Genomic DNA, 461373 nt, shown 5'->3' on the forward strand with positions numbered 1-461373 from the left:
TTGTTCTCGGCCTGGCGTGCGTGGGTTTTCTGCCGTTCAATTTCCCGCAGGCGCGGATCTTCATGGGTGATGTGGGCAGTGGCGCGCTGGGCTACGCCGTGGCCGTCGTGCTGGCGGTCGCCGCACTGCACACCGACATCAACTGGATCCTGCTGTTGCTGCCGTTGTCTGCATTTCTTGTGGACGCGGGCTTCACGCTGTTGGCGCGCATGCTTTCAGGCCAACGCTGGATGGAACCCCACACCCAGCATGTCTACCAGCGCGCGGTGCAGGCAGGAGCCAGCCATGCCCTGGTGACAGGGATGTACTTTGTTTTGGGCCTGTTCAGTATTACAGTGTTCAATATCTGCACCAATTTGCAGCCGAGGTGGGAGGCTGCCGTAGCGGTCGCGTGGTTTGCCGCGCTGACCCTGCTGTGGCTCCTCCTGCGCAATGGATTGCGCCACCGATAAGGAATTACTCGATCTATGTCTTCACCCTGGCGGGACAGAATCCTCGGCCTGATGCCGCGTACGGCCATCGTCTGCCACGACTTGTTCATGGTATGGGCCTGTTGGCAGCTGTTGCATGCAGGTCGTTACTCGATCCTCGCCGATGCTCCCGCATTGCCGTTGTGGAACGTGGATACGACGCTGGTACTGGCGCTGCAGGGACTGGTGTTCTGGCGTATCGGCCTCTATCGCGGCCTGTGGCGTTTTGCCAGCGTCAGCGACCTGCTGAACATCTTCAAGGCCAGCTTCATCGGCCTGATCGCCATTGTTCTGGTACTGGCCTGGAAGCGCTTCGACGGCGTGCCGATGTCGGTGCTGGTGATCTATCCGTTCGCGCTGTCGGCGCTGCTGGGCGCGCCACGCCTGCTGTACCGGGCGTGGAAGGACTATCAGTCGCTGCAGTCCGACTCCACCGCGCGCCGAGTGCTGATTCTCGGCGCCGGCCAGGCCGCCGAGACCCTGGTGCGCGACCTGCGCCGGTCCGGCAATTTCGAGCCGGTCGGCCTGCTCGATGATGCGCCGCACCTGCGTGGCGCCAAGCTGCAGAGCCTGCCGATCCTGGGGACCCTGGACGACGCACCGGCGGTGGCCCGCGAGACCGCAGCCAAGCTGCTGGTGATCGCCATGCCCTCACTGGATGCGGTGGGCATGCAGCGCGTGGTGGCCATCTGCGAGAGCACCGGCATTCCGTTCCGGACCGTGCCCAAGCTCAGCGACATCCTGCAGGGGCAGTCGCTGCCGGGCCAGTTGAAGGAAGTGGCGATCGAAGATCTGCTCGGCCGCAAGCCGATCATGCCGGACTGGAACCTCATCCGTGGCTGGTTGGGCGGGCGCACGGTGATGGTGACCGGTGCCGGTGGCTCGATCGGGTCCGAGCTGTGCCGCCAGTGTGCGCGCCATGGTGCCGGTCGTATCGTGCTGCTGGAGATCAGTGAGCTGCTGCTGTTGACCATCGAGGGCGAGCTGCGCCGCAGCTTCCCCGATGTCGAGATTGAAGCGGTGCTCGGTGACTGTGGCGATCCCGCGGTGATCCGCCACGCGCTGTCGCTGCACCCGGTCGACACCGCTTTCCATGCGGCTGCCTACAAGCACGTGCCGGTGCTGGAGCGTCAGCTGCGTGAAGCCGTGCGCAACAACATCCTGGCCACCGAGAACGTGGCCCGCGCCTGCCTGGAAGCCCACGTCGAGCACTTTGTGTTCATCTCGACCGACAAGGCGGTGGACCCGGTCAATGCGCTGGGCGCCAGCAAGCGCTATGCGGAGATGATCTGCCAGAGCCTGGACCAGAAGTCCACGCACACCCGTTTCGTGACCGTGCGTTTCGGCAACGTGCTGGCGTCGGCCGGCAGCGTGGTGCCGCTGTTCCGCGAGCAGATCCTCAAGGGCGGCCCGGTCACGGTGACAGACCCGGAGGTCAGCCGCTATTTCATGACCATTCCCGAGGCGTGCCAGCTGATCCTGCAGGCGGCCGCGTCGGCGTCCCACGGCGCGATCTACACCCTGGACATGGGCGAGCCTGTGCCGATCCGGGTGTTGGCCGAGCAGATGATCCGCCTGGCGGGCAAGCAGCCCTACAAGGAAATTCCGATCATCTATACCGGCCTGCGCCAGGGCGAGAAGCTGCACGAGACGCTGTTCTATTCCGACGAGGACTACCGGCCGACCGCGCACCCGAAGATCCTCGAGGCCGGCGTCCGTTCGTTCTCGCGGGACATCGTGCTGGGCAACGTGCCGAAGCTGCGCGAGGCCATTGCCCGGTACGACATCGATACGATCCAGGAAATCCTGTTTGCGACCATGCCGGAATTCTCGCCAATCGAACAGGATGCTTACATTTCATCCGCTAAGGTTGTGCCCTTTCCGGCACGTGAGGCCAACAGGCACCAATGAGCAAGCGCATTCGCAAGGCGGTATTCCCGGTAGCGGGTCTGGGCACGCGTTTTCTTCCGGCGACCAAGACGGTGCCGAAGGAGATGCTGCCGATCATCGATCGGCCGCTGATCCAGTACGCCGTGGATGAGGCGATCGAAGCAGGCTGTGACACCCTGGTGTTCATCACCAACCGTTACAAGCACGCCGTCGCCGACTATTTCGACAAGGCCTACGAGCTGGAGCAGAAGCTCGAGCGCGCGGGCAAGCACGAGCAGCTCGAATTGATCCGCCATGTGCTGCCGGAAGGCGTGCGCGCGATCTTCGTCACCCAGGCCGAGGCTCTGGGCCTGGGCCATGCGGTGCTGTGCGCCAAGGCGGTCATCGGTGACGAGCCGTTCGCCGTGCTGCTGCCCGACGATCTGATCTGGAACCGCGGCGCGGGTGCGCTGAAGCAGATGGCCGACCTCAACGAGGCCAGTGGTGCCAGCGTCATCGCCGTGGAGGACGTGCCCCACGACAAGACGGCCAGTTACGGCATCGTCGCCACCGAGGCGTTCGACGGCCGCAAGGGGCGTATCTCGCAGATCGTGGAGAAGCCCAAGCCGGAAGACGCACCGAGTGACCTGGCAGTGGTGGGGCGCTACGTGTTGAGCCCGAAGATTTTCGAGCTGCTCGAGCAGACCCGCACCGGTGCCGGTGGCGAGATCCAGCTGACCGATGCGATCGCCGAACTGCTGAAGACCGACGAGGTCGATGCCTATCGTTTCGAGGGCACCCGTTTCGACTGCGGCACCCACCTGGGGCTGGTCGAGGCGACGATCCGCTTCGCGCTGGACAACCCGAAGCTGGCCGGCCCGGCGCGCGAGAAGCTGGCGGCGATGCTGGCGGAGTAAGGGTTTTCAAGCGCTCCGGCAGCGCCTTCCTGCATAGCTGGGGGAGGCGCAGGCAGGCCGCTGCAGGACACGCCGTAAACCCATCCTTGGGGGCTCGATGGCGCCATCCATGGCGCCAACGGTCCTGCAGCGGCCTGCCCACGCCTCTCGACAGTTTCCTGCGGGCGCGGACGGGAAGGGCGGAATCAAGAGCAGGGCGGAAACGAAAAAGGCAGCCGATGGCTGCCTTTTTCGTTTCCGGAGCATCCACGCATGGCGTGGATCTACTGCTCTTGCCTCTTCTCATCCTTCCGCCGCGGGGAGGCTGGAAGGGCCGGGTTGGCAGGGCTGCCCGGGACCGTTGGCGCCATGGATGGCGCCATCGAGCCCCCATGGATGGGTTCACGGCGTGTCCCGGGCAGCCCTGCCAACCCGGCCCACGCCTTGAAGCCCAACGAGGCAACGCCTTGAACCTTACAGCGCCTCGAAAATGCCCGCCGCACCCATGCCGGTGCCGATGCACATCGTCACCATGCCGTACTTCTGCTGGCGACGGCGCAGGCCGTGCAGCAGGGTCGCGGTACGGATCGCGCCGGTCGCACCCAGCGGATGGCCCAGCGCAATCGCGCCGCCCAGCGGATTGACCTTGCTCGGGTCCAGGCCGCAATCGCGGATCACGGCCAGCGACTGCGCGGCGAAGGCTTCGTTGAGCTCGATCCAGTCCAGCTGGTCCTGGCTCAGGCCGGCCTGCTTCAGCGCCTTCGGAATCGCGGCGATCGGGCCGATGCCCATCACTTCCGGGCGCACGCCGGCCACCGAGAAGCTGACGAAGCGGGCCAGCGGGGTCAGGCCGTAATCCTTGATCGCCTGTTCCGACGCCAGCAGTACCGCGCCGGCGCCATCGCTCATCTGCGAGGAGTTGCCGGCAGTGACGGTGCCGCCGAACTGGCCGTTGCGGAACACCGGGCGCAGCTTGGCCAGGCCTTCAGCGGAGGAATCCGGACGCGGGCCTTCGTCGGTGTCGGCCACCTTGTTGCGGGTGATGATGCGCTTGCCGTCGGCCAGATCGGGCTGGTGCGAGACGATCTCGTACGGGCTGATCTCGTCCTTGAAGTCACCATTCTGAATGGCGGCCATGGCCTTCTGGTGCGAGGCCAGGGCGAACGCGTCCTGTTCTTCGCGCGAGACCTTCCACTCTTCAGCGACCTTCTCGGCGGTGATGCCCATGCCGTAGGCGATGGCGACATGGTCGTTGTCGAACACGCTCGGGGCCATCGCGATCTTGTTGCCCATCATCGGCACCATCGACATCGATTCGGTGCCGCCGGCCAGCATCAGGTCGGCGTTGCCAAGGCGGATCGCGTCGGCCGCCTGCGCCACGGCCTGCAGGCCGGAGGAGCAGAAGCGGTTCACAGTCTGCGCGGCAATGGTGTTCGGCAGGCCGGCCAGCAGCACGCCGATGCGGGCTACGTTCATGCCCTGCTCGGCTTCGGGCATCGCGCAGCCGATGATCGCGTCATCGATGCGGTTGACGTCCACGCCCGGCGCCTGCGCCACGACGCTGCGCAGCACGTGGGCGAGCATGTCGTCGGGGCGGGTGTTGCGGAACATGCCCTTGGGCGCCTTGCCAACCGGGGTGCGGGTGGCGGCGACGATGTAGGCGTCCTGGATTTGCTTGGTCATTGCAGTGATCTCTTGAATAGGGGTTGGAAGAGGTTGCCGGCCAGCGGCCGGCACTACCGATGTCTTCCGTCAGTTCCGCAGCGGCTTGCCGGTCTTGAGCATGTGCGCGATGCGGGCCTGGGTCTTTTCCTGCTGGGCCAGTTCGACGAAGTGCTTGCGCTCCAGGGTCAGCAGCCACTCTTCGTCGACCAGGGTGCCGCGGTCGACCTTGCCGCCGCACAGCACGGTGGCGATGCGCTCGGCGATCTCGTAGTCGTACGGGCTGATGAAGCGGCCTTCCAGCATGTTGACCAGCATCATCTTGAAGGTGGCGATGCCGACGTCGCCGGCCACCTGGATACGGCGTGCCGGCAGCGGCGGACGGTAGCCCGCTTCGGCCAGGGCGCGTGCTTCGGCCTTGGCGATGTACAGGGCCTCGTAGCTGTTGAACACCACCTTGTCGGTGCTGCGCAGCAGGCCCAGTTCCTGGGCGTTGACCGCCGAGTTGGACACCTTGGCCATCGCCACGGTCTCGAAGGTCTTCTTCAGTTCGGCGAACACGTCACCGCCCGGGCCAGCGGCCTGCGAGGCACGCACCGCCAGTTCCTTCAGGCCGCCACCGGCTGGCAGCAGGCCGACGCCGGCCTCGACCAGGCCGATGTAGCTTTCCAGGAAGGCCACGGTCTTGGCGCTGTGCATCTGGAACTCGCAGCCGCCACCCAGTGCCAGGCCGCGCACGGCAGCCACCACCGGCACCAGCGAGTACTTGATGCGCTGGCTGGTGCGCTGGAAGTTGTGCACCATCGCTTCGAACTGGTCGACCTTGCCGGCCTGCAGCAGGCCGAGGGCGCCAGCCAGGTCGGCACCGGCGGAGAAGGGCTCCTTCTGCTGCCAGATCACCAGGCCCTGGAAATCCTTCTCGGCGCGGGTGACGCATTCCTGCAGACCATCCAGCACGTGGTCGGACACGGTGTTCATCTTGGTCTTGAAGCTGACTACGGCGATGCCATCGCCGTCGTGCCACATGCGCAGGCCGTCGTTCTCGAACACAGTCTCGCCCGGCGCGAACTTCTCGCCCAGCAGCGGATCGGGGAAGCGCTGGCGCTGGTATACCGGCAGCGACGAACGCGGCAGCTTGGCGTTGCGCGACGGGCTGTAGCTGCCCTCGGCGGCATGAACGCCATCCCGGCCGTCAAATACCCAATCCGGCAGCGGCGCGTTGCTCATGCTCTTGCCGGCGACGATGTCATCGGCAATCCACTGCGCGACCTGCTTCCAGCCGGCAGCCTGCCAGGTTTCGAACGGGCCCAGCGACCAGCCGTAGCCCCAGCGGATGGCCAGATCGACGTCGCGCGCGGTCTCGGCGATGTCGGCCAGGTGGTAGGCGCTGTAGTGGAACAGGTCGCGGAAGGTCGCCCACAGGAACTGCGCCTGCGGGTGCTGGCTCTCGCGCAGCTTGGCGAACTTCTCGGCCGGGTTCTTGATCTTCAGGATCTCGACCACTTCCGGCGCAGCGGCGCGGTCAGCCGGACGGTAGTCCTGCTTTTCCAGGTCCAGCACCACGATGTCCTTGCCGACCTTGCGGAAGATGCCGGCGCCGGTCTTCTGGCCCAGTGCGCCCTTGGCAATCAGCGCATCCAGCCACTTCGGCGACTTGAAGAACTCATGCCACGGGTCGTTGGGCAGGGTATCGCCCATGGTCTTGATGACGTGGGCCATGGTGTCCAGGCCGACCACGTCGGAGGTGCGGTAGGTGGCCGACTTCGGGCGGCCGACCAGCGGGCCGGTCAGGCCGTCCACTTCGTCGAAGCCGAGGCCGAATTCCTGGGTGTGGTGGATGGTGGACAGGATCGAGAACACGCCGATGCGGTTGCCGATGAAGTTCGGGGTGTCCTTGGCGTACACCACGCCCTTGCCCAGGGTGGTGACCAGGAACGCTTCCAGGCCTTCCAGCACGCTGGCGTCGGTGGTGGTGGCCGGGATCAGCTCGGCCAGGTGCATGTAGCGCGGCGGGTTGAAGAAATGCACGCCGCAGAAGCGGTGGCGCAGCTGTTCGGGCAGCACGTCGGCCAGCTTGTTGATGCCCAGGCCCGAGGTGTTGGAGGCCAGCACGGCGTGGTCGGCCACGAACGGGGCGATCTTCTTGTACAGGTCCTGCTTCCAGTCCATGCGTTCGGCGATGGCCTCGATGATCAGGTCGCAGTCCTTCAGCTGTTCCAGGCCGGTCTCGTAGTTGGCCGGGGTGATGGCTTCGGCCAGCGACTTGCTGGCCAGCGGCGCCGGGCTCAGCTTGCCGAGGTTGGCGATCGACTTCAGCACGATGCCATCGGCCGGACCTTCCTTGGCAGGCAGGTCGAACAGCACGGTGTCGACGCCGGCATTGGTGAGGTGGGCGGCGATCTGGGCACCCATGACGCCGGCACCCAGCACGGCGGCGCGGCGGACTAGCAGGGAATTGGACATGGTGTAGGGCCTTTGTTGGTCAGCAGTTACTGGGTGGAATCAATGGAGGCGGGCAGGGCGCTGCCGCTGCGGGCGGCGGCACGGAATCCGGCCTCGGCGAAATGGATCAGTTCATGGGCGGCATGGGTACGATGCGCCGTTTCGGTGACACCGGCAGGTCGCTTGATCAGCCCGAAATCGGCCATGGCATAGGTCAGCGAGCCAGCGAGGAAATCCAGGCGCCAATAGAGCTCTTCCTTGCTCAGGCCGGGCACGCAGGTGGCGATCGCCTTGCCGAACTCACGCAGCACGTGGCCGTAGTGGTCGGACAGGAACTTGCGCAGGTTGTCGTTCTTTTCAGCGTAGGCACGGGCGATCACGCGGACGAAGGCACCGCCGTTCTGACGGTCCTGGGCCAGCGCCAGGGCCGGCTCGACGAAGGCGGCGAGCACCGGCCGCAGTTGGCCGGGGTGTTCGTTGCGGGCACGCTCGAGCTGGGCCAGGCGGGCGCCGGTCATCTCGTCCATGCGGCGGCGGAACACCTCGTTGACCAGGTTTTCCTTGGAGCCGAAGTGGTAGTTGACCGCAGCGATGTTGACGTCTGCCTGGCTGGTGACCTGGCGCAGCGAGGTGCCGGCAAAGCCGTGCTGGGCGAACAGCTCCTCGGCGGCGCCGAGGATCCGGTCCTTGGTCGAGAAGTGGGCGGGCTTGGCCATCGGGCGGGCGGACCTTAATCAAACGATTGTTTGATACTAGAACCAGACGGTACCGTATGGCATTTTGCAGTGCAGCAAAAATGTCCGGGCTGGTCAGAATCCGCTCAGGTGGGTGAATGGGGTGCTGGCTGGGGTCGGATCCCCCCCTGGGGCTCCGACCCCGGTGCTGGCCCCGTAATGGGGTCAGAGCCCCTGCGGGGATCCGACCCCTGCGCCCAATGCCGGCCAGCGTCGGCACTACCACCCTGCCGCTTTATCTTTTACAATCCGCGCACGTTTATCAGGCTAAGCCCGCGTTTCGACGCGGCTTTTTTTTTGTTACCCTTCGGGCCATCAGCGGCCCGATTCCATTGGAGACATCCCATGGCGCTGGAGCGCACCCTTTCGATCATCAAGCCGGACGCCGTTGCCAAGAACGTCATCGGCGAAATCTACGCCCGCTTCGAAAAGGCCGGCCTGAAGGTCGTGGCCGCCAAGTACAAGCAGCTGTCGCGTCGTGAAGCCGAAGGCTTCTACGCCGTGCACCGCGAGCGTCCGTTCTTCAACGCACTGGTGGAGTTCATGATCTCCGGCCCGGTGATGATCCAGGCCCTGGAAGGCGAGAACGCCGTCCTGGCCCACCGCGACCTGCTGGGCGCCACCAACCCGAAGGAAGCCGCTGCGGGCACCATCCGCGCCGACTTCGCCGAATCCATCGATGCCAATGCCGCCCACGGCTCGGACTCGGTCGAGAATGCCGCGATTGAAATCGCGTACTTCTTCGCCGCCACCGAAGTCGTCTCGCGCTGAGAGTAATGCCGTGAACGAGGTCGTACAGAAAATCGCCATCCAGCCGCTGCCGAAGTCGGCACCCACGGCTGGCAAGCAGAACCTGCTCGACCTCGATCGCGCGGGCCTGGAGAAGTTTTTCGTCGAGGTTCTCGGCGAGAAGAAGTTCCGCGCCCATCAGGTGATGAAGTGGATCCACCATCGCTACGTCACCGAGTTCGATGAGATGACCGACCTCGGCAAGGTTCTGCGCGCCAAGCTGCAGGAGCATGCCGAGGTCCTCGTCCCGAACATCATCTTCGACAAGCCCTCCGCCGACGGCACCCACAAGTGGCTGCTGGCGATGGGCGTGGATGGCAAGAATGCCATCGAGACCGTGTACATCCCCGACAAGACCCGCGGCACGCTGTGCGTGTCCTCGCAGGTCGGTTGTGGCCTGAACTGCACGTTCTGCTCCACCGCCACCCAGGGCTTCAACCGCAACCTGACCACCGCCGAGATCATCGGCCAGGTGTGGATCGCGGCGCGCCACCTGGGCAACGTGCCGCACCAGATGCGCCGCCTCACCAACGTGGTGATGATGGGCATGGGCGAGCCGTTGATGAATTTCGACAACGTCGTGCGTGCCATGAGCGTGATGCGCGACGATCTGGGCTACGGCCTGGCCAACAAGCGCGTGACCCTGTCGACCTCCGGCCTGGTGCCGCAGATCGACCGCCTGTCCACGGAAAGCGACGTGTCGCTGGCGGTGTCGCTGCATGCGCCGAACGACGAGCTGCGCGAGACCCTCGTGCCGCTCAACAAGAAGTACCCGATCGCCGAGCTGATGGCTTCGTGCGCACGCTACCTGCGCGCCAACAAGCGCCGCGAATCGGTCACCTTCGAATACACCCTGATGAAGGGCATCAACGACCAGCCCGAGCACGCCCGCCAGTTGGCGCGGCTGATGCACCAGTTCGACAACGCCGTGCAGGCCAGGGACTCGGGCAAGGTCAACCTGATCCCGTTCAACCCGTTCCCGGGTACCCGCTACGAGCGTTCCGAAGAAGCGCATATCCGCGCCTTCCAGAAGATCCTGCTCGACAGCAACGTGCTGACCATGGTGCGCCGCACCCGTGGCGACGATATCGACGCCGCCTGTGGCCAGCTCAAGGGCCAGGTGATGGATCGCACGCGCCGCCAGGCCGAGTTCAACAAGACGCTGCAGGCGGGGAAGGGGAGCGATGCCGCGGCCTGACCGCCTGCCGGTGGCCCTGTTCGCAGGCGCGCTGGCATTGGCAGCGGGCGGTTGCACGACCACCAGTGAGATTCCGATCGGCCCGGGCGGGGTCGCGCCGATCCACAGCGTCCGCGATGCGCCGGGCGTGCGCCAGAAGTTCCACTACGAGGACCTGCTGGCGCTGGCTGCCCGCGACATGCAGGTGGGCAACTTGGACGAGGCCGAGCGCAAGGTGCGCCGCGCGTTGAAGCTGCAGCCCAATGGTGTGGACGCGGTGATGTTGCTGGCCGGTGTGGAAGATCGCAGGGGGCGCGAGCAGCAGGCGGGGGATGGCTTCCGCCGCGCTGCAGAGCTGGCACCGCAACGCGGTGACGTTCTCAATAATTACGCGGCATGGTTGTGCCAGCACGGCCACTCGGCCGAATCGCTGGTCTGGTTCGATCGTGCCCTGACTGCCCCGGACTACGCCACGCCCGCCGCTGCCCTGGCCAATGCTGGTGGATGCGCGCTGGACGCTGGCCAGCTTGAACGTGCCGAACGCGACCTGCGCGCCTCCCTTTCCCACGTACCTGGCAACCCGGTCGCGCTGGAGGCGATGGCCCAGCTGAGCTTCCGTCGCGGCCAGTTCATGGAAGCCCGGGCCTTCGCCGAACGTAGGATTGCGGCTGCACCGGCCACGCGTTCCGTGTTACAACTTGCGTCTGAAATCGAGGCGCGACTGGGTGATCAGGCAGCATCTGATCGCTATCTTCAGCGGATTCGACAGGAATTTCCGCAGGACGCGGGCTCCTAACTCCAGGGTTGATGCATTGTGATTGATGACCAGACTGTGAGCGATCTCGAGACTGTGGCCGGCTGCGGCACCCGCCTGCGCCAGGCCCGCGAGGCCGCCGGACTGACCCTTGAAGACGTCGGCCAGCGCCTGCGCATGCCGGTTCAAGTGGTCAAGTCGCTCGAGCAGGAGCAGTGGCAGAAGCTCGGCGCGCCGGTGTTCGTGCGCGGCCAGCTGCGCAGCTATGCCCGCCTGCTCGGTGTCGACGTCAGCGAACTGCTGGAACAGGCCCAGGTCGGCCCGGTGGTTCCGCCCACCCTGGTCAGCCACACCCATACCCCGCGTGCGCGCCGGATCGCCGAGAATCTCGGCCGCCGTGCGCTGTATGTCGGTATTACCGCCGTGCTGGCGGTCCCGGTCTGGTTCGCCACCCGCGGTCACTTCGATGGCACCGCACCTTCGCCGAACACCGCCTCGCTGGATGTGATCCCGGCCGCCGTACCGGTTACCCCGGCCGGTCCCGGGTCCGCCGCCGCGGCGCCCGCCGAGGTGGCGGCCGCGCCTGTCACCAAGCCGACTGCTACCCCCTACGTTGCCTCGCTGGCCCCGGTGCCACGCGCTGCGCCGGCTGCTGCCGCCAACCTGGACATGCAGTTCAGTGGCGACAGCTGGGTCGATATCGCCGGTCCGGATGGCGGCAGCGTCGAGAAGGCGTTGATCAAGGCGGGCGAGACCCGCAGCTTCACCCCCGGCCAGGTGGCCCGGGTCACCTTGGGCAACGCCTCGGCGGTCCAGGTTCAGCAGAATGGCGCTATCGTCGATCTGACGCCCTATCAGCGAGCCAACGTGGCACGCTTTCAGGTATCCTCTGAAGGCTCCGTTGTCCCGGTTTCACACTGAGGCGCGGTTTCACCACCTTCGATAATCCCAATGGTCCCTCCCGATGGGCGGGGCGAGAGTACGCATGGCGATCGACGACCTGCTCGACGAGCACGAACAAAGTGAACGCGTCCGCAGCTGGCTGCGGAAGAATGGTGCCAGCATCCTCGGTGGCGTAGTCATCGCCATCGGTGCCATTGCCGGCTGGCAGTGGTACCAGAAGGATCAGGGCGGCAAGCTGGCCTCGGCCAATGTCGAGTACCAGAAGGCCTTGGTGGGCCTGCAGCAGAACAAGCTCGACGACGCTGCGAAGGCGGTCAAGGCGCTGGAGGCTGGCCCGTCCAGCATCTACGGCGACCTGGCTGCGCTGCAGCTGGCCAAGGCCCAGGTCGATGCCGGCAAGAATGAAGAGGCGCTGGCCACCCTGCGCGCGGTGAAGGTCGAAGGCGACCTGCAGCGCGTGGTCGACCAGCGCGTGGCACGCCTGCTGGTGGCTACCGGCAAGGGCGATGAAGCGATCAAGCTGCTGGGCAGCGCCACCGACAGCAGCAGCCTGGAAATCCATGGCGATGCGCTGATGGCGCAGGGCAAGCGTGACGCGGCCCGCGAACAGTATGAGAAGGCGCTGAAGACGCTGGACGTGGCAGCGCCGCAGCGGCGACTGCTGGAAACCAAGGTTATGGACGCCGGCGGCACCGTCGCCGCCCCTGCGGAGTCGGTTTGATGAGTCAGAAGGTCATGATCACGCGCGTCGCCACCGTACTCCTGCTTGGTATGGCGCTGTCCGGTTGCAGCACCATGAAGGGCTGGTTCGCCGGCAAGGACGCAGCAGCGAAGAAGGCACAGGAACCGGCGGAACTGGTGAAGTTCGAGCCGACCCTGAAGGTCAACAAGGCCTGGTCGGTCAACCTGGGCAAGGGCGAGCGCCGCATCGGCGTACGCCAGGGCCCGGCGGTGGCCAATGGCCACGTGTTCGCCGCGGCGATCACCGGTGGCGTGCACGCCATCGACCTGCAGACCGGCAAGAAGGTCTGGACCTGGGAGCCGAAGAAGGAAAAGAAGAAGGCCAAGCTGCGGCTGTCCGGTGGTCCGGGCGTCGGCGAGAACCTGGTGGTCATCGGTACCCTCGATGGCCAGGTGATCGCGCTGGACATCAACGATGGCAGCGAGAAGTGGCGCGCACGCGTGCCCAACGAAGTGATCGCCGCGCCGGCCATTGCCCAGGGCATGGTCTTCGTGCGCAGCAATGACGGTCGCGTCACCGCGTTCGATGCTGGCAACGGCACCCAGAAGTGGTTCAACCCCAGCGAGCTGCCGGCGCTGACCGTGCGTGGCAACGCGCCGGTGGTGGCCGGTCCGGGCGTGCTGTTCATCGGCAAGGACGAGGGCAGCGTGTCTGCGCTGGCCATGCAGGACGGCCGCACGCTGTGGGACCAGAACGTGGGTACCGGCGAAGGCCGTACCGAGCTGGACCGCATGGCCGACGTCGATGGCGCCCCGGTGCTCGACGGCAATACGCTGTTCGTGAGCAGCTTCAAGAACCAGACCATGGCCATCGAAGGCCCGACTGGTCGCCCGATGTGGGCGCGTGACCACGGCGGTGCCGGCGGTGTGGCGGTGTCTTCGGGCAATGTTTTCGTTACCGACAACAAGGGCGGCGTGTTCGGCCTGGACAAGGCCAGCGGCGCGGCGATGTGGTCGCAGACCGCACTGGCCCGGCGCTCGCTGACCGGTCCGGCGCTGCACGGCGACTACGTGGTGGTCGGTGACTACAAGGGATACCTGCATTGGCTGCAGGCCTCCGATGGCGCGATGGCGGCGCGGGCGAAAAGCGGCGGTGATGCGCTTCTGGCCCAGCCAATCGTCGTCGATGGAGTGCTGCTGGTGCAGAACGTTGATGGCAAGCTGACCGCATTCCGGTTGGCAAATTAATACGGAGTAATCGCGATGCTGCCTTTGGTCGCCCTGGTTGGACGGCCGAATGTCGGCAAGTCGACCATATTCAATGCACTGACCCGTACACGTGACGCCCTGGTCCATGACCAGCCCGGCGTCACCCGGGATCGCAACTATGGCGTCTGCCGGCTTGACGAGGACAACCATTTCCTCGTCGTCGATACCGGCGGCATCGCAGAGGAAGAAGAAGGCCTGGCTGGTGCTACCACGCGCCAGGCCCGCGCTGCCGCTGGCGAAGCTGACCTGATCCTGTTTGTCGTCGATGCCCGCGAGGGCACCTCGGCGATGGACGATGAGATCCTGGCCTGGCTGCGCAAGCTGTCGCGCCCGACGCTGCTGCTGATCAACAAGATCGACGGCACCGACGAGGACACCGTGCGTTCGGAGTTCGCCCGCTACGGCTTCAGCGAGATGCTGACCGTGTCGGCTGCCCACCGCCAGGGCCTGGACGACCTGCTTGACGAGGTCATCCAGCGCCTGCCGGAAGAGGGCAGCGGCGAAGAGCTGGACAACGATCCGAACCGCGTGCGCATCGCCTTCGTCGGCCGCCCCAACGTGGGCAAGTCGACCCTGGTCAACCGCATCCTCGGCGAAGAGCGCATGATCGCCTCGGACGTGCCGGGCACCACCCGCGATTCGATCTCGGTGGACCTGGAGCGCGACGGCCGCGAGTACCGCCTGATCGACACCGCCGGCCTGCGTCGCCGTTCGCGCGTGGACGAGGTCGTCGAGAAGTTCTCGGTGGTCAAGACCATGCAGTCGATCGAGCAGTGCCAGGTGGCCGTGTTGATGCTCGACGCCACCGAAGGCGTGACCGACCAGGACGCCACCGTGCTCGGCGCCGTGCTGGATGCCGGCCGCGCGCTGGTGATCGCGATCAACAAGTGGGATGGCCTCACCGACTACCAGCGTGAGCAGGCGGAAACGATGCTGTCGCTGCGCTTGGGCTTCGTGCCGTGGGCCGAATCGGTGCGCATCTCGGCCAAGCATGGCTCGGGCCTGCGTGAGCTGTTCCGTGCGGTGCACCGTGCGCACGAATCGGCGAACAAGACCTTCACCACCAGCGAAGTGAACAAGGCGCTGGAAGTGGCCTACGAGACCAACCCGCCGCCGACCATCCGCGGCCACGTCTCCAAGCTGCGTTACGTGCACCCGGCCGGCGCCAACCCGCCGACCTTCATCGTGCACGGCACCCGCCTCAAGGAACTGCAGGAGTCGTACAAGCGCTACCTGGAGAACTTCTTCCGCAAGCGCTTCAAGCTGATCGGTACGCCGGTGCAGTTCATCTTCCGCGAGGGTGCCAACCCGTACGAAGGCAAGAAGAACGTGCTGACCGAACGGCAGGTCAAGGCCAAGCGGCGCTTGATGAAGCACGTCAAGGGCAAGTGATCCACGAAAAGGCGGCCGCAGGGCCGCCTTTCTCGTTGTGGCGATCCTGTCGGTAGTGCCGGCCGCTGGCCGGCAACCTCAGCCAGGCAGCCCCGGCACCGGAATCCGATAGACCACCGACGCAAACTTCGCGCTCTGCTCGGTGCCGACCACCTGGCCGCCCAGTGCTTCGGCAATCCGCCGGCTGGCCACGTTGTCCACCGCCACCGGGTAGCGATAGGCGACCGCAGCGAGCCGTTCCGCGCACCAGTGGACGACGGCGCGCACTGCCTCGCGGCCGTAGCCCTGTCCGTGCTCGCGCTCGCTTATCCAGATGCCAAGCTCGGGTTCGCCCTCGGTAGCGCGGTGCACGGCGGCGATGCCCACAAAGCGTCCGTCCTGCAGATGCCGGATCACGAACGTGTATTCCGCGCCTTCCTCGATCAGGCGCAGCCATTCCTGGCCGATCTTTTCGAATGCCGCAAAAGAGTCCGGCGGATCGAATGCCATGAAGCGGGTCAGCGTTGGCGTGATGCCGGCGAAGACCTCGGGGCCGTCGGCGCATGAGAACGGCCGGAGCACCAGGTGCTCGGTCTGTACGGGATTGATCGATGGTTTCACCGGCCAGAGGGTCCTACGCGCCGTCGGCTCCGTCAACATGGGGCCCGGCTCTACAATGGACGCCATGAGCATTCCAGAGCTTTCCCCCGAGCGGGCGCGCGCGCGCGTGGCCCATGGTGCGGTGCTGATCGACGTGCGCGAGGCGCATGAGCGGGCCGGCGGCATGGCCGAGGGCGCGCGTGGCGTGGCCAAGGATGAACTGCTGGCCGACCCGGCCGCGCACCTGCCTCTGCCGGAACAGGAAATCCTGCTGATCTGCCAGAGCGGCAAGCGCTCGGCTGATGCAGCGCAGGCGCTGCTGGATGCGGGTTATGCCCACGTGGCCTCCGTTGCCGGCGGCACCGTGGCCTGGCGCGAGCAGGCGCTGCCGCTGGTGCAGCCACTGAGCAGCGCCGCCGACCGCGATTTCTACGACCGCTATTCGCGCCACCTGCTGCTGCCGCAGGTGGGCGAGGCTGGCCAGCGCCGCCTGCAGCAGGCGCGGGTGCTGGTGCTGGGCGCGGGCGGCCTGGGCGCGCCGGCCGGGTTCTACCTGGCGGCCGCCGGGGTAGGGCACCTGCGTTTTGCCGACCACGACCGTGTCGAGCGCAGCAACCTGCACCGGCAGATCGTGCATACCGAGGCCAGCGTCGGCCAGCTGAAGGTTGATTCGGCACGTGAGCGGCTGCTGGCGTTGAACCCGTCCATCGAGGTCGAGGCCGTGCCCGAGCGCGTCACCTCGGAGAACGTGGACCGCCTGTTGCGGGGCGTTGACGTGGTGCTGGATGGTTCGGACAACTTCCCGTTGCGCTACCTGCTCAACGACGCCTGCATCAAGCACGCCACGCCGATGGTCTACGCCGCCATCGAGCGCTTCGACGGCCAGGTGAGCGTGTTCGATGCCGGCCGCCAGCGCGGCGTGGCACCGTGCTACCGCTGCCTGTTCCCGGAGCCGCCGCCGCCGGAGTTCGCACCGAACTGTTCCGAGGCCGGCGTGCTGGGCGTGCTGCCCGGCCTGGCAGGTGTGCTGCAGGCCACCGAGGTGCTGAAGCTGCTGCTCGGCATCGGCGAACCGTTGGTGGGGCGCCTGCTGCGCTTTGACGCGCTGGGCATGCGCTTCCGCGAGACCCGCATCAGCCCCGACCCGCAGTGCGCGGTGTGCGCGCCGGGCGTGCCGTTCCCGGGGTACATCGATTACGCCGCGTTCTGTCGGGGCGGGTGAACCCGGTAGCGCCGGGCCATGCCCGGCGGATGTATCTGCGCGCGCCGCTGCGCTCGCCGGGCATGGCCCGGCGCTACCGTTTATGGTTTCGGGATGATGCCCAGGGCCACTCCCGCTATCGTTCCATCTCCAAGACAATAAAACGCAACACACGTGCTATTGCCGTCATCGGTGTTGCTCTATCGTTGAGGCCGATTTCGATTTCCGGGGAACCCACCGCATGGCGGTAGAAGCAGCGACCAGCGAGCTGGTCAAGGTCGTCGCCCTGTTGGGCGCAGCGGTGGTGATGGTGCCGCTGTTCCGTCGGCTCGGCCTGGGCTCGGTGCTGGGCTACTTCGCCGCAGGCCTGGCGATCGGCCCGTTCGGGCTGGGCTGGTTCTCCGACCCGCAGGCGATCCTGCATACCGCCGAACTCGGCGTGGTCATGTTCCTGTTCGTCATCGGCCTGGAAATGCGGCCCTCGCACCTGTGGAGCCTGCGCAAGGAAATCTTCGGGCTGGGCACGCTGCAGATCGTCACCTGCGCGCTGGTGCTGACCAGCATCGCCAAGCTGTTCGGGCTGCCGTGGCAGATCGCCTTCATCGGCGCCACCGGTTTCGTGCTCACCTCCACCGCAGTGGTGATGCAGCTGCTGGCCGAGCGCGGGGATATCGCGCTGCCGTCGGGGCAGAAGATCGTCTCGATCCTGTTGTTCGAGGACCTGCTGATCGTGCCGTTGCTGGCGCTGGTCGCGTGGATGGCGCCGGCTGCCGGCAGTGCCGATGGCGAGGGCTCGCGCTGGATGTCGGTGGCGATCGGCGTGGGCGCCATCGTCGGTCTGGTGCTGGTGGGCCGCTTCCTGCTCAATCCGCTGTTCCGCGTGCTGGCCGAATCGAAAGCGCGCGAAGTGATGACCGCTGCCGCGCTGCTGGTGGTGCTGGGCGCGGCGCTGCTGATGCAGCTGTCCGGGTTGTCGATGGCGATGGGCGCATTCCTGGCCGGCGTGCTGCTGAGCGAATCGACGTTCCGCCACCAGATCGAAGCAGACATCGAACCGTTCCGCGGCATCCTGCTGGGCCTGTTCTTCCTCAGCGTGGGCATGGCGCTGGACCTGGGTGTGGTGGCCGGCAACTGGCCGATGATCCTCGGCCTGGTGGTGGCGCTGATGGCGGCCAAGGCGTTGTGCATCTACGTGGTTGCGCGCCTGATGGGCAGTGACCACGCGCAGGCGCTGGACCGTGGCGTGCTGATGGCGCAGGGCGGCGAGTTCGCCTTCGTGCTGTTCTCGGCCGCAGCCAGTGCCGGGGTGATCAGCCTGGACATCAATGCCAACTTCACCGCCGTGGTGGTGCTGTCGATGGCGCTGACGCCGCTGGTGGTGCTGGTCTACAAGCGCGTGGCGCCGACGCCGACCGTCAGCCTGGAAGGCGTGGATACCGCCGATGGCCTGTCCGGCAGCGTGCTGCTGATCGGCTTCGGCCGCTTCGGCCAGGTGGCCAGCCAGTCGCTGCTGGCCCGCGACGTGGACGTGACCATCATCGACAACGATGTGGAGATGATCCACAACGCCGAGCGCTTCGGTTTCAAGATCTATTACGGCGACGGCACCCGGCTGGACGTGCTGCATGCCTCTGGCGCGGGCAGTGCGCGGGCGATCGCGGTGTGCGTGAACAATGCCGAGGATGCTGACCGCATCGTCGAACTGGTGGCCCATCAGTTCCCGCAGGCCAAGCTGCTGGTGCGCTCGTTCGACCGCGAACATTCGCTGCGGTTGATCCATGCTGGCGTGGACTTCCAGATCCGCGAAACCTTCGAGTCGGCACTGCTGTTCGGGCAGGCGGCACTGGTGGAACTGGGCGCGGACGAGGATGACGCTCGCGAGATTGCCGAGCAGATCCGCGAGCGCGATGCTGAGCGCTTCGAACTGGAAATGGCCGGTGGCAGCCTGAGGGCCGGCGCGCACATGGTGTTCGGCAGCGCGCTGCCGGGTGTGCCGACGCCGACGCCGTTCACCGCGCCCAAGCGCAAGGCACGCACGCTCAATGCAGATGAAGTGCCGGAAGAAGAGGAATGATCTGAAGCATGGTAGTGCCGGCCGCTGGCCGGCAGCTGCACGGTGCTTCCTGCGCTCATGAGGTTGCCGGCCAGCGGCCGGCACTACCGACGTGCGTGCTTGGTCGATGGGGTCAGAGCCCTTTGCCTTTGGCAAAGGGATCCGACCCCGTCCGTGCCGGTGGGCGAGGGGGCGTGAATCGGGGACAATAGCGTCCCCGCCGCCCCACGCCCGCACCCGATGACCGACTCCGCCCCCCAGCTTCCTGCCCGCATCCTCGATGGCCGCCGTATCGCCGAGGACCTGCTCGACAGCCTGAAGGTGCGGGTCGATGCCCGTGTCGCCGCCGGTGGCAGCCGCCCCGGCCTGGCCGTGGTGCTGGTGGGGGGCGACCCGGCCTCGACCGTGTACGTGCGCAACAAGCGCCGCGCGGCCGAGAAGGTCGGCATCGAAGCCTATGACTACGACCTGCCGGCCGGCACCACCGAGGCCGAGCTGCTCGACCTGATCGACCAGCTCAACGCCGACCCGAAGATCAACGGCATCCTGATCCAGCTGCCGCTGCCGGGCATCCCCGACGCGCGTCGGCTGATCCAGCGCATCGACCCGCGCAAGGACGTGGACGGCTTCCATCCGGAAAACGTCGGCCACCTGGCCCTGCGCGAGTTCGGCCTGCGCCCGTGCACCCCGCGTGGCATCACCACGTTGCTGGGCCACACAGACCAACCGGTGCGCGGCCGCAACGCCACCATCGTCGGCGTCAGCAACCACGTCGGCCGGCCGATGGGCCTGGAGCTGCTGATCGCCGGCTGTACCGTGACCAGCTGCCACAAGTTCACCCCCAAGGACGTGCTGGAACAGGCCGTACGCAACGCCGACATCCTGGTGGTGGCGGTGGGCCGGCCGGACATCGTGCCGGGCGAGTGGGTGAAGCCGGGCGCGGTGGTGATCGACGTGGGCATCAACCGCTTGGATGACGGCCGGTTGGTGGGCGATGTCGGGTTTGAAGCCGCAGCGCAGCGGGCGAGCTGGATCACCCCGGTACCGGGTGGCGTAGGCCCGATGACCGTGGCCACGCTGATGCAGAACACGTTGGAAGCGGCGGAAGCCGGGGTTTGACGGTAGTGCCGGCCGCTGGCCGGCAACCCGGTATGCCATCCAAAGGTTCATGAGGTTGCCGGCCAGCGGCCGGCACTACCCGCTTCGGTAGGTGCCCTGAACAGATCCCCGCCCGCGCGACACTGTGTCGCAGGATTACCTATTTCCGGTTACCAAAATTACTGTTCTTGGTCGCCAAAACAGGGTAAAATGTCGCGCTTCCCCACATCTCGGGTATGCCGATGCTGCGCATCCAGGCTGAAGCACTCACTTACGACGACGTCTCGCTCGTCCCCGCTCATTCGACCATCCTGCCCAAGGACGTCAACCTCGAAACGCGGTTGACGCGCGACCTGAAGCTCAAGCTTCCGATCCTGTCCGCCGCCATGGATACCGTCACCGAAGCACGCCTGGCCATCGCCATGGCACAGCTGGGTGGCATGGGCATCATCCACAAGAACCTGAGCGTGGAGCAGCAGGCCGCCGAAGTGGCCAAGGTCAAGAAGTTCGAGGCCGGCGTCATCCGCGACCCGATCACCGTCGGCCCGGAAACCACCATCCGCGACGTGCTGGCCCTGACCCAGGCGCACAACATCTCCGGCGTGCCGGTGGTGGGCAGCGACGGCCTGCTGGCCGGCATCGTGACCCATCGCGACATGCGCTTCGAGACCGAGCTGGACGATCCGGTCCGCCACATCATGACCAAGAAGGATCGCCTGATCACGGTCAAGGAAGGCGCCGCGTCGGATGAAGTGCTGCAGCTGCTGCACCGCAACCGCATCGAAAAGGTGCTGGTGGTCAACGATGATTTCGCCCTGCGTGGCCTGATCACCGTCAAGGACATCCAGAAGAACACCGACTTCCCGAACGCTGCCAAGGACATCGCCACCCGCCTGCTGGTCGGCGCGGCCGTTGGCGTGGGCGGTGATACCGACCGCCGCGTGGAAGCGCTGGTGGCTGCCGGCGTGGACGTGATCGTGGTCGATACCGCGCACGGCCATTCGCAGGGCGTGCTGGACCGCGTCAGCTGGGTCAAGAAGAACTTCCCGAACGTGCAGGTCATCGGTGGCAACATCTGCACCGGTGAAGCCGCGCTGGCGCTGCTGGACAGCGGCGCGGACGCAGTGAAGGTGGGCATCGGCCCGGGCTCGATCTGCACCACCCGCGTGGTGGCAGGCGTGGGCGTGCCGCAGATCACCGCGATCGACCTGGTGGCCGAAGCGCTGCAGGACCGCATCCCGCTGATCGCCGACGGTGGCATCCGCTACTCCGGCGACATCGGCAAGGCGCTGGCCGCCGGTGCCTCCACCATCATGATCGGTGGCCTGCTGGCCGGTACCGAGGAATCGCCGGGCGAAACCGAGCTGTTCCAGGGCCGTTCGTACAAGAGCTACCGCGGCATGGGCTCGCTGGCTGCGATGGAGAAGGGGTCCAAGGACCGCTACTTCCAGGACGCCGCCACCGCCGACAAGCTGGTGCCCGAAGGCATTGAAGGCCGCGTGCCTTACCGCGGCCCGGTGGGCGGCATCATCCACCAGCTGATGGGCGGCCTGCGCGCCACCATGGGCTACGTGGGTTGCGCCACCGTCGAGGACATGCGCAGCAAGCCCAAGTTCGTGAAGATCAGCGGCGCCGGCCAGCGTGAGAGCCACGTCCACGACGTGACGATCACCAAAGAGCCGCCGAACTACCGCTCCTGATGCGGGACGAGCAAAGAGGAACGAGGAAGCTGATTCCCGTTCCTCTTTCTCCATCTGCCGCTGAAGAATCTGACGTTTTCGTTTTCCCTACTGCATTGCCCGGGCGCCATGACCAACATCCATAACGACAAGATCCTCATCCTCGATTTCGGCGCGCAGTACACGCAGCTGATTGCCCGCCGCATCCGCGAGCTGGGCGTCTACTGCGAAATCTGGGCGTGGGACCACAACCCGGCCGAGATTGCCGGCTTTGGCGCCAAGGGCATCATCCTGTCCGGTGGCCCGGAATCGACCACGCTGCCGGGCGCGCCCGCCGCGCCGCAGGAAGTATTCGACAGCGGCCTGCCGATCTTCGGCATCTGCTACGGCATGCAGACCCTGGCCGCGCAGTTGGGTGGTGCCACTGAAGCGGCGGACCAGCGCGAATTCGGCCACGCCGAAGTGAACGTGATCAACCCGGATGCGCTTTTCAAGGGCCTGAGCGACCACGGCGGCGAGCCGAAGCTGAATGTCTGGATGAGCCACGGCGACCACGTCTCCGTAGCGCCGCCGGGCTTCACCATCACCGCCACCACCGACCGCATTCCGGTGGCCGCCATGGCCAACGAAGAAAAGCGCTGGTACGGCGTGCAGTTCCACCCGGAAGTGACCCACACCCTGCAGGGCCAGGCGCTGCTGCGCCGTTTCGTGGTGGATGTGTGCGGCTGCCAGACCCTGTGGACCGCCGCCAACATCATCGACGACCAGATCGCCCGCGTGCGCGAACAGGTGGGCGATGACGAAGTGATCCTGGGCCTGTCCGGTGGCGTCGATTCGTCCGTGGTGGCCGCGCTGCTGCACAAGGCCATCGGCGAGAAGCTGACCTGCGTGTTCGTGGATACCGGCCTGCTGCGCTGGCAGGAAGGCGACCAGGTGATGGCGATGTTCGCCGAGCACATGGGCGTAAAGGTGGTGCGCGTGAACGCCGCCGACCGCTACTTCAGCGCGCTGGAAGGCGTGAGCGACCCGGAAGCCAAGCGCAAGATCATCGGCAACCTGTTCGTTGAGATCTTCGACGAAGAGTCGAACAAGCTGAAGAACGCCAAGTGGCTGGCGCAGGGCACCATCTACCCGGACGTGATCGAGTCGGCCGGCAGCAAGACCGGCAAGGCGCACGTGATCAAGAGCCACCACAACGTGGGCGGCCTGCCGGAGCACATGAAGCTGGGCCTGGTGGAGCCGCTGCGCGAGCTGTTCAAGGACGAAGTGCGCCGCCTGGGCGTTGAGCTGGGCCTGCCGCGCACCATGGTCTACCGCCATCCGTTCCCGGGCCCGGGCCTGGGCGTGCGTATCCTGGGCGAAGTGAAGCGCGAATACGCCGAACTGCTGGCCAAGGCCGATGCCATCTTCATCGACGAACTGCGCAAGGCCGATCTGTACGACAAGACCAGCCAGGCGTTTGCCGTGTTCCTGCCGGTGAAGTCGGTGGGCGTGGTGGGCGACGCGCGGGCTTATGAGTGGGTAATTGCGCTGCGGGCCGTGGAGACGATCGACTTCATGACCGCGCATTGGGCGCATCTGCCGTATGAGTTCCTGGGTACGGTTAGCAACCGGATCATCAATGAGTTGCGGGGGGTGTCGCGGGTTGTCTATGACATCTCGGGGAAGCCGCCGGCGACCATTGAGTGGGAATGATCCTGCTGGTTGATAGAGCTGAATGAAAAGAGCGCTTCGGCGCTCTTTTCATTTCTGGCAGCACGCTTTGTCGTCTCGTCTTATCGAGTCGGCACAGGGATGCTGCCGTTCAAGGCTGGAATCCTTGAAAACACGTCAGCCATGAAATCCATGAACACGATAGCCCGCGTGGGAAGCAGCCTGTTGGCGACGTAGACCATCTGCACGGGGACAGGGGGAGCCGTATGGTTGCTGAGAATGAACTGCAATCTGCCGCTGTTCAGTCCGTCCTGAAAGAGCCACGCAGGTCCATGTGCCACACCCAGGCCCGCCGCAACCGCTGCACTCACGGCGTCGGGCGAGTTGACCCTGAGCCTGCCGCTGATCGGAATTTCCGCGTCCCGGAATCGCCAGGTCGCCCCGGACGACAGCAAGGTGTAGATGATGCAATCGTGGTCGCGCAGATCATCCGGGGTCTGCGGAACTCCACGTTTGGCCAAGTAGTCCTTGCTGGCGACGAACACCCGTTCATACCATCCAAGAGGCCGCGCGCGCAGGGCGCTGTCCTCCAGCTGTCCTATGCGGATCGCGAGTTCGGTGCCTTCATTGACCAGGTCTACGTATCGATCGTTGAGTTGGAGATCCAGGTTCAATTGAGGGTAGCGCTCCAGAAAGGCCGGCACATGCGGCAGCACAAACGCATGTGCGAGAGCTGTCGGACAGGCTACGCGCAAGAGCCCTGATGGGTCGACGTTGCTCCTGAAGGACGATTCGGATTCATCCACCGCATCCAGGATGCGCCGGATGTCCGCGTAGTAGCGTTCGCCCTCCGGCGTCAAGGACAACTTCCGCGTAGACCGGTGGAGCAAGCGCGTCTGCAGATGATCCTCCAGAGCTGCTACATAGCGGCTCACATTGGGTTGCCCCAACCCTAGATCTCGCCCTGCTGCCGAAAAGCTCCCGGTTTCCACAGCACGCGCAAAGCATGTCATCAAAAGAAATCGGTCCACGGCGCCGCCTCTATTCATGCCTTATCTGCATGAATTATATGCGAACAGACAGTCTTATCTGCTGTGAGGCATGAGCGCATATTTCTCCATGTCGACCACGGTGGTCGTCATTCACCGGAGAATTCAAATGGCGCGCTTGCAAGGTAAACGTACTCTCATCACTGGCGGCACCAGTGGCATCGGGCTGGAAACGGCAAAGCAGTTCCTGGCGGAGGGCGCTCGCGTGATCGTAACCGGCGTCAACCCCGATTCGATTGCAAGGGCCCAGGCCGAACTGGGCCCGGAAGTGCCGGTGCTGCGCGCCGACTCGGCCAGCGTTGCTGCACAAAAGGAGCTGGCACAAGCCATCAAGGAACACTACGGCCAACTCGACGTTGCCTTCCTCAATGCCGGCGTATCCATCTGGCGGCCCATTGAGGAATGGACGGAAGACATGTTCGACCGCATTTTCGACATCAACGTCAAAGGGCCGTACTTCCTGATGCAGGCGCTTTTGCCGGTCTTCGCAAATCCTGCTTCCGTCGTGTTGACCACTTCCGTCAGCGCGCATGCAGGCGCAGATCGCTCGTCGGTGTATGCCGCAACGAAGGCCGCATTGCTGAACATGTCGAAGACGCTCTCGACCGAACTGCTGGGCCGCGGCATCCGTGTCAACGCAGTGAGCCCTGGCCCCGTCGAGACTCCGCTTTACGACAAGGCCGGTATTCCGGAAGCTTATCGCGAGCAGGTTAACAAAGCGATCGCGGCAACCATTCCGCTTGGCCGCTTCGGTACCTCCGACGAGGTGGCCAAAGCAGTGCTGTATCTGGCATCGGACGAGTCGCGCTGGACGGTCGGCTCTGAAATCGTCCTGGACGGCGGCCGTCTGCTGAACGGCTAAGCGTGCGGGATCATGGGTTCAAGAGGGGAGGGCAGGCGATTTCGAAGGTCTCAGTGAAGTGAGGATAGGAGGAAGACCGCTGCGCTTGTCTGTGGTGTCCTAGAAGGTGATTGACGATGGTGTTGCCAGAGTCGTCGCCCTGCAAATCTCTCCATCTGCCACACCAGACGAAGCTCTTGTCGGATGACGGTACAAGCGACGGTAATGGCCCATGTCGATCATCGAAAATCCCTTTAACCACGCGGGCTTGCGAGACCTGTTGATGATGGAGTGGGAATGAGTTGAAAGAACGAGGGCGCCGAGAGGCGCCCTTGTTGTTTGTCGTGTCCGCTATCCATGAGGCAAACAGCTGGCGGTGGGGCAGCTGTTCTCCCAAAGCGAACATCTGAAATTCTATCCGAGCGAGCTTGCGTTGGTCACTGAGCCCTCCGCTGGGTCCGGTCATGCGCTGGCTTGTTAGCTGGACACAGCCGCCCTAAGATCGAGGTGCACCAAGGGAAAGCACACCATACGGTGCTTTGTGGTTAAGTCGTATAACCAGACCCACCGGACGCGCAGGTCCGGCGATTGGGTCGTTTGGCAGCCTATCAAGTGAACGACCTATTCGACCAGACAGAAGCTCTTCAGAACCTACTGATCTCCCAAGCTACGGGGGGCAACGCGGATGACGCAGAGTTCGTTCGCCTGCGCCAGATGCTGCTGACCAAGCCCGCACTGGATTCACTGGTTCCAGGATTCGTCAGGACGTGCAGAAGTCTCTCACAGTTCTGGCAGTTCATTAAATACAAGCATTCCACGTATGTCGAGAGGCGAGAGTTCATCTGGGCAGAGTTCCGGCCACTACTGGACCTGCTAGAGCGCGCCCCGCTATCGCTTGCAGATCAACTTGTCTCTGAAAGGCTGGAGAAATTTGACGCTTCGCATGTCCAAGCTGCTTGGTCAAAGGCTCTTGAGCGCCGTGCGGCAGATCCAGAAGGTGCGATCACTTCTGCTAGGACGCTCATCGAGTCAGTCTGCAAGCACATTCTCGATTCCGCGGATGTTACTTACGACGACGGAGTAGATCTTCCGAAGCTGTACAAGATGACCGCAGAAACCCTCAACCTAGCCCCATCACAGCATACCGAGGCTGTGTTCAAGCAGGTTCTTGGCGGTTGTACGGCTGTTGTCGAGGGGCTTGGATCGCTGCGTAATCGTCTCAGCGATGCACACGGCAAAGGAAAGGTCGGTTCAAAGCCGGCGCCACGGCATGCCGAGCTGGCCGTCAACCTGTCAGGGGCATTGGCCACCTATTTGTTGGCAACTTGGGATGCACGCAATGAAGCAGCTCCCTGACCTTTCCGTAAGGCAATTCTGCTACGCATGCGAAAATGAAGCCACAAGCGTCGAACACACGCCGCCAAAATGCATATTTCCCCAGCTGAAAGATTTCCCGCACAAGAACCTAAGAAGGAACCTCGTAACCGTCCCCTCATGCGATCACCACAATTCCGCAAAGAGCAAGGACGATGAGTTTCTAATGATCTCATTGGCGGGCATGCTCGGAAATAATTCAATTGGATACGCCCATTCGATCACCAAGGTTGATAGAGCACTTCGGCGGAGTTCATACAAGCTCATAGAGCGAATTTTCGTGTCAAACAGAAAATTCGTTCGTATAGATCTCGGAGGTAATAAATTCATTGATGCTATCGCGGGAACCCCAGATATAGATCGATTGAACATGTGCTTTAAGCACATCGCTCTAGGCATTTATCGGCACCACTTCAGCACGAATTTCAAGGGGGAAATTAAGGCCCTCGTGAGCTTTCTTATAATTGAACATCAAGGCAGATCCAAGCTCCAGGAGTTCTTGCTGGCCAGGGCGAGGAGAGATGCTCGAGATCTTCCAAGACATGGAGAGAATCCAGAAGTCTTCTTTTACCAAGTCGTAGATCCAGACGAGCATGGAATTTTTCTTATAAATCTCTGCTTTTTTGAGAACATTGAGATCTTCTGCGCACTTATCCCGCACGCCTCAAATATTCCAACCCACCTGGGATTTGAATTGATGAAAAATGGAATGCCTGTTACGTTCACACTGGACGGCGATGAGTATCCAGTTTACATCGAGTGAGTACCTGGAAATTCGCTCAAACCGACACCGCTTTGCGGCTTACTCAGTTTCGAACGTCCGTTACTAGCCGGAAGCAGTCATGCGAGCATGGCCCACTTCTGGCCCAGCCGACAAACCGATGCGTCGACCGGTGAGATCCAATGCCAGCTGTGGACATTCGGCCAGAGGACGAGTGTCCTTTCGCTTACGTTGGCCGGGGCTGGCATCGGTGGTGGACAGGCGTTCTTCGGCGGATTTCAAGTCGCCAGTGAATCATCTGGGGCGGTGCTAGACCGCTGCCGTTGGTTGGCTTCTCAGCCTCCGTCTTACCGGGCACGATAAAAGAGTTTGACCCGATACAGGCCGTCCGAGGGTTATCAGACCGGCCGGCTGGGTCCGTTTATACGTCGGCTTGTCAGGGGGACCCATGTTCCGTAATCTCCCACTAGAACAAGGATGCCGCACTCGAGGGAGTGTGGTGCCGGATGTATGGACCCACGAGTCCGCCTGTTAGGAGCCTGGGGGCCATATGCCGCAATTCGGCGATCCGGTAAATCTGAGTCCACGGCAATTCGAACTGGCCGTCAAAGGAATCGTCGACGCGGCAGCCGAAGGGCTTGTCGAGTACGATTCGAAGCACTTGGAGCGTCTAGCGGCATCAGACGGTGAGTACGAGATCGATGTCGCCGCTCGATTCAAGGCGCTCGGTGCCAACTTTCTTGTGCTGATTGAATGCAAACATCACAAGCGAAAGAAAGATAGAGCGGAAGGATGTCCAAGTCCTGCATTCGCGCCTTCAATCGTTGGGCGCGCAAAAGGGCATGATCTTCTCGACGGCCGGCTTTCAGACGGGTGCAATTCAATTTGCTGAACAGCACGGAATTGCCCTTTGCTACTTGGTAGAAGGAAAAAGCAATTGGTTTACAAAGAGCGACGGCGCACCGACGCCGCCGCCGCCCTGGGTGCACATTCCTGAGTACATCGCGTGGTGGTGCAACGGAAGCTCAATGTCGCTCATGTCGGATGACAGGGCCGACTACACAAGGGTCGCACTTGGATTGTCCCAGGATGAGGCCTAACAATTAGACCCAGCCGACGGATTCCTGTAGGAAAAGTCCGATTGACGCCCCTCGCGGAAGCGCCCAGAGTCCGCGCTACACCCCTCTTTGGGGTCTAATCGTCGTTAGACCTCAAGGAAAGACTACCGTGACCCCAGAAGAGCTCATTGCGCACCTTGAAAAGTACGAGAAGGACCTGTCGGGGATACTGGCGCGTTTCACGAAGACCACGGACCGCATCTACATCAGTCGCGATGACGATCCTTGGTACCGTCAGATGGTCCAAGAGCTAGAAGATCTTTTCGACGACGCCTTGGGCAAGAACGGCTATTCCCGCAACATTGCTGCTATTGCCAACGAAGGTGTTAGCAACTTCACACGCTCTCCGTCATTCAAAAGCGTCGAGGACATTATTTCGGTCCTGCGCTCCGCAGTGACCCGCATCAAGCGCAACCCGGACTTAATTGCACAGCAGCCCGCAAAGCCTGACAGCCAAATGGAGCACGTATGGTCGCTGCTCCACGCAAGCGTTGTCGCCCTGGCCAAACCCAGATTCGAGGCTGGACACTACGCAGATGCCGTAGAGGCCGTCCTTAAGGAGGTCAACTCAGTTGTAAAGATGCTACACAAAGCTGCGGCGAATGAAGAACTTGATGGCGCGCCTTTGATGCGGAAAGCATTCACACCCAACAAGCCCACGATTACGCTGGATGACCTAACCACAGAAACGGGTCGCAACATCCAGCAAGGGCACATGGATCTGTTTGCGGGCTCAATGATCGGCGTGCGCAACCCTAAGGCCCATGGAAACATCGTGATTACGCCGGAGAGGGCAATCCATCACTTCTTCCTTGCAAGTCTGCTATTTCACAAGCTGGATGAGCGGCTTTGAGGTCTAACAGTTCATTCAAGCCGAAGGCGCTTCGCGGCTCGGCTTAATTCAGGCGTTAGGCTTTGGGTTCAGAGTCGCCACAGCGTCATCGGGAGTGCCAATGGGAGCAATTGAGTTTGAATCTTGGGATGCGGTCATTGATGACATCAAAGCTCTAAACGCCGAGCCAGAAACACTTCGTGTTGGCCTAGTCTTTGAGGACTTCGGTGGCGGCGCTGTATTTGCGCAAGCAAACGGCAACGTGTCGACCTACTACGTGATCGTGCAGGAACTTCTGAAGCATCTTCTCTCAGGTGGCTTTATATGCAAAGTAACCTTGAGTACAAATGAGCGGAGAGAGCTTCAAGTAACAGAGCGCTACGTCATAGAGAACGGGAATGACATTACACAGATGCTCTCATAGATACAGGCTGCAAGTCTGGTGTCATACCATCCCAAAGCCTAACAATTCATTCAAGCCGAAGCCGCTTCGCGGCTCGGCTTAATTCAGGCGTCAGGCCTTTGTCCGCTTTTGGCCGGAAGCGGACGCTGACCAAAACGGTGTAGCGGAATGCCGCTCAATGGTTGTCCGGTCCTCGGTATCAGTCATCCTTTTGACTTGCGACGCTACGGGATGCTTGGCGGGACGTCAGCCCACAGCCTAGTTGGTGCTTCCAGCAATGACGGTGTCTCTCGGAACTCAGATCATTGGAAGCAGTGTCAAGCTGTTGCGTCTAGCAAGCGATCTTGTTGACTTCCATTCAAGCTGCTTTCAACATCGTCCGCCGCGCTTCGGATCGCGCGGGACAAACGAACGACTTGAAAGGAAGAAACATGGCAACAGGAATGCGTGCCGCACGCGAACTCACCGTCGAAGAACTACTGCTGGTTTCGGGTGGCAGTCAGACGGACTTCCAGGCAGCCTCCAGCGGTGTTTGGGAAGGGGAGAGCGATCAAGGAATGGTCGAACACTACTTTGACGAGACCCGCTGGGATGGTCTGGAAAACGTCCAGTTCGACATCAGCGCCGCGGGGATGTTCGCACTCGCTGCAAAAGGCAGCTTCACTTCCGGCGTAACAAGTGAGCTGGATGAAGTTCTTAGCAACATCCCCGATGTCCAGCAGTCACTCAAGAACTACTTGGACAGCGGACTGTCCATCCAGTTCCGCGAGATGGGCGCGGCCAACGGATATGTTGAGCTGGGCAGCATCTATTTGAATCCGAACATCAAGGGTGATGCCCTACAGATGGCGAGGACTATCGCCCATGAGTTGGCCCACGTCGAGAATCGGGTGACTTGGGACCACACGCCAACGAGAGAGGAGTACATCGCCACCTACCTCAAGGAAGAGGGGCGCGGAGTTCTCGCAGCGATGAAAGCCAACGACGTCCTAGCAGCAAAGTACCCGGAAGCGGCCACCTACACTTGGGACTCTCGATTCATTGAGATCAAGAACAAGATTGGATCCGAGTACACGGTCGACCAGGCAATCAAGGCCATGGGCGACATCTACGGCGGCATGAGGCATCCCACCGATCCAAATAAGACCCAAGCTGACTACTTGGCCGAACCGTGGGATGAAACATTCGGGGCAAAGGGTGGTTCAGGAGCCGGAGGTTGGGGGGGCACTGGCGGAACTGGGGGCGCTCCCTGGACAGGTGGCAGTTGGACCTGGGGTAGCGGGGGCTGGACAATTGGCATAGGGGGCAGCGGCGGCAGTAACGGTGGTCGCGAATCATGGGAAGAAGAGTGATCTCATCAACGCACTGACACACGAGACTGCCAAGCTTAGACGAGGCTGACGATAGGGTAGAGGAAACATCGCTCTCCCTCAAAGCCAGCCAGAAGGTCGGGGGGAGAACTCCGCCTGACCTTCTTATCGATTCTCGAGCCGAAGCGGATCAGGCTTTCTGACTTCCAATCTTCTACAGCGTCCAGACGGATCGCGTCCGCAGTGCCAATGCACTCAAGTGTGCGCTTAGAAGGTCATGCAGGAAGCTGATGATGTCTGACCAATCATCCGAGTTGGCCGCTCGACGCAGACAGATCTCCAAGCTCGAGCCGAGAGAGGCGCTAGCTTCATAGATTGGAAGATAGAAATCTTTGCCCTGCCAAAGCAGCGCGTTGAAAAGCACTCTAGCGGTTCGACCATTCCCATCCTGAAGTGGGTGGCAGTTAAGCAGGCCGACATAGAACCAAGTCGCGCGTACGAAGGGCGACCAGCCTCTGTCACGGTCACATGCAGCCAGCCAGTCAAGCCTCCTGGCAAGCAGTGGGTGTGGCATGTAGCCCCAGCGATTTCCCGCCTCATCGGCCGACGTGACGTTGGGGCCACAGCGCAGCTCGCCATCCACGCCAAGGCGGCCCGCGATGAGCTTGATAGCCGACTGCAGAGCAGCTGGCGCCGAAGTATCCAAAAGTGCCCTGCACTGATCAGCCACCTCGCAGAGCACTTCATGCTCGACACGCGAAGTGTGACAGCGTCTGAGACCTTCCCGGTGCGTCACATGTTCTGAGAGTGGATGGACGAGCTTAGATTGGTGTGCAGCCCAGAAGTGCAGGATCCCGTGGCATAGATCATCCGTGCTGACGACTGACCTCTGTTGCTGAAGTGCCGATCGCTTCGCCTCAATTGCGACAATCTCTCGAGCATGGCTAGCGACTCCCGCAACGAACGCGCTGTACGACACTGGCGAGACCAGATGGATCGCCATAGATTTCCTTGACTTTCATTCGGCACATGACGAACATTCCAGCCCGACCTTACAGGCCGGCTTAGTTCTAGATCAAGCGTAAGGAGATCGGATGTCGAATGGAATTCGCGTGCCCAGCTTCGGATGGGATACCTTTGCCGCCGCGTGCGCTCTCGCATGCTCGCTGGGCATCGTGCTGACTGCGCAGGCACATCAATCCGCCGAACTTGAGCCCTCTCCGTTGGCTGTCGAGGATCTGATTCAGTTCCAGCAACGACCTGATGACGCCAGCATCTTGCGCACGTTCGAGGTGACCGCGAACAGGATTGGCACCACCGGCAACGTGCGGTTCTCTGAACTTGAACCGAGGTCCGACTCCGCCATGGGTCCTGCTGTACTTATCCGCGATCGATTCTCGGGAAGCGTAAGACAGTTGACAGTGACGCAGAAAGCGACCATAGATGATGCGCACTGCTTGAAGCTGGCCGAGGTCAGTCATGCACTCGGTCTGTTTGTGCAACCGCCAGAACCGACTCCGGTATGGAAGACCGAAGGACAGCGGAAGCACGCTTTTCATGAGAATTCTCAAGTGAGCATCGATGCTATCGGCAGAGCTCCTGGAAGCGATTGCCTGGGAAGCGTTGTCTTCAAGTACAAGAACTAGCCGACAGCTGTTGAGGCGAGTCGAGGCGCACGCCCATCACCGCGCATGATGAATCCCTCTTGATGACTTCTAGTCATCGCACCTGACCAGGTGGACCTCTGTCAGAGAAGCCCGCTCTTGATCAGCGTGCGCATGGGAACGTGCAGGGCACGCGCCAAAGACCTGATCAGGCGTCAGTACGGAACCTCTACGTCTAGCAGTAAGGATCGCTTTCGCTCAGCGACCCGATAACAGGCGCGTGGCGATGAACTCCGCCGACGCACTTCGTATGGCGCGCCCAGAAGATGGAACGAGCAAGCAGCAATGTCACGGCAACACTTCCAGTATCAAAGTGAGCATTCCGAGTGTGGATTGGCCTGTGTGGCCACATGCGCCTCTCTGCTGGGAAGAGAGACAACTCTATCCTCTCTTCGAATTCGGCATCCTTCGTCCTCTCAAGGCACGAATGCGGCGGCGCTGATCTCAGCGTTCACCAGCCTCGGCATCCATGCTCGCGCGATCCGTTGCGAAGTGGAGGATCTCCAGCACATTTCGTTGCCCGCGGTACTGCATTGGAAGCTTTCACACTTCGTTGTGCTTAGTAAGTGCTCACGCGGGCGATTCCACATCTTTGATCCCGCGTCCGGCCACATGAGACTAAGTGGAACGCAGGTTTCGGAATCTTTTACCGGAGTTGCGCTCGAGCTGACTCGGCTTCCAGGCTTCGTCGCTAGCAGAAGTGATCGTCAGTTTAGCATTCGGCGGTTTGCAACAATCACGTCCGAAGTGAAGCAGTCGCTGGGGCTAGGGGCCGTCTACTCCGTGTTCCTTCAGCTCTTCCTGGTTAGCTCGCCGTTCTTCATCCAGATATCGGTAGACGAGGCAGCAACCCATACAGACACAGACCTTCTGGTTCTCCTAGGGCTTGGCTTTGCACTGCTTGCGATCTTCAACTTCATAGCTGAGGTACTTCGTTCACGAGCAATGTCGAGGGCTGCTAGCACTTTGTCGTGGAATGCATCGCGCCGACTGTTCCGGCATATGATCCTCCTTCCACTGTCGTGGTTCGAACGGAGACGCCTTGCCGACGTCTCGTCGCGATTCGACACCATGGATTCTCTCAAGCAGGCGTTAACAGGCGGCCTTGTGTCCGCTGTTATGGACGGGATTCTATCGCTTCTACTTGTGGCGACAATGTTCTTCGTCTCACCGGTGCTTGCGCTTGTTGGCAGTTCGGCCGCGGTACTCTACTTGGGCCTTTCTTGGGCTTCATCGCCGGTGCGAAACAAGCTGGGCGGGGAGGCCTTTCAGGCATCACTGCGTGAGAAGACTGCCAGGATTGAGACGATTCGTTCAATCGCATCCATCAAGTCCGCCGGCGCCGAGCTGAATCGCGAGGCGGAATGGTCGGCCCGACTTGCAGACGCAACCAACGCAGGAAATCGACTGAATTCATTGCTAGCATCCTTGTCTGCTAGCCGCACCTTGCTGGACAATCTCGCGACGGCCGGCGCTGTCTACCTAGGCGTTCATTTGCTGCTGGATCAAGCACTGACGGTTGGCGCCCTATTTGCCTTCTTTGCACTCAAGCGCCAACTGTCCGCAAGAATCCATACGTTCGTCCAGCAGATCACCGCCTTCCGCCAGACTGTCCTTCACTCAGACCGATTGGCCGATATCGTTCTAAGCGAGAGCGAGCTGATGGGTCCTGAGGCAATGGATCACCCTCCGCTTGAGGGGCGCATATACGCCCAGAATGTGTACTATCGCTACGGTCAATCGGACGAATTTTCGGTAAAAGCACTCAATATCGCCGTTCATGCAGGAGACTTCGTACTCCTCAATGGTCCGTCCGGTTGTGGCAAGAGCACCATCATGAAGCTGCTCGCTGGTTTGTATCCCCCGCAGCAAGGTGAGATCCGGTATGACGGCACGGCATTGTCTACGCCATTCTCGCGCTCCATAAGGTCGCAGATTGGCGTGGTAATGCAAGGGGACGAGCTGCTTGGAGGGAGCATCGGCGAGAACGTAGCGTTCTTCTCTGAGGATGCTGAGCCAGAGAGTATCTGGCGATGCCTGACACTGGCTGGGCTCGCGACAGAGGTCAAAGCTATGCCGCTTCAGTTGCAGACGCGCATTGGTGAGATTGGAAGCTCATTGTCTGCAGGCCAGCGTCAGCGGCTCCTGATTGCTCGTGCCCTGTACCGCCGCCCCCGCGTTCTTCTTCTTGATGAGGCGACAGCGAACGTTGATCTAGATAAAGAAAGGGAAATCTTCCTCTCGCTGCGATCGATCGGCATCACGATCATTGCCGTTACTCATCGACCACAGATCGCGAGCCTGGCGACGCTGCTTGCCACATGTGCTGGCGGCTCAATAACAAGCGTGAAGCGTGTGACGCCTGAGCAGATCATTCCAGGCCGGAAAGTGCCGTCCTTGCAGGATCAAATAGCATCTCGAGAAGTGTTCTCCGCTCCATCATAAGATCCACATCAAACTTCATTCCGTCTCCGAGCATGGATGGATCAATCGTTTGATTGCGGGACGTCTCGTGATTGGTGGACGACAGGGAGATGGTGATTGCATACATCGCCTCGGATGCATTCAGATCTCTGGGCAAGTCTGCAACGGGCGTGGGCGCCTTGGCGACTTCCCGTACTGTTCCCGAGATCGTGCCAAACTTGCGATACGGGAACGCCGAGACCTTCAAACGCGCTTCACCTCCAAGCTTCAGAAATCCGATGGCTGATGATTTCACCCATGCACGCCCAATCGCAGGCTCGTCCGTCGCAGCGATGATCATGAGTGATGCACCGGGTTGGACTGATTCGCCCAAAGATGCAATCCGACTTGATACGCGCCCATCCATTGGAGCCGTCAGTGTCTCCGCGCTACTGGCTCGCAATGAGATCTCCTTCTCATCGAACGCGGCCGTCTCAGCCGTAATCATCGACTCGGATGAAGAGACTTGGTGCTCCAACTGGCGCCTCGAGCTTTCCGACGTTCCTATCTTGGATAGCAGCTGGCCACGCTCTCGTTTGAGACCTACCAGTTGCTGCTGCTGATCCAGAAGCTCACCACGAGCGGCGCGGAACTGCAGTTCCGAGACGATCTTCTCCTTGGTGAGCTGCTCCATGGCCTCAACCGTCCGCTGCTTATCCGCGATCTGCATCTCTTTCAGAGCGACAAGCTCATTGAGGAATTCAACTTGCTCGCGGTTCTCTACCGACTCAAGCTCTACCTCAAGGATCTTCTGTCTGATGACTTCTGCCGTGTCTTCCAGTGAGTCCACGCGCGATAGCATCTGCCTACGAGCAGCTTCGAGGCTACGATTTCCAATACTTATGCCGTCAACTGTCCGGTCGTAGGAAAGGCTCAGCAGACTCTGCCCCTTCCGAACTGCCTCATTCGGCTTGACGTGTATAGCCGAAACCACGCCCTGTCGGGTCGCAGTTACGCGCTTTGTTCCCATCTCAGTAGATATCTCCCCTTGGGCGCGTTCTTTTCTTGGAAAGCGTGCTGTAGCTGCGACAGCTAGGACTGCCCCGGCCAGCAGGAGAAAGAACAAGGCGGTCGAGCGCCAGCCAAAGCCCAGGCGGTCGAGCGGAGCGTTCTGGCGGCGCTGATCATCCAGCCTGACCGCGTCGCGAAAGAGCGCGGAAGATTGCTTTGCGGGGCGGCCAACGTCCATGTGGGAATTTTCATTCGGAAGCAGAAAATTATGGCATCTGGCGGCGCCATCAGTCATCAGGCGTCTGCCCCGAACAGCCTCTGATGGCCTCGTGCGCACATCTGATCAACGTCGATGGAGAGACGATTGAACTACATTGCGAGCTGCATAGGTTCGGAAGGAGCCGCAACCTGTTCCATGTGTGCTGTTCCGATCCGGCAACGCGCCTGCTGCTCTTCACCCGGGAGCTCTCCTGCATCTCATTGGCAATACTCTGCAACTGCTTCAACGGGGCGGCCGAATCAGCTCCCGGACCACAGGAGGAATGACCATAGCTCCTGCCAAGGGTTCAGCTGTAGAGTCACCGGAAGAACTCCCAGAATGCTTGCACTACCAATGTCCGCTTCTGGCCGGAAGCCGCCGGGAAAGGCGTCCGCTTCCGGTCGCATCACGCCTTGCTTCTAGGCTGGGGCGAAGCCTGACCAACCCCTTCAACAGGAGTAGGTCATGGCAATTATTCACACACACCAGCCCCACGAGCCCTGGAACAAGGGAAAGCTGATCGGCCAGAAGGCGCCGCTCAAGCTGAAAGATATCTGGGCCATCCGGATCAGACTTCAGCTTGGCCACAAGGTTCGAGATCTAGCCCTATTCAATCTGGCAATTGACTCCAAGCTCCGCGCCTGCGACTTGGTGAAACTCCGAGTGTCCGATGTATCTCACGGCAGGCAGATGGCTTCGCGAGCTCTGGTGATGCAACAGAAGACCGGTCGCCCTGTCCAGTTCGAAATTACCCAATCAACTCGCGAGGCTGTACAGGCTTGGATCACTCATGCTGACCTGAAGGCCTCGGACTTCCTGTTCGCGAGCCGCGTGTCGGACTCGCCCCACCTTTCGACGAGGCATTACGCCAGGATTGTCCACCGCTGGGTGGAGGAAGCTGGTCTCGAGTCGGGTTCCTATGGCACGCACACGATGCGCAGGACAAAAGCTTCGTTGATCTACCGCAAGACGCGAAACCTCAGGGCTGTCCAGCTATTGCTTGGGCACACGAAGCTAGAGAGCACCGTGCGTTACCTAGGCATCGAGGTCGATGATGCCTTAGAGATTGCCGAGCAGACTGATGCCTGAGTCCATAAGGGTCGCTCCTCGCCCATCGAAGGTCGAGGAGCGGCCAAAAGCGGACGACCTCAACACACTCTGCCCGCATCCACTTGCCCCAACCCTGCACCCAGGTGCAGCAGTCGACGGGACATATGTCGGCTGCGCGACTAGCGAGAGGGTGCCCGCGGGAACAGCAACCTGGGGGTTGCGAACAGAAGCAGCCACGCACTCATGGCAGCCGCATACGCAAGTACACCACCCACCAGGAAGGTGCCGAGCAGGCTTCCGGTGAATAGTCGGTACAAGCCGCGGCCCCGGCCCGCAGCGTCTTCTCCCATGACGAGTACGATCACTGGGAGGATCATCATTCCGCTGCAGAGGATGAGCGAGAAGAGACCCAGCAGCCAGCGCCTTCCGGGTGGGTTCCAAGGCACTGGGTAGCCCGACAGAAGTCGTCGCATCCGGAGAAACAATGCTGGAATCAAGAACAAATACATCAGCGCCACATACAACCAGGTGCGGGTGTCGGCATGGACGGAGGCGAAGACCGCCTGGGGATAGGCGCTTGTTCGGTGGAGCACCTCCGCGCAAGCCGCCATGGCAGCACTCATGACCATTGCAGGCCAGAACAGCTTCGATACGTTGGACCACTGTGCATCACGCTGTTGCTGCTTTCCCTCTGTCGTTCTAGACATGAGATTCCTCCTGCTAATCTGCTCTAACGAAATCGAAACGGAGTTGGTCGGTAGAGGAATGCACGATCGCATCGATGCACGAGAAAGCCACAGAGGGCGTAACGCTGCAAGGCTGTCAGCCTCATCCGCGAGAACGCCCCCCGCCCCAGTCGTTCCCGGCACCCCAAGTCTAGCCCGTCGTGTAACAGCCGACAGGGTCCAATGGACTGCTTCTGGCCGGAAGCGGACGTTAGCCGATACTTCGCTCGATCAAACCTGCTGCTCGTTTGCTCGCGTGGACTCAATCACTCCGGCCTAACCTCCCGGCAAGCCCACTCAGCCAACCCCCGGCAAGCCAGAAACAACCCATCAACCACCCCCTCATCCAAATGCCGCTCCGGGTCCGCTGCAACCCGGCAGCGGTCTGCTGAATGCAGCACCTCCAGCACCGTCAGCAGCCCCACCAACGCGCGCTCGGTTCTTGCCAGGCTCACGCGGCGGCCGGGTGACACATCGTTCTCCGGCCAAGGCAGCCCATCAGCCCCCTCGCATCCGCGCATGCGCTTGAGAATGCCCAAGAAGGTGCTCAGGTCCGGCAGTGGCGTGTCGTCGTTGATGGGCTCAACTGCGGCGTACGAGGAGAAGGTGTCGGATTCGCTCATGGCGTCGGTTCCTTGGCTGTACTTAACAGCGCCACCGCGTAGGCGGGGTGGCGGACGGTGCGTGGCTGCAAACCGGGGATGATGTAGCGTCATAGGACCGGCGGACCCAAAGGCCCCCACGCACCGCCCGCCATAAAGGCCGACGGATTGCCCGCCGGCACCGGTTAAGGACGGTGCCGACGGGCAAGCGTAAACAACAGACGCATACATCGATTCGGGTTTGCAGACCCGGCCACCCGTTGTCGGTGGCGCGCCATGGTGTTTGCACCGTCGCTCCGAATGCCAATAGAAATTCGCGAAGAAATCGCGCGATTCGAGAGCGAAGACCTATTGTTGCACGCACCCTTCGTGCTGCACGCGACGCCACAAGACGCATTCGTGCAGATGCTCTGCTAATTACGAATCAAAGTGGCGCAATCGCCCATGCCGCAAGCGAATAGCGCGACGGCGTTCTTTGCAACAGTTCTTAGTCCGCATCCGGTGGCCACGCCGCCTGATCAGCCGCGTGGTCCGAAAATCGGTTCAAACCCGACACCGCAAGAAGGCATCGCATCCTTAGCCGACGCCGTCCTCAACCGCAGCCGCATTCCCCACCAACAGCTCAATCATCGCCCGCGCCGCCGCCGACTGCCGCCGGTGCGGCGCATAGATCACCGAGAACGGCCTTGACCGCCCCCGCAGCTGCGGCAGCACTTCCACCAGCTGCCCGCGCTGCAATCGATCACGCACGATGAACTCATAGCTCTGGCAGATACCGATGCCCTGTTCGGCCAGCGACACCACGCCCAGCACATCCTCGGAGGTCTCGATGGACGAACGCGGCAGCCAGTCCACGTCTCGCCCGTCGTCGCGGAAGATCCACGGCGCCAGCCGCCCTGTACGCGGCATCACGAAGGGCAGGCACAGGTGCTGCTGCAGATCCTCCAGCGTCTGCGGCGTGCCGCGACGCTGCAGGTAGTGCGGCGCGGCTACCAGCAGCAGTGGCGCGTCTTCCAGCTTTCGCGCCACCAGTCCGCTGTCCGGCAGCTGGCCCAGGCGGATGGCCAGGTCGAAGCCTTCGGCCACCAGGTCCACGTTGCGGTTGGTGATGTTCAGTTCCACCTGCACCTGCGGGTATTGCTGCGCAAAGCGCGCCAGCACGGGCGGCAGCCGGTAGTGGCCATAGGTGGTGGGCACGCTCAGGCGCACGCGGCCGGCCAGCGCACCGTCCTGGCCCTGTACGTCGCGCTCGGCGTCGTCCAGCAGGCCGAAGGCGGTGCGCACCTGTTCCAGATAGAGCCGCCCGGCGTCGGTCAGGCCCACGCGGCGGGTGGTCCGCTGCAGCAGCTGCCGGCCCAGCCGCGCTTCCAGGCGGGTGACCGCGCGGCTCAGCACCGAGGGCGTGGTGGACAGCGCCACCGCGCCAGCGGTGAACGAGCCGTGCTCGACCACCGCCAGGAACACCTCCACATCGCCCAGGTAGTCGAACTTGCGGCTCATTTGGCTCTCCGGGGAACAGATGTTTTGCGGCGGGGCTAATTTATCGCCGCTGGGGCGATGAATAAAGTGGCCGCCATTCCCCGATAGGAGCTCCCCATGAACCTGATGACCCGGCTGGCCGCAGCGCTGGCCCTGACCCTGGCCGCCAGCGGCGCGCATGCCGCCAACGTGCTGGTGGTGCTGTCCGACGAAAACCACCTGGACCTGAAGGACGGCAAGGTGCTGTCCACCGGCTTCTATCTCAACGAGTTGATGCAGCCGGTCAAGCTGCTGCTGGATGCGGGCCACGAGGTGACCTTCGCCACGCCGCAGGGGCGGGCGCCGACGGTGGATGCGTCCTCGGTGACGGCGGCGTACTTCGGCAACGACGCTGCGCAGCTGACGCTGCATAAGGACCTGCTGGAGAAACTGGCGCTGACCTCGCCGACCGCTTCGCCGGTAGTCAGCCTGGCGCGCGTCGAGCAGCAGGGCTACGGGCGTTTCGATGCGGTCTACATTCCCGGTGGCCACGCGCCGATGCAGGACCTGCTGAAGAGCCCGGCGCTTGGCCGGTTGCTGGCCGACTTCCACCAGCGCAACAAGACCACCGCGCTGGTCTGCCATGGGCCGATCGCGCTGCTGTCCACGCTGCCGGATGCTGGCGGTTTCGTGGCGAAGTTGGACGCAGGTGCGACGCCGGCTACGCCGAAGTGGATTTACAGCGGCTACCAGATGACAGTGATCAGCAACCAGGAAGAAGAGCAGGCCAAGCCGCTGCTGGGGGGCGGCGAGATGAAGTTCTACCCGCAGACGGCGTTGCAGCGGGCGGGTGCGAAATTCAGCAGCAATGCCACGCCGTGGACGGGGCACGTGGTGGTGGATCGTGAGCTGATTACCGGGCAGAACCCGGCTTCGGCGTTGGAGGTGGGGCAGCGGTTGGTGGAGCGGTTGAAGTAGATATCGACGGTCGAATCAGGTAGACGGGAATTGCCCATACTGCGCATGGCAGGCACCGCAGGGTCTCCTGCGGCAGGGGCGTCGCGGCGCTTTGGTGACGCAATTGGCTCGCTTGGCTGATGGGACGGTAGAGCAGTTGAGTGTAGGCATCTGGATGTTCTTGTTCCTAACCCATATTTTGAGGGTATTTCATCCTAGAGTCGGGAGGCATCGGGCGATTTGGCTCGTCAAGGTGACGATGATGGTCCGGGACGGCTGGCCGTACTTTACAGTGGCAGTATATAGGGGGGCTTTTGGCGCCGAGCATGTGGCGAAAACGCTGAATGCTTCGGTCGAAGAAATTCGCATCATTAATACGCCTGCTTCGGAGGAAGGCGGAGCGGCTTCGCCTTCACCCAGCGTAGTGGAGGACATCTCAACGCCGAGCAACTCTGGACTATTACCGCGTGCGGCATCTTTTGGCTCATTGGCTTGATAGTGATGCTGCCAACGCTTGTCCCTCATGCTGCTTAGCATTGTGGCCGGCTGACATCTGGAATCGGAATCCCCTGGCGCTTGACGTTCATGAATCACTCCGACGACTATCGGAGGTCAAGGATGTATTGGCTTTGCCGTCTCTACCGAGGGCTCCATCGTGATTGATGCTGACAGTTCAGGGGTTGGTTACCTAAAGTTGTATGGCGAGGCGGTACCCACAGGGGTAATTTCGGCCTCTGCTGCGGGAAATGTGCTGCTGGGTCTCGACGATTGCATTAAATATTTCTGCAGGAGGCAGGCTCCTGGCTTGGCCGCAGTTGACTACGAGATCCCCGTAAAGACTGCTGAAGGTTCCTGGATCGTCTGGATTCAAGAGCACGGGATGCTTGTGGCTTCCGGGGTAGTCACCATAGGTGCAGGGGCCTATGTAAAGAAGGCTGCTGAGAAGATGGCGGAAAAGGACTTCAAGGACATCGGTCTTTCAGATGTGGTGCGAAAGTCTCTAGATGCGTTCAAGAAGCTCATTGATGTGCTCAAGCACACCAAGGGAAATCGTGAGTGGGCAAGTGACCTTCACTGGCCCGGAGCGGGGGTTGTCGGAATTAAGAATGAATCCGGCGAGATCATCTATGTCCCGATTGAATACCTAAAGTGGTACATGGAAATACCATCGACGATGCTGAAGCGAATTTCATCAACGGTTCGGGAGGGGCGCTCCTTGGAAATTGGCGTTAGGAGTGGCGACGGCGGCAGTTTTGAAGCGACCACGATCACCGTTGCAGAGAAGTCATTCTTCGGCCACCAGCCGGCAGCCAATGACGATGGAGATTTGCTGTTTCCAGAGTTGGAACATGGCGATGAAGTGCGCCTGGAAGGGAGGCTTACGCGAGGCAATGAGAACGCAAACTCATTGGGGCTTGAGTATCACGGGCATGTGTTGAATTGTGTTCCGGGTGTTGGGAATATAAAGCAATACAAGCCCGCGCTCTTTCTTCATTGCGTTGTCGAGGGGACAGTGTCACGCCTCTACAAGCAATCTCACGTCGCAGAGCGACGGCCGACCATCATCGTCTCTGACATTACGCCGCTTGAGTCAGACGACCAACTTACTCTCCTGTAGTTCAGTAGAGAAGATGGAAGCCAATCTGGCACGTCTAGAACGTGTCCTGCGCACAAGCAGAGGGGATTTCAATGAGCAAACGCATTGATGACGCAGTTGACCTTTTGCACGCCATTCTTGTGGCTCACAAAGCAGCTCCATGCAATAGCTCTAGTGATGTTCGCCGGATTCGAATCCGAGCGGTTAAGGATGTTGCTGAGGCCCGCGGTGTCACTCATCAAGACATTGCGGACGTATACATCCGCAGGCTGACTCCTTACGTCAAGCAAACCAGGCACTTCGATGTGCTGGTCAGTCAATGGATAAAAGGAGACTCCATAGAGCTAAAGGCTGCGCTAGAGAAAAGCTGTTTGGATCGCGGTGACTCTAGACGAGTTGAAACATTTTTTGCAGTCAATCATCTGCCATTAGGAGATGAGGTATGACTGCGTTCTTGGCAATCTGGGGTGCATTGCTGTCCTCACTCATGGCCGGATTTGAAGTGTTCCGCTTCATCAATCGCGCCCGGCTCCGAGCAATGGTTCAAGATGGATTTCTGATTTTTACGCCAGGGCAACGAAATGATGGCGTATTGCATCTTAGTTTTACCGTCAAGAACATTGGTAGTCAGGCAACAACACTGGAGAGTGTTGGGGTATATGGCTTCACTCGGATGCCTTGGAAATGGCGAAGACCCTCTCGCAGGTTTGAACGGACCAAAGCTGCAGTCCTCACCGTTGAACCGATTCCATTTGTTCTACAGCCTGGACACAAGTGGAGTGCTCACCTGCCACAACAGCTAGTTCAAGAGGCATTTGCGGTATGTGACCGTGTGTCGTTCGTCATCAATCACAGCATGGCGAGAACAGAAATTCTTTTGCCGCATGTCTTTAAGCACAAGCAGGGCGATGATGACTAAAGCAGAACGCCCTGGCCATCTTGACGGATGACCGGGGTGAGCTACTTTGAAGGGAAGGTTCGTGGGTGAGCGAAACCCAAGGACGAGCTAAGGCAGGAATCAGCTACCGAGGCCAGGCGGTGGCCTCATGGTGGGGTTCACCTCCGTTTTCCCGGACATCTACAAGAAGGCCGAAAGAAGGCCGATTCAGGCCTTGAGGAGTATTCATGTCAGTACGTAGGAAGTTCAGTGCCATCAAGCGAGGCCACAATCCAAGGATGCGGCAATGGGTCGTCAGGCAGGATCAGAGGGTTGCCGCTCTTCTAGAACCGTCCGTGATACCGGGGTAGAGCCCAGTAAGCGCGTTCTGCATCGCATGCAGTGCCGTGGCACCATGACGCACTGGCTTCCTCCTTCTGGGCGAGGCCGGTTTCTGGGAAGCCATTCACTAAGACATGCGAACGTCCGTCCTCTTCATTCTCTCCGCGCTGTGCCTGACCCTGTTGTCTGGCTGCGCCAGTGGGCCGGAGTATCACCATTACAGTCGCGAGATCACCAGCGCGTTCGTGGCCGACGACGGCAAGCTGTATCTGCTGCCTGTCTATGACGAGCCAATGCGCTTCGATGCGGCGCCGTTCCGTGATTACCGCGCCTTGATGGACAGCCCGCTGCGCGAGGCCGTGGCGTGCGCGCAGATGTACATCCGTGAGGACTGGCGCGTTCCGGCCGACAGGACCAAGGTGCATGGCAGCTACGCGCTGCTGCTGCGACCAGAGCAGGTGACGCCGGAACAGGCGGCGCAGTTCAAGCTGGAGCGGTTGGAGATCAGCCCGCGGGTGGCGAAGGCCATCGACGAGTTGACACGCCGGCCGTACATCCTTGAAGCCCGGACCCGCTACGAGCTGGCGGCCGACCCGGACTGCAATCTTTCCAGGAAGGGCGGCAGCTATTACAGCGCGCTGTTCGAGGGTGATGGCGAGCGGGTGCAATTGCCGGACGCTGCTGCGCTGGCCGCGAAGGCGAAGTTGCCGCAGTCGATTACCGCGCGGGCTGAGCGGATCCAGCCGGAGGAGGCGGATAAGCCAGGGACGGGTACGGCGGCCGGTAAGGTGCTGGGCGCGGCGCTGATACCTGTGGCGGTTCCGGTGTTTGTGTTGAGCCTGCCGTTCCTGGGGCCGGATCATTGGAAGTGATGGGGCGTTGAGGGAGAGCCATCCACGCGTGGCGTGGATCTACTTGGGCATCGCCAATGCCTGAACGTTCATCCTGGAGATCTGTGTGCCAAGCACATTGGAAACTGTGTTGAAGACCGTAGGCTTGATTGTCCTTGCGGTGCTTCCGTTGTTGACCATCTGGTTCATCCAGCGGCGAAGGACCCAGAGAGCCCGTTCCGCGTTGGAATCTGGGCTGCGCTTGAACCCGGCTCGCCGGATTTCCGGTACGTCCATGACCTTGGTGATGGTTAATGGGAAAGAGGATCGAGAGCACTACTTCTTTGATACAGATACCTTCTATCTGCAGCGGGGCCCAGTGCCCACGGCGGTGCCGCTCTCGCAGATCACCTCCGTCACCCGAACCTCCGATGTCATCTACGAGCGTTATGTCTGGCAGGTGTGCTTCAGCAAAGCAGCGGGCAGAAGGTGCGTAACGTTCACCAACAACCTGACGCTGTTCAACCGCGACTTCCTGCTCTTCTTGGAGGCGGTGCGGAAAGCTAATCCGCTAGCGACGGTCGATCGAGCGGGCCTGCGCTTCTAATCGCGCGGCGACATCAGCGGCGCCGATTGGTAAACAGAGGGACTAGGTGGATGGTTGTCGTAGATGATTTCGCACGTGTCTCACCCACTCAGCCCATGCTGGCGGCGCGGATCTGGATATCCTGCTGCACGCGCTGATCTTCCAGCTGCTGCTCAAGTTGGTTGGCAATGGCGCGCTGCTGCGCCTCGCGGCTGACCGCGTCGAACTGCTGCATTGATTCTTCAACCGAGGTCTGTGCGGCCAGCTCGGTGGGCATTGCGGCGCGCTGGTGTGCGGGGTCGCTGGGCTCGCCCTGGACCACAAACAGGGTGTGACCGGTGGGCTTGTCGGCTGTGGCGTTGCTCAGCAGCACGTGGTCGACACGGTCCAGGTCGTTGTCTTTGGCCAGCACCAGCAGGCTGGCGGTCATGCGCTCGCTGGCTTCGTCGAAGGTGCGGCCGTGCTTGGCGTCCAACCTTGCCACGCCTTCTCGTACCTGTTGGTAGAGGGCGTGATCGGGATGCTCGGGCTGGGTCGGCAGCAGGGGAGCGGGCGGTGCTTCAGGCTGTTGAAAGGCCATTGCGCTGGACGGCGGGGTGGGCTGCACGTCCATTGGCAATGGCGTGTAAGGACGCTCGTGCTCCGAGACCTTGGGCGCGGCGTCTGTTGCCGGCGGGGGCGCAGCCGGCTCGACTGCGGCGCGGTTAGCTGGAATTTCTGACTCGGGCTGGATCGGCGCCGGCTTTGCGTCGTTTTCGTGGAGGCGAGCAGTCACTGGCGCGGCGTCGGCCACTTCGGTCTGGTTCGCTGGGGCCAGGGAGTGGGCGTGAGTCGCAACTGGATCCTGCGCGGGAGCGTGGCGCTCAACACCGGAAGCAGGCAGCGCCCTCGCCTCGGGCTGGGCGCGAGATTGCTCAGCCGCGGGAATGGAGGGTGATGGCGCGGGCGCAGACGGCGTCTGCTGCGCAGGAGAGTCTGCATCCGTGCGCACTTTCTGCTCGCTCGAATCTTCCTGCGTTGGGGGCGCTTTAGCTGCAGTTGGCTCGGGACGTGGCCCTTCCGGGCGCGCCGGTTCCTGTGCCGGCTCGGCACGAACCGACGGCGTCGGTGCTGCAGGCGCGGGAGTGCGGTGCTCCTGCACCAGGGGTGGTGCGCTGGGCGCCGGCGCAGCTCGCTCCTCGGCGTGCGCATCGACTACTGCCTGCGGCGTCAGGCGCTCATCGGCGTGTTCGCCGCGCACCTCGGCTACCGCTGCGGCGGCCAGTTGCTGCGCCTGGGGAGCCGCGACGCCCAGCCGGTTCGCTTCCTGCGTGGCCTGATCGTAGGCATCGCGCTCGTTTGCGGTCAGGGCTTCAATACGTCGCTCATGGGAGCCGGGTGTGGGAGCCTCCTGCTGCTGGATCGCCCGGATCTGCGGGTAGGTGCCATTCAACTCGTCGCGGATGTTGCCCTCGGCCAGCGAATCGTAGATCCAACCGTCATGCAGCCATTCGCCATCGTGCTGGCGCTGATAGGTGCGCCCATCGGATGCCAGAACGTGATCGGAATGGTTCCGGGCGAAGACCACATCCTCCGGAATCTCGCCGTACTGGGACCAGCCTTGCGTGGTGTATACCTGCTCGTACTGCTTGGCGAAGGCGGCTGAACTACGGGCGGCGTTGAAGGCCATGATGCCTTGAGCGGTCTCATCGAGATGGGCCGCCTTGGCGGCATCGGCCACTTCCACCGTCGTGTTCTTGATGCCGTGCTCAAGGACTTGATGGACGACCTCACGTCGCCATTCGCCGGTTTCCGGACTGCGCTCCCAGGAGCGCGGCAGTGCGCTGGGTGTGTCGGTGGCGTCGCCGGCAATGCTGAAAGGATTTATCGGTTGATCAGGCTCCCGCATCCGCAGGCCAACGGCCAAGCTTGAGGCTTGGTAGTTCAGTTGCTGGGTCAATTCGGCATCGGCCGTCAGCAGCGTAGCCGGGCCGTAGATCGGGCGATCGGCCAAGGTGCCGACGGTGCCTATGATTTCCCGCTCGCTGTGCGTCCATCCCTTCTCAGGATGCGCGGGATCAAACGTCCAGACTCTGCCGGAGCCGTCGCCCTGATTGTTGATCTTGTACTTCTCGACCCATTCGACAACTTCGCTGGCACCCCACGCACCCAGTCCGGCACCGATAATGCCGGTGACAATCGCGCCGGGGCCGGACTCGATGCCCAGCAGCGTGCCCGCCTTGGCGCCCAGCGCTGCCCCGGTCCAGCCGCCGACACTGCGCGCACCGAAGTCCAATATCGCAGCTTCCGCTCCTGTGCGGTTGTCGCGCGCGTACAGGTCGGCAATCTTTGTCCCTTCCGTGGCTGCTTCAACAACAGTTGCTGCGGCACCGCCGATGACGGCGCCCCGCACCATGTTTGGACGGACGCGGATGGTGTGGTCAATGGTTTGCGCTTGGCGGATGTTGGACGCATTGGCTTCAACAACCTTGAGTGCCGTGCGCTCATCGAAAACGGCTGCCGCTGTTGGCGGACTGACCTTGTCGTTGTGGGGCAGGGTGTTCGCAAGTTCGGCGTGCCAGCGCCCTTGTGCTCGCCAGCCATCGCGCAATGATTGGGTGATTCGAGGTTCTTTCAGTCGAGCTTCGCGTTCGGCTTCCAGTGCTGCGCCCGGTAGGCGGGTGTCGCTATGGCTGTCGTAGACCTGCGCGCCTTCGCGTCCGTAGAGCCGAATCTGGATGCCGGTCTCGGCCTGGACCTTGTCCAGATTGCCGGGCAAGGCTTCGTAGACGTGTTTGCGCACGTCTTCGGGGACGTAGCGGCCGAAGCCAGTGCGATCCATGGATTTGGTAAAGCGACCTTCGACGCCCAGCTCGCTTTCCAGTCGGTGTGCGACGACGCCTCGAATCTCAACATCGTAGCCCTTGGCCTGAAGGTCCTTTATCAGTTTGATTGCGCTATCACCGTTGCCCAGTGTGGTATCGAGGATGAGATTCCTACGACCCTCAACTGCCGCGGAGCGCAATTCTTTGGCCCATTGGCTGGCGTCCTCGTGGGTATGACCGGCCCAGGTGTATGGGTGCCGCTCATACAGTCGCTCTACGCCTGGATATGCATCGCGTAGTTCGTCGGGATCCACGACAACTACATTTCCGCCAAGTTCCGCTTTGCCGAAGTCCTTAAGTGTGCTTTTTCCTGAGCCAGGCTGTCCTGCGAGGAGGATGGCCCTCGGTGTTGTCTGTGAGGTGTGGTGACTCAAGCCACTCTCCGGAATGATCTTTTCCCGAAGAGCCGACTGGTGCACATCTGCTGGCAATTGACCATCCATGGAGGCCATCAGCGTTACCTCATACTGGCTTCAAAGTAGGCGCGCAGCTCACTGAGATTCGCTAGGCCAATGTTGCTGGACCTGGCAAATGACATCAGTCGTTCCTTTTCTTTGGCTCGTTCGATGGCTTGCGGATCGCCTGATGCCACAGCGGCATCAATTTCAGCGCGCGCTTCACTCTTGAATGCACTAAGACAGTCCTCCAACAGCCAGACTGCGGCCTCAAAGGGGGGGGCGTAACTCTGCCGCCCGTCGCTCACTGAAATGAGAGCCCTCTGCAGTTGTTCGATGTGATCCGGATAGTCCTTGAGCAACTCAAGGAGCTTTGCCGGTACCGGGGGAGGGGAATGAGGCATGGGTTTCACCTGGTCAGCGGTTTGGCACGTTTTCATGAGTATCTGCACTTGCAGGTATGAGTTCAACGCCACCCAGGTCCTGCTGGACATCAGAGGAGTGGTCAGATCTCTCCGGGGTTGACTTGAAAGTACTCGTAAAGCTCATGGAGGCCCTTCATTCCCCCGTTGCCGGAGCGCGCCCGGAACATCAGTTTGAACTTCTCATCTGCTTTCGCAATAGATCGAGCTTCGCACGATGCCTCAACGGCGGCCAGGTGAATGCGGGCTTCGCTGATAAAGCCATCAAGGCAGTCCTCCAATAGCCATACCGCTCTCTCAAAAGGCGGGTCGGACTTGATTCTTCTGTGCTCTACCGAGTTGAGAGCCTCCTGCAGCCGTTCGATATGCTCCGGATAGTCTTTAAGCATTTCCCGGAGTTTTGCTGGAACGGGAGGGGAAGAGGGAGTCACGACTGTCACCTTTTCTGCAGATCCATGCGGATTCGAGAGTATCCGCACATGACTCTCTGGGTCCAATGTCATTTGCGACAGCGGTTGGGCGGGTTGCCTGACGCCTTGATCGAGGAGCGTCTTCGTTGTGGAAGGAGGGGCAGAGCATCCACGCGTGGCGTGGATCTACGAAGGTAAACTGGCTGCCTATGCCCGAAGGAAGCTCGCCCATGTTCAATGGAAAGGTTGCGGTAGTTACCGGCTCCACCAGCGGTATCGGTCTTGGCATTGCCACTGCGCTGGCGCGACAAGGTGCCGACATCGTGTTGAATGGCTTTGGCGATGCGGGGGAAATCGAACGCATCCGTTCCAACCTGGAAACCGAGTTCGGTGTACGGGTGGCGCACGATGGCGCCGACCTGTCTCGCGGCGACGCCGTTCGGGACATGATCGACCACGCCGTGGCGACGATTGGGCGCATCGACATTCTGGTGAACAACGCGGGTATCCAGCACACCGCGTCGATCGAGGAATTTCCCGTCGAGAAGTGGAATGCGATCCTCGCGCTGAATCTGTCGGCGGTGTTCCACTCAACGGCGGCGGCGTTGCCCTACATGAAGCGGCAGGGGGGCGGTCGCATCATCAACATCGCATCGGTGCACGGGCTGGTCGGGTCGGTGAACAAGTCTGCCTATGTGGCGGCCAAGCATGGCGTGGTGGGATTCACCAAGGTGACCGCGCTGGAGAACGCCGGGACGGGCATCACCGCCAATGCCATCTGCCCGGGGTGGGTGCGAACTGCGCTGGTCGAGCAGCAGATCACGGCATTGGCTGAGCGGGAGAGAACGGATCAGGAGTCCGCCGCTCGCGCGCTGCTGGCCGAGAAACAGCCCTCGTTGCAGTTCGTGACGCCTGAGCAGCTGGGGGAAATGGTGGTGTTCCTGGCCTCGGATGCTGCGGCTCAGATTACGGGTACGGCGCTTCCGGTGGATGGCGGCTGGACGGCGCGCTAGCTGGCCGGCTGCCCGCCGGGCATGGCCCGGCGCTACCGGGAGATCGGTGAGGGGTCCAGTGCTACCGGGAGATCGGTGAGGGTCCGGTGTTGCCGGAAGGTCGGTGTGGGGTCCGGTGTTGCCGGAAGGTCGGTGTGGGGTCCGGTGTTATCGGGAGGTCGGTGCGGTGATTCGGCGTTATCGAAGCCGGCTGGGATCGATCAGGGGAATCTCGCCCAGCGCATCCAGCGTGACGCGATGACTGCAGAACCCGAACGGGCTATCCGCGGCGGGCCGCACGTTGTGGCGTGGCACGCTTTCGATGTCCCGTACTTCGTCGACGGCCAGGGCAACGATCTCCGCGCTGTTCTGTACCAGCAGCATGGCCGGGCAGCCATGGGCAAACCCGCTCAAGCCGCTGGCCTGGCGCAGGTCGACCACCGGCAGTGCGTGGCCGCGCACGGTGAGGTGCGGGCGCGCGCCACTGCCGGGGCGATCAAAGGTTTCCGGGCCACGGATTTCAATCGCGGCTTCGACATCGATGGCAAACAGGTGGGTACCGGCCCGCACAACAACAACTTCAATGAAGGCCGGCGACGACGGGGCCGGTTCACCGGCCGAAGGGGAAGAGGGCTGCAAGAGGAACCTGTGGAAGGGTATTGAAACTGCAGCGCAATGATGCCGTGTTGACGTGACGTAACGCGTACTTTGCGGATGAGCGGCCAGCACGCGTTGCATGCGTCGTTCAGCGGGATCAAGGCGCCTTCACGGGTTGGCTTGGGCCGTGGGCGGATTGCCAGCCATGGGCTGGCACTACTGTGGCTTGGCGAATACGTCCAGGCCTTTGCCGGTTTCCAGAAGCGATTTCAGGCTCGACAGCACGATCGGCCAGCCCTGGCGGATGCCGGTATCCATGCCGCTGCCCGGTTCCAGCTCGTCATGGGTCACCGTCAGCTTGACCATGTCCTCATACGGCACGATCTCGAACGTCACCCGGCTGTAGGCCTTCGGGTTGTCCGCCTGCGAGGCGGCGGCCCAGGTGATCACCAGCCGCGAGGGTGGGGTGTTTTCCACCACTTCGCCCACCAGTTCGACCTTGCGCTCGTCGTTGGCGCGCACGTGCTGCCAGCGCGAGCCGGGTTTCCAGTCCGATACGTTTTCATGGCCCCAATAGGTGCGGGCGATCTCCGGCCGGGTGATGGCCTCGAACACCTTCTGCGGCGTGGAGGCGATATAGATCACATGGATGAAACGGGTGGATTCAGCGCTCATCGTTATTGTCCTTCCAGTTCCTGTTTGAGGTCATGCAGCAGGCTCAGGCGCTGCTGCTCGAACTTGCTTACCCAGCGCGTATAGACTTCGTGCAGCGGCACCGGGTTGATGAAGTGCAGCTTCTCGCGGCCACGCCTGACGGTGCTGATCAGGTTGGCGTCTTCCAGCAGGCCCAGGTGCTGGGTGACCGATTGCCGGGCCATGTCTAAATGCTCGCAGAGCTGGCTGAGGGTCTGGCCGTTGTCTTTGCAGAGCAGGTCCAGCAGCGTGCGGCGCGTGGGGTCGGCCAGTGCCTTGAACACCTTGTCTGCATCCATGGGGTGCCTTCAATTCCAGTTGTCGATCTTGACGTCGTGCGGGCTGGGCTGACCGCGCCCGGTTTCCAGCAGGGATTTCAGGCTCATCAGGAAGATGGCCCACTTGGTGCTGCAGTGGTGCATGAACTCCACGCGCTCCTTCCAGCCTTCATGGCTGAACAGCACGATGCAGTAGTCGCCGTCCTGGTGCAGGGCGAAACGCGCGGTGGTGCCGATCCATTCCGGTGGGCCGTCGATGAATTCCCAGAGCACCCGCTCGCTTGGCTGCAGCTGCAGCAGCTTCATCTGCATGGCGCCGATTTCCTGGCCGTTGGCGGTGAAGCGGGCGGTGACGGTGCCGCCGGGGTGGCGGTCGCCGGTGGTGTCCTCGGCCCACCAGGCGGCGATGCCTTCGGGGGTGGCCAGGGCCTGGTAAACCTGGGCTGATGGGGCCTTGATGCCGACTCTGTGTGCGATATCCACCATGACTGCGGCTCCACGGTGGGCGGCGGGGTGCCGTCCGTGGGATCACAATAGGCAGGCAAATGCCTGCATGTCAACTGCGCGGACGTGGATTTTCAACCGGGGTAGTGCCGGCCGCTGGCCGGCAGCTTGGGGGAGTTGGGTGATGGCAGTTGCCGGCCAGCGGCCGGCACTACCGGTCGATGCAGCGGCGTGAATTGTCGGCCTGGGTGGTGCCGGCCGCTGGCCGGCAGCCTGGGCGGGGTTGGGTGATTGCAGTTGCCGGCCAGCGGCCGGCACTACCGGTCAATGTAGCGGCGTGGATTGTCGGTGGGGGTAGTGCCGGCCGCTGGCCGGCAGCCTGGGTGAGTTGGGTGATTGCAGCTGCCGGCCAGCGGCCGGCACTACCAGGTCGCGCGGGCGATTGGCGGCGTCTCAGTTCTCTGCGTCCTGTAGTGCTGCATGCAGTTTGTCGGTGATCTGCTGCAGCGCGGCCAGGTCATCGGCTGAGAGGTGGTCGAGGAAATTCCCGCGCACGCTGGCGACGTGTACCGGCCGTGCTGCGCTCAGCTGGGTGCGACCTTCTGCGGTCATGCGGATCACCACCACGTTGTCACTGTCGGTGTCACGCTCGATCAGGCCACGGCCGGCCATGCGGGTGAGCTGGTGCGAGAGCCGGGTTTTGTCCCATTCCAGGTAGTCCAGCAGTTCGCGCTGGCGGCGGCAGCGATCCTTGGCCTTGCTCAGTTCCATCAGCACGACAAAGTCGGCACTGGAAAGCCCGGTGCTGCGGGAGATGTCGTGGACGATGCGGCCGGAGGTGATCTCGGCCATGCGCCGGAAGCCGCGCCAAGCGGCCCACTCGTCAGGGGTGATGGTGGGTGGGGTCATGCGCTCACGTTGCCCGTGGTTGGTTGACGTGTCAACCCGGGCGTTCTACGGTTGATATATCAACCGACTAACAGGCCGCCTCATGCCGCACCCTCCGCGTATCGCCATCATCGGTGGAGGCCCCGCCGGCCTGACCGCGGCGCTCATCCTGCATCGCGGCGGCCATCGCGTGAGCGTGTACGAGGGCGAGTCGTCCGGGCAGCAGCGCACCCAGGGCGGCACGCTGGACCTGCACGAGGACTCCGGCCAGGTAGCGCTGCAGCGGGCTGGTCTGCTGGAGGCGTTCCGGGCGGTGGCGCGCCATGAAGGCCAGGAGGCGCGGGTGGGGGATCCGTGGTCCGGGGCGATTACCGCAGGTGGGTTCGGGCCGGAGGGAAGCATGGACAAGCCGGAGATCGACCGTGGCGACCTGCGCCAGCTGCTGCTGGATGCGTTGCCGGCCGACGCGGTGCAGTGGGGCCATTGCTTGAGCGAGATGGAACCTGCAGATGCCGGCCGCCACAGCCTGAGCTTCGCCAATGGCGTGCAGGCCGAGGCGGACATCGTGATTGGTGCCGATGGTGCGTGGTCGAAAGTCCGCGCTGCGTTGAGTGCGTGCCAGCCGCTGCCGACCGGCATTACGTTCTTTGAAGGATGGATCGCGCAGCCTGCGGCGGATATCGCGGGCATGGTGGGGCAGGGCAGCCTGTTCTGCTTTGGCGGCGAGGAAGGGCTGTTCGTTCAGCGCAACAGCGGCGATCGATTCTGCGTGTATGCGGCGCTGAAGCGGCCTTCTGATTGGCTTGATGCGCAGCTCGCGCAGCAAGGCATGCGCGCGCTGGTGACAGGCAGCTACACCGGCTGGGCACCGAACCTGCGGCGGCTGCTGGAGGCGTGCACCGACTTCGTGCGGCGGCCGATCTACAGCCTGCCGGCGGATTTCCGTTGGACACCGCGCAACGGCGTGACTCTGATCGGCGATGCTGCCCATCTGATGCCGCCGGTGGGCGTGGGCGTGAACCTCGCGATGCTGGACGCGTCGGATGTGGCGATGGCGTTGTGTGCGCAGGCGGATGCAGTGAGTGCCATTCGCCACGCCGAGTCCATTGTGTGTGAGCGCGCCAGCGCGCTGATGCCGGACGCCATCGACGGGTTCCAGCGCTGGTTCACTACCGAGGCGCCGGCTGACGGCGGTTGAGGCCGCTGAAAACGCGGGGACAGCAAGCACCTGCGTCACTGCGTCGCAGCCGTTCTGCAGGATGCGGTACATCGGTTCGGCGCTAGAGTGGGGGCTACCCCATCCAGGAAGGAGACGCGCATGTACTACAGCAGTGGCAACTACGAGGCCTTCGCGCGCCCGCGCAAGCCGGCGGGCGTGGACAACAAGACGGCCTGGTTCGTGGGTTCGGGCCTGGCCTCGCTGGCCGGTGCGGCGTTCCTGGTGCGCGATGGGCGCATGCCCGGCGAGCGCATCACCATCCTGGAACAGCAGCAGATTGCCGGTGGTGCGCTGGATGGCCTGAAGGTGCCGGAGAAGGGTTTCGTGATCCGCGGCGGCCGCGAGATGGAAGACCACTTCGAGTGCCTGTGGGATCTGTTCCGCTCGATTCCGTCGTTGGAAATCGACGATGCCAGTGTGCTGGACGAGTTCTACTGGTTGAACAAGGACGACCCGAACTATTCGCTGCAGCGTGCCACGATCAATCGCGGCGAAGATGCGCATACCGATGGCTTGTTCACCCTGAGCGAGCAGGCGCAGAAGGACGTGATCGCGCTGTTCCTGGCCACCCGGCAGGAGATGGAGAACAAGCGCATCAACGAAGTGCTTGGCCGTGATTTCCTCGACAGCAATTTCTGGCTGTACTGGCGCACGATGTTCGCGTTCGAGGAGTGGCATTCGGCGCTGGAGATGAAGCTGTACCTGCATCGTTTCATCCACCATATCGGCGGGCTGCCGGATTTCTCGGCGCTGAAGTTCACCAAGTACAACCAGTACGAATCGCTGGTGCTGCCGCTGGTGAAGTGGCTGCAGGAGCGCGGCGTGCGGTTCCAGTACGGCACTGAAGTGACCGATGTTGACTTCGACCTGCAGGAGGGCCGCAAGCAGGCCACGCGCATCCACTGGATGCAGGATGGACAGGCCGGTGGCGTGGACCTGGGCGTGGACGATCTGGTGTTCATGACGATCGGCTCGCTGACCGAGAATTCCGACAACGGCGATCACCACACCGCTGCGCGCTTGAATGAAGGCCCGGCACCGGCGTGGGACCTGTGGCGACGCATCGCGGCCAAGGATGCGGCGTTCGGGCGCCCGGATGTATTCGGCGCGCATATACCGGAAACCAAGTGGGAATCGGCGACGGTAACCACGTTGGACGCGCGCATTCCGGCGTACATCGAGAAGATTGCCAAGCGCGATCCGTTCAGCGGCAGGGTGGTGACCGGCGGCATCGTGAGCGTGCGCGACTCGCGCTGGCTGATGAGCTGGACGGTGAACCGCCAGCCGCACTTCAAGAACCAGCCGAAGGACCAGATCGTGGTGTGGGTGTATTCGCTGTTCGTGGATACGCCGGGCGATTACGTGAACAAGCCGATGCAGGACTGCACGGGCGAGGAGATCACCCGCGAGTGGCTGTACCACCTGGGTGTGCCGATGGAGGAGATCGACGAACTGGCGGCGACCGGGGCGAAGACGGTGCCGGTGATGATGCCGTACATCACCGCGTTCTTCATGCCGCGCCAGGCCGGTGACCGCCCGGACGTGGTGCCGGAGGGCGCGGTGAACTTCGCCTTCATCGGCCAGTTCGCCGAATCGAAGCAGCGCGACTGCATCTTCACCACCGAGTATTCGGTGCGCACGCCGATGGAAGCGGTGTACACGCTGCTGGGCATCGAGCGCGGCGTGCCGGAGGTGTTCAATTCGACCTACGACGTGCGCACGCTGCTGGCCGCGACCGGCCGCTTGCGCGATGGCAAGGAACTGGACATTCCGGGGCCGGCGTTCCTGCGCAACCTGCTGATGAACAAGCTGGACAAGACCCAGATTGGCGGGCTGCTGCGCGAGTTCGGGCTGGTGCAGGACGATTGAGCGAGCGGGGCGTAGGTAGCGCCGGGCCATGCCCGGCGTCTCGCGCTGCAGTGGCCGCTTCGCTCGCCGGGCATGGCCCGGCGCTACCGTCTGGAACTACAGCGCGTTGTCGGTGGAGCGGCTGAGGTTCTCCCAGGCATTGATGCGTTCTGTCATGGCGGCCAGCTTGCCGCGTACCAGGTGCAGGGCGTCGCTGCCCAACAGCAGATGCGTGGGTGGGTTGGGGGTGTCGATCACCTGCAGCATGGCCTGCGCGGCCTTGATCGGGTCGCCCAGCTGATGGCCGCTCTTTTCCTCGCGTGCGCTGCGGATCGGGTCGAACAGGGCGTCGTAGTCGCCGATGCTGCGCGAGGCCCGCACCATCGAACGGCCGGCCCAATCGGTGCGGAACGAGCCCGGTGCGATCGCGGTCACATGGATGCCGAACGGCGCCACTTCCTTGCCCAGCACCTCGCTGATGCCTTCCAGCGCAAACTTGCTGCCGCAGTACCAGGCGATGCCCGGCAAGGTGATGAAGCCGCCCATGGAGGTGATGTTGAGGATGTGGCCGCGGCGGCGCGCGCGCATGTGCGGCAGCACGGCTTTGATCAGCGCGGCGGGACCGAACACGTTCACTTCGAACTGATGGCGCAGTTCGTCCAGCGTGGATTCTTCGAGGATGCCTTCGTGGCCGTAGCCGGCGTTGTTGACCAGCACGTCGATGGCGCCGATGTCGGCTTCGACGGTGGCCACCAGTGCATCGATGGCCGCAGCGTCGGTGACGTCCAGCAGGCGGCCGAAGGCGCGGCCGGGGGCGAGTGCCTCGAATTGCTGGCGGGCCGATTCGCTGCGCACGGTGCCGACCACGCGATGGCCGGCCAGTAGCGCCTGCTGGGCCAGGGCGCGGCCGAAACCGCTGCTGACGCCGGTGATGAGGAGGAGGCGGGATACGGTCATGGGCGAGGGCTCGTGGCTGGGGTCTTGCACGTTAGTGGTTGAGTGCGGGGCAGCCCAGGCCTAAGATTCGGTCGTTCTTGCCTATTCCTATGAGGCGCCCGATGCAATTGACCGATGATCCGCTGCAACATCCCGCACAGGCGCGCATGGTCGGCCTGCTGCAGGCGCTGGCCGTGGACGAGGGCTACACGCTGACGGCGGTGCCTGGGGTGCGGCTGCTGCGCTCCAACCGTCCCTTGGCGCGCACGCCGGTGCTGTACGACCCCGGCATCGTGATCGTCTGCCAGGGCGTGAAGCGTGGCTATCTGGGCGGGCGGGTCTACCAGTACGACGCGCAGCACTACCTGGCGGTGTCGGTGCCGGTGCCCTTCACCATGGAAACCGAGGCCACGGCCGAGGCGCCGCTGCTGGCGATCTACCTGCATCTGGATCTGCAGCTGGCCGCAGATCTGCTGATGGAACTGGGCGAGCGCACTGCCAGCACCGAAGCGCCGGCAAGAAGCATGATGTCCAGCCCGATGCAGCCTGCGATGCAGGCCACGGTGCTGCGATTACTGGAAGCGCTGGCCGATCCATTGGAGGCCGACGTGCTGGGGCCCTCGCTCGTGCGCGAGCTGTATTTCCGGGTGCTGACCGGCGCACAGGGTGGGGCGCTGCGCGAGGCGCTGGCGATGCGCGGGCGCTTCGGCCGCATCGGCAGGGTGCTGCGGCATATCCACGCGGCCTATTCGACGGCGTTGGATGTGGATGCGCTGGCAGCGCAGGCGGAGATGAGCGTGGCCACGTTCCATGATCACTTCCGCAGCATTACCGGTACCTCGCCGATGCAGTACGTGAAGTCCACGCGGCTGCACCAGGCGCGGCTGCTGATGCTGCGGCAGGGCATGACGGCCGAGGCGGCGTCGTTGGCGGTGGGGTACGCCAGCCCGTCGCAGTTCAACCGAGAGTTCAAGCGCTTGTTCGGGTTGCCGCCGGCGGCCGAGGTGGCGCGCATGCGGCGAAGTTTTGCGCTGCCGCCGGCGCCGGCCGATGCGCTGTATGTGTCTTCGCACTGACCGCTGGGCTCGCCGGGCATGGCCAGGCGCTACCAGAGAAGCCCGTGTCAGGTAGCGCCGGGCCATGCCCGGCGGACGAGTCGGTTGACAGGGCGCCTACCTACTAGTAGGTTTGCACCCATGAAAGAGTCACTGTCCCCCAAGGCCCACGAGATCCTGGCCCACGCCCGTTCGCTGCTGGAAGCCGGAGGCTACAACGGTTTCAGCTATGCCGACGTGTCCGCGCGGGTGAACATCAGCAAGGCCAGCATCCACCACCATTTCCCCAGCAAGGCGGATCTGGTGCGGACGGTGGTGGAGCTGTACCGGGCGGAGGCACGGGAAGGCCTGGCGCTGCTGGACCGGCAGCTGGGCGATCCTTTGTTGGCGCTCAACGCCTACGTGGATTACTGGTCCAGCTGCATTGCCGGTGGCACCTCGTCGTTCTGCATCTGCGCGATGCTGGCGGCCGAAGCGCCGATCATCCCCGACGAGATTGCCGAGGAAGTGCGCGGGCATTTCGAGGATCTGAGCGGCTGGCTGACGATCACGCTGGAAAAGGGGGCGGCGCAGGGGCAGCTGAGGCTGCAGGGCACGCCTGCCGATGAGGCCAAGGCGTTCATGGCCTCGGTGCACGGCGCGATGCTGGCCGCGCGTGGGTTTGGTGATGCGGCGACGTTCGCGACGCTGGCACGGTTGTCGATTGCCCGGCTGGTGCCGGCGGTCTGAATGTTTCGACGAAGGCCTGCGTGGAGCGGGCCTTCTTTTTGTCCACTGAGCCTACCTACTAGTAGGTTAAAAACTCCAGCAGAGGTCGCCATGAGTCATCCGCTTTCTTCCTTGGGCATCGTGCACACCGCGATCAGCCTGGTTCCCATCGCCGCTGGCCTGTACGGTTTCATCCGGCATCGGGCCATTGATCCGGCTACGCGCGCAGGCAAGCTCTATCTACTGGGGTTGGTGCTGTCGGTGGTGACCTCGTTCACCGTCTCCAGCACCGGGGGCCTCAATCCTGGCCATGCGTTTGGTGTGGTGATTCTGCTGATTGCATTCGGCGGAGTGCTGGCGACGCGGCTGCGGTTCCTGGGGCGGTTGGCGCCCTATCTGTCGACATTCGCGCTGTCTTTCAGCTTCCTGTTGTCGTTGGTGCCGGGTGTGAATGAAACGCTGACACGGTTGCCGGTGGCCCACCCGATCGCGGCCGCGCCACTGGCGCCGGTGATCCTGCAGACGTTGCTGGGGTGCGCGGCGGTGTTTGCGATCGGATTCGTGGCGCAGTGCTGGCGGATTCGCGCGCGGACACGACTCTGATGCGGTCGAACAGACGCTGTGCCCATCGCGGCAACGCTCTACAATCCTGTCCAGGGAAGCTGCTTATCCACGGATCAGGTGATGAGAAAGAGCGAACGACTAAAGTTGGCCTTGGAATTGTTCGAAGGAATGCCGCCAGCGCAGGACGCAGCGGCTGCGATGAAGCAGCTTGGCGAAGCGCTTCGGAGTGTGGAGGTTGAGCACTCCGGGTTTGCTGACTATTCCATCCAGCGCGGGTATGCCAACGCGCAGCTCCATTTGTTTCCCTACTACGCGGAAAGTCCGTTCTGGCGGCATCACCCTGACGCGGAGCACACCCTGGTCTGCCAGTTGACGTCGCACTATGCGGTGTTCGGCAGCGAGGGCGGCGTCGCTATTTTCACGCGCGACAACTGCGTCGGGCGGGACTTGGTGTTCTGCAAGCCGAGGGGCATGCTCCCGGTCGGCACACGCGATGTACGTCTGTGGCCTGAATAACCGGGCGGCGCTCAGCAACCCACCAGCCGGTCGGCGCTGAGGCCACTGCGGTGCTGGTTGCGGTATTCGATGGGGCTGGCGTCGACCATGCCGCGGAAGTGCCGGCGGAACGATTCCTGCGATCCGAACCCGGCCTGTTCGGCCACCCATTGCAGCGGACGGTCGGTGGTTTCCAGCAGTTCGCGTGCGTAGGCCACGCGTTCGCGGATGAGCCAATCGATGGGCGACAGGCCGGTGGCTTCCAGGAACTGCCGCTGCAGGGTGCGCTGGCTGAGTGCGGCCTGTTCGGCCAGGCTGCCCAGCGAATGCGGCTCGCGCAGGTTGCGGCGCATCCATTCCATCAGTTTCGCCAGCCGCGTGGGCTCGCCCAGCGGGATTGCGCGGCTGACCCGCTGGCTGCGTTCGGCATCGCGCCAGGGTGCCAGCACCAGCCGTTCGGCCACCAGATTGGCCACGCGCGCACCGTAATCCTTGCGCACCATGTGCAGCATCATGTCCATGCCGGTGGCCGAGCCGGCCGAGGTGATGATGCTGCCGGCGTCCACGTACAGCACATCGTCGCGCACGTGGATGCGCGGGAACTCGCGCGCCAGCGCTTCGGTGAGGCGCCAGTGGGTGGTGGCTTGGCGACCATCGAGCAAACCGGCCCAGGCGAGCACGAATGCACCGGAGCAGATGGACGTGATGCGTGCGCCGCGCGCATGGGCGCGGGTGAGGGCATCAAGCAACGCCTGCGGTGGGCGCTCGCTGGGTTCGCGCCAACCGGGAATGACGATGATGTCGGCGTCGTCGACGGCGCTCAGATCGTAGGGCAGCTGCACCTGCGCACTGCCGAGCATGCGCAGTGCACCGGGCTCGCCAGCGCAGAGCTGGGTGCGGTACCAGGCCACGCCCAGTTCAGGGCGGATGGGTGCGAACAGGCCGACCGCGCAGCCGAATTCGAACAGGCCCTGGCCGTGGCAGGCCACGATGGCGACGGTGGGCGCGGTCGGATCGGCAGACAGGGTGGGCATGGCTTGATGCTACCGACGCAGGCACGTGCCGCTGAGTGGTGCGCGGGCATGAGGTGATGCCAGCAGGGTATATGGAGGCCGGGGTCAGATCCTTTCCGCAGGAAGGGCTCTGACCCTGCGGATTCGCGTGTATGGGGTCAGAGCCCTTTCCTTTGGAAAGGGATCCGACCCGGTGTGTGCAGGCTGCGTAAGGTCATTACCAGCGGTCATGTGGCTGGCGCGATGTGACGGTCACATGACGCGATATCCGCTGTTACGTGTTGGGCGTGGGCTCTTGAATGGAGGCGTGTCTCCGGCCCACCCCCACGAGCCCCCATGCCTGCTGCCCACATTCCTGCGCTGTCCACGCTCTCCCTGCTGATTTCCGCCACTCTTGCCGCTGCCCCGGCGTATGCGGCTGAGGCCGATGCACCGTCGGCGACTACTGCCACTTCTGCGAACCTTGCCGCGTCCACGCTGGATGCGGTGGTGGTGACCGGTTCACGCACCAGCACGCGCACGGTGAAGAACAGCTCGACACCGATCGACGTGATCTCCGCCGAGGACCTGGCCGCGACCGGCCAGGCCAACCTGCTGGAAGCGCTGCAGCGCAGCCTGCCATCGCTCAGCCAGATCGGCGGTTACCAGAGCGACCAGGAAAGCCTGATCCGCGGTTACCAGCTGCGCAACCTGTCGCCGGGTTACACGCTGGTGCTGGTGAACGGCAAGCGCCGCAACGCCAGCGCGTATGTCAGTGGCGCCAATGGTGGCGGCTACCCCGGCCATGCCTGGGCCGATCTGGCGCTGATTCCGGTGTCGGCCATCGACCATGTGGAGGTGCTGCGTGATGGTGCTTCGGCCATCTATGGTTCGGACGCGATCACCGGAGTGATCAACGTGATCCTGAAATCGCAGGCGCACGGTGGCGATGTGTCGGTGGAGAGCGGGCAGAGCACCGATGGCGATGGCAGCCGCACCAGCGTGCGCGCCAACATCGGCCTGCCGTGGGGCGAGGATGGCTTCATCAACCTGTCAGGCGAGAGCACGCGCCAGCACCATGCGATCCGCACGCGACGCTACATCGACGGCTACCTGAGTTATCCCGCCGTGGATGGCAACGGCAACCTGGTGGCGCTGCGTCCAAACAACCGCTTGCCGGCTGGAGCGACGCCGAACCCGGCCGAGGCCGGGCGCGATGCCGAGGCAAACATCATCCTCAGCTCGCCGTCGTATGCGCTGAAGGCCTTCGCGGTGAACGTGGGTCATGGGCTGGGCGAGAACGCCCAGTTCTACGCCAATGCGACCGCCAGCGACCGCACCGCGCAGGCGATCCAGAACTTCCGCCTGCCGGCAACGATCTTCACCACCTACAAGGCGCCGGGCGTGCTGAGCGTGTTTCCCGATGGCTTCCTGCCGGTGCTGGAAACCAAGGAGAAGCAGTACACCGGCACGGCTGGGGTGAAGGGCCAGGTTGCGGGGTGGGACTACGACTTCAGCCTGACCGGCAACCGCAACACGGTGCGCACCTACACCCGCAATTCGGTGAACTACTCGCTGCCGTACCCCGGCTCGCCGACCGACTTCTATGACGGCAAGCTGGATTACCAGCAGGGCATCGCCAACCTTGATCTGCGTCGCGGCTTCGAGGTGGCGGCCTTCGCATCGCCACTGGAAGTGAGTGCCGGTGCCGAGTACCAGCACGAACAATACGAACGCGGGGCAGGGCAGTGGGAGTCGTACACCGGTTTTGGTGCGGCTGCCTTCGTCGGCTATTCCACCGCCGATGCGGTGAAGGCCACCCGCAACAGCAAGGCGGTGTACGCCGGTGCAGCGACCAACATCACGTCGCGCTGGTACCTGGACGCCGCCGCGCGCTGGGAAGACCACTCGGACTTCGGCACGGTGTCGACCGGTCGGTTGACCACGCGCTTCGACTTCACCGATGCGCTGGGCGTACGTGCCACGGTCAGCAATGGCTTCCACGCGCCGAGCCTGGGCGCGCAGTTCTACCAAGCCACCGGCAGCTGCCCGTGCGGTACCACGCTGGTGGCGCAGGTCGCTTCGCCGGCAGCAGTGGCGCTGGGCGCTACGCCGCTGAAGCCGGAGAAGGCCACCAACTACAGCCTCGGCGTGACCTGGGACCCGAGCCCGGCATTCCACCTGGCGGTAGATGCGTACCAGATCGACATCCGTGGCCAGCTGGGCCAGTCCAGCCAGATCGGCTACAACGCGCAGGACCCGGCGCGGGTGACCGACAACAGTGGCACCGTGCTGACCGCCGCGCAGAAGAACACCATCGACGCGCTGCTGGGCACCGCCGGCATCAGCATCCTGCCCGGTGATGCGTTCTACGCCAGCTACTTCACCAACGTGGGCGACACCCGCACGCGCGGCGTGGAGCTGACCCTGGAAGCCAACCAGGAAACGCAGTGGGGCAAGCTGCGCTGGAGCTACGCGGCCAACGTGGGCCGCACCACCATCCAGAAAGTGAGTGCGATTCCGCAGGCGTTGCAGGGGCTGCCGAACATCAACCTGCTGACCAAGTCGAGCGAGTACGCGCTGCGCTTCCGTACGCCGTCGTACACGCAGGTGGCGGGGCTGGGTTGGCAGAACGGGCGCTGGCGTTCGAACGTGGACTTCACCTACTACGGCCCGATCAAGCGCCTGAACAACGGCGTGGAGTACAAGCAGCCGCCGGTGCTGGTGACCAACCTGTCCGGTGGCGTCGAGCTGGGTGCCGGTTGGAGCGCGGCGCTGGGCATCAACAACGTGTTCGACAAGCGCACCCGCAAGGTGCCTGCGTACGCACGCAGCGCCACCGATGTGGCCAGCATCGAGACCACCTGGGACAGCGGTGATGTGCTGAGCAACGTCGGGACGTTCTGGTACGGGCGCGTCAATTACCGGTTCTGAGGTTCATGTGAAACGTCGCCGGGCATGGCCCGGCGCTACCGAGGAGGGGTCATGTCTTCTGTATTGAAGGTGGTTGCATTGGTGGGGTCGCCGACCAGTTCGGCGACGTCGCGCACGTTGCTGCTGGTGCGGCATCTGCTGGAAGAACTGCGTGAGCGGATCAACATCAGCGTGGAGCTGGTCGAGCTGGCGCCGATAGCGCGCTCGCTGGGGCAGGCGCTGCAGCGCAGCGAAGTGGAGCCGCAGGTGGAGCGCGCGCTGGCTACGATTGAATCGGCGCAGCTGCTGGTGGCGGCCGCGCCGGTGTATCGCGGGTCCTATCCGGGCCTGTTCAAGCACCTGATCGACTTCATCGGGTTGGACGCGCTGGTGGATACGCCGGTGCTGCTGGCGGCTACCGGTGGCAGCGAGCGCCACGCGCTGGTGATCGACCATCAGCTGCGTCCACTCTTCAGCTTCCTGCAGGCGCATACGTTGCCGATCGGGGTGTATGCCACGCCGGCCGACTTCGACGGCGACCGGATCAACAGCGCTGCACTGCAGGCACGCATCCAACTGGCGGCCGAGCGCGCGGCCGGACACGTGGCGCCCTTGGCGGCGGCGCTGCCTGCGCCGCTGCGCAGGATCGCCTAGGACGTGGCGGTGCAGCTGCGGCACCTGGCGTTCCTCACGCCGGGAAGCTATCTGCCGGAACAACCACGCGCGGGCCTGGACGCGACGTTGGCGCTGATCGCGTTTGCCGAACAGCTGGGCTATGACGGCGCGTGGGTGCGCCATCGGCACCTGGAACCGGGCATCAGCTCGGCAGCGGTGTTCCTGGCGGCGGCCAGCCAGCACACAACGCGCATCGAACTGGGCAGTGCGGTCATCCAGCTGGGCTACGAAACACCGTTCCGCCTGGCCGAGGATCTGTCATTGCTGGATGCGCTGGCAGGTGGCCGGCTGCAGGTAGGCGTCAGTACTGGCGCGCCGCCGCACGGGGAGCTGGTAGGGCCTTTGCTGTACGACAGCGACCCTGCGCGCATCGACTTTTCCCATCGCCGGGTGGCGCGGTTGCTGGAAGCGCTGCGTGGTGAACCGTTGGGCGCCGCCGATGCCGAAGTCGGCAACGCCGCCACGCGCTATCGCCCGCGTCTGCAGCCACATGCGCCGGGGTTGGTGGACCGGGTCTGGTACGGTGCTGGCTCTCTGCAGTCGGCGCGTTCGGCGGGTGAGCAGGCGCTGCATCTGCTGCTGGGCAACGTCAACCGTGCCGAGCTGAGTGATGACTTCTTTGGCGCCCAGCTGCAGCACCTGCAGGCCTATCGTGCGGCATTGCCGGTGGGCAGTCTGCGCCGGGTGGCGGTGGGGCGGGTGCTGGTGCCCACCGAGGGTGTGGATGCGGCCACGCGGCAGCGGATCGAAGCCTTCAGTGCGCAGCGGCATGCGCGCACCCTGGCCCCGCAAGGGCCGCGACGCACGATGTTCGCACCCGACGTGGTCGGCAGCACGGCGCAGATCATCGCGCGGTTGCAGGCCGATCCGCTGCTGCAGCAGGTGGACGAGCTGCGGGTGGAGCTGCCCTATGAGCTGCCCGAGCAGGACTACCGGCGCATCCTCACCACGGTGATCGAGGACATCGCGCCGGCGCTGGGCTGGCGCGCACCTGCGCAAGCGGCGTGATGCCGCCCGTGCCCATAACGGCCGGCAGTCTGCTTATTGCCAACCTGCATCTGCATGGCCGGATCCGACCGTGGATTGTCGAGTTCCGGCGCTGGCATCGGGCCGTCCTTCTCTAGCATCGATATCGAAGCGGCAGTGTATTGCCGGCCCCTACGAGGACGATCCCGTGGCTGTAGACGCAACCCACAAACCCATCCTGTTCCTGCTGGACCGCGAGTTCGAGGACGGCCAGCTGCCCGGCCAACGCTTCTTCTGCCGGCACAGCCTGCTGCTGGAAGGTGCGCTGTCGAGCATCGAGGGCCTGGACGCACAGCTGGATGTGCGCCGCATCGGCTTCAGCCGGCCGCGCCGCGAGGTGATCGCCGAGATCGGTGAGCAGGACCAGTCGCTGCCGAAGCTGGTGCTGCCGCAGGGGGTGGTCAACGAGCACGCCAGTGGTGAGTACCAGCAGCGCCAGTACATCTCCGGTGCCGAGCCGATCCTGGCGGCACTGAATGGCCTGCTCGGCATTCCCGTGGCCCATCCCTGAGCGAGGACGTGACGATGAGCTACCTCACCAGCGTGTTGGACAAGAGCCCGGTGGCCGACGGCAGCACGCCCGAACAGGCGCTGCGCAACAGCCTGCAACTGGCGCAGCGCGCCGAGCAACTGGGTTACCACCGCTACTGGTTTGCCGAACACCATGCCGCGCCGACGCTGGCCAGCCCGGCACCGGAAGTACTGGCGGCGTGGGTGCTGGCGCAGACCCGGCGCATCCGCATCGGCAGTGGCGGGGTGATGCTGCGCCACTACGCCCCCTACAAGGTGGCCGAGAATTTCAATCTGCTGGCCGCCCTTGCGCCCGGGCGCGTGGATCTGGGCGTAGGCAAGGCGCCGGGTGGTCTGCCGGCATCGACTGCCGCACTGGCCGCGGGGCGCCCGCCGTTCGCCGATTTCGACCAGCAGCTGCGCGACCTGGAAGGCTATCTGTCCGATGCGCAGGCAGACGCACAGGCGCGGCCGATTCCGCAGACGCCACCGGAGCGCTTCCTGCTGGGCGCGAGTCCACAGAGTGCGCGGCAGGCCGCAGAGCTTGGCTGGCGCTTCGTCTACGCCGCGCACTTCGATGGCGACCCGAAGCACATCGAGGCCGCCTTCGAGGCCTATCGCGCGGTGTCCGCGCACGCCCCGTTGCTGGCAACGGTGGCCTTCGCCGCGCCCACCAGCGAGGCCGCCGCCCGCCACGTTGGCGCGTTGCGGGTCTACAAGCTGCACCTGGGCCCAGGGCAGACGGTGAACCTGCCCAGCCCCGAGGCCGCTGCCGAGTACGCACGGCAGGTAGGGGTTGCTGATTTCCGCATCGAAGAAACACGCCCCAGCGTGCTCTCTGGCGATGCACAGCATGTACGCAGCGAGCTGGATGCGCTGCACCGCCGCTTCGGCGTCGGTGAATTCATCCTCGACGCGCCGGTGGCCGACCTCGACGCACGCCTGACGTCCCTTGAACTGCTGTCGCCCGCGCCCCGCGCGGCGGTGGCCTGACTGCTGGAGCCACCCCATGAGCACGACCCCGCGTCCCATCCCCTTCGGCATCATGCTGCAGGGCCCCGGCAGCCACATGCATGCGTGGAAGCACCCGTCCAACGTGCCCGATGCCAGCGTCAACCTGGGCTACTACATCGACATCGCGCGTACCGCCGAGGACAACGGCATTGCCTTCGGCTTCGTTGCCGACGGGCTGTACATCAACGAGAAGTCGATCCCGCATTTCCTCAACCGCTTCGAGCCGATCTCGCTGCTGTCGGCGCTGGCGACGGCGACGAAGAAGATCGGCCTGGCCGGCACGCTCTCCACCTCGTACAGCGATCCGTTCACCGTGGCGCGCCAGTTCGCCTCGCTGGATCTGCTCAGCGGTGGCCGTGCAGGGTGGAACGTGGTGACCTCGCCGCTGGAAGGCTCGGGACGAAATTACGGGCGTCCGCATCCGGAACACGCGCTGCGCTACCAGATTGCTGATGAGTACCTGGAGGTGGTGCAGGGGCTGTGGGATTCGTGGGATGACGATGCGTTCGTGCGTGACCGCGACAGCGGCACGTTCTTCGCGCCGGAGAAGTTCCGCCGCCTCGACCACAAGGGCCGCTTCTTCCAGGTGGAAGGCCCGCTCAACATCCAGCGCTCGCCGCAGGGGCAGCCGGTGATCTTCCAGGCCGGATCGTCCGACGATGGCATTGCGCTGGCCGGCAAGTACGCCGATGCAGTATTCACCCACGCGCCGTCGCTGGAGGAGACCCGTACGTTCACCCAGAAGGTGAAGAACTCGGCGATCGCCCATGGCCGCAGCGCTGGTGACATCAAGATCTTCCCGGGCATCGGCCCGATCGTTGGCCGTACGGGGGAAGAAGCCGAGGCCAAGTACCAGGCGATTGCCGCGCTGGCCGGGCTGGACGATGCCCTGGCGTATCTCGGCCGTTTCTTCGACCACCATGATTTCAGCCAGTACGACCCGGATGCGCCGTTCCCGGAGCTGGGCGACATCGGCGCCAACTCCTTCCGCTCCACCACCGACCGCATCAAGCAGGATGCGCGCGAGCAGGGCCTGAGCCTGCGCCAGGTGGCACTGCAGGCGGTGAGCCCGCGGCCGAACTTCATCGGCACGCCGGAACATGTGGCCGACGAACTGATCCGCTGGTTCGACGCCGGCGCCAGCGATGGTTTCATTCTCGGCTTCGCCGCGCAGCGCGAAGGCCTGGATGATTTCGTAACGCTGGTGCTGCCCCTGCTGGAAGCACGCGGTTACCACCGCAGTGCGCTGGAAGGACAGACCCTACGCGACCACCTGGGCCTGCCACGCAAGGCAAGCCGTTACAGCACCGACGCCGAGCCGGCGCGGAAGGTGGGATAAGGCGATGAGCGGAGAAAACGCGGTAGCGCCGGGCCATGCCCGGCGGAGTTCCCCAACGACTGGCGTGCTGCCCGAAATCGCGGCACGTGCCGACCAGGCCATCGCGATCCGCCACGACCTGCACCAGCACCCGGAACTGGCCTTCGAAGAACACCGCACCAGCGCCCGCGTGGCCGAGCTGCTGCAGCAATGGGGCTATGCGGTCAGCAACGGCATCGGTGGCACCGGCGTGGTCGGTACGCTGCAGCGTGGGCAGGGCAGTCGCCGGTTGGGTCTGCGCGCCGACATCGATGCGCTGCCGATCCATGAAGAATCCGGGCTGGCCTATGCCAGCCAGCGCGAAGGCCTGATGCACGCCTGCGGCCACGATGGCCACACCGCCATCCTGCTCTCGGCTGCCCACTACCTTGCGCACCACGGGCATTTCGATGGCACCTTGCAGCTGGTGTTCCAGCCGGCCGAAGAAACCGGCTCGGGTGCTTCGAAGATGATCGCCGATGGCCTGTTCGAACGCTTCCCGGTCGATGCCATCTATGGCCTGCACAACTGGCCGGGCGTGCCGGTGGGGCACTTCGGCTTCGTCGACGGACCGGCGATGGCCTCGGTGGACTGGGCGCGTCTGCGGGTGATCGGCAAGGGCGGCCACGGCGCCGAGCCGCAGGGCAGCGTCGATCCGATCCTGGCTGCCGCGCACATCATTACCGCGCTGCAGAGCGTGGTGTCGCGCAATGTCGATCCGCGGCAGATGGGCGTGGTCACCGTCGGCTCGATCCACGGTGGGCAGGCCGCCAATGTCATCCCCGATGTGGTGGAGCTGAAGCTGACCGTGCGCGCCTACCTGCCGGAGGTGCGCGATACGCTGCGCCGGCGGGTCACCGACATTGCCGAGCAGACCGCCGCTGCCTTCGGTGCGCGTGCCGAGATCGAATTCCCGCGTGGCTTCCCCAGCGTGATCAACCACCCCGAGCAGACGGCCTACATCCGCGAGGTGGCGGTACAGGGGTTCGGTGCGCGGCAGGTGGTGGAGGCCTTCGCACCGCGTACCGCCAGCGAGGACTTCGCCTTCCTGCTGCAGGCACGGCCGGGCAGCTTCGTGTTCGTCGGCAACGGCGACAGCGCGCCGCTGCACAGCCCGCGCTATGTGTTCAACGACGCGGCCATCGCCCCGGCGGCCAGCCTGTGGGCGCGTCTGGCCGAGCACTATCTGGTGGAGGACGTGGCATGAGCGTGCGGTACGACAACGATCGGTTCCTGTACACCTCGGTGGACGACCCGCTGGCGCGTCCGTTGTTCGACGGCCTGGAGCAGGAGTACGACCACCGCTATGCGGACGTGCGCCGGCGTATCGGTGGCAGTGCGCGCGAGGAACTGCAGCGCTATCCGGCCGAAGCCTTCGCTGCCCCGGTCGGTGCGTTCGTGCTGCTGCTGCGCGACGGCGTGGCGATTTCCGGTGGCGCGTTCATGCCGCATCGCGATGCGGACACCGCTGAGTTCAAACGCATCTGGACGCTGCCTGGCCTGCGTCGGCAGGGCATCGCCCGGCGCGTGCTGCAGGAACTGGAAGACCAGGCTGCACGGCAGGGCTATCGGCGTGTGTTCCTGACCACCGGCTTCCGCCAGCCCGAGGCGGTCGGCCTGTACCTCAGCCACGGCTACACCGCGTTGTTCGATCTGGATGCGGACCCGGAAACCATCGCGCATCTGCCGTTCGAGAAACACCTGGTGCCACAGCCACAGGTGGGCGACGCAGCTACCCTCGCACTGCATGGAGCGGCGGCATGAGTACGCCTTCCGCTGCCATCGAGGGCATTGTCCGCCAGCCGGCCACGGCGCTGAAGATCGTGCCGGCGCGGCATCCGTTGCAGGTGATCGGCACGGTGTTGGCACTCGCGCTGATCCTGATCGGCCTGCAGTCGGTGCTGGGCAATCCGCGCTGGGGCTGGGGCACGTTCGCCGAGTGGTTCTTTGCCCGGCCGGTACTGGAAGGCTTGGGGCGAACGCTGCTGCTGACCGCACTCGGTACCGGCCTCGGCTTCGCGCTGGGCACCTTGCTGGCCTTGGCCCGCGTCTCCGGTTCACCGCTGTTGTCGGCGGTGTCGTGGGGGTACGTGTGGCTGTTCCGTTCGATTCCGCTGCTGGTGCTGTTGCTGCTGCTGAACAACCTGGGTTACCTGTACAGCACCATCGAACTGGGCGTTCCCTTCACCGGCATCAGCCTGTTCTCGTACCCGACCACGCAGCTGATCGGCGTGTTCACTGCCGCCGTGCTCGGCCTCACCTTGAACCAGGCGGCGTTCTCGGCCGAGGTGATCCGTGGTGGCATCCTGTCGGTCGACCACGGCCAGTACGAGGCGGCCGCAGCGTTGGGCCTGCCGCGTGGGCGCCAGGTGCGCCGCATCATCCTGCCGCAGGCGATGCGTTCGATCCTGCCCGCAGCGTTCAATGATGTGATCGGCCTGGCCAAGAGCACCTCGGTGGTCTACGTGCTGGCGTTGCCGGAGCTGTTCTACACCGTGCAGGTGATCTACCGGCGCAACCTGGAGGTGGTGCCGCTGCTGATGGTGGCCACGGTCTGGTACCTTGTGATCCTGACGGTGCTGTCGCTGCTGCAACGGCGGGTGGAGCAGCGCTTTGCCCGCGGCCAGCTGCAGCATGAGCGCAACGTGTCGCGGGTATCGTCTGCAGCGCCGCGGGCGGCGGCGACCGCTGCACGCGTGCCCAGCCGCGCGGCATTTGCCGTGCCGATCGAGGCCGGAACGGGCGCGGCTGTGTCCCTGCAGGGGGTGGGCAAGGCCTTCGGCGAGCAGACGGTGCTTGATGACGTGCATCTGGAACTGAGGGCCGGCAGCGTGACCGTGCTGATTGGTCCGTCCGGTGCGGGCAAGTCCACGCTGCTGCGGCTGATCAATCACCTGGAGCGTGCTGACAGCGGCTTCGTCACCGTGGGCGGTCAGCTGATCGGTTACCGCCGCGACGGCGACACCCTGTACGAGCTGCCGGAAGGCGAGATCCGCCGTCGCCGCGCGGAAGTCGGCATGGTGTTCCAGGGCTTCAACCTGTTCCCGCACATGACCGCACTGGAGAACATCATCGAAGCACCGATCGCGGTGCGCGGCATTTCGCGCGCCCAGGCCGAGCAGCAGGCACGCACCCTGCTGGAGCGGGTGGGGCTGGCCGACAAGGCCGATGCTTTCCCGCGCCAGCTGTCTGGAGGCCAGCAGCAGCGTGTGGCCATCGCCCGCGCGCTGGCCCTGCAGCCGAAGGTACTGCTGTTCGACGAGCCGACCTCCGCATTGGACCCGGAGCTGGTGTCGGAGGTGCTGAGCGTGATCGAGGAACTGGCCAGTTCCGGCACCACGCTGGTGATCGTCACCCACGAACTGGGCTTCGCCCGCCGCGTGGCCGACCACGTGGTGATGATGGACCAGGGCCGGGTGATCGAGCAGGGCACGCCGGACGCGCTGTTTGAACACCCGCGCCAGCAACGCACCGCCGATTTCCTGGCCAAGACCCTGTAACCCTTTTTCGAGAACCGCCATGAGCCCAGCATCGCAGCGACGTCCCGCCCGTAGCACCCTGTTGATCGTCGGTGTGCTGGTCATCGGCATTGCCGGCATCGTCTATTCGCGCGTGCGCCAGGGCCCCGACGGCGTGCCCGTTGCGGCGACCTCGCTGGCCGCCAGCAACGCGCAGATACTGAAGGGCACGCCCGATCCGAAGGCGCAGGCGCTGATTCCGGCCGGCTATCGCTTCGTCACCCCCGGCGCGTTCACCATCGCCACCCATCCCGGCCAGCTGCCGTTGGCCGACTACGGTGCCGACAGCAAGGAAGTGGTGGGCGTGGAGCCGGACATCGCACGGTTGATCGCCGATGGCCTGGGCCTGAAGCTGGTGGTGGTGCCGGTGGCCTGGGCCGACTGGCCACTGGGGCTGGAATCGGGCAAGTACGATGCGGTGCTGTCGAACGTGACGGTCACTGAAGAACGCAAGAAGAAGTTCGATTTCTCCAGCTATCGTTTCGACCTGCTGGGCATCTACACCCGCGCCGATGGCCCGATCCAGAAGATCGCCACACCGGCCGACATTGCGGGGCTGAAAGTGGTGGTGGGGGCCAGCACCAACCAGGACCAGATCCTGCGCCAATGGGACAAGCAGAACATCGCCGCAGGCCTGAAACCGGTGGAGTACCAGTACTTCGATGATGCGGTGATCGGGCGGTTGGCAGTGATCACCGGCCGCGCCGACGTGTCGTTCGAGCCGAATGCCACCGGCGCCTATTCGGCGCGCGATGGCAAGGTGCGCCGGGTCGGCCTGTTCCCGGGTGGCCGGCCGGACGCAGCGGCGATTTCGGTGACCACCCGCAAGGGCAGTGGCCTGGCCGATGCGGTGACCCAGGCATTGAACACCCAGATCAGCAGCGGTACCTACGCGAAGGTGCTGGCGCGCTGGAATGTGGCCGAAGAAGCGGTGCCGCAGTCGCAGACCAATCCGCCGGGGTTGCCAGGGTTCTAGCGATGCTGCTTGGTAGGCGTCGAGCTTGCTCGACGGAAGGCTTGCCGACCAAGGTCGGCATCTACCGGAGGGCGTGCCAACCAACGGTTGGCACCCACCGGAATGCGAGGCAGGGCTGCCGACCAAGGTCGGCCTCTACCGGGGTCAGGGCTGCCAATCGATGTGTTCCAGGCGGGCGCCTCCATTGCCGTGAAAGAAACTGATCGCGGCGAAGCACGCCTCGATGCCGATGCACCACGCCAGGGGATAGCCATCCACCTGGCCATTGTCGAGCCGGAAATAAGCGTTGCCGGCGCGGTGTTCGTTTCCGCAGGAGTGGAAGCCGCCGTCGCCGGGCTCGCGCAGGTACATCAGCCATGCATGCTCGGCATTGCGCAGCATGCACAGCGATGGACCGTCGGGCACCGATGCCCATAGTTCGAACTGGGGCATGGATGCGGCCAGCGCCAGTGCGCTGGCCAGCTGATCGTCGGTAGCGGCGGCGACAGGGCTGCCATCGAGTAGAAGTTCGATCACTTCGGTTCCTGCATCGGCATTACTGCCAACGTGCCTCCAGGATGCGGAACGGGCCATCGAGCAGCACGCCATCCTTGTCGAAGTTCCGTACCGATCGCCCATCCACGCGCACGTCCTTGGGCAGGGTACGGCTGGGCCACCATACGCGTACCGGCGTGCCCTTGCGCAGCCCCTTGCCGAGCGACACGGTCAGGTTGCCGTTGCGCTGCCGCGCCTGCATCTGCAGGGTGCCATAGGCAGTGGGCAAGCGTTCCACGGCCAGGCCCTCGCCAGCGACCCACGAAGGGGGCGTACCCGGCAGCAGCGACAACGCATCGTCATCCTCGCGCATCAGCATCCCGAACAAGGTGCGGCCGTATTCGGCGCCGATCCAGGTGTGCGGCATGTCGCCCAGATAGCGCGGGAAGCGCAACCGCGAGTGCACGACCTCGGCCAGCACCTGCCATTCCAGCGGCCTGCGATCGTGCAGCAGGCCCTGCAGCAGCTCGTCGGCCGCTTCGGGCTGCCCCAGGTGCACGTAGCTCAGCACGTTGCGGATTTCATACGGCGTGTAGGCATACAGCGCACCGGGCTGGTTGCGCTTGCGCACATCGTCCAGGTAGCGGGAGAAGGTGGTGCGCAGGGCCTCGGCCGGCAGCACGCTCTGCGCACCGGTGGGATCCAGCGCGATCGATACACCGGTCGGGTCGCCATCGCCGAGGTCGGCCGATGACGGAATGAAGTCGATGCCCTTCCACGCCATCGTCGCGCGGATCGAGGCGTGCAGTGCGTCATACAGCGCCTTGTACTGTTCGCGCGCCCACGTGGCGGTTTCGTGGTCGCCCAGCGATTCGGCCAACCACGCGCCGTCATGCCAGCCCTTCAGGCCCCAGTAGTCGTCCCAGTAGCTGTGGGTGGGTGAGGGATAGCCCTCGTGGCTGATCGACGGCGCAAGGATGCCGGCGAAGCGCTCCGGCGATGGCTGGTCGGCCATGTAGCCCGGCACCAGCGTGCGTTCGCGCAGTTCCTGCAGGAAGCGCAGCGCGGCCTTCACCTTGGGCAGGTAGGCACGCACGCTTTCCGGCCCGCCATCGAGCCGGGCGACGTCGGCAACGAGGGTGACGTACTGCCCCTGGCTGTCGTACTCGATGTCCGAGCCGAAGCCGGTATTGACGCTGCCATCGTCGTTGAGGATGGGCGACACCAGGCCATTGCCGTGCACGCCGTGTTCGCTGTACCAGGCCAGGTAGTCGCGTGCCACTTTCGCTTCGCCCATGCGCAGCAGCACGGCCGAGGTGGCCATGCCATCGCGGATGAAGGAGCGGTTGTAGTTGCGCGGACCGGGCTGCATGGCCGGGCCGGTCTGGTTGATCAGCATGTAGGCGGCCTGTGCGCGCAGCATGTCCACCAGCGAAGGGTCGGGCAGGCGCAGGCCGACCTGGCCCAGCCGCGCCTGCCAATCGGCGGAGGCGCGGCTGGCCAGCGTGTCGAACGCCTTGTCGCCGTCGCGCGGCAGCGAGGCGAGGTTGAGGGCCGGTGCTTCCGGCAGCACGCCATTGGCATCGGCGGTGGCGGTACCGAGCGGGAAGGCCACCACCACCGCGTCGCTGGCACCGGGGGCCAGGGTGACGCGGTAGCTCAACGCCGCCGCTGCCAGGCCTGCGGCATCGCTGGACTGCTGAGCGGCAGGCAGTTGTCCGCTGGCGATGGCCGTGGTGATCTCGGTGTCACCTTCGTTGCCGAAGGGGGCGGTGCCAGCGGCATCCACCGCGCTGAGTGACTGCAACAGCGTGCGGCCATTGACGCGCACGCTGTTGCCTTCGACGGCCACCTGGCGGATCGGCGACAGGCCGCCGTTCTGCCACGGCGGGTTCATCTGCATCGGTCGCACTGCGAGGGTCAGCGTGCCTTCGATGGCCGCGCTGCCGGTGTTGCGCAGGCGATGGCGCACGAAGGTGACCGGTTGCCCGTCGCGCTCGATGGCAAAGGCTTCGCTGCGCAGTTCCAGCCCGGGCTGCGGTGACCACGTGGCAGACGGCATCGGCTTCCAGCCATCGCGCAGTGCGTGCTGCACCGGTTGTTCGGCGGCACCGGTCGCGCGTCCATCGGCACTGCGCCAGATCGGCTGCACCAGCGGTGCGCCCTTGTAGGCTTCGATGTTGCCGTATTCGTCGAAGATCGATTTCTGCCGGCCCGCATGCACGCCGACCGCGGTCCAGTAGGTCTGCTGCATGTGCAGCGAGGCCGGGAACAACGCGCGCTGCGCGCCACTGGCGGCGATCTGGTAGCGCTTCATCGGCGTCATCACCGCCTTCGGGCCGAGCAGGCGGATGCGTTTGACCTGGGGGGCATCGCCTTCCACGGTCAGCCGCAGTGCCTTGATGTCCAGTGGCGCGTCGGCCGCCAGCCAGCTCTGCTGCCGGGTCGCCGCCTGCGCGTCGCGCGCCAGTTCGTGCCAGCGGCCCTGTGCGTCCTGCGCCTGCAGGCGTGCAGCGCCGTGTACGTTGGCCCAGTCCACCGCCAGCCCGGTGCTGGGCTGGGCGCGGGGCAGGGTGATGTCGAGCGTGTGGATGCCGCCTTTGCCTGCGGGGATGGCAACCGTGCCGCCGCCCTGCCACAGCGCAGCGGACTGGGGGGCGTCCAGCCCGGTCACCCGTGCGCTGAGTGCGGTGTCGAGCGGTTCCATTTCGAAGATGGATACGCCCCAGTCGGAGGTGCGCTGCGGGCTGGCCAGACGCAGGTAGCGGGCCTGTCGCGGCGCGAAGTACAGGGTCTCGATGCCACCCAGCGAATCGCCCATGACGTAGGCGCTCTGCCACTGCTTGCCGTCGAGCGAGGTCTGCAGCGAATAGCCTTCGGGGTTGGAGACATCCCAGGTGAGGCGTGCACCGGCCAGCATCGCAGGCTTGCCGAGATCGACCTGGAACCAGTGGCCGGGACTGAACGCGCCGCCGGTCACCGTCTTCGGATCGTTGTCGATCAGGTGGCTGATCGCCATCGCCGGAACCTGCTGCGACGACGCGCTGGCCTGCCATTGCGCGCGCGGTGGCAGGTTCTGTGCGGTGGCGGTGGCGGCCAGTGACAGGCCGAGCAGCAGGGCCGCGGCAAGGCGCCGGTTCGGCAGGCAGGGAGCGGTCCAGCGGTCAGCGCACAACGTCATTGCGAAGGCCTCACATCGGCAGGGCCCGGGAACGGGCGGGCCTACGCTAGCAAGGGATGTAACCGGTTACATGACGCGTCGCAATATTTCTCGGGCGGGTCCTGGCACGAGGTTTCATGAATGCGCACAGATACGCTCGCGCAGCCAGCGATGTGCCGGATCGCGATGCACGCGTTCGTGCCAGAGCATCACCATCTCGAACCCGGGCACATCAATGGGCGCGGCAACCGCCTTCAAGGCCGGGTCCTGCGCGACCAGGCGCGAGGGCATCATCGCCACCAGGTCCGTGCGCAGCAGCACGCTGCGCAGGAACAGGAAGTGCGGCACCGACAGCACCACGTTGCGACGCGCGCCTACATGCGCCAACGCGCTGTCGGTGCCGCCATGGAAACCGCCGCCATCCGGTGACACGATCACATGGTCCAGCGCGCAGAACTGCTTGAGCGTCGGCCGCCGCCTCAGTCGTGGATGGTCGCGACGCCCGGCCAGTACGTAACGTTCCTGGAACAGCGGACGATGGTGCAGGGAGGGAGGCGCGTCGGAGGTGATGTGGAGGGCGAGATCGATCTCGCCGCGTTCGCTCTGCGCCACCATCTGCGCCGGTGCCAGGCTGACCACGGCCAGGCGCGTGCCGGGTGCGCGCGCGCGCAGGTCGGCCAATGCCGGCAGGACGATCGTGGTTTCGCCGAAGTCCGACGCCATGATGCGCCAGGTCTGCGTGGCCTGGGCCGGATCGAACGCCTGCACCGGTGCGACCGCACGCTGCAGTGCAGCCAGTGCTTCGGCCAATGGTTCGCGCAGCGCATCGGCACGTGCGGTGGCACGCATGCCGCGTGGCCCCGGCAGCAGCAGCGGATCATCGAACAGGTGGCGCAGGCGCGCCAGCTGCACGCTGACCGTGGGCTGGGCCAGATGCAGGCGTTCGGCCGCGCGGGTGACGTTCTGCTCTTCCAGCAAGGCCTGCAGGGTTACCAGCAGGTTGAGGTCGATGCGACGTAGGGTATTGTCCATTGCAATGCCGGGGATTGCAGGAATTCATTTCAACTATAGCGTGGCGGCACCCAACATGGCCGGCATTCCCTCCTTGGTACCACCATGAACGTTCTGCTTGTCTACGCCCACCCCGAACCCACCTCGCTCAATGGCACCCTGAAGGCCTTCACCGTCGAGCACCTGCAACGCGCCGGCCACACCGTGCAGGTGTCCGACCTGCATGCCATGCAATGGAAGGCACAGATCGATGCCGACGATCATCCCGGGCGGGATCCTTCGGTGCCGTTCCACGCGTCACTGGATTCGCGCGACGCCTTCAGGACGGGCCGGCAGAGTGCCGACATCGCCGCCGAGCAGGAAAAACTGCGCTGGGCCGATGCGGTCATCCTGCAGTTCCCGCTGTGGTGGTTCTCGATGCCGGCCATCCTGAAGGGTTGGGTGGATCGCGTGTATGCCTATGGTTTTGCCTATGGCGTGGGCGAACATTCCGACCGGCATTGGGGCGACCGCTATGGCGAGGGCGCGATGTCCGGCAAGCGCGCGATGCTGGTGGTCACCACCGGTGGTTGGGAGTCGCATTACGGTCCGCGCGGCATCAATGGGCCGATCGACGATGTGCTGTTCCCGATCCAGCACGGCATCCTGTTCTATCCCGGCTTTGACGTGCTGCCCGCGCATGTGATCTACCGCAGCAGCCGTATCGATGAGGCGTCCTTGCCTGGCGTGCTGGAGGGGCTGGGCGCGCGGCTGGATGGGCTGGCGAGCGATCCGGTGATTGCCTACCGGCGGCAGAACGGTGGTGATTATCTGATCCCTGCACTGAGCCTGCGGCCTGAGTTGGCCGAGGGTGAGGCAGGGTTGGGAGTTCACCTCGAACTGTGAGTGGCGCATTCGTCTCTGGAAACGCGACGGAGATTCTGTAGGTTCGGCAGTCTGGCGGCGCTCGCGGTAGCCGCCCTTGCTGACTCAGGGAGACGCTGGTCCTTTGAAGACGGAATTCAACTTCACCCTGAGATACCGCCTGCCCGATACCTCGGGTGATCCTGGCGTCCTCGAACGGCACCTGCTCGATGCGGGATGTGGAGATGCACTGCTGGGCGTAGGGAGCCCGGCAAGGCTGGCGCTGGAATTCTGTCGTGAGGCGAGCAGTGCCGCTGAGGCGATGCGCTCCGCGCTGGGAGACGTCCAGCGTGCCGTACCCGGTGCCGAGCTGATCGAAGTCAGTCCCGACCTGGTTGGGCTGACGGATGTCGCTGATCTGCTGGGCATGTCACGGCAGAACATGCGCAAGTTGCTGCTCGCGCACCCGCAGACGTTTCCGGCACCGGTGCACGAAGGCAGCGCGTCGATCTGGCATCTGGCCGATATTCTTTCGTGGATGCAGGCGCGCGGCAGCCAGAAGGTCAGCAGCGAGCTGGCGGAGCTCGCTGCTGCGGCGCTGCAGATCAATGTGGCGAAGGAGCAGGAACGGCTGGTTCAGCATCCCGGCTGAGGGTCGCTGCGCGACAGGCTGTTACAGTTGCACACGCTCCCACCAGCGCGTACCAGCGGTCGGTGATTGCATGTCCAGTGCCTCGCCCATCATCGGCGTGGCCACCGGCACGTTCTTTGCGGCAGCCAATGCGCTGATGCGTTCGAATGGTTGCTGCCACTCGTGCAGGGCCAGGTCGAAGGTGCCGTTGTGGATCGGCAGCAACCACTTGCCACGCAGGTCCAGGTGCGCCTGCAGGGTCTGTTCGGGCTGCATGTGCACGAACGCCCAGCGTTGATCGTAGGCACCGGTTTCGATCATCGTCAGGTCGAACGGGCCGTACTTCTCGCCGATGGCCTTGAAGCCATCGAAGTAGCCGGTGTCGCCGCTGAAGAAGATGCGGAAGTCGCCGTCCTGGATCACCCACGACGCCCACAGGCTGCGATCGCTGTCACCCAGGCCGCGGCCGGAGAAATGCTGGCCGGGGGTTGCGGTCAGGCGCAGGCCAGCGGCTTCGGTGGACTGCCACCAGTCCAGTTGCTCGACCTTGGCTGCATCCACGCCCCAGGCAATCAGCTGGTCGCCCACACCCAGCGGTGCGATGAAGCGCGCGGTCTTGCCGGCCAGCTTCATTACCGCCGCGTGGTCGAGGTGGTCGTAGTGGTTGTGCGAGAGGATGACGCCGGCGATCGGCGGCAGTTCGTCGATGCTGATCGGCGGCGCATGGAAGCGCGCCGGGCCCATCCATTGCACCGGTGAGGCGCGTTCGGAGAACACCGGATCGGTCAGCCAGTACTGGCCGCGCAGCTTCAGCAGGATCGTCGAATGCCCCAGGCGGAACAGGCTGCGGTCGGGCGCCGCATCCAGGGTGGTGCGGTCCAGCGCCTGCACCGGGATGGGGTGGTCGGGCACGGTGCCCTTGGGCTTGTTGAACAGGAAGGTCCACCAGATCTCCAGGCCATCACGCAGGCCCATTGCCGGTTTCGGCAGGGCATTGCGGAACTTGCCTTCGCGGTACTGCGGCGAATCGGGGAAGTCGGGGAGGGACCAGGATTTGCAGAAGGTATAGGCGGTCACGGCGAGGATTCCGAGCAGGAGGACAAGGAGCAGGCGCTTCATGGGTGACGTCCGCAGGGTACACTGCACAGTGTAGTTTCCGGATTTCAGAAAGTACACTGCTGGGTGTAAAATGGTGGCATCCGTTCAGCTGTCTGGTTCCGCCATGCCCCGTACCCCGCAACGCCTTACCGACCGCAAGCGCGAGGCCATCGTCCGCGCGGCGGTGGAAGAGTTCCGTTCGGCCGGCTACGAGGCGACCAGCATGGACCGCATCGCGGCGGTGGCTGGCGTCTCCAAGCGCACCGTCTACAACCACTTCCCGAGCAAGGAAGAACTGTTCGCGCTGATCCTGGAAGAGCTGTGGCAGAGCAGCGTGGCCAGCGTCGAGCTGCCGTACCGCGCCGACCAGCCGCTGGATGTGCAGCTGCTGCAGCTGCTGCGGCAGAAGCTGGACCTGCTGGGTGATGCCAACTTCATCGATCTGGCGCGGGTGGCGATGGCCGAGATCATCCATTCACCCGAGCGCGCGCAGGCGATCGTCTGCCGCATGGGCGAGAAGGAGAGCGGCGTCAGCGCATGGATCCGTGCGGCGATTGCCGATGGGCGGCTGCGCCAGGTCGATCCGGAATTCGCCGGCCATCAGCTGCAGGGCCTGGTGAAGAGCTTCGCGTTCTGGCCGCAGGTGACGATGGGCCAGGCGCCGCTGGTGCAGGCCGAACGCACGCGCGTGGCCGAGTCGGCGGTGGCGATGTTCCTGGGCTTCTACGCGGTGTAAGCCGGCGGCTGCACGTCAGTGCGCGCCCAGCTGCCTGAGATAGGCGCAGAACATATCCGCGACCGCATCGGCATAGACGCGCATCTCGGCGGCAGTGCGCGGTTCACTGGAAAATTCGCGACCGGTGGCCCCCAGCGTGGTATCGATCAGATCCACCGCCAGCTGGCGCGTGCCCGCCGAGGCCTGCGGCAGCAGCTCGGCCATGAACACGAGCATCGCTTCGTCGGTCTCGCTGCGTGCTTCCTGCGCTTCCGGCGCATCGCGGTACAGCGGCGCGGCATCGTTCAACGCGCCACGGGTCTGCGCTTCTTCGCATTCCGACACGATGAAGGCATGCACCAACGTGCGCAGGCGCTGCAGGTGCGGTTGTCGTGTGTCCTGCAGGATGTCGCGCAGCATCGCGCCGGTCTGCTGCCACTCGTCGCGCTGCAGGCGGAACAGGATCGCCGCCTTGTTGGGAAAGTACTGGTACAGCGAACCGACGCTGACACCGGCGCGTTCGGCCACCCGCGCGGTGGTGAACCGGGGGGCGCCTTCGTGCTTCAGAACCTGAGCAGCGGCTTCGAGAATGGCCGCGACCAGGTCGTTCGATCGTGACTGGCGAGGCTGTTTTCTCGAGGAAATCTGCGGCGGACGACGTTCGGACATGGGGCTTTTCCAATGCGAATAGGCGGAGCCGGGGATCGTCCGTATTCTTGATTGCGACGAATCATTCGCATTCTAACCCCGTCATCGCAAGGAACACCCGCCCATGTCCACCCTGATCTCAACCCCGGTCGCGCCCCTGCTGGTACGCCTGTTCACCGAAGCCGACAGCGCGCTCAGCCCGGCCTTGACCTCCGTCTCCCCCGAAGAGCGGCAGCGCCTGCTGGGCAGCCGCACCGAATACCGGCGCCTGTATGGCGAGCTGCTGAAGGACCTGTGGCTGCCGGTGTCGCCGGAAACCGGCCGCCTGCTGTACCTGCTGGCGCGCAGCAGTGGCGCGCGCAGCATCGTTGAGTTCGGGACGTCGTTCGGCATCTCCAGCATCCATCTGGCTGCGGCGTTGCGTGACAACGGCGGCGGCCGCCTGATCACCACCGAGTTCGAACCGGAGAAGGCGCGCCGTGCCGCCGGCCACCTGCGTGAAGCGGGCCTGGACGATCTGGTCGAGATCCGCGTGGGCGACGCACTGGAGACCCTGGCGGTGGACCTGCCCGATACGATCGACCTGGTGCTGCTCGATGGTGCCAAGGTGCTGTACGACGATGTGCTGGAGCTGCTGCACGAGCGGCTGCGCCCGGGCGCAGTGGTGATCGCCGACAACGCCGACGACAGCCCGCGCTACCAGCAGCGCATGCGCTCGGGCAATGCAGGCTATCTGTCCGTGCCCTTCGCCGACGATGTGGAGCTGTCGATGCGGCTGGCCTGAAGGCCGCTCAGGCCAGCTGCCGGAACTGCTCCGGTGGCAGGGCCCGTGCATACAGATAACCCTGGCCCACATCCACCCCCAGCGCACGCAGCAGCTGCTCCTGCGCCGGGGTCTCGGTGCCTTCGGCAACGACGATGGCACCGCAGCGGTGGGCTACTTCCACGATGAAGCGGACGATGGACTGCGACTTGGCATCGGACAGCGTGGCGATCAATGCCCGCTCGATCTTGACCTCGGCCACCGACAGCTGCGACAGCAGGATCAGGGTCGAATAGCCGGCGCCGAAGTCGTCCAGTGACAGGCTCATGCCAGCGGCCAGCAGAACGACGACGTTGGCATCGACGACGTCGCGCTCGACGATTTCGGTCCATTCGACGATCTCCAGCCGCAGCATCGCGCCGGGTATGCGCTGCTGCTCCAGCAAGGTGCACAGGCGTGCGCCGAAACCGGGTTGGCGCAGCGATTCGGCGGACACGTTCACTGCGATCGTCAGCGTATGCCCGTCATCCCTGCAGTGGCCAAGGAAGGCGGTGGCCGCCTGCAGCGTGGCCCATTCCAGTTCGGCCAGGCGTCCGCGACGGCGCAGCAGCGAAACCACCCGCATCGGTGCAATCAGGTGGCCATCGCCATCGCGCATCCGCAGCAGCGCCTCGGCGCCGACCAGGTGGCGGTCCTGCAGGCGGAACTTGGGCTGGTAGTAAAGTGGTGCATCGGCGTGCTGCAGCCAGTGGTCCAGCGCGGTCTCGATCAGGGCATCCACTTCGCTGTCGCGCTGGATAGGATCATCGAAGAACACCACGCCGGACTCGATCGCGTTCAAGGCCAGGGTGACCGCGCGGAACGGGATGGAGTTGTCGTCCTGCGTGGGCGGCTGCAGCTCGACCACCGCGCAGCGGAACACCGGGCGGAAGCCCGGCCAGTCATCGCCGATCACCGTGGACAGGCGGTCGGCCAGCGCAGGCAGCCCGGTATCCGCGCGGAGATCGGCAAGGCTTGCGTCCGGCAGCAGGATCGCCAGCGCGCTGTCACCGAACTGATAGATCTCCATCGCATCGGTCGGTCGCGCATGCAGCAGGGTGCGGCGCACGGCCTCGGCGTTGTGCGGGTTCCACAGGCCACTGTCATTGAGCGGGCCATAGCGCAGCAGCAGGTCCTGCAGGTTGCCCATCTCGGTCACGATCAGGCACGCGTTGCCGCGGTCTTCGCTGCTGCGCCAATGACGCTGCAGACGCTCGTCGAGGGCGCGCAGGTTGGGCAGGCCGCTCACCGGGTCGATGCGCATCCACGCATGTTCGCGTTGGCGCTGGGCATCGATCTGCGCATCGTTGTAGACCAGCGCGAATACGGCCACCAGCACCAGCAGTGACACCGGCAGGGCCAGCACGCGCTGGGTGGCCAGTTCCAGCAGGGGCAGCTGCGCGCTGCCGATGATCGCCACGCCCAACACCAGCCCGATCAAGGTCACCGCGATGCGCACCGCCCAGGCCTGCAGGATCAACCGCAGCGAGAAGTGGGTGAGCATGCGCGGGTATATCCGCCCGCGCAGCCAGATGCCTGCCAGCACCTGCAGCGCCGCTTCCAGGCTGGCGGGCAGGAAATACTGCGTGCCGGAGAACTGGTAGCGCGCCAGCAGGCTGGCCAGCAGGCAGGTCACGCCGCCGCGCCAGCCGCCCAGCAGACCGCTGATCAGCAGGATGTCGATGCCGAGGTTGAGCTTGACCACGCCCTGCGCGTAGCCGGCCACGAACCATGAATTGAACAAGTAGATCAGGCCGAGGATCGCGCCGATGTAGACGCGGCGTCCTTCCATGGCATGGCCGCCGCGGCGGGTGGCGATCAGGAACACGCCGATCATGCCGATCACCGCAGTGGCCTGCAGCAAGTACAGCGGCAGGCTGGGCAGGGCGCTGTCCAGAACCCGGGTCGAGAGCCTCGATAGCGCATCGATAGCCATAGCCGGTCCTGTGTGCGGCCAACTGCCAGTAGACGCAGAGTAAACCACGGCCGCGTGTACGGCCAAACCGGGGCTGCCAGTGTGTGCTGAGCGCTGGTCTAGTAACGCGGATCGGCGATGGCGGGCAGCACCAGCTCGCGCACGAAGCTGGACGGTGACAGCTGCAGCAGGGCGCGCACCATCGACACCACGTCGTGCACCGGCACGTACTCGCCATTGCCGCGTGCGGCCGCCTGCTGCAGCGGCACCGACAGTGCATCTTCGGTATTGAGGTAGCCCAGCTGCAGCGTCGTCACGGCCAGCCGCTGCTGGCGGAAGCCTTCGCGCAGGGCATCGGCAATCCCGTTGAGCGCGAACTTGGACGCGCCGAAGGCCACCTCGGGGCGGCCACTGCGCGGCAGCGCCGAGGTCGAGCCGGTCAACACCAGTTGCGGGCGGCGCCCGCCGAGCACGCGCGGCAGCAGCTGCTTGAGCAGCAGCAGGGTGGCGGTGATGTTGACGTCCACCAGCTGCGCCAGCGCGCTGTCACTTTCGTTGAGGAAATCGTAGTCGTCACTGAATGCGGTCTCCTCCCAGATGCCAAGGTTATGGATGAGCACATCGAGATCCGGCGGCGCCTGCGCCGCGATGCTGGCGGCGGCCCGTGCTGGCTGGCTCAGGTCTGCTTCTATCCAGTGCAGGTCGACGCCCTCGCTGCAGTCCAGCTGCGTGGGGCGTGTGCGCGATACGCCGACGACGGTATCGCCGGGCCGGCAGAGGCCTTCCACGAAGGCGCGGCCAAGACCTTTGCTGGCGCCGATGACCATGAATTTCATGCGATGTCCTTTGCTGTGGGGTGTCCGATTCGGAGAGAATCCAGGCTGTGACCGGGGCCGGAGCGGTGGGGATGGAAGCAGGATCGAGCGATGGCGGTGTAATGCCCTTGCCGTCGCAGTGGCGCAGCGCGCTGCGCGATGCAGATATCGAGATGCAGGGCATCGGCGTGTCGCGCGCCGATGTGGCGCGGGTGCGACGTCAAGGGTTGCCGGATGCGTTCCTGAAATCGGAAGTGATCGATGCCTTCAGCGAACTGGAGGGCGAAATCCTGCGTCTGCGTTGGCTGCGGGCACAGGGACAGCCGGTGCCTACGGTGTTGGATACGGCGGAGGAGGGCGGTCGGCGTTGGCTGCTGATGAGCGCGTTGCCCGGCCATGACCTGGCATCGTCGCCGACGCTGGCGCCCGCCGAGGTCGTCGTGCTGCTGGCTGACGCGCTGCGCGCCCTGCATGCGCTGCCGGTTGCCGGTTGTCCGTTCGATCATCGCCTTGCATCGCGCTTGCCGGAGGTCGCTGCGCGCGTTGCCGCAGGGTTGATCGATGCGGATGATTTCGACGATGAGCGCCTGGGCCAGAGCGCCGAGCAGGTGCATGCCGAGCTGATCGCAACGTGTCCGGCGGATGAAGATCTGGTGGTAGCGCACGGCGATGCATGCCTGCCGAATCTGATGGCGGTCGACGGCCGCTTCAGCGGTTTCATCGATTGTGGCCGGCTGGGTGTGGCTGATCGCTGCCAGGACCTGGCGTTGGCCGCACGCAGCCTGGTCCACAACTATGACGACACCCGCTGGGTTGCACCCTTGCTGGCCCGCTATGGCATCGGTGCCGATGAACGCCGACTCGCGTTCTACCGCCTGCTGGACGAGTTCTTCTAGGTGCATGCAGGGTCCGCAGTTACAGCAGGGCGCGGCAGGATCGGTCCTCAACAGTGGTTGAGGTCAAGCGCGACGGCCTGAATGGTGACTGGCCGACGGCTTGGATTCGGCTTTCAAATGGACGAACGTTCGTTCATTGTTTGCCGCATGAACCGCACCGACCGCAATGAGCAACGCGCTTCGCAGATCCTGCAGGCGGCCCTGCAGTGCTTTCTGTCCAAGGGCTTCCACCAGACCAGCATGCGCGACATCGCGCAGGCGGCCGGGGTCAGCCTGGGCAATCTCTACAACCACTTTCCCGGCAAGGAGGCGCTGATCCTGGCGACGGCCGAGGCCGAACAGGACGAACTGCAGCCGTTGCTGCAGCGGTTGGCGGGATGCAATGGCGAACGTGCGCAGGTGCAGGGGTTCCTGCGGGACTTCCACATCCTGTGCCGGCAGCCGGAATGGGCGCTGTTGAGCGTGGAAGTGCTGGCCGAGAGCGCGCGTAATCCGGCGGTGGCCACGGCATTCGCTGGCAACCGCGCGCAGTTGCAGCGTGGTCTTGCCGAGGCTTTGCAGGAGGTCGCACGTCGTGAGCGCCGCCGGCCCGTGCTGGCGCCCGCGCTGCAGGCGCAGGTGCTGCTGGATGCGATCGAGAGCGCTGCGCTGCGACAGGGATTGGGTGAGGCGAGCGATGCCGATACCGACGTGCTTGATCCCGCTCTGCTGGCAGCTCTGCTTGGGGCGCGTGCGTGAGCACTGACGATCGGCGGCTGCATGGGCTAGACCTGGCGCGCTACCTCGCCCTGGCCGGCATGGTGCTGGTCAACTTCCGCCTGGCGATGGCCGCCGAGACCGACGGCGGCGGCTGGCTTGCTGGATTCTTCCACCTGCTGGAAGGCAAGGCTTCGGCGACCTTCGTGACGCTGGCCGGGGTGGGCCTGATGCTGGCCACACAGCGACTGGCGTGGTGGCAGGCAAGCGTGCAGACCTGGCGGCGGGCCGTGTTCCTGGCCGTGCTCGGCCTGCTCAACCTGACCGTGTTTCCTGCCGATATCCTGCATTACTACGCGGTGTACTTCGCGCTGGCGGTGCTGTGGCTGCGCGCGTCGCCCCGTGTTCTGCTGGGCAGCATGGTGGCTCTGGCGATGGTCGCGTTCTGGGCCCTGCTGCGCTGGGACTACAGCCAGGGCTGGAACTGGCAGACGCTGGCTTACGAGGGGCTGTGGCACTGGCCGGGTGCGATGCGCAACCTGCTGTTCAATGGCTTCCATCCGGTGTTGCCGTGGCTGTGCTTTTTCCTGCTGGGCATGCTGCTGGCGCGGCTGCCGCTGTCGCAACCCCGGGTGCAGCGTGCCTTGCTGCTGCTCGGCCTGCTGCTGATGGGGGCCGGCCAAGTGTTGCAGCAGTGGGGCCACGGCACGGTGTGGCAGGTGTGGCTGGCGACGCAGCCGATGCCGCCCGGTCCGGCCTATCTGCTGACCGGCGCAGGCGCGGCATGTGCACTGATCGCGGCATGCCTGTGGCTGGTGCGGCTGCATCCTGGCGATTGGCTGGAACCGTTCACCGCGGCCGGACGGATGACGCTGAGCCTGTACGTGGCGCACATCCTGATCGGCATGGGCGTGCTGGAATCGCTTGGACTGCTTGATGGCAGTGCCAGCCTGTCGTGGGTGCTGGTGGCCGCGTTGTTGTTCGTGATGCTGGCGACCGCGGCGGCCTGGTTGTGGTCGTGGCAGTTCGCGCGCGGTCCGTTGGAAGCGGTCATGCGACGCATCGCCGGCTAGTTCTTTTGTCGCAGGAGAGCGATGTTGTGACCAGTTTGCCTGTGCGGATGCAAGGCCATCTGCGATAGTAGGTGTCGTCACCAAAGCACGCCTGCATCCATGTCATTCGCTTCGGCGCAGCAGATCGTTGAAGTCCTGCAGCAGTCCTACGACATCAACGCGATCGCGGTGGTGCCGCGTCCGGTGGGCGCCGACGCCAATGCGTGCGTGTTCCGCATCGATGCCCGCCACGACCATTGGTGGTTGAAGTGCCGCAACTTCCAGGTGGCACCCGCGGTGTGGGACAGCCTGCATTGGCTGCGTGGCACCTTGGGCATCGAAGAGATTGTTGCGCCGTGGCCGGCATTGACCGGCGGCGCATCGGTGCAGCGCTGGGGCCTGCAGTTCACGCTGTTCCCCTACATCGAAGGGCAGTCGGGCTTCGAGGCGCCGCTGAGCCGTGCGCAATGGCGTCAGCTGGGCGAAGTGCTGCGTCGCCTGCATGAGGCCGAGATTCCGCCGGCGTTGCGCCAGGCACTGCCGACGTTGCGGCTTGAAACCGCAGCGGTCGACACGGTGGGGACATGGTTGCGCGATCCCTCGACGCTGGCGCAGGCGCAGGATCGGTCCGGCAGTGCGTTCCTGGCGCTGTGGCAGCAGCAGCGGCCGCGCATCGCCGAACTTCACCAGCGTGCCGAAGCGCTGCATCGCCAATTGCAGGGTGAGGCACCGGCGCTGCGCCTGTGCCACACCGACCTGCACGCGGGCAACCTGCTGATGGCGCAGGACGATGCACTGCACCTGATTGACTGGGATGGCCTGGCACTGGCGCCGCGCGAGCGCGACCTGATGTTTGTCGGCGCCGCGGTAGGTGGTCGCTGGGGGCGCGAGCATCCACTCGGCTTCGCCGAAGGCTATGGCAGCGACCTGGGCGATCCGCGCTGGATTGCGTGGTATCGGCACTGGCGCATCCTGCAGGATCTGATCGAATTCGAGCAGATGCTGCTGGGCCCCGGCGCGGCGCAGCGCTCGTTGCAGCAGCGCCGGCAAGCACTGCATTACCTGGGCGAGCAGTTCGCGCCGGGCAATGTGTTCGATGCGGCCGAGCGCGCGTACCAGGTGCTGTAGGGGGTCCGGCCGGGCTGCGCCCGGCACCCGCGGTAGTGCCGGCCGCTGGCCGGCAACCTCAACAGCAACTGCAACAGCCGAAGCAACAGCAACAGCCGGCTCTGCACTATCTGTGGGTTTGGCGGGGCGGTGTCGGATTGCGGGGACGCCGTAAACCCATCCATGGGGGCTTGGCCGCGGCATCCATGCCGCGGCCAAGCCTACAAGGACGTACTTGCGGCGTCCCCGCCATCCGACACCGCCCCGCCATCCCACGGAACGCCCGCTGTTGCTGTTGCTGTTGCTGTTGAGGTTGCCGGCCAGCGGCCGGCACTACCACGGGTGCCGGGCGCAGCCCGGCCGGACCTCTTACTCTGCCGGCTTGGCCGCTGCGCTCGCGGCGACGCTCGCTGCACGCCGTGACAGCACTGCTTCGCGATGGGCGATGTAGGCGTTGGCGGCGAGGATGATGCCCGCGCCGATGATGGTCCAGCGATCCACCGTCTCTGCGAACAACAGCCAGCCACACAAGGTCACCAGCGGCAGTTGCAGGAAGCTGATCGGGGTCAACGCGGAGACTTCGCCCAGGCGCAGTGCGCGTGTCCACAGCAACTGGCCGATGGTGCCCAGCACGCCAGTGGCCAGCAGCCAGAGCCAGGCGATGCCGGTGGGCCAGACCCACACGAACAAGGCCGGTATCAGCGACAGCGGTACCCAGAACACGTAGGTGTAAAGCACCACGGTGTCGGCGCTGTCGATCCGGGTGAGCTGCTTGATCTGGATCGCCACCAGCGAGCTGAGCACGGCGGCGGCCACCGCGATCAGGCTGCCGGACGTGAAGCCGGCCGTGCCCGGCCGCACGATCACCAGCACGCCGATGAAGCCGACCACCACCGCTGCCCAGCGCCGTACGCGTACCGTTTCGCCCAGCCACAGCACCGCCGCGATGGTGACGAACAACGGGGTGGAGTAGGACAGCGAAACGGCCTGTGCCAGGGGCAGGTGGCCCAACGCCCAGAACGCGCACAGCATCGAGCCCAGGCCGATCGCGCTGCGCAGGAAATAGCGCGGCAGCTGCTGGGTCTTCAACGGGGCATGGCCTGGGCGCAGCAGCATCGGCAGCAGGGCGAGCAGGCCGAAGGCATTGCGGAAGAACGCCACTTCCTGGGTCGGCACGTAGCGGGTGGCGTAGCGGATCGCCACCGCCATCAGTCCAAACGCCATGGTGCTGCCGAGCATCAGCAGCGCCGCCCGCAATGGGGTGGCGCTGGCGGGTAGGGCGGGTGTGCTCACCACTGTGCGCCGAGCAGGCGGGGCTCCGGTTCGATCGGCACGCCGAACTTCTCCAGTACCGAGGCGGAGATCCGCCGTGCCAGCGCCAGCAGTTCAGTGCCGGTGGCGTTGCCGTGGTTGACCAGCACCAGCGCGTGGCTGGGCGCAACGCCGGCATCACCTTCGCGGAAGCCCTTCCAGCCACAGGATTCGATCATCCAGGCCGCCGAGACCTTGCGGCGGTCGTCGCGGTCCGCCGGGAACACCGGCAGCTCGGGGAAGTGCTGCAGCAGCACCTCCACCTGTTCCAGCGGCAGCACCGGGTTCTTGAAGAAGCTGCCCGCGTTGCCCAGTACGTCGGGGTCGGGCAGCTTGCGGCGACGGATCGCGATCACCGCATTGGCCACGTCCACCGCGCTCGGCAGTTCCACGCCCTGCGCCTGCAGTTCTTCGCGGATGCCGGCGTAGCCCATGCGCAGGTCGTGCAGCAGCGGCAGTTTCAGTTCAATGGCGGTGATCAGGTAGCGGTCCGGCTGCTGCTTGAACACGCTGTTGCGGTAGGCGAAGCCACACTGTTCGTTGTCCAGCCGTACCCAGGTTTTTTCCTGGCAGTCCCAGGCCTCTACGGTCTGGATGAACTCGCCGACCTGCGCGCCATAGGCGCCGATGTTCTGGATCGGCGATGCGCCGGCGGTGCCGGGAATCAGCGCCAGGTTTTCCAAGCCGGACAGGCCTTCCTGCAGCGACCACATCACCAGCCCGTGCCAGGACACGCCGGCTCCAGCGCGGATCACGGCGTGGTCGGCACGGTGTTCGAGGAAACTGATTTCGCGGTTGCCGAACACCAGCACGGTGCCGGGCAGGTCTTCGGCGATCAGCACATTGCTGCCGCTGCCGAGCACCAGCAGCGGGCCATTGGCCACTTCCGGCAACGCCAGAACCTCCGGCAGCAGCGCGGCGTCGTGCAGTTCCAGCAACTGCGCTGCGCTGGCCTGCACGTGGAACGTGTTCAGGGCCTGCAGTGGCGCGTTGTGGGTGAGGGTCCAGCGCAGCGGTGCTGCAGCGTTGTTGGTGTCGTGCATGGGCGTGCTCACAGGGGTGCCACCGCGCCGCGGCTGGGCGCCTCGCGTCGGCGGCGGATCGCCTCCACGCAGTCGGCGACCAATGCCGGGCCCTTGAAGATCAGGCCGCTGTAGCACTGCACCAGCGCCGCACCGGCGGCCATCTTGGCCACGGCGTCGGCACCGGACAGGATGCCGCCGACACCGACCAGTGGCACTGATTCGGGCAGGCGTGCACGCAGGCGGCGCAGTACCAGGGTGGACTGTTCCAGCACCGGTGCGCCGGACAGCCCGCCGGCTTCATTGGCCAGCGGATCGCCGGCAACCCGACTGTGGTCGATGGTGGTGTTGGTGGCGATCACGCCGTCCACCTGCAGTTCGCCAAGTACGCGCGCAGCGGCATCGATGTCGCGCTCGCTGAGGTCCGGGGCCACCTTCACCAGCATCGGCACGCGCCGGCCATGCTGCGCGGCCAGTGCTTCCTGGCGCTCACGCAGCTGGCTGACCAGCTGCCGCAGCGCGGTCTCTTCCTGCAGCTCGCGCAGGCCGGCCGTATTGGGCGAGGAAATGTTGACGGTGATGTAGTCGGCCAGCGGGTACACCTTGTCCATGCAGGCGATGTAGTCATCGGCCGCCTGTTCGTTGGGGGTGTCCTTGTTCTTGCCGATGTTGATGCCGAGCAGGCCGCGCCGGTTGCGCGCGCGTTCGACGTTGCGCACCAGCGCATCCACCCCGGCGTTGTTGAAGCCCATGCGGTTGATGATCGCGTTGTGCGCCGGCAGCCGGAACAGGCGCGGCTTGGGGTTGCCGGCCTGCGGTCGCGGCGTGATCGTGCCGATCTCCACGAAGCCGAAGCCCAGCGCGAACAGTGCATCGATGTGCTCGCCATTCTTGTCCAGGCCGGCAGCAAGGCCGACCGGATTGGGGAACGTCAGCCCGAACACCGTGCTGGGCATCGGCGCGATGCGTGCGGCCACCAGCGGCGTGGTGCCGGTGCGATAGGCCAGGTCCAGAGCGGACAGGCCGAGACCGTGGGCGCGTTCGGCGTCGAGCGAGAACAGGAAGGGGCGGGCAAGCGAATACATGCGTTGGTTTCAGTCCAGCGTGCCGAGGAAGGCTCGGGTTCGATATTCAAAAGCGACCTGGCCGTCGACCGCGTGGGCGGCGAACAGGTCCTGCAGCGCAGCCAGCATCGGCGCGTGGCGCGGATGGCCGGGCTGCGGCGCGTAGGAAGAAGACAGCAGGCGCCCGCGCAGGGCGTCCAGGTCCAGGTGCTGCACGTTCGGCAGCTGCACCATGCCGCGCAGGCCGGAGCCGAACCAGGCCTGCATGGTGGCGTCGTCCTGGTAGCGTTCGGCCACGGCGGTGTAGTCGGTGCCGTAGTCCAGCAGCAGTTGTTCGTAGCCGACCAGGAACGGGCTGGCATCGAGCAGGCGCGAATTCCAGTAGATCAGCGCCAGCCCGCCCGGGCGCAGGATGCGCTGCCACTCGGCGCGCACGGCCACGGTGTCGAACCAGTGGAAGGCCTGCGCGGCGCCGACCAGATCAACGCTGGCATCGGCCAGCCCGGTGGCCTCGGCGCGGCCATCGACGGCGGAGAACTGCGGATACTGCGGCGCCAGCCAGTGTTCGGCGGCAGCGCGCATCGCCGCGTTGGGTTCGACGGCGACCAGTGGATGGCCGGCGGCCAGGAACTGCCGGCTGGAGATGCCGGTGCCTGCGCCGATGTCAGCAACCAGCGCGCTGGTTGCCACGGCCATGGGGCCATGCAGCCAGTCCATCAGGGCAGGCGGATAGTCCGGGCGGTAGCGGACATAGTCCGCGACGCGGCTGCTGAAGCGTTCAGTGCTGTCGGCGGAGGTCATCGTGCTTTCACCAGCGCAGTCCAGGTTTGGCGTCGGCGCCGGCGGCCACCATCGCGAAGATCAGGATGGCCGCCAGGCCCACCGCAGCGAGGATGTTGAGCCAACCCATGATCAACCCGGCCAGGGCCATGCCATCGCCGTCCTGTTCGCCGGCGCGGCGGCGGATCTCGGCGCGGGCCAGGTGCCCGGTGATGATGGCAACAAGGGCGGCGACACCCGGCAGCACGGTCCAGCTGCAGATGCCCGCGATCAGGCTGACCACGGCCAGGGCGTTGCTCTGTCGGGGTGGCACGCTCATCGAGTCCTCCGTGGCAGTGCCGACATGATAGTGCGTCTGCCCCGGCAATCCCATGGTCCGGCCAATGCAAGGCTGCCAGGCAAGGTTGGCAACCATCGGAGCCGAGCGCGGGGTGGCTTTGGCAGGCGCCGACCTTGGTCGACGAATGCGGTGCCAACCAAGGTTGGTAGCTACCGAGGGATCGGCGCTAGCCCATCAGCACCTGGCCGCCATCGACATTGAGCACGTGGCCGGTGATCCAGCGCGCAAGCGGCGAACACAGGAACAGCGCGGCATCGGCGATCTCGCGCGGCTGCCCGAAGCGGCCGAACGGAATCCTCGCCAGGGTGCCGTGGTACAGGGCGGGATCTTCGACACGACGTCGATCCCAGAGGCCATCGGCAAATTCGATCGAGCCCGGCGCGATGGCGTTGACCCGGATACGGTCCGGCGCCAGTGCCAGGGCCTGCGACGTCGTGTAGTGCGACAGCGCGGCCTTGGCCGCCGCATACGGTGCGCCGCCGGGACGCGGTTGCTGCGCGGCGATCGAGGACAGGTTGAGGATGCAGGCGTCGGACGAGGCGCGCAGCCACGGCAGCGCAAGGCGCGAGGCGCGGACCGCCGCCATCAAATCGATCTGCAGGCTGGCCGCCCAGCCGTCTTCGTCATCGGCCATGCCGTAGCCGGTGGCGTTGTTGACCAGCACATCGATGCCGCCGAGCGCGTCGGCAGCAGCCTGCAGCCAGGCGCCGATGCGGCCGAGGTCGCCCAGATCGGTGGCGAAGGTGTGCAGCTGCGTGCCCTGGGCCTGCGCATCGGCCTGCAGGGCGTCAAGTCCGGCCTGGCCGCGGGCGCAGGCCGAGACCTGCGCACCGGCGCGGGCGAAGGCCAGCGCCAGTTCGCGGCCGATGCCCTTGCTGCCACCGGCGATCAGCACCCGGCGGCCGGTGAAATCGAGGGTCGGAGCCCCTGTGGGGATCCGACCCTGAGTGGTCGGCACGGCATGGGTCGGATCCCCGGAGGGGCTCTGACCCATGTGCATGGCCGGACCGTTTGCCATCACAGGTCGAACTTGATGCCCTGGGCCAGCGGCAGCGAATCCGAATAGTTGATGGTGTTGGTCTGGCGGCGCATGTAGACCTTCCATGCATCCGAACCGGACTCGCGACCACCGCCGGTGTCCTTCTCGCCACCGAAGGCGCCACCGATTTCCGCGCCCGAGGTGCCGATGTTGACGTTGGCGATGCCGCAGTCCGAACCGGCAGCCGACAGGAAGCGCTCGGCAGTCTTCAGGTTGGTGGTGAAGATCGACGAGGACAGGCCCTGCGGCACGCCGTTCTGCATGTCGATGGCTTCGTCCAGCGTGCTGTACTTCATCACGTACAGGATCGGCGCGAAGGTCTCGTGCTGCACCACTTCATCGCTGTTCTTCAGGCCGGTGACGATGGCCGGCAGCACGAAGTTGCCTGCGCGGTCGATGCGCGTGCCGCCGGTTTCGATGGTGCCGCCGCTGGCCTTGGCCTTTTCGATGGACGCCAGGAACTGCTGCACGGCACCGTCGCTGTTGAGCGGGCCCATCAGGTTGGCCGGGTCGGTCGGATCGCCGATCTTGCCTTCCACCTGCTTGTACGCCTTGACCAGCGTGGCCAGCACGTCGTCATGGATGGATTCGTGCACGATCAGGCGGCGGGTGGTGGTGCAGCGCTGGCCGGCGGTGCCGACCGCACCGAACACGATGCCGGGAATGGCCAGCTTCAGGTCGGCGGTTTCGTCGAGGATGATCGCGTTGTTGCCGCCCAGTTCCAGCAGGCAGCGGCCAAGGCGGTGGGCGACCTTCTCGGCCACCGTGCGGCCGACCTGGGTCGAGCCGGTGAAGCTGATCAGCGGCACGCGCTTGTCGGCCACCATCTTTTCCGACAGCGCGGTGCCGGCGTCGTTGATCAGGAAGAACAGGTCCGGGAAACCGGCATCGCGCAGCGCTTCATTGCAGATGCGCATCGAGGCGATGGCGGTCAGCGGGGTCTTGTTGGACGGCTTCCACAGGCAGATGTCGCCGCAGATCGTGGCCAGGAACGAGTTCCATGCCCACACCGCCACCGGGAAGTTGAACGCGCTGATGATGCCGACCAAGCCGAGCGGCTGGTACTGCTCGTACATGCGGTGGCCGGGGCGCTCGGAATGCATGGTGTAGCCGTACAGCATGCGGCTCTGGCCCACGGCGAAGTCGGCGATGTCGATCATCTCCTGCACTTCACCGTCGCCTTCAGGCTTGCTCTTGCCCATTTCCAGCGCGACCAGCGAACCCAGCGCATCCTTGTGCTTGCGCAGCGCTTCGCCGCACAGGCGCACGGCTTCACCGCGACGCGGAGCCGGCGTGGTGCGCCAGACCTTGAAGGCTTCCTGGGCGCGCGCGATGACGGTTTCGTACTCGGCTTCGGTGGTGGCGCGGACCTGCGCGATCGGCTCGCCCGTGGTCGGATTGATCGGGGTGATCAGTTCACCGCCGGTAGCGCTCGACCACTCCCCGTTGCCCAGGTAGGTGCCAGCGTTGATCGCGTCCAGACCAAGGGACTTGAGCAGCTCGGAAGACATGCAGACTCCTGTGTTTCGTTACGTTGTGTTTGGTGCCGTCGCGGGCAGGTGGGGGCGCGACGAACTGAGCCGCCGATGGTAGCAGAGCGCCCGGACTGGCCATGGTGCGCCGCGCCAGTGGCAATGGTGTGGCAGATGAAAGCTTGGAGGGCAGGGCGGCTTGCCTGTAAACTTGGCGGCTGCATGGCCCCGTAGCTCAGCTGGATAGAGCGTCCCCCTCCTAAGGGGAAGGTCGCCCGTTCGAATCGGGCCGGGGTCACCATATTCAAGGACTTACCGCCACCGCGTCTTAGTCGGGCTGCCGCAAAACGCTCCATTTCAGACACGTTTTGGCACAGTTGGCACAGTCAGGGGGGGAGCATGGAGTCTGGCAAGTTATTCCACCAGCCACGGCAGAAGTTGAAGCGTGCGGAGGCACACATCCACGAAATCGAGCGCGTCATAAAGACGTACTTCGAGGGCGAATGGTGTTCTCGCGAACTCAGTAGGGATGCGGACGGCAAATACCATTTGTCGGTTGTCATGCGTGGAATGCCGGATTCCCTGAACGAGGCGTTGGGCGACGCGGTACACAACCTGCGTGCTTCACTTGATCTGCTCGCGGTGGAAGTCGTGCGACTCAACGGAGGGACTTCCAAGGGTGTCTATTTCCCGTTCGCCGACGCAGCCCATAACCTGGAAGAAGTGATAAGGAGCCGCAAATGGCACCTCGCGGATCCTGAGGACGTGGATATTGTCAGGGAGTTGCGTCCGTACAAAGGGGGCAATCAACTGCTGAGAGCACTCCATGATCTGGATATCCAAGATAAGCACCTTTCACTGATCGAAAATGATGCATCTCTTTCCTCGGGTGGGATAAGAGTAAAGGTGGATGAGAATGGAATGCCCATTGGATTCGATGATGGCGACCTGGAGTTTGAACTGGATCCAACAAGCAATCCCACTGCCTCCTTTGTATTCCAAAATGACAGCGCCTTCCCTGGTGAAGAGGTCACCGATGTTCTACGCCGGCTTGCCAGTCTGGTGTCTGATATTCTTGACAGGTTTGAAGCTCGTCACAAAATCCCGACCGCCTAGAACCTCAGCCTAGCGACCGCACCATCGTCCCCATCAGGCGCCAAATGGGCGTAGTACTTTTCTGTTGTAGCGTAGTCAGCATGTCCCGCAAGGATTTGTATTCGCCTAAGTGGAACGCCTCCCATAACCATATGTGCGCAAAAGGTGTGCCGAAGCCGGTGTAGGTGACCGCCAACGCCAGCGAGCTCTGAGTCCTTTTTGAACCAGTCCGACAAAGTATCTTTGTGTACGCTGACGATAGGGTCCGGCAGGTGACGTAATGCCCACCGGGCGTAGCGGTTGAGGGGAACCTCTCGCCATTTTCCTGACTTTGTCCTGCCTTCGCCGCTCTCGTCAGGGTCGCTCTCCACCAGCAGGCGACCGGCCACGGCGGAGCTTTTCTCTAGGCCGATGATCTCGCCTCGCCGTAGCCCAGTGTGGGCCATGAAGAGCCACAGGGGCGCCCGCTCAGGGTTTGCCCGATACAACCGGCGCATCGCCGCCCGGTCATAGAACTTGACGGCCACGCTCCGCACGCCGCGAGGCGCCTTTACGGAGGCCAGTGGGTTGACGTCCAACTCTTTCCATTCCACGCCGCGGTTGAACGCCGCTTTCAGTCGTCGAATCTCCTTACCCACAGTCTCCTTTGCCGCCCTGTCGTCCAGCAGCCTGACGCGCTTGTACTGCTCCACCTCGACCGCTCGGATGCTGTCGATCGGCCGTTGGCCGAAGCGCTCGATGAAGCGCTTCACCTCACTCCTGGCTTTCGAGATGGTGGTCGGGTGCTCGGCCTCGTACCAGTCCAGATACCACTCCAAGTAGTCGCGGACCTTGGGCAAGCGCGCCAAGATCCGCACCCCATGGGTCAGTTCTGCTTCTTTCGCGGCACGTATTCTCTCCGCCTCACGGGCGTCAGGTTGCCCAATGGACCTGCGAAAGCGCTCGCCACCTTCCGCCCAGTCGAGGTAGGCCTTGCTGCCGCGCCAGTAGAGTCGAACCTTTGCCATTCCTCTGCGCCTTCGATCGCGGCATAGAGCGCCGCCTTTTCGTACAACTGCTTTCCCATGAAGCGCCTGGGCGTCAGCCCGTAGCCCATGGCGTTCTTCCTGAACTGGCTGTTGGAGACGCCGCAGTAGTGGGCGGCTTCCTCGACCGTCAGCCAATCCTTCCCGGAGAGGTCCAGCCTTTCAGCGGCGCCCATGGGCGCCTCCCGCAACCTTCCTCCGAGCCGTCGGCTGTTCCGCGAGGCTGAGGTTGAACTGCACGACGTTGTCGACGACGGCAGGCAGGGCTGGAGCCCGCGCGCTGCGTGGTGGCCGGTTGAGCCGGCGCCACGCTTCGATAGCCTTGTCGGGATCGGCATGCTTGCTGGTCGACCTGCAGGCACACTCGACCAAGTGCCCGCCGCCGGCGCCGGGGCCGCGCAGGGCGTGGATGTGGCGCGCTCGGTGGCCTGCGGCGCCGTTGGGCAGGCCTTCGGTATGGCTGATCTGCTTCTGAGGCATGGCTTTTCGCACTCCGTAATGTGGGCTTCCAGCTCTTCCAGCAGGAAAGCGTCCTGTCTGGATCTGTGACGCCTGTCGTACTGGTTGAGTTGGGGCGGTACATCGCCGCGCGTCACTTGCAGGGTGTGGTCTGAAGAAATCTCAGGCAGCGCCGATAAACCATCGGGATCAGACGATGGAGCGATTCGATGGGTGACGAAACGGATGTCCGAGGAGCGGCGCCAAGCCTGTGCGCAGACTCGTTGATGCATGTGAGCAAGTGGAGCCTTCGCTCCAATTTTCTTTTGCTCACAGTCCTTTCCATTGTGTTCTGGGTGTGCGCGAAGCGACTGCACAATCCTGCTGCCTGGCAGAAGGTCATCAGCGGACTTTCATCTTTCGAACTGCTTCTGGGCGTCGGAATCGTCGATGTGCTGCTTCTTGGCGTGGCCCTCGTGTTCATTCCGTTTGCGGATGCGAGGTCGATCTACAGCAAGGCTTCAAAACCGATGGAACTGCTCGCCAACGCGGCGATCGCCTTCATCGCGCTCGCGCTTGTTTCCGGGGCATTTCAGTGTCGTGTCGACTGGTCGGTGGCTGCGTCCACGGTGCTTGCGCTGATCATTCTGCTGTTCAGTCTTGCCGGAGCGGGGCTGCTTCGGCAGGCAGCGAGTCTGCAATGGAACAGATCGGGCCCATGGATTCGGGACGTTATCGTTTACGGCGGAGTTACGCTTGCGGCGCTTGGATTCATTGTGTGGGCGTTCTCTTATCCTTGGCTTGTCGAGTCGTTGCCAGCACGGATTCAGGCACTCGCAAAGCTGCCATTCCTGCTGAATTTCAGTTGTCCTTGGAACTGAGACTGCAGAGGCTTTTCGGTTCGGCAGCGGCTGCACGGCCGTCTCGTTGAGGGCATCCATGCAGGATGCGCCCCTTTGCACATGGGTTGCACACGGTCTGCACGCTGCTGCGGCAACTGAATTGGCAGGCTGCGGTCATCCCCATTGCCCAGGAGCGCCCCCATGAATACCCCCGGCACCCCCAAGCCTTCCTGGCGCCAGCGCAACGTGCTGCTGACCGTCGCCGCCGTGCTGCTGGTGATCGTGCTGATCCTGCTCTTCGTCCCCTGGTAGAAGCCTGGCTGCCGCCAAGCGCGGCGCGATCCCCCTTCCACTTCAGCTCCCGCCGGTAGCCCATGGCCCGGCGGTTTTTCTGTGTGCGCCCCCCGCCGGACGCGTCGCTCCGGCTCCGAAAATGCGTGACGAATTGCCGGAAAGGGCGGTGCGGCTGCCGGATCCGTGCACGAGGCCCCGGGGGCCGGTTGCTACAACTGTGTTCGTGGGGCCGGCGCCAGATTTGGCAAAATTAAATGTGACCTTCATCACACAATTGTTTGTATTGTGTTATCTTCGTCACAGTTTTGCGAACCTGACCAACAGGGTCCAGGGACGGTTGTAGTCGCCACGGAACCGGCAGACACGCATTCGTACGCGTCTCCGGGTCCGGCAGAACCCTCCCCGGTACCCACTGAACAGCGGCTCCCCTGTGGGGCTGATGACGGGGAAAAACCAACATGTGGCAGTCGACGACGTCGCGCATCAGCGCGGGCGGTGGATCCGTTCATCCTGAAAAAAGTGCACATCCCGGCCGGACCGGGCGATGGCTGGCCGCCGGCCTGCTGTTGCTGCTGCTGTCGGTGGTGCTGCCATCGTCGGCCTGGGCTGCGGCCTACGCGACCGGCGGCACCAGCCCGTACCGCAACACGGTGCTGTGGCTGACCTGGGGAGGCGGCACGGACCTGGGCACTGCCGGGGTCACGCTCAACAATGGTGATACCTCGTCGATCTCGATGCCGGTGGCCGCGGGCATCAACCTCAGTGTCAGCTGCAGTCTGGCCAACATCAGTGGCGGCGGACTCCTGCAGAGCTATCGCCCGGGCAGCTTCAGCGGCGACAGCCTGGACGACCTGTACAACGTCGGTGGCACTGGCGGCGCGAATCAGCTGATCGCGGGCATCTCGCGCAGCACGGGTACATCCTCTTTCGAAATCAACTGCGTCTCGACCCTGGGCGGCGCGCCGTATCGCCTGCGCGGCGTGGTGATGGCCGACGCCGAGTCGATCAACAACAGTGGCGAGTTCGTCGAAGCCAGTGCACTGGGCACCTGGAACGTGGTGGAGATGCGCAAGAACCTCAGCGCAGGTGCCTACAACGTGACCAAGTCCAGCAGCGGCGGCAACAGCGTGATCCGCTTCGGGCCGGGCAACGACAACAACACCGCTGCGGTCACCTTCCTCAATTTCGACAACGCCGCGCATGCGCCGGGCAACCTCGCGGTGAACATGGGCTTCTCGATGCGCGGCGGCGGCACCACCGCCATCGCCATCGGCCTGCTGGTGCCGTATGCCGACTTCGGCGATGCGCCGCAGAGCTACGGCGACGCCATGCATGTGGTGGACGATCTGCAGTTCCGCCCGGATGGCCTGCCGGTCAACGCCACCCCCACCAACATCAACACCGCCGGCTATACGCCGGGTGGCCTGGCACCGCCGCTGACCGATTTCCTCGGCACGATGGGCCCGGATACCGAGCAGAAGAGCAGCTACAGCGCCGATGCGAAGGGTGACGACAATTTCCCCTCGGGCAATCCCAACGAAGAGAACGCCTGGCCGGCGAGCTATGTGCTGACGGTGATGCAGGCCGGTACCCAGATCAGCCAACCGGTGGCGTGCGTGGGCAGCGGCAGCGTGGCCGGCTGGATCGACTTCAATCGCAACGGCACATTCGACCCGGGCGAGCGCAGCAACATCGCTGCATGCAGTGGTGGCGGGGCCAACCTGAGCTGGACCGTGCCCGCGCAGGTAAGCGCAGGCAGCAGTTACGTGCGCCTGCGCTATGCGACCAACGCGGCGCAGATCCAGCAGCCGACCGGCGTGGCCGACGACGGCGAAGTGGAAGACCACCTGATCACCATCACCGCACCCGCGCTGAAGGTGGTGAAGAGCAACAATGCCACCGGCGGCATCTGGAACTACGGCCAGGCCGGCACCCAGTACACGCTGACGATCAGCAACACCACCAACGTGCCGACCGGCAATCCGCCGAACGTGCCGGCGGGTGTCATCACCGTGCGCGACCAGTTGCCGGCAGGGATCGTGCCGAACTGGACCGGAACCCTCAGCAGTGGCAGCTGGAGCTGTACGGCGAGCGGCCAGGCGGTGAGCTGCACCAGCAGCCAGGTGCTGTCGGCAGCCGGCACCGCCGGTGACAGCAGCAGCTTCACCCTGCCGGTGACCGTGTCTGCATCGGCAAGCGGCCTGTTGCGCAACCACGCCAGCGTCGGCGGTGGCTACGATCCGTTCAATGGTGGCAATCCGCCCGCACCGGGCGAGGCCTGTACCGATGCCAACCATTGCACCCGCAGCGATGTGACCGTTCCGGTTACACGGGTGAGCTACGCGAAACGCTCCAACACCGCCGGTCCGGTGGCGGTGGGGGCGACGGTGAGCTACACCGTGGATGTCACCATTGCCGACGGCAACAGCCGCGACGTGCTGACCCTGACCGATACCCTCGGCACCGGTCTGGATTTCGCCAGCGTGACCAACGCCGGCGCCTTTACCTGCAATGCCGCCAATCCGCTGGTGTGCACGCTGCCAGCGGGCACCGTACCGGGTACCTACAGCCTGACCTATGCGGCCACCGTCAACGCGCAGGCCAGCGGCCAGGTGGTCAACACGGTGGTGGGCACCGGCACCGACACTCCCACCTGCAGCAGCAACTGCACCACCACCACGCCGGTGGCGGCGCCGCGCATCTCGGTGTCCAAGGCAAGCACTACTGCCGGCCCGGTCGCAGTGGGCGACAGCGTTGCCTACACGGTGAGCGTGGTCGTGGCCGATGCGCGCACCACCGCTGCCGTCACATTGACCGATACCCTGGGCACTGGCCTGGACTTCGGCAGCATGACCAATGCCGGCGGCTTCATCTGCGTGCCCGGCAATCCGCTGGTGTGCACGCTGCCCGCCGGCACCGTGCCCGGCAGCTACGCGTTCTCCTATACCGGCATCGTCAACGCACAGGCGGTTGGCCAGGTGCGCAATGCCGTAGTGCCGAGCGGTCCGGACAATCCGTCGTGCGTCGGCAGCTGTGATACCACCACGCCACTGGCCAGCCCGCAGGTCAGCTACGCCAAGCTGGCCTCCACCGGTGGACCGGTACGGGTGGGCGACAGCATCGGCTACACGCTCAGCGTGACCGTTGCGCGTTCGCGCACCACCGATGTGGTCACCCTGACCGATACGCTGGGCAGCGGCCTGGACTTCAGCAGCGTGGCCAGCGCGGGCATCTTCACCTGCAATGCGGCCAACCCGCTGGTGTGCACGCTGCCTGCAGGGACGGTGCCGGGCACCTACAGCCTGAGCTATACCGCTACGGTCAATGCGCAGGCCAGTGGCACGGTACGCAATGCCGTGCTCGGCACCGGCACCGACACGCCCTCGTGCACGACCAACTGCGATACCACCACGCCGGTGGCGACGCCGGGCGTGAGCTATGCCAAGTCGGTGAACAGTGCCGGCCCCGTGTCGGTGGGTGACAGCCTGGCCTACACCTTGACCACGGTGGTGACCAACTCGCGCACCACCGACGTGGTGACGCTGACCGATACGCTGGGCAGCGGCCTGGATTTCGGCAGCGTGACCAGTGCCGGCGCCTACACCTGCAACGCGGCCAACCCGCTGGTGTGCACGTTGCCGGCCGGCACTGCGCCAGGCAGCTACAGCCTGTCGTACAGCGCATTGGTCAATGCCCAGGCCACCGGCCAGGTGACCAACGCGGTGCTCGGCAGCGGTGGCGACAACCCGAGCTGCACCGTCAACTGCGATACCACCACGCCGGTGGCTGGCAGCCAGATCGACTATCGCAAGACCTCGGCCGCGGCCGGTGCGGTCAAGGTGGGTGACAGCATCGCCTACACCCTGACCGCCGTGGTCAGCCGCTCGCGCACGACCGCTGTATTCACCCTGACCGACACCCTGGGGCAGGGCCTGGACTTCGGTTCAGTCACCGCCACCACCGGCTTCACCTGCAATGCCGGCAACCCGCTGGTGTGCACGTTGCCGGCCGCCACCGCACCTGGCACCTACACGGTGAACTACACCGCGACGGTGAACGCGCAGGCCAAGGGCAGCGTCAGCAATGCCGTGCTTGGCAGCGGCACCGGTACCAACACCTGTGCCACCGACTGCACCACCACCACCCCGGTGCTGGCGGCGACGGTCACCTACCGCAAGTCCTCCAGCACGGCATCGCCGGTCAACATCGGCGATGCGGTGGACTACAGCGTCGAGGTGGTGGTCGCCAACTCGCAGACCACCGATGTGTTCACCCTGACCGATACCCTGGGCGCAGGCCTGGACCTGCAGTCGGTGACCCAGCCAGGCGCCTTCACCTGCAATGCCAGCAATCCGCTGGTATGCACGCTGCCGGCAGGTACCGCACCCGGCACCTACACGCTGGGCTACCGCGCGCAGGTCAACGCGCAGGCCAGTGGCAGCGTCCGCAACGCGGTGCTGGGCAGTGGCGGCGATACCCCCACCTGCGCGGGAACCTGCAGCACCGAGCACGTGCTGGCCGAGCCGCGCGTGGTGCTGGAAAAACTGTCCGGCCCTGCAAGTGGCAGTGAAGTGCGTCCGGGTGACCGGTTGCGCTACACCCTGCGGGCCACCGTCGAGCGTGCTTCGCTGCGCCAGCCGTTGCAGCTGCTGGATACGCCCGATGCGGGCCTGAGCGTGGACACGCTACCGGCAGGCTGCGTGCAGCAGGGCACCGACATCTTCTGCACCCTGCCGACCGGTACTCCCGTTGGGCAACATGAATTCGTCTACCAGGCCATCGTCAACCAGGAAGCACGCACGGAAGTGCTCAACCGCCTGCGCGGCCAGTACCCGGATGGATCGCCACCGCCGGAGTGCACCACCTGCGAAACGCGGCACAAGGTGGTCTCGGACTTCGCGCTGCGCATCACCAAGACCGCCAACCCGCGGCTGGTGAAGGTGGGCGACCTGGTGCGCTACCAGCTGGTGGTCGAGAACGTCGGCAGCAGCCATTGGCGCGACGGCGTGGTGGTCGATACGCCGCCGCCGGGCTTCAGCTATGTCGACGGCTCGATGCGCGTGGCCGACGACGACGGCGCGTTCTCACTGGGCGGTAGCCAGACCCCGCTGCGCATCGGCGCGGTCGACATCGCCGTGGGCCGCAGTGCCACCATCACCTACCTGTTGCGGGTGGGCGCGGGCGTGCGTGCCGGCAACCATATCAACCAGGCCGTGGCTACTGCCGGCGACGGCACGCCGCTGTCGAACGTGGCGACCGCAGAGGTGCGCATGGATGCCGATCCGCTGTTGGAAGACAGCCTGGTGTTCGGCACCGTGTTCGATGACCGCGATGGCGACGGCTGGCAGGACAGTGCGGAACTGACCGGTGTTCGCGTGCAGGGCGGTTTCGCGCCTGCCGCGTACGTGCCGGGTTCGACAACGCTGGATCGTGGCGATGGACCGCAGCCGTTGGCCGATGCCAGCGCGCCCCTGCTGCATGGCGTGCAGGTGGGCGTGGTACACGGCCTGGCGTCTACGTCGGACACCGTCGAGAGCCATCAGGTGGTGATCCGCCAGCGCCTGCGCGAACTGTCCTTCACCGATGATTTCGTGCTGGAAAGCGCCCAGGGCCATCGCCTGCAGCTGGATGCGCAGGGTGTGACAACCGTGCAGCGCAGTGGCGAGGCGGCCAAGGGCCTGACCGCAGCCGAGCCGGCCGTGCATCGCGAGATCGCGCGGGTGGCCGAAGGCTATGAGGTGGCCTACGTGATCCGCAACAGTGGCATCCAGGAGCAGGGTATTCCCGGCGTGCGCCTGGCCACCGTGGAGGGCCTGCTGATCGAAACCGATCCGTTCGGTCGTTACCACCTGGCCGATGTGCACGGTGGCGATGCGCGGTTGGGCCGCAACTTCATCGTCAAGCTGGACCCGGCAACGGTACCGGCGGGTTCCGGACTGACCACCGAGAATCCGTTGCTGCGTCGGGTTACCCAGGGCGTGCCGACCCGCTTCAGCTTCGGCGTGCGCCTGCCGCCGTCGCCGCAGGCGGCCGCCGAGCGCGCCGAACTGGCGTTGGGCGAAGTGTTGTTCGCCCCGGGCAGCAGCGAGCTGCGTGCCAGCTATCGTCCGGTGCTGGCGAAGATGGCCGAGGTGGTCGATCGCTACCAGGGCGGTGACGTGGTGATTGCCGCCAACGGCGAAAGCCAGGCGTTGGCCTTCGCCCGTGCGGTGGCCGTGCGTGATGCGCTGCAGGCCGAAGTGGCTGAAGGTTCGCGCGCTGGCCTGACGGTGCAGCTGCGTGCCGACGTGCGTGATCCGCACTCGCTGGTCGCTGGCGTTGATGCCGGCGGCGCGCTGCTCGGCAACGTGCTGTTTGACACCGACAAGGCGGTGATCCGCGAGGAGTTCAAGCCGCTGCTGGCTGCCATCGCCGCGCGCCTGGAGCAGATGGGGGGCGGCCAGGTCAGCCTGGTCGGCCATACCGATGTGCGTGGCAGCCATGCCTACAACCAGGCGTTGGGCCTGCGCCGTGCCAATGCCGTGTTCGAAGCGCTGCGCGTGCAGCTCAGCCCTGCCGTGCAGCAACGCCTGCGCGTGCGCAACGAGGAGACCGCCGCCACCCGCGCGGCGGCCCACCAACAGGAGGCCCGCCGATGAGCGCCCATCACTCTGTCGTCCGGCGTCCCGCCCGCCTGCACCGCGCTGCGTTGTACCAGGCACTGCTGCTGGGTCTGGCAGCAACCGCACAGGCCGCGCCGCCGCCGGCCAACGACGCGTCCATCGATGGCGCGCCCATCCACTGCGAGGGCAACCAGTGCAGCGCCGCAGGCGACCTGCTGTTCACCCTGCGCTCGCGCAGCTTCGATGAGCCGGTGACCGAAGGCACGTCGACGCGCTCGTCATCGCAGGTACTGCAGCCGGACCGGCGCGTAAGCGTGGCGCTGGACGAGCCGGGCAAGGCGACCGTCCGCGGTGAATTCATGATCCGCCTGCCGGAAGGTGGCGCGATCTGGGCCACCGAAGACCCGGCCATGGGCCAGCCCGAGCTGTCGATCTCGGCGCCGGGCATGGTGGCGTTCGACCAGGGCCGCATCGTGCGTCCGGTCGAATTCTTCGTGCGTGGCAACTACACCGCGTTCATCAAACGTCTGGAGGTCAGCCTCTACCGCGGCAGCGACAGTGACCGGGTCGCGCCATTGGCGACCTTTGAACTGCCTGTGGCTGCGGTCGGGCAGGGCAGTTGGGACGGTACGCTGCCGGCGTCCACGCCGCTGCGTCGTGGCGACCGCCTGGTCTATGTGCTGCGCGCGTACGATGACGAGGGCAATGTCGATGAGACCTCGGCACAGTCCATGCAGCTGGTGACGCTGGCCGAAGTGGAGCGTGGCAACCAGCAGCTGCGCGACGCGCTGGAAGATCGGCGCGGCACGGCCGTCGATGCCAACCAGGCCGCTTCGTTGTCGCTGCTGGAGCAGGTGTTCGACAGCAACGGTCTTCGCCAGCAGAACATCCCGGTGTACGGCTCGCGCGTGCGCCTGCGGGGCCGTGACCTTCCGCTTGGCGCGGCACTGAAGATCAATGGCGAAAGCTATCCGCTGGACCAGGACCGCAAATTCGCCGCCGAGTACCTGATGCCGATCGGTCACCACGTGTTCGACGTGCGGGTGGAGCGGCCCGACGCGCCGGCGATCGCACGCACGCTGGAGGTGGATGTCAGCGGCAGCTATCTGTTCGGTGTGGGCCTGGCCGATGTCACGGTGTACCAGAACAAGGCCAGTGGTGCGGGCCGCGATGTCGCCCGTGGCGAGCGCGATGACGATGTGCTCAGTGACGGGCGCCTGGCGTTCTATTTGAAGGCCAAGACGCGTGGCCGCTATCTGTTGACGGCGCAGGCCGATACCCAAAACCGGCCGCTGGACGAACTGTTCACCGGTTTCACCACGGCCGATCCGCAGGACCTGTTCCGCAGCCTGGACCCGGACCTGTATTACCCCACCTATGGCGACGATTCGCTGACCCAGCGCGACGTCGACAGCATGGGCCGCTTCTACCTGCGCATGGACTGGGACAAGAACCAGGCGCTGTGGGGCAACTACAACACCGGGCTGAGCGGCACCGAGTACGCCCAGTACGTGCGTTCGCTGTACGGTGCGGCGCTGTCGTGGCGCTCACGCGGCGCCAATGCGTGGGGCGATGCGCAGACCGAACTGCGCCTGTTCGGATCGCAGGCCGAGACCGCGCCGGGCCACAGCGAGTTCATCGGCACCGGCGGCAGCCTGTATTACCTGCGCCACGCCAGCATCCTGCGCGGCTCGGACCAGGTGGTGCTGGAGATCCGTGACCGCACCACCGGCCGTGTCGAACAGCGGGTGTCGCTGGTGCGCGGTGCCGATTACGAGATCGACGCGTTGCAGGGGCGCATCCTGCTGACCCGACCGCTAGCCCAGGTCAGCCGCGAGAACCTGCGCCGGATCAGCCGCGACGTGCCGCTGGACGGCTACGAGCAGCGCCTGATCGTCGATTACGAATGGGTACCGACCGGCTTCGACAATGACGACATCACCGCTGGCGTGCGTGGCAAGCACTGGTTCGGTGATCACGTGGCGGTGGGCGCCACCTATGTGGACGAACAGCGCGCTGGGCAGGACTATTCGCTGCGCGGTGCGGACCTGACCCTGCAGGCCGGGCGTGGTACCTACCTGAAGGTCGAGCACAGCCGCAGCGAGGCGACCAGTGCGCCGGTGTTCTTCTCCGACAACGGTGGCCTGAGCTTCACCCGCCTCAACCCCGAGGGGCCGCGCGAAGGCGAGGCGACCGCGGTGGAGGCACGGGTGAACCTGCGCGAGCTGGGCTGGACCCAGCGCGACTGGAGTGCCGGCGCCTGGTGGCGGCAGGTCGAGGGAGGCTATTCGGTGGGCCGCTTCGACACCGGCCAGCGCGTGCGCGAACAGGGCGCCGAACTGCTGGGCTACGTGACCGACGATTTCAGCCTGTATGCGCGTTACAGCGAAGCACGGCGTGGCAATGAATCGTTGATCCAGGCCCAGGCCACCGCCGAATGGCGGATCGGTGACAACGACCGCGTGTCGGCCGAGCTGCGCCGGGTGCAGGAGGACCGCGGCATCGGCAGCAATGCCGGTGTGCTGGCGGCAGCGCGCTACACCCATCGCATCGGCACCGCGCTGGACATCTATGGCGGCGGTCAGCTGACCGTCGATGACGATCATGGCCGCTACGCGGACAATGATGCGGTGGTCGCCGGTGGTACCTACACCTTCGCCAACCTGTCCACGATCGGCGCGGAGGTGAGCGATGGTGATCGGGGCAGTGCCGCGCAGGTCAATGCCGAGTACAAGCTGACCCCGCAGCACAGCTTCTATGGTGCGTTCACCCAGTCCACCGACCGCAGTGAATACGACCCGCTGTTCAGCCCGAATGCGCAGGATGGCTGGACGCTGGGCCAGCGCTGGCGCCTGTCCGACCAGGTCAACGTGTTCAACGAGAGCCAGTTCCTCAAATCCGGCCAGGAATCCGGTCTGGCCAACACGTTCGGCATGGATTTCTATCCGGCGGTGGGCTGGAACGCGGGCTTCACCCTCAGCGACGGCAAGCTGGATGCGAGCAGTGGCCAGGTCGACCGCAAGGCCGTCAGCCTGTCCGGCGGCCGCACGTCGCCGGGTACCGACTGGCAGAGCAAGCTGGAGTGGCGTCGCGACACCGGTGCCGAGCGCCGCACGCAATGGGTCAGCACCAACCGCCTCAGCCACCGTCTCAATGACAGCTGGCGGATCGCTGCGAGGTTCAACTACGCCGACACCGACGATGCGATCAACCCGGTGGCCGGCGCCCGCTTCATCGAGGGCAATCTCGGCTTTGCCTACCGCCCGTGGGACAATGACCGCTGGGCGCTGTTCGGCCGCTACAGCTATCTGTACGACCTGTCGACGATGGGCCAGATCAACGGCGTGGACTACGACCAGCGTACCCAGGTGTTGTCGCTGGAAGGCGTGTACCGCATCGACCAGCGCTGGGAAGTGGCGGCCAAGCTGGCCCGCCGCGAAGGCGAGGTCCGCTATGGCCGGGGCACCGGTCCGTGGTTCGATTCAGCCACGAACTTCGGTGCAGCACAGCTGCGCTATGACCTGTACTACCAATGGCATGGCCTGCTGGAGTACCGCCTGCTGGACGTGCGGGACGGCGGTCGCCGGCAGGGTTGGCTGGCCGGCGTGGACCGCGACGTCGGCCGCAACTTCCGGGTTGGCGTGGGCTACAACTTCACCGACTTCAGTGACGATCTGACGAAGTTCGACTACACCCACCGCGGCTGGTACCTGAACCTGGTGGGTCGCTATTGAGGACTGGGCAACGCCAGGCCATGCCTGGCGGGGCCGCGGCGGTCGCCACCCAGCCATGCCTGGCGGGCCCGCAACGGCCGCTACCCAGTAGTGCCAGGCCACGCCTGGCAGGGCCGCGGCGGTCGCTACCCAGTAGTGCCAGGCCATGCCTGGCAGGGCGGCAACAGCTCACGCCTGCCTGAGCAGCTCCACCAGCTGCCGCAGCCGGTAAGGCTTGGGCAGGAATTCCACCTGCTCGGGCAGCGGCGGCAACTGCGAGCGTGCGTAGCCGGAGGAAAGGATCATCCGCGCCTGCGGCTGGTCGCGCGCAACATGCTCGCTCAGCTCGATGCCCGACATGCCGTTGGGCATGCTGATGTCACTGAACACCACGTCGAAACGCGTATCGCCCTGCAGCAGCGCGACCGCTTCCTGCGCATCGGCCGTGGTAGCCACGTCGATGCCGAAGTCGCGCAGGGCCAGGCCGATCATTTCGCGCAGATCGGTCTGGTCCTCCACCATCAGTACGCGGATCGGATCATCGGTCATGGGTTGGGTTCCTCTGTGGCGGGTAGCAGCAGGCTGACCGTGGTGCCAACACCGGGCGTGGTGGACACGTCTACGAAGCCGCCGCTCTGGGTGGTGAATCCGAACACCTGGCTCAGGCCCAGGCCGCTGCCCTTGCCGATGTCCTTGGTGGTGAAGAAAGGCTCGGTCGCGCGTTCGGCGATGTCCGGGGCCATGCCGTGGCCCTCATCGCAGACGCTCAACGTCACATAGGTCCGTTGCCGGGATGTGTCGGCGTCGGGGTCCATGCGGTGTTCCAGCGCGGTGGCGATCAATACCCGGCCGCCACCAACGGTGGCGTCCGCAGCGTTGCCGACCAGGTTGGCGAGCGCGGTCTGCAGCTGCACGGTATCACTGAGTATGGCAGGCAGGTCCGCAGCCAGCGCGGTTTCCAGAGTGACGCCGGCAGGGCAGGTGGCCTGCAGGGCGGGCAACCAGTCGCGGATCCGCGCATTGATGTCCAGCGTTTCGCGGATCAGGGTCTGCCCGGTGCTGAAGGCCAGCAGCTGGCGGGTCAGCAGTGCGCCACGATCACTGGCCGCCTGCGCGGTGGTGAGCAGGGCGTTGGCACGCTCGTCATCGCCCATGCGTGCGGACAGCAGGTCCAGCGCATTGACGATGGTGGTCAGCAGATTGTTGAATTCGTGGGCAAGGCCGCGGCTGAGCTGGCCGACCGTCTCGAACTGCTGGGTCTGGCGCAGCGCCCGCTGCGCGTCGCGCAGGAGCCGTTGCGCCTGCCACTGTTCAGTGATGTCGCGGGTGATCTTGACGAAGCCCACGAGCTCGCTGTTCTCGACCACCGACTCGATGACCACGCTGGCACGGAACGGAGACCCGTCACGGCGCACCCGCCAGCCTTCGGCGGCATGGTGTCCGCTTTCCGCCGCCAGTCGCAGCAGGTGCTGCGGCTCGCCGGCATCGCGATCGGCTGGCAGGTAGAAGCGTCCAAAGTGGGTGCCGATGACTTCTTCCGACCGGTAGCCCTTGATGCGTTCGGCGCCGGGATTCCAGCTGCAGACGATGCCATCGGGATCGAGCAGGTACAGCGCATGGTCGCGCACGCTGTCGATCAGCAACCGCAGCTGTCGGGAAGGGTCCGTCAGCACGGACGGCGTCGAAGCGGCAGCGACCACGATGAAATGCGTATTACCTCTGTCAGGCACGAGAACGTAGGCAGTGGAGTGTGAAGAGGGCGTGCATGCGACGCCTGTGCCATTGGTCGTATGCGGCTGAATGCGACAAGGAGTAACATCAGTCCCCTTTTCCAAACTGGAACCGACCTGCATGCGTCCTGGTGCGACTACGCGTGACCGCTGGATCTGGATGACGTCGGCGGTACTGGTGGCGGCTACGGCCGCGCTGGAACTGGTGGTACCCCTGGGCTATGCCGTGTGGCTGGCCTATTTCATGGCCATCGGCGTCACTGTGTTCCAGCGCAGCGCCCGGGTGCCGTTCGTGGTGGCTGTCAGCGCCTGCGTGCTGCTGGCGGTGGGCTACAACGTGGCGCCGGCCAGCAACAACTCATCCTTCTCGTTCGTCAACCGGTCGATCGGTGGCGCGGCTTTCCTGATGATCGCACTCATCGCCTCGCGCGCCATCCAGGCGCGACGCGAGGCGATGCGTGCGCTGTGGCTGCAGGAGGCAGAGAACGCGGTCGCGCTCAGCCTGCGCGGTGAGCTCGGGCCGGAACAGATCGCCGAAGCGGCGGTGTCGACGCTGGCGACCCAGCTGGGTGCCGATGTCGGTGCGCTCTACCGGCTGGAAGGCGGACGCCTGCAGCTGACCGGTGGGCTGGCGTTGCCGAACGGCATCCCGGCCACGTTGGGCCTGCAGGAAGGGGTGGCAGGGCAGGTGGCCCGCGACCAGCGGGCGCGGCATCTGCAGGGGGATGAAGCGGCGCCGCTGGAGCTGCAGACCAGCCTGGGGCGCGTGCCTGTGCGTGAACGGATCCTTGCCCCGGTCAGCAGCGACGGCGCGATCGTGGGCGTGCTCGAGCTGGGCCGGGCGGCGGTTGGCGAACAGCGGGCGCTGGATGACGAACTGCTGGAGCGCTGCGCCGAAACGATCGGCATGGCACTGCGTACCTCGATGCTGCGCGGGCAGCTGATGGTGCTGCTGGAGGAGTCGCAGCGCCAAGGCGAAGAACTGCAGGCACAGCAGGAAGAACTGCGCGTGGCCAACGAGGAACTGGAAGAGCAGAGCCGCAGCCTGATGCAGTCACAGACGCATCTGGAACAGCAGCAGGCCGAGCTGGAACAGAGCAATGTGCAGCTGGAAGAGCGCACCCACGAGCTGGAGGCGCAGAAGCAGGCGCTGCTGGTCGCGCAGGGGCAGCTGGTGCGCAACAGCAATGAACTGGCCGCCACCTCGCGCTACAAGTCCGAGTTCCTGGCCAACATGTCGCACGAGCTGCGCACCCCGCTGAACAGTTCGCTGATCCTGGCCAAGCTGCTGGCCGACAACAAGGACGGCTCGCTCAGCGACGAGCAGGTCAAGTACGCCCGCGCCATCCTGTCGTCGAACAACGACCTGCTGGCGCTGATCAACGACATCCTGGACCTGTCGCGCATCGAAGCAGGGCACGTCGAACTGGCCGACGAAGTGGTGGTGGTCGACAGTGTGCTGCAGCGACTGCGCGAAACCTTCGAGCCGATGGCGCGGCAGAAGGGCCTGACGCTGCAGATCGAGTCCGATGGCCTGGCCCCCAGCCAGCTGGTGGCCGACAACCAGCGCCTGCAGCAGATCCTGAAGAACCTGCTGGCCAATGCGGTCAAGTTCACCGAGCACGGCAAGGTGAGCCTGCACGTTCGCAGCGGCGGCAATGGCCGGATCCGATTCGAAGTGGCCGACAGCGGCATCGGCATTGCACGCGACCAGCTGCAGCTGATCTTCGAAGCGTTCCGCCAGGCCGATGGCAGCACCCGCCGCCGTTACGGCGGCACTGGCCTGGGCCTGTCGATCTCGCGTGATCTTGCGGTGCGCATGGGCGGTGACATCCAGGTGGACAGCGAGCCGGGCCGCGGCAGCTGCTTCATTCTCGAATTGCCGCTGCAGGGCGCGCCGGCAGCCGAGGCCGCCGCAGGCGGCGCAGCGCCGGTGCCGGTGCAGCCCGTACCCGCCACCCCCGTGGCACCAGCCCTCCTTGCCCAGCGGTCCAGTGCCGCGCCGGTGGCAGCGGTGGCCGATGACCGTGGCCGCCGCCGCCATGCGGGACGCTTGATCCTGGCCGTGGAGGACGATGCGGTCTTCGCCGAAGCCCTGGTGACGCTGGCGCACGAGCTTGATTTCGACTGCGTGGTGGCCACCACGGCCGAAGAGGCGCTGGCGCTGGCGGCGGACCTGCGTCCCAACGGCATCCTGCTGGACATCGGCCTGCCCGACGTTTCGGGCCTGACCGTGCTCGAACGGCTCAAGCGCAACCCCGACACCCGGCACATTCCGGTGCATGTGGTCTCGGGCATGGACCGCGGCCAAGTGGCACGCGAACTGGGCGCGATCGGCTTTGCGATCAAGCCGACCACGCGCGAGCGCCTGGTGGCTGCCATCGAACAGCTTGAACAGACCAGCCAGCGCGACGTGCGGCGCCTGCTGATCGTGGAGGACGACAACGATCTGCGCCGCAACCTGGAACTGCTGCTGGGCCGCGATCAGCTGCAGATCGCTGCTGTCGGTACGCTTGCCGCAGCGGTGGAGCAGCTGAGCACGGTCACCTTCGACTGCATGGTGATGGACCTGTCGCTGCCCGACGGCAGTGGCTACGACCTGCTCGAGCACATGGCAGGCAACGATGATGTCGGCTTCCCGCCGGTCATCGTCTATACCGGCCGTGCCCTCAGCCGCGAAGAAGAGCAGCGCCTGCGCCGCTACTCCAAGAGCATCATCATCAAGGGTGCACGCTCGCCCGAGCGCCTGCTCGACGAGGTGACGCTGTTCCTGCACAGCGTGGAGGCCAACCTGCCCAGCGACCAGCAGCGCCTGCTGCGCGAAGCGCGCCGCCGCGACACCGTGCTCGACGGACGCACCGTGCTGCTGGCCGAGGACGACGTGCGCAACATCTTCGCGCTGTCCAGCGTGCTGGAGCCGCTGGGGGTGACGCTGGAGATCGCCCGCAATGGCCAGGAGGCCGTCGACCGCCTGGCCCAGCGCGAGGTGGACCTGGTGCTGATGGACATCATGATGCCGGAGAAGGATGGCCTGCAGGCGATGCGCGAGATCCGCGCGCAGCGCCACCTGCAGGACCTGCCGATCATCGCGCTGACCGCCAAGGCCATGCCCGATGACCGTGAGCGCTGCCTGCAGGCCGGTGCCAACGACTACATCGCCAAGCCCATCGACGTGGACAAGCTGGTATCGCTGTGCCGGGTCTGGTGCTCGCGGCAATGAACGAGCAGGCGCTGTTCGACCTGGAGCTGAAGGTGCTGCTGGAGGCGCTGTACCAGCGCTACCACTACGACTTCCGCAGCTATGCGGTGTCCTCCCTGCGCCGTCGCGTCAGCCAGGCCATGCAGCGCTACGAGTGCGAGCGCCTGTCGGACCTGCAGCATCGGCTGCTGCACGAGCCGGAGCTGTTCGCCCAGGCGATGCAGTTCTTCACCGTGCAGGTCTCGGAGATGTTCCGTGACCCGGAGTATTTCCGGCAGATGCGCGAACAGGTGGTACCGGTGCTGCGCACCTACCCCTCGGTGAAGCTGTGGGTGGCCGGCTGCAGTACCGGCGAGGAAGTGTGGTCGCTGGCGATCCTGCTGCACGAGGAAGGCCTGCTTGAGCGCAGCATCGTCTACGCCACCGACATCAACCCCGCGGCACTGGCCACGGCCGAGGCCGGCGCCTACGGCATCGACCGCCTGGCCCAGTTCAGCCGGAACTACCTCGCCGCCGGCGGCACCGCTTCATTGTCGGACTATTACAGCACCGCTTACGACGGCGCGGTCTTCGACCGCCAGCTGCGCCGCAACGTGGTGTTTGCTGACCACAGCCTGTCCACCGACACGGTGTTTTCGGAAGTGCACCTGGTGTCTTGCCGCAACGTGCTGATCTATTTCAACCGCGACCTGCAGGATCGGGCGGTGGGACTGTTCCGCGAAGCCCTGGTGCATCGCGGCTTCCTCGGCCTGGGCAGCAAGGAGTCGCTGCAGTTCGGTCGCCATCACGATGCCTTCGAAGCCTGTTCGCGGGAGCACCGCCTGTACCGGAAGGTGGCCTGATGGCGGCGATGTTCCGCCCTGACGTGGTGGTGATCGGCGCATCGGCCGGTGGTGTGGCCGCCCTGCAGATCGTGCTGGGTGCGTTGCCGGCCACCCTGCCGGTGCCGGTGCTGGTGGTGCTGCACCTGCCGCGCGACCGTTCCAGCCGCATCGCCGAGGTGCTGGCGCCGTACTGCACGTTGGTCCTGCGCGAAGCGGAGGACAAGCAGCCCCTGCAGGCCGGAACGGTGACGTTCGCGCCGCCGGACTACCACCTGCTGGTGGAGGACACGCAGGCCATCGCATTGTCGATGGACGAACCGGTGCTGTTCTCGCGGCCGGCCATCGATCCGCTGTTCGAATCGGCCGCAGCCGCGTTCGGCACGGGTGTGCTGGCGATCCTGCTGACCGGTGCCAGCAGCGATGGCAGTGATGGCGTGGCCGCCGTGCGCGCCGCTGGCGGCCAGGCCTGGTTGCAATGTCCCGAGGAGGCCGAGGCATCGATGATGCCGGCCTCTGCCCTGCAGCATGCCGGCGCCGACGCCGTGCTGCCCCTTGAACTGATGTGCCGCCGCCTGAAGGAGTTGTTTGCATGAACCTGCTGCCGCCGGACCCTGCCCAGTCGCAGGCGCCGGTCAACCTGCTGATCGTCGACGACGTGCCGCAGAACCTGGTGGCCATGCAGGCGCTGCTGCGCCGCGAGGGCGTCAACCTGTTGCTGGCGGACTCTGGCGCGCAGGCGCTGGAGCTGCTGCTGGAGCATGAGGTAGCGCTGGCGCTGCTGGACGTGCACATGCCGGAGATCGACGGTTTCATGCTGGCCGAGCTGATGCGTGGCTCGCAGCGCAGCCGGGATGTGCCGATCATCTTCCTGACCGCCTCGCCGGATGATCCGCTGCGGGTGTTCAAGGGCTACGAGACCGGCGCGGTGGACTTCCTGCACAAGCCGGTGGCGCCGCAGGTGATCCTCAGCAAGGTCAATGTGTTCATCGAGCTCTACCAGCAGCGGCAGCTGCTGAAGGCGCGCAACGAAGCGCTGGAGCGCGCGTTGAAGCTCAACGAGACCATGGCGGCGGTGCTCACCCACGACCTGCGCACGCCGCTGTCGGCCATCCTGCTGTGTGCCGACAAGCTGTCGCTGGAACTGCCGGACGACAATGCCGGTGCGCAGCAGACACTGAGCTACCTGGAGGCCAGCACGCTGCGGATGGCACGCATGGTCGAGCAGTTGCTGGACTTCTCGCGGATCCGCAGCGGTGGCCTGCGCCTGCAGAGCAGCGTCTGTGACCTGGCCGAGGTGACGCGTGCGGTGCTGGTCGAGGCCGGTGCCGGCCATCGAAGCGATCGGATCGCGCTGGACGTCCGTGGCGATTCGACGCTGCAGGGCGACATGGATCGCCTTGGTCAGATCGTCGCCAACCTGGTCGGCAACGCACTCACCCATGGCGCCGACGCGACGGTGCAGGTGCAGGTCGATGGTGGCGATGCACGTGTGGTCGCGCTGCGCGTACGCAACACCGGCCATGTCGATGAGGCGTTGCTGCCGCGCCTGTTCGAACCCTTCAAGGCCAGCTTCCACCAGAGCAACGGGCTCGGGCTGGGGCTGTACATCGTTGACCAGTTCGTGCGTGCCCATGGTGGCAAGTTGAGCGCGCGCAATGAGGCAGGGCACGTGGTGTTCGAGGCGCTGCTGCCTCGTCGATCCGATTTGCGCAGTCCGGCGGTTTCCTGAATTCTTCAGCTGGCGCGTGAGCGAACTGAGACGGGCTCGTCCGCAACTGCTACCGTGGCACCACTCTTGCAAAGGAAGCTCCATGCCACTGCGTGCCATCGCCTATGTCAGCCAGGCCAAGCCGGATCTGTCTGCCGCACGTCTGCAGACGCTGGTCGAGGATGCCGCGCGCTTCAACAAGATGGCAGGGGTGACGGGTGTGCTGCTGCATGACGGCGAGCGTTTCCTGCAGTACATCGAAGGCCCGCCTGATGGCATCGATTCGGTCTATGAGCGCATCCTGCAGGCCGGCAGCCATGTCGACATCGTCGAGCTGGCGCGTGGCCGGCTGGGCCAGCGCCAGTTTCCGTACTGGGCAATGCGCGGGCTGCCGGTCGACGCCGCGATGCTGCGCCAGCTTTCCGCAGGCGACTGGTCGGGATTCGCCCGCTCGGTGAACGGTGACAGCGTCGTGCTTACGGCGGTGGATCTGTTGGCCGAGGTCGTGCGGCCGGTACTCAGCGCGGGCTGACCGCTAACGCTGCGGGACGCAGTACGCCGCGTGCAAGGCCTGCAGCACTCCCAGCGCCGGACCCTCCAGCAGCCGATAGTGCAGTGCCTGTGCCTGCCGCCGCGTTGCCACCACATCCAGATTGCGCAGCACGGCCAGATGCTGTGACAGCGCCGATGCGCTCAGGCCAGTCAGGGCCTGCAGTTCCGGCACCGGTGCTTCTCCTTCCACCAGGCGACACAACACGCGCAGTCGCGCCGGGTGTGCCAGCGATTTCAGCAGGGCAGCCGCTTGTGCGGCATGCGTAGCCATCGCGGCACTGTCGGTGGTGATGCTGGGCACGGCTTGACCCGGTAGTTCAGGAAAGTCTAATTTAGAGAAATCTAAATTGAAGGGCAAGCCGATGCGCGCGGTGCAGAGGGGCAGGGCATGACCCTGCCATGGGCGGCAATTGCAGGCGGCGGCCTGATCGGTGCGTCGGCGGTGCTGCTGCTGGCCACGCTCGGTCGGGTGGCGGGCATCAGCGGTATCGCTGCCGGCGCCGCTGCCGCGCCGCGCGGTGATCGTGGTTGGCGCTGGGCTTTCCTGCTCGGACTGATGTCGGCGGCGGCAGCGGTGTTGAGTTGGCAGGCGGGTGCAGGACAACCACCACGCGCCTTGCTGCGCGACGCGCTGCCGGCCTGGCAATTGATCGCTGCCGGTGTCCTGGTGGGCCTGGGTACGCGGCTGGGCAACGGCTGCACCAGCGGCCACGGTGTCTGTGGCCTCGCCCGTGGATCGCGGCGATCGCTGGTGGCGGTGCTGGTGTTCATGGCCTGCGCGATGCTCACCACGTTCCTGCTACGTCACGGCGGAGGCCTGGCATGAGCCGCAGGTTGTGGGCGGCAGGTGTGGCCGGCGGCCTGTTCGGTGCCGGCCTCGCGCTGGCCGGCATGACCGATCCGCGTCGCGTGCTGGGGTTCCTCGATGTGGCTGGCGACTTCGATGCCACGCTGGCCTGGGTGCTGGCGTCGGCGGTGCTGGTCAGCGCACTGGGTCAATTCTGGCTGCGGCGGCGGCAGCGGCCATGGTGCGCCGAACGTTTCGAGCTTCCGGCGGCGCAGGCTGTCGACACGCGGTTGCTGCTGGGTGCGGCGCTGTTCGGTATCGGCTGGGGCTGGGTCGGCTATTGCCCAGGGCCCGCGCTGGCCGCGTTGGCGGTGGGCGCGCGCGAAGCCCTGTGGTTCGTGCCAGCGATGGCTGCCGGTTTCTGGCTGCATGATCGCTGGCTGCGCTGAGGCTTCACGTTCATCTCACCGTTGCGGGGTTCAGATCACCTTTCCCGGGGAACGGAGGACGACATGGCACGGATGAAAAGGAAAGGCGGCGCGTTGCTGGCGGCGGCACTGGCGACGGCGGCAACGCCGGCGATGGCCTGCACGCGCGCGGTGTATCTGGGCGACAACGGCGATGTCATCACCGCCCGCTCGATGGACTGGAAAGTGGACGTGGCCACCAATCTCTACGTGTTGCCGCGTGGCATTGCGCGCACCGGAAAGGCGGGGCCGGGGTCGATCGCCTGGACTGCACGCTACGGCAGCGTGGTGGCCACCGGCTATGACATTTCCACCACCGATGGCATGAACGAGAAGGGCCTGGTCGCCAACCTGCTGTGGCTGGTCGAGTCGGAGTACCCGGCCCAGCGCGGCGGCAAGCCCGGCCTGTCCATCTCGTTGTGGGCGCAGTATGTGCTGGATAATTTCGCGACGGTGGAAGAGGCGGTGACCGCGCTGCAGCGCGAACCGTACTCGATCGTCACCGACAAGGTGCCGGGCGAGGACCGCCAGGCGACGCTGCATCTGTCGCTGTCCGACGCCACGGGTGACAGCGCGATCGTCGAATACATCGGCGGGCGCCAGGTGATCCACCATGATCGGCGCTACCAGGTGATGACCAATTCGCCGGTCTTCGACCAGCAGCTGGCATTGAACAGCTACTGGCAGCAGATCGGTGGCACGGTGATGCTGCCGGGCACCAACCGTTCGGCCGACCGCTTCGCGCGGGCCTCCTTCTACATCAACGCGATTCCGAAAGCGGAAGATCCGGTAGAGGCGCTGGCCAGTGTGTTCAGCGTGATCCGCAACGTGTCGGTACCGTTCGGCATCACCACGCCGGGCGAGCCCAACATCTCGTCCACCCGCTGGCGTACGGTCGCCGACCACAAGCGGCGCCTGTATTTCTTCGAGTCGGCACTGACGCCCAACACCTTCTGGGTCGACCTGACCAAGGTCGATTTCGGCGGAAAGGTGCTCAAGCTCGATCTCGGCCGTGACCAGCGCAATACCTTCGCCGGCGATGCACTGGGCCATTTCGTGCCCAGCGCACCGTTCACCTTCCTCGGCGTCGACGGCTAGTTCGACGCCTGGCTGGAGGCCGGGTAGACCGCCTGGATCGTGCAGGCGCCGCGGCGGGTGAAGCGGGGCAGCGGCGCCACCGCGTCGCTGCGCTCGTCGAAGCTGGCGAAATCGGCCGTAACCACGCGGTCGCCGGGGTTGCCGCAGATCAGGCCGTTCTGCATGCCGGATTGGAAGCTCAATTCCGGTGAGCGGTCGAGCTGGAGGCAGTGGCTGCCCAGTTCAACACGGTAAAAGCGATGGCCGCCGCTACGCAGCGGGTTGGTTTCCACCAGCATGCCCTGCGTGTCGGACGACCAGCCGCGCACATTGCGGGTGGCGAAGCAGTACGAGGCCGAGCCGCCGAAGCCGTGGCGGACGTCCTTGCGTTGGCGGATCGTCAGGGCGGGCAGGGTGGCCGTGCGCAGGCTGTCGCTGTCGCGGGCCACGCTGGCATAGTCGCGGGCCTGGACCGGGGTGACTGCACTGACGGCACAGCTGTGGCCATCGACCACAACGCGCTCGCTGGGACGACCGCAGGCCCAGCCGGCGGGTGCTTCCAGCTTCAACGTGGTGGCTGCGCGGACGCCGGGGCAATCCTCGGCGAAGTCGATGCGATAGGCTTGGCCGGAGGCGGCACGCAGCGCGATCGAGCGCGGTGATGCCTGCTCCACTTCCTGGACGCCGACAGCGTCCATGCAGTGCGGGGCCGGTGGCATGCGTTCCTGTGCCGAAGCCGTGGCGGTGAGCACCAGCGCGAGGCTGGCGGCCAGTACCATGGATGCGTGCCTGTAAGTCATGTCCTGCACTCCCTGCGTTGGATGACGGGCCGACTATAGCAGCGGTTTGCACGGCAAGTGTTACACGCGCAGACTGCTCGGATGGGCGCCATCTTCCATCTACGGCACTACGGTCAGGCCACCGGCCTGGATCGCCACGGCTATGCGCAGTGGGTGCTGCCGCTGCAGGGTGAGCTGCAGTTCGAGATGGAGGGCAGGGGCGGCCGTCTTGACCTGCTGCAGGGGGCATTCGTGGCGGCCGGCGAAGCGCACGACCAGATGGCCGAAGGTCCCAACGGTTTCGTGATTGTCGACTGCGGGCCGCGTGTGCTCGATGACGCGACCCAGGAGCACCTGTGCCGGCAGCGCTGGCTGCATCTCCCGCTGTCGCTGCGGCAGCGGCTTGCCCAGGTGCAGACGGGCCGGCCTGTGCCAGCGCTGCTGCCGGAACTGCTGCGGGTCTTCGCGCCTGCCGGTAGTGGTGCGCGCCTGCAGGGCCTGTGCGCTGCGGTCGAGGCGATACCGGGGCAGGCATGGTCGGTAGCGCGCATGGCTGCCTTTGTCGGCATCAGCGAAAGCCGCCTGCATGCGGTGTTCCGGCGTGAGTTCGGGCTCAGCCCGCAGGCGTGGCTCAGTGCCAGCCGCTTGCGCTGGGCCAAGCACCAGTTGCGGGTCAGCCCGGCATCGATCAGCGATATCGCACTGGCCGCAGGGTATTCCGAGCAGAGTGCACTGACCCGTGCGCTGCGCCGCGAATGCGGGCAGACGCCGGCGGCATGGCGGCGAGCCACACCCAACGCTGCGGAAGCGAACTGGCAGTAGCCTCGGTCAAGACCGGCCGGCAAGGGGCCGCTTACACTGCGCGGCCCGTTCTTGCTGTGATCCTGCAATGCGCAACAACCCGATTGCCCTGGGCATCGCCAATGGCATCGCCGCCGGTGCGCTGTGGGGCGTGGTCTTCCTCGCGCCCGCCGTGTTGAGCACGTTCAATGCCCTGCAGCTTTCCGCCGGCCGCTATCTGGTCTATGGCCTGATCGCCGTGGTCCTGCTGCTGCCGCGCTGGAAGCGGCTGGCGCCGAAGCTCGGTCGCGCTGAGTGGATCGGCCTGTTGTGGCTCAGCCTGGCCGGCAACCTGGTGTACTTCCTGCTGTTGGCCACGGCGGTGCAGTGGGCCGGTGGCGCCGCTGCTTCGTTGATTGTCGGCCTGATTCCGGTCGTGGTCACCCTGGTGGGCGTGCGCGAGCAGGGCGCGGTGCCGTTGAAGCAGCTGCTGCCGGCGCTGGCGCTGTGCGTGCTCGGCGTAGCGATGGTCGGCTGGGAGGCGCTGATGTCCGAGCATCTGGGCACGCCCTGGCGGCAACGCCTGATCGGCCTGCTGTGCGCGTTCGGTGCGTTGTTCTCGTGGGCGCTGTATTCCATCGGCAACAGCCGCTGGCTGTCGCGGCGGCCCGACCTTTCCAGCCACGACTGGTCACTGCTGACCGGCGTCACCACCGGCGGGTTGTCGCTGCTGCTGGTGCCGATGGCGTTCAGTGGACACAACCAGGCGCATACGGCTGCGCAATGGGGTGGGTTCTGGGCCATCAGCGCCGGCGTGGCGGTGGTCGCCTCGATCCTCGGCAATGCGTTCTGGAACCGGGCCAGTCGCCTGCTGCCGCTGACCCTGACCGGGCAGATGATCGTGTTCGAGACCCTGTTCGCGCTGCTGTACGCCTTCGCCTGGCAGCGGCGCTGGCCCAGCCTGCTGGAACTGCTGGCGATCGTGCTGCTGGTGGGCGGGGTGCTGTTGTGCGCGCATGCGCATCGCACGCCGCGCGCAATCACCGAACATGTCGGCTGAATCGACGCATTGAGGGCGACGATCACTTGTTGGTCTCAGTTGCAACCAAATGCCGGCACGTTGGCCGATGATCGCTGCATGGAAATATTGCGCCGCAACACTTGACAGCAACCATCGCGGCGGTGTTTTCTGTAGGCCATGGTCCTTGATGCCGCCAACGCCCGCCTGATCGCCCCCGCTACCGCGGGCCGTTCGACTGCGCCGGTCGCCATCACCACCACCATTACCACCACCACCGTCACCACTGCCCTGGTGCGGCCCGTCGTCTTCGTGTAACTCCCGAAAACAACGGCCCCGCACCATCCAGGTGACGGGGAAACTCGACCACCTGCATGCGACGGGGCCTCCAACCGAGGTCTGCATGTCTTCCATCGCCCCCGCCCATTCGCCTGCCGTGTCCGCACTGGCCGCGCCGTCCACTGTCGTGCACAAGTTCGGCGGCACCTCGGTGGCCGACGCCGAGCGCTATCGCCATGTCGCCGGCCTGCTGCTGGCCCGCCCCGAGTCGTTGCAGGTCAGCGTGGTCTCGGCCATGAAGGGGGTTACCGATGCGCTGATCGAACTGGCGCACCTGGCAGCCCAGGGCGATGCCGGCTGGCAGGAGGCGTGGCATGCGCTGCGCGCGCGGCATCGGGGTGCCGCGGTAGCGCTGCTGGGTGAGCAGGTGGGCGATACCGTGGACTGGATCGATGCACGCTTCGACCAGTTGGCCGAGGTGCTGGCCGCGCTGGCGGTGATCGGCGAACTGCCACGCGAGGTGCTCGACCGCGTGCAGGGCCTGGGCGAAGTGTTCTCCGCACAGTTGCTTGGTACCCACCTGCGCGCGCTGGGCGAGGACTGCGCGGTGCTGGATGCACGCGATGTGCTGGTGGTCGGCCACGGCGAACTGGGCGTGGATGTCGACTGGGATGCCAGTGCCGGCCGCCTTGCCGCGTGGCGGCTGCAGCACCCGCAGTCGCGCGTGGTCGCCACCGGTTTCGTCGCTCGCGACCGCCAGGACCGCGTCACCACGCTGGGCCGCAACGGCAGTGACTACTCCGGCGCGATCTTCGCCGCACTGTTCGCCGCCGATGAACTGCATATCTGGACCGACGTCGACGGCGTGCTGTCGGCCGACCCGCGGCTGGTGCCGGAGGCCGTGCAGCTGCACGCGCTGAGCTACGACGAGGCCTGCGAGCTGGCCTATTTCGGGGCGAAAGTGGTGCATCCGCAGACGATGTCACCGGCGATCCGGCTGGGCCTGCCGATCTTCATCCGCAATACCTTCCAGCCCAGCCATCCGGGTACGCGGATCAGCGCCGAGCGCTCGCCACGTGGCCCGGTGAAAGGGCTGACGCTGAGCACGGATCTGGCCCTGCTGAACCTGGAAGGCACCGGCCTGATCGGCGTGCCGGGTACCGCCGAACGGGTGTTCGCCGCGCTGCGCCAGGCACAGGTCTCGGTAGTGATGATTTCGCAGGGGTCTTCCGAACATTCCATCTGCTGCGTTGTCCGTGCGGGCGAAGCGGCGCGTGGTCGCGATGCCGTGGTGCAGGCGTTCTCGCACGAACTGGCTGCCGGCCAGGTGCAGCGGGTGCAGGTCAGCGAGGGCGTCAGCGTGCTGGCCGCCGTCGGCGACGGCATGGCAGGCCAGCCGGGTGTGGCTGCACGGCTGTTCGAATCGCTGGGCCGGGCGCAGGTGAACATCCTTGCGATCGCGCAGGGGTCCTCCGAACGCAACATCTCGGTGGCGGTGGCAAGCGCCGACGCGACCCGCGCGCTGCGTGCCGCGCATGCCGGGTTCTGGCTGTCGCCGCAGACGTTCGCGGTGGGGGTGATCGGTCCGGGCAATGTTGGCGCTGCGCTGCTGGACCAGCTGCTGGCGGCGCGCCCGCAGTTGCTGGCCAAGGCCAATGTCGATCTGCGCCTGCGCGCGCTTGCGTCACGCTCGCGCATGCGCCTGGAGGCCGATGGCCTGCATGAAGACTGGCGCCAGGCGCTGCAGGACGCCGGCCAGGCCAGCGATCTGGACCACTTCACCGAGCACCTGCTGGCCGCGCATCTGCCGCACGCGGTGGTGATCGACTGCAGTGGCAGTGCAGAGGTTGCCGAGCGCTATGAAGGCTGGCTGGCCGCCGGCATCCATGTGGTGACCCCGAACAAGCAGGCTGGCGCCGGTCCGCTGGCACGCTACCAGCGCATCCGCGCGGCGGCGGCGGCCAGTGGTGCGCGCTTCCGCTACGAGGCCACGGTGGGTGCCGGCCTGCCGGTGATCACCACGCTGCGTGACCTGGTGGATACCGGAGACGAAGTGCTGGCGATCGAAGGCATCTTCTCCGGCACGCTGGCCTGGCTGTTCAATCGTTTTGACGGCAGCCAGCCGTTCTCGGCACTGGTCGCGCAGGCGCGCTCGATGGGCTACACCGAGCCGGATCCGCGCGACGACCTGTCCGGTGTGGATGTTGCGCGCAAGCTGGTGATCCTGGCCCGCGAGGCCGGTCACGCGCTCAGCCTGGAGCAGGTGCAGGTGGAGAGCCTGGTGCCGGCGTTGCTGCGCGAAGGAAGCGTGGACGATTTCATGGCCCGCCTGGGTGCCTCCGATGAGGCGCTGCTGGCCCGGCTGCACGATGCCCGCCAGCGCGGTGCGGTGCTGCGCTATGTCGCGCGGCTGGGGCCGGATGGCGCGTCGGTCGGGCTGCAGGAGCTGCCGGCCGACCACGCGTTCGCCAACCTGCGGCTGACCGACAACGTGGTGCAGTTCCGTACCCGCCGCTACTGCGACAACCCGCTGGTGGTGCAGGGCCCGGGCGCGGGCCCGGAAGTCACCGCTGCCGGCGTGTTCGCTGATCTGCTGCGGGTGGCGGCCGGCGAAGGAGCGCGGCTGTGATCGCACGCGCTTTCGCACCCGCATCGGTGGCCAACGTGGCGGTCGGCTTCGACATCCTGGGCCACGCCATCGCCGGTATCGGCGATACGGTGAGCGTGCGCCGCATCGACGAACCGTTGGTGCGCATCGATGCGATCCGTGGCAGTGCGGTCGAACTGCCGCTGGATGCACCAGGCAATACCGCCGGCGCCGCGCTGATCGCACTGCGTGCAGCGCTGGGGCTGGGCTTCGGTTTCGCCATCGAGATCGACAAGGGCATTCCGTTCGGCTCCGGCATGGGCGGCTCGGCGGCCTCCTGCGTGGCCGCGCTGGTGGCAGCCAATGCAGTGCTGGACATGCCACTGCCGCGCGACGCGCTGTATCCGTTCGCACTGGATGGCGAAGCCGTGGCCAGCGGTGGCCGCCATGGTGACAACGTCGGCCCGCTGCTGCTGGGCGGTGTGGCGCTGTGCACGGCTGATCGCCTGGTGCCGATTCCGGTACCGGCCAGCTGGCACAGCCTGCTGGTGCATCCGCATGCGGTGCTGGAGACCCGGCGGGCACGACAGGCGCTGCAGGGCAGCTATGCGCTCGGCGAATTCGTCGCGCAGAGTGCCCACCTGGCGCTGGTGTTGAGCGGTTGCCATCGCAGCGATGCCTCGCTGGTGCGCGCCGGCCTGCGCGATGTGCTGGTGGAACCGCGGCGGGCGGGCCTGATCGTGGGCTTCGACGCGGCACGCGATGCTGCACTGGCCGCCGGCGCGATGGGCGCGGGCATTTCCGGCGCCGGGCCCAGCGTCTTTGCCTGGTTTGAAGATGCCGACCGGGCGCGCGCGGCAGCGCAGCCGGTGCGTGCGGCGTTTGCCGCTGCCGGCTTCGACAGTGATGCCTGGATCTCGCCGCTGGATGCACCCGGAGCCTGCTTGTGCTGAATTCTTCCCCCCTACCGGATATCGACCTCATGCAATTCGTTTCGACCCGTGGCCAGTCGCCGGCCGTTGGACTCAGTGCGGCCATCGCTGCCGGTCTCGCCCCCGATGGTGGCCTGTACGTACCGGAGGTGCTGCCGGCGCCGCGCGCGCTGCAGGCCGGTACGAGCCTGGCCGATACCGCCGCTGACCTGCTGGCGCCGTTCTTCGCGGGCGATGTGCTGGCCGAGGCCTTGCCATCGATCTGCCGTGAGGCCTTCGATTTCCCCGTGCCATTGCGCGCGCTGCGCAACAGCGGTGACCATGTGCTGGAGCTGTTCCACGGGCCGACGGCGGCGTTCAAGGATATCGGCGCGCGCTTCCTCGCCGGTGTGCTGTCGCGGCTGCAGACCGGCAAGGGCCGCGATCTGACCATCGTCGTGGCCACCTCCGGTGACACCGGTGCAGCCGTAGCGGCGGCCTTCCATCGGCAGCCCGGTGTACGCGTGGTGGTGCTGTATCCCGATGGGCGGGTGTCGCCGCGACAGGCGCACCAGCTCGGCTGCTTTGGCGACAACATCCAGGCGCTGCGGGTGGCCGGTTCGTTCGATGATTGCCAGGCGATGGTGAAGCAGGCGCTGGCCGACCGCGATCTGCAGGCACAGGTGCCGCTGAGCTCCGCCAACAGCATCAGCCTGGGCCGGCTGCTGCCGCAGATGAGCTATTACGCGCACGCAGCGCTGAGCCATCATGCGCAGCATCAGCGGCGCTTGAACCTGGTGGTGCCGACCGGCAACCTTGGCAACGCCATGGCGGGGGTGCTGGCGCGCGCGCTGGGCGTGCCGATCGGGCAGATCGTGCTGGCCACCAACGCCAACGCGGTGCTGCCGCGCTATTTCAGTGGCGATCCGTACCAGCCAGCGGCCAGCATTGCGACCGTGGCCAACGCCATGGATGTCGGCGCGCCCAGCAACTTCGAGCGGCTGCGCTGGCTGTACCAGGGCGACGATGCCGAGCTGCGGGCGGCGTTCCGCGCCTTCGCGGTGGATGACGTGACCATCCGCGCGACCATCGCCAGCGCCCATGCCAGCGACGGTGAACTGTTCTGCCCGCACACGGCCACGGCGGTGAAGGTGCTGCAGGATCTGCGCGCCGGTGGCGCCAAGGGTGACTGGGCGGTGGTTGCTACCGCGCACCCGGCCAAGTTCGAGGCGGTGGTGGAACCGTTGATCGGTGAAGCAGTGGCGGTGCCGCCGGCCTTGGACGCATTGCTGCAGCGTCCGGCACATGCCGAGCCATTGGCGGCGGACTACGCGGCATTGCGTGAGGTGTTGTTGCGTTGATGGAGGGTCTGCGTGGTTGCCGGCCAACGGCCGGCACTACCAGAAGCACGCATCACGGGTAGTGCCGGCCGCTGGCCGGCAAGCCGATACTGATCGGGCGCTCAGCCCTGCACGTCACCGGCCAGCGTGCGCAGGCCATCCTCGTCGAGGATCTCAACCACGTTCAGATGGGGCAGGGCGATCAACCCCTGCTGGCGCAGCTTGGTGAACGTGCGGCTGACCGTCTCCATCGTCAGGCCCAGATGATCGGCGATGTCGCCGCGGCCCATCGGCAGGGAGGCGCGCAGGCCATCTCCGCCCAGCTTGGCCTCGCGCGCGGCCAGGCGAAGCAGGAAATCAGCGAGTTTTTCCGCCGGTTGCAGGCGTGCCAGCGCCAGCGCGGCATCCTGTGCGGCGTCCAGCTCCTGGCAGGCGCGCTGCAGCAGCTTGCGCTCCAGGTGCGGATAGCGGGCGCGCAGGCCCTTCATCTGCGGCAGGGCAACGCGGCACACGCGGCTGTCGGCGATGGCCTCGATGTCGTAGCGATGGTGGTCGCTGCCGCTCAGGCCCAGGTAATCGCCAGGCAGCACGAAGCCATTGATCTGGCGACGGCCATCGGCAAGCGTGCGCACCAGCCGCAGCGCGCCACCGGTCAATGTATAGACATGCTGGCGCTCTTCGCCGCTGCGGGCGAGAGTGCTGCCCATCGCCAGCTGCTGCGACACGGTCACCTGTTCCAGCGCCTGCACCTCATCGGGCGACAGCGCAGAGCACACCGCCAGGTGGCGTACCGAGCAGTGCAGGCAGTCCAGCGTGGCGCAGGACGGCGCGGCGGGGTCGTTGGTGGCGGGCGGAGCGCCGGAAGGCCGGGACATGTTGCGTGGGCGTATCGCGGGCGGGGGAGGGCTTTATGATACTTCAAGCGGCCGTTGGACCCCTTATCTGCGGCTGAGCGATGCGGGGCGCTAGAATGTCGCCCCCTCCCACGTCCCCGATTCCGCAGGAGCTCCGCCCGTGATCAAGCCCCGTACCCCGCCCGGCACCCTTGAACTGCTGCCGCGCGAGCAGATTGCGTTCCAGCGCATGCTGGACGTCATCCGCCGCAACTACGAGCGCTTCGGGTTCCTGCCGGTGGAGACGCCGGTGTTCGAGCTGTCCGATGTGCTGCTGACCAAGTCCGGCGGCGAAACCGAGCGCCAGGTGTATTTCGTGCAGTCCACCGGCGCGCTGGCCAACGCTGCTGAATCCGGCGATCGTTCGCTGCCGGAGATGGCGCTGCGCTTCGACCTGACCGTGCCGCTGGCGCGTTACGTGGCCGAACACGAGCACGAGCTGACCTTCCCGTTCCGCCGTTACCAGATGCAGCGCGTGTACCGCGGCGAGCGCGCCCAGCGCGGCCGCTTCCGCGAGTTCTACCAGTGCGACATCGACGTGATCGGCAAGGACAGCCTGAGCGTGCGTTACGACGCCGAAGTGCTGGCGGTCATCCATGCGGTATTTGCCGAACTGCGCATCGGTGACTTCAGCATCCAGTTGAACAACCGCAAGCTGCTGCGCGGCTTCTTCGAAAGCCTGGGCGTGGCCGAGGGCGAACGACAGCTGGCAGTGCTGCGCGAAGTGGACAAGCTGGACAAGCGTGGCCCCGACTACGTGCGCGAGACGCTGGTGGGCGAGGGCTTCGGCATTCCGGCCGAACAGGTCGAGAAGATCCTGGCCTTCGTCGCCGTGCGTTCGCAGGGTCATGCCGATGCGCTGGCACAGCTGGCAGCGCTGGAAGACGGTGCGGGTTCCTCGGAGATCCTGCGTGCCGGCGTGGCCGAGCTGCGCGAAGTACTGCAGCTGGTGCAGGCACTGGGCGTGCCGGAAAGCGCGTACTGCCTGAACTTCTCCATTGCACGTGGCCTGGATTACTACACCGGCACGGTGTACGAGACCACGCTGACCGACCACCCGCAGATCGGGTCGATCTGTTCCGGTGGCCGTTATGAAGACCTGGCCAGCCACTACAGCAAGTCCAAGCTGCCGGGCGTGGGCATTTCCATCGGCCTGTCGCGCCTGTTCTGGCAGCTGCGCGAAGCTGGCCTGATCGAGGGCATCGAGGCCAGCAGCGTGCAGGCGCTGGTGGCGCTGATGGACGAGCAGGGCATGCCGCAGTCGCTGGACATCGCCCGCCGCCTGCGCGCCGGTGGCATCAACACCGAAGTGCAGATGGAGCCGAAGAAGATCGGCAAGCAGTTCCAGTACGCGGCCAAGGCCGGTATCCGTTTCGTGGTGCTGGCTGGCGAAGACGAGCTGGCGCGCGGCGTGGTGGCGGTGAAGGACCTGCTGCGCGAGCAGCAGTTCGAAGTCTCCCGTGATGAACTGGCCAGCACCCTGCAGGTGGAACTGGAGCAGTCGCGGGTCATGCCGTGACGCGTGCCGCTGCAGGAACACTGATGCTGTTCCTGCTGGCGGCATGCCAGAGCGATCCGGCGTTGCGCAGCACCCGGATCGGCCCTGCGTATTACCAGCTGGTGGCTGATCGCTGCCATGTGATGGATCGAGCGCAGCTTGAGCAGGATCTGCAGGCCCTTGCCGAGCGGGCGTGCCCGGGCCGGGCAGGAGCGCTGCAGAACCTGCAGCCTCGTCCCAGCCGGCAGGGCAGCCTGTTCGGTGAATGCCTGCGGCGCGGCGCGCTGCAGGCAGAGGTCCGCTGCCTGCCCTGATCGAAGCCCTGTCCATTGCCGCATCCGAACGCCCACCGCCCGGTGGGCGTTTTCGTTTCCGCTGCCTGAACGGGCCTGGCGGAACCTGGCCGGGCTTTGACGTGGCGTGCAAGAATGCGTTAATGTACTAACACGCTATTACATTGATGCAAGAGCCCCGCCCGTGAAAGCCCGCCCCGACATCGCCGCCAAAGACCCGCAAGCCGATCTGGACGCTCTGGCCCAGGCCTTTGCCGCGCTGCGCGAGCCGGAGCAGGTGGTCGCCTTCCTGCGTGACCTGTGCACGCCAGCCGAGCTGGAAGCCATGGCCGACCGCTGGAAGGTGGTGCCGCTGCTGCAGCAGGGCGTGCCCTACCGCGAGATCCACGAGCGCACCGGCGTCAGCGTGACCACCACCGGACGGGTGGCACGCACGCTCGAGCATGGCCATCGAGGCTATGCCGCCGCTGTCGACCGCCTTGCTTCGCGCTGATCCGCGCCCCGTTCCAGACTTCGAGACCTCCCCCATGAGTGCAACCCAGGCAGCGCCGGCGCGAGACCGGCTGCGTATCGCCATCCAGAAGAGTGGCCGGCTGGCCGAGCCCGCCCGCAACCTGCTCAGTGCCTGTGGCCTGAGCTGGCGCGAGAGCCGCGACAAGTTGTTCTGCTACGGCGAATCGCTGCCGGTGGACCTGCTGCTGGTGCGCGACGACGACATTCCCGGCCTGATCGCCGATGGCGTCTGCGACCTGGGCATCGTCGGCCGCAACGAATTGGACGAACAGGCGGCCGCGCGTCGCCAGATCGGCCTGGCCGATGCCTACCAGGCATTGCGGGGGCTGGGCTTTGGCCAGTGCCGCTTGATGCTGGCGGTGCCGGAAGACTGGCAATGGCAGGGGCCGGTACAACTGGCCGGTACCCGCATCGCCACCAGCTACCCGGCCATCCTCAAGCAGTGGCTGGCCGCGCAGGGCGTGGATGCACAGGTGGTGGAACTGTCCGGCTCGGTGGAGATCGCGCCGCGCCTGGGCACCGCCGACCTGATCTGCGACCTGGTCTCCAGCGGCGCCACGCTGCGTGCCAACCAGCTCACCCCGGTGCACAACCTGCTCGACAGCGAAGCCGTGCTGGCCGGTGCGGTACGCGTTCCCGATGATGCGCGCGGCGCGCTGCGTAGCATGCTGCTGCGCCGCCTGGACGGTGTGGTGCAGCGGCAGGACCGCAAGCTGCTGATGTTCCGCGCCAGCGAGGACCGCGTCGACGCGTTGTCGCAGCTGCTGGCCGATGCCGAACCGTTGGTGCGTTTGCCTGCCGATGGCGGTGCATTGCGCCTGCAGACCATGTGCCCCGGTCCATTGACCTGGCAGCGCATGGAAGAACTGGAGCGCGCCGGCGCCCAGGGCCTGATGGTACTGAGCGTGGAGCGGTCGCTGGCATGAATCGTCTGATCTGGTCGCAACTTGACGAGGCCGCACGCAGCGCGGCGCTGACCCGCCCGGTGCAGACCGTGGCGCAGCAGACCCGTGATGCGGTGGCCGCGCTGATCGCGCAGGTGCGCACGCAGGGCGACGCCGCGCTGCGCGCGATCACGGCGCGCTTCGATGGCGTGGATCTGCAGGATTTCGAAGTTTCCGCAGCCGAGTTCGCAGCTGCCGATGCCGTGGTGCCGGCCGAGCTGCGCCAGGCCATGGTGGAAGCGGCCGAACGCATCACCCGCTTCCACGCGGCCGGCATGGGCCAGGGCTATACGGTGGAAACCGCGCCGGGTGTGGTCTGCGAGCGCATGCTGCGGCCGATCGGCCGGGTTGGGCTGTACGTGCCGGCCGGTAGTGCGCCACTGCCGTCCACCGCGCTGATGCTGGGCGTGCCGGCGCAGTTGGCCGCTTGCCCACAGGTGGTGCTGTGCACCCCGCCGCGTGCCGACGGTACGGCCGATCCTGCGGTGCTGGTGGCCGCGCGCCTGACCGGTGTGCAACGCGTGTTCAAGCTGGGTGGTGCGCAGGCGATCGCGGCGATGGCCTATGGCACCGAAAGCATCCCGGCCAGCGACAAGCTGTTCGGGCCGGGAAACAGTTTCGTCACCGAAGCCAAGCAGCAGGTGGCACAGGACGGTGCCGCCGCCATCGACATGCCGGCCGGTCCCTCGGAAGTGCTGGTGATCGGCGATGCCGGTGCCAACCCTGCATTCGTTGCCGCCGACCTGCTGTCGCAGGCCGAGCACGGCCCGGATTCACAGGTGCTGCTGCTGACCGATGACGCGGCGATGCTGGCCGCCGTCGAGGCCGAAGTTGAACGCCAGGTGGCCCTGCTGCCGCGGCAGGACATCGCCCGCCAGGCCCTGTCGGCATCGCAGTTGATCCAGGTGGAGTCGCTGGCCGATGCGTTTGCGATCAGCAACCGCTACGCCCCCGAACACCTGATCCTGGCCCTGCGCGAACCGCGCGCGTGGCTGGACAAGGTGCAGGCGGCCGGTTCGGTGTTCCTCGGCGACTACACGCCGGAAGCACTGGGTGACTACTGCAGCGGCACCAACCACGTGCTGCCCACCGCCGGTGCCGCACGCGCCTACAGTGGCGTCAGCGTGGCCAGCTTCCAGAACCTGATCAGCGTACAGAGCGCGACCGCCGCTGGCCTGGCCGCGATCGGTGGCTGCGCGCGCATCATCGCCAGCGCCGAAGGACTGGATGCACACGAACGTGCGGTGGCACTGCGCATGGAGGTGGCCGCATGAGCGCGGACATCGACGGCGTGCTGGCGCTGGTACGGCCGGACCTGCAGGCCTTTGCCGGCTACAGTTCGGCGCGCAGCAGCGCTGTGCAGGGCGAGGTGTGGCTGAACGCGAACGAATCGGCGTGGGCCAACCCGGCCGACGCCACGGGGGGCTGCCGCCGCTACCCGGAACCGCAGCCGGCTGCGCTGCGTGATGCGTTGGCGTCGCTGTACGGCGTGCAGCCGCAACAGCTGCTGGTAGGCCGTGGCAGCGACGAGGCGATCGATCTGCTGGTGCGCGCCCTGTGCGTGCCCGGCCGCGATGGCGTGCTGGTGACGCCGCCTGTATTCGGCATGTACGCGGTCTGTGCGCGGTTGCAGGGTGCGCCGTTGATCGAGGTGCCGCTGATTGACGATGGTGAGGGCCTGCGCACGGACCTGGATGCGGTTATTGCCGCTGCGAAGGGGCAGGGCGCCAAGCTCGTTTTCCTGTGCGCGCCGTCCAATCCTGCCGGCAGCGATATCCCGCTGGCGGAGATCGAGCGCGTGGCCCTTGCCCTGCGCGGGCAGGCGCTGGTGGTGGTGGACGAGGCCTATGTCGAGTACGCGCAGCGCGCTTCGGCGACCACGCTGCTTGCCGCGCACGCCAACCTGGCGGTGCTGCGCACGTTGTCCAAGGCGCACGCACTGGCCGCCGCGCGTATCGGCACCTTGATCGCCGCGCCGGAACTGATTGCCGTGCTGCGCCGATGCCAGGCGCCGTACCCGGTGCCGACGCCGTGCGCCGAGCTGGCCGTGCAGGCGCTGCAGCCGGCCGCGCTTGCGCGCACCGCTGAGCGGGTAGCCACGGTCATCACCGAGCGCGAGCGCCTGCACCACCGCCTGCAGGGCCTGCCTGGCATCGGCCGGGTATACGCATCGGCCGGCAACTACCTGCTGGTCCGCTTTGCCGATGCGCAGGCGGCGTTCGACGCGCTGCTCGCTGCCGGCGTGGTGGTGCGCGACCAGCGCGCCGCACCGCAGCTGGGCGATGCACTGCGTATCAGCATCGGCAGCCCCGAAGAGAACGACCGCGTGCTTGCGGCCCTGTCGGCACGGAGGGCCGCGGCATGACGCCGATCCTGTTCATCGACCGCGACGGCACCCTCATCGAGGAGCCGGCGGATTTCCAGATCGACGCCTACGAGAAGCTGCGCTTCGTGCCGCAGGTGATCCCGGCGCTGCTGAAGCTGCGCGATGCCGGCTACCAGTTCGTGATCGTCACCAACCAGGATGGCCTCGGCAGCGAGAGCTACCCGCGCGCCAGCTTCGATGGCCCGAATGACCTGATGCTGCAGATCTTCGAAAGCCAGGGCATCGTTTTCCGTGACGTGCTGGTCGACTGCAGCTGGCCGCACGACAACGCGCCGACGCGCAAGCCGGGCATCGGCCTGATGACGGCCTACCTGCAGGACCGCAGCATCGACTGGGCGCGCTCGGGCATGGTGGGCGACCGCATCACCGACCTGCAGTTCGCCGACAACCTCAACATCCGTGGTTTCCAGCTGCGCACCGAACAGTTCGGCGGCGAGTGGGACTGGCCCGGCATCGCCCACGCACTGGCCGATGCACCACGCACGGCAGTGGTCCAGCGCAATACCAAGGAGACGAAGATCCGCGTCGAGCTGGATCTGGATCGTGCCGGCGATGCGCACATCCACACCGGCCTGCCGTTCTTCGACCACATGCTGGAGCAGATCGGCAAGCACGGCGGTTTCGCCCTGGACATCCGCGCCGAGGGCGATCTGCACATCGACGAACACCACACCATCGAAGACACCGGCCTTGCGCTGGGCCAGGCCCTGCGCGAGGCGCTGGGCGACAAGCGCGGCATCGGCCGTTACGGCTTCACCCTGCCGATGGATGAAACCCTGGCCAGCGCTGCGCTGGATTTCAGTGGCCGCCCGTATTTCGTGTTCGAAGGCGAGTTCAAGCGCGAGCGCGTGGGCGACATGCCGACCGAGCTGGTCCCGCACTTCTTCCGTTCGCTGTGCGATGCCAGCGGGCTGAACCTCAACCTGCAGGTGCGTGGCGACAACGACCACCACAAGGTTGAAGCCTGCTTCAAGGCCCTGGCACGTGCACTGCGGCCGGCACTGGCGCGGCAGGGCACCGCCTTGCCGACCACCAAGGGGGCGCTGTGAGCGAGGTCGTGCTGATCGATGCCGGCGGTGCCAACCTGGGTTCGGTGCGCTACGCATTGGAACGGCTTGGTGCGACGGTGAAGCTGGTCCGAGATGCTGAAGGCCTGGTAGGCGCGCAACGGGTGATCCTGCCCGGCGTCGGCGCGGCCGGCCCCGGCATGCAGCGCCTGCATGCGCAGGGCCTGGTCGAGCCGCTGCGCCAGCTGCAGGTGCCCTTGATGGGCATCTGCCTGGGCATGCAGCTGTTGTTTGACCGCTCCGAAGAGGCCGGCGTGGATACGCTGGGATTGATCCCCGGCGTGGTGCGCAAGCTGGTGCCGGCCTGTGGCATCCGCGTTCCGCACATGGGCTGGAACCGGCTGCTGCCGCTGCGCCCGTCGCTGCTGCTGCAGGGGGTGCCCGAGCGCGCCAGTGCGTACTTCGTGCACAGCTATGCCGCGCCGCTGAACAGCCATACCGTCGCCGCCTGTGATCACGGCGGGCTGTTCACTGCCGTGGTCGAGCAGGGCCGCTACTTCGGCGCCCAGTTCCATCCCGAGCGGTCCGGCGATACCGGTTCGCTGATGCTGCGCAATTTCCTCGAGGGCACCGCTGCATGAGTTTCATCGTCTACCCCGCACTGGATATCCGCGATGGCCGCGTCGTGCGGCTGCGCCAGGGCGACTACGCGCAGGAAACCCACTATGGCGACGACCCGCTGCCGCGTGCGCAGGCATTCGCCACGCAGGGCGCACAGTGGATGCACCTGGTCGATCTGGATGCCGCACGTGCCGGTGGCTACACGTTGGCGCCGCTGTTGGTCGCGATCCGTGCGCAGACCCCGCTGCAGGTGCAGACCGGTGGCGGCGTGCGTGGCCGTGACGACGTGGCACGCATCCTCGATGCCGGCGCCAGCCGCGTGGTGATCGGCTCACTGGCGGTGCGCGAGCCGGCGCAGGTGATCGGCTGGCTGGGCGAGTTCGGCCCGGAGCGGCTGACCATCGCCCTCGATGCACGGCAGGACGCGCAGGGGCAATGGCAGCTGCCGGTGCATGGCTGGACCGAGAACGCGGGGGTGACCCTGGATGCGCTGGCCGAACGCTATGCACAGGCCGGAATGCGTCACCTGTTGTGCACCGACATCGCCCGCGATGGCATGCTCGCCGGGCCCAACATCAGCCTGTACCAGCACCTCGCAGCGTTGCTGCCGGGCGTGGCGGTACAGGCGTCAGGCGGTATCCGTGATGTGGCCGACGTGGCTGCGGCACAGGCCGCCGGTTGTGGCGGCGCGATCCTCGGCAAGGCATTGCTGGAACAGCGCATGGACCTGGCGGAGGCGCTGGCATGCTGAGCCGCCGCATCATTCCGTGCCTGGACGTGCGCGATGGCCGCGTGGTCAAGGGCGTGCGTTTCCGCGATCACGTCGACATGGGGGACATCGCCGAACTGGCGCAGCGCTATCGCGACCAGGGCGCCGACGAGCTGGTGTTCTATGACATCGGCGCCAGCCCGGAGGCACGGTCGGTGGACGTGGCCTGGATCGAGCGCATCGCGCGCCTGATCGATATCCCGTTCTGCGTGGCCGGCGGCATCGACAGCGTAGAGACCGCGCGTCGCGTGCTGTTCGCCGGTGCGGACAAGATCTCGATCAACTCACCCGCGCTGGGCCGCCCGGAACTGATCACCGAACTGGCCGAAGAATTCGGCGTGCAGTGCGTGGTGGTCGGTGTCGACTCGGTACGCGAGGACGACGGCCAGTGGCGCGTGCGCCGTTTCAGCGGCGACCCGGACAAAACCCAGGCAGTACCGCTGCGCACGCTGGACTGGATCGTCGAGGCGCAGCGCCGGGGTGCCGGCGAGATCGTGCTGAACTGCATGGACAGCGATGGCGTACGCCGCGGCTATGACGTCGAGCAGCTGCGCCAGGCACGTGCGCTGTGCCAGGTGCCCCTCATCGCATCGGGCGGTGCGGGTACGATGGAGCACTTCGCCCAGGCCTTTGACCAGGCCGACGTTGACGGTGCGCTGGCGGCCAGCGTATTCCACAGTGGCGCCATCGCCATTGCCGACTTGAAGCGCTACCTGCGCGAGCAGCAGATCGAGGTGCGGGATGTCTATTGATGTGCGGCCGTCGCCGCAGGCGCTGGAAACGCTGGACTGGGACAAGGGCGATGGGCTGCTGCCGGCCGTTGTGCAGGACGCCGACACCCTGCAGGTGCTGATGCTGGGTTACGTCAGCGCCGAGTCGCTGGCAGCGACGCTGGCCATCGGCCACATGACCTTCTTCAGCCGCAGCAAGCAGCGTCTTTGGACCAAGGGCGAGCAGTCCGGCAATGTGCTGGCGGTGCAGTCGATCAGCGTCGATTGCGATGCCGATACGCTGCTGGTGCTGGCGCGCCCGGCAGGCCCGACCTGCCACACCGGTGCGGAAAGCTGCTTCGACGGCGCACCGAAGGACTTCCTCGGTGGCCTGGACCAGCTGGTCGCCGTGCGTGAGGCGCTGCGCCCCTCCGGCAGCTATACGACGTCCCTGTTCGAAGGCGGCATCCGCCGCATCGCGCAGAAGGTGGGCGAGGAAGGCGTGGAGACGGCGCTGGCCGCGGTGGCGCAGGACGATGAGGCCTTGCTGGGCGAGGCGTCGGACCTGCTGTACCACCTGCTGGTGCTGCTGCGCGCGCGCGGGCTGTCGCTGGAAGATGCCCGCGACGTGCTGGAAAAGCGCCATCGTTAGAGGTGCGGTAGCGCCGGCCGTTGGCCGGCAACCCGATGATCAAGGGACGCCTGGTGGAATGCCGGCCAGCGGCCGGCACGACAGGAAAAGCGGCAATCGCGTGCGCGATGTCATCGCCGGAATCTACAATAGGCGGTCTCTTTTTCCCGGACCGCCCCCATGAAACTGCCTGCCGCCTGGCTGTGCTGCCTGTTGCTGACCTCGCCGGCGTGGGCCGCCGATACCGTGGTCAGCGGCAAGGTCTATCTGGAGCGTGACGGCAAGCCGGGCCGCGGTGCGACCGATCCTGGCCTGGCCGGCGTGCAGGTGTCCAACGGCGAAACCATCGTCAAGACCGCCGCGGACGGCAGCTACAGCCTGCCGGTGCGTGACGGGCAGACGGTCTTCGTGATCAAGCCCGATGCGTATTCCTTCCCGAAGGCCGCCGACGGCCTGCCGTCGTTCTGGCGGCACTACCGGCCCAAGGGTTCGCCGGCGCTGAAGTACGGTGGCATCGCCGCGACCAGTGACGTTGCCCGCAACTGGGACTTCGCCCTGCAGAACGACCGGCATGACAGCCGCCGTGGTTTCCAGATGCTGGTGTTCACCGACTCGCAGACCGCCAGCCTGCAGGACATCGGCTACTACCGGCAGTCCATCGTGGCGCCGCTGGTGGGCCAGACCAAGGCCCGCCTGGGCACCACGCTGGGTGACATCGTCAACGACGACCTGACCCTGTACCCGGCGATCAACAAGGTCACCACCGAACTCGGCGTGCCGTGGTTCCACGTACCCGGCAACCACGACCTGGATGTCGACGCGGCCAATGATGCGCATTCGCTGGACAGCTGGCGCAACATCTACGGCCCCGATACCTATGCAGTGGAAGAGGGGGGCGCCAGTTTCGTGTTCCTCGACGACGTGGTGTACGACCCCAACGCCAAGCCCAGGTATGTGGGTGGCCTGCGCGAGGATCAGTTCGCTTTCCTCGCTGCCTACCTGAAGGGCCTGCACAAGGACCGTCTGCTGGTGCTGGGCATGCACATCCCGCTGTTCGATGCGGCACCGGGGCGCGAGACCTTCCGCCATGCCGACCGCCAGCGCCTGTTCGACCTGCTGAAGGACTTCCGCAACGTGCTGGTGCTCAGTGGCCACAGCCACACCCAGCAGCACGTCTATCACGGTAAAGCCGACGGCTGGCAGGGCGCCAGGCCGCTGCACGAGTACAACGTCGGTGCCAACTGCGGTGCGTTCTGGTCGGGCGTGAAGAATGCCGCCGGCGTACCGGACAGCACCATGAGCGACGGCACGCCGAAGGGCTATGCGTTGCTGGACGTGGCCGGCAACGGCAGCTATCGCCTGCAGTACCGGGTGGCCGGTGCGGCCGCCAGCGAGCAGATCGGCCTGCATGCACCGAAGGTGCTGCGCAAGGGCGCGTACCCGGCGTGGGGCATCTATGCCAACGTGTACATGGGCGAGGACGCCAGCGTGGTCGAGTACCGCGTCGATGGCGGCGCCTGGCAGCCGATGAAGCAGGTCAGCCAGCCTGATCCGCGCCTGCTGGTGGAGAACGTGGCCGACGACCTGGCTTCCACGCTGCGCGGCTACGACCGTTCGCCGGAAGCCACCGCCTCGCCGCACCTGTGGCGTGGCGCGTTGCCGACCGACCTGGCCGTGGGCAGCCACAAGGTCGAGGTGCGCTCCACCCAGCCCGATGGTGCGGTGTTCACCGCCAGCACCAGCTACAGCCTGCAGACCGCGCAGCCCTGAGCGCGGGCCGGGCTTCCATCACCAGCTTCCATCAAGAAAGGACGCAGCATGGATATCCGCTTCATGGCCGGCACCACGCCGGTCACCCTCAGCCGCCACTGGTTCACCGGCGCGATGATGCTGCAGAGCGCCAGCGAGAAGGTCTGGGTGCAGCATCCGCTGCATCCGGGCACGCACTTCTCGTTCTCGCTGGTACAGTCGTGGCAGCGCCATATCGCCGGCCATGAAGTGCTGGTGGAGCGGACCCGGCCGCTGCTGTTCGCCGGGTTCCGCCCGCAGCGCCTGCGGGTGCTGGTGGACGGTGTGCAGGTGGCCGAGCAGGAAGGCATGTGACCCCGGGCGGCGCTGTCGCCGCGCTAGGCAAAGGCCGTCCAATGCCTGAGAATCGGCACGATTCAATCGATCCAAGCAGGCCAGCGTGAACGTTGCAGCAGTGTCCCCGGCGCCATCCGAGTCCGCCCGCAGCGGCGTCCCCCGCAGCCTGGTCGTCGCCGATGTCGGCGGTACCTTCGCTCGTCTTGCGTTGGCTGAGACCCTGCCGGGGCAGGCGCCGCGGCTGGGCAGCTACCGCACCTACGCCTGCGCCGACCACCCCAGCCTGGCGGCGATCCTGGCCGATTTCACCGCCAGTCTCGGCCAGCCGATGGCCAGTGCGGTGGTCGCCATCGCCGGCCTGCTCGACGGCGATACCCTGATCAATGCCAATCTGCCGTGGACGGTGTCGCTGTCGGCGACGCGCCGCGAGTCTGGCCTGCCCGACCTGCAGCTGATCAATGATTTCGAAGCAGTGGCGCTGGCCATTCCCTACCTGCAGGCCGACACGCTGGTGCCGCTGAATGGCGATGCCGATCCGGCCAAGACCTTCCCGGCATTGGTGCTGGGGCCGGGCACCGGCCTGGGCGCCGCGTTGCGCTTCGCCGATGGCGAGCGCCCGGTGCTGGCCAGCGAGATCGGCCACGCTGCGTTGGGCGCCGGCAATGCGCTGGAACTGCATGTGCTGGGCCAGCTGCTGCAGCGCTGGCCGCATGTGGACAACGAACGCGTGCTGTCCGGCAGCGGCCTGATGAACTTGTATCCCTGCCTGTGCGAAATGCGCGGCGTGGCTCCGCAATGGACCAGCACCGAAGCGCTGATCGCGGCTGCGCGGCAAGGCGACGACGCGCTGGCAGTGGAAACCCTGCAGGTGTTCTGCGCCTGGCTGGGCAGCCTGGCCGGCGACGCGGCGATCGCCGTGGGCGCGCGCTCGGTGTACCTGGCCGGCGGCATTTCCACCCATGTGCAGGACTTCCTGGCCGACGGCCGTTTCCGTGAGCGCTTCCTCAACAAGGGGGTGCTGACCGACGTGCTGCGCCAGGTGCCGGTGTGGCGGGTCGAACATGGCCAGCTGGGTGTGCTCGGTGCCGCAGCCTGGCACGCAGCGCGGACCCCCGCGCACGATTGATCGGCGCTGCCGGCATCGGGCCGGCGGGCGCAGCATGCAGACGGAGGCGAAGATGGTGGATCGCAGGCAGTTTTTGCAGGCCGGTGCACTGGCCGCAGGCGTGGCAGCGTTGCCGGCGGTGAAGGCGCGTACGCACGGTGGCGCCAAGGTGGTCTCGACCTGGGACTTCGGCGTGCCGGCCAACCAGGCCGCGTGGAAGGTACTGGCGCAGGGCGGCAGTGCGCTGGATGCGGTGGAAGCCGGTGCACGCTGGGCCGAAAGCGAGCTGTGCAATCCCACCGTCGGCCATTGTGGCAACCCGGACCGCGACGGCGTGCTGAGCCTGGACGCCAGCATCATGGATGGTGACGGCCGCTGTGGCGCGGTTGCTGCGCTGGTCGACATCCTGCACCCGGTGTCGGTGGCCCGCAGGGTGATGGAGAACAGCCCGCATGTGCTGCTGGTGGGCGAGGGCGCCCAGCAGTTCGCCGTGCAGCAGGGCTTCCAGCGCCAGCACCTGCTGACGCCGAAGGCCGAAGCGGCCTGGCGTGAGTGGCTGAAGACCGAAAAGTACGCGCCGCAGATCAATGCCGAGCGCCGCGGTCTTCCCGGCAACAGCGACAACCACGACACCATCGGCATGCTGGCACTGGACGCCCAGGGCAACCTGGCCGGTGCCTGCACCACCAGCGGCATGGCCTGGAAACTGCACGGCCGGGTCGGCGACAGCCCGATCATCGGCGCCGGCCTTTACGTGGACAACGAAGTGGGCGCGGCCACCGCCTCGGGTGTGGGCGAAGAAATGATCCGCAACGCGGCCTCGTTCCTGGTGGTCGAGCTGATGCGCCAGGGCCGTTCGCCGGCACAGGCCTGCCGCGAAGCGATCGACCGGGTGGTGCGCAAGCGCCCCGAGGCCAGCCGCACACTGCAGGTCTGCTTCCTTGCCATGAACAAGCAGGGCGAGGTGGGTGCCTATGCGTTGCATCGCGGCTTCGTCTACGCGGTGTGCGATGCGCAGCGCCAGGACGACCTGCGCGACTCACCGTCGATCTATACGAGCACGCAGGCGTGAGCGCACGCCTGACGCTGGAGATCGCCAGCAATTCGGTGGCTTCGGCGTTGGCCGCGCAGGCCGGTGGCGCAGATCGCATCGAACTGTTCGACAACCTTGCCGAAGGCGGTACCACGCCGTCGTTTGCCAGCATCGCAATCGCCCGCGAGCGGCTGCAGATTCCGTTGTTCGTGCTGGTGCGGCCGCGTCCAGGTGATTTCCACTACGACCCGCTGGAAACCGAGCTGATGCTGCGCGACATCGCCCAGTGCCGCGCGCTGGGCTGCGATGGCGTGGTGATCGGTGCGCTGGATGCGCGGGGCGATATCGACCTGCCGCTGTGCCGCGAACTGCTGCACGCGGCCGGCCCGTTGCAGGTGACCTTCCACCGTGCCTTCGATGCCGCGCTCGATCTGCCGGCGGCGCTGGAGCAGGTGATCGGGCTGGGCTGCCAGCGGGTGCTGACGTCCGGCGGCCAGGCCAGCGCCGACGCCGGTGCCGATGTACTGGCCGCGCTGGTCGCGCAGGCGGCCGGCAGGATCAGCGTCATGGCCGGCGCAGGGCTGGGCCCGGGCAACATCGCCGCCGTCGCGCGGCAGACCGGCTGTCTCGAGCTGCATGCCTCGGCCAAGGGGCAACGACGTTCGGCCATGCAGTTCCAGAACCCGGCCCTGCGCGGGCTGGACCCGGACTGGAGCCAGACAGACACCGCCACGGTGAGTGCGCTGCGGAAGGCGCTCGACGGCTGACCGAATCCGCCGGGCATGGCCCGGCGCTACCGGGGCGGGTCCGCACCGCGATGGGTGCATCCGCGGTAGCGCCGGGCCATGCCCGGCGAACGCGCAACCCGATCACGGACAAAACCGTTCTGCGCGCGACTGTCGTGATCGTGTCATCGACATCTGTGCCGCTTCCATAAAGATGTCGTGCAACCCATTGATCCGCTTGGATGCCCTTCGGCGATAACCACGCGCGTCCGCTGGATGCTGCGCCGCCGCATGCTGGGCATGGTTCAGCTGTGCTTTAGTTTGGATCGATCCACAGGGGAGGGCGGTCGAATCGAGATGGATCGATTCAACGCCCGGGATCGCCATCCGACCGCGCGTCCACCATCCAAGAGCAACCACCCATGGCTCAGTCCGTCCGCAACCGCCGTCATCTGCTGTCCCACGCCCTCGCCCTGGCCCTGCTGCCGTTCGCCGCTGGCGCACAGGACGCGGCCCAGTCGCCCACCAAGGATCTTGATGCGGTCACCGTCACCGGTTCGCGCATCAAGCGTGCCAGCGTCGAGGGCCCGGCCCCGGTCAACGTGATCAGCGCCGCACAGATCCAGAAGGAAGGCTTCGTCACCGTCTACGACGCACTGAAGACCCTGACCGAGGCGACCGGCACGGTCGAGGCGGCATCGCAGTGGGGCTCGCACACCCCAAACGCGAGTGGCCTGAACCTGCGCGGCATGGGCCCCAACCGCAGCCTGCTGCTGGTCAATGGCCGCCGCGTGGCCGACTATCCGCTGCCCTATGGCGGCGAGACCAATTTCTCCAACTACAGCAACATTCCGGCGGCGGCGGTCGAACGCATCGAAGTGCTGACTGGCGGCGCTTCGGCGATCTACGGTTCAGACGCCATCGCCGGCGTGGTCAATGTCATCCTCAAGACCAACTACGACGGCGACGAAGTGCGCGTGCGCGGCGGTACCTCCACCGAAGGCGGGCGTGATACCTGGGATCTGTCCTGGGCGGGCGGCAAGACCGGCGACAACTGGAGCGTGACCTACGCCCTGCAGTACACCAAGCGCGATCCGTTGTTCGGCCGCGACCGGCCGCAGATGGACGACGCCGACGATGCGCTGTACCCGTCCTGGAACATGGAGCAGCGCAAGGTCGGTTTCCGTCCCACCGCTGGCCTGGCGTTGATCGACCCCAGCAACGGCCAGCGCCTGGCGCCGCCCGACGGCACCTGCGAGAAATTCGCTGGCGAGTACTACACCGCCGACCGCCTGGTCTACAACTACAACGCCAATACGGTGAGCAACACCGGCCGCCTCTGCGGCATGAGCGCCGACTACGCCAACTGGCTGTTGACCGGAGGCTCGGAGAACCTGTCGGGCAACCTGTATGCCACCTTCGATTTCGGCAACGATCTGCAGGCCTGGAGCAACCTGGCGGTATACCGTTCCGAAGCGATCTGGGGCACCAATCCGCCGAGCGTGTCGCTGATCGACGATGCCAACGGTTACTACTGGGATGCCAACCGCAATCGCCCGGTGCTCGGCGTGCGCCAGTTCACCCCGAACGAAGTCGGTGGCCTGGACACGCTGCGCAATACCAACCGCGAGTTGTCGTGGGATATCAGCGCAGGCCTGCGCGGGCGCCTGGCCGATCGCTTCGACTGGAGCGCCACGGTCGGCCGTTCCTACTACCGCGTCGAGGAGCGGCAGAACGTGGTCGACGAGCAGAAGTCGTACGACTTCTTCCTCGGCCCACGGCTGGGCACCACCGGCGATGGCGAGGCGATCTACGCCTTGAACGAGTCGCGCTGGTGGAACCCGATCACCCCGGACCAGTACTGGCAGATGGGCACGGTAGCGAAGAACCGGGCGTCGTCCTACGTCAACCAGGCCTCGGCCGACATCACCGGTGAACTGTTCCAGGGCTGGGCCGGGCCGATCTCGTTCGCCGCGGTAGCCGAAGTGGCCAAGCAGGGCTATCACCTCAGCCCGGACCCGCGCGCGGGCATCGATTTCGATCTGCAGAACGTCGATCGCGGCGGTGGCGAGCGCACGCGTTATTCGGCCGGTGTCGAATTCAAGATTCCGTTGGCCGACAGCCTGATCGCCACCGCGGCGGCACGCTACGACCGGTACGGCAGCTACAAGGCCGACGGCGGCGGCGAAGCGCTGGATATCGGCAGCCAGAAGGAAACCACCTGGAACGCCGGCCTGGAATGGCGGCCGTTCGAGTCGCTGCTGGTGCGCGGTTCCTACGCGACCAGCTTCCACGCGCCGGACATGCACTACCTGCTGGGCCAGGCCAGCAGTTCCGAAGTGCTGACCTACGACCGCCTGCGCTGCATCGAGAGCGGCGCTTATCTGGTCAACAACTGCGGCGTGGGCAATACCGATGTCTGGTACGCGTTCGACGTGAACCGCCGGGGTACGCCGCTGCTGCGCTCGGAAACCGGCGATTCGTGGACGGTCGGCTTCGTGTGGGACGTGCTGCCGAACCTGTCGATGAGCGCTGACTACTGGGCGATCAAGCTGGAAGACATGATCGTCGACGTCGGCGCGGACGAGGTGCTGGCCAGCGAGGCCGGCTGCTTGACCGGCAAGAACATGGACGGCACGCCGTGGGCGAACCCGGCAGGTGAGGCTTACTGTGCCGGCATCCTGGCCCGGGTGAACCGTGACAGCAGCGGCCGGCTGGTGTCGATCGAGCGCGGGCCGTTCAACCTGGCCAGCCGCGAAGTGCGCGGCATCGACCTGAGCGCGCGCTACCGGCTGGAGACCGCCGCATGGGGCAGCTTCCAGCTGGGGGTGAACTACACCAACCAGATTTCGACGAAAGAACAGCGTTACGCCAACGATCCGAACCCTGAGCGTCGCGACCGTGACCTGCGCAGCAAGCTGCGCGCCAGCCTGGCGTGGCAGGGTGGCAACTGGAATGCGAACGTGTATGCCGACCGCATCGGCTCGGTGCCGGGCGTGCGCTACCACTGGGGCACCGACCGCCTGGACAACCCCGGCGGCTGCCTGCCGTTCGCCGATGGCTACGTGCCCAGCGACAGCCCGTCGCTGAACTGCCTGGAACCCGCCACGCGCCCGGATGGATCGGCCAATCCGAACCCGAATGCGGGGCAGCAGACGGCGCGCTACTACGGGCGGGTGGGGCCATTCATTACCTGGAATTTCAACGTCGGCTACCAGGTGACCGAGTTCATGAAGGTCAATCTGTACGTGAACAACGCTTTCAATGCGACCAGCTGGAACCACAAGGACCCGTACAAGGTCGACTACGATTTCGCCCCGACCCGCCTGCTGGGTGCGGTGGGTCGCGAGTTCGCGCTGGAGTATGTGTTCACGTTCTGAGGGAAGGCGGCGCCGGGCATGGCCCGGCGCCAGCCACGCATGGCGTGGCTCTACTGTGGCTTTGATGGAACATTGGCGGGGTGGGGTGGATTTGACCTTCCCACGATGGCAAGGTCTAGGCTGGTCACCATCCTCCAGATGGAACCAGGGAAACCAGGCCATGAGCACCTCCAGCCCCACAGCCGTCCACGAGACGGCTTCCACCATCAGCCTGCCGATCGAAGGCATGACCTGCGCCAGCTGTGTTGGCCGCGTTGAAGCGGCCCTGGCCAAGGTCGAGGGGGTCGCCAGCGTGTCGGTCAACCTGGCCACCGAGCGCGCAGACATCCGTTCCTCTGGTCCGGTCGACCGCGATGCGCTGATCCAGGCATTAGAGAAGGTGGGCTACGAAGTACCCGCCGCGACCACCGAACTGGCCGTGGAAGGGATGACCTGCGCGTCCTGCGTCGGCCGCGTGGAGCGCGCGCTGCTGGCCGTACCGGGCGTCAGCCACGCCAGCGTCAACCTGGCCACCGAGCGTGCGACCGTGCGCGGCGTTGCCGGCATCGATGCACTGGTGGCGGCGATCGACAAGGTTGGATATGCGGCGCGCGCGATCGATGGCGGTACCCAGGTCGACGAGGAAGCGGCGGAAAAGAAGGATGCCGAGCGGGTGGCGCTGAAGCGCGACCTGATCCTGGCCAGCGTGCTGGCGGCCCCGGTGTTCGTGCTGGAAATGGGCTCGCACCTGATCCCCGGCATGCACCATTGGGTGATGTCCACGATCGGCATGCAGGCCAGCTGGTACCTGCAGTTCGTGCTGACCACGCTGGTCCTGGCCATTCCCGGCCGGCGTTTCTACCAGAAGGGCTTCCCGGCGCTGCTGCGCCTGGCGCCCGACATGAACTCGCTGGTGGCGGTGGGTACCGCGGCGGCGTTCGGTTATTCGGTGGTGGCCACCTTCATCCCGCGCCTGCTGCCGGCGGGCACCGTGAATGTCTACTACGAAGCGGCGGCGGTGATCGTCGCGCTGATCCTGCTCGGCCGGTTCCTGGAGGTGCGCGCGAAAGGCCGTACCTCGGAGGCGATCAAGCGCCTGGTCAACCTGCAGGCCAAGGTGGCGCACGTCAGCCGCGAAGGGCGCATCGTCGATATCCCGATCAACGAGGTGCTGCTGGGCGACCTGCTGGAAGTGCGTCCGGGTGAGCGCGTGCCGGTGGATGGTGAGGTGACCGACGGTCGCAGCTACGTCGACGAATCGATGATCACTGGCGAGCCGATCCCGGTGGAGAAGTCGGCCGGCAGCAGCGTGGTCGGCGGCACCGTCAACCAGAAGGGCGCGCTGACCCTGCGTGCGACCGCGGTGGGTGGGCAGACCATGCTGGCGCAGATCATCCGTCTGGTTGAACAGGCACAGGGTTCCAAGCTGCCCATCCAGGCCGTGGTCGACAAGGTGACGCTGTGGTTCGTGCCGGCGGTGATGCTGGCGGCGTTGGCCACCTTCCTGGTGTGGCTGATCTTCGGGCCGTCGCCGGCGCTGACCTTCGCGCTGGTCAACGCGGTGGCCGTGCTGATCATCGCCTGCCCATGCGCGATGGGGCTGGCCACGCCGACCTCGATCATGGTCGGCACCGGCCGTGGCGCCGAGATGGGCGTGCTGTTCCGCAAAGGCGAGGCGCTGCAGCTGTTGAAGGACGCCAAGGTGGTGGCGGTGGACAAGACCGGCACCTTGACCGAAGGTCGCCCGCTGCTGACCGATCTGGAAATCGCCGACGGCTTCGATCGTGCGCAGGTACTGGCGCGGGTGGCCGCGGTGGAGTCGCGCTCGGAGCATCCGATCGCCCGCGCCATTGTCGAGGCGGCGACGGAGGAGGGCATCGCGTTGCCGGCGATGATTGATTTCGAGTCGGTGACCGGCATGGGCGTGCGTGCCAGCGTCGACGGTGCGCGGGTGGAAGTGGGTGCTGATCGCTTCATGCGTTCGCTGGGCGTGGACATCGGCATGTTCGCTGCGCTGGCCGACCGCCTCGGCAACGAAGGAAAATCGCCGCTGTATGCCGCTATCGATGGCCGCCTGGCGGCGATCATCGCCGTCTCCGATCCGATCAAGCCGAGTACGCCGGCCGCCATTGCCGCCCTGCACCAGTTGGGCCTGAAGGTGGCCATGATTACCGGTGACAACGCCGCTACCGCGCAGGCCATCGCCCGCCAGCTCGGCATCGATGAAGTGGTGGCCGAGGTGTTGCCCGAAGGCAAGGTGGAGGCGGTGCGCCGGTTGAAGGCGGCCTACGGGCAGATTGCGTTCGTCGGTGATGGCATCAACGATGCGCCGGCGCTGGCCGAGGCCGATGTGGGCCTGGCGATCGGCACCGGCACCGATGTCGCGGTGGAGTCGGCCGACGTGGTGCTGATGTCCGGCAACCTGCAGGGCGTGCCCAATGCCATCGCGCTGTCGAAGGCGACCATCGGCAACATCCGCCAGAACCTGTTCTGGGCCTTCGCCTACAACACCGCGTTGATTCCGGTCGCGGCGGGTGCGCTGTACCCGGTATGGGGCGTGCTGCTGTCGCCGGTGTTCGCCGCCGGTGCCATGGCCCTGTCCAGCGTGTTCGTGCTCGGCAATGCGCTGCGCCTGCGGCGCTTCCAGGCGCCGATGGTCGAGGGTCCCATGCGGCCCGGTAAAGGAGTGATGGCATGAACATCGGTGAAGCATCGAAGGCATCCAGCGTGTCGGCCAAGATGATCCGCTACTACGAGCAGATCGGCCTGATTCCGCCAGCTGACCGTACCGGCGCGGGTTATCGCGCCTATTCGCAGGCCGACGTGCACCGGCTGCGTTTCATCCGTCGCGCGCGTGATCTCGGCTTTTCGGTGGCCGAGATCGCCGACCTGCTGGGCCTGTGGAACGACACCTCGCGGCACAGCGCCGACGTCAAGCGCCTGGCCGAGCAGCACATCGATGATCTGGAACAGCGCATCGAGAACATGCGGCAGATGGCCGATACGCTGAAATCACTGATCAGCTGCTGCGCCGGCGATGATCGTCCCGAGTGCCCGATCCTGCAGCGGCTGGGCGAAGGCGAGGAGGGCGCTGCGCCGGTTGCGGCGCCCACCGGGGCGGTACGCAGGCGCGCGCGCAGGACCTGAAGACGACATACGGAAAAGAAAATGCCCGCCCCGGCAGTTGCACGGGGCGGGCATCGTTCATGCAGTGGGTCAGGCGATCAGGCCGGGCGCGGCGGGAAACCCGCTTCGGTCAGCGCTGCAATGATCTGCACTTCGCTGGCCGAGGTCTGCACCTGCACGCGGCGGCTGGGCGGGTCGGCCGACACCGTCGCCGCCGGGTCGACCAGCTCGATCGCCTTGGTCACGCTGCGCGCGCAGCCGCCGCAGGTCATGCCTTCCACATGGAATTCCATCTGTAGCTCCTTCGATGCACTTGGGGGTGGAGGCAGTGTGCACCTTGCAACGATGGCAGGGTCAAGGGTTCCCGCGGCGCAGGGGCCACGAAAAACGGCAGCCACCTGTACCAGCGCGGCTGCCGTGGAGGATCGTCCCCGCCCGCAGGCGGGGGTAATGCCTTAGAACTTCCAGTTCACGCCGAAGTACAGCTGGCGCCCGGCATACAGGTTGGACAGCAGGCGGGCCTGGCTGTCATTGCCGATGTAGCTGCGCAGCTCAGACTTGGTGGCGTTCAGCACTGCTGCGGTCACGGTCCAGTCCGCAGTGATGTTGTAGGCCACGTTCAGATCCAGCTGGCTGTACGGCTTGGTGTAGGTGGTCAGGCCGTTGTTGAGGCCACCGACCACTTCACCACGACGGTTGTACGAGGCACGGGCCAGGAACTTCTCGTTCTCGTAGAACACGGTGACGTTGGCCTGGTTCTTGGCGCTGCCGACCAGCGGCGACGAACCGATCTCTTCGCCATCAAGCACGATCGAGGCCAGGTTGGTGTCGTTGTAGGTGTAGTTGGCCTGCACGCCCAGACCGAAGTCGAAGGTGTACTGGCCATACAGCTCCACGCCCTGCGAGACGCCGTCGCGGCCGTTGGCTTCGGTGCTGTACTTCTGCACCACCACCGTTTCACCACCGACGGTCATCTGCTGGTCGCGCACGACCGGCACGGTGAAGTTGTCCACGTTCTTGCGGAACAACGCCACGCCTGCAACCGAACCCGGCTTGAAGTACCACTCCAGGCCAAGGTCGAACTGCACCGCCTTGAACGGCTCCAGTGCCTTGTTGCTGCCCGAGCCGTACCAGCCGGGGGTGTCGGTGCCGCCAGCGACCCGACGATCATTGCTGTATTCCTGGCTGATGTACTGCAGGCCGCCCGGATAGGCGATGCTGGTGTAGCCCGGACGCGCGATTACCTTCGACGCGGCACCGCGCAGCACCAGGTTGTCGGTGATGTCCCAAGCGATGTTGAAGCTCGGCAGGAAGTCCGTATAGGTCTTTTCCAGCGAGCTGAGGGTATAGACCTTGTCGCGCACCTGGTTGTCCGGCAGACGCACGAAGCCGCCCTGGCAACGCAGGTTCGGATCGGCAGCCGGGTCATCGCAGCTCATCGGCGCACCAGCGGCGTTGTCCACGAAGTAGTCGTTGAAGCGCTCGACCGAATCGCTGGACTGGGCGAACTGCTTGGTGCGCACCACGCGCACGCCGACGTTGCCGCGCACGCGGTCGGTACGGAAGTTGGCCTGGAAGTAACCCGAGTAGATCTTCTCGTTGACGTCGTAGACGAAGTCTTCCTCGGTACGGTTGTGCGAGCCACCGTAGGTCTGGTTGAGGTAGTCGATGTAGGCCGGGTAGTTGATGCCGGGGAACACGTTGGCATTGAAGCCACCGGCGATGTTGCTGATCGGGTTGGACAGGAAGAAGCCCGGCTGCGCATTGCCTGCGGTCGGATCGCAACCGGCCTGGTAACGATTGTTGTCATAGTCGGCCGGGTCCAGGCCCTGGCAGACCCAGTAGGTGTTGCCGGTATTGCGGTGCACCTGGCCGTCGCGGTACTTGGCGCCGAACTGGATCGAGTCCAGCCAGCCGGCTTCGAACATCTTGGTGACGTCGGCCTGGAAGTAGTTCTGCTTGACCTCGGTCTGCATCCACGACGAATCGGTGGAGCCGGTATCGACCTCGGCGATGCCGGCCATCAGCTGCTGCTGGACGTCCGGCGAGACGGTCAGCGACGGCGTGCCGGTCAGGTCCCACGCGGTGTACTGGTTGCCCGCCTGCCACTGGTCACCCACCTTGCGGCGAGGCTTGGCCGACATGCGGAAATTCATCGACGGGCCACCCTTGGACCAGGTGCGGCCGCCGGTGAAGCTGGCCTTCCACAGCGGGCTGATGTCCCAGTCGACGGTCAGATCGGCCGTCTGCGAAAGCGCCTTTTCCTTGCTGTAGCCACCGGTCAGCTGCGGAGTGGGGATGGTGCAGTCATCCGGACCCCAGCCACCCGGGGGCAGGCCAGCTGCGGCGGCCTGGTCTTCGCTGCAGTAATAGGTCTTGCCGGCAAGCTTTTCGTACTGCGCGCCGGTGACGATGCTGCCACTGGGATCGAAGCTCAGCCCGTTGAGCAGGCGCCCACCGGCCCAGTTGCCATCGCCGTTGTAGCGGGCCAGGTTCCACTCCGGCACCTTCAGCATGTTCTGGGTGTAGTCACCCTGCAGTTCGAAGCGGAAGTAGTTTGCGGTCAGGGTCAGGTTGTCGATCGGCTTGAACTGGAAAGTCAGCTGGCCGCCCTTGCGCTCGCGCTTCTCTTCCTTCACCGCGAAGTTCACCGAGGTCGGCATGAAGAATTCGCTGTAGTTCGTGCCGGTCTGGTTGTTGAAACCGGATTGGCCCCACCAGTAGTGGATGCCATCCTGTTCCAGCAGGTTGCCGTTGGCATCGCGCGCGGTGGTGTTGTTGCCGTACCACTGGTAGTCCTCGGTGCTGGTCTCCATGGTGCGGCTGGTGCGCTTCTGCTGGGTCACGCCGACCAGCACGCCGAAGCGCTCGTCCTTGCTGTGCCAGGAGTACAGCGCCGACACCTGCGGATCGACGTCGTGGCTGGTATCGGACGAGGTGCCTTCCAGGTTGACGTAGCCGGAGTTGGCTTCCATCTCCAGCGGGCGGCGGGTATGCAGGATCACCGTACCGCCGATGCCGCCTTCGTCGATGCGCGCTTCCGGCGACTTGAACAGCTCGGCGCTGGACAGCATGTTCGACGGCAGCAGGGTGTAGTTGAACGAGCGGGTAGCTTCGTTGTTGGTTTCCGACGAGGCGACGTAGTTGCCGTTCAACTGGGTCAGGGTCAGGTCGGGCGCGAGGCCGCGCACGCTGACCGACTTGCCTTCGCCACCGCTGCGGGTGATGACCACGCCGGGCACGCGCTGCAGCGCGTCGGCCACGTTCTTGTCGGGGAACTTGCCAACGTCCTCGGCGGTGATCACTTCGACCACGGCGTTGGCGTCGCGCTTCTGCTGCAGGCTCTTTTCGATCGCGTAGCGATAGCCGGTGACCTGGACGCTGTCCAGGGTGGTGGCGTCCTGCGTGCCGGTCGTTGCTGACGCCTGCTGGGCGGAAGCGCCAAGCGGGGCGACGGCGGCGGCCAGGGCCAGCGCGATGGCCAGCGACAACGCGTCGTGGCCCTGCGTACGTGTTGAATGCTTCATTGCCATCTCTCCCTCTCTCCTGGATTGATCCGGTGACTGACTGACGCGGAAACTTGAATCGATCTAATTCGTGATGCCGATCTTGCCTTCGCCCTGCAGATGCAACGAGCGTCTGGCAGATGGCCTGACACGTCCTGTCCTGCTCCCCAACTCCCGGGCCATCGCGATGTCGTCTTGGATCGATCTAAGCGATGGGCGGGGCGATTTTTAGCACGGCCAACGCGCCGACGCATGTTGCTGCGCAATATGGCAGCGACGTGTCGTGCAAATGACCCTTCGCGGAAAAATGCTGTAAGCGTTTACATGCGCAGACGGGGTGGGCCGGCCGGGCTGCGCCCGGCACCCGCAGAGGCCTTCAGGCCAGGGCAACAGCAACAGCAACAGCAACGGCAACGGCAACAGCAACGGCTGGTTTCCTGCGGGATGGCGGGGTAGGTCCGGTTGCGGGGGACGCTGCAAGTACGTCCATGTAAGCTCGGTCGCGCCATCCATGGCGCTCACGCCCCCGCAACCGGACCCACCCCGCCTTCGACAGATTCCCGCTGCTGTTGGTAGGTGTCGACCTTGGTCGACACGTGGATCCATGCCATGCATGGATGAAATCCAATCGATGATTTCGAAATCGGTAGGAACATCCATCCACGCCTTGCGTGGATAAAATTCGTCGAAATCAATATTTCGGTAGTTCATCGAACAGCATCCACGCGTGGCGTGGATCTACGCGTCGACCAAGGTCGACACCCACCAGGGATTCCGACAGATCGCCGAAAACTGTCGAAGGCGGGGTGGGTCCGGTTGCGGGGGTGTCCGCGGCATGGATGCCGCGGCCAAGCCCAGGGACGGGTTTACGGCGTCCCCCGCAACCGGGCCCGCCCCGCCACACCCCACGGAATGCAGCTGTTGCCGTTGCTGTTGCCGTCGCCGTTGCCGTTGCTCCGGCCTCTGCGGGTGCCGGGCGCAGCCCGGCCGAAGCCCCCCGCTCATGCTGCGCCGCAGAATGCATTGGGCGAAATTCCCATGCTCTACTTGAATCGATCTAAATCCGCCGGGGTGCGGATTTGTACCGATGGAAACGAGGGCTCGGCCTGTGCGGCCGGTTCTTCGCTGCCGCCCTGCCGCCAAGGAGTCCTGCCCGTGACCAGGTTGTCCCGCCGTCGTCCCGCCCGCCGCCTGTCGGCATTGTCCCATCGGCCCCTGGCCCGCATCGCCTGCCTGCTGGCACTGGCGGTGACGCCCTGGCTGCAGGCCGCACCGGCCGCGCTGGAGCGCGAGGTCAATACCTTCATCGGCAGCAAGGATGACGGCAACACCTTCCCCGGTGCCTCGGCACCGTTCGGCCTGATCCAGGTCAGCCCGATCGGCAGCCACTATTCGGGCTGGCGCTACGACGACGACAAGATCCGCGGCTTCGGCCACTCCTTCCTGTCCGGTGCCGGTTGCTGGGAGCAGGGTGGGCAGGTCTCGGTGCTGCCGGTGACCGGTTCGATCGGCCCCGGCGGCGACTTCGATACCGCCGATGCGAAAGCCTTCAATCACAAGACCTATGCGTCGGCCTACAGCCACGACGGTGAGATCGGCCAGGCCGGCTACTACAAGGTGCGCCTGACCAGCTACGGCGGCATCGACGCCGAAGCCACCGCACGCACCCGCGCAGCTGCCGAGCGTTACACCTTCAGCCAGCGCCAGGGCGATGGCCACGTGCTGGTGAATGTCGGTCAGGCCAACGAGCGCCACTCGGTGATCGGCAGCGTGGTCGATGTGGTGGGTGACCGCGTGGTGGAAGGCAAGCTGGTCACCAAGAGTTTCTGCGGCGGGCACCAGTACACCACCTGGTTCCGCATCGAGTTCGACCGCCCGTTCAAGGCGCATGGCACCTGGGGCGAGGGCGGCGGCCTGCCGGGCGCGCGCCACAGCATGGAAGGCGAGCAGAAGCCGAATGGCGCGTGGCTCAGCTTCGACCTGGCCAAGGGCCAGTCGGTCACCGCCGTCAGCGCGATCTCGCATGTGGATGCCGAAGGTGCGCGCACCAACCTGCGCGCCGAGGGCATGCAGGGCGGGGCGCTGCTGGGCTTCGAGCGCATGCGCGCGCTGTCGCAGCAATCGTGGCGTGAGCAGCTGGCACGCGTGCGCGTGCAGGGCGGCAATGGCGATGACCGCACCGTGTTCTACAGCGCGCTGTACCACGCGCTGCTGCAGCCGCTCACCGGCAGCGATGCCGACGGCCGTTACCGCGGTTACGACGACGGCATCCATCGCGCCGATGGCTGGACCTACTACGAGTACTTCTCGCTGTGGGATACCTACCGTGCACAGAACCAGTGGCTGGCACTGACGCGCCCGGACGTGGCGCGCGACATCGGTCGCAGCCTGCTGGCGATCGATGAGCAGGGCGGCTGGCTGCCGCGCTGGGGCTATGCCAACTTCGAGACCAACATCATGACCGGCGACCCGGTCACCCCCTTCTTGGTCGACCTGTGGCGCTTCGGTGCGCTCAAGGGCCGCGAAGGGCAGGCATGGGATGCGCTGCGCCGCAATGCGTTCGGTACGCCGCCGCTGAACTCGCGTGCTGCCGGTCGCTCCGGCAACCCGACCTACCTGGACAAGGGCTACGTGGTCTATGACCGTGCGTTCCCGTCCAAGGGCATGGATGTCGATCCCCATCATGGTGGTTCGGCAACGCTGGAGTACGCACTGGCCGACTGCGCGCTTTCGCAGATGGCCGATGGGCTCGGCCATGCCCAGGATGCGGCGGTCCTGCGTGAGCGCGGCCGCAACTGGCGCAAGGTATGGGACCCGCAGGTGCGCGACGCCGAGACCGGCTTCACCGGCTTCCCGCGACCGCGTACCGAAGATGGCCAGTGGTACACACCGGCCGATGGCCATTACAGCCCACGCTCGCATCACGGTTTCCATGAAGGCACGGCGTGGCAGTACCAGTGGCTGGCGCAGCAGGACGTGCCGGGCCTGGTCGAAGCGATGGACGGCCGCGAACAGGCCGGCCGCCGCCTGGATGCTTTCTTCGCCATGGACGCTCTGCAGGCCGACCCCCTCAATGCCGCCCGCAAGGAGTGGGTGGTCGGGCCGTACAGCTATTACAACCAGTTCCGCTACAACCCCAACAACGAACCCGACCTGCATTCGCCGTGGCTGTACACGCTGATCGGCCAGCCGTGGAAGACCGCAGCGGTGGTGCGTGCAGCGCAGCAGCTGTTCACCAATGCACCCAACGGCGTGACCGGCAACGATGACCTCGGCACGATGTCGGCCTGGTACCTGTTCAGTGCGATCGGCGTGTACCCGGCGGTGCCGGGCAGCGGCGAGTTCCTGCTGCATACGCCGCGCTTTGCCAAGGTCGAGGTCGAGCTGGGCAATGGCCGCACCCTGCGCATCGAGGCACCTGGCGCCGATGGCCGCCGCCTGCAGTACGTGCAGGGCGTGCAGGTCGACGGCCAGGCACATGCCCCGGTATGGCTGGGCTGGAGCCAGCTGCAGCAGGGCCCGAAGCTGCGCTTCGCGCTGGACGGGCGGGCGCCGACCGAGGGCTGGGGCACTGCGGTCAAGGACCTGCCGGTGTCCTGGTGCGCGGCACCGGGCAGCCAGCTGCACTGAGCCGGGCTGTGCCGTTCGAGGCAACCCAGCGAACGGCACGGCACGACAGGGCCGCGATCCATTAGGCTTGAGCATCCATCGGAGTGCGGGAAGACGATGAACGACAACAGCGACAGTTCCAGCAAGCGTTCCGGCAAGGCGGTGACGGTGACCGACATCGCCCGTGCCATCGGCGTTTCGCGCGCGACCGTGTCGCTGGTGCTGCGCGGCAGCCCGCTGGTCAACGTCGATACCCGCGCCCGGGTCGAGGCTGAGCTGCGCCGCCAGCGTTACGTCTACAACCGCGCTGCAGCGAACCTGCGGCGGCGCACGTCTTCCAGCATCGCCCTGGTCATCAACGATCTGTCCAACCCGTTCTTCGCCGAATTCGCCTCCGGTGTGGACGAGGCACTGGGCGGACGCGGCTACGTGACCCTGCTCGGCAGTACCGGCGAGTCGCCCGAGCGGCAGCAGGCGGTGCTGTCCACGCTGATGGAACACACGCCTGCGGGCCTGATCCTGTCGCCGGCCGAAGGCAGCGATGCCACGCTGCTCCGGCAGGTACTGGGCGCCAACGCCAACGTACTGCTGTTCAACCGCGAACTGGAAGGCGCCGACTGGGACTTCCTGACCCTGGACAACCAGCATGGTGCCTACCTGGCCACCCGCCACCTGATCGAGCGCGGCCATCGCCAGATCGCATTCTTCGGTGGCCACGCGGCATCGAGTTCCTGCCACCAGCGTCGTGCCGGTTTCCAGCAGGCACTGGCCGAAGCCGGGCTGGCATTGCCGCCGGGCTGGATGATCGAATCTGCACCCAACCGCCTGGAAGCGGCCGCGCGCACCGATGAACTGTTCGTCGACGGCCATCGGCCGAGCGCAGCGGTCTGCTACAACGACACCGTCGCGCTGGGCCTGATGCTGGGCCTGAACTCGCGCGGCATCCGTCCCGGCGGTGACTTCGCGGTGACCGGCTTCGACGATATTTCCGAAGCGTCGGTTGCCGTGCCGCCGTTGACCACACTGACGGCCGACCCGCGCGAACGCGGGCGGCAGGCGGCATCTCTGCTGCTGCAGCGGCTGGAGGAACCGGATGCGCCACCACGGCGCACAGTCGCCCCGGTACAGTTGCGCATCCGCGAAAGCAGCGCCGCACGTCCGAATTGAATTGATGCTTCGCTCCTGAACTGATTGCACCCTTCCACGCACCAACGACCTTTCGCGCATCGAGGCGCGTACCGCATGCCGATCTCCGCAACGCCCCGCCCATCGGGTTCCCCGGGCAACCAGCCTGCCGTCACCAACGGCAAGGCGCTGGCCGTGGTCACCACCATCTTCTTCATGTGGGGCTTCCTGACTTGCCTCAACGACATCCTGATTCCGCATCTGAAGGCGGTGTTCGAGCTGAACTACGCCAAGGCAATGCTGGTGCAGTTCACTTTCTTCGGCACCTACTTCCTGATGTCGCTGCCGGCAGGGCGGCTGGTTGCAGCGCTGGGTTACAAGAAGGGCATCGTGGCCGGCCTGGTGATCGCCGGCATCGGTGCGCTGGGCTTCTGGCCGGCCGCTGAGCTGCGCGTCTATGGCGCCTTCCTCGGTGCATTGTTCGTGCTGGCCACCGGCATCACCGTGCTGCAGGTGGCGGCCAACCCGTATGTCGCGCTGCTTGGTCCGGAGCAGACCAGTTCCAGCCGCCTGACCCTGGCGCAGGCGCTGAACTCGCTGGGTACGGCCATCGCGCCGATCTTCGGCGGCATGCTGATCCTGTCCAACACGGCCATGAGCGGCGAGCAGATCGCCGCGCTGCCGGCCGCCGAGCAGCTCGCCTACCGTACCGCCGAGGCACACGCAGTGCAGGGCCCTTACGTCGGCCTGGCCGTGGCGCTGGTGCTGCTGGCCCTGTTCGTGTTCCTGTTCCGCCTGCCGGCGCTGAACGACACCACCGAGCAGGCTGACCAGGGGCATCAGCACAGCTATCTGGATGCGCTGCGCAAGCGCCACCTGCTGCTGGGCGTGCTCGGCATCTTCTTCTACGTTGGCGCCGAAGTGTCGATCGGCAGCTTCCTGGTCAACTACCTGTCGATGCCCACCATCGGCGGTTTCAGCGAGCAGGAAGCCACCCACTATGTGTCGGCCTACTGGACGATGGCGATGATCGGTCGCTTCGCCGGTTCGGCGCTGCTGGCGCGCTTCTCGCCGAGCCGCCTGCTGGCGATCTTCGCGCTGGTCAACGTGGGCCTGCTGACGCTGACCATGATGACCTCCGGCAATGTCGCGCTGTACTCGGTGGTGGCGATCGGCCTGTTCAATTCGATCATGTTCCCGACCATCTTCGCGCTCAGCATCGAGCGCCTGGGCCCGCTGACCAGCAAGGGTTCGAGCCTGCTGATCATGGCCATCGTCGGTGGCGCGGTGGTGCCTTACCTGCAGGGCGTCCTGGCTGACCACATCGGCGTGCAGGCCAGCTTCATCCTGCCGCTGCTGTGCTACGGCTACATCATTTTCTACGGACTGGTCGGCGCGCGCGCGCCGGCTGCCGGCACGCAGGGAGGCTGAGTCGAAAATGGGTTCCATCGTCTGCTTCGGCGAAATTTTGATCGATCTACTAGCGCAGCCGCCGGCCTCGGCCGATACCCCGCGCGCGTTCCTGCAGTACGCCGGAGGTGCACCGGCCAACGTCGCGGTGGCCGCCGCGCGGCTGGGCGCGAAGACCCAGTTCGTCGGCATGCTCGGCCGCGACATGTTCGGCGACTTCCTGGCGGAGAGCCTGAGCGAACACGGCGTCGGCACCGACTACATCGTGCGTACCGACGCGGCCAAAACCGCGCTGGCCTTCGTTGCACTGGACGCGGGCGGCGAACGCAGCTTCAGCTTCTACCGTCCGCCTGCCGCCGACCTGCTGTTCCGTGACAGCGATTTCCAGGCGGGCTGCTTCGATGGCGCGCAGTGTTTCCACGTCTGTTCCAACAGCCTGACCGAAGCGGACATCGCCGAAGCGACGTTCGCCGGCATGGACCGTGCGCGTGCGGCCGGCGCGGTGGTCAGCCTGGATCTCAACCTGCGTCCGGCGCTGTGGCCGACCGATGTCGACCCGACACCGCGCCTGTGGCAGGCGCTGGAGCGCGCCGACCTGGTCAAGCTGTCGCGCGAGGAACTGGACTACCTGGCCGCCCCGCTGGGCGATGACGGCGAGGCGCTGGTGCTGCGCCGCCTGCTGGCCGCGCAGGCACGCTGGGTGATCATCACCGACGGCGCCGCCACGCTGCATTGGTATACCCGTGAAACGCAGGGCAAGGTCAGCAGTTTCCGCGTCGCCACCGTGGACACCACCGCTGCCGGTGATGCCTTCGTCGGCGGCGTGCTGGTTGGCCTGCTGGAGCGGGGTGGGGCAGGTGCGGGCTTTGCCGCGTTCTGCCAGGACCCGCAGGCGATCGCCGCCACGCTGCGCTTCGGCGCCGCCGTTGGCGCACTGGCGGTGACCCGCAAGGGCGCGTTCGCTGCGATGCCCTCGTTCGATGAAGTGCAGCAGCTGCTGCAGCTACAGGATCTCCCCGCATGAGCACCTCGCCCGATTTCCGTTCCCCCACGTTCCTGCGCGCCCACATCGCCGACACGATGGCGTTCTACCATCCGCGCTGCATCGACCCGAAGGGCGGCTTCTTCCATTACTTCCGTGACGACGGCAGCATCTACGATGCCAGCCATCGTCATCTGGTGAGCAGCACCCGCTTCGTCTTCAACTACGCCATGGCCTACCGCGAATTCGGCAACGCCGAGTATCGCGACGCGGTCGAGCACGGGGTGCGCTACCTGCGCGAGGTTCATCGCAACCCGGCCACCGGTGGCTACGCCTGGACCCTGCGCGATGGTGTGGTAGAGGACGACATGAACCACTGCTACGGCGTGGCCTTCGTGCTGCTCGCCTACAGCTGTGCGTTGAAGGCAGGCATCGAAGAAGCCCGCACGTGGATGGACGAAACCTGGCAGCTGCTGCAGGCGCGCTTCTGGGAAGCCGAGCACGGCCTGTACAGGGACGAGGCCGACGGCCAGTGGAACTTCACCGGCTACCGCGGCCAGAACGCCAACATGCACATGTGCGAGGCGATGCTGGCCGCGTTCGAGGCCAGTGGCGAGCAGCGCTATGTCGAGCGCGCGCTGCAGCTGGCCGACAACATGACCCGCCGCCAGGCGGCAAAGGCCGGCGGTCTGGTCTGGGAACACTACGACGTCAACTGGAACATCGACTGGGACTACAACCTGGACGATCCCAAGCACCTGTTCCGGCCGTGGGGCTTCCAGCCGGGGCACCAGACCGAGTGGGCCAAGCTGCTGCTGATCCTGGACCGACACGTGCAGGCCGACTGGCTGGTGCCGACCGCGCAGCATCTGTTCGATGTGGCCGTAGAGCGCAGCTGGGACGAGGTGCGCGGCGGCCTGTACTACGGCTTCGCCCCGGAGTCGCGCCGGCAGCCGGGCATGGACGGCGCGCCGATCGGCGGTGATAGCTTCGTCTGTGACGACGACAAGTATTTCTGGGTGCAGGCCGAGACCCTGGCCACCGCCGCGCTGATGGCCGCGCGCACCGGCGGCGACCGCTATTGGCAGTGGTACGACCGTATCTGGGCGTACTCGTGGGAGCACTTCGTCGACCATCGATACGGCGCATGGTTCCGCATCCTCGACGCCGACAACCGCAAGTACAGCGATGAGAAGAGCCCGGCCGGCAAGGTGGATTACCACACCATGGGTGCGTGCTACGAAGTGCTGAACGTCGTGCGTTGAGGTCTGCCGCGCTGCGCGCTCGCCGGACGTGGTCCGGCGCTACCGTGGCGTGTGGCATTGGTAGCGCCGGGTCATGCCCGGCGGAAAAGCAGGAGTATCACGTGCATCGCATTTCCAACGCTGTCCGTCTGCTGCTGTTGTTGATCGCCCTTGGCGCCTTCCCGGCAGGCGCCGCACCGCTGCAGGCGCAATGGGAGTTCCGGCTGCTGCCCGGCGACGCGCAGGGCGCGGCCCATCCTGGCCTGCAGCAGTGGCGCGCGGCCACGGTGCCAGGCAGCGTGCACACCGATCTGCTGGCGCATGAGCTGATCCGCGATCCCTACGTCGGTGCGCCCGAAGCCGAGCTGCAGTGGATCGGTCTGGCCGACTGGGAGTACCGAGCCCGTTTCGATGTGGACGCTGCCAGCTTGGCAAAGGCCCATGCCGAGCTGCGCTTCGACGGCCTGGACACCTATGCCGAGGTGACGCTCAACGGCAAGCCGCTGCTGCGCGCCGACAATGCCCACCGCACCTGGCATGCCCGCGTCGAGGGTCGCCTGCGTGCGAAGGGCAATGAGCTGCAGATCGTGTTCCGTTCGCCGATCCGCACGCTGCTGCCCGGCGTGCAGGCCATGCCGCACAGGATTGCCGGCAACTATCCTTCGCCCTACGGTGATGAACCCAAGGACGCGATGGTTGGCAACTTCGCGCGCAAGCCGGCGTACCACTTCGGGTGGGACTGGGGCCCGCGCTACGTGACTGCCGGCGTCTGGCGGGGCGTTGACCTGCAGGCATGGGATGCGCATCGGTTGACCGACCTGGCCGTACGCACTGATGCGCTTGATGCAGAAAAGGCAAAGCTGGCGGTAGTGCTGCAGGTGGAGCAGGACGCGGTCGCCGCTCCGGTTTCGGTGGACGTTGAAGTGCGGGATCCCGACGGCCGCAGCGTCGCACGGGTGCAGCGCACGGTCGAACTGAAGCCCGGCCGGAACAGCGTGGAGGTGCCGGTTGAACTGGCCAAACCGCGGCGCTGGTGGCCGGTCGGCCATGGTGCGCAGGACCGCTACACCGTGCAGGCGCACCTGGACGGCAGTGCCGATCCGGTGCTGGCACGCGAACAGCGCATCGGCCTGCGCACCGTCGAACTGCGCCGCGAGCAGGACGACAAGGGAGGGCAGGGCTTCGCCTTCGTCATCAACGGGGTGCCGATCTTCGCCAAGGGCGCGAACGTGATCCCCTTCGACGCCTTCCCCGCGCGCGTTGATGCTGCGCGCCTGCGCCAGGTACTGGTCGCCGCGCGCGATGCCAACATGAACATGCTGCGCAACTGGGGTGGCGGCTACTACGAAGACGACGCGTTCTTCGACATCGCCGACGAACTGGGCCTGCTGGTCTGGCAGGACTTCATGTTCGGCGGTGGCATGCAACCGGGTTACGACCCGGCATTCCGCGCCAGCGTGGTGGCCGAGGCGCGCGACAACGTGCGCCGGTTGCGCCACCATCCCAGCATCGTGCTGTGGTGTGGCAACAACGAGGAAGAAACGGCGTGGAAGGACTGGGGCCACGGCCGCGACCTGAAGGCAGCTGATCCGGCGTTCGCAGCGAAGGTCTGGCAGGGCTACGTCGACCTGTTCGGCAACGACCTGCGCCAGGTGGTGAGCGAAGATGGGTTGGGCGTGCCGTACTGGTCCAGTTCGCCCAGCAACGACCTGGACGAGAAGGCCAACGACTCCACCCGTGGCGACAAGCATTACTGGCAGGTGTGGGGCAATCCGGCATTGCCGGTGCAGGCGTATCTGCGCGAGACCCCGCGCTTCATGTCCGAGTACGGCCTGCAGGCCTGGCCAGCGGTGGCGACGGTGGACCAGATCGCCACCCGTGCCGAACAGCGAATCGACAGCCCGGTGATCCGCGCGCACCAGAAGTTCATGGCCGGCGAGGGCAACACACGCTTGCTGCACTACATCGAACTGGGCTACGGCACGCCGAAGGACTTCGAGGACTTCGTCTACCTGAGCCAGGTGATGCAGGCCGATGGCATCGCCCTGGCGGCGCTGCACCATCGCGCTTCGCGGCCTTACACGATGGGCTCGCTGTACTGGCAGCTCAACGATGTCTGGCCGGGAGCATCGTGGTCGAGCGTGGACTACTTCGGTCGCTGGAAGGCGCTGCACTATGCCGCGCGGCGCTTCTTCGCGCCGGTTACGGTGGCCGCACTGCGCGATGAAGGCAGTACCCGCGTGCGCCTGATCAACGATGGTGCCGCGCTGGATGCACGTTGGCGCCTGCGGGTGATGGACGTGGAGGGCAAGGTGCTGCGCCGACGCGAGCAGGCGGTGACCCTGGCTGCCGCCGGGGTGACCGATATCGGCACCTACGCGGATGCCGAGCTGCTGGCCGGCGCTGATCCGGCGCGGACGGTGGCGGTGTTCGAACTGCTGCAGGATGGCAAGGTGACGGCGCGGCAGGTGGTCGGCTTCGTCGAAGCCAAGGACCAGGTGCTGCCACGCCAGCAGCTGACATCAACCCTGGCGATCGATGGTGACCACTATCGCCTGCGGCTGCACAGCGCTGCGCTGGTGCGCGCAGCCTGGATCGATTTCGGCGCGCTCGACGTGCAGGTGGAAGACAACCTGCTGGACCTGCTGCCGGGCGAAACCCGCGACATCGCCGTGCGTGGCCCGGTGGATCTGGCCGCGTTGCGCGAGGCGTTGAAGGTGAAGACCCTCAACGATCGATGAGCAGCGCCGTCTACCCGCCTTGGTAGGTGCCAACCTTGGTTGGCACATCAGAAGCTGATCTGCATTGGTAGGTGCCAACCTTGGTTGGCACATCAGAAGCATGCCAACCAAGGTTGGCATCCACCAAAGCGGATAGCCTTACAGCTGGATCTGCTGGAAGTTCTCGACGCGATCATGGCCGTTGGCGGCGTCGCCGATGCGCGGCATCGGGTAGTCGTCTAGGCGATCGATCAGGCGTGTCTGCAGGCCGGCTTCGCGGGCGGCGTCCAGTTCCTCGACCACGTCGGACAGGAACAGGATCTCGCCAGCGGGAACGCCGATGGCCTGCACGATGTGGCGGTAGCTGTCAGCCTCGCGCTTGCCACCGACTTCGGTATCGAACCAGCCCGACACCAGCGGACTCAGGTCACCGGCGTCGCTGAAGCCGAAGAACAGCTTCTGCGCCGACACCGAGCCGGAGGAGTACACATACAGCGGCAGGCCCGAGGCGTGCCAACCCTTCAACACCGGCGCTACCTCCGGGTAGAAGTGCGCGGTGTAGTCACCACGACGGTAGCCCGCGTCCCAGATCAGCCCCTGCAGGGCCTTCAGTGCGGTGTGCTTGCGGTCCTGGTCGATCCAGCCCTGCAGCGTCTCGGCCACCAGGCTGTCCTGGCAGGCGCCGCCGATCTCGGTGGCGACTGCATCCAGCCAGCGACGCACCTCCGGTTGCTGGCCATGGTCGGCGACGAAGCCGGGCAGCGCCTGGCGTGCGTACGGGAACAGCACGTTCTTGACGAACGAGATGCTGCTGGTGGTGCCTTCGATGTCGGTCAGGATGACGCGGGGCTGCATTGATCAGGACGCCTGGGTCGGAATGTAACGGGGGAATTTCTGCGCGATGTCGGTGCCGGTGAAGTGACCGACCCAGCCATCCGGTTCGGTGAAGAAGCGGATCGCCACGAAGCTCGGCTCATCACCCATGTCGAACCAGTGGGTGGTGCCGTCGGGCACGGCGATCAGGTCATCCTTCACGCACTCGATCTCATAGACCTTGTCGCCCACGTGCAGGGTGAACAGGCCCGAGCCGGCGACGAAGAAGCGTACTTCGTCTTCCTTGTGGAAGTGTTCGTCGAGGAATTTCTTCCTCAGCTCGGCGCGGTTCGGGTTGTCCGGGGCGATCGAGGCCACGTCCACGCTCTTGAAGCCGCGTTCGGCAACCAGGCGGTCGATGTCGGCGCGGTAGGCGGCGAACACTTCGTCCTGGCTTGCGCCCGGGGCGACCGGCGCGGTGGCCTGCCAGCGCTCAAAGGTGACGCCGATCTTCTGCAGTTCGGCAGCGATGATCGCGCCGTCCTGGGTGTCCAGCAGCGGCGATTCGGGATGGGTATCGTCGTAGATGCGCAGTCGGCTCATGGCGGCAGCTTGAACGTCTCGGGGAAGGACAGGGTAGCAGGGTGGCATTGATGGCCTGATTCCAGAACGGCATCTGGCCGTGCCGGAAACTTCAGCGGCGCAGCTTGCGCAGCTCCAGCTCGCAGTGCAGCAGGAATTCGAACGCTTCCATGTGCCGCCGTGCTTCGGCCATGTCGCGGCCCCAGGCATACAGGCCGTGGCCGTCGATCAGGTAGCCCCAGAGGGTCTGCGTGTCGAGCAGGGCGTCGACCTGGGCCGACAGCACGTCCATGTCCTGGGTGTTGGCAAACACCGGGATGTCGATGGCCATCTCGTGGGTGCTGTTGCCCGCGAAGGCCTTCAGCAGTTCGTAGCCTTCCAGCCGGATATGGCCCTGCGGTGCATAAAGGCGCGAGGCGATGGTCTGCACCGGCGAATGCGTATGCAGCACGCAGCCGATCTCCGGGAAGCGGCGATACAGCTGGGTATGCAGCAGGGTTTCGGCGGACGGGCGCAGCGGGCGGCCGACGGCCTTGCCATCGAAATCCACGACCATGATGTCGTCTTCGATCAGGCGGCCCTTGTCCTTGCCGGAGACGGTGATCGCGGCGTGGCGGTCGTCCAGGCGGTGGGAAAAGTTGCTGCTGGTGGCCGGGGTCCAGCCGGCCTGGGCCAGTTCGCGGACGTTGTCGATCAGCAGCTGGGCCAGTTCGCTCAGGCGCGCGGTGTCGTAGGGGAAGGTGGGGGTGTTCATGGGGGCGATTTTACTGGATTCGGCCAACGGCTGAGCCCCTCGTGGCTGGTCGCGTAGAGCGGTTCATGGGGTGGGCGGGTCGGGTGGGCCGTGCAGGGGACGCCGCAAGTACGTCCCTGTAAGCTCGATGGCGCCATCCATGGCGCCAACGCCCCTGCACGGCCCACCCGACCCGCCCCTGACAGGTTCCTGCGGGCGGCCAGCCACGGAGTGGAGAAGGAAAAGCGAAAGCGGGTCGCTTCGCTGCGCGTGCTCGGAGCGGAGCATGGCTCCGCTCTACAGTAGATTCGTCCCCGAACATTCATTTCCCGGAACGCTTCATCCACGCATGGCGTGGATCTACCGGACGGGGCAGGAGACTGTCGGAGGTGGGGCGGGTTGGGTTCGCGGGGGTGTCCGCGGCATGGATGCCGCGGCCAAGCCCCCAGGGACGGATTCACGGCGTCCCCCGCGAATCCAACCCGCCCCGCCAAACCCTCAGCCCAGCTGTTGCCGTTGCTTCGGCTTCAACGGCGGGTGCAGGGCCGCAGGCCCTGCAATGCAGAAAACCTTACTTCCCGCGCAGGCGGCTGTGCCTGAAGCCGTAGAAGAAGTAGATCACGAAGCCGACGAAGGTCCACACGCCCATCAGCATCCAGTTGTGCAACGTCATCGCCGACAGCAGCGCCAGGCAGCTGATCACGCCCAGGCTGCAGACCAGCCATGCACCCGGAATGCGGAACGGGCGCGGCAGGTCGGGCTGCGTGCGGCGCAGGATCAGTACGCCGGCGCAGACCGCCGCGAAGGCGATCAGCGTGCCCATCGAGGTCAGCTCGCCGAGGATGTCCAGCGGGAACAGCGCCGCCAGCAGGGCGATGCCGATGCCGGTGATGACGGTGTTGATATGCGGCGTGCGGTACTTCGGGTGGATCTTGGTGAACACCGGCGGCAACAGGCCGTCGCGGCCCATGATCATGAAGATGCGCGGCTGGCCGATGATCATCACCAGCACCACCGACGACAGGCCGATCAACGCACCGATTTCCACCACCACGCGCAACCAGCCCAGCTGCGGATGCGCGGCCACGGCAGTCACCACCGGCTCATCGGTGCCCAGCAGCTGGTAGGGCACCAGGCCGGTCATGACCGCGGCCATCGCGATGTACAGCACCGTGCAGATCACCAGCGACAGCATCATGCCGATCGGCATGTCGCGCTGCGGTTTGTGTGATTCCTGCGCGGCCACCGAAACCGCTTCGAAGCCGATGTAGGCGAAGAACACCATCGCCGCGCCACGCAGCACGCCTTCCATGCCGTACTTGCCGGGGCCTTCGTTGGCCGGGATGAACGGGGTCCAGTTGCTGGTGTCCACGTACTTCCAGCCGACCACGATCACCAGCACGATCAGCCCGGTCTTGAGGATGACCATGGCCATGTTCATCGCCGAGGATTTGCTGATGCCGACGTAGCACAGCCAGGTCAACAGCAGCACCAGGATCGCGGCGGGAATGTTGGCGATGGCGCCGGTGGGCCGCAGCTGCGCATCCAAGGGGGCGCTGACCAGCGCCGCCGGTAGATGGATGTCGAAATGGCTGAGCAGGCTGAGGAAATACCCGGTCCAGCTGACCGCCACGGCCGAGGCGGAGACGCCGTACTCGAGCACCAGCATCCAGCCGATGAACCAGGCCGAGAGCTCGCCGAAGGTGGCGTAGGTATAGGTGTAGGCGCTGCCGGATACCGGCACCATCGCCGCGAACTCGGCATAGGCCAGGGCGCAGAAGGCGCAGCAGATCGCGGCCAGCACGAACGAGAGCATGATGGCCGGGCCGGCGTGGTTGGCGGCGGCCTGGCCGGTGATGACGAAAATGCCGCCGCCGATCACGGCGCCGATGCCGAGTGCGGTCAGGCCCCAGGGGCCGAGGTGGCGACGCAGGCTCAGGCCGTTGGCGTCTTCATGGGCGGCATGCGGATGCTTGGTGGCCCACAGTTGCTTGAACATGTGTGGTGGTCTTGTGCGATGCGCCCGGTGACCGGGCGCGGGCGGAAATGCTTGCGGATATCGACGGGCCGGCGCAGGGGCCGGCCCGTCGGGAGGATCAGGGCGACTTGGCCAGCTTGCTGTGGCGCATGCCGTAGCCGAAGTAGATCAGCAGGCCCAGCACGGTCCAGCCTACGAACAGGTGCCAATGCACCACGAACGCCTGCCAGAACAGGAACAGGCACGACAGCGCGCCCAGCGGGCAGATCACCCACACCAGCGGCACGCGGAACGGACGGTGCAGCTCCGGGCGGGTGTAGCGCAGGATCAGCACGCCGATGCAGACCGTGGCGAAGGCCAGCAGGGTGCCCATGGAAACCAGTTCGCCCAGCACGTTCAGCGGCACCAGGCCGGCCAGCGACGCGGCGATGACGCCGACCACGATCGTGGCCCAGTACGGCGTGCGGAAGCGCTTGTGGACCTTGCCGAACACTTTCGGCAGCAGGCCATCGCGCGAGATGGTGTAGGCGATGCGGGTCTGGCCCATCATCATCACCAGCACCACCGAGGACAGGCCGGCGATCGCGCCGATTTCCACTGCGGTCTTCAGCCAGGACAGGCTCGGGTAGGCTTCCAGCGCGGTGGCCACCGGCTTGTCGGTGCCCAGCAGGTGGTAGGGCAGCATGCCGGTCAGCACCGCGCAGACGATGATGTAGACGATGGTGCACACCGCCAGCGAGCCGAGCAGGCCGATCGGCATGTTGCGCTGCGGGTCCTTGGTTTCACCGGCGGCGGTGGAGACCGCATCGAAGCCGATGTAGGCGAAGAACACGATGGTGGCCGCGCGGAACACGCCGCTCCAGCCGAACTCGCCGGACACGCCGGTGTTTTCCGGGATGAACGGGTGCCAGTTGGCCGGGTCCACGTGGGCCGCGCCGATGCCCACGAACAGGCAGATCACGAAAACCTTGATGGCCACGATGATCGCGTTGACGAACGCGGACTGGGTCACGCCCACGTACAGCAGGCCGGTCACCGCCGCCACGATCAGCACCGCCGGCAGGTTGAACAGCTTGCCGGAGGCGGCGAACTCGTGCCCGTTCCAGGCGATCGGCGCCGCGCTCAGCGCGTCCGGGAACGGCATGTGCAGGGTAGTGGTGATGAAGCTGATCAGGTACGCCGACCAGCCCACCGCGACCGAGGCCGAGGCGAACAGGTACTCCAGCACCAGGCACCAGCCGATGAACCAGGCCATGCCCTCGCCGAGCGTGGCGTAGGAGTAGGAATAGGCGCTGCCGGAGACCGGCATCATCGCTGCGAACTCGGCGTAGCACAGGCCGGCCAGCGCGCAGGCGATGCCGGCGAACACGAACGACAGCATGACCGCCGGGCCGGCGTGGTTGGCCGCGGCCTGGCCGGTAAGCACGAAAATGCCTGCGCCGATCACCGCACCAATGCCAAGCATGATGAGGTGTTTCGCCGTGAGGGTCCGTTTCAACGTGGCTTCGCCATCCAGGCTGCCTTCGATGGGTTCGCCGGCATCGACGTGCCCGGCCGGTTCGACCGGCTTGACCCTCAACAGAGCTTTCAGCATGCAGTACTTCCTGATGATCGGATTGGGAGGGCCGCCAGTACATTGCCGGCGGCCTGGAATCGTGAAAGCCGTGCGAACGGCCCGCTGTACCTTAGCCAATGCTGAAGGCACCGCACAAGCGCAAACGCAACAATGAACGGCGATAATTGCAGGTATTTTTCCAGGCACCCCGCATTCATGAGCGAAACCACCGAATCCCTTGCCGCACTTGACGATCGCTTGCGCGGCCTGCTGCATGACTATGCGCGCAATGAACCCGCCCACGACGCCCTTGCTGCCGAATTCGGCACATTGATCGACGATGCGGAAGATGCTTTCCGCCGCGAACGCCTGGCCGGCCACTTCACCGCCAGCTGCTGGCTGGTCAGCGCCGATGGCCAGCGGCTGCTGCTGACCCACCATCGCAAGCTGCAGCGCTGGCTGCAGCTGGGTGGCCACGCCGACGGCGACCGCGATCTGGCCCGGGTAGCGTTGAAGGAAGCCGAGGAGGAATCGGGCCTGAGCGGCCTGGTGCTGGATGATCCGGCCATCTTCGATATCGACAAGCACTGGATTCCCGAGCGCAAGGATGTGCCGGGGCACTGGCACTACGACGTGCGTTTCGTGATCCGTGCGCTGGGCGGAGAGAATTTCGTGCTCAGCGAGGAGTCGCTGGAGCTGGCCTGGCGACCGGTGGCCGAGGTCGCCAGCGATCCCCAGTCGGACGAATCGATGCAGCGCATGGCGCGCCGTTGGCTGGCGCGCTGAAAGACGCATCCACGCCACGCGTGGATGACGCAATGCCGGACGCATTCCGCCGGGCCACGCCCGGCGACGTACATCTCAATACAGGATGCGGGTGCGCAAGGTGCCCGGAATCGCCGCCAGCTCGTCACGCACCGCGCTGGCCTGCTCCTCGCTGGCGGTGATGTCGATCACCACGTAACCCACCTTCGGGTCGGTGCGCAGGAACTGGCCGTCGATGTTGACGTTGTGCCGCGAGAAGATCTCGTTGACCTTGGACAACACGCCCGGCACGTTCTGGTGGATGTGCAGCAGGCGCAGGCTGTCGGCGTGCTCGGGCAGGGTCACTTCCGGGAAGTTGACCGCCGACAGGGTGCTGCCGTTGTCGCTGTAGCGCACCAGCTTGGCCGCCACTTCGATGCCGATGTTGTCCTGCGCTTCCAGCGTGCTGCCGCCGACGTGCGGGGTCAGGATCACGTTGTCGTGGCGGGTCAGCGGCGATTCGAAGATATCGCCGTTGCCCTTCGGCTCGACCGGGAACACATCCAGTGCAGCGCCACCGATGTGACCGCTGGCCAGTGCTGCATCCAGCGCATCGATGTCGACCACGGTGCCGCGCGCGGCGTTGATCAGGTGCGCGCCGCGGCGCATCTTCGCCAGCTCGGTGCTGCCGATCATCCACTGCGTGGACGGCGTCTCCGGCACGTGCAGGGTCACGATGTCAGCACGCGCCAGCAGGTCGTCCAGGCTGGCCGCCGCACGGGTATTGCCCAGCGACAGCTTGGTTTCCACATCGTGGAAGATCACCTGCATGCCCAGCGATTCGGCCAGTACGCCGACCTGGGTGCCGATGTGCCCGTAGCCGATGATGCCCAGGACCTTGCCGCGCACCTCATGGCTGCCGCTGGCCGATTTCGACCAGCCGCCGCGATGGCATTCGGCGTTCTTCTGCGGGATGCCGCGGGTCAGCATGATCGCTTCGGCGATCACCAGTTCGGCCACGCTGCGGGTATTGGAGTAGGGCGCGTTGAATACCGGAATGCCGGCCAGCTCGGCCGCATCCAGGTCGACCTGGTTGGTGCCGATGCAGAAACAGCCGACCGCGATCAGGCGCTTGGCCTCGGCCAGCACCTCGGCACTGAGCTGGGTGCGCGAGCGGATGCCGACGATGTGGGCTTCGGCGATGCGCGCCTTCAGTTCGTCCTCGGGAAGCGCCTTGGTGTGCGCCTCGATCTGGCTGTAGCCGGCGGCGCTGAACACCTCCACGGCGGTCTGGCTGACCCCCTCCAGCAACAGCACGCGGATATCCTGCTTCGGGAACGAGGTCTTCTTCGGCGACATGGGGCGGCACGGCCAGTGGGACAGGGGCTGACCACTATGCCAGATCGCAACGCCCATGGTGCAGTGCGCAATTGGTTGCAACTGCAGCTATTGAAGGCCCTGCAGGGCTGGACGCTGGGCCCGGCCACTGGCACGCTTGCCCGTTCTTCACGCCCCGCGCTGGACCGTCATGACCGATTCCCGCATCGCCTCGTTGCAGCAGGCCTGTCCCGGCCTGAAGCTGAAGACCGACCCTGCCGACCTGGAGCATTACGGCCGCGACTGGACCCGGCGCTGGACACCGGCGCCGCTGGCGATCGCGTTGCCGGCCACGGTTGAAGAAGTGCAGGCGGTGATGCGCTGGACCGCGGCCGAGGGCGTGGCGGTGGTTCCCTCCGGCGGTCGCACCGGCCTTTCCGGCGGTGCGGTAGCGGCCAATGGCGAGCTGGTGCTGAGCCTGGAGCGGATGAACAAGGCGCTGGACTACGATGCGGTCGACCGCACCCTGGTGGTGCAGGCCGGCATGCCGCTGGAGGCGCTGCACAACGCGGCCCTTGAACATGGCCTCATCTATCCGGTGGACTTCGCGGCGCGCGGGTCGTGCTCGATCGGCGGCAACATCGCCACCAATGCCGGTGGCATCCGGGTGATCCGCTACGGCAATACCCGTGAATGGATCGCCGGACTGAAAGTGGTTACCGCCACGGGCGAACTGCTCGAACTCAACAAGGGCCTGATCAAGAACTCCAGCGGCTACGATTTCCGCCAGCTGCTGATCGGATCGGAGGGCACGCTGGGCGTGATCGTCGAGGCCACGGTGAAGCTCACCGACCCGCCGCCGGCCAGCAACGTGATGCTGCTGGCGCTGCCCAGCTTCGACGTGCTGATGCAGGTGTTCGCCGCCTTCCGTGCGCGGCTGCAGCTGCAGGCCTTTGAATTCTTCACCGACCGGGCGCTGGAACATGTTCTGGCCCATGGTGCGCAGGCACCGTTCGATGAGGTGCATCCCTATTACGTGGTGACCGAGTTTGCTGCCGGTGACGAGGCGCAGGAAGCGGCGGCGATGGCGGCCTTCGAGGACTGCATGGGCAACGGCTGGGTCAGCGACGGCGTGATCAGTCCCAGCGATGCCCAGGCGGCGCAGCTGTGGCGCCTGCGCGAGGGCATCACCGAGGCGCTGGCACGTTACAAGCCCTACAAGAACGATGTCTCGGTGCGGATCTCGTCGATGCCGGCGTTCCTGGCCGAGACCCAGGCGCTGATCGGCGAGGCCTACCCGCACTTCGACGTGGTCTGGTTCGGCCACATCGGCGACGGCAACCTGCACATCAACGTGCTCAAGCCGGACGGCACCAGCGATGCGGACTTCGTAAGCCAGTGCGAGCATGTCACCAAGCTGCTGGCGCAGGTGCTGGCGCGCTTCAATGGCAGCATTTCGGCCGAGCACGGCATCGGCCTGGTCAAGAAGGGCTACCTGGACAGCACCCGTGGACCGGCCGAGATCGCGCTGATGAAGGCGGTCAAGCGCGCATTCGATCCCGAAGGGCGGCTGAATCCCGGCAAATTGTTCGACCTTTGACACAGGCAAAGTCTTCACCCAGCCGTTACGCTCCACCCACCCAATCGATGAACTCCCCGACCATGATCCGTCCGTTCCTGCTGCTTGCCCTGTTGTCCCTGCCGCTGGCCGGCGTCGCTTCGAGTTTTGCCGGCACCTCGGCCGGTTCGGCGACGGGCGCCTCTTCGGGTTCCTCGGGCAGCAGTTCGGGCGATGACAAGGTGGTGCTGGCTGCCCGCGATGATGCGGCTGCGTTTGTCGCCAGCGATGGCCAGATCCGTGGCGCGCGCCTGCAGGCGGCACTGGTGCACCTGCGTGAGCAGGATGCAGCTGCGCAGCAGCAGAGCGACCTGCAGCTGGCACGCGCCCTGCTGGCGCGTTGATTCAGCGCCCGGGTAGTGCCGGCCGCTGGCCGGCAACCTCATGACACCTGCGTGGAACGCTGCCGGGCATGGCCCAACGCGACGGAAGCGGATGGGCTGGCTCGCTGCGTTGGCGTGGCTGGTCATTCCAACAGCCCATGCCGCCTACCGCCTGCAGCTGGACCCGGCCGGGCTGAGCCCGGCGCAGCAGCAGGTCGCAATGCAGACACTGGCTGATGTGCAGTCGTTGCTGCCCGACGGCCTGCTGCGTGCCTTGCCCACGCAGGTGCAGGTCGGCTGGCGTGTCGACCTGCCCGCCAACGTGCATGGCCGTGCCTTCGCCGGGGGCATCGCGCTGCGCCGCGATCTGCTGGACGACGATGTAGCCGGTGCCCGACGCGCACGGCGCAGTGCGCTGGTGCACGAGCTGACCCATGTTGCCGACCGCACGGGGGCGCACTGGTCACGCAGCGCCCGTTGGCGTGACCTTGCAGGTTGGCAGCGCAAGCCCTGGCATCTGGGTCGCGGTGACAACGCCTTCCGCGACCGCAGTCCCGATGCCTACGAACTGACCGACCCGGCCGAGTACCTGGCGGTGAACGCCGAACACTTCGTGCTCGATGCAGAGTTCGCCTGCCGCCGTCCGGCCTTGGCGCAGTGGTACCAGGCGCATTTCGGTACGCCGCCCTCGCTGCCCGCGCCGCACTGTGCGGGCACCGTTCCGCTGCTGCAGGCCGATGCGGAAGAGGGCGCTGCATCGCTGCTCGCACTGGACCCGGCGCGGGTGTATGCCGTGGACTACCTGTTCGCCGAAGGCAGTGCGCAGCCGATGAGCCGCTGGGGCCACAGCATGCTGCGGCTGGTGATCTGCCGTCCCGGCCGCGCGCCGGGGCCGGACTGCAGGCTGGACCTGGAGCATCATCGGGTGCTGTCCTTCCGCGCCTTCGTCGGCGATGTGCAGATCTCCAGCTGGCGCGGCCTGACCGGAGGCTATCCTTCGCGCCTGTTCGTGCTGCCGCTGCAGCAGGTGGTGGACGAATACACCAAGGTCGAACTGCGCGGACTGGCCTCGCTGCCGCTGCAGCTGGACCGCAGCGAGATTGCCAGCCTGCTCGAGCGCACCGCTCAGGTGCACTGGAGCTATGACGGTCGCTATTACTTCGTCAGCAACAACTGCGCGGTGGAGACGGCGAAGCTGCTGCAGGCCGGTGTCCCGCGCCTGGGCGAAGCCGGGCTGGCACAGCTGAGCCCGCGCGGGCTGCGCCGCCGCCTGGCGCGGCTGCACGCACTGGACGAGCAGGTGCTGGCCGATCCCGTGCAGGCCCAGGCGCAGGGCTATTACTTTGCTTCTGCGCGCGACCACTACCAGCAGCTGTTCGCGGTTGCCGCCGCGCAGATGGCGTTGCCGGCGCGCGATGTGCGCGCATGGCTGGCGCTGCCGGCGCAACAGCGCGCACCGTGGTTGCTGCGTGGTGATGTACGTGCCAGTGCCGGCCTGTTGCTGCTGGAACAGGCGGCGCAGCGGCGCGCGGAGCTGCGTGCGCGCGATGCACTGAAGCGACGGTTGCTGGCCAACCCGGACAGCAGCGCTACCCGCTCGCTGCGCGCGTTGCTGGAACAGAGCGGGCAGTGGTTGCGGCCGGGCCAGTTGCTGGCCGACGCTGGCTACGGCCTGCCGCAGGCGGACGAACAGGCGGAGGTGGCACGGGCAGCGGCCGCTGCCAGCGTACAGGCGGTACCCGCTTGGCAGGCGCTGCGCGTGCAGCTGCGCGCGCAGTTGCCGTCATCACAGCAGCGCGAGCTGGATGACATCGACCGCAATCTCGCTGTGTTGGGTGCGCACGTGCGTGAGCAGGCGGCCGCAGTGCCGCCTACTGGCGCGGCAGCTCGATGATGAAACGACTGCCGCCGCTGGTGCCCGGGGTGCAGTAGACCTGGCCGCCGTGCGCATCGGCGATGGCCTTGACCACCGCCAGGCCGAGGCCACTGCCACCGCCCAGGCGCGATCGTGAGCCGTCGCCGCGCATGAATGGATTGAAGATGTCCGCGTGCAGGGCCGGGTCGATGCCCGGGCCTTCGTCTTCGATCGCCACCTGTACGTGGGCCACGGTGTCATGCACGGCGATGTGTACCTTGCCCGGGTTGGCATAGCGGCGCGCGTTTTCCAGCAATGCCAGCAGCGCTTGCCGCAACCGCGTCGGGTCGCAATGGGCGGGGTGCTCCTCGCGGCTGGTTTCCAGCTCCAGCACGAAGCCGGCGCTGCGGAACGCGGGATCCACCAGGGTCATCACCGAATGCACCTCGGCCACCACATCGGTACGGGCGCGGCGCACGTCGAGGCGCGCGTTGTCGGCCAGGCTCAACACCCGCAGGTCCTCGATCAGCCGTGACAGGCCCTCGACCTGCGCGAGCAGGCTGCGGAACTGCGACTCATCGGGCTGGAACACGCCTTCGGCCAGGCCCTGCAGGCGGCCGCGCAGGATCGTCACCGGCGTGCGCAGTTCGTGGGCGATGGCCGCGTGCCACATCACCCGTTCGCTTTCCATATGCTGCAGACGGCGTGCCATTGCGTTGAAATCGTCCACCAGCGCTGCGACCTCGCCGGGCGAGTTGGCCTCGGCCGTGGCGCGCGCGCCGAGATCGCCGCCAGCCAGCGCACGCACGCTGTCCACCAGTGAATTGAGCGGCGACAGGATGCGGTGGGCCAGTCGGAACGAGGCAGCGATCGCCAGCGCCAGACCGGTCAGGATCACCCCGACCATCCAGGCCAGCTCCGGTCCGCTTGGCAGCCAACCTTCCGGCTCTTCGGCGCTGGCCGGGAAGAACTCGATCAGTACGGCGTACAGCAGCCACGAAGAGAGGATCACCATCACGATGACGCCAACGACCATCAGCGACATCGATACGATGATGTGCCGGCTGAGCCCGGAGCGGCGCATCAGCGGTCGGCCATCAGGCGGTAGCCGACACCGCGCACGCTGGCCGGAATCTGGGTGAGACCCACTTCGTCCAGCTTGCGCCGCAGCTTGCTGACATGGCTGTCCACGGTGCGCTCCAGCGCTTCGCTCTCCGGCAGGCATTCGTGCATCAGCTCGCTGCGGCTGAAGATCCGTGACGGGGCCAATGCCATGCAATGCAGCAGCTTGAACTCGGTGAGGGTCAGCAACAGCTCGTGGCTGTAGCCGTCGCCTTCCACATGCACGGCGTGGGTGGCGGTGTCGATCAGTAGCGGGCCCACGCGAAGGGCGCTGGGGGCATCCGCCCGCGGGCTGCGCAGCGTACGCCGCAGTACTGCACGCACGCGCGCCGCCACTTCTGCCGGGTTGAACGGCTTGACCACATAGTCATCGGCACCCATCCGCAATGCGGTCAGCTTGTCCAGATCCTGGTCCAGCGCGGTCAACATGATCACCGGCGTTTCACCGCGCTGGCGCAGCTGGGTCAGCACGCTCCAGCCATCCAGTCGCGGCAGCTGCACGTCCAGCAGCACAAGGTCCGGGCGCATGCTGCGATGCATGTCCAGGGCGATCTGGCCATCGGCCGCACGCAAGGTGCGCAGGCCCTCGCGTTCAAGGTAGGCGGCAAGGATGTCGGCGATCTCGGCTTCGTCCTCGACGATCAGGACCAGCGCCGCGAGGGCAGGGGAGGCATGCATGGCAAGGCGAGGCCGGAAGGTGCTTGTCCTCCATCGTATCTCCACAGTTCCTCCATCGAAACCCCATCATCGCCACGCACACTGCGCGCTTCATGATTCCTCAGCCGCGTCTGCGGCACTGTGCACAGCAATGAGAACCTTCAGGACTCCGGTCGCGCTGGTCGCGGCCTTCGCCTTGGCCATGACGGCCTGCTCCCGCCCCGAACCCACCGTCGAAGCCGTGCCGCGTGTCAGCGTGGTCACCGTTGGCCCGCAGGTGGTGCAGCGCGATGATGAACTACCCGGTCGGGTGGCGGCGGTGCGCACCGCGCAGATCCGTGCGCAGGTCGGCGGCATCGTGCAGCGCCGGATGTTCGAGCAGGGCGCGGAGGTGCATGCCGGAGAGCCTCTGTTCCAGATCGACCCGGCGGCGTTCCGCGCCGACGTCGATTCGGCGCTGGCTGCCCTGCAGCGCAGCGAGGCGGCACTGGGTCGCAGCCGGGTGCAGTCACAGCGGCTGCAGGCATTGGCGGCCGCACAGGCGGTCAGCCAGCAGCACCGCGACGATGCCAGTGCCGAGCATGAGCAGGCCCGGGCGGCGGTCAACGAGGCGCGCGCGATCCTTGCGCGACGCCAGCTCGACCTGCGCTACGCCACGGTCAGCGCACCGATCGATGGCCGCATCGATCAGGCGCTGGTGACCGAAGGCGCGCTGGTCGGCGTCGCCGATGCCGAGCCGATGGCGGTGGTGCAGCAGATCGACCAGGTCTACGTGGACGTGCGCCAGCCTGCTTCGCAGCTGCAGTCCCTGCAGCGCAGCGCGGTGGACGGCGAGTTGCCGGTGACGATCATCGGCGCGGCGGGTACGCCGCTGCCCGAGCGCGGCCGGCTGCTGTTCTCCGGTGTCAATGTCGATGCTCGCACCGGCGATGTGATCCTGCGCATCCTGGTCGACAACCCGGAGCGGCAGTTGTTGCCGGGCATGTACGTGCGTGCGCGGGTGCCGCGTGGTGCGCCGGCCAGCGCGTTGCTGCTGCCGCAGCAGGCAGTGCTGCGCAGCGCCGGTGGCCAGGCCTATGCCTGGGTCATCGCCGCCGATGGCAAGGCGGTGATCCGCACGCTGGAGGTGGACGGCAGCGTCAACCGGCAATGGCTTGTGCGGCACGGCCTGAAGGCCGGCGAGAAGGTGGTGGTGGAAGGCCAGGAGCGCCTGCAGGAAGGCGTGCTGGTCGATCCGCGCGACTGGCAGGTGCCGGTCGCCAGTGCCAGCGCACCGCCGACATCCGAACGCCAGGGCTGAGCCCTTCCAGGAACCCACGACATGGCCCGTTTCTTCATCGATCGCCCGGTATTTGCCTGGGTGCTGGCGATCTTCGTCATCCTGGCCGGCGTGCTGGCCATTCCGCGGCTGGCGGTCGAGCGCTACCCGGCGGTCGCACCGCCCAGCGTCAGCATCTATGCCAGCTATCCCGGCGCCAGCCCGCAGACATTGAATGATGCGGTGGTCGGCCTGATCGAGCGCGAGCTGTCCAGCGTCAAACACCTGCTGTACTTCGAATCGTCGGTGGACACCTCCGGTGAAGCGTCGATCACCGCCACCTTCAAGCCCGGCACCGATCCTGAGCTGGCGCAGGTGGACGTGCAGAACCGGATCAAGGCGATCGAGCCGCGCCTGCCGCGCAGCGTGCGCCAGAACGGCCTGTTCGTGGAGGCGGCTGACTCCGGGTTCCTGATGCTGGTGGGCCTGCGCTCACCCGATGGCAGTGTCAGCGAAGCGGCGCTGGGCGATTTCATGGCGCGCAACATCATCGAGGAGCTGCGGCGCATCGACGGCGTCGGCCGCGTGCAGCTGTTCGGTGCCGAACAGGCGATGCGGATCTGGCTGGACCCGACCCGCCTGACCGGCTATGGCTTGACCATGGGCGATGTCGCCAGCGCGATCGAGCAGCAGAACCTTGAAATCTCGCCGGGCCGCATCGGCGATTCGCCCGGCGTTCCCGGCCAGCGCATCACCGTGCCCTTGAGTGCCGAGGGCCAGCTGTCCACGCCCGAACAGTTCGCGGCGATCGTGCTGCGCGCCGGTGCCGATGGTTCGCGCGTGCTGCTTGGCGACGTTGCCCGGGTCGAACTGGGCGCGCAGAGCTATGCCTGGGGCACGCGCGAAGATGGCTATCCGGCGACGGCCGCCGGCGTGCAGCTGCGCCCCGGTGCGAATGCGGTGCGTACTGCCACGGCGGTGCGCGAACGCATGGCCGACCTGCAGCCGCTGCTGCCGCAGGGTGTCGAATCCAGCATTCCGTTCGATACCGCGCCCTTCGTGAAAGTATCGATCCAGAAGGTGCTGCAGACCCTGATCGAGGCGATGCTGCTGGTGTTTGCAGTGATGTACCTGTTCCTGCAGAACTGGCGCTATACGCTGATCCCCGCCCTGGTCGCGCCGATCGCGCTGCTGGGCACCTTCGCGGTGATGCTGGCGCTGGGGTTCTCGATCAACGTATTGACCATGTTCGGCATGGTGCTGGCGATCGGCATCATTGTTGACGACGCGATCGTGGTGGTCGAGGGCGTGGAGCGGATCATGGCCGAAGAGGGGCTGCCGCCGCGCGAGGCCACGATCAAGGCGATGCGTGAGCTGACCGGTGCGGTGATCGGCATCACCCTGGTGCTGACGGCGGTGTTCATCCCGATGGCGCTGGCCAGTGGTTCGGTTGGTGCGATCTACCGCCAGTTCAGCGTGGCGATGTCGGTGTCCATCCTGTTTTCGGCCCTGCTGGCGCTGAGCCTGACCCCGGCGCTCTGCGCGACGCTGCTGCGGCAGGGTACACGTGGCCACCATGGCCGCGGCGGCGTGTTCGGTGCGTTCAACCGCGGCTTCGAGCGGATGACCGGGCGTTACCAGCAGGGCGTGGCGGCCGTACTGCGGCGCAGTGGCCGGGTGATGGGCCTGTTCGCTGCCTTGCTGGTGGCATTGCTGATCGGCCTGCATTGGTTGCCGGGTGCGTTCCTGCCGGAAGAGGACCAGGGCTATTTCATGACCTCCATCCAGCTGCCGGCCGAAGCAACCGCCGAGCGTACGCTGGCGGTGGTCGAAGCCTACGAACAGCATGTCGCCTCGCGGCCGGCGATCGCGTCCAACCAGGCCATCCTCGGCTACAGCTTTTCCGGTTCCGGCCCAAGTGCGGCGCTGACCTACACCATGTTGAAGGACTGGGGTGAACGCGGCGGCAGCACCGCATCGGACGAGGTGAAGGCGGCGCAGCAGGCCATGGCAACGGTCCCGGAAGGCGAGGTGATGAGCGTGATGCCGCCGGCCATCGACAGCCTTGGCCGTTCCTCCGGCTTCTCGCTGGCGCTGCAGGCGCGTACCGGACAGGGCCAGGCGGAGCTGCGCGCTGCCCTGCAGCAGCTGTTGAAGCTGGCAGAGGCAAGTCCGTTGCTGGCCGAAGTGAATGCCGATGGCCTGCCGGCGGGCAGCAATGTCCGGCTGGACATCGATCGCGCCAAGGCCGAAGCGATGGGCGTTGCGTTCACCGATATCAGTGCCACGTTGTCGGCGGCAATGGGCTCGCAGTACGTCAACGATTTTCCCAATCGCGGGCGCATGCAGCAGGTGATCATGCAGGCCGATGCGCCGTACCGGATGGAGCTGGAGGACGTGCTGAAGCTGTATGTCCGCAACAGCGAAGGCGGCATGGTGGCGCTGTCCGAACTGGTCACCCCACACTGGACCGAGGCGCCGCTGCAGCTGCAACGTTACCTGGGGTTCCCGGCATTGAATCTGTCCGGTGCACCTGCCGGCGGGGTGTCCACCGGCCAGGCGATGGTCGAGATGGAGCGCCTTGCCCAGCGCCTGCCAGCGGGTTTCGCCCTGCAGTGGACCAGCCAGTCGCTGCAGGAACGCGAGTCGGGTGCCCAGGCGCCGTGGTTGCTGCTGCTGTCGATGCTGGTGGTGTTCCTGGTGCTGGCGGCACTGTACGAGAGCTGGTCGATCCCGCTGGCGGTGATGCTGGTGGTGCCGTTGGGCCTGCTCGGCGCTGTTGCTGCGGTGTTGCTGCGCGGGATGCCCAATGACGTGTTCTTCAAGGTCGGCATGATCACGGTGATCGGACTTTCGGCGAAGAACGCGATCCTGATCGTCGAGTTCGCCCGCCAACTGCAACAGCAGGGACGCGGTCTGGTCGAGGCGACCATCGAAGCAGCACGCCTGCGATTGCGACCGATCGTGATGACCTCGCTGGCGTTCGCGCTGGGCGTGGTGCCGCTGATGCTGGCGCAGGGGGCTTCAAAGGAAACGCAACAGGCCATCGGTACCGGTGTGTTCGGCGGCATGGTCAGTGCGACCGTGTTGGCCGTGTTCTTCGTGCCGGTGTTCTATGTGGTGGTGCAGGGGGCGCAGCAGTGGCTTGCGCAGCGCCTGCGCCGACGCCGGCCGACGCCGGGAGGGAGCGTGAATGGAAAGCAGGTGGATGGAAAGCAGGAGCCCTGAGGGCCTGTACGAGGCGCAGCTGCGCGTGTTGGAGCAGCAGCTGCGGGATGCGCTGCTGGACGGCGACCATGGCGCAGCCACTGCGCTGCTGTCACCGGTGTTGTTCATGATGGACGGGCAGGGCGGCCGGATGCTCGACCTGCCCTGGCTGAGGGACTGGCAGCAAGGGCGCCTGCAGATTCTTGCGCTGCAGGTGCATGCAGTTGAAACGCTGCTGTGTGGACGCCTGGCGTTGTTGTCCGGCGATGTTCAGCTGCATGTGCATTGGCGGGGACGCGAACACGTGCAGCGCTTGCGCTTGTTGCGCGTGTGGACAAGCGCTTCCAGTGCCATCGGCGCGCAGCTGCTGTCGATGGCGGTGCTGGCAGGCTGAACAGGGTCATGCAGCTTTCAGGCCCCGTTTGCGTGCAGATGGTAGGGTCCAGGGTCTCTGTAGTTTCGACAAGGAGTCGAGCCATGCGTGTAATTCCCAGTCTGTTGGCTGCCTCCCTCGGCCTCGCGCTGAGCGCCTGCCAGCCGGCCCAGACGCCGGCCGCCAGTAATGCAGGCGATGCGGCCGCAACGCCGGCACCGGCACCGGTGGCCGCCGACGCTGACGGCGGCGTCAATGGTGCCGGCAACGAAACCCTCTATCGCTGCGGCGACCTTGATGTGCGCGCGACCTTCAACGGAGAGGACGCAGCGACGGTTGTGATTGGCGGGCGCAGTTTCGCGATGTCCTCCGAACGTGCGGCCTCCGGTGCGAAGTATGGCGACGGCAAGGGCAACAGCTTCTGGACCCGCGGCAGTGATGAAGCGCTGCTCAGCCTGAAGGGCGAGGCGGACCGTGAATGCAGCGCGGTGGAAGCGACCGAGGGCGATGGCAGTGCCGGCAACGCGGCGTTCCGTGCCACCGGGAACGAGCCGGGCTGGCTTGCCGTCGTCGACGGCGATACGCCGGGCCTGCAGGTGGACGTGGATTACGGCGAGCGCCGTTTCACCGTCGCCAAACCGACCGAGGGTGCGGATGGCTGGGTGGGCAAGGCGGCGGATGGCACCGACATCAAGCTGAGCTTCCAGCGCACCACCTGCCAGGACGGCATGAGTGGCGAGACATTCGAAGCCAAGGCGATGCTGGCCGTGGGCACGCGCCAGTACCACGGTTGTGGCAACTTCGGCGGCAAATAAGAAAAAGGGGCGGAGGGGATGACGTTGTTTGTGCCATGAACGACGTCATCCCCTCCGTCCCCTTTTCTGCGTCAGCCCTCGCAGGGCTTCAGATCCAGAGCGGGGGACAGGTCGTAGCGCAGGTTCACGCCGATCAACGCCTGCCGGATCGCGCAGTCATCGCGATGGCGGGCCACCAGGTCGGCAAAGATCTTCTCTCGATCGTCGCAGAACCTGGCGATGGCGGCCTCCAGCTCGCGACGACGGGCGTCGTCGTAGGGTTCTTCGCCGGCAAAATGCTGGCAGCTGTTCTCCCGTTCGATGAAGGCCTGCACATCGGCCGGCATGCCGCAGTAGATGCGGATGTCCTGCACGAAAGCGACGTCGTCGGGGACGCTGCAACCGGCGGCAGCCCGCGCCTGTTGCTCCTCGTCGGGGGTGTCCGCCAGCGTCGCCACAGCATCTGCTTCATCTGCGGCCGGTGTAACCGCAGCGGCAGCGGTGTCCGCTGCGGGGGACTGCGTCACCGCGTCCGCGGCGACGTCACCGGTGCTGTCCGCTGCCCGCGGCGAGCACGCCACGAGCAGGGACAGGCAGGCGATCAGCGCAGCGCGGTTAATCGGCACGGCCGGCAAATTCGCCGGTGGCGGTGTTCACCAGCACACGCTCGCCGTTGACGATGTACTCCGGCACCATGATCTCGATGCCGGTGTTGAGCTTGGCCGGCTTCGGGCGCTTGGTGGCGGTGCCGCCCTTCAGTTCCGGCGGCGTCTCGATCACTTCCAGCACCACCGAGGCCGGCAGCTGGATGGCCACCGGCTGCTCGTCGATCACCTGCACGTAGATGCCGGTCAGGCCGTCGGTGATGTAGCCGGCGTCATCGCCGATCACGTCCGCGTCCAGGGTGTAGGGGGTGTAGTCCTCGTCGTCCAGGAACACGAACGCATCGCCGTCCTTGTACGAGTAGGTGGACTGGCGGCGCAGCAGTTCGACTTCGACCAGGTTGTCGTCGGCATCGAAGCTGGCGTCGAGCTTGTTGCCGCCCGGCACGCTGTACATGATGAAGCGGAAGCGGACGTTGCCGCCGCGACCCTGCGGCGAGCTGCGCTCGATGTCGCGGATCTGGTAGACGCCGTTGTTGAACTCGACGACGTTGCCCTTCTTGATGTCGTTGGCTTTCATGATGATGTTGGTCGTTGGGGGAGGGCGCCGTCCCGGCGCCCGGGGGGAATCACTTCGGAGCGAGCCGGGTGGCGCCGTCCAGGCGGATGGTCTCGCCGTTGATGTAGGTGTTGCCGAGGATGTGGCCGACCAGGCTGGCGAAGTCTTCCGGCTTGCCCAGGCGCGACGGGAACGGGATCGAGGCGGCCAGCGATTCCTGCACGGCTTCGGGCATGCCATCGACCATCGGTGTCCAGAACACGCCCGGCGCGATGGTGTTGACGCGGATGCCGAAGCGCGACAGCTCGCGGGCCATCGGCAGGGTCATCGCCACCACGCCGCCCTTGGAGGCGGAGTAGGCGGCCTGGCCGATCTGGCCTTCGTAGGCGGCAACGCTGGCGGTGTTGATGATGACGCCGCGCTCGCCGTCCACGCCGGCCTCGTTGTGCTGCATGCGGTTGGCTGCGGCCTTGGCGACATTGAAGCTGCCGACCAGGTTGACCATCACCGTTCCCTGGAACCCGGCCAGCGGCATCGGGCCTTCCTTGCCCAGCACGCGGCCAGCGCCGAGGATGCCGGCGCAGTTCATGGCGACATTCAGGCCGCCGAGGAAATCGCAGGCCTGGTCGATGGCCGCCGACACGGACGCTTCATCACTGACGTTGACGTTGAAATAGCGGGCGTTGTCCTGCCCCAGCTCGGCAACAGCGGCCGCGCCCTTGGCGTCGTTGAGGTCGAACAGGGCGACCTTGCCGCCCTCGGCAACCAGGTGCTGGGCCACGGCCAGGCCGAGGCCGGAGACGCCGCCAGTGATCACGGCACGTACGGAAGACAGCTGCATTGCACGGTCCTGCAGGTTCAAGAACCGCCGATTCTAACGGAAGCGACGGCAGCCGCCGTTGTGCACTGCGCCGCCGGCCTCAGCCCAGTTCGCGGGCGCGGCGCAGGCGACGCTCGAAGTCGGCGGCGGGCAGGCCATGGGCGAACAGGAAACCCTGGCCGACGGTCACCCCCAGGTCGAGCAGGCACTGCCGTTGTGGCTCGGTCTCCACGCCTTCGGCGACCACGCCCAGCCCCAGGCTGCGCGCGATCGCGCAGACCGCCTCGCACACCGCCACATCCGAACGGTTGCGGGGAATGCCTTCGACAAACAGCTGGCTCAGCTTCAGCCCATGGATGGGCAGGCGCCGCAGGTAGTTCAGGGCGCTGTAGCCTTCGCCGAAGTCGTCGATGGTCAGCATCACCCCCATTTCGCGCAGGCGGGCGAAGGTGCGCAGGGTGTCCGGCGCATCCTCGATCAGCACCCGCTCGGTGAACTCCAGTTCCAGCACGCTGCCGGGCAGGCCGAATTCGTCCAGCACCTGCCGCACCCAGCGGGCGAGATCCTCACCGACGAACTGGCGCCAGGACACGTTGACGGCCACCCGCACCAGGCCGAGCCCGTCGTCCTGCCATTGCCGTACCTGTCGGCAGGCTTCGCGCAGCGCCCATTGGCCGATGCGCACGATGTCGCCGGTGTGCTCGGCGTGGCGGATGAACAGGTCCGGGCGCATCTGCCCCAGCTGGGTGTTGTGCCAGCGCATCAACGCCTCGCAGGCGATGGTGGCGCCGCTGCGCAGGTTGACCTGTGGCTGGTACACCAGGTGGAACTCTTCCCCATCAAGGGCCTTGTGCAGCCGGCTCTCGATCTGCAGGCGGTCATGCTGGCGCTGTGCCAGTTCCGGGGAGAACACCTGCCAACCGTTGCGGGTGCGGCGCTTGCACTCGTACATCGCCGTGTCGGCGTTCTGGATCAGCTGCTGCGGCCGGTTGCCATCGCGCGGTGCGCGGGCGATGCCGATGCTGGCGGTCACCGGGAACTCGTCGCTGCCCAGCTGGAACGGTGCCGAGAACGCCGCAGTGATGCGCTCGGCCAGCTGTTCGGCCTGGTCCGGCTGGTCGCGCAGGTCGCAGATCACCAGGAACTCGTCGCCGCCAAAGCGTGCAAGCAGGCCTTCGGTGCCGATCGCAGTGGCGATGCGCCGGGTCGCTTCGATCAACAGTTCATCACCGGCGTTGTGGCCAAGCAGGTCGTTGACCACCTTGAAACGGTCCAGATCGATGTACAGCACCGCCACGCGGTCGTGGCTGGGGCTGTCCATGCGCACGCCGAGGTCGCTCAGCACCGCATCGCGGTTCATGATTCCGGTCAGTGGGTCGGTGCGGGCCTGCACGCGCAGGGTTTCCTCGGCCTGCTTGCGCTCGGTGATGTCCTGCACGGTGCCGGTGATGCGGGCGGCATCGACATCGCCGGCCGAGACCTCGCCGATCATCCGGATCCAGAACGAGTGGCCATCGCGGCGCTGGCCCTGCAGCTCCAGGCCGAAGCTGCTGCGGTGTTCGATGGTGTCGGCCAGCGCCTGCTGCAGGGCGGCGCGGTCGTCGCTGCGCAGGCAGTCCAGCAGGTCGGGCATGTCCTCCAGGTCGGCCGGCTGGCCGACGATGCGCCGCGCTTCATCGGTGAGGTACAGGCGCTGCAGGCCGCGATCCCACTCCCAACCGCCGATATGGGCCAGTGACTGCGCGCGCGCGAACAGGGTGTTGTTGCGCTTCAGCTCGGTGATGTCACTGAACATCGCATAGACATGGTCGGCCTGGTCGCAGCCGTTGCCGAACACCGGCACGTTGGTGGTGGACAACCACAGCATGCGTCCGCGCGGGCGGTGGTACAGGCCGATGATGGTGCTGCGGATCACCCGCCCGGCCTGGAAACAGCGGCTGGTCGGCCACTGTGACTGGGTCAACGGGTGGCCATGCTCGTCGACGATGATCCACGCTTCGGGATCGAGCATCGCGTTCAAGCCCACGCCGCCACCGGTGAGGCCGAGGATGCGATGTGCGGCCGGGTTGGCCGACAGCACGCGCAGGTCGCGGTCGAACAGGATCACGCCCTTGTCGATCGATTCCATCAACAGGCGATAGCGTGACTCGGCGCGCCAGCGCCCGCTCAGGTCGCGGGCGACGGCGACGATGCAGGGTTGGCCGCGGTCCTGGAAGCCGGCCGAGTGCACCTCCACCGGAAAGCGGCTGCCATCACCGCGCATGTTGGTCACTTCGATGACGTAGGTGTCGCCGCGGTTCAGCGCTTCCCACACCGGTTGCAGATGGTCGCTGGGCAGGTCGGGATTGAGCAGTTCGATCGGCTGGCCGACGATGTCCTCGCGCGGGCGGTCGTAGGCGACGATGCCTGCGCGGTTGACGTCCAGCACCACGCCCTCGGCGCTGAGGATGCTGACCGGGTCGGGCACGGCGTCGAACAACGCGGCATAGCGTGCCTGGGTATCCAGTTCGCGCTGCTGCGCATCGGCCAGCGCCTGCCGTGCCTGGCGCAGCAGCCTGGCCTGGGCCGGCGGCGGCGAAGCAGCCAGCGCCGCGTCCAGAGCGGCCAGCGCGACGTCGGTTGCGGCGGGTGTATCGCCGATGGCCGGACGGTCGCGCGGGCCGCTGTCGTTCATGTCGCTGCCAGCGCCTGCCCGACGCGGCTGGCGGTCGCGCGGCCGAGCAGTCCGGCCAGCCAGCGGCCGGTCTCGGCCAGCGACGGCAGGTCGACCCCGCACTCCAGGCCCAGGCCCTGCAGCAGGTACACCACGTCCTCGCTGGCCACGTTGCCGCTGGCGCCCTTCGCGTACGGGCAGCCGCCGGCACCGGACACCGCGCTGTCGACCACGCGCACGCCTTCTTCCAGGCAGGTGGCGATGTTGGCGATGGCCTGGCCGTAGGTATCGTGGAAGTGCACCGCCAGTGCGCTCATCGGGATCTCGGCAGCCACCGCCTGCAGCATCGCGCGGGCCTTGCGTGGCGTGCCAACGCCGATGGTGTCACCCAGCGAGATCTCATAGCACCCCATATGGTGCAGTGCGCGGGCCACGCGCACCACATCGGCCAGAGGTACTTCGCCCTGGTAGGGGCAGCCGAGCACGGTGGAGACGTAGCCACGCACGCGCACGCCGTCGGCGGCCGCACGGCGCAGGATCGGCTCGAAGCGGGCCAGCGATTCATCGATGCCGGCGTTGGTGTTGGTGCGGTTGAAGGCTTCCGATGCAGCGGTGAACACCGCGATTTCCTGCACGCCGACGGCGCGCGCACGGTCGTAGCCCTGTTCGTTCGGCACCAGCACCGGATAGGCGATGCCCGGGCGGCGCTGGATGCCGGCATAGACCTCGGCAGCATCGGCCAACTGCGGGACCCAGCGCGGGCTGACGAAGCTGGTTGCCTCGATCGTACGCAGGCCGGTGGACGACAGGCGATCGATCAGGGCGATCTTGTCGGTGGTCGCCACGGCCTGCTTTTCGTTCTGCAGCCCGTCGCGCGGGCCGACCTCGACGATGCGGACGAAATCGCTCATCGCGGCACCCCCATGAAAAGCGGCGCGGGGCGGGCAGGGCGGATGGGATCGGCTGGGGTCACGACGGTTCCTGGGAAACGGGGGCGGCCCGGTCTTCGCCAGGCTGCCAGATGAGATACGCAGGCGGGTCGCACAAGCGGCCACGCCTGCGCCTGGTGGCGACGCAGGGATCTACCCGGGCAGGTGGCAGACCGCCTCGATGTTGTTGCCGTCGGGGTCGATCACGAAGGCGGCGTAATAGTCCGGGTGGTACCAGGGACGCAGGCCGGGCGCACCATTGTCGCGCCCCCCTGCGGCCAGCGCGGCGGCGTGGAAGGCATCAACCTGGGCGCGTTCGGCGCAGACGAAGGCCACGTGCACGCCCTGGCTGAGCGGCGCCGCATTGCCCAGCCAGAAGAACGGCTTGCCGTGGTTGCCGAAACCCACGTGGTCGTGGGCACCGGTCTGTTCGGCGCTGACCTCCATCACCACGCCGATCTGCAGCGGTGCCAGCGCCTGCAGGAAGAAGGCCCTGCTGCGCGGCAGGTCGCCGCTGTTCAAGCCGATATGGTCCAGCATGTCAGGCCTCCGTGACCCAGTGCGGCGCGCGTTTGTCGAGGAAGGCACCCAGGCCCTCCTGGCCTTCGGCCGATACCCGCAGGCGAGCGATCAGGGCGGCATTGTCACGGTCCAGGCTGTCGCGATCATGGGCGTCGCGAACCTGCCGGACCAGCAGCTTGGCCGAAGCCGAGGCGATCGGCCCGGCCTTGTCGAGCAGGGCAAGCTGTCGCTGCACGGCCTCGTCCAGGCGTTCGGGCTCCACCAGCTGGTGGATCAGGCCGATACGCAGGGCCGTGTCGGCGTCGAAGTGCTCGCCGGTGGCGAACCAGCGGCGGGACTGGCGGCTGCCGATGGCCTCGATCACATAGGGCGAGATCACTGCCGGCAGCAGGCCCAGCCGGCTTTCGGTCAGGCCGAAACGGGCGGCGGTGGTGGCGATGGCGATATCGCAGCAGGCCACCAGGCCGACGCCACCACCAAAGGCCGCGCCGTGGACGCGGGCGAGGGTGGGCTTGGGCAGCTCGTCCAGGGTGCGCATCAGCCGGGCCAGGGCCAGGGCGTCGTCACGGTTGTCGGCCTCGCTGGCGGAGGCCATGCCGCGCATCCACTGCATGTCGGCACCGGCGGAGAAGGAGGCACCGTGGCCGGCCACCACCACCGTGCGCACCGTGTCATCGCGGCCGGCCGCTTCCAGGGCTGCGGTCAGCCGGGCGATCAGGCCGGCGTCAAAGGCGTTGTGCAGCTCCGGCCGGTTCAGCCAGAGGGTCAGGACAGCGCCGTTGCGCTCGATCTGCAAAGCATCGTTCATGGGATTCCGGGGGTTGCTCCATACCTGTATGGATCATAGCGGGCCATTGGTCATGGGCCATGACGCGACGCGGGAATGTTAGAATCGAGAACCATTTACATCCAGCAGAGAACACGCTAGATGACGCTGTCCGAACTGCCCCTGCACGCCTCGGCCGTGGTCGATTCCGTGCAGGACCTGCATGCCAACGATGCCATCGCCCGGCGCCTGCGCGAGCTGGGCTTCGTCAAGGGCGAGGAAGTGCGCCTGGTGGCGCGAGGCCCGGTTGGTGGCGAGCCGCTGCTGGTGCAGGTCGGGTTCACCCGTTTCGCGCTGCGTATCAGTGAGGCCCGGCGCGTGGTCATCGACCCGGCCAGCCAGGAGGGACGTGCATGAGCGCCACCGCAACCGCCGCCCCGCTGCGCATCGCGCTGGTCGGCAACCCCAACAGCGGCAAGACGGCGCTGTTCAACCAGCTGACCGGCAGCCGGCAGAAGGTCGCCAATTACACCGGCGTCACCGTAGAGCGCAAGGAAGGCCGCCTGCGTGCGCCGTCCGGCCGCGAGTTCGCCGTGCTCGACCTGCCGGGCGCCTACAGCCTGCAGCCGGCCAGCCTGGACGAGGCGATCACCCGCGACCTGTGCCGGGGGTTCTACCCGGGCGAGGCCGCGCCGGACGTCCTTCTGTGCGTGATCGACGCCACCAACCTGCGCCTGCACCTGCGCTTCGCCCTGGAACTGCGCGAGCTGGGCAAGCCGATGATCATCGCCCTGAACATGGTCGACGCCGCGCAGCGCCGCGGCATCCAGATCGATGTGGCCGCGCTGGAGCGCGAGATCGGTGTGCCGGTGGTGGAAACCGTGGCGGTACGCAAGCAGGGCGCGCGTGCACTGGTGGAACGCCTGGATACGATGGTGCCGCACCTGGATGCGCCGCTGGCCGGCGTTGAGAGTGGCGTGGACTACCACGCGCAGGTGCGCGCGATCCTGGCCGCAGCCGTGCGGATGCCGGCACGGACGGCGAAGATCGACGACACGCTGGACCGCTGGCTGCTGCATCCGGTGTTCGGCCTGATCACGCTGGTGGTGGTGATGTTCCTGATCTTCCAGGCGGTGTTCGCCTGGGCCACGCCGTTGATGGATGGCATCGAGGCCGGCTTTGCCTGGCTGGGTGAGCTGGCCGCCAGCGTGCTGCCGGCAGGTCCGCTGACCAGCCTGCTGACCGACGGCATCATCGCCGGCCTGGGCGGCGTGGTGGTGTTCCTGCCGCAGATCCTGATCCTGTTCGCCTTCATCCTGGCGCTGGAAGAGTCCGGCTACTTGCCACGCGCCGCGTTCCTGCTGGACCGCATGATGGCGGCGGCCGGCCTGTCGGGGCGGTCGTTCATCCCGCTGCTGTCCAGCTTTGCCTGCGCGGTGCCGGGTATCATGGCCACCCGCAGCATCCAGGACCCGCGTGACCGCCTGGCCACGATCCTGGTGGCGCCGCTGATGACCTGCTCGGCAAGGCTGCCGGTGTATGCGCTGCTGATCGGTGCGTTCATACCGGCCGGCAGGATCGGCATCTTCAACCAGCAGGGCCTGGTGCTGTTCGGCCTGTACGTGGCGGGCATCCTCAGCGCGCTGGTGATGTCGTGGGTGATGAAGAAGTGGCGCCGCGACAAGAGCGAGCACCCGCTGATGCTGGAGCTGCCTTCGTACCGCATTCCGCATCCGCGCGACCTCGCCGTCGGCCTGTACGAGCGCGGCATGATCTTCCTCAAGCGCGTCGGCGGCATCATCCTGGCGCTGACCATCCTGCTGTGGTTCCTGCTGTCGTTCCCGGGCGCGCCCGCCGACGCGACGATGCCGGCCATCGACTACAGCTACGCCGGCCAGATCGGTCATGCGATGACCGCGATCTTCGCGCCGCTGGGCTTCAACTGGCAGATCTGCATCGCGCTGATCCCGGGCCTCGCTGCGCGCGAAGTAGCGGTGTCCTCGCTGGCGACGGTGTATGCGCTGTCGGCCGCCGATGATGATGCGGCGATCTCCGCACTGTCGCCGGTGGTGGCCGACGGCTGGTCGCTGGCTACCGGCCTGGCCCTGCTGGTGTGGTTCATCTACGCGCCGATGTGCATTTCGACGCTGGCCACCATCAAGCGCGAGACCAACTCGTGGAAGACGATGGGCTTCTCGGCGTTCTACCTGTTTGCTGCGGCCTATGTCGCGGCGCTGATCACCTACCAGGTGACCGTGGCGCTGGGAGGCGGCTGATGGACGCCGGCCTGCTGGTCCAGTACCTGATCATCGCGGTGGCCGTGCTGGTAAGTGCGTGGGTGGTGTTGAAGAAGCAGGCGCCCGGCACCGTGCGCAAGCTGCGCGGCGCGCTGGCACTGGCGCTGCTGAAGCCGGGCCGTGCGGCCTGGCTGCAGGCGCTGGGCCGGAAGATCGCGCCGCCGGCCACTGGCGGTGGCGGGGCTTGCGGTGGCTGCGACAGCTGCGGACCGACACCGCCGAAGCAGCACTAGAGAGGCGTCTGGGCGCTGCCCTGGTGAGTGCGGACCTTCCCTGGTGGGTGCGGACCTTGGTCCGCACTGCCGATTGATCATCCACGCATGGCGTGGATCTACCCATCCCCAGCGCTGCCCTCCAGCGGTGTCGGAATTGATCATCCACGCAGGACTTGGATCTACGTTGCAGGCAGGGTGAGGCGACCGGTTCGCGGCGATGCGTCAACCTGCCCGCGTGCCAAGGTCCGCTGCCAGTGCCAACCAGCGTTCGCGCTGTTGCGGCGTGCTGCTGCGCACCGGGCCCAGCCGGCTGACCCGCACCGGGCGGATGCCGCAGAACTCAAGGATGGTGGCGCGGATCTGGGTGATGCCCGGATCGCGGTAGATCCAGCGGTAGTACCAGGGCGGCGTATCCAGCGTGGTGATGACCCGCGCGCTGCGCCCCGCCAGCAGCCGGTCCCACCACACCGAATCGCGACGGTAGCGGAAGGCGAAGCCCGGCAGCAGCACGCGATCGAAGAAGCCCTTCAGCAGTGCCGGCATCGCGCCCCACCACGTCGGGTAGACCAGCACCAGGTGGTCGCAGGCCTGGATCGCGTCTGCTGCATCCTGCAGGTCGGTTTCCAGTGGCTGGATCTGGCGATAACCGTGGCGCAGCACCGGGTCGAACTGAAGGTCGCCCAAGGCGATCATGCGCACGTGGTGGCCGGCGTTGCGGGCGGCGGTCGCGTAGCGCTGGGCGAGGGCGCCGCACAGGCTGTCGCGGTCGGGATGGCCAAGCAGGATCAGGATGGAGCGGGGCACGGCAGTCTCGGGGGCTGGAAAGCATCCGACGTTGCGCTATGCCCCAAGGGCAGAGTCAAACCCCGCCAGGGCAGCCAGCGGGAGCCAGCACGCAGGGACCATCGCCCTGCTGCAGCCATTGCCGCAGCTCGTCAGCCACCTGCTGCAGTTCGACCTCGACGCGGGCAAGCCGCTCGCGCTCGGCGGCAATCGCAGTGCGCTGGCGTTCCAGCAGGGCGAGCACGGCTGGCCAGTCCAGCTGGCCGTCGCCACGCTGCAGGCGGGTGATGGTGGCCAATCCGATGCCCAGCCCCAGTGCCTGCCGGATCAGCTGCACCCAGGCCACGTCCTGCTCGCTGTAGTCGCGATAGCGGTTCAGGCGCGGCACTGGCGGCAGCAGGCCGCGTGCCTCGTACAGGCGGATGGCCTTGGCGCTGGCGCCGGTACGGCGGGCTACTTCGGAAATGCGCACCGTTTCAGCCCTGCATCCGCGCAGGCGGCATGATGGCGTCAGCGCTTGGCGCGGGCGGTTTGCAAAGGTGCATGAGGTGCGGGCCAGCGCTTGAAGGGGCACGCAGCGTAGCAGCGACAGTGCTTGCCGGACCATGCGTGCTGCCGCTAGCCTGCGTGCATGAACCAGACTCCCCTGCGATTGCTTATTCACGGCGCCTCCGGGCGCATGGGCCAGGCCCTGTTGCGGCTGGCCGCCGAACATCCTGATTCCCTGCAGATCGTCGCTGCGGTGACCGGCCGCGCGCCGGCGCAGCGGGTGATCGACGGCGTGCCGTTCTTCGCGGCCAGCGAGTTGCCGGGGGCGCCGGTGTTCGATGTGGCGATCGATTTCAGCCTGCCCGAGGGCTTCGATGCGCTGCTGGCACTGTGCGTGGAGCGCGGTGCGGGACTGGTATCGGGCACCACCGGTATTTCCAGTGTGCAGCGCCAGGCACTGGAAGCAGCGGCGGCGAAGATCCCGCTGGTGTGGGCGTCGAACTTCAGCCTGGGCGTGGCGGTGCTCGATGAGCTGGTGGAACGTGCAGCGCAGGCGCTGGCCGGCTGGAACTGCGACATCGTCGAATCGCACCATACGCAGAAGAAGGACGCTCCCTCGGGCACGGCGTTGACCCTGGGGGCCGCGGCGCAGCGGGGCGGGGCCGAGCCGCAGTACGCCAGCCTGCGCGCCGGAGACATCGTCGGCGAGCATCTGGTGCAGTTCACCGGCCTGGGCGAGCGCATCGAGCTGGTGCACCGGGCCACCAACCGCGACATCTTTGCCCGCGGGGCGCTGTTTGCCGCTCGCCAGCTGCAGGGCCGGGCGGCTGGCAGCTACCGGGTAAGGGACCTGCTGGACGGCCCCCTGTAAACGGTAGCGCCGGGCCATGCCCGGCGTCGGTGGCAGATCCGCCGGGCATGGCCCGGCGCTACCCTTGGGTGCCTGCATACGGCCCCGGATTGAAATGAATGCGCAATCGCCTGTTCATGAATGGCGATAACCGCTGGCGCGAGCGCCCCGGCACCGCTACAATTCGCACTCGCCGAATCACGAAAGCCGGACCGGTCCCAGACCGTACGTCCGCGCTTTTTTGCAACCGGATTTCCGTGAAGCGCAGGCGTGACTTCGGCACCCCCTCGGTAGCCAAAGTGAGAATTCCGTGACCCAAGCCGCAATCCTCGTCCTCGAAGACGGCACCGTATTCGAGGGCGAATCCGTAGGCGCGCCCGGCCTGTCCGTCGGTGAAGTGGTGTTCAACACCGCCATGACCGGCTACCAGGAAGTGTTGACCGACCCGTCCTACGCCCGGCAGATGGTCACGCTGACCTATCCGCACATTGGCAACACCGGCATGACCGACCAGGACGATGAAGCGTCCAAGGTGTGGTCGGCCGGCCTGATCGTGCGCGACGTACCGCGCCGCCCGAGCAGCTGGCGCAGCCAGGTGTCGCTGCAGGACTGGCTGATCCAGCGTGGCGTGGTCGCCATCGCTGGCATCGACACCCGCAAGCTGACCCGCATCCTGCGCGAGAAGGGCGCCCAGAACGGCGCGCTGATGGCCGGCGACGGCATCGATGTGGAAAAGGCACTGGAAGCGGCCCGCAAGTTCCCGGGCCTGAAGGGCATGGATCTGGCCAAGGTCGTGACTACCGACAAGACCTACGTCTGGACCGAGGGCCAGCTGGACCTGGATGCCAACGCCTTCGTCAGCGTGCCGGCCCAGTACAAGGTCGTGGCGTACGACTTCGGCGTGAAGACCAACATCCTGCGCATGCTGGCCGAGCGCGGCTGCGAGGTCACCGTGGTGCCGGCGCAGACCCCGGCCGCTGAAGTGCTGGCGCTGAAGCCGGACGGCGTGTTCCTGTCCAACGGCCCGGGTGACCCGGAACCGTGCGACTACGCGATCGCCGCGATCAAGACCTTCATCGACGTGAAGATCCCGACCTTCGGCATCTGCCTGGGCCATCAGCTGCTGGGCCTGGCCTCGGGCGCGAAGACGATCAAGATGGGCCATGGCCACCACGGCGCGAACCATCCGGTGCAGGACCTGGACAGCGGCCGGGTGATGATCACCTCGCAGAACCACGGCTTCGCGGTCGATGAAGCCAGTCTGCCGGCCACGCTGCGGGTGACCCACCGTTCGCTGTTCGACGGCACCAACCAGGGCATCGCCCGCACCGATGTGCCGGCGTTCTCGTTCCAGGGCCACCCGGAAGCCTCGCCGGGCCCGCATGACGTCGGTCCGCTGTTCGATCGTTTCGTGACCCTGATGGCCGAGGCGAAGGCTTGATGCGCAGCGCCGCTCTGCTGCTGTCGCTGTGCTGCGCCGCGGGTGCGGCACAGGCTGCGCCGGCGTCCGCTGCGGACATGGACGCGCTGCTGCACACGTTGAAGAAGGACTCGGTCGGTGCGTCGTCGGCGGCGATGATGGTCGAGGAGGTGCCAACGCTCAAAGCGCTGGCCGAAAGCGATCGCCAATGCGCCCGCACCTCCATCCAGTCGTTCTTCTACGTTCATGCGCGCCAGTCGTTGATCAATAGCCTTGGCGAGGACGGTGACGTGATCGTCGCGGACTGGTCGCGCTTCCTGGCCACACCGTCCGGAAAGGGTTACCTGATCCTCACCCGCGCGCTCCCGGAGTCGGCAGCGGACGCGTCGGTCAACGTCAACGACGAGGCGTACGCCGCCGGATTCGACGCCTTTCTCGGCAGTACGTCCTTCAAGCGCCTGGATGCTGGTTTCGATGCAATGAGCGTCCCTGACGAATTTGCGGTGAAACTGAGCCAGGGATTGCAGGACCAGTGCGGGATTGCGCTGAAACCCGAAGAGATTTCCTGATCGACAGCGTGCGATCACTCCCCCTTGTCACGCTGTACTGACTTAGAGAAGAAAATGCCCAAGCGCACTGACCTCAAGACCATCCTCATCATCGGTGCCGGCCCGATCGTCATCGGCCAGGCCTGTGAGTTCGATTACTCCGGCGCCCAGGCCTGCAAGGCCCTGCGAGATGAGGGCTACCGCGTGGTGCTGGTCAACAGCAATCCGGCCACGATCATGACCGACCCGGAGATGGCCGACGCCGTCTACATCGAGCCGATCAACTGGCAGACCGTCGAGAAGATCATCGCCAAGGAAAAGCCCGACGCGCTGCTGCCGACGATGGGTGGCCAGACCGCGCTGAACTGCGCGCTGGACCTGGCCGACAACGGTGTGCTTGAGAAGTACAACGTCGAGCTGATCGGCGCCAAGCGCGAAGCGATCATGATGGCCGAAGACCGCGAGCTGTTCCGCGTGGCGATGAGCGAGATCGGCCTGGAGTGCCCGACCGCTGCCGTTGCCCATACCCTGGACGAAGCGCTGGAGATCCAGACCCGCGTCGGCTATCCGACCATCATCCGCCCCAGCTTCACTCTGGGCGGCAGTGGCGGCGGCATTGCCTACAACCGCGAAGAGCTGATCGAGATCGTCAACCGCGGCCTGGAACTGTCGCCGACCACCGAAGTGCTGGTCGAAGAGTCGGTGCTGGGCTGGAAGGAATTCGAGATGGAAGTGGTCCGCGATACCGCGGACAACTGCATCATCGTCTGCTCGATCGAAAACCTGGACCCGATGGGCGTGCACACCGGTGACTCGATCACCGTGGCCCCGGCGCAGACCCTGACCGACAAGGAATACCAGCGCCTGCGTGATGCCTCCATCGCCGTGCTGCGCAAGATCGGCGTGGACACCGGTGGTTCGAACGTGCAGTTCGGCATCAACCCGGACACCGGCCGCGTGGTGGTGATCGAGATGAACCCGCGCGTGTCGCGTTCCTCGGCGCTGGCGTCCAAGGCCACCGGCTTCCCGATCGCCAAGGTCGCCGCCAAGCTGGCCGTGGGCTACACCCTGGACGAACTGAAGAACGAGATCACCGGCGGCCTGACCCCGGCCTCGTTCGAGCCGTCCATCGACTACGTCGTCACCAAGATTCCGCGCTTCGCTTTCGAGAAGTTCCCGGCTGCCGATGCACGCCTGACCACCCAGATGAAGTCGGTGGGCGAGGTGATGGCGATGGGCCGCACCTTCCAGGAATCGATGCAGAAGGCCCTGCGTGGCCTGGAAACCGGCAAGGTCGGCTTCGACCCGACCGGCCTGGACCTGACCAGTGAAGACGATCTGCAGACCCTGCGCCGCGAGCTGAAGGCGCCGGGTCCGGAGCGCCTGTTCTTCGTCGCCGACGCGTTCCGCGCCGGGATGAGCGTGGAGGACATCTTCAAGCTGTCCTACATCGATCCGTGGTTCCTGGACCAGATCGAAGAAATCATCGCCGCCGAGACCCAGGTCGCGGCCGATGGGATCGATGCACTGGATGCGGCGCGCCTGCGCAAGCTCAAGCGTGCCGGCTTCTCCGACGCCCGCCTGGCCCAGCTGACCGGCACCAACGAAGCCGCGGTGCGTGCGCTGCGTCGCGCGCACAAGGTGCGCCCGGTGTACAAGCGCGTGGACTCCTGTGCCGCCGAGTTCTCCACCGGCACCGCCTACCTGTACTCGACCTATGAGGACGAGTGTGAAGCCGCGCCGAGCAACCGCGACAAGATCATGATCCTCGGCGGTGGCCCGAACCGCATCGGCCAGGGCATCGAGTTCGACTACTGCTGCGTGCACGCGGCACTGGCGCTGCGCGAGGACGGCTATGAAACCATCATGGTCAACTGCAACCCGGAAACCGTGTCGACCGACTACGACACCTCCGACCGCCTGTACTTCGAACCGCTGACCCTGGAAGACGTGCTGGAAATCGTCGAGCTGGAGCAGCCGAAGGGCGTGATCGTGCAGTACGGCGGCCAGACCCCGCTGAAGCTGGCACGCGCGCTGGAAGCCAACGGCGTGCCGGTGATCGGCACCAGCCCGGACTCGATCGACCTGGCCGAAGACCGCGAGCGCTTCCAGCAGCTGGTGGACAACCTGGGCCTGAAGCAGCCGCCGAACCGCATTGCCCGCAACGACCAGGAAGCCCTGCTGCTGGCGCGCGAGATCGGTTACCCGCTGGTGGTGCGCCCGAGCTACGTGCTGGGTGGCCGCGCGATGGAAATCGTCTACGGCGAATCCGATCTGGCCCGCTACGTGCGTGACGCGGTGAAGGTGTCCAACGATTCGCCGGTGCTGCTGGATCGCTTCCTCGACAACGCCGTCGAGTGCGACGTGGACATCATCGCCGACGCCCAGGGCAACGTCCTGATCGGTGGCGTGATGGAGCACATCGAAGAGGCTGGCGTGCACTCGGGCGATTCCTCCTGCTCGCTGCCGCCTTACTCGCTGTCGGCTGAAACCCAGGCCGAGCTGCGTCGCCAGGTGGTCGAGCTGGCCAAGGCCCTGAACGTGGTGGGCCTGATGAACACCCAGTTCGCGATCCAGACCGATGAGGAAGGCAACGACACCATCTTCCTGCTGGAAGTGAATCCGCGTGCCTCGCGCACCGTGCCCTTCGTGTCCAAGGCCACCGGCATGCCGCTGGCCAAGATCGCGGCCCGCTGCATGGCGGGCAAGACCCTGGAAGAGCAGGGCGCCACCAAGGAAATCGTGCCGGACTACTACTCGGTGAAGGAAGCGATCTTCCCGTTCGCCAAGTTCCAGGGCGTCGACCCGATCCTCGGGCCGGAGATGCGCTCCACCGGTGAGGTGATGGGCGTGGGCCGCAGCTTCAACGCCGCCTTCGCGCGCGCGCAGGAAGCCGGTGGCATCAAGGCGCCGCCGGTGGGCAAGGCGTTCGTGTCGGTGCGCGACCCGGACAAGAAGCGCGTGCTGCCGGTGGCCAAGGCCCTGCTGGCGCGTGGCTACAGCCTGGTTGCCACCCGTGGCACCGCAGCGTGGCTGCAGCAGCACGGCATGGACTGCGAGATCATCAACAAGGTGGTCGAGGGTCGCCCGCACATCGTCGATTCGATCAAGAACGGCGAGATCGTCTATATCGTCAACACGACCGAAGGCCGTGCCGCGATCAACGACTCGTTCTCGATCCGTCGCGAGGCACTGCAGCACCGTGTCACCTATTCGACCACCATTGCCGGTGCCAAGGCGCTGGTGGATTCACTGGAATTCCGCGGTACCGGCCCGGTCTGGTCGCTGCAGGAACTGCACAAGGAGTTGAACGCATGAGAGCACCCATCACGATGAAGGGCGCGCAGCGTCTGCGCGACGAACTGGATCACCTGAAGTCGGTCAAGCGTCCGAAGGTGATTGCCGCGATCGCCGAAGCGCGCGAGCACGGCGACCTGAAGGAGAACGCCGAGTACCACGCCGCGCGCGAGGAACAGGGCTTCATCGAAGGCCGCATCAAGCAGCTGGAAGGCGAGCTGTCGCACGCCGAGATCATCGACGTGAGCAAGCTCAATGCAGGCTCCAAGGTGGTGTTCGGGGCCAGCGTGATCCTGGCCGACGTGGAATCGGACGAAGAGAAGAAGTACCAGATCGTTGGTGATCTGGAAGCGGACATCAAACTCGGCCTGATCGCGATTTCCTCGCCGGTCGCCCGCGCGATGATCGGCAAGCTGGAAGGTGACTCTATCGTGATCGATGCGCCGGCCGGCCAGCGCGAGTACGAGATCGTCAGCGTCAGCTACCAGGACTGATCCGTGGCGACGGCAACCCTGCTGTTGCCGGCGCGCAGCCGCTTTGCGGTGGCTGCATTGCCGGATGACGTGGCGCGCGCCCTGGGCCGCGCCACCACTTCGCAGGGCGATGCCGGTGAACGCGCGCAGCTGCTGCGCCACTTCACGGTGGCCGCGCCGCACTGGCCGGTGGCCGCATTGACCCGCCAGCGTGACGTCGGTGATGCCGCCGGCGCCTGCTGGCTGCGTGCCGATCCGGCCTGCATGGTGCCGGACATGCATGGCGCGCGGATGATGGGCCACGGCGAAACGCTGCGGCCCAGCCTGGCCGATACGCTGGCGTTGCTGCCCGTGCTGCAGCCGCTGTTTGCGGATGCAGGCTTCGTGCTGGATGCACCCGATCCGTCACGCTGGTACCTGCGCCTGCCCATCGGTACTGAACTGCCGGAGTTCGACAGCCCCGACGAGGTGCTGGGTGATGACCTGTTCTCGCACCTGCCGCCGGGCGAGGCGGGCCGTCGCTGGCGCGCACTGATGACCGAAGCGCAGGTGCTGCTGCACACCCACTCGTGGAACCAGCAGCGCGCCGCGCAGGGCCAGCAGCCGATCAATTCGCTGTGGTTCTGGGGTGGTGGCGTGATGCCGGTATCGGTGGCCACGCCGCACGCGCAGGTGCGCAGCCGCGATGCGCTGCTGCAGGGCCTGGCCCAGGCCGCAGGTGTCGCGGTGGATGGCGAGCAGTCGGTCGATGCACTGGTCGACCTGCGCCAGCTGCGCTCGCTGCAGCAGCTGGGCAACGATGCAATCCGGCCGCTGCTGGCCGCGCTCAAGCGTGGCGAGCTGCAACGGCTGGTGCTGGATTTCGAGGACGGCCTGCAGTTCCAGCTGGATCGCGGCCAGCGCTGGCAGTTCTGGAAGAAGCCACGGCAGCTTCACGACGCCTGACGTGGTGGTAGCGCCGGGCCATGCCCGGCGGATGCCCTAGCGCAATTCCGTAACGTAGGTCGGCAGTTGCCAGTGGCGCTGACCGACGCCCAGGCAGTGCCGGCCGACGAAGGTTGCCGCCAGCACCAGGCGGGCTCCATCCCAGGCCCAATGCCGGTCTATCCCGCAGCGGTCCGTAGCGCTTGCAACGCCTTCTTCAAGGAACACGGCGTGCGGGTAGAGCGGGAACAGCGTGGATGCGGTGATCGGCACGGGCGCAAAGGGCGTTCGGTCGCGGATCACCCAGCTGCCGGCTGGCCGGATGTAGCGGCCGGTCGTGCAGTTCAACATCGCCAGCACATGCGTTGCATCGATCCGCTCGATGCGCAGGTGGCGGGAAGAGGCTGCAGCGCAACCCGCGCCGGCCTCGGCGCGCGGTAGCAGCGCTTGCAGTAGATCGGCACGTTCGGCCAGCGCGGCATCCTCGTCGTGGGCTTCAACCAGCAGCGGTGGCGGCACCAGGCGAGGTGCCACCCGTGCGGCCGGCACCTGCGATTCCGGCCGCAAACCCTTGCCCACCAACGCCCCTGGGGTGTGCAAGCGGCCCTGTGCCTCGTCCATCTTCAGCAGCAGTGCGGCATTACCGCTCTCTGCCAATGGCCATGCCTGGCCCGCCGTGTCGGTCATCCTGACCGGCCGCCCGCGCACCAGTGCATCCAGCAGCGCCTGCGCATGTGGTGGTGCCAGAGCCAGGCCGGCCTCAAGCGCATCCACCGGGCCGATATCACCCAGGTCCGCGCCATCCACATGCAGCCGCAGCCGGCCCTCTGGATGCACCCGCGGGCTGCGGGGCGCGCCGTCACTGCCATCAGCCAGCGACAATCGCGCCGTCACGGGGGTGTCTGGTCCAGCGGCACGCTCGATGAGCACGCCCAGCATCAACGCGGCCGGTGGGCCGAACGCCACCATCCGGCAGGTGCCTGTGTTATCGCATGCCAGGTGTCCGTTCTGTTCAAGGAACGTGAACTGCGCGGGCGTGCCGGCGAAGCTGACAGGTGCCAGCGTCAGTGACGCCAGCGCCAGTAGAGGAAATCGAAGCGTAGTCATGTTCCAGGTTTCCGGGTCAGCGGACCGTGCTGACAAGCGTCGGCAGCGTCCAGTGCCCGCCCGCCACGCCACGACACAGACCGGTACTGAACGCACTGCTTGGCTGGAATCTGCGGCCATCCCAGGCCCAGTCCCAGCCGGAAACGCAGTCGCCGATGCCGCGGCCCTTGTAGCGCGCGTACAACGTGCGATCGGAGTGCGAGAAGCCTTCTGCATCCAGCGTGACCGTCTCAGGTGCGAACGGCGGCTGATCGCGCGCGATCCAGAAGCCATTGCTGTAGTTGTACGCGCCCATCTGGCACAACGCCTGCACCAGCACGTGGTGGTCGTCCAACCGCTCGATCACCATTTCCGGTGTTCCCTTGTACTCGATCAGGCGCGGACAGTCGTCGTTGTCGCCGAGCGTGGCAATCAGCGCGTCGCGCAGCGCTTCACTGCTGCCCAGCCCGCTATCGCCGGGGCGGCCGGCCGCCAGCACACCGCGCACGATCACCGGCTTGGCCACTGCGGCGGGCACGCTCGCTTCGGCACGCGTGCCGCGGCGTACCAGCGCACCGGGCGTGCCCACGCGCCCTTGGACCTCGTCCATTTTCAGCAGCACCGCGGCGGCACCACGATCGGAAATCGGCCAGCGCGTGCCCCTGCTGTCGATCACCTCGATACGGGCCTGGCCGGGCAGGGCGGCCAGCAGGCCTTCTACCTGCGCCGGCCGCAGCATTATTGCCTCGTCGGCCCCGGTGTCCTGCACTGGGCCCAGATCACGGCCGTTCACGTGCAGGCGCATTGAACCTTCAGGCACTGCACTTTCGCCATCCTCACCGACCCGCAGCCGCGCCTTCACTGCCGTGCCGGGGCCGCCGGCGCGCTCCAGCATCAGGCCCAGCAGGCTGTCCGCCTTTTCAGGGCTGTAGCCGGCTGCACGGCAGGTGCCGGTGTTGTCGCAGGCCAGGAACCAGTCGTGGTGTACGAACTCGATACCGGGGGTTGGCGGCGTGTTTGCGGCCTGGGAAGCAAGTGGCAGCAGGAGGCTGGCAAGCAGTACGGACAGCAGGCGGTACATGGCGAATTCCGTTTCAGAAGCGAACAAGCATGGGCGATCGCCACGCCTGCGCCAAGCCCGGAAGAGCCTGGCGAGCCGAGCGGGGTATCATGCGCGGGTCTTCCGCAACCCGGCGATGCCGATGTCCCTTGCCGCCGATGCTGCGCTGCCGTCTTCCGATACGCCGATGATCCGCCGTCGCGATGCGGTCGTGCCCGGTAGCTGGCCGGAGGGCACGCTGCCGCTGCTGGCCCGCCTGTATGCCGCACGTGGTGCGCACACGCCCGAGCTGGCCCTGCCCAAGCTCGGCAACCTGCATGCGCCGGAACTGCTGACCGGCGTCGACGCGGCAGTGGACCTGCTGGTGCAAGCCATCGCCGCCGACAAGCGCATCCTGGTAGTCGGTGATTTCGACTGCGACGGCGCAACCGCCTGCGCGGTCGGTGTGCGCGGTCTGCGCATGCTCGGCGCGCAGCACGTCTTCCACGCAGTGCCCAACCGCATGGTGCACGGCTATGGTCTGTCGCCGTCACTGGTGGACGAGCTGGCTGCGCTGCAGCCGGATCTGCTGGTCACCGTCGACCACGGCATTGCCTGCCATGCCGGCGTGACCGCGGCCAAGGCGCGTGGCTGGCAGGTGCTGGTGACCGATCACCATCTGCCCGGTCCACTGCTGCCACCGGCCGATGTCATCGTCGACCCCAACCTCGACGGCGACGCCTTCCCCAGCAAGGCGCTGGCCGGTGTCGGCGTGATCTTCTACGTACTGATGGCGCTGCGCCGGCAGATGCGCGAAGCGGGGGTATTTGCCGATGGCAAAGGGCCGGACCTGACCACGCTGCTGGACCTGGTGGCGGTGGGCACAGTGGCCGACCTGGTGGTGCTCGATGCCAACAATCGCGCCCTGGTCAGCGCAGGATTGCGCAGGCTGCGCAATGGCCAGGGCTGCGTCGGCCTGAAGGCATTGATCGAGGCCAGCGGCCGCGATGCCGCACGCCTGACCGCCACCGACATCGGCTTCGGGCTCGGCCCGCGCTTGAACGCGGCCGGTCGGTTGGAAGACATGGCATTGGGTATCGCCCTGCTGCTCACCGAAGATCCGCGGCAAGCCCGCGACATCGCGCAGACGCTGGAACAGATCAACGCCGAGCGGCGTGCGGTCCAGCAGTCGATGACCGATGACGCCGAACACGCGCTGTCGCAGGTGGTGCTCGATACCGCAGGGCAGCGCCCGGTGGCGGCCTGCCTGTTCGATGCTGATTGGCACCCCGGCGTGGTTGGCCTGGTTGCTTCAAAGATGAAGGATCGCCTGCATCGGCCGGTGATCGCGTTCGCGCCGGCCGAGCCGGGCGCCGACACCCTGCGCGGCTCGGCGCGTTCGATCGCCGGCCTGCATATCCGTGATGCGCTGGCGCTGGTCGATGCGCGCCATCCCGGCTTGATCGAGCGCTTCGGCGGTCACGCGATGGCCGCCGGGTTGAGCATGCGCCTGGATCATCTGGCTGCCTTCGAAGCCGCGTTCGTCGCCACCGTGCTGGAAATGCTCGACCCGGCTGCACTGCAGCAGCAGGTGCTCAGCGACGGCGAACTGGCCGCGGACGAACTCGATCATCGCCATGCCGATGCGCTGCGTTTGGCGGGGCCATGGGGGCAGGGCTTTCCCGAGCCGCTGTTCGATGGCCACTTCGAAGTGGCCAACTGGCGCGTGCTGAAGGAACGGCATCTGAAGCTGGAACTGCGCCTGCCCGGCGTACCCGGCACGATCAACGCGATCCATTTCGGCGGCTGGCACGGCAATGCGCCCGGTCGCCACGTGCATCTCGCCTACCGGCTCGCCTGCGATGACTATCGTGGCGGCGCCGCCATCCAGCTGATCGTCGAGCACTGCCTGCCGGCGTAGTCCATGCCGGGCATGGCCCGGCGCTACCGCTTCGGAAGGGTCAGCGTACGTCGGTCACCTGCGTCGGCAGTTCCCAGGTACCCCCGGGAACGCCGCGGCACAGGCCGCCACTGATCGCCGAGGTCGCGACGAAGCGGGTGCCATCCCACGTCCACGTTTCATCCGACACGCAGTCGGCCAGACCGCGGCCCTTGTGCGAGGCGACGATCTGTCCGTCGCCGTAGTCGATCGCGTCGCTGGTCACCCATTGCGGCTGGTAGGGCGCTTTCTCACCGATGACCCAGTAGCCATCACCGCTGTTGTAGGCCGCGCGCCAGCAGGGGACGTTGACCAGCAGATGCTTGGTGTCCAGGCGCTGGATCTGCAGTGGTGAATTGCTGATCGGAAGATCCGGGTCGGTGTCGAGCAGGCCTTCGCAGCTGGGTTCTTCCAGAGTGGCGCGCAGCGCCGCACGCAGCGCCGGCGAGGCGGCCAGCTTGGAAAACGCCGGGTCGTCCGGTGGCGTCGACAGCGTCGGTGCCTTGCGCACCACGGGTTTGGCAACGGCGGCAGGCACGCTGCTTTCGGCAGCGGCCCCCTTGCGCATCACCGCGCCCGGCGTGCCCACGCGGCCCTGGAACTCGTCGGTCTTCAACAGCACAGCCGCTGCGCCCTTGTCCGACAGCGGCCACGTGTGGCCGGCGGCATCGACAAGCGCGATGCCACCATCGCGCACCAGCGCGGACAGCACTGCGCTGGTCTGTGCCGCGCTGAGCACATGGACACCCGGCTCCGTGGCCGGCGCCAGCACACCGAGGTCACGCTGCTGGATGCGCAGGTGCAGCGCGCCCTTGGGCTGCGGCTGGTCATCGATCGGCTGCAACGACATCCGACCGCTGATGGCCTGATTGGGGCCGCCCGCCCGGGTCAGCAGCACGCTCAGGGTGCTGTCATCGCCACTGGCGTAGCCGGCCGCGCGGCACGTGCGCGTGTTGTCGCAGGCCACGACCCAGTCGTGATGCTGGAAATAGAGGCCTGCAGGCGCATCGACGGCGCCGGCGGCCAACGGCCAGCACAGGGCCAGCAGGGTGGGAAGCAGGGGAGAACGCATGGGCATCCTTGCACGGGATCGGGAAGTCGCACATGGTGCGCCCAGGGGCAGCGAAGAACCAGCATCGAATCACGTTAACCCCGTCCTCCCGGTTGGTGCGTTCAAGCAGTCACGATCCCACTGGAGTCCTGTCATGGTCTTCGCCCGTTGCTGCACCGTACTGCTGTTGGCCCTGGCAAGCTGGCCGGCACTGCCCCAGGCGTCGCGGCGTCCGGCACCGCCGATGACGTCCACACCGCTGCTGATCGCGCCCGCCGCCGAACAGCCCGTGCAGCTGCGACATGCCCGCATCGAAGGCGAGGTCCAGGCCGGTATCGCCCAGACCCGTATCACCCTGGAGTTCCATAACCCCAACCAGCGCGTGCTGGAAGGTGAGCTGCAGTTCCCGCTGGCCGAGGGCCAGCAGATCACCGGGTTCGCCCTGGACATCAACGGCGAGTTGCGCGAGGCAGTACCGGTGCCCAAGGACCGCGGTCGTCAGGTGTTCGAGGAGATCGCCCGTCGTGGCGTCGACCCGGGCCTGCTGGAGCAGACCGCCGGCAACCAGTTCCGGCTGCGCGTGTATCCGCTGCCGGCCGGCGGTAGCCGCCGCGTGCAGTTGGTCGTACGCGAGCCGCTGGCATATGCCGGGCAGGGCTGGCGTTGGACACTGCCGCTGCAGTTCGTCGCCGGCGCCGCAGCCGTCGAACTTGACGTGCGGGCACCGAAGGGGGCTGAGGCAGGAAGCGCGCCGTTCCGCATCGCCGATGGCCGCCTGCACTGGCAAGGACGTGGCGCGCAGTTGCCGGCCCAGCTGCAATGGACGCTGCCGGCCGAGCGCAAGGCACAGGTGCAGGTTGCGCGCTGGCAGGACGGTCACTACCTGTTGGCGCAGCTGCCGGTGCCGACGTCGACCGCGCCGCGCCGTGTGCCGTCGGAAGTGGGGCTGCTGTGGGACGGTTCGGGTTCCGCAGGCCAGCGCGACCGCACCCGCGAGTTCGCGCTGCTGGATCGCTACTTTGCTGCGATGGGCGAGGGCAACGTCGCGCTGACCGTGCTGCGTGATCGCGCCGAGCCCGTGCGTCATTTCCGTATACGCAGCGGTGACTGGAGTGAACTGCGGCGCGCGTTGATGGCGGTGCAGCCGGATGGCGCCAGCGCGCTGGCGCAATGGCAGCCGCAGCCCTCGGTGAAGGAGTACCTGATGGTCAGCGACGGCCTGCTGACCTATGGGCCGGAAGCACTGCCGGCGTTGGCCGCCGATCAGCGCCTGTTTGCGGTCAGCAGTGCCGGCGCACGCACCGATGCCACCCGCCTGCGCGGTTGGAGCGAGGCGCATGCTGGCAGTTTCGTGGCGCTCGGCAGCGATATCGATGCCGCTGTACGGGAGCTGCTGTCGATGCCGCTGGATGTCCAGATCGATGCCGGCCGTGGCGTGCAGGACGTGGTGGTCGACCGCCGCAGCCAGGCCCAGGGCTGGCTGTGGTTGCATGCGCGGTTGGCGGCCGAAGGTGTGCCGATGCGGGTGCGCATTGCCGGTGGGCAATGGCAGGCACTGCCGGAGAGCTCCACCAGCGCCGATGGCGATCTGCTGGCCGGCCTGTGGGCACAGGCACGCCTGCAGCAGTTGTCGACCGATCGGCGCGGCAATCGCGAGGCGATGCAGCGCCTGTCGCAGCAGTTCGGCCTGGTGGGCCCGGACACTTCACTGATCGTGCTGGAAACGCTGGACGACTACCTGCGCTACGCGATCCGCCCTGCAGGTGCCTTGCGCGCCCAGTACGACCAGCGCTTCGCACGCCAGGTTGCAGATCGCGATGCCGCCGACCGTCAGCGCCTGGACAAGGTGGTGACGCAGTGGCAGCAGCGCCAGCAATGGTGGAGCCGCCGTTGGCCGAAGGGCATGCGCGTGCAGGCGAAGGCGCTGGAAGTGGTCGGTCAGGACGCGTACGCGGCTGCCCCGGTGGCGATGCTCGCCGCGCCTCCTCCCGCGCCAGCGCCGATGGCCGTTGCCGCCGAGCAGCGGGCGGAGTCCAGCAGCGCGCGCGCCCGTCGATCGCCGCCGCGGCAGGCACCTGCGGGCCTGGAGGCCGCGATGGATGCCGTTGCCATCGAACCCACGGCGTCCAATGCACCGGCCGCCGCCAATGACGGTCAGCTGGGAATCCGGTTGGCCGCCTGGCAGTCGGATTCGCCGGTTGCCCGCCGCCTGCGCCAGGGGCCGTCGTCGCAGCTGTACGACCGCTATCTGGCCGAGCGCGCTGCGAACGCCAACAGCAGCGCGTTCTTCCTCGACGTGGCCGACCTGTTGATCGAACAGGGGCAGCGCGATCTTGCCCTGCGCGTGCTGTCCAACCTGGCCGAGATGGAGCTGGACAACCGCCATCTGCTGCGCGTTCTCGGCTATCGCCTGCTGCAGGCCGATGCACCCGCACTGGCGGTGCCGGTGTTCGAGCAGGTGCTGGCGATGGGCCAGGAGGAACCGCAGAGCTTCCGTGATCTGGGCCTGGCGCTGGCCGCAGCGGGCAAGCCGCAGCAGGCGCTGGCGCCGCTGTACCAGGTGGTCGTGCGGCCGTGGGATGGTCGTTTCGACGGCATCGCGCTGATCGCCCTGGATGAACTGACCAACCTGGTGGCCGGCAGCAAGCCGCGCCTGGATACCACCGGCATCGACCCGCGCCTGCTGCAGGCGATGCCGCTGGACCTGCGCGTGGTGCTGGCCTGGGATGCCGACAACAGCGACATGGATCTGTGGGTCACCGACCCGAACGGCGAGCGTGCGTACTACGGCAACCGCCTGACCTACCAGGGTGGGCAGATGTCGCAGGACTTCACCGGTGGCTATGGTCCGGAACAGTTCTCGCTGCGCAACGCCAAGCCGGGCAAGTACAAGGTGGAGGCGAACTACTTCGGCAGCCGCCAGCAGCTGGTAACCGGTGCGACGACGCTGATGCTGCGCCTGACTACCCATTGGGGCACGCCGAAGCAGAAGGACCAGATGGTCACGATGCGGCTGAAGGATCGTGCCGAGACGGTGCTGGTTGGCGAGTTCGAGGTGCGGTAGCGCCGGGCCATGCCCGGCGGCCGGCGCTGTGGTCCTGCGTGATGCTCACTGCGCCGTTGCGATCGGCACGCAACCCGAACAGCGGCCGCAGCAAGCGCACACGGCGTACCAGCAGTTCATGGATCAGCAGGCAGCCGGCGACGGTGCCTACAATCACCAGCGCCGGCTCCAGCCATGCGCCCAGCTGCAGGGGACGCAACCAGTACAACAGCATGATCAGCACGGTCTGGTGCAGGATGTACCAGCTGAACACCGCCTCGCGGCAGTAGCCCAGGCCACGCCATGGCCGCGCCAGCAGGACCTGCGCCCATCCGAAGAGGGCCAGCAGGGAACACCAGGTGTACAGCGCTCGGCCAACGCGCTCGGTCTGCGCCCACGGCAGCGCCAGCACCCACTGCGGCAGATCGCCGAGGTCGGGCATCCGCCCCAACGCGCGGATGCCCAGTTCGACAGTCAGCCCGACAACGGCCAGCGCCAGGGTCAACCGCCGGCCGCGCACCAGCAGATCCCAGCCGCGCTGCCAGCGCGCGGCGAGGAAGCCGCCGAGGAACAGGGGCAGCGATTCGGCGTGGACGTACAGGTCATCGACCAGCGCATGGCTTGGCGGGTGGGCGGGCAGGATCACCAGCAGCGCCCACGCCAGCCACAGCACCGGCAGCAGCAGGCCCAGCGTGGCCACCCAGCGGTCGCCAGCAGGCAGGCCCGGCAGGCGGTGGCGCAGCGGCCGCACTACGCTGGCCAACACGATCGCCAGCAGCGTGTAAGGGATCAGATAGGCCAGGTACCACAGGTGGTTCCAGGTGAAGCCATAGGCGGCACCGGTGAAGCTGGCTCCCGGCCACGGCCGGAATTGCCAGTAGCGCCACAGGAATGCGCCGAGCCCTGGCGTGACGTCGCCCTTGTCCACCGCTTCACAGTAGGCCTGCAGCGAAACGACCGCGACGATGCCGAACAACAGCGGCAACAACAGCCGCCCGCCGCGCCGCAGCGCGAACCGCCAACGGCCCTGCGCGGGCAGGCACAGGCCCAGTGCAATGCCGGAGATGGCAAACAGCAGCGGCATGCGCCAACGATTCAGCGCGATCATCGGCCATTGCAGCCACTCCGCGGTGTGGACGCTCTTGAGGTGGAAGTCCCATCCGGCCACGTAGGCCATGGCCACGTGGTAGAGGATCAACAGCCCGAAGGCACCGATACGCAGGGTGTCGAGGTCGTGGCGGCGGGTCATGGCGGTATCCGTATTGGCGTCCTCGCAGAGTGGAAGTCCTCGTGGGCTGTCGCCAGCAGCAAGGGGCGGTTGGATGCCCGGCAGGGCCCAATGGCGGGGCGGGGGGACGAATGGCGTACGTCAGCGGGGCTGTGGTTGGCGATAATCCAGTGATGGATGAGTACAACCAGCAGGACCCGGACGTGCGTGGCGAATCGATGGGCAACGGCAGGCAAGGGCGGCAGGCAGCCGTGTTCTGGGTCGTACTGTTCCTGGGGACGGCGGCGGCCAATGTGCTGGCCAAGGCCATGATGGCGGCGCGCGATGGGCTGCCCTCCCAATGGATGGCGGCCACGATTGACGAGTTCAGCAGTGCGCTGGTGTCGCTGCTGCTGCTGGCGGTGCTGATCCGCGCCGCTTCGCGCTGGCCGCTGCACACCGATACCTGGCGACAGCGCTTGGTGCCGTATCTGCTGGGCGCGGTTGCGTGGTGGCTGCTGCATGTGAGTGCGATGGTCCTGCTGCGCAAGGCCGCCCACGCCGTGCTTGGCAGCCACTACACCTTTGGGGACTGGCCGGCGCAATGGTTCTACGAGTTCTTCAAGGACATCCAGACCTATGCGCTGCTGGTCTCGGCAGTCCATGCCCTGGCCTGGTTCGGCCGCCGCCGCCAGGGTGAAGCGACCCTGCTGGCCGCCCCCGATGAGGGCCCGCCGGTCGAACCGGTCGATCGCCCCGACCATTTCCTTGTGCGCAAGCTGGGCAAGGAGTTCCTGGTGGCCACGACCGACGTCGAGTACGCCCAGGCCGCCGGCAACTATGTGAACCTGCGGGTGCGCGGGCATGACTACCCGCTGCGGATCACCATGGCAGTGCTTGAGGCGCGGCTGGACCCGGTCCTGTTCCTGCGCAGCCACCGCAGCTGGCTGGTCAACCGTGACCAGCTGCGCTCGATCGAGCCGCTGGATGGGGGCGAGGCCTTGCTGCACATGGCCGATGGGGCCAAGGTACCCTGCAGCCGGCGCCAGCTGCCGTTGCTGCGCCAGGCCTTGGGCGGGTAGGGGCGTGGCAGGGCGGGACCGGCTTCTGCGCCGGTTCACCCCGGCCTGCGGTATCATTTGCAGTCATCTTTTGAATGCATAACCGCCGACATGATCGAACTGAATCCTGTCCGCCAGCGCATCGCCGATCTGACCGATCGCGTGTTGTCGCTCCGGGGGTATCTTTGACTACGACGCCAAGAAAGAGCGTCTTGAGGAAGTAACGCGGGAGCTGGAAAGCCCCGACGTCTGGAACAACGCCGAGTACGCCCAGAACCTGGGGCGCGAGCGCTCGACCCTGGAAAAGACCGTGGGCGGCATCGCCGCGGTGCTGGAAGGCCTGAGCGACGCCACCGAACTGCTGGAGCTGGCCGAGTCCGAGCAGGACGAGGACACCGCGCTGGCCGTCGTGGCCGACCTGGACAAGCACCAGGCGCACGTGGAGAAGCTGGAGTTCCAGCGCATGTTCTCCGGGCAGATGGATACCGCCCCGGCGTTCGTCGACATCCAGGCCGGTGCCGGTGGTACCGAAGCCCAGGACTGGGCCGAGATCCTGCTGCGCATGTACCTGCGCTGGTGTGAATCGCGTGGCTGGAAGACCGAGCTGATGGAAGTGTCCGGTGGCGACGTCGCGGGCATCAAGTCGGCCACGCTCCGCGTGGAAGGCGACTACGCCTACGGCTGGCTGAAGACCGAGACCGGCGTGCACCGCCTGGTGCGCAAGTCGCCGTTCGACTCGGACAACCGCCGCCATACCAGCTTCACCTCGGTGTTCGTGTCGCCGGAAGTGGACAACAACATCGAAATCGACATCAACCCGGCCGATCTGCGTACCGACGTGTACCGCTCGTCCGGTGCCGGTGGTCAGCACGTCAACAAGACCGAGTCGGCGGTGCGTATCACCCACATCCCGACCAACACGGTCGTGGCCTGCCAGACCGGCCGCAGCCAGCACCAGAACCGCGACAACGCGATGAAGATGCTGGCCGCCAAGCTGTACGAGCTGGAGATCCAGAAGCGCAACGCCGAGCGTGATGCGGTGGAAGCCACCAAGTCCGATATCGGCTGGGGCAGCCAGATCCGCAACTACGTGCTCGACCAGAGCCGTATCAAGGACTTGCGCACCGGCATCGAGCGTTCGGATACGCAGAAGGTGCTCGACGGTGACCTGGACGAGTTCGTCGAGGCCAGCCTGAAGGCCGGCCTGGCGGTCGGCTCCAAGCGCATCGATGCCTGATGCGTGCCCGGCGACAGCGGTACCGTCCGCTGCCCGGGCCCTGCGTTGCGGGACGTCTTCGGCGTCCCGCAACGCCGTTGAAACCTGCAGGGCAGGGCGATGATGCGCAGTGAAGCCGAACGCAAGGAACTGGGAGGCTTTCTCAAGGCCTGCCGTGCGCGGGTCGACCCAGCAACGCTGGGGCTGCCAGCCGGCCGCCGACGCACGCCGGGCCTGAAGCGCGAGGAAGTCGCGCTGGCGATCGGGGTCAGTGTCAGCTGGTACACCTGGATCGAGCAGGGCCGCGAAGTGCGCGCCTCGCCCGAGGTGCTGGAGCGCCTGGCGCAGGTACTGCGATTGAGCGACGACGAGCGCGCCTACGCGTTCGCGCTGTCCGGCTATGGCGTGCCGCTGGAATCGCCCGACGAGACGGTGACCGACGGCCTGCGCCAGCTGGTGGAGGCGATGCAGCCGATCCCGGCCTACGTGCGCAATACCCGATTCGACATCCTGGCCTGGAACCCGGCCATCGCCGATCTGTTTGTTGATTACGGTCAGCTGGCGCCGCACGAACGCAACACGCTGCGGCTGATGTTCCTGTATCCGCCGTACCGCACGCTGATCCTCAACTGGGAAGAAATGACCCGCGGGCTGCTGGCTAGCTTCCGCGCGGCGATGGCGCAGGCGCCGGACAAGGCGCCGTTCCTGGCACTGGCCGAGGACATCGGTGCGCACAGCGAGCAGTTCCGCCAGTGGTGGCCCGAGCACGATGTGCGTCGTTTCGACGAAGGTGCGAAGAAGCTGAACCATCCCACGCGCGGGCTGCTGGACCTGCAGTACGTGGCGCTGGTGCCGGAGAGCCGGCATGACCTGTCACTGGTGACCTACCTGCCGCGAAGGTAGGTTGGTCGGCAGGGCTTGCAGCCCTGCACCTGCTGTAGTGCCGGCCGCTGGCCGGCAACCTCAACCTCAACAGCAACAGCAACAGCAACAGCAACAGCGGGCTTTCCGTGAGTTGGTGGGGCGGTGTCGGAGTGCGGGGACGCCGTGAACCCATCCATGGGGGCTTGGCCGCGGCATCCATGCCGCGGACACCCCGCACTCCGACACCGCCCCGCCTCTGACAGATTCCGATGGCTGTTGGTAGGTGTCGACCTTGGTCGACACGTTGATCCACGCGATGCGTGGATGAAATCTGTCAGATATCGAAATACATCTGGGGTCAGATCCGTTTCCTTCGGAAAGCGGATCTGACCCCAAGAGCCGTTCCAACAGACCGCAGGAATCTGTCGAAGGCGGGGTGGGTCCGGTTGCGGGGGCGTGAGCCGCATGGATGCGGCGACCGAGCTTACATGGACGTACTTGCAGCGTCCCCCGCCACCGGACCCACCCCGCCATCTCACGGAATGCCGCTGTTGCTGTTGCTTCTGCCGTTGCTGTTGCCTCTGCGGGTGCAGGGCGCAGCCCTGCCGGGAAACCACCCCATTCAGGCAGGTAAGTGCAGGTCACAGGATACGCAGACGCCTTGTTGCTGCCATCGATCGGGTCCACATTCGTTGTCAGGAAACGGGCAGCCGCCCGTTGTCGAGACAACAGGAGACCTGCATGTCCGCTTCCCCCGCAGCCCCCGCTGCCATTTCCCGCGATCCGGCCACCGGCCAGCAGATTGCCAGCCACCCCTTCGCCACCGACGTTGAGCTGGAAGCCATCCTTGACCGCGGCCAGGCCGGTTTTGCAGCCTGGAGCGCGCAGTCACTGGAACAACGCGCAAGCGTGCTGCGTGCGATGGCTGCCGTGCTGCGCCGCGACCGTGAACCGCTGGCCGCGATGGCCACTGCCGAAATGGGCAAGGTCCACGCCGAGTCGCTGGCCGAGATCGAGAAGTGCGCGGTGCTGTGTGACTGGTACGCCGACCACGGTGCGGCGTTCCTGCGCGACGAGCCGACCGCGGTGGCCGACAACAAGGCCTATGTCTCCTACCTGCCGCTGGGCGTTGTGCTGGGCATCATGCCGTGGAATTTCCCGTACTGGCAGGTGATGCGCGCGGCCGTGCCGATCCTCATGGGCGGCAACGGCTTCCTGCTGAAACCGGCCGAAAACATCGTCGGCACCGCCGGGCTGCTCGCCGCTGCGTGGCGCGATGCGGACCTGCCGGACGGCACCTTCATCGCCGCCAACATCAGCCGCGAGGGAACCAGTGCCGCCATCGCCGATGACCGCATCGCTGCCGTGACCCTGACCGGCAGCGTCGCCGCGGGGCGCAGCATCGCCGCGCAGGCCGGGCAGGCGCTGAAGAAGGTGGTGCTGGAGCTGGGTGGCTCGGATCCATTCATCGTGCTGGCCGACGCCGACCTGGAGGCAGCGGTCGATGCCGCGGTGGCCTCGCGCTTCCAGAACACCGGGCAGGTGTGCATTGCCGGCAAGCGCATCATCGTCGAAGACGCCGTGTATGAGCGTTTCGTGTCGTTGTTCTGCGAGCGCGTGCAGGCGCTGACCGTGGGCGATGGCCGCGAGGCCGGCAACCGGATCGGACCGATGGCCCGGCAGGACCTGCTTGAACAGCTTGATGCACAGGTGCGTGCGTCGGTCGAGGCCGGTGCGCAGTTGCTCGTGGGCGGCAAGCAGCTCGATCGCCCCGGCAGTTTCTATGCACCCACCGTGCTGGCGGGCGTCGAGCCGGGCATGCAGGCCTTCGACACCGAGACCTTCGGGCCGGTGGCGTCGATCAGCCGCGCGCGCGACGCCGACCATGCGGTGGAACTGGCCAACCAGAGCGAGTTCGGCCTGAGCGGCAATCTGTGGACCGGCGACCACGCCCGCGCGATGCAGCTGGCGCGCCGGCTGCAGACCGGTGGCGTGTTCGTCAACGGTTTCTCTGCCTCCGATCCACGCGTGCCGATCGGCGGAGTGAAGAAGAGCGGCTTCGGCCGCGAGCTGTCGCACTTCGGCATCCGCGAGTTCGTCAACGCGCAGACGGTGTGGTTCGACCGCCGTTGACGCGGGCCATCCACCGTTCCTGTCAGCATCCCTGCAACGTTCCATCATCACGCACTGCGAGAAGGACGTCATTCCATGTCCAAGGGTTCCGATCTGCTCGTCGCCGCACTCGAAAACGAGGGCGTCGAGCGCATTTTTGGCATTCCCGGTGAAGAGAACCTCGATGTCGTCGAGTCGCTTCGCCACTCCAGCATCGAGCTGGTCATCACCCGCCACGAACAGGCTGCCGTGTTCATGGCCGCCACCTACGGCCGCCTGACCGGCAAGCCCGGCGTATGCCTGGCCACGCTCGGCCCGGGTGCACTGAACTTCACCACCGGTGCCGCCTACGCACTGCTCGGCGCGTGGCCGGTGATCATGATCACCGGGCAGAAGGGCATCGTGGCCAGCAAGCAGGCGCGCTTCCAGATCGTGGATATCGTCAGCACGATGAAGCCGCTGACCAAGTCGGCGCGGCAGATCGTTTCGGCGCGCACCATCCCCACCATCGTCCGCGAGGCCTTCCGCACGGCGTTGGAGGAGCGCCCCGGGCCGGTGCTGCTGGAACTGCCCGAGGACATCGCGGCGATGGAGGTCGAGGACGTTGCACTGATCCCGCCACACCCGGTGGATCGGCCGATCGCCAGTCCCGAGGCGCTGGACCGTGCGGCGCAGATCATCCGCGAGGCCAAGCGTCCGCTGCTGGTGATCGCGTCGGCGGCGTCGCGACCGCAGTCCAGCGAAGCGCTGTCGGCCTTCGTACTGCGGGCCGGCATCCCGTTCGTCACCACGCAGATGGGCAAGGGCGCGGTGGCCGGTGGCTCGGGCCTGTACATGGGCACGGCGGCACTGAGCGAGCGCGACTACGTGCACATGGCCATCGATCAGGCCGACGTGATCGTGACCATTGGCCACGAGGTGACGGAGAAGCCGCCCTTCGTGATGCGCCCGGGTGGCCGCACGGTCATCCACATCGGCTACTCGCAGGCCGCGGTGGAGCAGGTGTACTTCCCGCAGGTGGAGGTGATCGGCGATATCGGCCGCTCGCTGACCCTGCTGGCCGACCGTATCGAGGGCAGGGTGGACAACGCCGCTGCACTGCTGCCGCTGCGCGCGACGATCCTGGAGCACATCGCCGACCGCGCCGAAGAGGCCGGTTTCACGCCGCAGCGGCTGGTGCATGACGTGCGCCAGGTGATGCCGCCGGACGGCATCGTGGCGCTGGACAATGGCATGTACAAGATCTGGTTCGCGCGCAACTACCGTACCCAGGTGGCCAATACACTGCTGCTGGACAACGCATTGGCAACGATGGGCGCAGGGCTGCCGTCGGCGATCATGGCCTCGATCCTGTACCCGCAGCGCCGCGTGCTGGCGGTGTGTGGCGATGGCGGTTTCATGATGAACAGCCAGGAGCTGGAGACCGCGCGGCGGCTGGGCCTGAACCTGGTAGTGCTGATCCTCAACGACGGCGCCTACGGAATGATCCGCTGGAAGCAGGCGGTGGATGGTTTCGCCGACTACGGCATGACCTTCGGCAATCCGGATTTCGTCAAATACGCCGAGGCCTATGGCTGCCACGGGCACGAGGTGACGGCGATCGAGCAGTTCATTCCGACCCTGGAAGCAGCGTTCACCGCGGGCGGCGTGCATCTGGTGTCGGTGCCGGTGGACTATTCGGAGAACCAGCGGGTGCTGGTGGATGAGCTGCGGCAGGCATTCCCGGGAAACGGGTAGGTGTCGCCCCCCGGAGCCCCGTAGGCGTCGCCCCCCGAGCCCGGTAGGTGTCGACCTTGGTCGACACAGTAGATCCAGACCATGCGTGGATGCCTCCCCATGCCCGGCGCGGTAGAGCGCCAACCAAGGTTGGCGGCTACCAGGGCGTGGATCGAGGTTGATCGACTGCGGCAGGCGTTCCTGGGAGCCCGGTAGGTGTCGACCTTGGTCGACACGGTGAGCGCCAACCAAGGTTGGCGGCTACCGGAGCAGGGGCGGCCCGAGGCCGGGCCTGGGCGCGTCCGGAGGCCGGGGCAGGGCGCTTTTGGTATGCTGGGCAGCCGGCTGCGCCGGGCGCAACACTCCCCCTCACTACACGATTCCCGCAGATCCATGAGCGAAGCTACCGATACCCCCCCCGTCGACGAAAACAAGTTGATCGCCGAGCGCCGTGAGAAACTCAAAGCGCTGCGCGGGCAGGGGATCGCGTATCCGAACGACTTCCGTCGCGAGGACTTCGCCGGCAGCCTGCAGGAAGAATTCGCCGATGCGGAGCAGTGGACCGCCGAAACCCTGGAAGGCAACGGCCGCCAGGTGAAGATGGCCGGTCGCCTGATGGCCAAGCGGGTCATGGGCAAGGCCAGCTTCGCCCAGATCCAGGACGAATCGGGCCGCATCCAGCTGTTCCTGCAGGGCAGCGTGCTGGGCGATGCCTACACCGCCTTCAAGGGCTGGGACGTGGGCGACATCATCGCTGTCGAAGGTGGCCTGACCCGCACCAAGACCGGCGAGCTGTCGGTCAAGGCCGAATCGATCCGTCTGCTGACCAAGTCGCTGCGCCCGCTGCCGGACAAGTGGCATGGCCTGGCCGACGTCGAACAGCGCTACCGCCAGCGTTACGTCGACCTGATCGTGACGCCGGAGTCGCGCGCGGTCTTCATCAAGCGCTCGAAGATCATCCGTGCGATGCGTGCATGGCTGGACAACCGCGACTTCCTCGAAGTCGAAACGCCGATGATGCATTACATCCCCGGCGGCGCGGCGGCCAAGCCGTTCACCACCCACCACAACGCGCTGGACCTTGACCTGTACCTGCGCGTTGCGCCGGAGCTGTACCTCAAGCGCCTGACCGTCGGTGGCCTGGAACGCGTCTACGAAATCAACCGCAACTTCCGCAACGAAGGCGTCAGCACCCGCCACAACCCGGAATTCACCATGATGGAACTGTACGAGGCCTATGCCACGTACAACGAGATCATGGACCTGACCGAAGGCGTGATCCGTGACGTGGCACAGTCGGTGAACGGCACCACCGTGGTTGAGTGGGACGGCGCCAACATCGACCTGGGCCCGGCGTTCCGCCGCTGGCGCATGGACGAGGCGGTGTGCCATCACAACCCGGAAATCTCCGCGGCCGACTGCACCGACCGTGACGCGCTGCTGCGCCATTGCGAGCGCCTGAAGATCCGCGTCAAGCCGTCCTACGGCTGGGGCAAGCTGCTGCTGGAGATCTTCGAAGCCACCGTCGAGCACACCCTGATCCAGCCGACCTTCATCACCGATCACCCGGTGGAGGTCTCGCCGCTGGCCCGCGCCAACGACAACGATCCCGGCTATACCGACCGCTTCGAACTGTTCGTCAACGGCAAGGAGCTGGCCAACGGCTTCTCCGAGCTGAACGACCCGGAAGACCAGGCCCAGCGCTTCCAGGCGCAGGTGGCGGCGAAGGAAGGCGGCGACGACGAGGCCATGCACTACGACGCCGACTACATCCGTGCGCTGGAGTACGGAATGGCGCCGACCGGCGGCCTTGGCATCGGCGTCGATCGCCTGGTGATGCTGCTGACCGGCAGCAGCTCGATCCGCGACGTGCTGCTGTTCCCGTACATGCGTCCGGAGCAGTAACCGGCGTTTTCGGCGTCCGTTTGTGCGCGTCGTCTCGGTTTGAGACGGCGCCATTGACGCATCCCGCACTCGGCGTATCGTTATTGCACAACCTTGACACCGGCTATGGCTTCATGAGGTCAGGGGAGGCCGCGATGTGGAGAATCCGCTTCACATTGTGACGACGATCATGAATCGGGGAGCTTGTGACGGGAGTCGAGCCGATGCAGGGTGCCAGCGTGCACAGCGGCGGGGTATCCTCGCCCGCTGACCTTTCAGCATGGTCGAGAAAGCAGGCAGAGAACGCCTTGAACATCGTCATCGTCGATGACCAGACTTCCGCACGGACGATGCTCCGTCACGTCATCGAGGACATCGCGCCGGAACTGAGCGTGCATGACTTCGGCGATCCGTTGACGGCGTTGGCATGGTGCGAATCGTACCCGGTCGACCTGCTGCTTCTCGATTACCGCATGCCGGAGATGGACGGGCTTGAATTCGCCCGCCGCTTCCGCCGGCTGCCCAAACATCGCGATATTCCGGTGATCCTGATCACCGTGGTGGGTGATGAGCCGATCCGCCAGGCAGCACTGGAAGCCGGCGTGATTGATTTCCTGGTCAAGCCGATCCGCCCGCGCGAACTGCGCGCACGCTGCTACAACCTGTTGCAGCTGCGCCAGCAGACCGAGAACGTGAAGCAGCGTGCGCTGTCGCTGGAGCAGCGGCTGCTGGCCAGCATGCACGAGGTGGAGGAGCGCGAGCGCGAGACGCTTTCGCGGCTGGCGCGTGCGATCGAGTTCCGTGATGCCGGCACCAGTGCCTACCTTGAGCGCATGGCGCGTGTGGCTGGCCTGATCGCCGAGCAGCTGGGCCTGCCGGAAGACGACGTCAAGCTGATCGAGATGGCCGCGCCGCTGCACGACATGGGCAAGATCGCCATTCCCGATGCGGTGCTGCTCAAGCAGGGCAAGCTCAATGATGAGGAGCTGGCGATCATGCGCCGGCATCCACGCATTGGCCATGAACTGCTCAGTGGCAGCCAGAACCGCTTCATCCAGGTCGGTGCATTGATCGCGCTGCGTCACCATGAGCGCTACGACGGCAGTGGTTATCCCGATGGCCTGGTCGGCGATGCGATTCCGCTGGAGGCACGCATCGTCGCTGTGGCCGACGTGTTCGATGCGCTGATCTCGCCGCGCCCCTACAAGGAAGCGTGGACGATGGAAGCCACCATGGCCTACCTGTATGCCCAGCGCGGGCGCCTGTTCGATCCGCGTTGCGTGGACGCGTTGCTGCGCGGTCGTGAGCAGCTGGAACAGATCTGCGCCGAGCACTCCACCGCCTCTGCACGGCCGGGACTGGGCGCGTGAAACGCCTGCTGTCGCGATTGCGGTTGCGCCTGTCCCAGCGGCAGGACAGCGAGCACGGGCAGCAGATCGTCCGCATCGTCCTGATCAGCCTGATCCTGGCTTACGTGCTGCTGCCTTCGGCGCGACACGATCTGCCGCACACCCAGTATGTCGGTGTACTGGCGATCGTGTTGACGGGGCTGAGTCTGTCGCTGCTGTTGTTCGGCTGGCTGCTGTGGCGGCCGCAGCGTTCCGATCCGCGCCGCGTACTGGGCATGCTGGCCGACTACGGCCTGATCGCCGCCGGCATGATCCAGATGGGCGAGCCGCTGTCGTGGGTCTACATCGTGGTGATGTGGGTGACGGTGGGCAACGGCATGCGCTTCGGCAACCACTACCTGTATGTGGCCGTGGCGATGGCGATGGTCAGCTTCGGCAGTACCGCGCTGTCGACCCCCTATTGGCAACAGAACGCACGCCTGGCCATCGGCCTGTGGCTTGGCCTGGCGGCGGTTCCCCTGTATTTTTCCACGCTGCTGCGGCAGTTGACCGAAGCGATGGCCGAGGCGCGGCGCGCCAGCGAAGCCAAGAGTCGATTCCTGGCCAACATGAGCCACGAGTTTCGTACCCCACTCAATGGATTGAATGGCATGACAGAAGTGTTGGCGACCACGCGCCTGGATGACGAGCAGCGTGAGTGCGTGAGTACCATCCAGGCGTCATCGCGCAGCCTGCTGGCGCTGGTCGAGGAAGTGCTGGACATCTCGGCGATCGAGGCCGGCAAGCTCCGAGTGGTCGCCGAGGATTTCGTTCTTTCCGAAGTGATGCAGGCGATCGGCCTGATCCTGTTGCCGCAGGCCAAGGCCAAGCGCCTGGACTACCGGGTGAAGGTGGCCGAGACCGTGCCGCCGACCCTGCGCGGCGACGTCGGGCATCTGCGGCAGATCCTGCTCAACCTGGCCGGCAACGCGGTCAAGTTCACCGATCACGGCCGGGTCGAGATCCGCGTCAGCGTTGTCCACGCCGACACCCAGGGTGGGGTGCGGCTGCGCTTTGACATTCTCGACACCGGCATCGGCGTTGCACCGGCGATGCGTCCGCGTCTGTTCGAGGCCTTCGAGCAGGCCGACGTCAGCATGGCCCGCCGCCATGAGGGTACCGGCCTGGGCACGACCATCGCCAAGGGGCTGGTCGAAGCGATGGACGGCGAGATCGGTTACCTGGACAACCCACCGCAGGGCAGCCACTTCTGGGTGGAGCTGCCGTTCGCGCCGCCGCAGCCGGTGGTCCCGGGTGCGGTACCGACCCTTGCCGCTGGCGACGAAACCGGTGCCGGCGGCAACGTCATCGCCTTCGCTGATCCGTTCCTGCGCCATCGCGCGCGCGTGCGCAGCATGCAGATCCTGGTCGCCGACGACCACGAGGCCAACCGCATGGTGCTGCAGCGGCTGCTGCAGAAGGCCGGGCACAAGGTGCTGTGCGTCGATGGTGGCGAGGCGGTGCTCGACGCACTGGCTGAAAGCGAGTTCGATGCGGCCATCGTCGACCTGCACATGCCGGGCATGAGTGGCCTGGACATGCTGAAGGAGCTGCGGGTGATGCAGGCCGGCGGCGGCCCGCGCACGCCGGTGCTGGTGCTCAGCGCCGACGTCACTCCCGAAGCCATCCAGCGCTGTACCCAGGCCGGTGCACATGCGTTCCTGGCCAAGCCCGTGGTGGCCGTGCGACTGCTGGACACCTTGGCCGAGATTGCCAACAACGCTCAGCTCAAGGCCAGTGCGCCGCCGATCGTGCGCACCGTCACCAACCTCGATGGCGTGCTCGATACCGGCGTGCTTGATGAGCTGGCGTCGCTGGGAATGGGCGAGGGTTTCGAGCGCGAGTTCATCCGCCAGTGCCTGGACGATGCCGAGTCGTGCCTGCGCAAGGCCGAAGGTGATGGTGAAGCGGCACGCTGGGGTGCTTTCCGCGAGCAGTCGCATGCGATCAAGGGCGTGGCCAGCAATCTGGGCCTGGTGCGCGCGTCCAACCGCGCCGGTGAGTTGATGCGGATGGCCGACTGGCAGCTCAAGGCCGAATGGCGGCAGCGTCTTGCGGTGCTGCAGGGGGCCATCAAGGAAGGCCGGCAGGCGCTGGATGCGCGCGCCGAACGCAAGGCACGCGGCGTGGCCGACGACGGCGAGCGGTAGAGCCAGGCCTGCCGGGCCTGCGCGGCGGGTTGTCGATGACTGCGCGCCGCATAAAAAAAGCCCGGTGGCCAGCCGGGCTTGAACCCTGCGGGGGAGGGGAACGTATCAGGCCACATCCAGATTGGCGCGTCGGGTCTGCGCTTTGATCAAACGGTCCATGGTGCGCAGCGAACGATCGCCCAGGGCCAGTGCCGAATCGACCCAGACCTTGGTGATTTCCAGCAGTTCGTCATAGCTGACCGCCTGTGCCAGGTTGCGCGCGGCGTTCATTGCCAGGTACGACTGCGGCAGGCGCTGCTGCTGGCGGATCATCTCTTCGACCGCGCCGCGGCCTTCACCTTTCCTGACCAGCACGTCGACCACGCCCATCGCGTGCATCTCCTCGGCGCTGTAGATACGGCCATCGAGGATGATCTTCTCGGCCAGCTGCGGCGCCACCCGGCGGCACAGGAACGAGTAGGCGCCCATGCCCGGGAACAGGCCGAACAGCACTTCGGGCAGGCCCATGCCGCAACCTTCCTCGGCCACGATGGTGTGGCAGGCCAGGGCCATTTCCAGGCCACCGCCCAGCGCATCGCCCTGGATCAGGGCGATCGAGCGGACGTCGCCGCCGAAGCCGGTGTGCAGGTGGTGAACGCCCTCCACGCAGCGTTGGGCGTAGGTCAGCAGCAGGTCGCGGTTGCCTTCGCGGATCAGGCGGGTGAACAGGTCCAGGTCGCCGCCCAGGTTGTAGGCGGCGGCGTCGGAGGCCAGCACGAAATGGCGCAGCTGGCCGCTGTGGCGCTGCGCCGGCCCGCGGGTGATGGCGCTCATGTAGCTCCACATCTCGTCCAGCATGTCCTTGCGGCAGCAGGGACGCACGCCGGTGGAGGCATCGGCGTGCATGAACAGCCAGTGTGCGGCGCCGTCGGCGCTGTCCTGGGTGCGGATGGTGGCATAGGGCGAGCCGCTGCTGGGCAGCTTTTCGATGGTACTCATGGAAGGGTCCTCGGCGGTGCGGCCCGCAGATCAAGGTGGTGGCCGGCGGGCCGAACGGTCCACTCACGCGGCGATGCTACACCGGCCCCGGGCCCGCGCATGCGAAAAGGCCCGGGTCGTTGCCGACCCGGGCCTGAGCGCGTTCAACTTTCCCGAAACCCTTACGGGGCGGGCGTATCGCGGAGTTCGCGACGCAGGATCTTGCCGACGTTGGTCTTCGGCAGCTCTTTTCGGAATTCAACGATTCTGGGGTGCTTGTAGCCGGTCAGGTTGGCCCGGGCGTGCTCCTTGACCATCTCGGCGGTCAGGTGCGGGTCCTTCTTGACGATGACCACCTTGACCACCTCGCCGGACTTCTCGTCCGGTACGCCGACCGCGGCCACTTCCAGCACGCCCGGCATCATCGCGATCACGTCCTCGACTTCATTGGGGTACACGTTGAAGCCGGACACCAGGATCATGTCCTTCTTGCGGTCGACGATGTAGAAGAAGCCGTGCTCGTCCATCTTCGCCATGTCGCCGGTGTGCAGCCAGTCGTCGGCGTCGATGGCCTTGGCGGTTTCCTCCGGGCGCTGCCAGTAGCCCTTCATCACCTGCGGGCCGCGGATGCACAGTTCGCCCACTTCGCCCAGCGCCAGGATGTTGCCGTTGTCGTCCTTGATGCAGGCATCGGTGGACGGAATCGGCAGGCCGATCGAGCCGTTGTACTCGGCCAGGGTAAGCGGGTTGATGCAGGCCGCCGGCGAGGTCTCGGTCAGGCCGTAGGCCTCGACCAGGGTGACGCCGGTGGTCTTCTTCCAGCGCTCGGCGACCGCACGCTGCACGGCCATGCCGCCGCCCAGGGTCACCTTCAGCGAGGAGAAATCGACGGTGTCGAAGCCGGGGGTGTTGAGCAGGCCGTTGAACAGCGTGTTGACGCCGGTGATCGCGGTGAAGCGCACCGACTTGAGCTCCTTGACGAAGCCCTTCATGTCACGCGGGTTGGTGATCAGGTGGTTGCAGCCACCGAACTTCATGAAGACCAGACCGTTCGCCGTCAACGCGAAGATGTGGTACAGCGGCAGGGCGGTGATGATCCATTCCTTGCCCATCTCGATGCCCGACGCGCTGATCCAGGCCGAGGCCTGCTGCATGTTGGCGATCAGGTTGCGGTTGGTCAGCATCGCGCCCTTGGCGACACCGGTGGTGCCGCCGGTGTACTGCAGGAACGCCACGTCGTCATGGTCGATCTCGACCTTCGGCAGGGTGTGGCGGCTGCCCAGCTTGAGCGCCTGCTTGAAGCGGATCGCGCCCTTCAGATGGTAGTTGGGCACCATCTTCTTGACGTACTTGAGCACGAAGTTGACGATCGTGCCCTTGGCGCCAAGCAGGTCGCCCAGGCCGGTGGTGATGACCTGCTTGACCTGGGTATCGGCGATGACCTGTTCGACGGTGTCGCCGAAGTTGTCCACCACCACCAGCGCGGTCACGCCGGCATCGACCAGCTGATGCTTCAGCTCGCGCGCGGTGTACAGCGGGTTGACGTTGACCACGGTCAGGCCGGCACGCAGCACGCCGAAGGTGGCGATCGGGTATTGCAGGCAGTTGGGCATCATCAGGGCGACGCGGTCGCCCTTCTTGAGCTTCAGCTCGCCCAGCAGGTAAGCGGCGAACTGTTCGACCAGGGCGTCGGTCTCACCGTAGGTGAGGGTCTTGCCGAAACTGGAGTAGGCCGGTCGGTCGCGGTACTTCGCGACGGAGGCGTCGAAGACCGAAACTACCGAATGGAACTCGTTGACGTCGATTTCGGCGGGAACGCCTTTCGGATAGCTCTGCAGCCAGGGACGATCCAGACTCATATTCCCCCTCCAGGAATCGTAATGATGGGTGCGGCGCGGACAGTATCCGCCAGAACCGCTCTCCGCAGCATACCGTCCCGTAGGGAAAACGCGAAGAGGGTGGACACTGCGCGGCCGTATGCGCCAAAAGCCGCCGGGCATGGCCCGGCGCTACCGAAGGCAAAGCTCGCCTCGTAGTGCCGGGCCATGTCCGGCGACCGAAGGCAAAGCTCGCCTCGTAGTGCCGGGTCATGCCCGGCGACCGAAGGCAAAGCTCGCCTGGTAGTGCCGGGCCATGCCCGTCGACCGAAGGCAAAGCCCGCCTGGTAGTTCCGGGCCATGCCCGTCGACCGAAGGCAAAGCCCGCCTGGTAGTGCCGGGCCATGCCCGGCGGATGATTCCGATGGCCGGAGACTCAGCTCTTGTTGCGCACCGGCGCGCCGTTGGCCTTGTAGTACGCAGCCGTGCTGCGCGGCAGCGGCGCGCGGCCACGGATCACATCGGCCAGCTTCTCGGCGATCATGATGGTCGGTGCGTTGAGGTTGCCGGTGACCACCTGCGGCATGATCGAGGCATCGACGATGCGCAGGGCTTCCAGGCCGTGCACGCGGCCCTGGCCGTCGACCACCGCCATCGGATCATCGGCGTGGCCCATCTTGTTCGAGCACGACGGGTGGTAGGCGGTCTCCGCATGCTCGCGCACGAACGCATCGATCTGCGCGTCGGTCTGCAGCGCGCTGCCCGGCGAGATCTCGCGGCCGCTGTACGGTGCCAGCGCCGGCTGCGCGAAGATCTCGCGGGTGATCCGGATTGCCGAGCGGAACTCGCGCCAGTCCTGGTCGTGCGACATGTAGTTGAACAGGATGCTGGGATCTTCGCGCGGATCCTTCGAGCGCACGTGGATGCGGCCACGGCTGGGCGAGCGCATCGAACCGACATGCATCTGGAAGCTGTGCGCTTTGATCGGGTTGGAGCCGTTGTAGTTGATCGCCACCGGCAGGAAGTGATACTGCAGGTTGGGCCAGTCGAATTCGGCATCGCTGCGGATGAAGCCGCCAGCTTCGAACTGGTTGCTGGCGCCGATGCCCGTGCCCAGGAACAGCCATTCGGCGCCGATTGCCGGCTGGTTGTACAGCTTCAGTGCCGGCGCCAGCGAGACCGGCTTCTTGCACTCGTACTGCAGGTACATCTCAAGATGGTCCTGCAGGTTGGCGCCGACGCCGGGCAGGTGGTGCACCAGGTCGATGTCCAGGCTGCGCAGCAGGTCGGCCGGGCCGACGCCAGAGCGCTGCAGGATCTGCGGCGAGGCGATGGCACCGCCGCAGAGCAGCACTTCGCGGCGTGCGGTGGCGCGCTGCGGCTGGTCGTTGTGCAGCCACTGCACGCCCACTGCGCGCTTGCCCGAGAACAGGATGCGGTCGGTCAGCGCGTGGGTGACGATGGTCAGGTTCGGGCGCGGCTTGGCCAGATCCAGGTAGCCACGCGCGGTGCTGGAGCGGCGTCCCTTCGGCGTGACGGTGCGGTCCATCGGGCCGAAGCCTTCCTGCTGGTAGCCGTTGAGGTCGTCGGTGCGCGGGTAACCGGCCTGCACGCCGGCCTCGACCATCGCCGCGAACAGTTCGTTGTTGCCGGCCTTGGGCGTGGTGACGCGCAGCGGGCCGTCGCCGCCGTGGTAGTCGTTCGGGCCGATGTCACGGGTTTCGGCCTTGCGGAAGTACGGCAGGCAATCCAGGTAAGTCCAGTCTTCCAGGCCCGGCATGCCGGCCCAGTTGTCGTAGTCCATCGCGTTGCCGCGGATGTAGCACATGCCGTTGATCAGCGACGAACCGCCCAGGCCCTTGCCACGACCGCAATCCATCCGGCGGTTGTTCATGAAGGGCTCGGGATCGGTCTTGTACGCCCAGTTGTAGCGCTTGCCCTGCAGCGGGAAGGCCAGTGCGGCGGGCATCTGGGTGCGGAAATCGAGCCGGTAGTCCGGGCCACCGGCTTCCAGCAGAAGCACGCTGACATCGGCATCTTCGGTGAGGCGGGTGGCCAGCACGTTGCCGGCCGAACCGGCGCCGATGATGATGTAGTCGTACTCGTTATGGGTGCTCATGGTTGCTCTCCTGCAGGCCGGGCGCGCTGCATGCAGGCGTCCCGGCGGAATGTCGGATCGGCGCGGTGGCCGGACGATGGGCGGTGCTCAGGGCGCGCCGGTCAGAACACGCTGGCGTAGTCGCCCAGCTCGACCTGCACCGACTTGATGCGGGTGTAGTGGCCGAGGGTGGAGATACCGTTCTCGCGGCCAACGCCGGACTGCTTGTAGCCACCGACCGGCATTTCCGCCGGCGACTCGCCCCAGGTGTTGATCCAGCAGATGCCGGCTTCCAGGCGATGGATGATGCGATGTGCGCGGCTGATGTCCTTGCTGACCACACCTGCGGCCAGGCCGAAGGTGGTGTCGTTGGCGCGACGCACCACTTCGTCCTCATCGTCGTAGGCGAGGATGCTCATCACCGGCCCGAAGATCTCTTCGCGGACAATCGTCATGTCGTCGCGGCAGTCGGAGAACACGGTCGGCAGCACATAGGCGCCCTCGGCCAGGGCACCGTCTGTGGCACGACCGCCGCCGGTCAGCAGGCGCGCGCCTTCGCTCTTGCCGCTTTCGATGAAGCGCAACACGTTTTCCATGTGCGGGAAGCTGGTCAGCGGGCCGAAGTTGGTCTCGGCGGCCATCGGGTCGCCGATGCGGATGCGCTTGACGCGCTCCACCACGGCAGCTTCGAACGCGGCCAGCATGCTGCGCGGCACGAACACGCGGGTACCGTTGGTGCAGACCTGGCCGGAGCTGAAGAAGTTGGCCATCACCGCGATGTCGGCGGCACGGTCCAGATCGGCGTCGTCACAGATCACCAGCGGCGACTTGCCGCCCAGTTCCATCGTCACTTCCTTCAGCGACGACGACGCGGCGCTGGCCATGACCTTCTTGCCGGTGGCCACGCCGCCGGTGAAGGAGATCTTCTCGATCACCGGGTGCTCGGTCAGCCAGTTGCCGATCTCGCGGCCCGGGCCCTGCACGACGTTGAACACGCCGTCCGGCACGCCGGCTTCGGTGTAGATCTCGGCCAGCTTGATCGCGGTCAGCGGGGTCACTTCGGACGGCTTGAACACCATTGCATTGCCGGCGGCCAGGGCCGGGGCCGACTTCCACATGGCGATCTGGATCGGGTAGTTCCAGGCGCCGATGCCGGCGACCACGCCCAGCGGCTCGCGGCGGGTATAGAAGAAGCTCGATTCGCGCAGCGGCAGCTGGATGCCTTCGATGGCGGTGGCCAGGCCAGCGTAGTACTCCAGCACGTCGGCACCGGTGACGATGTCCACCGTGGTGGTTTCGGCCAGCGCCTTGCCGGTATCCAGGGTTTCCAGGTGGGCCAGCTCGTCGTTGCGCTCGCGCAGGATCTCGACGGCACGGCGCAGGATGCGCGAGCGCTCCATGGCGGTCATCGCTGCCCACACCTTCTGGCCTTCGCTGGCGCTTTCAACGGCGCGTTCGACATCGGCCTGGCTGGCGATCTGTACGTCGGCCAGCACCTGGCCATTGGCAGGGTTGACGGTCTGGAAGGTCTTGCCGCTGGTGGCGTCGACGCGGCGGCCGTGGATGTACAGCTGTTGCACGGGCAGGGTGGTCATCGGCTTGCTCCTGGAAGGGATGGGGCGGGGTCGTGGCGCGCTCAGGGCGCGTTGGCCTGCAATTGGAAATCGATGTAGCCGTAGGCGATGCGGCGCGCCTTGTCGGCGTTGAAGTCACCACCGACCAGGCTGCCGCGCAGCCACAGGCCGTCGATCATCGCGGCCAGCCCGCGTGCGGACAGGCGTGCCTGTGCATGCGGCAACTGGCGGTTGAACTGATGGCAGAGGTTGGAGAACAGTCGCTGGTCGTTGGCGCGCTGCAGCCGCGCAAGTTCCGGCTGATGCATGCTGGCGGCCCAGAAGGTCAGCCATACGCGCATGGCGGTTCCGTTGGTCTGGCTGTCGTCGAAGTTGCCATCGACGATGGCGCGAAGCTGTGAACGTGCGTCGCCGGCGGCGGCGTCGCGATAGCGGGCAACGGCTGCCTTCAGTTCGCGCAGGATCTGCCGCATCGCCGCATTGAGCAGGCCGTCCTTGTCGCCGAAGTAATGGGCGACGATGCCGCTGGACAGGCCGGCCTTTTTTGCGATGGTAGCGACGGTGGCATCGGCCATGCCGATCTCGTCGATGGTCTGGAAAGTGGCCCGGATCAGCTGCTCGCGGCGGACCGGTTCCACGCCTTTCTTCGGCATTGTCTCTCCACGGATTGCGACCCGGAATGCCGGGCTGGTGAAGATCATACTTTTTATTGATTGAACGTTCAATCAATAAACCCTACGATGCCGGTCGCGCCCCCACGCCATGGGCCCGGTTTCCGGTCCGGCCCCGCCCATGTGCCCCCCTGGACTGATGAGACGACCCCATGTCTTCCCTGGCTCATCCCAAGCGCTCGCCCCTGCGCTTGAACCGTTTCGTGTTCTTCAGTTCGTCGGTCTCCATCGGCATCCTCGGTGCGTTGACCGTGTTCTTCCCGGAGGCCAGCGAGCATTGGCTGCAATGGGCACAGGCCGAGGTCTCGGCGGCGTTCGGCTGGTGGTACATGCTGCTGATCGTGGCCTGCCTGGGCTTCGTGCTGTGGCTGGCGTTCTCGCCGTATGGGCGCATCCGCCTGGGCCATAACGAGGAATCGCCGGCGTTCGGCTACGTGGCCTGGGTGTCGATGCTGTTCTCGGCCGGCATCGGCATCGCGCTGCTGTACTACGGCGCCTACGAGCCGCTCGATCATTTCCTCACCCCCCCGGGCAGCCCGGCGGCACCGTCGCCGCGGGCCGCGAAGCGATGGTGCTGACCTTCCTGCACTGGGGCCTGCATGGCTGGGCGCTGTACGCGCTGGTCGGCGTGGCGCTGGGCTACTTCGCCTACCGCCGCAACCTGCCGCTGGCCCTGCGTTCGGCGCTGTACCCGATCTTCGGCGAGCGAATCCATGGCCGCATCGGCGACATGGTCGATGGCTTCGGCATCCTCGCGACGCTGATCTCGATGGTCACCAACCTCGGCATCGGTGCGCTGGTGGTGCAGTCCGGCCTGGTCTACCTGTTCCACATCCCGGATACGCCGCAGGTGCTGGTGGCGATCGTGCTGGTGATGATGGTCGTGGCCACCATCGGCGTGGTTGCCGGCGTGGAGAAGGGCATCGCCTGGCTGTCCAACCTCAACGTGCGCCTGCTGTGCCTGCTGCTGCTGTTCGTGCTGGTGACCGGGCCAACCCTGCACCTGTTCGATGGCCTGGTTCAGAACACCGGCGACTACCTGGGCGCGTTCGTGCGCAAGAGCTTCGACATGTACCTCAACGACCCGAAGGGGCGTGAGTGGATGGGCTCGTGGACGTTGTTCTACTGGGCGTGGTGGATTGCCTGGGCGCCGTTCGTGGGCCTGTTCGTGGCGCGCATCTCGCGCGGCCGCACCATCCGCGAAGTGATCATGGGCGTGCTGCTGATCCCGTTGGGTTTCACGCTGGCCTGGCTGTCGATCTTCGGCAACACCGCCATCGACCTGGTGCTGAACCACGGCCAGGCGGTGCTGGGCCAAGTGGCTCAGCACGATGCGGCGATGACCCTGTTCAAGCTGCTGGAATACTTGCCCGCAGCGCCGTACATCGCTGGTGCGGCGGTGGTGATTGGTTTCGTGTTGTTCCTGACCCCGGTCGATTCGGGCACGCTGATGATCGCCAACCTGTGTACCCGGCGTGTCGATGATGGCGTGGAGGATGGGCATGACGCGCCGATCTGGCTGCGCGTGTTCTGGGCGGCGGGCATCACCGTGGCCAGTGTCGGCCTGTTGCTGGCCGGCAACTTCAGCGCGATGCAGACGGCGGTGGTGCTGTGCGGCCTGCCGTTCTCATTCATCCTGGCGTTCTACATGTGGGGCCTGCTGAAGGCGCTGCGTACCGACCCGGACGCGCCGCGGCGGTAGGTGGCGCCGGGCCGCCACGCCCGGCGAGCACCAAAGAAAAGGGCCGGATCTGTGAGGATCCGGCCCTTTTGTCTTGTCGCAGCCAGGCATGGCCTGGCTCTACCTACGCAGTACGTTCGATCAACGTGCAGCCAGCTGGCGCAGCACGTATTGCAGCAGGCCACCGTGGCGGAAGTACTCCACTTCCTTCGGGGTCAGCAGCATCACCGAGACTTCGAAGGTCTTCTTCGTGCCATCGGCCTTGGTCGCGGTGACCGTGGCGCGCTTGCTGGCGCCATCCTGCAGGCCGGTGACATCGATCACTTCCGAGCCATCCAGGCCCAGCGACTGTGCGTTTTCGCCGTTGCGGAACTGCAGCGGCAGCACGCCCATGCCGACCAGGTTGGAGCGGTGGATGCGTTCGAAGCTTTCGGCGATGACCGCCTTCACCCCCAGCAGCAGGGTGCCCTTGGCGGCCCAGTCACGCGACGAGCCGGTGCCGTATTCCTTGCCGGCCAGCACCACCAGCGGCACCTTGTCGGCCTTGTACTTCATCGCCGCATCGTAGATCGCCAGCTTTTCCGGCTGGCCGCCGTTGCCCGGGTAGTACAGGGTGTTGCCGCCTTCTTCGCCACCGAACATCAGGTTCTTGATGCGGATGTTGGCGAAGGTGCCGCGGACCATCACGTCATCGTTGCCACGGCGGCTGCCGTAACTGTTGAAGTCGGCCGGCTGCACGCCGCGCTCCTGCAGGAAGCGACCTGCCGGCGAATCCTTCTTGATGTTGCCGGCCGGGGAGATGTGGTCGGTGGTGATCGAATCGCCGAACAGGCCCATCACCCGCGCGCCGTGCACATCATCGATGCTGCCGACCTGCATGGTCATGCCATCGAAGTAGGGCGGGTTCTTGATGTAGGTGGACGCATCGCTCCATTCGTACAGGTCACCGTCCGGCGAGGCGATGGTGTTCCAGCGGGTATCGCCCTTGAACACGTCGGCGTAGTTCTGCTTGAACATCTCCGGGCCGACGGTGGCGGCGATGACGTCGCCGATCTCCTTGTTGCTCGGCCAGATGTCGCGCAGGTACACCGGCTGACCATCGCTGCCGGTGCCCAGCGGCTCGGTGGTCAGGTCGATGTCGGTGGTGCCGGCGATGGCGTAGGCCACCACCAGCGGCGGGCTGGCCAGGTAGTTCATCTTCACTTCGGGGTGCACGCGGCCCTCGAAGTTGCGGTTGCCCGACAGCACCGAGGTCACCACCAGGTCGCCACTGGCGATGCCGGCACTGACTTCGGTCGGCAGCGGGCCGGAGTTGCCGATGCAGGTGGTGCAGCCATAGCCCACCACGTAGAAGCCGATCTTCTCCAGCTCGGTGAGAACGCCGGCCTTTTCAAGATAGTCGGTGACCACACGCGAGCCTGGGCCGAGCGAGGTCTTGACCCACGGCTTGCGGTCCAGCCCCTTGGCGGCCGCGTTGCGGGCCAGCAGGCCGGCGCCGATCATCACCGCCGGGTTGGAGGTGTTGGTGCACGAGGTGATGGCGGCGATGACCACCGCACCATCCTTCAGCCGCACCTTCCTGCCGTCCATCTCGATGTCGGCGTAGCCCTTGGCCAGCTGCTCGTTGCCCACTGCGGCGCCGCCGCCTTCATTGACGAAGGTGGAGACATCCTCGCTGCGCTTGTCGCGGTTGGCGGTCATGCCGACCAGCGCGTCGCGGTAGTTCTTCTGCACGTCTTCCAGCAGCACGCGGTCCTGCGGGCGCTTGGGGCCGGCCAGCGAGGGCTTCACCGTGCCCATGTCCAGTTCCAGCGTGGTGCTGTACTGCGCATGCGGGCTGTTGGCGTCGTGCCACAGGCCCTGCGCCTTGGCGTAGGCTTCGACCAGGGCGATCTGCTCTTCGCTGCGGCCGGACAGGCGCAGGTAGGTCAGCGATTCGTTGTCGATCGGGAAGATGCCGCAGGTGGCGCCGTATTCGGGGGCCATGTTGCCGATGGTCGCGCGGTCGGCCAGTGGCAGATGCTGCAGGCCATCACCGTAAAACTCGACGAACTTGCCGACCACGCCGAGCTTGCGCAGCATCTGGGTGACGGTCAGCACCAGGTCGGTGGCGGTGGCGCCTTCGGGCAGCTTGCCGGTCAGCTTGAAGCCGACCACCTGCGGAATCAGCATCGACGAAGGCTGGCCGAGCATGGCGGCCTCGGCTTCGATGCCGCCCACGCCCCAGCCGAGCACGCCGATGCCGTTGATCATCGTGGTGTGGCTGTCGGTACCGAACACGGTATCCGGATACGCAACGGCCTTGCCGTCCTTGTCCGCGGTCATCACCACGCGGGCCAGGTTTTCCAGGTTCACCTGGTGGACGATGCCGGTGTTGGGCGGCACCACCTTGAAGTTGTCGAAGGCCTTCTGGCCCCAGCGCAGGAAGCCGTAGCGTTCCTGGTTGCGCTGGAATTCAATCTTGCCGTTGAGGTCCAGTGCGTCGGGCTTGCCGAACACATCCACCTGCACCGAGTGGTCGATGACCAGTTCGGAGGGAATCAGCGGATTGATCTGTTCGGGGCGGCCGCCGAGCTTGACCACCGCATCGCGCATCGCGGCCAGGTCGACCACGCAGGGCACGCCGGTGAAGTCCTGCAGGACCACGCGAGCGGGCATGAAGGCGATTTCGGTATCCGGTTCGGCGCTGGGCTGCCAGCGGGCGACGGCCTCGATGTGATCCTTGCCGACGGTGACGCCGCCATCCTCGTGCCGGAGCAGGTTCTCCAGCAGGATCTTCATCGAGTAGGGCAGGTGGGAGATGTCGAAGCGCTGGCCCAGCTTGGGCAGGCTGAAGTAGTCGTAGGTCTTGCCGCCGACGTCCAGCTGGCTGCGGGTGGAGAACGAATCGCTCATGCGGGATGACTCCTCTTGCGGATGGCTTGCAGTGGCCCGCATGGGCGGGCCTGCTTGCGTTTGCCGGTGGCACTCCGGCCCCGGATCCTGCCCAGTATCGGCGATCCAGTGCCCGGCAATGACCCGGCAGGCTTGGAACGCAAGGTTACAGCGGTGTGTGTAGCCTTCGTGTCAGCGTGTGCATCGTTTTTGCGCCGGCCCGCACGCAGACGGGGCGCTCATGGGCGCCCCGTCCAGGAATGCATCGGCTGCAGGACTTACTTGCCGTTGGCGGCATCGATCAGCGGATTGCCGGTCTTGCCGACAGCGTTGCTCTTGGACTTGGCCGTCAGCACGCCCTGCTTGTTGAACTCCAGTACGGTCGCTTCCTGGATGTTCTTGCCGAAGCTCTTGATCTTCACGAAGTCGTAGTACCAGACCTGGGTGTCGCCCAGCTGTTCGCGGCGGCCGGGGGCGCCGAATTTCTCACGGATGTTGTCCTGGGTGGTCTTGCCCACTTCCAGGGTGTCCATCTGCTGCTGGGTGATCTCGATGCCGGTGGTGTAGGCGCCGAACGGGTTGGCATGGGCGGAGGTCGTCGAAACGGCCAGCGGGGCTGCGAGGACCAGGGCAAGGGCGAGCGCGCGCATGAAACTTCCTTATTTATGGAGCGGATAGGTGCGGTTGGAACGCCGGGGCGTCCAGCCGGGGCGCAGCAGGGCTGCTGGGCGAGTCTAACCCCCGGCTGCGACTGACGCGGGATCAGGGTCACATATCGGGAGGTTTGTTCCGGATGCGACGGGTATGTATAATTCATGCATACTTTTTGAGGCGTACCCCATGGAAGCCACCGTTGCTGAACGCGGACAGATCACCCTGCCCAAGGCAGTGCGCGATGCGCTGGGCCTGACCAAGGGCACCTTGCTGAAGGTGGAGCTGGAAGGCAGCCGGATCATCCTGCGCAAGAGCGTGGACGATGCGATCTCCCGCGCCCGCGGAAAGTTCTCGCTGGACGGCTTCGAATCGGCCGACGCGGCCGTGCGCGACCTGCGCGACGAGGAGTAAGCGGTGATGATCGCCGTCGATTCACCGGTACTGGTCGAACTGCTCAGCAACGGCCCGCAGGCCGATGCGGTGGAAGCCTGCCTGCGGCAGAGCCTGGTCGGTGGCCGCGTGGTGGTCTGCGGCGCGACCCTGGCCGAGATCTGCGCCGCCCTGCGCGGCGGTGCCGAGGTGCTGGAAGCGCTGGAAGAAATGGGCGTGCACTTCAACGCGCTGGAAGCCAAATCGGCACTGCGCGCGGGTGAGATGCATCGCCGCCATCGCCAGCGCGGCGGCAGCCAGCGCCGTGGCCTGGACGAATTCATGATCGGCGCGCACGCCCTGCTGCAGTGCGATGGCCTGATTACCTGGAACGACACGTTTTATCGCGACTACTTCAAGGGCCTGAAGCTGATCGTGCCGCAAGCCTGAGCCCACTTTTTATTCACCTCACGCATTACCCGGGAGTTGTCATGTTGGAAGCCTACCGCCACCACGTCGCCGAGCGCGCTGCGCTTGGCATCCCGCCCCTGCCGCTGACCGCGCAGCAGACGGCCGATGTCATCGAACTGCTGAAGAACCCGCCGCAGGGCGAGGCCGAGTTCCTGCTCGACCTGCTGACCCACCGCGTGCCGGCCGGCGTCGATGACGCTGCCAAGGTCAAGGCCTCGTACCTGGCCGCGATCGCACTGGGCAGCGAGCAGAACCCGCTGATCAGCCGCGAGCGCGCCACCGAACTGCTGGGCACCATGCTGGGCGGTTACAACGTCGCGCCGCTGGTGCAGCTGCTGGACGATGCCAGCGTTGGCGCCATCGCTGCCGACGCGCTGAAGAAGACCCTGCTGGTGTTCGATGCCTTCCACGACGTGCAGGAAAAGGCCAAGGCGGGCAACGCCAACGCCCAGGCCGTGATGCAGAGCTGGGCCGATGCCGAGTGGTTCACCAGCAACCCGGAAGTGCCGCAGAGCCTGACCGTCACCGTATTCAAGGTGCCGGGCGAAACCAACACCGACGACCTGTCGCCGGCACCGGACGCGACCACCCGCCCGGACATTCCGATGCACGCCCTGGCGATGCTGAAGAACAAGCGTGACGACGCCGCGTTCACTCCGGAAGAAGACGGCAAGCGCGGCCCGATCCAGCAGATCCTGTCGCTGAAGGACAAGGGCCATCTGGTCGCCTATGTCGGCGACGTGGTCGGCACCGGTTCCTCGCGCAAGTCGGCCACCAACAGCGTGCTGTGGTGGACCGGCGATGACATTCCGTACATCCCGAACAAGCGCGCCGGTGGCGTCTGCCTGGGTTCGAAGATCGCCCCGATCTTCTACAACACCATGGAAGATGCCGGCGCGCTGCCGATCGAGCTGGACGTGTCGAAGATGGAGCACGGCGATGTGGTCGAGCTGCGCCCGTACGATGGCAAGGCGCTGAAGAACGGCGAAGTGATCGCCGAGTTCCAGGTCAAGTCCGAAGTGCTGTTCGACGAAGTGCGCGCCGGTGGCCGCATTCCGCTGATCATCGGCCGTGGCCTGACCGGCAAGGCGCGTGAAGCGCTGGGCCTGGCCCCGACCGACCTGTTCCGCCTGCCGGTGCAGCCGGCCGACACCGGCAAGGGCTTCTCGCTGGCACAGAAGATGGTCGGCCGCGCCTGTGGCCTGCCGGAAGGCCAGGGCATGCGCCCGGGCACCTACTGCGAACCGAAGATGACCTCGGTGGGCTCGCAGGACACCACCGGCCCGATGACCCGCGACGAGCTGAAGGACCTGGCCTGCCTGGGCTTCTCGGCCGACCTGGTGATGCAGTCGTTCTGCCACACCGCGGCTTACCCGAAGCCGGTGGACGTCAAGACCCACCACACCCTGCCGGAATTCATCTCCACCCGCGGCGGCGTCTCGCTGCGTCCGGGCGATGGCGTGATCCACAGCTGGCTCAACCGCATGCTGCTGCCGGACACCGTCGGCACCGGTGGCGACTCGCACACCCGTTTCCCGGTGGGCATTTCGTTCCCGGCCGGTTCGGGCCTGGTCGCCTTTGCCGCTGCCACCGGCGTGATGCCGCTGGACATGCCGGAGTCGGTGCTGGTGCGCTTCAAAGGCAAGATGCAGCCGGGCGTGACCCTGCGTGACCTGGTCAACGCGATCCCGCTGTACGCGATCAAGTCGGGCCTGCTGACCGTGGCCAAGGCTGGCAAGAAGAACATCTTCTCCGGCCGCATCCTGGAAATCGAAGGCCTGCCGGAACTGAAGGTCGAACAGGCCTTCGAACTGTCCGATGCCTCGGCCGAGCGTTCGGCGGCCGGCTGCTCGGTGCGCCTGAACAAGGAGCCGATCATCGAGTACCTCACCAGCAACATCACGCTGCTGAAGTGGATGATTGCCGAGGGTTACCAGGATCCGCGCTCGCTGCAGCGCCGTATCGAGAAGATGGAAGCGTGGCTGGCCAACCCGGAGCTGCTGGAGCCGGATGCCGACGCCGAGTACGCTGCCGTCATCGAGATCGACCTGGCCGACATCCACGAGCCGATCGTGGCCTGCCCGAACGACCCGGACGACGTGAAGACCCTGTCCGAAGTCGCTGGCGCCAAGATCGACGAAGTGTTCATCGGTTCGTGCATGACCAACATCGGTCACTTCCGTGCGGCTGCGAAGCTGCTGGAAGGCAAGCGTGACCTGCCGACCCGCCTGTGGGTGGCCCCGCCGACCAAGATGGATGCGTCCGAGCTGACCAAGGAAGGCGTGTACGGCACCTTCGGCGCGACCGGCGCACGCATGGAAATGCCGGGCTGCTCGCTGTGCATGGGCAACCAGGCGCAGATCCGCGAAGGCTCCACCGCGATGTCGACCTCGACCCGCAACTTCCCGAACCGCCTGGGTCGCAACACCAACGTGTACCTGGGTTCGGCGGAACTGGCGGCAATCTGCTCGCGCCTGGGCCGCATCCCGACCAAGGAAGAGTACATGGCCGATATCGGTGTGATTGCCGCCAGCGGCAGCGAGATCTACCGTTACATGAACTTCGACCAGATCGAGGAATACCAGGACGTGGCCAACACGGTCGCTGCCTGAGGGTAGTGCCGGCCGCTGGCCGGCAGCCCGTTGAAACGAAGAACCCCCGGTGAGAGCCGGGGGTTTTTTGTGGTGCCGATGATGCCTGGTAGTGCCGGCCGCTGGCCGGCAGCCGTGCGAGGTCAAGAGCGCTGCCGGCCAGCGGCCGGCACTAGTCGCGATTCAGGTCCGTCCGGGGTCAGGCCTGGGCGGCGGCGGCCGCTTCCTCGGTCACCGCTGGCGTGTCCATCGGCAGCTCCGGTTCCGCGGCCGTTTCCGGCAACGCACCGTGGTCGGGGAACAGGCGCGGCAGCTCGGCGACGAAGCGGACGATGCAGGCTTCGGCGAACTCACGCGATGCAGCTTTCGCCTTGGCGTAGTCGTCAGCCTGCCATTCCTGAAGCGGAGCAACCCGCGCTTCGTCCTGGCAGTGCACGCCCTGGCCGCCACTGGCGCTGCGGAACAGCTTGCGCACCAGCGGGAAGCCGATGGTTACATCGTGGCGCAGCTCATACGGGGTCTCTGCGTCGCTGAGCTTCTGGTACACCAGGGACCACTGGCCGGCGCTGGCTTCCACGGTGCGCTCGTCACTGGGAATGGCGCCGGGATGGGCCGTGAAATAGAGCGCCAGCTGCTCGCGGATCATGCCGGGCAACGCGCCGAAGGCCGGGCTGGGAACGGACTGGATGTCCTCGCCGCGCACGTTGTTCTTGCTGAAGCTGTTGCTGGTGCCGATATCACCGACGCCGGTGACGAACGCCAAGGCAGACAGACCGACCTTGGCTGCGGTGACCGCGGCGGTGTCACCGCGCATCACCAGGCGCAGCACATGGTCGCCCACGCGATTGCCGTTGGGCCCGACGCCCAGGCCGGAAGTGACCTTTACCCGTTGCAGGCTGCTGAGATCCAGTGCGGGTGCCACAGCCACTGTGACGTCCCCGACGGCTGGTCCGGCGACGGCCGCAGCTGCCGGTGCGGCCTCGGCTATATCGGTTACGGGCGTGGCGTCCGTTGCCGGATCGGGTGATGCCCCGGACGTGACCGCAGAGGCGGCGACAGGCGTGGGTGCTTCGTCGACGGCGTAGGCCGACGGAGCCAGCAGCAGGCTGGCCGCGATCGCGGCGGTGAGGCAGGCTGGGCGTAATGCCACGGTGGTACTCCTTGGGGAAACGTGATGGGTGCGCGCGCTGCAACTCACTGCGCCGCGAATTCCTTGATCGGGAACGCCTTGCAGCGGGTGACCGCGGCGGCGATGTCGACCGGAGCATCGGCGGCGGCATTGCGGCGCTGGTTCACCGTGGACGTCTCCTCCCACAGACTGGGCAACACCTGCGGCGCATCCAGCACGCGTTCGCGCACGGCATCGTGCAGGACGCTGCTGTAATCCGCGGCCGGTACCACCACGCACAGGCGCGTGCCGGGCTTGCTACTGGCCTGCTGCAGCATCTGCTGCAGTGCCTCGCTGCTGCCCGTATCGTCACTCAGCTGCTTCGGCGCGCTGCTCTGGTTGGCATCCTGGATCTGCAGCTCGCCGGGGCTGAACAGCAGCACCTGCATGTCCTGGCGTGGCTCGATGCGGACCGGCGCGCGGGTGCCCTCACAGATCGTGGGGGTGGCCCGTGACTGCTGCGGTGTCATGCTGCCGTCGGCATGCACTTGGCGGATATGCAGCCGACAGATCTTGTCGGCCACTTCAAATTCCACTTCGTAATCCTGGCCGGGCCCGGCCACGAACTGGCCCGACAGCTTGCCGTCGCAGTACACGCGACTGCTTGCGTCGAAACGTGCCTCGAAGATCAGCGGCTTGCCACCGGGTACTTCGTATTCCTGGTAGCTGAGCGTGGAAAACCGCTCGTTCTCTTTGCTGCGCAGGGTTTCCGTGACGGGGATGCCGAGCACGCCTTTGTCGCCGGCGTTGTTGTACTTGACGTCGATCCTGTCGCGGTAATCCTCGCGGCAGGCGGCATCGGTGTACAGGGTGGTGGTGCGCCCCAAGGCTGCGTAGACGCGCACCCGTGCCGGGGGAGCGGCGCCGTCAGCGTAGGCGCTGACATCTTCAGCGGCCAACGGGCGCGGATACATCGCGGGGATCCTCTTGACCAGCTTCTCGATGCATTTCATCGTGATCATCTGCGCGGCCCCCTTGAGCCGCGCGTAATCATCGGCCTGCCACGCGCCCAGGGTCGCCCGGTCATCACTGTCGTTGCAGCTGATGATCTCGGCCAGGCTGCCATCGGCGCGGCGCTGCTGGATGGTGCTGGAGTGGTTGAGGCGGTAGAGGGGATCCTTGCGCGTGTTGCCCTGGTGCACCAGTGCCCACGTGTCTGCACTGAAGCGCAGGGTACTGGTCTGCGCGGGCAGCGCGTCGGGTGCATAGCGGAAGTAGCCGCCCACCAGCGCCTTGGCCACGTTTGGCATCAGCGTGATGGCGGGACTGGCTTGTCCTTCGATGATGCTGCCGGGCAGGTTGTTACGCTGGAAGTAGTCCGGCTCGTTGCCGCTGAAGAGAAGCGCGAGCCCCTTAGGCGTGAGCGCCTCGCTGTCATCGGGAGTGACGATGCGCAGCGCCACGTCGGGTGCGTGCATACGCTTCAGCGCGCCGGCCGGACCGCTCTGGATCTGTACGCGATCAGTCCAGGGGGCAGGGTGGTCGGTGGTGGTAGCGGTGGCGGTGGCAGCGACGGGTGTTGTGTGCGGCGGTGCTGATTGTGCGGCAGACGTGGCCGCCAGCGGGGCCAGTAGCGCGGCAGTCAGCAGCGAGGTTCGGGTGGGGAAGCGGCGCTGGGCCATGGTGAAGCTCCTTGAAGAACGAAACAGCTGGCCCCTCCGGGGCCGGCGTTTGAAAGACGGGATGAAGCGCTGCGGCGCTGTGGTCGATCAGCCGCGCGCCAGCGCCAGCAACCGTTCGGCAATGCGCTCCAGCGGCACCTGTTCCTCGGCCGCGCCGAGCTTGAAGGCTGCACCGGGCATGCCCCAGACCACGCTGGTCGCCTCGTCCTGCACCAGTGTGGGCGCGCCGGCCTGGCGCATTTCCAGCAGGCCGCGTGCGCCGTCGTCGCCCATGCCGGTGAGGATCGCGCCGATGGCGTTGCCGCCCGCGCTCTGTGCCACCGAGCGGAACAGCACGTCCACCGCCGGCTTGTGCCGGTTCACCGCAGGACCATCGTCGACACGGCAGCGCCAGCGCGCACCGTCGCGGATGATCCGCAGGTGCTTGCCGCCCGGAGGCAGGTAGGCGTGGCCGGGCAGCACCGCTTCACCGTCGCTGGCTTCGCGCACGGCCATTGCCGAGTGACGGTCCAGTCGTTCGGCGAAGGCGGTGCTGAAGCTGGCGGGCAGGTGCTGGGTCATCACCACGGCCGGACCGTCGGCGGGCATGCCTTCCAGCACCACGCGCAATGCTTCGGTACCGCCAGCCGACGAGCCGATGGCGATCAGGCGATCGGTGGTGCGGAACTGCGTTGCTGCCGGGCGCGCGGCAGGTGCTGCGTCCAGAGTGAGTTTCGGCGTGGCCACGCGTACCAGCGGGCGCACCCGCGAGCGCGCCGCCATCTTCACTTTGGCGATGATTTCATCGGCATAGCCCTGCAGGCCGCGGGCCACGTCGAGCTTGGGCTTGGATACGAAGTCCACCGCGCCCAGGCCCAGTGCCTGCAGGGTGGTATCGGCGCCGCGTTCGGTCAGGGAAGAGATCATCACCACCGGCAGCGGGTGCAGGCGCATCAGGTTTTCCAGGAACGCCAGGCCATCCATGCGTGGCATTTCCACGTCCAGGGTGATCACGTCCGGGGCCAGGCGCTTGATCTTCTCGCGGGCCAGCAGCGGGTCGGCGGCGGTGCCGACCACGTCGATGGCCGGATCGCTGGACAGGATCTCGGTAAGCATCTGCCGGACGACGGCGGAGTCGTCGACGATCAGGACCCGGCAGGGGGCGTTGCCGGTCAGGGTCATTCGAACAGCTCCACGCCACCGGTGACCGGGGCCTTGGACAGGCGTGCGCGCACGGCCGATTCGGTCGCGGCGACTTCGGCTTCGTGGGCGTGTGGCAGGCGCTGCACCACCACGCGGCCGGTATCGGCGAAGAACCAGATCTTGCGCGGATGGATGCCGCACAGGTCCTCGGCGAGGATCGGGATATGTTCGGCCTGCAGGTACTGGCGCACGAATTCGGCGTTGCGGGTGCCTACCGGATTGCTGGTGAAGCCCTTCAGCACGTTGGCGCCGCCGAACACCTTCGCCTCGATGCGCTTGCGGTGGGCGCCGCGCTTGAGCATGTCGTTGATCAGCAGTTCCATCGCATAGCTGCCATAACGTGCGGGCGCGCCGTCGCCGGCGTTGCCTTCGGGCAGCAGGAAGTGGTTCATGCCGCCGATCTTCAGTACCGGGTCGCGCAGGCAAGCGGCCACGCAGGAGCCGAGTGTAGTGGTCAGCGCGGTGGTGTCATCCACCACCAGGTACTGGGTTGGCAGCAGCTTGGCGGCGATGGTCTTGAAGCGTGCGTCCTGGTAGCGCATCACATCGTCGGTACGCAGTGATGCGTTCATGCGCCGGCCTTTGCCGCACGACGGTACAGGGTACGGCCGCAGGGCTGGATCAGATCGGCCGCGTGCAGATAGTTCTCCGAATGGCCGGTATAGAGCAGGCCGTCGTCGGCCAGGTGGTTGACCAGGCGGCCAAGAATCGCGCGCTGGGTCGGCTTGTCGAAGTAGATCATCACGTTGCGGCAGAACAGCGCATCGAACGGGCCGCCGACGTCGTAACGCGGTGCCAGCAGGTTCAACGGGCGGAATTCGATCAGTTCGCGCAGCGCCGGCAGCACGCGGCACTGGCCTTCGTTGGGACCACTGCCACGCTGGAAATAGCGGCGACGCAGGTCCGGATCGAGGCCGGCGACACGGTCGATGTTGTAGACGCCGCGCCCGGCGGTGGCCAGCACCTGGGTGTCGACGTCGGTGGCGACGATGCGTACCGGCGGCTTCAGGGTGCCGAACGCTTCGCAGGCGGTGATCGCCATCGAGTAGGGCTCTTCGCCGGTGGAGGCGGCGCACGACCACAACAGCAGCGGACCGCGCCCGTTGCGCTGCTGCAGCTCTTCGCGCAGCTTGTCGAAATGGTGCGGCTCGCGGAAGAACGCAGTGAGGTTGGTGGTCAGCGCATTGGTGAATGCCTGCCACTCGTCACCATCACCCTGTTCCAGGTGGTCCAGGTACTGCTGGAAGCTGCGCATGCCCAGCGTGCGCAGCCGGCGCGACAGGCGTCCGTACACCATGTCGCGCTTGGCCGGGGCGAGGGCGATGCCCACGCGCTGGTAGATCAGGTCGCAGACGCGGCGGAAATCACGGTCGGCGAATTCGAATTCGCGCGTACCGCTGACGATGGGGGTAGGGCTCTGCACGGGTGACGTGTCCATCGGCGGGGCGGCGGCCGGAGCCGCCGCGAGGATCAGAATTCCTGCCAGTCGCCGTCGTTGGAGACGACGGTGCTGGAGTGGGTACGGCGGATCGGTGCGGGCGTCGACAACGGTCGCGAAGGCGCAGGGCTGGCAGCCTTCGGCGCGACCTTGGCGGTCACCGCCTTCACTGCGACAGCGACCTGGTTGTCGAGGCGGAAGATCGCCACGGCGTCGGCCAGCTGTGCGGCCTGGTCTTCCATCGCCCGCGCGGCGGCGGTGGCTTCTTCCACCAGCGCGGCGTTCTGCTGGGTGGTTTCGTCCATCTGCACCACGGTCTGGTTGACCTGCTCGATGCCGGCGGACTGCTCCTGCGAGGCGGCGGAGATCTCGGCCATGATGTCGGTCACGCGCTGCACCGACGCGACGATCTCGCCCATGGTGCTGCCGGCCTGGTGGACCAGGCTGGAACCCTCGGCGACCTTGCCGACCGAGTCGTCGATCAGCCCCTTGATCTCCTTGGCGGCGGCGGCCGAGCGCTGGGCGAGGGTACGCACTTCGCTGGCGACCACGGCAAAGCCACGGCCCTGTTCGCCGGCACGGGCCGCTTCGACCGCGGCGTTCAGCGCCAGGATGTTGGTCTGGAAGGCGATGCCATCGATGACCGAGATGATCTCGGCGATCTTCTTCGAGGATGCTTCGATGGCCGACATGGTGGTGACCACCTGGCCGACCACGCTGCCACCCTGCGAGGCCACGCCGTGCGCGCCGATGGCGAGCTGGTTGGCCTGGCGCGCGTGTTCGGCGTTCTGGCGCACGGTGGAGGTCAGTTCCTCCATCGAGGCGGCGGTTTCTTCCAGGTTGGCCGCCTGCTGCTCGGTACGGCGCGACAGGTCGCTGTTGCCCGACGCGATTTCGCCGGCCGACAGGGTGATGCTGGAGGCACTGGCCTGGATCTGGCCGACGATCTGGGTCAGCTGGCTGACCGTGGCGTTTGCATCGTCGCGCATGCGGGCGAACACGCCCTGGTAGTCACCGTGCATGCGTGCCGTCAGGTCGCCGTCGGCAATGGACGACAGCAGCTGCGAGAGCTTGCCGAGGTTGTCATCGCTGACTGCCATCATGGCATTGAGGTTTTCCAGCATGGTGCGGAAATCGTGATCGAAGCGCTGTGCATCGCCGCGCTGGCTGAAGTCGCCAGCGGCGGCGGCACTGGCCAGTTGCTTGATCTCGGCGTTGATGCGGCCGAGGTTGGCCTTGACCGTGTCGACGGTGGTGGTCATCGCCGCCTTTTCGCCCGGATAGCGCGCGATGTCGCTGCTGAGGTCGCCCACGGCGTACTGCTGCACGACGTTCAGTACATCGTGCAGGGTCTGCACGTGGCTGCCGACCAGGACGTTGGTTTCCTGCACCATCAGTCCGTATTCGCCGGGGAAGCTGCTGGCGTCGATGCGGTAGCTGAGTTCACCGCCATCGTGGCGGCGCGCCATCTCGCGCTGGCCGCTGATGACCGCGTGCAGCTGCTGCTGCATGCGCGACATGGCTTCGAGCAGGCGGCCGGTTTCGTCATGCGGCTGCGGGCCGATGTGGCTGTCCAGCTTGCCGCCGGCAATGCCTTCGGCCACGGCGGTGGCCTGCTTCAGCGGGCGTGCGATGCGGTTGCCGATGACCCAGCTCAATGCCAGCACGATCAGCACCAGTACGCCGCCGGACAGGGTCATGATGGCGGTGAAGACCAGTGCCTGCTGCTGCACGTCATCCATGTATACGCCGCTGCTGACCACCCAGTTCCAGGGCTTGAACAGGCCGGCGTAGGACGCCTTGTCGTACAGGCCTTCGCTGTTGGCCTTGGCCCACTTGTAGGAGACCACCCCGCCGCCCTTGCGAGCCACTTCCACCAGGTCGTGGAACAGCTGCACGCCGTCCTCGGAGCGGAAGTCCTTCATGTCCTTGCCGATCAGGTCCTTGCGGAACGGATGCATCAGCACGCGGTAGTTCGTGTCGTAGACGCTGTAGTAATACGTATCGCTGTCGGCGCGCATGCGCGCCAGCGCATCGAGCGCGGCCTGGCGGGCGGCGGGCTCGGTGAGTTCGCCGCTGGCGGCCAGCCCGTGGTAGTGGTCGAGGATGCCGTAGGTCAGTTCAACCTGGGTCTTCAACGACGACTTGCGGGTTTCATTGAGGTCCAGGTACTGCATGCGGGCAGCGATCACCGAGAGCGCGATCACGCCGAGTGCGATCAGCAGCGTGAGCAGATTGAGCTTGCGTCGGACGGAGAGATTGCTGAAGTAGTGTTGCCAGCGATGCAGGAGATTCATCGAGCAGTACCCGGGTGGTGGTGGGTGGAGGCGCCGGTGCTGATCGGGAGCAGCGGTGACATGACCGTTATCGGCCGCGGGGGCGGGGGATTGAGGTGGGCTGTTCGAACGTATTCAGGTTCGTTTGCAGCGGCGGCTGCGGCGCTGCCGGCGGCAGGCTTTTGGAGCGACAGCAACAGCAACAGCAACAGCGGATGGTCGGCCCTGCAATGTTGAGGGGGAGCCGTGCGGTGATGGGCTGGCGGGACACGCCGTAAACCCGTCCATGGGGGCTCGATGGCGCCATCCATGGCGCCAACGGTCCCGCCAGCCCATCCCCGCACGACTCATCTAGCATCCCGGTGTCGGACGGCAAGTGCGTTGAGTTTCCAATTGGAAAGAGGGGTCAGATCCGTTTTCCTGCGGAAAACGGATCTGACCCCGGAAGCACTGCGCCGTTGGCTGGACAACACCTGGCGAGGCCGCAAAAAAAACGCCCCAGCGCAGGGCCGGGGCGTTTTCGTGCCTCAGGTCAGGCGGGAATCAGAATTCCTGCCAGTCTCCATCAGCCAGTTCGGTGGCCATGGATCGGCCGCCGGTGCTGCGGCGGGCCGGCGGTGCCGCCGCTGCCGGAGCCGGGGCTGCCGGTGCCGACGCGCGCGGTGCCGGTGCGCGCGTGGCGACCACGGCTTCGGCTTCGTCGACCACGAAGATCGAGACCGCCTCGCTGAGGTGGCCCGCCTGTTCTTCCATCGCACGTGCGGCGGCGGTGGCTTCTTCCACCAGCGCGGCGTTCTGCTGGGTGGTTTCGTCCATCTGCACCACGGTCTGGTTGACCTGTTCGATGCCGGCGCTCTGCTCCTGCGAGGCAGCAGAGATCTCGGACATGATGTCAGTGACGCGCTGCACCGAGGCAACAATTTCGCCCATGGTGGCGCCGGCCTTGTGCACCAGTGCCGAGCCGTCGTTGACCTTGCCGACCGAGTCGTCGATCAGGCCCTTGATTTCCTTGGCGGCGGCGGCCGAGCGCTGGGCGAGGGTACGGACTTCGCTGGCGACCACGGCGAAACCACGGCCCTGTTCGCCGGCACGGGCCGCTTCCACTGCGGCGTTCAGCGCCAGGATGTTGGTCTGGAAGGCAATGCCGTCGATGACCGAGATGATTTCCGCGATCTTCTTCGACGAGGCCTGGATGGCCGACATGGTGGTGACCACCTGGCCGACCACTTCGCCGCCCTGCGATGCCACGCCGTGCGCGCCGATGGCGAGCTGGTTGGCCTGGCGGGCGTGCTCGGCGTTCTGGCGCACGGTGGAGGTCAGTTCTTCCATCGAGGCGGCGGTTTCTTCCAGGTTCGCGGCCTGCTGTTCGGTGCGGCGCGACAGGTCGCTGTTGCCGGAGGCGATTTCACCTGCGGCCGAGCTGATCGCACGGCTGGACTGCTTGATGCGGGTGACGATCTCGCTCAGCTGCGCGGCGGTGGCATTGGCATCGTCGCGCATGCGGGCGAACACGCCCTGGTAGTCGCCATGCATGCGCACGGTCAGGTCGCCCTGCGACAGTGCGGCGAGCAGGCCGGAGATCTGTTCGATGCTGCCCGAGTTGGCGTCCAGCAGACCGTTGATCTGCTGGGCCAGCTGCAGGAAGAAGCCTTCCTTGTCGTTGGCATCGATGCGGCCGGACAGGTCGCCGGCAGCGGCCTGGGCGATCACCCGTGCCACTTCCGCCTCGACCTGCGCTTCCTGGGTGCGGTCGCGCCATTCCACTACGTAGCCGACGGTGTCGCCGTCTTCGTTGCGGATGGTCGACACGACCTGGGCGAACTGGGCATCGCCGTACTGCATCGGGCGGCGGGCAACGCCATGCTGCTTGAGGTTGGCCAGCAGGGTGTTGTCCATCTCGCCGCGGTGTTCAAGCACGGTGACCGGCTTGCCGACCAGCGAGGCGTGGACGTCGAAGTCGGGCAGGTCGCGGCGCAGCTCGTCCTGGTACTGGGCCAGGGTCTGCTGCAGGGCGCGGTTGCTGTAGACGATGGTGTTGTTGGGGTCGGTCAGGTAGACGCCGGTCGAGCTGTAATCCAGCGCGGTGCGGATGCGCAGGTTCTCGCGGGCGATGGCCTGGTCGGTTTCGGTGCGCTCGCGCAGGTCGCGCTGCATGCGCTGCATGGCCTGCATCAGTTCGCCCACTTCGTCCTGGCGGCTGACATCGATGTGACCATCGAGCTTGCCACCGGCGACGTCGTTGGCCACCGAGACGGCGCCACGCACGCTGCCGACCAGGGCACGGGCGAACAGCCACACCAGCACCAGGCCGAGCGCGGCGCCGCCGAGCAGGGCGATGACGGTCAGCACGGCCGAGGCGGAGTAGGTGGAGGCGGCTTCGTCGCGCGAGGCGCGGGCGAGGCGGTTGTCTTCGGCGATCAGCGCTTCAAGCGCGGCGCCGGCCTTGCGGTGTTTGGTGCGGGTCTCGCCGACGAAGGTGTCGATCGCATCGTCGGGCAGGTCCAGCTCCAGCATTTCGGTGACGCTGTCATAGGAGGCCAGCGCGTCCTTCCAGTCCTTGGCGAAGGTGTCGAACAGCTTCTTCTGCTGTGCGTTGTCGACCAGCTTCGGATAGTCCTTGATCGACTTGTCCATGCTGGTGCGCAGTTCGACGGCCTGCTTGCGGGCGTCGGCCTTGACGTCGTCGCTGGCGCGGATCAGCTGCTGGTAGGCGCTGTTGCGGTACTCGCCGAGCATGCCGCGCATCTCGCCGGCCATGCGGATGCTCTCCATGCGTGAACCAGCCAGCTCGGTGGTCACGTTGTTCAGCGAATGCAGGCCACGGTAGGCGACGATGCCCTGCAGCAGCATCACCAGCAAGAGGACACCGAAGGTCAGCATGAGCTTCGGCATCAGTTTCAGGTTGTTGATCCACGGCATGGGCGTTGCGATCTCCTAAGGCAGACGCGGCCGGGCGCGGGGCCCGGTTGCAACAGCCACGCCGGCACGCTGGCCGGCGCGGTCTGACGGACAGCGGATTACTTGATGTTGGCCAGCTTCAGGCTGGACGGCGAGCTGACTTCGATTTCCGCGCGCGAGGCGTCGCGCTGGATTTTGCCGATCACGCACACGGTCTTGCCTTCCAGGGTTTCCAGCGGGAAGGAGAACTTGCCGCGGTTCTCGCCGGCGATGCGTGCCGAGAAGGTGTGGCGCGGGAAGGCGCCGCCCATGTACAGGAAGGTCGGCTGGCCTTCGGAACCTTCTGCGAAGCGGGCCTTTTCGACCTTGCCGCAGACCATGCCGTCCTTGCCGACGGCGCGCGGTGCCATCTCCGGCGGAATCATCTCGGCCGACTGCGCGAAGGCGGAGGAAGCGGTGGTGGCCAGGACGGCAGCCGAAACGAACGCAAGCAGGGACTTCATCGGGGTGATTCTCCGGGGATGGTGATGGTGGATCCGGCCTTGGCGCGTTCCTGCGCGACCGGCTTCTGTCCCCCTATCGGCGTGGATGAGGGGAACTGAAGGGCTGCGTAACAGAAACGTGAAAAAGGTCCGTTTGCTCAGGCGGCAGCGTCTTCGACGACGTTGGTCTGGCCCATGTCGGCGCTGTCCAGCAGCGTTTCGATATCCAGCAGGATCAGCATGCGGTCGTCGTGGGTGCCGATGCCGGAGATGAAGCGGGTGTCGACGGCCGCGCCGAATTCCGGGGTCGGGCGGATCTGCTCGGCCGACAGCGGGATCACGTCGGAGACGCTGTCGACCACGATGCCGACCACGCGGTCTTCCACGTTGAGCACGATCATCACGGTGAAGGCGTCGTAGCGGGCATCTTCCAGGCGCAGCTTCAGGCGCAGGTCGATCACCGGCACGATGGTGCCGCGCAGGTTGATCACGCCCTTGATGTAGTCCGGGGCATCGGGGACGCGGGTGACGGCGTCGTAGCCGCGGATTTCCTGCACCTTGAGGATGTCCACGCCGTAGTGCTCGGCACCGAGGGTGAAGCTGAGGAATTCGCCATCGGCGCCGGCGGCGGAGCTGTTCTTGTCGTTCATCGAGGGGTCCTGGTTCTGCCGGAAGTGCCGGTGTCAGGCTCGATATCGGCCCCTGGGTGGGGGACTTTAGGCATCTGGTAGTGCCGGCCGCTGGCCGGCAGTTCCTGCATCCACGCATGGCGTGGATCTACTGGTTCCTGCATCCACGCATGGCGTGGATCTACTGGCACCGGTATCCACGCGGTTTCGAGGTTGCCGGCCAGCGGCCGGCACCACCCGCCGTGGGGGTGTCAGAGCTCGCCGTTGCGGCGTGCCTTGCGCTGGCGGTCGATGCGGAAGATGTAGCGCTGGATGGCGCTGTCGCCACCGCGCGGCAGGTCGTCAAAGCGCATGCCGACGCGCTTGACCTCGGTGCCGTTGGGCAGGCGTTGCGGCAGCAGGTTGCAGACCACCAGTTCGATCTGCAGGTCAGGGCCATCGGGCATCGACAGCTGCGCCCGGTAGCGCTGCTGCAGGCTGAAGATGGCGCAGTCGGTGGGCACGGTTACCGCCAGGCCGCCGCCACTGATGTCCACCACGCGCATCGACAAGGCTTCGGCGCGGGCCTCGCCCGGTGGCAGCAGCAATTGCGGTGAGTCGGTGATGGGGGTCTCCAGCCGGTACAGTTCGCGCCGCTGCAGGTGCACCAGTTCATCGGGCAGCGGTGCACGGAACGCCACATGGCCCTCGTTGTCCACGCGCTGCAGGTCATGCAGGCGGAAACGCACCAGTACCCGTTCCAGCTGGGCGAAGCAGAGCAGGTGGTCGGACTGTTCGGCGGCGCGGTTGGAAGCCTCCTGCGGGCTGCCATCGAGCAGCAGGAAATCCTCGTCGTCGTCCAGTTCAAGCAGGGCGGTGGGGAAGGATCGATCGCGGCCGTCGATATGGGCGTTGATCAGTGATCGCTGGTCGATCAGTGAACGCAGCAGCTGCCGCACCTGGCGGGGGTTGCGGACCAGAAAGCGATCATCCGCGGCGTCGGCCGCATGGACTTCGGGCAGTGCAGTGTCGTGGCCGTCGGACATGGAATCTGTGGTCAGGGGCGGGCGCCGACGCGTGTGGGCGCGTGGCTCGAAAGAGGTATCGGCTGCGTTGCGGATTTATGTAGCACCGAACGCACTCGTTTGCTCCGTTGTGCCATGCCCGCGGCGGTCGGGCAAGCGTGGTGCCCGGGCCGGGCATGGCCCGGCGCTGCCTTTCCGCTGACGGGGTGGCGCGCGGCCACCCCGATGCTGCGATCAGAACTCCTGCCAGTCGCCGTCACCGGCGAGGGCCGGCTGCGCAACGGGCTTGCGCACGCGCGCCGGTGCGGCGATGGATGCGGGCGCCGCCTTGCGCGGAGCACTGCTGGCCACGGCCATGGCTGCGCGCGGTATCGCATTGCCCGCGCTCGGTGCGGCCAGGCGGAAGCGTGCGACGGCCTCGCCCAGCTGTGCGGCCTGGTCTTCCATCGCCCGTGCTGCAGCGGTGGCTTCTTCCACCAGCGCGGCGTTCTGCTGGGTGGTTTCGTCCATCTGCACCACGGTCTGGTTGACCTGCTCGATGCCGGCCGACTGTTCCTGCGAGGCGGCGGAGATCTCGGCCATGATGTCGGTCACGCGCTGCACCGAGGCGACGATCTCGCCCATGGTGCTGCCGGCCTGGTGGACCAGGCTGGAACCCTCGGCGACCTTGCCGACCGATTCGTCGATCAGCCCCTTGATCTCCTTGGCGGCGGCAGCCGAGCGCTGGGCGAGGGTACGCACTTCGCTGGCGACCACGGCGAAGCCACGGCCCTGTTCGCCGGCACGGGCCGCTTCCACTGCGGCATTGAGCGCCAGGATGTTGGTCTGGAAGGCAATGCCATCGATGACCGAGATGATCTCGGCGATCTTCTTCGATGAGGCTTCGATGGCCGACATGGTGGTGACCACCTGGCCGACCACTTCACCGCCCTGCGAGGCCACGCCGTGCGCACCGATGGCGAGCTGGTTGGCCTGGCGCGCATGTTCGGCGTTCTGGCGCACGGTGGAGGTCAGTTCCTCCATCGAGGCGGCGGTTTCTTCCAGATTGGCGGCCTGCTGTTCGGTACGGCGCGACAGGTCACTATTGCCGGAGGCGATTTCGCCCGAGGCCAGGGTGATGCTCGAGGTGCTGGCCTGGATCTGGCTGACGATCTGGGTCAACTGGGCGACGGTGGTGTTGGCATCGTCACGCATGCGGGCGAACACGCCGTGGAACTGGCCGTCCATGCGTGCGGTCAGGTCGCCCGCGGCGATGGACTGCAGCAGCTGCGACAGCTGGCCAAGATTGCCGTCGGCGACCTCCATCATGCTGTTGAGCTGCTCGATCATCACGCGGAAATCGTGATCGAAGCGCTGCGCATCGCCGCGCTGGCTGAAGTCGCCGGCGGCGGCGGCCGATGCCAGCTGCTGGATCTGCGTGTTGATGGCCAGCAGGCTGGCCTTGGCCGCATCCATCGATTCGTGCAGGATCGCGCGGCTGCCCGGCAACCGGCGCGCATCGGGGGCGAGGTTGCCGGTGGCGTACTGGTTGAGCACATCGATGGCATCACGGATCGCATCCAGGTGTTCGAAGATGACCGTGTTGATGCCGCCGGCGAGCTGGCCATAGACGCCCGGGAAGTCTTCCGGAATGCGGTGGCTGATATCGGGGCCGGCATGCATCTGTGCCATCAGCTGGGTCTGCTCGGAGAAGCGACGCAGCATCGCGGTCATCTCCGCGGTGGCCGCCAACATGCGACCCGCCTCATCCTTGCCGGTGGCCTGGGTAGTGACGCTGAGATCGCCGCGGGCGACGGCCTGGATGGCATGCACTGCCTTGCCCAGTGGGCCGACCACGGCGCGCGAGATGATCACCGCCAGGGTGGCGGCGACCACGACCAGCAGCACGATGGCGGCGATGATGGCCAGCATGCTGTTGCGGTGGGTCGCGTTGGCGTCGTCGATCTTGCCCTGCATCTGGGTTCCCAGCAGCGCACCCAGCGCCTTCAGGTCTTCGAAGGCTTTGCGGCGCAGGGGGCGCGACTGCTCATCGGAAATCTGCCGGGCCGCTTCGCCATCACCGGCGGTGGCCGCTTCGCGCAGCTTGGTATTGGCGGCGAAGTAGCCATCGACGTCGGCCTGCACGGCCTGGTACAGCGTGCGCTCCTTGTCGCCGGACGGCAGCTTGGCATAGGCCGCCAGCTGCTCGCGCACCACTGCAGCGGTGTCGTTCATGCGCTTGTTGTAGTCGGCCACTTTCTCCGGCTGGTCCAGCATGCTGATCTGGGCCAGTTCATAGGTGCGGAACTCACCCAGCTGCGAGCGCACTTCACCGAGGTACTGCACCGATGGAATGTCGTTGGTCGCCATCGAGGTCAGCTTGGCGTTGGCTTCTGACAGGCGGACCAGGGCGAACGCACCCAGCACGACGGTCATCAGGGTGGTCAGGGTGAATCCCACAGCCAGCTTGCGGGCGATGGGCAGATCGTGGAACCACTTCATGCAGGGTGCTCCAAGGTGGGCAGAATACCGGCGGCGGCGCCGCGGGCAAAAGGTCGTTGCAGGAGGGAACGGTGGGGCCGGGTGAAGGATCGGTGACTGCCGTCAACCCGAGATAGCGGCGCAGCTGCGCCGTACTTTATGGACCGATGTCACATTCGCTGGCGTAGGGGAAACCAACGGAAAGCGAGCAGTGGCGGGGCTTTCGCCGTGGCGGCGTGGTTTCAGGCGAAACCATGCGCCCGATCAGGTTCACGACGCAGGACGACGGAGTTCACAGTTGCGGGCGCCGCCGCGTTGCGCGTGGGTACGATTGCTGCCTGCGCCCGCGCGCAAACGAAAACCGCCGCCCCGGAGGGCGGCGGTCAGGTACAACGTGTAGCACAGCTCAGGCGGCCTGCGGCACCCGCAGCGAACGCACCAGGCCGCCGATGTCGACGATCAGGGCGACGCGGCCATCGCCGAGGATGGTCGCACCGGAGACCCCGCCGATGCGGCGGTAGTTGTTCTCGATGTTCTTCACCACGACCTGCTGCTGGCCGACCAGTTCGTCCACTTCCAGCGCGATCTTCTGGCCATCGCCTTCAACCACCACCACCAGCGATTCACTGCCGGGTGCACGCTGGCCATAGCCGTAGTACTCGCTCAGCGACAGGATCGGCAGGTATTCGCCACGCACGCGCAGCACGCGGCCTTCGCCGGCCATGCTGCGGATGTCGTCAGGCTGCGGCTGCAGTGCTTCAAGCACGTAGGCCAGCGGCAGGATCAGGGTTTCGCCGGCCACCGCCACGGTCATGCCGTCGAGGATGGCCAAGGTCAACGGCAGCCGGATCAGCGTACGGGTGCCGGTGCCGAGGCCGCTTTCAATCTGCACCTCACCACCGAGCGCCTGGATGTTGCGGCGGACCACGTCCATGCCCACGCCACGACCGGACAGGTCGGTGACGGCATCGGCGGTGGAGAAGCCGGGCTGGAAGATCAGGTCCCAGACCTGCGAGTCGGTGGGGTTGTCCGGTACGGCCAGACCGCGTTCCTGCGCCTTGGCCAGGATCTTCTCGCGGTTCAGGCCGCGGCCGTCGTCGCTGACTTCGATGACGATGTGGCCGCCCTGGTGCGATGCCGCCAGGGTGATCGTGCCGGTCTCGTCCTTGCCGGCATCGCGACGCACGTCCGGCATTTCCAGGCCGTGGTCGATGGAATTGCGGACCAGATGCACCAACGGATCGGCGATCTTCTCGATCAGGCCCTTGTCCAGCTCGGTGCCTTCGCCGATGGTGCGCAGGCGCACGTGCTTGCCCAGGCGGCCGGACAGGTCGCGGACCAGGCGCGGGAAGCGGCGGAACACTGCGTCGACCGGCAGCATGCGCACGCCGATCACAGCCTCCTGCAGGTCACGGGTATTGCGTTCAAGCAGGTCCAAGCCGGCGAACAGGCTCTCGGCATGCACCGGGTCCAGCGCGTGCGAGACCTGCTTGAGCATGGCCTGGGTGATGACCAGTTCGCCGACCAGGTTGATCAGTGCATCGACCTTGTCGACGCTGACGCGGATGGAGGTTTCCGCTTCCTGGTTGCCGCCGGCATTTGCAGCCGGTGCGGCAGCGGCGGGCGCAGGAGCAGCGACCGGCGCGGCGGCCGGTGCCTGGGTGGCCAGGCTTGGCGGTGCGGCCGGACGGATGTCCAGTTCGCAGTCGTCCAGTACCCAGGCGAAGGTGTCTTCGATCTTGCTGCGCGGCACCTTGCCGACCAGGCCCAGGTCCCACGCAAGGTGGGCTTCGAGCGGGTCGAGCTGGGCGAAGCCAGGCAAGCGATCCATGCGCGCGGCCACCTGCAGCGAACCCAGGTGTTCCAGTTCGCGGATGATGCGCAACGGGTCGTTGCCACTCATGAACAGTGACGGCGCCGGGGTGAAGCCGATCTGCCAGGCTTCCGGCGTGTCGTCCATCTTGCTGGCGGCAGCGGGTGCAGCGGCGGCGGGCGCCTGGCCGGACAGCACCGCTTCCAGGCGTGCCTTCACCGCAGCGACCGCTGCAGGATCGGCGGGCTGGCCGTGCTCGGCCTCGCGCAACAGGGCGCGCAGTACGTCTACCGACGACAGCATCGCATCGACGGCGTTGCCTTCCAGTGCGCGCTTGCCGGCCCGCAGCTCATCGAGCAGCGTTTCCAGCACATGGGTCAGCCCGGCGATGGCATCGAAACCGAACGTGCCTGCGCCACCCTTGATGGAGTGGGCGGCACGGAACACCGAGTTGATGATCTCCGGGTCCTGTTGTCCCGATTCCAGGGCCAGCAGGCCAGCCTCCATGGCGTCGAGGCCTTCGCGGCTCTCCTCGAAGAAGGTGGCGTGGAAGCGTTGCAGGTCCATGCTCATGGCAGTGGCGATCCGGAAGCGAAGAGGGGGAGCAGTGCGGGGCGATCAGCCCAGCACTTTCTGCACGGTGGCGACCAGCTGTTCGGGATTGAACGGCTTGACCAGCCAGCCGGTGGCACCGGCGGCCTTGCCTTCGGACTTCTTGTCCGCTGCCGACTCGGTGGTCAGCATCAGCATCGGCGTGAACTTGTAGTCCGGCAGCTGGCGCAGTTCGCGGATCAGCGCGATGCCGTCCATGTTCGGCATGTTGACGTCGGTGACCACCGCATTGAAGCGCTGGCCCTTGGCACGTCCGAGCGCGACCGCGCCGTCTTCAGCTTCTTCGACGGCAAAACCGGCCGAGGTGAGGGCGAAGGAAACCATCTGGCGCATCGACGCCGAATCGTCCACCACCAAGATACGTGCGCTCATGCAGCGTTCTCCACAGATTTCAGGTTGTCATGGGGTACGTCCAGGCCCAGGGCCTGGGTGACGCCCAAAAGGCGTGCAGCGTCACGGAAGGTTGCAGTGCAACCGTGGAAGCCGGTGCCCAGGCCTGCCTCGCGGCGGGCCTGCACGAAGGCGCACAGCACCTGCATGCTGGCGGTGTGGATGCGGCCGACCTGGCTTGCATCCAGGGTCAGCTCGCCTGCTTCCGCCACCAAGGGCGAAAGGCGGTTCTTGAGCTCGGTGCTGCTCTCGATGCCGAGATCCTCACCCAGTTCGACAGTGCTCATCGTTGCTCCGGACAAACGGTTCCAGCATTCATAACGGCACCGTGGGGCGGTTCTTTAGGGGTATCGGCGCTGCGCGCCGATTCAGAGCACGGATTCACCCCAGCAGCTGCGTGGCGTCGAGCAGGATCATCGGCCGCTGGCTGATGCGGGCCACGCCACGGAACAGTTCATTGGAGATCTGGCAGATGCGGGCGGTATCGGGTGGCTCGATCTGCGAGTCGGTCAGGTTGGCGACGTCCTCCACGGCCGACACACGCAGGCCCAGGGTCTCGCCGTTCTCCTCAAGCACGACGATGCGGGTCTGCGCGTCATCCTCGGCGGAGGCCGCACCCAGGTGCAGGCCGAGATCCATCACCGGCACCACCTGGCCACGCAGGTTCATGATGCCGAGCATTTCCGGGGCAGTGCCGCGCAGTGGCAGCAACGGCACCGGCAGCACCACTTCCTGCACCTTCAGCAGTTCCAGCGCGTAGGCCTGGGTGCCACAGCGCAGGCGCAGCCAACGTGATGTGCGTTCGCCGGCGCGGCGGTTCTGCGGATGCGGGCTGCTGGCGGGCTGATGCGCCTGGGCCTGCAGCTCCTGCCAGGAACCGGGGCGGTTGCTGGAGGGTGTGTCCACCGCGAGACGTGGCGGCGGTGCGACGGCGGCGCGGGTCATCGATGGCATCGGTGCTGGTGCGGGGCGCGCGGCGGCCTTGGCAACGGCCGGCGCAGCGATGGCAGCAACCACCTCGCCGTCGGCGGCGGCTTCGAAGGCGGCCTGCAATCCGGGGCTGTCGGTGTGCGCCAAGCTGTCGGCGGCGTCGGTTTCGTAGATCACTTCGTCCGGCAGGTCATCCCAGGTGGGTTCCGGCGCGGGCGGTGCGACAGCGGCAGTGGCCACGGGCGCGGTTTCATGGACGACCTCGGCCGGCAGGTCGTCCCAGGTGGGCTCGCGGTCAGCGTCGGCGGCAGGTGCGGCAGCAGCGTCGAAGGCGGCTTCCAGCGCCGCATCATCGTTGGCCGGAGCGGTTGCGACGGCGTCGGTTTCGTAGATCACTTCCGCCGGCAGATCCTCCCAGGTCGGCTCGCGCCCGGTATCGGCCGCAGGCGTGGCAACGGCGTCGAAGGCGGCTTCCAGCGCCGCATCATCATTGGCCGGAGCGGTTGCGACGGTGTCGGTTTCGTAGATCACTTCGGCCGGCAGATCGTCCCAGGTCGGCTCGCGCCCGGTGTCGGCCGCAGGCGTGGCAGCCGCGTCGAATGCGGCTTCGAGCGAAGCATCGTCGTTGGCCGGGGCCACTGCGACGGCGTCGGTTTCGTAGATCACTTCGGCCGGCAGATCATCCCAGGTCGGCTCGCGCTCGCCGTCGGCTGCTGCGCTCGTCGGGCGTGGCGCGGCATCAGCGGCGAGCGGTGCGACGGCAATGTCGCCGAGCAGCTCGTCCAGATAGTCGTCCAGCATGCCGGTGGTGTTCATGCCGCCTGCTCCAGGGCACGTGCGTCCTCACCGAGGATCCAGTTCAACGCACGCCGATAGGCCGCCAGGCCGCGTCCCGGGTAGTCCTCGCCGATGCTCGGCAGGGTCAGGCCGGCCGCGTTGCTGATGCGGGTGTCGATCGGAATCGCGTCTTCCCAGACGCGGCTTGCGTGGCGGTCCTGCATGGCGCGCAGCGATTCATTGCCGGTGCGGGTGCGGCGGTCGAACAGCGTCGGCAGGATCGAGATCGGCAGCGGCCGGCGGCGCGAACGCTCGACCATCTCGCCGGTGCGGACCATGCCATCCAGGCCGTGCAGGGCCAACGGCTCGGCCTGGGTGGGAATGATCAGGCGATCGGCCGCGGCCAGCGCATTGATCATCAGCAGGCCCAGGGTCGGTGCGCAGTCCAGCAGGATGTAGTCGTGCTGGCCCTGGTGACGGGCAAGCGCGTTCTGCAGGGCCAGGCCGAGGCCAGGCTGGTTGGCGCTGCGTCGTTCCAGCGTAGCCAGCGAAGCCTGCGCGCACACGTAATCGAGTCCGCCGATGTTGCTGGCATGGCTGAGCGTGGACAGGTCGGCCGGCGGTGCGCCGAACAGCTCCAGCACGCCGGCCGGTGCCGGCTCGATCGGCACGCCGAAGGCGCGGGTCAGCGAGGCATGCGGATCGAGATCGATCAGCAGCACGCGGTGGCCGAGCGCGGCCAGGCCGCGACCGAGGGCGAGGGTGGTGGTGGTCTTGCCGACTCCGCCCTTCTGGTTGGCGACTGCCCAGATGCGCATCGGATTACTCCTTCATTGCCGGGGGAACGGCGGCGCCGACACGGCTGCCAGCCGGCACCGGTGGCAACTGCACCGGTGCGATGGGGGAAGTGGGGGTGGTGGCCGGTGCGGTGGCGGCCTGTTCGCTGGCGCTGCGGGCAGCGCCGGTGGCGGCATTCAGGCGTTCGCCGAGCGGGTCCACCGAATGACTGGTGTCGGCCAGGATGATGACCATCACCCGCCGGTTGCGATTGCGGCCCTGTGCGCTGTCGTTGTCTTCGCGGGGGCGGAACTGGCCGTAGCCGACCATCGCCAGCCGCGATGGCTGCAGCCCCTGGTCGGCAAACAGATGCACCACGCTGGCCGCGCGCCCGGCCGACAGCTCCCAGTTGGACGGGAAGGTGGCGGTGGCGATCGGCACGTTGTCGGTGTGTCCTTCCACGCGAACGCTGTTGGGCACGTCGCGCAGCACGCCGGCCAGGCTGGCCAGGGTGTCGCGCGCATGCACGTCCAGCGCCGCCGAGCCGGTCGGGAACAGGATGTCGCTGTTGATCTCCACTTCGATCCACAGTTCGGTACGGCGCACGCTGATCATGCCGCGGTCGATCAGTGGCGCCAGCGCCGCGGTCAGGCGGTCGGCGATGCTGTTGAGCTGGCGCTCGGCACGCGCGATCTGTTCCTGGTTGTGCACCGACACCGGCATGCGCATCTGCGAGGCCATCGCCGGCAGCAGGGTGGGGTCATGCGAGGGCGCGGGAGCGGACGGCCCGATCTTGGTGCCGGACTTGATCACCGACGGGCTGTCCCAGCCGCCGCCCTGCACCTGCTTGTTGCCCACCTGCACCGGATTGATGGTGCGCGGCGCGCCACCGAAGGCATCGGTGAGGGCGTCGGCCATGATCCGGTACTTGCCCTCGTTGACCGAGGAGATCGCGTACATGACCACGAAGAAGGCGAGCAGCAGCGTCATCAGGTCGGCATAGGGGATGGCCCATGCCTCGTGATTGGCGTGCTCTTCGTGGTGCTTGCGGCGGGCCATGTCAGTGCAGGAAGCCGGAGAGGTTGGTTTCGATGTTGCGCGGGTTCTCGCCCTGGGCAATCGAGATCAGGCCTTCGATGACCATTTCGCGGTCGCGGCTGGAATGGGCGATCACGCCCTTCAGCTTGGCGGCGATGGGCAGGAACAGCAGGTTGGCCGAGGCGATGCCGTAGATGGTGGCAGTGAACGCGGCGGCGATGCCGTGGCCGAGCTTGCTCGGGTCGGCGAGGTTCTTCATCACCGCGATCAGGCCGAGCACGGCGCCGATGATGCCCAGCGTGGGCGCATAGATGCCCATGCTTTCAAACACCTTGGCAGCGGCCTGGTCCTGGTGCTCCTGGCTGCCCAGTTCGATCTCCAGCATGTGCCGGATCGATTCGGGTTCAACGCCGTCCACCAGCAGCTGCAGGCCCTTGCGCAGGAACGGGTCCTGCTGCGCTTCCACCTGCGATTCCAGGCCGAGCAGGCCCTGGCGGCGGGCGATGTTGCTCCATTCCACGATCTGCTGGATCAGTTCACGACGGTCGCTGTGCGGCGGCCGCACGACCCAGCGCACGATCTTGAAGGCGTGCTTGAACACCGCTGGCGAGGTGTGCAGCAGGATTGCGGCGATGGTGCCGACGATGACGATCACGAACGCCGCAGGCGACCACAACGACGCCAGGCCGGCGCCCTTGAGGATGCTGCCACCGACCAGCGAGGCCAGGGCGAGGAAAAGTCCAATGAGGCTGAGTCTATCCATGGGTCCGGTATCGGCTTGTATGAATGGGACTTGAGACACCGGTAGGTCGTGTACAGACGGTAGTCACAGTTTTCGGGTCGCCGGGCATGGCCCGGCGCTACCCTGCGGGCCGTTTCCGGTAGCGCCGGGCCATGCCCGGCGGGCTTCAGCGCAGCCCGTCCACGTCCAGGATCAGCGCCATGCGACCATCGCCGATCAGGGTTGCACCGGCATAACCACGCAGGCCGCGCAGGGCCTTGGGCAGTGGCTTGATGACCACTTCCTCACGCCCGCGCACCTGGTCCACCACCAGCCCGAAGCGTGCTTCACCGGCCTGCAGCACGACGATGGTCAGCAGGGGCGAGGTGGCCGGCGTCACATCCAGCCATTGCCGCAGGTCGACCAGCGCCAGCGTGTGCGAGCGGCGGTCGAGCACGGCGCGGCCGTCGAACCAGCCCAACGAGGTGCGCGGCGCATGCAGCACTTCCATCACACGGGCCAGCGGCAGTGCGTAGACGTCTTCGCCGGCCTGCACCAGCAGGGTCGGCAGGATCGCCAGGGTCAGCGGTACGCGGATCATGAAACGGCTGCCGCGGCCCAGTTCCGACTGGATCTGGATCTGCCCGCTCAGCTCACGGATGCGCGACTGCACCACGTCCATGCCGACGCCGCGGCCGGAAATGTCGGTGACCTGCTGCTTGGTCGAGAACCCTGGCAGGAACACCAGGTGCAGGCATTCCTCGCTGCTCAGGCGGGCGGCGGCTTCCGGATCGATCAGGCCCTTCTCACGCGCCTTGGCGCGCAGTTTTTCCGGATCGATGCCGGCGCCATCGTCCTGCACTTCGATGCTGACGTAGTCGCCTTCCTGCTGTGCCGACAGGCGCACGTGACCCATCCGCGGTTTGCCCTGCGCTTCGCGCAGGTCAGGCATTTCCACGCCATGGTCGATGGCGTTGCGGACCAGGTGCACCAGCGGGTCGGCCAGCGCTTCGACCAGGTTGCGGTCGAGCTCGGTTTCGGCGCCGATCAGTTCCAGGTCCACTTCCTTCTTCAGCGAACGCGCAACGTCGCGCGCCACCTTCGGGAAGCGCGAGAACACCTTGCCGACCGGCTGCATGCGGGTGCGCATCACCGCCGACTGCAGGCGCGCGGTGGCGATATCCAGCGTGGACACGGCGCGGTCCAGCTCTTCATCGCGCAGGCGCGCGCGCAGCGTCTTCAACCGGTTTCGTGACAGCACCAGTTCGCCGATCAGGTTGACGATGGCATCCAGGCGCTTGGTATCCACGCGCACGGTGTGTTCGGCTTCGGCGACAGGCTTGTTGGGTGCGGGCTTGGCAGCGGGCGGGGCCGGCGAGGGCGCCGATCGCGGTGCCGGTACCGCAACAGCCGCTGCGGCGGTGTTGCTGCCCGGGGCGGCGCCGCCATGCAGCTGGTCGAGCAATGCTTCGAACTCGTCCTCGCTGATCATGTCGTCGGCCTTCTTCGCCGCCGCCACGGTTGTCGGGGCCTTGCCGCCATGCAGCTGGTCGAGCAGGGCCTCGAATTCGTCGTCGGTGATCAGGTCGCCGCCGCCCGCACCCGGCGTCGCGGCCGCAGGCGCGGCAGCGCCGCCGCCATGCACGTCGAACTGGGCGACCAGTTCGGGCGGGGCAAAGCCCGGCTCGGTGCCCGAAGACACCGCGTCAAGCATCGATTGCAGGTAGTCCAGTGACTGCTGGGCGGCATCGAAGTGATGCGCCTGCAGGACGGCCTGGCCGGCGCGTGCGGCGCCCAGTGCTTCCTCGGCGGCGTGGCACAGCTCGACCATTGCGGTGATGCCGAGGAAACCTGCGCCGCCCTTCAGCGTGTGGTAGCCGCGGAACACCGCGTTGAGCTGTTCATTGTCCTGCGGTGCCTGTTCCAGCGACACCAGCTGTTCGCCGAGGCGATCCAGGATCTCCTGGGCCTCGATGATGAAATCGGCAGTGATGTCGTCGGCTACTGCGCCCATGGTTACAGCCCCAGATCCGACAACAGGTCGTCGGCGTCGTTCTGCGAGACCGCATGGCGGTCCAGTCCCTTCAGTGCCGGCCCAGCCAGTTCCGGATCGGTGCGATGCTGTTCCGGCGGCAGGCCGAGCGCGCCGAAGCCTTCGTGCACGCGGCGGACGATGCCCACCACGCGACGGATGATCTGCCCGGTCAGGTCCTGGTAGCTCTGGGTCAGGGCGATCTCGGTGAGGTTGTGGCGGATGCGGTCGAGCTGCACGTCCTGGCCCGGCTGCAGGCCGTCGGCGCGCAGCTGTTCGGTCAGGCTGCGGCACTCTTCGGCCAGGTCCAGGGTGCGGTGGGTGGCCTGTTCGGTCATCGCCACCACGTGGTCCAGGCGCGCGCAGGCATCGTCCAGCTCGCCGGCTTCATCGGGCACGGTCGGCAGTTCGCCCAGCGCCTGGCCCAGCTCGCGGGCCAGCCGCGAAAGGCCGCTCATCATCGGCTGGGTGCGCAGCGCGACCAGGCCGTCGATGCGCTGGCGCCATGCGGCCTCGTCGCCGGATTCCAGTGCATCCAGGGCTTCCTGCAGGCGCAGGGCGAGGGCGCTCTTGTCGACCGTGGTATCCATCAAGCGCTGGCCGCCAGGCGTTCGAAGATCTTGCCGAGCTTCTCTTCCAGCGTCTGTGCGGTGAACGGCTTGATGATGTAACCGTTCACGCCGTTCTGCGCCGCTTCGATGATCTGCTCGCGCTTGGCTTCGGCAGTCACCATCAGCACCGGCAGGGTCTTCAGCTTGGCATCGGCACGGATGGCCTTGAGCAGTTCGATGCCGGTCATCACCGGCATGTTCCAGTCGGTGACCACGAAGTCGAACGGCTGGCTCTGCAGCAGCGACAGCGCGGCATGCCCGTCCTCGGCTTCGGCGGTATTGGTGAAGCCCAGATCGCCCAGCAGGTTCTTGACGATACGACGCATGGTCGAGAAATCGTCGACGATCAGGATGCGCATGTTCTTGTTCAAAGCAGAGTTCCTTTGTTGATCAGCTCTCGAGGCCGGCGTCGGCCGCCTCGAAAATCTTCAGTCGGCCACGCAGGCGCAGGACCGCCTGGCCGTGGATCTGGCAGACCCGCGACTCGCTCACGCCGAGCACTGCGCCGATCTCTTTCAGGTTCAGTTCCTGCTCGTAGTAGAGCGACAGCACCAGCTGTTCGCGCTCGGGCAGGTGGCCGATGGCATTGCCCAGCTCGCGGCCGAACTCGCCACGTTCCAGTACCTGCTGCGGGGTCGGGCCGCCCTGGGCGACGGTGTCCAGCTCGCCCTGGTCTTCAATGCGCGACTCCAGGCTCAGTACCTGGCCGCGCGAGGCGTCCTCCATCAGGCGCAGGTATTCGGGCAGCGGCATCTCCATCGCGGCGGCCACTTCGGTGGCGCTGGCGGCGCGGCCGGTGCTCTGCTCCAGGCGGCGGATGGTGGCTGCAGCGTCACGTGCACGGCGGTGCACCGAACGCGGTACCCAGTCGCCACGACGGATCTCATCGATCATCGAACCGCGGATGCGGATCGAGGCGTAGGTCTCGAACGAGGCACCCTGGTCGGCGTCGTAGCTGCGCGAGGCTTCGATCAGGCCCATCATGCCGGCCTGGATCAGGTCGTCCACCTCAACGCTGGCCGGCAGGCGTGCGGCCAGATGGTGGGCGATGCGGCGCACCAGGTCCGAGTGCTGGGCGATGACCTCGTTGGCCGCCGTGCGCTGGACCTCTCTGTACTGGGCGGCGCCTTTCATGCTGCCACCCCGCGCTGCTTGATGATGCGTTCGAGGAAGAACTCGACGCCACCGCGCGGCTCGGTCGGTGCCTGCCAGCGGGCGGTGCGGCGGGCGATCTCGGTGATCGCCAGTGCCGACGGGCTGGACGGATAGGCCTTCACCACCGGCTGCTGGCGCTGCACCGACAGGCGCAGCCAGTCGTCCTGCGGCACGCAGCCGAGGTAGTTCAGCGAGACATCGGCGAGGAATTTCTCGCAGACGCGGGTCAGCTTCTCGTACAGCACGCGGCCTTCGTTGGGGTCGCGCACCATGTTGGCCACCACCTGGATGCGGTCCACGCCACGTTCGCGCGACAGCACCTTGATCAGCGCATAGGCGTCGGTGATCGAGGCCGGTTCATCACAGACCACCACCACGGTGTCCTGCGCGGCCTGGCAGAAGGTCAGCACGCCATCGGTGATACCGGCGGCGGTGTCCACCACCATGATGTCCAGCTCGCGCTCCAGTTCGGAGAACACGTTGACCAGGCCGACATGCTCGGCCGGGGCCAGCTCGGCCATGTGCCGGCGGCCGGACGCAGCCGGTACCACCAGCACGCCGTTCGGGCCTTCGATGATCACGTCATCCAGGCTGCAGCGGCCAGCGACCAGGTCGGCCAGGGTGTTGGTGGGGCTCAGGCCCAGGATCACGTCGATGTTGGCCAGGCCCAGGTCGGCGTCCAGCAACAGGGTGCGTTTGCCCATTCCCGCAAGCGCCACGGCCAGGTTGGCCGATACGTTGGTCTTGCCGACGCCGCCCTTGCCGCCGGTCACGGCAATCGTGCGCACAGGGCCGAGCGGCTCGCTGCGGGTCGCCGTCAGCGGGAAGGTGGTGGTCAGCTTGGCGTACTCACGCGACGGCATGGTTCAACTCCGGGTTGCAGGGCATATCGGCCGCGCGGCGCAAATCTTCAAGGCGAAGTACAAGATTGGCTGCACTGGCCCGGTGCAGGTCGTCCGGGACGTCCTGGCCATCGGTCACCCAGGTGATCGGCAGCTTGTGGTCCACCGCCACCGACAGGGCGTTGCCGAAGCGGCCGGTCTCGTCCAGCTTGCTCAGCACCAGGCCCTGCAGGTTGGCCGCGCCGAAGCGGCGGACCACCTCGTCCATGTCGCCGAAGCTGGTGTTGGCCGGCAGTACCAGCAGGGTGCGGACCTGGCGGGCGGCGCGCAGCCACTGCAGCTGGGCGGCCAGCGCACGGTCGCGCGGGCCCAGGCCGGCGGTGTCGATCAGCACCAGCTTGTAGTCCTTCAGGCGTTCCAGCAGCTGGTCCAGGTCGGTGCCGCTGTTGGCCTCGTGCACGGCGATGCCGAGCTGGCGGCCGTAGCCGTACAGCTGTTCGCGGGCGCCGATGCGCATCGTATCGGTGGTGACCAGGGCGACGTCGCGGGCGGCATGGGCTTCGGCGAAGCGCGAGGCCAGCTTGGCGATGGTGGTGGTCTTGCCGGCGCCGGTCGGACCGACCAGGGCGATCACGCCGCCTTCCTCCATCGGATCGACCGGGGCGATCGGCAGCTTGCGCGAGATCAGCCCCAGCATCAGGCCGCGGCCGCGATGCGCTTCGGTTTCCAGCGGGATCTGCATGGCCACGTCGCGGGCGATGCCGGCATCGAAGCCGTACTCGTCCATCAGGTCCAGCGCGGTGGCACGCACCGGGCTGCCGCGCAGGCGCTCGTCGGTGAAGCGGTTCATCTCGCGCTCGATCACCTGGCGCATGCCGGCCACTTCCTGGCGCAGGTGGCGGATCTCGGCGTCATCGGCGACCAGGGTCAGCGCGGGTGCTGGCGCCAGCGCCGGCATCGGTGCCGGTGCAGCCTCGGTCGGCTGCACGACATCCTGCGCGTGTGAGGCTTGGTCTTCGGGTGCCGTGGTGGCCTGGAGGGCAACCGGCAACGGCGGCGGCGTCACTGCCGGCAGCTGCGCGCTGTCTTCCAGCGGCGGGTCGATCTGGAAGCGGGCGCGGTTCACCGGCGCGGCTGCCGCAGGCGAGGGCGAGGGCGCCACGATGGCGTCGGCAAACGGGGCGAAGATCTGTTCCGGCAGCGTCGATTCATTGACGGCGGCGCGCGCCAGGGTGGCGGCAAAGCCGGTGCTGCCACGCGTCGGCACGATCTCGTCGGCGCTGTCCAGGGTGCGGCCGGTAGCGCCGACGGCGGCGCGGGCGAGGGCGGCGACGGCCGAGGTGGTGGCGGCCACCGGCTCCGGTGCCGGGGTGCCGCTGCGACGGCGGGTGACCGCGGCGATCACTGCGTCGGCGGCGCTGCGCGGCTTCGGCGCGGGCGGCGGTGCCACGTCGCGGCGCGACGCTTCCAGGGCGCGCTGCACGGCGCTCTCATCGTAGTTGGCGGCGGCCACGATCTCGATGCCTTCCTCGATCCGGCGGTTGGACAGGATCACGGCATCAGGACCATGTTCCTTGCGCACCAGGTTCATGGCCGAGCGCATGTCGGCGGCGACGAATCGTTTGATTTTCATGCTGTGGTCACGGGACGAAGTCGGCGGAGTGGCGGTCGGAGAACGCGGATGGTCGGTGGTCTGCACGGTTCGGGTTCCCCTTGGAATCTGTCTGTTGCGGGTGTTTGAAAGTGGTGTCTGTTTTCTGGCGCGTTGCAGGGCGGCGTCAGCTGATCGTTCCGACCAGCTTCAGGCGCTTGTCCTCCGGCACCTCGCTGTAGGCCAGGACCGACAGCGACGGAACGCTGTGGCGGACCAGGCGGGCCAGCGCGGCACGCACCGGGCCTGGTACCAGCACCACCGCGGGCTCGTTGCGGGCTTCCTGCTTGCTGACACATTCGGCCAGGCTCTGGTGCAGTCGCTCAGCGAGTCCGGGTTCCAGCGCGGCGCCGTTGCCCTGCGTGGACTCCTGCAAGACACGTTCCAATTGCGGGTTGAGGGTAAACACCGGCAGCTCCGCCGACATTCCGGCGATCTCCTGCACGATGAAGCGGCCCAGTGCGGTGCGCACGGCGGCGGTCAGCGTGGCCGGGTCCTGGCTGTGCGGGGCGTGTTCAACCAGTGCTTCGGCGATCTTGCGCAGCTGGCGGATCGGAATGCGCTCGACCAGCAGGTTCTGCAGCACGCGCACCACCGCCGACAGCGGCAGCGCCTTCGGCGTCAGATCTTCGACGAGCTTGGGCGCGCTCTTGGCCAGGTTGGCCAGCAGGTGCTGCACTTCCTCGTGGCCGAGCAGTTCCGGTGCGTGCTCGCGGATCAGGTGCGAAAGGTGGGTGGCCACCACCGTGGCCGGGTCGACCACGGTATAGCCCAGGGTTTCGGCCTGGGCCCGCTGGTGTGGCTGGATCCAGGTCGCGTCCAGTCCGAAGGCCGGGTCCTTGCCGGCGATGCCTTCCAGCGGACCGAGGGCACTGCCCGGGTCCAGCGCCAGTTCGCGGTCGGGATGGATCTCGGCAGTGGCCACCGGCACGCCATGCACCAGTACCCGGTAGCCGTTGGCCGGCAGTTCCAGGTTGTCGCGGATGTGGACCGAGGGAATCAGGAAGCCGACGTCCTGGGTCAGCTTGCGGCGCACGCCCTTGATGCGCGGCATCAGCTCGCCGCCCTGGTTGCTGTCCACCAGCGAAATCAATCGATAGCCCACTTCCAGGCCCAGCGGATCGACCGGGCGCAGCTCGTCCCAGCTCAGTTCCGCGGTGGGTGCGGGGGCAGCGGGGCGGCCCAGCGCGTTCAGTGCGTTGGCGTCGCCTGCAGCGGTGTCGGCCTGCGCCGGCACCAGGCCCTTGCGGTACACCTTCCAGGCGATGAAGCCGAGGATGGCCGCCAGCGTCAGGAAAGCGACGTTGGGCATGCCCGGCACCAGGCCGACCACGCCGAGGATGCCGGCGGTGATGGCCAGCGCACGGTACTGGCCAAACACCTGGCCGGTCATCGCCTGCGCCATGTCCTGCGAGCGCGAGGCACGGGTAACCAGCATCGCCACCGCGCTGGAGACCAGCAGTGCCGGCAGCTGCGCCACCAGGCCGTCACCGATCGACAGCAGGGTGTAGGTGGCGGCGGCATCGCCGAACGGCATGCCATGCTGCAGCACGCCCACGGCCAGGCCGCCCAGCATGTTGATGAACAGGATCAGGATGCCGGCGATCGCATCGCCGCGGATGAACTTGCTGGCACCGTCCATCGCACCGTAGAAGTCGGCTTCCTCGCGTACTTCCTCGCGGCGCAGCTTGGCTTCCTCGCGCGTCAGCAAACCGGCGTTGAGGTCGGCGTCGATCGCCATCTGCTTGCCGGGCATGGCGTCGAGGATGAAGCGCGCGGTCACTTCCGAGACGCGGCCGGCGCCCTTGGTGATGACCACGAAATTGATGATGGTCAGGATCGCGAACACCACGATGCCGACGGCGTAGTTGCCGCCGATCACGAACTCACCGAATGCGGCGATCACCTTGCCGGCCGCTTCGTGGCCGTTCTGGCCGTTGAGCAGGATCACGCGGGTGGAGGCCACGTTCAGCGCCAGCCGCAGCATGGTGGTGATCAGCAGCACGATCGGGAAGATGGTGAAGTCCAGCGGGCGCTTCACGTAGACCACCGCCAGCAGCACCATCAGCGAGATGGCGATGTTGAAGGTGAACAATGCGTCGAGCACCGGCGCGGCCAGCGGCACCACGACCATGGCCAGCAGGGCCAGCACGATCAGCGGCGCGCCAAGGCCCTGGCGGATCATTTCAAGCGCGCGGCGGGTATTGAAGCTGGATGCCTGGGCGCTCATGGACGGCCCCCGTTGCCGAACTCATCAACCTGGATGTGTGGCGTGGACGGCATCGGGCCGGTCCGCCAGCTGCGCAGCTGGTAGACGTAAGAGAGGACCTGGGCGACGGCTGAATACAGTCTCACGGGGATTTCCTTGCCGAGTTGGCCTTCCCGATACAAGGCGCGTGCCAAAGGCGGGGCAGAGACGATGGCGACCTTGTTGCCGTCGGCCACTTCACGGATGCGCAGGGCGGTTTCATCCACGCCCAGGGCGACCACGGTGGGGGCATTCATGGCCCCGCCTTCGTACTTCAGGGCCACCGCGTAGTGGGTGGGGTTGACCACCACCACGTCGGCAGTGGGGACCGCCTCCATCATCCTGCGGTTGGCCATCTGCTGCTGCAGCTGGCGGATGCGGCCCTTCACTTCCGGGCTGCCTTCGCTTTCCTTCATCTCCCGGCGCAGCTCCTCGCGGGTCATCTTCAGCTTGCGCATCCAGTTCCAGCGCTGGTACGGCGCGTCGATGGCGGCCAGCACCAGCATCGCCCCGGCGGTGGCCAGCAGCAACCGCAGGGTGAAGCCCAGGCCGTCACCGATGGCCGTTTCCAGCGGCTGGTGGATCAGCCCGCGCAGGGTGTTGAAGCTGGTCCACACGACCATGCCGGCGGCGATGCCGACGAAGGCCACCCGCAGCAGCGACTTGATGAACTCGGCGATGGCTTCGGGGCCGTACAGGCGCTTGAGCCCGCTCATCGGGTTCATGCGGTTGATGTCGGGCATCATCGCCTTGGCCGACCAGCGCAGGCCGCCCATCACCACCGGCGCCAGGAAACTGGCCAGCAGGCAGACCAGCACCAGCGGGGCGATCACCCACATCAGCTGCAGCAGCAGGTCGCCGAAGTGGCCGAACAGCGCCTTCGGGTGCTGGCGCAGGCTCTGTTCGGGGCTGAGCGCATGGCGCATCCAGGCGCTGGCGCCGCTGGCCATCGAGCCGCTCATGGCCATCACCGCGATCACCCCGGCGCCGAACACGGCGGCCGTGCCCAGTTCACGCGAGCGCGGCAGGTTGCCCTGTTCGCGGGCGTCGCGCAGGCGTTTTTCTGTCGGTTGTTCGGTTTTTTCGCCGGCGGATTCGTTCTCGGACATCACAGGCACTGCAGCAGGGGATGCCGGAGTGCGTGCAAGATTCGTTCCGTTACGGGTGCATGTGCCAACCGCAGTTGGCGCCCGCCGGAGCAGGTACCGGTAGCGCCGGGCCATGCCCGGCGAGCGGGCAGCCTGGATCAATGCATCCGCCGGGCATGGCCCGGCGCTACCCCGGGGGCCGGTCCTGCGGGCTCTGCGCCAGTTCCACCCGTGGCCGCGGCAGGTCGTGCAGCTGCATGAAGCGGGCCGCGTCCACTGGCCGGCCCAGCAGGAAGCCCTGCAGGTAGTCGCAGCCCAGCCGCTCCAGGTAGGCGCGCTGCGCGGCGGTCTCCACGCCCTCGGCCACGATGTCCATGTCCAGCGCATGGCCCAGCGCAACGATGGCCGACACGATCACCACGTCTTCGGCGCTGTGTTCCAGGTCGCGCACGAATGCGTGGTCGATCTTGATTTCGGTGGCCGGCAGGCGCTTGAGGTACAGCAGGCTGGAGTAGCCGGTGCCGAAATCATCGATCGAGATGCCCACGCCCAGGGCGGAGAAACTCTGCAGCAGGCGCAGGCTGGTATCGGTATCGCGCATCACCGTGCTTTCGGTGATCTCCAGCACCAGGTTGCGCGGGGCGATCGCGTAGCGCTCGATCACCTCGCGCACGTCCTGCAGCAGGTGCGGCGAACTGAACTGCACCGGTGACAGGTTCACCGACATCGACCAGCCTTCGTGGCCGGCATCGTGCCAGTGGCGCAGCTGCTGGCAGGCCTGGTCCAGCGCCCAGCGGCCGATCTCGTTGATCGCGCCACTGCGCTCGGCCAGGCGGATGAAGCGGTCCGGCGGAATCAAGCCCTGTTCCGGATGACGCCAGCGGATGAGCGCTTCGGCACCAGCCACCTTCTGCGTAGCCACGCGGATCTTCGGCTGGTAATGCAGGAACAGCTGCTCGCTGCCGATCGCGCGGCGCAGGTCGGCCAGCAGGCGGAACTGCTGCTCGGCGCTGTCGTTCATCCAGTCGGCGAACAGCACGAACGCATTGCGGCCCGACTCCTTGGCCTGGTACATCGCGGCATCGGCGAAGGCCATCAGCTGGCGTTCGCTGGCGGCATGGTCGGGGCAGATCGCGATGCCGATGCTGGCGCTCACCTGCAGCTCGTGGTCCGGCAGCAGCGGGCCGCTGCCCACCGCCTGCAGGATGCGCCGGGCCAGGGTCGGCAGGTCCTCGTCCTGTTCGATGCGCACCACCAGCACGAATTCGTCGCCGCCCAGCCGTGCCAGCATGTCGTGCGGCCGCAGCAGCTGGCGGGTGCGTTCTGCCACGGCCACCAGCAGCGCATCGCCGGCCTGGTGGCCATAGGCATCGTTGACCTGCTTGAAGCCATCCAGATCCATGAACATCACCGCGAAGCGGCTGCCGCCCTGTTCGGCCTCGGCCAGGGCCTGCAGGATGCGTCGCTGCAGCAGCAGGCGGTTCGGCAGGCGGGTGAGCGGGTCGTGCAGCGCGGCCTGGGTCAGTTCCTGCTGGGCGTCGGTCAAGGAGGTGCTGAGCAGCGAATTGCGCAGGCGCAACAGTTGCGCCTCCACCCGCTGGTCCAGCCAGGACACCACCAGCACCACCGCCAGGATCGCCACGGTCAGCACCACCACCAGCATCGCCAGCCAGTTGTTCTGCAGGCCATCGCCCACCGCTGCGCCGCAGACGCTGCCTTCCGGGAAGCGGGCGGCGGCCATGCCGGTGTAGTGCATGCCGACGATGGCCAGGCCGAGCAGGCCGGCGGCGGCCAGGCGGTCGCCGATGCGGGTGTGCTGTGCGCGCAGGCGGAAGGCCACGTACAAGGCAGTCCACGACGCGGCCACCGCGACCAGCAGCGACAGCAGCAGCCACACCGGCTGGTAGTCGATGCCCGGTTGCATGCGCATCGCGGCCATGCCCACGTAGTGCATGCTGGCGATGCCGCTGCCCATCAGCAGCGCACCGCCGGCCAGGCGGGGATGGGGCAGGGTGCGCAGCGATACCAGCCAGAGCGCGAACACCGACGAGCCGATTGCCAGTGCCAGCGACAGCAGGGTGATGGGCAGGTCGTAGCCCAAGGGAATGGGCAGGTCGAAGGCGAGCATGCCGATGAAGTGCATCGACCAGATGCCCAGCCCCATCGCAAAACCGCCGCCCAGGCGCCACCACCAGGTCGCGCCCTTGCCGGGCGCGGTGACGGTGCGCCCGGCCATCGCCAGTGCGGTGTAGGACGCCATCACTGCAACCAGCAGTGAGGTCGCCACCAGCCATGGGTTGTACGTGCCTACCAGCATTCGTCAGTCTCCCGGACCTGCCTGTCAACGGAAAAACTACGGTGGGGCATGCGCAAGGCGGGCGACCAGAGCCGCCGGTTGCAGCGTCCCCCCGGTCGCTGCGCATTCACTCTAACGCGGGCACCGGGGGGGACGGCAAGCAGCAGAACGTGACGACCGCGTCAGCGGGTCACTGCATCGGCAGCCTGGAAGGCAGCATCGAACAGGCGCTGCACCGGCGGCCCCATTTCGCCGACCAGCAGGGTCAGCAGGAACAGGCCCAGCAGCAGCGAGACCGGCAGGCCCAGCTGGATCGGATTCAGCGCCGGCGCGGCGCGGGCCAGCACGCCGAAGGCCAGGTTGACCGCCAGCATCGCTACGGTCAGCGGGATGGCCAGGGTCAGCGCGCCACGCAGCACGGTCAGCAGGAAGGTCGGGGCGATGCTGAAGAACGCGTGCGGGTCGGGCAGGGGCGCGCCGATGGGCAGGGCGCGGTAGCTGTCCACCACCAGCGAGATCAGCGCCAGGTGGCCGTTGGCGGTGAAGAACAGCAGGCCGAACAGCAGATAGAACCACTGGCCGATGACACCGGAGGTGCCGCCGCGCAGCGGGTCGCTCATCTGCGCAAACGCCAGGCCGGTGCCCTGGGCGACCAGTTCGCCTGCCATGGCACCAGCCTCGAACACCAGCCGCAGCATGAAACCGATGGCCACGCCGATCGCCAGCTCGCGGGCGATGGTCAGCACGGTAGCGGCGTCGAAGCCGGTCCAGTCCGGTACCGGCGGCAGCAGCGGCGCCAACGCGATGGCCAGGGTACCGGCCAGCATCACCCGCACCCGGCCGGGCACCGCGCGGGTACCGATCATCGGCATCGCCATGGCCACTGCGCCGATGCGCAGCATGGTCCACAGCACGGTGCCGATCATGCCGAAGGCGTTCAGGCCATCGGCAGCCATCTGGGTGGCGGCGTCCATCTGCGTGCGCGTCCGTCTAGCCGATCAGGTGCGGGATGCGCTGGAACAGCAGCGTGGTGAATTCGACCAGATGGCCGATCAGCAGGCTGCCCAGTGCGAACAGCACGGCGGTGAGGGCCGCGGCCTTGGCAACGAAGGCGATGGTCGGCTCGTTGAGCTGGGTCGCCGCCTGCACCACGCCCACCACCACGCCGACCACCAGTACGGTCAGCAGCAGCGGGCCGGCCACCCAGAGCACGGTAATCAGGCCGCCACGCAGTTCGGTCAAGGCAAGTTCGGGGGACATCATGGTTCCATCGGTAGCGCCGGGCCATGCCCGGCGGTGGTCAATGCGGCGGCCGGCACTGCCCGGCGTCGCCTCTGTAGAGCCGAGCCATGCTCGGCTGACCTTCGGATCAGGCCGGATTGAAGCTTGCCGCCAGCGTGCCGACGGTCAGCACCCAACCATCGACCAGCACGAACAGCAGGATCTTGAACGGCGCAGAGACCAGCATCGGCGACAGCATCATCATGCCCATCGACATCAGCACGCTGGCCACGACCAGATCGATGATCACGAACGGGATGAAGATCAGGAAGCCGATCTCGAAGGCGGTCTTCAGTTCGCTGGTGACGAACGACGCAACCAGCACCGGGAACGGAATCGCATCAGGGCTGGCGTAGGTGCCGTGACCGGCGATGCCGGCGAAGGTCATCAGGTCGGTCTCGCGGATCTGCGCCAGCATGAAGGCGCGCAGCGGCGTGGTGGTCAGCGTCCAGGCAGTCTGGAAGTCGATCTCGCCATTGAGGTACGGCGCCATGCCGGTGCTCCAGGCCTTGTCCCAGGTCGGCAGCATGATCATCGCGGTGAGGAACAGGGCCAGGCCCAGCAGGACCTGGTTGGACGGCGTCTGGCCGGTGCCCAGCGCCTGCCGCAGCAGGCCCAGCACGATGATGATGCGGGTGAAGGAGGTCAGCACCAGCAGCATCGACGGGATCAGGGTGATCGCCGTCATCAACAGCAGTGTCTGCAACGGCAGGCTGACCGGCGCACCGCCGATCTTGCCGACGTTGATGTCCGGCAGCGGCGTGGTCGGCGCGCCCGGGGCGGCGAACGCCAACGCAGGCAGCAGGCACAGGGCGATCAGGCTCAGCCACGGCAGCAGGGTGGCAAGACGGGAACGGGTCACACGCATGTCAGGGGTCCTTGCGCAGCCGCTGTTGCAGCAGCTGGGCGAAATTCGGCAGGTTCTTCAGGTCGGGTACGCGTACCGGCGCAGGCGGTGGCAGCGGTTCGGGCAGGGTGTGCAGGGCGTTGATGCCGCCGGCGGTGACGCCCAACAGCAGTTGCTGACCATTGACCTCGACCACCACCACGCGTTCCTTGGCGCCGACATTCAGGCTCGCCACCAGCTTCATGCCCTCGGCCGGGCGGAAGCCGCTGCCGGGCAGGCGCTTGAGCAGCCAGCCCAGGCCGATGACCAGGGCCAGCACTGCCAGCAGGGCCAGCACCGCACCGAACAGGCTCGGTGCGGCCGGCGCATGCTGGCCGATCTGCGGGGCCGTCTTGGCGACGGCCAGAGTGGTGGCGAGCAGGCTCAACGCAGTCTCCGGATCCGCTCGCTGGGGCTGACCACATCGGTCAGGCGCACGCCGAAGCGGTCGTTGATCACGACCACTTCGCCATGGGCGATCAGCGTGCCGTTGACGAACACGTCCAGCGATTCGCCGGCACCCCGTTCCAGCTCAACCACCGAACCCTGGTTGAGCTGCAGCAGGTTGCGGATCGGCAGGCGGGCGCGGCCGACTTCCAGCGACAGCGTCACCGGCACATCGAGGATCACGTCCAGGTTCAAATCCGGGCCGGTCGCTTCATCGGCCTGCAGGTTGCTGAACTGGGCCGGGGTCGGTTCGAGGGCGTCGATATCGTTCATTGCGGGTCTTCCTGGATGACGGGTACGCGCGGACGGGTGCCCGGCGGATGGGTAGCGGTGATCTTTACGGCGTTCATGCCGTTGGCGACGCCGAACTCACCGGTGAACACCGGGATGTTCTCCACGCACAGCGGCACCTGCGGGCTCAGGTCGATCGGCAGGATGTCGCCGACCTTCAGCCGGGTCAGGTCGCGCAGGGTCATGCGCTTGCTGGCCAGTACGCTGGACAGGGTGACTTCGGCCACGTTGAGCTGCTCGCGCAGGGTGCGGCCCCAGCTCTCGTCGCGGTCGTTGCGGTCGCTCTGGATGCCGGCGTCGAGCAGTTCGCGGATCGGCTCCAGCATCGAGTAGGGCAGGGTCACGTGGATGTCACCGCCACCGCCGTCGAGTTCGACATGCAGGCGGCACACCACCACGTATTCGCGCGGCGTCACGATGTTGGCGAAGTGCGGGTTGATCTCCGAGTTGATGTACTCGAATTCCACGTCCATCACCGGTGCCCACGCTTCACGCAGGTCGGCGAAGGTCTGCTTCAGCAGCAGGTGGATCACCCGCATTTCGGTGGCGGTGAACTCGCGGCCTTCGATGCGCGTCGGGTAGCGCCCGTCGCCGCCGAAGAAGTTGTCGACGATGGCGAACACCAGGGTCGGTTCGAACACGATCAGGCCGGTACCGCGCAGTGGCTTGAAGCGGATCAGGTTCAGGTTGGTCGGCACATACAGCGAGTGCATGTAGTCGTTGAACTTGATCAGCTCGATGCCGCGCACGGACAGTTCGGCCGAACGCCGGATCAGGTTGAACAGGCCGATCCGCCACAGGCGCGCAAAGCGCTCGTGGACCATTTCCAGGGTCGGCATGCGACCGCGGATGATGCGGTCCTGGCTGGCGAAATCGTAGGAGCGTGCTTCGCCACTGGGGGCGTCCGGCTCGGTTTCGACCGCGCCACTGTCCACGCCATGCAACAGGGCATCGATCTCATCCTGGGACAGCAGGTCATTCATCGGGGAGCCCTTACTGGGTCACGAAGCTGGTGAACAGCAGGTCGTCGGCACCGTTGCTGCCGGTCTCGGCCTTCAGCACCTTCTGCACTTCGGCCAGCGAATCGGCCTGCAGCTTCTGCTTGCCGGCGATGTCGGCGATCTGCTGCGGGCTGACCTGCGAGAACAGCATCAGCAGGCGCGCGCGGATGGCCGGGGCATGGGTCTTGATCGCTTCCAGCGCGGCCGGATCGCGGGTCATCAGCTGCACTTCCACCTGCAGGTAGCGCGGGCCGTCGATCGAGCCGTTGAGGTTGACCACGAATGCCGGTTCCAGCGCGAAGTACTGGGCCGGGGCCGGGGTGGTGGTCTTCTTCGGCGCCTGCGCGGCCTTGTCTTCGTGCTTGGACTGGGTGAAGAACCAGACGCCGCCACCGGCGGCACCGGCGGCCAGTATGGCGACCAGGGCGGTGATCAGGATCGGACTGCGCGGCTTGGCGGTCTTGTCCTTGTCGGCGGTCTTCTTGGTTTTGTCAGCGGCTGCGGCCACGGGGTGAAGCTCCTGAGGGTTGCTTCACCGGGATATGCAAGGGGTGTGCCGGAGCGGTCGGGGAGGGTGGTGACGGAATTCCGTCGGGTGTTCATATCGGCAGCGCCGGGCCATGCCCGGCGGAATGTCGGGAATCCGCCGGGCATGGCCCGCGCTACCCGTGTACTGCCATGTGCCGACCTTGGTCGGCACGCACGGTCAGGCGTACGCGTCCAACAACCCGCGCTGGCGGATCAGCTGCGACGCCGACACCGTGGTGTCGCCCAGTGACGGTTCTCCGTCACCACCACGACCGCCGCCGCCCGCCGGGCTGCCCGGAGTGCCGTCGCCACTGTGCTGCTGGCCGACATCGGCATGGGCCAGCTGGAAGCCCTGCTCGCCGAGCAGTTCACGCAGGCGCGGCAGGCTGCTTTCCAGCGCCTGGCGTACATCCACATGCGGGCTGCTGAAGCTGGCATGGACCTTGTCACCGTTCATCTGCAGGCGCACGTCCACCGGCCCCAGGTCTTCCGGATTGAGGCGGATGTGGGCATGGCCGATCTTCTGGTCGGCCAGCCAGCCGATGCGCGCGCCGATGGCCTGGTCGAAACCATCATCGCCCAGCACCGGCTTCGGAGTCGGTTCGCCATTGAAGACGGCATTGCTGGCCAGTGCGGCCTTCAGGTCCTGCAGGGCGGCGGGCAGGGGGGGCTGCAGCGGCGCCGGAGGTGCGCGGTCGCCGATCTGCAGGCTGTCACCGTCGTCAGCACGATCCAATGCCTTGCCACTCATCACCAGCTCCGGCAGCGGCAGGCCACTGGCCTCATCATCGCCGGCAGCGGATGCCGGAGCGCTGGCGGTCGGCGCTGCCGCGCCCTGGCTCGCGTTGGTCGCCACTGCGGCGGCCGCGGGTGCCAGTGCAGCGGAGGGCAGCGCGCCGCCTTCGGCATCGCTGGCCGCTGGCGGCGGCAGCACAGGCGCCGGATCGACGCCGGCGGGCACGGCCAGCATCAGGCCGGCCAATCCGAGTGGCGGCCAGGGCGCGTCGTCCGCGTTGGCCGGGGTGTCCTTGTCGTCGCTGGCAGCCGACGTTGCCGGTACAGCAGGTGTCGATGTGCTGGCGTCCGTGGCGGCTGCTTCGCCGTCGGTCGGCCGCGGCGTCGCCTTGCCCGGGTTGCCGTCGGGTGGTGTTGCAGCGTTGGCCGGTGTTGCCGGATTGCTGGCGTTTGTGGCGGTACCGGGCGTGCCGGTCGAGGCGCTGCCGCCCTGCAGCATCTGGCCGAAATCCTTGCCGGAATCGCTGCGCGAGGCACGTGCGCTGCCGGCATTGCCACTGCCGCCGGGCGTCGGTGCGCTGGCGTTGCTGCTCAACGGGGAGGGCATCACGACCGGCCTCCCTGCTCGCCATCGTCCTGGTCTTCGGTCTGTGCCAGGCGCGCGCGGCGTGCGCCGATGTCATCCATCTCGCGCTGGTCGCGGCGGTCGGTCACCACTTTTTCCTGCGCGCGGTAGCTGGCGGCCAGCTGCTCCAGCACGGCCTTGTCACGGCTGGCCAGGATCAGGCGCGCGCGTTCGGCCTCCACTTTTTCGAGGTTGCCGTTGACGGTCTGCTGCTGCTGTTCCACCGCGCTGTCCAGCCGGTCCAGGAATGCGCGCCGGTTCAACAGCTGCGCCGGGCTGGTCGCGGCCATCTGCGCGTTGGCGTACTCCTCGGCGTAGCGCCGCAGTTCGTCCAGGCGCGACAGATGGGTGTCGAGCACGTTCTGGCGTTCGGCCAGGTCGCGGGCGACCGCGTCCTCGTGTTCCTGGGCCCGCTTCAGCAGGGGGTCGATGCGCTTGGACTGGATCATGTCAGCCTCTCGTTCTCTTGTTCCACCAGGCGCTGCAACGCCGCCTGGCTGTGCGGTAGATCTGCGGCCTTGGCCACATCCTGGCCGAGGAATTCCATGATTTCCGGCCAGCGCTCAAGGGCTTCATCGGTCGCCGCGTCGTTGCCGCGCTGATAGGCGCCGATGGCGATCAGGTCGCGGTTGGCCGAGTAGGCCGAGACCAGCCGTTTCAACTTGCGGATACGCAGGCGCCACGCTTCGTCGGCGATTTCCGTGACCACGCGGCTGACCGACGATTCCACGTCGATGGCCGGGTACAGGCCGCTGTCGGCCACCCGGCGCGAGAGCAGGATGTGGCCGTCAAGAATCGCGCGCGCTGCATCGGCGATCGGATCCTGCGGATCGTCGCCTTCGGTCAGCACGGTGTAGAAGGCGGTGATCGAACCGCGCCCCTTGGCGCCGTTGCCTGCACGTTCCACCAGTGCCGGCAGCTTGGCGAACACCGATGGCGGATAGCCGCGCGTGGTGGGCGGCTCGCCCACCGACAGGCCGATCTCGCGCTGCGCCTGCGCGAAGCGGGTCAGCGAATCCATCAGCAGCAGGACGTTCAGGCCCTGGTCGCGGAACCACTCGGCGATGGCCGTGGCACGGTAGGCGCCATGCAGGCGGGCCAGCGGCGGCCGGTCGGCCGGGCTGGCCACTACCACCGCGCGGCGCAGGCCTTCCTCGCCCAGCGTGCTTTCAACGAAATCGCGCACTTCGCGGCCACGCTCACCGATCAGGCCAACCACGATCACGTCGGCGGCGGTGTAGCGGGTCATCATGCCCAGCAGCGTCGACTTGCCGACGCCGGAGCCGGCGAACAGGCCCACACGCTGGCCGCGGCCGATCGGCAGCAGCGCATTGATCGCGCGCACGCCTACGTCCAGTGGCTGGGTGATGGGTTCGCGCGCCAGCGGATTGATCGACACGCCGGCCATGCCGACGTGGCCTTCAGCGCGGATCGGGCCCTTGCCATCCAGCGGTACGCCATCGCTGTCGATGACACGGCCGAGCAGGCCTTCGCCCACTTCCACGCCGCCACGACGTGCCGAGGGCACCACCCGCGCATTCGGTAGCAGCCCGTGCAGTTCGGCACTGGGCATCAGGTAGGTGCGTTCGCCGGCGAAGCCGACCACTTCGGCATCGACCCAGCCGCCGTCAACCACTTCCACCTTGCAGCTGGCGCCGAGCGGCGCTTCGCAGCCGACCGCTTCCAGGGTCAGGCCGACCGCCCGCCGCAGCACGCCTTCGCGGATCAGCCCGCGACCGTGCGCGGTGTCGACCTTCAGGCCGTCGAGTCGGTTGGCCAGGCGCAGGTTGCGGGCCACGGCCCAGTCGGCCGGCGGCGACGGCTGCGAAGCGGTATTGGTGTTCATGCGATGGCTCCGGTCTGGCGGATCACGGCGTCCAGTGCGCCGCGCAGGCGGGCTTCCAGGGTGCCGTCGATGCGTACCGCTTCGGCATGCACGCGCAGGTCGCCACGGCTCAGGCTGGTGTCAGGTACCAGGCGCTGCTGCGGCGACAGGGTCAGCAACGGGGCGAGGGCGGTGATGTCATCGGGGTGCAGGCGCACTTCCACCTCGCGGTTGCTGCCGCCGACGGCGTCAATCGCCTCGCCGACCAGTTGTCCCAACAGCGCCGGATCGGCCTCGTAGGCACGGCCTACCAGCGCACCGGCGATGCGTACCGCCAGTTCGCCGAGGGCGCCGACCACTTCATTTTCCAGGCGTGCCAGCGGCCGGCCGAAGTTGTCGAGGATGCCCTCGATCTGCGCGACCAAGCGGCGCACTTCGGCCTGGCCCTGGCTGAAGCCATCGGCATGGCCCTGGTCGAAACCTTCCTTCTCGGCGCTGTCCTGGATCGCCTGGATTTCCTCCAGGGTCGGCAGCTGCAACGGCGGCTCCGGCTCATGCTCCGGGTCCGGCTCGGTGAGTTCGAAGGCCTCGTCGTGGTCCAGCACCGGTTCGGGCTGGGCCAGCAGGTCCGGGGCAAGCCAGCGCACGACGTTGCTCACAGCATCGCCTCCGCGCTGCCGCCGATGGTGACAGTGCCCTCATCGGCCATGCGCTTGACGATGGCCAGGATCTCGCGCTGCGCCACTTCCACGTCGGACAGGCGGACCGGGCCGCGCGCTTCCATGTCTTCCAGCAGGATCTCGGCTGCACGCTGGGACATGTTGCGGGTGATCTTGTCGCGCACCTTGATGTCGGCGCCGCGCAGGGCCAGACCCAGTCGCTCACCGCTCACTTCGCGCAGCACCAACTGCATCTCGCGGTCGTCCAGGTCCACCAGGTCGTCGAACACGAACATCAGGTCCTGGATGCGACCACTCAGCGGTGCGTCGATGCGCGCGATCTCGCCCAGGATCGCCTGGTCCTGGCCGCTGTCCATGAAGTTGAGGATGTTGGCCGCGCACTGCACGCCGCCGATGTTGGACGACTTCAGGTTCTGGTTGCCGGCGAACTGGCGTTCCATGATCTCGTTGAGTTCGTTCAGCGCATTGGGCGGAATGCCGTCGAGGGTGGCGATGCGCAGCAGCACGTCCACGCGGGTGCGCTCGGGCAGCAGCTTCAGCGCGTCGGCAGCCTGGTCGGTTTCCAGGTGCGCCATCACGATGGCGATGATCTGCGGATGCTCGTTGCGCACCAGGTCGGCCACCGCACGCGGGTCCATCCACTTCAGTGCGTCCAGGCCGGTGGTGTTGCGGCCCAGCAGGATGCGGTCGATCAGGTTGCCGGCCTTCTCGCTGCCCAGCGCCTGCACCAGCATGTTGCGGATGTAGTCGTCCGAGCCCACGCCCAGCGAGGTCTTCGAGCCCAGTTCCTGGCTGAACTGGTCCATCACCCGTTCCACCTGTTCGCGGGTGATGTCGGACATGGTGGCCATGGCGATGCCGATCTTCTGCACCTCCTTCGGCTCCATGTGGCGCAGCACTTCGGCCGCGTCCAGTTCACCCAGCGACAGCAACAGGACGGCGGCGCGCTGCACGCCGGTCAGGGGCGCGACCTCAGTCATTGGCCACCCAGCCCTTGACCACCTGGGCCACGCGCTTGGAGTCGGTCTTCACGGCTTCACGGGCCATCCGCAATCGTTCCTCATAAGAATCCACCGGCAGGGCCAGCGCTTCCGGCCCGCCCAGGCTGACCCGGTCGGCGCCCAGCGCCGGCAGCGGGGTGCCATCGTCATCGACCAGCTGCACGTCCGCGGTGTGCGGTTCCAGCGCCAGTTCTTCGTTCTTGCGGTTCTGCCCGGTGATGCCGCGCAGTGCCGGGCGCAGCACGCCGAACAGCAACGCCATCACCACCAGCGCACCCAGCAGCATGCGGCCGGCATCGTGCACCCACGGCAGTTCCCACCAGGCCGGGCCTTCCACCGGCGTGGTGTCACGCACGAACGGGGCATTCATCACCGACACGGTGTCGCCACGCTCGGCACTGAAACCGACGGCCTGCTTGACCAGTGCCTCGACCCGGGTCAGTTCGGCCGCCGACAGCGGCTGCGGTGCAACCTTGCCGTTGGCGCCGGCGCGCGGCACGTTGTCCACCAGCACCGCCACCGACACGCGCTTGATGCGGCCGGCCGGCTGGCGGGTGTGCTGCAGGGTACGGTCCAGCTCGTAGTTGCGGGTCGCGTTCTTGCTGCTTTCGGTCGGTGCCTGCGCGGTGGCCGGTGCGGCGGCCTGGCCTGGCGGGCTGTTGCTGGTGGCACCCGGTACGCCCTGCGGGCCCGGCGTGCTGCTGGTGTTCTCGCTCATCTGCTCGCTGCGCAGCTTCTGCGGCTCGCCGTTGTACAGCTCGCGCGCTTCCTCGGTCACCGAGAAATCCATGTCGACACTGACTTCGGGGTTGACCCGGCCGGGGCCGGTCATCGGTTCCAGCAGCTCGCGGATACGCTGGTTGAACGAGGTTTCCTGGCGGCGCACCTGTTCGAACTGGGCGGCGTTGACGGCCGCTTCGCTGTTGGGGTCGCTGACGCTGAGCATGCGACCGCTCTGGTCGACCACGGTGACGCGTTCCGGCGCCAGATCGGGAATGGCTGCAGCAACCATGTGCACGATCGCATCAACCTGGCTGCGTTCCAGCTGCTGGCCGCCACGCAGTTCAAGGGTGACCGAGGCACTGGCCACATCACGCTGGCGGGTGAACGCACTGGGCTTGGGAATGGCCAGGTGCACGCGCGAATCGCGCACCGGGCGCAGCGTGTTGATGGTGCGCGACAGCTCGGTTTCCAGCGCGTGCTGGTAGCGCGCACTTTCCACGAACTGGCTGACACCAAAACCGGGGTCGCGCTCCATCAGCTCAAAGCCGAGCTTGCCGCTGTCGGTCAAGCCCGAGCCCGCCAGTTTCAGGCGGGCATCATGCAGGTTCTTCTCCGGCACGGTGATGCCGCCGGTGGCCGGGTCCAGCTGGAACGGAATCTGTGCGGCACGCAGCAGATCGGTCGCTTCAGCGGTGGCCTTCTGGTCCAGGCCGGTGTACAGCGGCACCATGCCCGGCTTCTGCGACCAGAAGAACACGAACAGCCCGGCCGCGACGGCCACGGCGATCATCGCCATCAGTCCGAGCCGACGGGTGATCTGCAGGCTTTGCAGCCGATCGAACCACTGGCCCGCCTTTTCGGCGTTCAGGGATTCCTTGGAGAGCGACAGGGCCATGCGGTTCTATCCTTACAGCGGCATGTTCATCACGTCCTGGTAGGCCTGGACGAGACGGTTGCGGACTTCCACGGTGGCGCGGAAGGCGATCTGGGACTGCTGCGAGGCGACCATCACCTTGGCCAGGTCGGCACCGGGTTCACCCAGTTCGAAGGCCTTGGCCAGCGCGCCGGATTTCTGTTGCGCATCGTTGACGCCGGCGATGGCGCCGCGCAGGGTTTCAGTGAAGCTGGCAGGCTGGACCTGCGGCGCATCCAGCACCGTGCCCGGCAGGGCATTGCTACGCGGCGCTTCGGCCAGCGGGTTGAGCGCGGGCTGTCCCACCTGGGTCTGGTAGGAGCGGATCTGGGAAAGGATCGAAGTGACGGAGTGGGACATCTGCAACGGTTCCAGAAACAGGGATGGGGGTGTCTGCTGGAGCTAGTGCAAGTGCCGTGCCGAAATGGCTGATCGGTTCAGTGAAGTGAGGGGGGTATTGCTTTGCGGGGTTGCACCCCGCGCCCCGCGGTAGTGCCGGCCGCTGGCCGGCAACCTCAACAGCGACAGCCAAAGCGGGTTTCCTGTGGGATGGCGGGGTGGGTCCGGTTGCGGGGGACGCCGTAAACCCGTCCATGGGGGCTTGGCCGCGGCATCCATGCCGCGGACACCCCCGCAACCGGACCCACCCCGCCTTCGACAGGTTCCCGCTGCTGTTGGTGGGTGCTGACCGTTGGTCGGCACGCTGCTCTTGGTAGGTGTCGACCTTGGTCGACACGCTTGATCCACGCCATGCATGAATGCTGCTCTCGAGGCGTGTGACGCGTCATTTCACCGGCGTCGGTTTTTTGGCCTATGGCTGCAGGGTCCAGCGGCCGGAATTCTGGCGCTGGCGTGGGGCGATGGGGCCGTCGTGCTGGGTGTAGATGAAGCGGCCCTGGTGGTCGGTCAGGCAGGTCAGCAGCAGGGTGTAGCGGGCGGGGCCGGCGGGGTGGGCTTCTGTCATCTGGATTTCCGCAATGTGCGGAGCCAGTTGCTGGTAACGGTAGCTGCCGCCGATGCGGAGGTCGGTGCCGAGGATGTGCAGCACGTACTGATTGCTGCCGAAGCTGACCTGCACCATGCGTCCGGCATTCGGATTATCTGGCTGGTACAGCGGATCGCTGAGGTTGGTGAACTGGCGCTGGTCGAGTGTGGTGGGCAGCGTGCAGTTGGATGCTGCGGCCAAGGCCGGGCAGAGCAGGGCGGCAAGCAGAGTCAGACGATGCATGGCGGAACCTCGTTGGGATGTCCTTGCCATGCTCCGCGGTGCGGTTGCGTTGTCTGTAGGAAAACGTGCAAATGCAGCGAAATATTCTCGGTACCGTCGCCCGTCATCCACGCATGGCGTGGATCTACTGAGCAATCCGGCCGCTGCCATGGAACCGTCGGACCCGCCCGCGCATCAGGCGGACCCCCACAAACACCAACGCCCGGGCAAGCCCAGGCGTTCGTGCCCCCTTCATGCTGGTGACGCGTGTCAGCTGGCCAGTTCGGCCGCTTCGCGTTCGATGCCGTACTTGCGCAGCTTTTCCACCAGGGTGGTGCGGCGCAGGCCGAGCAGCTGGGCGGCGTGGGCAACCACGCCCTGGGTGCGTTCCAGTGCTTCGTTGATCAGGCCCAGTTCGATGTTGGCCATGTGGTTGCGCAGGTCCAGGCCGTCGTCCGGCAACGCGGCCGGCGCTGCGGCGCGGTTGACGGCGATGCCATGCTCGAGTAACGGCTGGTTGCCGCTGCCCGGGGTGTGGAACGAGAAGCTGCGCAGGTCCAGGCGTTCTTCGCTGGCGACCACCGGAGCGGCCGCGACCACAGCAGGCACGGCCAGCGCGGCGTCGCCGCGGTAGCGTGCCGGCAGGTCCTGCACGCGCACCGAGCCACCCGGGTGCAGCACGGCCAGGCGCTCGACCAGGTTGGTCAGTTCGCGCACGTTGCCCGGCCATTCGTAGCCGGCCAGCGCCTGCAGCGCTTCCGGGGTGAAGCGCACTTCGCCGCGGCCGGTGCGCGCCAGCTGGGTGGCGATGGTTTCCACCAGCGCCGGCAGGTCTTCGCGACGTTCGCGCAGGGCCGGCACATCGATCGGGAACACGTTGAGGCGATAGAACAGGTCCTCGCGGAACTTGCCATCGGCAATGCGGCTTTCCAGGTCGCGATGGGTTGCGGCGATCACCCGCACGTTGCAGCGGATGGTCTGGTTGCCGCCGACGCGCTCGAAGCTGCGCTCCTGCAGCACGCGCAGCAGCTTGACCTGCATCGGCAGGCTCATGTCGCCGATCTCATCGAGCAGCAGGGTGCCGCCCTCGGCCATTTCGAAACGGCCCTTGCGTGCGGTCAGCGCGCCGGTGAAGGCGCCCTTTTCGTGGCCGAACAGCTCGCTTTCCAGCAGTTCGGCCGGAATCGCGCCGCAGTTGATCGCCACGAACGGGCCATCGCGGCGCGGCGAGCGCTGGTGGATGCTGCGCGAGACCACTTCCTTGCCGGTGCCCGATTCGCCCAGCACCAGCACGGTGGTGTCGAACGCGGCGACCTGCTCGATCATCGTGCGCAGTGCGCTGACCGCCGGACCGTTGCCGGTCGGTCCCTGGTCCTGCACGGCACCGGCCTGGTGTTCGGCATCCAGGCGCTTGAGGCTGGCGCGGCGCAGCAGGGCTTCCATCTGTGCGTGACGCAGCGGTGCTTCCAGCGGCCAGATGTTGGCTTCGTGCAGGCCATGCCGCTGCGCGAACGCAGTCGCGTCACCGTCGGCCAGCAGCACCGGCGGCGGCAGGCTGCTGCCCCCCAGCCAGGCGTACAGGGCGGTGCTGGCGGCACTGTCGTCCAGGCTGCCGACGATCACCGCCATCCAGTCGTTCTGGCGCTGGCGCGTCAGGTCGAAATCGGCCGCGTCGGAAACCCAGCGCGGGTTGAAGTCCATGAATTCCAGCAGGGCCACGGTGCGCTCGGCACGCACCGCGTCGTTGTCCAGTACCAGGATGCGCGATTCGCTCACGACCGTTCCTCCCTGAGGCCTTCCAGGATCGGCATGACTTCCTGGATGTAGGACAGCTTGCTGACGAAGTTGTCGGCGCCGGCGCGCAGTGCGTGCTCGCGATGCTCGACGTCATCGAAGTGGCTGGCGATCACGATGTACGGGGCATCATCCTGCGACTTGATCAGGCGGGTGGCCTGCAGGCCGCCCATTTCCGGCATCGCCAGGTCCATCAGCACCACCTGCGGGCGCAGGCTTTCCGAGCGTTCGATCGCTTCCAGGCCGTTGCCGGCGCTGCCGACGATCTGCAGCCAGTCGATCTTGCGGAAGTGGCGCATGGCCGCGTTGATGAAGCCCTCGTGGTCATCGACCAGCAGAACTGTGAGCTTGTTCATGTCCAACATCCTTTTCAGCCCACCCGGGCCAGCTGCGGTTGCCTGGCGTTGACCCGGCGCCGTTCGCGGGCCGGGGCGATATCCAGTTGTTCGCGGTATTTTGCGACGGTTCGACGGGCAATGTTCACCCCTTGGCGGGACAGCAGGCCAGCGATGGCCTCGTCCGCCAGCGGGCGTCCGGCCGGTTCGGCGTCGATCAGGCGGCGGACCATGGCCTTGACCGCTTGGCCGGACACGCTGGCCCCTTCCAGGCGCACGGCAAAGAAGTGCTTGAGTTCGAAGGTGCCGCGCGGGGTCTGCAGGTACTTGCCGGTGGTGATGCGCGAAACGGTGGATTCGTGCATGCCGATTTCTTCGGCCACTTCCTTCAGGGTCAGCGGTGCCATGGCTTCCTCGCCACGCACCAGGAAGGCTGCCTGGCGCTCGACGATCACCCGCGCGGTGCGCAGCAGGGTGTCGTAACGCATCGACAGGCCGCGGCTGAACCAGCGTGCCTCCTGCAGCATCTCGCGCAGGGCCGGCGCAGCCTCACCGCTGTCAGCCAGAGCCTGTTCGTACTGGCTGTTGATCGACACCCTGCGGCTGGTGGCCGGGTTCAGCGCCACCTTCCATTGTTCGTCGGCGTGCCAGGCGACCACGTCCGGCACCACCACTGCATTGCGCTCGGGCAGCAGGCTGTCGCCCGGGCGCGGCTGCAGCGACAGGATCAGGCGGACGGCTTCGCGCACGTCCTCGATCTCGGCATCGTGCTGACGGGCGAGGGCGGGGTAGTCGTGCGCGGCCAACGCGTCGAGCGCGCCCTGCAGAATGCGCGCGGCCAGATGCCGGGCCGGCACCACGCCGTGCAGGCTGCACAGCTGGGCCAGCAGCGATTCGCGCAGATCCTGCGCCGCCATGCCGGCCGGCTCGCCCTGCAGCAGGTGCTGGCGGACGGCTTCAACGCCGTCGGCATCGATGTCGAACTGCGCGCTGGCCAGCAGCTGCAGCTGCGCCAGCGGTGCCTGCAGGTAGCCGGCATCGTCGCAGTGTTCCAGCCAGAAGGCGGCCACGGCCAGTTCGTGCTCGTCCAGGTCCAGCGCCAGGCGCTGCAGCACGCGCAGCTGCGGGTCGCTCGACTCGCCAGCGGCGATGCGCGCCATGCGGTCGTCGTCGCCGTCCTGCCAGTTGGCGCCGGACACCTCCCACATCGAGGATTCGGGCAGTTCGTCGAACGCGGCCGTATCCAGCGTGGTGGTGGCCGGATCGGTAGCTTCGGCGGCGGGCGCTTCGGCGTCTTCGATTTCCAGCAGCGGATTGGAGTCCAGCAGGCGCTGGATTTCCTGTTCCAGGTGCAGGCCGTCGAGCTGCAGCAGCCGGATCGACTGCAGCAACTGCGGGGTGAGGTGAAGTTGTTGGCCCAGCTGGGTCGAGAGTGAAGCCTTCATCGTGGTTCCCCGGCGCCGCTCCCCGACGCCTTGTGGAACACATCTTGCTTTTGATCCGGCAAGGGCGGAATCGGGGGGTTCCTGAGGGTGCTGGTGGTGTTCCCGACACCGTGTAGGGAAAATCCCTACATAAGCGCGGGATTTTGACGATTACGCGCACCAAGTCATTGATTCGTGGTCAGCGGCCACGGCGGCAGGTCGTGCGTGCTGTACGGAATCCCGTCGGGATGCGCGTGGGTGACGGTATTTCGGCGCCAGCCCTGCCAGTGGCGCTGCGGCGTTACCGCCGACGCGGGGACGTCATTCCAGTTCGTGCTGGTGGCGCGCGGCCAGCAGCAGCAGATCATTGGCGCGACGGCAACCCAGCGATTCCATCATGCGTGCGCGATGGGTCTCCACCGTCTTGACGCTGATACCAAGATCGGCGGCGATTTCCTTGTTGCTCTCGCCCTTGCCGATGCGGCGAAGGATCTCGCGCTGGCGCGGCGACAGTGCGGCAATGCCGGTCGGTTTTTCGCGACCGAGCATCGGCGCCAGCATCTTGGCCGAGATCTGCGGGCTCAGGAATACCTGGCCGGCATGCGCGGCACGCAGCGCCAGTTCCAGCTCCTGCGGTGCGGCATCCTTGACCACGAAACCGACGGCACCCCGATCCAGGGCATCACGCACGTGGGCGGCGTCGTCGTGCATGGTCATCATCACGATGCGCGTGCCGGGTGCGCGCAGGCGGATGTCGCTCAGCGCTTCCAGGCCGGTACGGCCGGGCAGCGACAGGTCCATCAACACCACGTCCGGTGCGTGCTGCAGGGCCATCTGCAGTGCCTGTTCGGCATTGCTGGCCTCGGCGACGAGCTGCACGTCGGCAAACCCCTGCAGCAGCCGCGCCAGGCCGGCGCGAACCAGGGTGTGATCGTCGACGATGAGAACTCGCACAGGCACGCTGGAGGTTGGGGAGGGGTATCCACCTTAACTTAGCTGAACGGGCACGCCAAGGGCTGTCCGTCCGCCTGCATGGTGGCAGATTTCAGCGTGCGCGGCGGGCCTCGGCCACCTGCCGGCGGTGCAGCCGGAACAGATGCCGCTCCATCGCCATTTCCAGGCCATCGCCGAGGCGATGGAAGCGCAGCCACAGATAGTGACCACCACCGCCATCGGCCGCTTCGGCGATGACTTCCACCGGCAGGTCGATATGGTCGGGCAGCCAGTCGCTGGGTTGCAGGCGGACAACGCCGGCCTGGCCGGGCGTGCTGCCGCTGCGTGGGCCCAGCTGCAGGCGGATGCCTCGGCGCGACCAGCGCACCGGGCGCAGCGTGGGTTCCTGGCCCTGCTGGCGGATCAGGCGCCCGAGCAGGACCATGGTCAGGTCCACCTTGGCTTCCAGGCGCTGCAGCTGCAGGCTGGCTTCGCTGCGTTCCTCGTGTTCGTCGATGCGGCTGTCTTCGACCAGTGCCAGGCTGCGCAGCAGGCCTTCGGCACTGCTGGTCCGGCCCACTGCACTGCCGGCCTGGAACTCGGCGGGCAGGGCCAGTTCACAGCTGAGCGTTTCGTCGAACAGCTCGCTTTCAGCCGGGTGGTGCAGGGACGTGGTCGGCAGCACGGTCATGCCAGCGATTCTGCCTGCAGGTAGGCATGCGCGGCGCGAAGGGAGCGGCGGCCGTCCTGCATCTGCACGGAGACTGCGTCGCGACGCTGGCGCAGCAGGCCGAGCAGGCTCTGCTGGCGTTCCAGCAGGGCCGACAGTGGCGCGTGGTCGGCGCTGCCCAGCGGCTGGCTCAGCAGTGCGTGCAGGGTGCTGTCATGGCCATCGAGCAGGCTGTCGGCCTGTTCGAAGGCCTCTTCGTCGAGGGCCTTCTCGAAGGCATCCAGCTGCGCGTTGAGTTCAAGCAGGCTCATGGCGCCACCGCCGCGGGACGGCGCTGTTCGTGCGGAATGGCATTCCAGGCACCGTCGATCTCGCCCAGCAGCTGCAGCGATTCGTCCAGCGCGGCGCGGTCGTTGTGCAGGTTGGCTTCGGTCAGGCGCTGCAGCAGGTAGTCGTACAGCGCCGACAGGTTGCCGGCGATTTCGCCGCCGGCTTCATGGTCCAGCGAGCCGTTGAGGTGGGCGACGATCGCACATGCTTCGCCGATCGCCTTGCCCTTGCCGGCCTGGTCGCCCTGGTCGAGGGTGGCCTGTGCACGGCGCACGCGCTCCAGCGCGCCAGACAGCAGCAGCGCCACCAGTTTGTGCGGATCGGCATCGGCGACCGCACTGGTCACACCCACCTGGCGGTATTGCTCGGCGTACTGACGGCTGGAACCGTACATTCGTGATTCTCCCTTGCGCGGGGTGCCGGGGTGCGGTCGAAGGGACCGTTGACGCCGGCACTGCGATGATTGCTGTTGCGTCCGTTATCGGTGCGTACGGCGCCAAACTTGAGCGCCGTGCGTGTTTCCTCAGCGGTTCAACTGGGCCAGCTGCTGCTGCAGGGCGGTGTTGCTCTGCTGCAGCTTGCCCATCAGGCTGTCCAATGCCACGAACTGTTTCTTGTAACGGGCTTCGACACCGACCATGCGTGCGTCCAGGTCCTTGCGGCGCTTGTCGATGTTGTCCAGCGTGGTGTTCAGCCCCTTGGTGCGGGCGACGAAGGCGCCTTCCTTGCCAACCGTGGTGCTGACGTAGCCGTCCACCAGTGAATACAGCCGGCCGGCACCACCGGTATCGCCGGTGACCGCCTGGCGGATCTTCTCCGGCTGCGCGGCGAGGGCTGCGGCGAACTTGGTGCTGTCCAGCACCAGGGTGCCATCGGCGTTGGGATAGCCGCGGGTCTGCAGGCCCAGTGCCTTGGCATCCAGCTGGTCGCCTGCCAGGTCCTTGAGCACACCGGACATCGTCGAGCGCAGCTGCGCGATCGCACCCCGCATCTGCGCATCGCCGGTCAGTGCGGCGGCTTCCTTGGTCTTCGCGTCGTACTTGGTTTCGGTGTTGATCGCCGCGATGGCCGCGTTGTAGGCGGTGACGAACTCCTGCATCACCTTGGTTGCGGCAGTAGTGTCGGTACTGATGGTGACGGTGCTCAGGCCCGGCACCTTCAGGTTCAGGGTCAGGCCTGGCACCGCGTCGGTCACGGTGTTGCTGGCACTCACCACTTCCACGCCGTCAATGGTCAGCACTGCATCCTTGGCGGGGCTGTTTTCCTTCAGGCTGCCCACCAGTGCGCCCAGCTTCGGATCGCTGCCGGCGTATTCCAGCTTGATCGCGCTGGCCGCGCCGGTCTTTTCCTGGGCGATGGACAGGTACTGGTTGTCGCCGGAGCTGATCAGCGTGGCCTGCACGCCTTCCTTGCGGCCGGCGGCGTCGATCTTGTTGCGGACGGTGGTAAGCGTGTCGCCTTCCTCCACCTGCACGTTCATCGTCTTGGCCTTGTCGCCCACGCCGACGGTCAGCGTCAAGGTTCCGGCACCGAATGTATCGGTCTTGGGCACCGACGTGTCGGCGATCAGCTTGTGCGCCGACGCCAGGTTCTTCACCTCGACCTTGTGGGTGCCGTTGGCTGCGGCCGCCTTGCTGGTGCCGAGGTCATACAACGCCACCGATGCGGTCAACACATCGTCGGCGTTGTTGGGGCCGGCCTTGCCGGTTGCGCTGACGGTACGGGTGTCGAAGGCGGTGGTGGCCTTCAACGCGGTCAGGGCGGTCTTCAGCTTGTCGAAGGCCGAGGTGACCGTGCCGAGCGACGACAGCTGCATCTTGGTCTTGGACTGCTGCAGGTTCAGCGCATTGTCAGCCGGCTTGCGGTCCGCTGCGACCAGCTGGTTGACGATGCTGGAGATGTCCAGCCCTGAGCCAATGCCACCGTATCCAAAGTCTGCCACGTCGTTTCTCCTGGTATACGGGCCTGGCCGTCGTACGGCGGCCCGTCGTCAACGAAAATAGCGGCCTGCGCCGCTGGGTCTTGAGGACTTCGTTGATGCATGCGCCGTGCCACTGGCCGGTGGGGCGGTTCTGGCACGCCGGTTGCAGGAGGCCTGGGGCAGGGCGCGGGTGGGTTCACCGCGGGCTGCCGGGGGTCTGTAAAAAACCCTCCCCCAATGCAGGGGAGGGATCAGGCTACTGACAATCGGGGGGAGACGAAGCCGCCCGGTACGTACAGTCAACATGCACAACGCTGAAAGAGAGGTCCGCAGGGGCGGGCGATGCCAAGCCGGTTCGGGAAGCTTCCCGGGCCGGGCATGGCCGGCACCTGAGTACGCCGTGGCTGTCGGGTTGCCGCTACCGTCGGTTCAACCCGACGGTAGCGGCGCCTTCTTGCCGTGGATCAGCGCAGCAGGCTGAGCACGCCCTGCGGCACCTGGTTGGCCTGGGCCAGCATGGCCGTACCGGCCTGCTGCAGGATCTGGGTGCGGGTCAGCTCAGCGGTTTCCTTGGCGAAGTCGGTGTCCTTGATGCGGCTGCGCGACGCCGACAGGTTCTCCGAGGAGGTCTGCAGGTTGGCAACGACCGAGGTGAAGCGGTTCTGGATCGCACCGAGGTCGGCGCGGGTGCTGTTGATCGCACCCAGGGCCTTGTCGACCACTTCCATCGCCTGCTGCGCACCCTTCACGGTGGACACGTCGATCTTGTCCGCAAAGCTCTTGGCACCTGCGGTGGTGCTGGCGGCGATGTCGGCCGGGCCAGCGGCAACGCCGGTCCAGGTGCCGGTTTCCACGGCGATGCCGAGGAAGGCGCCGTTCTTGTCGACGCTGTCCTTGACCGAGCTCAGGTTGATCTTGCCGCCGCCGGCGGTGTCGATCTCGGCCAGCACGCCGGTCTCACCGATCTTGGCATTGATCGCAGCAACCATCGCCTTGGTGGCGGCGTCCTGGGTCTTGGTGCCGTCTGCACCGCCCTGTGCGGCGATGTCGATGCCATCGATGGCCACCGCTGCGCCCGAGGCGTTGGTGATGGTCATGCCGGCGACCTTCAGGCCCGTCGTGCCGTCAGCCGGCGCGCCTACGGTGAAGGTCACGGCGTCGAACTGCGCACCGCCCAAGGCGTTGGCCTTGGCATCGATAGTCTTGTCGATGGCGATGGCCTGGCCGGCGTTGGCGCCGACCTGGAACAGCTGGCTGGAGAACGAACCGTCCAGCAGCTTGGTGCCGTTGAAGTCCGACTGCTTGGCGACGCGGTCGATTTCCGAAACCAGCTGGGTCACTTCGGCCTGCAGTGCCTTGCGGTCGCTGGCCGAGTTGGTGGCGTTGGAGGCCTGCACCGACAGCTCGCGGACGCGCTGCAGGTTGTTGCCGATTTCGGTCAGCGAACCTTCGGCGACCTGGGCCAGCGAAATGCCGTCGTTGGCATTGCGGATGGCCACGTCGGTGCCGCGGATCTGGGTGCCGAAGCGCTCGGAGATCGCCAGGCCGGCCGCATCGTCCTTGGCGCTGTTGATGCGCGAACCGGAGGACAGGCGCTGGATGGTGGTAGCGAGCGAGCTGCCGCTGGTGCTCAGGTTGCGCTGAGCATTCAGGGACATGGTGTTGGTGTTGATGACTTGTGCCATGGTGCTTTTCCTTTGGCGAAGGTGGAACGTATTTCAGGAACCGGGCAGCAGCTCAGCCGCCGCCCGGTGGTCGATCAAGGTGCGGATCAGCGCAGCAGGCTGAGCACGCCCTGCGGCACCTGGTTGGCCTGGGCCAGCATGGCCGTACCGGCCTGCTGCAGGATCTGGGTGCGGGTCAGCTCAGCGGTTTCCTTGGCGAAGTCGGTGTCCTTGATGCGGCTGCGCGACGCCGACAGGTTCTCCGAGGAGGTCTGCAGGTTGGCAACGACCGAGGTGAAGCGGTTCTGCACGGCACCGAGGTCGGCGCGGGTGCTGTTGATCGCGCCCAGTGCCTTGTCGACCACTTCCATCGCCTGCTGTGCACCCTTCACGGTGGACACATCGATCTTGTCGGCGTACTGCTTGGCCGGCACGGTCGTATTGCCGGCAACGGTCACGCCACCGGTGGAAGCCAGCTGTACCAGAGTGCCGTCTGCCTTGACGCTGTCCTTGACCGAGGTCAGGGTCAGTGCGCCGGTAGCATCGGCCTCGGCCAGGATGCCGGTTTCGCCGATCTTGGCGTTGATGTGGGTCGCCAGCGCCTTGCCTGCACCAGCGGCATCGGTGTTCTCGACCTTCAGTGCATCGAAGGTGACCGTGCCCTGAGCGCTGGTCAGGGTAAAGGTTGCGATGTCAGCGGTGGTGGCCGGGGTACCGGACAGGGTCGGAGCAGCAATGGTACCGGTGACGAACTGTGCGCCACCCAGGGCATTGGCCTTGGCATCGATGGTCTTGTCGATGGCAATCGCCTGACCGGCGTTGGCGCCGACCTGGAACAGCTGGCTAGAGAACGAGCCGTCCAGCAGCTTGGTGCCGTTGAAGTCCGACTGCTTGGCGACGCGGTCGATTTCCGAAACCAGCTGGGTCACTTCGGCCTGCAGCGCCTTGCGGTCGCTGGCCGAGTTGGTGGCGTTGGAGGCCTGCACCGACAGCTCGCGGACGCGCTGCAGGTTGTTGCCGATTTCGGTCAGCGAACCTTCGGCGACCTGTGCCAGCGAGATGCCGTCGTTGGCATTGCGGATGGCCACGTCGGTGCCGCGGATCTGGGTGCCGAAGCGCTCGGAGATCGCCAGACCGGCCGCATCGTCCTTGGCACTGTTGATGCGCGAACCGGAGGACAGGCGCTGGATGGTGGTGGCCAGCGAGCTGCCGCTGGTGCTCAGGTTACGCTGAGCATTCAACGACATCGTGTTGGTGTTGATTACTTGTGCCATGAGGAGAGGTCCTTGAGCGGTTGCACGTGAGTTGGGTTAGACGCCCCCGACGTGCCCCGGGGGCGGCTCATGTCAGCGCTGCAACAGGCTGAGCACGTTCTGCGGTACCTGGTTGGCCTGGGCCAGCATGGCCGTACCGGCCTGCTGCAGGATCTGGGTGCGGGTCAGCTCGGCGGTTTCCTTGGCGAAGTCGGTATCGCGGATGCGGCTGCGCGATGCGGACAGGTTCTCCGAGGAGGTCTGCAGGTTGGCGACCACCGAGGTGAAGCGGTTCTGGATCGCGCCGAGGTCGGCGCGCACGCTGTTGACCGATTCGAGGGCCTTGTCGACGATGGACATCGCCTTCTGTGCGCCTTCGGCCGTGGTGACGTTCAGGTCCTTGACGAAGCTGGCCGTTGCACCGGTCAGCGTGCCGCCGTTGGTGCTGGTCTCGGTCAGGCCCAGGCCGGCGATGGTGGCGGCGGTGGCGCCGGCCGGCGGGGTCGCCGCGCTGACACCCAGAGCGAAGGTCTGGCCGTCCTTGACCGAGGCCAGGCTGACCACGCCGGCGTTGACGGAGGCGACCACGCCGGTTTCGCCCAGCTTGTTGTTGATCGCGGCCGCGGTGGCCGAGGTGATCGATTCGCCTGCCTTCACGGTGAAGTCGCTGACGGTGACCGTGGTGGCGGCGCCGCCCGGCGGGGTCACCGAGATCTGCAGGCCGGAGTAGGTGGTATCGGCGGTGGCCTTGTCGGCTGCAGCCAGGCTGGTGCCGGTGTAGACGTTGGCGAAGCTGGCCGCGCCCAGCGAATCGGCCTTGGCGTTGACCACGCTGTTGATGGCGATGGCCTGGCCGGCGTTGGCGCCCACCTGGAACAGCTGGCTGGTGAACGAACCGTCCAGCAGCTTGGTGCCGTTGAAGTCGGCCTGCTTGGCGACGCGGTCGATTTCGCTGACCAGCTGGGTCACTTCAGCCTGCAGCGCCTTGCGGTCGCTGGCCGAGTTGGTGGCGTTGGAGGCCTGCACGCCCAGTTCGCGGATGCGCTGCAGGTTGTTGCCCACTTCGTTCAGCGAGCCCTCGGCCACCTGGGCCAGCGAGATGCCGTCGTTGGCGTTGCGGATGGCCACGTCCAGACCACGGATCTGGGTGGTGAAGCGCTCGCTGATGGCCAGGCCGGCGGCGTCGTCCTTCGCGCTGTTGATGCGCAGGCCGGACGAGAGGCGCTGGATGGTGGTGGCGAGCGAGCTGCCGCTGGTGCTCAGGTTGCGCTGAGCGTTGAGCGACATCGTATTGGTGTTGATTACCTGTGCCATGGGGTCGTCTCCTCTTATGTGGAACCCGTTGGTGAATGAAACGAAGCGCCGCCTGATTTTTTTGTTTGGCTGTGTGCTTCGCCGTTGCCAAATGAATAACGGCGCTTTGTCAACAACCTTTAGCCGGGAATTTCGTTGCAACCGAATTTCGTCGCTGAAAGCTGTTTTTCCGGGGATTTCCGCCCTGGAAAAGCGTCAAGGCCACCCCTGGTAGGGGCGGTCGGGCATGCCCAACCCACGCTGATGAAGGTATCGGCGGGGGCCGGCTGGGCTTGATGGGCGATCTCGGAACATCCGCCGGGCATGGCCCGGCGCTACCAGGGCCAACCCTTCGGAACATCTGCCGGGCATGGCCAACCTTTCGGTAGCGCCGGGCCATGCCCGGCGAGCGCAGCGGTACATGACCGCCGAAACGAAAAAGGCCGCGATGCAGGGCATCGCGGCCTTGGGCTCCAGCGCTGGCGCGTGGAATCAGCGGATCTTGTTGAACAGCGACATCGACTGCATCTGCGAGAACAGCGTCTGTGCCGCCTGCAGCGCGGTGCTTTCCAGCTGGTACTGGCTCAACGCATCGGCGTAGTCCAGGTCGCGCATCTCCGACAGCGTGGTCTTCAGCGTCACGCCGTTGGCCTCACGCATCTCCGCCGCGTTGTCCAGCGCCTTCAGCTGCGCGCCACCGGCAGCGCGCGAATCGATCATCCGTTCCGCCGCGCGGCCGACATCACGCAATGCGCTCTGCAGCTCGTTCTGCTGCGCGGCCATCTTCGCTGGGGTACCGGTATCGGCATCCAGTGCGGCAATCAGCTTGTCCATGGTGCCGAAGATGTCGCGGCTGCTGGCGGCCTGCACGTTGAAGCTGTCACCTGTTGCTGGCGCGCCAGCGATCTGCAGGCGAACGCCATTGATCTCCAGTTCGCTGCCGGCCTTGTAAGTGCCGGTGCCGGTTACGTTGCCGGCGCCGTCCAGCACTTCGTACTGATCGGCTGCGGTGAAGCGCACGCTGAACGATTGCCCGTTCCAGCTGTCGCTGCCATCACGGGTGATATTGGTCAGCACGCCGTTGCCGGCGTTGCCTGCCGCTGCGCTGCCATCGACGAAGCCATCGCCGGTGGGGATGCGCAGGAAGATCTCGCTGCCGGGGAGGGCGTCGCGCACGTAGGTATCCGGGCCGACTTCCACCTGGCGCTGGGTCTGGTCGCCGCGATAGACAACCTTGCCGTCAATCTTGGCGAACGGCGGATCGCTGTCGTTGGTGCCGCCGAACACGTAGCGGCCGGTGCCGTCGCTGCTGTTGGCCAGCGACAGCAGGCCCTCGCGGATCTGGTTCAACTCGGTGATCAGGGTCTTCTTGTCGGGCGCACTCAAGGCGGGATTGCTGGCCTGGATGGTCAGATCGTTGACGCGCGCCATCAGGTCGTTGACCTGGGCCAGGGTGTTTTCCTGCACGCCCAGGCGGTTCTGCACGTTGTTGCCATTGAGCTTCATGCGTTCCAGTGCGGCCAGGCTGCGGTCCAGGCCCACCGCAGCGCCTGCGGCGACCGGATCGTCCTTGGCGCTGACGATCTTGCTGCCGGTGGCGATCTGCTGTTCCAGATGGCTGAGTTTGGCCTGCTTGGCCATCATCAGCGCTACCGACTGGCTGTACATCATTCCGGTGGAGATGCGGTTGCTCATCGGCGCACGGCTCCCAGGATGGTCTGGAACATGGAATCGGCGGTGGAGATCAGCTGCGAGGCGGCCTGGTAGGCCTGTTGCAGGCGCAGCATGTCGGCCGCTTCCTCATCGAGGTTGACGCCGGACACTTCGTCACGCGCTGCCTGTGCCTGGTCGGCGATCACCTGCTGCGCGCCCAGCGAATACTCCGCCGAACGCGCTGCTGCACCGACCTGGGTGGTCAGCCCGCCCAATGCGCCGCCCAGGGTCACCGTGCCGGCGTTGAACGCCTTGGCCGATTCCACCTTGGACAGCTTGGTGGCATTGCTGTTGTCCGACGAGCCGGCCGGAGTCGGGGTGATGTTGAAGGTGTCGCCATTCTTCGGCACGCCATCGAGCACGAAGCTCCAGCCGTTGGCGCTGATGGTCTGCCCGGGCGTATAGGTCTGCGGCGGGCCGCCATCGATGGTGTAGGTGGTGGCCGAGGTGAACACGATCGCAGCAGGATTGCGCAGGTTGGCGTTGGCCGCATCGGTCACGGTCACGCCGCTCAGCTTGCCGGTGCCGGTGTTGGCCAGTGCGGCAGCGCCCTTGATGGCGGCGGCCGCGGCAATGCGCGACGGATCGGTGATCGCCATCTCCAGGCTGCCAGCCACGCCAGCTGTCGGCTGCAGCAGGAAGCGGTCGTTGGCCGCCGGGGTGCCGCCCACCACCAGCTTCACGCCGTTGATGATCAACGGGTCGGCAGCGGTACCGGTGCCGGTCAGCGGCACGCTGGCGCCGGTGTCGGCGCGGCTGGCGGCCCAGTTGCTGCCATCGAACTTGAGCACGATGTTCTGTGCTTCCAGCTTGCCGAGGTCGCCATAACTGGCGGTGATCGCGCCGGTGCCGGTGTTGCCGGCATTGCCGGTGACACGCGGCGTGCCGATGTTGAAGAAGTCGCCGCCCATCTGTCCGTACAGATCCACGCCCTGGCGATGGGTGCTGTTGAACGTCTCGGCCAGGCCCACAGCCAGCTTGCCCAGTTCGGCCTGGGCCGGGGTCAGCACGGTGTCGCGGAACTCGAGCAGGCCGCCGATCTGGCCGCCCACGGCCTTCGGGTCCAGGGTGATGGTGCCGCCCTGGGTCTGCAGCGCAAGCTGCAGGCGCTCGGGCTGGTACGGGTCGGCCACCGTGGTGACCTTCGATGCGGTGGTACCCACCACCAGCGCCTGGCCGCCGGCGGTGTAGACGTTCATGATGCCGCCGTCCTGGATCACCGCGGTGCCGCCGGTGTAGCCCACCAGCTGCGAGATCAGCTGGTCGCGGCGGTCCAGCAGGTCGGGCGCGGCGTTGGCGATGTTGGTGCCGATGGCACCGTTGATCTGCGCGATCTCCGACGCCAGCCGGTTGACTTCGGTGGCACCGGCCATCAATCCATTGTTGACCTCGCCATTGAGGTTGTTCAGGTGGGTGTTGAGCTGGCTGAAGCGGTTGGCCAGGGCCTTGGCGCCATCGAGCATGTTCTGCCGGTCGGCAGTACCCGCTGCGTTGGAGGACAGGCCGCTGACGGTATCGAAGAAGTTCGACCAGACCCCGGCCACGTTGGTGGCCGCGTCGGAGAACAGGGCATTGACCCGGTCGGCCATGCCCGAGAGCTGCTTCAGGCGTGCCAGTTCGCCGCCGCTGTCGAGCAGGCGCGAGATCGCCAGCTGGTCGGCGGCGCGGCGGATGTCGACGATGCGGGTGCCGTTGCCAACGTCACCATAGCCGTAGTTCTGCGGGGTGGCGGTGGCGAAGTCGACCTTCTGCCGGCTGTAGCCGGGAGTGTTGAGGTTGGCCACGTTGTGGCTGGTGGTGGCCAACGCACGCTGGAAGGCGAGCAGGGCACTGGTACCGGTGGAAAGTACGCTGGACATGGGGTTCCTCAACGACGGGTGATACCCAGCGCCGCGGTTGCGGTGCTGGCGAAGGTCTGGCCGATGCGTGAGCCGGCGTCGGCCACGGCGGCCACGGCGCGCTCGATGGTCGGGCCGCCGGCGATCGCGGCGATCTTGGCCGCGTAGCGCGGGTCGGTGGCGTAGCCGGCGCGTTGCAGCCCGCGCGCGAAGCCCTGCACATCGGTGCCGGCCTGCAGCGCCTGCTGGTAGCGCGGGCTGGTCTTCAGCAGGCGCACGTAGTCGGCAAAGCTCTCTGCGGGCGAGGTGTAGGCGCGGAAGCTGGCGGTCTCGTTGCGGCGTACGCCATCGACGTACTCATGGGTGCCGGCGGTAGCGCTCTGGCCCTTCCAGCCGGTGGCCTTGATGCCGAACAGGTTGTGCGAGGTGCTGCCATCGGCATGCTTGATCTGGCGCTTGCCCCAGCCGGTTTCCAGCGCTGCCTGGGCAACCAGGGCGCGCGCGTCCACGCCCAGTTCCTTGGCCGCGCTCTGTGCGTGCTGCCAGATGCTGGCGACGAAGCCTTCCGGGGTGTGCGCGCCCAACTGGGCGACGGCGGTGCGCGTGGCCAGTGCATCGGCCGGGGTGCCGCTGCTGCCGCGGTTGCTGGCGGTCGGCGCCCACTGGTCGCTGGCAGCGGCCCAATCGGCGCCACCGATGGCACCGGCATAGGGATCGTCGGTACCCAGCGAACGGTGCATGCCGCTGCTTTCCCGGCCCGCAATCAGGTCCAGCGCCTGCTCCATCGGGGCGACGGAGGACTGCGCGCCATCCTGCACACCGGCCGCCATCTGCTGCAGCATGCGCACGGCCTGGCCGGCGTCCTGCAGCGGCAGCGACGGCGCCGCGGGCGCATTGAGCTGGTAGGCGCGGCTGGCCTTGGCCGGGTCCACCCGGGTATCCAGCGCCGGGCCATCGGCCTGCGCGCCGGACAACTGGCGGGTGATCATGCTCGACAGGCCCAGGCCCTTGCCGCGGGTCATCGCCTCGGCGATCTTCTGGTCGTACATCTCCCGGAACATCTTGTTTTCACCCGGGAACAGCGAATCGCCGAAGCTGGCGTCACGCATGCTCTTGACCAGCATCTGCGCGAACTGGCCTTCAAGCTGGCGCGCGACCTTGTCGATCTTGGCCGGGTCGTTCTGCTGGGCCGGGCTGAGTTCGAATGCGGGAGTGATGCGCATGTCAGATCACCTCGAGCTCGGCGCTCAGGGCGCCGGCCTGCTTCAGTGCTTCCAGGATCGCGATCAGGTCACCCGGTGCCGCGCCAACGGCGTTCACCGCATGCACGATCTCGTCCAGGGTGGTGCCGCCGTTGAACTTGAACATCCGGCTGCCATCGTTGGTAGCGGTGATGGTCGACTGCGGCGTGGCCACGGTCTGGCCACCGGCAAAGGCGTTGGGCTGGCTGACGTTGGTATTTTCCTGGATGGTCACCGTCAACGAGCCATGCGAGATCGCGGCCGGGCCGACACGCACCTGCTGGCCGATGACCACGGTGCCGGTACGCGAGTTGACCACTACCTTGGCCGGTGCGGCGCCCGGGGTCAGTTCCAGGTTTTCGATACGGGCCAGCAGGCCGATGCGCGCACCGGCGTCGGTGGGCGCACGCACGGCAACCGTGCCGCCGTCCACGGCACGCGCCGAACCCTCGCCGAAGGCATTGTTGAGCGCACCGACCATCCGCGAGATGGTGGTGAAGTCGCTGTTGTGCAGGTTCAGGGTGATCTCGCCGCTGGCGCCGAACACATCGGGCAGGGCGCGCTCAACGGTCGCACCGTTGGGGATGCGGCCGACGCTGGGCACGTTCACCGAGACGCGCGAACCGTCCTTGCCCTGTGCACCGAAGCCGCCCACGATCAGGTTGCCCTGGGCAATCGCGTAGACCTGGCCGTCGGCACCGCGCAACGGCGCCATCAGCAGCGAGCCACCGCGCAGCGACACGGCGTTGCCGATCGAGGACACGGTGATGTCGATCGGCTGGCCGGGCTTGGCGAACGGCGGCAGTTTGGCGTGGATTGCCACCGCCGCCACGTTCTTCAGCTGCGGGTTGACGTTGGCCGGTACGTTGACGCCCAGCTCGCCCAGCAGGTTCTTCAGGCTCTGCACGGTGAAGGGCGCCTGGCTGGTGCGGTCGCCGCTGCCATCCAGGCCGACCACCAGGCCGTAACCCACCAGTGCATTGCCGCGCACGCCACCCACCTGGGCCAGGTCCTTGATGCGCTCGGCGCTGGCGGGAGCGGCCACCGCAAAGACCATGAACACGGCACAGTAGAGCGACGCTGCGCGTCGCTGCCAGGAAGAAGAGAAGGAGAGTTTCATGGCCATACTCAGAACGGCGTCAGGCCGGAGTTGAAGAAGCGGCTCAGCCAACCCATCGCGTTGGACTGCGCGACAGGGCCGCGGCCGCCATAGACGATGCGCGCTTCGGCCACGCGGCTGGAAGGCACGGTGTTGTCCGCGCTGATGTCGCCGGGGCGCACGATGCCCTGTACCTGCACCAGCTCATCACCCTGGTTCAGGCGCAGGTTCTTCTGCCCCTGCACCACCAGGTTGCCGTTGGGCAGGCGCTGCACCACCGTCACGGTCACGTTGCCCTGCAGGCGGTTGCTCTGCGCGCTGTTGCCCTTGCCGGTGAAATCGCGTGCGCCCTTGGCCGTTGCACTCAGGATGTCCTTGCCGCCCAGGGTGACCGGTGCGCCGAGAATCGACGGCGTGCCGAGGCTCAGGTTCGATTCCTTGTTGGTGGCGGTGTTGGCGCTGGTCTGCGCGGTGGTGTTTTCCAGCAGGGTGATGGTCAGCAGGTCGCCGACATCGCGCGCACGGCGGTCCGAATACAGCTGCAGGGTCGGGCCGGCGGCGTAGATCGCGCCGGCGGTCGGTTCGGCCTGCGGCGGCATGATCGGCTGCAACGGCGCCATCGTCGGATAGGGGCGCACGTCGCCAGCGATCACGCAGCCGCCGAGCAGGGCAGCCACGGCGCAGGCGAGGGCAGTACGGGCGAAGGAAGAAAGGGGCGACATGGCAGTTTCCCGGTGAGGGCGGTCAGAGCTTGTTGCTGAGGTAGCCGAGCATCGAGTCGGTGGTCGAGATCGCCTTGGCGTTCATTTCGTAAGCGCGCTGGGTTTCGATCATCGACACCAGCTCTTCCACCACGTTGACGTTGCTGCCTTCCAGCGCACCCTGCACCACGGTGCCCAGGCCGTTCAGGCCGGGATTGCCGTTCTGCGCCGGGCCGGAGGCGGTGGTTTCCAGGAACAGGTTTTCACCACGTGCCTGCAGGCCCGCCGGATTGACGAAGTCGGTAAGGGTCAATGCACCGACTTCCACCGATGCCGCGCCGTCGGCCATCTTCACGCTGATGGTGCCGTCGGTACCGATGGTCACCGACTGCGCGCCTTCGGGAATCTGGATGCCCGGCTGCACCGGGTAGCCGCTGTTGGTGACCAGCTCGCTGTCCTGGTTGATCTTGAACGAGCCGTCGCGGGTGTAGGCCGAGCTGCCGTCGGGCATCTGCACTTCGAAGAAGCCGCGGCCGTTGACCATCACGTCAAGCGCGCGGCCGGTCTGCTGCTGGCTGCCCTGTTCGAAGTTCTTGGCGGTGGCCACCACGCGCACGCCGGTGCCGATCTGCAGGCCGGTGGGCAGCTGGGTCTGTGCCGAAGAGGAACCGCCGGGCTGGCGCACCTGCTGGTACAACAGGTCCTCGAAGCTGGCGCGGTCCTGCTTGAAGCCGGTGGTGTTGGTATTGGCGAGGTTGTTGGAAACCACCGACATGCGCATCTGCTGCGCATCCAGTCCGGTTTTCGCGATCCACAATGCCTGGTTCATCTTCGGAGTCCTGTCTGGGTGAAGCCGGCCGCGCGGTGCGGCCCATGGGGTAGGGAGTGCAAGCGGCGTGCCAGCACCGGCGCGGGCCGGTGCCGGAATTCCGTCAGCTGCCCAGGCGCAACAGGCTGTTGGCGCTGCGCGCGTTGTCATCGCCGTGCTTGATCACCTGCACCTGCATTTCGTACTGGCGCTGCAGCTGGATCATCTGCACCAGCGCGCCGGCGGCATCGACGTTGCTGCCTTCCAGCTGGCCACTGTGCACCGCCGTGCCCTGCGCCTGGGCGAACGGCTGCAGCGGATCGGTATTGCGGAACAGGCCATCCAGGCCGCGTTCGAGGCGATCATCCGGCGCCTGCACCACCTTGATCCGGCCGATCATCGCCATCGTCTGCGGGCCTTCGCCCTGCGGGATGATCGAGATCGTGCCGTCGTTGCCGATCTCCATCGCCTGGTAGGGCGGAATCGCGATCGGGTTGTTGTTGTCGTCCAGCACCGGACGGCCGCTGGAGGTCACCAGCTGGCCGTTCGGGGTCACCGATAGTGCGGCGCCACGGGTGTAGGCCTCGCTGCCATCGGTGGACTGCACGGCAAGCCAGGTGCCGGTCTGCAACGACAGGTCCAGCGGCTTGCCGGTGATGTGCTGCGCGCCGGCCGTGCGGTTGAAGCCCGCATCGACATGCAGTGCATCCACCCGCGAGGCAAAGCCCGGGCCACGGATCGGGAAGGCTTCGGTGTTGGCCAGCGCTTCCTTGAAGCCGGGGGTGTCCGAGTTGGCGAGGTTGTGGCTGAGCGTTCCCTGCGCCTGCAGGGAGGCGCGGGCACCGGTCATCGCCACGTAAAGGGCTTTATCCATGCGGGGAGTTCCGTGACAGGGTCAGCAGGTCATCAACGGATGTTGATGACGGTCTGGGTGATCTGGTCCTGGGTCGTGATCATCTGCGCGTTGGCCTGGAAGTTGCGCTGCGCGGTGATCATGTTGACCAGCTGTTCGGTCAGGTCGACGGTGGAGGATTCCAGCGAACCGGCCTGGATCTTGCCGAGGTTGGAGGTGTCGGCGGCGCCGGTGCGCGGCGTGCCCGAATCGAAGGTCTCCACCCACAGGTTGTTGCCCTTCTGTTCCAGGCCCTGCGGATTGTTGAAGCTGGTCAGTGCAACCTGGCCCAGCGGCTTGTCGTCGCCGTTGGAATAGCGGGCGAACACCACGCCGGTTTCCGAAACGGTGATCTCGTTGAGCTTGCCGGCCGCGTAGCCATCCTGCTGGGTGTTGCGCAGGGCGAACTTCTCGCCGTACTGGGTCGAGCCGCTCACATCCAGCGTCATGTTCAGCACGCCGGCGCCGGTGGTCGGGGTGAAGGTGCCCAGGCTGATCTTGCCGTTGGCCGGTGCGGTCAGCTTGCCGGCGTTGTCGAAGGTCAGCGGGGTGGGCGTACCGGCCGGCTGGCCATCGACGTAGTTGTGCACCGTCCAGGCGTTGGTGGCCGCTTCCTTGACGAAGTAGGACACCTGGGTGTGGCTGACGCCCAGCGAGTCATACACGGTGATGCCGCCGCTGGAATGGCTGTAGCTGTTGGAATTGGTGGGGTCGAAGGTGGTCACCGTCGGCTGCTTGGCATTGCCCGGCAGGGTGAAGCCGACCTTGACCTCGCTGGTCTGCTTGGGCGGGCTGTCGGTGGTCAGCAGCTGCAGATCGACCAGGCGGCCGGCGTCGAAGTTGGTGCCGTCGGCGTTCGGAGCGAACACCTGCAGGCGTGCGCCCTGCGGGTTGACCACGTAGCCGGCGGCGTCGGTCTGGAAGTTGCCGGCGCGCGAGTACACGCGTGCACCGTTCATGTTCATGGTGAAGAAGCCCTCACCGGAAATGGCCATGTCCAGGCTGCGGCCGGTCTGCTCGTTGTTGCCCTGGATGAACTGCTGGGCCACGTTGGAGACGCGCACGCCCGAACCGATCGCGTTCTTGGACAGGCCGTAGCTGGTGGCGGCAAACAGGTCGGCGAATTCCGCACGCGACTGCTTGAAGCCGGTGGTGTTGACGTTGGCCACGTTGTTGGCGGTGACGCTCAGGTCCGAGTTGGCAGCGTTGATGCCGGACAGGGAAATGTTGAAGCCCATGGGATGCTCCTGTTGGATGCGGTAGGTGCGGCTCAGCTGACGCGGAGCACGTAGTCGAGAGGGGCCGTGCCCAGGCCCTTGAGGTTCAGGTAGAGGCCGTCGGAACCGACGGTCACGCTTTCCACCGGTGCCTGCACGAAGGTGGACAGCTTGGTGCTCTTGCCGGTGGTGTCGACGTGGTTGGCGACGATGTTGTACTTGCCCGGCTCCATGCGCTTGCCGTTGGCATCCTTGCCATCCCAGGTGAACGCGGTCTCGCCGGCGGCCTTGGCTTCAACGCTGATCGAGGTGACCTTGGCGCCGTTGGCGTCGGTGACGTCCACGGTGACGATGCCGGCGGCCGGCGCGGCAACCGTGCCCTCCACCGAACCTTCCTTCTCCAGCACCAGCTTTTCCGACGGCACCAGCACCTGGTGGCCGACCAGGGCAGCGCCACGCAGCACCTGGTCGCTGGCCATCGACTCCTGGAAGCCCTTCACCGACTTGTTCAGATCGGTGATGCCCTGCACGGTCGACATCTGCGCCATCTGCGAGACCATCTGCGTGTTGTCCATCGGCTTCAGCGGATCCTGGTGCTGCAGCTGCTCGGTCATCAGGCGCAGGAAATCGGCCTGGTCCAGCGTGTTCTTCTTCTTGGTGGCGTTGCTGTTGGGGGCGTTCAGGCCGAGTGCGGCGTAGACGTCCTGGTTGCTCTGGTTGTTGACGGCAGTGGTCATGGCGGTGTCCGGTGCAGCGGGCCTCAGCGGCCCATGGTCAGGGTGGCCAGGGCCAGTTCCTTGGCGGTGGTCAACATCTCCACGCCGGCCTGGTAATTGCGCGAGGTCGAGATCAGGTTGACCATCTGCGCCACCGGATCGACGTCGGGCTGGTAGATGTAGCCATCGCCGTCGGCCAGCGGATGGCCCGGCTCGTAGCGCTTGATCGGCGCCGCGTTGCTCTGGGTGATCTCCTTGACCTGCACCGAGGTGATGTTCGGATCGGTCTTGCTGGTGACCGCCTGGAAGATCGGTTCCAGCGGCTTGTACACCGCGTCGGCCGAGCCGGCGATGCTGTCAGCGTTGGACAGGTTGGAGGCGATGGTGCTCATGCGCACCGACTGCGCCTGCAGCGCGGAGCCGGCGATATCGAAGATCGGCAGGTTGCTCATGGCTTATTGCCCCGTGATCGCGGTGAGCATGGAACGCACCTTGCTTTCGACGAAGCTCAGCGAAGCGCGGTATTCCAGTGCAGCGCGGCCATAGGCGGCGCGTTCGGCATCGGGGTCGACGGTGTTGCCGTCGATGCTGGGCTGTACGCCCTCGCGGGCCACCTGGAACGGGTTGAGGCCACTACCGATTTCGTAGTGCTGCTCGTTGGTGGTGGTCATCAGGCCGTTGGCATCCAGCCCCTGCGCATGGCGAAGGGCCGAATCGAAGTCCAGGTCCTGGGCCTTGTAGCCGGGGGTGTCGGCATTGCCGAGGTTGCTGGCGATCAGCTTCATGCGCTGTTCGCGCAACGGCATTGCCTGGGCATGGACGCCCAGGTAGTCGGTAATCAGGTTGCGCACGGTGCACTCCCACGGGAACGTTGCCCGGGAAGCTGCAAGCGGTGTGCCAGAACCGTGGTGCGCAACATCGCGCTCGCCGGGCATGGCCCGGCGCTACCGTGGGTCGGAGCAGGTGTCTGGTGGCGCCGGGCCATGCCCGGCGCAGACGCGTGCGGCGGCCTTACGCCGCCATCGCCACCTTGCGCAGGCGGTCCAGCACGAAGTCGGCCAGCTCGTGCGGCGAATACTTGGCGACGAAGGCGTTGGCACCCACGCGCTCGACCATCGCATTGTTGAATACGCCCGACAGCGAGGTATGCAGCAGCACGTACAGCCCGGACAGGCCGGCATGGCGCCGGATTTCCGTCGTCAGCGTGTAGCCGTCCATGGCCGGCATCTCGATGTCCGAGATCACCATGGCGTAGCGTTCGGCCGGGTTTTCACCCGAGGCATGGATCTGCAGCAGGTGGTCCAGCGCCTGTTTGCCGTCCGAGAGCAGGGTCGCGCCCACCCCCAGCTGGTCCAGCACGCTGCGGATCTGCTGGCGCGCCACCCGCGAATCATCCACCACCAGCACCTGCAGCTGCGGGGCGTCGGCGGGCATCGCCATGGCCGGGTCGAGCACGGCCTCACCGCGCACCTGGGCGATGTCGGCCAGCACGCTTTCCACGTCGATCACCTGGATCAGCTCGCCCTGGAAGCGGGTCACCGCGGTCAGGTAGCTCGATTCAGCGCCCAGTTCCGGCGGCGGGTGGATGTCTTCCACCGCGATGTTGACGATGCGCTCCACGCCGCTGACCAGGAAGCCCTGGATCGAGCGGTTGAACTCGGTCACCACCAGGTAACCGGGTGCGGTGTCCGCATCGGGCTCGCGTTCGGGGTGGCCGATGGCCAGGCCCAGGTCCAGCACCGGCACCGAACGGCCGCGCACGTCGGCCACGCCGGCGAACTGGCCGGGCAGGCCGGGCACCTGGAACAGTTCCGGGCGGCGCAGCACTTCCTGCACCTTGAAGACATTGACGCCAAAAAGCTGACGTCCGCCGAGGCGGAACAGCAGCAGCGCCAGGCGATTGTGGCCGGCCAGTCGGGTTCGCTGGTCGATCCGGTTGAGCAGGTCATGGGACATGGCTGCTGTATCGGCGCGGGCAGGGGGGAACTTGAGGGCGAGTGCAGCGCCGCGGCCGGGAAGCTGTCCGCCCTGTGCCTGTGGCACGCAGCTTGCACGCGTCTGGGCCAGGTCTTACCGACAGGAGGCGCCATGCGCCGCATTGCTTCTTTCCTTGCCATTGCAATGGCCGTGGCCGCGCCGTGGGCAACCGCAGCCGACTGGCAGCCGGTGGCCAGCATCCGTGCTGCCGCGTTGTCGACCCTGGCCGCCGGCACTGAAGGTGAGGCCGTGGTTGCCGATGCGCTGCGTCTTCCAAAATGCGGCGGCGCGTTGCAGGTGCAGCCCACGGCAAACACCACCGTGGAAGTGAGTTGCCCCGACGCCGGTGGCTGGCGCCTGTTCGTGCCGGTGAAGGTGCGCCGCAACCAGACCGTGCTGGTGCTGACCCGAGGCATCGGCACTGGAGAATCCATCGCCGCTGCCGATATCAGTACTGCCCAGCGTGACGCGGCACGGATTGCCGGCGCAGTGCTGGCCGATCCTGCCGCAGCGATCGGCCGCATCGCCCGTCGGCCGTTGCCGGCAGGAACACTGTTGTCGAGCAACGATCTGGTTGCACAGCGTCTCATCAAGCGAGGAGACAGTGTGGCACTGGTATCGCGGCGTGGTTCGGTCGAGGTCCGCATCGCCGGCCGCGCACTGGGCGATGCCGGGCAGAACGAGCGCGTCTCGGTGGAAAACCTGTCCTCGCGCCGTATCGTGCAGGGCACGGTGGACGCGACCGGTGACGTAATCGTGGCGCGTTGAAATAATGCAGAATTCCCCTAAAGATCACGGCCCTGCGGCCGTTATCCCTTGTGTACGGCAACTCCAGGACACCCCATGAGCCAGAAAATCGACGGCAACCTGCAGGTCCCCCAGGCACTGCGCAGCGTGACCACCCCGGCCGCCAAGCCCGGCGTCAGCACCGATTCGGCGGCACGTCCAGTCGAGGCGGCCGACAGCCTGCGCCTGACCGGCGAAGCCACCAACCTGCAGGCCATCGAGCGTGAGCTGAGCACCGCCCCGGCGATCGACGCCCAGCGTGTTGCAGCGGTGCGCGAATCGCTGCAGAACGGCACCTACAAGATCAATCCGGACGCGATCGCTTCGCGCATGCTTGAACTGGACCAGCAGCTGCAAGGATGACCGCGGCGATGAGCGAGCCGCTGCAGCGCCTTGCCCAGGCCCTGGACGTTGAACGCCAGGCCCTGGTCGAGCACGACGTGCACGCCCTGATCCGTGCCACCGGCGCGAAGCTGGAAGCGCTGCGTGCGCTGGAAGGCGCGCCACCGGTGGGCGAGGGCGAGCAGCTGCAGGAACTGGCCGAGCGCAACCGCGCCAACGGGGTGCTGCTGTCGCGGCGCCGGCGCGAGGTCAACTGGGCACTGCGCCAGATGGGCCGCACCGAAGAGTCCTCGGCATACGATGCCAAGGGCCAGTCGCATACCGTCACCGCGCGGCGGCCACTCGCCGTCGCCTGACAGGACCGGCGGTCGGCTGACCGCCCGATGGCGGCTGTAGGCCGCCGCGTGAACGCGTATATTGGGCGCCTGTTTGATCGCCCCGAGCCGCCGTGTCTGCCGCCAACGTTCTGGTTACCGCCCCCCTTCCGCCGCAACCGGTGCTGCAGGCCCTGCTTGAGCGCCTGCGCGAAGGCCTGCTGCTGTTCACCGAAGATGGGCAGGTCGCCCTGGCCAACCCGGCCGCGCAGAGCCTGCTGGGCAGCGATGAAGGCACCTTGCCGCCGCCACAGCGCCTGCGCCAGCTGCTGCCGCCGGATGCGCTGGAACATGCGCGCCAGCACGGTCACTGGAACGGCAGCCTGCCGCTGGGCGAGGGCGTGGTCATCGCCCATCTGTACTTCCATGGCGAACCCGGTTCGGGGCACTACCTGGCCTTGTTCCGCCATATCGAAGGCCAGGAAGACTACGAACGCGAACTGCAGCAGCGCCATGCCGAACTGCGCCAGGCCTACCTGCGCTTGAACGGCACCCAGGAAAAGCTGCTGCAGTCGGAGAAGATGGCGTCCATCGGCCAGCTTGCCGCCGGCGTGGCGCACGAGATCAACAACCCGATCGGCTACGTGCATTCCAACCTGGGCAGCCTGCAGGAATACCTGCGCAGCCTGTTCACGGTGATCGAAGCCTACGAACGCGCCCTGCGTGCGCCCGACCCGAAGGCGCTGATTCCGGAAATCGACGATATCCGTGACCGCCTGGACATCGATTTCATCAGCCGCGACCTGCCGCAGCTGATGGCCGAGTCACGCGAAGGCATCGAGCGTGTCACCCGCATCGTGCGCGACCTGAAGGACTTCTCCTATTCCGGCCGCGACGAATCGTGGAAGCTGGTCGACCTGCATTCCGGCCTTGAATCGACCATCAACATCATCTGGAACGAGCTCAAGTACAAGGTGCACCTGGTGCGCGAGTTCGGCCAGCTGCCGCTGGTGGAATGCCTGCCCTCGGAGTTGAACCAGGTCTACATGAACCTGCTGCTCAACGCCGGCCACGCCATCGCCGAGCGCGGCACGATCACCGTGCGTACCGGCGTGGACGGCGACACGGTGTGGGTCGAGTTCGAAGACACCGGCGGTGGTATTTCGCCGGAACTGCGCCAGCGCATCTTCGATCCGTTCTTCACCACCAAACCGGTGGGCAGCGGTACCGGCCTGGGCCTGTCGATCTCCTACAGCATCATCAACAAGCACCACGGCCGCATCGATCTGGACAGCACCCCAGGCGTCGGCTCGCGCTTCCGCCTGGTGCTGCCGATCAAGCAGCCGCGCTGAAGCAGCACGGTAGTGCCGGCCGCTGGCCGGCAACCCGATGAACCTGGAAACCCCGCATCTGCCGGCCAGCGGCCGGCACTACCCGTGTGCGGGGTTCAGCGCAGCGGCGAACGATCCTCACCGCCGTCGGCCGGCTCGACAGCCGCCAGGCCACCGTTGCTGCGCCGCTGTTCCTCGTAGGTGCGGAAGGCCTGGTGGATGTGCTTGCGCAGCTCGTCGTCGTTCCACGGCTTGGTCAGGAACCGGTAGATCGCACCGCGGTTGATCGCATCGGTCACCGTGTTGAGGTCGGTGTAGCCGGACAGCACCAGCCGGATCGTGTCCGGGTACAGCATCTTCACCCGGCCCAGGAACTCGGTGCCGCTCATGTCGCTCATGCGCTGGTCGGACAGGATCACCTGCACATCGTTGATGGCCAGCAGATCGAACGCATCGCGCACGTTGCCTGCCGCCAGGATGCGGTACCCGTCGCGGCGGAAGAGGCGCACCAGCGAGCGCAGCACGTTCTCCTCGTCATCCAGCAGCAGCAGGGTGCGGTCCGGCCGGGTTTCGGCGAACGCTTCGGGGCGCAGGTAGCGGCGGCGCAGGGTCATGCCGGCGGCATCGGCGGACATCGGTTCGCCGAACAGGTAGCCCTGGAACACGTCGCAGTCGTTGCGGCGCAGGAAGCCCAGCTGTGCCTGCGATTCCACGCCGTTGGCGATCACCGTCATGCCCAGCTGGTGGCCCATCGCAATGATCGCGCGAGCGATCGCCGCTTCACGGTTGCCGGCCGGGGCGCTCTTGATGAAGCTGCGGTCGATCTTCAGCTTGTCCACCGGGTAGCGCACCAGCGCGCTCAGGCTTGAATCGCCGGTGCCGAAATTGTCCAGGCTCAGGCTGATGCCTTCGTTGCGCAGGTTGGCCAGGGTTTCGTGCACGAAGTTGACGTTGTTGGTCAGCGCGCTTTCGTTGATTTCCAGCGTCAGCATCTGCGCCGGCACGCCGGACGCCTGGATCACGCCCATCACTTCGGCAAAGAAATTCGGGCGCAGCAGCTGCAGGGTGGACACATTCACCGCGATGGTGAAGTCATCAAAGCCCTGGTCGCGCCACAGCCGGGCCTGCTTCAATGCACCCTCCAGCACCCACGTGCCAATCTGCACGATGATGCCCAGGCGCTCGGCGGTGCGCATGAAACGCTCCGGCACCAGCATGCCCAGGGTCGGCGACTGCCAGCGCAGCAGCGCCTCCATGCCCACCACATGGCCATCGCGGGCACTGACCAGCGGCTGGTAACGCAGCTTCAGTTCGCCGTTGGGAATGGCATCGACGATCTGCCGCGCGATGATGCTCTCGCTGTGCGCGCTCGGCGGCGTGTCCACCGCATGGATGCGCACCGCATTGCCGCCTTCGCGGGCGGCCTGGTACAGCGCATCCTCGGCATGGTCGAGCAGGCGCGAGGCATTGCTGGCGTGCTCCGGGCACAGGCTCACCCCCAGCTTGCCGGTCATGAACAGCGTATAGGGCAGTACCGACAGCGGCAGTTCCATCTGCTGGCGGATCTCTTCGGCGAAATCCTCGGCCAGGGGCAGATCGGCGGTGCGCGGCACGGCAATCAGGAACTCATCGCTGCCATGCCGCCACAGCATGCCGCGTCCGCGCAGGTAGGACTGCAGGCGCTGGGCCACCAGCACCAGGGCCTGGTCACCAACCTCCGCGCTCATGTTCTCGTTGACCGAGGCGAAGTGGTCGATGTCCACATGCATCAGCATCAGCGGGGTACCACCGGAGGCGGCTTCGGCGACCATCGCCTGCAGCTCGGGGTTGCCGGCGCCGAGGCGATCAGGTGCATCATCGATGCTGACCGGGGGCAGGTTGGGGTTCCACATGGGCTCAGTATTCCGCTGACTCGACGGCCGCCGTAACAGCGGCCTGGTAAGGAAGGTGGACATCGACGAGGGTACCGGCGCCATGCGCCGACTCGATCCGCACGTGGCCGCCCACGCTCTGCGCGCGCTCGCGCATCACGATCAGGCCCAGGCCGCGCGGGCCATCGGGGTCGAACCCTTCGCCATCGTCACGGATCATCAGGTGCAGCCCGCGCTGGTCGACGTCGCGCAGCTGCAGCACCACCTGGCTGGCGCGCGCGTGGCGCAGTGCATTGGTCAGGCTTTCCTGGGCGATGCGGAAGCAGGCCTGCTCGATGCTGTTGTCCGGGCGCGTGGGCAGCGATTCGATCTCGGCCTGCAGCTCGACGGTGGACGAGCGGAACAGCACGCGTGCCTGCCAGCTCAATGCCGCCTCCAGGCCCAGCGCATCCAGCTGCGGCGGCCGCAGCAGGGTGGAGATGTCGCGCAGCTTGGCAACGGTGGTATCAGCCAGGCTGACGATCTGCGCCAGGTCCTCGCCGCGCCGCTGCGCATCGTCCTCGTCCTGCGCCGCATAGGCCGACAGCTTGATCGCGGTGATCGCCTGGCCGATGTCATCGTGCAGGTCGCGCGAGATTGCCCGGCGCTCGTCCTCCTGCAGCGAGAACAGGCGGCCGGCCATCGCCTGCAGCTCGCGGTTGCTGGTCTCCAGCGCGCTTCGGGTCTGTTCGGATTCACTCAGGTCGCGCACGATCAGCAGCTTGCAGTCGCGGCCGCCGTAGCGCACGTCGCCCACCGCAATGCCAGCCTGGAAGCTGCGGCCATCGGCGCGCTGCATGGCCACCACGCTGCTGTGGCCCGGGCTGTGCTGCGGCTGCCCAGCGCGCATCTGCGCGCGCATCCGGGCCAGGTCGCCGCCTGCCACCAGGGCCGACAGCGGCTCGCCCAGCAGCGTGTGGCTGCCGTAGCCGAACAGGCCGGCCGCCCACGCATTGGCATACAGCACATGTTCGTCGGACAGGATCACCACGCCATCGGGCAGCACCCGCACCAGCTCGCGGAACTGCTCTTCGCGTTCGCGCAACAGGCGCCGCGACTGCTCACGCTCGGTCACGTCCTGCAACGTGCCCAGTATCCGGTCACGTCCGGCTTCATCCACGCCGCTGGCGGCACGCAGGTGTACCATCAGCGCACGGCCATCCATTGCCAGTACCGGCAGCAGCACGTCCACCTGCACCTGCTCACCCGAGCACAGCTCGGCCAGCACCTGGTCGGTCTGTGCGGCCGTGGCCGGGTCGGCTGCCACCAGCAGCTCGTCGAAACGGTGCCAGCGTCGCGCCTCGGGCGGGCGACGGCCCAGCAGGCGATAGACCTGGTTGGAGTAACGGCCCTGGCCGGTGGACGGGTCCAGCTCCCACGCGCCGATCCGGGCCAGCTCGTGGGCTTCTTCCACGCGGGCCAATGCCTGGTCGCGCCGCAGTTGGGCCAGGTCTTCGGCCGTGCGGTCGATGGCGATCAGCAGGCGCGCAGTGTGGCCGTCGTAGTCGATCGCGTTCGAACGCAGTTCCATCTGCCGCAGGCTGCCATCACGCAGCTGCAACTGCGCGCGCAGGATGCACAGCTGGTCGGGCGCGCCGCGGATCTCCTCCAGCTTGGTCTGCAACGCCTGGTCCTGGCCGGGTGGCCAGAGCACGTCGATGGTCTGCGCCAGAAGCGCGTCGCGGTCCCAGCCGAAGGTGGTGCAGGCCGCCGGATTGGCATCGAGGATGGCCAGGCTGTCCAGGTCATACACCAGGATCGGGCCCGGGTTGCCCTCGAACATCTGCCGCAGGCGGAGTTCGGAGGCCTGCAGGCGGGCATGGGTGTGCAGCACGTGCTCGGCCAGCGGCCGCAGCAGCAGGTACAGCAGGCCGGCGCTGGCCAAAGCAAAGAACGCGCCCTTCATGCTCTGCCAGAGCGCCGCCTGCTGCGGGTCGGGCACCAGCGCGGTCACCGCGCCGTCGGTGGCGATCATCCAGGCCAGCGCCATCGCCAGGTAGCTCAGCACGATGCGCCGACGGTCGCGCCCCAGCGCCTGCGCCATCCGCGGGTCGGGAACAGGGGCGGTGCCGGTCGGTTCTACGGGCATGGACAGGGCAGGGAGGCGGGCAGGGAGAAGGGGTGCGGGCCATCTTACCGCGCAGCTGTGCCCTGGCCACTCAATTATCCGCCGCAGGCGCCGTTAACCACTGCGTGCCCCGCTGTCGGGCGTTTCATCCGGAGCAAGATCGCGTGGACCAAGGGATCATCGCCAGCCTGCTGCAGCATCCGCTCGCCTCGGCGCTGGTCATCGTCGACCGCAGCGGGCGCCCGCTCGCGGCCAATCCGGCTGCGCGCGAGCATGGCCTGCCGGCCACGGTGGCCGCCTACGCGCCGATGCTGGAAGACCTGCGCCTGCTGGCCGCCGACGGTGGCATCGTCGCCTGCACGCTGCCGGGCGGCCCGCGCGGCCACTACGATGGCCACCTGCGCGCCGTGCATGACGGCAGCGGCAACCTGCTCGCCTTCACCCTCAGCGTGCCCGAGCCGGTGCCGGTTGATGGTGGTGGTCGCTGGGAACTTGCACTGGACAGCGCCGGCCACAGCCTGTGGGACTGGGACATCCCCAGCGACCGCGTGGCGCGCACGCCCGCACTGGGTGAGGAAACGGCCACGCAGATACTGGCGCGCGTGCACGCCGACGACATCACCCAGGTGCGCGCCGCGCTGGATGAACACCTGCACGGTGACAGTGAGCAGTACAGCGCCCAGTTCCGCTTCCGCCAGGCCGATGGCCAGTGGCGATGGGTGCTGGACCGCGGCCGGGTGGTGGCCCGTACCGCCGACGGCCAGCCGCTGCGCATGGTCGGCACCCATACCGACATCGAGCAGCAGAAGCAGCTGGAAGCCCTGCTGCAGGAGCAACAGCTGCATCTGCGCGAAGCCCAGCGCATCGCCAGCATGGGCAGCTGGTCGTTCGATCCGCACAGCCGGCAATTCTGGTGGTCGCCGGAACTGCGCTCGCTGCTGGCGCTGCGGCAGGACAGCATCCCGGGGCAGCGACGCTGGCTCAAGCAGCTGCACCCGCGCTCACGTGGTGCACTGCGTGCGGCCTGGCGCCGCCTGTGGCGCGATGGCCGGGCCGCCAACCTCGAACTGGAACTGACCCGCGGCAACGAACCCTCGCAGCATCTGCGGTTGTGGATGCAACCGTTGCTGGACATGGACGGGCAGCCCAAGCGCCTGCTGGGGCAGGTGCAGAACATCACCGAACAGCATCAGACCGATGCCCTCATCCGCTGGCGTACCGAGCTGCTCAACCGCGTGTCCGCGCTGGGTCGCATCGGTGGTTGCGAGATCGAAGTGGCGACGCGCAACATGCAATGGACCGAGGAGTGCTATCGCATCCACGGCCTGCGCAAGGAACCGATCACCCTCGACCAGGCGCTCGCGTTGTATGCCGAGGATTCGCGTGCGGCGTTTGAAGCCGCGCTGGGGCGCATTGCCGGTGGCGGCCTGCCGGAGCAGCTGGATCTGTGCTTCTACCGCCAGTCCGGGTTGCGCGTATGGGTGCAGGTGCTGATCGAACTGGACCGTCGTGATGGCCTGCCGCCGCGCTTTGTGGTCCTGTTCCGTGACATCACCCGCGAGCGCGAAGCAAACGAGCGGATTGAACTGCTTGCCCATTACGATCTGCTGACCGGACTGCCCAACCGGGTGCTGCTGGGCGAGCAGACCTCCGAAGCCATCGAGGAAGCGCGCGATCGCGGCACCTCGCTGGCGATGCTGTTCATCGACCTGGACGGCTTCAAGAACATCAATGACAGCTTCGGCCACGCCACTGGCGATGCGCTGCTGAAGGCCGCCGCGACCCGGCTGCACCAGAACCTGCGCAACAACGACCTGTTCGGCCGCTTCAGCGGCGACGAGTTCATCGTGGTGCTGCGCGACCTGGCCGAACCGGAGGATGCCGGACACGTGGCGCGCAAGCTGATCAATTCGCTGGCCGAGCCGCTGCGCCGTGGCGACACCACCTTGAAAGTGGGCGCCAGCGTGGGCATCGCCATGCTCGGCGAGAGCCAGACCGACTTCGATTCGCTGCTGCGCGCTGCCGACGCGGCGATGTACGCGGCCAAGGAAGCTGGTCGCAATACCTATCAGTATTACAGTCAGGACGCGCTGGCGCGGATCCAGCGCCGGCTGGAGATCGAGCACGGCCTGCACGGCGCCATCGAGCGCGACGAGTTCAGCCTGGCCTACCAGCCACTGCTGCACGCCCATCACGGCGAGCCCCCGGCAATCGAGGCGTTGCTGCGCTGGCATCGTCCGGGCATTGGTTACTGCAGCCCGGCAGAATTCATTCCGATCGCCGAAAAGTGCGGCGAAATCGTCCGCATCGGCGACTGGGTATTGTCCGAAGCCTGTCGCCAGGCAGCCGCGTGGGATCGTGCCGGCCTGCATTTCGAGCGCATCGCCGTAAACGTGTCGGCAGTGCAGCTGCGTGATCGTGGCTTTGCCGAGCGCGTGATCGAGATCTGCCACGCGCACGGCTGGCCGCCGCAGCGGCTGGAGCTGGAGCTGACCGAATCGGCGTTGATCCGTGACACCGACATCCTGCGCCACTGCTTCGATGTGCTGGAACGGCACGGCGTGCCGCTGGCAGTGGACGACTTCGGTACCGGCTTCTCCAACCTCAACTACCTCAACCGTTTCCCGGTCGGCCGCCTGAAGATCGACCGCAGCTTCGTGCAGGGCATGCTGCACGACTCGGGCACCGCCGAGGTGACCCAGGCCATCGTCCATCTTGGCCACGCACTGGGCATGAAGGTGGTGGCCGAGGGCGTGGAAACGCACCAGGAAGAGGACATGCTGCGCCGCCAGGGCTGCGACGAGATCCAGGGCTACCTGTACTCGCGCCCGCTCACACCGCGCGACCTGGCGCAGTGGCTGCGCCAGCAGCACCTCGCCCCAGGCCGCACCGATGCCGCCAGCGAAGTGATGCTGGCGCGCTGAGGCGCCGCGACCCTGCTCTGGTGGGTGCCGACCGTTGGGCAAGCTTTGGTGGGTGCCGACCGTTGGTCGGCACGGATGCCTGAGATCGCGATCAGCTATGCACAGCGCGGATTTACCTGTATTCAGCATCGGGCCGGAAGGACCGCCTCGCTGCTGCCTGCTCGGCAAGTGATTTCAGTTCAGCAAGACGATCCCGCTTGACCAGGTGCGCTGCCTCCCAGCCGCCTTCGACAACCGCGGGCGAGAAACTGTAAATCTCGTTCGGAGCCAGAGGCCCCAGGGAATCGAGTGCATGTGCATGCAAGGGCCGCTCCTCTTCGTCGGTGACGTCAAGATAAGGCCCATCCAAGACGTCCAGCAGGAACGCCAGTTTCCAGTAGCGTTCCGCCGCATCGGCGGGGCCCGGTACATCCGAGTCCGCCGAAACCTGTGCGCCGTGCGGGTCGATGCTGATCTGCACGGCGGTATTCTCCCCACACAACAGAATCTGGCCGAAAGCAGTCACTGCGTAGGCGTGAAATGTATCGGCGTGCTGCAGCGGATTGCCCTGCAGGTAAGTTTCGACAACCCCCGCATACAGGTGGGGATCGACCATGACGAGCCTGTCGTCGCGATAGCGTGCGAACCCGTCGCGTCGCCACAGCGCCAGCAGCAGGTCAGGCAAGACGCCTTCCCATGCCGCAAGTGTTGCCTCGGGAACCTCCTCGCCTTTGGAGCTCACAGTGAAGCTCTGCATGAACGCGTCGGATTCAATGCCCGCTGGTTGCGCTCCCATGCCTGGGGCGGCCAGCGCATTTCCGTCGAAGCCGATTGACAGATAGCCCAGGAACGTCAGCATCGCCTCGGCGTGTGCAAGCTGCGGGGTCGATCCGTGGGATGGAATGGCGGTTGCTTTGCTTCCTGAGACAAGCAACAAGGCGCCCGCTGGAAGGCCGTGCCACGACTCCTCCAGCACCAGATGGCGCTGCAGTGCCTCATCGGCATCATCGTCAAGGATGATGACTGGCGGACCGTCGTGCAGGCACCCCGCGGCCACCTCGACCGCTGCGTCGATCACGCCTGCGTCAGGATCGTACGGATCGATCGGAGCGGAGTAGGGCTGTTGGAACTCTCCAAATGTCTGCAGGGCCTGCTGAAGCGCCTCGAGTGAATCGGGATCCATGGTCAATGGGTGAGGGGGTGCCGGAAGCTGCAAGGCAACTGAAAGGCAGAGGGCTGTGCTGGACATCGGGCGGCAGTCTGATCAGAGCCGGAATCGGCCTGTCACGATGAACGGCGGATTGGCCGAGGTCCATGCAAACAATCCGAAACTGTATGGCTCTGGTGGATCCATCCACGCATGGCGTGGATCTACTGCGGCGCGGCAACCAAGCGCTTCGGAAATTCGGAGCGAAGTCGTGCGCGTACCGCTTCGACCACCTCTACATAGCGTCGGCGCTGGATCAAATAGCCTATGTAGAACAGCACCAGGGCCACCAGCATCGGCCACGCAGCGGGTCGGACGAGGATGACCGGCATCAGCATCAGTGTCAGGCCCAGCGCGAACCAGCTGCACAGCCCGATCACCCGCACCTCCCTGCGCCGTGCATCGATCATCACCCGCCCGCGCATCAGCGGAAAGTAGCGACGGCCAACGCTCGGCACGAAGCTCTCGCGAAAGGCGATACTGCCGTCCGGCAGCGCGCGGAACACCAGGCAAAGCCAGGTATCGGGCGGCAGGTCATGCTCCAGGCCGGCCAGTGAAAGCTGCGCCAGCTCTGCCGGCGTAGCGGCGATGCGCTGGTTGAACAGCGCGATGCCGGTGCGGAAGAAGAACGGCGCCCAGAGGGCCAGCAGCAGGAGTTCGATCAGCAGCAATGCGATCAGGGCGATGGCCATCGGTCTTCCATGAACGGGACCGGGGCATCATGCCACGTGGGCAGTTGCATCCACGCATGGCGTGGATCTACTTCAAGGCACTGCCATCCAACCCCAGGTCCCACGCCAGGCCCAGCACGTCATCGCCGGCTGCCGGCGGGGCAGGGCGCGCGTTGGCCAGTTTCTGCAGCTCCTGGATTTCTTCGCGGGCCACCTCTTCCAGCTGGCGCAGCTGCTCGCGTACACCCGCATTGCGCGGGCGCTCGTTCTCGTTGATCGGGGGCAGGGCGCGGATCAGGGTCATGGTGCGCTTGCAGGATGCATCCAAAGGCGGGTCACACGCAAAGGCCCCGGCAGAACCGGGGCCTCGCACGCTGCCGGACGGGGCAGCGGACATCAGGATCAGAACAGCTCGACCGTACCGGCGCCCATGCTCTGCTGGGCAACCGGCTTGTGCGGCGGGCGCTCCCATTCGCTGCGCAGTTCGCGCAGGCGGTTGCCGGTGCGCTGCAGGGCAGAGGCGATTTCTTCGTCGAACACGCCGCCATTGCGATGCAGCAGTTCCTGCAGGGCCACCGCTTCGCGATTGATCGCGGTCAGGCGGTCCAGGTGGGTATGCACGCCGCCCAGGGCCTGGGTGGCGATGTCCTCGAACTGCAGGGCGCGCACGGCTTCGGCCACGCTGCCATCGATCGAGCGCGCGCAGTCGGACACTTCGCGCATGCCGTCACCCAGCGAAGCGTTGATCTGCGCCACATTGTCCAGCATCGCCGCCGCTTCCTGGCGCGCTTCACGGGAGCGGTCCATATCGCGCGAGGCCATGTGCGAAACCGTCTCGCGGACCTTGGCGATGGCATCCTTGGAGCTGTGCGCCAGCTTGCGGATCTGCTCGTTGAAGGTGGTCGAACGCTCGGACAGGTTGCGGACCTCGTCGGCAACCACGGCGAAACCGCGACCGGCTTCACCGGCACGCGCAGCTTCGATGGCAGCGTTCAGGGCCAGCAGGTTGGTCTGGTCGGCAATCGACTTGACGTCTTCCAGCAGCGCGAAGATGCCGTCCAGGTGCTGCGCCATCTGGTCGATGTGCTGCACGGTGGTGCTGCTCTGACCGCTGACCTGCTCCAGCGCTTCCACCAGCTGTTCCATGCGGTGGCTGGCGTGCTGGGCGAAACGGGCAACGTCGAGGCCGGCGCCGCCTTCGTCACCGGCGCGGTCGACGATGCGTGACAGGGCCTGGCTCTGCTGGCGCGACTTGCGGTTCATGGCATCGAAGCTGCCGCCGAGGCTGGAGACGGCCTGGCGGATCAGGTCGCGGGCGCGTTCCACTTCACCACGCGAACCGTCGATCTCGTTGCCGACGAAGTTGCGCAGTTCGGTCAGCAGCTGGTCCTGCTCACGCAGGACACGGGCATGTTCCGGGGAACGGTGCGCCTGGGCGCGGGCGGTCCACCACGCAAAGCCGAGCCAGCTCAGCGTCATCGTGGTCAGGATCGCCCAACGCAGGGCGACCGGCCATTCGAAACCGATGGCGAAGGGGAGCAGCAGGGTCAGAGCCAGGGGGGCGGCCAGACGGATGAAAATGCGTGAGTACATGGACGTTCTCGGGAGGTGCACGGAGGATGTATCGGCCGTACCCCCTTTCTCTTTAACGTCGATGTGCTCACTGAATGCGCCGGATTTCCGGCGCCGTCCGCCGGGCATGGCCCGGCGCTACCCTCGTGGCGCTCGGACGCCAGCGCCGGGCCATGCCCGGCGGGCTCCCCGCCCTCAGGCCAGCTGCCGGTCCACGGCCTCGACCATCGCCTTGCGGCTGAGCAGGAAGTCCCAGTAGCTGCCACCCAGCTGCCGCCACAGTACGGCGGCGCGCACGGCGGCCAGCAGCAGCGCGCGGATCTCGGCCACCACGCCGGCCTGGCCCAGGTAATGCGGGTTGCCCTGCACCATGACCCGCGGCTTGAGGTGGCTGATGGTGTCTGCATACAGGCCGCCCAGCGCGGCCAGAACATCCGGGTGGCCGCTGTCACCCAGCGCGGTGGCCTGGCGCTGGGCGCGCTCGATACCCGAGGCGACCTTGTTCACGGTGGCGCCGTCCTGCACGAACCGGCGCTCCAGCTGCAGTACCGACAGGGCCAGTTTGGGCAGGATCGGGTCCTGGCCCTGGCTGCGGAAATAATTGTGCAGCAGGCGCAGGCCGGATTTCAGGGCGTGCCGATCGCCAAAAACCGCCTGCGGCGAGGACGCATCGATGCGGAACACGCTGTCCACGGCAGTGCGCACGGCAGCGGCGTCGGAGTGGCCGGTATCGGCGATACGGCGTACCTGCTGCAGGGCCTGGGCAATGCCGGCCAAAGCCAGAACGCGGTCGTCGACAGTGAAACTCATGCAGCGATTACCTCAAAAGGAGAAGGGGTGGTGCGCAGGCGCTGTTCCAGCGGCGCGTCGGTGGCGGCGATCACCGCGCCACCCAGGCAGACCTCACCGTCATACAGCACCAGGGATTGCCCGGGGGTGACTGCACGCTGCGGCCGGGCGAAGGTGACCTGCACGCTGCCGTCGTCCAGCACGTCCACGGTGCACGGCTCATCGGGCTGGCGGTAGCGGGTCTGCGCGGTGCATTCAAAACGCCGTGCCGGTGGTGCGCCGGCAATCCAGTGCGCGGTCTCCGAGCGCAGCCGGTTGGACAGCATCCACGGGCTGTCACGGTCCTGGTCCACGTACAGCACGTTGCTGGCCACGTCCTTGCCGACCACATACCAGGGCGCGGCAGGGCGGCCGCGCACGCCGCCGATGTTCAGGCCTTCGCGCTGGCCCAGGGTGAAATAGAAGACGCCAGGATGTTCGGCGATCACGCTGCCATCGCTGGGATCGAGGATCTGCCCGGCCTTGGCCGGCAGGTAGCGTCCAAGGAACTCACGGAAATCGCGCTCGCCGATGAAGCAGATGCCGGTGGAGTCCTTCTTGGCATGGGTCGGCAGGCTGACGTCGCGGGCGATCCGGCGCAGGTCGCTCTTTTCCAGGTCACCAATCGGGAACAGGGTAGCCGCCAGCTGCTCCTGCCCAAGCTGGTGCAGGAAGTAGCTCTGGTCCTTGGAACGGTCGGCGCCACGCAGCAGCAGCCACTGATGGCCGCGCTGGGCAATGCGTGCGTAATGGCCGGTGGCGATCCGCTCGGCACCCAGTTCGCGGGCCGCATCAAGGAAGTGCTTGAACTTCACTTCGCGGTTGCACAGCACGTCCGGGTTGGGCGTGCGGCCGGCGGCGTATTCGGCCAGGAAGTGCTCGAACACGCCCTGCCAGTATTCGTTGGAGAAATCGCGGAAATGGAACGGAATGCCCAGCAGTCCGCAGACCGCTACCGCGTCGCGGCGGTCGTCCTCGGCGCGGCAGTCACCGCTGCCGTCGTCGGCCCAGTTCTGCATGAACAGACCGGCCACGGCCTCGCCCTGCTGCACCAGGCGCCAGGCAGCCACGGAAGAATCCACGCCGCCAGACACGCCAACCATCACCCGAGGGCTGCTCATGCGACCTCCCGGACCAGTGCAAGCGGATAGCGCTGGCCGGCCAGGTAGTCGGCCAGCACCTGCCAGACCAGCGGGCTGCGCTGGCGTCCGGCGGCGGCCTGCAGTTCGGCCGGGGTCATCCACAGCGCCCGATCGATGCCGGCATCCAGCGGCCGCGCCGGGTCGTGCGAGACCGGGCGCGCGGCATAACAGAAGCGCAGGAACGGGGTGCCGTCACCGGCGGTCCACTGGTAGCAGCCGATGAAGGCGGTCAGTTCCACCGTCCAGCCGGTTTCCTCGACGGTCTCGCGCAGGGCGGCCTCGGCCAGGCTTTCACCCGGCTCCAGATGCCCGGCCGGCTGGTTCAGCACCTGCCGGCCCTCGATGGTTTCTTCCACCAGCAGCACCCTGCCGCCGTCGACCACCACGGTGGCGACGGTTGCATGCGGTGCCCAGCGCGGGTCCGGCGAGGTGTTCAACTCAGAGATCGTCCTTCTTGGTCAGCTCCAGCTCCATCGCATCGGCGGTGCGGATGGCCGCATCGATGGCGTCGCTGAGCTGGTCGGAGGTGGCGTCGGCATCGATCTTCACCACGAACATCGCAGTCGATTCCTGCTTCACCCAGCCGCCCATCTTGGCGTCCTGCGAATCTTCCAGCAGGCGGTTGGCCACGGCCACCGGGAACTGCTTGGTCTGCGAGGTGTAGCCCGGCGACCAGATCTCGCGGATGTTGTGGGTACCGAAGTCTTCCACCGACGAGCGCACATAGACGATCTGGGTGCGATCGCCTTCGACATCGAACACCATCTGGTAATCGCCGTCTTCATCGACCTCGTAGGTGTAACCCAGCTTTTCCAAGTGACGGGCAACGGCCTTGTCGGCCTTCGTGCTGTCAGTGGTGGTCGCAGCGCCAGCGGTGCCCGCGGCAGCCAGGGCGATCAGCAGGGCGGAGAGAAGGGTCCTTTTCATGAAGATCCTGTGAAACCAAGTGTGTGGGAAGGTGCAATTGTGACGGCGGGCGCCCGTGCCGTCCATTCCACGCGGGGCCTACGCAAGGCCGTCGCACCCCTTATAATCGGCAGATGCCTCGCGAGTCCGCCCCCGATTCCCACCACGAGCACGGCGTTGCCGTGGAGCCCGCGCGCCCGGAAGTGGCGCCGCCGCCCTTCTATCAGGTCATGCTGCTCAACGACGACTACTCCCCGATGGATTTCGTCGTGGACGTCCTGCAGCAGTTCTTCAACATGGACCTGGACAAGGCCACCCAGGTGATGCTGCACGTCCACACCCGTGGCCGTGGCGTCTGCGGTGTGTTCACCCGCGAAGTGGCCGAAACCAAGGTGGCCCAGGTCAACGAGTACGCGCGGATGAACCAGCACCCGCTGCTGTGCACGATGGAGAAGGCCTGACCCTGGCGCGGCGTGCCCACCAAGGTGGGCACCTGCCAGGTTCGAGTCACGCCTCCGCCAGCGCCTGCACGGCCATCTCGGCCACCGCCTCATCGATGTCGGCCGGGTTGCCATCATCCCTGAACCACACCGCTGACAGGCCGGCACTGGCCGCGATCCAGCGCAGCAGCCGCGTGCGCTCGAGATCGGCCAGCCGGCAGACCTGTTCCACCCGGGCATGGAAGCGCTCGGGCCGTGTTGCCACATGGATGCCCGGCCCGCACAGGTCCGGGTTGCTGAACATCGTGGTGTAGTCGAACGCGCGGTCGCCCAGCAACCGCTTCGGGTCGATCGCCAGCCAGCCCCGCGCGCCGAAATCCAGCACGTTGTCGTGGTGCAGGTCGCCATGCAGGGGCCGGATCTCCTGCTCGTCCTCCAGCAGTGCCATCGCCAGCGATCTGCACTGTTCCAGCAATGGCGGCAGCGGTGCCCTTGGTTGCAGCAGATCGGCGAACCATCTACGCAGGCAGACCAGATCTTCTGGTGGCGCGCTCCGTGGCCGGTGCAGCTGCTGCAGGACCTGGCACAGGATCATGGTGCAGGCGTCGTCCTCGCCCTTGATCGAGCGTTGCCGCAGCGAATCGCCGTGCGCCCGTTCGATCAGGATCGCCGGCCCCTCGTGGGCCAGCAGGCGTGCGGCACCGTCGCCGTTCCACCAGCGCAGCAGGCGATGGCCGTTCTGTTCCTCTGTCTCCGTGCTCACCTTCAACATGGCCGCCTCGCCAGAGGCGGTCAGCACCGGCCAGAGCCGGGCATGGGGGGTACGGATCGAAGGACCATCACGTCGCAATCGCCAGCGGCTCAGGTAGGGTTCGCTCATGTGGGTGGGCTGTCCTGGAGTGAACGATGATCAAGCGTTTGGTAGTGCTAACGCCATCTGAACGTCGCAATCCGCTAGGGTGATGGAAATCGTGTAGTCAGGCCGCATATTGTCTCCAACTGCCGCCGGAGTAATCCATGTTCAGCAAAGACCTCGAACACACCATCGGCCAGTGCTACAAGCGCGCCCGTGAGGCCCGACATGAGTTCATGACGGTCGAACACCTGCTGTTGGCACTGCTCGACAACCCGTCCGCCCAGGCCGTATTGAAGGCTTGTGGTGCCGACGCCGACCGCCTGCGCCAGGAGCTGGAGCAGGCCATCGAGGCCTCCGTGTCCCGCCTGGCCGAAGATGACGGCCGCGATACCCAGCCCACGCTGGGCTTCCAGCGCGTGCTGCAGCGGGCCGTGTACCACGTGCAGTCCTCCGGCAAGAAGGAGGTCACCGGCGCCAACGTGCTGGTTGCCATCTTCGGCGAGAAGGACTCCCACGCGGTCTATTACCTCAACCAGCAGGATGTCACCCGGCTGGATGTGGTCAATTACCTGTCCCACGGCATCGCCAAGCTGGGCGAGGAAGGCGAGCAGCCGTCCTCCTCCGAGGGTGAGGGCCGCATGGAAGGGGGCGAAGGCGAGCCCAAGGGCGATGCCCTGACCGAGTTCGCCAGCAACCTCAACGAGCAGGCCCGTGCCGGTCGCATCGACCCGCTGGTCGGCCGTGCCGACGAGATCGAGCGCACCATCCAGGTCCTGTGCCGCCGCCGCAAGAACAACCCGCTGTACGTGGGCGAGGCCGGCGTCGGCAAGACCGCGATTGCCGAGGGCCTGGCCCGACGCATCGTTGAGGGTTCGGTGCCGGACGTGCTGGCCGATGCGGTCATCTATTCGCTCGACCTCGGCGCGCTGGTGGCCGGTACCAAATACCGTGGCGACTTCGAAAAGCGCCTGAAGGGCGTGCTGACCGCGTTGAAGAAGGTGCCCAATGCGGTGCTGTTCATCGACGAGATCCATACCATCATCGGCGCCGGTTCGGCGTCGGGCGGCACCATGGACGCCTCCAACCTGATCAAGCCGGCACTGGCGTCGGGCGAGCTGCGCTGCATCGGCTCGACCACCTTCCAGGAATACCGCGGCATCTTCGAGAAGGACCGGGCGCTGGCCCGTCGCTTCCAGAAGATCGACATCGTCGAGCCGACCGTGGGCGAAACCTACGAGATCCTGCAGGGCCTGAAGTCCAAGTACGAAGCCCACCACGGCGTCACCTACGCCGATGAAGCGCTGCAGGCCGCCGTCGACCTGTCGGTCAAGCACATCGCCGATCGCCTGCTGCCGGACAAGGCCATCGACGTGATCGATGAGGCCGGTGCCCGCCAGCGCCTGATGCCGGAAGGCCAGCGCAAGGAGCTGATCGACGTCGAGGAAGTCGAGGCCATCGTCGCCAAGATGGCGCGCATCCCGGCCAAGCAGGTCAGCGCCACCGACAAGGATGTGCTGCAGCACCTGGAGCGCAACCTGAAGATGGTGATCTTCGGCCAGGATCCTGCCATCGGCACCCTGGCGTCGGCCATCAAGCTGGCACGCTCGGGCCTGGGCAATCCGGAAAAGCCGATCGGCAACTTCCTGTTCGCCGGCCCCACCGGTGTCGGCAAGACCGAGGTGACCAAGCAGCTGGCGCTGCAGCTGGGCATCGAACTGGTCCGTTTCGACATGTCCGAATACATGGAGCCGCATTCGATCAGCCGCCTGATCGGTGCGCCCCCGGGCTACGTCGGCTTCGACCAGGGTGGCCTGCTGACCGAGAAGATCGTCAAGACGCCGCACTGCGTGCTGCTGCTGGATGAAATCGAGAAGGCGCACCCGGACATCTTCAACATCCTGTTGCAGGTAATGGACCGCGGCGTGCTGACCGACACCAACGGCCGCGAAGCCAACTTCAAGAACGTGGTGCTGGTGATGACGACCAACGCCGGCGCGGCGCAGGCCTCGCGGCGCTCGATCGGTTTCACCAAGCAGGACCACGCCACCGATGCGATGGAGACCATCCGTCGTGCGTTCACCCCGGAATTCCGCAACCGCCTCGATGCGGTGGTGCAGTTCCAGCCGCTGGGCTTCGAACACATCCTGCGCGTGGTGGACAAGTTCCTGATCGAACTGGAGATGCTGCTGCAGGAGAAGCACGTCAGCCTGTCGGCCACGCCGACTGCGCGCGACTGGCTGGCCCACCACGGTTTCGACCCGCTGATGGGTGCCCGCCCGATGGCGCGGGTGCTGCAGGACAAGGTGAAGCGCCCGCTGGCCGACGAACTGCTGTTCGGCAAGCTGGTCAACGGTGGCAAGGTCAGCATCGATGTGCGCAACGACGAGCTGGTGGTCGAGGCGCAGGCCGAGCCGGAACGGCTGCTGCCGGCCACGGTGGAGTAAGGATGTGCCGGGCAGCGCCCGGCAACGGAAGCAACGACAGGGCGGCGCAGGCTGCCCTTGTCGTGTCAGCTCCTCAGCGGCTGCGCTGGCGGGCCATGCGCTTGAAGGTGGCAGCTTCGAGGGGTTCGATCCGCTCGACCGTGCAGCTGGCGCGGTCGGTCTTCAGTACGCTGCGTGAGCCGGCGCACAGCTGGTTGCTTTCGCCCTGGGTTTCAAAGGCCAGCCGCCGCGAGGTCACGGCGCCGTTGCAGGAGGCTTTGAACACCACGCGGTAGTGCTGGTCACCATTGCGCAGCAGCACATCGCGATCAGCGCCGGCGCGGACGATCTGTTGGTCTTCGCTCAAGGCAATGCAGCTGTCACCGGCGCTTGCCGACGGCGTGTCGGCGGCCTGGGCGGCGGGTGCGATCAGGGCGGCAGTGCTGAGTACCAGGGCGGCGAAGCCAGCGGGCAGGGAGGTCACGTTCATGGCAGGGGCAGGGGATGGCGATCCGGACTGGATCGGATGCCACGATGACGCCGCCGCTGCGAATGCGAATCTGCCGCAAGCATGGCTGACCGATGTCACGGTGCATTCGGTCAGGGTGCCGTCCGGCAGGGCCGGATTGCAGGCATGACAAAAGGCCAGCGTCCAGGGCTGGCCTTGTCGAGGTGGCGCAACGCGCCAGCCGCTTACTTCATTCGGTAGGTGATACGACCCTTGGTCAGGTCGTACGGGGTCATTTCAACCTTGACCCGGTCACCGGTGAGGATGCGGATGTAGTTCTTGCGCATGCGGCCGGAGATGTGGGCGATGATTTCGTGCCCATTTTCCAGACGAACGCGGAAAGTGGTGTTCGGCAGCGTCTCGCTGACGGTGCCCTCGAACTCGATGGAATCGTCTTTCGACATGTAGTCCTGTGCGGTTCAGAAAACGGCCACGCTGGGCCTAAGGCGCAGCATTTTACGCGTCAAACGCCCAGCTTGCAAAGATTGTGTTATTCCCCGGCAAAATCGGCTGCCTGCACGCGCCCGACGAGCCGGGTCCAGGCGCCTTCCCGGCCCGGCGCCTGTACCGCGCTGCGGACCTGCTGCAGAAACGGCGCGCGCGGCAGATGCTCGGCGCCCATGCGCAGCAGATGCGGATTTTCCACCTGCGCATCGATCAGTGGCCAACCCCAGCCGTGAAGCGTGCGTGCCAGTGCGGCCAGCGCCACCTTGGAGCCGCCACTTTCGCCACTGAACATGCTTTCACCGAAGAACATCGCGCCGATGGCCACGCCATAGATGCCGCCGACCAGCGTCTGCCGATCCCACACCTCGAAGGAATGTGCGAAACCCAGGTCGTGCAGCTGGCTGTAGGCATCCACCATCGCCGGGCTGATCCAGGTGCCGTCCTGGCCGGGGCGGGGCGCGCTGGCGCAGGCACGCATCACCTGGCTGAAGGCGGTATCGGCGGTCACTTCCCAGCGGTTGCCGCGCAGCTGCCGGCGGAACCTGCTGCTCAGGTGCACGCCGTCGGTACGGAACACCATGCGCGGGTCCGGCGACCACCACAGGATCGGCTCGCCTTCACTGAACCACGGAAAGATGCCGCCGGCATAGGCATTGAGCAGGCGCAGCGGGTGCAGGTCGCCGCCCACCGCAAGCAGGCCATCGGGTTGGCGCAGCGCTGTCTCGGCCGGCGGGAAGGGGGCATCCGGCGCATCGGCCAGGCGCCAGGGCAACTGACGGGTCATGCCGGCATTGTATTCGTCGTATTCGTCGTGGCGATGCGCGATGTCTGGCACCATCACGCACTACCGGCAAGGAGCCCCGCATGAGCGATCCGATCACCGCCATCCTCGATGCGCACGATGCGCCGCGCACACGCAATGACAGCCTGGCCATGCTGTTGACCCTGGCCAGCGAAGACCGTCCCCAGCTTGGCGCGCTGCTGCTGCGGGCGCTGGACCGCCCCTCGCCCGGCTCCACCTTCCTCGACACCGCCCTGGATTTGCTGCCGGACGAGGCTGTCGCTCCGGTCTGTATTGACGCCTGGCGGCGCTATCGTGACGGCGAGCGCGGCGAGCTGCTGACCAGCGTGCTGGAGTTTGCCAGCTACCAGGCGCCGCACACGCTGCAGGACGATTGGGAGGCGCTGCTGGAGGTCGCCATCGAGGATGACATCCAGCTGGCCTCGCAGGTCTGGCAGGCATTGCCGCCGTCGGTTGCGACTGACTGGGCGCATCGGTTGACCGAGGCAGACGACGATCGCGAACTGGAGCGGGCCAAGGCAGTGCTGCTGGCCACCCAGCCGGAGACCTATGCCGCCGCCCGTGGCTACCTGGCCGACTGGAGCGACCTGGATGCCGAGGTCTGGGCGCACTGGGCGGGCTTGGCCGATGGCCCGCGTCTGCGCCATCTGCATGGCCGGCAACCGCTGCACCTGCGCTTCGGGCGCGAACAGCATCGTGCACAGGTGGCCGAAGAGCCTGCCTGGCGCAAGCGGATCTGGCGGCTGCATCCCACCTGGAATGGCGGGCAGGTGCGTCACGCCGGGCGCATGGGCGGGCTGCTCGATGCCTTGTGCGGCAGCTGTCATGCGCCGCTGCAGCGTCTGCTGCAGACCGATGCTGCGGCGCTGCAGCCGGACGCGGAGGGTGAGGTCACGCTAGGGCTGTGCCTGGACTGCTGTGGCTGGGAAGACCCGCCCGTGCGTTTCTATCGGCACGATGCACAAGGCATGCCGCGCTGCCACCCCAGCCAGCACTGCCAGGTGCCGATCAATCCCACCGACAGCGGCGACCTGCTGCAGGCCGAAGTGGGTCTTGCCGCGATGGACAGCCATCGCTGGCAGCAGCAGGACTGGGGTCAGTCCAATCACCGGCAGAACCTGTCGCGGGTGGGTGGCGCACCGAGCTGGGTGCAGAGCGCGCACTACCCGGCGTGCATCGATTGCGGCGAGCAGATGCCTTTTGTGATGCAGCTGGACTCAACGTTGCCGACTAACAATGAAGGCATGTTGCTGTGGGGTAGTGGCGGCATGCTCTACAGCTTCTGGTGCGCGAAGTGCCGGGTGAGCGGGCACTTCTGGCAGTGCACCTGAGCGCCGCATCCCCGCCATTGCCGTGGTAGATGCCAACCTTGGTTGGCGCGCTTCTCCGACGCTACGGTTCCGCGCGGAACGGGCCATGCCCCTGCAGCTCCTGCTGATAGCGCCGCACATCCCGCCGCTCCTGCCGGCACCAGTCGCGCAGTGCCTCGGCAAACTCCGCATCGGCCACCCAGTGCCGGCTGCGCACGATGGTGGGCAGGAAGCCGCGTGCCAGCTTGTGCTCGCCCTGCGCACCCGGCTCGAAGCGGGCCACGCCCTCGCGCAGGCAGTACTCGATGCCCTGGTAGTAGCAGGCCTCGAAGTGCAGGCCGGGCAGGGTGGCACCGCCCCAGTAGCGGCCGTACAGCGTGTCGCCACCGCGCAGGCACAACGCGCCGGCAATCGGTTCGCCGTCCTGTTCGGCCAGGAACAGCACCAGCCCGCGCCCCAGTGAAACCGCCAGATGGCGCAGGAACGCTTCGGTCAGCGCTGGCGCGTTGCCGTATTCCAGGAACGTCTGGAGGTAGAAGCGGTACATCGCCTGCAGATCGGCGCGGGTGGCCTCATCGCCATGCACCACCCGGAAGCTGATGCCCTGGCGGCCGACCTTGGCGCGCTCCTGGCGGATGTTCTTGCGGTGCTTGTGGTCCATCGCGCCCAGGAACTCTTCGAACGTCACCCAGTCACCCGGGTTCTGCCACTGGAACTGGATGTCCTCGCGCAGCAGCCAGTCGTCATCGAAGATTGTTTCGTCAGCCGCTGTGTGGAAGTTGATGTGTGCTGATGACACATCCAGCACAGGCAACTGTTCGCGCAGTGCCGTCAGCAGGGCGGTGCGCTGCGCATCGTCACGGGCCAGCAGGCGCGGGCCGGTCACCGGCGAGTACGGCACCGCGCCGAGCCACTTCGGGTAGTAGTCGCGTCCGTGCCGCGCATAGGCATTGGCCCAGGCGTGGTCGAACACGAACTCACCGTGGGAATTGGTCTTCAGGTAGCCGGGAACGGCGCCGACCAGGGCATCACCGTCCCAGAGGGTGAAGTGCCGCGGCTGCCAGCCCCAGTCCTCGCGCAGGCAGCCGTAGGTTTCCAGGCCGGACAGGAAGGCGTGGCTGACGAATGGATTGCGGCCATCGTGCAGGGTATCCCAGGCGGTGGCGGGAACGGTCTGCAGGGAGTCGAGGAAGCGGGCGGTGGGCATGGTTGGCAAGGATAGGCCAGGTGGATCACGAACGGTGTTGGCGGGGCTGGGTTGGTTTGTTCTGGTTGGGGATGAGGGAAGTTTGAAATGTCCATCGGTGTGCGCCTGATGCGGAATCGCTGGCGCACGGCTGGGCAGGGTGGCGGGGCGCTGCATGAGCGGCGTGTATCCCACCACATGGAGAAATCAATAATGAAGGGATTGAAGCTTGGGTCTACTGTGGTCGCGTGTAGCTTGTTCTTCGCGTCACCTGTGTTCGCTTCTGAAACTCAGTCAACGAAAGTGGTTGAGGATCCGGGTGTGTACGCGGAGGTGATCGCGCTGCTGGAACGTGAAGCCGCGAGCCAGCTGACGCGTCATCTGCAGGAGCGGGGTGAGCTGCGACAAGTCAGCGTGAGCATCCGACTTGATATGAAGACAAGATCAATGAAGATCAGCTTCGGTCCTGGATACCTTCCCGGGCCCGAAGGTAGTTATGACGAGCTCTTCCTGATTCCGATGGCGTCCACATTGAGGTTCTACGCTGAAAAGTCGGGGCTGGATGTGAACGACATTGATTTCCTCTTTGATGGGAAAGCCCTTGAGGAGTATTACCCCGAAGATCTGGCCGTTCCGCCACAGGTACGGGCGAAGTCCACGCACACCTCAGCTCTGATCTCGGCAAGTCATGGCTACATCAGCCTCCATCCAAGCAGAGAGTGGAAATTCCAGCGACCGGCGCCTCTCGGCGTCCAGGAGGACACGCTGAGTCCAGCATATGGCGACGAACTGCAAGGGTTGATCGAACAGCGTAGCGGTTTGACGGTACACCGGGCACGGAGTCGCTCGACGGAACTCCATCCGGAATCCGGAAAGCCATGGGAGCACATGTCATCCCGCTACCATCTAAAGGCGCTTTTTCCCGAGCGCACCGACATGTGGAATGAATATCCGAACAGCCCAGAGTCTGCTCGCGAAAAGGACGAGGACATAAGGGCTCGCCCCAACTACGCCAATCATCTGGGGGTGGACGTGATGCTGAGCCTGCACACCAATGGCAGCGATTCAGCCAGTGTGCGTGGTGCCGAGGTCTACTATCACCGGGAAAAACCGCAGGATAAGCCCTTGGCGGACAGCATCCTGTGCGGCATGAGAGAGGTGATCCATGCGCAGCCCGGGTACGAGAGTTTTCCAGTTCGAGCCGAATCAGTTGCTGAAGGCCACGGTGAGAACCGCATTGGCACGATGCCGTCGGTGATCGTCGAGACGGCCTATCACTCCAATCCGGAGGATGTTGCGGCACTGCAGGATCCCGTCTTCCGGTCTGCTGCCATGAAGGGTGTTGAGAAGGGGTATCGGTTGTGGGCGACCGGAAAGTCCTGCGAGCCACTGACGTTGGCGCCCATCGCAGATGTTGAGATTCCCACACAGTCAGCCAGGGAGATCGAGCTTGGCTATCAGGGCAACCCTCAGTATCCGGTCACCATCGAGTTCACCTCCGCATCATGTTCCAAACCCGGCGCGTGCACGCCAACCAGAACGCTGTTCGAAGATCCCACCAAGCCGATCAGGGCAGAACTGACGTGCAAAGGATCCAACCCAGGGGTCGCCCGCTGGAGCGTTGTGCTCCGGGATGCGGATGGTGTCGCAACACCGCCTGTCGTATTCCAGCACTCGTGTGTGCAGGTCTGAGCGTCGGTTTGGTGTTCTCTACAGAGGCGGGTAAATAGCCCCCAAAAAAACGGGCGCTTTCGCGCCCGTCCCGAGTCGAGCCCAGCTCGACTCCCCAGTGCCGGGCCAGCCTCAGCTGGCCTTGCCCTGTGCATCCAGGTAACGCTCTGCGTCCAGTGCGGCCATGCAACCGAAGCCGGCCGAGGTGATCGCCTGGCGATAGTGCTGGTCGGCCACGTCGCCGGCGGCGAACACGCCTTCCACCGAGGTCTGGGTGGCGTTACCGCCCAGGCCCGAACGGATTTCCAGGTAGCCGTTGTTCATGGTCAGCTGGCCGTCGAACAGCTGGGTATTCGGGTGGTGGCCGATGGCCACGAAGAAGCCGTGGGCATCGATGTCGCGGGTGCTGCCGTCCAGGGTCGACTTCACGCGCACGCCGGTCACGCCGGCCTCGTTGCCCAGCACTTCCTCCACCTGGTGGTGCCAGACGGTTTCGATCTTGCCGGCTTCAACCTTGGCGAACAGCTTGTCCTGCATGATCTTTTCCGCCTTCAGGGTGTCGCGGCGGTGGACCAGGTAGACCTTGCGGGCGATGTTGGACAGGTACAGCGCTTCTTCCACGGCGGTGTTGCCGCCGCCGACCACGACCACGTCCTGGTCACGGTAGAAGAAGCCGTCGCAGGTGGCGCAGGCGGAGACGCCGCGGCCCTTGAACTCGTCTTCGGTCGGGATGCCCAGGTACTTGGCGGTCGCGCCGGTGGAGATGATCAGGGCGTCGCAGGTGTACTCGTGGCTGTCGCCGATCAGCTTGAACGGGCGCTGCGACAGGTCCGCGGTATGGATGTGGTCGAAGATGACCTCGGTCTCGAAGCGCTCTGCGTGCGCCTGCATGCGCGCCATCAGGTCCGGGCCCATCAGGCCATGGGCGTCACCCGGCCAGTTGTCCACTTCGGTGGTGGTCATCAGCTGGCCACCCTGCTGCAGGCCGGTGATGACGACCGGCTTCAGGTTGGCGCGGGCAGCGTAGACGGCAGCGGTCCAACCGGCCGGGCCGGAACCGAGGATGACAAGACGCTGGTGGCGGGAGGGCAGGCTGGTGCTCATGTAGACTCGCGAAAAGGTAGATGGGACAAGGCGCGGCGATGTTTGCACAGCATCCTTGGCTGGTCATAGAGTGGCGGCTGGGGCAGGGCGATTCAAGCCGATGAACAGAACAGCGCCATCCACGGGCGGTTTCAGGCCCTGTCCTCGCTTGCGCGGCAACGGATAACTGAAAACTGACGCCGTCTCGTTTATTATCAAACACTAACAGCGCATTCCAAAGGTATGGTCTAAGGTGGCGAAGCAGGTCCCCGAACGCTCCAAGTCCGACGACAAAAAGGCATCGCGTCGCTCGGCGGCAGCGGCCACGACCGACAACCCACGCCGTCAGCGCCTGTGGCGCGACCTGGGTCTGATCGCCATCGCGCCGGCGCTGCTGTATCTGGCTGCCAGCCTTTTCACCTATTCAGCGACGGACCCGGGCTGGTCACACACCGGCAGCGTGGTTGCGCCGGTACACAACATGGGCGGCCGCGCGGGCGCGTGGATCGCCGACGTGCTGCTGCAGCTGTTCGGCTACATCGCCTTCCTGCTGCCGGTGGTGCTGGGCGCGCTGGCCTGGATCGCAATGTTCGGCCTCAAGCGTGAGAGCAAGGGCGAGAACGATCTGGACCCCGCGTTGCGGCTGGTTGGCCTGGTCGGCTTCCTGATCGCCGGCACCGGTTTCCTGCACGTGCGCTTGTTCAGTGGCGACGTCTCCCATGCAGGCGGCATTCTCGGCAAGCTGGTCGGCAATTCGCTCAGCGTGGGCTTTGGCGCGCTGGGCGCGAACCTGTTCGTGCTGGTGTTGCTGCTGGCCTCGATCACCCTAGCCACGGGCCTGTCGTGGTTCGTGGTGATGGAGAAGATCGGCCGCGGCGTGATGTCGCTGGCACCGTTGCTGGAGCGCAAGAAGGAGCAGGCCACCGAATGGCAGCAGACCCGCGTCCTGCGCGAGGAACGCCAGGAAGTGCGCAAGGCCGATGCCGAAGTGCGCGCCAAGCGCGAGCCGGTGAAGATCGAGCCGCGCCCGGAGCCGGTGATCGAAAAGAGCGACCGGGCCAAGCGCGACAACCAGATCCCGATGTTCCGTGGCGTCAATGGCGACGGCTCGGACCTGCCGCCGCTGGCCCTGCTGGATGATCCCAAGCCGCAGCCCGTGGGCTATGACAAGGACACCCTGGACGCGCTGTCGCGGCAGATCGAGTTCAAGCTCAAGGACTTCCGCATCGATGCACAGGTGGTCGGCGCCAACCCCGGCCCGGTCATCACCCGCTTCGAGATCGAGCCGGCGCCGGGCATCAAGGTCAGCCAGATCAGTTCGCTGGACAAGGACATCGCCCGCGGCCTGTCGGTCAAGTCGGTACGTGTGGTCGATGTGATTCCGGGCAAATCGGTGATCGGCCTGGAAATCCCCAACGTCACCCGCGAGATGATCTACCTGTCCGAGCTGCTGCGCTCGAAGGAGTACGACAAGTCGGCCAGTTCGCTGACCCTCGCGCTGGGCAAGGACATCGCCGGTCGCTCGACCGTGGCCGACCTGGCGCGCATGCCGCACCTGCTGGTGGCCGGTACCACCGGTTCGGGCAAGTCGGTGGCGGTCAACGCGATGGTGTTGAGCCTGCTGTTCAAGGCGTCGCCGAAAGACCTGCGGATGCTGATGATCGACCCGAAGATGCTCGAACTGAGCGTCTACCAGGGCATTCCGCATCTGCTGGCGCCGGTGGTCACCGACATGAAGGAGGCCGCCAACGGCCTGCGCTGGTGCGTGGCCGAGATGGAGCGCCGCTACAAGCTGATGAGCGCGGTGGGCGTGCGCAACCTGGCCGGCTTCAACAAGAAGGTGAAGGACGCCCAGGACGCCGGCCAGCCGATGATGGACCCGCTGTTCAAGCCGAACCCGGAGCTGGGCGAGGCGCCGCGCCCGCTGGAGACGCTGCCGTTCATCGTCATCTTCATCGACGAATTCGCCGACATGATGATGATCGTCGGCAAGAAGGTCGAAGAGCTGATCGCGCGACTGGCGCAGAAGGCACGTGCGGCCGGCATCCACCTGATCCTGGCCACCCAGCGCCCGTCGGTTGACGTCATCACCGGCCTGATCAAGGCCAACATTCCCACCCGCATCGCCTTCCAGGTCAGCTCGAAGATCGATTCGCGCACCATCCTCGACCAGTCCGGCGCCGAGACGCTGCTCGGTCACGGCGACATGCTGTACCTGCCGCCGGGCACGGCGATGCCCGAGCGTGTGCACGGCGCCTTCGTGTCCGATGAGGAAGTGCATCGCGTGGTCGAGCACCTCAAGGCAATGGGGCCGGCGGACTATGTCGACGGCGTGCTGGACGAAGTACAGACGATGGGCGATGGCGTGGTGGTCGGTGCGACCGGCCTGCCGGAGACCAGTTCCGGCGGCGGCGATGAGTCCGACCCGTTGTACGACGAAGCGCTGCGCGTGGTCACCGAGACCCGCCGCGCGTCGATTTCCGGTGTGCAGCGTCGCCTGAAGATTGGCTACAACCGCGCGGCACGACTGATCGAGGCCATGGAAGCGGCCGGTGTGGTCAGTCCGCCCGAGCACAACGGCGACCGCACGGTGCTGGCACCGCCGCCGCCGAAGTAAGCCAAGCCCTGCCGCATTCCCGACGTCCAAGGAACCGACGCATGCTTCAACCCGTTTCCTGCGCGCTGGCGCTGGCCTGCCTGCTGGCAGCCGGCCCGGTGCTGGCCGACGCCGACGCGACGGCTGTACCCGCAGTCGCGCCGCCGTCCACCGGCAGCGATGCCGAGGCCAGCAACAACTTCAGCTTTGTACGTTATCGCGCCGACTACCAGGTGCGCGCCGATGCCGGCAACGTGCAGACTGAAACCTACGAAATCCTGCTCAAGACCAAGGCAGCGGTGGAGCAGTTCAGCCAGGTGCGGTTGAGCTACAGCGAGAAGATGGAAACGCTGGATGTGGTCAACGCTTATACGCTGACCGCCGACGGCCAGCGCCGCGAAGTGCCGGCCGACCGCATCTACACCCAGGAAAGCTATTCCAGTGCCTCGGCGGCGATGTATGCCGACCGCAAGGTGCGGGTGATCGTGTTCCCGAACCTGGCGCCGGGCACGCGGCTGTTCTACCAGGTGCGCCGGACCCAGTTGACGCCGTATTTCCCGGGCTACTTCGGCCTGTGGGAAACCTTCAATGTTTTCACCCAGTACGACGATGCCGAAGTGACCCTCAGCGCGCCGGCCAATCTGCCCATGTTCGTGGACAGCCGTGGCGTGCAGGGCAGTGACCGGCCGGTGGTGAAGAACGGCCAGGCGCAATGGCGCTGGCGCTACCAGCGCCGCGAGCCGATGCAGGCGCAGAACTGGTCGGCGGCGGTGTGGGAGTTCGGGCCGAACATCATGGCCAGCACCTATCGCGACTGGGCGCAGATGGGCCGCGCCTACCAATTGAAAGCAGGGCCGGCCGCACAGGTCACCCCGGAGATCCAGGCGCTGGCCGATGAAGTCACCGCCGGCATCAGCGACCGTCGCGCGCAGGCCGATGCGCTGTACCGCTGGGTGGCGCAGAACATCCGCTACGTGGCGGTGTACCTGGGCAATGGCGGCCTGGAACCGAACAGTGCGCAGAGCATCCTCGACAACCACTATGGCGACTGCAAGGACCACGTAACGATCCTCGAGGCGCTGCTGGCGGCCAAGGGCATCACCAGTTCGCCGGTGCTGATCGGTGCCGGTGGCGGCCCGACGCTGCCGAAGATTCCGCTGCTGGGCCGCTTCAACCACGCCATCACCTACGTGCCCGAGTTCGACCTGTACCTGGATTCGACCAGTGCCTGGGCGCGCTTCGGCCAGCTGCCCGATGGCGACCTCGGTGCGCCGGTGCTGCACACCCGCGATGCCACCCTGGCACGCACGCCGGCCAATGATCCGCAGCGCAACGCCACGGTGATGGAGGTGCGTTTCACCTTCGACGCGCAGGGCAACCTGCGTGGCGAGACGGTGCCGCAGCTGAGCGACAACGCCGAGATCGGCATGCGCGCGCAGTTCGCCCAGCTCAATGCACAGAACCGGGCGCGCGCTGAAGAATCGATCATGGCCGCGTCCGGTTTCGATGGCCGCGGCCAGCTGCAGCTGCAGGGTGTGCCGGTCGACCTGACCCGGCCGTTTGGCTATCGCATGGCCTTCCAGGCCGAGGACTACGTGGACTTCGATGTGGCCGGCGGCATGGCCGTGCCCGATCCGCCCGGTGGTGAATCGGTACGCGGGCTGTATGCCAGCGCCTCGGCGCCGGACAACGAGGCGCCGTTCTACTGCAATGCCAGCCTGCGCGAGGAAACCTATCGCCTGCAGTTCCCGGCCAATGCCCCGATCATCGCGATTCCGCGCAGCCAGCGGTTTGCCAATGCGGCCGGCGAGTACCGGGTCGACTGGAGCCGGCAGGGCCAGGAAGTGACCGTGCATCACCGCCTGCAGCAGAACGCGGTGCGCGGCGCCGAGGCGCTGTGCCAGCCGCAGGACTATGCCGCGTTCCGCGCGCTGTTCCGCGAGGTACGCCGCGGCTTCCGTGGCCAGGTGCTGTACGGCAAGCTGCCAGCCGCTGGCGGCTGAATCGCCGATCAGCGATCAGGGCGTCATAATGGCGTCCTGATCGCCCATTCATCTTTCGCCGGGCACACTGGCACCCAACTTTCCTGGCCGCGCGCCCACAGGATCCCTGCATGAACCTTCGCCTCCGCCGTTTCCTTGCCACCACCACCCTGGCCGTGGCCTGCGCCGCTACCGGCAGCGCCTGGGCCGGCGCCCGTGATGACCTGAAAACCTTCACCACCGGCCTGAAGGGCCTGGATGGGCAGTTCAGCCAGCAGGTGTTCGACAGCCGTGGCAAGGTCAAGGAATCCACCAGTGGTCGCGTCGCTTTGTCGGCACCGCGCCTGTTCCGTTGGGAATACGTGCGCCCGCACGAGCAGCTGATCGTGGCTGACGGCAAGAAGGTGTGGATGTTCGAGCCGGACCTGGAGCAGGCGACTGTGCGCGAGCAGGGCAAGGAAGAGCAGAACAGCCCGCTGACCGCGCTGATCAACCCGGCACTGCTGGAGCAGCAGTACGACGTGAGCGAAGAGGCCGCTACCCGCGATGGCCTGCAGTGGCTGTCGCTGTCGCCGAAGCGCGAGACCGAAGCCAGCTTCCAGTACGCCGCGCTGGGCTTCAACGCGCAGGGCCTGGCGAAGATGGAGATCACCGATGCCGTGGGCCAGCGCACCGTGATCAGCTTCAGCGGCTGGAAGCGCAACCCCAGCTTCGCCGCCAACACGTTCCGCTTCACCCCGCCGGCCGGTACCGACGTCATCGGCAACTGATCGCAGTCGCCGGGCATGGCCCGGCGCTACCTGCGCTGGTGGGTGTCAACCGGCACCGCCTTGGTAGGTGTCAACCTTGGTTGACATGCTTTTGATCTGCCGGCCAGCGGCCGGCACCACCGATTGCCGCAGATTTCCCGTCCGCCGGCATGGCCCGGCGCTACCGCCCTTGGCAGGTGTCAACCGGCACCGCTTTGGTGGGTGTCAACCTTGGTTGACACGCTTTTGATCTGCCGGCCAGCGGCCGCCACTACCGATCGCCGCAGCTTTCCGGTCCGCCGGGCATGGTCCGGCGCTACCGCCCTTGGTAGGCGTCAACCTTGGTTGGCATGCTCTCGCGGTACAATGACCGCGTGCCAAGACATCGCTCCACTTCATTCCCCGGCCCCGATCTGCTGAGTGTCGATCGGGAACACATGCGCCCGCTGGCCGAGCGCATGCGCCCCCGCACCCTGGATGAGATGGTCGGGCAGAAGCGTCTGCTCGCGCCAGAGAGCGCGTTGCGCCGCGCCGTCGAATCCGGACGCGTGCATTCGATGATCCTGTGGGGACCGCCCGGTTGCGGCAAGACCACGCTGGCGCTGTTGCTGGCTGAATACTCCGACGCCGAATTCCGTGCCATTTCCGCCGTGCTGTCCGGCCTGCCGGAGGTGCGCCAGGTGCTGGCAGAGGCCGCGCAGCGCTTCGCCGAAGGTCGTCGCACGGTGCTGTTCGTCGATGAAGTGCACCGCTTCAACAAAGCGCAGCAGGATGCGTTCCTGCCGCACATCGAGCGCGGCACCATCCTGTTTGTTGGTGCAACCACCGAGAACCCGTCGTTCGAGTTGAACTCGGCGCTGCTGTCGCGTTGCCGCGTGCACGTGCTGGAAGGTGTTTCGCCAACCGACATCGTCGAAGCCCTGGAACGTGCGCTCGGTGATCGCGAGCGCGGGCTGGGCGAAGAACGCATCGAAGTCGCGCCCGAGCTGCTGCTGGAAATCGCCACCGCCGCTGATGGCGACGTCCGCCGTGCGCTGACCCTGCTGGAAATCGCCGCCGAGCTGGCGGGCGGGGAGGGTGGTCGCATCACCCCGCAGACGCTGACCCAGGTGCTGGCCGACCGCACCCGCCGCTTCGACAAGGGCGGCGAGCAGTTCTACGACCAGATCTCGGCGCTGCACAAGTCCGTGCGCAGCTCCAATCCCGATGCCGCCTTGTACTGGCTCACGCGCATGCTCGACGGCGGCTGTGATCCCTCGTATCTGGCGCGCCGGCTGACCCGCATGGCCATCGAGGACATCGGCCTGGCCGATCCTCGCGCGCAGAGCATGGCGCTGGAAGCGTGGGACATCTACGAGCGGCTCGGCAGCCCGGAAGGCGAGCTCGCCTTCGCGCAGCTGGTGCTGTACCTGGCCAGCACCGCCAAGTCGAATGCCGGCTATGCCGCCTTCAACCAGGCCAAGGCCGATGTGCGCGACAGTGGTACCGAAGAAGTGCCGCTGCACCTGCGCAATGCACCGACCAAGCTGATGAAGGAGCTGGGCTACGGTGCCGAGTACCAGTACGACCACGATGCCGAGGGCGGCATCGCGCTGGACCAGACCGGTTTCCCCGATGCGATGGGCGAGCGGGTGTATTACAACCCGGTGCCGCGCGGGCTGGAGATCAAGTTGAAGGAAAAGCTCGACCGGCTGCGTGCCGAGCGTGAGGCGGCGAGGGCGGCCAAGGGCGCGTAGTCGTCTGCGTGTGGCAAGGCGGCGCATTGCTCCGCTCGCATGCATTTGGCAGACTGCGCGGCTTATTTTTCAAGGAACGATGCCGTGCAGGAAATGATTCTGCCGTTGAAGCGCTACGCCCAGTTCGAAGGCCGCGCCAACCGCCGCGAGTACTGGATGTTCCAGCTGTTCCTGCTGCTTGCGGGAGCCGCGGTATGCGTGATTGCGCTGACAGTGGCGCTGGTTGCCGGCCTCGTGCTGGAAGCCGATTCCAGCTGGATGGCCGGGATCACGATCGGCGCGGTGGCACTGGTGGGTGCGCTCTGGCTGGCCACGATCGTGCCGCTGATCGCGGTGACCGTGCGCCGCCTGCATGACTGCAACCAGTCAGGGTGGCTGTACCTGCTGGCGCTGGTGCCGGGCGGTGGCGTGGTGATCCTGATCTTTGCGCTGCTGCCGGGTACGCCGCAGGACAACCCGTACGGTCCGGTGCCCGCCGGCCCCTGAGTCAACGGGTTTCGGCCCGATGCAACGAAGCCGGCCCAAGGCCGGCTTCGTTGTTTCTGCGCTGCTGTCGGCGGTGCCGAACCGATTACTGCAGAACGCAGTCGCCCAGCGCCAGGTAATCCGATCCCGAACTGAACTGCAGTGTGCAGCTGGCGGTGAAGGTGACGCCTTCCTCCATCGCTGCAAGCTTGGCGTTCTGCTCGTCGTCGGAGGCGGTGAGGCGGGCCAGCACCTGGCCATCTTCGTCGCCAGCCTCAAGGACCGGCTCGCCCTGCAGGTTGCTTGAGGCGCCCAGGCTCACTGCCGTGAACTGAACGGTCTGGTTGAGCTGTTCCAGCCCGAGGGAGGAATAGCCGGCCTCTTCATAGGCCGAATACAGCCCGGCCAGGCTCGGCGCGGCATGGCCGGCCAGCGGGGCGAGAAGGCCGGCGACGAGTGCGATCAGTACTTTGTGCTTCAAGGGGTTCTCACAATCATGGGATCCGATCCCATGGCGGTTGTGGAGCTTATGGGCAGGGGCCAGGCAGGCACCCGCAAGGGCGGGGCGATTCCTGCGCCCCGATGGCAGGCAAAGTAGATGAACCCAGACTTCCGGTGCAAGCGCTGGCGTACGCACTGTCGCGCGCGTGATACATAGCGTGACGTTTGATCGATGTGATAATCATTCGCGTTTAAGGTAGACTGCGGTCCCTTGTGAACCGGTGGCCGTGTGCCGCTTTCGCCGTCACTGATGAAGTCTTCCGTCCTGCCTCCGCGCCGCGGCCCGCTGCTGTCCGGCCTGGCCGCCTTGATGATGGGCCTGCTCCTGGCTACCCCGTACGCATACGCGCAGCAACGCAATCCGCTGCAGAAGATGGGCCAGACGGTGCTCGATGCACCGGCGGCCAGCTATCGCTTCGAGCGTTTCGTGATCGACAGCCCCGACCAGCAGCGTCGTTGGCGGGTGAATGTGGCGATTCCGGCCAAGGCCTCCAAGGCGCCATCGCCGGTGCTGTACGCACTGGACGGCAACGCCGTGGCGATGGTGCTGGATCAGCCGCTGCTGGCCGAGCTGGCCGCACGCAAGGCGCCGCCGGTGCTGGTGCTGATCGGCTACGACAACGACCTGCGCATCGATTCGACGTCGCGCACCCGCGACTACACCGCATGGATCGATCGCGCCGATGACGAAAGTGGCAGGACGCAAGCTGTCGGCGGCGGCGCAGCGGCCTTCCTGGACATGATCGAGCGCCGCATAAAGCCCGAAGTGGAACGCCGCGCCAACATCGATCGCCAGCAGCAGGCCCTGTGGGGCCATTCGCTGGGCGGCCTGTTCGTGCTCAGCAGCCTGTACACCCGTCCGGCCGCCTTCCAGTACTACCTCAGTGCCAGTCCGTCATTGTGGTGGAGCCAGGGTGCGCCGCTGGGTGACATCGAGCAGCAGTTCGTGCAGAACGTGCACGGCCAGCCAGCAAAGGTGTGGCTGATGCTGGGCGGTGCCGAGCGCGTCGGCGACCGTGGCAAGCGCGACATGAGCAATCCGCGCGTGGTCGCGCATCTGCGCCGCATTGGTGGCGCCACCCCGGATGCGGCGATGCAGCTGTCCGAGCGCCTGGGCAAGGTGCCGGGGCTGAGCGTGCAGTACCGCGAGTTCCCGGGCCTGGGCCATGGCCCGATGCTGCCGGCGTCCTTCCACGCGGCGCTGCACGAGCTGTATGGCGTGAGCGACCGCAGCGCCGCCGACGGCCAGCCGGCCGGTGGAGACAACGCCGCCGAATGACCCCCTCGCACGGCAGTGCCGTGCGACCCCACTACCCAGGCGGACTGTCGATGTGCAGCGGCCAAGGCAACCGATGAATCCCGCGCCACCAGGCGCGGCCTACGTGTGCAAGGAGCCTTCCATGTCATTCCGTCCGTCTTTCCGCCTCACTTCCCTGGCCGCCGGCCTGCTGCTGGCAGTGACCGCCAGCGCACAGCCGGTGTTCGACCAGCCGGCCAGCGCTACCTTCAAGGGCCAGGTTGTCTCACGCGGTGAGAACGTGGTTCCCGGCAGCACCGCCGATGTCACCGGCCGCGGCTTCGTGCCGGGCCAGCAGGTCAGCCTGCTGCGTGGCGATACCGTGCTCAACAGCCAGCCGGTGGTGGTCGATGCCGATGGCAACTTCAAGACCCAGCTGGCCATTCCGGCCGACGCCGTGCCGGGTACCCATCCGGTGGTGGTGCGCGCCAGCCAGCCGGCCGCCGCAGCCGTGCTGAAGCTGCGTGTGTCGCCGCAGCTGCCGCTGTCGGGCCAGGCGAAGTTCGCCACCCAGTCCAACAAGCTGGTGCCGGGCCTGTACCAGTCGGCCTACAGTGCTGCCAGCAATGCCGTGTTCGTGACCTCGGCCGTCGGCCGCCCGCCGGTCACCCAGTCGCAGCTGCTGAAACTGGACCCGAATTCGCTGAAGGTGACCAAGGCCATCACCCCGGCGCAGGTGCCGGGCAGCACCAACGGTGCGGTGTTCGCGGTGTATGGCGTGGGCGTCGATGATGCCAATGGCAATGTCTGGGTCAGCAACACCCGCCAGGACACCGTGGCTGTCTATCGCCAGGCGGATCTGTCGCTGGTCCATCAGTTCCCGGTCGGCGCCGTGCCGCACGCCCGCGACGTGGTGGTCGACAGCACGCACGGCAAGGTGTTCGCCTCGGCCGCCGGTGAGGACCATTTGTCGGTGTTCGATGCGAAGACGCTGAAGGCACTGGAGCCGATCACCCTGGCCTCCGGCGTGGATGACGAGAAGTTCGTGCCGATGAGCCTGGTGCTGGATGAGCCCAGCGGCAAACTGTTCACGGTCAGCATCGGTACGCCGGAAGCGGCGGTGATCGATGTGGCCAGCGGCAAGGTCGACAAGGTCATCGATCTGGGCAATTCGATCAGCGCTTCGGGCGTTGCCTTCGATGCCGAGCGCAACCGCCTCTACGTGGCCTCGCAGGGCACCGACAACCTGCTGATCGTCGACGTGGCCAGCGGCAAGGTCGTGCACGACGTGCCGGTCGGCGCCGGTGCACTGAACGTGGCCTTCGATGCGAAGAGTGGCCTGGCCTATGTCACCAATCGCGGTGCCGGCACCGTCACTGCCGTCGACCGTGATGGCAAGGTGGTCGGCAACCTCGATGGCGGCACCTTCCCAAATCACGTCCGCGCCGATGGCAAGGGCAATGTCTTCGCCGTGAACAAGTCGCGTGGCGCTGAAGATCTGAAGGGTGACCGCATCACCCGCATCAGCCTGCGTCAGCTGTAAGCCACAGGGCAGGGCGGCACCCCGCCGCCCTGCCAGCAAGGAGAATCTGCATGAACATCGCTTCCCGCCTGCGCCAGTGCGCGCTCCCGATTGCCGTTTCATTGGTGCTGGCCGCCTGTGGCGACAAAGTGCCGCCGCCTGCCGGCAGCCCAGACGCAGCAGCACCGGCGGCCGCCACCGCCAAGGCGGGAGCACTTCCCGCAGGTTGGCAGCGGGTGGCAGGTAACGATGTGCCGACACTGCCGGGGCAGCAGGCGGTGCTGCCGAGCAAGGTGCACTCCGACGATGGCGCCGATGTGGAGGTGGATGACAGCAGCCGGATCATTGCCGGCGGTGACGACATCATCGCGGTGATCGAGGCGCTGGGCCTGGGCAAGCAGGTGTTCGCCGCGCCGACCAACACCACCACCGAGGCAGGCCTGGCCGCACCGCACCAGTTCCTGTTCAACCGCACGACCGGCGTGGAGGGGGTTCTCAGCCTGCAGGGGTCGCTGTTCATCGGCAACAGCCTGCGTCGCCACACCGAACTGGCAAAGAAGCTGCGCGAAGTGGGCGAGCCTGCAGTGGTGATCGATGACCTGCAGCCGGCGCCGGACAAGGTGCGCAAGATCGCCGCCGTGCTCGGTGTGGCCGACGCAGGGCAGACCCTGGCCACGCAGGTGCAGCGCCAGCTGGATGAGGCCGCCGCGATCGGCAAGGGCCTGGCGCATGCGCCGCGGGTGATCCATGTGTCGGCGACGGGAGCGGGCGGTTCGCCCACCGTGGCCGGTGCCGACAGCGCATCGGCCAAGCTGATCGCCCTGGCCGGCGGCCTGAACATCGGCACCGAGGCCGGCGTGGCCAACTATTCGCAGCTGAGCAACGAAGGTGTGGTTGCGGCGGCACCGGACGTGATCCTGGTGACCGAGCACGACCTGCAGCTGTTCGGTGGTGCCGAAGGCCTGTGGAAGGCCTACCCGACGCTGAAGCAGACCCCGGCCGGACAGGCCAACCGGGTCTGGGTGATGCCGGATGCGCAGTTGAAGTACGCCAGCATCGGTTCCGGTGCGGGGGCATTGGCCCTGGCGCAGGCGCTGGCGGCGCTGCCGAAGGCATGAGCCCTGCGGATCGACGCCGCCGTCGCGGGCGGACGATGTTGTTGATTGCGCTGCTCGCGCTGCTGGGCGCGGTGCTGGCGTCGTTCGCCGTGGGGCCGCTGCGCTTGCCACCGCTGGAAGTGATGCAGGCGCTGGCGGTGAAGCTGGGCCTGCTGGATCCGCAATCGGTCAGCAGCCGTGACCTGGCCGTGGTCTGGCAGCTGCGCATTCCGCGTGCGTTGCTGGGGGCGATGGTCGGCGCGGCGCTGGCGATGGCCGGTGCCAGCCTGCAGGGACTGTTCGGCAATCCGCTGGCCGATCCGGGCATCGTCGGTGTCAGCCAGGGCGCCGCGCTGGGTGCCGTGGCGGCGATCGTGCTGGGCGCTGCGGGTGCAGCCGGCTGGCTGGTGCCGGTGGCGGCCTTCGGCGGCGGTGCCGCCGCGATCGGGCTGACCTACGCGTTGGCGCGGCCGGGCAAGGGCAGTGGCAATGCCACGCTGTTGCTGGTGGGCATTGCGATGGCCGCGTTCTGTTCGGCACTGATCGGCTTCCTGACCTACATCGCCAACGAAAGCGAGCTGCAATCGCTGGTGTTCTGGCAGATGGGCTCGCTGGCGCGCGCGAACTGGGCCGACGTGGTGGCGGTGCTGCCGCTGTTCGCCATCGGCGCGTTCGCACTGCATCGCTTGGCCACGCCGCTGGACATGCTGGCGCTCGGCGAGCGCCAGGCACAGCATCTGGGGCTGGACGTGGCGCGTACACGGCGCCTGCTGGTGGCCTTCAGTGCGCTGCTGGTCGGCGCGGCGGTAGCGTTCGCCGGCTCGATCAGTTTCGTCGGCCTGGTGGTGCCGCACGTGGCGCGCCTGCTGGTTGGCCCTGGCCACCGCTGGCTGCTGCCGTTGTCGGGTCTACTGGGTGCACTGCTGATCGTGGTGGCCGACACTGCGGCGCGCACCCTGGACCCGCCTGCCGAGATTCCGCTGGGCCTGTTCTCCGCCGCGCTGGGCGCGCCGTTCTTCCTCTGGCTGGTGCTGCAGCAGCGCCGCAAGGCGGCGGCATGAGCGCCTTCCTGCAACTGCGCGACGTGGTGGTGCGTCGCCAGCAGCGCGAGATCCTGCATGGCATCACCCTCGCATTCGAGCCGGGCACGGTGACGGCGCTGGTGGGGCCCAACGGTGCCGGCAAGTCGACCCTGCTGGGCGTGGCGGCTGGAGATCTGCGTGCCGACGGTGGCGATGTGCAGCTGCATGGACGTCCGCTGCGCGACTACAGGGCTGGGCCGCTTGCACGCGAACGTGCGGTGATGCCGCAGGAGCACGGCGTGCGCTTCGCCTTCAGCGTGGAGGAAGTGGTGGCGATGGGGCGCCTGCCGCACCCGCCGGATCCGCAGGTGGATGAGGCTCAGGTGGAGCGGGCGATCGATGCTGCCGAACTGCAGGCGCTGCGCCTGCGCGAAGTGCAGCAGTTGTCCGGCGGCGAATCGGCGCGCACCACGTTCGCGCGCGTGCTGGCACAGGACACGCCGTTGCTGCTGCTGGATGAGCCTACGGCTGCCTTGGATCTGCGCCACCAGGAGCGCACCCTGCGCAGCGTACGTGCCTGCGCCGAAGCCGGTGCGTGCGTGATCGTGGTACTGCATGACCTCAACCTGGCGGCCGGGTACTCCGATCGCATCGTATTGCTGGAGCAGGGCAGGGTGGCCGCTGACGGCACGCCTTCGCACGTGCTGACCGAGGGCAACCTGCAGCGTGTCTACCAGCAGGACGTGGTGGTGCTGCAGCATCCGCGACGTGGTGTGCCGTTGGTTGTGGTGACCTGATGCAGTAAAGCTTCCTTGCGCAGCGCGACGTATCATTGTCGGTTCGTTTTTCTCAACGGAATGACCCCCATGAACTACATCCTCCCGCGCGCGACACTGCTGGCTTCGATCATTGCTGCATCGTGCACGGCGCACGCCGCTCCCGTCCGCACGGTTGTGCTGGACAAGGTCGCTGATCAGGCGACCTCGATCGAAATCCGCCATGCGAAGGGTGCCGGCGCCGCCTCCGATCTTTTCACCACGCACTACTACACCGGTGGCGCGATGCTGATGACCTGGGGCAATCAGAGCGTGCTGCTGCTCTGCAAGAAGTCGGCGTATCTGAAGCTGCCGGGCATGAAGCCTGCGGCCAGCGAACTGCCGCTGGAGAAGCGGCAGATGATCGGCTACGAAGCGATGATGGCCGGCTACGGCAGCCTCGCTTCGATCAGTGGACTGGTGGATGGCAAGATCGAGGTGGCTGATGACGGCAGTGAAGTGCGTCGCCAGGCCGAGCGGTCGTGGGCCTACGGCGTTGAGCGTTACGACGTGATCAGCCAGCGCATGCCCAATGGTGCGCTGCGCGTGCGCGCACTGAAGACCGCCACGGTGAACAACGCAAAGCCGTCCAAGCCGGGCGACACCTTCAGCACCGATGACGACCAGGCTGCCCGCCTGAGCGAGCTGGGTGCGGTGGGCGCCTGGACTGAAGTGACCATCCACGACACGCCCCGTCGAGGCGAGATCAATGCCGCCTTCCCGCTGAAGGACTGGGTGTCGGTGACGGGGGATCACGCCGCGACGGTGGGTGAGGCGCGGCGGATCAATGGGTGCGAATGATCGTTCCTGGGTGATTGCTGCCCCGTTGCGCCTCATCGTTCCATCCATGCGCGCAATATTCACTTGCGCGCCAGATTGACAGGTCTAGAATGCGCCGCATGAACCGGATGCCGCTCCTGAAGTTTTTCACCCTGACCCGCGCAAGCGCGGAACGGGCGTGTCTGCCTGGAGCCCTACGAGGCCGCTGATCGCGGCCTTCGCTGGACCATCCACAGAGCGCCCTCCGGGGCGCTCTTTTCGTTTCCACCCCCCCATCCCTCAACCCGCTCCACCGCAAGGAGAACGTGCCATGCACCAGATCGCCGAGACCGAACGCTAGCCGCACACGCCGTTGCCAACCGGCGTGTGCGGCCCCCGAAGTTGGCCCAGCAGGAACCTTTCTCATGAACACCAACACCCAGACGCTGTCGCGTCTTCGCAACCTCGGCATCATTGCCCACATCGACGCTGGCAAAACCACCCTTACCGAACGCCTTCTGTGGAAGACCGGCGAGATCCACCGCGTCGGCGAAGTGCATGACGGGAACGCGACCACAGACTTCTCGGCGATCGAGCGCGAACGTGGCATCACCATCGGTGCGGCCGCCGTGCACGCACAGTGGGCGCCGCGCGATCTGCCGCTGCACCAGCTGACCCTGATCGACACGCCCGGCCACATCGACTTCGCCATCGAGGTCGAGCGCTCGCTGCGCGTGCTCGACGGTGCCGTGGCCGTGTTCTCGGCCGTGGACGGCGTGCAGCCGCAATCGGAAACCGTGTGGCGCCAGGCGCGCCGGCATGGCGTGCCGTTGATTGCGTTCGTCAACAAGATGGATCGCATCGGTGCCTCGTTCGAGCGGGTGCTGGAGCAGCTGCAGGACAAGCTGCGGGCGCGACCGTGGGCGCTGGGCGTGCCGCTGGGCAGTGAGGGCGACTTCCACGGCTGGGTCGACCTGGTCGATGGCCGCGTGCTGCAGTGGCAGGACGCAGGCGCGGCGACAGTGACGGCATGGAGCGAAGCCGAGCGCGCGCAGTGGCAACCGCAGCGCAATGCGCTGGTCGAAGCCGTGGCCGACCATGATGATGTGCTGGCAACGGCATGGCTGGAAGGTCGTGACATCGACGCGGCGACGCTGCGCGCAGCGATCCGTCGCGCGACGCTGGCGGGCGCCGGCGTACCGGTGCTGGCGGGTGCTGCCTTCAAGGACAAGGGCATCGAAACGCTGCTGGATGCGGTGGTCGATTACCTGCCGTCGCCGCTGGATCGTCCTGCGGTCACTGCCGAAGGCGAGGGCGGCGACGTCCTGCTGCCGCCGGATCCGGACGGTCCGCTGGCTGGCCTGCTGTTCAAGATCACCCACCAGCAGCACGGTGCGTTGAGCTTCGTGCGGCTGTACTCGGGCACCTTGAAGGTTGGCGACAACGTGGCCAGCTCGCAGCACCCGCAAGGGCGTCGCATCAGCCGGCTGGTGCGCGTGCAGGCCGACCAGACCCAGGACATCGGGCAGGCCGTGGCCGGCGACATCGTGGCGGTGCTGGGCTGGAAGGATGCGGTCAGCGGTGAAACGCTGAGCGGGCGAGGGCAGCCGCTGCGCCTGGAGAGCATCCAGGCACAGGCCCCGGTACTGGCCTGGCGGTTGGAGCCGGCACGTGCGGCCGACCTGATCCGGCTGGCGCAGGGCCTGGCAAGCCTTGCCCAGGAAGATCCCTCGTTCCGGGTGGAAACCGATCGCGAGACCGGTGAAACCCTGGCTTGGGGCATGGGCGAGCTGCACCTGGAGGTGATGGTCGAGCGGCTGCGCAGCGAATGGAAGCTGGACATCGGCATTGGCGCGCCGCGCGTGGCTTACCAGGAAACGCCGCAGCGTGCCGTGGAAGGCGTCGTGGGCCGCCTGGTCAAGCAGACCGGTGGCCAGGGCCAGTTCGCGCACGTGGTGCTGGATGTGGTGCCGCGCGACGACGGCGAGGTCGTGTTCAATGACCGCATCGTCGGTGGCGTGGTGCCGCGCAACTTCATCGCTGCGGTGGAGAAGGGCGTTCGTGCCGCGCTGTCGGAAGGCCCGCAGGGCCATCCGGTGGTCGGCATCGAAGTCAGCCTGGTGGATGGCCAGACCCACGCGAAGGATTCGTCGGAGATGGCGTTCCATCGGGCCGGCAGCGAGGGTATCAAGGCTGCGTTGGCGGCCAGCGGTACGCAGCTGCTGGAGCCGGTGATGGCGGTGACGGTGCATTCGCCTTCGGCCTCGGTGGGGGACGTGGTGGGTGATCTGAATCGCCGCCATGGACGCGTTGCCCGCATCGACGACCAGGACGGTCGCGCCGAAGTCAGCGGATTCGCGCCGCTGGCGCAGCTGGTCGGGTATACGACCTCGCTGCGTTCGCTGAGCCAGGGACGGGCCAGCAGCGAATCGCACCTGCATGGCTACGAGCCGGTGCGTGCAGCGTAAGGTGGATGCAGGGAGCCCGTTCGCGGGCTCCCTTTTTTGTGTTGGCGGGGGTCATCCACGCGTGACGTGGATCTGCCGATCTTTGCATTGGCGGGGGTCTATCCACGCATGGCGTGGATCTACTTCCCACGCCATGCGTGGATGGGTGCCATCCGTGCGCCACGCAGTTGCATTGCATTGCAACAAAACTGCAGAAAAAGCTGGATTAAAGTGATGCCTCACGATAAATTGCGCACCCCCCGTTGCTTGCCGCCGCCCGCACCCTGCCCATGCGTGATGACAATGATCCCGGAACCCTGGAGCTGACCCTGCCGCGCAAACGCGGTCGGCCGCCCAAGTTCGGGTACGCAATGAGCGATGCACAGCGGGCTGCACGCTATCGGGCACGGCGCGCTGGCCAGGCCAACCACGCCGATGTGCGGCATTGCAGCGACATGGTCCTGCTGGACAAGATCCGCGCAGCGGTCAGTGCGCGCGACACCGAACTGGCCGGCTTCCTGGTCCACGTACTGTGGCAGCGCTACCCGTTGCAGTTGAAATAAGTCGGCCGCGGGGTGGCCGTTGTCACCTGCCTTGTTGATAATGCGGGATTCAGGTTGTTCCCGCTGGCGCGCCCGGGATGGCAGGCGCGCATGATCGACATGGTTTCCACGATGACCACCACCAGCGACACCACCACCGAAGCTGCGCCGAGCAGCGCGCCCCTGTTCTACACCCGCCCGGTGCCGCTGCAGGCAGACTTGCACGCCGATCTGCGCATCCTGCCGGGCAAGCTCGAGTTCGCTGCCAGCAGCAACTCCATCCCGCTGGTGCTGGGCGAATTCTCGCTGGCGCTGCACCACTTCCCGATCCTGTTCGCAGGCCCGAGCGCGGTGCCGATGGCCGCGGTGGGTGTGACCACCGACAACCTGTTCATCACCGATGGCCTGTGGGACGACGAGACCTACATCCCGGCCTACCTGCGCCGCCATCCCTTCATCTTCATCGACACCGGCGCGGACAATGACTTCCTGCTCGGCATCGACGAAGACAGCCCGCGCATCGTCCGTGGCGGCGAAGAAGGCCAGCCGCTGTTCGTCGATGGCAAGGCCACCGAGATGGTGCAGCAGGCGCTTGAGTTCTGCGGCCAGTTCACCCGCGAGCACGAGCAGACCCAGGCCTTCTCCAAGGCACTGGTCGACAACGGCCTGCTGGTCGAGCGCAATGCAACCGTGCGCCTGCCCGATGGTCGCGAGTTCAACCTCAACGGCTTTTTCGTGGTCGACGTCGAGAAGTTCATTGCGCTGCCGGATGCGACCGTCATCGAATGGCACCGCAACGGCTGGTTGGCGCTGATCCACCAGCACCTGATGTCGCTGGGTCGCTTCAACGACCTGACCCGCCGCCAGGCAGGCCGCAACGCCGCCTGATTCAGGGCGACGGCGCGGTTCCCGCACCCCGGGAGCCGCGCCACGACTGCAGCTCGGCCAGCAGCTGGCGCGCATCGTCCCAGCCGGGCGGCACGCGATCGCCCAGCTCCCATAGCTCGCCGGCGCGTGCATCCATGCCGCCCGCGCTGAGCATCTGCAGCACGCCCTGCAGGCGATGCGCATGATGGCGCAGCTGCGCGGCATCGCAACGAGCGATCGCTTCGTGCAGGCATTGCAGCTCGCGATCGATATCTTCTTCGTAGGCGGCCACCAGTTCGCGGGCCGTGCTTTCGAAGGCACGGCCGGGCACAGGCTGGTCCAGCGCCTGCAGCAGCGCATCGGCCTGCAACGGCTTGAGCAATACCGCGTCGATGCCGACAACCTGGCAGCGCAGCGTGTGATCGTCGCCAGTGAAGGCGGAAAGCGCGATCAGCCGGGCGCGCGGCGCGCCCTCTGCCTCATGCAGCCGCAATTGCCGGGCCAGCGCGTAGCCATCCATTCCCGGCAGACCGATGTCCAGCATCAGCAGCGGGCAGGGCGCCTGCATCTGGGCCGCCAAGGCATCTTCGGCATTGGCAGCCTCCTGCACCGTCGCGCCCCAGCGCCGCAGCTGGGCGGCAATGACCTGCCGGGTCAGCGCGTGATCCTCCACCAGCAGGATGCGCGTGCCGGCCAGCCGGGGCGGGGCGGACGCAGCGGCAGTGGCCGGTGCATCTTCCTGCACCTGCTGCACGGGCAGGCGAAGAATGAAGCGGCTGCCACGGCCATGCACGCTATGGACATCCAAGGTGCCGCCCATGGCCTCGGCCAACGTGCGACAGATGGAAAGACCCAGGCCGCTGCCACCGCGCTGCCTGCCTGCATCGGCCTGCCGGAAGGGCTCGAACAGGGCGCTCATCTGCGCTGGCGCGATGCCGATGCCACTGTCGATGACCTCTATCAACAGTGATGCGTTTTTCGTGGGCGCATCCAGCTGCAGGCGCAGTTCAACGCCGCCTACGTCGGTGAACTTGACGGCATTGCCGAGCAGGTTATCGAGCAGCTGGCGCAGGCAGTCCGGGTCCGTTGCCAGCATCGGGAACGGCGCCTGCGGTGCGCAGAGCTGCAGGCTGAGCGCCTTCTTCTGCGCGAGGGGCGTAATGGCCTGTAGCGCCTGCGTGCAGATCGCAGGGACGTTGCAGGGCACCTGCTTTGGCCGGAACGTGCCGCTGGCCAGGCGGGAGAAGTCCAGCGTGCGGTTGAGCAATCCGCGCAATGTCTGGCTGGCGGTGGCCGCAGCGGCTACCAGTTCGCGTTGCCCGGCTGGCAGTGGCGCCTGGCCCAGCAGGTCGATCGACGCCATGACGGCCTGGGCGGAATTACGCACCTCATGGCTGATCATGCCCGTCATCTGCGCCTGCTTCTGATCAAGACCCTGCTGCTGGCGCAGCCTGCGTGCAGCCAGCAACGGGAATGCCAGCAGCAGGGCTGCGGCTGGCAACAGCCAGAGCACGGTGCCATCGAGGCCTTCGCGCACCTTCTGGCCGAGCGCGGCCGGCAGCGTCTGCCGCGCCCAGCGCTGCAGCAGCTGGGCATGCTCTTCGATGGTGATGTCATCCAGTGCCGCCTCGATACGATCAAGCAGCGCCTGATCTTCGCGCCGGGCAAGCAGATGCAGCTGGGTCGAAAGATCGGCATCCACTGTCTGCAACCGCAGGCTGTGGGAGAAGTGACGTCGTGCTATCGCACCTGCAGTGGATTCCAGGCCGATCGCAACGTCGGCAATGCCGGCATCCACGGCAGCCAATGCCGCCCGCATGCTGGGGTGCGGCAGCACAGGCACTGCAGGGTGATGTTGTGCCAGCCACACAGGGTAGGGGCCTCCTTCAACCGCAGCGATGCGCAGCGTGCCGAGATCGGCAACCCGCCGCGGCAAGCGCTCGCCAATGCGGCCGGCAAGCACGCTGGCACCGCCAGGAAAACTGCGCGAGGGCGCCAGGCTGGGGCAGGGCAGGCGTGCCCCATCGTCAGCACCCATCGCCAGCACAAGATCGGCCCGCCCCTCACAGACGGCGGTCATGGCGGCGAGGGTGCTGGAAAAAGGGACTTCGACGAAGGTCAGGCCGGAATGGCGGGCCACGAGCGCGGCATAGCCATGCGCCAGCGTCTGCAGCACCTCGGGGTCGGCAGCATCTTCGGGCGCAGGGTGCAGCGTGGGGGCCGCGGCCACCCGGACCACGCGCCCCGCCGTCCATTTTCCGTGCTGAATGTCGCCTGCGGACGTACAGGGAAGCAGGGTAAACAGCGCCAGCAGCATGAGCCTGTGGCCACGCTTGGACAGCGCGGTCACAGCGCCTCCAACTGCTGCCGTATCGCGAAGATCTCCGCGTCATTACGCAACCCCAGCTTGCGCAGCGCGGCAATCTTCTGCGTGCTGACGGTCTTGATGCTGCGGTGCCGATGCAGGGCAATCTCCGAGACGGTCAGCCCATCCAGGACCAGCCGGATGACCTCGCGCTCGTTGCGGCTAAGTGCATCGCAGGGCGTCAGCAGCTTGCACGACGGCGGAATGCGGCAGAGCCCTTGGGACACGCGTACGACCGCGTCGGATAGTTCAATCAACGGCTCGGATTTGCCGACAAAACCGCTGATTCCGGCATTCAGCAGGTGGTTGATGATCGCCACCGAGGTCTGTCCGGCAAAACCCAGCAGCGTTACCCGCGGCAATGCCTGCCGCAGGTGCTCGACGAGCTCGGTGCCGCTGATATCGCCGGGCGCCAGAGTGATGTCGATGATGGCCACATCGGCATGACGTTGCTGCAGCGCCTGCACGAACGCCTGGCTGTCACTGTGGCTGGCGACGATCTCGAAGCGGCTGTCGTTGCCCAGGTGGAAGGCCGTGCCGCGGCGGACGACGTCATGGTCATCAAGCAGGGCCAGGCGAAGCCGGCGCGGTGCAGGGAATCCGTTCATGCGCAGGAGGGTTGTCAGCGCCCAGTGGCGTGGCGCTCATTCTGGCGCCGCTGTCGCGTCGAGCATCGAAAACGTTCGATTTTTGAGACTTTTCCTAGAGTGGAAGTAGGAAAAGTTGGAGGTTCGTGTCGGGATCTGCACAGCGTGGGTGCAGCGAAGTAGCCTGTTGCGTCTGATGATTTTTGAATCGCGTCTGCAATGAGCGCGCGGACTGCGTGCGCTGCGCAAGTCGAGTGCGCGCTCCGCTGGCGAAATGCCAGCGTCCATGCTCTGGTCAAGGACAGTTCCAATCACGAGACGTTCCAGGGCGGCGCAATTGACGGGTTGGCGGGCGCAATTAACGTGACGCGTCACGGTGGTCGCGGGTTTGTCGGCGTTGAATTCTGCAGGGCTCAGGGCTTGGGTTTCCCTCAGAATTGAACGTTGGTCCTGCGAGGTACGCCTGACTGGTGGAGACTGGAGCGTGCGACTGCTTGTGTGGGCGTGTGCTGCCAGGACATGCCGGGTTGTCCCTGGGGCGCCGGCGACCAGGGGTGCAGAGGCGCTATGGCTGGGGTTGGGGCCCGGGTGATGTTCGGGGTGCCATTGGTCGGGCTCGGTAGCGGAGTCGATGCCCGGTCTGCTTTGAACATAATATACATTATGCGAAATGACGTATCCGCCGGATCTGGGCCTTACCGCCTCGAAAGGCTTCTGCCACAACGAAATCCAGCGTCATCTACCTTGCCGAAGCCCTCAGAATTCGCCGTGAACGGCGGTTGGGCGTGGGTGTATCCGGTCCCGACGCCGAACCGTCCAATTTGGTCTACATGAGCCGCGGGCCGAAACCGCGGCAGCGCGTGTGAGGCGCTACCGTAGCGGCGCCGCCCCCACCCCGGCATGATCATTTGCACGCTTCATAGACCATATCGTCCATGCGACGACTAAGCATGAAAGTACGATGCAATCCGACTTCGCGGTAGATGCGGTCTCGCTCGGCCTTGGCGTTTTCGCAACGTTGACCGTCGCGGTACTACGAAATGTGATGCAGCCGTCCGCCGCCGTTGCTGCGTCGGTAGGCCTGTTTGGGTGCCCGGGGCTGGATCGCAGCTGCATTTTGCTGTCTCACGGCGCTCATTGGCAGCGACCGCATCTGACCTAGGCACTACCTCAACATTCCAGGTCTTGGTCGGAGCGCCATCGGCACATGGCATGGACTGTACTCAGTTCGGGGCTTGGTGACGCATTCGCAGATTTGCTGCTGGGCACCAACTGACCCCGCAGCCACACATAGCAGCAAACCTGCCGCAATCCTTGTGAGCATGTCTCCCCCTGAGACTGATCCTGCGCCCTGGCTTTAACCTTGGCTACGTAAATGCGGGCGTTCTCCGGGGAGAACTCAATCCCTGGCGGACTTCCTCGAAGCTGTCGCCATCACGAAGCGCGACCTTAGCAAGCGCTGCGCGCAGATCGATAGAGGCGGAGAACCAGTCAACGCCGAACCGCAAGTGCTGGCAGGGGCTCCGTCATGTCAGAATCCCCCTGTTTAAAGACGAACCACAGGGGGTTTCATGGAAACCAGAGAAAAGCGTAAGTTCGGGATGCTCACCGTTCTGTCGCTGGTAATTGCGGCTGCCGCGATAGGCGCAGCAATCAGTTGGTGGGCATTCGGCGCACCACGCGGAGTAGACCTCGCTGCCGACAGCGGTAGTACTGCCGACTGGATTGCGGCAATCGGCACAGCGGTGGTTGGTCTCGGTGCAATGTGGTTTGCCTACGAGTCCCACGGGCTTCGACTTAGGGAGGTCACTAAGGAGGAAGAAAGAGATCTGAACCTTGAGGCCGGCCGACTGCTTGCCACGTGCTACCGCTTGGAAATTGCCCGCCACCCCGGCAAGGTCTTTGAGGAGATGAGCGTCTCGAATGGGCGCGTCGATTGCAGGTTCGTCCAGGCGAGCCTGACTACAAGCCTCAACACGTTGAACGGGCTGGGGTGGAAGGAAGACGAAATCGCCGCGCTTCCGCCCGAATGCATCCCGACGATGGTTGCCTTGCAGATATCGATCAAGGCGTATTTGGATTTCGGACCCAGACTGCTGCAGAAATGCCAATCGAATGTGACACTGGCAGTAAGCACGCCTGAGTACGAGGCTGTGGCTAATGCCTCCGCCCAACTCAGAATTGAGAGTAGCGAAGTCATCGACGCACTTTTGGCGCGAATTGATGGAATAAGAGATCTGCTGCTTGAGCTGCAAGCTGCCCACTGATTCAGAAGAATTCCCGGAGGGCGGGAGAATTCTCCGAGAGCGCCCTGCCCCTAGACCTCGCTGAGATCATTGCTACACAAGGAGCGGAAAACACATTGGGCACAGTGAACATGGGAGCAAGCCGTCTAATCGCTGCAGTCTGCTGCACCGTTGCAATCGCGGCTTGCGACAGCGCCCCGAAGAACGAAGGGCGACTGACGGCGAACGATCCGACGCCTGTGAGATATGTCATTTGCTCAAGCGATGAAGCCTACTGTTTCGTGTCTGCCCGATTCAAAACCATGGACGGATGCCAGAGCCACGACAAATGGGCAAGCATGCTCTGCGACTCGAAGAGTTCGCCAGGACGTATGACATGCGAAGAAGAACCGACGAATCAGCATTCCTCGCCCTCCTATTGCTTGCCGTAACGTGGGCGAAGCTCACTTGGCGCTGCATCGATTCTGGACCGACTCAGGATGCGCCAGGCAGGCTCACATGCATCGGAAAGACGAGGTCCGAGGGGAGAGGGCACGAAGTGCGAGGGGGCAAAGGCCTGCCTCACACTTGCGGACACCTCGGATGCAATTAGAGAAACTGTGGCGCGTGGACGGGGCTACGTTGCGGGCTACAAGGGTAACGTGAATCGAAAAATTGACGAAATCGACGTGAACACTACAAGGACTATCTTGGAGTTTGCGGGAAAAGCCCGCGAAAACTGCACCAACTTTAAGGAGCTCGTCATGGCCACGAGAAGATCTCTGTGAAAGTGCGTCCACGTGCCCTGCCTCCTACCCAAGTCCCTACTCCGAGGGAGTCCGTCAGCGGCCTTGGGGTGTCGATGACGGGTGTCCCGTGTAAGCGGGACGACGAGTAACTTGATTGCGGGAGCAGCACAGATCTATCCGGCGCTTTGGGCCGGGTTCGAATCCTAGGAGCGAAATTCAGCGTCATCTACTTTGCGAAACCTTCAGAAGAAGCTCTATGAAGTCGCAGTAGGAGGCAGCTGAGCGCGGGCGGTCGTCGTCAAATACCCAGCGCTCGCTTGTGCGCCAGCGCCGCTCTCGCGCGCCACCCCATCACCGCACCACCCGCCGCAAAGCCGATCGCATAGTACACGCCGACATTGGGTTGGGTGCCGATCAGTGCGATCACGCCACTGACCATCCCGAGCACGGGGTAGACAGCCCCCAGAAGCAGCACTCGAAGTGAGCGAGACCGTTCGATACCGGCCATGCCGGCCTTGTGCCAGCGCACGAACCCGTCGTGGAGCAACGCATGGGTGAGCGCAGCAATCCCTCCTAGCAGGAGACCTGCAAGAACGTGATACAGCTCGTTGGACACCCGGGCATGCAGAGCTGACATGACCGGAAACAGCGCAATGAAGAGCACTAGCACGGTCATGTCTGCTGCGTGCGCACGTCGGGAAACGGCGGATGTCATCGGTGATTCTCCTTCTGTTGTGCGGTGATTGGGGCGATGGCTTCGGGTTTGTTCCACAGTGGGCGTACGCGATCAAGGTATCGCATAGCTCAACGGATTCGGTAGGCCAGCCGCCGCCTTTGAGGCATGGGTTGAGCTGGATACTGCTAAGCGAGAGTGTGTGTTCGTTGCAGTCATTTTCAGCGTGCCATTGCAGAGTTTTTAGCTTTTGAGGCAGACAATTTCAGTGCAAGACGAACCGTTGCAGACACTTTTGGTTGCTGGTTGCCGCAAGGTAGAGAGTATTGAAGCCCGCCCGACCCGTGCATTGGCGCCTGATTTGGGCCGGAAACTCGCGTAAACTTCTTCCTGCTTGCTAGACTCACATCCTGTGTAGTCTCTACAGTTCGAGGCGGCTGAATGCACTTCGGCATCTTTACGCCCGCTCAACGGATCTTCCGCGATGCGGCTACCGCGCGACAAGCACTTGCTTCGCAATGGATGAGTGCCGCGCAGGTCAGTCAGGGGCTTGGCTCTCATGCGCCCCACTGTAGCCACTTGGTCAGCCAGTTGCGCCGCGCTGGCAAGCTCTTGGGGGTCTACGTCACGCACCCGTCGCCCAGCTACCGGTATCCGGCTTGGCAGTTCCTCCCGAGCGGCCAGCCTGTGGGCCACCTGGCCGAGGTTTTGACTTTGTTGCGGGAGTTCGGTCCTTTTGAGCGCGAGTTAGGCGGACTGCGGCGAAGCACTTATTGGGGAGAGGTCGAGTGGTTCCTGTCGCCCCACGCGATGCTCGATGGCGCGACTCCATCCCAGATTTTGGCCACGGATCCCTGCCGCGTTCTGCGGGCCGCGTATGTGGAGTTTCAGGGCGAGGCCTGACGGCGCAGCCAATGCGCTGGAAAGCGTTTAGCGTTCTGGCTCCTTTGCAGGCACCTGGCAGCTATGTTTTCACTGTTTCGAGCGTTTCCGTTTGGGCCGAACATCAGCACTGATGCGAATTTCTTCGGATCGCTTGAGTGCTGCCTCTAGCTGCGTTGGGAGATCTCGGAGGCTCGAAAGTTGCCCCTCTAGAGCGTCACATCTGCCGCGTAGGATATCCGCCGACTGACTTGCTGCTGCGGCCGCCGATTGGGCGGCCTGGAGATTCTGGCGCAGTTGGTTCTCAAGGGTCCTGTGGTGTTCGGATGTCTCGCTTAGCTGCGCTTGGAGCTCCTTCACGTCCTGGCGTGCTCGATCCACATCGCCCAGCGCCCGATTCTCGACAGATCTGGCGTACTCGGTCCAATCCTCTCGCTCAGATTTCGCCGTTTCCAGCGCTTCGTGAAGCCGGGCATCAATATGCTGTGTTGCTGCCTCAGCTCGATCGGCTCTCCGAAGCCCGAGATCCCGCTGCTCCGTGAGCTCTGAGATCTGCAGGCGTAGCTGATCGACCAGCCGCTCCAGTTCTGCAGCTCGGGTACTAGCTACGCGTTCGCCGGCGATAGCAGCGGCGCGCTCCGAGCTCATTTGACTCAGTTCGTCAGCCACGACCCGTGACCTAGCATCCAGCGCTTCACGTTGGGTAGCCAGTGACTTCTCAGTCTCTGCGAACTCTCGAAGGGCTGCCTCCCTGGCGTGCTTCAGCGCCAGCTCCCACCATTGCCCGGCCAGTTCCGCCAACACCGCCGGGGCGTCTTCAAAGTCCGGACGTCGTGGCTGCAGGCGTGTGCCGAGTCGATTCCACCAAGTCTCTAGCCAGCGAGTGACTGTGTTCGGGGAGCCGGTCCCCAAGTGAGCCCGGATTCGCTCAACGGTGGGGCGCTCGCCCTTGGCCACCAGTTCGTCGGCGGCGGCGTGGACGTCAGATTCGGTGATACCGCGGGCCATGCGAAGTCTCCTGTACTGGCGCCCTGCTCTGCTGGTAACGTACTCGCGATAAGTGATGATTATCGTGGGTATAAACTCTAATTCGTAGTATACATTACATAGTATGAAAGATAATTCTATGATTCCCGTACTCGCCGCGACGGCCGCCAGCCTGGTGCTGCCAGAACAGCTGGCCCAGCAGGCCGCCGACGCGGTCCGCGAGCTGCTGGCCGAAGCCGCCGCCGAGAACACCACTCGTAGCTACACCAGCGCCCTACGCTACTGGGTCGGCTGGCATTCGGCGCGCTACGGCATCGAGCTGGCTTTGCCTGTACCCGAAGCCACCGTCCTGCAGTTCGTGGTCGACCATGTCCAGCGCCGCTCGACCGAGGGCGAATTGGCATGGGAACTGCCGCCCACCGTCGACCAGGCCTTGGTGGCCGCTGGCCTCAAGGCCAAGCTCGGCCCGTGGACGTTGGCCACCGTGCGGCATCGGGTCGCCGTCCTGTCCACGGCGCACCGGCTCAAGCAAGCACCCAACCCCTGCGAGCAGCCGGCGATCCGCACCGTGCTCAGTCGCGCCGCGCGGGCGGCAGTCAAGCGCGGCGAGCGGCCGCGCAAGAAGACTGCAATCACCCTGCCCGAGCTGGAAGCGCTGCTGGCCACCTGCGATGACAGCCTGGAAGGGATTCGCGACCGTGCCCTGCTCTGCTTCGGGTTCGCCAGTGGCGGGCGCCGACGCAGCGAGATCGCCGCCGCCGACTTGCGCGACCTGCGCCGCGTCGGCGAGGCGGGCTATATCTATCGGCTGGAGCACAGCAAGACCCAGCAGGCCGGCGTCACCGCGACCTCGACGCCAGACAAGCCGGTGCTGGATCGGGCGGCCCTCGCCCTGCAGGATTGGCTGGAGGCGTCCGGGATCACCGATGGGGCGATTTTCCGGCGGCTCTGGAAGAATCGGGTCGGACCTGCCCTCTCCCCGGCCGCGGTGGGCGAGATCGTGCAGCGGCGGGCGCGGCTGGCCGGGCTGGAGGGGGATTTTGGCGGGCACAGCCTGCGGTCGGGGTTCGTGACTGAAGCCAGTCGCCAAGGCGTGGCGCTGCCGGCAATCATGCAGCTGACCGAGCACCGGTCAGTGTCGAGTGTCCTGGGGTATTTCCAATCGGGTGGTGCCGCGATGAATCCCGCCGCTCGACTACTGGAAGACTAACCCGCTCTTACCTCTCAGCTCTTAGCATCGGTGCGAGTTGGCCAGAAGTGCTTTTCTAGACCAGATTGGGCGTTACCCTTGAATCAGCGGAACTCGTAGAAGCCGGCAGGCGTCTCCTGAACCTGAGCGCTCATCGGACCGTGGTCAGTACTGCGGAGTATTTCCAAAAAGCCGTGCGGCTAGCGACTCAGCAAGACATTTGTCCAAAGTTTATTTTCCGGCCTGTCATCTCTTTCGTTGCATTATCGCCATGTGGTGAATTGAAGGCCGCTCCATTGCCCTGTTTCAGCGTGTACTACTGGTCGGTGGGCCCGGAGTGCCTGTCGTCGAGGACAAGGAAGTATGTGGCCTGGTGCTGGATACTTGTTCGTGAAAATGCATCCGACACGGTCAATCAACCGCTCTGCTCTACGATCGTCTCAAATTCATAGCTCCCCGGAACGCCAAGCTTAACGAGTTGTCCGACAATGCCGTCGAGACGATTGCGCATCGGATGTGCGTGCGCGAGTAGAGACGAATCTTCCTTCGCGGCTGTGTTCAACCATTTCACTATTTGCCAACCGATTCCTAGCTCCACCCACATCCCGATATCGGTGGGCAGCCGTTCGAGCCATTCTTCCGCAGCATCCAACAGGAAATCGAGATGCCGCACCCGTGGCGACACGAGGAGCATGTTCATTGTGCACAATGCGACGAAGGGAGTGGGTCCGCCCCGTACGAACGGGCGCAGCACCTCCAGAATAGGATCGATGCGATCAAATACCGCAGGTACGAGGTAGCTGTTGGTGCCGCCGATAAGGTTATGCGTGTTCAACAGTATCCTGGCGACCACACCGGCAGTGTCGCGATCAACCGACAGACTGCCCGGCCGTGGATCGCGGTTCCAGTATCGCAACTTCGTAGCCCGGGCCACCAGCCTACGGCGAAGCTCAACTGCTCGCTCGGGCAAGCACGATACGTCGTTGAAATAGCGGACATCGGCGGCGTGAAGCACGATCTCCGAAACGTCTCCGAACGAGCGGTCCGGAAGTCCTTCGATCTGTGCCAGCAGTTCATCGAACCGATCGTCGCCGGCGTCCATCAACTCGTTTGCGACGAGGACGTAGAAAACGTTGTTCCATTCCATAGGCTCCCGGTCCACCTCGACGTCAGGCGGGTGACCGAATCCGTTTTTCCTCGCGGACCAGATGGCGTAGGCCCCGACGATCTCCGAATGCCATTCCCGTGGCACACATTTGCCCGCCAGAAGATTCAGCCACAGCGCGACAACCTGAGTATCAACGTAAACGCTCGCTTCTGGAATCGGTCTTGGGCTTGCTGCATTTTCAGGACTAGCAGCGCTCACCGAGCGCGAGCTTCGCACACGTGTGTGTTGCCTGAGAATTGGCTCTTCCTCCGGAAAGGCCGGCCAGGCAGGTTCGGCACTTCCGTCCAGCCAAACAGTCTCGGCTTCGACTGCCAGGCGATCAACGCTCTCCTTCTCGCGTCCATATCTCGCCGCCTCCGCCTTGTCCTCATTCCAGGGGCTGTGCCTCCAACGACTGGTCGCGAAGGCGGCGCGCGCAGCGGACTTGAGCAAACGCGGATTGGTTCCGGCGATGACTTCCAGCGCTGCCGAGAAGGCTGGCACCGCACAGCAGTCTCGCCGCGTTGCAGCGCGAAGCAATGCATCGCGATCGGACTTTCGGCCGCACCGGTGCCAAAGATGGATCAACGCCAGTACCGAGAGGGCTTGCGGATTGTAGGCGAGTGATGAGCTTGAGGTACGGAAGCTGTCTCCCTCTTGGGACAAGGTGAGCCTGACAACCTCGCGCACCCAGCCTTCGTGTTCATCCAGCAGCGCTCTGTCGCCGTCGCGTGCCGCGAGCATCGCAGTCGCCGATAGGCGGGCCGACCTCGACCGAAGCACATCGGAGTCGGTGTCGTCCGGCAGATCGCCGTTCGCGAACTCTACCGATTCACGTGCGACGGCCGCATTAGAATGTGCAAGGTCGCCTATCGCGAGCTGAATCTTAGATTCAATTTCGACGGAACGACGGCGATTGTTGTAATAATCGTCCAGGCGAGCCAGATGCTCTGCCTCCGCCGGTGGTGATCGATACTCGCGCAGGTCTCCAACGGCGACCCAGTTGCGTTCATCAAGCACGTTCAGCGCATAGGCAGCCATGAACGCTGGATCGCCGAAGTCCGCATGCAAAGAATACGGTCCAGTCCTAACCACGGCTTCTTGGAGCAGTGTCCTCACCCGCCGAGACGCTTCGTCGTCCCGAAGATAGCCCGGCAAGACCCTCTCGAGCGCAACACCTCGTGAGCGTTTCGCTTGGAGGTCAGCGAGAAGTATTCTTCCGCGTGGTTCTTGGGCAACGCTCAAGCCCAATGTCGTCAGGGGATCATGCGCGGCCCGTCCTCGATCCGCCGCCAACAATTCCGGGGAAGCGATGAAGGGAACCAACAACTCCCGGCTTGCCGGCCAGTGGGACAACATAAGATCGATCGCCACAAGCAGGTAAGCCGCACAACTGCCGTCGGCGCCGAGAATGTCGGCTACTATGGCGTCCAACTGCTCTCCGGCCGCTACACGGCCGTGCCCCCAGGCTTCCAGCGCCATTAGCGCAGACGCCACTGAATACTCGCGAGCCTGGTCGCGCGACCAGAGATACGTTTGGGCCCATGGGAAAAAACGCGAGTCATCGTCGAGCGCGATCAAGAATCCGGTTGCCTCCGGGACGCCGTAACCAATTCGGAAGGCCACAGCTTCATCGACGAGCTTGCGCACTAAGTCGAGGCCCACGGTGGGCGCCGCCTCAAGTAGGTCTAAAAATGGCGTTTGCGCCGGCGATGGCGGCAGGTAGTCGCCGTCGTTGAAACTGAACGCTTGATCTAGACGCTGCCGAGCCTGTTTTCGACGATCTTCAGGTTCGATCAGGCTTGCCGCAACGAGGTCGGCGAGTTCCTGCGGCGCTACGCGTGCGATGGTCGCGCTGAATGGACGGATCTCCCTAAACTTGAACCCGTCGTTGTCCGCGGCGACTGCACGCAGATAGGCCTTCGTCTGTTCCGGTGCGTAGGCGCATAGTAGCAAGGATACCGCCCTGAGCTCCGAGATCATGGACCTGCGGTCGATCGGCAATGGCGTGGTCCCCGCAGGAATCAGGACATAGGCATCAGGTTCGTCGAGTTGGCGCAGCCAGCCGAAGAGCATTCCAGCGATGGATGCGGCCAATCTCGGCGCGGCGGTGACCATTAGGTAAAGGGCCTGCACAAGCTTGACGACAGGCGCAAGCGCCTGAAGCGGAATCTCCGCTGAGTGACGCAAGCACCAGTTCATCAGCCTCGACGCGGACGCTGTCGTCGGTACGCGGATGGCCTTCGGGAGCGAGGATGCCCAAGTAGCCGATTCGCCGGTCAGGTCTAGCGCCCTGTCAGCAGGCGAAATCGTTTCCACTGTTGTCACGGCAACGGAAAGTTCTGCGAGCAGCGCGCCGTCTCGCGCTAGAAGCGCCGCGCTACAGCGCTCAAGCAAGATTACTGAAAGCTCTGAACGAACGATTGCCAATAGCACCTGACGCCGCCAGGAGCTGTGAGACCCGTCAGCCGACAATCTTTCGAGGAGCGCAAGCCACTCCGAGCCATCGGCAGTCTCCAGCGCAAAGCGCCCGGCAAACTCCACGCCGCGCGCGACCTTTGCGGAAGCCGGAACTCTGAGGTCTAGCGCGTTGAAGCCATCGGGATACTCGTGCAGGCGTGCGCCCACAGCCCAGTCCCGAAGCACGTCGTGATAGAACCGCAGATGGTCTCGCCTGGCCTCTGTCAGAGTCTGGGATCGCAGGAGATGGTTGCGCGCGGGCGAATCGTCCCGGACCTCAATCTCGTTGCCACCTGCGAGCGCGGCGTCCGCGAGATCGGCCATTAGCCGCTGGGCCGCTCGCCGGTCGGAGCGTTCCGCGGAGTCCGCGGTTTGCCACCAGTGGTTTGCAAGCGCCACCTCCGACCGGATCGTGGTGGTCGATGGCACTTTGAGCAGTCTTGAGAGCCTGTATAGGTTTCGGACGATGGCGGCAGCGGCGTGTCCCGGCGCCAGGAGCTCCCGAAGCTCCGGGGCATGCTGACGCAAGGTCTCAACTTCATCGTCGTCAAGCTCGCCGACGACGACCGCATGAAACGGTCCAAGCAGCGATACGAGCTCCGGTGCAAGCCAATCATCTCCGTCAAGTCCGTACTCCGGCCGCGAGGTGGCGACGATCAACAAGCCTTCGATTGCGGCTACCTCCCGCAGCAGATCATTGACCGTCCGGCGTCGCCCAGGAGACGTGAACATATCGAGGCTGTCGATGAAAATCACTGCCCCACCGCTCGTCGCCAGATCCCCCAAGAACTCTTGGGCCGTTGCTTGAAGATCCAACGTCTGCGCCAAGGCCGCCCAACCGCCCTCCGGCGTGCTCACTGGATCAAGGACGAGAACGTTGGCTTGGGAAGCGATGCGCTCGGCGGCATGCTTGAGCACCGCCGACTTGCCGACGCCAGGACCGCCGCTAATCTCGACGAAGCGATGGTGATCGAGGGCGAGGTCGAGCGCCTCGATCGCTTTGAGTCGAGGAAGTTGGACGCCGGCGACGCTGTTGCCGATCTCCGCCAAGGCTTGTCGTGATCTCTCTGCCAGTTTCAGCCTTGCGCCGGAGAAGTTCCGGTCGCCTAGGAGGCGGAAGCCGCGGCCGGAAAGCAGGCCGCGCAGTTCGGCGCGGTCGACAAAGCCGCCCGCCTTTGCCCTCTCGATTGAAATTTCGATGAGGTTGCTCCATAGCGCTTCTGCTCGCGGAGTATCCTCTGGGGCAAGGATCTGCCTGGCAACGAACAGCCCGTGGATTCTTGCCAGCGGGGCACTCGACTCGAAGTCAAACTCTAGGATCAGGAAGCGCCTGACGAAACGCCAGATCGCATCGTCATCGTCCGCAACGCCTGCCGCCACAAGGTTCGTACGGAAAGTTCCGGAGAATTTCCGCATGTCGAGTCCGGATACGCCTTTAGTCGCCACTCGCCTGAAGAACTCGGCTCCGGTTGCAGCCTTGCGGGCCCATTCCAACACGTCTTGGTATGGGCCTGAGATTGCCCTGCTCGTTCGTTGCGTAGCAACCGCAAGCCGATGCCTATCCTCAGGAATATTATGCGCGGTATTCCTGGCTACTTGCCTGCAGACCTCCTCGAATACCGCGTCCTTCGGGGCGAATGAGATCGTTCGCTTCGACTGAATCTCCAGCAGCATCTCACCAGCATGAGATGTTCCGTGAATCACCAGGTCGTCGAGCGAGAAGCCCTGGTCCACGCCTTGATAACGAACGCGCTGGATGCGCGCTCCCGGCAAACCGCGCGGCTCGGATTCGGCGAGGAGCGCCAGCAGATAGAACGCACCAAGCTCGCCCTCGATGTAGGAGCCGACGCCGCCGCGTCCAGCGGGACTCGATTCATGACTGACGGAGGTGGGATTGTCACGATGCATTGCCATATTCTGCCCTGAATCGCGTCGGGTTTCATGCTCCCTTATGAGGCTGCGGAGCTCGTCTGGGGGCCTCACCTACCCTCGATAAATCTTCGTAATCTAGGCGCAGCCAAACGCCTCCACGCAATTTTTGAACTAGTCGCACCCCGCAGCGGTCTCCCCCGGAGGCCTGGCTCGGATCCTGTGTTTAATGCCAGGCAATAGCGTCCGGTAGGCGCTCATAGCTAGAATGATTACGGGCACGGCTAGGGGCCAGCCCCACTCTGGGCAACGGCCGAGGGGCATGCCCTCCGGATACCCCGGGACAAAAGAGATGGTCACGAGTGAGCACCTCGTTGAGAATGCCCGTAGCGGGCTCGTTGGGGCGTCCGCGTACGATCAACTTCCTACCAGGGCCTGTCGAACCCGTCATGAGCACCGAGATCATCGAAATCCTAGATCGCCTTCACGCCTGCGAGGCGGGACTAGAGGTGCATCGGGGCTACCTCAAGGCGATGGAATACGCCCTACGGGTTTCAATTCTGACCCATCAGGATCCAGACGCCCTGCTCGACACGTGGACGAGGCTGCTCCCGTCGATTGCACGTACTCATGCTGATGACGATGGCCCCCTGTTTGTGGCGGCGTTCCAGCAATCACTTGCGGTCCTAACCGAGCAGATTGAGCGTGATAGAAATGAAACTTAGGCCGGCAGTCTGTCAGGCTTGTGGCATCCGCTAGCTGAAGGTGAACAGCCTGTCTGCTGTCCTGCGCTATTGGCACCACGTCTTCACAATCTCAAGGAAGAAGAATGTCCATCCATCAAGTGAACATCTGAGGTTATGTGCAGATGCTTCGTGCTCTCAGAGGGGCCAGTTGAAAGACCGACGCCAATGCATGCCGGTGGGCTGCGACGTGCGCAACCTGCTCTTGGCTCGACTGGCTTCGGACATGCACCCGCTGGCCACGCAGATTCAGTTCGTCTGCACGAAGCACGCAAGGTAGTCTGCTGTCTAGTGGACAGCCTTCGCCATCTCCGGCGGCGCCCGGCGATATGGGCCAAGCCCGCGCACTGATTGACCAGACGTTGGGCTACCTGGTCTCCCCCGACGTGGCGGCTATCGAGAGTGGTGCCACGTGAGACGTTGCGATCGAACTGGGAGATGGACTCGCCTTCGATATAAAGGGGAGTGACTATGCCACGAACTAGGCAGCATCTCGGTTCAGTTCTATTCGCACCTGATCACCGCATATAAAATCCTACGTGACTATGGGATATCGCTCGGAAAGGCGGACTACGTGACCAACTTGTTTGTGTGAGTGCGCCAAGCGCAGTAGCCAAATCCAGCCCGTCAGCAAATCGCGACCTGTTTCTGCACTGCGTCCATCAACAAGTCCATTCCGGAAGGGCCCTGCTCCGCTGTGCGCTCTCCTTCAGCGAAGTCGGTCCAGTCTGCTTCCGCTATCCGACCAAGTTCGTGGAGCTCGGCTGGCAGCCACCGCATTGGCCAAAACGGCAGCCGGCGATGGCCCACCCTTCCTCGGTGCAGTTCGACCAGGCCCGTATGGCTGCTCGCCCCGATGACCCTTGAATAGGCCACCGACAGCCCGTCTTCGGGCCCTTCAAGATATTGGAGAAAGTGCTCTCCATCGAAAAGCAGTACCCCGGTCACGCCAGCGTTCCGATTGAAACGGGCGGCATCGTCAACAATGGCACACAGCTTCCCTTCCGTTTGGCCCAGTCCGTCTGCAGCGATTTCGCGGATCGCCTCGCTTGCATAAGCCACGGCCCTGATAGGCATCGGCATCTCCTTGCAGGTGGCCCTACAGAATAGCCATCGCCCTCTCTCGAATACAGTGATGTGTACGTAGGAAACAAAACAATTCAGGGAAATGTGAAGATGAACTGGCGGGCTCGTCACACTCTCTCGCGTGAATGAGTCTGCAAACTCTGTCCATCCGTTCGGGGATACACGCCCATGCCTGATACCGGCCATTTCTATGTGCTTGCGCTGGACTATACCGCCGACGAACAGGGGCGAATCAAGAACGTCAATACGATCACAGTCCGTTGCAACCATTGCCGCCATGTTTCCCGCGCCGAAGCGGGGCTGGAACCTATTTCGGGCGGCACATTATTGACGTGCGGCAAGTGTGGGGCTCGCCAGGCAGTAAGCAACGCCCGATTGGTGGAGTGCGACCATATCCTCGGCCGAGGCGGGGACGCGCCGAGCGCCATCGAGCGCTGACGCTTCCCGGAAACGCCATGGTTCTGTTCAAATTCAAGCCACTGTCCCAACTGGCCCATCTGCTCGATATCATCGTCAACGAGCGCCTCTACTGCCATCATTATGAGGAGCTCAACGATCCCTTCGAGGGTCAGTTCGAGCGCATGGTCGGGCGCGGTGCTGTACGTCGTGATTTCGGTACCGCCGGTGAGCTGGATCGGGAGGTGCCCACGCGCATCTGCAGCTTGAGCCGCTGCTGCGACGACGTTCGCATGTGGTCGTTGTACGCGGGGAACTTTGCCGGTGTCGCCGTGCAACTCGAACTGGACCCGGCCCATCTCCCCCTGTATCCGGTGCGCTACGCAAAACGCCTGCCCGCCATCGATGTCGCCTGCCGGCCCGACGCCGCCCTGCGGGCGTTGACCACCAAGACATCGCACTGGCGCTATGAAAAGGAATGGCGGTTGCTCAGTCCGGAATCCAGGATCGAGGTGCCCGGCGCGGTGCGTCGCGTCATCCTCGGCATGCGCATGCCATCCGAGGTGATCGACATCATCAGCCAAGTGGCGCACCCCCACACCGATGTCCGCATGGCCGAGCTCGACCCGGCGGGCACGTGCATTGTCATGGGCGGCCGCCCGACCCGTCCACAGCCCTCGCTGCAGACGGCATGAGGCGCGCCTGCAGCGGCATGGGTCAGCCCTGCAGCAGGCCCGACAATGACCGGTGCGACGCCACCCCCGCCAAGGCGCCCTCGCCCACCGCCAGAGAAATGTTGCCCGCCATGCGCGCGCAGTCTCCGCAAGCAAATACGCCTGGAATGGTGGTCTGCTTGCTTGAGTCAGTGGTGATGCACCCTTCTCTCTGCAGGTCACAGCCAAGCTGCGCAGCGAGGGGGGTAGACAGTTGCGTCTGCGTGACGATGAACAGCGCCGCCAGGCTGACTGTGCGGCCACCTGCCAGTTCCACGTCCGCCTCACCTGTAATGCGCTCGATCAGGTCGTCTACTACTCGAATCCCTCTGCCGTGCAGCCTGGCATCCGGCGCTGGCGGCAATGTCCCGTTGCGGAACAGTACCACCGAGCCCCAATCGCAGAGCAGCAAGGCTTCGGCCTGCGCTTCCGCCTCAGCATTGTGCTGCGCCAGCACGCCCAGTGGTCTGTCCGGCAACTCGTAGCCATGGCAGTAGGGGCAATGCAGTACGGTCTTCCCCCAGCGCTCGGCAAGCCCGCTCACGGCGGGCAGGCGATCAACCACTCCATGGGCCAGCACAAGCCGACGGGCGCGCACGCTGGTGCCACCGTCGAGCAACACGCTGAAGTCATCGATACGACCCCACGCACGGCGCGCGGTACCGTTGAACCAATGCAGCCCGGGATAGCGCAGCAACTGCTGCCGGGACGTCTGCAGCAGTGCAGGGGTTGCCGAACCGTCCTGGCCGAGGAATCCGTGCGAGACGGCAGCGGGGTTGTTGCGTGGATGGCCGGCATCGATGACCAGCACGCAGCGACGCGCTCTCGCCAACTGCAGCGCCGCCGACATTCCTGCGAAGCTGCCGCCAATGACGACCGCGTCATAGAACGGGAGGGGCGGTTCGTTGCAGGATGGAAGAGAAGCCAATGGCGTTCCAGGGCAGATGGCGGCGGATGACCAAGACCCTCCCACTTCGCCCCTCAAGGCAGTGAGAAACCGCAGTGAAGCCCACGCAACGCACACATGCGCGTGGCTGTTAGGCAACCGTGAGCGCCGCGCTGTGCTGCCGCACCCGCCCACGACCTCGGCATCGCGCCGATGTGATCCGGGCCGGTGCAAGCTGAATATCCCCGACGAGAGGAGGTGGCCAATGAAGTCCCGCTATGCGATTTCCCTCTGTATTGCCGCTTTTGCGCTCTCTCCCGCATCAGCCGTTGCCGGCCCGGAGGCGGCGGGGGGCGCCGCGCCGCCTGGCCGGGAAGCCGCGGTGGGACGTGGCCAGGAGGCAGCCCTTGGCACGCTCTCAACCATCAACGCTGGCGAAATCGATGCCGGTCGCCTTGCTCTGATGCGCGCCCTCGATACGCGGGTACGGGACTATGCGCAACGGATGATCGATGAGCACACCAGCAACAACCGTCAGTTGGCCACGTGGAAGAACGACGGGGCCGCACTGCAGGCGCAGGCAGAACGGGCGGAGGGGAAAAAAACACTGGCGATGCTGCAGCAAGCGCAGGGCCCGGCATTCGACGGCGCCTATCTGCAGGCCATGGTACGGGACCATCAGCGGGCGCTGCAGACGCTGGATTCCAGCCTGATTCCGGCCGCACACGACCCCGACGTCGCCGGCTTCCTGCGGGTCTCGCGCTTGCATGTTGCCGATCACCTGAAGCAGGCACAGGAACTGCTATCCCAGTTGGGCGTAAAGAACCCGGAGACGGCACGATGACAAGGTTGTTGGAACGCCTGCACACCGATCCGGTCACGATCACGCGATTGAAGGAACTGTAGCGCGAGCCGAATGGCGAAAACGGTCGCGGAACTGCATCTGCACGACGGGCGCGTGCTTCAAGGGTGCTGCCCGAGTGGCCGGCTATCATGCAGTTCGTCGACTACAGCGGACAGGAGGGCACCAACGTCCTGTTGCGGCTAAATCCGGGTAATGGTGGTGTACATTTGCGGCTGGATGAGGCGACGCATGTTGTGCGGTTGGGCTAGGCATGAGCCAGCAGCCAAGACCACAGCCGGCAGTGCGCCAAAGGGCCCTGAGCGCATCACTATCAACGGAGAGTGACAGCTATGCCTCCGGGTGTGGGAGTTGGGCCTGAGGACGAAATCAAGCCTGCGGTCGAAGAGGTTGGCACGCTTAACACAGAGCTCAGGCGTTATCGCCGCCGCATTGAAGAACTGGCCGCTGCGGGTTGTGCCTGTCGACTCAGTGCACTGCCGGTAGCGACAGCGGGTGCATGGAATCTCAGCGGCGGCCGAGAGGTGCCCTTCGCTGCGGGAGCATTCTTGGCGCCTAGGTGTGTTCGCTGGCGGCGGCCACCCTTTCCACAACCCGGGGGGCCACGGCCATGCCGGATTTGCGTATGCCTGACAGATGCAACCAGCTGCCATTGACGTCCACGGTTGCCCCGGCCAGCGCGGAGTCCCGCGACAACGCCTCTGTGAAGGCGTGTACCCATGCCTCGCACGGGATCCCATCCAGTTGTACGGCACAGGCGTCGTCACCAACACGAAGGTTGGCCAGCTCGAGCCGGATGATGCGCGGATTGGCGGTGCGGAACTGGGAAGCGCTGCTCATGGGATGGGATCCTTCGGTTTTGGGCCCCCCTACAGTCACGCGCTGCTGTCGTACGGGGTGTGGCAAGAATGTCAACCCGGAATGACGCTTGTGCCGCCTGCTCGTCACGGCGCGCACACAACGTTTCCGACGCTGCTCAGCCATGGGTTTTCCGGGCGCCGCATCGCGGTGGTCGGCACGCCCATCGCACAGGTTGACACGCCCGGTGACCGCAGCGAGCATGACCCGTCTTCCCCACCCCGAGGCAACTAGAATGCCCGCAGAAGCAAGGTTCCAGATCGTGGGCATCGGCGCATCCGCAGGCGGAGTCGAAGCATTGGAAGGGTTTTTCCGCGGCCTTCCTACAGACATCGATATGGCGTTCGTGGTGGTCACCCACCTGAATCCTTCACGCAAAACGCTTCTGCCTGAGATCCTTGCCAGGTTCACGTCGCTTCCGGTGGTGGAGGCTGCTGATGGAATGCCTATCGAACGCAGGAGTGTGTATGTCATGCCCGAGAACGCCGTGCTGGGCGTCGACCAAGGGCATTTCATTCTGCACGACCTGGGCGGTCGGCGTGAACCCAAGCCCGTGGATATTTTTCTCTGCGAACTCGCTGAGAGTTTCGAGTCATTGGCGGTGGGTGTGATCCTGTCAGGTGGAGACGCGGATGGCACCCTGGGCCTGAAGGCCATCCAGGAAAAGGGCGGAATGACGTTCGCCCAAGTCGCTGATGGGTTCGGTCCGCAATTTCCCGATATGCCGAATTCTGCCATCGAGCTCGGCTTCGCCGATTTCGCACTTCCGGCCGAGGCGATGGGGCCGAAGATCGCCGAGCTTGCGGGCAACATCGGCATGTTCGATGAAGCGGTGCAAAGCGCGCAACTCCAGCATTCATCGGCGCAGGTCGCCGAACAGGTCGCCGAGATCTACCGGTTGCTGCGTACCCACGTGGGCCATGACTTCAGTGGTTACAAGCCGCGCACCTTCCTTCGACGTGTCCATCGACGCATGCAGGTGCTGGGACTGCGGAATCTTGACGCCTACGTGGGGGTTCTCAGCCAAGAGCCTCAGGAGGCGGGGTTGCTGTTCCGTGACCTGCTGATCAATGTCACGAACTTCTTCCGTGACAAGGACGCGTTCAAGAGCCTTGGGGAGCAAGTCATCCCGCAATTGCTGGCGCGCGGGCGGCCGGACGACACCATCCGCATATGGGTTCCTGGTTGTGCCACGGGTGAGGAGGTCTACTCTCTTGCCATGTTGATGCTGGAGCATATGGCCGAGGTTGAATCTGCGCCGCGTGTACAGATCTTCGCTACCGATATCGATGATCGGGCGTTGGCCGTAGCCCGTGCCGCTCGGTATCCCAAGCCATTGCTGAGCGCGGTAAGCGAAGAACGCCGACGGCGCTTCTTCCTGGAAGACGGCGAGAACATGGTTGTTTCAAAGCAGGTGCGTGAGCTGTGCATCTTCTCGCCGCACAGTGTCATCCGTGACCCTCCTTTCTCCCGGATCGACATGGTCTCCTGCCGCAATTTGCTGATCTATTTCGGCCCGGACGTGCAGGCTCAGGTGATCCCGACCTTCCACTATGCGCTGCGGCCTGATGGGTTCCTTTTCCTGGGTACAGCCGAAAATCTGAGCCAGTTCGATGAGCTGTTTGTTGCAGTGGACAAGCGCCATCGCATCTTCCGGCGGCGGAAAGGCTCGACACCCACGGTTCGGCTGCCAATGTCACTGGTGCTGCCCCGCCAGCAGACGATAGCTGAAGGAAGTGGGCGCCGGATACCGGTCGCAGGCTCTCTTCGCCACAGCGCCGAAACACAGGTCCTGGACCGACATGCACCTGCGCACGTGGTGGTCAGCAGCGACGGCGATATCGTGTATTTCTCGGGTCGCACCGGAAAATACCTGGAGGTCCCCGCGGGTGCCCCCACGCGCCAGCTGTTGACGCTGGCGCGGCGCGAGCTGCGGCTCGATCTGCGGACGATTTTCCGCGACGCGGTCGAGAACGTGCGAAGTGCACACCGGGGCGGCTTGGCAATCGAGGTCGATGATGGGCGTATGCAGCTGGTCGAGCTCGTCATCGAGCCGCTCAGCGAGCGCATGGGTAGCGAGGCCTTGTTCCTGGTGCTGTTCGTCGACCAGGGGCCGATACTCTCCAAGGACGAGGCATCCAACAGTGTCGGGCAGGCCAATCTTCGCGCCGACCATCTTTCGCTTACCGAGCGCGAGTTGCATGAAACCCGTGACCGCCTCCAATCGCTGATCGAAGAGTATGAGACCGCACTGGAGGATCTCAAGTCTTCCAATGAGGAGTTGGTCTCGGTCAATGAGGAAATGCAGTCCACCAACGAAGAACTCGAGGCATCGAAAGAAGAGCTGCAGTCGGTCAATGAGGAGCTACACACCGTCAATGCCGAGCTGCACGGCAAGTTGGAAGCCCTGGATCGCGCCAACAGCGATCTGGTGAATCTATTCCAAGCCACCGAAGTGGCAACGGTGTTCCTTGACGCGCAACTGGCGATCAGATCGTTCACGCCTGCCACGGAATCGATCTTCAGCATCCGCAGCAATGATATTGGTCGACCGATAACTGATCTGTCCGTCCGTATCGAACTTCCGCACTTCAACGAAGATCTTCAGCGGGCACTGCATGAGCGGGTGACCATCGAGCGACGTGCTTCATGCCGCGAACGTGGCTGCAACTACCTGGTCCGCGTGGGCCCCTACGTAGACCTGTCCGGTCGCGTCAATGGCGTAGTGGTTACGTTCGTGGACGTGACCAGTCTGATACGATCCGAAGAGCGTCAGCAGGTGCTCATCGCGGAACTGCAGCATCGCACGCGTAATCTGCTGGGTATCGTGCAGGCCATCGCACTGCGCACGCTCGGCAACGGGGAAAATGTCGCCGATTTTGCAATGCGGCTGGCAGCACTTGGTCGGGCCCAGAGCCTTCTAGGCGGTACCCTGGCAGACGAAGTGGACTTGGCCGAGATGGTGCGTATGGAGCTTTCGTCATTGGGCGTCCCCATGGAGCGTGTGAGCATGTCAGGCCACAGCGTCGCGCTCAGTTTTGACATGGCACAGACCTTCAGCCTAGCCCTGCATGAGCTCGCCACCAATGCGACCAAGTACGGCGCATTCAAGGTCGACGGCGGGCAACTGCGGGTCCACTGGGAAGTGCTGGGAACGGATGGAGGTCGCAGACTTGCGCTTCGCTGGCGGGAAACCGGCGTGCCTATTCAGCATGAGCCCCAGCGAAGCGGCTTTGGAACCCAACTGATCGTTCACGCCATGTCGCACACACTCAACGCCGAGACGCGCCTGGAATACACCAATGACGGGGTCTTCTGCAGCATTGAAGTACCCTACCAACACGCCCCATGATGTCCATCCACGGATTGATGGCGAGCATGCGGCTGGGAGGTTTCATGAACACCGGCAAGCTGGCTGGCTGCAGAGTTTACGTTGTTGAAGACAACTATCTTCTCGCATTGACCGTTGTCGAGTTTCTCGAATGTGCCGGTGCAGAGGTACTCGGCACCACCGGTAAGCTCGGTGATGCGCAACGCTTCGTTGCTGAGAACCAACGCAGCATCGATGCCGTCATTCTGGACGTCAACCTGCGCAGTGAGACCTCGTATCCACTGGCAGAGCAACTGGTTGCGTCGGCCATCCCTTTTGTGTTTACCACGGGCTATGACGCAACATCGATTGACGCGCGCTTCCGGGATCATCCTGTGTGCTGCAAACCCTTTGTGCCCTCTTCCTTGTGGGAGATGGTGGACGCGGTTCGGGTACGCCATTGATCGGATTGACTGTTGACACGGCGTTCGCAAGGGATTGATGGGGCCGCTCACGGTGAGGAGCTTACTCTTGCGTACCCGTTCCATAGCGCGGGTGACCGACGAGGAGACCGACATGCAGCGTGACCAGAAAGACCTGCCGCACCCGGATGCCAATGACGCGACTGCTCCAGCGCGCTCGGGAAGCAGCGACCAGGCCAAGGCCCACAACAATGCCAATCATGACGAGGCGCTGGCGGAGACTTTTCCAGCAAGTGATCCGATATCACCATTCGTCGCCGCGTCCGCACCCGATGAGCCTGCGCAGCGGGGGCGCAAGCAGCCGGCATCCGATGCGGCAAAGAAGAACGGGGGCGCCAAGGGAGGTGAGCAGTGATCCGACGTGCGTTCGCCCGCGCGGCATCTGCCACCGCACGCCTGTCAGGCAGCTTGGGCGCATTCGTGGCGGCGCTGGGCGTCATTACCGCGTGGGCCGTGAGCGGCCCGGCCTTCCACTTCAATGACACCTGGCAGCTGGTGATCAACACCGGCACCACGATCGTGACATTCCTTATGGTATTCCTGATCCAGCACACCCAGAACGCCGACACTGCGGCATTGCACATCAAGCTGGACGAGTTGATCCGGGTCAGCAGGGATGCCAACCAGGAGCTTCTCAATCTGGAGGCGATGGAGCCAACCCACCTCGAGGATATCCGGCAGCGGTATGAGGCCTTGGCTCGCACGGCTGCCGATATCAAGACCAAGAAGGAACGCTGCATGCCACGCGCCGCCCCCGGGCACGTGGTCGAGAACTGACGCGCGACCCGGAGCCATCCATGCAGCAGCCGACCGCCCTGCTCATCATCGACCTTTTCAGCCTTTTCGATTTTCCGCAGGGGCGTCAGCTGGCTCCACTCGCCGAGCAGGCAGCGCTTCAAGCCGCCAATCTACGCGCGGCGTTCGACGCGCGAGGGCTGCCGGTAATCTACGCCAATGATAATTTCGGTAACTGGAAGCAGGACTTCCCGCAGCTGGTCGAGGCGTGCCGGCAGAAGGGTGGCGAGCCAGCCAGGATCGCCGCCCAGTTGGCTCCACGGCCGGGGCACTACTTCATCCTGAAGCCCAAGCACTCCGCATTCCTGGCCACGCCCCTGCCGGTGCTGCTGGCCAAGCTTGGCGTCAGCCGCCTGATACTGGCCGGCATGACCCTGGATTCATGCGTTCTGGCCACCGCCGTGGATGCGAACTCACGCGAGTACCGCACCGTGGTCGCGTGGGAGGCGACGGCGGCGCTCCCGGACCGGCGGCAGCCGGCGTTGCAGACGCTGCAGCGTTCCGGTGTGGCTGAGGTGCTCAGCAATCGCCAGGTGTTGGCACTGCTGCCATCGACCACCACGAACGGTTAGCGCATCTGCGCGACGACGAACGGACGCGGCAATCGTCGCGGGGTGATCCATTGCGCGTCAGCGCGCCGTCTTCGCAACACAGCGTCGCTGTGGATGTGTACTGGATGGCTGTGTCATGGAACCAGCAGTAACGAAGCAGGCACGCGCTGACGTCGAAGCCACATGATGATGAATCCGCCGCGCAATGACAGCACCTTGGCGAACGCACTACCGGCTTCTACACGCAGATGTGGAAGATGGACGTGCCGCCACTGGGGCGGCGTCAACTACGGAGATTTTTCCATGGCCAACCAGAACCAGAATCAGAACCAGGGCAGCAACCGCGGTTTCGCCTCGATGGACGAAGACAAGCAGCGCGAGATCGCCGCCAAGGGCGGGCGTGCGGCGCATGAGTCCGGCAATGCTCATGAGTTCAGTTCCGAAGAAGCACGCGAAGCCGGCCGCAAGGGCGGCGAAGCAGTCAGCCAGGATCGCCAGCACATGGCCGACATCGGCCGCGAGGGCGGCCAGTCGCGTGGTGGCAACCAGGGTCAGCAGGAGCAGCAGCAGCGCGGTGGTGGCAACCGCGGCGGCCAGCAGCGCTGAGCGGCGCATTGGGTAACGGCAGCGGCGGGCGGACTTCGGTCCGCCCGCTTTGTTTGCGGTATCACGATGCTGGCCCGCGCACGAGTGTTGCCGTATGTGATTTCGACCATCAAGGCGCCAGCGGCGACAGACCTTCGCTGGCAGGCCCTTCCAGCAACTGTCCGGTGGCACTGAACCGGCTTCCGTGGCAGGGGCAATCCCAGGTGCGCTCATGCCCGTTCCACTGCACAAGACACTTGAGATGCGGGCACAACGGGGAGAGCTCATGCAGATCGCCTGCATCATCCCGGTAGGCCGCAGTCCGCTTTCCGCCGATGTCCAGCAGAGCGCCCTCGCCTGCCGGCAACGACTCGGCCGCTCCCTCGCTGGACCGCGGGAGACGATCGCCGATAAAATGCTTCATCACGGTCGCGTTTGTCCGCAGCCATCCGCCGGCCGATCGAAGCGGGGTGAACCGCATTGGGCTCAGCTGCCGCGCGGCCTCTTGGTGGACACCTTGAATGCCCTGCTCGATGACACTGGCGGCCACACCCGCCCAACCCAGCCCATCAGGACCGAAACCGGTGGCAACCCATACGTTGTCGTGTGCGCTGTTGCCTATGTATGGAAGCCGGTCGGCTGCACGGAACTGCTGTGCAGACCAGATGATGGGCTCACCCTGCAGCTGGAAATGCCGTCGCGCGTCCTCGACCAGACGCAACCCGGGGTCTGCGACCGGGGTCTCTCCAGCCCGATGCGTTTCCCCGACCAGTACCAGCCAACTGCGGCCGTCTGCGCCAGTGCCACCGCGCAGCGAACGATGCCGGTCGGCGATCCAGTGGATGCCTGGCGCTGGGGCCACGGCAACCGGTGCAGCCATCGCGTATTCCCGGTGGACCTCCATCTCGGCTTGCACCAGGTTGAATCCTGATGGGGAATGCGTGGCAAGCACGAAGTGCGCGGCACGGATGGTATCGCCGGTCCCGGTTCGCGCGACGCCGGCGCCGGCGTCAATGGTCGCCACCCTGGTGCCGGCGTGGATGCGGACACGTCCCGCAAGTCGCGATGCCAGGCCCTGGCAGAACGCCAGCGGATCCAGCTGCGCTTGATCGGGGACAGTGAACGAATGCCCCAGCGCGAAGGGAAGGCCGAAGGGATGGTGGGCGCAGCGCAGGCCGGCGCGCTGGTAGGCCTGCAGTTCCCGGTCAAACCTGAGCGTGGCCTCCGCATCCCGCTGCTGGATGCCGTATTGCATCGGCACCCTGCTGAAGCCGCATTCCAGATCATAACGGTGCACCAGCGCTTCGATGGAGCGCAGCGCCTGTCCGCGCCACTGCACCACCCTGCTCGCCACTCCACTGCCCCAACGGCTCACCAGATCGGCCATCCGCGATACCGGTGCGTAGAGGTTGCCGGTGGATTGTGCGGTATTGCGGCCGCCAACCGGGCCGGCATCGACGAGCAGAACATCCAAGCCTGCGTCGGCCAACCGGGCGGCGGTGAGCAGGCCAGTGATGCCTGCACCAACAATGAGCACATCAGCGCGTGCCGGCCCCGCCAGAGGCGGGAACGGTCGTGTCTGACCGTAGTGCCGCCAGAGGCTGCCGCGAAGGGAAGGTTGGCTCATGAACATCGACTCCATGCAGGTTCTGCAGATCAGTCCGCCTATGCCCCGCCCCTGCCCCGGTCATCGGGCCATGTCTTGGCGGTGCGGTGGACGTCAGGGTTCGCGCGGCGGCAGATCGAGCGCCCCGGAGCCGGGGCCTGCGCCCAGCTCTGCGCCGGTCATCGGACGCAGAGCTGGGTCGGACAACGTCCGCAGTGTCATTGCGTCTTCAGCTGCCTGCTCGCGCGGCGTCAGCCCGACCCCGTAGTCTCCGTCACCTCCGTCCAGCGCTGCCTGGGCTTCACGGTCGGTGACGCGTTCCCACAGTTCGCCGCTGTTCCAGCTTCCCTGCAGATCCTGCCCGCCCTGCGACATGTCCATATACAGATCGGTATAGGCCGGATCCCCCGGCAGCTTTCCAGGCGGGAAGTTCGGCTGCATGCTGTGCAGTGCCTTCTCGAACGACTTCATATGCGCGATCTCACGCGTCATCAGGAAGCGCAGCGCGTCCTTGATGCCCGGGTCACCGGTGATATTGATCAAACGCTCGTACACCAGCTTCGCACGCGCCTCGGCGGCGATGTTCGAGCGCAGGTCTGCACTGGGGTCGCCGATGCTGTCGACGTACGCCGCCGTCCACGGCACCCCACTGGAGTTGACCAGAGCCGGCCCTCCGCCATACAGGATCTGCTCGGTATGGCTGGTGCTGTTTTGTCCCAGCTGCCGCATATCCTCGGCTTCCAGCATGGCCTCGGACTGCACCGCCTTAGGACCACGGTTGAGCATTGCGATGATGGTGCCGATGATCTCCAGGTGGCTGATCTCCTCGGTAGCGATATCCATCAACATATCCTTGCGGCCCGCGTCGCACTCGCCAAGCCCCTGGGTGAAATAGCGCATGGCGGCAGCCAGTTCGCCCTGCGGACCGCCGAACTGCTCGAGCATCAGCGTGGCGAGCTGCGGATCGGATTGACGAACGCGGACGGTGTACATCAGCTTTTTGTGATGAAAGAACATGGTCAGTCTCCTGTGCGTGCAATAACGGACATCACGATCAGCGCTTGGCCTCGGCGCCGGGGGTCTCGTCGCGATCAAGGAACGCACCTACGAGGACGTCCTGGTGATCCTCCAGCCAACGCGCCATGGCGATCTCTTCCTGCAGGATCTGTCCGCAGACAGCTGCGATGTCGGTTGCACCCGCACGTTCGGCGGCGACTACCAAAGCCCGGTAAGTGGCAATCTCGGTATTCTCGAAGCCAAAGGAGAGACCGATACCTTTGACGATCTCATCCTCCATCATGCTGTTGCCGGCCGCGTGCATCGCAGCGGTGAGGCTGGCAAACAGCCCTTTGGCGGTAGGTACGCTGCCGCCAAGGGATTGGATGCATTGCCGCAGCGACTCGGACTGCTGGCGGGTTTCCTGTACATGCTGACCGATCCGGGCGGCCAGTACCGGATAGTTCTCGATGCGCGAGGCCATGGCCTTCATCATGGTCTCTGCCTCCTGTTCCATGGCATACGCATCCTGCAGCCACTTCAACAAACGTTCTCTGCGCTTGCCACTGCGTGGGTCGGACATCTGCGTTCTCCGCTTCGGGGCGATATGCCTCCACCCTCATCGTGGCGAACACGCGATCATCGTCATGTCGTCCGGTGTGAAAGCGCTTGCCGCGCGGCCGCACACGCTGCTGATGTGGGCATAACACTTGTTGTGGCACCGGCAGCAGTGCCGGTCAACCATTTCGCGCATGCCGCTGCGGATTGCTCACTTCATTGCGTTGGAAACAGCCACGCCGGTGCCGAACTCCAGCGGCTGCGACTCTCTACTGGCGGTTCCCTGGCTTCAGGCTACCTGTGCGTGGGGTTCGACCAACGCCACCAGGATATCCATCGCAGTGGCATTCAGCGCTCCGCTGTCGCCTCGCTGCTTGAATCCCGTCCAATCGCTCCCCGCAAGCCGCGACAGCACCTGCGGTTCCACCGGAAGCCATCGCATCGGCCAGAAAGGCACACGGCGCTGACCAACGCGACCCCGCTGCAGCTCGATGAGTTCACCATGACTGCTGGCGCCGATCACGCGCGAGTACGCCACCCGGAGTCCGTCCGCCGGGCCTTCCATGTACTGCAGGAATCGGCAGCCATCGAACAACAGGACGCCACTGACTCCGGCGTCGCGGTTGAACCGGGCGGCGTCATCGACAACGCGATCGAGCAGTTCTGTGCCCTTCCCTGGGTCGCAGCCGGAGATCGCGGGACAGGCTTCGCTGACATACGTTATGGCTCTGATTGGCATCATCCTTCCTGGTTGCTTCATGACAGTGGATGACCTTAGCAATCGCCTGCGGCAGTTGTGTTCAGTGCGGGTCTAGTCGCGTGAAAAGCCATTACGCAATGCTCAACGATTCAGCTTCGTTGGGAGCGGATCGTGATCCCCATCACGCTGTAATCGCAGCGAAAGGCCAACGATGGCTTGACCCACCAACGGATCGAACCACCATGTCAGACACCGGTCGCTTCCACGTCCTTGAGCTCAACGCAGAAACCGATGCGCAACATCGAGTTACGTACGTGAACACCATAACCATGCGATGCAACGCATGCGGTCATGTGTCGCGCAGAACAAGTGAACAGTTGGAACAGATACCCGGGGGGACCGTGCTGTCGTGTTCGCGGTGCGGGGCGCACCAGGCCGTCAGCAACGCACGGCTGCAATGCCACCCGGCGCTGACCGGTCACGGTGAAGCCCCAAGCGCAGCCTGAGGCTAAGGCAGTGCCGGGCGCGCCAGCACCGGCCAACGCGGAGCATTTGACATCTTTCATCAGGTGAAGACAGCCATTGCATCCTGCCTCTACCTTCACTGTGCGTAGATGACGGCCCCATCATCTGGAATACCCGTATGAGCGCAGACAAGACGCAGAGCCGGTACGCTACCAATCCTCAGAACGGCCCCGATCCGACGCTGAAGAAGAAGAAACATCGGCCGAACCAGCCGTCTCCCACCACACCTTCCCCATCCCCGATGTCCTTGCGGAAGAAGAAGCGTTAGTTGAAGGCGGGCTGGCTCGCACCTTCCGTGCAGACGGGGCTGTCGCGCGCGCAGCAGCCGCTACGCTGCCCTGCCGTCGTGTGGTGCTGCTCGGACGCAGCGCCTCAGCTCGGCCAGCCATGGCAGGCCGGCAAGCGCCAGGGCAGGCAGTATCGTGGACAGCCACAGGCGCGCCGGTGCCGGCTGCCATCGCACGCCCCAACCAGTCTGTGCATTCCACGCGACCCATGCCAAAAAGACCCATGGCGCCATGTCCAGAATGCTGTGAACGTGTTGCTCGAGCGGACTGATGCGACGGCAGCCATCTGCGCTCGCGGTATCGAGATAGCCCACGATCGCATGCAGCATGGCCGCCACCGTCAGCAGCACGATCAGTGCGCAGGTGTGTGCCAGCGCCAACCAAGCCAAGAGGCCGGCGCCGATCAGGCTGAGCTGCACACCGTGCAGCGCGCTCTCGCGCAGGCCGGAGGTGTGGGCGATGTCGGTCCGCCGATGGAAGTGGAAATCGAGCGTCCCTGCCAGCAGCCACAGGCCGTACACGCATGCCATGGCCAGACTCATGGCGTAAGCACGATCTTGCGGCAGTCGTCGTTCTTGGCATCGAACATTGCGTAGCCCGCTGCAGCATCGCCCAAGCGCATACGGTGAGAGATGATGTTGCCCGGATCGAGCTTCCCATCCAGGATGGCTGTCAGCAGTTCCGGCATCAATCCCTGCACGTGTGTCTGCCCCATTTTGAACGTCAGACCCTTGTCGAACGCGTCCCCCAGAAGGAATCCATGGATGAAGCCGGCGTACACGCCGGGAATGCTCACTACACCGCCACGACGGGCAGCGGCGATGGCCTGGCGGATCGCCACGCCACTGCTCCCTTCCAGTTTCACCGCGGTCAGAGCGCTCTCCAGCGCACTGCCTTCCGCTTCAAATCCAACCGCTTCAATGCAGGCGTCCACGCCTCGCCCCCCGGTCTGGCTGACGATGTACTCGGCCGGGTCATCGACCGTAGTGAAATCAATGGGCGTTGCACCGTAGGTGCGCTGCGCGAAATCAAGCCGGTACTGCAGGTGGTCGATGATGAAGATCGTTTCCGCACCGAGCAGCCTGCAGCAGGCTGCACTCATGAGCCCGACCGGGCCAGCACCGAAGATCGCAACGGTCGAGCCTGGCTTTACCCCGGCATTAAGTGCCGCCTGATAGCCGGTCGGCAGGATGTCGGACAGGAAGAGCACCTGCTCGTCTGCGACGCCCTCCGGGATACGCAGCGGGCCGACATTTGCCTTGGGTACACGGGCGAATTCAGCCTGCCCGCCTGCAACACCGCCGTACAGATGGCTGTACCCGAACAGCGCTGCCGGCGGCAGCATGCCCTTGGCATTCAGTGCAGCGCCCGGACCGGTATTCGTTGTCTCACAAGCAGCGTACTCGGCCAATCTGCAGTGGAAGCACTCACCACAGGCGATGACGAACGGAACCACGACCCGATCGCCGGGCCGAAGCTGGGACACGCCACGACCCACCTCTTCGACCACCCCCATGAACTCGTGGCCAAGCACATCACCAGTGTGCAGATCAGGGATCTTCCCGCGATAGAGATGCAGGTCCGAGCCACAGATTGCAGTTGCCGTCACCCTCAGGATCACGTCATCGTCCGCGGCCAGTACGGGATCTGGAACGGTTTCAACACGCACATCCTTGCGGCCATGATAGGTCAACGCCTGCATCGTCAGTCTCCTGTCGATCGGGAAAGGATGTTCAGCGTGTCATGCCCCCATTTTCGATGCCGTGAGCGCGGAGTGTGCGCGGTGTACATCCAGCCGGACACGGCCGTTGACACTGCCTTCAACCATTCACCGACTCCACGCATCCCATTCACGGCGGTTTCCGCAGTGCCCGGGCAGGCTCATCCATGAGGCGGGTGCGCGAGGTGAGGTATGTGGAGAAGAAATGGTCTTTCGCTGGTTCTGCTGGCACTGATGTTGCTGTTTCTGGGAGGGCAGATCGCAGCGGGCCTGCAGGTCTACAACGATGAGCTGCAGCGGCATGGCAGCACCTCGGTGGACCTGTGGCATTACCTTGTCAGTGGCCACTTCATCAGTGCCACCTTCGAGAACTGGGAGAGCGAGTTCCTGCAGATGGGCATGTACGTGCTGTTGACGGTTTCGTTACGGCAACGCGGCTCGGCAGAATCGAGGCCACTGGATCCGGCGCAGGAGCAGGAACGGGTGGATGAGGGACCTGCCCCTTGGCCCGTGCGCCGGGGCGGGATCTGGGAGACCTTGTACGGCCACTCACTGGCGATTGCCTTCACGATCATGTTCCTGCTGAGTTTTGCCTTGCATGCCATCGGCAGTTGGCGTTCGGAGTGTGTCGAGAAGCGGCTGGAGGGCCTGCCACCCCCGGGATTCCTTGACCATCTGTTCAGCAGTACGTTCTGGTTCGAGTCGATGCAGAACTGGCAAAGCGAATTCCTCGCCGTGCTGTCACTGGTCATCCTCACCATCTTCCTTCGCCAGAAGGACTCTCCCCAGTCGAAAGCGGTCCAGGCACCTCACTCGCAGACCGGGGATTGATGGCGACGGGCGTGCAGCACGTTCCCCTGGCGGCGCCACGCTAGGCCAGGAATACTTCATGGTTGCGCTGGAAACGCGCAAGAACGCGCGCGGGCAACGCCGGCTCGGCACGCAGGTACTTGATCGCTCCAGTCTGGGTGCGCAGCAGGGACATTGCGCCGCGTTTGCAGTCGATAACGCTTTCTATATCCAGCAACCTGGGAGATTCCCACGCCATGTGCGCGCAGCCGGGATCCATCCAGTGCCATCCCCAGATCGGGTATTCCAGCCGTGCACAGCCAACTGAGCGTGCGGCACGGCATGCGGCGCGTCCGGCGGCTTCATGGTCTGCACGGCCATCGAAGCGCCAGGGTGCCAGCAGAAGGTCATTGGGACGCAGCGTGCCCAGCAGCCAGCGCTCCAATGCCTGCTCGTGCGCGGCAAGCATCCCGCCGGCGATGCCAAGCCGAACAATCGACGCGGCGCCGATGCCGACCCTTTCCAGCGCTTCACACTGCTCATCGCGGCGTGCTTGGCGCAGTCGGGCAGGCGTCCACCATGGTTCGCCGGCATAACAGGCTTCGCCGTCGGTGAGTGCCAGTATTCGGACCTGCGTGTGCTCAGCTACGCATTTCAGAAGACCGCCACAACCCAGCACCTCGTCACCCGGATCGGTGGCCAACAGCATGATGCGCTCTGCGGCCCCGCACAGCGACGCCAGCGGGGTCGCCGGGCGCTGCCAGAGCCAGCGACACTGCTGCCACGCACGTTCATCCGAGCCATTGCTGTAATCGCTGTAGCAGATACCCATACCGTCCATCGCGCCTCCGTCGTACGCTCGTCGGATCCCGCACCTGGCCTCGACCGGCAACACCTGGGGCCATCAGCGTGCAGGCTGCCGGTGACGCCGGTCTCGGCAGCGCGCACCGGCCTCGCATCGCGGCGTCGCGGCGGCAGTGCATTCAACGTAAATCCCTGCCGGTCGCTTTTCCGTCTTGGCGGCGTGGGTGGCTGATGAACACCGTGCGCGGATCTCATTGCGCCCTCAGCGATGCCAGTCCTGACGGCAGCAGCGGGCCGGGCGGCTGGACATCACTGGATCCATGCGTTTGATTCACGATTGCATGAAGGGGCAGCCGGCAAGCTCACTTGCATCTCGAGATGAGCCGACGAGGATCATGACCGTGACTGCGCGTCCACTCAAAGCGATCTACCAGGTTGACCCGTATCTTTTCCGTGACAGCGACGGTCTTGGCTGGGGCACGCTGGATGGGGTGACCGAGAAGCTGGATTATCTGCAATGGTTGGGTGTGAGCCATCTCTGGCTGCTGCCCTTCTATTGCAATGCCGGGCGCGACGGCGGCTATGACATCACCGACCACTATCGCATCGATCCACGCCTCGGTGACGAGAAGGCATTCGAGCGCCTGGTGTCTGCTGCCGATGACCGTGGAATCGGGATCCTGGTCGAACTGGTCATGCAGCACACCGCCAGCGCACACCCCTGGTTCGCGGCCGCCCGGGCGGGTGATCCGTACCGGCGACCCTGGTACCTGTGGAGCGACTGCATCCCTGATGATGGGCTGCAGCCGATGTTTCCACCTGTCGAGGCGTCAACCTGGACATGGGATGCGGAGGCCGAGGCGTTCAATCGCCACATGTTCTACCACCACGAGCCGGACCTGGAACTCGCCCATCCGCCCGTGCGGGATGAGCTGCGACGGATCATGGCGTTCTGGCTGCAGCGCGGCGTCGCCGGATTCAGGGTGGACGCTGTGCCCTACATGGTTGAGCGCGCCCGGCACGCTGATCCTCGCGACGATGGGTTGTGGTTGCTTGAGGACATGCGCAAGGTCGCCGACGACCATCAGCGCGGCCTGCCACTCATCGGCGAAGCAGATGTCAGCGCCAATCGCTACGGCGACTTCCTGCATGGGGGAAGGCGGCTTTCCCATCTGCTTGACTTCCATCTCAACAATCATTTTTTCCTGGCGCTGGCGCGGGGCGATGCCCGCGTGCTTAGCGATGTCATGGCCGAGTATGGCCCGCATGCGCCTCCAGACACCCGCATCGCATGGCTGCGCAACAATGACGAGCTGGACCTGGAGCAGCTCTCCGCGCAGGAACGTGAGGAAGTGATGGCGCGCTTTGCCCCCGACCCCGGAATGCGCATCTACGGCCGAGGCATTCGGCGCCGTCTTGCACCGATGCTCGGCGGGGATGTGCGTTGGCAAGCGATGGCGTGGGCGGCGCTGCTCTCGCTGGGGCAGGTGCCGGTGCTTCGATACGGAGAGGAGATCGGCCTGGGCGACTGTCTCGATCTGCCCGAGCGCAATGCGGTCCGGATGCCGATGCAGTGGCATGATGGCCCGGCGGGCGGATTTACGGATGCACCGCATCACGCTTGGCGCAAGCCATTGGAAACCGGACCTTTTGGCTACAGGACGATCAACGTCGCCGCGCAGCAGTCCGATCCAGACTCACTGCTTGGCCGCATCCGTGAGCTTCTTCACCAGCGCGCTGAACAGCCATTGTTGCAGGCCGGTCCCACCGTGCTGCCGTCGCATGCCCCTGCGCTGCTCGTGCTCCGATACGGCCATGGCCCGAAGCAGGCGCTCGCCTTGGTCAACTTCAACACGCAGCCGGTCTGGTTCGAGGTGCCCCTTGCAGGCGACCTCACCGCCATCGTCGCCCGCCATGCGATACTGCAGGGGCGCCGCTGTCTTCTGCAGGGATACGGCTATGCGTGGCTGGTGGGCGGCGCGGAATGACGTCGCAACGGCGGCAGGACATGCGCCGCGAAATCATCGATGAAGCGTTCCTGCTCGAGGTTGACGTTGTGCAGGTAGATGCGGTCGAAGCCCAACGACTGCAGTTGCTGTAGCCACGCAAGATGACGTTGCAGATCGGCGCTGACGTGTACGTGCTCGCGCAGCTGCAGTGCATCGACCTTGGCTGCGCATGCTTCGAACTGCTCGGGCTGGTCCAGCCCTTCAGCCAGCTCGGGTGGGAGGACGTTGGCGCTCCACTGCTGCAGCGCGCCGGCCAGTGCGGCCTCTTCTGAACGTGCATAGGACAGCTTGGCCTGCACGTACATTGGCTTGCCCAGGCCGCCAGCCGCCTCGAACGCGTTCACGACGCGGCGCAGTACCGGAAGGGGTTGGCTGATGGTGATCAAGCCATCGGCCCAGCTCCCTACCCACCGTGCGGAGGCCTCGGTGACGGCCGCGCCCAGCAACGGTAGTGGAAGCAGCGGCCGGCTGTAGAGACGCGCGCCACGCAGTTCGAATGCGCCCGTGTGATCAACCCGCTCTCCCTGCCAGAGCCGGCGCATCACATCGGCGGCTTCCAGCAGGGCCTGTTGCCGCATCTCCTTGGACAGCCACGGCTTGCCGGTGATGCGCTCGTTGAGCGCTTCGCCCGTGCCCAGTGCCAACCAGACCCGGCCGGGTGCGAGCTGGTCAAGGGTCGCCGCCGCCTGTGCCACCAGCGCTGGATGCTGGCGCAGCATCGGGCACGTCACCATGCCCAGGGTAAGCGCACACTGCGCCGCCAACGCGCCGGACCAGACCCAACTGTGTCCGGATTGTCCCTGCGCCGACGTCCAGGGATGAAAATGGTCGGAGCACATCAGGGCATCGAATCCGGCGTGTTCGGCGCGGTGCGCCAACTCAAGAAGCGCCGCCGGCGCAAACTGCTCGTGCGAAGCGTGATAGCCGATCATCATCACTGGATCCAAGCGGAATGTGGACGCAATGGCAACACCGGCGACGGTAAAACCGCGTCATGAAAACATCTTCTTCCTGTATCGGCCACCGCCGCTGGGCAATTGCCGAGGGCTACATTCCTGCGTGGAGCAATGGCCCGTCACCCGAGATGGAAAGCCATGAGACGTGCTGCGTGCTCAACGCGGGCGACCATGATGCGCACGTGCTTCTAACGCTGTATTTCGAGGACCGCGAGCCGCTGGGGCCCTTCAGCTTCGTGGTGCCCGCCCGCCGCACGCGCCACCTGCGGTTCAATGACCTGCAGGACCCGGCGCCGATACCGCGTGGCGCTGGTTTCGCCAGCCTCATCGAATCAGATCACCCGGTCGTAGTGCAGCATACCCGGTTGGATTCAAGGCAGGCCGCCAACAGCATCATGACCACCATCGCGTACCCATTGTGAAGCCTGCGATGGATGTCGTCGACATGGCAGCCACGCCGCCGGGCCGCTTTTTTTACCACCGCACGGCGAGACTGGACGCCCCTGCCACTCACGGAGCCAGACGATGCCGACCCCCAACTATCCACGCCCGCCATTTCCACGCCAGCAGCAGCGCTTCCCCGGGAAGACCGCACCGATGCAGCCTCGACCGGATCACGGAGAAGACAGCTACGTGGGCCATGGTCTGCTGACCGGCCGCAAGGCACTCATCACCGGCGGAGACAGTGGTATCGGTGCCGCCGTCGCCATTGCTTTCGCGCGCGAAGGCGCAGACGTGGCAATCGCCTTTCTTGAGGGCGAGCAGGACGATGCACGCCATGTCCAGCAGCAGATCGAGCAGGCGGGGCGCAAGGCCGTGCTGGTGCCGTGCGACATCAGTGATCCGGCGCAGGCGCGCAGCTTGGTTGACAGGGTGGCCAGCGAGCTCGATGGACTGGACATCCTGGTCAACAACGCGGCCTATCAGCGCTATTACGAGAGCCTGGACGACATCACCCTGGAGGACTGGCAGCGCACATTCGATACCAATGTGCACGCGGTCTTCAATCTCAGCCGGCTATGTGTTCCGCACCTGCAGGGCGGCGGCGCGATCATCAATACCGCCTCGGTCAACTCCAAGAAGCCGACGCCCAACATCCTTCCCTACTCGGCCACCAAGGGGGCAGTGGCCAACCTGACCATCGGCTTGGCGGGGCTGCTTGCAGAACAGCAGATCCGGGTCAACGCCGTGCTGCCGGGCCCCATCTGGACGCCGTTCATCCCTGCGGGCATGGCCGCCGATGAGGTGGAGCAGTTCGGTTCGCAGACGCCGTTCGGACGCCCCGGGCAGCCAGCAGAGCTCGCTTCGGCGTACGTGATGCTCGCCTCGGATACGGCAAGCTACACATCCGGTGCGCTTCTGACCGTCTCCGGCGGCGCGGTCACGCTCTGACAGATGTTCGGTCTGCCGCCATGGTTCATGGATTGGCTCACGGTGGTGGTACCCGTGGCCGAGATACTTCTGACCCTCGGGCTGGCGTGGCTGCTGGTGCGGGCGCTTGCCTGGGCCCTTCAGCGGGCCAAGCAGCGCGGTCGATTGGCTCCGGAACTGCATGCCGGGCTGCGCCGTGGTGGTGCGCTGCTGATCTACCTGGCCTCCGGTCTTCTGGTGTTGGAACGGCTCGGGGTGTCAAGGTCGGTGTTGTGGACTGCGCTCACCGGATTCATGGCGGTCGGCGCAGTTGCATTCTTCGCAGCATGGAGTGTGCTGTCCAATCTGTTCTGCTCGTTTCTCATCGTTGCCACCCGTCCATTCCGCATCAACGATGTCATCGAGGTTCTGGAGAATGTCGACAAGCCCGGCCTCTGCGGCCAGGTTGTCGACATCAACCTGATCTACACCACGCTGATCGATCGCGCCGAAGGGGCGCGTGGTTGCCTGCTCCGCGTTCCGAACTCGCTCTTTTTCCAGCGAATCACCCGGCACCGCGGCGCCAGCCAGGAGCGCATCACCCCGCTTCACTACAGCAGCCACCACCCTGCACCGCCGGCCGGGCCCGTCTGAGGTATGACGACCTTCATCCTGCTGAGGCGGTTTATCAACCCACCGCACGCCACTCCAAGCGGCGCTGCGCCGGAGAGCCGACGTGAATGAAAAGAAGTTGCGGGACGACCTGCCCTTCAATCCGGGTGCCAATGTGGACGACGCCTCGAAAGCCCATACGCCTGACCAGCGGCGCAACGACAGGGCGACGTGGAAGGAACATGACATGCCGGACGACGGCAAGGGGCAAAAGGCCGAGCCCGAAGACTACGAACGTCCCGACCCGGATCCCACCGCTAAGCAGCAAGGCCGCTGACATTGGCCGGCGCCCCACCTTCTGGGCCGCGCAGGCGGACACGGCTTTCCGCAGGGTCGGCGAGCTATGTCCGGCCGGATGTCTCAGGAAGGATGTTCTACGTCGTCAGTACCGGAGCGGCTGCTCGCGGCGAGCAGGCAGAGGCTGCGCGGGGCCAGCGTCCATTTGCCGTCCTCGCCGGCCTCGAGGGGCGCGTCCTCGGTCTGCAGCAACACGCGGCGGAATGCCAGCACGTCGCCGGAGGCTTGGAACACTTGTGGTTGTTCGCCCGCGTTGAGCAGCAGGGCGAGGCTGAGATGGCGACCGGGTTCGCGCAGCCCGCTATCTGGGCTGCGTCCGTCAAGCACTATCCGCAACGCCCGCAGCTCCGGGTCATGCCAGTCGGCTTCCTCGATGCGATGGCCGTCGGGGTGACGCCAGTCGATGTCGCGCAGTCCCAACACCTCGTCATACTCGCCACGCAGGAAACGGTTGCGACGCAGCAAGCCATATCGGCGCCGTAGTGACAGCGCCCTCCGTACGAATGCGACCTGCGCCTGTGCCGCTGGCTGCGCGGCCCGGTCCCAGTCGATCCAGCTCAGTGGATTATCCTGGCAATAAGCATTGTTGTTGCCCTGTTGGGAATGCCCGAATTCATCGCCCGCAAGCAGCATCGGCGTTCCCTGCGCCAAAAGCAGTGTAGCGAGCAGGTTGCGCATCTGCCGCGCACGCAGCGAGAGAATGGCGGGATCATCGGTATCGCCCTCCACGCCATGGTTGCCGGACAGGTTATGAGAATGGCCATCCCGGTTGTCCTCGCCATTGCCTTCGTTGTGGCGCTCGTTGTAGCTCACCAAATCATGCAGGGTAAATCCGTCGTGTGCGGTCACCAGATTGATGCTGGCCGACGGGCGCCGGCCTTGATGCTCGAAAAGATCGGCCGAACCGGTGAAACGGGTGGCGAACTCCGGCAGTTGCCCACCATCTCCGCGCCACAACGCACGCACCGTATCGCGGAAGCGATCGTTCCATTCGGCCCAGCCCGGTGGAAAGCCGCCCAGTTGGTAGCCTCCGGGTCCCACGTCCCATGGTTCGGCGATCAGTTTCACCTGGCTCAGGATCGGGTCCTGGCGTACAGCGTCGAGGAAGCTGCCCGAGGCATCGAAGCCATGGCGCTCACGGCCCAGGATGGTTGCCAAGTCAAACCGGAAGCCATCCACCCGCATCTCGGTGACCCAGTAGCGCAGCGAATCCATCACCATGCGCAGCGCGCCGGCGTTGGTCAGGTCGAAGGTGTTGCCGGTGCCGGTGTCATTGATGTAGTAACGGCGATCATCGGCCAACCGATAGTAGCTGGCGTTGTCGATGCCCTTGAATGAGAGCGTCGGCCCCAGTTCGTTGCCCTCGGCAGTGTGGTTGTAGACCACGTCCAGGATCACTTCGATGCCGGCGTTGTGCAGGCGCGCCACCATCTGCTTGAACTCGGCCACTGTTCCCAGTGACAGATAGCGTGGCTGGGGCGCGAAAAAGCCGAGCGTGTTGTACCCCCAGTAGTTGCGCAGGCCACGCTCGAGCAGTTGCTGGTCATCTACATACGCATGCACCGGCAGCAGCTCGATGGCGGTGACCCCAAGATGGCCGAGGTGATCGACCAGCTCGTCATGCCGTAATGCCGAGAACGTGCCCCGCTCAGCTTCGGGTACTCCGGGATGCAGCATGGTCAGCCCGCGAACATGTGCCTCGTAGATGACCGTGCGGTCCCATGGGGTGGCCGGGGCGCGCTCGGCTCCCCAGCTGAAGGCCGGGTCGATCACAGCACAGCGGGGCATGTAGCTGGCACTGTCGCGGCGGTCGAAGCTGAGGTCCCCGTCGCGATGGCCCAAGGTATAGCCGAAGAGCTGCGGCGCCCATTTCAGCTCTCCTACGATCTGCTTGGCGTAGGGGTCCAGAAGCAGCTTGTTGGGATTGAAGCGATGCCCTTCTTCCGGGGCGTATGGACCGTGCACCCGGTAGCCGTAGCGTTGACCGGGACGCACATCCGGCAGGTAGCCGTGCCAGACTTCATTGGTGTATTCAGGCAGCCCGATCCGTTCAATCTCACGGTTGCGCGCATTGAACAGACATAGCTCCACCCGTGTCGCATGCCGGGAGTACAACGCGAAATTCACGCCAAGCCCGTCCCACGTCGCGCCAAGTGGGAACGGCCGCCCTTCGCGTACACGTGACCTCTGTACCCATCTACGGCTGGCCATCGCGATCCTCCTCGCTGCGAGCGGCGATCTCCGCCTCCACCAGCCGTTCAGCCATATGCCAGTGACGCTGCTGCTGGTCATCCGGGCGACCTTCGGCCTCCCATATCTGGTGAGCCAACGCCTCAATCCGCTGCCGTCGTTCCCCGCTGTCCATCTCTACCGTTCTCCTCGCTGATCCACACCGCCAACGGGCTCCCTGCCAGCAGCAGTGTCGCCGCCGCGGTTCCATTAAACCGTTCGATGCGCCCATCCAGAACGTTGCGAAACCTCCCCTGCGGCACCCCGCGCAGCGTCCAGTCAGCACCGGCCCCGCTGGGGAGCTGCAGGCCCGGGCCAGGCATCGCTTCGGCAGAACCGCGCCGCACGATAACCAGCAGTACCTGTGCCTGGTGGGTTCGGAGGAAGGCCAGCCACGGCGAACGCGGCGGCACCGCAAGCGCCAGCAACTGGCCGTGTAGAAACAGCGCCGAGTGCTCGCGGCGGCAGCGCAGCAGCGTTGCCAGCAAGCGCGCCTTGACCGCGCCGTCGTGCCAGCGCCGCAGGAGATCTGCCCAGGAACGCCTATCCTGCAGCCACCGACGGCGCGTGATGTAGTCCACAGCGCGGCGGTTGTCCGGGTCGACAAGGCTGAGGTCCCAGCCGTCACCGCCCTGGTACAGGTCGGGCACGCCAGGCAGGCACTGCTGCAGGCACACCTGGACCAGCCCATTGCACGCGCCGGCTGGCGCGATGCGGCCAATAAACGTGGATAACGCCGTGCGCAACGGGCGCAGTTCCGGTTCCTCCAGTAGGGCGCGCAGCCACCGGGCAGCAGCCTGCTCAATGCCTTCATCCGGATCGGCCCAGCTGCTGATCCGCTTGCCTTCTCGCAAGGCCTTGAGCAGCCACTGCGTCATCCGGGTGCCGAAGTCATCATCCGGTTCGCCGTGCATCGGCCATGCACCGACCAGCGCCTGCCAAAGCGCATGTGATTCGGCACCAGGCAGCGGTATCGACCTTCCGGCCTGCCGGGCCATCCGGTCCCAGCAACACAGGGCGTTGCGCCAATCCGTCGCGCATGTGGTCAGTACGGCCAGACGGGCCCGACTGTCGGCGCCGCGCTTGTGATCGTGGGTGGCCAGCGCCAACAGCGCTTGAGGGTGGCGGCGCAGGCGCGCAGCAGCAAGCGCAAGCAGCTCACGCCCGCCAATGCCCAGATGCTGCGGATCGCTACCGACTTCGTTACGCGACAGCAGGCGGTTGTAACGGTAGAAGGCGGTGTCCTCCACCGCTTTCGCATTCAGCGGTGCCGCCAGTTGACCGAAACGCACGCGTAGCTCTTCGCCACCTGGGTTTTCTCCACGCAGCGCCTCGCTGAGCAGACAAAGTGCGGCCTTCCCCGCGCCGTCCAGTTCCGCGCTCGCCCCTGTTTCCGCATCGGACAAGGCGCGTCGTTCGGCGCTGCCGGATAGTCCGTACGGGCGATAGACCGGATAACAGCGCAGCAGCGCGGCCAGCGAACGCGCCAAAGGCGCCGCATCCAGATCAGCCTCCGCCAAGCGCGGCTGCAGCAGCCGCTGTGCGGTGCGCAGCAGCCGCAGGAAATCCGCATGCAGTGACTGTCGCAACAGCCTCGTGCGCGCGCCACGTTGGACATCGGCGAACGATGACGTGTCCGCGCTGGCGGTCTGCCAGATGCGTGTGAGCGCGCCGACGGCAGCCGTGTCGTGCAGCCAGGCTCCGGCCTGGTCCATGAAGTCATAGCCGGTACTGCCATCGCAAGCCCAGTCGTCTGGCAGCTGCTCGCCCTGTGCCAGGATCTTCTCGACGTGCAGGGTTACCGATCCAGCCCTGCGCTGACCCATCACACAGGCGGCATCCACGGCTTGCCGCAGGCGCTGGAGATAGGCCGCCGGTGAGGCCAACCCATCCACATGATCAATACGCAGGCCGTCCACCCAGCCCTCGCGGATCAGGCGAAGCGGCAGCGCATGCACCTGCTCGAACACCTCTTCGCGTTCAACGCGCAGCGCCGCAAGCTCGTTGATATCAAAGAAGCGGCGGTAGTTCACTTGGTCACCGGCCGTACGCCACCACGCCAGACGGTAGTGCTGGCGCTGCAGCAGCGCAAGCAGGCGCTCTACCCTTCGATTGCATCGTTCCGTCCAGTCGGGCCACCGCGCCGGCCGGAGCGGATAGCTGCGCGGCGACAGTGGCAGTGTCAGGTCGTGGTGACGCAACAGCAGACGTTGGTCACCCGGCTCCACGCGCAACGTGCCTGCTTCGACAGCCTCCTGCAATGGACGATCCAGAACCGGCAGCCACAGGCGTCCACCGCATCCAGGCGCCTCCCACTCGATATCGAACCAGGCAGCATACGGGCTCCGGCGCCCATGCATCAGCACATCGTTCCACCACCAGTTCCGCGCCGATGCCGCCACATGGTTGGGGACGATGTCGAGGATCAGGCCCATCCCGTGCTTCCGCGCGGCAGCTGCCAGCTGCAGAAAAGCCGCTTCACCGCCAAGTTCCTGGCTGATCCGGGTCGGATCAATGCCGTCGTAACCATGGCTGGACCCAGGCATCGCGGCTGCGATCGGCGACAGGTACAGATGGCTTACGCCCAGCGTGGCGTAATAGTCCAGCTGGGCGGCAGCGGCATCGAAATCGAAGCTTGCGTGCAGCTGCAGCCGGGCGGTGGCATGCAGCCCGCTCATCCTGGCAGCCTCCGCCGTGTCGTACTGATCCGCGCCACACGAGTTTCCACGGCCGCGTGGTCCCACGCGCGCGGGAGGCGTCGGCGCCAGTTCGGATGGCCGTCCGTGGTGCCGGGCAGGTTGACCGGGGAGCGACTGCCTAGTGCATCTTCCAACGGCAGCAGCGCCAGCCGGCAGGACGCATGGGCCAGCATCGACAAGGCCCGCGCCTCCAGCGTGGCTCCCGCACCGTTGGCAGCTGCAGACAGCGCCCGCGCGTCTTTGCGGCGCTGCGCCAATGCCGTCGGCAGGTCAGCTAGCTCGCCCAGCCGTGCGCGCCAACGCAGATCGCGTCCGCGCACCCAGCCAGCCAATGGCGGCAGATCGTGGGTGGAAGGCATGGCCACCGCGTCCCTGCGCCAGCGCGACGCAGGCAGGAAGCGGTCGCCTTCGCGGACGAACGGCAGCACCTCAATGCCCAGAATGCCGCGTTCTGCCAACCGTTGGCGGATGCCTGCCGGCACCACGCCAAGATCCTCACCTATCAGCACGCATCGTTGGCGCCACGATTCAAGCACCAGCAGGTTGATCATGTCTTCGAACGGATACTGCAGGTAGGCGCCCTGCCCCGCCCCGGCCCCGCACGGCAGCACCCACAGACGCTGCAGGCCGAGGATATGGTCGATGCGCAGCCCACCCCGACCGGCCATTACCGCACGCAGCACGCTGATGAACGGTGCGAAGCCCTCGTCCTGCAATGCCGATGGGGACCAGCTGGTGATGCCCCATACTTGGCCCTGCGGGTTGAAGGCATCGGGTGGCGCGCCCAGTTCCACGCCCTGCAGCAGATGTGTCCCCTCACTGCGTGCTTCTGCCCCGTTCGGCGCGCAGCCTACGGCCAAATCGGCGATCAGGCCGATCGATGCACCGTCACTGCGCAGCTGCGCCTGCACCTGTGCCCAGGCTTGACGTGCCAGCCATTGCGCGAAGGCATGGTCTTCCGCGTTGCCACTGAGAGTGTCGGCTGCCAAGCGGCAATAGGCCCGCAGCGACTCGCCAGCTGAGCCGCACCACGCGCGGATCTGCTGCCATTGTGCGGGTGCCGCGCTCAACAGGTGCTGCCGCGCCTGACGCAGCCAACGCCACTTCAATGCTGCCGAATGCATCCAGTCAACGCGGCGGGCTGCGGTGGCCGCTGCTACCGCCTCGGCCAGGGAAGCGTCCTTGTCGAGTACGGACTGTGCGATTTCCGGCAATACCTGCACCAGCGAGGCCTGCAGTGGATCGAGCCAGCGGCGGTCGCCGGGCGAGTATGGGCTGTGCCCGGGGCCCGGCAGCATGCCTGCATGGAGCGGGCTTAGGGCCAGGGCATCGCCACCGTGCCGACGCAGCTGCTCGCGCCAACGCACGCAGCCGGCGCTGTCGCCGATGCCAGCGTCACAGTTGCCGCGCAGGCTGTACACCTGCGCAGCCAGACCCCAGGCGCGATGCGTGTGCTGTGGCCACCATGCGTGTTGCGGCGCCACCGCCACCAACTGTCGTTGTGCCCCCTGCTGCCAGTGCCAGTAGCCGGGCTGATCCGGTAACCGCCAGCGCCCGTTGGCGTCGGTGCGCGCCTCCATCTCCACACCTTGGTCATCGACCCAGCAAGCCGTGCCGGTTGCACGTGGCATCGCCACCGCATCGCCGCAGCGGGCCGTACGCAGACGCTGGCGGATCGGGCCGTCAGCTTTCACCGACTGCAGGACCGCGCGCAACACCTCCCGCTCAACCTCGCGTTCGACGCCATCTACGTCCACCCAGCGCGTCAGCACTCCGGCGCGGCGCGCTTCTTCCTGCAGCATAGCGGCCTCGCTCATTGGCGCACCCAGCGGGCTTGGATTCCACCGCATCCGGGCAGCATCGAGGCTTCATCGGTACCGAGCACGCATTCGCCAGCTGGAAGTGCGTGTACCACTGGCGCAGGGCCAACGTTGATGGCGATCCACCACTGCCCTTCCGGCAACTGCCAACCGCCCTGTACTGCGCCTGTGCCCAGAACACGCGCGCCCAACGAGCGCGCCTGCAGCAGGCCGGGCTGCAGATACCGGCGGCGTAGCGCCAACAGTGCGCGCATATCGCCCAGCCACTGTCTCGAACGCGGGTCGTCACCAGGCGGGGGCACGTACGATGCCTGCAGGGTGGCTGGATCGTTCGGGTCGGGGATGCATGCTCGTGCCGCTCGATCGGTGAAGGCGCTGAATGCGGAAAACTCGCGTCGGCGGCCGTTGCGCACGGCATCATCCAGCGGCGGCGCGTAATCGGTGAAGAACAGGAACGGTGATTGCGCCTGCCACGGCTCTCCCAGGAACAGCAGCGGAATCATCGGCGTCAGCAGCGTCAACGCCAGCGCAGCCCGTAGCTGCGATGGTTCCACCAGCACCGACAGACGTTCTCCGAAGGCCCGATTGCCCACTTGGTCATGGTTCTGCAAGAAGACCACGAAACATGAGGGCGGCAGGTCGGAGCTCGGCTCGCCCCGCGGCCGCCCCTGCATGTCCGGCTCGCCCTGCCAGGCGAAGCCTTCGGACAGGCAGCGCGCCAGCAGTCGTTCCGGGCAGCCCGCGTAGGCAGCGTAATACCCCTCGTGCTCGCCGGTCAGCATCACATGCAACGCATTGTGGAAGTCATCGTTCCACTGTGCCCGGAATGTGCCGCGTAACCAGCGCGCCTGGTTGCGTTCGTTCTCCACCATCAGATGGGCGTGCGGAACCGAAGCACGCACCGCATCTGCCAGTTGTAGCAGGAACAGGTCATCATTGATGGCATGCACCGCATCCAGGCGCAGGCCGTCGAAACGGTAGTCCTGCAGCCACATCAGCGCGTTGTCGATGAAGAAGCGCTGCACCCAATGCTGCCGGAAGTCGATGGCATCGCCCCACGGCGTACTGCGGTCGCTGCGGAAGAACCCGCGCGCATATAGCGGGAGGTGATTTCCCTGCGGACCGAAGTGGTTGTAGACCACGTCCAGCAGCACTGCCAGCCCGGCTCCGTGCGCCGCGTCGACAAATTCCTTGAGTGCGTTGGGGCCGCCATATGCCTGCGCGGGCGCGTACGGAAAGACACCGTCATACCCCCAGTTGTGCTGTCCTGGGAATTGGGCCACCGGCATCAGTTCGATGGCGGTGATTCCAAGCGAGGCCAGCATCGGCAGCTGCGCCACCAGTGCGGCAAATCCGCCGGCCGCCTCAACGTGTACCTCATAGATCACCATCTCCTGCCATGTGGGCCCCGCCCACTGAGGATTGCGCCAGGTGACATCGTCCAACAGCACCGCACTGTCACCGTCCACGCCGTCAGGCTGCCAACGCGAGGCTGGATCGGGCACCTCCTGGCCCGAGGGCAGGCGGAAGCGATAGCGCTGCCCATGTGCCGCCTGCGTGTGCAGCCAATGGCAGCCGTCGCTACCGCGTCGCATTGGCAGCGACGTGCCTTCCAGCATCAGATCTACCGCCTGCGCGTCGGGCGCCCACAGACGGAACTGCACGCCTCCGCAAGCCACGGGCCATGCTCCAAGTCGAGGGACAGCTGCGGTCATGGGTCGACCTGCAGATACAGCGTGGAGAGCGGAGGCAGCGTCAACCGCAACGACTGGGCGTGCCCATGCATCGGCTGTGCACAGGTATGTGTCGCCCCCAGATTGCCGACATTGCTTCCGCCGTAGTAATCGCTGTCGGTATTTATCCGCTCTGCCCAACGCCCCGCCTGGGGAACCCCGACGCGGTACCCCTCGCGTAGTACTGGGGTGAAATTGCTGACCACCAGCAGTGATCGCCCGGCACCGACCGGATCCTTGCGAATGAACGCAAAGACACTGTTGCGACTGTCATCGGCCACGCTCCAGTCAAATCCCTGCTCATTGCACTCGTCCCGATGCAGCGAGGGCTCGGCGCGCAGCACGCGGTTCAGATCGCTCAGCAGACGCGACAGTCCCTGCCCTTCGCGGCTCGCGGCCTGTGCCCAGTCCAACGCGTCATCGTGCGACCATTCGTGGTGTTGGCCGAACTCGGCCCCCATGAACAACAGTTTGCTGCCTGGGTGGGCCCACATGAAGGCATAGTACGCGCGCAACTGTGCGAACCGCGACTCCAGATCGCCCGGCATCTTCGCCAACAGGGAGCCCTTGCCGTGCACCACCTCATCGTGTGACAGCGGCAGCACGAAACGCTCCGAGAACGCATACACCAGACCAAAGCTGATTTCGCTGTGATGGTGCTGGCGATGGACGGGGTCGCGACGAAGATACTGCAGCGTGTCGTGCATCCAGCCCATGTTCCATTTGTGGGTGAAGCCCAGCCCCCCTTCTTCCACCGGCGCGGTCACGCCCGGCCAGGCCGTGGACTCCTCTGCAATCACCAGCACATCCGGGAAACGCTCGCGGAGCGCCTTGTTCATCCGGCGCAGGAAGGCAACCGCCTGCAGGTTCTCGCGTCCGCCCTGCTCGTTCGGTATCCACTGCCCGTCTGCGCGGCTGTAGTCCCGGTATAGCATCGAAGCTACTGCGTCCACGCGCAGGCCATCGATATGGAACCTTTCCACCCATTCAAGTGCGCTGCCGATCAGATAGGCGGCCACTTCGCTACGGCCATAGTTGTAGATCAGCGTGTCCCAGTCCGCGTGCACGCCCTCACGCGGATCGGCGTGCTCGTACAGGGCGGTCCCATCGAACCCCGCCAGGCCGTGGGTATCAGCGGGAAAGTGCGCACTGACCCAATCGATGATCACGCCAATACCGGCTTGATGGCAGCGGTCCACAAAATGCGCGAACGCCTCGGGAGTGCCGTGCCGTGCGGTTGGCGCGTAAATGCCCAGCGGCTGGTAGCCCCACGAGCCCCCGAACGGATATTCGCTGATCGGCAGCAGCTCAACGTGGGTGAAGCCGAGACCGGCCACATAGGGAATCAACTGGTCGGCAAGCCCGTCCCAGTCCAGCGGCCCACCATCTTCATTGCGTCGCCATGACGACGCGTGCACCTCGTAGATCGCCAGCGGCGCTGCGATGCCGGTCTTGCGCCGAGCCTCCAGCCACGCCGCATCATTCCATCGCAGCGCTGCGGCCGACGCCACGCGCGAGGCCGTGGCGGGTGGCCGTTCGGCCCAACGCGCCATCGGGTCGAACTTGTCGGGCATGATTCGGCCGTCGGCGCCGACGATACGGAATTTGTAGCACGCACCAGCCTGTACGCCGGGCACGAACAGCTCCCAGACCCCGGCGGTATGGCGCAACCGCATCGGATGGCGCCGGCCGTCCCAGCCATTGAAATCACCGACTACTGCAACCCGCCGGGCATTGGGTGCCCATACGGCAAAGCGCACACCGGCAATGCCCTGCACGTGCATCGATACTGCGCCGAGCTCGCGCGCAGCCTGCTCGCTGCCGGCATGGAAGCCCTGCAGCGTCGCCTCTTCCAGCAACGGGCCGAACGCATATGCGTCATGCATCTGTTCGACGCCTTCGACGAAATGTACGGCCAGCAGCGGGACCGGGTCGTCGCCGGCGGCCCCTTCGAACACCCCGGGTAAAGGACCAGGTTGCAGGTCCCAACGCTGCCCATCGCCGGCGACCACCTGAACACGGCGAGCGTGCGGCACCAGCGCACGCAGTACACGCGAACCGTCAGCACGCCGATGGGGACCCAGCCACGCGAAAGCATCGGCCGGACGCGCATGCACCAGGTCGTCCCAAGCGGACGTACCGGCTTCCGCCGCTTCGTTCCGTGTCACGATCAGCTTATCGATGCCAAGCAGGCGGCAGCTGTCGTCGATCATGCAGCCACCTGGCAGGTCTGCTGGTACAGCGCCAGATAGGCGCGGCCTGCAGCTTCCCAACCGCCGGGACGCAGCATCGCTGCCCGCCGCATTGCCTGCATCAGCGCCGGCAGGCGGAAGGTGCGCAGAGCGCGTTCCACACAACGGCGCAAGCCGTCCGCGTTGGCACCATGGAACAGGAATCCAGTTACGCCGTCCTCGACTGTGTCCACCAAGCCGCCGGTTGCGTGTGCGATCGGCAGGCAGCCGAAACGTTGTGCATACATCTGGCTCAGTCCACACGGCTCGAAGCGCGACGGCATCAACAGAAAGTCCGAGCCGGCGAACATCTGCCGCGCCAGCGCTTCCTCAAAACCGATGAAGGCGCCCACTCGGCCCGGGTATCGCTGTGCCAGCGCTTGGACCTGGGCTTCCACCTGCGGCTCGCCGCCGCCGATGATCACTAGCTGGCCTCCTGCGGCCACGATCTGCGGTGCGACATCGCAGGTGATATCCAGGCCCTTCTGGTGCACCAGGCGCGAAACCACGGCAAACATCGGGCCTGATGAAGGAGCCAGGCCGAAGGCCCTGCGCACGGCATGCGCATTGGCAGCCCTGCCGGTCCATTCGCCGATGCTGAAGTGTGCCTTCAGATGGACGTCGCGGCGCGGATCCCAGCTCGGGTCGATGCCATTGACGATACCGCTGAGGTGGCCACCGGCGGCACGGTGGGCCAGCAGATCGTGCAGCCCGCAGCCATCGTCCGGCGCGGTGATCTGTTGCGCATAGCGCAGGCTCACTGTGTTCAGCCGCGTGGCATTGGTGATGCCGCCCTGCAGGAACGACATCTGTCCATGGAAGTGCAGCTCATCCAGGTGCTCGGCCGGTACCCCCAGCGTTGTCGCCAGTGCGTAAGGAAACAAGCCCTGATAGGCCAGGTTGTGTATGGTCAAAAGCGTCGGCACGGTGGTCCGGTCCCAGCGGGCGTATGCGGCCGCCATCGCCACCGGCCAGTCGTTCAGATGCAGTAGCTGCGGTATCCAGCCCAGCCCGGCTCGCCCCGCGGCGATCTCGGCCGCTGCATGTGACAACGTGGCAAAGCGAACTGCGTTGTCTTTCCACTCCTGCCCCTGCCCATCCACGTACGGCGAGCCTTCGCGTTCGTACAGCGCTGGTGACAGCAGGACGTAGATGGGCAGGCCGTCAGCCTGCATGGCCATGCCCAGACGGCATGCTGGAAGTCCCGCCCGGGGCGCTACGGCGCCGACATGCTGCAGCTGCGGCAACCGCTGCAGCACGTCCGGGTAGCCCGGCAGCAGTACCCGCGAATCACAGGCGCCGCGTACGGCGCGCGGCAGGGCAGCTGCAACATCGCCCAGCCCGCCGGCCTTGACAAAATCCGCCATCTCGGTTGCAACGAACAACACTCGCTGCGCCAGCTCAGGCAACCGGACAGGCTGCGAAGGGCCTCGACGAATGCCGAGCGGCACAGGCTGTGCAAATGAGGCCGGAAGTGGCGCACCGGGTTCGGCTGCAACCGATGAAGCGGACTGGACTGCGTAGGCCATGGGGGATCTCGCATGCTTCAGGCAGGCAAACGCCAGCGATGCCCGGACGGGCACGTACGCTGGGAAGGGAAGTCGACGCAGGACGCGGGGAACGTCAGCGAATGGCTTGAGTGAACTCTAGCTCCGCCTCCAATCAATCACCCGTGAAGCGACGGCGATTTCTTTGTGACAACGCTTCATGGGCCGCGTACACATTGTCATGGCCGTCACCCACATTGACTGCGCACATACGCGGCCTGCACCGCACCGGCGCGCGCGGAATGCAAAGCTCCAGCTCATCAAGCTCAAAGAGGCAGCCATGCGGATCGCATTGTTGGCGTTGATCACAACCCTCTCGGCCTGCACCCCAGATACACCTGCAGCGCCGGCAGCGGGAATCGACAAGTCGCCCCGGAGCCGTGTCCTGGAGACCGGTGCGATGACCCTTCAGGGCAGCGGCCCCGTCGGTCGGCTGGACATCCATCTGATCGGATTCCACCCGCTGAAGGACGATCCGCAGCAGCAGATGGAGGCCCATCACTACTGCCGGCAGGTGAACGAGGAGTTTGCCCAGTGCGCGTTGTTCGACAGCGATGCCGCTCATGCACGGTTGACCGGGATCGAGTACCTCATTTCAGGACGGCTGTTTGGCAGGTTGCCGGCCGATGAGCGTCGCTACTGGCACCCGCACAATGGAGAAATCCTGTCCGGGCAGCTGTCTGCGCCGAATCTGCCGCTGCCTGCCGAACGAGCGCTGATGCGCAGCAAGATGAACAGTTATGGAAAGACCTGGCACCTGTGGCATGACGGCCAGGAACTGCCGCTGGGTGACCCCAAGCTGGCGTGGTCGTTCAATCGCGAGGGCGAGATCGATCCTGCCCTCGTTGCGGCCCGTGATCGCGCAGGTACGATCAGTACCGATCAGCGCCGCCGGGATCGTGAGTCGTTGCGTGCGCTGGCGCGGCCGCAGTTCGGCGTCGATGCACTCCGCGAGGCCTTTCCCCAGGCAACACCGTGGCCAGGCGTTGTCGACGCTGAACCATTGCAGGGTCCCGTTGACTGACGCGGACCGGAGCTACGAGTGACCTGTAAGCGCAATCGTCCGGATTGAGCGATTTCGACAGGCACTAATCCTGCGACCATCGCGCCAGGTTCTGCTTCAGCGTCTCGATGCCCTCCCACGGATCCTTGCGCCGCCGCTTGAGCTTGGCCGGCACGTCCTTGATCGTGAATGCATCGGCCCTTCTGAGCTTGGCCAGCTCACTCCATGCAATGGGCATGGCCACCGGAGCGCCCGGCCTCCTTCGAAGCGAATAGGAAGCCACTGCAGTGGCTCCTCGGCTATTGCGCAGGTAGTCGACGAAGATTCGCTTATTGCGTAGGCTCTTGGTTGCCGTCGCAAGGAAGCGATGTGGTTCGGACTGCGCCAGCGCATCGGCGAAACCCTTCGCGAAGCGCTTGGTCAGATCCCAATCGCACCCGGGTTCGAGGGGCACCACGATGTGCAGGCCCTTGCCCCCGGATACCCGCAGGAATGACTCCAGCTCCAGTTGGACCAGCAGCTTGCGGATGTGGGTGGCTGCTTTCTTGACCTCGACAAAGGGAACATCCGGCCCGGGGTCCAAGTCAAACACTACCCTGTCCGCCCTGTCGGGCTCTTCGGCGTGGCTACCCCAAGGGTGGAACTCCAGGGCATTGAACTGGACCAGCTCCAACAGGCTGGCGTTGTCTCGGACGACCAGATAGTGGGCGTTGATGCCACTGTCTTCCTTCAGTTTCACCGCATCTACCAGCTCCAGTCCGGCCGAGTGGTGCTTCTGGAAGAAGCAGGGATTACCCGTACCGGCCGGGCACCGGATGATCGACAGCGGGCGGTCGATCACCTCAGGCAGGAGTTGCTCCATCACGGCCGAGTAATAGTCCCAGACATCCCGTTTGGTATATCCGTCATCGGGGAACAGGACCTTGCCCGGAGAGGACAGCCTGGGCGGGGTCCGCTCGGCCGGGGCGTGCCGATCCGACCTGCGCGGAGACCTCGTCGTGGCGGGCTGCTGCCTGCGAAGCGACTCGCCCCTGGAAGGACCATCGGAATCGCCGAGGTCGGCAATGTCCTTATCCACCCTGACCGCTTTCAGCGAAGCCTGGCGCAGCAGCTGCTGCCCGCCAATGCCGCGGTAGAAGACCTCGACCACGAATCGCGGCTCGAACCATGAAGCCGACCTTAGATCCGTTTCCTCTGTGGGCACATACGCCGTTGGCTTTCTGCGCCCGCCCTGGATTTTCGTGGTGATCTCCGCAATCAGTTCATCGCTGAACCCGGAGCCCACCCGCCCCACGTAGAGCCAGCCGTGCTCGCGGTCTGGCTTGGCCAGCAGGAGAGACCCGAAACCGTCCCTTCTGCCCTTAGGGGCGGTGTAGCCCACTACCGCGAATTCGTCGCTGGCCAGCTGCTTGGTCTTCCGCCAGTCTTCGCTGCGCCCGCTGTGGTAACTGCGGTCCGCTCGTTTGGAAATGATGCCCTCGAAATGCTGCTCGCCGGCCAAGCGGTATGCCTCGTTGCCATCGCCCTGAACGTGGGAGCTGAAGGCCAAGGGATGTTCCCGTCCAGCAAGGAGCTCCTGCAGGAGCCCCTTGCGTTCCAGCAAAGGGGCGGCTGCCACGTCCACCCCATCAATGTGGAGCAGATCGAAGAGCGCATAGGCTAGCGCTCCTTGGCGTTCCCCGGACAGCGTCGCCTGCAGGAGGTTGAAGTCCTCCTTGGTTCCCGAGCCCGCGATGAGTTCGCCATCCAGAGCGGCGGAGGTGAGACCCAACGCTGCGACGGCATCGCGTATCTCGGGAATCTTCTCAGTCCATTCCAGTGCGTTGCGTGACCACAGGCGGACCGTACCTTCTGTAACCGTTGTCAGGATCCGGTAACCGTCCCACTTGATCTCGTGGACCCATTGATCGCCTTGGGGCGGTGCCTCCCCCAGCTTGGCTAACTGGGGCTTGAACGGGCCCGAGGGTGCAGCCGTCTTCCTGGCCTTGGACAATCCCATTGCCTTCCTGGCCCAGCCCTGCCGCCGCGCCCGCTTTACCGGAACAGCCTTGAGCTTCTTCTTGCCTGCCTTCCCCGCGCCGGCCCTCCTGAGATCATCTGCGGGGGGCGCCTGTATATCGGCGAGCAGGTCATCAGCTTCCAAGTCGCTGGCGAACGCATCATCGTCCTTGAACAGCAGCCACTGCGGCTGGCGAGCGGGTTTTCCTGACCGGACCAGGTGCCAGCCGCCCTTGAGCTTGGTGCCAAACAGCTCAAAGCGCAGGTGGCCCTTGGCGAGCTGGGCCTCTGGGTCGCCCTGCGTTGCCCAGACGCCATGATCGAACTGGGCCACATGCCCACCCCCGTATTGCCCCTTGGGGATCTCGCCTTCGAAGGATGCGTAGTCGACCGGGTGATCCTCCACCTCGACCGCCATGCGCTTGACCTTGGGGTTGTAGCTGGGCCCTTTAGGGACGGCCCAGCTCTTGAGTGCGTCGCCGACCTGTAAGCGGAAGTCGTAATGCCTGCGGCTGGCGTGGTGCAGCTGGACCACGAAGATAGCACGCTGCCCCTTGGGTGGGGCTTTGCCGGGTTCCGGCTCCTTGGTATGGTCAAAACTCCGTTTGCGCCGGTACTCCACCAAGGACATGACGGGCTCCTGGTCTCACTTGCCCAAGTGCTTGCGGACCGCTGCAGCCGTGGGGCCGACGGCCTGCACAGCCGCGCGAAGCTCATCCGCGGAAACGCCCAGGGCATTGGTCCAGTACTGGATCTCGTAGTCTTCGTTGACATTGACGCGGTCCCTGTCTGGGCTGCCGGCGTTCTTCTTGTCATCGCTCATGGTGCTCTCCTCGGGGTTCAGGCACGCTTTCGAGCCTTTCTGGCGGGGACTTTATTGCAAATGGGTCTTTGCTCCAGGCCGAGCTCCGTCGGTCGGGCGGGAATACGGCCAGCACGGCATCAGCTGCTCACTTCTTCGCTTCGACGCCCGGAGTCGCATCGCGAACCATGAACTCCTCGGTCACCTCGGGCAAGTGAGCGGCCAACCAGTCGGCCATGGCCTCTTCCTGGACCAGGATTTCCTCGCAGACCCGCGCCGTCTCCGCATCGCCAGCAGTCTTGGCTGCGGCGATCAGGGCGGTATAAGACGCAATTTCGAAATGCTCGAAGACATAGCCGGCCATTGCGCCTTTGACGACCTCATCCGAAGCCGTCATCCCGCCAATGGCTTGACCGAGGGCGGCCATCTTGCCCATCACATCCTTAATGGTGGACGGAGAGCCCCCCAAACGCTCGATGCAACCTTCAAGCCGTTCCCGCTGGCCGATGGTTTCCTGGATGTGCTCTTCGATCCGCGCCTTCAGCACCGGGTAGTGCTCGATGCGGGACGCCTGTCCCCTGAGCATGGTTTCTGCCTGCTGCTCCATCGCGTGCGCGTCACGCAGCCAGTCCAACAGGTTCTCTTTGAGCTCTGCCATGGGAATCCTCCGTCGCTGATGGACCTACAACATATCGTTGGGGTCATGGCAGCAGGGCGATGACTTCGTGAAGGTGCGGCGAACGTCTGAGCTTGCTTAGTAAAGTAGCTTCAACAAGTAGCGCTACGCGTCGACCCCGAAACGTCCAGCTATCCCGCGGCTAGGACAGTATTGCGGGTGAGCCGAGGTGTCCCCACAGCAAAGCTCTCCAACACTCTGATTTGCTTCGTTTCCGTCTGGAGTGATCAAGACGGATTACGGCTGGGCGCTGCCGTCAAGCGGTCGGTGCTACCCATCGCTTACCGTCCAACTTGCCCAGTCCCCCCGGCTGTATTTTCACCCGCGGAAGCTGCGTAGCCGGGTAGTGGATTGCCCCGAGCGCGCGTTCCGCAGCCGGAACGGTTGCGAAGGAATCCTCGCCGAACATTTAGAAGTGAGAACGGTCTAGAGGCCGTACCGAGCGGCCCAGATCTCCTCACCGCTCTCCGGGCGCAGGCAACCCGTTCTCTTGATGCAGTGGTACCTAGCCGACCGGTTGGCACTGACAGCGATGTAGTCCAGCGCCTTGCTCAGCACCGCGATGAACTCATCCTCTGTGCATGTCTGCGCCCACCTAGGTAGCTGGCATTCCAACTCGCGCAGCATGTGATCGATTTCTGTACAGTTGCTCACGATTTCGCTCAGCTTCTTGGGCTGACTAAGCTTCGTACGGCACCGTGATAGACATCGTGTCCGTCTTGACGGGCAGGGTGCACCTGCCGACAACCAAGCGTTGACGCGGTCTCCACTGCCCGGGATGTACCCCTTCGCGAGAATTTTGCTGCTACGCGGCATCGCGAAATGACGAGCCAGGTCAGGGAGCATATCCATACGGGGGGCGGATAGATGCGCAGCGCGGTGCGCTTCGCCTGCTTCAACTCGCCCCGAGATTCAATCCCTGCTCGCCTTGCTGCGCCCTCGCCACTCGACGCTCACCCATTCTGGGGGCCTGGGCGTGGGAGCCACGTGTCCTCAGTGCTCGAAGCGCAACGCGAGGTGGGCTTCGCCAATGCTAGCGTGCAGATTCTGCAGTCAAACAGGGGCGAACCTTCGATAACGCACGCTAATCGCCGACTGAGCTGGTGCCGTGTGCTCTGCTAGCCCGACCGTGGTCGGGCGATCGCACTGGTTACTCCGTCGGGCAGGCCATTATTTGCACCGCAGCGCTTGACCATCCGGCTGCCCTAGAGCCCTGGCGCTGGATCCAAGATCAGCGCTGCGTCAGGGCTGGCGAGTCGCGGATAGGGGCCGCGAAGGACGATCAAAGATATCGGAAGATCAGATAGACGCTGGGTCGGCAACTTGTTATGCTTTCCCACTGGCGAGCGATTCGAGGGCAAAGTGGCCTATGTCGTTGACCAACCGACCCTCCTCGCAACCTGGCCAGAACTGGACACATTTGTTCGTTCGATTGGCCCTCTCTTAGCGTGCGCGTGGTGTGCGCTTGAGAGATCGAGGAATGAGAGCAGTCCGGTCGCTAGTGGGGGGCTCGCAGTTCAAGCACTTGAGACCCTCTCAACGCTCCGAGTTCTGGATGCGGTTCCCCTTCCTCTTGCTGGTAATGCTGTGCGATCGCGGTATGAGCCGCTTGCTTGGTCATACCGCGCCCCATGGAGTCGCCCTGATGTCGATCTCGGCTACACCTTGACCACCATTCTCCTGGCCTGGGCTCGGGAGTGCTCGATCGACTCCAAGCGCCGGCTCTGGGTGACGCTCGCCGAAGGTGAAGCCAATGCGTACCTTGCAAGCCTGCTGCGCAAGCACCGAATGGCCCCTGAGGCAGCGAAGCGCCTGCGCTCGCTAGCTGGCAGTGACTGGGCGCAGCTCAGCCTTGGTCGGAAGCGATATGTTCTATGGTCGAGCATGCGCGGCGCTGCCTCGGAGCTTCTTCGAACCGGCATGAGTGAAGATCGAGCGATCGCTGCCTTGGACCGAGAGGTTGCAACAAAGTGTAAGTGGCTTCTGCAGCGCGAGCAGGCTGGCGGGGTTGCCCTTACTGACTATTGCTTCTTTCCAAGTCCAGAATGGCGTCGACCTTTGATACTCGATGTGGCGTTGGCGACGTTCCTGCCGATCGGGAATGCTTATTGGGCGTGGCCGGTCGGTCGCTGGAAGTTTTAAGTCCACACATCGGCGGCGACCGTCGGCCATTCGTGCGGCTCATGGGGTGCCGCCAATCGTGCGGGAATGTCACCCAGGCGCTTGCATCTGCCCCTCCCCCTATTCCTCGCCGGGCAGCCCGCGCACCCATCCGTGCAGAAATGCCTCCTGTTCTCGGGTCTCGATGCCGCCTGGGCGCACTGCTCTAACCATGCTCATAGCCTGTTCGGCAGTGACCGCTGCGCCGGTGGCCAGCATTAGCATGCTCGCCACCGTTCCTGCGCGACCAAGCCCCCCTTTGCAGTGAACAACCAAGCGTCCTCCAGCGAACAGTTCCTGCACCAAAACTGGCTCCAGCGACTGCCACCGGGCAAGGAATCCATCATTAGGCGCTGCTCCGTCGCGAATCGGAAGTCCCACCCATTTAAGTCCATGGGTAGGTGCGACGGTCGGCAGCTGCGGGATCTTCAGCTCCTCAAATTCCCACGGCTCAATCAGCGAGATCAGGCGCGTGCCGCCCCAAGTGCGGATTGCGTTCAGATCGGCGTCCATATCTCGCGCCCATTTGCCGGTCATCGCAGCATCTTGGTGCTTTCCGGGAGCGAATGTGACGCCTATCGCTCCGCCATGCAGGCCGACAATCAGTTCAGCGATCTCAAGTGGATGCGAGTGACTGGTACGGATCATTGGCGACCACCGGAACCTGGCGGGCCCATTTCAGTGCGTGTCGACTTGCTGCCTTCGACGCCATGATCGACGCAGCTGATACCAATCACCACATCCGGCCTCAGGCGGCACCCGTTGGCAACTGGGCGTGGATGGTGCCAATGCCACTGCGAGCCATGGCAGCTCCTGTGAGAGGAGGTGAAGGTCCAAGTGGGCGCGTTGGGTGTCATGGTGCTCAGAAGATTGGGTCGGTAGTTGTTGTGTGAACGAAGGGGGCACATCGGGTCCGCGCGGCTCTAGCGCAGCCTCATATCTCAGATTTAAAGCTCAGCAAGCCTTCTGCGCAGATTCTGCAGCGCTTGCGCCAGCCCCTGATCGCAGGCCTCATAGGGCGAGGCAAAAAGCGGTACGTGGACCCACCAGCGCTCTTGACCAGGGTGCACATAGGCGGCGTGGTCATCGAGCAACAGAGCTGCACCAAGTTCTGGGGTGATAAAGCGCAAGTCCTTTGTCGCGCCATGCCACTGGGTGAAGTCCAGCCGGGAGAACCACGAAGGAGCATGCTCCTCCCGAGTCAATAGCTCCACGATGCTCCTCGCTCTTGGTTCCGGAACGCTGGTGAACAGCACCAGTCGTTCGAAATCATCATGAACGGAGCAAAGGAACTCACTCAGTCCCGGGCGCGGAATCTGGCTGACGGCATTGGAGATCAGTGTCCCTTCCAGATCTAGAGCAAGTATGGTCGGTCGCATCCTTCACACTCCGGTACAACAGCGAGAGGCCTCCCGGCGCAGCAGTGGCAAGCACCGTCTGCCCGGTCATCAACGCCCTGCCCTGTGGCTTTGATCATCGCCCCCTCCAACATGAGGCATGAGGATATCTGGTTTTTAGATATCTGAGAACTGGATATAGCTTCGGAGGCCGCTCAGACAAGGCGCGGCCGTGACCAAGACCATCCATCGCAAGGAGTATTCGACGCTGATAGAGGTCGTTCGCGATGCACGACTGGCAGCTGGGCTCACACAGGCCCAGGTTTCAAGCAAGCTGGGACGCAGTCAGTCATTCATCAGCGATGTTGAGACTGGGAAGCGCAGGCTTGACTTAGTTGAGCTAAGGGATATAGCTGAGTTGACGGGACAATCGCTCTCCAAGCTAGTCGCTAACTTCGAGAAGCGGATCAAGGGCTGAAACCCCGGCTCTGCCATCTGCTCCTCTGTGCTCCCCCAACCTGGCCGTGGGCGTTCCACTCCAGCGGTCGCCGTGCCTGTGCCTGCAGCAGCATGGCAAGCAGAGCGTCCGCGGGACTCTTCATTCTTCGACCCAGCGTCGCGTGTGGCAACGTCGCCGTTGCCTCCACATGCAGAGCGTCGATGCCCCCGCGCTGGATGCTTCTGGACGCTTCCCCAGTAATGCCACCCCCTAACCGTCTGTACAGTGCCTCCCCTCAATGATGGTCACGAATCTGGCTCCCGAGAAGCTCGCGGCCTCTGCAGCAGAGGCGGTACGCGACGTCCTCCAGGAGGCAGAAGCCCCAACACAACCCGCAGCTATGCCAGCGCCCTGCGGTGGTGGGCCGGCTGATTCGAAGGTCGCTATGGCCTGCCATCTCGCATGTCTCTCAACCTGTGCCCAGTCCCATCCGAGCAGCAGGGTCGCGTGATTTGACGCGCGCGGCGCGAAGCGAATGCCTCAGGAGTGGAGGCATGGTAGGTAACCGGCCTAATAGCGGCGGGCTGGGCCGGCTTGTCGACACGACATAAGGCTATGAAGATACCGACGTCATCGAAGCAAGAGCGTTGGTGTCTTGCTTGCTCTATCAGCTCTTCTTCGAATGGAAGCAGTTCTCACTCGGCGATCTACTTCGCGTTGGCAAGCCTAGATGCACTGGCTTCTGATGCAATATTCGACCTGTTGTTGAGCTTAACAATCGTGCGCCCTCCCCTCGCCTTTTTCTTGATTGGCAGGAACGAACGACTGACCAGGGATGGCTAACCTTCAGTCATCGAAGCTAAAGCCGCAAATCTGACGCCTCACTGCTTTGGGGACCGCACGCTGTCGACTACCGCTATCAAGGATCCCTTTGCCCCACACCTTTAGCGTCGTGCGGCTGGCAACGAACGCTGCCGCGCCAACTGATGTGGAGCCTGGCCTGAGCTCGTACCCGGGCGAGAGGCTATGGCAGAGATCATCGCCCAGCGATCCGTCTAGCATCATTCGCCACTCTGAAGTGTCCCCAAGCCGCTGATCTCCAAGCCCCCCATCGTCTTCCAGCCGTGTGAGATGAACCAGGAAATCATCTGCCGTGGCCAGCAAGTCCGCCAGCGATGGGTTGATGATCACATCAATTGAGCTGGCCAGGGGAAATATGTGCCTGTGAAAGAACGCGATGAGGGAGGTGCGTATTAGGAACGGAACGCCAAATGACACCGTCATGAGTAGAATGTTGTGAAGGTGAGCGCCCACCTCCAAGCACGTCCGCTGATCGCTGTTTTCGAGAGCTTCGCGTAGCACCCAGACTGCGGCGCAGAGCGCCTCAATGCCGTTGACGTGCGCGGCTAGTTCATCAAGGCACAGGTCTTGTAGTGCCTTGGTCTTAAGGCGCCTGTGATCGCCAGCAGCCCGGTCAAACAATGTATCGAAAATAGCTGGTGCCAGCCGCCTCAGCCCATCGTCATCATCATGTAGCGCTCGGGAGCAGTTGAGCAACCGCCAATGGAGTGGATCAATCCAATCTCTTGCGCCAGGAGCCAGCAAGTCAAGCTGATCGAGCGTCCGGGGAGTTGGTCGATGTATGCCGGCGGCATATCTCGACCATTTGTTCGATGTATAGCCATCCTTCCCTGGGATGTAAGTCATGGGCTCCACGTACTTTCCCACGGCGTACGCGGTAAGCGGGCGCCAACTTTCGTTACTGCCCACGCTCAGTCGAACGGCCTCAAACCAAGCGCCTGTCTGAAGCACACTTATTTGCCTGTCTGCAAAGCGAACAGGGTCCCCGCCCTCCACGCGGCTAAGAATCACGGCCGCGCGCTTGAGGTCATATGTTGCGTAACCGTTATCGGACATCAGGGCGTCTCCAATGAGTGGCCCAGTAGTACCAGAGTAAAGTTCGCGCTCAACTTTACTCTAACCCCTCCAGTCAAAGGTGGGCTACCGTTGTCTAGACCAAACTGCGTGGAGGTGGTCAGTGAGTGGCGCGCTATCAGCTAGCCGGTCGCTTTCCAGAGAGGATCTCGAAGATATCCTGGCCCGGGACTTGCTTTATCGCTATGGCCCACTACTCGGTCAAGATGAGCTTTGGCGCGCCCTCGGTTACATGTCCTTGGACGGCCTGCGCCAGGCGCAGGCCCGCGGAACTGTTCCAGTCCACGTATTCAGCTTAGAGAAGCGGCGAGGGAAATTCGCACTGTCACGGGATGTGGCCCACTGGCTCGCCTCTCAGTTCCTGGCTCCTGACCAGGCAGTACCAACCTAAGGCTCCATGAGCACGTCTGCGATCCATGGTCCGCCGCAGCCATGATCGAAACAGGTGAATGCGCCGACCTAACACGGGCGCCCCAAGAGCATGTTGTAGCGGCAGATGCCAGAAATGAAAACGCCCGGCGGCAACCGGGCGTGGAGTAGCTCTAGGGCATGCATTCCAAGCCCGAAATTACTCCCATTTCGCCCCTTCGTCCACCCCTTTCTTTCAGAAAGTTCGGGTGCGGGAAAGAGCTGACTGGAGTACGAGAATGTCTACGAAATCGGAATCATCTCATAAGGGTGCGCCTGAATCTGCGGGACCTGGTCGCCGGCTAGATCGGGTGCGTCATGACTAGCCCCCGTTCTGACGCCACGCAGGCTCCGTCTCACCTCCCCTATTCAGCGAGGAGCCTCTCGGCCAGGGAGCAGATCAGGCTTGACGCCTATCACTTCCTCTCGCCGAAGAACGGCGGCCGACCCATCGCCGTTGTCGAGCCCTGCCGGCTGGCCCTAGCCTTAGAGCTAGAGTTTGACTTGTCGGTGGCGAGCTACGTGGAACGTCCTCGCCCTCTCACCATCGAAGGCCGTGAGATCGAGCTTTGCTTCTGGCTGGCCAAGACAGATGGAGCGGAGAGCTTCATCGCGTTCCGACGGCAGACTAAGCCCACTACCAACGCAGAACGCGCTGAAAACGCGACTTGCGCCAAGCTCATGGAAGCAGCGAAAGCCACTGGAATCGCCCTGACGATCCGCAAGCCGCAGTCACTGCTCACGGGACGGATCGCCAATGCGACACGTCTTGAACTTCTACCGTATGTCCAGTCTGCGGCCGACCTGAAGGCCGTGGATGTGTTCATTGACGCTGTTTGCCTTCACATGAATGCCAACCCCTTGAGTTCGTTCTACGGCATTGAGACCAGTCTGAACGGTACGTTCGACTGGCGGGATGTTCGGTGTGTTACATGCCTGCTAATCCATAGGGGCGTACTCAGCATCAATTTCAGTGAGCGCCTCACCGCGAGAACACAGGTGCGCCTAGAGGTCGCAGGCATATGAGCATGCTCACTCTGAAGCAGATCTCATCATGGGATCTGATTGCTCCATCTCAGCTGACGCCGAAAGCCTATCGAAGCTACAAGGCCCGATGCGAAGCCCTTCAGGCCGTAGCCGCAGGCGTTTCTATCGCATGCGCAGCTAGGCGTCATGGGGTCAATCCCGGCACGTTAGGATCCACAATCAGAAACGCGTTGCAGATGGCCCCCGACGGTAGGCCCTGGGGTTGGCGTGCGTGCTTGCCGCACAAAATCCGAAACAACATCGCCGCCTCACCCGCAGACTTTCCCAAGTTGGCAGGCCCCGGAGCCTTCAAGAAGGTGCTGAAACTGCTCCCCGAGCTTGAAGAGCGGCTGACAGCCTACTCAGGGCAGCTGCCAAAGCGGAACATTCCCAGTAGCACTTTCGAGAACTTCTTCAAGAAGATTAAGTCCCTCATTCGCAACAGGGTACCAGGTGATCGCTACCCCGCAAACGACACAACTTGCGCCCGACGTAGCATCGTGGAGTTCATCAAGGATTCTCGCCGCGGCACACCTTTCGTCGACGAAGACTTTGAAGTGGAAGACGCTGTCAGCGCCGGCCAGTTGCAGGCGGTCTTTGCTCTCCAGTACGGCGATTGGGTCCAATACGATGGTCACAAACTAGACGTCTCCTTCTCCGTGGAGGGCCATGATGCCGATGGCAATCCGTTCATGCAGAAGATCGACTGCGTTTGGCTTATCGCTGGGTGCTTTGCGCTACTTCGCATGTGCTGCAGTTGGACACTGGCATTCGCAAAGAACTACAACGGCACTGACTTCAACACAGTTTGCGCGAACACACTTCGGAAATGGGAGCCCAAGGATCTGGTGTGTCCCCGCATGAAGTACGTCCCGGGTAGCGGAATCGGCACCGCACCTGCGCTCGGCTTTGTATCAAGCGGAGCTATCACAAGCCTAGACAATGCTATGGCTCACCGGCTTGGTGTCAATCGCCAGCGCATGATCTCGGAATTACGGGGGGTCATCCACTTCGGCGCAAGTGGAGTTCCGGAAACGCGTGGCCTTCTTGAGGCATGGAACAAGCGCAAGGAAGAGACTGCGATCCGCCTACTGCCTGGTGCGTTTCGCCCCCGGGGCGAGGAAGCAGAGAAGAGCCTCACCAATGGCAGCGATCCGGATGACTATCCTCTGCAGCGAGACGCACTGGAAGATCTCATGGATGTGATTGCTGCCGCTTCGAACGTCGAAGGCCATGGGTCTCACCAAGGACGCGATCCTTACGAGGTCCTCCGGAACTACGCAGCATCCGGGGGCTGGCTTTTCGCGACCCGAAACAATGAGGAGCGAGCAGTTGCCATGTCGATCATGAGCACTAAAGCCCAGATCAAGGGGGACAAGGGCCGCCGCCGGCAGCCCTATGTTCAGTTCGCACACACGCGATATCGGTCAGTCGCACTGAAAAATAGATGGGACTTAGTGGGTGCTGTCTACTCTGCTGAAGTGGACATCACTGATGGCCGAACAATGTACCTCTACACCGAGGAAGGAGAGCTGTTCGTTGTGCTTCGCGCACTGCGTCCATGGGCAAGGACGCCGCACAGCCTTGCCTTGCGCAGGCTAATCCACAGGCGGGTCGCTCGAGGTGATATTGACCTATCGGGCGTCGAGGATGCAGTTCTAGCCTATAAGGAACACTTGCGGGCGCGCTTCCGTGACAGTAAAGAAGCGGCTTCCATTCAGATACAGCACAAGAACAGCCTCGACGCGGCCGAGACTCCTGAGGCACCCCCGAAAACGATCGCCAATCGTCCACTTCAAGGCACGCCTCAAGCAGCCATCATCGCGGAACTGGTGATTCCCCTTTCGGGAAGGGTGAAGCTCGGCAGGAGTGGGCATAAGCAATGAATGCCAATCACGAAGTGAATCTCGATCCGGACCTGGGAACGTTCAAAACAGTTTTTTCTGAAAGGGGGGAGCCCATTATTGAAACCGTCGCGATGGAAGAGGCCTTAACCAAGATCGTCCTTGCGATTGAGAAGGGATACCGCGGCATTGGGTTGCATTCACAAACTCGCTTTGGCAAGACTTTTCTTTCCCAGTACATCTGCAAAAACCTCGACTGGTGCCCATTCAGTTGCATTGCCGTGTCTGCAATTGTTCGCGCAATTGGCATCACCGAGTCTGCATTTATGGATTGGACGATAGCCCAGTTGGGGCAGCGGCCTATCGCGAGACAGTCGGCCCAGAACAGAGTTGATCGTGTCATCAATACCATCGAGATGATGTTGAACAACGCCAACGTGGATCGACTGCTCTTGGTCATCGATGATGCCAATTTGATTGAAACAGCAGCGCTGCAGCATTTCGCAACACTTGACAACGAACTGGAGAAGCGCGGGAAATCGATCTTCGTAATATTTTTGTTCCAGGATAACCATACCTCCGACAAGCAAGAGGCGATCAACAAGCTCCATGCCCCGCCTCAGATCAGGGGGCGCTTCTTCACGCAGTTTCATCAATTCCATGGTATTCGCTCGGCAAAAGACCTCGAGATCTTTCTTGAGCGTTTTGAAGACGACGCTGAGATGGCTCCTGGGGCCGGCGTAACATTGCCTAGGAGTCTGGCACCACACCTCTACGATGGCGCGTTCAGGATTGCCAAATGCAGTCAAAGACTGTGGGATTGCGGCGTACAGCAGAGAGCCGCTGCCGGTCGGAAGGAATTCGATGAGTGGCCGCTGCAAGCAGTGAGCGTTATGGCTCACTACATTGCAAGACGGATCATCACCAGGCCTGGCTTTACTGAGATGACAGACAGGGATCTCAAGATGGCCATCGGGTACTCCGACCTCGTTGAGTACGACAGTGCCTGTGCGGAGCTGAACTTCACCCCTGATCGGGGAAACCTGGCTGGCCCTGAGGGCGAGATGGAGTATGGCGATGTCTGACGGAGGCTCGTTCGATGCGATTCTTCACCATTCGCCCGACCGACTGCTGGGCATCTCACCTTTAGGATTTGTGGCTCAGACTCTCAGGCTCAACTGCTTAGACTGCCATGACAGTTTGGGCTTGCTAGGGGTTAGGCCAAGGTACTCGGATGATTGGTGCAGACACCTCTGTCATTCACACAGTGCACAGGCCGCGATCATAGACAGGGTACCGGCGGCCAAGACGTTGGCAGCATTGTGGGACCCACGCAAGTGGCAAGCGCTCAATGGTGCGGCTGCTCAATGGAGGCCCTATCTAACGGTCTGCCCGGAGTGTCTCAAGAGCAGTTATCATTCGATGCTGTTCCAGCTACCCTGGGTCAATCGGTGTCCCTGGCACCGGGTTCGTACGGTCGCTCAGTGCGCGTCTTGCGGAGCGCCTCTCTGGAAATCTTTTCAATCTGACGCTGCGCCTTTCATCTGCTCTTGCGGACGCGACCATGTTCAACCGTCTCTACTCCTGTCCAATCCAGAGTGGAAAGATGGTGCGCGAGAATTCCATGTGCGGCGATACCTTGCGTGGGCTGGTGCAAGTCGCTCGCGTCGGGACCTCTTTGGCTGCGAGGGAGACTCCCGCGTGACCGAAGCGACCTCTGGGTTGTTTGTCCCGCGAGGAGCTGCCTGGCATGGAGGAACTGAGGGAAGTTCAGGCCTACTCGTCCGCTCGTCGGTGGTAAAGCACCCATGCGCGCCAGGGCAGTCCTTGTCATCAGAAGCTCTAGCGGGTTTGGCACCAGCCATTGCGGATGCAGCGGAGTTTTTTCTAGAACTCCCTCAGGAAATCGGGAATGCCCTTGAGAGGATCACATTCTCCATAGCGTCAAAGTTCCCTCCGGGGGACTTCTCTGAACGTGAAAGGCGTCTGCTAGGCATGTCGACCACTGATGATTCACCGCGCCGATTCTCAAGAGTCAACGTCGTCCTCCTGGTCGCGTATGCTGTCCATGGAAGGCTCTTCTTCGACGGGAGGGTGCTGTCACGATCCGCTCAAGCGACATTGCGGGAGATAGCCGAAGCAATTTCCAGGCGCACCGGCGAGGGTTCACGATTGGCGGCTTACCACCGCGCGTTTAGCCGCATCCTATTCAGGGCCTATGCGCGGGCCGCATTTCAGGTCCTAAGCGAGGTTGAATACTCCGCATGCAAAAGGCCGCCCCCGCCGTTGCGACCAATTGCGCTGACACGAAGCAGGCTGCGCTGCAGCGACGTAAAGCTTCTCTGGATGCCGGAAGCGACCTCAGAGTGAGTGGCCTGGTACCGCCCGGCCTGAACAAGGCCCCGGAGACTTGCCAGGCGTGCTGGCATAACATGTGTGTCACCAGATCGCGTCGGGAGTGCTGAGTCCATCTGGCGGATCTAAAGACGCACCGGCGCGCCGAAATGTTCTGCAATGGTCAGCCGCAAGTCACTTTCTTCTGCGATGATCGTCGGAGCATCAATGATCTCTACGATGATCTTTGGTGCATCAAAATGTTCTGCAATGAACATTCCTGAATCAAAATTGTCTTCAATGTCCGGCGCAGATAAGCCCTTCGAATTGACGGGCTGCTCCCTGTAGATCAACAAGTTGCGCGCTGCAGGCTACTCGGCGACGAACAAGTGTGCTTGATCCGGATCTGAACGCTCTGCGGTATCTGGTCGGATGGCGCTACGGTCACTACGGCACCGAGGTGCGCCAACTGATAGCCGGCGCCTGCCGAGCTGCGCACAGGCGTAGCAGTCGCCTGCACAAGAAGGCGGTGGCCACTGGGCGGAGCTGCACGCGATGTTAGCAACCTACCGCTCCGTCCATGCCGGCGAACGCGATCGCGCCCTGCTCTACTTCACTTCGCCTTCGCCTGCGGCGGCAATCTCAGCCTTTGCGGCGGCAATGGCCTGGGCTTCGCTGCCGGGTTTTGGTGACGATCATCGCGAGGAATTCGCGGACATTGCCTCGCAGGACAGGAACGCCGTAGGCGATAGCGGCTCAAGCGCCCGCCATCTTGCTTAGCAGGTTGACGAGAACGCCCTCGCCCATGCGTCTCACCGCGCGCACCGCAGGATGCGCAGGCTCCTTCAGTTGCGGGAGATAAATATGGCAGCCGGTTTTGAAGGTGAAATGTTGGGCCAGAAAGTAAAGCTCGGCCGCAATCGCCTCTTCGTCAACTCCGGCGCCGTGCAGTCGCACATAGCGCTCCAGCGCAAGCGCCGCAACGTGTTCGCCCAGGACCTCAGTCTGACGCAGCCGATCTCCTTGCCAGCAGACCCGGATCCATCCCTCGTTTTCCGCGTCCTCCACCTCGCTAAAAGGAAGGATTAGCGTGCCGTCCTGTAATCCACGTGCGCACCAGAAATTTTCGTGGCGCTCGCCGATGTAGAGAGGCATCAAGTTCGCAACGAAGCCGACGATCGCAGTGCTCTTACTTCTCATCCAGCTTCCTCTGCCCGTCCTTTGTTCATTCCAGAGTTCCGCAACGCATTCCCATCATGAGCGAATCCGGTTCCTGACTGCAAGGAGCTGCAGATTTGTCGTATTAGGCACATGCCGCTAGGTGATGGCCTTGGCGCAAGCGCTTGGCGGCGCGATGTGTGGCAAACGGCGTTTCATCCTTGCGCGACAACCCTCTCGGACCCTTTCCTGCCATGCAACAATTCTGAAAATGACGAGAACGGTGACGGCATTGCCCTTACTGTATTGGCACCTCGTGCAACCGGGCGTAATCCTAGCCGCGCCACCGAAAAAGGGTGGTCGGGGCCTCGAAATCCCCGGTTGCACGCTGATGTTTACGCTTGCCAGCCGGCACCACCCCGCGTGGTGCCGGCTGGCAATCCGTCTGCCGGCTATGGCGGGCGGTGCGTGGGGGCCATGTGCCCGCCGGTTCAGCGTACGCCGGATTTCGAGCCACGCATCGTCCGCCACCTTTATCGGTGGCGGCTTCTGCCTGCACGCAAGGAGCCCTGCCATGACCACGCCCTACTCCGCTGCCCCACAGCCCATCCACGAGGCACCCTCGGCCGGCCCTGCCGTGGACCCCAACACCCTCATCGCGCTGCTGCACAGCATCGGCTCGGGCGTGGCCGCCAACGGCCAGCCCTGGCCAGAGCGACATCAGTTGCGTGGCCGGCAGATGGCACTGGCCGATGCCGACTGCTCGCTGACAGGCCTGCGCGTGGTGCTGGAAGTGCTGCTGGCGGCAGAACGCACGCGCCAGAACGGCGAGCCGGAGCAGTACGTCGGCGACCGGGTGATGGAAGGACTGATCATGGCCGGCCTTGGGCTGGCAGCCCACGCAAGCGAAAGGCTGCAGCCGGCAGACTGAAGGATCACTTCGGTGGGGCCTGAAATGAAGGTGCGCTACGGGGTGATGTGGGCGGTCTTTCTGGCGCTGGTCGTTGCAGTACAGATGCATTTGCCAGAGCCTGTTGAGCCGGAAGTGCTCGCGTACCCTGATGTACCCGATGAGACATTCTGGACGCTGCGTCGCCACGCGCTTCGATTCGCAGAGGCGCCGGCGCGGGAGGGCTTCGCGTTCCTGGAGGGGCCGCCCGCTTCGGCTTCCTTCCAGATCCTGTGCAAGGGTGTGCCGGTGCTGCACGTGGAGAGGCAGCCGCCGCTTCTGCTGATCAGGGTTGCGCTGGGTACCGAGCATCGGGCGCCTGCGATCTTCCCCTTGCAGGCCACGCTGCAGTGGTCACTGGTGCCGTTGAGCTATCTGGAGCAGGTCCTGTCTGGCGTGCAGGAACCTACGCTGCAGGATCGGCTGCTGCTGACGCTTGCTGGCGATGTGCCTGAGGATGAGCGGTGTGGCGTGCGGCGGTAGCAGTACAACCCGGGCGATGCCCCTACCTCACCCACCCTGCCCCGGCTCGCGCGCAAGGAAGGGGGCCGCCCTGTTGCGGCGTTCCCTTCGCCACGATGGAGCCGCCCGCAAGCCCTGCGCCAGGCACAACGTCAATCACCCAGTCCGGTTGCACAGATGTGCTGGGCTTCGCCGCCTGAGCGTTCCGCTCACGCGACTGGCTTACCCCAGGAATTCCACCCGGCCACCGGACAGGTGGTAGATGCTGCCGACAATCTTGATCTTTCCCTGCTGCTCCAGCCCCGCCAGCACACGGCTCTGCTCGCGGATGGCTTCCACGGTGCGAAGCACGTGGGTCCTGGCCACCTCATCGACGAACGCTGGGTTGCGGCTGCTGCGCTCGCCATCATGTCGGGTTGCCGTCACCGAAGGGTGGATGCGATCGACCAAGCTGGTCAGATGGCCCATCTCCGCCTTGTCGATGGCCCCCTTGATCGCGCCACACGAGGTATGCCCCATCACCACGACCAGTTTGGCGCCGGCAACGCCGCAGGCGTACTCCATGCTGCCCAGCAGGTCCGGGCTGGGCAGGTTGCCGGCGACGCGGGCGTTGAAGCTGTCACCGATCGGGATGTCCATGACGATCTCCGCGGGAACGCGCGAATCGATGCAGCTGAGGATGATCGAGCCCGGGTACTGGCCAGCCACGGTGGCCCGTTTCTGTGCCAGGTAATCGTGCTGGGTGGCCTGGCCGCTCTGGAAACGCTCGTTTCCGGCCTTCAGCCGTTGCAGCACATCCTGGGCACTCAGCTGATCGCGTTGCGGCCGGGTCAGTGGCGTGGCAAGCGCCGCCGGGGAGGCCAGCAAGCCGGCGCCCGCCAGCCCACCTGCGACGGCCAAGGCCGCGGCACGCTTGAACAGGCCACGGCGGCCCTCGTCAGAGATTTCATCGCGTTCGTTGTGTATTCCGCACATAGAGACACCTCAACAGAAAGGTAAACACCTGGAGTGTTGGGCATCTGCGCGGTCCACGCGTTAGGACTCGGCTGATTTGTCCGCATCTGTGGACGCGTCGCGGCGTCTGATGCAACGCCGGCGAGCGCCCCTATTGGGCATTACTCCGCCTCACCCGCCCTGTCCCAGCTCGCGCGCAAGGAACGGCGCCGTCCTGCTGCCCTTGGCGCGCGCCACCTGCTGCGGCGTTCCCTTCGCCACGATGGTGCCGCCCGAAGCGCCTGCGCCAGGTCCGACGTCAATCACCCAGTCCGCCTGCACGACCGCGCGCATGTCATGTTCAATCATCACCACCGTATTGCCCGCGTCCACCAGTCGCTGCAGCTGCACCAGCAGCCTGTCCGCGTCCGATGCATGCAGGCCGGTGGTGGGTTCGTCCAGTACGTAGAGCGTGCGCCCGCGCTGGCTGCGCTGCAGCTCGGTCGCCAGCTTGATGCGCTGGGCTTCGCCGCCTGAAAGCTCTGTGGCCGGCTGGCCCAGCCTCAGATAGCCCAGGCCGATCTCCTGCAGCAGCTGCAGCGGACGGGCAATGGCCTCTTCCTCGATGAAGAACGCGTGCGCCTGGTCCACCGTCATCTGCAGGACTTCGGCGATGTTGCGGTCATTCCACAGCACCTTCAGCGTGGCCTCGTTGTAGCGGGCGCCATGGCAGGTGGGGCACGGCGCATAGACGCTGGGCATGAACAGCAGTTCGACGCTGACGAAACCTTCGCCTTCGCAGGTCTCGCATCGGCCCTTGGGCACGTTGAACGAGAAACGGCCGGCATCGAAACGCCGACGGCGCGCGGCGGGCGTAGCGGCGAACAGCTTGCGCACGTGGTCGAACAGGCCGGTATAGGTAGCCAGGTTGGAGCGTGGGGTGCGGCCGATGGGTTTCTGGTCCACCTGCACTACCCGCTGGATGGCGTCCACATCGCCAGCCAGCCGGCCTCGGGTCGCTTCGATCACGGTCGGCGCGTCGGTGGGCGCATTATCTGCGCTGTTGTCCTCGGGCTCATGCCCCAGGTGCAGCAGCACCAGCTCGGGCAGTGCCTGCGCCATCAGGCTGGATTTGCCCGACCCCGAAATGCCGGTCACTGCGGTCAGCAACCCCAGCGGCACCTGCGCATCCACACCCTGCAGGTTGTGGCGGTGGATGCCCTTCAGCTCCAGCCAGCTGTTGGCGCGGCGCTGCCGGCTGGTGGCCGCAGGCACCTGGTCGAACAGATACCGGGCGGTGCGCGATTCCTGGACCTTGCGCAGGCCGTCGGGCTCGCCACTGTAGAGAACGCGCCCGCCGTGCTCACCCGCCTCCGGGCCAACATCCACCAGCCACTGCGCGCGGCGCATCAGCTCCAGGTCGTGCTCGACAACGAACACCGAGTTTCCGCCGTCGCGCAACCGGTCCAGCGCGTCGTACAGCGCCTGGCTGTCGGCGGGGTGCAGGCCGGCCGAGGGTTCATCAAGCACGTACAGCACGCCAAACAGCAACGAGCTGAGCTGCGTGGCCAGCCGCAGGCGCTGCAGTTCGCCGGCCGACAGGGTTGGTGTGGCGCGATCCAGCGAGAGGTACCCCAGGCCCAGGCCTCGCAGCTGGTGTACACGCGCCATGACGCCGCCTGCCAACCGCTGCGCGGCCAAGCGCTTCTCTTCCGACAGGGCCGAGGTCAGCCGCACGTCGGGGGCTCCAGCATGGACAGGGCGGCCGCTTGCAGCCCGCTGCGTGCGATCGCGTTTCGTGGCGCTGCCGCTGGTACGCGCGCCGCGGCTGTGCGCGCTGAAATTACCCTGCGCGATGGGCTCCAGCAGGTCCGCCAACTGGTCCAGTGGCAGCCGCATGAACTCGCCGATATCCACACCGGCAAAGGTGACCGAAAGCGCTTCCGGCTTCAGGCGCTTTCCGTGGCAGGCGGGGCACAACCTGCCTTCCATGTAGCGCGAAACGCGCTTGCGCATCAGCGCGCTCTGGGTGTTGGCAAAGGTGTGCAGCACGTAGCGGCGCGCACCGGTATAGGTGCCCATGTAGCTGGGTTCCAGCTTGCGCTTCAGCGCGGCGCGGGTCTCTGCGGGCGTGAAGCCGGCATAGACCGGCACGGTTGGCGTTTCCTCGGTGAACAGGATCCAGTCGCGGTCCTTCTTCGGCAGCTTCTTCCACGGCACATCGATGTCGTAGCCCAGCGTGACCAGGATGTCGCGCAGGTTCTGGCCATGCCATGCCGGAGGCCACGAGGCGATGGCGCGTTCACGGATGCTCAGCGACGGGTCCGGAACCATCAGCGCTTCGGTCACCTCGTACACATGTCCCAGGCCGTGGCAGGTGCTGCAGGCGCCCTGCGGCGTATTGGGCGAGAAGTCCTCGGCGTACAGCATGGGCTGGTTGGCCGGGTAGGCCCCTGCGCGCGAGTACATCATGCGCACCAGGCTGGACAGCGTGGTGACACTGCCCACCGAGGAACGTGCATTGCTGGCGCCTCGCTGCTGCTGCAACGCCACCGCCGGCGGCAGCCCGTCGATGGCATCCACATCGGGTACGCCCGCCTGGTCGATCAGGCGCCGCGCGTATGGCGCTACGGACTCGAAGTAACGCCGCTGCGCCTCAGCGAAGACGGTACCGAAGGCCAACGACGACTTGCCCGACCCCGACACCCCGGAGAACACCACCAGTGCATTGCGCGGGATCGAGACATCGACATTCTTGAGGTTGTGCTCGCGCGCGCCGCGCACCTCCACGCAACCGCTGGCTGCGGCAGCGCATGAGGATTCACCGAAAGGGTTGTTGGACATCGTTGCGTTCCTGCAGGCAGTGATCGGTGCGCCCTGGAGCGCGCCCAAGGACGCATTTTCGCTGCTGCGAGGTGAATGTGGTGAGGGCACGACCGAAGCGCGCCCACCGCCCCTCATCCTGGGCTGGACTCAGCCCGCAGGCTGCATCCCGCTGGGCGTTGCCCGGCGCGACGCCGCCAGATAGCGACAGTACTTGCCGATGAAGATGCCGGTGAATCCGCCAGACAGCAGGAGATAGGCGGCGCTGAAACCTGCGTTGCTGCTCAGGCCGGGCGCCACGGCGAGCGCCGTTTCAAAACCGTACTTGATGACGAACGTGACCAGCAGCAGTGGCAGCAGGCTGTAGTCGGCACTACGCCACAGCGTGCCCGTGGAGGCGTCCACGGTCAGCGTTGCCCGGCGCAGCAGCAGCCAGCCCACTGCTGCGCCCGCGCAGATGCCGGCCAGCCATTCGCCCCACGCCAACGGCGAGCCGCCATAGCGGTGGCTGATCGACCAGATGCCCCAGACGCTGAACAGCGCCGGCACGATGGCCAACTTCCGCAGCGAGGTCTGCCCCGGCCGCATGGCCGCGATGCCGCGCGAGACCAGGAACGCCAGAAGCACCCAGACCCAGATGGGGGTCTGCCAGAGAAGTTGCTGCAGCAGGTTCACGGGAGGTCCTTTCGGTGAGTGCCGGCCAGGCAGGCGGCGGTGGCGCTCACTATTGGCGGTACGCATTGCCCGGACAAGTGACAGGTGTCAGCGATACGGCCTGCACCCTTCCCCCTGCGCGGCTGCAAGGCGCTGCAGGAATGCCTACTTGCCGGTCATCTTCAATGCGGCCTCCGGCAGACGTGCGCCACTGATGCTGATCTGCGCCATTTCGTTATCGATTTTCGCCAGGTCGTCCTTATCCAGCACCAGATCCACTGCGCCCAGATTCTCATCCAGCCGATGGCGCTTGGTCGTGCCCGGGATCGGCGAAATCCACGGTCGCTGTGCCAGCAGCCAAGCCAACGCGACCTGGGCCGGCGTGGCGCCCTTCCCTGCAGCCATCGCCTTCACCACGTCCACCAACGCCATGTTGGCCCGGCGTGATTCGGCGGAGAAGCGCGGCACCGCATTGCGGAAATCCGTTGCATCGAACTGCGTGTGCTCGTCGATCTTTCCCGTCAGGAAGCCCGCACCCAGCGGGCTGAAGGGTACGAAGCCAATGCCCAGTTCCTCAAGCAGGGGAAGCAGCTCTGCTTCGGGCTCACGCCAGAACAGTGAGTACTCGCTCTGCACAGCCGTCAGCGGCTGCACTGCATGCGCCCTGCGGATTGTCTGCGCACCCGCTTCGGACAGGCCGAAATGCGCGACCTTGCCCTCTGCAATGAGCGCCTTCACGGTATCGGCAACCTCTTCGATGGGCACCGCCGGGTCAACACGGTGCTGGTACAGCAGGTCGATGCGCTCGGTGCGCAGCCGCTTCAGGCTGGCTTCGACAGCTGCCCGGATGTGTGCAGGCTGGCTGTTGGTGCCTGCGCCGCGGGCACCGGTGACCGGGTCGATGTCGAAGCCGAACTTGGTGGCGATCACCACCTGGTCGCGAACGGGTGCCAGTGCCTCGCCCACCAGTTCTTCGTTGGCAAAGGGGCCGTAGGCTTCGGCCGTGTCGAAGTGGGTGATGCCGCGCTCCACCGCCGTGCGGATCAGCGCGATCATCTCCTGCTTGTCGGCGGCCGGGCCATATGCCGAACTCATGCCCATGCAGCCCAGGCCGAGGGCGGAAACTTCAAGGCCTTGTCCAAGGGTACGGAACTTCATGGTTGAATCCTCATCGGGCAGTGTGCGGAGTGGCCAACCAGGCGTTGACGCTCTCCATGGTTTTGCGCTCCTGGTCGGCCTGCATCACGAATGCCTCCAGGATGCGTGCGTTGGGCGCATGGCGGGCGAGCACGCGCAGGCTGCTGCCCACGCCGTAGCCGCCATGGGTGATGAACGGCACGATGGTCTTGCCACTCATGTCGTGCTGCGACAACAGCGATCGAATGATCGGCGGCGCGGTCTCGCCCCAGATTGGAAAGCCCAGGTACACGGTGTCATAGCGATCAATGTCGACAATGCGGGTGCGCAGTGCAGGCTCTACCCCATCGTCGCGCTCCTGTCGCGCCTTGGCTACCGTTTCAAGATAGTCCGCCGGGTAGTCGATGGCAGGCTCTACCTGGAACAGGTCGCTGGGCATGCTGCGATGAATGAGCCCGGCAACCACCCGGGTGTTGCCCGAACGTGAGAAGCAGGCAACCACTGTCCGTGCGCCTGATCGACCAGCGGCCGTGCCTTCCTGCGGCGCTGCGGCTGAACATCCCAGCGGCAGTGAAGCCAAGGCAGCGACGACTGCCCGGCGACCAGGGTTGGGGGTTGGAATCGTCATGGCGCCAATCTACGCCCCCAAAACACATTCTTGCAGAGGCATAATCGGATATCGCTTATATCCGGTACGCATCAATGAGCGTCGAGAACTACGATCAGCTGGCCATGTTCGCGCTGGTGGCGCGGGAACGCAGTTTTACCCGGGCTGCTGCCCAGCTGGGTATGTCCCAACCCGCCCTTAGCCGATCGATGCGCCAGCTGGAAGAACGCCTGGGCGTGCGCCTGCTTGCGCGGACCACCCGCAGCGTTTCGCCGACCGAGGCCGGAGAGCAGTTGCTGCGGGTGATTGCACCGCGCTTCGAGGAGATCGATAGCGAGCTTGCCCAGCTCAACGCGTACCGCGACAGACCCGCCGGTCGCCTCCGCATCACTGCAGGTGAGCACGCTGCGCTCACCGTGATGCAGCCGGTACTGGGCAAGCTGCTGCCGGCCAATCCCGACCTGAACATCGAGGTGATTGTCGACTACGGGCTGACCGACATCGTGGCCGAGGGCTTCGACGCCGGTATCCGCATGGGTGAGCAGGTGGCCAAGGACATGATTGCCGTGCGTGTTGGGCCCGACCTGCGCATGGCCGTGGTCGGATCGCCCGCCTATTTCCAGCGCCATCCGAAGCCGAAATCACCGCACGACCTGACCCGGCACAACTGCATCACCATCCGCCTGCCGACCCACGGTGGCATTTTCGCGTGGGAGTTCGAGAAGAAAGGCCAGGAGCTGAAAGTACGCGTGGAAGGCCAGTTGGTGTTCAACAACATCGCCCTGCGGCTGGGCGCTGCGCTGGAAGGCCTGGGGCTGGCGTACATGCCCGAGGATCTGGTGCGCCCCCATGTGCAGGTAGGCACCCTGGTCCACGTGCTGCAGGACTGGTGCCCCTCCTTCCCCGGCTACCACCTGTATTACCCCAGCCGCAGGCAGTCATCGCCTGCGTTCACCGTGCTGCGTGATGCGTTGCGCTATCGGGATTGAACGGCGGCACGGTCATGGCGACGGTGCCGGGGTCTGTTCCAGTGCCTGCACTGCGCGGTCAGATGCGGCCGCATATCCGCTATGTGCGAGCAACTGGGCCAGGTGCTGCAACTGTGCGCGGCTGAGGCCCACGCGCTGGCTGGCCGCCATGTGCGAGCGCAACTGCGCCTCCACGCCAGGCATGGCCGCCAGCGCGCCAACCGTTGCAAGTTCACGGCTCTGCCAGTCCAGGTTGTCGCGCTCGAAGATGTCGCCGAACAGATGTGTCTGCAGGAACTGGTTGATGATGGGCGCGAAGTCCATGACCGGGCCAGCCACCGGGGCACCGGAGATCCGCGTCTGGTTTGCGGTACCCACGGCGCGCAGTGCATCGCCTACCGGGGCCTTCCCGGCGGGCGGCTTCCCGGGTGCGGTGGCGATACCCTGCTCCTCGCGTTTGCGCACCACGTTCATCAGTTCGCCCAAGGCGTTGAGGCTCTTTGGGAACCCCGCATAGGCATACAGCTGCACGAGCACTTCCTTTGCCTCGCTCACGGTCAGGCCGGCATCCAGCCCCCGGACCAACGCGGCGTTGAGCTGGGGCATGTCACTGCTGGCCGCAGCGGCCGCAATCAGCGGGATCGCCTGCTGCCTGGGCGAAAGCGGCCCGGCAACGGGCGCCTCGATGCCTGCTGACGCTTGGCGGTACTGGTCATCACTCACCTGCTCCAGCCAGGCCACCGATTTTCCATCGGTCACACCGGTTACCGCGAGATGGGTCATCGCGCTGTGCGGCGCGGCGCCGTGCCAATGCTTGACCCCGGCCGGACACACCACCACATCCCCGGCGTGTATCTGCTGCACCGGCTTGCCCCATTCCTGGGTCAGCCCAACGCCGGAGGTAACCACCAATCGCTGCCCGGCGGGATGGGTGTGCCAGGCCGAACGCGCGCCCGGCTCGAAGCTGACGTATGCGGATGAGACCTGCACGTCCTTGTCCGCTGGGAACAGCGGGTCCACGCGTACTTTGCCAACGAAGGTCTCTGCTGGACCGGCAACGGACGATTGTGTTCCCGACCGGGTGATCTGCTGCATGGGCATTTCGCCGGCGCCGGCGAACGGTGCCGCCACGCTCAATGCAGCGCCCAGCAGCGCCGTCTGCGCGGGTGATTTACGAGGCGTGGTCATGGTGCAAGCGTCCGGGTGTAGAACGTGGTGAGCGAGGCGACGGCAGCATCCACGTACTTCGGCACCCAGTAGGTCTCGATGTGCGTGGCCCCCTCCAGCAGCACCAGCTGCTTGTCGATGGTACCGGTTGCTTTGGCTAAGGCATCCTGGGTCATGTAAAGGCTGTCCGCCTTGCTGCCGGCAATCATCAGCAGCGGTTGGTTGATCAGCTCGATCTGGTTGGTGGCGTCCCAGCGCATCAGGTCCAGCAGGCTGCTGGTCGTGTAGCGGAAGGTGGAATTGGGATGGGCATGCGTCTTCCAGTAGTACTCATAGCCCTGCCGATACAGATCGAAGGGGAGCTTGGCGATCTGCTCGTCGCTGAGGTTGGCATCGCCGGAGTACAGCACTTCGCCGCCGGCGGCCTGCTGTGCGCGCGCCTGCGAAGCCTGCTGCAGGCGCTGCTGGACGGTGTCCAGCTGCGAGTCGGCATAACCGTTGCGGCGAACTCGGCCAGAGTTGAACATGCTGATCGTGGCGACGGCCTTGAAGCGCTTGTCGGTCTGCGCGGCCGCCAGCGAGTAGCCGCCGCCACCACAGATGCCGAGCAAGCCCAGGCGCGAGGTGTCCACCCAGGGGAATCGACTGATGAAGTCCGCCATGCCGTGGATGTCCTCGATGCGGTGGGAAGGCATGTCCACGCTGCGCGGCTGGCCACCGCTTGCCCCCTGATAGGCCGCATCGGCGGTAATGGCGATGTAGCCCTGCTGGGCCAGGCGTTGCGCGTACAGGCCGGCCACCTGCTCTTTGACCCCGCCATTGGGGTGGGCAACCACGATGGCCGGGTACTTCCGCGAGGCATCAAAATTGGCGGGCGTGTAGAAGTTTGCCGCGATCTCGATTCCATTCAGCGGATAGGACGCCGAGTGGATGTTGACCTCACTGGGCACATTGCGCGTGATCGCACCTTCGTAGGCCAGTTGGAAGGGGTTGAGCTTGTAGTCGGCAGCGGAGGCGTTGCCTGCTGCCAAGCCGAGAGACATCGCCAACAGCGTGGCGTGCACGATGTGCTTCATTCAAGTGCTCCGGGTTTGTACGTTACCCCTGACGGCGCGTGTTGCGGGCCGACGTTGGCGGGGTTCAGGAGTAAACCTAACGTCCGTGCACTCATGGAAACAGAGCATCAGCCGGATATCACTCATGCATGCATGATATGAATGACGAATTGGCGAGCGGCGCAGCATCCAGGACGCCACACTCCATGGCGCGATCCATGCACGGGCGCGGTCCGGCTCAACGATCCAGATGCTTCTTCTGCAGGAACTCACTCACCAGATCGGCGATCTGGACGTTGTTGAGGTCTGAGAACAGGAAGTGGCTGTTGCCACGGATTCCCATCTCCGGCAGATGGATCAGGGTGACATCACCGCCCTGCCGATTGACGGCATCACGCCAGGCGCGGGCCATTTCCAACCGGGCCCGCCAACTGTCCTGCGCCGGCAGGTCAACGGGCTTGTCAGGGATGTTGTCGCCATACAGCACCAGAATCGGGATCCGGGTCAGCGCCTTGAATTCCGCGGGCGAAACCAGCGCGGGAGCGACGGTATCGAACGCGCTGGGAATCGGTGCCGGCGCATCGTCCTTTGCGAACACGAAGCTGCTGCCAGGCTCGAACGCGACGATCGCGCGGACGTTGGGGCTTTTTATGGCCGTCATCCAGCCAGGACCACCCGCCTGCGAATGGGTAAACAGGATCGCAGGCCCTGTCTTCTGCAGCACGGCGGCTACCCCGTCCGACACTACGCCGAGGTCGAAGGGGCCGGTGTTGGGCGTGACCGAACGGAAGAACTGGTCAAGCGCGGCCTCCCCTTTCGGGAACTGGCTGCCAGCGAAGCAGTTTGGCCAGAGGCCGATCCGGAACTGGTTGAACCACATCTGATCGTCTGCCACGGGCTTCAGCGTCGCCTCGACCATGCTTCGGCCGGCCTTGCCGCGCCGTGGTTGATCGATCAGGTAGGTAGCGAAACGACGACGCAGGAACAGGTTCTGGAAGCCCTCACGCCCATCGGCCGTCGTCTCCCAGCTCTTGGAAGACTGGCCCGCACCGTGCCACATCACGATGGGCAACGTGCGCGCGTTCACCGGCTTCTGGTAGAAGGCGTAGACGTGATCGCCGTGATAGCTCTGGCCATCCGGATTGGAGGGCTTCAACGGATCGAACGTGCCAGACTCCTTCTTGGTCGTGCCCCCAGCGAGGAAGCTGCCTTGCGAATCGATCTGCAGTGGCTCGTTGGCCATGGCGGTCGTGGCGCAGAGGGAGACCGCTATCCAGAGCAGTGTGGAGGGGAAGCTGGGCACCAGAGTGCGAAGGCGCGTGCGAGTCTGCATGGGTCACTCCGTGACAGATTGTCAGGGGAATCTACCCTCCGGGCCATCCTGGAAGAAGCGCGGGAGTGCATATGACCAATGCATGCAGGATATATATGCACGTCCATCGTGTTGCAGTGGGTGTGAGTGATGAGCGCTATCGCGCCAGGGCCTCGGCCAGAATATTGCCCATCACGTCAGATCTTGGCATTTGGTTGACTGGAATTTCGGCTTGTTCAAACCACGCTCGGCTGGCCTCAGGGTGCGGACCCGTCAGAACAACTTTTCCCGAACCATAGCGGTACGCGGCGGCGCTTACATCGCCATTCCTGTAGTGCCCAAGCGCCTTGAACCCAGGAGAGGGAGATTCAGGGAAATAGGGGCCGTCCTGGAAGAATATTTGATCTTGATGCCCAAGCCACTCCACGGCAACGGAATCGTCGACAATCGAATGCACTGGGAAGCCAGGACGGTTGACGGCACTATCCAACTCCTCGTCAATCAGCGCTAGATTGTTCGCGTCCGCCAGATACGCGCCCATGCATAAGCCAAGGTAGTGGCCGCCCTGATCGACGTACTCCCTGATGGCGTTCGAACGCTGCTTGCCTAGAGCACGAAGAGCAGCTGGAATATTCTGGCCTCCACCAGGTTGAATGTAGAGATCGAAGCGCTTCAGATTTTCAGATGTAACATCCAGCGGCTCATCCGACCCGACGTATTCCACCTGGTACTTTCCCGATTTTTCGATCGAGCGTCGAACGGTCTCAGAGCAGTCATCGCATCCCGCATCGCCACGATAGACTGCGATACGAGGAAGAGTCGAGGATAACGCCGCGCCCGAAACCGGGAGCAGTGATGTCAGGAGTATTCCTGCCCACAGGTATTTAGCCACCGGAAGATCTCCTGTAAATCACTGAAGTCATCTGCATACGACGGTGGCCAAGAGCGGTGGCGGGTGGCCGGATTACGCTGCATTGCGGGTGAATTTGCTCTGAATCAAATGGACACAGAATGATGCGGGAGCATGTCCACTGCGTCCCTGTCCCACCGACATTTGTAGCGGCCACCGAGCCGTAGTTGAGGCGGCGCCACTTGGCGTCTTGCCGGCCAGCGGCCGGCACTACCCATGCGATGCGGATGTTCGGAATCGATATTACCGTGATGCGTCACGGTCAATGGCATGCGCCTTCAGTCGGGCGCACGTCGGGGCCTGCCACAGCCATTTGCTGGCGGGACCGGCGCTGCAGCCGGCACGGTATGATGCCGACTTTCTCGCACTTGCCATCGCTCTAGCGCGCGTTGCTGTTGGCTCGCGCCGGTGCAGCTGAGACCCACCCACTCCATGCTCGCTTCCTGTTCCCCCTTCATCATCTGGGCGGCCGTGGCCGTTGCCACCGTCGGCCTGCTGTTCCGGCCGTTCCGCATTCCGGAGTACGTGTGGGCGCTGGGCGCGGCCGCGCTGCTTCCGCTGCTTGGGGCGGTGTCGCTCGGCACGACCTGGCACGCGGTTGCCGAAGGGCGGGATGTCTACCTGTTCCTGGTCGGCATGATGGTGCTGGCCGAGCTGGCGCGGCGCGAGGGCCTGTTCGACTGGCTGGCGCTGTATGCGGTACGGCATGCGGGCGGCTCGGGGCGGCGGTTGTTCGACCTGGTGTTCCTGGTCGGCACGGTGGTGACGGTGTTCCTGTCCAACGATGCCACGGCGGTGGTGCTGACGCCCGCGGTCTATGCGGCGTGCAAGGCGGCCCGCACCAACCCCCTGCCCTATCTGTTTGTCTGCGCGTTCATCGCCAATGCGGCGAGCTTCGTGCTGCCTATTTCCAACCCGGCCAACCTGGTGGTGTACGGCAACCACATGCCGCCGCTGCTGCAGTGGCTGGCGCAGTTCGCGCTGCCTTCGCTGGCCGCGATCGGTGCCACGTATCTGGTGCTGCGCTGGGTGCATCGCCGCGAGATCGCGCAGCCGTTGGCGGCATCGCCCGAGCATCGCCCGCTTACCGAGGGTGGCCGCCTGAGTGCGCTGGGCGTGTTGTTCACCGGCACCGTGCTGCTGGTGACCTCCGCACTGAACGGCCCATTGGGCCTGACAACGTTCTGTGCGGGCGCGCTGAGCGTGGCGGTGGTGGCGATCCGCCAGCGCCGCAGTCCGCTGCCGCTGTTGCGCCACGTCTCCTGGGGCGTGCTGCCGCTGGTGGCCGGCCTGTTCGTGCTCGTTGAAGCGGTTTCGCAGACCGGTGTCATCCAGACAGCGGCCAGCAACCTGCAGGCGCTGGCGCAGACCTCGCCGCACCACGCTGGGTGGCTGGCCGGAGGCGCTGCCGCACTGCTCAGCAACGTGGCCAACAATCTGCCGGTGGGCCTGGCGGCGGGCTCGCTGGGCCAGATGGCCGAGCTGCCGGCGCAGACGCGCGCGGCGTTGCTGATCGGCGTGGACCTGGGCCCGAACCTGTCGGTGACCGGCTCGCTGGCTACCATGCTGTGGCTGGTGGCGCTGCGCCGCGAAGGCGAGCATGTCAGCGCGCTCGACTTCCTGCGTGTCGGCGCGCTGGTGATGCCGCCCGCGCTGATCGGGGCGCTGCTGCTGCTCTGATCAGGCGCGGGCTGGAACGCCAGGCGCGCCTATCGCGACCAGCGCAGCGCCCAGGATCGGCAACTACCTCACAGACACCTGGTCAGTACACCGCCCCGGTGCAGATTACTCGGCGTAGCTTGCGGTGTTCTTGCCGTGCCGTTTGGCGTGATAGAGCGCCTTGTCCGCCTTCGCCAGCCAATCTTCTGCGCTGCCCGTGCCAGCCGCTGCGGCGATGCCGATACTGACGCTGAACTGGATATCGGCTGTTTCAGGGGCGCCCGGCTCCTGCAGGTAGTGCCTTATCTGCTCGGCCACATCCATGGCCTCTGCCGGTATCCGCTGGCGCAGCAGGACGGCGAACTCATCACCGCCCAGACGCGCTGGCATGTCACCCGGCTGGGCCAGCTGACGCAGCACTACCGCGATGCGGCGAAGCACCTCATCGCCGGCACGATGGCCATGCGAGTCATTGATCCGCTTGAAATCATCAACATCAAGCATCAGCAGGCACGCGTCGCCGCCGTGGTGCTGCCCCGTCTGCAGCACCTGCTGGGCGCGCTGGATCAGGAAACCGCGGTTGGCCAGCTCCACCAGCGGGTCCATCCGGCTCAGGCGCTGCAGTTGGCGATTCTGTGATTTCACCCGGCGCGCCAGCCGCCAGCTCAGCACGCTCAATCCGATGCCGTAGACGAACAGGAAAGGCAGGCTGAGGACAACCGTGCGCTGCGAGGTGATGGGTTGATAAGGCAGGCCCAGGGCAAGCCAGGTGGCGGCGAAACCGACCATCAGAGCCAGGGTTGCCCTCGTTGCCAGGCGGATGCCGCCGGCGGCGATCTTGTCGGCCACCAGCAGCGCGGCAAACAACGCACTGGGCACCGTGCTGAGGGCCATGAAGGCGATCCATGCGCCTCCAAAGAGAGAGTCGACGATCATGCAGCGGAACTGCGCTGCTGCAGGCTCACGGGCGCGACGTGTCAGGAGCATCGCCAGCGCCGGCCATGCGAGGGCGTTGAGCAACAGCAGCACCCAGGGCGCAGCATCCGCCTGACGCTTCAGAATGATCGAGGCAATCGGAAGCGCGCCCAAGCCGTTCCCCACGAAGCGCATCCAGCCGATGCGCCGGGCTGCACCGACGCCCTCGACGGCGACTTCTGTTGAATCAGTGAAGAACGGCATTGCCAGCTCTCCTGATGATCACTCCCCTGCAATTCAGCCGGACACCCCTTTGTGCGCGAGTCTGACATCTGTGCGTCAACGACAGGTCAATGAGAGATGGAGTGCTGCAATCGCAGTCGCATCGCGAGATTGCGAACGTGGGCTCCATCCGGGGCGACGAGATACCTGCGCCCGACGGCATTCCTGATCGACCAGGCGTAGCGCTACCGGGCACGTGCTGTTAACGCTCCCGCATTATGCTGACCGCCTCATTGGACCTCCGCGAGGTGCACCCCTTGACCAAGCTGCATACCCTGATGATCGCCGGCTGCCTGTCTGCCTTCAGCCCCTTGGCCCTGGCTGAAACCGTGAACCTGACCAACAGCGCCGACGGTGCCAACCGCGAGGCCGGCATTGCTGCGGTCAAGAAAAAACTCCACGACGCGTGTACCGATCGCAAGGGCTCGCCCGACGCAGCGTCGTTCGAAGTGGTCTTTGAGAAGACCAGCGACAACCCGAACGTACCCAAGCCGTATTACGTGGACGGCAAGATGAAGTGCGAGTTGCCGGGGTGAGAGCGCGATGTCACCGGCGGTCGTGCCGCCATTACCCCCGCGGCGGCTGCGTGCCGCCCGGGGGCCCGTGCCGGAATCCCTAGCGACGCAAGGCGTCGATGATCACGCCGGTGGCGATCTCCACCAGCAGGTATTCCGTATCCGACTGCCGCACCCACCGCTGACCGCGACCGGGGTCGCGCAGACGGTAATGCGCGTAGTCGTCCACCCAGTAGCGGCGGTCAACCTCGGCCCAGGGCAAGCGGTCGCCGCGGCGCCATGCCTTTTTCTGCCAGCCCGGCGGCGGTGCGTCGCGGTTGTGGGGGCCGCCTGCATGGGGTGGCGGTCCGTTGCCACGTGCATGGTGCGGCGGATCGGCCCAGGCAGGGGCAGCCATCAGGGTGATTGCAGCGCCCAGGGCAATGCCAAGCAAATGTCTGGTTTTCATGGGAATGTTCCCGGTCCAGCCGCGGTATGCGGCGTTGTGACCCGGAATATAGGGCAGCGCCTGTGAATGAATCCGTGCACCCCGATCGGACCCGATGGGCGCCCGCAAACCCGCAGTCAGCAATGCGGCGCCCTCACCCTCTGATCGACCAGCAGTGCCATCGCGGCGCTGGCGGTGATCAGCGGGCCATCGGCATGCACCATCCGGTCGGGCTGCACATGCGCGGTGGTTGCCGCGCGCCTTTCATGCTGCTCCACGCAGCACGAAGGACAGATGACGGCTAGATGTGAAACGCCGGACCCGCCGACAACGTCGCCGAACTCACCCTGACACGGAACACAATGAGCAGGCTCGCGATGAGCATCACCGCCGCAGCAACGGTGAGCACGGCAACAATGCCCCCGAACCCGAACACCAGGCCGCCCAAAGCGGCACCCACGGCGATGGAAGACTGCACAGCAGCGACCACCATCCCGCCGGCACTCTCGGCCTGATCGGGCACCGCACGTGCAACCCAGCTCGACCAGGCCACGGGCACGCCACCGAAGGCCAGGCCCCAGAGCGCGACCAGGACCGACAGCCCGCCAACGCCCACCGGAAACAGGAGCATGCCCAGCGCGGCTGCGCCAACCAAAGCGGGCATGATCACCAACGTGACTTTCAAGCTGCGCTCCATGAGCCAGCCGGCCAGCAGGGTGCCAACGAAATTCGCCACACCGAATCCGAGCAGAATCAGCGCCAGGCCATCCGCGCTCATCTGCCCCAGGCTCTCCAACGTGGGGCGGATGTACGTAAAGAGCGAGTACTGACCGGTGTGCGCCAGAACGCAGCCCAGCATGCCGACCGCAACGCCTGGCCGGCGCAGGAGCCCCACCACCGACTCTGGGACTGCCGCCTTGCGCGGGGCCATTCGGGGCAGCGTGAACCACTGGAACGCAAACGTGAGTCCACCTACCGCCGTCGCAGCCCAGAAGGCGCTGCGCCAGCCCAGCAGACCTCCCAGGTAGCTCCCCAAAGGAACGGAAACCACGGTGCCGACCGCAATGCCGCTGAAAATGATGGAAAGCGCGCGAGGCACGCGCTGCGGCGGCACCAACCGCATGGCCACGGCCGCTGCCATGCTCCAGAAACCGCCCAGCGCGATGCCCAGAAGGACGCGCATCACCAGCAGGACGCCCATGCTGGACGACAATGCCACCAGGGCGTTGGAGAGGATCATCAGACCCGTGAAACTCAACAGCACCAGGCGCCGGTCTATCGAACGGGTGAGCCGCGGCACCAGCAGGCCAGCGAACAGGGCCACTACAGCGGTGACCGTCACTGCTTGACCAGCCAGCGCCTCCGACACCGCCAGGTCCGCCGCCATCGGCGTCAACAGGCTGGCAGGCAGATATTCGGCCGTGAGCAGCCCGAAGACACCCATGGCCAGCGAAAACACCGCTACCCATGCCGACGAAGAAGGTTCCCCGCTACTCCAGGCCACAGAATCAGGTGCGTCTGCGGCATCAGCTACGTCATTACTCATCAAAAATCCCAGTGCAATCGTGCAGCCGAGAGTCTAGGGAGCTACACCCGGATGATCTATGATTACCTGACCTGTATTTTTGATCGAAACCCCGGGCCGTCTCATGAGCCACGCTCCATCCCAGCCCACCGACCTGATCAGCGAGCTGCTGACCGGCATGCGGCTGCATGGCGTTCAATACCGACGCATTCAGACCGGGCCGACCTTTGGGCTTGGATTTTCTCCGAAGCCAGGCCATGCCTACTTCCATTACCTGGCAGTGGGCACTGCCATTCTTCGTGGCGCGGACGGTAGCCAACACCGCCTGTCTGCCGGGGATGTCGTGCTTCTTCCCCGCGGAGAAGGACACGCGTTGCTGTCGGGCGACGACCACCCCGTCCAGTGCCTGGAAACGATAGACGCAGCCCCGCTGGGTGACGCGGTGAGCGGCATAGACACGTGCCCGAGCACGCACGCCGTGCCGAGCGCAGTGCTCTTCCACGGCTGCATGGTGTTCGATCTGGGCGGCATGCAAGGGTTGAGCAAGGTGATGCCGGCGGTGATGTTGGCCGATGGCAACGGCACGCAGTTCCCTGGGCTGTTGCCCATGGTCGACGCGATGAAGCGCGAGGTGTGCTCCGGACGTATCGGATATGCAGGAATACTCTCCCGGCTGGCGGATGCAGTGGCCGCCATGATCGTTCGTGACTGGGTCGAGCGCGGTTGCGACGGCGCATCCGGCCTGGTCATGGCCATGCGCGACCCGCGTCTATCGCTGTCGTTGCTTGCCCTGCACAGAGACCCCGGGCGTGACTGGACCGTCGAAGCGCTGGCCGCAGAATCCAACATCTCACGCTCTGTCTTTGCAGATCGGTTCCAGACCGTTATTGGAACCGCACCCCTGCGGTACGTGACTGAGCTGCGAATGCAATTGGCAAGTCAATGGCTGACCCACCAGAGCCTACCGATCGAGGTAGTGGCAGAGCGTCTCGGTTACGCGTCGCAGGCAGCGTTCAGTCGCGCCTACAAGCGCGTCATCGGGCACTCGCCTGGCACGACCCGGCGCGGGCGCGTCTTGGCCTCGACATAGAAAGACCTGCCGCCCTGCTTCCGAACAATCGTCTCGCACTGTGCGGTTCATCGCCGCTGCAGCTCTGCAGCGCGCTTCATCATCAATGCGCACTACGTTCCCGAAGACCAGCAGTGCGCCGGGCAGGCTGACATCCATCGTAGCCGAGGAGCGCGATGGATGGCGCGCTGCCGGCCAGCGGCCGGCACTACCCTTGCCTTGCTGACTCCGGGTCGCCTCAGGATCAGACCGCATTGAGCGGCGAGTACGCCAACCGGGCCCGGCCTTCACAGTTACCACGGCCCCTGCAATGCAACCATGCAGGACGCGCCCTGCCCCCATCGGTAACCTATGCCCCACCTTCGTCGTCTTTTTGGCCGCTGGCTGCGCCTGCGTCGTCGTGTGCGTTGGCGCTGGCGCGAGCACCAGGCGTCGGCCCCGGCCATCGAGGCCACCGAGGGCCCACTGCGTGCCGCGCTGTACAACGTTGAACAGATGGAGGAGTACGGCCGCGCGCTTGCGCGACAGCATCGCGTGCGGTTGCGCCCCAGTCCTGAGCGCCTGCTCGAACGGCTGCAGGCCAACGAGCGCGTGCTGGAAGACGCCAACACGCTGCTGAGCAGCGTGGTGCGCGAACAGCGGCCGGTGACCCCGGCGGGGGAATGGCTGCTCGACAACTACTACCTGGTCGAAGAACAGATCCAGACCGCGCGACGCCACCTGCCGCGCGGCTACAGCCGCCAGTTGCCTTCACTTGCCTCCGGCCCATCGGCCGGGTTGCCACGGGTGTATGAGCTGTCGATGCAGGCGATCGCGCACGGTGACGGCCGCATTGACGCCGATACGCTGGGCCGCTTCATCGCCTCGTACCAGTCGCTCGCGCCGCTGAGCCTGGGCGAACTGTGGGCGGTTCCGATCATGCTGCGCCTGGCACTGCTGGAGAACCTGCGGCGCATGGCCGCGCGGGTGATGCGCGATGGGACCGACCGCCGCCTCGCTACGCAGTGGGCTGACAATCTCAATCGCGCGGCGTCCGACACCCCTACCGATGTGGTTCTGGTGGTTGCCGACATGGCGCGATCCGCGCCGCCGCTGACCGGCGCGTTCATCGCCGAACTGACGCGCTCGCTGCAGGGGCGCGGCGGCGCGTGGGCCATGCCCATCGCCTGGCTGGAACAGTGGGCGGCAGCGGCTGGGCAGCGCATCGACGAACTGGTTGCCGCCGAGGGGCAACAGCAGGCGGCCGACCAGGTCTCCATCGGCAACAGCATCGGCAGCCTGCGTTTCCTCTCCACCATGGATTGGCGCACCTTTGTCGAAGACATGAGTGTGGTCGAGCAGCGGCTGCGGGAAGACCCCATGGGCGTCTATGCGCAGATGGATTTCGGCACCCGCGATGCCTACCGCCACGTGGTGGAGAAGATTGCCCGCGGCAGCCGCATCGCCGAGGAGCGCGTTGCGACCATCGCGCTGGACCTGGCACGGGCGGCTACGCCGGCGGACGGCCCACGCACGCACGTGGGCTACTGGCTGGTCGGCGAAGGCCTGCAGACCACTGTTGCGGCGGTGGCCGAGGCAGCACCGCGCCACCGCAAGGCACGGCGACTGGCGCATCGCGTGCCGCTTGCGCTGTACCTGCTGCCGATCGGCCTGCTGGCGGTGCTGGCCACCAGCGGCCTGCTGGCAACCGGCAGCGGCTCGGTACCTGTCTGGCTGGCCGCGCTGCTCGGGCTGCTGGTGTTCAGTGAACTCGGCATCGTGCTGGTGAACTGGACTGCGACGGTGCTGGTCGCGCCCAGGCCGCTTCCCAAGCTTGATTTCAGCGAAGGCATTCCTGCCGCGTGCGCCACCGTGGTCGCGGTCCCCTCGATGCTGTCCAGCGTCGACGGCATCGACGTTCTGGTCGAAGCGCTGGAGGTGCGCTTCCTGGCCAACCGCGATCCCCAGCTGCGCTTCGTGTTGTTGACGGATTTTCTCGACGCGCCAGCAGCACAGGCGCCGATGGACGACGCTCTGCTTGCGCACGCCGTGGCACGGATCGAGGAATTGAACCATCGTTACGCGCCCGAGCGCGGCGACCGCTTCTACCTGCTGCACCGGCCCAGGCAATGGAACCCGGGCGAAGGTGTGTGGATGGGCCACGAGCGCAAGCGCGGCAAGCTGGCCGCGCTCAATGCCCTGCTCCGCCAAGGCGATGCGGCGGCGTTCATGCGCATCGTCGGAGACGCGGCGGCCCTGATCGGCGTCCGTTACGTCATCACGCTGGACTCGGACACGCAGCTTCCGCGGGATGCGGCACGCGCGTTCGTCGCCACCTTGGCGCACCCGCTCAACCGCCCGCGCTTCGATCCGCAGCTGCAACGCGTGGTGGAGGGCTACGGCATCCTGCAGCCCAGCGTCGGCACCAGCCTGGGCCGGCGCCGCACCTCGCGTTTTGCCAGGATGTTCGGTAGCGAGCCCGGCATCGATCCGTACACGCGCATGGTTTCCGACGTCTACCAGGACCTGTTCGACGAAGGCTCGTTCGTGGGCAAGGGCATCTATGACGTCGACGCCTTCGAGCATGCGCTGGAAGGCCGCCTGCCCGAGAACCGCATCCTCAGCCACGATCTGCTGGAAGGCTGCTATGCACGCGCAGGCCTGGTCAGTGATGTGCGCCTGTACGAGGACTATCCCGAGCGCTACGCCGCCGACGCCAAGCGCCGTGCGCGCTGGATCCGTGGCGACTGGCAGCTGCTGCCGTGGTTGTTGCCGTGGACACCGCGCCCGGGTTCGGGTTGGGAACGCAACCGGCTCAGCCTGCTCTCGCGCGGCAAGTTGCTGGACAACCTGCGCCGGAGCGTGGTGCCGATCGCTGCCCTGGCGTTGTTGGTAGCCGGTTGGCTGTATGCGCGAAACCCTGCTGCGTGGACCGCGTGGGTGCTGGCGCTGTGGTTCGCGCCGCCGCTGATAGGCATGCTGCGTGATGGCCTGAGCGTTCCGGAAGACACTCCGCTGGAAGCGCATTACATCAAGGTCGGGCGCGGTACGTTGCAGTCGTTGCTGCGCGCATCCACCCAGATTGCGTGCCTGCCCTACGAAGCACTGCTGGCCAGTGACGCCGTGCTGCGCACGCTCTGGCGCATGGCCGTCACACGCCGTCACCTGCTGCAATGGAATCCCTCCAGCGAAGTCGAGCGCCGCCTTGGCAGCGACCGTGGCGCGGAATGGCGGGTGATGGCGCCGGCCTCGCTGCTGGCGCTCGCGCTGGTGGCTGTGGTGGCCGGCGTGCGTCCGCAGGCATTGCCGATCGCCCTGCCGCTGCTGTTGGCATGGACCTTTGCGCCGGCATTGATGGCGTGGCTGGGCCGCCCGCCGGCGGCAAGCGTGGCCGAGTTGTCGGTCACGCAACGGGCGTTCCTGGGCCGGCTGGCGCGGCGCACCTGGTCCTTCTTCCAGGCCTGGGTGCGCGAGCAGGACCATTGGCTGCCGCCGGACAACATCCAGGAGCATCCTGCGCTGGTGGTCGCGCGGCGGACCTCGCCGACCAACATCGGCCTGTCCCTGCTGGCGAATCTGTCTGCGTGGGATTTCGGCTATCTGCAGCAGGGCGCGGTGGCTGAACGTACCGCCCGCACGTTCGATACGCTGGACCAGCTGCCGCGCCATCGCGGCCACTTCCTGAACTGGTACGACACCGAAACCCTGGCACCGCTGCCGCCGCGCTACGTCTCCACGGTGGACAGCGGCAACCTAGCCGGCCACCTGCTTACCCTGCGCCAAGGCCTGCTCGCGCTGGTGGACGCCCCGGTGCTGGCGCCGCACACGTTCGATGGCCTGGCCGATACGCTGGGCGTGCTGGAAGAGGAGCGGCAGCGTCATCGCGCCGACGATGCGCCGCTGGTCGAGGCGCTCAATCATCTTCGCCAGCGCTTGGCGTCTACGCGTGTCGACCGTCCCGTCGGGACGGCGCAGTCGCTGGCCCGTCTGCAGGAACTGGCCGGTCTGGCCGACGCCGTGCTGCTGCAATGGCCGGCACCGCCCTCGCCCGAGGACGGTGAGCTGCATTGGCCGGCGCTGTTCGCCGCCGAATGCCATGCCGCCCACGCCTCGCTTGCCGATATCCCTGCCGATGCCAGCGCGGCCGTCGATGCACCGGTGCCAAGCCTGCGTCAGTTGGCCGCCCTGCCCGGTACGGCCGGCGCGGACGCGCGCGCGCGCATCGAGCAGCTGCAGGACCTGGCGCACCGCGCCGGGCAGTTCTCGCTGATGGAATACGGGTTCCTGTTCTACCGTACCCGCAACCTGCTTTCGATCGGCTACAACGTAGACGACCACCGCCTCGACAACAGCTTCTACGACCTGCTGGCTTCCGAAGCGCGGCTGGGCGCGTTCGTTGCCATTGCGCAGGGCCAGCTGGCACAGGAAAGCTGGTTCGCGCTCGGCCGCATGCTCACCGAGGTCAACGGCACGCCGACACTGCTGTCATGGAGTGGCTCGATGTTCGAGTACCTCATGCCGCAGCTGGTGATGCCCAGCTATCCGGACACGTTGCTGGACCAGACCGCACGGCACGCGGTCGAGGCGCAGATCGTCTACGGGCGTACGTTGAACCTGCCATGGGGCGTATCCGAGTCCGGCTACAACGCCGTCGATGCCCGCCTGAACTACCAGTACCGGGCGTTCGGCGTGCCCGGATTGGGGCTCAAGCGCGGCCTGGGCCAGGACCGGGTCATCGCGCCCTATGCCAGCATGATGGCGCTGATGGTGGCGCCGGAAGCGGCCTGCCAGAACCTACAGGTGCTGGAAGGATTGGGGTTCTGCGGGCGTTTCGGCATGTACGAGGCCATCGACTACACGCCCACCCGGGTGCCGCCGGGACAGGATCACGTCCTGTTGCGTTCGTTCATGGCCCACCACCAGGGCATGGGCCTGCTGTCGCTGGATTACCTGCTGCGCGACCAGCCGATGCAGCGCCGCTTCCTTGCCGATGTCGAGTTCCAGGCGACCTTGCTGCTGCTGCAGGAACGTATCCCGCGCGTGGGCGTGTTCCATCCACATGAGGTCGAAGCGCTTGGCGAGCACTCGGCACTGGCCGAGCACGAGACGTCCCTGCGCGTCCTGCGCGACCCGGGTGGCCCGCGCCCGGAAGTGCAGCTGCTGTCCAACGGTCGCTACCACGGCATGCTGACCCATGCCGGCGGCGGCTACAGCCGCCACGGCGACCTGTCGCTTACCCGCTGGCGCGAGGACGGCACCACCGATGCATGGGGCACGTTCTGCTATCTGCGCGACGTGGACAGCGGCGAGTTCTGGTCTGCCGCCTACCAGCCCACCTGCGTGGCAGTGGACAATTACGAGGCGATCTTCTCTGACGCCAAGGCGGAATTCCGCGGTGTGCGCCGCGGCTGCGAGAGCCACCTGCAGGTCGCCATCTCCGCCGAGGACGACATCGAGCTCAGGCGCCTGCGCCTGACCAACCGCAGCCGTCGCCCGCGCACGGTGGAGATCACCACCTATGCCGAAGTGGTGCTGGCACCCGCCGCGGCCGACGATGCGCACCCGGCCTTCAGCAACCTCTTCGTGCAGAGCGAGATCCTGGCCGCAAAGCAGGCGGTGCTGTGCACGCGCCGGCCACGTTCGCACGACGAGGTGCCGCCGTGGATGTTCCATCTGGTGGCGGTGCACGATGCGGAGGTGGTGGCGATCTCCTATGAAACCGACCGTGCGCGCTTCCTGGGCCGTGGCAACACGCCGCGGACGCCGCAGGCATTGACCACCGATGCCGACCTGTCCGGCACCGATGGCTCGGTGCTGGACCCGATCGTGGCCATCCGCGTCCGCGTGGTGCTTGAGCCCGAGCAGACCGTACAGCTGGACATGGTGTATGGCATCGGCGCCAGTCGCAGCGGTTGCGAAGCACTGGTGGACAAATACCGTGATCGCCGCCTGGCCGACCGCGTCTTCGACCTGGCCTGGACACACAGCCAGGTGGTGCGCCGGCAGATCAACGCAAGCCAGGCCGAGGCATCGCTGTACGAGCGCCTGGCCAGCCACGTGCTGTATGCCGGTCCGCTGCTGCGCGCCGGTGCAGGCGTCCTGCAGCAGAACCAGCGAGGACAATCCGGGCTGTGGGGTCATGCCATCTCCGGTGACCTGCCCATCGTGCTGCTGAAGGTCACCGACGCGGACAACGTGGAACTGGTCCGGCAACTGGTGCAGGCGCATGCCTACTGGCGCCAGAAGGGTCTCAACACCGACCTGGTCATCTGGAACGACAGCAAGGCCGGCTATCGGCAGGAGCTGCAGGACCAGATTCTGGGAATGGTGGCCGCCAGTTCGGAGACCGGCCTGCTCGACCGCCCCGGCGGCATTTTCGTGCGGCCGGTGCAGAACATGACCCACGAGGACCGCATTCTGTTGCAGGCGGTGGCACGGGCGGTCATCAGCGACGAAGACGGTACGTTGGTCGCGCAGGTGGGGCGTCAGCCGTTGCCTCCGCGACGGATCCCGGCTCTGGTGCCGCAGGCGCTGCAGCAGGAGCTGGCCCTGTCGATGGAGGCGACGCCCGGACTGCCCATCGTTGCCGACCTGGGCCCGGAGCCCGGACTGCCGCCGAGCGCCGAGCACGACGAGGAAGTGGACGACCCGTGGCCTTTCCTTCCCTACCGCGGCACCGGCCGATTCGACAACGGCACCGGCAGTTTCAGCGAGGACGGCCGCGAGTACGTCGTGGTGGTACGCGAAGGCGCGCCGACGCCGGCGCCATGGGCCAACGTGATCGCCAACGCCCGCCTGGGCACGGTCATCAGTGAGAGTGCACCGGGCTACACATGGTTCGAGAATGCACACGAATTCCGCCTGACGCCTTGGCTCAATGATCCGGTGTCAGACACTGGCGGCGAAGCCTTCTACGTGCGCGACGAGGACACCGGTCGTGTCTGGTCGCCGATGCCGCTGCCGCGCCGTGGCACCGGCGCGTACCGTACGCGCCATGGCTTCGGCTACACGGTCTACGAGCATGTTGAAGACGGCATCGCCAGCGAATTGTGGGTCTTCGTCGACGTCGCCGCGCCGCTGAAGTTCTCGGTCCTGCGGCTGCACAACCTGTCGGGCCGGCCACGGCGGTTGTCGGCCATCGGCTACGTTGAATGGGTGATGGGTGACCTGCGCGCGAAGTCGCGCATGCACGTACTCACCGAACGTGACCCGCAGAGTGGCGCGCTACTGGCGCGCAACACCTACAGCACCGACTTCGGCGGCCGGATGGCCTTCTTCGACACCGATGCCGATGGCTGCGGCTGGACCTGTGACCGACTGGAGTTCATCGGCCGCAACGGCAGCCTGCACGCACCGGCGGCGTTGCGTCGCGAGCGCCTGGATTCACGGCTGGGTGCGGGCCTGGATCCCTGCGCGGCGATCCAGGTGCCGTTGCTGCTGGCTGCAGGCGACCGCAGCGAAACGACGTTCCGCCTTGGCGCCGGGCGCAACCGCAAGGAAACGCTGGCGTTGGCGCGAAGCCGCCAGGGCGCCCATGAGGCCATCGACGCGCTGGACGCCGTGCGCATCCACTGGCGCAACGTGCTGGCCACAGTGCAGGTGCGCACGCCAGACCCGGCGCTGGACGCACTGGCCAATGGTTGGCTGGTCTACCAGACGCTCGGCTGCCGCTACCTGGCACGCAGTGGCTACTATCAATCAGGCGGTGCGTTCGGTTTCCGCGACCAGCTGCAGGATGCACTCGCCCTCGTGCACGCTCGCCCGGACCTGACCCGCGAGCACCTGCTGCTATGCGCTGCACACCAGTTCACCGAAGGCGACGTGATGCACTGGTGGCACCCTCCGCAAGGTCGCGGCGTGCGCACCCGCTGTTCGGACGATTACCTCTGGCTGCCGCAGGGCGCATGCCGCTACCTGGAGGTTACCGGCGACGCCAGCGTGCTGGACGAAGTGGTCGGCTACATCGAGGGACGCGCGGTGACACCCGAAGAGGAAGGGTATTACGACATGCCCACGCCTTCGACGCAGCGCGGCACGCTGTATGCGCACTGCGTGCTCGCGCTCGAGCGCGGTTGCCGCTTGCTCGGCGAGCGCGGCCTGCCACTGATGGGCAGCGGGGATTGGAACGACGGCATGAACCGCGTCGGCGACCAGCAGCGCGGTGAAAGCGTGTGGCTCGGCTTCTTCCTGCATGACACGCTCCGCCGCTTCATCGGGCTGGCCAACGCGCATGGCGATGCACCCCGTGCAGAGTGGTGCCAACAGCAGGCCGAAAGCCTGCGCCAGAACCTGGAACAGCATGCCTGGGACGGGGCATGGTATCGCCGCGCCTGGTTCGACAACGGCGCGCCATTGGGCTCGTCACAGAACGAAGAATGCCGCATCGATTCGATTTCGCAGAGCTGGTCGGTGCTGTCAGGCGTCGCCGCGCCTGAACGTGCCTCGCAAGCGCTGGATTCGCTGTACACGCACCTGGTGCGAAAGGACGCCAAGCTGATCCAGCTGCTCGATCCGCCCTTCGACCAGACCCCGGAAGACCCCGGCTACATTCGTGGCTACGTACCGGGCGTGCGCGAGAATGGCGGCCAGTACACCCACGCGGCCGTGTGGGCGGCCATGGCATTCGCACAGCAGGGCGATGCGGTGCGTGCCTGGGAGCTGGCCGGCATGATCAACCCGCTCAGTCACACGCTGGACCCGGAGGCGATCCAGACCTACCGCGTCGAGCCCTATGTGCTGGCAGCCGACGTCTACGCCGTGCCTCCGCACGTCGGGCGAGGCGGCTGGACGTGGTACACCGGCTCGGCCGGTTGGATGTATCGCCTGCTGGTCGAATCGCTGCTGGGCATACGTCGGCAGGGCGATCGTCTTTCGCTGGCACCGTGCCTGCCCGATCACTGGCCGTCATTCGAACTGAGCTACCGCTTCGGCCGCAGCTTCTACGAGTTCGTGGTGACCCGCACTGCGCAGGACCAGCCCACGCTGCACGTGGATGGCGTGCTGCAGCCGGACCTCACCGTCCTGCTGCGCGACGACGGCCATCACTACCGCGTCGCGCTTGATCTGGGTGCGGCCCCGGGATGAACGTGCGCCCTGAAATACAGATGCAGCTTGATGCGCTGGCCGAGATGCTGGTGCACTGGTTGGCGCGGTCGCGCCATCCAGCGCAGTTCTGGCCGCAGTTTGAAACGCTGGCTGCGGAGATTCTGGACCAATGCGAGCACGCAGAAAGGGGCCAGGCGCACGCGTGCATCCAGGACATGCTCAAAAGCCACGCGCTGGAGCTTCCATCCTGGTACGAGCGTGATGACAGCCTGCCGCCGGAGAAGTCAGGAGAGTGATGGCCAGCGCCCTGCGTTACGATGCCGGGCTCAACTGACCAGAGATACGCGTGCCCGTCTCCACTCGCCTGATGCTTGCCATCGCAGCTTCCCTGCTGCCGCTTTCCGGGACGATCGCAGCACCGTCCACCCTGCCCGCCTCCACCGCCCCGGCCAGCAGCTGCCAGGACGACGCGTCCCACTGCCCCGCATGGATGCCCTCACAGGCCGAGATGCGCAACACCATCGCCGACCATTTCTGCGAGCTGGCCGGCCAGGGGCGCATCCAGCCTCGGGTAAAGCCGTTGGTCCGCGCCGAATCCTCGCCACTGAACTGTGGTGCGCTGGGAGAGCAGGCCGGTTCGAACTTTGTCTGCGGCGGTGAAATGCGCTTCGTCGGCAAGGGCGGCGAAATGGACACCATCACGTTCAGTCCCACGCTTCGCCGCGAGGAGGATGGGCGCATCGCGTTCTACGTGGGCAATGACGAGGAGGGTGAACAGGTGTGGCGGGTGCCCGCCCCGCGGGCCACCTCAGCGACATGTGCGGTGCGCTGAGCGCTGAGCGCGGCACATCTGCGCGCGCTCCGCTTCAGAACAGCTTGTGCGGGATTTCACGATCGAACCTGTTACGGGCGTCCATTTCCAAGTGAGCCATTGGCGTGTCCGGTTTTACTGGGCGGCAGGCTATCGTCCCCCTGCCGCATGACGGCCTCGATCCAGTCGACGTAGCGTGACACGCGAACGTTGTGGACCATCTGGCCATAGAAGCCCGCTTCAAGGGCATGCTCGGGTACGGCCGTGATCCAGGACCCCAGTCCCACCAATTGCCAGGTGCCGTGGTCGTTGACCACAAGCGGACCACCGCTGTCTCCACTTCCCAGTACGCCCTCAAGCGGCAGGCCCTGCGGCGGCGGATCGAACCGGTACCAGAGATACCGCTGATTGCCGCCGGTAATCGTGTTGTGGGCCCGCCGCAGGGATGTACGGTGCTGCGCATCCGGCAACTGGCCAACCGCACCGTTGCCGGTGGCGCCCTTCCCCATCAGGACGGCGACCTGCGTGACCTCTGCTGAACCCCGATACAGCGCCACGGGCGTGGCATCGGTCACCGGCGCGGCAAGCTTGATCAGCGCGATGTCATCCGAGGCCGCCAGGAAGGCATGGATCCGGGAAGGACTTCCTGTTGCCATCGCCTCCTTGCCCAGAGCCTCGGGCATCCTCCGGTAGCCGGGATGCAGGAATACGCGTTCAACGCCATACGCGTTGCCATTGATCGCGATCGTTGCTCCCATCCCTTCCATCGGCGCTGCATGCGCTGCGGTCAGCACCCAACGCGGGGCGATGAGAACGCCGTGCCCCTCTCCCGGCATGTCCGCCAGCGCCGGGAAGTCAGATCGTTCGATGCGGCACCTGCCATCTTCGACATCATCAAGGATGACGATGGCCCCGGCAGCGAACGGGAGCGCGGCAAGCAGCAGAAAGAGCCAGCGATTCATCGAGAGCATTCATCCTTGGGGTCGATCAATCCAGCCTAGCCAAACGCATCGACATTGCTGATGGACGCGCGACCAATTCCCGTGATGGCCGACGAAGGGATGGAAACCACGATTGAAACCGGGACGCGCCGAGACGTTTAATGTTCACCGCGCAAAGCGAGCCTGGCATTCCTGCGGATCGAACAGCCCGTACGTGCGCAGGATTTCGAGGTTGGTTCGCGCCCTTGAATCCCTCTGTTCACAGCCCCGGAGCGAAGATCGGAAACCGGGAAGGAGCCCGTCCATGAGAACGTCGCGCACTTCACCGGGTGAAGTACAGACACCCGGCCACGGCGATCGGCATCGGGTCGGCCTCGATGCGCTGGGCCACCAGTGCCATCACTTCAATGCCATCGCCCTGGGCTTCCGGTGCTGACTGGACCACCCGCATTCCTCCGGGTTCGCCCTGCGTCCCCGGCCCATCGAGGGAAAGCGATTTGGTGAGGTCTGCAGCAAGGGCTGCATCGAAGACAGCCACCACGGAACTGCGCGACAGTATCAGCCGCGTGGACGGATGACCGAAGACCAGAGCCGGTGCTGGAAGCTTCATTTCCGCGACAACGCCGGGCATCTCGCCCAGTGCGTTGCTGTAACCCCCACCCATGCCGGCGATCGGCTGCCAGCCACCCGATGGCTTCCCGCGGGTTGCGATGTCACGCAATTGATGGGCCAACGCACGGAATGCGGTGCGATCCGCCTTGCAGGACACGAGTGCCAGCGCCTGATCGATTTCATCCTGCTTGGGAACGGTGCTGCGGATCGATTCTGCTGCCGGGGCGTTCGGGGCAATGACAAGCCCCAAGCCTGCGAGCAGTAGAATCCTGTTCAACGTACGGGTGATCAATGCGCAATGCTCCTGCCTGGGGTGCCAACACTGTTCGGCACGACACCGGACAGCTGGGAAACACCCTCTCTATCGGGAAACATCATTGCCAGCGAGAGCTTCCCGCGCGGCGATTTTTTCGACCAGCGTATCGATCGCAGCCTCCATGGCGCGCGCCGTCTGGTCGCCGCTCTGGTTGGTGATGATGAAGATGCCAAGATCGTACTTGGGCACGATGTAGATGTAGCACTGCGACCGCGGTACGCCACCATGATGCGCATGATAGACGCCCTTCAGCTGGTCACCGGAAACGATGTTCCAGAAGTAGCCGATGCTGAACTCCGAATCGAACGTGAGCAGAGGCCGATGCGACTCCTTTACCACCGGCCCGTTGGCCAGCTGGAACCTGAGGTACTTCACCATTTCCGGGACAGTTGCCTTCACGTTCCCGGAGGCGCCCCACGGCAACTGTGGCATGGGCGTGGTCGGCATCGGGTTGTCGCTGTGATAGCCGACCGCAAGCCGGGGCGCTTCGCTGTCGCTGAGTCTGATTCTGAGACCCGTCATCGCCGCGGAATCGCCAAGGAATCCGCGTAACAGCGACTCGTAGTCGCTGTTGTAGACGGTTTCCAGGATATGCGCTGTCAGTTCCGTTCCGGCACTGGAGTAGGCGTAGTCTTTGCCGGGTGCCCGGTCAATCTCGACGGCGTGCAGATCCTTGAAGAAGTCAGCCTTGCCGTAGTGCGCATAGAGGGTGTTGAGTTCGCTGGGCGTACGATGATCGGTGAAGTCCTCCAACACCGTGTTCGCACGTTCCGGCAGCATGTTCGGCAGGCCGCTGGTGTGCGACAGCAGATGGCGGATGCGGATGGGCTCGCCCTTGTACTGCAGGTTCGGATAGTCCCCCTGCAGGTACTGCCGGACGTCGTCGTCCAGACTGACCTTGTGTTCCAGAACGGCATTGGCCATCAGGGTGCCGGCCAGGGTCTTGCTCAACGAACCGATCTCGTAGAGGGTCGCATCGGTTGGAGGGCCAGGCTTGCCGGTTTCCATGTCGCCGCGATGACGGACGAATTCCTCGCCCCGGTACACGACGCCGATCGAGGTCGAATGAAGTAGCGGCTGCTGGATCAGGGTCGCGGCAACTTCGTCGATCTCCGCCCCGAGATCCTTCGTTGCGGCCTTCTCGCTGGCGCAGCCTGCCGCCAACAACGCCGCGGATACGACCAAGCTGCCGAGCCATCGCCTGTTTCGAACAGTCATCGGATTCGCATGCATGCGTAGGCGCTTGAAGGGAGGTGGGAAAAGGGCTCTCAAGATAGCCGATGGCTGAGACTGACGCCCGTGCCTGTAGTCGCGGCATGGTCAGAATCCCCCTACTCCGCAGCCAGGGCCTGGATCGGGTCCAGCTGCGCGGCACTGCGTGCGGGGAAGTAGCCGAAGCCCAAGCCGATAGCCGACGAACACGCCAGCGCGGCCAATACCGGCGCGGCGGTAAACAGGAGCGGTACGCCCAGCGACAACAGGCTGGACAACGCACCCACGCTGAAGGCGAACAGCACGCCGAGTACGCCGCCGAAGAGACAGATCAGCACCGCTTCGATCAGGAACTGGCGCAGGATGTCACTCTGCCGCGCGCCCACGGCCAAGCGCACGCCAATCTCGCGCACGCGTTCCTTCACCGATACCAGCATGATGTTCATCACCCCTACCCCACCCACTATCAAGGCGACGGCGGCGATGGCTGACACCAGCGCGGCCATGGTCTGGCTGGACTTCATCACCGCCTTGCGGATCTGGTCGGCGTTGTAGATGAAGAAGTCGCGGCTGCCGTGCCGGTGCTGCAGTTCGGCGGCCAAGGAGGCTTCGGCTGCGCCTGTGGAGACGCTGTCACGCACCCGCACGGTGATGCTCTCCAGCCGCTGGTTGCCCAGGAGGCGCGAGGACGCGGAGGTATACGGCACATAGACGGTGGGCGTTGCACCGCCGGCAAAGGCGCTGGCGCCGACCACGCCGATCACCTCTAGCGGCATGCCGCCCAGCAGCACCGTGCTGCCGATCGGGTTGCCGGCAAACAGTGCGGTGGCAGCCTTCTGGTCGACCACCCCCACTGCGCGGTGTGCGTCCACTTCAGCATCGGTGAAGAAGCGCCCGGCCTTCAGGCGCAGGCCGCGTACGCGTGGCAGATCCGCACCAACGCCCATCACCTGGGTGTTGGCACGCCGGCTGCCCTGCAACGCGGCCACCGAGCCGCTCAAGGACGGGCTGACGCTGTCCACATAGCTGAGTGCGGCCAGATGGTCGGCATCAGCGATCACCAGTGTTTCGATTTCCGCCGAACGCGGGTCACCGAAATCAGTGCCCGGGAAGATCTCCAGGGTGCTGGCACCGAGCTCGTTGATCTGTGACTCCACCTGCGCCTGTGCGCCTTTGCCCAATGCCACTACGGTGACCACAGCGGCCACGCCGATGATGATCCCGAGCATGGTCAGCAACGTGCGCAGGCGATGGCCCAGCATCGAGCGCACTGCCATGTGCGCAACCTCGCGCACGCCATCCAGTCGAGCACGCCGCTCGGCACGCGATGAGCGTTCGGGCGGCGATTCGGAGTGCGCGGACAACCGACCGCCCACCCCGCGGTCCGCCACGACGCGTCCGTCGGCAATCTCGATTACCCGCGCCGCGTGGGCGGCAACCGATGCATCGTGGGTCACCAGGATGACCGTGTGGCCCTGCGCATGCAGGCGCTTCAGTTCGGCCATCACCTGTTGGCCGCTGGCATTGTCCAACGCACCGGTGGGTTCGTCGGCCAGCACGATCGCACCGCCGTTCATCAATGCACGGGCGATGGACACGCGCTGCTGCTGGCCGCCGGACAGCTGGCTCGGCCGGTTGCCGGCACGCTCGCCCAGCCCCAACGCTTCCAGCAGTGTGTGTGCTCGCGCCGTGCGCGCCTGGGCATCCACGCCCGCGTACACCGCTGGCAGCGCCACATTCTCGATGGCGCTCAGGTTCTCCATCAGGTTGTAGCGCTGGAAGATGAATCCAAAGTGTTCGCGCCGCAGGCATGCCAGCTCGTCCGGTGGCATCTGCTCGGTGGCCGCACCGTCCACGCGATAGTTGCCTTGGGTGGGCCGGTCCAGGCAGCCAAGTATGTTCATCAGGGTGGACTTGCCCGAGCCCGATGGGCCGATGATCGCAATGAATTCGCCTGCATCGATGCGCAGCGATACATCCTTCAGCACCACCACCTCACCGGCGGCAGTGTGGTAGGCGCGCGATACGCCGTGCAGTTCAAGCAGCGCGTGGGTCATGCTCACATCCCCAGCAGGCTGGTGGCCTGCGGTTCGCCGCCACTGGGTGCCTGCCCGATCACCACGCTCTCGCCGGCCCGCAGCCCGGACAGTATCTGCACGGCGGTAGCAGTGCGCAGGCCCGTGGTCACCACGCGCTGCTGGATGTGCCCCTTGCGATCCATTACGCGCACGGTGCTTTCAGTGCTGTTCCTGTCATCCTGTTCGTCCAGCGCCGTCAACGGTACCTGCAGCGCGTTGGCCACCCGCGCCAGCTGCAGGGTTACCTTCACCGTCATCGATGGCTTCAGCTTCAGACCGGGGTTGGCCACGTCGAACAGGCCTGCGTAGTACACCGCCTTCGGTGTCTGCGCTGAGCTGCCGGGGTTGCCGGAGGCCACGTCGGCAATCGAGGATGGCGCGGGCTCCAACTGCTGCAGGTGGGATTCGTAACGGCGTCCGCTCGGTCCCAGCGTCGAGAACCATAGCGGCTGGCCAGGTGCGATCAGTTCCACGTCGGCCTCGGCGATCTCGGCACGTACGGTCATCGTGTCCATCTGTGCCAGCATCACGATGGTCGGCGTGGTCTGCATGGAGTTCAGTGTCTGCCCAGGCTTGGTGACGATGGCGACGATGTAGCCGTCGGTCGGCGAGAGAATGCGGGTATAGCCCAGGTTGATCCGGGCCGTTTCCACCTGGGTCACTGCTTGATCGATCTGCGCCTGTAATGCAGCCACCTCCGAGCGTGCCGCATCGCGTGCAACCCGGGCGGCCTCGAAGCCCTCCTGCGAGACCAGCTGCGATACCACCAGCTGCGACTGCCGATCATGCATGCGGCTGGCCTGCGCATAGCGGGCCAGGCTGGCGGCATGCTGCGCGCGCAGTGCGTTGGTGGACGCTTCGGCACTGCGCAGGGCGATGCGCTGCGGCTGCGAATCGACCTCGGCGATCAGGTCGCCGGCGTGCACGCGCTGCCCCAGCACCACGTGCAGGCGTTTGACCTGTCCAGACACCTGCGCGCCGACCGCCACCAGTTCCTTCGGATTGACTCGCCCCACCGCCTGGACGGTCTTCTCGAGATCGGCCACCCTTGCCGGCGCGGTGATCAGGGCGCCATCATCGCCATCGGCGAACGCCCACCACACGGCGCTGCCCGCAAGGGCGGCCACGGCAGTGGCAATGATCAGAGTCTTGCGGGTGTTCATCGAGATGCCCGGCTGCTTGCGGTCACCCATCGCGACCGCCAAGGCCTCAGTCTGGGAGCCGTAGTTGGACGTTTCCTGGAGCCAGTGTGGAGATCGCATGGAGCCGGGGCCTGCGTTCAGGTGCACCACCCGCCGCTGAACCCGCCGGCGCGGATCCACACAATCTCGACACAATCTCGACCGGGTCTCCATCAAGGGGCTCTAGCCTCGCTGGGGTCGTCCACCCCCTGCCTGCAATGAAGCGAGATATCCGCACCCATCAGATGCCGTTGATCCTGATTGCCGAAGATGAAGGCGAAATCGCCGATATCCTTAGCGCCTACCTTGCGCGGTTCGGAATGCGCAGTGTCAGGGCGAGCGATGGCGAGGCCGCACTGGCGAGCCACCACCAGCTGCGGCCCGACCTGGTACTGCTGGATGTGCAGATGCCGAAGAAGGATGGCTGGCAGGTGCTGAGCGAACTGCGTCGGCGCGGCAATACGCCTGTCATCATGCTTACGGCACTCGACCAGGACCTGGACAAGCTGACCGGCCTGCGCGTGGGCGCCGACGACTATGTAGCCAAGCCGTTCAACCCGGCCGAGATCGTCGCGCGCATCCAGGCGGTGCTGCGCCGTAGCGCGCGCTCTGGCGCCGATGTGCCCAACGGCGTGATCCGCCAGGGGCCGTTCGAGATCGATCTGCGCAGCCACGATGTGACGGTCCATGTCGAAGGCCAAGGACGTGCGTTGACTTTCACCCTCACTGAATTCCGCCTGCTGGTGCACATGGCCCGCGCACCGCGCCAGGTACATGTGCGCGCCGATCTTCTGCACGCCTGCCTGCCCGAAGGCGATGCCCAGGAACGCACCGTAGACAGCCACGTGAGCAAGCTGCGCCGCAAGCTGGAGGATGTGGGCGTACACGGCGTTCCGGCGACCATCCGCGGCGTTGGCTATCGCTTGCTGGGCTGACTGATGACCACCAAAGGCAAGAGCATCGGCCGCCAGATCACGCTTTCGATCGTGGTGGCATCACTGTGTTCGACGGTCCTGTCGATCGCCGGCTTCTATCTGTTCTATTACCTGATGGAAGTCTTCTATCCGCGCTGGTACGACACGCCTCAGACGATGCTGCCGTCGGGGCTGGAGTGGCTGTGGATCGGCCTCACTGCCACGCTGGTCATCGTATTGGCTTCGCTGATCGCTTCGCGCCTGACCTGGCGCATCATCACGCCCTTGAACTCGGTGGCCGAAAGCCTTCGCCGCGTGGCCAGCGGTGATCTGGATGCGCGTGCACGCGGCGACCACACCTCGATGACTGAAGCGGCCACGCTGGTCAGCGACTTCAATTCCATGGCCGAGCGGCTGAGCCGGATGTCGCAGAACCGGGTGTTCTGGAACGCCGCGATCGCGCACGAACTGCGCACGCCGATGACCATTCTGCGCGGCCGCCTGCAGGGCATCGCCGACGGTGTGTTCGAGCCACGGCCGGAGCAGTTCACCAGTATGCTGACCCAGCTGGAAGGCCTGACGCGCATCATCGAAGACCTGCGGGTCGTGAGCCTGGCCGAAAGTGGTCACCTGGACCTGCGCCTGCAGCGCAGCGACGTCAGCGCTCAGGTGGGCGCGGTAGTGGAAGCGATGTCCGATGCCCTGGCCGAGAGCAGTTTCTCGGTGACGCTGGACGCGCGGCCGGCGCTGGTGGACTGCGACCCGGCACGCATCCGCCAGGCGGTACTGGCCCTGCTGGAGAATGCGCGCCGCCACGCTACGCCTTGCCCGCTGCGGGTGTATGTGAAGCTGGCCGAAGGGCACTGCACGGTGACCGTGGACGACGGCGGGCCTGGCGTGCCGGATGAGCTGCGCGACAACATTTTCGAAGCCTTCCAGCGCACCGACGTCTCACGTTCCCGCCAGGGCGGCGGTTCCGGGCTCGGCCTTGCGGTGGTGCGTGCGATCGCTGTCGCCCATCACGGAACGGCACAGTGCCGGCCGAGCGGGCGTGGCGGCAGTGCGTTCGAGATCCGCTGGCCGGTGCACGCCCGTCGCTGAACGCCGTCGGTTCCTCCACGCGATCTCCATCGTTCCTCCATCTCCACTCCAAGGCGCTGCCGATACTGGGCAGAGCCGGGGGCCCTCCATCGATCCCCTGCCCCATCCTCGATCTGCCCAGGTCCCCATGAAGCCCCCACACGATCCGGCCGTCGCAGCCGGCAGCATCGGCCAGCAGAATGCGGCCGCCACCCTGAAAGCCATCCTGCGCACCTACCCCTGGCAGCTCACTGGCACCTTTTCGCTGGTGGCGCTGGAGAATGCGCTGCTGCTGGCCTATCCGCTGTTCGCCGGCTTCGCGGTGGACGCGATCATCCGTGGCAACGTCGGCCATGCCATTTCCTACGCCGGCGTGGTGCTGCTGTTCTGGCTGGTAGGCGCCGCCCGCCGTGCGGTCGATACACGCACCTTCACCCGTATCTACGCCGATCTGGCGGTAAACGTGGTGCAGGCGCAGCGGCGCCAGGGCCAGGCTACCTCCACCTCGGCGGCGCGGGTGGTACTGGCCCGCGAGTTCGTCGACTTCTTCGAGAAGCACGTGCCGATCATCGCCACTGCGCTCGTTTCCATGTTCGGCGCGGCGGCGATGCTGCTGGCAATCGAACCCCTGGTTGGGGCCGCCAGCCTCATCGCCCTGCTCGGTGCGCTGGTGTTGCTGCCCTCGTTCGCTCGCCGCAACGAGCAGTTGCACGGCCGCCTGA

391 protein-coding genes, 1 tRNA gene and 2 pseudogenes (2 of these 394 cut by a window edge) are annotated in these 461373 nt (G+C 65.5%); 193 read left to right on the forward strand and 201 right to left on the reverse strand.

All coding sequences use genetic code 11. The features are described from left to right. The 3 genes in view from CLM74_RS09335 to galU are tightly spaced (at most 15 nt apart) and all read left to right on the forward strand, a layout consistent with a single transcriptional unit that may run on beyond the window. Nucleotides 1-452 carry the 3' end of a glycosyltransferase family 4 protein gene (locus CLM74_RS09335; RefSeq protein WP_105163903.1) on the forward strand. Its footprint begins 526 nt before the window's first position, so the window shows 452 of its 978 coding nt (coding positions 527-978); its start codon lies beyond the left edge, outside the window; the stop codon is at nt 450-452. Between the two features lie 15 nt (nt 453-467). After that, nucleotides 468-2381, forward strand: coding sequence for a nucleoside-diphosphate sugar epimerase/dehydratase (locus CLM74_RS09340; RefSeq protein ID WP_162292037.1), 1914 nt, complete (start codon nt 468-470; stop codon nt 2379-2381). Further along, complete coding sequence (gene galU / locus CLM74_RS09345; protein ID WP_025875017.1) at nt 2378-3256, forward strand: UTP--glucose-1-phosphate uridylyltransferase GalU; 879 nt, start codon at nt 2378-2380, stop codon at nt 3254-3256. The genes CLM74_RS09340 and galU overlap by 4 nt, the downstream gene beginning before the upstream one ends. A gap of 453 nt (nt 3257-3709) precedes the next feature. Here the strand turns inward: galU and CLM74_RS09350 are convergent, their stop codons facing one another. The 3 genes from CLM74_RS09350 to CLM74_RS09360 all read right to left on the reverse strand — a co-directional run bounded on the left by CLM74_RS09350 (nt 3710) and on the right by CLM74_RS09360 (nt 8055). Further along, complete coding sequence (locus tag CLM74_RS09350) at nt 3710-4918, reverse strand: acetyl-CoA C-acyltransferase (protein ID WP_032977565.1); 1209 nt, start codon at nt 4916-4918, stop codon at nt 3710-3712. Between the two features lie 69 nt (nt 4919-4987). Next, a complete protein-coding gene (locus tag CLM74_RS09355; RefSeq protein ID WP_049466160.1) occupies nt 4988-7360 on the reverse strand; it encodes a 3-hydroxyacyl-CoA dehydrogenase/enoyl-CoA hydratase family protein in 2373 nt (790 codons plus the stop codon). A gap of 26 nt (nt 7361-7386) precedes the next feature. Next, nucleotides 7387-8055, reverse strand: a complete 669-nt coding sequence (locus CLM74_RS09360; RefSeq protein WP_105163904.1) for a TetR family transcriptional regulator — start codon at nt 8053-8055, stop codon at nt 7387-7389. Between the two features lie 363 nt (nt 8056-8418). Between CLM74_RS09360 and ndk the strand changes: the two genes are divergently transcribed. The 7 genes from ndk (at nt 8419) to der (ending at nt 15038) form a co-directional block, all read left to right on the forward strand. Continuing rightward, nucleotides 8419-8844, forward strand: coding sequence for a nucleoside-diphosphate kinase (ndk, locus tag CLM74_RS09365; protein WP_008265389.1), 426 nt, complete (start codon nt 8419-8421; stop codon nt 8842-8844). Nucleotides 8845-8854: 10 nt separating this feature from the next. Beyond that, nucleotides 8855-10060, forward strand: a complete 1206-nt coding sequence (gene rlmN / locus CLM74_RS09370; RefSeq protein ID WP_032977561.1) for a 23S rRNA (adenine(2503)-C(2))-methyltransferase RlmN — start codon at nt 8855-8857, stop codon at nt 10058-10060. Then, nucleotides 10047-10835 carry a tetratricopeptide repeat protein gene (locus CLM74_RS09375; protein WP_105163905.1) on the forward strand — a complete coding sequence of 263 codons (789 nt, stop codon included), beginning with the start codon at nt 10047-10049 and terminating at the stop codon, nt 10833-10835. Before rlmN ends, CLM74_RS09375 begins: the two co-directional genes overlap by 14 nt. Before the next feature lie 18 nt (nt 10836-10853). Next, nucleotides 10854-11714, forward strand: a complete 861-nt coding sequence (locus tag CLM74_RS09380; RefSeq protein ID WP_025874999.1) for a RodZ domain-containing protein — start codon at nt 10854-10856, stop codon at nt 11712-11714. Between the two features lie 64 nt (nt 11715-11778). After that, on the forward strand, nt 11779-12417 hold the full coding sequence (locus CLM74_RS09385; RefSeq protein WP_025874997.1) for a tetratricopeptide repeat protein: 639 nt from the start codon (nt 11779-11781) through the stop codon (nt 12415-12417). Then, on the forward strand, nt 12417-13625 hold the full coding sequence (gene bamB, locus CLM74_RS09390; protein ID WP_099842328.1) for an outer membrane protein assembly factor BamB: 1209 nt from the start codon (nt 12417-12419) through the stop codon (nt 13623-13625). The genes CLM74_RS09385 and bamB overlap by 1 nt, the downstream gene beginning before the upstream one ends. A gap of 15 nt (nt 13626-13640) precedes the next feature. After that, entirely contained in the window at nt 13641-15038 is a 1398-nt protein-coding gene (gene der, locus CLM74_RS09395; RefSeq protein WP_025874993.1) for a ribosome biogenesis GTPase Der, read from the forward strand. Nucleotides 15039-15116: 78 nt separating this feature from the next. Here the strand turns inward: der and CLM74_RS09400 are convergent, their stop codons facing one another. After that, nucleotides 15117-15710, reverse strand: coding sequence for a GNAT family N-acetyltransferase (locus CLM74_RS09400; RefSeq protein ID WP_234003450.1), 594 nt, complete (start codon nt 15708-15710; stop codon nt 15117-15119). On the opposite strand from CLM74_RS09400, the gene moeB reads away from it, so the two are divergent. The 5 genes from moeB to guaA all read left to right on the forward strand — a co-directional run bounded on the left by moeB (nt 15703) and on the right by guaA (nt 23343). Next, nucleotides 15703-16839: a molybdopterin-synthase adenylyltransferase MoeB gene (moeB, locus tag CLM74_RS09405; protein ID WP_105163906.1), complete on the forward strand. Its 1137-nt coding sequence runs from the start codon at nt 15703-15705 to the stop codon at nt 16837-16839. The genes CLM74_RS09400 and moeB overlap by 8 nt on opposite strands. Before the next feature lie 220 nt (nt 16840-17059). Beyond that, a complete protein-coding gene (locus CLM74_RS09410; RefSeq protein ID WP_088100631.1) occupies nt 17060-18892 on the forward strand; it encodes a monovalent cation:proton antiporter-2 (CPA2) family protein in 1833 nt (610 codons plus the stop codon). A gap of 219 nt (nt 18893-19111) precedes the next feature. After that, nucleotides 19112-19990 carry a bifunctional methylenetetrahydrofolate dehydrogenase/methenyltetrahydrofolate cyclohydrolase FolD gene (folD, locus tag CLM74_RS09420; protein ID WP_025874985.1) on the forward strand — a complete coding sequence of 293 codons (879 nt, stop codon included), beginning with the start codon at nt 19112-19114 and terminating at the stop codon, nt 19988-19990. A gap of 221 nt (nt 19991-20211) precedes the next feature. Continuing rightward, nucleotides 20212-21669, forward strand: a complete 1458-nt coding sequence (gene guaB / locus CLM74_RS09425; RefSeq protein WP_032976170.1) for an IMP dehydrogenase — start codon at nt 20212-20214, stop codon at nt 21667-21669. 108 nt (nt 21670-21777) lie between these two features. Beyond that, a complete protein-coding gene (guaA, locus tag CLM74_RS09430; RefSeq protein WP_046982889.1) occupies nt 21778-23343 on the forward strand; it encodes a glutamine-hydrolyzing GMP synthase in 1566 nt (521 codons plus the stop codon). A gap of 80 nt (nt 23344-23423) precedes the next feature. Here guaA and CLM74_RS09435 read toward each other — a convergent pair whose 3' ends face one another. Continuing rightward, a complete protein-coding gene (locus CLM74_RS09435) occupies nt 23424-24350 on the reverse strand; it encodes a LysR family transcriptional regulator (protein ID WP_199776087.1) in 927 nt (308 codons plus the stop codon). A 109-nt stretch (nt 24351-24459) separates the two neighbouring features. Between CLM74_RS09435 and CLM74_RS09440 the strand changes: the two genes are divergently transcribed. From CLM74_RS09440 to CLM74_RS09480, 9 genes are all read left to right on the forward strand, one after another. After that, on the forward strand, nt 24460-25212 hold the full coding sequence (locus CLM74_RS09440; RefSeq protein WP_059063919.1) for an SDR family oxidoreductase: 753 nt from the start codon (nt 24460-24462) through the stop codon (nt 25210-25212). Nucleotides 25213-25779: 567 nt separating this feature from the next. Further along, nucleotides 25780-26547 carry an abortive infection family protein gene (locus tag CLM74_RS09445; protein WP_234003451.1) on the forward strand — a complete coding sequence of 256 codons (768 nt, stop codon included), beginning with the start codon at nt 25780-25782 and terminating at the stop codon, nt 26545-26547. Beyond that, nucleotides 26531-27328 (forward strand): hypothetical protein, encoded by a 798-nt coding sequence (locus CLM74_RS09450; protein ID WP_105164972.1) that lies wholly within the window; start codon nt 26531-26533, stop codon nt 27326-27328. The genes CLM74_RS09445 and CLM74_RS09450 overlap by 17 nt, the downstream gene beginning before the upstream one ends. Before the next feature lie 508 nt (nt 27329-27836). Further along, the gene (locus CLM74_RS21720) at nt 27837-28178 is read left to right on the forward strand and encodes a hypothetical protein (protein WP_234003452.1); all 342 of its coding nucleotides are present in this window, start codon (nt 27837-27839) and stop codon (nt 28176-28178) included. Between the two features lie 335 nt (nt 28179-28513). Further along, nucleotides 28514-29257 carry a TIGR02391 family protein gene (locus tag CLM74_RS09460; protein WP_105163909.1) on the forward strand — a complete coding sequence of 248 codons (744 nt, stop codon included), beginning with the start codon at nt 28514-28516 and terminating at the stop codon, nt 29255-29257. Nucleotides 29258-29357: 100 nt separating this feature from the next. Continuing rightward, complete coding sequence (locus tag CLM74_RS09465; protein WP_105163910.1) at nt 29358-29660, forward strand: hypothetical protein; 303 nt, start codon at nt 29358-29360, stop codon at nt 29658-29660. A gap of 323 nt (nt 29661-29983) precedes the next feature. Beyond that, the gene (locus CLM74_RS21500; RefSeq protein ID WP_158684125.1) at nt 29984-30991 is read left to right on the forward strand and encodes a hypothetical protein; all 1008 of its coding nucleotides are present in this window, start codon (nt 29984-29986) and stop codon (nt 30989-30991) included. Between the two features lie 1052 nt (nt 30992-32043). After that, nucleotides 32044-32595 (forward strand): hypothetical protein, encoded by a 552-nt coding sequence (locus CLM74_RS09475; RefSeq protein WP_105163912.1) that lies wholly within the window; start codon nt 32044-32046, stop codon nt 32593-32595. 630 nt (nt 32596-33225) lie between these two features. Beyond that, a complete protein-coding gene (locus CLM74_RS09480; RefSeq protein ID WP_234003469.1) occupies nt 33226-35058 on the forward strand; it encodes a peptidase domain-containing ABC transporter in 1833 nt (610 codons plus the stop codon). On the opposite strand, the gene CLM74_RS09485 is transcribed toward CLM74_RS09480, so the two are convergent. Then, a complete protein-coding gene (locus CLM74_RS09485; protein ID WP_158684126.1) occupies nt 34985-36265 on the reverse strand; it encodes an HlyD family efflux transporter periplasmic adaptor subunit in 1281 nt (426 codons plus the stop codon). The two genes, CLM74_RS09480 and CLM74_RS09485, sit on opposite strands and share 74 nt — an antisense overlap. A gap of 486 nt (nt 36266-36751) precedes the next feature. Here CLM74_RS09485 and CLM74_RS09490 point away from each other — a divergent pair, with 486 nt between their 5' ends. Beyond that, nucleotides 36752-37375 (forward strand): tyrosine-type recombinase/integrase, encoded by a 624-nt coding sequence (locus CLM74_RS09490; RefSeq protein ID WP_105163915.1) that lies wholly within the window; start codon nt 36752-36754, stop codon nt 37373-37375. 140 nt (nt 37376-37515) lie between these two features. Here the strand turns inward: CLM74_RS09490 and CLM74_RS09495 are convergent, their stop codons facing one another. The 3 genes from CLM74_RS09495 to CLM74_RS09505 form a co-directional block, all read right to left on the reverse strand. Further along, nucleotides 37516-38043 (reverse strand): transporter, encoded by a 528-nt coding sequence (locus CLM74_RS09495; RefSeq protein WP_105163916.1) that lies wholly within the window; start codon nt 38041-38043, stop codon nt 37516-37518. 284 nt (nt 38044-38327) lie between these two features. Beyond that, nucleotides 38328-38684: a hypothetical protein gene (locus CLM74_RS09500; protein ID WP_105163917.1), complete on the reverse strand. Its 357-nt coding sequence runs from the start codon at nt 38682-38684 to the stop codon at nt 38328-38330. A 555-nt stretch (nt 38685-39239) separates the two neighbouring features. Continuing rightward, a complete protein-coding gene (locus CLM74_RS09505) occupies nt 39240-40163 on the reverse strand; it encodes a LysR family transcriptional regulator (RefSeq protein WP_105163918.1) in 924 nt (307 codons plus the stop codon). Nucleotides 40164-40259: 96 nt separating this feature from the next. Between CLM74_RS09505 and CLM74_RS09510 the strand changes: the two genes are divergently transcribed. The 6 genes from CLM74_RS09510 (at nt 40260) to CLM74_RS09525 (ending at nt 45331) form a co-directional block, all read left to right on the forward strand. Beyond that, the gene (locus CLM74_RS09510) at nt 40260-41099 is read left to right on the forward strand and encodes a type 1 glutamine amidotransferase domain-containing protein (protein ID WP_105163919.1); all 840 of its coding nucleotides are present in this window, start codon (nt 40260-40262) and stop codon (nt 41097-41099) included. A 634-nt stretch (nt 41100-41733) separates the two neighbouring features. Further along, nucleotides 41734-42696, forward strand: coding sequence for a hypothetical protein (locus CLM74_RS09515; protein WP_158684127.1), 963 nt, complete (start codon nt 41734-41736; stop codon nt 42694-42696). A 71-nt stretch (nt 42697-42767) separates the two neighbouring features. Beyond that, nucleotides 42768-43121, forward strand: coding sequence for a hypothetical protein (locus tag CLM74_RS21505; protein ID WP_158684128.1), 354 nt, complete (start codon nt 42768-42770; stop codon nt 43119-43121). Next, nucleotides 43118-43594, forward strand: a complete 477-nt coding sequence (locus tag CLM74_RS21510; protein WP_158684129.1) for a hypothetical protein — start codon at nt 43118-43120, stop codon at nt 43592-43594. The genes CLM74_RS21505 and CLM74_RS21510 overlap by 4 nt, the downstream gene beginning before the upstream one ends. Nucleotides 43595-44028: 434 nt before the next feature. Continuing rightward, nucleotides 44029-44766 carry a hypothetical protein gene (locus CLM74_RS09520; RefSeq protein WP_105163921.1) on the forward strand — a complete coding sequence of 246 codons (738 nt, stop codon included), beginning with the start codon at nt 44029-44031 and terminating at the stop codon, nt 44764-44766. A gap of 106 nt (nt 44767-44872) precedes the next feature. Continuing rightward, nucleotides 44873-45331, forward strand: a complete 459-nt coding sequence (locus CLM74_RS09525; RefSeq protein ID WP_234003470.1) for a hypothetical protein — start codon at nt 44873-44875, stop codon at nt 45329-45331. A gap of 88 nt (nt 45332-45419) precedes the next feature. Here the strand turns inward: CLM74_RS09525 and CLM74_RS09530 are convergent, their stop codons facing one another. From CLM74_RS09530 to CLM74_RS09540, 3 genes are all read right to left on the reverse strand, one after another. Beyond that, nucleotides 45420-48626, reverse strand: coding sequence for a zeta toxin family protein (locus tag CLM74_RS09530; RefSeq protein WP_105163922.1), 3207 nt, complete (start codon nt 48624-48626; stop codon nt 45420-45422). A gap of 5 nt (nt 48627-48631) precedes the next feature. After that, nucleotides 48632-48973: a hypothetical protein gene (locus tag CLM74_RS09535; protein ID WP_230112325.1), complete on the reverse strand. Its 342-nt coding sequence runs from the start codon at nt 48971-48973 to the stop codon at nt 48632-48634. A gap of 101 nt (nt 48974-49074) precedes the next feature. Next, nucleotides 49075-49422: a hypothetical protein gene (locus tag CLM74_RS09540; protein WP_234003453.1), complete on the reverse strand. Its 348-nt coding sequence runs from the start codon at nt 49420-49422 to the stop codon at nt 49075-49077. 209 nt (nt 49423-49631) lie between these two features. Between CLM74_RS09540 and CLM74_RS09545 the strand changes: the two genes are divergently transcribed. Then, nucleotides 49632-50414 (forward strand): 3-hydroxybutyrate dehydrogenase, encoded by a 783-nt coding sequence (locus CLM74_RS09545; protein WP_105163924.1) that lies wholly within the window; start codon nt 49632-49634, stop codon nt 50412-50414. Nucleotides 50415-50591: 177 nt separating this feature from the next. Here the strand turns inward: CLM74_RS09545 and CLM74_RS09550 are convergent, their stop codons facing one another. The 5 genes from CLM74_RS09550 to CLM74_RS09570 all read right to left on the reverse strand — a co-directional run bounded on the left by CLM74_RS09550 (nt 50592) and on the right by CLM74_RS09570 (nt 53314). Further along, on the reverse strand, nt 50592-51131 hold the full coding sequence (locus CLM74_RS09550) for a chemotaxis protein CheW (RefSeq protein WP_105163925.1): 540 nt from the start codon (nt 51129-51131) through the stop codon (nt 50592-50594). Between the two features lie 75 nt (nt 51132-51206). Beyond that, the gene (locus CLM74_RS09555; RefSeq protein WP_033830924.1) at nt 51207-51665 is read right to left on the reverse strand and encodes an SRPBCC family protein; all 459 of its coding nucleotides are present in this window, start codon (nt 51663-51665) and stop codon (nt 51207-51209) included. A 2-nt stretch (nt 51666-51667) separates the two neighbouring features. Further along, nucleotides 51668-51982 (reverse strand): metalloregulator ArsR/SmtB family transcription factor, encoded by a 315-nt coding sequence (locus CLM74_RS09560; RefSeq protein ID WP_025874950.1) that lies wholly within the window; start codon nt 51980-51982, stop codon nt 51668-51670. A 9-nt stretch (nt 51983-51991) separates the two neighbouring features. Continuing rightward, the gene (locus CLM74_RS09565; RefSeq protein ID WP_099842344.1) at nt 51992-52447 is read right to left on the reverse strand and encodes an SRPBCC domain-containing protein; all 456 of its coding nucleotides are present in this window, start codon (nt 52445-52447) and stop codon (nt 51992-51994) included. Between the two features lie 411 nt (nt 52448-52858). Beyond that, complete coding sequence (locus CLM74_RS09570; protein WP_105163926.1) at nt 52859-53314, reverse strand: MarR family winged helix-turn-helix transcriptional regulator; 456 nt, start codon at nt 53312-53314, stop codon at nt 52859-52861. Between the two features lie 82 nt (nt 53315-53396). Between CLM74_RS09570 and CLM74_RS09575 the strand changes: the two genes are divergently transcribed. Further along, entirely contained in the window at nt 53397-54491 is a 1095-nt protein-coding gene (locus tag CLM74_RS09575; RefSeq protein WP_158684130.1) for an NAD(P)/FAD-dependent oxidoreductase, read from the forward strand. A gap of 120 nt (nt 54492-54611) precedes the next feature. Next, nucleotides 54612-56381: an oleate hydratase gene (locus CLM74_RS09580; protein ID WP_105163927.1), complete on the forward strand. Its 1770-nt coding sequence runs from the start codon at nt 54612-54614 to the stop codon at nt 56379-56381. A 96-nt stretch (nt 56382-56477) separates the two neighbouring features. On the opposite strand, the gene CLM74_RS09585 is transcribed toward CLM74_RS09580, so the two are convergent. Further along, nucleotides 56478-57317 (reverse strand): oxidoreductase, encoded by an 840-nt coding sequence (locus tag CLM74_RS09585; RefSeq protein ID WP_105163928.1) that lies wholly within the window; start codon nt 57315-57317, stop codon nt 56478-56480. A 101-nt stretch (nt 57318-57418) separates the two neighbouring features. Here CLM74_RS09585 and CLM74_RS09590 point away from each other — a divergent pair, with 101 nt between their 5' ends. From CLM74_RS09590 to CLM74_RS09605, 4 genes are all read left to right on the forward strand, one after another. Beyond that, nucleotides 57419-58372 carry an AraC family transcriptional regulator gene (locus tag CLM74_RS09590; RefSeq protein WP_199776088.1) on the forward strand — a complete coding sequence of 318 codons (954 nt, stop codon included), beginning with the start codon at nt 57419-57421 and terminating at the stop codon, nt 58370-58372. Nucleotides 58373-58492: 120 nt separating this feature from the next. Further along, nucleotides 58493-59080, forward strand: a complete 588-nt coding sequence (locus CLM74_RS09595) for a TetR/AcrR family transcriptional regulator (protein WP_105163929.1) — start codon at nt 58493-58495, stop codon at nt 59078-59080. Nucleotides 59081-59170: 90 nt separating this feature from the next. Beyond that, complete coding sequence (locus tag CLM74_RS09600; protein WP_105163930.1) at nt 59171-59662, forward strand: hypothetical protein; 492 nt, start codon at nt 59171-59173, stop codon at nt 59660-59662. A gap of 81 nt (nt 59663-59743) precedes the next feature. Beyond that, the gene (locus tag CLM74_RS09605) at nt 59744-60139 is read left to right on the forward strand and encodes a hypothetical protein (RefSeq protein WP_033830936.1); all 396 of its coding nucleotides are present in this window, start codon (nt 59744-59746) and stop codon (nt 60137-60139) included. Nucleotides 60140-60150: 11 nt separating this feature from the next. Here CLM74_RS09605 and CLM74_RS09610 read toward each other — a convergent pair whose 3' ends face one another. Then, a complete protein-coding gene (locus CLM74_RS09610) occupies nt 60151-61152 on the reverse strand; it encodes a helix-turn-helix domain-containing protein (protein WP_105163931.1) in 1002 nt (333 codons plus the stop codon). A gap of 315 nt (nt 61153-61467) precedes the next feature. Between CLM74_RS09610 and CLM74_RS09615 the strand changes: the two genes are divergently transcribed. From CLM74_RS09615 to CLM74_RS09660, 10 genes are all read left to right on the forward strand, one after another. Beyond that, complete coding sequence (locus CLM74_RS09615) at nt 61468-64044, forward strand: TonB-dependent receptor (RefSeq protein WP_105163932.1); 2577 nt, start codon at nt 61468-61470, stop codon at nt 64042-64044. Nucleotides 64045-64095: 51 nt separating this feature from the next. Next, on the forward strand, nt 64096-64677 hold the full coding sequence (gene msuE, locus CLM74_RS09620; RefSeq protein WP_105163933.1) for an FMN reductase: 582 nt from the start codon (nt 64096-64098) through the stop codon (nt 64675-64677). 3 nt (nt 64678-64680) lie between these two features. Then, nucleotides 64681-65706, forward strand: a complete 1026-nt coding sequence (locus CLM74_RS09625; protein WP_199776089.1) for an LLM class flavin-dependent oxidoreductase — start codon at nt 64681-64683, stop codon at nt 65704-65706. 166 nt (nt 65707-65872) lie between these two features. After that, complete coding sequence (locus CLM74_RS09630) at nt 65873-66235, forward strand: DUF3088 family protein (protein ID WP_025874933.1); 363 nt, start codon at nt 65873-65875, stop codon at nt 66233-66235. 14 nt (nt 66236-66249) lie between these two features. Beyond that, nucleotides 66250-67227, forward strand: a complete 978-nt coding sequence (locus CLM74_RS09635; RefSeq protein ID WP_033830941.1) for an LLM class flavin-dependent oxidoreductase — start codon at nt 66250-66252, stop codon at nt 67225-67227. 16 nt (nt 67228-67243) lie between these two features. After that, nucleotides 67244-68587 carry an LLM class flavin-dependent oxidoreductase gene (locus tag CLM74_RS09640; protein ID WP_105163934.1) on the forward strand — a complete coding sequence of 448 codons (1344 nt, stop codon included), beginning with the start codon at nt 67244-67246 and terminating at the stop codon, nt 68585-68587. Nucleotides 68588-68591: 4 nt separating this feature from the next. Beyond that, on the forward strand, nt 68592-69812 hold the full coding sequence (locus CLM74_RS09645) for a M20 aminoacylase family protein (RefSeq protein WP_105163935.1): 1221 nt from the start codon (nt 68592-68594) through the stop codon (nt 69810-69812). Then, nucleotides 69809-70369, forward strand: a complete 561-nt coding sequence (locus CLM74_RS09650; RefSeq protein ID WP_105163936.1) for a GNAT family N-acetyltransferase — start codon at nt 69809-69811, stop codon at nt 70367-70369. Before CLM74_RS09645 ends, CLM74_RS09650 begins: the two co-directional genes overlap by 4 nt. Continuing rightward, entirely contained in the window at nt 70366-72105 is a 1740-nt protein-coding gene (locus tag CLM74_RS21805; protein ID WP_105163937.1) for an amino acid ABC transporter permease/ATP-binding protein, read from the forward strand. The genes CLM74_RS09650 and CLM74_RS21805 overlap by 4 nt, the downstream gene beginning before the upstream one ends. A 19-nt stretch (nt 72106-72124) precedes the next feature. After that, complete coding sequence (locus tag CLM74_RS09660; RefSeq protein ID WP_105163938.1) at nt 72125-73099, forward strand: ABC transporter substrate-binding protein; 975 nt, start codon at nt 72125-72127, stop codon at nt 73097-73099. Nucleotides 73100-73243: 144 nt separating this feature from the next. Here CLM74_RS09660 and CLM74_RS09665 read toward each other — a convergent pair whose 3' ends face one another. From CLM74_RS09665 to CLM74_RS09675, 3 genes are all read right to left on the reverse strand, one after another. Beyond that, a complete protein-coding gene (locus CLM74_RS09665) occupies nt 73244-73615 on the reverse strand; it encodes a hypothetical protein (protein WP_025874918.1) in 372 nt (123 codons plus the stop codon). Between the two features lie 19 nt (nt 73616-73634). Beyond that, a complete protein-coding gene (locus CLM74_RS09670; protein WP_105163939.1) occupies nt 73635-76754 on the reverse strand; it encodes a discoidin domain-containing protein in 3120 nt (1039 codons plus the stop codon). Nucleotides 76755-76868: 114 nt separating this feature from the next. Beyond that, entirely contained in the window at nt 76869-77765 is an 897-nt protein-coding gene (locus tag CLM74_RS09675) for a LysR substrate-binding domain-containing protein (protein ID WP_105163940.1), read from the reverse strand. 84 nt (nt 77766-77849) lie between these two features. On the opposite strand from CLM74_RS09675, the gene CLM74_RS09680 reads away from it, so the two are divergent. Both CLM74_RS09680 and CLM74_RS09685 read left to right on the forward strand, forming a co-directional pair. After that, the gene (locus CLM74_RS09680) at nt 77850-78629 is read left to right on the forward strand and encodes an NAD(P)H-dependent oxidoreductase (protein WP_088100665.1); all 780 of its coding nucleotides are present in this window, start codon (nt 77850-77852) and stop codon (nt 78627-78629) included. Nucleotides 78630-78732: 103 nt separating this feature from the next. Further along, entirely contained in the window at nt 78733-79239 is a 507-nt protein-coding gene (locus CLM74_RS09685) for a DNA-binding protein (protein WP_099842361.1), read from the forward strand. Nucleotides 79240-79260: 21 nt separating this feature from the next. On the opposite strand, the gene CLM74_RS09690 is transcribed toward CLM74_RS09685, so the two are convergent. Beyond that, the gene (locus CLM74_RS09690; protein WP_100436180.1) at nt 79261-80337 is read right to left on the reverse strand and encodes an MBL fold metallo-hydrolase; all 1077 of its coding nucleotides are present in this window, start codon (nt 80335-80337) and stop codon (nt 79261-79263) included. 103 nt (nt 80338-80440) lie between these two features. Here CLM74_RS09690 and CLM74_RS09695 point away from each other — a divergent pair, with 103 nt between their 5' ends. After that, complete coding sequence (locus tag CLM74_RS09695) at nt 80441-81052, forward strand: TetR/AcrR family transcriptional regulator (RefSeq protein WP_025874906.1); 612 nt, start codon at nt 80441-80443, stop codon at nt 81050-81052. A 15-nt stretch (nt 81053-81067) separates the two neighbouring features. Here CLM74_RS09695 and CLM74_RS09700 read toward each other — a convergent pair whose 3' ends face one another. Beyond that, nucleotides 81068-81700 (reverse strand): TetR family transcriptional regulator, encoded by a 633-nt coding sequence (locus tag CLM74_RS09700; protein WP_025874904.1) that lies wholly within the window; start codon nt 81698-81700, stop codon nt 81068-81070. Between the two features lie 103 nt (nt 81701-81803). On the opposite strand from CLM74_RS09700, the gene CLM74_RS09705 reads away from it, so the two are divergent. Beyond that, nucleotides 81804-82463 carry an O-methyltransferase gene (locus CLM74_RS09705; protein ID WP_105163941.1) on the forward strand — a complete coding sequence of 220 codons (660 nt, stop codon included), beginning with the start codon at nt 81804-81806 and terminating at the stop codon, nt 82461-82463. 7 nt (nt 82464-82470) lie between these two features. Here CLM74_RS09705 and CLM74_RS09710 read toward each other — a convergent pair whose 3' ends face one another. After that, nucleotides 82471-84411: a bifunctional diguanylate cyclase/phosphodiesterase gene (locus CLM74_RS09710; RefSeq protein ID WP_105164977.1), complete on the reverse strand. Its 1941-nt coding sequence runs from the start codon at nt 84409-84411 to the stop codon at nt 82471-82473. 104 nt (nt 84412-84515) lie between these two features. Next, complete coding sequence (locus CLM74_RS09715; protein ID WP_105163942.1) at nt 84516-85232, reverse strand: SDR family oxidoreductase; 717 nt, start codon at nt 85230-85232, stop codon at nt 84516-84518. 71 nt (nt 85233-85303) lie between these two features. On the opposite strand from CLM74_RS09715, the gene CLM74_RS09720 reads away from it, so the two are divergent. From CLM74_RS09720 to CLM74_RS09735, 4 genes are all read left to right on the forward strand, one after another. Then, nucleotides 85304-86107, forward strand: a complete 804-nt coding sequence (locus tag CLM74_RS09720; RefSeq protein ID WP_105163943.1) for an APH(3')-II family aminoglycoside O-phosphotransferase — start codon at nt 85304-85306, stop codon at nt 86105-86107. 147 nt (nt 86108-86254) lie between these two features. Continuing rightward, nucleotides 86255-86845 carry a TetR/AcrR family transcriptional regulator gene (locus CLM74_RS09725; protein WP_059063998.1) on the forward strand — a complete coding sequence of 197 codons (591 nt, stop codon included), beginning with the start codon at nt 86255-86257 and terminating at the stop codon, nt 86843-86845. Further along, nucleotides 86842-87876, forward strand: a complete 1035-nt coding sequence (locus CLM74_RS09730; RefSeq protein ID WP_105163944.1) for a DUF418 domain-containing protein — start codon at nt 86842-86844, stop codon at nt 87874-87876. The genes CLM74_RS09725 and CLM74_RS09730 overlap by 4 nt, the downstream gene beginning before the upstream one ends. Nucleotides 87877-87975: 99 nt before the next feature. Then, complete coding sequence (locus CLM74_RS09735) at nt 87976-88983, forward strand: aminoglycoside phosphotransferase family protein (protein ID WP_105163945.1); 1008 nt, start codon at nt 87976-87978, stop codon at nt 88981-88983. 348 nt (nt 88984-89331) lie between these two features. Here the strand turns inward: CLM74_RS09735 and CLM74_RS09745 are convergent, their stop codons facing one another. The 7 genes from CLM74_RS09745 to CLM74_RS09775 form a co-directional block, all read right to left on the reverse strand. Beyond that, on the reverse strand, nt 89332-90201 hold the full coding sequence (locus CLM74_RS09745; RefSeq protein WP_051584984.1) for a DMT family transporter: 870 nt from the start codon (nt 90199-90201) through the stop codon (nt 89332-89334). Nucleotides 90202-90251: 50 nt separating this feature from the next. Continuing rightward, nucleotides 90252-91316 (reverse strand): UDP-N-acetylmuramate dehydrogenase, encoded by a 1065-nt coding sequence (gene murB / locus CLM74_RS09750; RefSeq protein WP_105163946.1) that lies wholly within the window; start codon nt 91314-91316, stop codon nt 90252-90254. A gap of 8 nt (nt 91317-91324) precedes the next feature. After that, nucleotides 91325-92380, reverse strand: a complete 1056-nt coding sequence (locus CLM74_RS09755; RefSeq protein WP_033830956.1) for a quinone-dependent dihydroorotate dehydrogenase — start codon at nt 92378-92380, stop codon at nt 91325-91327. 9 nt (nt 92381-92389) lie between these two features. After that, complete coding sequence (locus tag CLM74_RS09760) at nt 92390-93160, reverse strand: class I SAM-dependent methyltransferase (RefSeq protein ID WP_105163947.1); 771 nt, start codon at nt 93158-93160, stop codon at nt 92390-92392. A gap of 7 nt (nt 93161-93167) precedes the next feature. Continuing rightward, on the reverse strand, nt 93168-93458 hold the full coding sequence (locus CLM74_RS09765; protein ID WP_105163948.1) for a DUF4190 domain-containing protein: 291 nt from the start codon (nt 93456-93458) through the stop codon (nt 93168-93170). A 187-nt stretch (nt 93459-93645) separates the two neighbouring features. Then, on the reverse strand, nt 93646-94497 hold the full coding sequence (locus CLM74_RS09770; RefSeq protein ID WP_080148970.1) for an SDR family oxidoreductase: 852 nt from the start codon (nt 94495-94497) through the stop codon (nt 93646-93648). Next, nucleotides 94497-96029 carry an aldehyde dehydrogenase family protein gene (locus CLM74_RS09775; protein WP_025874884.1) on the reverse strand — a complete coding sequence of 511 codons (1533 nt, stop codon included), beginning with the start codon at nt 96027-96029 and terminating at the stop codon, nt 94497-94499. Before CLM74_RS09775 ends, CLM74_RS09770 begins: the two co-directional genes overlap by 1 nt. A 185-nt stretch (nt 96030-96214) precedes the next feature. Here CLM74_RS09775 and CLM74_RS09780 point away from each other — a divergent pair. Both CLM74_RS09780 and CLM74_RS09785 read left to right on the forward strand, forming a co-directional pair. Next, nucleotides 96215-96291, forward strand: a tRNA-Arg gene (locus CLM74_RS09780). 98 nt (nt 96292-96389) lie between these two features. Further along, nucleotides 96390-97106, forward strand: a complete 717-nt coding sequence (locus tag CLM74_RS09785) for a hypothetical protein (RefSeq protein ID WP_105163949.1) — start codon at nt 96390-96392, stop codon at nt 97104-97106. On the opposite strand, the gene CLM74_RS09790 is transcribed toward CLM74_RS09785, so the two are convergent. The 3 genes from CLM74_RS09790 to CLM74_RS09800 are packed head-to-tail and all read right to left on the reverse strand — an operon-like array spanning nt 97103 to nt 98590. Continuing rightward, nucleotides 97103-97924, reverse strand: coding sequence for a tyrosine-type recombinase/integrase (locus CLM74_RS09790; RefSeq protein WP_234003456.1), 822 nt, complete (start codon nt 97922-97924; stop codon nt 97103-97105). The two genes, CLM74_RS09785 and CLM74_RS09790, sit on opposite strands and share 4 nt — an antisense overlap. A gap of 26 nt (nt 97925-97950) precedes the next feature. Continuing rightward, nucleotides 97951-98286: a hypothetical protein gene (locus CLM74_RS21735; protein ID WP_234003457.1), complete on the reverse strand. Its 336-nt coding sequence runs from the start codon at nt 98284-98286 to the stop codon at nt 97951-97953. After that, nucleotides 98273-98590 carry a hypothetical protein gene (locus tag CLM74_RS09800; RefSeq protein ID WP_105163951.1) on the reverse strand — a complete coding sequence of 106 codons (318 nt, stop codon included), beginning with the start codon at nt 98588-98590 and terminating at the stop codon, nt 98273-98275. Before CLM74_RS09800 ends, CLM74_RS21735 begins: the two co-directional genes overlap by 14 nt. Nucleotides 98591-98778: 188 nt before the next feature. Between CLM74_RS09800 and CLM74_RS09805 the strand changes: the two genes are divergently transcribed. From CLM74_RS09805 to CLM74_RS09815, 3 genes are all read left to right on the forward strand, one after another. Continuing rightward, a complete protein-coding gene (locus CLM74_RS09805; RefSeq protein WP_105163952.1) occupies nt 98779-99429 on the forward strand; it encodes a hypothetical protein in 651 nt (216 codons plus the stop codon). Between the two features lie 713 nt (nt 99430-100142). Further along, a complete protein-coding gene (locus CLM74_RS09810; protein ID WP_234003458.1) occupies nt 100143-106322 on the forward strand; it encodes a CshA/CshB family fibrillar adhesin-related protein in 6180 nt (2059 codons plus the stop codon). Further along, nucleotides 106319-110020, forward strand: coding sequence for a TonB-dependent receptor (locus CLM74_RS09815; RefSeq protein WP_105163953.1), 3702 nt, complete (start codon nt 106319-106321; stop codon nt 110018-110020). The genes CLM74_RS09810 and CLM74_RS09815 overlap by 4 nt, the downstream gene beginning before the upstream one ends. A gap of 168 nt (nt 110021-110188) precedes the next feature. On the opposite strand, the gene CLM74_RS09820 is transcribed toward CLM74_RS09815, so the two are convergent. Both CLM74_RS09820 and CLM74_RS09825 read right to left on the reverse strand, forming a co-directional pair. Next, nucleotides 110189-110548 carry a response regulator gene (locus tag CLM74_RS09820; RefSeq protein ID WP_025874874.1) on the reverse strand — a complete coding sequence of 120 codons (360 nt, stop codon included), beginning with the start codon at nt 110546-110548 and terminating at the stop codon, nt 110189-110191. After that, nucleotides 110545-111672, reverse strand: coding sequence for a PAS domain-containing sensor histidine kinase (locus tag CLM74_RS09825; protein WP_099786007.1), 1128 nt, complete (start codon nt 111670-111672; stop codon nt 110545-110547). Before CLM74_RS09825 ends, CLM74_RS09820 begins: the two co-directional genes overlap by 4 nt. Nucleotides 111673-111850: 178 nt before the next feature. Here CLM74_RS09825 and CLM74_RS09830 point away from each other — a divergent pair, with 178 nt between their 5' ends. From CLM74_RS09830 to CLM74_RS09850, 5 genes are all read left to right on the forward strand, one after another. After that, nucleotides 111851-114949, forward strand: a complete 3099-nt coding sequence (locus CLM74_RS09830) for a response regulator (RefSeq protein ID WP_105163954.1) — start codon at nt 111851-111853, stop codon at nt 114947-114949. Next, nucleotides 114946-115770, forward strand: coding sequence for a CheR family methyltransferase (locus tag CLM74_RS09835; RefSeq protein WP_105163955.1), 825 nt, complete (start codon nt 114946-114948; stop codon nt 115768-115770). The genes CLM74_RS09830 and CLM74_RS09835 overlap by 4 nt, the downstream gene beginning before the upstream one ends. After that, nucleotides 115770-116345 (forward strand): chemotaxis protein CheB, encoded by a 576-nt coding sequence (locus CLM74_RS09840; RefSeq protein ID WP_105163956.1) that lies wholly within the window; start codon nt 115770-115772, stop codon nt 116343-116345. The genes CLM74_RS09835 and CLM74_RS09840 overlap by 1 nt, the downstream gene beginning before the upstream one ends. Next, complete coding sequence (locus tag CLM74_RS09845; protein WP_105163957.1) at nt 116342-117481, forward strand: hybrid sensor histidine kinase/response regulator; 1140 nt, start codon at nt 116342-116344, stop codon at nt 117479-117481. The genes CLM74_RS09840 and CLM74_RS09845 overlap by 4 nt, the downstream gene beginning before the upstream one ends. Before the next feature lie 82 nt (nt 117482-117563). Beyond that, nucleotides 117564-117992 (forward strand): BLUF domain-containing protein, encoded by a 429-nt coding sequence (locus CLM74_RS09850; protein WP_105163958.1) that lies wholly within the window; start codon nt 117564-117566, stop codon nt 117990-117992. Between the two features lie 3 nt (nt 117993-117995). Here the strand turns inward: CLM74_RS09850 and CLM74_RS09855 are convergent, their stop codons facing one another. Then, nucleotides 117996-118283: a metalloregulator ArsR/SmtB family transcription factor gene (locus tag CLM74_RS09855; RefSeq protein WP_032976155.1), complete on the reverse strand. Its 288-nt coding sequence runs from the start codon at nt 118281-118283 to the stop codon at nt 117996-117998. Nucleotides 118284-118400: 117 nt separating this feature from the next. Here CLM74_RS09855 and CLM74_RS09860 point away from each other — a divergent pair, with 117 nt between their 5' ends. From CLM74_RS09860 to CLM74_RS09870, 3 genes are all read left to right on the forward strand, one after another. Continuing rightward, nucleotides 118401-118838, forward strand: a complete 438-nt coding sequence (locus tag CLM74_RS09860) for a YeeE/YedE family protein (RefSeq protein WP_105163959.1) — start codon at nt 118401-118403, stop codon at nt 118836-118838. Continuing rightward, complete coding sequence (locus tag CLM74_RS09865; RefSeq protein ID WP_105163960.1) at nt 118835-119248, forward strand: DUF6691 family protein; 414 nt, start codon at nt 118835-118837, stop codon at nt 119246-119248. Before CLM74_RS09860 ends, CLM74_RS09865 begins: the two co-directional genes overlap by 4 nt. A 63-nt stretch (nt 119249-119311) precedes the next feature. Beyond that, nucleotides 119312-120364: a linear amide C-N hydrolase gene (locus CLM74_RS09870; protein WP_105163961.1), complete on the forward strand. Its 1053-nt coding sequence runs from the start codon at nt 119312-119314 to the stop codon at nt 120362-120364. Here CLM74_RS09870 and CLM74_RS09875 read toward each other — a convergent pair. Further along, nucleotides 120361-121143: a DUF6491 family protein gene (locus tag CLM74_RS09875; RefSeq protein WP_105163962.1), complete on the reverse strand. Its 783-nt coding sequence runs from the start codon at nt 121141-121143 to the stop codon at nt 120361-120363. The genes CLM74_RS09870 and CLM74_RS09875 overlap by 4 nt on opposite strands. An 81-nt stretch (nt 121144-121224) precedes the next feature. Between CLM74_RS09875 and CLM74_RS09880 the strand changes: the two genes are divergently transcribed. The 6 genes from CLM74_RS09880 to thrC all read left to right on the forward strand — a co-directional run bounded on the left by CLM74_RS09880 (nt 121225) and on the right by thrC (nt 128058). Then, on the forward strand, nt 121225-121944 hold the full coding sequence (locus tag CLM74_RS09880; protein WP_105163963.1) for an AraC family transcriptional regulator: 720 nt from the start codon (nt 121225-121227) through the stop codon (nt 121942-121944). 67 nt (nt 121945-122011) lie between these two features. Continuing rightward, the gene (locus CLM74_RS09885) at nt 122012-122962 is read left to right on the forward strand and encodes a DMT family transporter (protein ID WP_025874852.1); all 951 of its coding nucleotides are present in this window, start codon (nt 122012-122014) and stop codon (nt 122960-122962) included. A 138-nt stretch (nt 122963-123100) separates the two neighbouring features. Next, on the forward strand, nt 123101-123238 hold the full coding sequence (locus CLM74_RS21655) for a hypothetical protein (protein ID WP_164745120.1): 138 nt from the start codon (nt 123101-123103) through the stop codon (nt 123236-123238). A gap of 85 nt (nt 123239-123323) precedes the next feature. Continuing rightward, a complete protein-coding gene (gene thrA, locus CLM74_RS09890) occupies nt 123324-125828 on the forward strand; it encodes a bifunctional aspartate kinase/homoserine dehydrogenase I (RefSeq protein WP_099783809.1) in 2505 nt (834 codons plus the stop codon). Then, nucleotides 125825-126739, forward strand: coding sequence for a homoserine kinase (locus CLM74_RS09895; protein ID WP_025874848.1), 915 nt, complete (start codon nt 125825-125827; stop codon nt 126737-126739). The genes thrA and CLM74_RS09895 overlap by 4 nt, the downstream gene beginning before the upstream one ends. 29 nt (nt 126740-126768) lie before the next feature. Continuing rightward, a complete protein-coding gene (gene thrC, locus CLM74_RS09900; RefSeq protein WP_025874846.1) occupies nt 126769-128058 on the forward strand; it encodes a threonine synthase in 1290 nt (429 codons plus the stop codon). Nucleotides 128059-128159: 101 nt separating this feature from the next. Here thrC and CLM74_RS09905 read toward each other — a convergent pair whose 3' ends face one another. Continuing rightward, the gene (locus tag CLM74_RS09905) at nt 128160-128912 is read right to left on the reverse strand and encodes a helix-turn-helix domain-containing protein (RefSeq protein WP_105163964.1); all 753 of its coding nucleotides are present in this window, start codon (nt 128910-128912) and stop codon (nt 128160-128162) included. A gap of 139 nt (nt 128913-129051) precedes the next feature. Here CLM74_RS09905 and hisS point away from each other — a divergent pair, with 139 nt between their 5' ends. The 19 genes from hisS to cueR all read left to right on the forward strand — a co-directional run bounded on the left by hisS (nt 129052) and on the right by cueR (nt 149756). After that, nucleotides 129052-130449: a histidine--tRNA ligase gene (gene hisS / locus CLM74_RS09910; protein ID WP_025874842.1), complete on the forward strand. Its 1398-nt coding sequence runs from the start codon at nt 129052-129054 to the stop codon at nt 130447-130449. Between the two features lie 23 nt (nt 130450-130472). Then, nucleotides 130473-130742, forward strand: coding sequence for a hypothetical protein (locus CLM74_RS09915; RefSeq protein WP_089240823.1), 270 nt, complete (start codon nt 130473-130475; stop codon nt 130740-130742). 163 nt (nt 130743-130905) lie between these two features. Continuing rightward, on the forward strand, nt 130906-131214 hold the full coding sequence (locus CLM74_RS09920) for a YerC/YecD family TrpR-related protein (protein WP_025874839.1): 309 nt from the start codon (nt 130906-130908) through the stop codon (nt 131212-131214). A 34-nt stretch (nt 131215-131248) separates the two neighbouring features. Further along, the gene (hisG, locus tag CLM74_RS09925; RefSeq protein WP_105163965.1) at nt 131249-132160 is read left to right on the forward strand and encodes an ATP phosphoribosyltransferase; all 912 of its coding nucleotides are present in this window, start codon (nt 131249-131251) and stop codon (nt 132158-132160) included. Continuing rightward, complete coding sequence (hisD, locus tag CLM74_RS09930; RefSeq protein ID WP_105163966.1) at nt 132157-133452, forward strand: histidinol dehydrogenase; 1296 nt, start codon at nt 132157-132159, stop codon at nt 133450-133452. Before hisG ends, hisD begins: the two co-directional genes overlap by 4 nt. Then, the gene (gene hisC / locus CLM74_RS09935) at nt 133449-134543 is read left to right on the forward strand and encodes a histidinol-phosphate transaminase (protein ID WP_105163967.1); all 1095 of its coding nucleotides are present in this window, start codon (nt 133449-133451) and stop codon (nt 134541-134543) included. The genes hisD and hisC overlap by 4 nt, the downstream gene beginning before the upstream one ends. Continuing rightward, nucleotides 134540-135613, forward strand: coding sequence for a bifunctional histidinol-phosphatase/imidazoleglycerol-phosphate dehydratase HisB (gene hisB / locus CLM74_RS09940; RefSeq protein ID WP_025874831.1), 1074 nt, complete (start codon nt 134540-134542; stop codon nt 135611-135613). The genes hisC and hisB overlap by 4 nt, the downstream gene beginning before the upstream one ends. Continuing rightward, on the forward strand, nt 135610-136212 hold the full coding sequence (hisH, locus tag CLM74_RS09945; protein ID WP_105163968.1) for an imidazole glycerol phosphate synthase subunit HisH: 603 nt from the start codon (nt 135610-135612) through the stop codon (nt 136210-136212). The genes hisB and hisH overlap by 4 nt, the downstream gene beginning before the upstream one ends. Then, a complete protein-coding gene (gene hisA / locus CLM74_RS09950; protein ID WP_025874827.1) occupies nt 136209-136943 on the forward strand; it encodes a 1-(5-phosphoribosyl)-5-[(5-phosphoribosylamino)methylideneamino]imidazole-4-carboxamide isomerase in 735 nt (244 codons plus the stop codon). Before hisH ends, hisA begins: the two co-directional genes overlap by 4 nt. Continuing rightward, nucleotides 136937-137713 (forward strand): imidazole glycerol phosphate synthase subunit HisF, encoded by a 777-nt coding sequence (hisF, locus tag CLM74_RS09955; RefSeq protein ID WP_049464459.1) that lies wholly within the window; start codon nt 136937-136939, stop codon nt 137711-137713. The genes hisA and hisF overlap by 7 nt, the downstream gene beginning before the upstream one ends. After that, entirely contained in the window at nt 137703-138323 is a 621-nt protein-coding gene (gene hisIE, locus CLM74_RS09960; protein WP_025874822.1) for a bifunctional phosphoribosyl-AMP cyclohydrolase/phosphoribosyl-ATP diphosphatase HisIE, read from the forward strand. Before hisF ends, hisIE begins: the two co-directional genes overlap by 11 nt. 159 nt (nt 138324-138482) lie before the next feature. Further along, the gene (locus tag CLM74_RS09965) at nt 138483-140072 is read left to right on the forward strand and encodes a calcineurin-like phosphoesterase family protein (protein WP_105163969.1); all 1590 of its coding nucleotides are present in this window, start codon (nt 138483-138485) and stop codon (nt 140070-140072) included. A 48-nt stretch (nt 140073-140120) separates the two neighbouring features. Beyond that, nucleotides 140121-140405 carry a hypothetical protein gene (locus CLM74_RS09970; RefSeq protein ID WP_025874818.1) on the forward strand — a complete coding sequence of 95 codons (285 nt, stop codon included), beginning with the start codon at nt 140121-140123 and terminating at the stop codon, nt 140403-140405. Nucleotides 140406-140490: 85 nt separating this feature from the next. Beyond that, a complete protein-coding gene (locus CLM74_RS09975) occupies nt 140491-141513 on the forward strand; it encodes a glucokinase (RefSeq protein ID WP_025874816.1) in 1023 nt (340 codons plus the stop codon). 52 nt (nt 141514-141565) lie between these two features. Next, nucleotides 141566-142564 carry a N(4)-(beta-N-acetylglucosaminyl)-L-asparaginase gene (locus CLM74_RS09980; RefSeq protein ID WP_105164979.1) on the forward strand — a complete coding sequence of 333 codons (999 nt, stop codon included), beginning with the start codon at nt 141566-141568 and terminating at the stop codon, nt 142562-142564. Continuing rightward, complete coding sequence (locus CLM74_RS09985; protein ID WP_105163970.1) at nt 142561-143292, forward strand: copper homeostasis protein CutC; 732 nt, start codon at nt 142561-142563, stop codon at nt 143290-143292. Before CLM74_RS09980 ends, CLM74_RS09985 begins: the two co-directional genes overlap by 4 nt. Before the next feature lie 380 nt (nt 143293-143672). Then, the gene (locus CLM74_RS09990; RefSeq protein WP_105163971.1) at nt 143673-146630 is read left to right on the forward strand and encodes a TonB-dependent receptor; all 2958 of its coding nucleotides are present in this window, start codon (nt 143673-143675) and stop codon (nt 146628-146630) included. 160 nt (nt 146631-146790) lie between these two features. Next, a complete protein-coding gene (locus CLM74_RS09995; protein ID WP_105163972.1) occupies nt 146791-149307 on the forward strand; it encodes a heavy metal translocating P-type ATPase in 2517 nt (838 codons plus the stop codon). Further along, complete coding sequence (gene cueR, locus CLM74_RS10000) at nt 149304-149756, forward strand: Cu(I)-responsive transcriptional regulator (protein WP_105163973.1); 453 nt, start codon at nt 149304-149306, stop codon at nt 149754-149756. The genes CLM74_RS09995 and cueR overlap by 4 nt, the downstream gene beginning before the upstream one ends. A 77-nt stretch (nt 149757-149833) precedes the next feature. Here the strand turns inward: cueR and CLM74_RS10005 are convergent, their stop codons facing one another. Both CLM74_RS10005 and CLM74_RS10010 read right to left on the reverse strand, forming a co-directional pair. Continuing rightward, nucleotides 149834-150028, reverse strand: a complete 195-nt coding sequence (locus CLM74_RS10005; RefSeq protein WP_105163974.1) for a heavy-metal-associated domain-containing protein — start codon at nt 150026-150028, stop codon at nt 149834-149836. 162 nt (nt 150029-150190) lie between these two features. Continuing rightward, nucleotides 150191-153268, reverse strand: coding sequence for a TonB-dependent receptor (locus CLM74_RS10010; protein WP_105163975.1), 3078 nt, complete (start codon nt 153266-153268; stop codon nt 150191-150193). Between the two features lie 1164 nt (nt 153269-154432). Between CLM74_RS10010 and CLM74_RS10015 the strand changes: the two genes are divergently transcribed. The 6 genes from CLM74_RS10015 (at nt 154433) to CLM74_RS10040 (ending at nt 164352) form a co-directional block, all read left to right on the forward strand. Then, nucleotides 154433-156871 carry a GH92 family glycosyl hydrolase gene (locus tag CLM74_RS10015; protein ID WP_199776095.1) on the forward strand — a complete coding sequence of 813 codons (2439 nt, stop codon included), beginning with the start codon at nt 154433-154435 and terminating at the stop codon, nt 156869-156871. Nucleotides 156872-156967: 96 nt separating this feature from the next. Next, nucleotides 156968-158017 carry a LacI family DNA-binding transcriptional regulator gene (locus CLM74_RS10020; protein WP_025874798.1) on the forward strand — a complete coding sequence of 350 codons (1050 nt, stop codon included), beginning with the start codon at nt 156968-156970 and terminating at the stop codon, nt 158015-158017. Nucleotides 158018-158092: 75 nt separating this feature from the next. After that, the gene (fucP, locus tag CLM74_RS10025) at nt 158093-159406 is read left to right on the forward strand and encodes an L-fucose:H+ symporter permease (RefSeq protein ID WP_025874796.1); all 1314 of its coding nucleotides are present in this window, start codon (nt 158093-158095) and stop codon (nt 159404-159406) included. Between the two features lie 7 nt (nt 159407-159413). Further along, nucleotides 159414-160409 (forward strand): carbohydrate kinase, encoded by a 996-nt coding sequence (locus CLM74_RS10030; protein ID WP_105163976.1) that lies wholly within the window; start codon nt 159414-159416, stop codon nt 160407-160409. Further along, the gene (locus CLM74_RS10035) at nt 160406-161632 is read left to right on the forward strand and encodes an AGE family epimerase/isomerase (protein ID WP_105163977.1); all 1227 of its coding nucleotides are present in this window, start codon (nt 160406-160408) and stop codon (nt 161630-161632) included. The genes CLM74_RS10030 and CLM74_RS10035 overlap by 4 nt, the downstream gene beginning before the upstream one ends. Before the next feature lie 101 nt (nt 161633-161733). Further along, complete coding sequence (locus CLM74_RS10040; RefSeq protein ID WP_105163978.1) at nt 161734-164352, forward strand: glycoside hydrolase family 2 protein; 2619 nt, start codon at nt 161734-161736, stop codon at nt 164350-164352. 138 nt (nt 164353-164490) lie between these two features. Here CLM74_RS10040 and mtnC read toward each other — a convergent pair whose 3' ends face one another. From mtnC to CLM74_RS10065, 5 genes are all read right to left on the reverse strand, one after another. Then, complete coding sequence (gene mtnC / locus CLM74_RS10045) at nt 164491-165186, reverse strand: acireductone synthase (protein WP_088100698.1); 696 nt, start codon at nt 165184-165186, stop codon at nt 164491-164493. 3 nt (nt 165187-165189) lie between these two features. Beyond that, on the reverse strand, nt 165190-165747 hold the full coding sequence (locus tag CLM74_RS10050; protein ID WP_025874787.1) for an acireductone dioxygenase: 558 nt from the start codon (nt 165745-165747) through the stop codon (nt 165190-165192). Between the two features lie 91 nt (nt 165748-165838). After that, nucleotides 165839-166480: a methylthioribulose 1-phosphate dehydratase gene (locus CLM74_RS10055; protein WP_105163979.1), complete on the reverse strand. Its 642-nt coding sequence runs from the start codon at nt 166478-166480 to the stop codon at nt 165839-165841. A 550-nt stretch (nt 166481-167030) separates the two neighbouring features. Next, on the reverse strand, nt 167031-168458 hold the full coding sequence (locus tag CLM74_RS10060) for an amino acid permease (protein WP_025874783.1): 1428 nt from the start codon (nt 168456-168458) through the stop codon (nt 167031-167033). Between the two features lie 97 nt (nt 168459-168555). Further along, on the reverse strand, nt 168556-170031 hold the full coding sequence (locus CLM74_RS10065) for an amino acid permease (protein ID WP_025874781.1): 1476 nt from the start codon (nt 170029-170031) through the stop codon (nt 168556-168558). A gap of 132 nt (nt 170032-170163) precedes the next feature. Here CLM74_RS10065 and CLM74_RS10070 point away from each other — a divergent pair, with 132 nt between their 5' ends. Then, nucleotides 170164-170778 (forward strand): NUDIX hydrolase, encoded by a 615-nt coding sequence (locus tag CLM74_RS10070; RefSeq protein ID WP_105163980.1) that lies wholly within the window; start codon nt 170164-170166, stop codon nt 170776-170778. A 75-nt stretch (nt 170779-170853) separates the two neighbouring features. On the opposite strand, the gene serA is transcribed toward CLM74_RS10070, so the two are convergent. Continuing rightward, a complete protein-coding gene (serA, locus tag CLM74_RS10075; RefSeq protein ID WP_032975510.1) occupies nt 170854-172095 on the reverse strand; it encodes a phosphoglycerate dehydrogenase in 1242 nt (413 codons plus the stop codon). A gap of 169 nt (nt 172096-172264) precedes the next feature. On the opposite strand from serA, the gene CLM74_RS10080 reads away from it, so the two are divergent. From CLM74_RS10080 to CLM74_RS10090, 3 genes are all read left to right on the forward strand, one after another. Then, nucleotides 172265-173653 carry an FAD-binding oxidoreductase gene (locus CLM74_RS10080; RefSeq protein WP_105163981.1) on the forward strand — a complete coding sequence of 463 codons (1389 nt, stop codon included), beginning with the start codon at nt 172265-172267 and terminating at the stop codon, nt 173651-173653. Between the two features lie 62 nt (nt 173654-173715). Beyond that, a complete protein-coding gene (locus CLM74_RS10085; RefSeq protein ID WP_032975508.1) occupies nt 173716-174015 on the forward strand; it encodes a DUF2388 domain-containing protein in 300 nt (99 codons plus the stop codon). 40 nt (nt 174016-174055) lie between these two features. Continuing rightward, entirely contained in the window at nt 174056-175888 is a 1833-nt protein-coding gene (locus CLM74_RS10090; RefSeq protein WP_105163982.1) for a DUF4105 domain-containing protein, read from the forward strand. Here CLM74_RS10090 and CLM74_RS10095 read toward each other — a convergent pair. Beyond that, on the reverse strand, nt 175866-176933 hold the full coding sequence (locus tag CLM74_RS10095) for an ATP-binding protein (RefSeq protein ID WP_105163983.1): 1068 nt from the start codon (nt 176931-176933) through the stop codon (nt 175866-175868). The genes CLM74_RS10090 and CLM74_RS10095 overlap by 23 nt on opposite strands. Beyond that, nucleotides 176933-177649, reverse strand: a complete 717-nt coding sequence (locus CLM74_RS10100; RefSeq protein ID WP_025874768.1) for a response regulator — start codon at nt 177647-177649, stop codon at nt 176933-176935. The genes CLM74_RS10095 and CLM74_RS10100 overlap by 1 nt, the downstream gene beginning before the upstream one ends. A 130-nt stretch (nt 177650-177779) precedes the next feature. Here CLM74_RS10100 and CLM74_RS10105 point away from each other — a divergent pair, with 130 nt between their 5' ends. The 4 genes from CLM74_RS10105 to CLM74_RS10120 all read left to right on the forward strand — a co-directional run bounded on the left by CLM74_RS10105 (nt 177780) and on the right by CLM74_RS10120 (nt 183281). Next, complete coding sequence (locus CLM74_RS10105) at nt 177780-178928, forward strand: efflux RND transporter periplasmic adaptor subunit (RefSeq protein ID WP_059064094.1); 1149 nt, start codon at nt 177780-177782, stop codon at nt 178926-178928. Between the two features lie 21 nt (nt 178929-178949). Next, nucleotides 178950-182114: a multidrug efflux RND transporter permease subunit gene (locus CLM74_RS10110; protein WP_105163984.1), complete on the forward strand. Its 3165-nt coding sequence runs from the start codon at nt 178950-178952 to the stop codon at nt 182112-182114. Beyond that, complete coding sequence (locus CLM74_RS10115) at nt 182095-182487, forward strand: nuclear transport factor 2 family protein (protein WP_105163985.1); 393 nt, start codon at nt 182095-182097, stop codon at nt 182485-182487. The genes CLM74_RS10110 and CLM74_RS10115 overlap by 20 nt, the downstream gene beginning before the upstream one ends. Before the next feature lie 83 nt (nt 182488-182570). Continuing rightward, nucleotides 182571-183281, forward strand: a complete 711-nt coding sequence (locus CLM74_RS10120; protein WP_105163986.1) for an MliC family protein — start codon at nt 182571-182573, stop codon at nt 183279-183281. Between the two features lie 71 nt (nt 183282-183352). Here CLM74_RS10120 and CLM74_RS10125 read toward each other — a convergent pair whose 3' ends face one another. The 7 genes from CLM74_RS10125 to CLM74_RS10155 all read right to left on the reverse strand — a co-directional run bounded on the left by CLM74_RS10125 (nt 183353) and on the right by CLM74_RS10155 (nt 190153). Next, a complete protein-coding gene (locus CLM74_RS10125) occupies nt 183353-183886 on the reverse strand; it encodes a hypothetical protein (protein ID WP_105164981.1) in 534 nt (177 codons plus the stop codon). Next, nucleotides 183876-184442 (reverse strand): elongation factor P-like protein YeiP, encoded by a 567-nt coding sequence (gene yeiP / locus CLM74_RS10130; protein ID WP_006363947.1) that lies wholly within the window; start codon nt 184440-184442, stop codon nt 183876-183878. The genes CLM74_RS10125 and yeiP overlap by 11 nt, the downstream gene beginning before the upstream one ends. A 49-nt stretch (nt 184443-184491) precedes the next feature. Next, nucleotides 184492-185262 carry an SDR family NAD(P)-dependent oxidoreductase gene (locus CLM74_RS10135; RefSeq protein ID WP_033830999.1) on the reverse strand — a complete coding sequence of 257 codons (771 nt, stop codon included), beginning with the start codon at nt 185260-185262 and terminating at the stop codon, nt 184492-184494. 79 nt (nt 185263-185341) lie between these two features. Beyond that, nucleotides 185342-187915 carry an EAL domain-containing protein gene (locus CLM74_RS10140; RefSeq protein ID WP_088100900.1) on the reverse strand — a complete coding sequence of 858 codons (2574 nt, stop codon included), beginning with the start codon at nt 187913-187915 and terminating at the stop codon, nt 185342-185344. Next, a complete protein-coding gene (locus CLM74_RS10145; RefSeq protein ID WP_105163987.1) occupies nt 187912-188805 on the reverse strand; it encodes a hydroxymethylglutaryl-CoA lyase in 894 nt (297 codons plus the stop codon). Before CLM74_RS10145 ends, CLM74_RS10140 begins: the two co-directional genes overlap by 4 nt. 171 nt (nt 188806-188976) lie before the next feature. Continuing rightward, nucleotides 188977-189363 carry a VOC family protein gene (locus tag CLM74_RS10150; protein WP_025874747.1) on the reverse strand — a complete coding sequence of 129 codons (387 nt, stop codon included), beginning with the start codon at nt 189361-189363 and terminating at the stop codon, nt 188977-188979. A 1-nt stretch (nt 189364) separates the two neighbouring features. Then, nucleotides 189365-190153 (reverse strand): enoyl-CoA hydratase-related protein, encoded by a 789-nt coding sequence (locus tag CLM74_RS10155; protein WP_025874745.1) that lies wholly within the window; start codon nt 190151-190153, stop codon nt 189365-189367. A 120-nt stretch (nt 190154-190273) separates the two neighbouring features. On the opposite strand from CLM74_RS10155, the gene CLM74_RS10160 reads away from it, so the two are divergent. From CLM74_RS10160 to CLM74_RS10170, 3 genes are read left to right on the forward strand one after another with little or no spacing between them, the layout of a single operon-like run. After that, complete coding sequence (locus CLM74_RS10160; RefSeq protein ID WP_025874743.1) at nt 190274-190528, forward strand: FeoA family protein; 255 nt, start codon at nt 190274-190276, stop codon at nt 190526-190528. After that, nucleotides 190525-192387, forward strand: coding sequence for a ferrous iron transport protein B (gene feoB / locus CLM74_RS10165; protein ID WP_032975492.1), 1863 nt, complete (start codon nt 190525-190527; stop codon nt 192385-192387). The genes CLM74_RS10160 and feoB overlap by 4 nt, the downstream gene beginning before the upstream one ends. Further along, nucleotides 192387-192641, forward strand: coding sequence for a DUF6587 family protein (locus tag CLM74_RS10170; RefSeq protein WP_025874739.1), 255 nt, complete (start codon nt 192387-192389; stop codon nt 192639-192641). The genes feoB and CLM74_RS10170 overlap by 1 nt, the downstream gene beginning before the upstream one ends. 204 nt (nt 192642-192845) lie before the next feature. Here the strand turns inward: CLM74_RS10170 and CLM74_RS10175 are convergent, their stop codons facing one another. Continuing rightward, on the reverse strand, nt 192846-193427 hold the full coding sequence (locus CLM74_RS10175) for an NAD(P)H-dependent oxidoreductase (protein WP_105163988.1): 582 nt from the start codon (nt 193425-193427) through the stop codon (nt 192846-192848). Nucleotides 193428-193482: 55 nt separating this feature from the next. Then, the gene (locus CLM74_RS10180; protein WP_105164982.1) at nt 193483-193878 is read right to left on the reverse strand and encodes a MerR family transcriptional regulator; all 396 of its coding nucleotides are present in this window, start codon (nt 193876-193878) and stop codon (nt 193483-193485) included. A 159-nt stretch (nt 193879-194037) separates the two neighbouring features. Between CLM74_RS10180 and dapB the strand changes: the two genes are divergently transcribed. The 6 genes from dapB to CLM74_RS10215 all read left to right on the forward strand — a co-directional run bounded on the left by dapB (nt 194038) and on the right by CLM74_RS10215 (nt 201428). After that, complete coding sequence (gene dapB / locus CLM74_RS10190; protein WP_080277594.1) at nt 194038-194766, forward strand: 4-hydroxy-tetrahydrodipicolinate reductase; 729 nt, start codon at nt 194038-194040, stop codon at nt 194764-194766. Between the two features lie 289 nt (nt 194767-195055). Continuing rightward, entirely contained in the window at nt 195056-196186 is a 1131-nt protein-coding gene (carA, locus tag CLM74_RS10195; RefSeq protein ID WP_025874731.1) for a glutamine-hydrolyzing carbamoyl-phosphate synthase small subunit, read from the forward strand. Continuing rightward, nucleotides 196186-196734 carry a hypothetical protein gene (locus tag CLM74_RS10200; protein WP_033831007.1) on the forward strand — a complete coding sequence of 183 codons (549 nt, stop codon included), beginning with the start codon at nt 196186-196188 and terminating at the stop codon, nt 196732-196734. The genes carA and CLM74_RS10200 overlap by 1 nt, the downstream gene beginning before the upstream one ends. Before the next feature lie 54 nt (nt 196735-196788). Then, on the forward strand, nt 196789-200031 hold the full coding sequence (gene carB, locus CLM74_RS10205) for a carbamoyl-phosphate synthase large subunit (protein ID WP_032975484.1): 3243 nt from the start codon (nt 196789-196791) through the stop codon (nt 200029-200031). An 8-nt stretch (nt 200032-200039) separates the two neighbouring features. After that, entirely contained in the window at nt 200040-200504 is a 465-nt protein-coding gene (gene greA, locus CLM74_RS10210; protein WP_025874725.1) for a transcription elongation factor GreA, read from the forward strand. A 3-nt stretch (nt 200505-200507) separates the two neighbouring features. Further along, nucleotides 200508-201428 carry a phosphoglycerate mutase gene (locus CLM74_RS10215; RefSeq protein WP_025874723.1) on the forward strand — a complete coding sequence of 307 codons (921 nt, stop codon included), beginning with the start codon at nt 200508-200510 and terminating at the stop codon, nt 201426-201428. 36 nt (nt 201429-201464) lie between these two features. Here the strand turns inward: CLM74_RS10215 and CLM74_RS10220 are convergent, their stop codons facing one another. Both CLM74_RS10220 and CLM74_RS10225 read right to left on the reverse strand, forming a co-directional pair. Then, entirely contained in the window at nt 201465-202514 is a 1050-nt protein-coding gene (locus tag CLM74_RS10220; RefSeq protein WP_158684131.1) for a DUF1176 domain-containing protein, read from the reverse strand. A gap of 16 nt (nt 202515-202530) precedes the next feature. Then, nucleotides 202531-203574, reverse strand: a complete 1044-nt coding sequence (locus tag CLM74_RS10225; RefSeq protein WP_105163990.1) for a DUF1176 domain-containing protein — start codon at nt 203572-203574, stop codon at nt 202531-202533. A gap of 121 nt (nt 203575-203695) precedes the next feature. Here CLM74_RS10225 and recJ point away from each other — a divergent pair, with 121 nt between their 5' ends. Beyond that, nucleotides 203696-205453, forward strand: coding sequence for a single-stranded-DNA-specific exonuclease RecJ (gene recJ / locus CLM74_RS10230; protein ID WP_105164983.1), 1758 nt, complete (start codon nt 203696-203698; stop codon nt 205451-205453). Nucleotides 205454-205493: 40 nt separating this feature from the next. Here the strand turns inward: recJ and CLM74_RS10235 are convergent, their stop codons facing one another. After that, on the reverse strand, nt 205494-206543 hold the full coding sequence (locus CLM74_RS10235) for a DUF1176 domain-containing protein (protein ID WP_105163991.1): 1050 nt from the start codon (nt 206541-206543) through the stop codon (nt 205494-205496). Between the two features lie 133 nt (nt 206544-206676). On the opposite strand from CLM74_RS10235, the gene CLM74_RS10240 reads away from it, so the two are divergent. Next, the gene (locus CLM74_RS10240; protein ID WP_105163992.1) at nt 206677-209586 is read left to right on the forward strand and encodes a VIT domain-containing protein; all 2910 of its coding nucleotides are present in this window, start codon (nt 206677-206679) and stop codon (nt 209584-209586) included. Here the strand turns inward: CLM74_RS10240 and CLM74_RS10245 are convergent. Beyond that, nucleotides 209525-210814 (reverse strand): acyltransferase family protein, encoded by a 1290-nt coding sequence (locus tag CLM74_RS10245; RefSeq protein WP_234003459.1) that lies wholly within the window; start codon nt 210812-210814, stop codon nt 209525-209527. The genes CLM74_RS10240 and CLM74_RS10245 overlap by 62 nt on opposite strands. Nucleotides 210815-211011: 197 nt before the next feature. On the opposite strand from CLM74_RS10245, the gene CLM74_RS10250 reads away from it, so the two are divergent. The 8 genes from CLM74_RS10250 to CLM74_RS10285 all read left to right on the forward strand — a co-directional run bounded on the left by CLM74_RS10250 (nt 211012) and on the right by CLM74_RS10285 (nt 223163). Beyond that, a complete protein-coding gene (locus tag CLM74_RS10250) occupies nt 211012-211854 on the forward strand; it encodes a LytTR family DNA-binding domain-containing protein (RefSeq protein ID WP_105164984.1) in 843 nt (280 codons plus the stop codon). A gap of 90 nt (nt 211855-211944) precedes the next feature. Beyond that, nucleotides 211945-213070 (forward strand): peptide chain release factor 2 gene (gene prfB / locus CLM74_RS10255; RefSeq protein WP_099818762.1). Its coding sequence is split into 2 segments (ribosomal slippage): nt 211945-212019 and nt 212021-213070, totalling 1125 coding nucleotides; the frame shifts between segments, so codons are not numbered across the junction. Nucleotides 213071-213169: 99 nt separating this feature from the next. Then, nucleotides 213170-213952: a helix-turn-helix transcriptional regulator gene (locus tag CLM74_RS10260; RefSeq protein ID WP_025874707.1), complete on the forward strand. Its 783-nt coding sequence runs from the start codon at nt 213170-213172 to the stop codon at nt 213950-213952. A 702-nt stretch (nt 213953-214654) separates the two neighbouring features. After that, nucleotides 214655-216046 carry an NAD-dependent succinate-semialdehyde dehydrogenase gene (locus tag CLM74_RS10265; protein WP_105163993.1) on the forward strand — a complete coding sequence of 464 codons (1392 nt, stop codon included), beginning with the start codon at nt 214655-214657 and terminating at the stop codon, nt 216044-216046. 75 nt (nt 216047-216121) lie between these two features. Further along, the gene (locus tag CLM74_RS10270; RefSeq protein ID WP_099783886.1) at nt 216122-217762 is read left to right on the forward strand and encodes an acetolactate synthase large subunit; all 1641 of its coding nucleotides are present in this window, start codon (nt 216122-216124) and stop codon (nt 217760-217762) included. Nucleotides 217763-218134: 372 nt separating this feature from the next. After that, nucleotides 218135-219646 (forward strand): lysine--tRNA ligase, encoded by a 1512-nt coding sequence (gene lysS / locus CLM74_RS10275; protein ID WP_105163994.1) that lies wholly within the window; start codon nt 218135-218137, stop codon nt 219644-219646. Between the two features lie 203 nt (nt 219647-219849). Next, a complete protein-coding gene (locus CLM74_RS10280; RefSeq protein WP_025878945.1) occupies nt 219850-220995 on the forward strand; it encodes a two-component system response regulator in 1146 nt (381 codons plus the stop codon). Further along, nucleotides 220992-223163, forward strand: coding sequence for a response regulator (locus CLM74_RS10285; protein ID WP_032975476.1), 2172 nt, complete (start codon nt 220992-220994; stop codon nt 223161-223163). Before CLM74_RS10280 ends, CLM74_RS10285 begins: the two co-directional genes overlap by 4 nt. Nucleotides 223164-223268: 105 nt before the next feature. Here the strand turns inward: CLM74_RS10285 and CLM74_RS10290 are convergent, their stop codons facing one another. The 5 genes from CLM74_RS10290 to betI all read right to left on the reverse strand — a co-directional run bounded on the left by CLM74_RS10290 (nt 223269) and on the right by betI (nt 230262). Further along, the gene (locus tag CLM74_RS10290) at nt 223269-224141 is read right to left on the reverse strand and encodes a crotonase/enoyl-CoA hydratase family protein (RefSeq protein ID WP_025878947.1); all 873 of its coding nucleotides are present in this window, start codon (nt 224139-224141) and stop codon (nt 223269-223271) included. Between the two features lie 161 nt (nt 224142-224302). Continuing rightward, complete coding sequence (locus tag CLM74_RS10295) at nt 224303-225979, reverse strand: long-chain fatty acid--CoA ligase (protein WP_105163995.1); 1677 nt, start codon at nt 225977-225979, stop codon at nt 224303-224305. Nucleotides 225980-226373: 394 nt separating this feature from the next. Next, the gene (betA, locus tag CLM74_RS10300; protein ID WP_059064112.1) at nt 226374-228056 is read right to left on the reverse strand and encodes a choline dehydrogenase; all 1683 of its coding nucleotides are present in this window, start codon (nt 228054-228056) and stop codon (nt 226374-226376) included. Between the two features lie 101 nt (nt 228057-228157). After that, on the reverse strand, nt 228158-229630 hold the full coding sequence (betB, locus tag CLM74_RS10305) for a betaine-aldehyde dehydrogenase (RefSeq protein WP_105163996.1): 1473 nt from the start codon (nt 229628-229630) through the stop codon (nt 228158-228160). A 41-nt stretch (nt 229631-229671) separates the two neighbouring features. Continuing rightward, nucleotides 229672-230262, reverse strand: a complete 591-nt coding sequence (gene betI, locus CLM74_RS10310; protein ID WP_032975469.1) for a transcriptional regulator BetI — start codon at nt 230260-230262, stop codon at nt 229672-229674. A 170-nt stretch (nt 230263-230432) separates the two neighbouring features. Here betI and CLM74_RS10315 point away from each other — a divergent pair. Continuing rightward, nucleotides 230433-231982, forward strand: a pseudogene (locus tag CLM74_RS10315) (BCCT family transporter). A gap of 120 nt (nt 231983-232102) precedes the next feature. Here the strand turns inward: CLM74_RS10315 and acnA are convergent. Together acnA and bamE are read right to left on the reverse strand one after the other, a co-directional pair. Continuing rightward, nucleotides 232103-234856 (reverse strand): aconitate hydratase AcnA, encoded by a 2754-nt coding sequence (acnA, locus tag CLM74_RS10320; protein ID WP_099783890.1) that lies wholly within the window; start codon nt 234854-234856, stop codon nt 232103-232105. Nucleotides 234857-235113: 257 nt separating this feature from the next. Further along, the gene (bamE, locus tag CLM74_RS10325) at nt 235114-235485 is read right to left on the reverse strand and encodes an outer membrane protein assembly factor BamE (protein WP_105163997.1); all 372 of its coding nucleotides are present in this window, start codon (nt 235483-235485) and stop codon (nt 235114-235116) included. A 190-nt stretch (nt 235486-235675) separates the two neighbouring features. On the opposite strand from bamE, the gene CLM74_RS10330 reads away from it, so the two are divergent. From CLM74_RS10330 to acnB, 3 genes are read left to right on the forward strand one after another with little or no spacing between them, the layout of a single operon-like run. Further along, entirely contained in the window at nt 235676-235900 is a 225-nt protein-coding gene (locus CLM74_RS10330) for an AbrB/MazE/SpoVT family DNA-binding domain-containing protein (RefSeq protein WP_025878955.1), read from the forward strand. A 6-nt stretch (nt 235901-235906) separates the two neighbouring features. Then, complete coding sequence (locus tag CLM74_RS10335) at nt 235907-236308, forward strand: type II toxin-antitoxin system VapC family toxin (protein ID WP_049466025.1); 402 nt, start codon at nt 235907-235909, stop codon at nt 236306-236308. Nucleotides 236309-236349: 41 nt separating this feature from the next. Beyond that, nucleotides 236350-238941 carry a bifunctional aconitate hydratase 2/2-methylisocitrate dehydratase gene (gene acnB / locus CLM74_RS10340; RefSeq protein ID WP_105163998.1) on the forward strand — a complete coding sequence of 864 codons (2592 nt, stop codon included), beginning with the start codon at nt 236350-236352 and terminating at the stop codon, nt 238939-238941. A 178-nt stretch (nt 238942-239119) separates the two neighbouring features. Here the strand turns inward: acnB and CLM74_RS10345 are convergent, their stop codons facing one another. From CLM74_RS10345 to CLM74_RS10665, 65 genes and pseudogenes are all read right to left on the reverse strand, one after another. After that, a complete protein-coding gene (locus tag CLM74_RS10345; RefSeq protein WP_234003460.1) occupies nt 239120-239848 on the reverse strand; it encodes a hypothetical protein in 729 nt (242 codons plus the stop codon). Nucleotides 239849-240114: 266 nt separating this feature from the next. Further along, complete coding sequence (locus CLM74_RS10350; protein ID WP_105163999.1) at nt 240115-241710, reverse strand: hypothetical protein; 1596 nt, start codon at nt 241708-241710, stop codon at nt 240115-240117. An 87-nt stretch (nt 241711-241797) separates the two neighbouring features. Further along, nucleotides 241798-242871, reverse strand: a complete 1074-nt coding sequence (locus tag CLM74_RS10355) for a chemotaxis response regulator protein-glutamate methylesterase (RefSeq protein WP_099783897.1) — start codon at nt 242869-242871, stop codon at nt 241798-241800. Beyond that, nucleotides 242868-243464, reverse strand: coding sequence for a chemoreceptor glutamine deamidase CheD (cheD, locus tag CLM74_RS10360; RefSeq protein WP_025878962.1), 597 nt, complete (start codon nt 243462-243464; stop codon nt 242868-242870). Before cheD ends, CLM74_RS10355 begins: the two co-directional genes overlap by 4 nt. After that, a complete protein-coding gene (locus CLM74_RS10365; RefSeq protein WP_032975462.1) occupies nt 243461-244330 on the reverse strand; it encodes a CheR family methyltransferase in 870 nt (289 codons plus the stop codon). The genes cheD and CLM74_RS10365 overlap by 4 nt, the downstream gene beginning before the upstream one ends. 32 nt (nt 244331-244362) lie before the next feature. Then, the gene (locus CLM74_RS10370; RefSeq protein WP_105164000.1) at nt 244363-246627 is read right to left on the reverse strand and encodes a methyl-accepting chemotaxis protein; all 2265 of its coding nucleotides are present in this window, start codon (nt 246625-246627) and stop codon (nt 244363-244365) included. Nucleotides 246628-247149: 522 nt separating this feature from the next. Then, on the reverse strand, nt 247150-249525 hold the full coding sequence (locus CLM74_RS10375; protein ID WP_032975460.1) for a methyl-accepting chemotaxis protein: 2376 nt from the start codon (nt 249523-249525) through the stop codon (nt 247150-247152). A 98-nt stretch (nt 249526-249623) separates the two neighbouring features. Then, nucleotides 249624-250007, reverse strand: coding sequence for a hypothetical protein (locus CLM74_RS10380; RefSeq protein ID WP_025878966.1), 384 nt, complete (start codon nt 250005-250007; stop codon nt 249624-249626). 137 nt (nt 250008-250144) lie between these two features. After that, nucleotides 250145-250636: a chemotaxis protein CheW gene (locus CLM74_RS10385; protein WP_025878967.1), complete on the reverse strand. Its 492-nt coding sequence runs from the start codon at nt 250634-250636 to the stop codon at nt 250145-250147. Between the two features lie 230 nt (nt 250637-250866). Next, nucleotides 250867-251640 carry a flagellar brake protein gene (locus tag CLM74_RS10390; protein WP_025878968.1) on the reverse strand — a complete coding sequence of 258 codons (774 nt, stop codon included), beginning with the start codon at nt 251638-251640 and terminating at the stop codon, nt 250867-250869. A 213-nt stretch (nt 251641-251853) separates the two neighbouring features. Beyond that, entirely contained in the window at nt 251854-254100 is a 2247-nt protein-coding gene (locus tag CLM74_RS10395; RefSeq protein ID WP_025878969.1) for a methyl-accepting chemotaxis protein, read from the reverse strand. A 385-nt stretch (nt 254101-254485) separates the two neighbouring features. Then, nucleotides 254486-256465 (reverse strand): chemotaxis protein CheA, encoded by a 1980-nt coding sequence (locus CLM74_RS10400; protein WP_105164001.1) that lies wholly within the window; start codon nt 256463-256465, stop codon nt 254486-254488. Between the two features lie 45 nt (nt 256466-256510). Further along, the gene (locus tag CLM74_RS10405; protein ID WP_025878971.1) at nt 256511-256876 is read right to left on the reverse strand and encodes a response regulator; all 366 of its coding nucleotides are present in this window, start codon (nt 256874-256876) and stop codon (nt 256511-256513) included. Then, nucleotides 256873-257181 (reverse strand): STAS domain-containing protein, encoded by a 309-nt coding sequence (locus CLM74_RS10410; RefSeq protein ID WP_032975458.1) that lies wholly within the window; start codon nt 257179-257181, stop codon nt 256873-256875. Before CLM74_RS10410 ends, CLM74_RS10405 begins: the two co-directional genes overlap by 4 nt. Nucleotides 257182-257275: 94 nt before the next feature. Further along, nucleotides 257276-258640 carry a chemotaxis protein CheW gene (locus CLM74_RS10415; RefSeq protein ID WP_105164002.1) on the reverse strand — a complete coding sequence of 455 codons (1365 nt, stop codon included), beginning with the start codon at nt 258638-258640 and terminating at the stop codon, nt 257276-257278. Beyond that, nucleotides 258637-259419 carry a ParA family protein gene (locus CLM74_RS10420; protein ID WP_025878974.1) on the reverse strand — a complete coding sequence of 261 codons (783 nt, stop codon included), beginning with the start codon at nt 259417-259419 and terminating at the stop codon, nt 258637-258639. The genes CLM74_RS10415 and CLM74_RS10420 overlap by 4 nt, the downstream gene beginning before the upstream one ends. 172 nt (nt 259420-259591) lie before the next feature. Then, nucleotides 259592-260437: pseudogene (gene motD / locus CLM74_RS10425) on the reverse strand (flagellar motor protein MotD); the annotation flags it as partial. Nucleotide 260438: 1 nt separating this feature from the next. Further along, nucleotides 260439-261179 (reverse strand): flagellar motor protein, encoded by a 741-nt coding sequence (locus CLM74_RS10430; RefSeq protein ID WP_025878976.1) that lies wholly within the window; start codon nt 261177-261179, stop codon nt 260439-260441. Between the two features lie 145 nt (nt 261180-261324). Next, complete coding sequence (locus tag CLM74_RS10435; protein WP_105164003.1) at nt 261325-263151, reverse strand: chemotaxis protein CheA; 1827 nt, start codon at nt 263149-263151, stop codon at nt 261325-261327. 2 nt (nt 263152-263153) lie between these two features. Next, nucleotides 263154-263759, reverse strand: a complete 606-nt coding sequence (locus CLM74_RS10440; RefSeq protein WP_025878978.1) for a protein phosphatase CheZ — start codon at nt 263757-263759, stop codon at nt 263154-263156. Next, nucleotides 263759-264151 carry a chemotaxis response regulator CheY gene (gene cheY / locus CLM74_RS10445; RefSeq protein ID WP_005413247.1) on the reverse strand — a complete coding sequence of 131 codons (393 nt, stop codon included), beginning with the start codon at nt 264149-264151 and terminating at the stop codon, nt 263759-263761. Before cheY ends, CLM74_RS10440 begins: the two co-directional genes overlap by 1 nt. Nucleotides 264152-264170: 19 nt before the next feature. Beyond that, nucleotides 264171-264914 (reverse strand): RNA polymerase sigma factor FliA, encoded by a 744-nt coding sequence (locus CLM74_RS10450; RefSeq protein ID WP_025878979.1) that lies wholly within the window; start codon nt 264912-264914, stop codon nt 264171-264173. Then, nucleotides 264911-265798 carry a P-loop NTPase gene (locus CLM74_RS10455; RefSeq protein WP_025878980.1) on the reverse strand — a complete coding sequence of 296 codons (888 nt, stop codon included), beginning with the start codon at nt 265796-265798 and terminating at the stop codon, nt 264911-264913. The genes CLM74_RS10450 and CLM74_RS10455 overlap by 4 nt, the downstream gene beginning before the upstream one ends. Then, nucleotides 265785-267410 carry a flagellar biosynthesis protein FlhF gene (flhF, locus tag CLM74_RS10460; RefSeq protein ID WP_105164004.1) on the reverse strand — a complete coding sequence of 542 codons (1626 nt, stop codon included), beginning with the start codon at nt 267408-267410 and terminating at the stop codon, nt 265785-265787. The genes CLM74_RS10455 and flhF overlap by 14 nt, the downstream gene beginning before the upstream one ends. A gap of 145 nt (nt 267411-267555) precedes the next feature. Further along, complete coding sequence (gene flhA / locus CLM74_RS10465) at nt 267556-269658, reverse strand: flagellar biosynthesis protein FlhA (protein ID WP_032974843.1); 2103 nt, start codon at nt 269656-269658, stop codon at nt 267556-267558. Beyond that, the gene (flhB, locus tag CLM74_RS10470; protein ID WP_025878983.1) at nt 269655-270785 is read right to left on the reverse strand and encodes a flagellar biosynthesis protein FlhB; all 1131 of its coding nucleotides are present in this window, start codon (nt 270783-270785) and stop codon (nt 269655-269657) included. Before flhB ends, flhA begins: the two co-directional genes overlap by 4 nt. Before the next feature lie 166 nt (nt 270786-270951). After that, nucleotides 270952-273081, reverse strand: coding sequence for a bifunctional diguanylate cyclase/phosphodiesterase (locus CLM74_RS10475; protein WP_033831036.1), 2130 nt, complete (start codon nt 273079-273081; stop codon nt 270952-270954). 161 nt (nt 273082-273242) lie between these two features. Continuing rightward, nucleotides 273243-274034, reverse strand: coding sequence for a flagellar biosynthetic protein FliR (fliR, locus tag CLM74_RS10480; protein WP_105164005.1), 792 nt, complete (start codon nt 274032-274034; stop codon nt 273243-273245). A gap of 16 nt (nt 274035-274050) precedes the next feature. Further along, complete coding sequence (locus CLM74_RS10485) at nt 274051-274320, reverse strand: flagellar biosynthetic protein FliQ (protein ID WP_005413254.1); 270 nt, start codon at nt 274318-274320, stop codon at nt 274051-274053. Nucleotides 274321-274429: 109 nt separating this feature from the next. Continuing rightward, nucleotides 274430-275209 (reverse strand): flagellar type III secretion system pore protein FliP, encoded by a 780-nt coding sequence (gene fliP, locus CLM74_RS10490; RefSeq protein ID WP_025878986.1) that lies wholly within the window; start codon nt 275207-275209, stop codon nt 274430-274432. 1 nt (nt 275210) lies between these two features. Next, nucleotides 275211-275615, reverse strand: a complete 405-nt coding sequence (gene fliO, locus CLM74_RS10495) for a flagellar biosynthetic protein FliO (RefSeq protein WP_033831039.1) — start codon at nt 275613-275615, stop codon at nt 275211-275213. Next, nucleotides 275612-275947 carry a flagellar motor switch protein FliN gene (fliN, locus tag CLM74_RS10500; protein ID WP_025878988.1) on the reverse strand — a complete coding sequence of 112 codons (336 nt, stop codon included), beginning with the start codon at nt 275945-275947 and terminating at the stop codon, nt 275612-275614. The genes fliO and fliN overlap by 4 nt, the downstream gene beginning before the upstream one ends. Then, nucleotides 275944-276948 (reverse strand): flagellar motor switch protein FliM, encoded by a 1005-nt coding sequence (gene fliM / locus CLM74_RS10505; protein WP_025878989.1) that lies wholly within the window; start codon nt 276946-276948, stop codon nt 275944-275946. The genes fliN and fliM overlap by 4 nt, the downstream gene beginning before the upstream one ends. A 10-nt stretch (nt 276949-276958) precedes the next feature. Beyond that, nucleotides 276959-277474, reverse strand: coding sequence for a flagellar basal body-associated FliL family protein (locus CLM74_RS10510; protein ID WP_105164006.1), 516 nt, complete (start codon nt 277472-277474; stop codon nt 276959-276961). A 198-nt stretch (nt 277475-277672) separates the two neighbouring features. Continuing rightward, nucleotides 277673-278836: a flagellar hook-length control protein FliK gene (locus CLM74_RS10515; RefSeq protein ID WP_105164007.1), complete on the reverse strand. Its 1164-nt coding sequence runs from the start codon at nt 278834-278836 to the stop codon at nt 277673-277675. After that, nucleotides 278836-279303 (reverse strand): flagellar export protein FliJ, encoded by a 468-nt coding sequence (fliJ, locus tag CLM74_RS10520; RefSeq protein ID WP_025878992.1) that lies wholly within the window; start codon nt 279301-279303, stop codon nt 278836-278838. Before fliJ ends, CLM74_RS10515 begins: the two co-directional genes overlap by 1 nt. Then, entirely contained in the window at nt 279300-280700 is a 1401-nt protein-coding gene (gene fliI, locus CLM74_RS10525) for a flagellar protein export ATPase FliI (protein ID WP_080148829.1), read from the reverse strand. The genes fliJ and fliI overlap by 4 nt, the downstream gene beginning before the upstream one ends. After that, the gene (locus tag CLM74_RS10530) at nt 280697-281305 is read right to left on the reverse strand and encodes a FliH/SctL family protein (RefSeq protein WP_170919592.1); all 609 of its coding nucleotides are present in this window, start codon (nt 281303-281305) and stop codon (nt 280697-280699) included. Before CLM74_RS10530 ends, fliI begins: the two co-directional genes overlap by 4 nt. Nucleotides 281306-281334: 29 nt before the next feature. Further along, nucleotides 281335-282321: a flagellar motor switch protein FliG gene (gene fliG / locus CLM74_RS10535; RefSeq protein WP_025878995.1), complete on the reverse strand. Its 987-nt coding sequence runs from the start codon at nt 282319-282321 to the stop codon at nt 281335-281337. A 10-nt stretch (nt 282322-282331) separates the two neighbouring features. Then, complete coding sequence (gene fliF, locus CLM74_RS10540; protein ID WP_025878996.1) at nt 282332-283978, reverse strand: flagellar basal-body MS-ring/collar protein FliF; 1647 nt, start codon at nt 283976-283978, stop codon at nt 282332-282334. A 12-nt stretch (nt 283979-283990) separates the two neighbouring features. Further along, on the reverse strand, nt 283991-284356 hold the full coding sequence (fliE, locus tag CLM74_RS10545; RefSeq protein ID WP_025878997.1) for a flagellar hook-basal body complex protein FliE: 366 nt from the start codon (nt 284354-284356) through the stop codon (nt 283991-283993). A gap of 451 nt (nt 284357-284807) precedes the next feature. Next, nucleotides 284808-285224 carry a hypothetical protein gene (locus CLM74_RS10550; RefSeq protein WP_080148827.1) on the reverse strand — a complete coding sequence of 139 codons (417 nt, stop codon included), beginning with the start codon at nt 285222-285224 and terminating at the stop codon, nt 284808-284810. 249 nt (nt 285225-285473) lie between these two features. Next, a complete protein-coding gene (locus CLM74_RS10555; protein ID WP_105164008.1) occupies nt 285474-286979 on the reverse strand; it encodes a sigma-54 dependent transcriptional regulator in 1506 nt (501 codons plus the stop codon). Beyond that, nucleotides 286976-287353, reverse strand: a complete 378-nt coding sequence (locus CLM74_RS10560) for a response regulator transcription factor (RefSeq protein WP_025879000.1) — start codon at nt 287351-287353, stop codon at nt 286976-286978. The genes CLM74_RS10555 and CLM74_RS10560 overlap by 4 nt, the downstream gene beginning before the upstream one ends. 14 nt (nt 287354-287367) lie before the next feature. Then, complete coding sequence (rpoN, locus tag CLM74_RS10565) at nt 287368-288777, reverse strand: RNA polymerase factor sigma-54 (RefSeq protein WP_025879001.1); 1410 nt, start codon at nt 288775-288777, stop codon at nt 287368-287370. Between the two features lie 300 nt (nt 288778-289077). Continuing rightward, nucleotides 289078-289710: a response regulator transcription factor gene (locus CLM74_RS10570; RefSeq protein ID WP_025879002.1), complete on the reverse strand. Its 633-nt coding sequence runs from the start codon at nt 289708-289710 to the stop codon at nt 289078-289080. A 91-nt stretch (nt 289711-289801) separates the two neighbouring features. Then, nucleotides 289802-290380: a PilZ domain-containing protein gene (locus CLM74_RS10575; protein WP_025879003.1), complete on the reverse strand. Its 579-nt coding sequence runs from the start codon at nt 290378-290380 to the stop codon at nt 289802-289804. Then, nucleotides 290377-290670, reverse strand: coding sequence for a hypothetical protein (locus CLM74_RS10580; RefSeq protein WP_025879004.1), 294 nt, complete (start codon nt 290668-290670; stop codon nt 290377-290379). The genes CLM74_RS10575 and CLM74_RS10580 overlap by 4 nt, the downstream gene beginning before the upstream one ends. Continuing rightward, complete coding sequence (fliS, locus tag CLM74_RS10585) at nt 290667-291083, reverse strand: flagellar export chaperone FliS (RefSeq protein ID WP_025879005.1); 417 nt, start codon at nt 291081-291083, stop codon at nt 290667-290669. The genes CLM74_RS10580 and fliS overlap by 4 nt, the downstream gene beginning before the upstream one ends. Nucleotides 291084-291212: 129 nt before the next feature. Further along, on the reverse strand, nt 291213-292631 hold the full coding sequence (fliD, locus tag CLM74_RS10590) for a flagellar filament capping protein FliD (protein ID WP_059064144.1): 1419 nt from the start codon (nt 292629-292631) through the stop codon (nt 291213-291215). Between the two features lie 443 nt (nt 292632-293074). After that, nucleotides 293075-294295, reverse strand: coding sequence for a flagellin (locus CLM74_RS10595; RefSeq protein WP_100436245.1), 1221 nt, complete (start codon nt 294293-294295; stop codon nt 293075-293077). Between the two features lie 86 nt (nt 294296-294381). After that, entirely contained in the window at nt 294382-295548 is a 1167-nt protein-coding gene (locus CLM74_RS10600) for a flagellin (protein WP_105164009.1), read from the reverse strand. Between the two features lie 72 nt (nt 295549-295620). Continuing rightward, entirely contained in the window at nt 295621-296841 is a 1221-nt protein-coding gene (locus CLM74_RS10605; RefSeq protein ID WP_025879099.1) for a flagellin, read from the reverse strand. Nucleotides 296842-297312: 471 nt separating this feature from the next. Then, entirely contained in the window at nt 297313-298515 is a 1203-nt protein-coding gene (flgL, locus tag CLM74_RS10610; RefSeq protein WP_033831049.1) for a flagellar hook-associated protein FlgL, read from the reverse strand. After that, nucleotides 298512-300392: a flagellar hook-associated protein FlgK gene (flgK, locus tag CLM74_RS10615; RefSeq protein ID WP_032974829.1), complete on the reverse strand. Its 1881-nt coding sequence runs from the start codon at nt 300390-300392 to the stop codon at nt 298512-298514. The genes flgL and flgK overlap by 4 nt, the downstream gene beginning before the upstream one ends. A gap of 8 nt (nt 300393-300400) precedes the next feature. Next, nucleotides 300401-301594, reverse strand: coding sequence for a flagellar assembly peptidoglycan hydrolase FlgJ (gene flgJ / locus CLM74_RS10620; RefSeq protein WP_025879102.1), 1194 nt, complete (start codon nt 301592-301594; stop codon nt 300401-300403). A 1-nt stretch (nt 301595) separates the two neighbouring features. Beyond that, the gene (locus tag CLM74_RS10625; protein WP_105164985.1) at nt 301596-302732 is read right to left on the reverse strand and encodes a flagellar basal body P-ring protein FlgI; all 1137 of its coding nucleotides are present in this window, start codon (nt 302730-302732) and stop codon (nt 301596-301598) included. A gap of 8 nt (nt 302733-302740) precedes the next feature. Further along, on the reverse strand, nt 302741-303433 hold the full coding sequence (gene flgH, locus CLM74_RS10630; RefSeq protein ID WP_025879104.1) for a flagellar basal body L-ring protein FlgH: 693 nt from the start codon (nt 303431-303433) through the stop codon (nt 302741-302743). 22 nt (nt 303434-303455) lie between these two features. Beyond that, nucleotides 303456-304241 carry a flagellar basal-body rod protein FlgG gene (gene flgG / locus CLM74_RS10635; protein WP_025879105.1) on the reverse strand — a complete coding sequence of 262 codons (786 nt, stop codon included), beginning with the start codon at nt 304239-304241 and terminating at the stop codon, nt 303456-303458. A gap of 103 nt (nt 304242-304344) precedes the next feature. Continuing rightward, on the reverse strand, nt 304345-305094 hold the full coding sequence (locus tag CLM74_RS10640; protein ID WP_025879106.1) for a flagellar basal body rod protein FlgF: 750 nt from the start codon (nt 305092-305094) through the stop codon (nt 304345-304347). 32 nt (nt 305095-305126) lie between these two features. Next, nucleotides 305127-306350, reverse strand: coding sequence for a flagellar hook protein FlgE (flgE, locus tag CLM74_RS10645; RefSeq protein ID WP_032974827.1), 1224 nt, complete (start codon nt 306348-306350; stop codon nt 305127-305129). Between the two features lie 32 nt (nt 306351-306382). Then, a complete protein-coding gene (locus CLM74_RS10650) occupies nt 306383-307066 on the reverse strand; it encodes a flagellar hook capping FlgD N-terminal domain-containing protein (RefSeq protein ID WP_025879108.1) in 684 nt (227 codons plus the stop codon). A 23-nt stretch (nt 307067-307089) separates the two neighbouring features. Next, on the reverse strand, nt 307090-307497 hold the full coding sequence (gene flgC / locus CLM74_RS10655; RefSeq protein ID WP_025879109.1) for a flagellar basal body rod protein FlgC: 408 nt from the start codon (nt 307495-307497) through the stop codon (nt 307090-307092). A gap of 3 nt (nt 307498-307500) precedes the next feature. Beyond that, entirely contained in the window at nt 307501-307896 is a 396-nt protein-coding gene (gene flgB / locus CLM74_RS10660) for a flagellar basal body rod protein FlgB (protein ID WP_025879110.1), read from the reverse strand. A gap of 160 nt (nt 307897-308056) precedes the next feature. Further along, a complete protein-coding gene (locus CLM74_RS10665) occupies nt 308057-309001 on the reverse strand; it encodes a chemotaxis protein (protein ID WP_025879111.1) in 945 nt (314 codons plus the stop codon). A gap of 132 nt (nt 309002-309133) precedes the next feature. Between CLM74_RS10665 and flgA the strand changes: the two genes are divergently transcribed. From flgA to CLM74_RS10685, 4 genes are all read left to right on the forward strand, one after another. Beyond that, nucleotides 309134-309790, forward strand: coding sequence for a flagellar basal body P-ring formation chaperone FlgA (gene flgA / locus CLM74_RS10670; RefSeq protein ID WP_025879112.1), 657 nt, complete (start codon nt 309134-309136; stop codon nt 309788-309790). Between the two features lie 75 nt (nt 309791-309865). After that, the gene (gene flgM / locus CLM74_RS10675) at nt 309866-310171 is read left to right on the forward strand and encodes a flagellar biosynthesis anti-sigma factor FlgM (RefSeq protein ID WP_025879113.1); all 306 of its coding nucleotides are present in this window, start codon (nt 309866-309868) and stop codon (nt 310169-310171) included. After that, nucleotides 310168-310506, forward strand: a complete 339-nt coding sequence (locus CLM74_RS10680) for a flagella protein (protein WP_025879114.1) — start codon at nt 310168-310170, stop codon at nt 310504-310506. Before flgM ends, CLM74_RS10680 begins: the two co-directional genes overlap by 4 nt. 92 nt (nt 310507-310598) lie before the next feature. Continuing rightward, the gene (locus CLM74_RS10685) at nt 310599-311816 is read left to right on the forward strand and encodes an ATP-binding protein (protein WP_025879115.1); all 1218 of its coding nucleotides are present in this window, start codon (nt 310599-310601) and stop codon (nt 311814-311816) included. A 95-nt stretch (nt 311817-311911) separates the two neighbouring features. Here the strand turns inward: CLM74_RS10685 and CLM74_RS10690 are convergent, their stop codons facing one another. Both CLM74_RS10690 and CLM74_RS10695 read right to left on the reverse strand, forming a co-directional pair. Continuing rightward, nucleotides 311912-313687: an EAL domain-containing protein gene (locus tag CLM74_RS10690; RefSeq protein ID WP_025879116.1), complete on the reverse strand. Its 1776-nt coding sequence runs from the start codon at nt 313685-313687 to the stop codon at nt 311912-311914. A gap of 4 nt (nt 313688-313691) precedes the next feature. Then, the gene (locus tag CLM74_RS10695) at nt 313692-315794 is read right to left on the reverse strand and encodes a PAS domain-containing sensor histidine kinase (protein WP_105164010.1); all 2103 of its coding nucleotides are present in this window, start codon (nt 315792-315794) and stop codon (nt 313692-313694) included. 143 nt (nt 315795-315937) lie between these two features. Here CLM74_RS10695 and CLM74_RS10700 point away from each other — a divergent pair, with 143 nt between their 5' ends. Next, nucleotides 315938-318697 (forward strand): EAL domain-containing protein, encoded by a 2760-nt coding sequence (locus CLM74_RS10700; protein WP_025879118.1) that lies wholly within the window; start codon nt 315938-315940, stop codon nt 318695-318697. 112 nt (nt 318698-318809) lie between these two features. Here the strand turns inward: CLM74_RS10700 and CLM74_RS10705 are convergent, their stop codons facing one another. The 8 genes from CLM74_RS10705 to CLM74_RS10740 form a co-directional block, all read right to left on the reverse strand. After that, the gene (locus tag CLM74_RS10705) at nt 318810-319859 is read right to left on the reverse strand and encodes a GAD-like domain-containing protein (protein WP_158684132.1); all 1050 of its coding nucleotides are present in this window, start codon (nt 319857-319859) and stop codon (nt 318810-318812) included. 188 nt (nt 319860-320047) lie between these two features. Continuing rightward, nucleotides 320048-320575 carry a hypothetical protein gene (locus tag CLM74_RS10710; RefSeq protein ID WP_105164012.1) on the reverse strand — a complete coding sequence of 176 codons (528 nt, stop codon included), beginning with the start codon at nt 320573-320575 and terminating at the stop codon, nt 320048-320050. Nucleotides 320576-320642: 67 nt separating this feature from the next. Next, nucleotides 320643-320858: a hypothetical protein gene (locus CLM74_RS10715; protein ID WP_105164013.1), complete on the reverse strand. Its 216-nt coding sequence runs from the start codon at nt 320856-320858 to the stop codon at nt 320643-320645. A gap of 98 nt (nt 320859-320956) precedes the next feature. Then, nucleotides 320957-322147 carry a methyl-accepting chemotaxis protein gene (locus tag CLM74_RS10720; protein ID WP_025879122.1) on the reverse strand — a complete coding sequence of 397 codons (1191 nt, stop codon included), beginning with the start codon at nt 322145-322147 and terminating at the stop codon, nt 320957-320959. A 174-nt stretch (nt 322148-322321) separates the two neighbouring features. Then, entirely contained in the window at nt 322322-322936 is a 615-nt protein-coding gene (gene hflD, locus CLM74_RS10725; protein ID WP_105164014.1) for a high frequency lysogenization protein HflD, read from the reverse strand. Then, the gene (gene mnmA / locus CLM74_RS10730; protein WP_025879124.1) at nt 322933-324075 is read right to left on the reverse strand and encodes a tRNA 2-thiouridine(34) synthase MnmA; all 1143 of its coding nucleotides are present in this window, start codon (nt 324073-324075) and stop codon (nt 322933-322935) included. The genes hflD and mnmA overlap by 4 nt, the downstream gene beginning before the upstream one ends. After that, complete coding sequence (locus CLM74_RS10735) at nt 324072-324533, reverse strand: NUDIX hydrolase (protein ID WP_025879125.1); 462 nt, start codon at nt 324531-324533, stop codon at nt 324072-324074. Before CLM74_RS10735 ends, mnmA begins: the two co-directional genes overlap by 4 nt. Before the next feature lies 1 nt (nt 324534). Continuing rightward, complete coding sequence (locus tag CLM74_RS10740) at nt 324535-325023, reverse strand: hypothetical protein (protein ID WP_025879126.1); 489 nt, start codon at nt 325021-325023, stop codon at nt 324535-324537. A 113-nt stretch (nt 325024-325136) separates the two neighbouring features. Here CLM74_RS10740 and clpS point away from each other — a divergent pair, with 113 nt between their 5' ends. Next, nucleotides 325137-325463 carry an ATP-dependent Clp protease adapter ClpS gene (gene clpS / locus CLM74_RS10745; RefSeq protein ID WP_025879127.1) on the forward strand — a complete coding sequence of 109 codons (327 nt, stop codon included), beginning with the start codon at nt 325137-325139 and terminating at the stop codon, nt 325461-325463. A 46-nt stretch (nt 325464-325509) separates the two neighbouring features. Here clpS and CLM74_RS10750 read toward each other — a convergent pair whose 3' ends face one another. Beyond that, complete coding sequence (locus tag CLM74_RS10750) at nt 325510-326322, reverse strand: APH(6) family putative aminoglycoside O-phosphotransferase (RefSeq protein ID WP_105164015.1); 813 nt, start codon at nt 326320-326322, stop codon at nt 325510-325512. A 137-nt stretch (nt 326323-326459) separates the two neighbouring features. Between CLM74_RS10750 and clpA the strand changes: the two genes are divergently transcribed. Beyond that, complete coding sequence (gene clpA / locus CLM74_RS10755) at nt 326460-328742, forward strand: ATP-dependent Clp protease ATP-binding subunit ClpA (RefSeq protein WP_032974818.1); 2283 nt, start codon at nt 326460-326462, stop codon at nt 328740-328742. Nucleotides 328743-328815: 73 nt separating this feature from the next. Here the strand turns inward: clpA and CLM74_RS10760 are convergent, their stop codons facing one another. The 3 genes from CLM74_RS10760 to aat form a co-directional block, all read right to left on the reverse strand. Next, a complete protein-coding gene (locus tag CLM74_RS10760; RefSeq protein ID WP_105164016.1) occupies nt 328816-329211 on the reverse strand; it encodes a hypothetical protein in 396 nt (131 codons plus the stop codon). Between the two features lie 203 nt (nt 329212-329414). Beyond that, on the reverse strand, nt 329415-329633 hold the full coding sequence (gene infA, locus CLM74_RS10765; protein ID WP_005409596.1) for a translation initiation factor IF-1: 219 nt from the start codon (nt 329631-329633) through the stop codon (nt 329415-329417). Between the two features lie 86 nt (nt 329634-329719). Next, nucleotides 329720-330460, reverse strand: a complete 741-nt coding sequence (aat, locus tag CLM74_RS10770) for a leucyl/phenylalanyl-tRNA--protein transferase (RefSeq protein ID WP_105164986.1) — start codon at nt 330458-330460, stop codon at nt 329720-329722. 80 nt (nt 330461-330540) lie between these two features. Between aat and CLM74_RS10775 the strand changes: the two genes are divergently transcribed. Beyond that, on the forward strand, nt 330541-331809 hold the full coding sequence (locus CLM74_RS10775; RefSeq protein WP_105164017.1) for a hypothetical protein: 1269 nt from the start codon (nt 330541-330543) through the stop codon (nt 331807-331809). A gap of 61 nt (nt 331810-331870) precedes the next feature. Here CLM74_RS10775 and CLM74_RS10780 read toward each other — a convergent pair whose 3' ends face one another. Continuing rightward, nucleotides 331871-332995, reverse strand: a complete 1125-nt coding sequence (locus CLM74_RS10780; RefSeq protein WP_105164018.1) for a GNAT family N-acetyltransferase — start codon at nt 332993-332995, stop codon at nt 331871-331873. A gap of 87 nt (nt 332996-333082) precedes the next feature. On the opposite strand from CLM74_RS10780, the gene CLM74_RS10785 reads away from it, so the two are divergent. Next, nucleotides 333083-334666: an N-acetylmuramoyl-L-alanine amidase gene (locus CLM74_RS10785; RefSeq protein WP_105164019.1), complete on the forward strand. Its 1584-nt coding sequence runs from the start codon at nt 333083-333085 to the stop codon at nt 334664-334666. A gap of 111 nt (nt 334667-334777) precedes the next feature. Here the strand turns inward: CLM74_RS10785 and trxB are convergent, their stop codons facing one another. Continuing rightward, nucleotides 334778-335749: a thioredoxin-disulfide reductase gene (trxB, locus tag CLM74_RS10790; RefSeq protein ID WP_025877237.1), complete on the reverse strand. Its 972-nt coding sequence runs from the start codon at nt 335747-335749 to the stop codon at nt 334778-334780. A gap of 232 nt (nt 335750-335981) precedes the next feature. Between trxB and CLM74_RS10795 the strand changes: the two genes are divergently transcribed. The 5 genes from CLM74_RS10795 (at nt 335982) to CLM74_RS10815 (ending at nt 343277) form a co-directional block, all read left to right on the forward strand. After that, complete coding sequence (locus CLM74_RS10795) at nt 335982-338345, forward strand: DNA translocase FtsK (RefSeq protein ID WP_033831062.1); 2364 nt, start codon at nt 335982-335984, stop codon at nt 338343-338345. A 41-nt stretch (nt 338346-338386) separates the two neighbouring features. After that, complete coding sequence (locus tag CLM74_RS10800) at nt 338387-340327, forward strand: DUF3857 domain-containing protein (protein ID WP_105164020.1); 1941 nt, start codon at nt 338387-338389, stop codon at nt 340325-340327. A 110-nt stretch (nt 340328-340437) separates the two neighbouring features. Then, a complete protein-coding gene (gene lolA / locus CLM74_RS10805) occupies nt 340438-341076 on the forward strand; it encodes an outer membrane lipoprotein chaperone LolA (RefSeq protein ID WP_025877232.1) in 639 nt (212 codons plus the stop codon). A gap of 329 nt (nt 341077-341405) precedes the next feature. After that, nucleotides 341406-342791, forward strand: a complete 1386-nt coding sequence (locus tag CLM74_RS10810) for a replication-associated recombination protein A (RefSeq protein ID WP_051501584.1) — start codon at nt 341406-341408, stop codon at nt 342789-342791. Nucleotides 342792-342875: 84 nt separating this feature from the next. Then, nucleotides 342876-343277 carry a DUF805 domain-containing protein gene (locus tag CLM74_RS10815; protein ID WP_025877228.1) on the forward strand — a complete coding sequence of 134 codons (402 nt, stop codon included), beginning with the start codon at nt 342876-342878 and terminating at the stop codon, nt 343275-343277. 85 nt (nt 343278-343362) lie between these two features. Here the strand turns inward: CLM74_RS10815 and CLM74_RS10820 are convergent, their stop codons facing one another. Further along, a complete protein-coding gene (locus CLM74_RS10820; protein ID WP_025877226.1) occupies nt 343363-343737 on the reverse strand; it encodes a hypothetical protein in 375 nt (124 codons plus the stop codon). A 270-nt stretch (nt 343738-344007) separates the two neighbouring features. On the opposite strand from CLM74_RS10820, the gene CLM74_RS10825 reads away from it, so the two are divergent. The 9 genes from CLM74_RS10825 (at nt 344008) to CLM74_RS10865 (ending at nt 354086) form a co-directional block, all read left to right on the forward strand. Beyond that, nucleotides 344008-345036 (forward strand): alpha/beta hydrolase-fold protein, encoded by a 1029-nt coding sequence (locus tag CLM74_RS10825; RefSeq protein WP_105164021.1) that lies wholly within the window; start codon nt 344008-344010, stop codon nt 345034-345036. Nucleotides 345037-345157: 121 nt separating this feature from the next. After that, nucleotides 345158-346537: an ATP-binding protein gene (locus CLM74_RS10830; RefSeq protein WP_105164022.1), complete on the forward strand. Its 1380-nt coding sequence runs from the start codon at nt 345158-345160 to the stop codon at nt 346535-346537. A gap of 50 nt (nt 346538-346587) precedes the next feature. Further along, nucleotides 346588-347634: an ABC transporter substrate-binding protein gene (locus CLM74_RS10835; RefSeq protein WP_105164023.1), complete on the forward strand. Its 1047-nt coding sequence runs from the start codon at nt 346588-346590 to the stop codon at nt 347632-347634. Further along, complete coding sequence (locus CLM74_RS10840) at nt 347631-348674, forward strand: iron ABC transporter permease (RefSeq protein WP_025877218.1); 1044 nt, start codon at nt 347631-347633, stop codon at nt 348672-348674. Before CLM74_RS10835 ends, CLM74_RS10840 begins: the two co-directional genes overlap by 4 nt. Continuing rightward, nucleotides 348671-349432, forward strand: a complete 762-nt coding sequence (locus tag CLM74_RS10845) for a heme ABC transporter ATP-binding protein (protein WP_059064165.1) — start codon at nt 348671-348673, stop codon at nt 349430-349432. Before CLM74_RS10840 ends, CLM74_RS10845 begins: the two co-directional genes overlap by 4 nt. A gap of 69 nt (nt 349433-349501) precedes the next feature. Next, on the forward strand, nt 349502-350251 hold the full coding sequence (locus CLM74_RS10850; protein ID WP_105164024.1) for a hypothetical protein: 750 nt from the start codon (nt 349502-349504) through the stop codon (nt 350249-350251). A gap of 383 nt (nt 350252-350634) precedes the next feature. Beyond that, entirely contained in the window at nt 350635-352677 is a 2043-nt protein-coding gene (fusA, locus tag CLM74_RS10855) for an elongation factor G (protein WP_025877212.1), read from the forward strand. 269 nt (nt 352678-352946) lie between these two features. Beyond that, on the forward strand, nt 352947-353219 hold the full coding sequence (locus tag CLM74_RS10860) for a hypothetical protein (RefSeq protein ID WP_025877210.1): 273 nt from the start codon (nt 352947-352949) through the stop codon (nt 353217-353219). 111 nt (nt 353220-353330) lie between these two features. Then, the gene (locus CLM74_RS10865) at nt 353331-354086 is read left to right on the forward strand and encodes a SapC family protein (RefSeq protein ID WP_025877209.1); all 756 of its coding nucleotides are present in this window, start codon (nt 353331-353333) and stop codon (nt 354084-354086) included. Between the two features lies 1 nt (nt 354087). Here the strand turns inward: CLM74_RS10865 and CLM74_RS10870 are convergent, their stop codons facing one another. Both CLM74_RS10870 and CLM74_RS10875 read right to left on the reverse strand, forming a co-directional pair. Further along, complete coding sequence (locus CLM74_RS10870) at nt 354088-356295, reverse strand: ATP-binding protein (protein WP_325051167.1); 2208 nt, start codon at nt 356293-356295, stop codon at nt 354088-354090. A 116-nt stretch (nt 356296-356411) separates the two neighbouring features. Next, nucleotides 356412-357038 (reverse strand): response regulator transcription factor, encoded by a 627-nt coding sequence (locus CLM74_RS10875; RefSeq protein ID WP_105164025.1) that lies wholly within the window; start codon nt 357036-357038, stop codon nt 356412-356414. Between the two features lie 1550 nt (nt 357039-358588). Here CLM74_RS10875 and CLM74_RS21515 point away from each other — a divergent pair. Next, complete coding sequence (locus CLM74_RS21515; RefSeq protein WP_158684133.1) at nt 358589-359284, forward strand: hypothetical protein; 696 nt, start codon at nt 358589-358591, stop codon at nt 359282-359284. A gap of 1005 nt (nt 359285-360289) precedes the next feature. On the opposite strand, the gene CLM74_RS10890 is transcribed toward CLM74_RS21515, so the two are convergent. Then, nucleotides 360290-360667 (reverse strand): hypothetical protein, encoded by a 378-nt coding sequence (locus tag CLM74_RS10890; protein WP_158684134.1) that lies wholly within the window; start codon nt 360665-360667, stop codon nt 360290-360292. A 438-nt stretch (nt 360668-361105) separates the two neighbouring features. Here CLM74_RS10890 and CLM74_RS10895 point away from each other — a divergent pair, with 438 nt between their 5' ends. Further along, entirely contained in the window at nt 361106-361567 is a 462-nt protein-coding gene (locus CLM74_RS10895; RefSeq protein ID WP_105164028.1) for a hypothetical protein, read from the forward strand. A 69-nt stretch (nt 361568-361636) separates the two neighbouring features. On the opposite strand, the gene CLM74_RS10900 is transcribed toward CLM74_RS10895, so the two are convergent. Then, complete coding sequence (locus CLM74_RS10900) at nt 361637-362554, reverse strand: DNA-binding protein (protein ID WP_105164029.1); 918 nt, start codon at nt 362552-362554, stop codon at nt 361637-361639. A 118-nt stretch (nt 362555-362672) separates the two neighbouring features. Here CLM74_RS10900 and CLM74_RS10905 point away from each other — a divergent pair, with 118 nt between their 5' ends. Further along, on the forward strand, nt 362673-363743 hold the full coding sequence (locus CLM74_RS10905; RefSeq protein WP_234003322.1) for a site-specific integrase: 1071 nt from the start codon (nt 362673-362675) through the stop codon (nt 363741-363743). A 394-nt stretch (nt 363744-364137) separates the two neighbouring features. Here CLM74_RS10905 and CLM74_RS10910 read toward each other — a convergent pair whose 3' ends face one another. Next, complete coding sequence (locus CLM74_RS10910) at nt 364138-369237, reverse strand: hypothetical protein (RefSeq protein ID WP_158684135.1); 5100 nt, start codon at nt 369235-369237, stop codon at nt 364138-364140. Nucleotides 369238-369647: 410 nt separating this feature from the next. On the opposite strand from CLM74_RS10910, the gene CLM74_RS10915 reads away from it, so the two are divergent. Continuing rightward, nucleotides 369648-369923 carry a hypothetical protein gene (locus tag CLM74_RS10915; RefSeq protein ID WP_105164032.1) on the forward strand — a complete coding sequence of 92 codons (276 nt, stop codon included), beginning with the start codon at nt 369648-369650 and terminating at the stop codon, nt 369921-369923. 550 nt (nt 369924-370473) lie between these two features. Then, nucleotides 370474-370536 carry a hypothetical protein gene (locus tag CLM74_RS21740; protein ID WP_234003473.1) on the forward strand — a complete coding sequence of 21 codons (63 nt, stop codon included), beginning with the start codon at nt 370474-370476 and terminating at the stop codon, nt 370534-370536. A gap of 32 nt (nt 370537-370568) precedes the next feature. On the opposite strand, the gene CLM74_RS10925 is transcribed toward CLM74_RS21740, so the two are convergent. Then, nucleotides 370569-371018: a BLUF domain-containing protein gene (locus tag CLM74_RS10925; protein WP_105164033.1), complete on the reverse strand. Its 450-nt coding sequence runs from the start codon at nt 371016-371018 to the stop codon at nt 370569-370571. A gap of 177 nt (nt 371019-371195) precedes the next feature. On the opposite strand from CLM74_RS10925, the gene CLM74_RS10930 reads away from it, so the two are divergent. Further along, on the forward strand, nt 371196-371465 hold the full coding sequence (locus CLM74_RS10930) for a hypothetical protein (protein WP_088100324.1): 270 nt from the start codon (nt 371196-371198) through the stop codon (nt 371463-371465). Nucleotides 371466-371482: 17 nt separating this feature from the next. Then, nucleotides 371483-372118, forward strand: a complete 636-nt coding sequence (locus tag CLM74_RS10935; protein WP_105164034.1) for a DUF2971 domain-containing protein — start codon at nt 371483-371485, stop codon at nt 372116-372118. Between the two features lie 22 nt (nt 372119-372140). Here CLM74_RS10935 and CLM74_RS10940 read toward each other — a convergent pair whose 3' ends face one another. Next, nucleotides 372141-373064 (reverse strand): NAD(P)/FAD-dependent oxidoreductase, encoded by a 924-nt coding sequence (locus CLM74_RS10940; protein WP_234003323.1) that lies wholly within the window; start codon nt 373062-373064, stop codon nt 372141-372143. A 223-nt stretch (nt 373065-373287) separates the two neighbouring features. Here CLM74_RS10940 and CLM74_RS10945 point away from each other — a divergent pair, with 223 nt between their 5' ends. Further along, on the forward strand, nt 373288-373866 hold the full coding sequence (locus tag CLM74_RS10945) for a DUF4142 domain-containing protein (protein ID WP_105164035.1): 579 nt from the start codon (nt 373288-373290) through the stop codon (nt 373864-373866). 573 nt (nt 373867-374439) lie between these two features. Here the strand turns inward: CLM74_RS10945 and CLM74_RS10955 are convergent. Beyond that, nucleotides 374440-374724 carry a hypothetical protein gene (locus CLM74_RS10955; protein ID WP_105164036.1) on the reverse strand — a complete coding sequence of 95 codons (285 nt, stop codon included), beginning with the start codon at nt 374722-374724 and terminating at the stop codon, nt 374440-374442. Between the two features lie 220 nt (nt 374725-374944). Here CLM74_RS10955 and CLM74_RS10960 point away from each other — a divergent pair, with 220 nt between their 5' ends. The 6 genes from CLM74_RS10960 to CLM74_RS10985 all read left to right on the forward strand — a co-directional run bounded on the left by CLM74_RS10960 (nt 374945) and on the right by CLM74_RS10985 (nt 380486). Next, nucleotides 374945-378094 carry a CheR family methyltransferase gene (locus CLM74_RS10960; RefSeq protein WP_199776046.1) on the forward strand — a complete coding sequence of 1050 codons (3150 nt, stop codon included), beginning with the start codon at nt 374945-374947 and terminating at the stop codon, nt 378092-378094. Between the two features lie 44 nt (nt 378095-378138). Continuing rightward, nucleotides 378139-378516, forward strand: a complete 378-nt coding sequence (locus tag CLM74_RS10965) for a response regulator (protein WP_105164989.1) — start codon at nt 378139-378141, stop codon at nt 378514-378516. A 67-nt stretch (nt 378517-378583) separates the two neighbouring features. Continuing rightward, nucleotides 378584-378889: a hypothetical protein gene (locus tag CLM74_RS10970; protein WP_234003325.1), complete on the forward strand. Its 306-nt coding sequence runs from the start codon at nt 378584-378586 to the stop codon at nt 378887-378889. Then, the gene (locus CLM74_RS10975; protein ID WP_105164038.1) at nt 378886-379311 is read left to right on the forward strand and encodes a low affinity iron permease family protein; all 426 of its coding nucleotides are present in this window, start codon (nt 378886-378888) and stop codon (nt 379309-379311) included. The genes CLM74_RS10970 and CLM74_RS10975 overlap by 4 nt, the downstream gene beginning before the upstream one ends. Before the next feature lie 20 nt (nt 379312-379331). Continuing rightward, a complete protein-coding gene (locus CLM74_RS10980; RefSeq protein WP_105164039.1) occupies nt 379332-379901 on the forward strand; it encodes an isochorismatase family cysteine hydrolase in 570 nt (189 codons plus the stop codon). A gap of 282 nt (nt 379902-380183) precedes the next feature. Continuing rightward, nucleotides 380184-380486, forward strand: a complete 303-nt coding sequence (locus tag CLM74_RS10985; protein ID WP_088099940.1) for a KGG domain-containing protein — start codon at nt 380184-380186, stop codon at nt 380484-380486. A 109-nt stretch (nt 380487-380595) separates the two neighbouring features. Here CLM74_RS10985 and CLM74_RS10990 read toward each other — a convergent pair whose 3' ends face one another. From CLM74_RS10990 to CLM74_RS11015, 6 genes are all read right to left on the reverse strand, one after another. Beyond that, nucleotides 380596-382092: an FAD-dependent oxidoreductase gene (locus tag CLM74_RS10990; protein WP_105164991.1), complete on the reverse strand. Its 1497-nt coding sequence runs from the start codon at nt 382090-382092 to the stop codon at nt 380596-380598. Between the two features lie 93 nt (nt 382093-382185). After that, nucleotides 382186-383088 (reverse strand): manganese catalase family protein, encoded by a 903-nt coding sequence (locus CLM74_RS10995; protein WP_105164040.1) that lies wholly within the window; start codon nt 383086-383088, stop codon nt 382186-382188. Nucleotides 383089-383125: 37 nt separating this feature from the next. After that, nucleotides 383126-383650 carry a ferritin-like domain-containing protein gene (locus tag CLM74_RS11000; RefSeq protein ID WP_105164041.1) on the reverse strand — a complete coding sequence of 175 codons (525 nt, stop codon included), beginning with the start codon at nt 383648-383650 and terminating at the stop codon, nt 383126-383128. Between the two features lie 264 nt (nt 383651-383914). Further along, complete coding sequence (locus CLM74_RS11005; protein ID WP_105164042.1) at nt 383915-384364, reverse strand: BLUF domain-containing protein; 450 nt, start codon at nt 384362-384364, stop codon at nt 383915-383917. Nucleotides 384365-385178: 814 nt separating this feature from the next. After that, the gene (locus CLM74_RS11010; RefSeq protein WP_234003474.1) at nt 385179-385667 is read right to left on the reverse strand and encodes a hypothetical protein; all 489 of its coding nucleotides are present in this window, start codon (nt 385665-385667) and stop codon (nt 385179-385181) included. An 8-nt stretch (nt 385668-385675) separates the two neighbouring features. Further along, nucleotides 385676-386839, reverse strand: a complete 1164-nt coding sequence (locus tag CLM74_RS11015) for a zinc-dependent alcohol dehydrogenase (protein WP_105164044.1) — start codon at nt 386837-386839, stop codon at nt 385676-385678. Between the two features lie 210 nt (nt 386840-387049). On the opposite strand from CLM74_RS11015, the gene CLM74_RS11020 reads away from it, so the two are divergent. Continuing rightward, nucleotides 387050-387688 carry a DUF6766 family protein gene (locus tag CLM74_RS11020; protein WP_105164045.1) on the forward strand — a complete coding sequence of 213 codons (639 nt, stop codon included), beginning with the start codon at nt 387050-387052 and terminating at the stop codon, nt 387686-387688. Between the two features lie 40 nt (nt 387689-387728). On the opposite strand, the gene CLM74_RS11025 is transcribed toward CLM74_RS11020, so the two are convergent. Continuing rightward, nucleotides 387729-388355, reverse strand: coding sequence for a PIG-L family deacetylase (locus tag CLM74_RS11025; protein WP_234003327.1), 627 nt, complete (start codon nt 388353-388355; stop codon nt 387729-387731). A 490-nt stretch (nt 388356-388845) separates the two neighbouring features. Between CLM74_RS11025 and CLM74_RS11030 the strand changes: the two genes are divergently transcribed. Further along, nucleotides 388846-390438 (forward strand): alpha-amylase family glycosyl hydrolase, encoded by a 1593-nt coding sequence (locus CLM74_RS11030; protein WP_234003328.1) that lies wholly within the window; start codon nt 388846-388848, stop codon nt 390436-390438. Here the strand turns inward: CLM74_RS11030 and CLM74_RS11035 are convergent. Beyond that, nucleotides 390408-391337 (reverse strand): TIGR03885 family FMN-dependent LLM class oxidoreductase, encoded by a 930-nt coding sequence (locus CLM74_RS11035; RefSeq protein ID WP_234003475.1) that lies wholly within the window; start codon nt 391335-391337, stop codon nt 390408-390410. The genes CLM74_RS11030 and CLM74_RS11035 overlap by 31 nt on opposite strands. On the opposite strand from CLM74_RS11035, the gene CLM74_RS21745 reads away from it, so the two are divergent. The 5 genes from CLM74_RS21745 (at nt 391278) to CLM74_RS11055 (ending at nt 393714) form a co-directional block, all read left to right on the forward strand. Beyond that, nucleotides 391278-391457, forward strand: coding sequence for a hypothetical protein (locus CLM74_RS21745; protein ID WP_234003489.1), 180 nt, complete (start codon nt 391278-391280; stop codon nt 391455-391457). The genes CLM74_RS11035 and CLM74_RS21745 overlap by 60 nt on opposite strands. Next, complete coding sequence (locus CLM74_RS11040; protein WP_105164047.1) at nt 391454-391837, forward strand: sensory rhodopsin transducer; 384 nt, start codon at nt 391454-391456, stop codon at nt 391835-391837. The genes CLM74_RS21745 and CLM74_RS11040 overlap by 4 nt, the downstream gene beginning before the upstream one ends. Before the next feature lie 103 nt (nt 391838-391940). Beyond that, nucleotides 391941-392807 carry an SDR family oxidoreductase gene (locus CLM74_RS11045; RefSeq protein WP_105164048.1) on the forward strand — a complete coding sequence of 289 codons (867 nt, stop codon included), beginning with the start codon at nt 391941-391943 and terminating at the stop codon, nt 392805-392807. A gap of 3 nt (nt 392808-392810) precedes the next feature. Continuing rightward, nucleotides 392811-393419, forward strand: coding sequence for a mechanosensitive ion channel family protein (locus CLM74_RS11050; protein WP_105164049.1), 609 nt, complete (start codon nt 392811-392813; stop codon nt 393417-393419). Between the two features lie 109 nt (nt 393420-393528). After that, nucleotides 393529-393714 (forward strand): hypothetical protein, encoded by a 186-nt coding sequence (locus CLM74_RS11055; protein ID WP_234003476.1) that lies wholly within the window; start codon nt 393529-393531, stop codon nt 393712-393714. An 83-nt stretch (nt 393715-393797) separates the two neighbouring features. On the opposite strand, the gene glgX is transcribed toward CLM74_RS11055, so the two are convergent. The 7 genes from glgX to glgA form a co-directional block, all read right to left on the reverse strand. After that, entirely contained in the window at nt 393798-395945 is a 2148-nt protein-coding gene (glgX, locus tag CLM74_RS11060) for a glycogen debranching protein GlgX (protein ID WP_105164050.1), read from the reverse strand. Continuing rightward, nucleotides 395932-396099: a DUF2934 domain-containing protein gene (locus tag CLM74_RS11065; protein WP_105164051.1), complete on the reverse strand. Its 168-nt coding sequence runs from the start codon at nt 396097-396099 to the stop codon at nt 395932-395934. Before CLM74_RS11065 ends, glgX begins: the two co-directional genes overlap by 14 nt. Continuing rightward, entirely contained in the window at nt 396068-398641 is a 2574-nt protein-coding gene (treY, locus tag CLM74_RS11070; RefSeq protein ID WP_105164052.1) for a malto-oligosyltrehalose synthase, read from the reverse strand. The genes CLM74_RS11065 and treY overlap by 32 nt, the downstream gene beginning before the upstream one ends. After that, nucleotides 398638-400479, reverse strand: coding sequence for a 4-alpha-glucanotransferase (locus CLM74_RS11075; RefSeq protein WP_105164053.1), 1842 nt, complete (start codon nt 400477-400479; stop codon nt 398638-398640). The genes treY and CLM74_RS11075 overlap by 4 nt, the downstream gene beginning before the upstream one ends. Beyond that, on the reverse strand, nt 400476-402197 hold the full coding sequence (treZ, locus tag CLM74_RS11080) for a malto-oligosyltrehalose trehalohydrolase (RefSeq protein ID WP_105164054.1): 1722 nt from the start codon (nt 402195-402197) through the stop codon (nt 400476-400478). Before treZ ends, CLM74_RS11075 begins: the two co-directional genes overlap by 4 nt. Then, complete coding sequence (locus CLM74_RS11085) at nt 402194-404335, reverse strand: 1,4-alpha-glucan branching enzyme (protein WP_234003477.1); 2142 nt, start codon at nt 404333-404335, stop codon at nt 402194-402196. The genes treZ and CLM74_RS11085 overlap by 4 nt, the downstream gene beginning before the upstream one ends. Before the next feature lie 89 nt (nt 404336-404424). Continuing rightward, entirely contained in the window at nt 404425-405813 is a 1389-nt protein-coding gene (gene glgA, locus CLM74_RS11090; protein ID WP_234003330.1) for a glycogen synthase GlgA, read from the reverse strand. A 460-nt stretch (nt 405814-406273) separates the two neighbouring features. On the opposite strand from glgA, the gene CLM74_RS11095 reads away from it, so the two are divergent. After that, complete coding sequence (locus CLM74_RS11095) at nt 406274-407017, forward strand: OBAP family protein (protein ID WP_105164057.1); 744 nt, start codon at nt 406274-406276, stop codon at nt 407015-407017. A gap of 64 nt (nt 407018-407081) precedes the next feature. Here CLM74_RS11095 and ligD read toward each other — a convergent pair whose 3' ends face one another. The 3 genes from ligD to CLM74_RS11110 all read right to left on the reverse strand — a co-directional run bounded on the left by ligD (nt 407082) and on the right by CLM74_RS11110 (nt 410454). Next, nucleotides 407082-409625 carry a DNA ligase D gene (ligD, locus tag CLM74_RS11100; protein ID WP_105164058.1) on the reverse strand — a complete coding sequence of 848 codons (2544 nt, stop codon included), beginning with the start codon at nt 409623-409625 and terminating at the stop codon, nt 407082-407084. 15 nt (nt 409626-409640) lie between these two features. After that, nucleotides 409641-409817, reverse strand: a complete 177-nt coding sequence (locus tag CLM74_RS11105; RefSeq protein ID WP_105164059.1) for a DUF3606 domain-containing protein — start codon at nt 409815-409817, stop codon at nt 409641-409643. 127 nt (nt 409818-409944) lie between these two features. Continuing rightward, complete coding sequence (locus CLM74_RS11110) at nt 409945-410454, reverse strand: DUF892 family protein (protein ID WP_105164060.1); 510 nt, start codon at nt 410452-410454, stop codon at nt 409945-409947. A 1683-nt stretch (nt 410455-412137) separates the two neighbouring features. Here CLM74_RS11110 and CLM74_RS11125 point away from each other — a divergent pair. Continuing rightward, the gene (locus tag CLM74_RS11125; RefSeq protein WP_105164063.1) at nt 412138-412614 is read left to right on the forward strand and encodes a hypothetical protein; all 477 of its coding nucleotides are present in this window, start codon (nt 412138-412140) and stop codon (nt 412612-412614) included. A gap of 99 nt (nt 412615-412713) precedes the next feature. Here CLM74_RS11125 and CLM74_RS11130 read toward each other — a convergent pair whose 3' ends face one another. Both CLM74_RS11130 and CLM74_RS11135 read right to left on the reverse strand, forming a co-directional pair. Then, complete coding sequence (locus tag CLM74_RS11130) at nt 412714-413280, reverse strand: cyclin-dependent kinase inhibitor 3 family protein (RefSeq protein WP_105164064.1); 567 nt, start codon at nt 413278-413280, stop codon at nt 412714-412716. A gap of 299 nt (nt 413281-413579) precedes the next feature. Beyond that, on the reverse strand, nt 413580-414011 hold the full coding sequence (locus CLM74_RS11135) for an NIF family HAD-type phosphatase (protein ID WP_105164065.1): 432 nt from the start codon (nt 414009-414011) through the stop codon (nt 413580-413582). A 190-nt stretch (nt 414012-414201) separates the two neighbouring features. Between CLM74_RS11135 and CLM74_RS11140 the strand changes: the two genes are divergently transcribed. Beyond that, complete coding sequence (locus CLM74_RS11140; RefSeq protein WP_105164066.1) at nt 414202-414447, forward strand: helix-turn-helix transcriptional regulator; 246 nt, start codon at nt 414202-414204, stop codon at nt 414445-414447. Nucleotides 414448-415254: 807 nt separating this feature from the next. On the opposite strand, the gene CLM74_RS21520 is transcribed toward CLM74_RS11140, so the two are convergent. Then, the gene (locus tag CLM74_RS21520; protein ID WP_158684136.1) at nt 415255-416325 is read right to left on the reverse strand and encodes a hypothetical protein; all 1071 of its coding nucleotides are present in this window, start codon (nt 416323-416325) and stop codon (nt 415255-415257) included. 744 nt (nt 416326-417069) lie between these two features. Between CLM74_RS21520 and CLM74_RS11155 the strand changes: the two genes are divergently transcribed. From CLM74_RS11155 to CLM74_RS11165, 3 genes are read left to right on the forward strand one after another with little or no spacing between them, the layout of a single operon-like run. Further along, the gene (locus CLM74_RS11155) at nt 417070-417777 is read left to right on the forward strand and encodes a hypothetical protein (RefSeq protein ID WP_105164068.1); all 708 of its coding nucleotides are present in this window, start codon (nt 417070-417072) and stop codon (nt 417775-417777) included. 2 nt (nt 417778-417779) lie between these two features. Beyond that, the gene (locus CLM74_RS11160; RefSeq protein WP_158684137.1) at nt 417780-419663 is read left to right on the forward strand and encodes a hypothetical protein; all 1884 of its coding nucleotides are present in this window, start codon (nt 417780-417782) and stop codon (nt 419661-419663) included. Next, nucleotides 419660-420706, forward strand: coding sequence for a hypothetical protein (locus tag CLM74_RS11165; protein ID WP_105164070.1), 1047 nt, complete (start codon nt 419660-419662; stop codon nt 420704-420706). The genes CLM74_RS11160 and CLM74_RS11165 overlap by 4 nt, the downstream gene beginning before the upstream one ends. A 1395-nt stretch (nt 420707-422101) precedes the next feature. Here CLM74_RS11165 and CLM74_RS21525 read toward each other — a convergent pair. Further along, nucleotides 422102-422311 (reverse strand): hypothetical protein, encoded by a 210-nt coding sequence (locus CLM74_RS21525; protein ID WP_158684138.1) that lies wholly within the window; start codon nt 422309-422311, stop codon nt 422102-422104. 400 nt (nt 422312-422711) lie between these two features. After that, complete coding sequence (locus CLM74_RS11170; protein ID WP_105164071.1) at nt 422712-423155, reverse strand: hypothetical protein; 444 nt, start codon at nt 423153-423155, stop codon at nt 422712-422714. A gap of 532 nt (nt 423156-423687) precedes the next feature. On the opposite strand from CLM74_RS11170, the gene CLM74_RS11175 reads away from it, so the two are divergent. Together CLM74_RS11175 and CLM74_RS21750 are read left to right on the forward strand one after the other, a co-directional pair. Further along, entirely contained in the window at nt 423688-424044 is a 357-nt protein-coding gene (locus tag CLM74_RS11175) for a hypothetical protein (protein WP_105164072.1), read from the forward strand. 24 nt (nt 424045-424068) lie between these two features. Then, nucleotides 424069-424545, forward strand: coding sequence for a hypothetical protein (locus CLM74_RS21750; RefSeq protein WP_234003332.1), 477 nt, complete (start codon nt 424069-424071; stop codon nt 424543-424545). A 201-nt stretch (nt 424546-424746) separates the two neighbouring features. On the opposite strand, the gene CLM74_RS11185 is transcribed toward CLM74_RS21750, so the two are convergent. From CLM74_RS11185 to CLM74_RS11205, 5 genes are all read right to left on the reverse strand, one after another. Next, entirely contained in the window at nt 424747-425499 is a 753-nt protein-coding gene (locus CLM74_RS11185) for a carbonic anhydrase family protein (RefSeq protein ID WP_105164073.1), read from the reverse strand. A 150-nt stretch (nt 425500-425649) separates the two neighbouring features. Continuing rightward, nucleotides 425650-428301, reverse strand: coding sequence for an excinuclease ABC subunit UvrA (locus tag CLM74_RS11190; protein ID WP_105164074.1), 2652 nt, complete (start codon nt 428299-428301; stop codon nt 425650-425652). Nucleotides 428302-428430: 129 nt separating this feature from the next. Continuing rightward, on the reverse strand, nt 428431-428955 hold the full coding sequence (locus tag CLM74_RS11195; protein WP_105164075.1) for a DUF6622 family protein: 525 nt from the start codon (nt 428953-428955) through the stop codon (nt 428431-428433). Nucleotides 428956-429099: 144 nt separating this feature from the next. After that, nucleotides 429100-430092 (reverse strand): aldo/keto reductase, encoded by a 993-nt coding sequence (locus CLM74_RS11200; RefSeq protein ID WP_099842470.1) that lies wholly within the window; start codon nt 430090-430092, stop codon nt 429100-429102. Nucleotides 430093-430102: 10 nt separating this feature from the next. Further along, the gene (locus tag CLM74_RS11205) at nt 430103-430699 is read right to left on the reverse strand and encodes a flavodoxin (protein ID WP_025877182.1); all 597 of its coding nucleotides are present in this window, start codon (nt 430697-430699) and stop codon (nt 430103-430105) included. 74 nt (nt 430700-430773) lie between these two features. Between CLM74_RS11205 and CLM74_RS11210 the strand changes: the two genes are divergently transcribed. Continuing rightward, nucleotides 430774-431667: a LysR family transcriptional regulator gene (locus CLM74_RS11210; RefSeq protein ID WP_105164076.1), complete on the forward strand. Its 894-nt coding sequence runs from the start codon at nt 430774-430776 to the stop codon at nt 431665-431667. A gap of 12 nt (nt 431668-431679) precedes the next feature. On the opposite strand, the gene CLM74_RS21755 is transcribed toward CLM74_RS11210, so the two are convergent. The 4 genes from CLM74_RS21755 to CLM74_RS11230 form a co-directional block, all read right to left on the reverse strand. Further along, the gene (locus CLM74_RS21755; protein WP_051562422.1) at nt 431680-432834 is read right to left on the reverse strand and encodes a carboxymuconolactone decarboxylase family protein; all 1155 of its coding nucleotides are present in this window, start codon (nt 432832-432834) and stop codon (nt 431680-431682) included. Then, nucleotides 432831-433889 (reverse strand): alpha/beta hydrolase, encoded by a 1059-nt coding sequence (locus CLM74_RS11220; protein WP_105164077.1) that lies wholly within the window; start codon nt 433887-433889, stop codon nt 432831-432833. Before CLM74_RS11220 ends, CLM74_RS21755 begins: the two co-directional genes overlap by 4 nt. Nucleotides 433890-434106: 217 nt before the next feature. Beyond that, nucleotides 434107-435201, reverse strand: coding sequence for an alpha/beta fold hydrolase (locus tag CLM74_RS11225; RefSeq protein WP_105164078.1), 1095 nt, complete (start codon nt 435199-435201; stop codon nt 434107-434109). A gap of 136 nt (nt 435202-435337) precedes the next feature. Next, a complete protein-coding gene (locus CLM74_RS11230) occupies nt 435338-436072 on the reverse strand; it encodes a BPL-N domain-containing protein (RefSeq protein WP_234003334.1) in 735 nt (244 codons plus the stop codon). A gap of 450 nt (nt 436073-436522) precedes the next feature. Between CLM74_RS11230 and CLM74_RS11235 the strand changes: the two genes are divergently transcribed. After that, nucleotides 436523-437770 carry an arsenic transporter gene (locus CLM74_RS11235; protein ID WP_105164079.1) on the forward strand — a complete coding sequence of 416 codons (1248 nt, stop codon included), beginning with the start codon at nt 436523-436525 and terminating at the stop codon, nt 437768-437770. A gap of 105 nt (nt 437771-437875) precedes the next feature. On the opposite strand, the gene CLM74_RS11240 is transcribed toward CLM74_RS11235, so the two are convergent. Continuing rightward, nucleotides 437876-438928 (reverse strand): sensor domain-containing diguanylate cyclase, encoded by a 1053-nt coding sequence (locus CLM74_RS11240; RefSeq protein WP_105164080.1) that lies wholly within the window; start codon nt 438926-438928, stop codon nt 437876-437878. 275 nt (nt 438929-439203) lie between these two features. Between CLM74_RS11240 and CLM74_RS11245 the strand changes: the two genes are divergently transcribed. Then, complete coding sequence (locus CLM74_RS11245) at nt 439204-439482, forward strand: hypothetical protein (protein WP_033832140.1); 279 nt, start codon at nt 439204-439206, stop codon at nt 439480-439482. 79 nt (nt 439483-439561) lie between these two features. Here CLM74_RS11245 and CLM74_RS11250 read toward each other — a convergent pair whose 3' ends face one another. Then, nucleotides 439562-439909, reverse strand: a complete 348-nt coding sequence (locus CLM74_RS11250) for an RcnB family protein (protein ID WP_105164081.1) — start codon at nt 439907-439909, stop codon at nt 439562-439564. Nucleotides 439910-440189: 280 nt separating this feature from the next. Further along, complete coding sequence (locus CLM74_RS11255) at nt 440190-441347, reverse strand: MFS transporter (protein WP_199776047.1); 1158 nt, start codon at nt 441345-441347, stop codon at nt 440190-440192. Between the two features lie 190 nt (nt 441348-441537). On the opposite strand from CLM74_RS11255, the gene CLM74_RS11260 reads away from it, so the two are divergent. The 4 genes from CLM74_RS11260 (at nt 441538) to CLM74_RS11275 (ending at nt 452338) form a co-directional block, all read left to right on the forward strand. Continuing rightward, a complete protein-coding gene (locus CLM74_RS11260) occupies nt 441538-442503 on the forward strand; it encodes an AraC family transcriptional regulator (RefSeq protein WP_105164083.1) in 966 nt (321 codons plus the stop codon). Nucleotides 442504-442833: 330 nt separating this feature from the next. Further along, nucleotides 442834-451545, forward strand: a complete 8712-nt coding sequence (locus CLM74_RS11265; RefSeq protein WP_105164084.1) for a glycoside hydrolase family 94 protein — start codon at nt 442834-442836, stop codon at nt 451543-451545. After that, on the forward strand, nt 451542-451802 hold the full coding sequence (locus tag CLM74_RS11270) for a hypothetical protein (RefSeq protein ID WP_158684139.1): 261 nt from the start codon (nt 451542-451544) through the stop codon (nt 451800-451802). The genes CLM74_RS11265 and CLM74_RS11270 overlap by 4 nt, the downstream gene beginning before the upstream one ends. A 71-nt stretch (nt 451803-451873) precedes the next feature. After that, the gene (locus CLM74_RS11275) at nt 451874-452338 is read left to right on the forward strand and encodes a hypothetical protein (RefSeq protein WP_234003335.1); all 465 of its coding nucleotides are present in this window, start codon (nt 451874-451876) and stop codon (nt 452336-452338) included. Nucleotides 452339-452409: 71 nt separating this feature from the next. Here CLM74_RS11275 and CLM74_RS11280 read toward each other — a convergent pair whose 3' ends face one another. The 5 genes from CLM74_RS11280 to CLM74_RS11300 all read right to left on the reverse strand — a co-directional run bounded on the left by CLM74_RS11280 (nt 452410) and on the right by CLM74_RS11300 (nt 458639). Next, nucleotides 452410-453279 carry a trypsin-like serine protease gene (locus CLM74_RS11280; RefSeq protein ID WP_105164998.1) on the reverse strand — a complete coding sequence of 290 codons (870 nt, stop codon included), beginning with the start codon at nt 453277-453279 and terminating at the stop codon, nt 452410-452412. Between the two features lie 301 nt (nt 453280-453580). Then, nucleotides 453581-454162, reverse strand: a complete 582-nt coding sequence (locus CLM74_RS11285; RefSeq protein ID WP_158684140.1) for a hypothetical protein — start codon at nt 454160-454162, stop codon at nt 453581-453583. Between the two features lie 69 nt (nt 454163-454231). Beyond that, nucleotides 454232-455404 (reverse strand): serine hydrolase domain-containing protein, encoded by a 1173-nt coding sequence (locus CLM74_RS11290; protein ID WP_105164999.1) that lies wholly within the window; start codon nt 455402-455404, stop codon nt 454232-454234. A gap of 113 nt (nt 455405-455517) precedes the next feature. Further along, nucleotides 455518-457455, reverse strand: a complete 1938-nt coding sequence (locus CLM74_RS11295) for a MacB family efflux pump subunit (RefSeq protein WP_105164087.1) — start codon at nt 457453-457455, stop codon at nt 455518-455520. 2 nt (nt 457456-457457) lie between these two features. Then, a complete protein-coding gene (locus CLM74_RS11300) occupies nt 457458-458639 on the reverse strand; it encodes an efflux RND transporter periplasmic adaptor subunit (RefSeq protein WP_105165000.1) in 1182 nt (393 codons plus the stop codon). 236 nt (nt 458640-458875) lie between these two features. On the opposite strand from CLM74_RS11300, the gene CLM74_RS11305 reads away from it, so the two are divergent. The 3 genes from CLM74_RS11305 to CLM74_RS11315 all read left to right on the forward strand — a co-directional run. Continuing rightward, a complete protein-coding gene (locus CLM74_RS11305; RefSeq protein ID WP_105164088.1) occupies nt 458876-459592 on the forward strand; it encodes a response regulator in 717 nt (238 codons plus the stop codon). 3 nt (nt 459593-459595) lie between these two features. Beyond that, a complete protein-coding gene (locus CLM74_RS11310; protein WP_088099990.1) occupies nt 459596-460672 on the forward strand; it encodes an ATP-binding protein in 1077 nt (358 codons plus the stop codon). A gap of 127 nt (nt 460673-460799) precedes the next feature. Then, a protein-coding gene (locus CLM74_RS11315; protein WP_105164089.1) for an ABC transporter six-transmembrane domain-containing protein crosses the window boundary here: on the forward strand, nt 460800-461373 show its 5' portion. Its footprint extends 359 nt past the window's final position; the window shows 574 of its 933 coding nt (coding positions 1-574); it begins with the start codon at nt 460800-460802; its stop codon lies beyond the right edge, outside the window.

Origin of the sequence: Stenotrophomonas sp. MYb57 (genome assembly GCF_002966815.1) — a bacterium.
Taxonomy (GTDB): domain Bacteria; phylum Pseudomonadota; class Gammaproteobacteria; order Xanthomonadales; family Xanthomonadaceae; genus Stenotrophomonas; species Stenotrophomonas indicatrix.

What these genes read in the sequence shown, in the direction of transcription:
- CLM74_RS09340 (WP_162292037.1), top strand. Translation starts at nt 468, where the DNA reads ATGTCTTCACCCTGGCGGGACAGAATCCTCGGCCTGATGCCGCGTACG.
- galU (WP_025875017.1), top strand. Translation starts at nt 2,378, where the DNA reads ATGAGCAAGCGCATTCGCAAGGCGGTATTCCCGGTAGCGGGTCTGGGC.
- CLM74_RS09350 (WP_032977565.1), bottom strand. Translation starts at nt 4,918, where the DNA reads ATGACCAAGCAAATCCAGGACGCCTACATCGTCGCCGCCACCCGCACC.
- CLM74_RS09355 (WP_049466160.1), bottom strand. Translation starts at nt 7,360, where the DNA reads ATGTCCAATTCCCTGCTAGTCCGCCGCGCCGCCGTGCTGGGTGCCGGC.
- CLM74_RS09360 (WP_105163904.1), bottom strand. Translation starts at nt 8,055, where the DNA reads ATGGCCAAGCCCGCCCACTTCTCGACCAAGGACCGGATCCTCGGCGCC.
- ndk (WP_008265389.1), top strand. Translation starts at nt 8,419, where the DNA reads ATGGCGCTGGAGCGCACCCTTTCGATCATCAAGCCGGACGCCGTTGCC.
- CLM74_RS09375 (WP_105163905.1), top strand. Translation starts at nt 10,047, where the DNA reads ATGCCGCGGCCTGACCGCCTGCCGGTGGCCCTGTTCGCAGGCGCGCTG.
- CLM74_RS09385 (WP_025874997.1), top strand. Translation starts at nt 11,779, where the DNA reads ATGGCGATCGACGACCTGCTCGACGAGCACGAACAAAGTGAACGCGTC.
- bamB (WP_099842328.1), top strand. Translation starts at nt 12,417, where the DNA reads ATGAGTCAGAAGGTCATGATCACGCGCGTCGCCACCGTACTCCTGCTT.
- der (WP_025874993.1), top strand. Translation starts at nt 13,641, where the DNA reads ATGCTGCCTTTGGTCGCCCTGGTTGGACGGCCGAATGTCGGCAAGTCG.
- moeB (WP_105163906.1), top strand. Translation starts at nt 15,703, where the DNA reads ATGAGCATTCCAGAGCTTTCCCCCGAGCGGGCGCGCGCGCGCGTGGCC.
- CLM74_RS09400 (WP_234003450.1), bottom strand. Translation starts at nt 15,710, where the DNA reads ATGCTCATGGCGTCCATTGTAGAGCCGGGCCCCATGTTGACGGAGCCG.
- CLM74_RS09410 (WP_088100631.1), top strand. Translation starts at nt 17,060, where the DNA reads ATGGCGGTAGAAGCAGCGACCAGCGAGCTGGTCAAGGTCGTCGCCCTG.
- folD (WP_025874985.1), top strand. Translation starts at nt 19,112, where the DNA reads ATGACCGACTCCGCCCCCCAGCTTCCTGCCCGCATCCTCGATGGCCGC.
- guaB (WP_032976170.1), top strand. Translation starts at nt 20,212, where the DNA reads ATGCTGCGCATCCAGGCTGAAGCACTCACTTACGACGACGTCTCGCTC.
- guaA (WP_046982889.1), top strand. Translation starts at nt 21,778, where the DNA reads ATGACCAACATCCATAACGACAAGATCCTCATCCTCGATTTCGGCGCG.
- CLM74_RS09435 (WP_199776087.1), bottom strand. Translation starts at nt 24,350, where the DNA reads ATGAATAGAGGCGGCGCCGTGGACCGATTTCTTTTGATGACATGCTTT.
- CLM74_RS09440 (WP_059063919.1), top strand. Translation starts at nt 24,460, where the DNA reads ATGGCGCGCTTGCAAGGTAAACGTACTCTCATCACTGGCGGCACCAGT.
- CLM74_RS09450 (WP_105164972.1), top strand. Translation starts at nt 26,531, where the DNA reads ATGAAGCAGCTCCCTGACCTTTCCGTAAGGCAATTCTGCTACGCATGC.
- CLM74_RS21720 (WP_234003452.1), top strand. Translation starts at nt 27,837, where the DNA reads ATGCCGCAATTCGGCGATCCGGTAAATCTGAGTCCACGGCAATTCGAA.
- CLM74_RS09465 (WP_105163910.1), top strand. Translation starts at nt 29,358, where the DNA reads ATGGGAGCAATTGAGTTTGAATCTTGGGATGCGGTCATTGATGACATC.
- CLM74_RS09475 (WP_105163912.1), top strand. Translation starts at nt 32,044, where the DNA reads ATGTCGAATGGAATTCGCGTGCCCAGCTTCGGATGGGATACCTTTGCC.
- CLM74_RS09480 (WP_234003469.1), top strand. Translation starts at nt 33,226, where the DNA reads ATGAGACTAAGTGGAACGCAGGTTTCGGAATCTTTTACCGGAGTTGCG.
- CLM74_RS09485 (WP_158684126.1), bottom strand. Translation starts at nt 36,265, where the DNA reads ATGGACGTTGGCCGCCCCGCAAAGCAATCTTCCGCGCTCTTTCGCGAC.
- CLM74_RS09490 (WP_105163915.1), top strand. Translation starts at nt 36,752, where the DNA reads ATGGCAATTATTCACACACACCAGCCCCACGAGCCCTGGAACAAGGGA.
- CLM74_RS09495 (WP_105163916.1), bottom strand. Translation starts at nt 38,043, where the DNA reads ATGTCTAGAACGACAGAGGGAAAGCAGCAACAGCGTGATGCACAGTGG.
- CLM74_RS09500 (WP_105163917.1), bottom strand. Translation starts at nt 38,684, where the DNA reads ATGAGCGAATCCGACACCTTCTCCTCGTACGCCGCAGTTGAGCCCATC.
- CLM74_RS09505 (WP_105163918.1), bottom strand. Translation starts at nt 40,163, where the DNA reads ATGAGCCGCAAGTTCGACTACCTGGGCGATGTGGAGGTGTTCCTGGCG.
- CLM74_RS09510 (WP_105163919.1), top strand. Translation starts at nt 40,260, where the DNA reads ATGAACCTGATGACCCGGCTGGCCGCAGCGCTGGCCCTGACCCTGGCC.
- CLM74_RS21505 (WP_158684128.1), top strand. Translation starts at nt 42,768, where the DNA reads ATGAGCAAACGCATTGATGACGCAGTTGACCTTTTGCACGCCATTCTT.
- CLM74_RS21510 (WP_158684129.1), top strand. Translation starts at nt 43,118, where the DNA reads ATGACTGCGTTCTTGGCAATCTGGGGTGCATTGCTGTCCTCACTCATG.
- CLM74_RS09520 (WP_105163921.1), top strand. Translation starts at nt 44,029, where the DNA reads ATGCGAACGTCCGTCCTCTTCATTCTCTCCGCGCTGTGCCTGACCCTG.
- CLM74_RS09530 (WP_105163922.1), bottom strand. Translation starts at nt 48,626, where the DNA reads ATGGCCTCCATGGATGGTCAATTGCCAGCAGATGTGCACCAGTCGGCT.
- CLM74_RS09535 (WP_230112325.1), bottom strand. Translation starts at nt 48,973, where the DNA reads ATGCCTCATTCCCCTCCCCCGGTACCGGCAAAGCTCCTTGAGTTGCTC.
- CLM74_RS09545 (WP_105163924.1), top strand. Translation starts at nt 49,632, where the DNA reads ATGTTCAATGGAAAGGTTGCGGTAGTTACCGGCTCCACCAGCGGTATC.
- CLM74_RS09550 (WP_105163925.1), bottom strand. Translation starts at nt 51,131, where the DNA reads ATGCAACGCGTGCTGGCCGCTCATCCGCAAAGTACGCGTTACGTCACG.
- CLM74_RS09555 (WP_033830924.1), bottom strand. Translation starts at nt 51,665, where the DNA reads ATGAGCGCTGAATCCACCCGTTTCATCCATGTGATCTATATCGCCTCC.
- CLM74_RS09560 (WP_025874950.1), bottom strand. Translation starts at nt 51,982, where the DNA reads ATGGATGCAGACAAGGTGTTCAAGGCACTGGCCGACCCCACGCGCCGC.
- CLM74_RS09565 (WP_099842344.1), bottom strand. Translation starts at nt 52,447, where the DNA reads ATGGTGGATATCGCACACAGAGTCGGCATCAAGGCCCCATCAGCCCAG.
- CLM74_RS09570 (WP_105163926.1), bottom strand. Translation starts at nt 53,314, where the DNA reads ATGACCCCACCCACCATCACCCCTGACGAGTGGGCCGCTTGGCGCGGC.
- CLM74_RS09575 (WP_158684130.1), top strand. Translation starts at nt 53,397, where the DNA reads ATGCCGCACCCTCCGCGTATCGCCATCATCGGTGGAGGCCCCGCCGGC.
- CLM74_RS09580 (WP_105163927.1), top strand. Translation starts at nt 54,612, where the DNA reads ATGTACTACAGCAGTGGCAACTACGAGGCCTTCGCGCGCCCGCGCAAG.
- CLM74_RS09585 (WP_105163928.1), bottom strand. Translation starts at nt 57,317, where the DNA reads ATGACCGTATCCCGCCTCCTCCTCATCACCGGCGTCAGCAGCGGTTTC.
- CLM74_RS09590 (WP_199776088.1), top strand. Translation starts at nt 57,419, where the DNA reads ATGCAATTGACCGATGATCCGCTGCAACATCCCGCACAGGCGCGCATG.
- CLM74_RS09595 (WP_105163929.1), top strand. Translation starts at nt 58,493, where the DNA reads ATGAAAGAGTCACTGTCCCCCAAGGCCCACGAGATCCTGGCCCACGCC.
- CLM74_RS09600 (WP_105163930.1), top strand. Translation starts at nt 59,171, where the DNA reads ATGAGTCATCCGCTTTCTTCCTTGGGCATCGTGCACACCGCGATCAGC.
- CLM74_RS09605 (WP_033830936.1), top strand. Translation starts at nt 59,744, where the DNA reads ATGAGAAAGAGCGAACGACTAAAGTTGGCCTTGGAATTGTTCGAAGGA.
- CLM74_RS09610 (WP_105163931.1), bottom strand. Translation starts at nt 61,152, where the DNA reads ATGCCCACCCTGTCTGCCGATCCGACCGCGCCCACCGTCGCCATCGTG.
- CLM74_RS09615 (WP_105163932.1), top strand. Translation starts at nt 61,468, where the DNA reads ATGCCTGCTGCCCACATTCCTGCGCTGTCCACGCTCTCCCTGCTGATT.
- msuE (WP_105163933.1), top strand. Translation starts at nt 64,096, where the DNA reads ATGTCTTCTGTATTGAAGGTGGTTGCATTGGTGGGGTCGCCGACCAGT.
- CLM74_RS09635 (WP_033830941.1), top strand. Translation starts at nt 66,250, where the DNA reads ATGAGCTACCTCACCAGCGTGTTGGACAAGAGCCCGGTGGCCGACGGC.
- CLM74_RS09640 (WP_105163934.1), top strand. Translation starts at nt 67,244, where the DNA reads ATGAGCACGACCCCGCGTCCCATCCCCTTCGGCATCATGCTGCAGGGC.
- CLM74_RS09645 (WP_105163935.1), top strand. Translation starts at nt 68,592, where the DNA reads ATGAGCGGAGAAAACGCGGTAGCGCCGGGCCATGCCCGGCGGAGTTCC.
- CLM74_RS09650 (WP_105163936.1), top strand. Translation starts at nt 69,809, where the DNA reads ATGAGCGTGCGGTACGACAACGATCGGTTCCTGTACACCTCGGTGGAC.
- CLM74_RS21805 (WP_105163937.1), top strand. Translation starts at nt 70,366, where the DNA reads ATGAGTACGCCTTCCGCTGCCATCGAGGGCATTGTCCGCCAGCCGGCC.
- CLM74_RS09660 (WP_105163938.1), top strand. Translation starts at nt 72,125, where the DNA reads ATGAGCCCAGCATCGCAGCGACGTCCCGCCCGTAGCACCCTGTTGATC.
- CLM74_RS09670 (WP_105163939.1), bottom strand. Translation starts at nt 76,754, where the DNA reads ATGACGTTGTGCGCTGACCGCTGGACCGCTCCCTGCCTGCCGAACCGG.
- CLM74_RS09675 (WP_105163940.1), bottom strand. Translation starts at nt 77,765, where the DNA reads ATGGACAATACCCTACGTCGCATCGACCTCAACCTGCTGGTAACCCTG.
- CLM74_RS09680 (WP_088100665.1), top strand. Translation starts at nt 77,850, where the DNA reads ATGAACGTTCTGCTTGTCTACGCCCACCCCGAACCCACCTCGCTCAAT.
- CLM74_RS09690 (WP_100436180.1), bottom strand. Translation starts at nt 80,337, where the DNA reads ATGAAGCGCCTGCTCCTTGTCCTCCTGCTCGGAATCCTCGCCGTGACC.
- CLM74_RS09695 (WP_025874906.1), top strand. Translation starts at nt 80,441, where the DNA reads ATGCCCCGTACCCCGCAACGCCTTACCGACCGCAAGCGCGAGGCCATC.
- CLM74_RS09700 (WP_025874904.1), bottom strand. Translation starts at nt 81,700, where the DNA reads ATGTCCGAACGTCGTCCGCCGCAGATTTCCTCGAGAAAACAGCCTCGC.
- CLM74_RS09705 (WP_105163941.1), top strand. Translation starts at nt 81,804, where the DNA reads ATGTCCACCCTGATCTCAACCCCGGTCGCGCCCCTGCTGGTACGCCTG.
- CLM74_RS09715 (WP_105163942.1), bottom strand. Translation starts at nt 85,232, where the DNA reads ATGAAATTCATGGTCATCGGCGCCAGCAAAGGTCTTGGCCGCGCCTTC.
- CLM74_RS09720 (WP_105163943.1), top strand. Translation starts at nt 85,304, where the DNA reads ATGGAAGCAGGATCGAGCGATGGCGGTGTAATGCCCTTGCCGTCGCAG.
- CLM74_RS09725 (WP_059063998.1), top strand. Translation starts at nt 86,255, where the DNA reads ATGAACCGCACCGACCGCAATGAGCAACGCGCTTCGCAGATCCTGCAG.
- CLM74_RS09735 (WP_105163945.1), top strand. Translation starts at nt 87,976, where the DNA reads ATGTCATTCGCTTCGGCGCAGCAGATCGTTGAAGTCCTGCAGCAGTCC.
- CLM74_RS09745 (WP_051584984.1), bottom strand. Translation starts at nt 90,201, where the DNA reads ATGCTCGGCAGCACCATGGCGTTTGGACTGATGGCGGTGGCGATCCGC.
- murB (WP_105163946.1), bottom strand. Translation starts at nt 91,316, where the DNA reads ATGCACGACACCAACAACGCTGCAGCACCGCTGCGCTGGACCCTCACC.
- CLM74_RS09755 (WP_033830956.1), bottom strand. Translation starts at nt 92,380, where the DNA reads ATGTATTCGCTTGCCCGCCCCTTCCTGTTCTCGCTCGACGCCGAACGC.
- CLM74_RS09760 (WP_105163947.1), bottom strand. Translation starts at nt 93,160, where the DNA reads ATGACCTCCGCCGACAGCACTGAACGCTTCAGCAGCCGCGTCGCGGAC.
- CLM74_RS09765 (WP_105163948.1), bottom strand. Translation starts at nt 93,458, where the DNA reads ATGAGCGTGCCACCCCGACAGAGCAACGCCCTGGCCGTGGTCAGCCTG.
- CLM74_RS09770 (WP_080148970.1), bottom strand. Translation starts at nt 94,497, where the DNA reads ATGGCAAACGGTCCGGCCATGCACATGGGTCAGAGCCCCTCCGGGGAT.
- CLM74_RS09775 (WP_025874884.1), bottom strand. Translation starts at nt 96,029, where the DNA reads ATGTCTTCCGAGCTGCTCAAGTCCCTTGGTCTGGACGCGATCAACGCT.
- CLM74_RS09785 (WP_105163949.1), top strand. Translation starts at nt 96,390, where the DNA reads ATGGAGTCTGGCAAGTTATTCCACCAGCCACGGCAGAAGTTGAAGCGT.
- CLM74_RS21735 (WP_234003457.1), bottom strand. Translation starts at nt 98,286, where the DNA reads ATGGGCGCCGCTGAAAGGCTGGACCTCTCCGGGAAGGATTGGCTGACG.
- CLM74_RS09800 (WP_105163951.1), bottom strand. Translation starts at nt 98,590, where the DNA reads ATGCCTCAGAAGCAGATCAGCCATACCGAAGGCCTGCCCAACGGCGCC.
- CLM74_RS09805 (WP_105163952.1), top strand. Translation starts at nt 98,779, where the DNA reads ATGGGTGACGAAACGGATGTCCGAGGAGCGGCGCCAAGCCTGTGCGCA.
- CLM74_RS09810 (WP_234003458.1), top strand. Translation starts at nt 100,143, where the DNA reads ATGTGGCAGTCGACGACGTCGCGCATCAGCGCGGGCGGTGGATCCGTT.
- CLM74_RS09815 (WP_105163953.1), top strand. Translation starts at nt 106,319, where the DNA reads ATGAGCGCCCATCACTCTGTCGTCCGGCGTCCCGCCCGCCTGCACCGC.
- CLM74_RS09820 (WP_025874874.1), bottom strand. Translation starts at nt 110,548, where the DNA reads ATGACCGATGATCCGATCCGCGTACTGATGGTGGAGGACCAGACCGAT.
- CLM74_RS09830 (WP_105163954.1), top strand. Translation starts at nt 111,851, where the DNA reads ATGCGTCCTGGTGCGACTACGCGTGACCGCTGGATCTGGATGACGTCG.
- CLM74_RS09835 (WP_105163955.1), top strand. Translation starts at nt 114,946, where the DNA reads ATGAACGAGCAGGCGCTGTTCGACCTGGAGCTGAAGGTGCTGCTGGAG.
- CLM74_RS09840 (WP_105163956.1), top strand. Translation starts at nt 115,770, where the DNA reads ATGGCGGCGATGTTCCGCCCTGACGTGGTGGTGATCGGCGCATCGGCC.
- CLM74_RS09845 (WP_105163957.1), top strand. Translation starts at nt 116,342, where the DNA reads ATGAACCTGCTGCCGCCGGACCCTGCCCAGTCGCAGGCGCCGGTCAAC.
- CLM74_RS09850 (WP_105163958.1), top strand. Translation starts at nt 117,564, where the DNA reads ATGCCACTGCGTGCCATCGCCTATGTCAGCCAGGCCAAGCCGGATCTG.
- CLM74_RS09855 (WP_032976155.1), bottom strand. Translation starts at nt 118,283, where the DNA reads ATGGCTACGCATGCCGCACAAGCGGCTGCCCTGCTGAAATCGCTGGCA.
- CLM74_RS09860 (WP_105163959.1), top strand. Translation starts at nt 118,401, where the DNA reads ATGACCCTGCCATGGGCGGCAATTGCAGGCGGCGGCCTGATCGGTGCG.
- CLM74_RS09865 (WP_105163960.1), top strand. Translation starts at nt 118,835, where the DNA reads ATGAGCCGCAGGTTGTGGGCGGCAGGTGTGGCCGGCGGCCTGTTCGGT.
- CLM74_RS09870 (WP_105163961.1), top strand. Translation starts at nt 119,312, where the DNA reads ATGGCACGGATGAAAAGGAAAGGCGGCGCGTTGCTGGCGGCGGCACTG.
- CLM74_RS09875 (WP_105163962.1), bottom strand. Translation starts at nt 121,143, where the DNA reads ATGACTTACAGGCACGCATCCATGGTACTGGCCGCCAGCCTCGCGCTG.
- CLM74_RS09880 (WP_105163963.1), top strand. Translation starts at nt 121,225, where the DNA reads ATGGGCGCCATCTTCCATCTACGGCACTACGGTCAGGCCACCGGCCTG.
- CLM74_RS09885 (WP_025874852.1), top strand. Translation starts at nt 122,012, where the DNA reads ATGCGCAACAACCCGATTGCCCTGGGCATCGCCAATGGCATCGCCGCC.
- CLM74_RS21655 (WP_164745120.1), top strand. Translation starts at nt 123,101, where the DNA reads ATGGTCCTTGATGCCGCCAACGCCCGCCTGATCGCCCCCGCTACCGCG.
- thrA (WP_099783809.1), top strand. Translation starts at nt 123,324, where the DNA reads ATGTCTTCCATCGCCCCCGCCCATTCGCCTGCCGTGTCCGCACTGGCC.
- thrC (WP_025874846.1), top strand. Translation starts at nt 126,769, where the DNA reads ATGCAATTCGTTTCGACCCGTGGCCAGTCGCCGGCCGTTGGACTCAGT.
- CLM74_RS09905 (WP_105163964.1), bottom strand. Translation starts at nt 128,912, where the DNA reads ATGTCCCGGCCTTCCGGCGCTCCGCCCGCCACCAACGACCCCGCCGCG.
- CLM74_RS09915 (WP_089240823.1), top strand. Translation starts at nt 130,473, where the DNA reads ATGCTGTTCCTGCTGGCGGCATGCCAGAGCGATCCGGCGTTGCGCAGC.
- hisG (WP_105163965.1), top strand. Translation starts at nt 131,249, where the DNA reads ATGAGTGCAACCCAGGCAGCGCCGGCGCGAGACCGGCTGCGTATCGCC.
- hisD (WP_105163966.1), top strand. Translation starts at nt 132,157, where the DNA reads ATGAATCGTCTGATCTGGTCGCAACTTGACGAGGCCGCACGCAGCGCG.
- hisC (WP_105163967.1), top strand. Translation starts at nt 133,449, where the DNA reads ATGAGCGCGGACATCGACGGCGTGCTGGCGCTGGTACGGCCGGACCTG.
- hisB (WP_025874831.1), top strand. Translation starts at nt 134,540, where the DNA reads ATGACGCCGATCCTGTTCATCGACCGCGACGGCACCCTCATCGAGGAG.
- hisA (WP_025874827.1), top strand. Translation starts at nt 136,209, where the DNA reads ATGAGTTTCATCGTCTACCCCGCACTGGATATCCGCGATGGCCGCGTC.
- hisF (WP_049464459.1), top strand. Translation starts at nt 136,937, where the DNA reads ATGCTGAGCCGCCGCATCATTCCGTGCCTGGACGTGCGCGATGGCCGC.
- hisIE (WP_025874822.1), top strand. Translation starts at nt 137,703, where the DNA reads ATGTCTATTGATGTGCGGCCGTCGCCGCAGGCGCTGGAAACGCTGGAC.
- CLM74_RS09965 (WP_105163969.1), top strand. Translation starts at nt 138,483, where the DNA reads ATGAAACTGCCTGCCGCCTGGCTGTGCTGCCTGTTGCTGACCTCGCCG.
- CLM74_RS09970 (WP_025874818.1), top strand. Translation starts at nt 140,121, where the DNA reads ATGGATATCCGCTTCATGGCCGGCACCACGCCGGTCACCCTCAGCCGC.
- CLM74_RS09980 (WP_105164979.1), top strand. Translation starts at nt 141,566, where the DNA reads ATGGTGGATCGCAGGCAGTTTTTGCAGGCCGGTGCACTGGCCGCAGGC.
- CLM74_RS09990 (WP_105163971.1), top strand. Translation starts at nt 143,673, where the DNA reads ATGGCTCAGTCCGTCCGCAACCGCCGTCATCTGCTGTCCCACGCCCTC.
- CLM74_RS09995 (WP_105163972.1), top strand. Translation starts at nt 146,791, where the DNA reads ATGAGCACCTCCAGCCCCACAGCCGTCCACGAGACGGCTTCCACCATC.
- cueR (WP_105163973.1), top strand. Translation starts at nt 149,304, where the DNA reads ATGAACATCGGTGAAGCATCGAAGGCATCCAGCGTGTCGGCCAAGATG.
- CLM74_RS10005 (WP_105163974.1), bottom strand. Translation starts at nt 150,028, where the DNA reads ATGGAATTCCATGTGGAAGGCATGACCTGCGGCGGCTGCGCGCGCAGC.
- CLM74_RS10010 (WP_105163975.1), bottom strand. Translation starts at nt 153,268, where the DNA reads ATGGCAATGAAGCATTCAACACGTACGCAGGGCCACGACGCGTTGTCG.
- CLM74_RS10020 (WP_025874798.1), top strand. Translation starts at nt 156,968, where the DNA reads ATGAACGACAACAGCGACAGTTCCAGCAAGCGTTCCGGCAAGGCGGTG.
- fucP (WP_025874796.1), top strand. Translation starts at nt 158,093, where the DNA reads ATGCCGATCTCCGCAACGCCCCGCCCATCGGGTTCCCCGGGCAACCAG.
- CLM74_RS10030 (WP_105163976.1), top strand. Translation starts at nt 159,414, where the DNA reads ATGGGTTCCATCGTCTGCTTCGGCGAAATTTTGATCGATCTACTAGCG.
- CLM74_RS10035 (WP_105163977.1), top strand. Translation starts at nt 160,406, where the DNA reads ATGAGCACCTCGCCCGATTTCCGTTCCCCCACGTTCCTGCGCGCCCAC.
- mtnC (WP_088100698.1), bottom strand. Translation starts at nt 165,186, where the DNA reads ATGCAGCCCCGCGTCATCCTGACCGACATCGAAGGCACCACCAGCAGC.
- CLM74_RS10050 (WP_025874787.1), bottom strand. Translation starts at nt 165,747, where the DNA reads ATGAGCCGACTGCGCATCTACGACGATACCCATCCCGAATCGCCGCTG.
- CLM74_RS10055 (WP_105163979.1), bottom strand. Translation starts at nt 166,480, where the DNA reads ATGAACACCCCCACCTTCCCCTACGACACCGCGCGCCTGAGCGAACTG.
- CLM74_RS10060 (WP_025874783.1), bottom strand. Translation starts at nt 168,458, where the DNA reads ATGTTCAAGCAACTGTGGGCCACCAAGCATCCGCATGCCGCCCATGAA.
- CLM74_RS10065 (WP_025874781.1), bottom strand. Translation starts at nt 170,031, where the DNA reads ATGCTGAAAGCTCTGTTGAGGGTCAAGCCGGTCGAACCGGCCGGGCAC.
- CLM74_RS10070 (WP_105163980.1), top strand. Translation starts at nt 170,164, where the DNA reads ATGAACGGCGATAATTGCAGGTATTTTTCCAGGCACCCCGCATTCATG.
- serA (WP_032975510.1), bottom strand. Translation starts at nt 172,095, where the DNA reads ATGTCGCCGAAGAAGACCTCGTTCCCGAAGCAGGATATCCGCGTGCTG.
- CLM74_RS10080 (WP_105163981.1), top strand. Translation starts at nt 172,265, where the DNA reads ATGACCGATTCCCGCATCGCCTCGTTGCAGCAGGCCTGTCCCGGCCTG.
- CLM74_RS10085 (WP_032975508.1), top strand. Translation starts at nt 173,716, where the DNA reads ATGATCCGTCCGTTCCTGCTGCTTGCCCTGTTGTCCCTGCCGCTGGCC.
- CLM74_RS10090 (WP_105163982.1), top strand. Translation starts at nt 174,056, where the DNA reads ATGACACCTGCGTGGAACGCTGCCGGGCATGGCCCAACGCGACGGAAG.
- CLM74_RS10095 (WP_105163983.1), bottom strand. Translation starts at nt 176,933, where the DNA reads ATGCGCCGCTCCGGGCTCAGCCGGCACATCATCGTATCGATGTCGCTG.
- CLM74_RS10100 (WP_025874768.1), bottom strand. Translation starts at nt 177,649, where the DNA reads ATGCATGCCTCCCCTGCCCTCGCGGCGCTGGTCCTGATCGTCGAGGAC.
- CLM74_RS10105 (WP_059064094.1), top strand. Translation starts at nt 177,780, where the DNA reads ATGAGAACCTTCAGGACTCCGGTCGCGCTGGTCGCGGCCTTCGCCTTG.
- CLM74_RS10110 (WP_105163984.1), top strand. Translation starts at nt 178,950, where the DNA reads ATGGCCCGTTTCTTCATCGATCGCCCGGTATTTGCCTGGGTGCTGGCG.
- CLM74_RS10115 (WP_105163985.1), top strand. Translation starts at nt 182,095, where the DNA reads ATGGAAAGCAGGAGCCCTGAGGGCCTGTACGAGGCGCAGCTGCGCGTG.
- CLM74_RS10120 (WP_105163986.1), top strand. Translation starts at nt 182,571, where the DNA reads ATGCGTGTAATTCCCAGTCTGTTGGCTGCCTCCCTCGGCCTCGCGCTG.
- yeiP (WP_006363947.1), bottom strand. Translation starts at nt 184,442, where the DNA reads ATGAAAGCCAACGACATCAAGAAGGGCAACGTCGTCGAGTTCAACAAC.
- CLM74_RS10135 (WP_033830999.1), bottom strand. Translation starts at nt 185,262, where the DNA reads ATGCAGCTGTCTTCCGTACGTGCCGTGATCACTGGCGGCGTCTCCGGC.
- CLM74_RS10140 (WP_088100900.1), bottom strand. Translation starts at nt 187,915, where the DNA reads ATGAACGACAGCGGCCCGCGCGACCGTCCGGCCATCGGCGATACACCC.
- CLM74_RS10145 (WP_105163987.1), bottom strand. Translation starts at nt 188,805, where the DNA reads ATGAGCGATTTCGTCCGCATCGTCGAGGTCGGCCCGCGCGACGGGCTG.
- CLM74_RS10150 (WP_025874747.1), bottom strand. Translation starts at nt 189,363, where the DNA reads ATGCTGGACCATATCGGCTTGAACAGCGGCGACCTGCCGCGCAGCAGG.
- CLM74_RS10155 (WP_025874745.1), bottom strand. Translation starts at nt 190,153, where the DNA reads ATGAACGATGCTTTGCAGATCGAGCGCAACGGCGCTGTCCTGACCCTC.
- CLM74_RS10160 (WP_025874743.1), top strand. Translation starts at nt 190,274, where the DNA reads ATGACGCTGTCCGAACTGCCCCTGCACGCCTCGGCCGTGGTCGATTCC.
- feoB (WP_032975492.1), top strand. Translation starts at nt 190,525, where the DNA reads ATGAGCGCCACCGCAACCGCCGCCCCGCTGCGCATCGCGCTGGTCGGC.
- CLM74_RS10170 (WP_025874739.1), top strand. Translation starts at nt 192,387, where the DNA reads ATGGACGCCGGCCTGCTGGTCCAGTACCTGATCATCGCGGTGGCCGTG.
- dapB (WP_080277594.1), top strand. Translation starts at nt 194,038, where the DNA reads ATGAACCAGACTCCCCTGCGATTGCTTATTCACGGCGCCTCCGGGCGC.
- CLM74_RS10200 (WP_033831007.1), top strand. Translation starts at nt 196,186, where the DNA reads ATGCGCAGCGCCGCTCTGCTGCTGTCGCTGTGCTGCGCCGCGGGTGCG.
- carB (WP_032975484.1), top strand. Translation starts at nt 196,789, where the DNA reads ATGCCCAAGCGCACTGACCTCAAGACCATCCTCATCATCGGTGCCGGC.
- CLM74_RS10220 (WP_158684131.1), bottom strand. Translation starts at nt 202,514, where the DNA reads ATGACTACGCTTCGATTTCCTCTACTGGCGCTGGCGTCACTGACGCTG.
- CLM74_RS10225 (WP_105163990.1), bottom strand. Translation starts at nt 203,574, where the DNA reads ATGTACCGCCTGCTGTCCGTACTGCTTGCCAGCCTCCTGCTGCCACTT.
- recJ (WP_105164983.1), top strand. Translation starts at nt 203,696, where the DNA reads ATGTCCCTTGCCGCCGATGCTGCGCTGCCGTCTTCCGATACGCCGATG.
- CLM74_RS10235 (WP_105163991.1), bottom strand. Translation starts at nt 206,543, where the DNA reads ATGCGTTCTCCCCTGCTTCCCACCCTGCTGGCCCTGTGCTGGCCGTTG.
- CLM74_RS10240 (WP_105163992.1), top strand. Translation starts at nt 206,677, where the DNA reads ATGGTCTTCGCCCGTTGCTGCACCGTACTGCTGTTGGCCCTGGCAAGC.
- CLM74_RS10245 (WP_234003459.1), bottom strand. Translation starts at nt 210,814, where the DNA reads ATGACCCGCCGCCACGACCTCGACACCCTGCGTATCGGTGCCTTCGGG.
- CLM74_RS10250 (WP_105164984.1), top strand. Translation starts at nt 211,012, where the DNA reads ATGGGCAACGGCAGGCAAGGGCGGCAGGCAGCCGTGTTCTGGGTCGTA.
- CLM74_RS10260 (WP_025874707.1), top strand. Translation starts at nt 213,170, where the DNA reads ATGATGCGCAGTGAAGCCGAACGCAAGGAACTGGGAGGCTTTCTCAAG.
- CLM74_RS10265 (WP_105163993.1), top strand. Translation starts at nt 214,655, where the DNA reads ATGTCCGCTTCCCCCGCAGCCCCCGCTGCCATTTCCCGCGATCCGGCC.
- CLM74_RS10270 (WP_099783886.1), top strand. Translation starts at nt 216,122, where the DNA reads ATGTCCAAGGGTTCCGATCTGCTCGTCGCCGCACTCGAAAACGAGGGC.
- lysS (WP_105163994.1), top strand. Translation starts at nt 218,135, where the DNA reads ATGAGCGAAGCTACCGATACCCCCCCCGTCGACGAAAACAAGTTGATC.
- CLM74_RS10280 (WP_025878945.1), top strand. Translation starts at nt 219,850, where the DNA reads ATGCAGGGTGCCAGCGTGCACAGCGGCGGGGTATCCTCGCCCGCTGAC.
- CLM74_RS10290 (WP_025878947.1), bottom strand. Translation starts at nt 224,141, where the DNA reads ATGAGTACCATCGAAAAGCTGCCCAGCAGCGGCTCGCCCTATGCCACC.
- CLM74_RS10295 (WP_105163995.1), bottom strand. Translation starts at nt 225,979, where the DNA reads ATGAGTCTGGATCGTCCCTGGCTGCAGAGCTATCCGAAAGGCGTTCCC.
- betA (WP_059064112.1), bottom strand. Translation starts at nt 228,056, where the DNA reads ATGAGCACCCATAACGAGTACGACTACATCATCATCGGCGCCGGTTCG.
- betB (WP_105163996.1), bottom strand. Translation starts at nt 229,630, where the DNA reads ATGACCACCCTGCCCGTGCAACAGCTGTACATCCACGGCCGCCGCGTC.
- betI (WP_032975469.1), bottom strand. Translation starts at nt 230,262, where the DNA reads ATGCCGAAGAAAGGCGTGGAACCGGTCCGCCGCGAGCAGCTGATCCGG.
- acnA (WP_099783890.1), bottom strand. Translation starts at nt 234,856, where the DNA reads ATGAGCGATTCGTTCTCCACCCGCAGCCAGCTGGACGTCGGCGGCAAG.
- bamE (WP_105163997.1), bottom strand. Translation starts at nt 235,485, where the DNA reads ATGCGCGCGCTCGCCCTTGCCCTGGTCCTCGCAGCCCCGCTGGCCGTT.
- CLM74_RS10330 (WP_025878955.1), top strand. Translation starts at nt 235,676, where the DNA reads ATGGAAGCCACCGTTGCTGAACGCGGACAGATCACCCTGCCCAAGGCA.
- CLM74_RS10335 (WP_049466025.1), top strand. Translation starts at nt 235,907, where the DNA reads ATGATCGCCGTCGATTCACCGGTACTGGTCGAACTGCTCAGCAACGGC.
- acnB (WP_105163998.1), top strand. Translation starts at nt 236,350, where the DNA reads ATGTTGGAAGCCTACCGCCACCACGTCGCCGAGCGCGCTGCGCTTGGC.
- CLM74_RS10350 (WP_105163999.1), bottom strand. Translation starts at nt 241,710, where the DNA reads ATGGCCCAGCGCCGCTTCCCCACCCGAACCTCGCTGCTGACTGCCGCG.
- CLM74_RS10355 (WP_099783897.1), bottom strand. Translation starts at nt 242,871, where the DNA reads ATGACCCTGACCGGCAACGCCCCCTGCCGGGTCCTGATCGTCGACGAC.
- cheD (WP_025878962.1), bottom strand. Translation starts at nt 243,464, where the DNA reads ATGAACGCATCACTGCGTACCGACGATGTGATGCGCTACCAGGACGCA.
- CLM74_RS10365 (WP_032975462.1), bottom strand. Translation starts at nt 244,330, where the DNA reads ATGGACACGTCACCCGTGCAGAGCCCTACCCCCATCGTCAGCGGTACG.
- CLM74_RS10370 (WP_105164000.1), bottom strand. Translation starts at nt 246,627, where the DNA reads ATGAATCTCCTGCATCGCTGGCAACACTACTTCAGCAATCTCTCCGTC.
- CLM74_RS10375 (WP_032975460.1), bottom strand. Translation starts at nt 249,525, where the DNA reads ATGCCGTGGATCAACAACCTGAAACTGATGCCGAAGCTCATGCTGACC.
- CLM74_RS10380 (WP_025878966.1), bottom strand. Translation starts at nt 250,007, where the DNA reads ATGAAGTCCCTGCTTGCGTTCGTTTCGGCTGCCGTCCTGGCCACCACC.
- CLM74_RS10385 (WP_025878967.1), bottom strand. Translation starts at nt 250,636, where the DNA reads ATGAACGACAAGAACAGCTCCGCCGCCGGCGCCGATGGCGAATTCCTC.
- CLM74_RS10390 (WP_025878968.1), bottom strand. Translation starts at nt 251,640, where the DNA reads ATGTCCGACGGCCACGACACTGCACTGCCCGAAGTCCATGCGGCCGAC.
- CLM74_RS10395 (WP_025878969.1), bottom strand. Translation starts at nt 254,100, where the DNA reads ATGAAGTGGTTCCACGATCTGCCCATCGCCCGCAAGCTGGCTGTGGGA.
- CLM74_RS10400 (WP_105164001.1), bottom strand. Translation starts at nt 256,465, where the DNA reads ATGAGCATGGACCTGCAACGCTTCCACGCCACCTTCTTCGAGGAGAGC.
- CLM74_RS10405 (WP_025878971.1), bottom strand. Translation starts at nt 256,876, where the DNA reads ATGAGCGCACGTATCTTGGTGGTGGACGATTCGGCGTCGATGCGCCAG.
- CLM74_RS10410 (WP_032975458.1), bottom strand. Translation starts at nt 257,181, where the DNA reads ATGAGCACTGTCGAACTGGGTGAGGATCTCGGCATCGAGAGCAGCACC.
- CLM74_RS10415 (WP_105164002.1), bottom strand. Translation starts at nt 258,640, where the DNA reads ATGAACACCACCGGCATGCTGGACGACTATCTGGACGAGCTGCTCGGC.
- CLM74_RS10420 (WP_025878974.1), bottom strand. Translation starts at nt 259,419, where the DNA reads ATGCGCATCTGGGCAGTCGCCAACCAGAAGGGCGGAGTCGGCAAGACC.
- CLM74_RS10430 (WP_025878976.1), bottom strand. Translation starts at nt 261,179, where the DNA reads ATGGATAGACTCAGCCTCATTGGACTTTTCCTCGCCCTGGCCTCGCTG.
- CLM74_RS10435 (WP_105164003.1), bottom strand. Translation starts at nt 263,151, where the DNA reads ATGGGCGCAGTAGCCGACGACATCACTGCCGATTTCATCATCGAGGCC.
- CLM74_RS10440 (WP_025878978.1), bottom strand. Translation starts at nt 263,759, where the DNA reads ATGGATACCACGGTCGACAAGAGCGCCCTCGCCCTGCGCCTGCAGGAA.
- CLM74_RS10450 (WP_025878979.1), bottom strand. Translation starts at nt 264,914, where the DNA reads ATGAAAGGCGCCGCCCAGTACAGAGAGGTCCAGCGCACGGCGGCCAAC.
- CLM74_RS10455 (WP_025878980.1), bottom strand. Translation starts at nt 265,798, where the DNA reads ATGCCGTCGCGTGAGTACGCCAAGCTGACCACCACCTTCCCGCTGACG.
- flhF (WP_105164004.1), bottom strand. Translation starts at nt 267,410, where the DNA reads ATGAAAATCAAACGATTCGTCGCCGCCGACATGCGCTCGGCCATGAAC.
- flhA (WP_032974843.1), bottom strand. Translation starts at nt 269,658, where the DNA reads ATGAGCGCCCAGGCATCCAGCTTCAATACCCGCCGCGCGCTTGAAATG.
- flhB (WP_025878983.1), bottom strand. Translation starts at nt 270,785, where the DNA reads ATGTCCGAGAACGAATCCGCCGGCGAAAAAACCGAACAACCGACAGAA.
- CLM74_RS10475 (WP_033831036.1), bottom strand. Translation starts at nt 273,081, where the DNA reads ATGCTGGTAGGCACGTACAACCCATGGCTGGTGGCGACCTCACTGCTG.
- fliR (WP_105164005.1), bottom strand. Translation starts at nt 274,034, where the DNA reads ATGGACGCCGCCACCCAGATGGCTGCCGATGGCCTGAACGCCTTCGGC.
- CLM74_RS10485 (WP_005413254.1), bottom strand. Translation starts at nt 274,320, where the DNA reads ATGTCCCCCGAACTTGCCTTGACCGAACTGCGTGGCGGCCTGATTACC.
- fliP (WP_025878986.1), bottom strand. Translation starts at nt 275,209, where the DNA reads ATGCGTGTGACCCGTTCCCGTCTTGCCACCCTGCTGCCGTGGCTGAGC.
- fliN (WP_025878988.1), bottom strand. Translation starts at nt 275,947, where the DNA reads ATGAACGATATCGACGCCCTCGAACCGACCCCGGCCCAGTTCAGCAAC.
- fliM (WP_025878989.1), bottom strand. Translation starts at nt 276,948, where the DNA reads ATGAATGACCTGCTGTCCCAGGATGAGATCGATGCCCTGTTGCATGGC.
- CLM74_RS10515 (WP_105164007.1), bottom strand. Translation starts at nt 278,836, where the DNA reads ATGCCCTCCCCGTTGAGCAGCAACGCCAGCGCACCGACGCCCGGCGGC.
- fliJ (WP_025878992.1), bottom strand. Translation starts at nt 279,303, where the DNA reads ATGATCCAGTCCAAGCGCATCGACCCCCTGCTGAAGCGGGCCCAGGAA.
- fliI (WP_080148829.1), bottom strand. Translation starts at nt 280,700, where the DNA reads ATGAACACCAATACCGCTTCGCAGCCGTCGCCGCCGGCCGACTGGGCC.
- fliF (WP_025878996.1), bottom strand. Translation starts at nt 283,978, where the DNA reads ATGGCCCTGTCGCTCTCCAAGGAATCCCTGAACGCCGAAAAGGCGGGC.
- fliE (WP_025878997.1), bottom strand. Translation starts at nt 284,356, where the DNA reads ATGTCCCACTCCGTCACTTCGATCCTTTCCCAGATCCGCTCCTACCAG.
- CLM74_RS10550 (WP_080148827.1), bottom strand. Translation starts at nt 285,224, where the DNA reads ATGCATCGTCTGACTCTGCTTGCCGCCCTGCTCTGCCCGGCCTTGGCC.
- CLM74_RS10560 (WP_025879000.1), bottom strand. Translation starts at nt 287,353, where the DNA reads ATGAACAAGCTCACAGTTCTGCTGGTCGATGACCACGAGGGCTTCATC.
- rpoN (WP_025879001.1), bottom strand. Translation starts at nt 288,777, where the DNA reads ATGAAGGCTTCACTCTCGACCCAGCTGGGCCAACAACTTCACCTCACC.
- CLM74_RS10575 (WP_025879003.1), bottom strand. Translation starts at nt 290,380, where the DNA reads ATGACCGTGCTGCCGACCACGTCCCTGCACCACCCGGCTGAAAGCGAG.
- CLM74_RS10580 (WP_025879004.1), bottom strand. Translation starts at nt 290,670, where the DNA reads ATGAGCCTGCTTGAACTCAACGCGCAGCTGGATGCCTTCGAGAAGGCC.
- fliS (WP_025879005.1), bottom strand. Translation starts at nt 291,083, where the DNA reads ATGTACGGTTCCAGCCGTCAGTACGCCGAGCAATACCGCCAGGTGGGT.
- CLM74_RS10595 (WP_100436245.1), bottom strand. Translation starts at nt 294,295, where the DNA reads ATGGCACAAGTCATCAACACCAACACCATGTCCCTGAATGCTCAGCGC.
- CLM74_RS10600 (WP_105164009.1), bottom strand. Translation starts at nt 295,548, where the DNA reads ATGGCACAAGTAATCAACACCAACACGATGTCGTTGAATGCTCAGCGT.
- CLM74_RS10605 (WP_025879099.1), bottom strand. Translation starts at nt 296,841, where the DNA reads ATGGCACAGGTAATCAACACCAATACGATGTCGCTCAACGCTCAGCGC.
- flgL (WP_033831049.1), bottom strand. Translation starts at nt 298,515, where the DNA reads ATGAGCAACCGCATCTCCACCGGAATGATGTACAGCCAGTCGGTAGCG.
- flgK (WP_032974829.1), bottom strand. Translation starts at nt 300,392, where the DNA reads ATGTCCAGCGTACTTTCCACCGGTACCAGTGCCCTGCTCGCCTTCCAG.
- flgJ (WP_025879102.1), bottom strand. Translation starts at nt 301,594, where the DNA reads ATGCGCATCACTCCCGCATTCGAACTCAGCCCGGCCCAGCAGAACGAC.
- CLM74_RS10625 (WP_105164985.1), bottom strand. Translation starts at nt 302,732, where the DNA reads ATGAAACTCTCCTTCTCTTCTTCCTGGCAGCGACGCGCAGCGTCGCTC.
- flgH (WP_025879104.1), bottom strand. Translation starts at nt 303,433, where the DNA reads ATGTCGCCCCTTTCTTCCTTCGCCCGTACTGCCCTCGCCTGCGCCGTG.
- flgG (WP_025879105.1), bottom strand. Translation starts at nt 304,241, where the DNA reads ATGAACCAGGCATTGTGGATCGCGAAAACCGGACTGGATGCGCAGCAG.
- CLM74_RS10640 (WP_025879106.1), bottom strand. Translation starts at nt 305,094, where the DNA reads ATGGATAAAGCCCTTTACGTGGCGATGACCGGTGCCCGCGCCTCCCTG.
- flgE (WP_032974827.1), bottom strand. Translation starts at nt 306,350, where the DNA reads ATGGGCTTCAACATTTCCCTGTCCGGCATCAACGCTGCCAACTCGGAC.
- CLM74_RS10650 (WP_025879108.1), bottom strand. Translation starts at nt 307,066, where the DNA reads ATGACCACTGCCGTCAACAACCAGAGCAACCAGGACGTCTACGCCGCA.
- flgC (WP_025879109.1), bottom strand. Translation starts at nt 307,497, where the DNA reads ATGAGCAACCTGCCGATCTTCGATATCGCCGGCTCCGCGCTGCAGGCG.
- CLM74_RS10665 (WP_025879111.1), bottom strand. Translation starts at nt 309,001, where the DNA reads ATGTCCCATGACCTGCTCAACCGGATCGACCAGCGAACCCGACTGGCC.
- flgA (WP_025879112.1), top strand. Translation starts at nt 309,134, where the DNA reads ATGCGCCGCATTGCTTCTTTCCTTGCCATTGCAATGGCCGTGGCCGCG.
- flgM (WP_025879113.1), top strand. Translation starts at nt 309,866, where the DNA reads ATGAGCCAGAAAATCGACGGCAACCTGCAGGTCCCCCAGGCACTGCGC.
- CLM74_RS10680 (WP_025879114.1), top strand. Translation starts at nt 310,168, where the DNA reads ATGACCGCGGCGATGAGCGAGCCGCTGCAGCGCCTTGCCCAGGCCCTG.
- CLM74_RS10690 (WP_025879116.1), bottom strand. Translation starts at nt 313,687, where the DNA reads ATGTGGAACCCCAACCTGCCCCCGGTCAGCATCGATGATGCACCTGAT.
- CLM74_RS10695 (WP_105164010.1), bottom strand. Translation starts at nt 315,794, where the DNA reads ATGCCCGTAGAACCGACCGGCACCGCCCCTGTTCCCGACCCGCGGATG.
- CLM74_RS10705 (WP_158684132.1), bottom strand. Translation starts at nt 319,859, where the DNA reads ATGGATCCCGATTCACTCGAGGCGCTTCAGCAGGCCCTGCAGACATTT.
- CLM74_RS10710 (WP_105164012.1), bottom strand. Translation starts at nt 320,575, where the DNA reads ATGGCCATCGCCCTGATCGCATTGCTGCTGATCGAACTCCTGCTGCTG.
- CLM74_RS10715 (WP_105164013.1), bottom strand. Translation starts at nt 320,858, where the DNA reads ATGACCCTGATCCGCGCCCTGCCCCCGATCAACGAGAACGAGCGCCCG.
- CLM74_RS10720 (WP_025879122.1), bottom strand. Translation starts at nt 322,147, where the DNA reads ATGTACTCACGCATTTTCATCCGTCTGGCCGCCCCCCTGGCTCTGACC.
- hflD (WP_105164014.1), bottom strand. Translation starts at nt 322,936, where the DNA reads ATGAGTTTCACTGTCGACGACCGCGTTCTGGCTTTGGCCGGCATTGCC.
- mnmA (WP_025879124.1), bottom strand. Translation starts at nt 324,075, where the DNA reads ATGAGCAGCCCTCGGGTGATGGTTGGCGTGTCTGGCGGCGTGGATTCT.
- CLM74_RS10740 (WP_025879126.1), bottom strand. Translation starts at nt 325,023, where the DNA reads ATGAAAAGGACCCTTCTCTCCGCCCTGCTGATCGCCCTGGCTGCCGCG.
- clpS (WP_025879127.1), top strand. Translation starts at nt 325,137, where the DNA reads ATGCCTCGCGAGTCCGCCCCCGATTCCCACCACGAGCACGGCGTTGCC.
- CLM74_RS10750 (WP_105164015.1), bottom strand. Translation starts at nt 326,322, where the DNA reads ATGAGCGAACCCTACCTGAGCCGCTGGCGATTGCGACGTGATGGTCCT.
- clpA (WP_032974818.1), top strand. Translation starts at nt 326,460, where the DNA reads ATGTTCAGCAAAGACCTCGAACACACCATCGGCCAGTGCTACAAGCGC.
- CLM74_RS10760 (WP_105164016.1), bottom strand. Translation starts at nt 329,211, where the DNA reads ATGAACGTGACCTCCCTGCCCGCTGGCTTCGCCGCCCTGGTACTCAGC.
- infA (WP_005409596.1), bottom strand. Translation starts at nt 329,633, where the DNA reads ATGTCGAAAGACGATTCCATCGAGTTCGAGGGCACCGTCAGCGAGACG.
- aat (WP_105164986.1), bottom strand. Translation starts at nt 330,460, where the DNA reads ATGACCCGTCAGTTGCCCTGGCGCCTGGCCGATGCGCCGGATGCCCCC.
- CLM74_RS10775 (WP_105164017.1), top strand. Translation starts at nt 330,541, where the DNA reads ATGAGCGATCCGATCACCGCCATCCTCGATGCGCACGATGCGCCGCGC.
- CLM74_RS10780 (WP_105164018.1), bottom strand. Translation starts at nt 332,995, where the DNA reads ATGCCCACCGCCCGCTTCCTCGACTCCCTGCAGACCGTTCCCGCCACC.
- CLM74_RS10785 (WP_105164019.1), top strand. Translation starts at nt 333,083, where the DNA reads ATGTCCATCGGTGTGCGCCTGATGCGGAATCGCTGGCGCACGGCTGGG.
- trxB (WP_025877237.1), bottom strand. Translation starts at nt 335,749, where the DNA reads ATGAGCACCAGCCTGCCCTCCCGCCACCAGCGTCTTGTCATCCTCGGT.
- CLM74_RS10800 (WP_105164020.1), top strand. Translation starts at nt 338,387, where the DNA reads ATGCTTCAACCCGTTTCCTGCGCGCTGGCGCTGGCCTGCCTGCTGGCA.
- lolA (WP_025877232.1), top strand. Translation starts at nt 340,438, where the DNA reads ATGAACCTTCGCCTCCGCCGTTTCCTTGCCACCACCACCCTGGCCGTG.
- CLM74_RS10810 (WP_051501584.1), top strand. Translation starts at nt 341,406, where the DNA reads ATGCTCTCGCGGTACAATGACCGCGTGCCAAGACATCGCTCCACTTCA.
- CLM74_RS10825 (WP_105164021.1), top strand. Translation starts at nt 344,008, where the DNA reads ATGAAGTCTTCCGTCCTGCCTCCGCGCCGCGGCCCGCTGCTGTCCGGC.
- CLM74_RS10830 (WP_105164022.1), top strand. Translation starts at nt 345,158, where the DNA reads ATGTCATTCCGTCCGTCTTTCCGCCTCACTTCCCTGGCCGCCGGCCTG.
- CLM74_RS10835 (WP_105164023.1), top strand. Translation starts at nt 346,588, where the DNA reads ATGAACATCGCTTCCCGCCTGCGCCAGTGCGCGCTCCCGATTGCCGTT.
- CLM74_RS10840 (WP_025877218.1), top strand. Translation starts at nt 347,631, where the DNA reads ATGAGCCCTGCGGATCGACGCCGCCGTCGCGGGCGGACGATGTTGTTG.
- CLM74_RS10845 (WP_059064165.1), top strand. Translation starts at nt 348,671, where the DNA reads ATGAGCGCCTTCCTGCAACTGCGCGACGTGGTGGTGCGTCGCCAGCAG.
- CLM74_RS10850 (WP_105164024.1), top strand. Translation starts at nt 349,502, where the DNA reads ATGAACTACATCCTCCCGCGCGCGACACTGCTGGCTTCGATCATTGCT.
- fusA (WP_025877212.1), top strand. Translation starts at nt 350,635, where the DNA reads ATGAACACCAACACCCAGACGCTGTCGCGTCTTCGCAACCTCGGCATC.
- CLM74_RS10860 (WP_025877210.1), top strand. Translation starts at nt 352,947, where the DNA reads ATGCGTGATGACAATGATCCCGGAACCCTGGAGCTGACCCTGCCGCGC.
- CLM74_RS10865 (WP_025877209.1), top strand. Translation starts at nt 353,331, where the DNA reads ATGACCACCACCAGCGACACCACCACCGAAGCTGCGCCGAGCAGCGCG.
- CLM74_RS10875 (WP_105164025.1), bottom strand. Translation starts at nt 357,038, where the DNA reads ATGAACGGATTCCCTGCACCGCGCCGGCTTCGCCTGGCCCTGCTTGAT.
- CLM74_RS21515 (WP_158684133.1), top strand. Translation starts at nt 358,589, where the DNA reads ATGGAAACCAGAGAAAAGCGTAAGTTCGGGATGCTCACCGTTCTGTCG.
- CLM74_RS10890 (WP_158684134.1), bottom strand. Translation starts at nt 360,667, where the DNA reads ATGACCGTGCTAGTGCTCTTCATTGCGCTGTTTCCGGTCATGTCAGCT.
- CLM74_RS10895 (WP_105164028.1), top strand. Translation starts at nt 361,106, where the DNA reads ATGCACTTCGGCATCTTTACGCCCGCTCAACGGATCTTCCGCGATGCG.
- CLM74_RS10900 (WP_105164029.1), bottom strand. Translation starts at nt 362,554, where the DNA reads ATGGCCCGCGGTATCACCGAATCTGACGTCCACGCCGCCGCCGACGAA.
- CLM74_RS10905 (WP_234003322.1), top strand. Translation starts at nt 362,673, where the DNA reads ATGATTCCCGTACTCGCCGCGACGGCCGCCAGCCTGGTGCTGCCAGAA.
- CLM74_RS10910 (WP_158684135.1), bottom strand. Translation starts at nt 369,237, where the DNA reads ATGCATCGTGACAATCCCACCTCCGTCAGTCATGAATCGAGTCCCGCT.
- CLM74_RS10915 (WP_105164032.1), top strand. Translation starts at nt 369,648, where the DNA reads ATGAGCACCGAGATCATCGAAATCCTAGATCGCCTTCACGCCTGCGAG.
- CLM74_RS10925 (WP_105164033.1), bottom strand. Translation starts at nt 371,018, where the DNA reads ATGCCTATCAGGGCCGTGGCTTATGCAAGCGAGGCGATCCGCGAAATC.
- CLM74_RS10930 (WP_088100324.1), top strand. Translation starts at nt 371,196, where the DNA reads ATGCCTGATACCGGCCATTTCTATGTGCTTGCGCTGGACTATACCGCC.
- CLM74_RS10935 (WP_105164034.1), top strand. Translation starts at nt 371,483, where the DNA reads ATGGTTCTGTTCAAATTCAAGCCACTGTCCCAACTGGCCCATCTGCTC.
- CLM74_RS10945 (WP_105164035.1), top strand. Translation starts at nt 373,288, where the DNA reads ATGAAGTCCCGCTATGCGATTTCCCTCTGTATTGCCGCTTTTGCGCTC.
- CLM74_RS10955 (WP_105164036.1), bottom strand. Translation starts at nt 374,724, where the DNA reads ATGAGCAGCGCTTCCCAGTTCCGCACCGCCAATCCGCGCATCATCCGG.
- CLM74_RS10960 (WP_199776046.1), top strand. Translation starts at nt 374,945, where the DNA reads ATGACCCGTCTTCCCCACCCCGAGGCAACTAGAATGCCCGCAGAAGCA.
- CLM74_RS10965 (WP_105164989.1), top strand. Translation starts at nt 378,139, where the DNA reads ATGAACACCGGCAAGCTGGCTGGCTGCAGAGTTTACGTTGTTGAAGAC.
- CLM74_RS10980 (WP_105164039.1), top strand. Translation starts at nt 379,332, where the DNA reads ATGCAGCAGCCGACCGCCCTGCTCATCATCGACCTTTTCAGCCTTTTC.
- CLM74_RS10985 (WP_088099940.1), top strand. Translation starts at nt 380,184, where the DNA reads ATGGCCAACCAGAACCAGAATCAGAACCAGGGCAGCAACCGCGGTTTC.
- CLM74_RS10990 (WP_105164991.1), bottom strand. Translation starts at nt 382,092, where the DNA reads ATGAGCCAACCTTCCCTTCGCGGCAGCCTCTGGCGGCACTACGGTCAG.
- CLM74_RS10995 (WP_105164040.1), bottom strand. Translation starts at nt 383,088, where the DNA reads ATGTTCTTTCATCACAAAAAGCTGATGTACACCGTCCGCGTTCGTCAA.
- CLM74_RS11000 (WP_105164041.1), bottom strand. Translation starts at nt 383,650, where the DNA reads ATGTCCGACCCACGCAGTGGCAAGCGCAGAGAACGTTTGTTGAAGTGG.
- CLM74_RS11005 (WP_105164042.1), bottom strand. Translation starts at nt 384,364, where the DNA reads ATGCCAATCAGAGCCATAACGTATGTCAGCGAAGCCTGTCCCGCGATC.
- CLM74_RS11010 (WP_234003474.1), bottom strand. Translation starts at nt 385,667, where the DNA reads ATGGCATGCGTGTACGGCCTGTGGCTGCTGGCAGGGACGCTCGATTTC.
- CLM74_RS11015 (WP_105164044.1), bottom strand. Translation starts at nt 386,839, where the DNA reads ATGCAGGCGTTGACCTATCATGGCCGCAAGGATGTGCGTGTTGAAACC.
- CLM74_RS11020 (WP_105164045.1), top strand. Translation starts at nt 387,050, where the DNA reads ATGTGGAGAAGAAATGGTCTTTCGCTGGTTCTGCTGGCACTGATGTTG.
- CLM74_RS11025 (WP_234003327.1), bottom strand. Translation starts at nt 388,355, where the DNA reads ATGCTGTTGGCCACCGATCCGGGTGACGAGGTGCTGGGTTGTGGCGGT.
- CLM74_RS11030 (WP_234003328.1), top strand. Translation starts at nt 388,846, where the DNA reads ATGACCGTGACTGCGCGTCCACTCAAAGCGATCTACCAGGTTGACCCG.
- CLM74_RS21745 (WP_234003489.1), top strand. Translation starts at nt 391,278, where the DNA reads ATGAAAATGGTCGGAGCACATCAGGGCATCGAATCCGGCGTGTTCGGC.
- CLM74_RS11040 (WP_105164047.1), top strand. Translation starts at nt 391,454, where the DNA reads ATGAAAACATCTTCTTCCTGTATCGGCCACCGCCGCTGGGCAATTGCC.
- CLM74_RS11045 (WP_105164048.1), top strand. Translation starts at nt 391,941, where the DNA reads ATGCCGACCCCCAACTATCCACGCCCGCCATTTCCACGCCAGCAGCAG.
- CLM74_RS11050 (WP_105164049.1), top strand. Translation starts at nt 392,811, where the DNA reads ATGTTCGGTCTGCCGCCATGGTTCATGGATTGGCTCACGGTGGTGGTA.
- glgX (WP_105164050.1), bottom strand. Translation starts at nt 395,945, where the DNA reads ATGGCCAGCCGTAGATGGGTACAGAGGTCACGTGTACGCGAAGGGCGG.
- CLM74_RS11065 (WP_105164051.1), bottom strand. Translation starts at nt 396,099, where the DNA reads ATGGACAGCGGGGAACGACGGCAGCGGATTGAGGCGTTGGCTCACCAG.
- treY (WP_105164052.1), bottom strand. Translation starts at nt 398,641, where the DNA reads ATGAGCGGGCTGCATGCCACCGCCCGGCTGCAGCTGCACGCAAGCTTC.
- CLM74_RS11075 (WP_105164053.1), bottom strand. Translation starts at nt 400,479, where the DNA reads ATGAGCGAGGCCGCTATGCTGCAGGAAGAAGCGCGCCGCGCCGGAGTG.
- treZ (WP_105164054.1), bottom strand. Translation starts at nt 402,197, where the DNA reads ATGACCGCAGCTGTCCCTCGACTTGGAGCATGGCCCGTGGCTTGCGGA.
- glgA (WP_234003330.1), bottom strand. Translation starts at nt 405,813, where the DNA reads ATGGCGGATTTTGTCAAGGCCGGCGGGCTGGGCGATGTTGCAGCTGCC.
- CLM74_RS11095 (WP_105164057.1), top strand. Translation starts at nt 406,274, where the DNA reads ATGCGGATCGCATTGTTGGCGTTGATCACAACCCTCTCGGCCTGCACC.
- ligD (WP_105164058.1), bottom strand. Translation starts at nt 409,625, where the DNA reads ATGTCCTTGGTGGAGTACCGGCGCAAACGGAGTTTTGACCATACCAAG.
- CLM74_RS11105 (WP_105164059.1), bottom strand. Translation starts at nt 409,817, where the DNA reads ATGAGCGATGACAAGAAGAACGCCGGCAGCCCAGACAGGGACCGCGTC.
- CLM74_RS11110 (WP_105164060.1), bottom strand. Translation starts at nt 410,454, where the DNA reads ATGGCAGAGCTCAAAGAGAACCTGTTGGACTGGCTGCGTGACGCGCAC.
- CLM74_RS11130 (WP_105164064.1), bottom strand. Translation starts at nt 413,280, where the DNA reads ATGATCCGTACCAGTCACTCGCATCCACTTGAGATCGCTGAACTGATT.
- CLM74_RS11135 (WP_105164065.1), bottom strand. Translation starts at nt 414,011, where the DNA reads ATGCGACCGACCATACTTGCTCTAGATCTGGAAGGGACACTGATCTCC.
- CLM74_RS21520 (WP_158684136.1), bottom strand. Translation starts at nt 416,325, where the DNA reads ATGTCCGATAACGGTTACGCAACATATGACCTCAAGCGCGCGGCCGTG.
- CLM74_RS11155 (WP_105164068.1), top strand. Translation starts at nt 417,070, where the DNA reads ATGACTAGCCCCCGTTCTGACGCCACGCAGGCTCCGTCTCACCTCCCC.
- CLM74_RS11160 (WP_158684137.1), top strand. Translation starts at nt 417,780, where the DNA reads ATGCTCACTCTGAAGCAGATCTCATCATGGGATCTGATTGCTCCATCT.
- CLM74_RS11165 (WP_105164070.1), top strand. Translation starts at nt 419,660, where the DNA reads ATGAATGCCAATCACGAAGTGAATCTCGATCCGGACCTGGGAACGTTC.
- CLM74_RS11170 (WP_105164071.1), bottom strand. Translation starts at nt 423,155, where the DNA reads ATGAGAAGTAAGAGCACTGCGATCGTCGGCTTCGTTGCGAACTTGATG.
- CLM74_RS11175 (WP_105164072.1), top strand. Translation starts at nt 423,688, where the DNA reads ATGACCACGCCCTACTCCGCTGCCCCACAGCCCATCCACGAGGCACCC.
- CLM74_RS21750 (WP_234003332.1), top strand. Translation starts at nt 424,069, where the DNA reads ATGAAGGTGCGCTACGGGGTGATGTGGGCGGTCTTTCTGGCGCTGGTC.
- CLM74_RS11185 (WP_105164073.1), bottom strand. Translation starts at nt 425,499, where the DNA reads ATGTGCGGAATACACAACGAACGCGATGAAATCTCTGACGAGGGCCGC.
- CLM74_RS11190 (WP_105164074.1), bottom strand. Translation starts at nt 428,301, where the DNA reads ATGTCCAACAACCCTTTCGGTGAATCCTCATGCGCTGCCGCAGCCAGC.
- CLM74_RS11200 (WP_099842470.1), bottom strand. Translation starts at nt 430,092, where the DNA reads ATGAAGTTCCGTACCCTTGGACAAGGCCTTGAAGTTTCCGCCCTCGGC.
- CLM74_RS11205 (WP_025877182.1), bottom strand. Translation starts at nt 430,699, where the DNA reads ATGACGATTCCAACCCCCAACCCTGGTCGCCGGGCAGTCGTCGCTGCC.
- CLM74_RS11210 (WP_105164076.1), top strand. Translation starts at nt 430,774, where the DNA reads ATGAGCGTCGAGAACTACGATCAGCTGGCCATGTTCGCGCTGGTGGCG.
- CLM74_RS21755 (WP_051562422.1), bottom strand. Translation starts at nt 432,834, where the DNA reads ATGACCACGCCTCGTAAATCACCCGCGCAGACGGCGCTGCTGGGCGCT.
- CLM74_RS11220 (WP_105164077.1), bottom strand. Translation starts at nt 433,889, where the DNA reads ATGAAGCACATCGTGCACGCCACGCTGTTGGCGATGTCTCTCGGCTTG.
- CLM74_RS11225 (WP_105164078.1), bottom strand. Translation starts at nt 435,201, where the DNA reads ATGCAGACTCGCACGCGCCTTCGCACTCTGGTGCCCAGCTTCCCCTCC.
- CLM74_RS11235 (WP_105164079.1), top strand. Translation starts at nt 436,523, where the DNA reads ATGCTCGCTTCCTGTTCCCCCTTCATCATCTGGGCGGCCGTGGCCGTT.
- CLM74_RS11240 (WP_105164080.1), bottom strand. Translation starts at nt 438,928, where the DNA reads ATGCCGTTCTTCACTGATTCAACAGAAGTCGCCGTCGAGGGCGTCGGT.
- CLM74_RS11250 (WP_105164081.1), bottom strand. Translation starts at nt 439,909, where the DNA reads ATGAAAACCAGACATTTGCTTGGCATTGCCCTGGGCGCTGCAATCACC.
- CLM74_RS11260 (WP_105164083.1), top strand. Translation starts at nt 441,538, where the DNA reads ATGAGCCACGCTCCATCCCAGCCCACCGACCTGATCAGCGAGCTGCTG.
- CLM74_RS11265 (WP_105164084.1), top strand. Translation starts at nt 442,834, where the DNA reads ATGCCCCACCTTCGTCGTCTTTTTGGCCGCTGGCTGCGCCTGCGTCGT.
- CLM74_RS11270 (WP_158684139.1), top strand. Translation starts at nt 451,542, where the DNA reads ATGAACGTGCGCCCTGAAATACAGATGCAGCTTGATGCGCTGGCCGAG.
- CLM74_RS11275 (WP_234003335.1), top strand. Translation starts at nt 451,874, where the DNA reads ATGCTTGCCATCGCAGCTTCCCTGCTGCCGCTTTCCGGGACGATCGCA.
- CLM74_RS11280 (WP_105164998.1), bottom strand. Translation starts at nt 453,279, where the DNA reads ATGAATCGCTGGCTCTTTCTGCTGCTTGCCGCGCTCCCGTTCGCTGCC.
- CLM74_RS11290 (WP_105164999.1), bottom strand. Translation starts at nt 455,404, where the DNA reads ATGACTGTTCGAAACAGGCGATGGCTCGGCAGCTTGGTCGTATCCGCG.
- CLM74_RS11295 (WP_105164087.1), bottom strand. Translation starts at nt 457,455, where the DNA reads ATGACCCACGCGCTGCTTGAACTGCACGGCGTATCGCGCGCCTACCAC.
- CLM74_RS11300 (WP_105165000.1), bottom strand. Translation starts at nt 458,639, where the DNA reads ATGAACACCCGCAAGACTCTGATCATTGCCACTGCCGTGGCCGCCCTT.
- CLM74_RS11305 (WP_105164088.1), top strand. Translation starts at nt 458,876, where the DNA reads ATGAAGCGAGATATCCGCACCCATCAGATGCCGTTGATCCTGATTGCC.
- CLM74_RS11310 (WP_088099990.1), top strand. Translation starts at nt 459,596, where the DNA reads ATGACCACCAAAGGCAAGAGCATCGGCCGCCAGATCACGCTTTCGATC.